Raw genomic sequence first — 449,054 nt, 5'->3', positions numbered from 1 at the left:
ACCGCGTCCTCGCTCGCCACGTCGACGAACTGGATGACGCCCCGGCGATCCAGGCGCTTCATCAGGGCGATCTCGCGCAGGCAGAGCGGGCACGCGCCGTCGAACCAGACGGTCAGGCGCGGGTCTTGGGCGGTTGCGGAGGCCATAAGATGGATATGGGCCCGCGCGTGTCTGAGCGAAAGCGGCCTCTACCCCAGACTCGCGGCTTCCAGCGCCGTCACGGCGCTCTGCACCCGCGCCTCGCCGCCGCAGACCTCCAGCAGGGCCAATCCGTCCAGCAGGGCCAGGATCGTCGCGGCCGCGCCGGGCCGGTCGGGTACCTTGGCCGGGTCCAGCCGCGCCTCGATCCAGACCAGGAACCCTTCGCCGATCTGGCGGGCGATCTCGGCGAACGGCGGCTCCCCACGTGCGGCCGCGGCGATGGCCTCGACCCACAAGCGCATGAACGGTCGGAACACCGGATCCACGACCAGCCGGGCGGCCTTCGCCGTCAGCGCGGCCTGTGACAGGCGCTGGTCGGCGGGCAGGGCGGTTTCAAGCTTTGCGGCCATGCCGCCGGCCAGGCTCTGCATGGCCTGGGCCAGGACCTCGGTCTTGTCGGCGAAGTAGTAGAGCAGCATCCGGTCGCTGACCCCGGCCGCCGCCGCCAGTTGGCGCAGGCTGGCTTGCGACAGGCCGGTGGCCAGCAGGTGGTTGGCCAGGACCGCGATCACGCGCGCGCGCTGTTCGTCCCGAACGTTCATGCCGCCTTTCCGATTGTAGCGCTCGCTACAATACGCTAGTCATGTAGCAATCGCTACATGAGGTTCCGATGCCTGAGTCCGTGTACGCCATCCTGCCCGCCAGCGCAGCCCTAGGCTTGCTGGCCGCCTTTTGGGTTATGGCCGCCAAGCCGAACCTCGGCCCGCGCGCCTGGATCGTCCCGGCGATTCTTTCGATCCTGTTCTTCGGCCTCACCGTCGACGTCATCGTCAAGGCCGGGCCGCTCGGCTTCTGGAACGAGCACCTGCGCGGGCCGTGGGGCGCGCAGATCTGGTGCGATCTTCTGCTCGCGGCGGGAGTCGCCGCCGCGCTGCTGCTGCCGCGCGCTCGGGCGGTGGGCATGCGGCCAATCCCCTGGATGCTGGCCGTGCTGGCCGGCGGCTCGATCGGCCTTCTGGCCATGATGGCCCGCTGCCTGTTCCTTGAAGTCCGCGTCGCCAACGCCTCGAAGGAGACCGTCCGGTGATCCCGTTTCGCCTGTTCCTGCTGACCTGCCTGGTCGTCATCGTCGGCTACACCAGCGTCACCATCGCCAACCACGGCTGGAACCTAGTCCCGATCTTCTTCGGCGACATGGCCGCCATGGGCTGGCCGGGGCAGTTCAACCTCGAGTTCTTCTGCTTTCTTCTGCTGTCGGGCCTGTGGGTCTCTTGGCGCGGCCGCTTCCGTCCCGCGGCCCTTGGTCTAGGCGTGCTGGCGGTGTTCGGCGGGATGCTGTTCCTGTCGATCTATCTCCTGATCGCCCTGTCGCGCTCGAAGGGCGACATGCACCAGGTGCTGCTGGGCGACCGCGCCTGAACCGTCAGAGCGTGAGGCCGAAAGTGGGAACCGGTTTCGGCTATTCTCACGCTCAAAGTGTTTGATTTAGAGCCTTTTTAACGCCTGAAATCGATTCCGATTTCAGGCTAAAGGCTCTAGTGCGGCCGCGCCTGCGCCAGGGCCTGGGCCAGGGTCTCCAGCGAGAACGGCTTGCTGATGAAGGGCCAGTCGCCCGCCCGGGCTCGGCTCTGGTCGCCGCCTGTATAGCCCGAGCACAGCACCACCGGCAGACCCGGACGTGTGGCGGCCAATTGCTCGGCCAGATCCACGCCGCTCTTGCCGCCCGGCATGATCACGTCGCTCAGCACCAGCTGGATGCCGTCGTCCTGATCCAGGCGCGAGAGGGCTTCATCGACCCCGCTGGCGCGGACGACCGAGTGCCCGAGGTCATGCAACATGGCGTCGACCAGCTCGGCGACCTGGGGGTCATCCTCCACCAGCAGTACGCGAGACGGCGTCTGGGCGCCGATATGGTCTACGCGAGGCAGGCTTTCACTCGCCGTATCGCCTTCGCTGACCGGCAGCAGCAGGGCGACGGTCGCGCCTTGTCCCGGCGTGCTCTCGATCAGCACCGAGCCACCGCTCTGGCGGGCGAAGCCATACACTTGCGACAGACCCAGGCCCGTGCCTTCGCCCGGCGGCTTGGTGGTGAAGAACGGCTCGACCGCCCGGGCGATGGTCGCTGGGTCCATGCCTGAGCCGGTGTCGCGGACGGCGATACGCAGATACTGGCCGGGTTCCAGCTCACCGTCGCGGCGGTCCAGGATCACCGGACGGGACTCGATGCTGACTTCGCCGCCGGGCGGGGTGGCGTCGCGGGCGTTGACCACCAGGTTGAGCAGGGCGGCTTCGAACTGACCCGCGTCGATGCGGGCGCTGCGAACCCCCGCGCCCAGGCGCAGATGGAAGGTGTAGGCGTCCCCCAGCGCGCGCTTGAGCAGCCCCTCGCTCTCGGCGATCAGCCGGTCCACGCGGCACACCTCCGGCTTCAGGGGCTGGCGCCGCGCGAAGGCCAGCAGGTGCTGGGTGAGCTTCTCGCCGCGCTTGGCCGCCGCCAGGGCCGCGCCGACCATGCGCTCGCGGCGCCGGGCGTCGTCGGGGTGGCGCTCGACCACGTCCAGGGCGCCGATGATCACTGTCAGCAGATTGTTGAAGTCGTGGGCGACGCCGCCGGTCAGCTGGCCGATGGCCTCCAGCTTCTGCGACTGCAGCAGGGCCGCCTGGGCCACGTCACGCTCGGCGACCGCGGCGGCGACCCGCTCCTCCAGAAGCTCGTTCATGCCGGTCAGATTGGCCTCGGCCTGCTTGGCCTCGGTCGTGTCGAAAGCCATGCCGATGAAGCCGGCGAACGCGCCGGAGGGGTCATGGCGCGGCTGCGAGAACGACTTCAGCCAGCGCCATTCGCCGTCCGCGCGACGATACCGCGCCTCGAGGCTGAACGGCTTGCGCGAGGCCTCTCCGGCCACCTGCTCCTTGAGCAGGCGCGGCAGGTCTTCCGGAAAGATCCGGGTCCGCCAGTCGAGGTTGAGGGCTTCGTCATAGGTAAGGCCCGCAAAGGCGACATAGGCGTTGTTGACGAACTCGCGCACGCCGCCGGGGCGCGTCACCCACATCAAGGCCGGGGCGCTGTCGGCCAGGGCCCGGAACCGCGCCTCGCTCTCGCGCACCTCGGCTTCGGCGCGGCGGCGATTGGTGACATCGAAGTTCAGGCCGATCATCCGCACAGGTCGGCCGGTCGCGTCGCGCAGCACCTCGCCCCGCCCGTGCACCCAGCGCTCGCCATTGCTGGTGTCGGCCAGGCGGTACTCGACCTCGTAGTCCGTCAGATTGTTCAACCCGCCGAACACCACGGCTTCCGTCATCGCCCGGTCGTCGGGATGCACGAAGCGAGGCAGGTCGGCCAGGATGATGTCGGCATTTTCCGGGATGCCCAGGTTTCGTCGGGCGGCTGGCGACAGGTAAAGTTCGCCGGTGGCCAGGTCATAGTCCCACGGGCCCACGCCCGCAGCCGTCTGGGTGACCCGCAGCCTGGCCTCGGCGTCGGCCCGTTCGGCGCGAGCGCTGGCCAGGCCGTGCATCGCACCCCGCAGCCCTTCGGCGACCGCCACGACCATCGCGCCGCAGATCAGATAGATGACCATGGTCGACAGCTCGTCGCTGGTCAGCGGTTCGCCGTAGCGCCCGCCCCAGAGCCACCAGCCGAAGACCGCGCCGGCGAGGGTGGGGATCACGCCCCAACGCCAACCCGCGTAGAGCGTGACCAGCATGATGGCCGGGAAGAAGGGTTGGGTCGCGCCCACGCCCCCGCTCAACCCCAACAGGCTGATGCGCATCAGGATGGCCATGGCCACGCCGATGATTGCGGCGATCGCGCACCGCCAGGCCGGCGGCGGAACCCGAGGGATGAGCCAGGCGCTAACCAGCGCGTGGATACGTCCGTGGTCGTCGGAGGCGCGGATCGGGTTGTCTTTCTTCTCCATCCCCGCTCCAGGCAAAGATGTCTTGCCAAGAGGATGGACACGCTTACCTAAGACACGCAACACGGGAGATCACCATGGCCGCCGCTTTGAACACCGGGCTGACCGCGAAACAGCGCACCGATATCGCTGCGTCGCTCAACAAGGTGTTGGCCGACAGCTATGCCCTGTATCTGAAAACGCACGGCTATCACTGGAATGTCCGCGGGCCGAACTTCCAGTCGCTGCACGTGCTGCTTGAAGGCCAGTACCAGGAAGAGTGGGCCGCGCTGGACGCGATCGCCGAGCGGATCCGCGCCCTGGGCGAACTGGCCCCGCAAGGCTACGCCGCCTTCGGCAACCTCTCCAGCCTCAAGGACGGCGATCCCGAGCAGGACTGGGAAGGCATGATCGGGGAACTGAAGGCCGACAACGAGACCGTCATCCGCACCTTGCGCGAGGCGATGCCAATCGCCGAAGACGCGGGCGACGAAGCCACCGCCGACCTTTTGACCCAGCGGCTGCAGGCGCACGAAAAGCACGCCTGGATGCTGCGCTCCACCCTCGGCGTAAAGTAGCCGTCCCGCGTGCGGGCGGACACTCTGACCCAGCCGCAAGCCTGGAAGGCCGTCACCGCCCTTGGGGTGGTGTGCGGCCTTTCGGCATGCGCGACCTACTACATCCCCGCAGGCTCCGGCCGCGACGCGGGCCTGATGCGCGTCACCGCCAGCTTCAGCGAGCGGGGCCTCCAGCGCTATGTCGCCAACATGGATCCGGCCATGCTGGCGCTGGCGCGGCGGCACGACCCGCGCCCGCACACAGACTACTGGGGGCGGGTGCCCGGCTGGGAAGTGATCCGCCTGAAGGACATTCCGCGCCTCGGCGATCGGGATCCGGACTTCGAGGCCGCGCGGTTGATCAATGCGCTGCGGCCGACGATCGATGAGGAGCTTGAGGTCGCCAAGCCGTTCGTCCTGACGGGCACGGCCGACGCGCGCGCCCGGGCGCTGCAGTGCCTGACCCAGGCGGTCTACTATGAGGCCGGGTTTGAGCCCGGCGAGGGGCAGATGGCCGTGGCCCAGACGGTGATCAACCGCATGCGCCATCCCGGCTACCCGAAGTCGATCTGCGGCGTGATCTACGAAGGCGCGGCGCGCACCACGGGCTGCCAGTTCAGCTTCGCCTGCGACGGCTCGCTGGCGCGCGCGCCGGTGCCAGCGATCTGGGCCAACGCCCAGGCGGTGGCCAAGCGCGCCCTGAACGGTTTCGTGTTCAAGCCTGTGGGCGTGGCCACCCACTATCACGCCGACTACGTCTCGCCCTACTGGGCGCCGACCCTGGTCAAGCTCAAGCAGTTCGGCCAGCACGTCTTCTATCGCTGGACCGGGCCGTCCGGCACCCTCCAGGCCTTCAGAGGCCGCTATTCGGGCAATGAGACGGTCAGCGCCGATATCCTGATGGCCGCCGACCCCCGCACGCTGGAGGCCGCCCCGGCCGAGGTGCTGGCGGCTCAGACCGCGCCGGCCGCCGCCACGACGGTCGCAACGGGGGCGGCCGCCCAGATGTTGGGGGTTTCGAACCTCGTCCTGCCCGACGCCAAGCTGGTGGCGGTGCCCGACGCCAACTCGCCGACCGGCGAGCGGGTGACGGTGCAAGGCACCGTGGCCGGCCGCCGGATCCCGACCGCAGACGAGATCGCGCGGATCAACAAGGCGCTGGAAGCGGTCGCCGGGCCGCAACCGCCGACGGCCGAGGCCCCGCCCGCGCCGCCGGCTCCGCCGCCAAAGCCCAAGCCTCGGCCGCCGAGTCTGCTCAATCCGTTGAACTAGGGGGCGCTAAACCCTCACCAGACCCCGATCTTGTTGGCCTCTTCGTGGCTGATCGGGTGGTGGGCGGCCTTGTGGTCTTCCTCGGCCAGGAAGCGCACGGCCTCCAGGGCGGCCATGCAGCCCATGCCGGCGGCGGTGACGGCTTGGCGATAGACGTCGTCGGTGACGTCGCCGGCGGCGTAGACGCCCTCGATCGCCGTCGATGCCGTGCCCGGCTTCACCTTCAGATAGCCGCCCGGACCGGTCTCCAGCTGGCCGGCGAACAGCTCCGACGACGGCGCGTGGCCGATAGCGATGAACACCCCGTCGGCGGCGACCTCCTGGGTCTCGCCGGTCTTGACGTTCTTCAGACGGGCGCCGGTGACGCCCATGGGATCGGTCTGGCCCAGGACCTCGTCGATAACGCTGTCCCAGATCACCTCGATCTTCGGATGGGCCAGGAGGCGCTCTTGCAAGATCTTCTCGGCCCGCAGCTCGTCCTTGCGGTGCACCAGGGTCACCTTGCTGGCGAAGCTCGTCAGGAACAGGGCCTCTTCCACGGCCGTGTTGCCGCCGCCGACCACGATGACGTCCTTATTGCGATAGAAGAAGCCGTCGCAGGTGGCGCAGGCGCTGACGCCGAAGCCCTGGAACTTGGCTTCGCTGTCCAGGCCCAGCCACTTGGCCTGGGCGCCGGTGGCGATGATGATCGTCTCGGCGATCCAGTCCTGGCCGCTGTCGGTCTTCACCGTGAACGGGCGCTTGGACAGGTCGACGCTGGTGACGATGTCGCTGACGAACTCGGTGCCGACATGCTCGGCCTGGGCCCGCATCTGGTCCATCAGCCAGGGGCCCTGGATGACGTCGGCGAAGCCCGGATAGTTCTCGACATCGGTCGTGATGGTCAGCTGCCCACCGGGCTGGATGCCGGCGATCAGCACGGGCTTCAGCAGGGCGCGGGCGGCGTAGATGGCGGCGGTGTAGCCGGCGGGACCTGATCCGATGATCAGGCAGCGGGTCCGGCGAGGGGAGAGCGTAGACATGGGCGGAGATATAGTGTGGATTCTCCGTAGTGGCGACATAAGCCACGGGAGGAAAACCTGATGAAGCTCGGAGTTCTGCTGGGCGTGGCGATCGTCGCCCTGTTCGCGGGCCTGGCCAATGTTTGGTTCGGCGACATGCGCGTCGGTCTGGGCCTGGTGGCCATGTTTATGATGGTCGCCGGCTATTCGGCGTGGCAAGGCAAGAAAGAGTACGACGCGCGACCGCGCGGCGGGCCGATCACGGAGTAGGATCGGCTGGTTGAGGGGGACGTTATGAAAGCTGGTTTGCCGGTGGGCTTGGGCGTGGGTATCGCGCTGGGTGTTGCGCTGGGTGTCGCGCTCGACAATCTGGCCCTGGGACTTGCTCTGGGCGTTGCTTGTGGCGGCGGCTTCGGAGCGATGGGCCACGCGGCCACGGTGGCCTCACAGAAGAAAGACCAGAAAAGCGGCGATGGCGGCGTCGTCGCCGACGGCGGCTCCAGCGATTCCAGCGGCGACTGCAGCGCAGATGGCGGCGGCGGCTGCGATTGACGGCTCGTCCACCTTTGGCGGGTTAAGCTGGGGGCAACCACGTTTCCGGGCCGTCGCCCGAGGAGCACGCCCATGTCCGCGCCCTTCATCGAAATCGCCGGCCGCAAGATCGGCGCTGACCATTCGCCCTATGTGATCTGCGAGCTGTCGGGAAACCACAACGGCAGCCTCGATCGCTGCCTGGCCATGGTCGACGCCGCCGCCGACACCGGCTGCGACGCCATCAAGATCCAGACCTACACCGCCGACACCATCACGCTGGACGTCGACCGGCCCGAGTTCAAGATTCACGGTGGGCTGTGGGACGGGCGGACGCTGTACGAGCTCTACGAAGAAGCCCACACGCCGTTCGAGTGGCATGCGGCGATCTTCGAGCGGGCCCGTCAGCGCGGTGTGACGATCTTCTCCAGCCCGTTCGACGAGACCGCCGTCGACCTGCTCGACAGCCTGGGCGCGCCGGCCTTCAAGATCGCCTCGTTCGAGGCCGTCGACCTGCCGCTGATCAAGTACGCCGCCGCCAAGGGCAAGCCGCTGATCATCTCGACCGGCATGGCCAACCTGACCGAGATGCAGACCGCGTTGGACACGGCCCTGACCGCCGGCGCGCCGGGCGTGCTGCTGCTGCACTGCGTGTCGAGCTATCCGGCCACGTTCGCTGACGCGAACGTTCGGACTGTCCCGGACATGGCCGCGCGCTTCGGCTGCCCGATCGGCCTGTCGGACCACACGCCGGGCACGGCCGCCTCGGTGGCGGCGGTCAGCCTGGGCGCCTGCGCCGTCGAAAAGCACTTCACCCTGGCCCGCGCCGACGGCGGTCCCGACGCCGCCTTCAGCCTGGAGCCCGCCGAGTTCAAGGCCCTCGTGGACGACACCAAGAACGCCTGGGCGGCGCTCGGTCGCGCGCACTATGACGTGCTGGGCTCGGAGGCGACGTCCTTGCTGTTCCGCCGCTCGCTGTACGTCACCGCCGACGTCAAGAAGGGCGAGCCCCTGACGCGGGCCAATGTCCGCTCGGTCCGCCCCGGCAACGGCCTGCCGCCCGCCGATCTCGACAAGGTGCTGGCCGGCAAGGCCGCCCGCGACCTTTGCCGCGGTGAGCCGCTGGACTGGTCGATGGTCGGGTAGGGGCTACAGCTTGTCGGTGTACACCTAACAGGGTACTTTAAGGTAGATGCGAGATTCGCGTCCGGATCCTGCACTCCCGATGTCGTCTGCTCCCGAGCAGGCGCGAATGCGGTAGCTATAGCTAGATCCAATCGCCCCAACGGCTTTGCCTTGGGGCTTTTTCATGCGCCAAAGCTCAGGCCACGCTCGGAAATCCCCTGCCTCGTTTCAACGGGACGGGCACCTTCTGCGCGTGTCTAGCTTCAGCGTTCCTGAGACCAAGGTCGCTTTGATTTCTTGAAGCAGCCGCTCTTCAAGGCTCAGTCATGACGAAGTTGCAGACGAAGGTTGACGTGAAGGTCGACGTCGCCGCCATCGTGCGGTGGATCGTCTTCCTGATCGTGTTCCTAGCGCGCTGACGCACGCCCCGCTCAGGGGTGTCTCAATTTCATCACTGGTGTCGAGAGCGCTCGATGACTCACGCCTATGCTTCGGGTTGAGTTTTCGAGCGATAAAGCGGAGCTATGCCTATGGATTGGTGAGCCGTAGGTCTCATAAATGGTGGGTTAAGCCGCGAACGGTTCGATGCTGGCGATGTCGGGCGCGACGCCTCGCTTGGCCATTTCCAGGTCGTAGCGGTTCTGCAGATTGAGCCAGAACTGCGCGCTGGCGCCGAAGAGGCGCTCCAGGCGCAGAGCGGTGTCGATGGTCACCGGGGTTTGCCCTCGAACAAGCTTCTCGATCCGGGGGCGAGCGATATGCAGCCGTGCTGCGACGCGGCCAGGCGTAAGGCCATAGGGCTTCAGGAACTCTTCCAGCAGGATCTCGCCCGGATGGACCGGGGCGAGGGGATCGTTGTCCTGCACGATATCCATGCTCATCACCTGGCTCCTTCGAAAGCGCCACTGGCGCTCAGTGATAATCCACGAACTCGACATCCGCCGGTCCGGCTTCGGTCCAGACAAAGACCAGCCGGAACTGATCGTTCACCCGGATCGAATGCTGACCCTTACGGTCTCCGGACAAGGCTTCGAGCCGATTGCCCGGCGGCGTGCGAAGGTCGTTAAGGACGACGGCGGCTTCCAGCATCTCCAACTTGCGCTTGGCGACCCTGATGAGGTCGGACGGAAAACCTTTTCCGGGGGGCAGCCCTGCGAGGATGGCCTTCGCGCGCGGGTCCTTGAAGCTCTGGATCGCCATCGCCCTCTCCAAGGTGACCTGTATCACGTCGCGACACAAACATCAAGGGTGCGTGTCGCGTCGTGATACGGTCCCTAAGCCGCCCAGGTCACCGGCAGGCGCAGGAAGACGTTTCCCGCCGCCGTGGGCTCGGGCAGGGCGCCGGCGCGGATGTTCACCTGCAGCGAGGGCAGGATCAGGGTCGGGGCGGCCAGGGTGGCGTCGCGGGCCTGGCGCATGGCTACGAAGTCGTCCTCCTGCGCGCCGCCGCCCACATGGATGTTGCGCGCCCGTTCCTCGGCCACCGTCGTCTCCCAGCGGAACGTGTCGCGGCCGGCCGGCAGGTAGTCGTGGCCGACGAAGACCCGGGTTTCCGGCGGCAGGGCCAGCACCTTCTGGATCGAGCGGTACAGCGTGCGCGCGTCGCCGCCGGGGAAGTCGGCCCGGGCGGTGCCGTAGTCGGGCATGAACAGGGTGTCGCCCACGAAGGCGGCGTCGCCGATGCGATAGGTCAGGCAGGCCGGCGTGTGACCCGGCGTGTGCAGCGCCTCGATCGAGAGCTCGCCCAGCGGCAGGACGTCGCCTTCCTCCATCAGCACGTCGAACACCGCGCCGTCGGGGCTGGCGTCGGACTCGAACACCGGGATGAAAGTCTTCTGGACCTCGGTGATCCTGGCGCCGATCACGATCTTGGCGCCCGTCTGGCGGCGGATCAGGTCGGCGGCCGACAGGTGGTCAGCGTGGGCGTGGGTCTCCAGGACATAGGCCAGATGCAGGCCCTGGTCGCGCACCGCCGCCAGCAGGGCGTCGGCCGAAGCGGTGGAGAGCTTGCCCGCCTTGGGTTCGAAATCCAGCACCGGGTCGATGATCGCCGCGGTCTTGGTGGCCGGATCGACCACCAGATAGCTGGCGGTGAAGGTCGCGGTGTCGAAAAACGCTTGAACGTCGGGTCGCATGGTCTGAGCCTCCTTGCAGCACGGCCTTCATATAAGGGCTTGCTAATTTAGCATAAGCTAATATATGGCGCTCATGTTCGATCTCTCGCGTTTCTCCGTCAGCCAGTTCGAGGCCAGCGCCGCCGAAGCCGCCAAGCTTCTGCGCGCCCTGGGCAATGAGCGGCGGTTGATGATCCTGTGCCAGCTCGCCGAGGGCGAACGGTCGGTGGGGCAGATCCAGCCCCTGGTCGGCCTGTCGCAATCGGCCTTGTCCCAGCACCTGGCGGTGCTGCGCGACGAGGGCGTCGTGGCCGCGCGCCGCGAAGCCACCACGGTCTGGTACCGGATCGCCGACCCCGCCGCCCTCAAGGTGGTGGCGACGCTCGCGGAGATCTTTTGTCCTCCAGCCGAAAGCGCCCCCCATGACCACGCTTCCTCCCACCTCGCTGAAACCTGAAGACGCCGCCCAGCGCCTGGCCGATGGCCGGGCCGTGCTGGTCGACATCCGTGAAGCCGACGAGTTCGCCCGCCGCCGCGCCCGCGGCGCGCTGTCGCGTCCGCTGTCGTCCCTCGAGAGCCAAGGCCTCGGTCTGCCCGACGCGCGCGAGGTGATCTTCACCTGCCGCACCGGCATGCGCACCGGCGCCAACGGCCAGCGCCTGGCCAATGTCTGCGGCGGTCGCGCCTTTGTCGTCGAGGGCGGTCTCGACGCCTGGGACGCCGCCGGCCTGCCCGTCGAACACAACGCCAAGGCCCCGCTGGAGATGATGCGCCAAGTCCAGATCGTCGCCGGCCTGCTGGTGCTGGTCGGTGTGGTGCTGGGCCTTGCGGTCTCGCCGCTGTTCTTCGGGATCGCCGGTTTCGTCGGCGCGGGCCTGACCTTCGCAGGCGCCACCGGCTTCTGCGGCATGGCCCGCCTGCTAGCCCTGGCGCCCTGGAACCGTCCGGCGGCGGCCTGAGGCCATGGATCCCACCCTGCTGACCGCCGCCCTGAGCGGCGCCCTGGTCGCGTTGCTGCTGACCCTGTTCGGCGGCGGCGGATCGGTGCTGGCCACGCCTTTGCTGCTCTATGTCGTCGGCGTGCGCGACCCGCACGTGGCGATCGGCACCTCGGCCGCGGCCGTGGCGGTCAACGCCGCCGTGGGCCTCGCGGCCCAGGCCAAGGCCGGGCGCGTCAAGTGGCCCTGCGCCCTGACCTTCGGCGCGCCGGGCCTCGTCGGTTCGCTGCTGGGCGCGCATCTGGCCAAGGCGGTCAACGGCCAGCACCTCTTGGCCTGGTTCGCCCTGGCCATGGCGGCGGTGGGCCTGTCGATGTTCCGCGCGCCCAGCTCGCCGGGCGATCCCGACGTCCAGATCGACCCGACCAAGGCCTCGCGGCTGGTCCCGGTCGGGGCGGCGACGGGGCTGGCCGCCGGCTTCTTCGGCATCGGCGGCGGCTTTCTGATCGCGCCCGGCCTGATGGCGGCCACCGGCATGACCCTGGCCAACGCGGCCGCCTCGTCCCTGGTCTCGGTGACCCTGTTCGGGGCGGCGACCAGCCTCAGCTACGCCGCTTCGGGCCTGGTCGACGGCCGGCTGTTCCTGGCCCTGATCGTCGGCGGCGCCGGCGGCGTGGCGATCGGCGCCAAGCTGGCCCCGCGCCTGGCCGCCCGCGCCCTGCTGGCGCGGCGACTGTTCGCCGTGATGATCGTCGCCACGGCGGCCTATGTCGCCTGGCGCGCCCTGGCCTGAGCCGTCGTCAGATCAACCCCAGCCGCTTGCCCGTGGCCTTGTCGATCGTGCGCTTGGGCAGGATCTCGGTCATCAGCACCTGCATCGGCGAGGGCGAGACCACATAGCGGACCTTGGGCGCGGGGGCGGTCAGGGCCGTGGCGATGGTCTCGCCGATCCGCTCGGGCGGCAGGCCCGACTTGCCCAGGCTCAGCATGAAGCCGCGCATCCGCTCCAGCGCCTTGGCGTAGGGCGTGTTGGCGTAGCGGGCGACATCGACCTGCTCGGCCTTGTCCCAGATCGGGGTGGCCACCGCGCCGGGCGCCACCACCACGACGTCGACGCCGAACGGCAGGAGCTCGCGGCGCAGCGACTCCGAAAAGCCCTCCAGGCCGAACTTGGTCGTGCAGTAGGGGCCCATGAAGGGATTGGCGTTGCGCCCACCGACCGACGAGATGTTGACGATCCGGCCAGGCTCGCTGACCCGCTCGCCGCCGGCGCCCAGCAGCGGCGCGAAGGCCTGGGTGGCGTTCAGCACCCCAGTCAGGTTGACCTCCAGCTGGTGGCGGAATTCCTCGACCGGCAGGTAGAGCAGGGGACCGGCCACGGCGATCCCGGCGTTGTTGACGAGACCCGCCAGCGTCTTGCCGCCCAGCGCCGCCTCGACCTGCCTGGCCCCGGCGCGCACGGCCGCCTCGTCGACCACATCGAAGATCAGCGGGGTGAACGCCTCGCCGAACTCGGCCTTCAAGCGCTCGCCGTCGGCGGCCTTGCGGACACTGCCGAAGACGTGGAAGCCCCGACCGATCAGCACCTTGGTCGCCGCATGGCCGATGCCGGTTGAGACGCCGGTGATCACGACGGATTTTGACTTGGCCATGTGCGGTTTCCTTCCCCTGTTGGCAGGGAAGATGGGCGATCTGAACAGTGTTCGCTAGGGGGGCGGATCGCGAGAGGCCAGCCCAGAAGCAGACGCTGGCGATTTCCGTGATGGGTGGGTTTTCGCCCTAATATCTACCGTCATCCCGCGCTTTATGCGCGGGACCCATGGTTCAGCTTCCGCGTGAGAGCATAGGTCCGCACTTCACTTGCGGCGGACAGATGGGTCCCGCGCATAAAGCGCGGGATGACGATGGCTGTTGGCGCGAAAGCGGAAGCCGCAAAGGTCCGACCAGGGCCGCCCCCGGCCCTAACGCCCGTCCCCACTTGCGCCCTCTACCCCCGCACCAGCCCCCGCATCCCGTCCCAGCCGACGTTCATCAGCGCATCGACAAAGCCCATGTACGGCGTGAACGGCTCGCGGCCCTGCGGGTATTCCACCAGCTGGAACGGCTGGAAGCGCGCCGGGAAGTCGGCGGCCTGGAAGACGCCGTCTTCCTCCATGTAGTCGGCCGAGCCCATCGGCGAGATGTATTCCTCCGCCTCGACCGCGCGGCAGATCGCCAGGAGATGCTCGGACCGCGCGCCCGGCGCCTGGAGGTCAGAGGCGCGGACGAACGCCGGGGTGATCCCCAGCTGCGCCGCGGCCGCCTGGGTTAGGCCGCAGGTCAGGTTGGCCAAGCCCCCGTCGCGCTCGCGGGCCAGTTGTTCGGTCATGAAGGCGAAGCCCTGCGCGAAGAACGGCCGCTTGCCATAGGCGTGGCGGATGGCGGCCAGGTGCTTGTCGCGCCAGGGCTGGCTGTCGTCGATCTGGATGGCGCGGATGGGCGTGTCGCGGTCGTGCTTCTTGACCGGCACGGTCAGCATCAGTTCGCCCTGGGCGGTCAGGATGCGGTTGCGCGACTGCCACGAGCGGCGGGCGAACTGGACGTCGTCCAGGAACACGAACACCGAGGCGGCCGCCATCAGCTGGAAATAGCCCAGATACGGCAGATAGGTCGGCTGCATGATCGCCGCCGTCCGGGGAGGCGATGCGGCGCTCATCCGGCGCGGGCGACGGCGGGCGCGGCCAGATCGCGGGCGCGGGCCAGGGCGGCGTTGACCTCGGCCAGCTTGGCGGCCTTGGCGTAGGGCTCCCAGGCGCCGGGGATGAAGCGGTCGCCGAAGCGCTCGGTCAGCTTGCTGCGCAGGGCTTTCAGCCCCGCGATGGCCTCCAGCGAATGATAGATCCAGCGCGGCTGGGCGTCGGCGTGGACCATCGGGCCCAGGCTCAGGGCGCCGAAGCCGGACAGCAGGGTGCGCAACTCGCCCGGCAGGGTCTTGAGGTCGGCCTCGCGCACGCACTCGGCCACCACCAGTTTCGCGCCGCCGCTCTCGTAGAGATAGGCCCGGAAGGTCGCGCCCTGGGCGGTGAAGTTCTGGACATAGAGGGGGCAGGGCCCGTCGAAGGCCTCGACCTCATAGACGTAGGTGAAGAAGGTCTTCTTCACGAGCGTGGGCGTGGCCAGACCCATCGGCTTGAACAGCGGGGTCGGGTTGGCGGCCCAGACGATGGTCTCGTCGGCGGCCGTTTCGGCCAGCAGCTGGCGCGGCGGGACCAGGCAGTTGAGCGCGACCTTGACGCCCAGCTTGACGAGCGCGCCGTGCAGGTCGTCGAACAGCTTGGCGAAGCCGCCCTCCGGCAGGCTGGCCACCAGGTTGGCGGTGCGGCCCGACAGGCCGCGCGGGATGGCGTAGAGCTCGTCGGTCCAGGGATCGCTGGCCTTGGCGCGGGCCAGGGCCGTGAGGTCGGCGGCGGCCGGGAACACCCGGTTGATGGCCATCGGGATCACCGCGTCGCCGTGCACCAGGGCGGGGTCGGCGCCGAGGTGCCAGCGGACATAGTCCTCCAGCGTGGCGGCGATCTCGGGCGGATAGGCGGCCAGGCGCGCGGCCAGGCTGTCGTCGGCCGGCGCCTTGACCCTGTAGGCCGGGCAGTCGACCGCCGGCCCGCCGAAGTCCCAGGTGAAGACGCGTCGGCCCTCGAAGTCGGCGCTCATCGAGCCGAAGCGGTTGTCGAAGGTCGTAAAGCGCGCGCCGTGGGCGGTCAGGGTCTGGACGATGGGATCGCTGTCGCCGCCGAAATAGACGCAGCCGTCGCGCATCTCGCGGCCATGAACCACCTTGGGCCGGGCGACGCCGCCCAGGGCCTCGAAGCGTTCCTGCAAGGTGATGTCGCGCCAGCCCAGGCGATGGGCCTCGAAGGCGGCCAGCACGCCCGTCAGGCCACCGCCGATGATGCGGATGCGTTGCGAGGTCGAGGCGGGGCTCACGCGGTCGCGCCCCAGACGACCAGATCGCTGTTGGGCGAGACCAGCACCCCGTTCTGGATGTTGTCGAACGACACCTTCAGGGCGGTGGGGTCGATGAGGCCCAGCTCGTCGACGAGGCGGCGCACCAGGCCGTCCTCGGTGTAGAACAGGTTGAAGAGGCCGTCCTCGCCGGTCTCGGGCGTGACCAGCCGCCAGCCGTTGGGCTCTTCCTCGACGCCCTTGCCGCAGCGGTAGTCGTCGATGAGGCGGGTGCGGACGAACACCTCGGCGCGGGGCGCCAGGCGCATCCGGGCGGCGGTCAGCACCGCATTCGCTTGGGCGCTGGTCAGATAGCAAAGGAGGTTGGGGATCAGCAGCACATCGATCGGCGTCGCGCCGAGGTCGGGCAGGCCCTTGGACAGGTCCGCCTCGATCAGGGTGACGGCCTCGCCCAGGTTCCAGCGACAGTCGGCCAGGGCGGCGGCCGAATAGTCGACATTGGTCAGGTCCCAGCCATAGGCGGCGTAGAGCGACAGGTTGTTGCCCGTGCCGCCGCCCAGCTCGACGACCCGGCCGGTGCGCTGGTGCAGGCCACGCTTGAAGAAGTGCCGGGCGATGAACTCGTCCGGATATTTCAGACCGCGAATGTCGGGCAGGGCGCGCATGGTGGTCCGGAGAATCGGGCCGAAGCAGCGAACAACCTGTTAACGATGATGGCGCGAGGCGGGATGTCGCAGGGGGCGCTTACATCAGCCCCCAAAACGCCTCCGCCACCCGCTCGGCCCCGCGTCCGTCGCAGACCGTGGCGCTGGCGGTCGAGAGCGTCGCGCGGCGATCTCCGTCGGCGATCAGGCTCTGCGCCTGGGCGACGAACGCCGTCTCGAAGTCCGCCGCGTTCACATCGACGCACGGCGTCACGCCGGCCGCCTCCAGCGCGCGGGCGGCGGCGATCTGGTTGTCGGCGAGGATCAGGGTCAGGGCCGGCAGGGCCAGGACGCAGCGCTCCCATGTGGTGGAGCCGCCGGCCCCGATAGCCAGTTCCGCTTCCAGCACGAGGCGCGGCATGTCCTGGGCGTCGACGTGCAGCACAAGGCGCGGGTCCTCGTCGGCCAGGGCGCGCAGGGTCGGCAGGCTGGGCGCGGCGGCGCCGACGACGAGATCCAGCGTGACGTCGCCCAGGATCGGCGCGAGCAGCGCGACCACCCGGCCGGTGATCCCGCCGACATCGGTCATGCCCAGCGACACCAGGATCCGCCGCACGGGTCCGCGCGCGGCCCGACGGGCGAGGGCGGCCTCGCGCAAGGCCACGAAGGCCGGACGCACCGGCGCATGGTTGGGGCCCAGCAGCAGCCGGGCGTGGGCGGGGACGAGGCCCGCATAGTCTTCAGGCCGCCGCGCAGGTCCGGCGTCCAGCACCAGGTCGGCGGCCAGCGGCCGGTCGGCGAGATCGTCGATGACCAGGGTCGGGCGACCCTTGGCGATCGCGCGGTGGTCGTCGGCGGCCAGGGCGTAGCTGTCGAAGACCACGGCGTCGAAGGGCTCGGTCGTCTCCGTGCGGGCCATGTCGGGGCCGAAGGCGTCCAGCACGCCTGCGACCTCGGGCGTGCTCAGGAAAGCGCAGGCCGCCCCGCGCGCCGCGAGCGCTCGCGCCAGGGTCAGAGACCGCATCACGTGGCCCCCGCCGATGCTGGGACCGGCCGCGCAGACGAAGACGATGCGGCGCGTCATGCCCGCCGGTCGCCGCCGTAGTCCAAGAGGTCCGGCCGCCCGGCGACGAAGGCGCGGATGTCGTCGGAGGTGAACGCGCGGTTCGTCGGATAAAGCGCGTCATAGACCGCCGCGACAAAGGCGTAGTCGTCGGGCCGGTCGACGGTCCAGCGCACCGCGCCCTGGTCGGGGAAGCACGGCAGCCAGGCGCAGTTCCAGCGCTGCGGCTGGTTCCACAGGTCCCAGGTGACGTGCTCGAAGGCCTCCTTCGTGGTCGCGTCGGCGGCCGCGCGGCGCAGGGCGGCGGCGGTCATTACCTCGACGTCGGTGCCCTTGGGGTGGGCGTGGCCCTCGGGCGTGTTGCTGACATAGTCCGCGCCCTTGGACAGACACAGGTTGATTGTGGCGTCGATCAGGGTCGGATCCGCCAGCGGACAGTCCGCGGTCAGGCGCACCACGTGGTCGGCCGGATGGGCGTCCAGCGCCCCGATGAAGCGCTGCTGGACGTTGTCCAGCGAGCCGCGAAACACCGCGATCCCTTCTCGCCGCATCGCCGCCTCGATAGCGTCGTCCTCGGGTCGGTCGGAGGTGGCCACCACCAGCTTGTCGATCCGCTGGGCCCGCGAGACCCGCTCGATCTGCCGCACGATCATCGGCTGACGCTGGATCGGCATCAGCACCTTGCCCGGCAAGCGGGTGGAGCTCATGCGGGCCTGGAGAATGGCGAGGATCATTCGCCGATTTCACGCAGGTTCGGGCGTGGTGGCAAGGGTGAGTCGTCGGGCCGGGGCGTCACGCGCCTCTCGGCGGGCGCGCCGGACAAATCGACGCATCGCCGACTTCCATGCACTGTGTTCAACCTCGTTAAGGGCCTTTGTGGGCTTGTTGTCTGGACCGCACACACGCTGTGAGCCTTCATGAACGCCGCCAGTCCCGTGGACACACTTGCCGTCGACGCCGTTCTGCAACAGGCGCTTGAGGCGGCGCCCGAGGGGTTCGCGCTGTTTGACACCCAAGATCGCTGCGTGTTCTGGAACGCGCGCTATGGCGAGATCTGGGCCAAGTGGGGCGTCACCCTGACGGTGGGGGGCGGCTTCGAGAGCCTGCTGCGCGCGGGTCTGGCGGCGGGGCGCTATCCCGAGGCCGACGACGACCCGGCGGCTTGGCTGGCCCATCAGCTCGCGCGGCGCAAGCTGGACCACATCGAGGAGATCCGCGAGGAGTTCGGAGAGCATCTGCGGTTCGAGAGCCGGCGCACGCCCGCCGATGGCCTGATCACCACCTGCTTCAACATCACCGAGCTGCGGCGGCGGGAAGCCCAGGCCCTCGCGGCCGGCGCCTTTCTGGACACCGTCGTCGAAAACACGCCGGCCATGCTGTTCGTCAAGGAGGGCGAGACGGGCAAGTTCCTGCTGGTCAACCGGGCCGCCGAAGCCCAACTGGGCGTGCCGCGCGCCGAGCTTCTGGGGAACAGCGACTACGACTTCTTTCCCAAGGAACAGGCCGACGCCTTCGCCGCCGCCGACCGTCAGGTGATCGACAGCGGCCAGCTCTTTACGATCGACGAAGAGCCGCTGGACACGCCGCACAATGGCCGCCGGTGGCTGCACACCCGCAAGATCGCCATCCCGGGCGAGGACGGTCGCCGCCACCTGCTGGTGATCTGCGAGGACATCACCGAGCGCAAGGCCAGCGCCGCAGCTCTGGCCGAGGCCGTGGAAAAGGCCGAGGCGGCCAGCGTCGCCAAAAGCGAATTCCTCGCCAATATGAGCCACGAGATCCGCACGCCGCTGAACGGGGTGATCGGCATGGCCGAGGTGCTCAGCCGCACCGCCCTGGACGACGCCCAACGCGAGATGATGGAGGTGATCCTCAACTCCGGCCGGGCGCTGAGCCTGCTGCTCAGCGACATTCTCGATTTATCCAAGATCGAGGCCGGGGGGCAGGAGCTTTCGCGCGACCCGCTGGAGCTGCGCGAGGCGATCACCGCCGCAGTCGCCGTCTTCAAGGCTGTCGCCGAGAGCAAGGGCCTGGCCTTCCGGCTGACCTTCGCCGACGATTTCCACGACCATGTCCTGGGCGACGCCCTTCGCATCCGCCAGATCGTGGCCAATCTGACGAGCAACGCCGTCAAGTTCACCGCGTCGGGATCGGTATTGATCGAGGCGCGGACGCGGGTCGCAGATGACGGGCGGATCGCCCTGACCGTCAGCGTCCAGGATACCGGCGAGGGCTTTGACGACGCGGCGGCCGATCGTCTGTTTGAGCGCTTCCAGCAGGCCGACGGTTCGGTGACTCGCAAGGTCGGCGGCACCGGGCTGGGGCTGCCGATCGCGCGGCGTTTGGCGCGCCTCATGGACGGCGATGTCTCCTGTTCGGCCCAGACGGGGGCGGGCGCCACCTTCCTTTTTGAGGCCCGCTTCGCCGCGGATGGCCGCGGGGCCCAGCCGCAACCCGTCGATCCGCGCGGCGATCAGACCTTGGATCGTCGCCTGCGGGTGTTGCTGGCCGAGGATCACCCCACCAATCAGAAGGTGATCACGCTGATGCTGGCCGAGGCCGCCGACGTGGTCGTGGCCGTTGATGGCCGCGCGGCTATCGAAGCCTATGAGAAGGACGCCTTCGACGTGGTGCTGATGGACACCCAGATGCCGGTCATGGACGGCCTGGCCGCCATCGCCGAGATCCGCAGGCGCGAACGCGAGGCCCAGGGCCGGCGCATCCCGATCATCTCGCTGACGGCCAACGCCATGCCCCATCAGGTCCAGGCCTGTCTCGAGGCGGGCGCCGACCTGCACCTGGCCAAGCCGGTCAGCATCCAGGGCCTGTTCGCCACGCTCAGCGCGGCGTTGGAGGCGCGTGCGGGCGAGGTGGGGTAGGCGTTTTCCTCACCCCAGTGCGGCTCTTCCTTTGCTTTAGGGCGTTGAAATCAAGCGTGATGCGTCATGGGAATCCTCGTCCTTCGATAAGCTCAGGATGAGGATTTTGAGTGAGCCGAGGCCGACAGTCGTCCTCACCCTGAGCTTGTCGAAGGGCGAGGGCGCCCCCACGACCTTCCAAGAATCAGGCTTTCGGTTTAGCCGCCCGGGGCTTGCGCGTCTTCGGCGGTGCGGGCGCATCGGGGGTCTTGGCTTCGGCCCCGGGGCGGGCCTTGGGCTTGGGTTTGGCCTTGGGTTTGGCCTTCGCCTCCACCGCCGGTTCAGGCTCCGCCGCCTGCGGAATCTCCACCCCGATCCTGGCCAGCACCTCGCGGGCGGCGCGGTCGGTTTCGTTGACCGGTTCGTAGGTCCAGCCGTGGAAGGCGCCGCCGTAGGGGCGGGCCGCGCCCTGGCGTTCCAACTCCTCGTGGAACATGCGGAACTTCAGGCTGGAGCCGTCCATCTTCAGCACGAACACCGGCTTGCCGGTCGAGGCCGCCTCGGTGGCCATGTTGGTCGAGTCCTCGGTGACGAGAACGTAGTCGGCGGCCGCCAGGAAGGCGAAGTAGGGGTTGGGGCCCTCGCCGTTCCAAACCACGCCCGGCAGGTGGCGCAGGCGGGCGGTCATCAGGGCGCGGGCCGTCTCGGGCGTGCGGCGCGAGAAGGTCATCAAGAGGCTGCCCCCGTCCTGCTCCAGCGGGATCTGGATCGAGTGGGCGATCTGGGCCGCCCGTTCGCTGGAGAGGTCAAAAGCCTTGGACTTACCGCCGACCAGCACCGCCACGCGCGGCCGGGGCAGGGGATCGATCAAGGCCTTGAAGGCCTCGTACTCGGCCGCCAGTCGCTGCGGCGTCACCCGGTGCGGCGAGCCGGTGATCGGGAAGATGTTGTCGCCCGACATCCGGTCGTGCTTGGGCGGAATCACCAGGTCGAACATGTGCGGCGGCACGCGCGGGTCCTGGATCTGGACGACGAAGGTCTTGCCGCCCGACCAGCGCTTGGCGCGGATCGACAGGGGTAGCGTGGCGCGGCCCGCGGCGATCCAAAGGTCGGGCCAGTCGTCGGGATTGCGACTGTCAGGCAGACCGCTCTCCGGCGTCAGCCAGCGCCTGGGCAGGAGGTTCAGCCACCAGGGCAGTCGGCCGGTGTTTCCACGCCAGCCGACCCGCTTGATCGTAACCTCGCAGGGGACCAGGCGCGACAGCGCTTCGGACAGGCCCACAACCTGGGCCTCGATACCGGCGCGACCGTCCGAGACCGCCCAAACCTTAAGGGGCGAGGTCTTCGACGGAGACGGTCTAGCCTTGGTCAAGTCATTGATCCCGAAAGCGCCAAGCACGCAGGCGGCAAACGAAACAAGGCCGCTAAGCTAGCGGCCTCGCTCCATTGAACCCGACTTGTGGCGTTGCTGAGGCGGAGGGCCGCCTTACAGCCACTCCACCTTGAGGATCTCATAGGCCTTCACGCCGCCGGGCGTGTTGACCTCGACCACCTCGCCGACTTCCTTGCCGATCATCGCGCGCGACAGCGGCGAGGACAGCGAGATACGGCCCGACTTCACGTCGGCCTCGTGGTCGCCCACGATCTGGTAGCGCGCCTCTTCTTCGGTGTCCTCGTCGACCACCGACACGGTGGCGCCGAACTTCACCTGCTTGCCCGAGAGCTTGGACACGTCGATGACCTGGGCGCGGGCGATCTTGTCCTCGATCTCGGCGATCTGGCCTTCGATCCAGCCCTGACGCTCCTTGGCGGCATGGTACTCGGCGTTTTCCGACAGGTCGCCATGCGAGCGCGCCTCGGCGATCGCGGCGATCACCGCCGGTCGTTCGACGGTCTTCAAACGCTTCAGTTCTTCGTCGAGGGTCTGATACCCCGCGACGGTCATCGGCACTTTTTCCATTGCGGATTTTAGCTCGGACGCCTTGGGAGGAAAGTCTTCCAGTCGCGGGCGCGCACAACCGGGGGCTGGGAGGATAGGCGCCCGGTTCCGCTAACGCAAGGGGGGCAAGCTTGAGCACGCACCGGCGCGGCGCGAACGGGCGCCGCGCCGCAGTCTAGGCGACTCGCCGCTGGGAGTGCTCGAGATGACCTCGGGGCAGGTCGAACTGGCGCACCAGCTCGGCCAGCTGGGCGGCGTCGGTGTTCAGGGTTTGGGTGGCGGCCGAGGTCTCTTCGACCATGCCGGCGTTCTCCTGCAGCACCTGGTCCATCTGGTTCACCGCGCCGTTGATCTGGGCCAGGCCGCTGGCCTGCTCCTGGGCCGAGGCGGCGATGGTGCGGACCAGGCCGTCGATCTCGGCGATCTGGGCGACGATTCTCTGGAGCGCCTCGCCCGTGCGGGCCACCAGACTGACGCCCGTTTCGACCTGCTGGGTCGAGTTGGAGATCAGGGTGCGGATTTCCTTGGCGGCTTCGGCCGAACGCTGGGCCAGGGCGCGGACTTCCTGAGCGACGACGGCGAAGCCGCGTCCGGCCTCGCCAGCCCGGGCCGCCTCAACGCCGGCGTTCAGGGCCAGCAGGTTGGTCTGGAAGGCGATCTCGTCGATCACGCTGATGATCTGGCTGATCGACTGCGAGGACTCCTCGATGACGGTCATGGCCGAGACAGCCTGCTCGACCACCTCGCCCGAGCGCCGAGCGTCTTCGCGGGCGCGACTGACCACCTCGGCGGCCTTGTTGGCGCCGGTCGCCGTCTGGCCCACCGTGGCGGTGATCTCGTCCATCGCTGCGGCGGTCTCTTCCAGGCTGGCGGCCTGCCGCTCGGTGCGGCGAGAGAGGTTGACTGTAGCGTCGGCGATCTGATCGGCGTTGGCGCGCACGCCGCTGACCCGCTGCTCGATCACCGAAAGGGCGTCGGCAAGGCGGCTGGCGGCGGTGTTGAAGTCGCTGCGCAGCGGCTCATAAGCCTCGGCGAAGCGGTCGGTGAGCCGCAGGGTCAGGTCGCCGCGCGCCAGGTGCGACAGACCTTGGCCAAGAGCGGCGACTGCGTCGTCGCGCTGGGCCGCCTCGCGCTCGCTGGCGGCGGCGGCGCGGGCGCGGGTTTCCTCCTGCTGGCGATGCGCGGTCTCCGCGGCGTCATTGGCGGCGCGTGCTTCGCCGACGGCGTCCTCGGCCTTGGCCCGTTCAGAGGAGGCGATGGCGAACATGTTGTTGACGCTGGCGGTGATGGCGATCAGGGCGCTGGCCTCGACGATCAGGATCACCGCGTGGACGATCACCCGGCCCAGATTGGCCGAACCCGGGAACACCAGGCTGGGCGCCAGGTAGGACAGGCCCAGATGGTGCACCGCGACGGTCGCGGCGGCGGCGGCGATGACCACCCAGTCGCAGTAAACGACAAGCACGGCCAAGGCGGCGAAATAGGCCATGTGCATGTCGGGCTGCCAGGCGTGACCCCCAAGAGCCGCCACCAGCAGCGACACCTGCGCCATCAGCGCGACGCCGACCATGGCGCGTCCGCCTGATCCTTGGCCGCCGAACTTCCAGGCCAGCGTCGCGCCCGTCGCGACCACAACTGCGGCCAGCGCCACGCCCAGGATCGGCTCCTGTACGGCCAGGCGCGCGCCCAACACGATCGGGACCATCAACCAGGCGAGGGCGATGATCAGCTTCCCGCCGACCTGGCGTTGGGCGTCGAGGCTGGAGAAGGTGATGTTCATGACGTGGTAGGCTCCGAAGCCGGACGCGCGCAGGCGCCGGCGAGGGCGGGATCAAGCAATAGCCACGCGCCGGCGGTCCGGGCGCGCTGGTTCAGCGTGGCGGGGTCGCCGCGCAGAATGACGATGAAGGCGGCGCCGCCGGCGCCGGCGATGTCGCCCGCCGCGCCAGCCGCGCCGACCACGCGCGCGGCGTTCCACCAGGGGGGAAACACCGCCACGACGCGGCCGGGCGTGCGCGGCTGGGCGTCGACGGCGACAGCCGCGAAAAGGCTCAGGATTATGCCTAGGGTTGAGAACGCCAGCGGCCCGACGACCGCTTTAAGGCGGCGGGTCGTCGGGGCTTGAATGCTCACAGGGCGCGATCTCCAAAGGACAAGCGGATTATCCGCGCGATCCTTGTGGATAAGTTGCGCCATTAGGCCTTTTTAGACGGTTAATTTCCGTCAATGGCGGCGCTTGGTCGCAGCGGCCGGCGGGGTCTTGATCGAGGTCAAGGTTGGGCGTGCGCGTCAGGCGCCTACCACGATCTCTGCGCGACGGTTCTGGGGTTCGGGGACCTGGTCACCGGTGGAGACCGCAGGTTGGCTTTCGCCCTTCCAGTCGACGATGATCGTCGAAACGGAGACCCCTTGCGCCACCAGCGCGTCCGCGGTCGCCTTGGCCCGTCGCTCCGAAAGCCCGAGGTTGTAGGCGTCATCGCCGGCGGTGTCGGCATGGCCGACGACCAGAACCCGGGTCGCACCGCCTTGCGCGGCGTAGGCGGCTGCGGCGCTTAACACCTCCCGTCCGGTCGCGCTCAAAACGGCCGAGTCGAACTCGAAATAGACGATGAATTCTCGCGACGTGACTGGCGGCGGCGGCGGCGGCGGGGGAGGAGGAGGCGGTGGAGGTGGAGGTGGAGGTGGAGGTGGAGGTGGAGGTGGCGGCGGAGGCGGAGGCGGAGGCGGAGGCGGAGGAGTCGTCGGGCCGCTCACGACCGCCTGAACGATCGCCTTAGCGCACTCGATCGGCCGGACCAGGCAGGAACCCAGTTTCTGAAGGCCGGTTTCGGCGCGGGCGGTCGAGGGCGCGCCGAGGGCCAGAACGGTCGCGACGAGCGGAACCAGCACCAGTCTCATACCGCTTTCCCTTCGATCCGGCCGATCAAGGCGACGAGTTGCACCAGGATGATGAAGAGCGACACGCCCGCCGACGCCACCGCCACGCGCCAGCGCGCCAAGGCGCCGTCTCGGCTGAGCATCCGCGGGAAGTAGATGATGGCGACGGCCAGCTGGACCGTCACCGCGCCGAAATAGGCGTAGCCCAGATGGGCCCGGGTGTTGTTGTCCAGATCGACCCAGAACCACGACAGCTTGTTCATGACATAGGCCGCGTAGCCGCCCAGGGCGTAGGCCACCGGCATGACGGTGAGAGTGACCAGCAGCGGCGTCATAAAGTCGACGCCGGACCGCATCACCACCAGCAGCAGATGCAGAAACAGAGCGATCGCCAGCCAGTAGGCGAACTTCACGAAGAGCTCGATCGCAAAGGTCTGCGCGGTCAGGTCCGTCTCAGCGACAAACTTGTAGCTGAGGAACAGGCCGATCGAGGCGCTGATCAGCGCGTAGATGACGATCTTGCCCTCGGGGTTCTCGACGTTGGTGCTGGGCTCGCTGCGTTTCCGGCGGAAGAAGTCGAGCAGATACAGCAGGTATTCCCGCGCATACTTTTCAGCGAAACTGAGCGCCCTCTCCAGATCCATGCCCGCCCTCGCGTCGCTACGCAGAACGAGGTTACGTGAATGTGAGGAGGATGCAAATCAGTGTCGCATCGCAAGGGGCGACCGCTCTGGACGCGCGCCATCGCAAGGATGGAAGCGCTCTAACCTTATGAAATTGCTGTTGGTCTGGGCGAGTGGACTCCTCTCGCCCAGACCAAGCGCGCGGTCAGCCTTGCTTGGAGGTCGTATTGATCATCCACGGAATCCCGAACTTGTCTGTGAAGCTGCCATAGCCCGGCGACCAGAAGGTCGCGGCGAACGGCATGCCGATCTGGCCGCCTTCCGACAGAGCGTCGAACACGCGGCGGGCTTCGGCCGGATCATCGGTGTGGAAGGTGACGTCGAAGCCGTTCTTGGGCTTGTCGATGTTGGGGGCGAACTCGGGCGGCATGTCGGCGCCCATGATCGACTGGTCGCCCACGTCCAGCCAGGCGTGCATCAGCCAGTCCTTGTACTTGGGGTCCATCGGCGGGCCGTCGGGAGGGCCTTCGCCGAAAGGATAGGCGGCCGTGATCTGGCCGCCCAGGACCTTGGCGTAGAACTCGAAGGCTTCGCGACATTGGCCCTGGAAGCTGAGGCTGGTGACGATCTTCATGGGGTTGCTCCGCTGTGTTCGTCCAAGCTAACCGGCGCGCGTGACGGTTTGCGGCAGCAGGCGTCAGGCGTAGTCGTAGGGGCCGCCGCGCTCCAGAGCCCGCTGATAGGCCGGACGGGCGTGGATGCGGTCGAGGAACGCCTTGATCCGTGGGCGATCAGCCGCGCCTGCGCGCTGGGCGGCGGCCTCCAGCGGGAAGCTCATCATGATGTCGGCGCCGGTCAGCTGCGCGCCGGCGAACCAAGTCGACTTGGCCAGTTCGGCCTCCCAGTAGTCGATGTGGGCCTTCACCTGTGGGTCGACGAAGCCCTTCAACGCACGGCCGGCGATCGACTTGACCACGCCCTTCATGAGACCGGGCGCGCGGTCGGGCAGGGCGGTGAACACCAGCTTCATCAGGAGCGGCGGCATGGCCGAGCCCTCGGCGTAGTGCAGCCAGTAGGTGTAGCGCAGGCGCTCGGGCGTGCCGGGCGTCGGCATCAGGCGGCCACCGCCGTACATGGCGATGAGGTACTCGACGATCGCGCCGGTCTCGGCCAGCACCGTGTCGCCATCGGTAATGACGGGCGACTTGCCCAGCGGATGGATCGCCCGCAGTTCCGGCGGCGCCAGCATGGTCTTGGCGTCGCGCTGGTAGCGCTTGATCTCGTAGGGCAGACCCAACTCCTCCAGCAGCCACAGCACCCGCTGGCTGCGTGAGTTGTTGAGGTGGTGGACCACGATCATCGCAGGTTCCTTCATGTCGGATGGCGCGCGGTCCGACGATGGGGCTGGGTTCCGGTTTCGGCAAGATTCAACCGTGCGCGACGGTCATCTTCAGACGGCGCTGCGTAGGTGGACTCGGCGCGCGGTTCAGGCCGAGGCGGTCTCGATCTCGTCCATGACCGCCGTGCGCCAGCCTTTCTCGAGGGTCCAGGCGGCGATGCCCAGCCACAGCAGGCCCAGGAACGCGTGGCCGCGCTGCCAGTAGCCGACGTCGTGGCCGGTGCGGACGTTCCAGACTCCGGTCAAGAGGGCGAAGACCAGCAGCAGGCCCAAGAACCAGCCCAGGGAAAAGTGCGCCAGACGCCGGTAGTCGGGCTTGCCCCACAGGGCCCAGGCGGCGAACAGCGGCGCGAACTGGATCCCCAAGCCCACGCCGCAGGCGCGGTGCATGGGATCGGGCCAATGGAAGATCCCGGCGAAGATCGCGCCCAGGCCCGTCAGCGCCACGAACAGGCCGGCGAAGGCCGATACGACCCGGCGCCCGCCGGCGTGTTCCAGCGCATGGGTGAAGCCAGCGCCGGCGAACAGGCCCGCGATCCCGGCGATCACCATGCCGTAGTTGAAGATCTCGGGCATCGGGGCCTCGGGGCCGCCGAGCTCGCTGATGAACTGCGCGCCCGCGTCGAAGCCGGGAAACAGCTGCTGCGCCAGCCACACGTCGGCCACCATCAGGGCCGGCGCGATCACGCCGATCTTCAGGTAGGCGCCGGTGCGGGCGGTCACGCGTGGGATATCCGGATCACGAAAAAGAGAGGGCGGCAGAATCTCTTCCGCCGCCCTCCGGGTCAATCACTCTCATCCGATTTTCCCGGCGAAGCCGAGGAGATCGGGAAGGGACCTACTTCGCCGCCGACGGGTGGCCGGCCGGGGCGAAGGCGGCGCCGAAGAAGTCGCCCTTCTTCCAGGTCGGACGGGCCGGGGTGTTGGCCAGTTCGCGGGCGATCTCGTAGTTCACCAGCGCGAAGCGCGCGGCGGCGTCATAGTCGATCGGCTGCTTCAGGTCGTCGGCGGGGTTGTGATAGTTGGTCTTCAGGAAGGTCGTGAAGGCCTTCTCGCCGCCGTTCTTGAAGCCGGTCATCAGGAACACCGACGGCACGCCCTGCTCGACGAAGCGGTAGTGGTCCGAGCGGGTGAACAGGCCCTCTTCCGGCAGAGGATCGCCCGACAGGCCGATGCCGACACGGCCCGTGGCGCGCTTGACGACGTCGCCGATGGTCGAGCGGTCCGAGCCGAACGCGATCACGTCGCTGAACGGATACAGCAGCACAGGCATGTCGAGGTTCACATTGGCCGCGATGTCGGCCTTCTTCACCGTCGGGTTGTTGGCGAAGTAGTCCGAGCCCACCAGGCCCTTTTCCTCGGCGGTCACCGCCAGCAGCACGATCGAGCGCTTGGGGCGCACCTTGCTGTTCTTGAAGCCGCGCGCGACCTCCAGCAGGGTGGCGATGCCCGAGGCGTTATCCAGGGCGCCGTTGTTGATGGCGTCCTCGCCCGGCTTGACGTTCGGCCGGATCCCGATGTGGTCCAGGTGCGCCGACAGGATGATCGTCTGGGCCTTCAGAGTCGGGTCCGAACCCTCGATCACGCCGACGACGTTGCTGCTTTCGCTCTTCTGGATTTCGGTCTTCAGCTCGATCTTGACCTTGGTGGCCAGGGCGAAGCCCTTGACCGCGCCTTCGGGCTTCTCGGCCTCGGCCATGGCGGCGTCCAGCGAGCCCGCCGCGCCGGCGAACAGCTTGGCCGCGCCGGCCTGGCTGAGCGAGGCCAGCGCCGGGGCGCCCGGCGCGCGGATGGCGCCGACGTCCTGGGCGTTACGCCATACCACGCGCCAGCTCTTCATGCCGGCCACGCCCGCCTTGAACGGGCGACGCTTCTCGCCGCTCGGGGTCGACAGGGTGATGACGCCGATCGCGCCGCGCTTTTCGGCTTCGGCGCGCTTGGTGTTGGGGCTGCTGAGGTGGGCGCGCTCTTCGGTCTGGATCGAGGCCGGGGCGCCGCCCAGCATGACGACGATCTTTCCCTTCACGTCCAGGCCCGCATAGTCGTCGCGGTTACGGGTGGCGTCGACCACGCCATAGCCGACGAACACTACAGGCGCTTCCACCGTCAGGTCGGCGGCCTGGGCCTGCGGCGTCGGCAGGAAGTCTTCGCCATAGGTCAGGGCCACGGCCTGGCCGTCCGCGCCGGTCACCGTCATGGCGCCGTCGCTGGCCGGGCGGAACGAGATCAGCGGGACGCGCTGGAGGTAGCCGCCATTGCCGGCGGCCGGCTTGACGCCCAGCAGGGCGTACTGGGCGGCCACGTAGTTGGCGGCGATGTCATAGCCGCGCGTGCCGGCTTCGCGGCCTTCCAGCAGGTCGTCGGCCAGGAAGGCCATGTGCGTCTTGATGATGTCCGCCGACGGCGTGAAGTCCGAAACCGGCGCGGCCTTCTTGATCGCCTTCGGGGCCGCCTTCGGGGCGACCTTCGGAGCCACCTTCTGGACGGCGGCGGGCTGGGTCGGCGTCTGCGCCAGGACCGGTTGCGCGACCATGAGCAGGGCGGCGCTGGCGAGCGCGGCGCGACGGATAAACGACATGACTTAGGACGCTCCTCGGGCGTGTAGCCAAAATTATGATTGGTTCCGGCGGCGAACTCGCCCCATTCCCCCGCGTCGCGGAACCCCAAGTCCGGAACGGCGGCGAACCATGTCGGCCCTGTGACAGCTTGTCGAGACAGGGGAGTCTGAACGTTTTGTAATCTTGGGCAGGTTTTGGCGCGAAGACCGACGTTGTCGCCAGCGGCTTCCTTCGGAGTTGAAGCCCCTGCAAGCGCCAGCCGCCAGAGGGCGGGGCGGGGGAAGATCCCACCCCTCCGGCAGGCTCACGTACGGCCCGGAGCGTTAACGCGTGGCAAAAAACATGACCGAGCCATGAATTTTACCATCTCTCCTCGCCAGGACTTAACCCAACCCGTCGGATAACCTTGGGTAAGCAGAGAGGACACTGTCCATGCAGGCCCTATCCATCGCCGCCTCGGGGATGCTCGCCGCCGCCGACCGGCTCAGCGCCAGCGCCCAGCGCGTCGCCGCCGGCGATCAGCAGGCCGAGAAGAACGCCCAGGCCGGCGACGTCGACTACGTCAAGGAGCGGGTCGAGCAGATCGGCGCGTCCACCGACTTCAAGGCCAGTGCGGCGGTCGCCCGCACGGCCGACAAGATGACCGGCGCTCTGCTCGATATGAAGGTCTGAGCCTCGACGCCAGCGAGACCGGGTTCGAGCCCGTCCATCCCTTCCGGACATGTGTCCGGGCGATGGGCTCCGCCCGCCGGACGCCTGCACGCGCCCCCCATTGCAGCGGGCGTCCGGTCGCCGCCTCCCGCTTTGCCCCCTAGTCTTGCGGGAGGCGGCCCCAATTTTCAGGTTGAGAATGTTCCTGTATTGTTCCGTTTGTGGCGGGGCGATCTCGACAGCTCGACTTCGCGCGGCGTCTGCGGCGCGACGCGCCCGCGATGGAGCGGGTGCTGTGGCGGCTGTTGCGAGACCGTCGCCTCGATGGCCTCAAGTTCCGCCGCCAACTGCCCATCGGCCGCTATGTCGTCGACTTCGCCTGCCTGCGCCATCGGCTGATCATCGAGGCCGATGGGCCATTTCACGATGCGGCGCGTGACGCCGAGCGTGACGCTTGGTTGTCGGCACAGGGCTTCCGCGTGCTCAGATTCAAGAACGACGAACTCAACACCCCCGACCGCGTCCTGGGGCTGATCCTGGAAGCCTGCGCCGTTCCCCCTTCTCCCCTTGCGGGAGAAGGTGTCGGCGAAGCCGACGGATGAGGGGTTGAAAGATCTGTCCGGAGAGCGCGGCGCGACCCCTCACCCGGCCCTTTGGGCCACCCTCTCCCGCAAGGGGAGAGGGGATCACCCCGGCGTCAGCACCATCTTCAGCGCGCCGGCTTCGCGGCTCTCGAACAGGCGGTAGGCTTCCGCGCCCTCGCTGAGCGGCATCCGGTGGCTGATGTATTTCTCGGGCCGCAGTCGTCCCGAGCGCACCAGGGGGAACAGCGCCGGCAGCTCCTCGGGCACCGAGCAGGTGCCGACCCGGAACGTCAGACCCGCTCCGAAGGCGCGCTCCAGAGGGAAGGCAAAGCGCTTGGCCTGCTGTACGCCGATCACCGACACCACGCCGCGCGGCCGCACCAGGCGCAGGGCCGCGTCGACCGTGGCCTCGCCGCCGACCGCCTCGATCACGCAGTCCAGGCCCCGGCCCTTGGTGTCCTCGCGCACCCGCGCCAGCGCCTCGTCGGGATGCAGGGCGATCGCGCCGGCCTCTTCCGCCAACGCCCGGCGGGCGGGCAGGGGATCGATCGTGTAGACGACGTGCGCGCCCATCACGTAAGCGCTCTCCACCGCCATCAGGCCGATGGGGCCAAGGCCAATCACCGCCACGCTCGAGCCCGGCCGCACCTCGGCGTTGCGCGCCCCGAACCACGCCGTGGCCAGGGCGTCGGTCATCATCAGCGCCTGGTCCATCGAGACGCCGTCGGGCACCGGCACGGCGTTCATGTCGGCGGCCGGCACGCGCACCGCCTCGGCCTGCGAGCCCTGCAGCCGCGCCGACAGGCCATAGCAGGCGCCCTGGCCGTTCTCGCAGGTCTGGATCACGCCCGACAGGCACGAGCGACAGCGCCCGCAGCCCACCGCGGCCGGCAGCATGACCTTGTCGCCGACCTTCAGCCGCTGGACGCCGCGCCCGACCTCGACCACCTCGCCGACCGCCTCGTGACCGACGCAGAACCCTAGGTCCTCCGAGAAGCCGTGGCCGTGATAGATGTGCAGGTCCGAGCCGCAGATCGAGCAGGCGGTGACCTTGACGATCGCGTCGCGGTCCGACTGGGGCGCCGGATCGTCCATGCTCTCGTAGCGGACGTCACGGGCGCCGTGGTAGCGCAGGGCTTTCATCGTCTCTCTCCCCTCAAAGCGACAGGCCGCCGTCGACCACCAGGGTGTGGCCGGTGACGTAGGCCGCCAGCGGCGAGGCCAGGAACAGCGCCGCCCCGGCCATGTCGGCGGGCGTGCCCATCCGGCGCTGCGGGATGGCGGCCAGGGCCCCGGCCAGGCGCTCGGGGCTCTGTGTGGTGACCTTGGTCAGCTTGGTCTCGACGAGGCCCGGCGCCAGGCCGTTGACCCGCACGCCCTCGGGCGCCCAGGCCTGGCCCAGGGTCTTGGTCAGGCTGATCGCCCCGGCCTTGGAGGCCGCATAGGCCGGATTGCCGATATTGGCCTTCAGGCCCGAGATCGAGCTGACGATGATGACGCTGCCCCGGCTCTGCGTCAGGGCGGGTTTGAAGCGGCGGGCGCAGGCCATCAGGCTGTCGAGATTGACCGCCATCACCCGGTCCCAGCCGGCTCGCTCGAACTCGCCGCGCTTGTAGACGACGGTCCCTTGGCACAGCACCAGGACGTCCAGCGTCTCGAACGGGGCGGGAGCGGCGTCGATGGCGTCCGGATCGCCGACGTCGACCTGGGCGTAGGACAGGCCGGAGAGATCCGAGCCCTCGGCGGAGTCATAGTCGGCCGAGCTGGCCCGCGTGCCCCAGACGGCGACCGCCGCGCCCCGCGCCTTGAACGCGTGCGCGATCCCGTTGCCGATCCCGCTGGACCCGCCGACCACCAGCACCCGTTCGCCGGTGAAATCGGTGTCGTCGATCATCCCCGCGTCCTCCCTTTTTCAAAGGATAGGCGCGGGTGACGTAGGGGAGGTCAAAACCCTTCCTGATGACAACGCGAGTGTCAGCAGTTCCAGGTTTCGTAGAGGTCGCGCCACTGAGGATTTTCTTGCTCGATCAGTTCGAGCTTCCAGGCCCGTCGCCAGCGCTTGATGCGCTTCTCGAAGAGTATGGCCTGGTCGATCTCCGCGAACTCCCGGTACCAGACCAGCTTGGTCACGCCGTACTTGGCGGTGAAGCCCTGTCGCCCTTCGCGATGCTGCCAGACCCGGCGGGACAGATCCGCTGTCACGCCGATGTAGAGCGTACCGTTCCGTCCGCTGGCGAGGACATAAACGAATGACTGGTGAGCCATTCGTTTGTGTAACTTTAGGTTGATTTTCTAGACAACAATTCCTCGTCATCCCGGGCGGCGAAGCCGACCCGGGACCCAGGGGCCAAGCGCACTGCCGCTGGCCCCTGGGTCCCGGCTCTCCGCTACGCTACGGCCGGGATGACGAGGAATTGTTGTCTTGAGGTGTCTCTTAAGCCTTCGCCTGATCCATCAGGCCGGCAAAGCGCTCGAACAGATACAGGCTGTCCGTCGGCCCCGGAGACGCTTCGGGGTGGTGCTGGACCGAGAACACGGGCTTGTCCTTCAGGGCGATGCCGGCGTTGGTGCCGTCGAACAGCGAGACGTGTGTCTCCTGCACGGGGGCGGGCAGGGAACTGGAGTCCACGGTGAAGCCGTGGTTCATCGAGACGATCTCGACCTTGCCGGTGGTCAGGTCCTTCACCGGATGGTTGGCGCCGTGATGGCCCTGTTCCATCTTCACGGTCTTGGCGCCCAGGGCCAGGGCCAGCATCTGGTGGCCCAGGCAGATGCCGAAGATCGGCTTGCCGCTGGCGACCAGCTTCTGGATCTCGGGCACCGAGTACTGGCCGGTGGCCGCCGGGTCGCCCGGGCCGTTGCTCAGCATCACGCCGTCGGGATTGCGGGCCAGAATGTCCTCGGCCGAGGTCGAGGCCGGCACCACCGTGGCGCGGGCGCCGACATGGGCCAGAGCCCGCAGGATGTTGCGCTTGACGCCATAGTCGATGACCACGACCTCGTACTTGGGCTTGTCCAGCTTGGCGTAGCCTTCCGGCCACGACCACAGGCCCTCGTCCCAGGTGAAGGTCTGGGTGGTCGAGGCGTCCTTGGCCAGATCCAGGCCTTCGAGGCCCGCCCAGGCCTTGGCCTTGGCGACCAGGGCGTCCAGGTCGAACTTGCCGTCCGGCGCGTGGGCGATGACGCCGTGCGGCATGCCGGTTTCGCGGATCTTGCGGGTCAGGGCGCGGGTGTCGATCCCGGCCAGGCCAATGACGCCGCGCGCCTTCATCCAGGCGTCGAAGTCGCCATTGGCGCGCCAGTTGGCCTGCGCGGTGGGGACGTCGCGGAACAGGGCGCCGCGGGCGGCCGTCTCGGCCACGCCGGTGATCTGCTCGACGTCTTCCACGTTCACACCGACATTGCCGACGTGCGGGGAGGTGAAGGCCACGATCTGGGCCATGTAGGAGGGGTCGGTCAGGATCTCCTGATAGCCCGTCATGGCGGTGTTGAAGCACACCTCGCCGACCGCGTCGCCGACCGCGCCGCAGCCCACGCCTTGCAGGATCGTGCCGTCGGCCAGGGCCAGAACGCCAGTCACGCCGGGGAGAAGGTCTTGGGACATTCTATGCAGCGCTCCTGAACGCGGTTGGGGGTTCATTTTTGCAAAAAAGCGGGCCGAGGTGCACCCCCGCCCGCCAGACAAACGGCGGGGTGTCTAGGGCCTGGGGGGGAGGGGGTCAACCCCTGTTGATCACGGGCTTTTGCCGCACCGCCACATTCCCGTGATCGGCGAACGCGGCCCCTCGCCTGCAGGTGTCCAAACCCCTTATGGTGCAAGGCTTGCGAGGCATCGAAGCGCGACGATCACGGGAGGGTGGCCCATGCTCGAGTTGCGTCCCAATTGCGAATGCTGCGACCGCGACCTGCCGCCGGGCAGCGACGCGGCCCGAATCTGCACCTTCGAGCACACCTTCTGCATGGACTGCGCCGAGCGCTTCGAGGGCCTGTGTCCCGACTGCGGCGGCGGACTGGTGGTCAGGCCCATCCGACCTGAGAGCCAGCTGCATCGTTATCCGGCCTCGCTACGGCGGGTGACCCGCGGCCGTTCCGCCTACCGCGCGGGTGGCGTAGCCGCGCCGCCGGCCTGAACTGGTCTGGACAGTTCCTGCGTCTGTCGGTGTTGCTCACGTAAAGTGGTCAGGACTATTGGCCCGATACGCGGCGTACCTAACCCGCCTTAACCCGTCTCTTTGGCCCAATGGGCGGGCGAGTTGCGCGAAATTGCGCCTGTTTCACCCCAGAAATCTCCGGCGTCCAAACGCGCTCTTCGTCACTGGCGAGCCGGTCTCCGCCTCCAAATAGGTCTGACCTCAGTCGTCTGACCTATTGACGACCACATAGTTTCGCGAGAGTGTCTGGTAGCGCTACCAGATTGGGCGGCGCCAAGAAGCAAGGCTGCCTGTCGTCAAACGGGCTTTCGGGAGGAAGGGGATCTCAATGCGAAATTTCGCTATGGGCGCGCGTCTGCGCCGCGCCGCGCTGCTGGGCGCCACGATGTTGTCGGGTATGATCGCTGTCGAGGCGCACGCTCAGACCGCGCCGGCGCCCGCCGCCGATGACTCGGTCGAGGCGATCGTTGTCACGGGTTATCGCAAGAGCCTGGCGCAATCGACCGTCGCCAAGCGCGAGAGCACCGGCTTCGCCGACGCGATCTTCGCCGAGGACATCGGCAAGTTCCCTGACTCCAACATCGCCGAGTCGTTCAACCGCGTTCCGGGCATCACCATCACCCGCGACATCACCGGCGAAGGCACCAACGTCGCCATCCGTGGCCTCGGCTCGAACTTCACCAACGTGACGCTGAACGGCGCCTCGATCGCCGTGGCCTCGTCGGGCGCGACCGACGCGCAGGGCACTGACCGTTCGGTCGACCTGTCGTTCTTCCCGACCGACCTCTTCACCAAGCTGACGGTCAACAAGAGCTATTCGGCCAGCCTGCTGGAAGGCGGCGCGGCGGGTAACATCGACATGCGCTCGGCGCGTCCGTTCGACCGCCCTGGCCAGTCCCTGACGATGAACGTCCAGGGCGTGAAGTCCGATGGCGCGGGCGTGGGCGCCAAGGGCTCGCTGATCGCCAGCAAGACCTGGGACAATTTCGGCGTCCTGTTCGGGGTTTCGGGCCAGCGCCTGAAGACCGACACCCGGGGCTACGAGACCATCGGCTACACCAACCCGAACCTGTCGGCGGCCCAGTGCGGCGCGACCAGCGGCTGTAACCCCACGGGCGGCGGCAACTGGACGATCCCGGGCACAGTTCCGGTCGGCGCGGGCGCGGGCCTGGTGGCCGGCACGGTCATCGACCGCGCGTTCCTGCTGGCCAACAACCCCGGCGCCTCGATCCAGCAGATCGACAACGGCCTGCTGCCGCGCATCGGCCGTCCGTCGGCCTCGTACGGCGACCGCGACCGCATCAATCTGGTCGGCAGCCTGGAGTGGCGTCCGAGCGACGACGTCAACTTCTATGTCGACGGCATGTACGGCTATAAGAAGACCGACCTGGTCCGCGAAGACATCATGTGGATCGTCCGCAACGGCGCGGTCATCCCGCTGAACACCAAGTACGACAAGGCCGACTGCTCGACGGGCTGCACGGTCACGTCCGGCACCTACGCCAACTCGAACTTCTTCCTGGAATTCCGTCCCTATCTCGAAAAGACCGAGCTTTGGGGGATCAATCCGGGCGGCGAATGGCGCATCAACGACACGCTGAAGTTCGAAGCCCAGGCCAACTACACCAAGAGCACGTTCCATCGTGAAAGCCCGACCTTCGGTCCGGTCACGGCCCTGGGCGTCGGCACCACGGTGGACTACGTCGCCAACCCGACCGGCATCCCGACCATCAAGAGCAGCGTCGACCTGAACAACCCGGCCAATTTCGTCTGGACCGGCGGTCGCGTAAACATGCAGGACGAGAAGCGCTGGTACGAGACCAAGGGCGCCCGCGCCGCGCTCACCTGGGGCGACGAGGCCCTGAACCTCAAGGCCGGCGCCAACTACGACGACATCTCGCGCACCATCCGCGGCTATGACAACAGCCAGGCTTGGCAGAACGCGACCTGCGGCAACAACCCGAGCATCTTCCTGCCCTCGCCGAACGGTCAGCCGGCATGCCAGGGCCTGAACCAGCCGGGCGCCGCCCCGGCCGGCTATCCGACCTATCCGGGCTATGGCACGGGCTACACCGCCGGTCAGACGGGAACGGTCACCTATGGCGGCTCGCTGATCCCGACCACGGGCCTGGCCGGCTATCTGAAGCCCGGCCCGGCCGGCTTCGTCACGGTCGACTGGGACAAGGTCAAGCAGGCCTCCAAGTACGACCAGTTCCACGACAACACGCCGGAATCGGGCGGCTCCAACACCGGCGCCAGCGGCGGCTATATCAACGAGAAGAACAGCGCGGCCTTCACCGAGCTGAACGGCGTGACCCAGGTGCTCGAGAGCGACCTGCGCTTCAACCTCGGCGTCCGCTATGTCCGCACCAAGCAGACGATCGGCGGTCGCGTCTCGGTGGCCGACCCGCGCAACGCCCCGGCTACGGGAACGCTGCCGGACGGCTCGCGCTATCCGAACATCACCAACTTCGTCTACACCGAGAACACCTATTCCAAGTGGCTGCCGGCCGCGAGCATCGCCTATGACGTCAGCGAGCGCGCCGTGGCCCGCGTGGCGGTGTCGGAAACGATGACCCGTCCGGATCCCGCCGCCCAGCTGCCGGGCGTCAGCTTCGGCGCGCCGTCGGCCGACCAGGCCACGATCGGCAACTCGGCCCTGGAGCCCTACTTCTCCAAGAACATCGACCTGGGCTTCGAGTTCTACACCGGTCAGGAAGGCCTGATCGCGGTCAACGCGTTCCGCAAGTCGATCACCGGCTTCACGCAAAACCAGGTGACCACACAGCCGTTCTCGTTCCTGGCCCAGTACGGCATCACCTACGACACCCTGAACGACACCCAGAAGACGGCCATCAACTCGCGCGGTGGTCCGACCCAGGCTCAGGTCCAGGTCCAGTCGCAGATCAACGTGCCCAACAAGCTCACGATCAACGGCCTCGAGTTCCAGTGGGTGCAGCCGCTCGACTTCCTGACCAGCCGCTTCGGCGTCGAAGGTCTGGGCGTCAACGCCAACGCCACCATCGTCGACCAGACCAGCAATGGTCCGGCCACCGCGCTGGGCGTCGCCAAGTACACCTACAACCTGACGGGCTACTACGAGCACAACGGCGTCAGCCTGCGTCTCAGCCACGTGTTCCGGAAGGGCGCTCAGGTCAGCGGCCTGAACCAGAACGGCATCGCGGCCGCCGCCCTGTTCTCGGACGACTACAAGCAGACCGACTTCTCCTCGAGCTATGACCTCGGGAAAATCTTCGGCCTGAACAATGCGCCGCAGGTGACCTTCAACGTCACCAACCTGACCAACGAGTCGCTGCGCTCGTACTTCCAGTACGACAACGCGACCTTCACCTACTACAAGCCCGGCCGCACCTATGTTCTGGGCCTGCGGATGAGCTTCTAGGTCTTTGATACCCCCCGCCCGCCGGCGTCTGCCTCTCCTGACCCGGCGGGTTACTTCGGTTCGATCGCGCGGCCATACACCTCCCGGTGTCGCGCGGGATCCCGCGGCGCGTCCTCCTCGGACGCGCCGATTTTTTGGGAGCTGGGGCGGGCCAAGCGGCGGTTCGCGGACAACTTGTCGCAAGCCGTTAGGGCTTCCCGATTCAGCTTCGTTAACACCTTGCGGGCAAGCTCCACCGTGCAAGGAGCATCGTCCATGGCCACCGCCGTCAACCCATCCACGGTCAAGGTTTCCGCGTCCGCTCGTTCGGCCCTTTCGGTCGGCGAGACTCTTCTGCACATGGCCCTTTCGGCGGCGATTCCGGTCAGTGCGGTGATGTTCGTGGTGCTGACCCTCTAGGTCACGATTATCGGCGCGGAGAGCGCCGCTCCAGCCACCACAGCGCCCCCAGAACAGCGAGCAGAGCTGCGGCCCACGGCCAGGGCGAACCGGGCGCCCGACGCGCTTCGCGCGCAGGCCCTGAGGCTGCCGTCTCGACCAGCGCCAGCGTCGCCGCCCGCGCGTCCGCCTGCGCCAGCGAAGGGGCCGCGTCGGCGGGCTGGACGAAGAGCGCGCTCCGGCGATCACCCTCAACGATCGTCCGCCAGCCCGGGCTCGCCGGCCAGTAGCCCGCGCACGCCCCCGGCGCGGCGCGCGGATCAACCAGCGGCCGCCGCGTCGCGCCATTGGGTTCGATCACGCTGAGCGCCGCTTTCGCCCCGCACAGGGCGACCCGCTGACCCGCCCGCGCCAGACCCTCGACATGGACGCCAGCCGCCTCGCCGGGACGCGCCACGGCCGAGAACAGTTCGCTCCACAGCTCGCCATGGCGGTCGGCGCGGCCGGTCAGCACCAGGGCGTAGCTGTCGGCGAGCGTCCACAGCGCCACCCGACCTTGGCCCCGCGCCCGCCAGGCGGCCAGCGGCTGGCCGTCCTTGGTCACCGCCAGCGGGACGCCTCTCGAGGTGGTCGGCAGGATGTCATGCCGGTTGACGTCCGAGTTCGGGCCGTTCAGCCGCACCGCGTGCAGGCCGTCGGTCTCGGCGGTCGGCAGGCCAAGCCCCGCCCAGTCGCGGCGCACGGCGTCGGACAGCGGACCGCTGGGCCGCAAGACGAGGCCCAGGCCCCCGCGCACGGCGCCGTCGATGGCGGCGCGGTCCTGGCGGTCCAGGGTCTCCCAGCGGCGGTCGTCGATGACCAGCAGGTCCACCGCGTCCAGCGTCGCGCGGGTCAGGGCCACGGGCGCGTCGCCCAGCTGCACGCCGCCGCCCAGCGAGACCTCAAGGTTCAGGGCGATCCCGGCGTCCTGGGCCCAGCGACGAAGGTACTTGGTCTCGGCGCTCGGCGCGCCTGCCAGGACGAGCACGCGCGGGCTGACCGGCGCGCGGGCCTCGACCGGGATCTCGACATGCTCGACCTGCCGGCCGGCGGCGTCGCGCAGGCGCAGGTCGAACAGCACCGGACCCGCCGCGCGCGTGGCGCCCGACAGGCTAAAGCGCGCGCCGGTCTTGACCTCGGCCTTGTCGACCACGGCTCCGGCCGGGTCCAGCAGCTCGACCACGCCGGCCTTCAGCGCGCCGATCTCGCCGCCCACGGTGAAGCGGGCGCCCGGCGCGACGGGGGCGGGCAGGGCCAGGGCGATGATCCCCTTGGGCGGCGCGGGCGGGGCGAAGCTCGCGGGGCGGTCCAGCGGGATGCGGTCGCGGGGCGACAGGCCATGGCCCTCAATCCGCAGCCGGCCAGGCTCGGGATAGAGCCGCAGGGCGGTCGCCAGGTCCGGGACCCGGATCGCGCCGGCCGCGCGGGCCGCTTCGGGCAGGGCCACGACGACGTCGCCCGAGGCGGGCAGGCGGGCGGTCGCGCCCTGCGTCAACACCACCAGCCGACCGGGCGCGGTCAGCACCTGCGGCGGGAACAGGGTCAGCCACAGGAGGGCGCCGGCGGTGACCTGCAACCCCGCCAAGGCGACAAGGCGCCAGGTGGGACCCCGCTCGGCCGCTGTGGCGGCGCGGCGGCGCAGGGCAAGGCGCGTCAGGCTGGCGACCAGCGCGCCGACGATCATGACCAGGGCCAGGAGCGAAAGGCCGGTCATCGCAGGGCGTCCAGATAAAGCCGGCCGCGCGGGTCGACCGGGGCGCGGCGCTGCACGCCCGGCGTCGGGCGCTCCAGCGCGGTCCACAAGAGGCTGCGCAGCTTGCGGCGGCAGTCCTGGCATTGGGGCTCGTTGCGGACCGTGTCGATGGCGGCGCTCAGCGACAGGGCGTCGGGTAGGCGGGCCGCATTGGCGCCGACCCAGCGGGCTAGGGCGTCCAGGTTCGGCGGGGCGGCGGCACCCGTTTGGCCGAGGGCCCGCCAGGCCTCGACAGCGGGACTGTCGGCCGGATCGCGGACCAGCGGCGCCAGACGCCCGGCGACAATGCCGTCGCGCTTGCCGCTCATTCGCCGCGACAGGTCGATCGGCGGCAGCTTGGGCGGGGTGCGGGCCAGATAGATCCGCGTCGCCTGCTGGGCGGTCTTCAGCAGGACGAGCGCCCGGTTGGCGTGCGGCAGGGCCGCCTTCACCTCGCCCTGCCGGAGGGCGCGCTCCGAGGCCCACATGGCGTCCAGGGCCTGGGCCAGGGTGGCGCGGGCGCTCGGAGAGAACAACGTGGCCGCATCGCCCGTGTCGTGGGCGTGGCCGAACTGGGCCAGCAGCTTGTCCATATCGCCCAGCGGGGAGCCGTCGCTCTCTGCGCCATGGTCGTGGCCGTCGCCCGGGCCATGGTCATGGTCGTCATGCGCCTCGGCCTTGGGCTCCGGGGCGGCTGGACCGTCATTGGTCGGCAGGTCCAGCGCCGGGGCGTCGCTGGTGGGCAGGGCCAGACCCACCCCGCCGCCGCCGCCCTCGGCCTCCTCGCCCATGAACTGGCCATAGCGCAGCCGCAGCTGGGCCTGGTCCTCGCCAAGGCCGTTGGCGCTGTCCATGAACGTGTCGGCCGAGATCCTGGCCTTGCGGGCCAGCAAGGCCTCGGCGTCGATGATGATCTGGCGCTGGCTGCGGAAATAGACCGGCAGGATCTTGCGGGCCATGCCCTCCAGGCCGTCGACCGGCGGCGGGGCGTTGGGCCAGCGCAGGATGACGCTGGGCCCCTCGACCGTCTGGGCGGCGGGCTGGCGGTTGTCGCGGACGGTCAGCTGGACGATCAGGTCGCCGCCGCGCGTCAGGCCTTCGCGGGCCAGGTCCAGCGACACCGAAAAGCGCTTGAGCCGCGCGTCGCCCTGGCCGGTCAGCGTCTGGGTCCGTTCGGTGGTGGTGATGTTCTCGCCTTCGCCCTTGGTGACGGTGATCTTCAGGGTGGCGGTCGCAGCGACGCCATAGTCGTCGCGCGCCTCGAACACCGGGGTCCAGCGGGTCTGGCCGGGTTCCAGCAGGGTGAGGGCGGTGGTCGGGGTGACGACGCGCATCACGGGGGCTGCGTCAGGGATCATCTCCAGCCGGTGCAGCCGCTGGCGGGCAAGGCCCGGCGCCTCGATCCGATAGAGCGCCGAGCGCTCGAAGGTCCGCGCGCCGGTCCAGCGGCCGCCGTCGCGGCGCAGGGGCAGGGCGGCCTCGCCCGGTAGGGTGAGGCTCGCCGCGTCGGGCTGCGGCAGGAAGCCCAGGCTCCAGGCGACCTGCGATCCCGCGGGCGCGCGGACGTCGAGGCTGCTCTGCTCGAAGGGGCGCTGGCCGGTATAGGCGGGCGGGGTGATGCGCAGCCGCGCGCCGGTCAGGTGCGGGGCGGCCAGAGGCGCGGGGGCGGCGGCGCCTTGGCTTCGGCCGCCTTCGCCCGGCGCGGGCCACAGGGCGGCGGCCGCGATGACCAGCGCGCTGAGACCGACCGAGGCGGCGATGGCGCGGCTCGACCAAGCGGGGCGCAGATCGAGGGCGGCGACCTCTTTCAGCCGGTCGCGAAGGCGGGCCTGCTGCAGGGCGGCCAGGCCCGTCAGGCTTTCGGGCGGCGCGAAGAGGAGGTCGCTGCTGTCCTCCAGCCCCGGCGCCCGGGCGTCGAGGGCGGCGGTCAGCCAGGCGCGGTCGAAGCGCCGCGTGCGCCGCCAGCCGGTCCAGGCGAGGACCCCCAGACCCGCCGCGCCGACGGCGAGGGTCCCCAACGGTCCGGCCAGCCGCCAGGCCGCGACGCCGCCGGCCAGCACGGCGGGCGCGCCGACCGCGATGGTGTCGAGCACCACGCGCAGCCGGGCGGCGCGGGGCAGATGGGCCAGGGCGGCGATCATGCCATCACCGGCCGTTTCCGACGCGTGGCCAGCCAGCGCTCACCGGCGAACAGTACCGCGATCAGCACCGCCAGCCACGGGCGCAGGTCCAGCGGATGCGGATTGAAGGCCAAGGCCGGCCCCACCTCGCCAAGCGCCGGCGCATAGTCCTGGGCGGCGACGCGGGCCGGCGCGGCCGACGGGTCCAGCAGGGCCCAAAGACGGTCGGGGAAGTCGGGCTCGACCAGGGCCGGCAGGCTCTTGGGGGCCAGCGGGCGGGTCAGTTGCAGGACGCGGCCCTGGCCATAGCGGCCCTCGACCGCCAGCGGCTCCGCCGCCGCGTCGCGCCAGACCACGGACTTGGTCCCCTCGACGGGCGAGGGCGCGTCATGGGCCAGCAGCACGACGCCGCCGCGCTCGATCCAGGACAGCGCGGTGTCCGACAGCGGCGCGCCCGACAGCCAGATCAGGGTCTTGGCTTGGGCGGGCAGGGGCTGGTCGACGGGCGCGGCGTCGAAGGCGGGCGCTTGGTCTGGGGCAGCATAGGCGCCCGCCGACGCACGGAAATACTGGACCGCCTCGGCCCGCTCGGCGGCGTAGCGAACCGCCAGGGGCGGCGGCGTTCGCTCAGGCTTGGCGCTGGGCGTGGCGGCGGCAGGGGCGACCTTCCAGGTGACCTTGCGCGACAGCACGAGCCGCCCGCCGTCGGCGTCGAAGGCCGGGGGCACGACCAGGGTCAGCGGGGTTCCGGCCGGGAGCTCGGCGTCGAGCTGGCGGATCAGGCTGGCGAGGTCGGCGGTGGCGGGCGGTGCGGCGCGGTCGGCGCCGGGAAAGTCGGGCGCCAGCCAGACGCGGCGCTGGCCGTTATCGGCGACCTGGGCGGCGTCGATCCCCGGAGCGATGGCGACCACGGGACCACTGTCGCCGCTCGGCCGCAGCACCGGGCGGGCCAGGGCGACGGCGATCGCCACGATCAGCGCGATCCGCACCCCCAGCAGCAGGCGCTCGTCCAGCTGAAGGCGCTGCACGGGCTTGGGGTTCGGGTTCAGCCAGCGCAGGGCGGCGAAGTCGATGGTTCGGGTCTCGGTGCGCCGGGCGATGTGGATCGCCAGCGGCACCGCGACGGCCAGCAGGGCGGCGAGCGCGGCGGGCAGCAGCAGGGCGGGGATCATCGGACCGCCGCCGCGCGGGCCAGGGCCTGGATCGGCCCGTCCGGATCCTGGTCGGCGAAGTGTTCGGCGAAGCGCACGCTCCGACTTTCCAGACGCGCGCGCAGGGCCGCGCGGGCCTCGCCGAAGCGCTTGAGGAAGTCGGCGCGCAGGGATCGGCCGTCGCCCGCCAGCTCGGCCCTGTTCTCCGGATCGCGGAAGCGCAGCGAGCTGTCGAACGGAAAGTCGCGCTCGTCGCCGGTCAGGAGCTGAACGAACGACACGTCGCGGCCCGAGGCGGCCAGGCGCTCGGCGGCGGCGACGCAGGCCTCGTCGAAGCCGTCGGTGATGAAGATGACGAGATCGCCGGGCGCGATGCGCTCGCCCAGGGTCTTGAGGTCACGCTCCCAGTGCGGCGCGCCGCCGGGCTGCAGCGGGCTGATCTCCAGGCGGATGCGGTCGCGCTGGCGCTTGTCGCCCGATGGGGCCAGCACCAGAGGGCCCTTGTCCTGGGCGACGACGAGGCCGAAGCGGTCGCCTTGCAAGAGGGCGATCTCGATGAGGGCGGCGGTCAGGCGGCGGGCGGCGTCGAAGCGCGTCCAGCTGGGCCGCGCCAGATCGGCCTGGGCCATCGAGGCGCTGGCGTCCAGCACGATCCAGATCGCCACCGGGCTTTCGCGCTCGGCGTCGCGGACGAAGAACTTGTCAGACCGCGAATAGAGCTTCCAGTCGATCCGCCGCAGGTCATCGCCGCGCTCATAGGCGCGGTACTGGGCGAACTCCATCGCCCCGCCGCGATTGCGGCTGGCGTGGGCGCCGTCGCCGACCAGCACGGCGGCCGCGCGCGGCGCCAGCGACAGGCGTCGCAGGCGGGTGCGCAGGTCCGGAGGCAGGTCGAACGGCGACATGCGCTGGATCAGTCGCGGGCGGGGGCGGGCAGGGCGGCCAGCAGGGCGGCGACCACGTCGTCGGTCGTCTTGCGCTCGGCCTCGGCGGCGAAGGACAGCAGGATGCGGTGGCGCAGCACCGGCGCGGCCAGGGCCACGACGTCCTCGCGGGTGGCGGCCAGGCGTCCGTGCAGCAGGGCGCGGGCCTTGGCGGCCAGCACCAGGGCCTGGCCGGCCCGCGGACCAGCGCCCCAGCGGACATAGTCCTGGATGGCGCTCGGCGCGTCGGGGCCGGGACGGGTGGCGCGGATCAGGCGGGTGATCCAGGTCAGCAGGCCGTCGCTGACATGGGCCTGGCGGACCCACTTTTGCAGCTCGACGATGTCGGCGCCGGTCATCACCGCTTTGGGGGCCTCAATCGTGCCGCCGGTGGTCAAAGCGAGGATCGCCCGCTCCTCCTCGGCGGTGGGATAGCCCACGCGGATGTTCAGCAGGAAGCGGTCCAGCTGCGCCTCGGGCAGGGGATAGGTCCCGGCCTGTTCCAGCGGGTTCTGGGTGGCCAGCACAAAGAACGGCTCGGCCAGGGCATGAGTGACGCCCGCATAGCTGACCTGATGCTCCTGCATGGCTTCGAGCAGAGCGGCCTGGGTCTTGGGCGGGGTGCGGTTCAGCTCGTCGGCCAGGAACAGGTTGGTGAAGACCGGCCCCTGCTGGAAGCGGAAGTGGCGATGGCCCGTGCCGTGGTCTTCCTCCAGCACCTCGGTGCCCAGGATGTCGCTGGGCATCAGGTCGGGCGTGAACTGCACGCGGCGGAAGTCCAGCGACAGGGCCTGGCCCAGGGTGCGGACCAGCAGGGTCTTGCCCAGGCCCGGCACGCCCTCGATCAGGCAGTGGCCGCCGGCCAGCAGGCCGATCAGCAGCTGCTCGACCACCTCGTCCTGGCCGACGATGGCCTGGCCGATGGCGGCGCGCAGCTGCGACAGACGCTGAAGCTTGCCCGCGATCTCGGCTTCGGTGGGGGTCTTGGTCATAAGCAATCCGAACAGAGAAAGAGGCGATCAGGCGGTGAGGGCGTAGAGCACGATGTTGACCGCGAACTTGGTGTTGTCATCGGCCAGGAAGCGCTTGTTGCGCCAGTCGTAATCCCACTCGCAGCCGTAATCCTTGTTGCTGTAGAGCACCCCGAGGCGCCCGCCGATCTCGATGCCCTTCAGATAGTCGTGGACGAGATCATCGCCCCAGCCGTTCAGCTCGAAGCTGGTGGCGGGCGGGCCGTCGAACTTGAAGAAGTTGCGGTAGATCAGGTGGTCATTGGGCAGCGTCTTCAGGGCCTCGGCCCCGAACAGCTTGGCCATCTGGCGCTCGAACGACTTGGCGAACAGGCCGTCGATGTCGTGGTTGCAGTCGTCGACGAAGACGAAGCCGCCGTTGCGGACATAGGTCTTGAAGTTCTCGGCCTCGGCGGGGCTGAACTCGACCAGCTTGTGGCCCGCCAGGTAGCAGAACGGGGCGGTCAGCATGGCCGGATCCGAGAGCCGCACGACGCGCTCTTCGGGATCGACCCGCAGGGTGGTGTAGTCGACCAGCGAGGTCAGGATGTTGGCCGGCATGCGCTGGTCGACGTCCCAGTCGCCGCTGTCATAGCGCAGGCGCGTGAACCAGAAATCATAGGCCGGAGCGGCCTTGAGAGCCGCCTGGGTGGCTGATGGGAGGCTGGCCAGCCAACCTCCCATCGCACCGCCCGCCAGCAGACGCAGACACTCCGAACGGGTTACGCGACTGCTGGCCATAGGTGTGTGTCAGACGGCGTCCGACAGCGAGGTGAAGGTGAAGTCGCGCACGCGCATCGGCGGGATCATGTACTTCATGCCGCCGCCTTCGCTGACGCGGACCGGACGGCCCAGGTCATCGATGTTGTTCAGCATGATCACCGGCGACTCGTTGAAGCGGAAGTTCTTGATCGGATACTTCAGCTGGCCGTTCTCGATATAGAAAGTGCCGTCGCGGGTCAGGCCGGTCAGCAGCACGGTCTGCGGATCGACCATCCGGATGTACCAGGTGCGAGTCACCAGGATGCCGCGCTCGGTCTCGCGCACCAGGTCGGCGGTCGACTTGGTGCCGCCCGACATGATGATGTTGCCCGGACGGCCGACGACCGGCTTGCCCTGCTTCTGCGCCCAGTAGGGCGAGTACATCAGGTTGGCGATCTTGCCGTTCTCGACCATGGCCATCTTCTCGCGGGCGCGGCCCGAGCCGTCCCACGGCAGGACGGCGAGGTCCGGATGCCACGGGTCGGAGATGAAGCTTACGCGCGGGTCATAGACCTGCTCGCCCAGCTTGTTGCCGCCGCCCTTCTTGGACAGGAAGCTGCGGCCTTCGTCCGCCGCGCGGGCGTCGAAGAAGTTGAACATGAACGAGATCAGGCCCGAGGCGGCGGCCGGCTCGAGAATCACCGTGTACTTGCCCGGCTCCAGGGCCTGGGCCTCGGCGGAGGCGCTGGCCTTGCGCATGGCGATCTCGATGTCGCTGGCCGGCTTGAAGGGCGTGGAGTCCTGCAGGTTGCGCGCGACCCAGCCCGAGCCCTTCCCGTCGGCGGTGCGGACGGTGCAGGTGTAGTCCATCTCGGTCGAGCGCTGATAACCGAACGCGCCCTTGCTGTTGGCGAAGGCCACGAAGCTCTGCTCGTCGTTCAGGAACCCGGCCGCGATCAGGTTCTTGGACCGGCAGGGCGCGATCGACGCCATGGCGATGTCGGCGCGCTGCTCGGGCGTGATCGCCGCGGTGGCCGCGCTGAAGGTCGAGCTGGGCTTGTAGACCTGCTTTTCGACCGCCGGCACGAACTCGGGGTTTTCCGGCGCGAGGCGCGCCAGCTCCTCGGCGCGCTTGACCGCGCGGGCCAGGGACGCGTCCGAGAAGTCGTTGGTCGACGACGTGCCGACGCGACGGCCGAAGGCCACCGAGACGCCCAGACTGGTGTCGCTGACCACGCCGCTGGTCGAGACGTTGTTCAGCGCGAAGCGGATGTTGCCTTCGATCGAGCCCGTCAGCTGAGCGGTGCATTCGTCCGCCGTCGAGAGCTTGAGGACCTTGTCGAGGATCGTCTTGGCCTCGGCTTCCGTCATGATACCCATGATGTGTCTCCCTCGATCCGCTTAACCGAGCGAGCGCGCGGTATTGATGACGTTGATGCCGTCGAACCGGGTGGTCGACGAACCGTGGCTGACGGCCGAAACCTGACTGGGCTGGCCCTTGCCGTCGAAGAACGAGCCGAACAGGCGGTAGTCCCGCTCGTCGCAGATCGCCGAGCAGGCGTTCCAGAACTCCGGCGTGCGCATCTGGTAGGCGACGTCCTCCAGCGGCTGGGTGATCTTGCCGTCCTTGATCTCGTAGAACAGCGTGCCGCCGAACTGGGCGTTGTAGCGCTGCTGGTCGATCGAGAAAGAGCCGCGGCCCAGGATGTAGATGCCGTTCTCGACGTTGCCGATCATGTCGGCCAGGCTGAGCGGCTTCTTGCCCGGCTCCAGCGAGACGTTGGGCATGCGCTGGAACTGCACGGTCGACCAGGAGTCGGCGTAAGAGCAGCCGTCGCTCTCGGTCTTGCCCAGGATGTGGGCCTGGTCGCGGGTGGCCTGGTAGTCGACCAGCTTGCCGTTCTGGATCAGCGGCCAGCTCTTGGTCTTGATGCCTTCGTCGTCATAGCCGACGGCGCCGAGGCTGCCCGGCTGGACCTTGTCGGCGACGACGTTGACGATCTCGTTGCCGTACTGGAAGCGGTCACGGCGCTTGTCCAGCGTGGCGAAGCTGGTGCCGGCGTAGTTGGCCTCATAGCCCAGCACGCGGTCGAGCTCGAGCGGGTGGCCGATCGATTCGTGGATGGTCAGGCCCAGGTGGTTGGGGTCGAGCACCAGGTCATAGCGGCCCGGCTTCACCGACTTGGCGGTCAGCTTCTCGCGCGCCTGGACGGCGGCGGCCTGGGCGTCCTCGACCATGTCGTAGGACTTGTTGTAGCTGATGATGCCGTTGGGCGAGAGGACCTTATCCTCGGCCTTGGGGTCCAGATACTCATAGCCCATGCCCATCGGGGCCGAGAGGCCCTCGCGCGAACGGAACTTGCCGGTGGCCTTGTCGATCGCGGTGACCGTGAACGGCGCCCAGACGCGGTGGATGTCCTGATCGATGTAGGAGCCGTCGCTGCTGGCGAAGTACTTCTGCTCGTTGATCAGGAACAGGCTGGAATTGACGAAGTTGGCGCCGGCCTTGAGAGCCGCGCCGTTGACCCGCATCAGAAGGTCGACCTTCTCCTGCAGCGACACTTCCATGCCGTTGCGACGGATGGGCGTGGCCCACTTGACCTCGCCGACGCCCTTGGTCGGGGCCAGTTGGACCGGAGCGGTCTGGTTCTTGGCGTTGGCCTTGGCGATGGCGACGGCCAGGCGGGCCGTCTGGGCCACCGACTCTGGCGACATGTTGTTGGTGGCGGCGAAGCCCCAGGCCCCGCCGGCGATGACGCGCACGCCCACGCCGCTGGACTCTGTGTTGGTAACGCCCTGGACGTTGGCTTCGCGCGTCTGGATGAACTGGCGCAGATAGCGGCCTACGCGGACGTCGCAATAGGTGGCCCCGGCGGCCTTGGCCGCGGTGAGGGCCGCGTCGGCGAGCCGCTTCTTGACCGCCACGTCCATGGTCTCGATCAGCTGTTCGGCGGCGATGGCCTGGCCGAAGCCCGGCAGCAGCACGCCCCCGGCGCCGATGCCGCAGGCCGCGAGGAACTGTCGTCTATCCAAGGTCTCTCCTCCCCAGTGGCCCACGATCCGGGGCACGGTGTCGCCCGTTCCGGATCGGCCGGAATCTCACGCGAGCGAAGTTCTGACGCAGACCGGCGTCCGAGGTCAAATATTTCTCAAATGTAATGTTTCGGCGCGCTCTGTTTGCACGCCTGTAGCATTTCGATGGTGATACGGCCGCAAACGTGCCTTAGCCGGAGAAAAAGGGTTCGTGGTCAAGGTTCCGGCGCGCGTCCAGCTGGAAATCCTCGTGCTTCGACACGCTCAGGATGAGGATTTCTCGCGAACCCATGCCAACAGTCGTCCCCGCCCTGAGCTTGTCCCCCAGAGCCGACCGAAGGTCGGACCGAGGATAAACTCCGGGCGAGGACTTCGTCGGCGGCGCCGTCAACATCCGATAGACCAAAGCAGCGGCGCCTGGCGCTTATTCGTCGGGCGCCGAACCCGCGACGGGCGCGGCCTCAGCGCGCCGGGCCGGCCTCGCTGCGGCGCACCCGGATGGCCGGCTGGGCGCCGACCTTCATCATGTAGCTGCCCATCGCGGCCTTGCGGATCTCGACGGTGGTTCCCGCCTTGGGCGGCTTGCCCAGGACGTCACCGTCGATCTGGCGCCAGACCGCGCCGTCCTCCAGCGTCACGACGAGGCGCCCTTCGGCGTCGGCGCGCGCGGTCTTGACGACGGCTTGCAGCTTTTCGGTCTCGGCCTTGTCGGCCCCGCGATCCAGGATCGACAGGGTCGGCAGCTCCAGGCCGAACGCCTGGCGGCGGGCCGCGCGGGCCGTCTGCTTGTCGATGATGATGACCTCGCCGGTCTCCTGGGCCCTGGTCACCGACTGGGCGGCCTTGTCATAGCAGGCCAGGCGCTCGCCGTCGGTCTTGATCGCGCTGCAGGCCTTCAACGCCTTGATGACGTCGGGTTCGGGGGCGGTCTGGGCTTGGGCTGCTGCGGCGGCTAGCGCCAGCGCGGCGGCGAGGGCGGGGGCGAGCATGGCGGAGGGTCTCATCAGGCGGGGTCCTTATCGCCCAGCAGCCAGCCGGTCAGGGACAGGCGCTTGGCTTCGGCGTAGCTGGCGACCTGGGCCACCGAGTGGGGCGTGGGCACCTTGAACAGGGTCAGCACATTGAAGCCCGGCGCGAGGCCGCGCGTCACATTGCCGTCGGCGTCATGGAACAGCAGTTGGCCGCCCCAGTCCGGACGCCAGCGCCGGGTGAAGCCTAGGGTGAAGGCCGCAAGGCGGTGGTCCTTGCGATGGCTGTCGTCGTGCACCGTGAGAAAGTCGCCGGGGCGATAGTACGAGGCCTGGACCCGCACGCCCGTCACCTCAGGCGCGCCGATCACCTGGCCGCCGAAATCGAGAAACGCGCGGCCTTCCAGGAACTCGGTCGCCCGGTGCACGGGGGTTTGCGGCGCGCGCAGATACTCGTCCTGCAGCGCGTAGGACATGTGGACGAACGAAAACCCCTTGGCGGCGCGCTTCAGCGCGCCTTGCAGGAACTGGCGCACCTGGGCCTCGCCGAACTTCTTGATGACCTCGGGCGTGATCACCAGGGTTTCCGAGGCCTCGTCGGGCGCGACGATGTTCCAGGTCAGCGGGTCCAGCAGGGCGGCGACCGCTTCGGCGTCCTGCGGCGCCAGGAAGACAGGGATCTGCACGTAGCCGTCTCGCGCGAACCGCTCGGCGAAGGTCTCGACCGGCAGGTCGGCGTTGATTCTGAGGGGCGGGTGCTGAGGCATGCGAACTCGGACAGGCGGCGGCGAAGCGGCAACGGGCTGCCGATTGTCTATTCAAGCGTTGCTTCTTTGCCTGGCGCAACCGCCCGATCGTATCCGCAGGCCCGACACGCGGCTTTTCGCAGGCCGTGCAACGCATCTTCAGTGAAGATCACAGGCATTGATGACGGGTAGCGCTACCGATGATCGTTGATCGATGTTCATCAGGAAGAGTTTGTCATTTCAATGACGGGAAATAGAGTTTCTAAACGGCGTATTTAGCGAAACTCATCCGCTTTCGCTAAGCAAGGCGGGTCTGAAAGCTCACTGCCTACTGAATAACTATTTTGTAATATTTCATGTTTGTGTCGATAGCGTTGATCGCGCTCGAACTTTTTAATTCGATCTTTCATCGGCTTAGCGCCCGCCTAGATGGGAGTGTGTCGCATTTGAGACACTGGCGACGATTTATTGCGCGAACGAAGCGACCCGCGATTGACCCATGCCCAGGAGTACAGCCTTCCTGCGCCCAATGCCCTGTTCGTTAAGAACCGGGGGGGAGCGTCTGTCTCGTCCGGGCGAGGCGACGCCAAGTTTTTGGAGGTGGAATTTGTTGGGTTTTGTTAGCCGTCGAAAGAGCCTGTTGGCCTCTTCCATCCTGTGCGGCGTGATGCTGCCGGCCGCCGCGGCTTGGGCGCAGCAGGCTGAAGAGCCGGCCCAGGTCGAAGAAATCGTCGTCACCGGTTCGCGCATCGCGCGCGCCGACCTGACCTCTTCGAGCCCGATCGCCCAAGTCGGCGACAAGGAACTGAAGCAGTCGGGCGTGGTGAACACCGAAAACCTGCTGAACACCCTGCCGCAGGCTGTTCCGGGCATCACCTCGACCGTCAACAACGGCAACAACGGCACCGCCACGGTGAACCTGCGCGGCCTGGGCACCGCCCGCACCCTGGTCCTGGTGGATGGCAAGCGCCAGACCCCGACCACGTCGACGGGCACGGTCGACCTGAACCTGATCCCGCCGGCCCTGATCAAGCGCATTGACGTCGTGTCGGGCGGCGGCTCGGCCGTTTACGGTTCGGACGCTATCTCGGGCGTTGTGAACTTCATCCTGAAGAACGACTTCGAGGGCCTGGAGCTCTCGGCCGGCTACTCGGAAACCGACAAGGGCGAAGCGCCGATCTACTCGGCCGACCTGACGATGGGCGCCAACTTCGCCGATCGTAAGGGCAACGTCGTTCTGAGCCTGGGCTACAACAAGCGCGAAGCTCTGACCCAAGGTCAGCGCGGCGGCATGCTCAGCCGCGCCTGGGGCGATAACGCCACGCGCACCGGCTTCGTGCCGTCGGGCGCTGACGCCAACGAGCCGGGACAAGTTGGCGCCTTCGCCACGGGTCGCTTCATCACGCTGCCGGGCGTCGCCAACAACGCCGCCAACCGCGCCCTGTTCCTGCCGGACGGCAACGTCCGTCTCTACGTGTCGCCGGACGACACCTACAACTTTGCCCCGGTCAACTACGTTCAGACCCCGCAAGAGCGCTTCTCGGTCACGACCCTTGCATCGTATGAAGTGAAGCCGGGCATCACCGCCTATGCCAAGGGCAACTTCGTCAACAGCCAGATCACCACCCAGCTGGCGCCGACCCCGGCCGGCAACCGCATCTTCCGCTTCACGCTGGACAATAACCCGTTCCTGACGGCGGCCGCCAAGACCGCTCTGAACAGCCTGGGTTCGACCACGGCCTACACTATCCCGGCCTCGAGCCCCTGGACGGCCGGCACCTTCACCGACGTGGACACCGACGGCGATGGCCTGTTCGACACCGTGTCGGGCGTGTTCAACCGCCGTCTGTCCGAAGTGGGGCCGCGCGTTTCGAAGTTCAACTTCAGCGGCTTCCAGATGCAACTCGGTCTGAAGGGCGACCTGGAGTTCATCAACGGTGGCTTCGACATCTACTACCAGTATGGCAACACCCATGGCAGCAACTCGCTGCTGGGCGACACCAGCCTAGCCCGCATCCAGCAGGGCCTGCTGCTGAACTCGACTGGCACTGCCTGCGCCGACCCGTCGAACGGTTGCGTCCCGATCAACCTATTCGGCCAAGGAAACATCTCGGCCGCCGCCGCGAACTTTATTCGTACGCGCATCAACTCGTCGCAAGACTATGAGCAGCAGTACGGCGGTTTCACGATCAACGGTGACACCGAGAACCAGTTCTCGCTGCCCGCCGGCCCGATCGGCTTCGCCGTCGGCTTCGAGTATCGCGCCGAAGAGTTCGCCTTCAATCCCAGCCAGGACCTGGCCGTTGGCAACCTGACGGGCTTCAACGCCAGCCCGCCGGTCAATGGTCGCTTCGACGTGTACGAAGGCTACGCCGAAGTGCTGGTCCCGCTGTTGAAGGATCTGCCGCTGGTCAAGTCGCTGGACCTGGAACTGGCCGGCCGTACCTCGGACTATACCGGTCAGTCGAAGGCCGTGCAGACCTACAAGGTCGCCGGTTCGTGGAAGGTCTATGACGATCTGATGGTCCGCGCCTCGTACAACAAGGCGATCCGCGCTCCGTCGGTGGGGGAACTGTTCTCGCCGCAAGGCAACGGCTTCCCGACGGCCACGGACCCCTGCTCGGCGCGTGGCGCTCCGACCGCCGCCATTCGTCAGGCCTGCATCAACTCGGGCGTGGCGGCGAACCTGGTGGGCGTGATTAACGCGACCCAGCAGACCCAGACCCTCTCGGGCGGCAACCCGAACCTCCGTCCGGAAGAAGGCAAGACCTTCACGGCCGGTTTCGCCTACACGCCGTCGTGGCTGCCGGGCTTCTCGGTGACCGCCGACTACTTCGACATCGAAGTGACCGACGCCATCGCCTCGTTCGGCGGGAGCGCCGCCAACGTGATGAACGTCTGCTACGGTACGGTCGTGAACGGTAATCCGGCTTCGCCGTACTGCCAGGCCATCAACCGTCTGGCCAACGGCTCGATCGACTACATCTCGCTGACGAACCAAAACGTCGCGAAGTGGGCGACCTCGGGCATCGACATCGGCGTCTCCTACCGCACCACCCTGGAAAACCTGGGTCTGCCGGATTGGGGTTCGCTGGCGATCCGCTCGCTGTACACCAACACTTGGGAGTTCACGATCACGCCGGACGACATCTCGGCGCCGATCAAGTGCGCCGACAAGTTCGGTTCGCGTTGCTTCGGCAACGGCGTGAACCCGCTGCCGCGTCACAAGCTGCGTTCGACCCTGAACTGGACCATGAACCAGTTCGGCGTGAACGTTGTTTGGAGCCACCTGGACGACATGAACGACGACAACCCGGCCAGCCGGTTCACCGTCGAGCGTATCGGCGCCAAGAACTACTTCGATCTGTCGGCCGACTGGAACGTCAACGACAACCTCGCCTTCACGGGCGGCGTGCGTAACCTGACCCAGGAAGCCTATCCGATCCTCGGCGGCAACGCCTCGCCGTCGAACAGCGGTTACCCCGCCGCGTTCGACGTGCTGGGCCGCGTGTTCTTCCTGAACGCCCGCCTGCGCTACTAATAGGCTAATCCCCGCCGTCTCGGCGGCGGGGACACCCGGTTTCGAAGGCCCGCCTCAAGCGATTGAGGCGGGTTTTCTTTTGGGCGTCTTTGGGCCGAGCTCGGGCGCGTATCGGCATGGAAATCCTCGTCCTTCGACAAGCTCAGGATGAGGATTTTGTGCGAACCGAGGCCAACAGTCGTCCTCACCCTGAGCCTGTCGAAGGGCGAGGGCGGCTTACCGCCCCGTCAGCGCGGAACGACGTCGAAGGCGATCGTCAGTCGGTGGTCAGCGTCAGTGAAGGGCTGGGTGCCGTGCCACAGGCACGAGGGGAACAAGGCCAGGGCCCCGCGTTCGGGCCTGATGAAGTGCTCTGCCTCGAGCGCCGGCTGCGTCAGGCACCCTGGACGGCCAAAGCGCAGCCAGCCGGCGCGGGTCGTCTCGTCGTCGAAGCGGCCCGGCAGATCCAGATAGAAGGCCGACGAGATCCAGCCGCGCGGATGCACGTGGTCGGCGTGGAAGCCCTCGGACCTCAGTCGCACCGACCAGCCGCCCGCGAAGGCGAAATCCGGCGCACGCCGTCGACGGATCGGATCTTCGCCCGCGCCCAGCGTCTCCACATAACGGGCCACCGCCTTGCGCGCCGAGGCGAAGAAGGCCTGCACCAGCGGATCGCGCGAGCGGTCCAGCGACGGAACCTGACTGCCGCCCCGCAGTGACTGGTTCAGCGGGTGGGTCTTCAGGTCATGCAGGTCCAACATGCGATCGCGCAGGGCGTCGAGGAAGGCCTCGAGGCTATCCCACCCCTCCGGCGTGTCCAGCTTGTCGGTCCGCACCAGCGCGGCGTAGTCGCGGAACAGGTCGCCGCGCGCGTCGCCGGTGAGCCGCCAGGCCGTGTTGCGCAGCACCAGGGCGTACTGGTCGTCAGGCGCGGCGACGACCAGGGCCTCGGCCGCCTGGGCGGCGGCGTCGGCCTGGCCCTCGGCCAACAGGGCTTCGCAAAGGACCGTCTGGCTCTCCGGCGCGCCCGGCGCCAGGCGCACGGCCTCGTGGGCGTGGGCCAGCATGCGCGCGCGGTCGCCAACCGCGCCGGCCGCGCGAGCTGCGGCGATGCGGGCCGTCAGATCGCCCGGCGCGCGGGCCAGAGCGTCCTCCAGCGCAGCGTCGGCCCCGGCGTGGTCGCCGGCGAAGGTCAGGACGTTGCTGCGGATCGTCCGCAGGGTGACGTCGGCCGGATGGCGGGCGATGGCCGCGTCCAGCGGGGCCAGCGCCGTCCCGCTCCGGCCCGAGCGCATCCAGCGCAGTTGGGCCAGATTGAGATGGACGGCGGCGTCATTGGGCCGCGTAGCCAGGGCGCGGGCGAACGTCGCCTCGGCCTCGTCATAGCGGTGCAGCCCTTGCAGCGCCTTGCCCAAGACGAGCCGCACCTCGGGGACATCCAGGCCAAGGGCGATGGTCTTGCGCGCCGCGGCCTCGGCCTCGTCGTCCAGCGCGAGATCCCCCAGGGTGGCGGCCAGATTGTACCAGGAAAAGCGGTCACCGGGCGCGCGGGTCACCGCGCGGCGGTTGAACGCCAGGGCCTCGTCGGTCCGGCCCAGCGCCTTCAGCGCCGCGGCGTGGGCCATCAGCAGACTGGCCGAGGCCTGGGGCAGGGCGGCGGGACCCGTGGTCAGGCGCAGGGCGTCGGCGGCCCGCCCGTTGTCGATGAGCGTCCAGGCCTGGTTGGTGACAAGATCGGTCATGGCGCGCGGTTGTTTGCTCCCTGTCCAGTCTTTGGCGCTCCCAGCGTGAGACCACAACCGCCAAGGCGCGCGGGCGGCCAAATTCCCCGAGGACCGTCTGGCGAACCCCTGCTATGCCTGCCGTCATGAGCACGATCACCACCGTCGGCGTCGACGCCGACGACACCCTGTGGCACTGCGAGAGCCTGTTCCGCCTGTCCCACGCCCGCTTCCTGGAGCTCCTGTCCGAGCACGGCGATCCCGAGAGGATCGAGGCCCAACTGCTGGCTGTCGAGAAGCGCAACCTGCGGGTCTATGGCTACGGCGCCAAGGGCTTCACCCTGTCGATGATCGAGACGGCGCTGGAGGTTACGGACGGCGCGGTCGACACCCGCGTGATCCGCGAGATCCTGGCCGTCGGCCGCGAGATGCTGACCGAGCCGATCGAGCCGCTGCCGGGCGTCGAGAACGCGCTCGCCGCGCTGTCGGACCGCTATCGCCTGATCCTGATCACCAAGGGCGATTTGCTGCACCAGGAGCAGAAACTCGCCTCGTCGGGCCTGGGCGACTACTTCGTCGCCGTCGAGATCGTGTCGGAAAAGGACGCCGACACCTATCGCCGGGTCTTCGACCGCTACGGCACGGGCGCGGAGCAGGCGGTGATGGCCGGCAACTCGATGCGGTCCGACATCCTGCCGGCTCTGGAGGCCGGCTGCTGGAGCGCGCTGATCCCGTATCCGCTGGTGTGGTCCCACGAGGCCGCCGAGGCGCCGGAGGGGCACCCGCGCTATGTCGAGCTGGCCAATATTGGCGAGCTGCCGGCGTGGGTGGAGGGCGTATCAAAATCCCTCTCTCTTTGAGAGAGGGCGGGGCCCGCCGAGCAGCGGTGGGAGGTTGAGTGGTTACGCCGGTGGCCGCCGTGCCGGAACGCCGTCAGGCCTCGTAGCCTCTCACCCCAACCCTCTCTCTAAGAGAGAGGGAGCCTCTTTTTCTTCCCCACCTTCGCCAGCCAGTCCCGGGCCGGGCGCTCGAAGAACACCAGCGACAGATAGGCGATCGGGAACAGGGCCACGACCCAGAACAGCACCCACAGGCGCATCAGGTCGCCGTTCAGGTTCCACATCCCCAGGCCCACCCAGGCCAGCCCCATCTTCAGGGCGATGGGGTGCAGAAGGTAGAGGCTGAACGACAGCTGCGCCCACGGCGCCAGGCGCTGGCTGACGCCGCCGTGGACGCCCTTGGCGTCGGCCGCCACGCCCAAGAGGCCGACGGCGTACACGACGAACAGGAGGATTGTCCGCTCCACCCCGGCCCATGACATGATCAGGTAGGCGCCTAGCAGCAGCCACATCAGAAGGTTCGGACGCGGGATCTTCGCCAGCCTGTCGCGCAGCTGGAACGCGGCCATGCCGATCAGGAAGCCGGGCACAGCCCGCAGCATGCCGTAGTCCCAGGTCCATTGGTGGAACGGCCGGTCGCCGTGCGGGGTCTGCAGCATGATGGCGATCGAGGCGAGCGCCACGGCCAGGGTCACCCAGGGCCCGCGCGCGGTCAGCAGGAAGATCAGCGGCAGGGCCAGATACATCGCCATCTCGGCGCTGATCGCCCAGCTGGCGAAGTTCCAGGTCTGGGAGTGGCAGACGCCCCAGGCGTGGACGAAGATGATGTTGGGCACGATGCAGGCCGCATCGTAGCGGCGCGGGTCGCGGTCCTGGATCCAGCCGGCCGCGCCGGCGGCGGCCACGGCGATGAACACCAGCGTGGTCGCCCAGTGCAGCGGCCCCAGCCTGGCAACCCGCTTCTGGATGAAGTCGCGGTACTTGTCGAAGCTGGTCAGGCGGCCGGTATAGATCGCCGCCATGACATAGCCTGAGATGAAGAAGAACAGGTCGACGATCAGGCTGAACGTCTTGATCGTATCGTCCGCCCACTGCCACTGGCCGTCCAGATTGATGAAGCGGTTGAAGTGGAACACCACGATCATCACCGCCCCGACGATGCGCAGGGCGTCCAGGTGCAGCATCTGGTCGGAATCGGGTTGCAGGGACGGAAGCTTGGGCATGGCGGAGTGGTGGCATGGGAGAGGGCGCCCAACAACACCCTCTCTCTTCGAGAGAGGGAGGGGCCCGTCCCGGCGAAGCCGGGATGGGAGGGTGAGTGGTCAAGACCTTCCCATGCGCAACACTTCAAGGATCTCGTCCACCGTGCCGCCGGGATCAGCCAGTATCCGCTCGTTGCGGAACCGCAGGACGAGATAGCCACAAAGTTCTAGGATCCGGGCGCGCTCGGCGTCGTGCTCCTCGCGCCCCACGTGAACAGGTCCGTCGAGCTCGATGATGACCCTTGCGGATTGGCAGACGAAGTCGACGATGTAGCGGTCGATGACCGCTTGGCGAATAAACTTGAAGCCACCGACACGGCGGTTGCGGACCAACGCCCACAGCGTCTTCTCGGCGAATGTCTGGCGCTGGCGCAGTTGGCGGGCGATCGCGGTGCGGTTCACCGAGCGAGAATGCGTTCACCCTTCACAGGGCTCAACAATAGGAATCGGGATTTCTCGTCGCCGGATTGACCACTCACCCTCCCATCGCTGCGCGATGGGCCCCTCCCTCTCTCAAAGAGAGAGGGATTTTAAATAGCCACCCGCTTGGCCATGGCGCTACGGCGGGCGTTGGTTTCTTCCTGTGCGCGTTGCACCGCCTCGGTCTCGGTGGCGTGCAGCAGGTGGTCGATGACCCGTTCCAGGTGGTCGCGCATGGCCTGGCGGGCGGCGGCGGGGTCGCGGGCCTTGAGGGCGTCGACGACGCGGCGGTGCTCGGCGATGCGGGGCTCCAGCCCCATGCCGCGGGCGCGGGTCAGGATGTTGCGGGCCAGGGGCGAGCGGTTGCGCCAGTCCCACAGGTTCTCGATCGTGGCGATGATCGCGCCGTTGCCGGTGGCCCGGGCGATGGTGAGGTGGAACTCGCGGTCGGCGTCCTCGCCGCGGATTTCCTCCTCCTCGTGCATGCGGGTGAGGAGGCCTTCGAGCGCCTCGATCTGCTCGTCGCTGATCGAGGTGGCGGCCAGGGCGGCGGCCTCGCCCTCGAACAGGCGACGGGCCTCGATCAGTTCGAAGGCGCCGATCTCGAAGTCGATCTCGGCCGACGGCGCGACGGGGCGGACATTGCCGGTGACATAGATGCCCAGGCCATGGCGGGCCTCGATCATGCCCAGCATTTCAAGCGCGATCATCGCCTCGCGCAAGGTCGGGCGCGAGACGCCAAACTGTTCGGCCAACTCGCGCTCGGTCGGCAGGCGGTCTCCCAGCTTGTAACGGCCGGCCTCGATGTCATCGGCCACGGAGTCGGCGATCTTGCGGTAGAGCTTGACGTTGTCAGACATGGCGATCGGGCTTGAGCAGGCGCGGAAAACCCCCGGCGGACGCGGGGAAGAAGCGATTCTCTACCACGCCGGATTGCCCCGAAGAGCCATCTTTTTCGCGCGGATCGTCGCGGAGGTCAGACCTCGCTCACCAGTCGTGCATCGAGCCATCCAGGCGACGGGCGATCGGCAGGTAGGCGCGCTGGTAGGGGTACTTGGCGGCCAGCTCTTCATCGATGTCGACGCCGAGGCCCGGCGCGTCGCCCGGATGCAGCATGCCGTCCTTGAAGGTGTAGGCGTGCGGGAACACCGCGTCGGTCTCGGGCGTGTGGCGCATGTACTCCTGGACGCCGAAGTTCGGGATCGACAGGTCAAAGTGCAGGGCCGCGCCCATGCAGACCGGCGACAGGTCGGTGGCGCCGTGGCAGCCGGTGCGCACGTGGTGCAGGTCGGCGAAGCTGGCCAGCTTCTTCAGGTGGGTGATCCCGCCGGCGTGGACGACCGTGGCGCGGATGTAGTCGATCAGCTGCTCCTCGATCAGCTGCTTGCAGTCCCAGATCGCGTTGAAGATCTCGCCCACGGCCAGCGGGGTCGTGGTGTGCTGGCGGATCAGGCGGAAGCTGGCCTGGTTCTCGGCCGGGGTGGCGTCCTCCATCCAGAACAGGCGGTAGGGCTCCAGGTCCTTGCCCAGGCGCGCGGCCTCGATCGGGGTCAGGCGGTGGTGCACGTCGTGCAGCAGATGCAGATCATCGCCCAGCCGCTCGCGCGCGGCCTCAAACAGTGCGGGGGTCGAACGCAGGTAGCGCTCGGTCGACCAAATGGTCTCCTTGGGCAGGTCGCTGTCGGCGGGCTCGTAGAAGAACTTGTCCTTGGAGACGCCGTAGGTGCCGCTCATGCCCGGCACGCCGGTCTGCAGGCGGATGGCCTTGTAGCCCTGCTCGGCGTAGATGGCGGCGTTGTCGAGGGTCTCGTCGATCGTCTCGCCGTTGGCGTGGCCGTAGACCATCACGCCCGAGCGGCAGGCGCCGCCCAGCAGCTGGTACACAGGCAGGCCGGCGATCTTGCCCTTGATGTCCCAGAGGGCGGTGTCGACCGCGGCGATGGCGGCCATGGTCACCGGGCCCCGACGCCAATAGGCGCCCTTGTACAGATACTGCCAGATATCCTCGATCTGATGGGCGTCGCGGCCGATCAGGCAGGGGATGACGTGCTGGGTCAGATAGGCCTCGACCGCCAGTTCGCGACCGTTCAGCGTGGCGTCGCCCAGGCCATAGACGCCCTCGTCGGTCATGATCTTCAGGGTGACGAAGTTGCGCCCCGGGCAGGTGACGATGGTCTTGGCGGCGATAATCTTGGGCATGGTGGCGCGTCGACCTTGTTGTGACTCTGAGCTGAGGCCGGGGCAAAAGTCGAAGCTCGCGCCCTGCCGCGCCCGCGCTCCAACTCCCTCCCCACCTATCGATGTACCGGTACCATAAGGCTTGTCAACCCGGTGGTCAGACCACTATGACTAGGTGTCCCGACCTTTTCCGGGGCCACACAAGAATGTTCGCGTGAACATCGCGAGGGAGTGAACGATGCGTTTTCTGGCGCTGGTCCTGGGACTTGTGATGCTGGCGCCGGCCGCCCGCGCAGAGGACGGCTACGACCTGTGGCTTCGCTACAAGCCCGTCGAGGCCAGCGCGCGCGCCGCCTACGCCGCCCGCGCCGCCGCCATCGCGCCCATCGCCGAAACTCCGACCCTGAAGGTCGCCCGCGCCGAGCTGGAGCGCGGCCTGACGGGCCTGGTGGGCCAGCCGGCCCTGGCCGCCGCCGGGTCGCGTGACGGCGTGATCCTGCTGAGCGTAGGCGCGACGCCCGCGATCACCGGCCTTGACCTGCCCCTGCAGACGCTGGGCGAGGAGGGCTACCTGATCCGCACCGTGTCGGTGGGCGGCAAGGCCACCACCGTCATCGCCGCCAACCGCGACATCGGCGTGCTGTACGGCGTCTTCCACTATCTGCGCCTGATCCAGACCGGCGCGAGCGTCGACAAGCTCGACATCGTCTCGGTTCCGAAGGTGAAGCTGCGGATGCTCAACCACTGGGACAATCTGGATCGCCATGTCGAGCGGGGCTATTCGGGTCAGTCGATCTTCGACTGGTGGCGGCTGCCCGGCCATGTGGATCCGCGCATGGTCGACTACGCCCGCGCCAACGCCTCGCTGGGCATCAACGGCACGGTGCTGAACAACGTCAACGCCAAGGCCGACAGCCTGACCGCGCCGTTCATCGACAAGGCCGCCGCGCTGGCCGACACCTTCCGCCCGTACGGCATCAAGGTCTATCTGTCGGCGCGCTTCTCGGCTCCGATGGAGATCGGGGGCCTCAAGACCGCCGATCCGCTGGACCCGGCGGTGCGCGCGTTCTGGAAGGCCAAGGCCGACGAGATCTACAAGGCCATCCCCGACTTCGGCGGCTTTCTGGTGAAGGCCAATTCCGAGGGGCAGCCGGGTCCGCAGGACTATGGCCGCACCCATGTCGACGGGGCCAACATGCTGGCCGAGGCGGTCGGTCCGCACGGCGGCGTCGTGTTCTGGCGCGCCTTCGTCTATTCGCACGAGCAGCCCGAGGATCGCGCCAAGCAGGGCTATAACGAGTTCAAGCCGTTCGACGGGCAGTTCCGCGACAACGTGGTTATCCAGGTCAAGAACGGCGCCATCGACTTCCAGCCGCGCGAGCCGTTCCACCCGCTGTTCGGGGCCATGCCTAAGACCAACCTCGGCATGGAGTTCCAGATCACCAAGGAATATCTCGGCTTTTCGACCCACCTTGTCTATCTGGGCCCGATGTTCGAGGAGACCCTGCGCTCGGACACCATGGCCAAGGGCAAGGGCTCGACGGTCGCCAAGGTGATCGACGGCGCGCTGGACGGCCGCAAGCTGACCGCCATGGCGGGCGTGGCCAATATCGGCTCGGACCGCAACTGGAGCGGTTCGCAGTTCGACCAGGCCAACTGGTACGTCTTTGGCCGCCTGGCCTGGAACCCGGAGGCGGGAACCCGCGCCATCGCCGAAGACTGGACCAAGATGACCTTCGGCGCTGATCCGCGCCTGGTGACGCCGGTGGTGTCGATGATGATGGGCTCGCGCGAGGCGGCGGTGGACTACATGACGCCGCTCGGTTTGCACCACCAGATGGGCGAGGGGCACCACTATGGTCCGGGGCCCTGGGTCAGCGGCGGCCCGCGCGCCGACTGGACCAGCGTCTACTACGCCAAGGCCAGCGAGACCGGGATCGGCTTTGACCGAACCCCCACCGGCAGCAACGCCACCGCCCAGTACGCGCCGGCGGTCGGCGCCTGCTACGCTGACCTGAAGTGCGTCGACGAGAAGGACCTGCTGTGGTTCCACCACCTGGCCTGGGACTATCGCCTCAAGTCCGGCGACACGTTGTGGGACGGCCTGGTGAAGCGCTATTCGCGCGGCGTGGCCTATGTGGACGGCATGGAGAAGACCTGGGCGGGCCTGGCCCCCTATGTCGACGCGTCCCGCCACCGCGAGGTGTCGGATTACCTGAAGATCCAACGGGCCGAGGCCCAGTGGTGGCGCGACGCGTCGATCGCCTGGTTCCAGACCTTCTCCAAGCGCCCGCTGCCGGCGGGCGAGAAACCGCCGGAGAAGTCGCTGGACTACTACAAGAGTCTCAAGTTCCCCTGGGCGCCGGGGAACGGGAAGTAAGGATAAAAACAGTGGCATCCAGGGGGGGCGTAGCCGACCCGGGACCCGGGGGGCACAAGCGCCGGGTCTTTTCACCCATGTCATCCCGGCGCGACGCTGCGCTCCGGCCGGGATGACATGGGAGTTTTGGGATAGGGAAGGGGCTAGCGGATCGGCGCGCCTCGTGCGTCATCTCAAGTGACGCTTTCCAACCCGAGTCCCCGCCATGAAGTCCCTGTTCGCCGCCTCCGCTCTGGTCCTGCTGATCGCCACCGCCGCCCAGGCCGGGCCGCTGAACGTGCCCGCCACGCAGAAGGTGATCGGCGCCCAGCTCGATCGCGACTATCCGGCGCTGGAGGCGCTGTACAAGGACATCCACGCCAACCCCGAGCTCGGCTTCCAAGAGGTCGAGACCGCCAAGAAGCTCGCCGCCCAGATGCGGGCGCTGGGCTTCACCGTCACCGAGGGCGTGGGCAAGACCGGCGTGGTGGCGGTGCTCAAGAACGGCGAGGGGCCCAAGGTGCTGGTCCGCACCGAGCTGGACGGCCTGCCGATGCAGGAAAAGTCGGGCCTGGCCTGGGCCAGCCAGGCGACGGCCACCTGGAACGGCGAGAAGGTCTTCGTCGCCCATGCCTGCGGCCATGACATTCACATGGCCGCCTGGGTCGGCGCGGCGCGCCAGCTGGTGGCGATGAAGGGCAAGTGGAAGGGTACGCTCGTGTTCGTCGCCCAACCCTCGGAAGAGACGGTTCGCGGCGCCCGCGCCATGCTGGACGACGGCCTGTGGGACAAGATCGGCGGCAAGCCCGACTACGGCTTTGCGCTGCATGTCGGTTCGGGTCCGGCCGGCGAGGTCTATTACAAGGCCGGGGTGCTGACCTCGACCTCGGACGGCCTCGACATCACCTTCAACGGCCGGGGCGGGCACGGCTCGATGCCCTCGGCCACCATCGACCCGGTGCTGATGGCCGCCCGCTTCACCGTCGATGTCCAGAGCGTGATCAGCCGCGAGAAGGACCCGTCGGCGTTCGGCGTGGTGACGGTCGGCTCGATCCAGGCGGGCAGCGCCGGCAACATCATCCCCGACAAGGCCCGGGTGCGCGGCACGATCCGCACCCAGGACAACGCCGTGCGCGAGAGGATCCTCGAGGGCGTGCGCCGCACGGTGAAGGCGGTGACCGACATGGCCGGCGCGCCGGCCGCCGACCTGAAACTCACTCCGGGCGGCAAGATGGTGGTCAACGACCAGGCCCTGACCGACCGCACGTCGGTGGTGTTCAAGGCCGCCTTCGGGGTCCGCGCCGTGGCGCAGGACAAGCCGGGCTCGGCGTCCGAGGACTATTCGGAGTTCGTGCTGGCCGGCGTCCCGTCGGTCTATTTCGGCCTTGGCGGCTCCGACCCCGCCGAAGCCGCCAAGGCCAAGGCCGAGGGGCGCGAACTGCCGGTCAACCACTCACCGTACTTCGCGCCGGTGGCTGAACCAACGATCCGCACGGGCGTCGAGGCGATGACCCTGGCGGTGCTGAATGTGGTCGGGAAGTAGCCCTCCTGTCGTCCGGGCCGGCGCACGACCGTGGAGCGCCAGGGCCCAGGGGCGGCGCGCACAGCGCTTGTTCGTCCCCCAGGCTCCTGTCGGAATGACATGGCGGGATCGAGGCTAAAAAAGTTCCTCCGCCACTGGCGGAAACCCGACATGCGTGCGTCGATCCTTCGAAGGCGGTCCTCCATGGGGATGGAGGGCGTCCCGAGGGGTAAACAAGAAAATGAGCATCAACACTCGTCGCCGCGCGGTTCGCGGTTTCCTGATGGCGTCGGCCGCCGTCCTCGTTCTGGCTGGCCCGGCGCTGGCGCAAGACGCCCGCCGCACGTTCAATATTCCGGCCGGCGACGCGGTGACCGCGCTGCAGACCTTCGCCAAGCAGTCGGGCAAGCAGGTGCTGTTCCCGTTCGAGGCGGCCTCAGGCAAGCAGACGCCGGCCGTGACCGGCGACCTCGCCGACGCCGACGCTCTGGCTCGCCTCGCCAAGGCGGCGGGCCTCGTGGTGCAATCGGACGACGGCAAGACCATCACGCTGCGCCCGGCGCCGGCCGAACGCCCCCAGTCCGCCAGCGCGGGGGCCGGCGCGACGAGTGAAGAGGCCCAGGTCGTTGAAGCGGTGGTCGTTGTCGGCTCGCAGATCGAGGGCGCACGCACCACAGAGGCCCTGCCGGTCACCGTCGTGGGCGAAAGAGAGATCATCGCCACCGGCGCCGTCTCGGGCGACGAGCTGTTCCGCGCGATCCCGCAGGCTGGCGACGTTCAGTTCCAGGAAGCCCGCACGACCGGCAATCTGAATGATGCGCGCGGCGACGTGGCTTCGCTCAACCTGCGTAGCCTTGGCACCGGCAACACCCTGGCGCTGCTGAACGGCCGACGCGCCGTGCTGGCCCCGGGCACCCAGACCGAGAACCTAGTGCCGGTGCAGACCGTCAACACCAACGCCTTCCCCGTGGCGGGCGTCAAGCGCGTGGAAGTGCTGCGCGACGGCGCGGCGGCCATCTACGGCGCCGACGCGGTGGCGGGCGTGGTCAACACCGTCCTCGACACCAAGTTCCGCGGCCTGCAGATGTCGGCCCAGTACGGCGGTTCGGAAGGCACGAGCTACCGCGAGGGCTCGTTCAACGTGAAGGCCGGCACGCGCCTGGAAGACGGCACGCGCCTGACCTTCTTTGGCAACTACACCGGCCGCAGCCGACTGATGGCCTCGGAGCGCGACTACTCGGCCAGCGAGGATCATCGCCCCCAGGTCGCCAACACCCCGTGGGTGGACAACACCACCTTCGACAGCCGCTCGACCTCCAGCCCCTGGGGTTCGTTCACGCTGATCCCGCCGACCACGGTGGTCCGCCAGGGCACGGCGACTCTGACCACCTCGGGCGTGTTCCACATTGAGCCGACCAGCAACACCGCCGCCGGCTGCTCCAGCACCGTCCTGACGGGCAATCTCTGCATCCGCTCGGGCACGATCACCGGCGCCAACAGCCGCGTGCTGCGCTATGACGAGAACCCCGACCGTACGCTCAAGGGCGGCGTCGAGCGAACCAACCTGTTCTCGACCGTCGAGCACGACTTCGGCGACATCACCGCCTATGGCGAGGCGGGCTACTACCACGCCCTGTTCACCGGCAGCCGCGAGCAGTCGGCGCCGCTCAGCACCGCGCCGATCAGCATCGCGGCCAATGCCTACTGGAACCCCTTCGGCCCGACGACCAGCCCCAACCGTCTGGCCAACCTGACCGGCGTGCCGACGACCGGTATCGCGATGAACATCACGACCTACCGCCCCGTGGACACCGGTCCGCGCACCTACACGGTGACGGACGACAGCTATCGCCTGCTAGGCGGGCTGAAGGGCGGCTGGAACGGCTGGAAATGGGATTCGGCGCTGCTGTACTCCAAGGCCCGCACCAAGGACATGACGCACGGCGCGATCAGCAACACCGCGTTCCAGGCGGCGGTGAACCGCACGGACGCGACGGCCTACAACCCGTTCAACGGCGGCAGCCAGCCCAACTACTCGCTGGGCGACGCCACGCCCAACGACCGGGCCACGATCAACTCGTTCCTGATCAACGTCTACCGTATCAGCGAGACCTCGCTGACCCTGGCCGACTTCAAGATCTCCAAGAAGGATCTCTTCACGCTGCCGGCCGGCGATGTCGGTTTCGCTGGCGGCGTGGAATGGCGTCGCGAGACCTATCTGGACAATCGTGACAAGCGTCTGGACGGGACGATCAAGTACACCAACAGCGTCACCGGCGTGACCTATGGCACCGACGTGATGGGCGCGTCGGGCGCGCCGGACGTGAAGGCCGACCGCTCGGTCGCTTCGGCGTTCTTCGAACTGGCCGTGCCGGTGATCTCGCCCGAAATGAACATCCCGTTCGTCGAGGAGATCAGCCTGCAGATCGCCGCGCGCGACGAGGAGTATTCCGACTTCGGCAACGTCCTGAAGCCCAAGGGCGCGATCTACTGGAAAGTCGGCCACGGCTTTGCGCTGCGCGGCTCGGTGTCCCAGAGCTTCCGCGCGCCCAACCTGCCGCAGTTCTACAGCGACGGCACGACGGTCTCGAACACGCGCACCGATTTCGCGGCTTGCCGGATCAACACGCCGACGGTCACCACCTGTCCGAGCGCCAGCACGATCGAGGTGCGCAGCGGCAACAAGAACCTGAAGCCGGAAGAAGCCGACAACGCCACGATCGGCTTTGTCTATCAGCCGACCTTCATCCCGCCGCAGTTCGGCAAGCTGACCCTGACCAGCGACTTCTGGTCGATCCGCGAGAAGAACATCGTCGGCATCCTGGGCGGCTACAACCAGATCGCCTATGACTGGCTGCTGCGCCAGAGCGGTTCGTCCAACCCCAACGTCGTGCGCGACGCGCCGGTCGGGACGGCCACGGTCGGCAACATCGCCTATATCAGCGACACCTATTCGAACCTGCAGCCGCGCATGGTGCAGGGCGCCGACTTCAGCCTCGACTACGATCTGGACGACACGGCCTGGGGCGACTTTGGCCTGTCGATCAACGTGGCCAAGCTCCTGAAGTACGATCAGGCGCCCAGCGCGATCGAAAGCCTGCTGCAGGAGGCGGTCACGGCGGGCAAGTTGCCGGGCGTCACCATCGCCAGCGCTGGCAACCAGATCCAGTTCGACGGCTTCCCTGAGTTCCGCGGCGCCGCCAGCGTCTCGTGGCGCAAGGACGGCTGGGGCGCGGGCGCGTTCGTCAGCTATGTCGGCGAGGTCTACGACACCGGTCCGGCCCAGGTGAACGGGCAGTACTTCCCGATCAAGGACTGGACGACCGTCAGCTTCTACGGCCAGTACGCGTTCAAGGACGGGATGTTTGACGGTTCGACGGTCCGGGTCGGCGTGCGCAACGCCTTCGACAAGGACCCGCCGCTGTCGGCCTCGAACTTCGGCTACTCGGGCGCCCTGCACAACGCCACGGGTCGCTACTGGTACATGAACCTCACCAAGAAGTTCTAGTTTGCTCCACTCGTCCGATCTCCCGGCGTTCGCTGGGAGATCGGATTGAAGATGCGCGTTTATTGAACGAGGGCCTCGTGAACCCCTTCCGCCTTCTCGCCACAGCCGCGTCGGTTTTCGCCCTGGCGCTTTCGCCCTTCGTCTCGTCGGAGGCGTTGGCCCAGAAAAAGCAACTGCTGGAGTATCCCAGCATCCACGCGCCGGTGGTGGGCGAGCGCGGCATGGTGGTCAGCCAGAACGCCATCGCCACCAAGGTCGGGGCCGACATCCTGCGCCAGGGCGGCAACGCCGTGGACGCCGCTGTCGCCACCGCCTTCGCCCTCGCCGTGACCCTGCCGCGCGCCGGCAACATCGGGGGCGACGGCTTCATGATGGTGCACCTGGCCAGGACCAACGAGACCGTCTTCATCGACTATCGGGGCGTGGCACCGAAGGCGGCCAAGCTCGAGACCTTCGTCGATGCGAACGGCAAGGAGCTGGACGAGGTGGCCTCGCGCGGCTATCGCGCGCCCGCCGTGCCCGGGACGGTCGCGGGCCTGCATCTGGCCCATCAGAAGTATGGCCGTCTGACGTGGAAGCAGGTCGTCGAGCCGGCCTATCGCCTGGCCGCCGATGGCGTCGTGCTGTCGCCCGACGAGGCCTTCGTCTTCAGTTGGGGCAAGGAGCGCCTGTCCGAGAGCGAGGCGGGCAAGAAGGCCTTCTACAAGCCGGGCGGCGAGCTCTATCGCGCCGGCGAGATCCTCAAGCAGCCCGAGCTGGCCTGGTCGCTGCGCCAGATCGCCGACAAGGGCGCCGACGCCTTCTATCGCGGCGAGATCGCCCAGCGCTTCGCCGCCGACATGAAGGCCCATGGCGGCCTGATCACCCTGGAGGACCTGGCGTCCTACAAGGCCGTGATCCGCCAGCCGCTGGTCGGCAGCTATCGCGGCCTCACGGTCAAGACCTCGCCGCCCGCCAGCGCCGGCGGAGCGACCCTGCTGGAGATGCTCAATGTCCTGGAGACCTTCGACCTGAAGGCCACGGGGCTGGGCTCGGCCAAGACCCTGCACCTGCAGGCCGAGGCCATGAAGATGGCCTATGCCGACCGCTACAAGTATCTGGGCGATACCGATTTCGTGAAGGTCCCGCTCCAGGGCTTCACGTCCAAGGCCTACGGCGTGGAACGCGCCAAGCTGATCAACCCGGACAAGGCCACGCCCGCCAAGCAACTCGGCGCCGGCGATCCCTGGGCCTTCGAGAGCCCCAACACGACCCACTTCTCGGTCGCGGACGCGGAAGGCAACGCGGTCTCCAACACCTACACCCTGGGCGCGGATTTCGGCTCGGGCGTGATGGTGGCGGGCGCTGGCTTCGTGCTGAACAACCAGATGAACAACTACGCCCACGAGGCCGCGTGGCGCGCTCAAAAGGCTGGCGGTCCCGCGCCGCCCAACGCCCTGCAGCCGGGCAAGCGCGTGCTGTCGACCATGATGCCGACCATGCTTTTCAAGGACGGGAAGCCGTGGCTGATCACCGGCACGCCGGGCGGCAGCACGATCATCGACACGGTGCTGCAGGTCATCGTCAACGTCGTCGACTTCAAGCTGAACGTGGCCGAGGCCACCCACCAGCCGCGCATCTTCCAGGACGCCAGCGACACCCTGCGCGTCGAGCCGAACTTCAATCCCGACACGGTGGCCATCCTCAAGGCGATGGGCCACCCCATAACCTCGGACGAGACCATGGGTTCAGCCCAGTCGATCATGATCGAACAGGGTCTCTTCTTGGGCGGCGCGGATCCGCGTCGTCCCGGGGCCGAGGCGATCGCGCCCTGAGGGTCTACCTCCCCCCCCCCCCCTGATCTAAGGGGACGCGATCTGTCGGCGCCGGAGCTGCCCCTCCGGCGCCGACTTCGTTTCAGGGGTGTTTGATCTGGCGCAAGGAGCGAGGCGGGCGGCTTGCGCATCGTCGCCCAAGTCGTCGCCAACCCAGGTCCAGCCCCAGGCGACGGCAATCGTCGCTCCGGTCTTCGCCAACCGCCGGAGCGGCCAGCGTCTTGGGGTGACTCCAACCGTCCCAAGACGAACTCGGCGCCGGACGTCCCCCGTCCGGCGCCGATCTTGTTCTCGGTCCTACTTCTTGCTCACCGCCGGCCCGTACAGCAGGCCGTTGAACAGGAACTTGAACGTGCCCCAGGACTGGGCGCGCTGGGTGATCTCGGGGCCGAAGGCGAAGACCTTGCCCTTGCCGATGTCGATGTCGAGCATCGCCGTCGAGCCCTTCAGCTTCTCCTGACCGACCGCCCAGCCGCTGCGCAGCGGCTTGTCACTGTCAAACCAGGCCACACGCGAGACGCCCTTGACGTCGGGCTTCACGGTGAAGGCCGGGCTGCGGTCGAAGAACACGTCGACCTCATCGCCGGCGCCGTAGGCCAGCGGCTGCTTGGGATCGACCTTGGCTCGCAGCACCGCGCCGGGGATATAGAGCTCGCGGTTCGAGAAGGCCTTGAGCTGGCCGTTCTCGGTCTTGGCGGTGGCCACCTCGACCGGCGCGCCGAGCGCGGTGGCCAGGCGGGTCGAGGCGCCGATGGCCACGACCGTGCCACCGCCCTTCACGAACTCGGCGATCTTCGGCACCGTCTTCTCGTCGGTCACCCGGCCAAGCCACGACCGGTACTCGGCCGGAATGTCTTCGGCCTTGGGCTGGGGACCGCCACGACCGGCCCGGAACGGACCGTCGGCGGGCGCGGGCACCACGCCGTCGGCGAAGACCAGCACGTCGAAGTCCTTGCCGATGTCGCCGGCGTCCAGGCGCTGCGGATAGACGACCTGGAAGGGCGCCTCGAACTGCTCGAACATCCAGCGGTTCCAGCCCGACGGCATCGAGCCGCCATAGACGTCGACCAGGCCGATGCGGATCGGCTTCAGGGCGATGGTCGCGCCCGCCGGCTTTGCGGCCACGGCAAAAGCGTCGACGCCCAGCTCCTTCACGCCCTTGTCGATCACCGCCTTGGCGGCGGGCGATGCGGGCACCCAGATCGCGCCGGGACCGAAGGTCGTTCCGCCCGCCTTCGTTCCCTCCTTGACCCACTGGACCTTGGCGCCGGCCTTCAACAGGCGGTTGGTCAGGGTGAAGCTGGCGTTGGTCTCGTGGCTGATCAGCCAACCCGCGCCGCCCGCGCCCTTCACCGAACCCGGCGCGACCTTGATCAGGTCGGGCACGCGCTTGGTGGGAGCCTCGAAGGCGTCCAGCACGCGGTCGAACTTCACGCCCATCTGGTAGGCCAGGGTGTAGCCGGTGACGTCGTAGGGCGCCTTGGGCGGACCGCCCGGATACTCGGTGTCGTGCGGGTGGTCCTGCGGCTCGAACATGTCCATCACGTGCGGGCGATAGGCCTGGGCCGTGCGCACGACGTAGGAGCCGGCCGGATAGGTCTTGCCCGCGACGGTGAAGGCCTTGTCGGCCACCTCGACATCGACACCAGCCTTGATCAGCGCGTTCAGGAAGGCGACCACGGTCGGCATGTCGGCCTGGTCGGCGGGCAGGATGAAGCCGCGCGGATCGCGCTGCTCGGGCGCCTGCATGATGGTCTTGTAGAGCGACGGATCCGCCGACCCGCCACGCGCACCGGCCAAGGGCTTTTCCTTGCCGGCCGCGATCAGCGCCTCGACCTTGGTCGGGGTGATCGTCCAGGTGTCGCGGCCGCCGCGCTTGATGCCGTTGTCGCCCATCTTCCAGATGTTGAACAGCAGGCGCTCGCGGTTGCGCGAGGCGTAGTCGAGCACCGAGCGGTTCAGGCTGGCCTGATAGTCGAGCGTCTGCTGCAGGCGCCAGGTCTGGGGCGCGATCGGCGCGGGCCGGTCGTTGCTGGGCAGTTGCACTTCGGGCACCAGGTTGATCGTCGTCGGGGTCGGGCCGCCGGCGATCTCGGTCAAGAGGCCGATCGAGTTGTGGAAATAGGCGATCGAGCGCTCCATCCCGTTGTGCCAGGTGGAGTAGGGGGCGGCGCTGCGCGCGCCGGTGCCGGGTTTGTCCTCGGCCACCAGACGGCTGTGCATGGCCATGCCGACTTCCTGCAGCATGGTCATGACCAGCGGGTCGTAGTTGTGGTTGGCCGGATCGCGGAACGGCGGCACGAACACCACCATGCCGTTCGGCGCGGTCTGGTGCTGGTTGTAGACGATCTGAGGGAACCACTCGCGGAACAGCTGGCGGTTGATGTTGGTCGTCTCGGCCATGGCCGACATGAAGCTGTCGCGGTTGTTATCGTGGCCGATGTACTTGTGGTACAGGCGCGGCAACGAGCCGAACTCCCGCTTCTTGGGGTCCTCGTGGCGCATGTACCAGTCGGAGATCATCTCCATCCCGTCGGGATTGTCGTGCGCGAACAGGATGATGCAGTCGTCCAGGAAGCGCTGGGTCTCGGCGTCCGTCGCGGTCAGCATCTGGTGGATGACCTGAAGCTGGCCCTGCGAGGTCACGGTCTCGTTGGCGTGCAGGCCCGCGTCGATCCAGACCACGGCCTTGCCCTCGGCGGCCAGCTTGCGGGCCTCGGCCTCGCTGACGCCCTCTGCCTTGGCCAGCTTGCGGGCGATGGTCCTGTATTGCTCCAGCTTGGCCAGGTTGGCCGGCGAGGAGACGATCGCCATCCACTGGGTGCGGCCTTCCTCGGTCTTGCCGATGTCGACCAGCTTCATGCGGTCGGACTTGGCCGCCAGCGCCTTCAGATAGGCCTCATAGGCGGTGTAGTCGGCCAGGAAGTAGTCGCTGCCGATCGGCTGGGCGAAGGCCGTCGCGGGCGAGGGAAGGTCGGACGCCGTAGCGCCCCCCATTGCGCCAAAGGCCAGCACCACGCCAAGGGCCGCCCCGGCCATCACCGCACTTCGTTTCATGGATATCGCCCCTTGAGCCCTTGGCGCGACCTTGTGCGCGCGCCTTCGCCTGAACGACGAAGGAGGACCGGATTTCCGCCCCCGGAGCAACCGGACGGCCAGCCCATTTTTTGCGGCAAGGCCCTAGAAGCGCCCGCGCGACACCTCCGACGCCGCCAGCAGGAAGGCGCCGGAGCCATAGAGCTGGGTGTCGCCGGCCGCCACGTGGTCGGGGGCGTAGCCGACCTGCTGCACCCAGCCGAGCTTGCCGTCGGGACCGACCGCGCGGGCCAGGCCATCCCAGCCCCGTCGCGCCGACCGGGCGTAACGGGCGTCCTTCAGCAAGCCCTGGTTCACGCCCCAGGCCAGGCCATAGACGAAGAAGGCCGTGCCGCTGGTCTCGGGCGGGCTGTTTTCGGGCGCCAGCAGCGAGACCGACCAGTAGCCGTCGGCCTTCTGCAGCGCGACCAGCTTGGCCGACATCCGCTTGAATAGCGCCACATAGCGCGGGCGCGACGGATGGTCGGCGGGCAGGGTCTTCAGGACATTGACGATCCCCGCATAGGCCCAGCCGTTGCCCCGGCTCCAGAAGATCTTGCGGCCCTGCTCGTCGCGGCGGTCGAAATAGCGGCTGTCGCGGAAATAGAGGCCGTGCTCCTTGTCCAGCAGCCAGTCGGTCGCGGCCCAGAACTCCTGATCGCCGTAGCGGGCGTAGCGCGGATCGCCGGTCGCCGCCGACAGGGCGGTCCAGGTGGGCGGAGCCATGAACAGCGCGTCGCTCCAGCACCAGCGGGCCTGGCACGGCTGGTCCTCGGTCCCGTCGATGAAGGTCAGGTCGGCCTTGGGCGGATCGGCCAGGATCGCGTCGAACCGCGCCTTGACCGGCGCGATCTGGGCGGGGTCGCGGTCGCGGGCGTGCAGCCAGAGCCAGCTTTGGGCGATGACATGGTCGTCGGCGTGCAGCGGACGCTTTCCCAGGCCCCAGGCTTGAGCCCGGCCATGGTCGCGCAGAGCCTGGACATAGCCTTTATCGGCGGTTCGCTCGGCGAAGGCGACCAGACCCACATAGAAGGCCCCCTGGATCCAGCCGCGCGGGTTCTGCGTGCCCGGACGATGGGTCTGGACGTAGTCGAACCGGCCGTCCATGTGGCGCAACTGCCAGTCGGCGACGGCGCGTCCCAGAGTGAGGGCGGACGCGGCGATATCGGCCTGAGCGGTGGCGGGACGAGGTTGAGCGGCGGACGCAGCGGCGGGACCCGCGACCAGTGTCAGGCCAGCGACGATCGCGGTGATGGTGGCGCGCATGATGTCGTCCCCTCCGTTGCGCCATCTGCGAGCGCTTTGCTATTGTCTTAGCGGACAACGAAAGCGACTGGCAATCACCAAGACCAGTTGCCTCAAGTTGGCCTGGCCAATCTTCCCGTTGGGGGCGGCGCTCCTGGCGTGAGCCGATGGGCCATCCATGCTAAAGGCGCCGCACGCGTCATGGACCTGGCCCGATGACCCAGCACCGCATCTACACGACCAGCTTCGCCAGCGTTTATCCGCTGTATGTCGCCAAGGCCGAGCGCAAGGGCCGCACCCGGGCGGAGGTCGACCAGATCCTGCTGTGGCTGACGGGGTTCAGCCCCGCCGAACTTGAAGCGCAGATCGCCGCCAAGTCCGACTTTGCGACCTTCTTCGCGGCGGCCCCGGCGCTCAATCCGGCGCGGTCACTGATCAAGGGTGTGGTCTGCGGCGTGCGCGTCGAAGAGGTCGAAGAGCCGCTGATGCGGGAGATCCGCTATCTGGACAAGCTCATCGACGAACTGGCCAAGGGCAAGGCGATGGACAAGATCCTGCGGGCCTAGAACCTTTTCAGATCACTACGACGCGTTGAAGCGCGCCCTTCCGGCCATCTTGCGACAGGCTTCAGATCGCTGAGCGCCGCGCCAGTTCGGTGCGGCGCGCCGCCACCTCGTTGCGGGCGCGTTCGAGGGCGTCGATCTCGGTGGCGGTCAGCAGGTTGTCGATGACCCGGCCCAGATGCTCGCGCATGGCGTTCCGGGCGCTGGTCGGGTTGCGTTCCTTCAGGGCCAGCAGGATTTCCTGGTGATCGTCGATGAGCGGGCGCACGCCCACCTGCCGGGCGCGCTCCAGCATGGCGCGGCACAGCGGTGACTTGTAGCGCAGGTCCCACAGGTTCTCGACCACGGTGACCAGCGCGCTGTTGCGGCTGGCCTGGGCGATGGTGACGTGGAAGCGGCGGTCGGCGCGCTCGCCTTTTACGTTGTTGTCGTTCTCCACGACCATGTCGTCCATGATCGCCGCCAGTTCGGCCAGTTCCTCGTCGGTGATGGTGGCGGCTGCCAGGGCGGCGACTTCGCCTTCGATCAGGCGGCGGGCCTCGGTCAGCTCAAAGGCGCCGATGTCCAGTTCCGGGGCCGACACCTCGGGGCGGGGCGCTTCGGTGACATAGACGCCCGAGCCGTGACGGGCTTCGACCAGACCGCGGATCTCGAGCGCGATCATCGCTTCACGCACCGTCGGGCGGCTGACCTTGTAGTCTTCGGCCAGGTCGCGTTCCGACGGCAGGCGCTGGCCGGGCTTGTGAACGCCGTCGCGGATCGCGTCGGCGATCGAGTTCGCCACCTGTTGATAGAGTTTCTTGGTTTCGGCCGTCGAAGTGGTCATGTGTCCGCGATCCCGCCGACGTCGCGTCGGCCGCGTCCAAGCCTATTGTATGACAGCGCGCGGCGCTACCGCCGACCGCCGGCAAGTGGCAAGGCCACTAGCATCTTGTCGGATAAGTCTCTAGAAGTGGTCAGGCCACTTTGCGGCTACGCTAGCTCACCAGGTCCATGCTGAAGATCATCGACGCCAAGGTCATCGTCACCTGCCCCGGCCGCAATTTCGTGACGCTGAAGATCACCACCGAAGACGGCGTGACCGGCGTCGGCGACGCCACGCTGAACGGCCGCGAGCTGGCGGTGGTCAGCTATCTGAAGGACCATATGATCCCGTGCCTGATCGGGCGCGACGCGCACCAGATCGAGGACACCTGGCAGTTCTTCTATCGCGGATCGTACTGGCGCGGCGGCCCTGTGGGCATGAGCGCCCTGGCCGCCGTCGACATGGCGCTGTGGGACATCAAGGCCAAGGTCGCGGGCCTGCCGCTGTATCAGCTGCTGGGCGGGGCCAGCCGCGTGGGCGTGACGGTCTATGGCCACGCCAACGGCGAGACGATCGAGGAGACCATCGCCGAGGCGGTCAAGTACAAGGCCCTGGGCTACAAGGCCATCCGTCTGCAGACCGGCGTACCGGGCCTGGCCAGCACCTACGGCGTCTCCAAGGACAAGATGTTCTACGAGCCGGCCGACAATGACCTGCCCACCGAGAACCTCTGGTCCACCGCCAAGTACCTCAACAGCGTGCCGGCGCTGTTCGCCAAGGCGCGGGAGGTGCTGGGCTGGGACGTGCACCTGTTGCACGACGTGCATCACCGCCTCACCCCGATCGAAGCCGCGCGCCTGGGCAAGGACCTGGAGCCCTATCGCCTGTTCTGGCTGGAGGACTCGGTGCCGGCCGAGAACCAGGCGGGCTTCCGCCTCATCCGTCAGCACACCACGACGCCGCTCGCTGTGGGCGAGATCTTCTCGGGCGTGTGGGACTGCAAGCAACTGATCGAGGAACAACTGATCGACTACCTGCGCGCCACCGTGCTGCACGCGGGCGGGATCACCAACCTCAAGAAGATCGCCGCCTTCGCCGACCTGCATCACGTCAAGACGGGCTGCCATGGCGCGACGGACCTGTCTCCGGTGACCATGGCCGCGGCCCTGCACCTGGGAATGGCGATCCCCAATTTCGGCCTGCAGGAGTACATGCGCCACACGCCGGAGACGGACGCGGTGTTCCCGCACGCCTACAGCTTCGCCGACGGCATCCTGCACCCGGGCGATCAGCCGGGCTTGGGTGTCGACATCGACGAGGCGCTGGCCGCCAAGCACCCCTACAGGCGCGCCTACCTGCCGGTGAACCGGCTGGAGGACGGGACCATGTTCAACTGGTAAGGCCAAAGTGGCTTGACATCTCTGGGCGGTTGGCGAAATTGGTCATGCCAAGCGCGCCGCCGCCCCTCGTTGTGCGGCGCGGACACTTCCAAGACCCGCGCCGGCGGGCGTCGCGAGCGATCCATGCCCCTGCGTACCAGCCTGTTTCTGACCGTCGCAGCTCTGGCCGCGACGCATGCGCCGCCAGTCCAGGCGGCCGCCGCCACCCAGGATCCGCGCGGCCCGCTCTATGCGACGGTCGCCCCGATGAACCAGACGGTCGAGGGGCGCATCCTGCCTCGGATGGCCATCCTGCTCGACAAGCTGATGGCCGAGAAGCGGGACATGACCCTCGATGGGGTCAAGGTCTTCGAGGCGGACGATAAGTTCTTGCCCGGCAAGATCGCCATCGGCCTGGCGTATCTGATCGTCGAAACGCCGCGAAACGATCCGCGGCATGGCCAGTACCTGGCGGCTTACCGCGAGATCGCCGACATGACCGTCGGCGACGTCAATGACACCTGGGGCGTCTACTACTACAGTCAGGCCTTGCTGATGCTGCGGGAGGCGGGCGTCCTGGAGCAGGCGGTCTCGCCCGCCACGCTGGAAAAGCTGAAGGTCAAGCTGGACTGGCGCCGCTTCGTGCGGAGCGACGACCTGACGCTGATCAACCTGCCCAACAATTACTACGGCGTCGCCTTCAGCGTCGCGCGGCTGCGCTACCAGCTGGGCTGGGAGGACGCCTCTGCCAGCGAGGCGTTGCTGGGCAAGACGCTGGACCACTATCGCAAGTACTCGGGCGCGTATGGTTTCGCCGACGAGACCGACGGCCAGGGACGCTTTGATCGCTACAGCGTGCTGCTGATCGGCGAGATCGCGCACCGGCTGATCGAGGCGGGCATGCCCGCCTCGCCCGAGGTGCGGGGCTGGCTGCGTCGCTCGGTGGACCTGATGCTGCCGCGCCTCAACCTGCGCGGCGAAGGCTTCGAGTACGGCCGCAGCATCGGGACCTACGGCGAGACGGCGTTCCTCGAGGTGCTCACTGCGGCGGCCAAGCTGGATGTGCTGACGACCGAGGAAAAGCGGATGGCCTACGCGTTCAGTTCGCGCGTCGCCGCCCGCTACATGGATTTCTGGTTCGACCCCGCCATGGGTTCGGTGAACCTGTGGGAGCACGGTCGCCGCACCGACGCCTATCGCGGCAAGCACCGGATTCTCGGCGAAAACCTCAGCCTGGGCCGGCAGTACATCTACACCAACGCCATCTGGAACGCGCTGGGCTTCAAGGATCAACCGGCCGATCCGGGCTATGCTGCGTGGCTGGATCGCCTGCCCAAGCGGACGATCACGTGGTTCGCCAAGGGCGCGAACGATCGTCTTCTCGTCACGCTCCGCGACCAGCGTCCCGGGGGCGAGGCTCGGGTGATTGGCCTGCCGATCATCAACGGCGGGGAGGGGCAGCACATGAACTCGCCCTACTATCCGATCCCGTCGTCACCGGGACTGTTGCAGCACGTCGCCGACGCGTCGTTTCCGCAGCTGCTGCCCCGCCTCACGCTTGAGGATGGCGCGCAGTTGGCCCCCCTGGCCTACGCCCGGAAGGCGAAGGTCGTCGGCGCGGTCGCGCGCACCGTTGTGACCTATCGCCAGGACAAAATGGATCGTCTGGGCCAGAAGGCGCCGGTCGCCGACGATCGGGCCAGTGTCCGAACGACCTACGAGCTACAGCCGGGCCTGATCCGCCGCACCGACGTGTTCATGCTTCGGCCGGGCGTCAAGGTCAAGACCGTCGACCTGGCCTTCGCCAGCTTCTCGCGCGGCGCGGTCAGCAAGGGCGGTGTCACCACCTTCGCCGCCGGCGACGTGACCGGCTTCGAGGTCGAGGGCCTGTCGTGCGAAAGCCGCGAGCTGAACAACGAGCCCGCCTACCGATCGGTGACCGGGGCGATGAGCGCCCTGACGACCTGCACGGGCGCGCAGGAGGTCAAGGGGCCAATCACGGTGCGCTGGGCGGTTCGCTACCGCTAAACTACGCAGGGCCCGCGCGGAACGCGCACAGCTTGTTGCCGTCCAGGTCGCGGAAATAGGCGGCGTAGAAAGCCTGCGGGCCGTCGTCGCCCCGCACGCCGGGGCCGCCCTCGCACTGGGCTCCCAGGCTGATGGCCTTCTCGTACAGGCTGTCGACCTTGGCGCGTTCGTCGACCACCAGGGCGATCATCGTGCCGTTGCCGAAGGTGGCGGCTTCGCCGTTGTAGGGCTTGCCGACCCCGAACATCGGCTTGCTCCAATCGACACCCCAGGCGCAGCCGCCGGTCGGAAACTCCATGAGGCGCTTGACGCCGATCGCGCCGAAGAGGTCGTCATAGAACGCCTTGGCCTTGTCCAGGTCGTTGCTGCCCACCAGGGTGTAACCGATCATCGCGCATCCTCCGTCGCCTTGTGTTCCTGCAGATTGAGTCAGGCGCGGCCGCCTCGCCACCGGAATTTGCAGGGTCGTCCAACCGCGTCTTGTCTCGCGCAAGGGAGCGCGCCAACCTTTGAGCAGAGCGGAAGTGAAGATTCCGACAGAGGTGGCTGCCAAGTAATGTCGGGTTCACGACAAATAGTGATTATAAGCCCAGAGTCTTTTCTATCGATAAAACTCAATGCGGGTGATAAGCTTACGCCATCACTAGAACGGTGTCTTCGAGCGCTGGTGACTGAGAGAAGAAGCTTAAGCTTAAGTTTAAGCTCCCGCTCGTGAAGCTGGAGCAGTGTATGCCCACCTATCTATTCTATCCCCAACGCGCCGATGGCGTTTCTCTGACCTTCATCGCCGAGAGCGCCGGCGAGGACGCCGACGCCCTGGAGCTGGCGGGCGAGATCGCGGCGGCGCATGATTGCGCCAGCGTCTTCGTCTGGGAGCCCGAGTCTCAGAACGGACCGGACCGCTTTGTCGGCGAGGTCGATCGCCCGGCGTCGGCGCCCGTGCCTGTATCGATCTCCGCTGGAGCCAGCGTAGAGGCCTGAGCGTTTCACGGCGCCGAAGGAGGCCGCCGTGGACAAACTGTTCGCCAAGTTCGCCAATGTCACCGCCCGGGCCACGGGCAGCCCGCCGGCGTTCCTGATCTGTGTGGGCGTCGTGCTGGCGTGGGCCGTCTCGGGCCCGATCTTCAGGTTTTCCGAAACCTGGCAGCTGGTGATCAACACCGGCACCACCATCGTCACCTTCCTGATGGTGTTCCTGATCCAGAACACTCAGAACCGCGACAGCCTGGCGCTGCAAACCAAGCTCGATGAGCTTATCCGCGCGTCCACCGAGGCCGAAGACGCATTCATCGGCATCGAAAAGCTGACCGACAAGGAGCTTGAGGTGTTGCATGGCCGCTGCAAGGCGCGCGCCGAGCGCCACGTTCAGGCGGTCGAGAAGCTGTCCGCCGAAAAGGCGGCGCGGGCGCGGCGCAAGACCTCGAAGCGTGAAAGCAAGCCGACGTCGCGCAAAGCTGCGTCGAGTCGGAGCAAGGCGCTGAAGGCCGGTCATCCTCATGACAACTAAGACTAAAGTCTACGTCTGACCTAAGGAGGTGGACGTCTGACCACTTCGGCGGTAGCGGTACCAGCAACGAGCCGTTCAGGGCTTGATGGGGAAGCGCCTTGCCGAAGTTGAAAGCCCTGCGCTGGTGGATCATCGGCCTGGTGATGCTGGGCGCGATCATCAACTACCTGACGCGCTCGACGATGGGCGTGGCCGCGCCGACGCTGCTCAAGGACCTCGGCATCTCGGTGACCGAGTATTCCTGGATCACCAGCGCGTTTCAGCTGGGGATCATGCTGCAGCCCATCTGCGGCTACGTCCTCGACACCTTGGGCCTGCGCACCGGCTTCGCCGTCTTTGCCGTCGCCTGGTCGCTGATCGCCATGGCTCACGGCCTGGCCAACACCTGGCAGGGCTTCGCGGTCTTGCGCGGCTTTCTGGGTCTGGCCGAGGGCTCGGCCCAGCCGGCCGGGATGAAGACCGTCGCGATCTGGTTCCCGGCCAAGGAGCGCGGCTTCGCCGGCGGCGTGTTCAACATCGGCGCGTCGATCGGTTCGGTGCTGGCGCCGCCCTTGGTGGTCTGGGCCGTGCTGACCTGGAACTGGCGGGCCGCCTTCGTGCTGACCGGGGTGATGGGCCTGGTGTGGGTGGTGCTGTGGCTGGCCTTCTACCGCTCGCCCGAAGAGCATCCGTCGATGACCGACGAGGAGCGGGCGGTGATCGCCGCAGGGCAGGAGGCCCACCTGGAGGCGGTCGCGGCGCGTCCGTCGATCGTATCGATCCTCAAGCAAGGCCAGTTCTGGGGCATCGCCCTGCCGCGCTTCCTGGCCGACCCCACCTGGGGCACGCTGGCCTTCTGGGTGCCGCTCTATCTGTCCCAGACTCGTGGGTTCGATCTCAAGCAGATCGCGCTGTTCGCCTGGATGCCGTTTGTGGCCGCCGATCTCGGCTGCTTGGCGGGGCCGGTGATCGCGATGTTCCTGCAGAAGCGCGGCGTGTCGCTGATCAACGCCCGCCGCATCGCCTTCACCCTGGGGGCGGTGCTGATGACGGGCATGATGTTTGTCGGCAAGGTCGAGAGCGCCTACGCCGCGATCGCGCTGCTGTGCCTGGGGGGCTTCGCCCACCAGACGCTGTCGGTGACGGTGATCACCATGGCCTCGGACCTGTTCCGTCGCAACGAGGTCGCCACCGTGGCGGGGCTGGCCGGGATGATGGGCAATCTTGGGCTGCTGCTGTTCTCGCTGCTGATCGGCGGGCTGGTGGCCAAGATCGGCTATGACCCGTTCTTCATCGCGCTGGGCGTGCTCGATATCGCGGGCGCCGTGCTGCTGTGGACCCTTGTCAAAGACCCCGCCGCTCCCGCCAAGGCCGCCGCATGAGCAACGATCTGATCCGCAACCCGATCCTGCGCGGCTTCAATCCCGACCCGTCGATCGTTCGCGTCGGCGAGGACTATTACATCGCCACCTCGACGTTCGAGTGGTTCCCGGGCGTGCAGATCCACCATTCGCGGGACCTGCGGAACTGGCGCCTGCTCAGCCGCCCGCTGCGGCGGCCCAGCCAGTTGAACATGATGGGCGATCCCGACGGTTGCGGCGTCTGGGCCCCGTGCCTGACCTACGCCGACGGTCGGTTCTGGCTGATCTTCACCGACGTGAAGCGCTATGGGCGGACCACGGTCGGCGGGGCGTCGGGGGCGTCGCTGCGCGACTTCCACAACTACCTCGTCACCTGCGAAACCATCGATGGAGAGTGGTCGGATCCCATCCACCTGAACAGCTCCGGCTTTGACCCCTCGCTGTTCCACGACGATGACGGCCGCAAGTGGCTGCTCAACCAGCTGTGGGATCACCGGCCCGGCCGTAACCGCTTCGCCGGCATCGTCCTGCAGGAGTTTTCGGTCGCCGAGCAGCGGCTGGTCGGCGAGCGCAAGGTGATCTTCGAAGGCACGCCGATCGGCCTTACCGAGGCGCCGCATCTCTACAAGCGCGACGGCTGGTACTACCTGCTGACCGCCGAAGGCGGCACCGGCTGGGGCCACGCGGCGACGCTGGCCAGGTCTCGTACGATCGACGGTCCCTACGAGCTGCACCCCGACACCTATCTCCTGACCGCGCGGGATCGCCCGCACGCGCCGCTGCACCGGGCCGGCCACGGCGACCTGATCGAGACCGCCGACGGCGCGACCTACATCGTCTATCTCTGCGGGCGGCCGCTGCCCGGCCGAGGGCGCTGTGTGCTCGGGCGCGAGACCGCGATCCAGAAGCTGATCTGGGACGCTGACGGCTGGCCGCGAACGCTGGATGGTTCTGGCGATCCCACGCTGGAGACGCCCGGCGCGGGTCTGGATGACCACCCCTGGCCCATGACGCCAGTGCGAGAGGATTTCGACGCGACGGACCTGCCGATCGACTTCCAGTGGCTCCGAACGCCGCATCCGGACACGATCTTCAGCCTGAGCGCTCGTCCGGGCTTCCTGCGCCTCTACGGGCGCGAAAGCCTGGGCAGCGTCTTCACCCAAGCGCTGGTGGCGCGACGCCAACAGGCGCACTGCTACTCGGCCGCGACGAGCCTGGACTTCGAGCCCGCCCACTTCCAGCAGGCGGCGGGCCTTGTCTGCTACTACAACGGCTCCAAGCTCCACTATCTGCATGTCACCCACGACGACGAGGTCGGCAAGCACCTGCGCGTGATGACCTGTACGCCTGACAGCCCTCAGACCGACAGTTTCACCGCGCCCATCCCGATGGCTTCGGGAGCGGTCGAACTGCGGGTCGAGGTGGATTTCGAGCGGCTGCGCTTCGGCTTCCGACAGGGCGGCGGAACGTGGCAGTGGCTGCCGGAAGTGTTCGACGCCTCGATCCTGTCCGACGAGGCCACCGCCCCGGGCGCGCCGAACTTTACGGGCGCCTTCGTGGGCATGGCGTGCCAGGACATGTCCGGCGCAGGGACGCCTGCGGACTTCGATTGGTTTGACTATCAGGAGCGAGACTACGCCCCACACGCGCCGTTCTGATCAGTAGGTCAGATGGGTCAGCTGCAAGGCGCTGACCAGGCCCAGCCACAGGTACAGGGTGATCGCCACGGGCAGAACCCGGCGCATCAGAAAGGCGCTGAGGCTGAAGCTGAACGGGGCGTTGGCCGATAGCATGATGGTGCGCGTGTGCTCGTGTTCAAACGGGCGGTTAAGCGGGGCGGCGGAAACGCGAAGCTGTAAGCGAGGTCGGCCCATGCGCCTTTTAGGGCGAAGCCGTGAACCGGAAAGAGAACCGGCTGGCCCTCCGAAGAGGACCAGCCGGCTCAACAAAAAGGTGTCGGACGCGGTGGGGTGCGCCGAGTAGGCGACACATCCAATGAGTCACGCTCCGAAGCAACGCGCCAGTCTGTCACACCAGTGCGACAAACCGGCGCAGGCGCCGCGCTTTTGAGCATCCAGGGCGTCAGGATTCCGAAACCAGCGTCTTGATCGCCGCCGGCGACGTGTCGCTCCACCCGTCTGCGTCAATCATGAACGCGGCCCGGCTGCGAAGATCCGCCGATGAGGCGCCGACCATCAGGTCGATCCGACCCTTCTGGATCCGCCAACGGCCAGCCTCCCAGAAGGCGCACTGGCGGGCCGAGAGGGCGAAGGTCAGTCGCCGGCTCTCGCCCGGCTTCAGCGTCAGGCGATGGAAACCCCGCAGTTCCTTGACCGGCCGCGCAACGGCCGCCACCGGGTCGCGCATGTAGAGCTGCACGACCTCGTCGGCGGTGACCTTGCCGGTGTTCGTCACGGTCACGGTGGCCAGCACGGTTTCGCCGGCGCCGATGGCGGCCTTGTCCAGCGAAAGGTCGGAATAGGCGAAGCGGGCGTACGACAGACCGTGGCCGAACGGATAGACCGGGCCGATGTCCAGGTCGTGATAGCGCACGGTGTCCTTGGCGAGGTCGGGGTCAGCCGGTCGGCCGGTGGGATAGTGGGCGTAGGTCTCGGGCAGAGCGCCCGAGGCGCGCGGCAAGCCCATCGGCAGGCGTCCCGCCGGCGATGCGTCGCCCAGCAAGATGTCGGCCAGGGCCGGGCCGCTTTCGACGCCCAGCAGCCAGGTCATCAGCGCCGCCGGCGCCTTGGCCAGCAGATCGGGGATGGCCAGCGGTCGGCCGCCCATCACCAGCAGAACAACGGGCTTCCCGGTCGCCAGGATCGCGTCCGCCAAAGCCTTCTGGCCACCGGGCAGGGAGAGGTCCGAGCGGCTGCGGGATTCGGCGCTGTGGTCGAAGTCCTCGCCGACCACCAGCAGGGTGACATCGGCGGCCTTGGCGGCCTCCACGGCGGCGGCGATCCCCGACAGGTCGTCCGAGCGCGGCGCGGCCCCGGGGGCGTAGACGACGCCGGGCAGGCGGGTCTTCAGCGCCGAGACCAGGGTGACGGCGTCCGTCTCCTCGCCCCGCGCCTTCCAGGATCCGATCGCGCTGCGGGCGTCGTCGGCCAGGGCCCCGACCACGGCGACCTTGGCGCTCTTGCCCAGCGGCAGCAGGTCGCCGTCGTTCTTCAGCAGCACGACGGCCTTGCGGGCGGCGTCGCGGGCGATGGCGCGGTGCGGCGCGGAAACCATCACCGTCTTTTCGCGGGCGACGTCGCCGAAGCGGTAGGGGTCATCGAACAGGCCAAGCCGCGCCTTGGTCATCAGGATATGGGTCACGGCCTGGTCAATCAGTGGCAAGAGGGCAGGGTCTTCGGCGACCGCCGTCTTCAGGTGGGCGGCGTAGACCCCGCCGGCCATGTCCATGTCGACGCCAGCCTTCAGGGCCAGGGCGGCCGCTTGAGCCGGGGTTTCCGCGACGCCGTGGGCGATCAGTTCGGCGATGGCGTTCCAGTCGCTGACCACGATGCCGTCAAAGCCCCACTTGTCGCGCAGCAGGCCCCGCACAAGCGCGGCGTTGGCGGTGGTCGGCACGCCGCCGATATCGTTGAAGGCGGTCATGTACGAGCCCGCGCCTGCGGCCTTGCCGGCGGCGAAGGGCGGAAGGATCACCTCGTGCAGCGTACGGTCCGAGATGTCGGCGCTGTCGTAGTCGCGACCGCCGGCCACCGCGCCATAGGCGCCGAAGTGCTTGACGCAGGCCAGAACCGTATCGCGGCCGGCCATGTCCCTGGTCTGGAAGCCTTCGGTCTGGGCGACGCTCATCACTGAGCCGAGATAGGCGTCTTCGCCCGAGCCTTCGACGACCCGACCCCAGCGCGGATCGCGGGCCACGTCGACCATCGGCGCGAAGGTCCAGTGCAGTCCCGCGACGCTGGTCTCGACCGCCGCCATGCGGGCGCAGGCGCGGTAGGCCTCTGGATCGAAGGTCGCGGCCATGGCCAGCGGGACCGGGTAGAGCGTGCGATAGCCGTGCACCACGTCGATGGCGAACAGCAGGGGAATCTTGAGGCGTGACTCTTCGACCGCGACCTTCTGCAGGTCCCGCAGGAACTGGGCGCCCGCGACGTGCAGGTACGAGCCGACACCGCCCTTGCGCACCAGATCCAGCGCCGCAGCGTCGATCCGTGAATTCAGAGCCTTCTGGCGGCCTCCTGGCGGCTGGTGCATCTGGCCGATCTTCTCGTCCAGGGTCATTCGCGACAGCAGGTCCTGGACCTTGCGAACGCGATCGGCGTTGACGGGTTGGGCGTGGCCGGGCCGCGGGGCAAGAAGGGTGGTCGCCAGGGCTAAGCCGCCCGCCATCACATTACGCCGCGTCGTCATGCCATCCCTACTTTTCTGATGTTCTCGCCCCTGGCGGGCGCGAAAGTGATAGCGCTGTCATAGCCGGCGCGCCACCGCGACCTTAGTCGCGGTCGGACGCGATTTTTGGGGGGGCCTCGTGTTCTTGGCCGACGCGTCAGGTCGTCGCGCGCGCCCGGCCGTCCGAATGCAAAAGAAAAGCGGCCCGATCGGGTGACCGGGCCGCTCGCCTTGACTGTGTCGCCAGACCTTAGAAGGACTTGCGGACCGTCACGCCGTAGGTGCGCGGGGCGTTCGGATAGCCGCTGTAGCTGCCGTCCTGAGCCACCGTCGGGAAGGTCGAGATCAGCCCGTCATCCTTGGTCAGGTTGCGGGCCCAGAGCATCACTTCCAGCTCCTTGGCGGTGTTGGTCAGGCCGACGCTGGCGTTGACCACGTTCTGGCCGTAGGTCGACAGGTTCGGCGGGGTGGTTTCGGTCAGCTGCGTCTTGCTGGTGTAGTCATACTCGACGCGCGCATAGGCCTGATAGTCGCCGAAATCGTGGTTGACGGTCGCCGAGGTGGAGAACGTCCACTTCGGAATGCCCGCCGGGGCGTCGCCCGTCAGATCGCGGAAGTTCGGACGGCGGCCGGTGGTCGGATCGACCGGGCAGCGCACGGTATCGTAGTTCACGCAGGCCGCGCCCTTGAAGCTGTCGTACTTCGGATCGAGGTACGTGACAGCGGCCGTCAGGTTCAGCCAGCCCGTCGGACGCCAGGCGCTGTCGACTTCGAAGCCGCGGACCGATTCTTCACCGGCGTTGACCAGGCTGTAGCCCAGGCCCGTGAAGGCGTTGGACTGGAAGCCCTTGATCGACTGCTGGAACACCGCGACGTTGGCGTAACCGCCCGGGAAGTTGGCCTTCATGCCGGCTTCCAGAACGTCGACGTCTTCCGGATTGGCGCTGCGGCCGACGCCGTTGGCGTTCGGCGGACGGCTGTCGGACGACAGGTTGTAGGCGCCGGCCTTCCAGCCGGTGGAGTAGCTGACATAGGCGTTGATGGCGCCGAAGTCATAGGCCGCGCGCAGTGCGTAGGTGATCTTGTCACCCTTCAGCTGGCCGGACTCGTTGGCGTTCGGATAGTTGACCGGGCCGTGGTTGGTGGTGTTGCCGTAGAAGAACTGCAGCGCGCCCAGGGCGCTGTAGATGTTGCCCGGCAGGCCCAGGGCGGTGAACTGCGGCACGGCGGCGAGGTTCAGCGACGAGAAGGGGTCGTTCAGGGTGACGAACGACTTGGCCTTCTTGGTGTCCTTCAGATAGGCCAGACCGCCGGTCAGGGTGAGGTTTTCGGTGACCTCGTAGTCGAACTGGCTGAACAGCGAGACCGAGCGCTGGTCCATCTTGTAGTAGTCGTCGATGCCTTGGCCCGCCTGGAAGTAGGTGGCGCCCGGACGGATCGACGGCGTGACCAGGCTCTGCAGGAACTCGATCGCGTAGAGGTTCGAGCGACCGGTCAGGGCCGGACGCAGCGTCGGCGGCAGGGCGCCGAGCAGGGTCGCAGGCACCGCGCCGGACAGGACGTCGGCATAGGCGCGGATGTCCGTGCCGTAGCTGACAGTGCGGCCCGTATCGAGGCTTTCGTCCTGGAAGAAGCCGCCGACCAGCCAGTTGAACGGACCTTCGCTGTTCGACGCCAGGCGGATTTCCTGGGTGAAGGTCTTGATCTCGTTGGCGGTGCGGTTGTTGGAGATGTCAGCGCCGGTGAAGTCGATGTCCTGGAATGACGCGTTCTTCTGGTTCCGATAGGCCGTGATCGAGGTCAGCTTGGCGAAGCCCAAGTCATAGTCCAGCTGACCGGAGACGCCGCGACCCGACAGATCGTTCTCGGGGTCGGTGTTGAAGATCACGTTGCGGTCGAAGACCTTGGTCGTGTCGCTGATCGGCTTGCGCAGCACGCCGCCGATGGCCAGCGTGGCCGGGCCGTTGAAGATCGAGCTGACGCCGCAGCAGCGCTCGGTGATCTCGTTGTAGTCGGCGATGAAGCGCATCGACAGCTTGTCGGTGGGCTCGACCAGCAGGTCGCCGCGGATCGACCAGCGGTTACGGTTGTTGACGTCGTTGCCGGTGGTCAGGTTCGTGAACAGGCCGTCGCGCTTGTTGTAGCTGCCCGAGACGCGGACGGCGACGGTGTCGCTCAGCGGACCGGTGATCGTGCCCTTCAGCTGCTGGGCGTTGAAGTTGCCGTAGGTGCCTTCGATCTTGCCGCCGAATTCGTACTGCGGCTTCTTGGTGACGATGCTGATGGCGCCGGCCGACACGTTCTTGCCGAACAGGGTCGACTGCGGGCCGCGCAGCACTTCGATGCGTTCGACTTCCGGAAGGTCGTCCAGGGCCGCGGCCGAGCGCGAGCGGTAGACGCCGTCGATGAACACGCCCACCGAGCTTTCGATGCCGTCGTTGCCGTTGCCGTTGCCGAAGCCGCGGATCACGAAGTTCGTCTGGCCGGTCGCATTGAACTGCGAGACCTTCAGCGACGGGACGACCGACTGCAGGTCGATCAGGTCGCGCACCTGGGCGCGTTCGATCGTCTGTTGACCGGTGACGGCGACCGAGATCGGCACGTCTTGCAGGGTCTGTTCGCGCTTCGTCGCGGTGACGACGATCTCGGCGATGGAATTGTCGTTAGACGATTGGCTCTGGGCCAAGGCCGGCGAAGCGATGGCGAGCGCCAGGGCTGACACCCCCAGCAGATGGACGTTTCTCATGAGATACTCCCTGATTTTTATTATCGGCCGCGCGACTTCCCGATCCGCCTCGAGCAACTGCGGATTTCTTTTGGGGAAGAGCGGACGTGTTGACGTTGGGGAAGGGCGATCCGCAGCGGCCAGACGGACCGTTCGAGACGGTCGCCTTGGCCTGGCCGTGGATGAAGACGCTTTGCGTCATGTTATCGCCCCAGCACGCGCGGGCTTGCATCCCGAGCGTTGCAGATCCGAACTTAACATGGTCTCGATATTCTAACGCAAGTTAGAATTTATCCGATTGATTGACGGCGCGTTACGGCGGAGTTTGCATATCGACGTTCGTGCGGCGCAGAACCGACAGCGTCGCGGAGGAGATCGCCGTTGTCGAAGGGCGCAGACCCTGGTGTCCTGACCGAAGAGGCCAGGCCCTTGGCGCAGAGCCAGAAGTCGATGAAGAAGCGCGAGGCGATCCTCCGCGCGGCCATCGAGATCATCAACACCAAGGGTTTCGCCGCCGCCACCATGACGGACATCGCCGCCGCGCTCGATCTGCGCGACGCGGCGCTCTACTACTATTTTCCCAATAAGCAGGCCCTGGCCTATGCGGGCCACCAGCGCTCTCTCGAGCGCTTTGAAGCCATCCTGATCGCGATCGAGGCGGACGGCGGCACGGGGTTATGCAAGCTGCGACGGTTCCTGCGCGCCCTGCTTGAAGACGGGGTCGTCAATGGCCCGCAGCTCTATTTCGGCGACCACTCCTATCTCGACGCGGCGCAGCAGCGGGCCATCGACAGTTGGACCGGGCGGCTGGCGCGCAAGCTGGAGCGATTTCTGGAAGAGGGGATGGATGACGGCACCATCGCGCCCTGTGAGCCGCGCCTGGTCGTTCAGTTGCTGGTCGGCATGCTGATCTGGCTGACCAAATGGACGCCCACGACGCCGGGCCTGACGAACGAGCGCCTGCTTGAGGCCATCGAGACAACCGCTCTGTCGGGGCTGGCGAGACCTAGATGATCCCGAGGGCGGTCCTGGCCTTGCGCGGGAGCTTGGCCGCAACGAGGGCGTGGGCGGTCGCCAGCCAGTCGGTCACCTCCGCCTCGTCCTCGCCGCTCATCTCGGCGAACCAGACCCATCGCGCGCGCGCAAGGTAGGGCGCGGGCTTGGCCCGGCCCGACTCGGTCAGCACCTCAAAAGCCACGTCAGACGCCTTGAACGAGAAGCTGTCGCCGGCTGCTGCGCGGACGGCGAACATCTTGTCGGCGACCTTGAAGACGTGGTCGTCGCCCCACTGGATCGAGAGCGTCGCGCCTGGCAGGGCCAGGCACGCCTTGTCGAACGCCTCCGGCGTCATCAGCCCTCGACGCCCCCAGGGACTCCCAAGCCGATCGGGCAGACCACGCCTGTGCCGCCGATGCCGCAATAGCCGTTCGGGTTCTTGGCCAAGTACTGCTGGTGATAGTCCTCGGCGAAATAGAACGGCCCGGCCGGGGCGATCTCGGTCGTGATGGTTCCAAGCCCGCGGGCCGAGAGAGCCTGCTGGTAGGCGGCCTTCGACTCGGCGGCGGCGCTGGCTTGCGCGTCGCTGGTCACGTAGAGGCCCGAGCGGTACTGGGTGCCGATGTCGTTGCCCTGGCGCATGCCCTGGGTCGGGTCATGGTTTTCCCAGAAGGTCTTCAGCAGCGCCTCATAGGTGACGACCTTCGGGTCGAACACGACCAGCACCACCTCGGTGTGGCCCGTGCGACCCGTGCAGACCTCTTCATAGGTCGGGTTGGGCGTGATTCCGGCCGCGTAGCCTGCGGCGGTCACGTAGACGCCCGGAACCTTCCAGAACACGCGTTCGACGCCCCAGAAACAGCCCATGGCGAAGATCGCCGTCTCCAGACCCTCGGGATAAGGACCCTTCAGCGCGTGACCGTTGATGAAATGGGTCTCCGCCGTCGGGATCGGCGCTGCGCGGCCGGGCAGGGCGGCGTCGGCGGAGGGCAAGTCGAGGGTCTTTTGGAGCGACAGCATGGCAGGCCTTTCGCGGCGGAAAACGCTTTGGCGCAGATATAGGCGCGGTCGTCGACGGTTTCATCCCGCAACGTGCTTGCTACCGGCGAGCCCCTGAGTATATTGCGCGCCTTCCCGCGCCGGGGGTCTCAACCACCCCCGACCCGAGTGCGCTGGTGAGGTGGCCGAGTGGTTGAAGGCGCACGCCTGGAACGCGTGTATAGGGGAAACTCTATCGAGGGTTCGAATCCCTCTCTCACCGCCACCACCCCCAATTATAACCTTGAATTTACTGAACTAATGGAGCGTCAGAAATGGTCGGCCCCATTTGCGGTCCCATTTTCCAGAACTCCGATCGGGCCTGACCGCTCAGGAATCACTGTCCTAGACCTGCGATTGCCAAGCCTGTTCGGCTCACCGTCGTGGTGCGCCGATTTCACTGCGACGCGGTGTTATGCGGCGGGCGGGTCTACGCTGAACGGATTGGCGAGAACGCTCTTGCCCCGTGAGCGACTTCGACGCCTCGCAAGATGATCGGCCCGAGCCCTTGATACCTGGCTTTTTGGGATGATCCGATCAATCACGGCCTGGGCGTGGAAGCAGAGCCGGGATGACGCCGCCTCAGCTGGCGTATCCATGGTGGCCGTCATGAGATCGCGGCGATCCCGGTCAGCAGTCGCAAGATGCCCGTCGACGGAAGTTCGACCCCGTGATTCGATTCAATCACACCCATCGCGCAACTGATCAGGGGGCTCGGGGGAGTTGCGGGCGCGTCCAAGCTTGGTCGCCGTAGCCCATTGTCACTGATGAAGCCAAAGCGTTTGATGCTCGGGCCAGGACGACGATGCAATTTGAGTTAGCGACCGACGGGTCGAACACTGGTTGACGCGCATCGCTTTGAGAGCAAAGTTTCAGACTCAGCCTTCCGCTTAGATACCCGAGGCGACGAGGTCGGAGGCAAGTTGACCTCCGAGATATCTGCGATGAAACGAATCTTCTACGCCGAGCTCGAGGCGGCGCAGACCGACAACTATCGGCAAACGCCAGTGGGCCTCCCTGAGCCATGGCCGGCTATCTCGATCTGCACTCGCACTGACAATGGATAGGTCGTCACACCAAGCCGGCGGTCGCATCGCATGACCGTGCTAGTCCCGGGCAACACCTGTTGGCGGATAGAAGCGTCACAGCGCGTAGCCCTCTTGGTAGACAATGAGCCCTACTACGCTGCGCTGCATGCGGCCCTGCTGGCGGCCGAGCGCTCGGTCCATATCCTCGGCTGGGCGTTCGACCCTCGCACCCGCCTGGTGCCCGACGGAAAGGAAGGGCCGGATGATCCCGACGAAGTCGGTCGGGTTCTCGTTGAGCTTTGCCGGGCCAAGCCCGAGATCGATATCCGCATTCTCGTCTGGAAGTCTCCGTTCGGGTCAATGGGACATCAGGATATCCGTGGGCACCGCGCCAAGCGCCGGTTCGCCAAAACCCGGGTGAACTTTCGCGAGGCGCACGACGTACCGTTCGGGGCCTGCCACCATCAAAAGGTGGTCGTGATTGACGACCGGGTGGCGTTTTGCGGCGGCGGCGACATCGTCACGGACCGGTGGGACTCCCAAGCCCATCGCCATGTCGAGCCCCGCCGCATACTCCCGAGCCAGGATCACCACCCAGCGCGTCACGAGGTGATGATGATGGTGGACGACCAGGCAGCAAGCGCGTTGGGGGAGCTTTTCCGCCACCGGTGGACAGCTGCGACGGGAGAACAGCTCGCAAGTCCGCAGCCCGTTCTAGCCGATCCTTGGCCCAGCTGTGCGACTGTGCAGTTGTCAGGCGTCCAGGTGGCGATCGCGCGAACGCAGCCTGCGTGGCGCGGCCGGCCGCTAGTGGACGAAATCCGGCAGCTGACCTTGGCGTGCATCGCAAGCGCGCGACAAACTATCTATCTCGAAAACCAGTACTTCACTTGCCATCGCGTGGCTGACGCCCTGGCTTCGCGCCTTCTTGAGCCTGACGGTCCTGAGGTTGTCCTGCTGGTGAGTGGTCGAGCGCCCAGCTGGTTTGACCACCTGACGATGGACTACGCGCGCAATCCGCTCATCCGCCATCTGCGGACCGCGGACCGATCCGATCGATTCCGCGCCCTGTCGCCGAAGACCTCGGGCGGCACGCCGATCATCGTCCACTCCAAAGTGGGGGTGTTTGACGATCGTATCGTAAGGGTCGGCTCGGCCAATCTGAATAATCGGTCCGAAGGCGTCGATACAGAGTGTGATCTTTCGATCGAAAGCGACACGAGCCGTGGTCGCAAAGCCATTACTGAGTTCCGTGACCAACTTCTAAGCCACTATCTCGCGGTCGACGCCGACCGGTTCGCCCGTGCCAGGATCACCGGCGGCGGCATAGTGGCGGCGATCGACGCCCTCAACGTCGGAGGGCGACTTGCGCCCGTGGCGATCAGCCCATCGACATGGTGGGAACGATTTGTCGCGGCCGGCAGATTGGGTGACCCTGCGAGCGTCGCTGAAAGCTGGCGTATACGCCAGCGCAGCCAAGTCGGGCCCACGAGATCCAGGGCGGCACCGCCCCTCCATCTGACGGGTGATGGCCGCCTGCCGTCAGGTCTTGACCAAGGCAGTTCATGACTAGGAAAACGTCTAAGCGGGCGCCGGAACAAGCCGCTAGCGACAACAACCCTGTGGCCGCGATCGAGGAGGCAGAGAACCACAGAGTAATCAGATTGATGCTCAGGCTTTGATCTCCATCAAGGCGCGCGACGCCGCCCCCCCAGCCTATGGTGAAGGTTGATCGCGTCCGATGAAGTAGGAATGCATGTCGAAGGCCAGTCTGACATTTCTCGGAGGCGCGGGCACGGTCACCGGCTCCCGCCACCTGCTCCAGCTCGGCGGACGCAAGATCCTCTTCGATTGCGGATTGTTCCAGGGTCTGAAGGCGTTACGCCTGAAGAATTGGGCCGAGTTTCCGGTGGACCCGGCCAGCATCGATGCGGTCGTGCTGACTCACGCGCACCTCGATCATTCGGGCTACCTGCCAAAGCTCGTGCGCGAAGGCTTTCGTGGACCCATCTTCTGCACGAGCGCCTCGGCCGACCTCTGCGAACTCCTGCTGCTGGATAGCGCTAAGATCCAGGAGAGCGACGCGGAATTCGCCAACCGTCACGGCTTCTCCAAGCACAAGCCTGCCCTGCCGCTGTACGGCAAGCGCGACGCGCTGCGCGCGCTGGAGCAGCTGCGCGCCATCGACTTCGACACACCGACGGACCTTGGACACGGCGCGAATCTGCTGTTCCGCCGCGCCGGGCACATTCTAGGGGCGGCGACCGCTCAACTGCGCTGGGGCGGCCAGACTCTCGTCTTTTCCGGCGACATCGGCCGCTACGACGACCCCCTGATGCACGATCCAGCCCCCGTGGCTCAGGCGGACTACCTGCTGGTGGAATCTACCTATGGCGATCGACAGCACGCGCGGGTCGCTCCGGCCGAAGCCCTTCTGGAGGTCATCCAACGGACCACGGCGCGAGGGGGGACCGTGATCATCCCGGCCTTCGCGGTCGGTCGGGCTCAGGAGCTTCTTTATCTCTGCTGGTGCCTTAAACAGGCGGGCCGGCTGCCGTTGACGCCCGTCTATCTCGACAGTCCTATGGCCATCAACGCCAGCGGCATGCTCGAACGGCACCCGCACGACCATCGTCTCTCGCCTGATGAGTGCCAAGCCGCGATGGCCTCAGCGACCTATGTCCAGGACGTGGAGGAATCCAAAGCGCTCAGCCACAATGGCATGCCCAAGGTGATTATCTCGGCGAGCGGCATGGCCACCGGGGGGCGCGTTCTGCACCACATCAAGGCCTACGGACCAGACCCCAAGAACACGATCCTGTTCGCCGGTTTCCAGGCCGCCGGCACGCGCGGCGAGGCCCTCATCAACGGCGCGCGGGAAGTGAAGATTCATGGCGGTTTCGTTCCCGTCCGCGCTGAGATCGATAATCTGCCCATGCTCTCGGCTCATGCCGACGCCGATGAGATTCTGCGGTGGCTTGGCGGCTTCGAGCGGCCGCCCAAAAAGACCTTTATCGTGCACGGGGAGGCAGGCGCTTCGTTGGCGCTGCAGGAACGGATCGAGCAGGAACTCGGCTGGCCCTGCGTGATCCCGGCCGAGGGAGACGAACAGGTTCTGTCGTGACCGACGGGTCGCAGCCGCCCCTGCCCACCCTCACCGCGCGCCGGTTGGGCCTGCTGTCACAACATGACGCCATCGTCCTGATGCGTGAGGACAGCCCGGTCTGCCGGTCAGAGGGCCACGGCCCACGCTCGCAGGTGCTGCTGATGGCCCATGGCCGCGAGGTGATGGCGACCCTCTACCAGGTCACCGGGGGCGAACTGGTGCAGACCGACGAGGCGGGGCTCTCCGAGGCGGCCTGGGAACGACTGGGCGTCGCTGACGGGGAGGAGATCCACGTCCGCCATCCGCCGGCCCTGACCTCGATGTCCAGCGTTCGCCGGCGCGTGTACGGCAAGCGCCTGGATGCTCCCTCAATGGCTGAGATCATTTCCGACATCGCCGCCGGCCGCTACAACGACGTCCATCTGTCCGCCTTTCTGACGGCCTGCTCGGCCTTGCCCCTGGATCGCGACGAGGTCGTCCATCTCACCCGCGCCATGGTGCGGGCCGGCGAGCAACTCACCTGGGATTCACCGGTCGTGATCGACAAGCACTCGGTGGGCGGGTTGCCGGGCAATCGCACCACGCCGATCATCGTAGCCATTGTCGCGGCGAACGGACTGGTGATCCCGAAGACATCGTCCCGCGCCATCACCTCTCCGGCCGGCACGGCCGACACCATGGAGACCCTGACCAACGTCGACCTCGACCTGGCGGCCATGCGCAGGGTGGTCGAACTGGAAGGCGGTTGCCTGGCTTGGGGCGGCGCCATGCGGCTGAGCCCAGCCGACGACGTGCTCATCCGGGTGGAGCGGGTGCTCGACATCGATACTGAAGGCCAGTTGGTGGCCTCCGTGCTCTCAAAGAAGATCGCCGCCGGATCCACCCATGTAGTGCTCGACATTCCCGTGGGGCCGACGGCCAAGGTTCGCTCCGATGACGACGCCGACGCCATCGCGGACGCCCTCACCCATGTGGCGCGGGTGTGCGGTGTTGAGGTCCGCTGCGTCCGCACCGACGGCGGTCAGCCGGTCGGTCGCGGCATCGGTCCCGCCTTGGAGGCGCGCGATGTCCTGGCCGTCCTGCGCGGCGACACCTCAGCTCCGTCGGACCTGCGCCGGCGCACCTGCCTGCTGGCCGGCGCGGCGCTGGAACTGGCCGGCCGCTGCGATCTCGGCGAGGGGATGAGGCTGGCGGAGCAGACCCTGACGGACGGACAGGCCTGGGCGAAGTTTCAGCGGATTTGCGAAGCTCAGGGCGGCCTGCGGGAGCCGCCACGTTCCGTTGTCAACCGGCCGCTTTTGGCGCAGCGGTCAGGCCGTGTCATGGCCATGAACAACCGCACCCTCGCGCGGCTCGCCAAGCTAGCCGGCGCCCCGGATGACAAGGCCGCGGGGGTCGAACTCCACGTCCGGTTAGGAGACGAGATCGCGGCGGGCGAACCGCTGATGACGGTCCATGCCGAAGCCCCGGGAGAATTGGCCTATGCTTTGGACTATGCCGCCGCCAACCCCGACATGCTGAGCATCGAGGCGTGACCTTGCGACTGGTTTTGCCGCTCCCTGGCAGTGAAGCCTTTTCAGTCCGGCTGGCCGCCGCTGGCGGCTTCGAACTTGGCGGGCTGGAGTTCCGGCGCTTTCCAGACGGCGAACGCTACCTGCGGATTGACGTCGATCCGAAGGGGCGGCCGGTCGACATCGTCTGTCCGAACGCCGACGAACATTTTCTGACCCTCGCATTCGTGGCGGACGCCCTCAGGGACCTCGGCGCATCGGAAGTCACCCTTGTGGCCCCCTATCTGGGCTATATGCGCCAGGACGCCCGGTTCCGGCCGGGCGAGGCAGTAACGTCCCGCACGTTCGCGCGCCTGGTCTCCTGCACTGTGGATCGCCTGATTACCGTCGATCCCCATCTCCATCGGTTCGCGCGCCTTGAGGAGCTCTATGAGATTCCCTGCATCGCCCTCCGCGCCGCGCCGCTGATCGGCGCGTGGATTGCGCGCGAGGTGGCCAGCCCCCTGATCATCGGACCCGACGCGGAGAGCGAACAATGGGCGGCGGAGATCGCGACCCAGTGCGGCGCGCCCTATGCGGTGTTGTCTAAAACACGGCGGGGCGATCGGGACGTCCAGATCGCCATGCCGGATCTCGGGCTGCACGGGGGGCGCCAGCCCATCTTGATCGACGACATAGCGTCCTCCGGGCGGACATTGATCGCGGCGAGCACTGAACTGCGCAGACAGGGCTTTCCCGCGCCCGTATGCGTCGTCGTTCATGCGATCTTTGGCGGCGATGCTTTCTCCAAGGCCTCCGCGGAAGCCTTGCGCATCGTCTCGACGGACACCGTGGCCCATGCCTCAAATACGATCTCGGTCGCATCCCTGATCGCCGACGCCCTGGCGGGGCTCAGCCCCGGCTAAATGGGACAAGGCATCCCGCGCGCGCCTATCCCAACTGCGTTCGCTGGGCGGGATCGAAAAACCTAAACGACATGATCTACGTCAATGTCGGCTTGTCCCAGCTATAGTGATTTACTGGAAAAGGAGTCGAGACATGTCCATGCGAGACGTACTGCTTCAGATCGACAGCTATCCGGAAGCGACACCTGCTGAGGCCATTGAGCAGGCGGTGAGGTTCACGGTCGCCATTGGCGGCGTGCTGTCGGCGCTTGCCGTCGAGGTCGATATCCGCGCCCCAAGCAACCTCTTGGCCGACTATCTCATCGGACTCAGCAGCCTCGCCGCGCATGAGGAACAGAAGAGCCGGAACGCCTGCCAAGCGGCGCTCGAGGTGTTCTCGGCGAAGGCCAATGCCGCCGGCGTGCTCGGCGAGGCGCTCCACGGTCGCTCGGACCTCTCCTGCATCGGCGACTATGTCGCCGAACGCGCCCGGACCCGCGATCTTTGCATTGTGCCGGTCACCGACGGCTTGGATGGCCAGCGCTCGGTCGCCGAAGCCGTGGTCTTCGACTCGGGCCGCCCCGTCGTGCTTTTCCGGCCCGGGCGAGCCGACCTATTGAGCGGAGGCTTGAGCACGGTTGTCGTGGCGTGGGACGGCAGCCGCTCGGCGGCGCGGGCGATGTCGGACGCCATCCCGGTAATGCTGAAGGCCCGCGAAGTTCGCGTCTTAACGATCGTGAACGAGAAGCCAGGCGCACGCTCGGGACTTGGTGACGATGCTGTGCGTCACTTGAAGGCGCACGGAGTTGATGCGGTCGCAGACGAGGTCGACGCGTCCGGCCGGCGCATCGGCAAGGTCCTGGAGGACTATGTCGCCGAGTGCAGATCCGATCTTCTGGTGATGGGCGCCTACGGCCGATCTCGTGTCCGGGAGTTCATTCTGGGAGGTGCCACCGAGCACATGCTGCACGATCCCAAGGTTCCGCTATTCTTGGTTCACTAGGTCACGCCGCCACGGCCGCGCCCTGGTGAAGGAGAGACACGCCGAGGCGGGCAGGAGGTTCCAATTGACTCAGATCGATCAGGGACAGTCGCCAATATCGATCGCTGGGCCGGAATCCTCTCCGCTCCGCCCTTGGCATTCCCTCGGAATTGACCATTCTCTCGCCGACCTGGACAGCACGGTTGCCGGCCTGTCCGCGCTCGAGGCGCGGACCCGGCTGGTGCGGTATGGCGCCAACCTGATTCCGGAGCCTCAGGGGCCGGGTGCGATCCGTCGCTTTATCCAGCAGTTCCAAAACATGCTGATCTACGTTCTGATCGCCGCCGCCACCGCCGCAGCGCTCATGCAGCATGTGAAGGACGCGCTGGTGATCCTGGCCGTCATTCTCGTGAACGCCGTCGCCGGTTTCATTCAGGAAGGCCGCGCAGAGCGAGCCCTCGCCGGAATCCGGCGGATGATCGACCCACATGCGTCGGTCCTGCGCGATGGGCTGCGCGTGACGGTCCCTGCCGACCAGGTGGTCCCCGGCGATGTCGTCGTGCTGGAAGCTGGAGATCGGATACCGGCGGACCTGCGGCTGATGCGCGCCAGCAACCTGCGCATCGAGGAGGCCGTGCTGACCGGCGAGGCCGTCGCCGTGGAAAAGAGCGTCGAGCCCGTGAGCGCCGATGCTGTGCTCGGGGACCGAACATCCATGGCCTTCTGCGGCACCCTCGTCGCAACGGGCTCAGCGCAGGCGGTCGTAGTGGCGACGGGCTCATCAACGGAATTGGGTCGCATTAGCGGCCTGGTGGCGCAGGTGAAGCGTCTGCCGACCCCGCTCGTGCGTCAGATGGACCATTTCGCGCGCCAGTTGACCCTCGTCGTGGCCGTCCTCGCGGCTGTGACGTTTGCGGTCGCCTATTGGCTGCGGGACTACAGCGCCGTCGATTCTTTCATGATCATCGTGGGGCTCGCGGTGGCGATGATCCCTGAGGGGCTGCCGGCGGTGATGACCATCGCCCTGTCGATCGGCGTCACTCGCATGGCGGGCCGCCAGGCCGTGATACGGCAGATGCCAGCGGTTGAAACACTCGGATCGGTATCGGTGATCTGCTCCGACAAGACCGGCACCCTCACACGCAATGAAATGACCGTCACCTCCGTCGTGCTTCCGGGCGCGGTCGCGAATGTCGGCGGCGTCGGATACGCGCCCGTGGGTCCGGTCACGATCGGCGGCGCGCAGCCCGGGCCGGCCGAGGACGACATGCTGGCGCAGGTCGCCACAGCCGCGACCCTCTGCAACGATGCCCGGATCGAAGAGGCCGGCGAACAATGGGTGCCCCATGGTGATCCCATGGAGGCCGCGCTCATCGCCTTGGCCGAAAAGATCGCGGCTCGATCACCTAGGATGAGGCGCCGCGCGCGCAGACTTGCGGAAATTCCGTTCGATTCCCGGCACCGCTACATGGCGACGCTGCACGAGTTCGAAGACGGCCAGCGCCAGATCTTCGTCAAAGGCGCCCCCGAACGTCTCATAGGCATGTGCGATCGCCAGCTCCAGGAAAGCGGCGAGGGTCCACTCGATACGGCTTACTGGGAAAGGGCCGTAGACGACCTGGCCCATGGTGGACATCGGGTGCTCGCCTTAGCCGCCAAGCCTGTCGAGGGGCCCTCAACCGGGCTAAAGTCATCGGACCTCGACGAGGGCCTGGTGCTGCTCGCCGTTGTAGGAATCATCGATCCGCCCCGCGAGGAAGCACGCGCCGCAGTCCTTGAGTGCCGTCAGGCTGGCATCGCCGTTAAGATGATTACCGGGGACCATGCGGCAACGGCCAGGGCTATCGCCCGGCAACTCGGGCTCGCAGAGGATCCCAAGGTCGTCTCCGGCGCCGACCTGGCCGGGCTGACCGATGAGACCCTGGTCCATATCGCGCAGGAGGCCGTGGTCTTCGCGAGGACCAGTCCGGCGGACAAACTGCGCCTTGTTCAGGCCCTGCAGAGCCTTGGCCACGTGGTGGCCATGACGGGTGACGGCGTCAACGATGCCCCAGCGCTCAAACAGGCGGATGTCGGTGTGGCTATGGGGCGCAAGGGCACCGAAGCGGCCAAGGCCGCCGCCCAGATGGTTCTGGTGGATGACAATTTCGCGTCGATCGTGGCGGCGGTGCGGGAGGGGCGCACGGTCTACGACAACCTGAAGAAAGTCGTCGCCATGGTGCTACCGACGAACGGCGGTGAGACCGGCGCGCTTCTCGTCGCGCTGGTGTTCGGCTTCACCCTGCCGATCACGCCCATTCAGATTCTCTGGGTAAACATGGTTACAGGGGTGGCGCTCGAACTAACCCTCGCCTTCGAGCGGACTGAACCGGGCGCGATGCAGCGACCGCCCCGTCCCAGGACGGAGCCCCTGCTCACCGGGCAAGTCTGGTGGCAGGTTCTTTACGTCTCGGCGATCTTCGTGGCCGGCACGACAGGGGTTTTCTTCTGGGCCATGGCGCAGGGCGGGGGCGTCGAACACGCCCGCACCCTGGTCGTGAATACCCTTGTCGTCATGCAGGTCTTCTACCTCTTCTCTGCCCGCTACATCCACGGCGCCGCGATCACCTGGGAGGGGGTCTTGGGAACGCCCGCTGTGCTAACAGGTGTCTCCGCAGTGATCCTCGCCCAAGTGGCCCTGACCTATGCGCCATGGTTCAACGCCGCGTTTGGGACTCAGCCCCTCACTCTTAGCGATGGCGCGGTGGTCATCGGCGTTGGGGTGGCGATGTTGCTCGTGACCGAGCTGGAAAAGGCCGTGCGCCGACGTTTCTCGCCGCAGCCCGCAATCCAACCGGCGGACAACGGCATTCGACCGGCGCAGCCTGGCTAGGAAAGCAAGATTGCACACAGGCGCCCCTTCGCGGCAAACCCTCCGGAGATGTGCCCTCGACGCTGCCGGCATGCTGTTCGCCAACCTCGTCCGTCTCGGTTGGCGGACCGCGAAAAGGAGGCCCGTCCAGCTGTTCGATGCTTGCTCATCGTCAATCACCCTGCGTCAGCTTGGTGCCCAATCTTCTCGTCCCGGTGACGATCCCCAACGTTTCGCTCAGTCCCGCCACCCTGCTGATGGTACCAATCTACGCGTTCGCCCTTCGCAACATCTTCACCTACGAGCGGCGGCACCTTATGGAACCGGCCGAACCGGCCATAGCGCGTTACCCCGAGGCGACCCTCCGCCACGCCGTGGTCGGCTATCTGATCGCGGCAACCGCTGTCGTCGCCGCAGGCCTGCTCCTGCCCAGCGCGGCGCTCGACCTCGCCGAAACGATGGGCTGGACGAGCACCTTTGTGGGCACCCTATTCCTGGCGGCGGCGACCTCCTTGCCCGAACTCGTGGTGACACTATCGGCCATCCGGATCGGGGCTCTCGACATGGCGATTGCCAACCTGCTTGGCAGTAACCTTTTCAACATGGTGGTACTGGCGATCGACGATATCGCCTACCCGCGGGGGCCGTTGCTCTCTCACGTATCCAGCGCCCACGCTCCCACTGTTCTGATCGCTCTGCTGATGACTGGCATCGTCACCGTTGGGCTCGTCTATCGTCCGACCGCTCGTCCGGCCGGGGCGGTGAGCTGGGTGAGCCTGGCGCTGATCGCGGCTTACGCCGCCAACGCCCTGATCCTGATCTTCGGCGCCAGTTGATCGCCGCGCACAGAGTCATAGTTCATCCGACTACGGGTGATCGCGATCTTGGCCCCCATCACGCTAGATAGCGAACTGGTCATAGGTTTCAAAAATCGCATCTGGCCGGAAGCGGAGCGTGGCAAGCGGGCGGGTGTTGAGTCGGCCCAATGCAATCGCCTCCATGAACCGCCGCATGTGCTCTAGCCGCCGGGCAAAATGGTCACGATATTGTGGTCGCCAAGGTCGACCGGCGAGGCGCCGAGGAGCTAGGACACTCAGCGACAACAGACGCCGCCTTGAAGCCGCGCGCAAGGCCGCCTCAACGGGTTTTCTCGACGACCCGCCGCCCGGTTTGCATCTCCTGCCAACGCTGCGGGTCAGCCGTCGCCAGCAGTCGCTCACCAGCCGACCACATATCGCGCTGGAGCACCCGCGCCGCGCTCCTCTCGGGCCAAGCCCACTGTTCTGGAGCCGCCTGCGCAACGATGACCGGAAAGCTCGCGCCCAGAACCGCCCCCCCGATCACACCGGCCAACGCTGCTTGCAAAAGGCGCCAGTTCTGCTCGCTGGCCAAACGCGCCGTATCGACCCAGCCGCGAAGATCGCCGGCCGCCCGTTGAAGCATCTCCTGGGCCTGATGCAACGTCGCGCGGTCCTGCCGCCGAGCCTCATCACCGGCCGCCGTGATCTGCTGCGCTATCTCAGCGGGCGTAGCCGCCAAGGCCGGACTCGTCGCCAGCTTTCCTATCCGCCCAACCGCGACTCTCACGCCTTGAGCGATCTCCCCCAACGCCTCGCTGTAGTCTGGCGCCGACGCGCGTTCGGCGGCTAGGCCTGCCAGAGCGACGTTCAGCAAGGCCACCTCCCGCCGCAACGCCTCGAACGCCACCGCCGCCCGATCTGCCGGCACTTCTGATCCGATATCCTGATCCATCGCATCCTCCTACAAGCCAAGTCCCCGGCCACGACCGATGCCGAGGTAGTCAGAAAGGCCCTGCCCCACGCTGCGGCCCACCTCGGCGGGAAGCCCAAGCTCCGGCCGACGAGGACGCAGCAACGACTCCACCTGCGGATCGCGCTCCAGGCTCTTAGCCATCGCGCCCATGCGGTCCTTGACCTGGCCTTCGCCGGCCATGTCGCCCGCGCGATGAAGGGCCGAACGCTGGCGCTCCAGACCCTGCCAGCGCTCGACGAAGCGGTCGGCGCGCAGACGCGGATCGGCGCGAACCTCGGCCTCAAGCTGAAGGACGCGGATTGCTCGCTGCTTGCGGCCCGACGCTGTCTCGCCGGCCAAGGCCGGATCACGGACATAGGCCCGCTCCAGATCCTTGGCGGCGTGCGGACCGATCTTCCCCATCGCCTCGCGCGCCTGCTCCAGCGCGCGGCGCTGATGGGCGAGCACCGGCAAGCCGCGGTCGTTCATGCGCATGACGTCGGCCGCGGCGCGGGCGTGGCGCTCGATCGCGGCGCGTCGAGCAAGCTGGTCATCATCACGCGCCGGCGCCGCCGGCTGATGCGCGGGACTGACCGGCCTGAACCCGGCGAACATGCCGCGCTCGCGCTGCGGCGGCTCCTTGGGCCGCATCGACGCCGGCATGCGAATGTCGCGCCGCTCGGCGAAGTCGCTGGCCATGTCCTTGGCCCGTTCCCGCGATAGTACACGGGTCAACTTGCCGAGATCCTCGAACTCGTCGCGGCCGTAGTGGAGCTGCACGCTCTCACGGTGCCGCGACAGGGCGACATAGGCGCCGTGGCGGTCCATGCCCGGCGTCGCCAGCACATGGGTGCGATCGACCGTGACGCCCTGGCTCTTGTGGATGGTGGCCGCATAGCCGTGATCGACCTGGGCGTAGTCCTTCAGATCGAAGGCGACCGAGCGCCCGGCGTCGAGACGTACGGTCATTCGGGTGGCCGAGACCTGTTCGATCTCGCCCAGCATGCCGTTCTTCACGCCCCCGGCGCCACCCAGCCCACGATCGTTCTTCAGGAACATCAGCCGATCGCCGACCGCGAACTGACGGTCGCCGCGCTCGGCCTTGACCGTGACGTCCTCGCCCAAGGCGCCGGCCTGACGCAGCCGATCGCGTGCGGTCAGATTGAGATCCCGCACCTCGTCATTGGTGTGGGTCAGGATGATCCGACTCTTGCCCGGCTCGGCCACACGGTCGCGATCCCAACGCTCCACCAGATCCTCGCGCGCCTGGTCGCGGGTCTCGGCGGCATGGACCATGCCGCGCGCCGTGTAAGCCGCCAGCGCCTCGCCCGTCCGGCCGGTGGCCAACTGCCGCGTCGCGTCACGTTGCCAGTCCTCATGCTGCCGGCGAACCTGGGTGATCTCGACATGGTTATGTCGTTCGGCGATCGACCGGAACGCCGCGCCGGCCTCGATCGCCTGAAGCTGCTCGGGATCGCCGACCAACACCACCTTGGCCCCGGCCTTCTCGGCCGCCGACAGCAGGCGCTCCATCTGCCGCGAGCCGATCATCCCGGCCTCGTCGATCACCAGTACGTCGCGCGCGTCGAGCAGCTCGCGGCCCTGGCTCCACTGATGCTCTAGGCTGGCGATGGTGCGCGAGGCGATGCCCGATCCGCCCTCCAGGTTCTCGGCGGCGATACCCGACAAGGCCAGGCCCTGGACGCGATAGCCGGCATCCTCCCAGGCCTCGCGGGCCACGCCTAGCAACGCCGACTTGCCTGTGCCGGCATAGCCGACCACCACGCCCAGATCGCGGGTCTGGGTCACGTGCTCGAACGCCGCCTTCTGCTCGCCCGACAAGACAAGACCGCGTTGCTCGGCCCGCGTCAGAGCGCGGCGCTGATCCAGCTCGCTGACCCGGTGCGCGCGGCGCTCGGCAATCAAAGCCGAAGCGCGATGCAGGCGGTCTTCGACCGCGATCATCTCCCGGCTGGTGAACCGATCCTGGCCGCGCCCGTCCTGGCCAAGAGCGACAAGTTCGGGCGAGGCCTGCACCGCGCCCATGGCGCGGTCGAACTGTTCCCTCCCATCCGAGTGGCGGTGAATGAACATCGCCAGATCGCGGCGGGTGAAGGTGGCCTGCTGCTTGGTGATGGCGTCCAGAGCGATGCGCGGATCAGCGATGATCCGCTCGCCATTGGCCCGTGCGATCTCGTGGTGTTCGTCGAGACGATCGGCCTCCAGGCCTTCGTCGGCCCTACGTCCGGCGGCCGGACCGATCTTGTTCTGCGGCTCAAGGTCGATGCCTTGGGCGTCCAGGCTGCGGTGATCGATCCGCGCATCGATGTCGAGCTGCGCCAGCCGCTCGTTGACGTGATCGGCCCAAGCCTCGCGCCAGTGCTCGACCAGCTCGGTACGGTTCCAGTCGCGGACCTTAGTCCCGAAGCCGTCCTCGCTCACTTCCCGCATCGACAACATGACGTGGGCGTGGGGCTTGGCCAGGCCGTCAGCTCCAATGTCCCAATGCACATTGAGATCGGCGACCATGCCGCGATCGACCATCTCGCGCTGCACGAAGTCGCGGGCCAGTTCGATCCCTTGGGCCTGGTCCATCTCGCGCGGGATAGCGAACTCGACCTCGCGGGAGAGCTGGGCGTCCTTGCGCTTCTCGCCGGCCTCGACCGCGTTCCAAAGAGCCGCACGGTTAGACAAATGCTGGGGCGTGCCGTCCGGCAGCAGGACCTCGGAATGGACGACGCCGCTCTTGCCCGTGAAGTCGTGGTCGCGATCCAGCCGCTCGTCGTGCAGCCGCGAGGCGGAGCGATAGGCGGCCGAGGCCACGGCGCTGGCCCCGGTGGCGCGACTGATGACTTTGACGGAGAAGTGGAAGATCGCCATGGCGACAGACCACTTACTGCCTTAAGCGCACGTCGGCACGACGTATAAGCGCGCCCTCCAAGATTAAAATCTCGGGAGGGACCGTGCTGTCCCAATGTGTTCCGGCGACCTTACAGCCTTCCGGCCGCCATTGTTTTATCCTCAGCGCATCCCGCCATCATGGAGACTGCGATGCGCAAACCCAGAGACTTCGATGCCGAACTGACAGCGCTCAATGACAAGGCCCGAATGCTGAAGGATCGGAAGATCAAACAGCTCGGCGAGCTGGTGATCGCCACTGGAGCCGACGCTCTGGACATTGAGACTCTGGCGGGCGGACTGCTCGGCCTGGTCGACAGCAAGGACGCGGCCCGCAAGGCGGAGTGGCGCAAACGCGGCGCGGGGTTCTTTCGCGGCGGGAAGGGCGATGCTGCGCCAGGCGCTGGCGACAACCCATGACGCGATCCGCCGAACTAGGGCGGCGCGACATCGGCTTGAAGCGCGCCGAGCCAGGACAGACACGCGCGTCTGGGTGATGCAGCGACGGGAGCGAACCCATCACCTGATCGAACTGGGCGGCCTCGTGCAAAAGGCCGGACTCGTTGAGCTCACGGGCGACGATCGCGCTGCGCTTTATGGCGCGTTCCTGACCCTGGCGCTGAGCCTTCAGGGCGAGGATCGCGACCATACCCTGGCGCTGTGGCGGCGGGGCGGAGAGCGGGCGTTCGACAACGAGGCGACGGGCCAGTGAGCTAAGGCGACGCGATCAGGCCGCCGAGAGGCCGGCGACCTGATGGTCGTGGCCGCCTAGGCGCTTTTGGCGCGAGCCTTCGTGGTCTTGGTTGGCGCCTTAGCTGGCGCCTTGGCTTTGCGACCGCCTTGCCCAAGACCGAGCGCCTTAGCCATCGCGCTACGCGCTTCGCTGTAGGCCGGCGCCGTGGTCGGGTAGTCGTTGGGCAGTCCGAACCTGGCCTTGTACTCGGCGATCGTCACGCCGTGCGTGGTCAGATGGCGCTTCAAGGTCTTGTAGGGCTTTCCGTCGAGAAAGCTGATCAGGGCGTCGGGCGTAATGCTCTTGCGGATCTGGCCGGCGGTCAGCTTGACGGTTTCCTCGGCCGCTTCAAGCGCCGGGGCCTCGGCGCCGGACAGGGCGGCGTGAACAGTCTTGATCAGGTTCGGCAGATCCGCGACCGCGACGGTGTTGTTGCCGACAAAGGCGGCGACCACATCAGCGGTCAAACCGATCATCGCGGCGTTCTTCTCATCCATAGTGCAGCCCTTCACTTCGCAAATAAGAGCAGGACCGTCGCACTGACTCGGGAAGTTAACAACCAACGCTTCAGCCACGCTAACTCTGGGCCAAGAACCAGAACCTTCCTTAAGTGCATGCCGAGCCCTGGCCGGGCGGGCCGATGGCGGTCAAGGGCGGCTTGCCGTCGCGCAGCGAGGCGCGCGAAGCGCGCACCCTTGAGGGCCGTCGGACTGTCTGGCGTCCTTGCCGCAGGCACGGGAGTTCTGACTGGAGGGCCGCCCCAAAATGCGAACAGCGCTCGTGCCGGGGGAGAGCACGAGCGCTGCGCTTTGGGACGCGGGGGCCGGCGGGGGAAGACCGGCTTGTCTCGCTGTCGAACTTTAAATTGGTGGGACAGAGAGGCTTTGCAACGGCGCGATTGGGGTCATTTTGCGTTCGGCGGCGGCGGGCGACTTTCGACAATCGGTGCGCCGCAATGGGCGCATCGGACGTGCTGCATCTCGGCCACCGCGCCCTTAAACAACTCAAAGCCGTCGCCGCGTTCATGGTCCATGACCTTTACGGCGACCTGAAGCTTGCTGGCGACACCTCGCATGTCACGCGCGACCAGGGCCGGGAGGGCGTCGAGCCCTTGGCGTCGGTGCTCAAACAGCCCCTTCACCTGCTTGTCGATGGCGTCCATTTCTTCAGTGGGCGACAAGGCCTCACGCTGATCGGGTGTCATCTCACGCCACCGCCTTTCCTTCACGAGCGCGTTCTCCAGATCCGACCAGCGCGACAACAGCCGGTCGATCTCGGCGTCGAGCGCCAGCCATTCGTCGCACCGCGCCGTGACGTCATCGGGCGGCGAGGCAGCGCCAACGCTGGCCAGGATCGGCGTGGCGCTGGCCGCCCCGATCAAGACGCGGCGGGAGACGGCGAAGGGGTCATCCTTGCTGTCAGACATGGCGATCCTCCAAGCTAGACGCGGCGGCGCGTCGGGGGCGGGCGCGCTCGATCAAGTCGATGGTTGAAGTGACCTGGCAGAGCGCCGAGGCCATGTGCGCCTGGACGACTTCAACCGTTAGGCCCAGGTGACGGCTGATCAGGGCGTAATCGAGCGCCTGGACGCAGCTCAGCAGGAACACGTCTCGCGTGTCGCCGCGCAGGGCCATCACGGCATAAGACATTACCTGCTGGCTATTGTGCGGATCAAAGCCCTGGCCGCGCCACAGGCGCCGGTATTGGCAACGCCACCACTGCGAGGGGTCGAGCAGCCAAAGTCTTCCATGGCGGCGCAACAGCCAGTCGGCTCGGGCACGTCGCTTTGGCGCCCGGCGGTTCATTTTGGCGCGCCAAGCTTGGCGAGGTCGCGGACGGCCCGAACGATCAGCCCGTGCGCCTCTGGGTGATCTTCTTCGAAGATCGGCGATCAATCATTGGATCGCTGACCCGGCCGGCTTTCGCATGGAAGAAAGAACAGGATAGGGCCTGACGGAGATCGCCCCCTCAAGGGCGGCTACGCCGTCGCCGATGGCGATGCGCTTCGCGCCCCCTTGACCGGCCGCTCTCCGCCAGGCTGGGGCTCGGCGTGCGGCTTAAGCCGCGCTCCGCCTACCAATAGGCGCTCCTTGAATAGAGAACGCCAGCCGACTGGCGCTCAGCGCCACGCCGATGGACACCTTGAAGGCCTGTTTATCGCCGGGACGCCGAATCCCGCTCTCGACCCTGAGCCGCCATGGTGGAGGTCTGCTTGCGCAGATGACAACGTCGGTCTTCACTACCGGGATGGTGGAGTAGTTGCATGAAGTATGATGACGCCTCGTGGCACTACGGAGGCGATTTTCCTTCCGGTCTGCCCGATGAGGCTGGAGCGACACATATCGCGATGTTCGTCGCTTGGTGCGTGCTCAACGGCATGGGCGGAGAACTGCATGAAGTCGATAGTACGGAAGCGACCAATGCTCTGAAGGCGCGAGCTTTGACACCGGGTCACTGGTTCATTCAGACGTGCGATGAGAAGTTCACCGACGAAGATTTGAGCGACGAAGGAAACGCCTTCGCGGCTGACTACTATCGCGCCGATAGGAATCTGGCCTCGGGCGCAGCCTCATACCTGTCGGACTACGGGAAGGCATTTCCGCGAGTTGCTAACCTCTACGAGGTTCCTGATACGTGGAACAGCTACGATCACATTGCTCCGATCATCGCGCGTCGGGCGATGAGATGGCGAGCGCGACAATCCAAGCCTTCCTGGCTCCGGCGCTGGCTCTAAGGTCCAACTTCCACCCTTCTGAGAAGTTTGGAACGTCCGCTCACGACGAGCAAACCCGTCACATGTTCAACGTTGGCTAATGCCTCTTTTAACTTCCGGAACATGCGGTAGAGCTAGGTCTCAATGCCCTCAGTAATCATTCCGTTGGCCTTGGCCGCCACCTGCTTCGCAGCGGCGATGTACGCATGTTGGCGCGCGAACGCCATTGTTTACGAAATTGTTCGACAGATAAATCAAAGCGATCCACCCTCCGAGCAAGAGTCAATATATGTATGGTATCCGTCCAGGCGGAACCGCGTTATAGAGAAGTACAAATCGCTTTTCCCCGATGGTGACCTGTTAAAGAGGTCCAGAATATATACGGGATTAGCCTTAGTCGCGATGTTTGGGTTTCTGATTTGCCTGATGTCATCTGGAATTTAAGCGCCAAAGTATCGCGTCCAAAAGCCACCCTTCTCCGAAGTTGCCAACGTCCGCTCGCGCGCGTCCATCGGCGTGGCGCCGACTGAGCAGATGTCTGGCGCTGGCCGTCCTGTGTGATGGCGCCCTCTACCTTGAAAGCCAAATGGATCGTCAGTTCAGTCCGCTCTACCCCGGCGTAATTGCACGACCTTGTCGGCTTTCTGAGCGGCGCAATAACCCGTCCAGGCCTCCATTAGCTTACGCCGCTTATCGAACAGGTCGCCGCGCCGGTAAGCCGCCTCGGCCTTGTTGGCGATGGTGTGAGCCAGCGCCATTTCGCAAACCTCATGCGAGAAACCCGTCGTCTCCGACGCCCAGTCGCGGAACGTAGAGCGGAAGCCATGGACGGTGATGTCTGACTTCATGCGCCGAAGGAGCATCGCCATCGCCATAGACGACAGAGGTTTTCCAGGCTGCGGCCCGGCGAACACGTAGCCCTTGCCGTCGTCAAACTGCGCTTCGACAATCTCCATTGCGCGAGCCGATAGCGGCACGCGGTGCTCCCTTCCGGCCTTCATGCGCATCGCCGGTATGACCCAAACCTTCTTGTCCAGATCGATCTCGCTCCATGTCGCGCCCAGCACCTCGCCAGAACGGGAAGCCGTCAGGATCGCGAACTCCAGCGCGCGTGCCGCGACGGCGCTGCGCGTGCGCAGATTAGCCATGAAGTCGGGGACTAGATCGTAGGCCAGCGCGGCATGATGGCCGCGCGCCAATCTCTGGCGCTTGGGTAGTAGCTGGTTGAGGTGGCCGCGCCAACGAGCCGGGTTCTCGCCTGTACGCAAACCTTTGGCCTTGGCGGCGTCCAATACGTTCTCCATCCGGCCACGCAGGCGTTCGGCGGTTTCCGGCGTACGCGTCCATAGGGGTTGCAGCACGTCCAAGATATCCTGGGTGGTGAGTTCGTTGACCGGTCGCTCACGGATAGGGGCCGCGTACTTGGTCAAGGTCATCTTCCACTGCGCGGCGTGCTTCTCGTTTCGCCATGACGGTCGCATCGCCTCGACATAGGCGTCGGCACAGGCGCCGAAGGTCTGTGCCTGGTCGTCCTTCGCGCGCTCGACCTTGGGATCGAGGCCGTCCGCGAGCATGGCCCGGAACGCTGCCGCCTCGACGCGGGCGTTGGCGAGCGACAGATCGCGTCCGCCGCCCAGGCCCAATTCCGTGCGCCTACCCCCGCGCGTGTAGATGAACACCCAGCGTCGCCGGCCGCTGTCATCGATCGAAAGGTACAGACCGCCGCCGTCGGAATGCCGACCGGGCACCTTCAGCTTCGCCGCTTGGATCGCGGTCAGTTTGTGGAGTGATCGTCCCATACCAAACCTCCAACTTAGGCCGGCCCCACTTTCAAACAGTCCCTCGGCCCCACTTCGGGCAACCCCGGTCTGTCGTCCTGACGAAATCGGCCGCACTCCAATTTCGGCCCCACTTTGGGCCCCACTTTCGGTCCTGTTTTGTACCTGAAATTTGATGGGACGTCGAGAGACAACGCGGGAGCGTCGTTCTAGATTTCTCTATGTAATCAGATGGATAATGGGGCGCGGCGGGCACGTATGATGCGGTATGGGACTACTGGTTTGGCGGACTCTCTCACCGCCACACAATCCCTGCAAACTGACCTGCCCCTGAGAATTTCCTCCACGCGGCGCTAGAGTCCGAACCTTGAGAGGACGGACGTGAAGCGAGCGAGATTTACCGAAGAGCAGATCATCGGGATTCTTCGGGAGAACGAGGCTGGGGCCAAGGCGGGCGAGCTGGCCCGCAAGCATGGGGTTTCGGAAGGCACGATCTACGCCTGGAAGGCCAAGTTCGGCGGGATGAGCGTGTCGGAGGCTCAGCGGCTGCGGACGCTGGAGGACGAGAACGCCAAGCTCAAGCGGCTGCTGGCCGACGCCATGCTGGACAAGGCGGCGCTGCAGGAGCTGCTGTCGAAAAAATGGTAGGGCCCGCCGCCCGCACTCGTCGATCGGCTACCAGACCCCCGCGGCCTATGCCGCGCACCTGATCGCAACAGGCCGTCCCGCTGCGCCGTCGCTAAGCTCCGCGCGCCGGCCTGTTGCTTCCACCGCGCCAGACGGCGTAACCAACCTGGAGACTCTAGTCGCCACTGGGTGAAAGTTCAGGGGCAGGTCAGCGAACGCACGTAGCGATCCAGGAATTTCAGGTAGGTTTCCTGCGCCTTGATCCGGTTTTCGCGTTTCCGGAAGCCGTGCCCTTCGTCGGGAAAGACCACATATTCGACCGGTGTCCCGTTAGCCTTCACCGCGGCGACGAGCTCGTCGCTTTCGATCTTGAGGACGCGGGGGTCGTTCGCGCCCTGCATCACCAGCAGCGGCTTGACGATATTCGCGGCATGAAACAGCGGCGAGATACGCCGGTGACGCTCGGCGTCGGTCGCGGGATCGCCCATCTCGTCGTAGAGAGCCGTGCGCCGAGATTCAGGCAGGCGCGCGGCCTCATTCAGGGTGCGGGTCCAGTTGGTGACGCCGAAAATGTCGATCGCCGCCTCGAATGACTGAGGATGGAAGGTCATGGCGGCCAGGGCCAAGTAGCCGCCATAGGATCCGCCCATGACCGCAACCTTGTCATCGGTGATCCAGTCCTGGTCGCGCAGCCATTGGCCGCCGGCGATCACGTCGCGCAGGTCGGCCTCGCCGTGCGCCCGGTTGTCCATCCGGAAAAAGGTCTTGCCGTAGCCCGACGAGCCTCGATTGTTGACCGCCAGAACCGCATAGCCGTGATTGACCAGATGCTGGATGATCGCCGAATAGTCCCGGCGCGCTTGTCCGCCTGGCCCGCCATGGACCATCACCACGCCGGGGACCGGCGCGGAGGCGGTCGCACCCTTGGGGCGATAGAGGTTGGCCGGGATCGTCACGCCGCCCTCACCTTGATAGCGAATGACCACGGCCTCGACGAGGTCGCTTTCCTTCATCGCGGGGTTCAGCGCCCGGGTCAGCCGTCGGGTCTTTCCGGTTTTCAGGTCGGCGACGAACACATCCGCCGGCGAGGTGGAGGACGACACCGTAAAGACGACCTGCTTTTCGTCCGCACGGAAGCGCACCGCGCCGATATCGCCAATCGGGAGGTCTTTTAGATCGATCGGCGCCCCGGTCTTCATGTCGGTGACGCTCATTTCCGTTCGGGCGTCGGCGTTGAAGGCTGACACCCGATAGCGGCCCGACGGGGAAAATTGGGCGGCGGTGACGTCCCAGTCGCCCTTTAGATCCTCGGCGACCGCGCCACTGGCCAAGGTGTAGCGATAGGTCCGTCCAAATTCTCCCTCAGCGTCGGAACCGAAAATCAGCGCCGAAGAGTCTGGCGTGAAGTCGTAGACTTGGTGACGGACCATTCCCTCATGAGGCGTGATCAAGCGCGGTTTGCCTCCGTCGGACAGGTCGGCGAGATAGACGTCGCTGTCTGCCGAGCCAGATTGCCGGCGGAGAGCCACCCAGCGTCCGTCGGGCGAAATGGCTTCGATCAACATGCCGGGGTTCTGGAACAGCAGCCGACTCTCATAGGTCGCCGGATCGACCGCGAAAATGTCCGGGGCGCGACGATCCGGCGCCGTAGAGGCGATCCACATCGTGGACCGATCGCCGCTCCAGCCCACAAGGTCCGACGTGATCCGACCTTCCGGCGTCAGGTCGCGCAGGCTGCCGTCCAGTTCACGGACATAGAGACGGGCGCGTTCGTCGCCGCCCTTATCCGAGATCACGAGAATGCGCCCGTCCTTGGGGAACCAGCTCAGAGCTTGGGTCGTGTTGGTGGTCGAGGTTGTCAGCGCGATGGGCGCTCCGCCTTGCACCGGGACGGCGTAGGCGTTGTAAACACCTGATCGGTCGCTGGTCGTGAGAACGAACCGCCCGTCGTGCGAGAAGGCGAGACCAGAGCCGCCGGCCAACCGATAGTCGATCGTCTCGAAGAATTGTGCGGCGCTGTAGGTCGCGGACCGGACCGCCGAGGCCCCAGCGGCGGGCGCTGAGACGGCGGCGGGCGCCATGGCCAGCGCCAGGACAATGCTGGACACCAGGCATGCGGAAAGGCGCGCTTTTGAGCGTGTCATGGGAAACCTCGAATGAAGGGAGAGGAAGTCAGGCGCCTCGCCGCCGCCGCTGCATGGCGACGACGAGGCCGGTCACGGGCCACGGGCTCGCGCTGAGAAGCCGCCGAGGATCCCGGCGGGTGCTAGGGCAAGCGGGATCGTGCAGGGCGGCACGATGCCGCCCGGTCGATCAGCAGGCAGACGTTGGAGATCGGAAGGCGGCGGCGCTACGGCGACGGCCTGGAGGGGGCAAACAGCGGTCCAGCCCGGGCGTCATAAGTCAGGGATGTCACTCTCAGCCCTCTCGGTGACGCAGGGAGGCTAGGGCGACCGCGATCAGGCCCAGAGCGAACCAGAGCATAAGCGCCATGACCCAGGTCAGGCTCGAGGCGCCGCCGCTCAGGACGCGCTCCAGCCCCAGATCGCCGCGGAAGACCGCGTGAGCCAACGGTTCAAAGGGAGCGCTGAGGTCGAGGGCCGAAAGTACCACGCAGGCCAAGACCACGCCGCCGGTCCAGCGCAGGGAATGTCTCACAGCCAGGACCACGCCGCTACCCAGCAGATAGGCAGCCGCCACACCGCCTAGCGGAACCAGCCACTGCCAGGCGCTGCTCCCGATCGTCCGCGAACCCGCCGCGAGCGCCAGGAGGTTGAAGAGCAGGACGATGCCGGCGGTCAGGCCCAGGGCCCAGACCGCGCCGGCGCCGACGCCGATCAGGACATGCCTGCGACGCTCGACGGGCATGACCTGGAAGTCGCCGCGACCGAAAAGCCGCGCTTCATTCCAGAGTCTGAAGGGCAGAAGGAACGCCCCTGTGGACAGGAGGAAATTGAGTTCGAGGGGATAGTCTAGGGAGGCGTCGCGGCGCATCAGCAGAGCCAGGGCCAGGATGAGCGTGGGGCTGAGCAGCACGGCCAGGCCGATCAGCTCGGGACGCAGGATACGGCCGACTTTTCTGAGCTGCAGTTGGAGGACGGCGTCCGTGCTGGGCGGTTCGTGGCGGATATTGGCGTTCATGACGTCGCTCCCTGGCGCAACAGATGGACGACAGCGTCGTGGAGATTGAGCGGGGCGATTTCCCTGACCTCGCCGCCGGATTGGGCGATGCGTCCGACGATGTCGGCCTTGTCGCCGCGGATGACCCAGTTGTGCTCGCGACCAAACTGACCGCGATGCAGGACGCCGGGAATGTTGGGCGCGGTCTCCCAGCCTTCGGGACCGCGAATGCGATAGCTTTTCAGGGTCTCGCGCAGGGCGTCGCGCGACATCTGCGCCGTCAGACGCCCCTGCGACAGAACCCCGACCTGATCGGCCAGGGCGTCCAGCTCGTAGATCAGGTGCGTGGACGCCAGAATGGTGCAGCCGGTCTGGGACAGGTGATCCGAGATCAGCTCCAGCACCGTGTCGCGCGCTGCCGGGTCCAGGCCGTCGCTGGGCTCGTCCAGCAGCAATACCGGCGGGCGGTGCGCCAGGGCGGCGACGATCTGCGCGCGCCGCGCCTGCCCTTTGGACAACTGTCCGATCCGTCGCGAGACATCGACGTCGAGGCGCCGACACAGAGCGGCGGCGTACTCAGCGTCCCAGGCCGGAAAGTAGACGGCCAGCTCGGCGAAACAGCGCCCGATGGTCATCCAGCGCGGGCCCATGCCGAAGTCTTCCGGCACATACCCGACGCGAGCACGAACGCGGGCGCCGTGCTGGTCGGCCGTAAGGCCCGCGACCTCGGCCTGGCCGCCGGTCGGCCGCTCCAGGTTCAGCAGAAGGCGCAGCAGGGTGGATTTCCCGGCTCCGTTCTCGCCCGCCAGCATGTAAACGGCGCCTTGGGGGACCAGGAGATCGATATCCGTCAGCGCGGTCGAGCGCCCATAGCGTTTGGACAGGGCGCGGGTCGCGACGGCGAAGCCGCCGTCGCCGCTCGCCGGATCGCGCAAGGGCGGGTCCATGGCGACATGAGGCATGGTCATTTGAGCGGGGCTTTCGAGGCGGCGACCGTACGGATCGCCTGAATGAACTGTTCCGGGTTCAGGCCGAGGCGCGCGGCCTCTACCAGCGAGCGTTGCGCGAGTTCATGGGCCAGTGCTGTGCGATCGTCGTCGATCTGTCGCGCCGATCCGACGAAGGTGCCCTGACCGCGCTGCACATAGGCCAGCCCCTCGCGCTCTAGTTCGCGGTAGGCTTGGGCCACCGTGTTGGGATTGACCTTCAAGTTGGCGGCCAACTGGCGAACGGACGGCAGAGGATCTCCGCTGACCAGCGCGCCAGCGGCCATGCCACGCCGCACCTCGTCCACGATCTGGACGTAGATGGGGCGACTGTCCGAAGGGTTGATGGAGAAATGCAAGGATGGGCGTCCAATTGGTGTACTAATTCACTAGTACACCAATTGGGTGCGGTCAACACCACTTTTGCGCAGCAAGATCCACGATCGCGGTCGAGGAAGCCGATCTCCGTGGCCTTGGTGTACGCCTCCGGGCCGATCCGAATCCGGATCAGATCAGCGTCCGTGCTGACCGTCTTGATAAACTCCCCCCGCTCAGGCGTCGGCTCTTGTCGCCAACGTAGAAGTCGCGCTCGACCCAGCCGTTGTCTTCGATGGCGTCCACGAGGGCACCAAAAACGTCCTCGTTTTCGGTGATCTTGATATCCGACAGCACGTCGTAAGTATCTTCCCGGCGCGTTAGCGGCGAAAGCGAGCCCAGCCTGCTGATCCTAAGCTTCCAGGCCGCGCCAGGCTGGCTGACCGGCGGCGCCTTCGGACTGGAGCCAGTCTTCCAGGCTTGCTTGCCCTCCTGGCGCTTCTGACGGGAGTCAGCCGCTTCCGGCGTCCCGCTCCTCGTACACCCTAGGCTGCCGGGTCAGCGCAGACCTCCCGCACGCGGGCCCGCAGCCAGCGATGGGCGGGGTCAGCCTCCATACGCGGATGCCAGAGCAACGACACCGAGAACTCGGCTACTGGCATGGGCAGGGCGAAGCTGACCAGCCCCTCCCGCAGGCCTTCCGTGTGCCGCTCGGGGACGGTGGCGACCAAGCCTGAGGACCTGGCCAAGGAGATCGCCGTGGCGAACCCTCCCACGATCGTGACGACCTCGCGCACGACACCGTCGCGGGCCAGCGCATCGTCGATCAGGCCCTTGGCCAGCGCATCGCGCGACACGGCCACGTGGCGTTCGGACGCGTAACGCGCCGGCGTCATCGGGCCTGTCGCCAGAGCGTGCCCTAGGCGCACGACGCCGATGTAGCGATCGCGGAACAGCACCTGGGTGCGTAGCTCGGGCCCGGTGTCACCCTCCACCACTCCGGTCTCCAGATCGATCAGGCCGTCGCGGAGCGGCCTGCTGTCCTTGTCGGGCTTCTGGACGAAGCGCAGCTGCATCCCAGGGGCGTCGGTTGCGAGCCGCTCGATCAGCGCCGGTCCGAAAGTCTCCACGAACCCCTCGCTGGTGCGCAGGGTGAAGGCGCGTTTCACCTGCAGGAGATCGAGCGCCTCGACAGGCCGCAGAACGGCCTGGGCGTCCTGAACCAACTGGCCGACATGGTCGCGAAGTGCGATGGCCCGAGGCGTGGGCACGAGCTCGCGTCCGGCCCTCACCAGCAGCGGGTCGCCGGTGACCTCGCGCAAGCGCGCCAGCGCGCGGCTCATGGCGGAGGGGCTGAGCTGCAGGCGCTTGGCGGCCCGCGTGACGCTGCCCTCGGCTAACAGCACGTCCAGCGTCACCAGCAGGTTCAGATCGGGGATCTGCATTTGAGGAGCCTAGCATGCACATCGAGCATGGCGTCAAACGCAATGACTTAGTGAGAACAGTGCGCGTTCCGGCAGGTCAGGGGCGCGACTAGCTTTCCATCAACGCTTCCCAGCGCCTGAAAGGAAAGCCTATGACGCAGAACGCCCTCGAAACCTTCGTCGCTCGCGTCCGAACCTCATGGGGGCCCCTAACCACGGAGGTCGTCGCCGATTGCCACGCCCACCTGGAGGCCCTTCTCCAGGCCGCGCCCACCGAACCTTGGCTGGCATCCTTGATAGAGGACCGTCCCGCCCGGCGGGAGCTCTATCGCGATCCCGACCACGGGTTCGTGCTGCTGGCCCACGCCGAGGACGCCGGCCTCTATCGCAGCCCCCACGACCATGGCCGCAGCTGGGTGCTCTACGGCGTCCAGAGCGGCGATATGGAGATGTGTACCTACGCCCCGATTGAGGCTGAGGATCACGGGGTGCGCCTGGTCCGCCGGGATGCGGCCCAGGTGTTCGCGGGCAAGGCCATGGCTTACCTGCCTGGCGACGTCCACGACACCCGGTGCGTGGCGGGTCCCGCCTTGCTCTTCCGCTTCACCGAGCGCGACCTGACCAAGGAAGACAAGGAAGAGGGCCGGGTCACCCGCTTCGTCGAGCGGGACGGCGTCTGGACGATCCGCGCGTCATGATCTGGACGCTGGGCAAGAGACTGGCGATCGGCTCGGTGCTGGCGGCCCTTGTGCTGGTGGTGCTGGACGCGGCGATCGTCAATGTCGCGCTGCCGACCCTGTCGCGCTCGCTGCATGTGACTGCGGCCGCGTCGGTGCTCGTCGTGACGGCCTACCAGGCCGCCTTGGTGATGGCGCTGCTACCCTGCGCGGCCCTGGGCGAGAGTCTGGGCTATCGGCGGGTGTTCATCGGCGGCTTGGCCCTGTTCACGCTGGCCTCCGGGCTCTGTGCGACCGCGCCGACCTTGAGCTGGCTGGTCGCCGCGCGCTTCGCCCAAGGCCTTGGCGCATCCGCGGTCATGGCCCTGGGCGTGGCCCTGCTGCGGACGGTCGTGCCGCCCGAGAAGCTGGGCGACGCCATCGGCTGGAACGCCCTGGTCATCGCCCTGACTTCGGCCGCCGGCCCTTCAGTCGGGGCGCTAGTCCTTTCCTATACCAGCTGGCCCTGGCTGTTCGCGTTGAACCTGCCGATCGGCGTGCTGGTCCTGGGCGCGGCGTGCGCCCTTCCGGCCAAGCCGGGCTCGTCGCGCGGTTTGGACCTCGTCAGTATCGCGTTGAACATGACCGCCTTCGCGCTACTGATCGCGGGCGCGGAGGCTCTGTCTCGCCAACCGGTCATCGCCGCTATGCTCCTGACCGGTGGGGCGCTCAGCTTCAGGAGCCTGCTCCAGCGCGAGCGGCCCAAGGCCTCGCCGCTCATCCCGCTCGACCTGCTGCAGGCGCCGTCTTTCCGCCTGTCGGTGATCGCCTCGATCTGCTGCTTCACCGGCCAGGCCGCCGGCCTCGTCGCCCTGCCGTTCTACCTGCAGCACGTACTGGGCCTGACGCCCCTAGCGACCGGCCTCTATATCACGCCCTGGTCGCTGATGGTGGCGGTGTCGGCGACCTTCGCTGGCCGGTTGGCGAGCCCGGGCTCGACGGCCTGGCTCTGCGCGGCGGGCTGCGCCCTTCTCTCGGCGGGCTTGTTTGCGGCCTCGGCCTGGCCGCTGGCCGGCGCCCCCGTCACCGTCATGCCGATGGTCATGCTGTGCGGGCTGGGCTTCGGCCTCTTCCAAGTCACCAACAACCGCAACATGTTCCTGTCCGCCCCGCAGGCCCGCAGCGGCGCCGCCGGCGGACTGCAGGGCATGGCCCGCCTGACCGGCCAGACGACCGGCGTGCTCGTCATGACCCTGCTGTTCAACGCCGCGCCGGTCGAGATCGCGCCAAGGATCGGCCTGGCCGTCGGTGCGGTCCTGACCCTGGCCGCCGGCCTGCTCAGCACCCTGCATTCACCCAGATCGCGCCCGCGCCCGGCCTGAAGGAGACGACCATGAACAATGTTCTCGTCATCGCCGTCCTCCTGGCCTCGGCCATGCTCAGCGGCTGCGCGACTCACGCCGGTCCCCAGGCGGTCAATGAGGTCAGTCGGTTCCAGCGCCTGGAGCCGGGCCACACCACCAAGCAACAGGTCTTCGAAAGCTTCGGCCAGCCCCACATGGCGGTGATCGCCGACCCGACGGGCGAAACCTTGTGGCGCTACTTCCAGGTCAATGCGCGCACGAACCCTTCGGGCCTCATCCCCTATGTCGGGCTGGCCATCGGCGGCAAGGACCTGACCTTCACCCAAGCCGACTTCCATTTCGACTGCGATGGCAAATTGAGTAAGATCGAACGGCTGGCGGGCGCCAAGTATCGCAACCAGTGGGTGGGGCTCGCGGACGCGGTCGTGCCGAACCCCTACGCGGCCTCGGTGGAGGTGGAGATGCGGGCTTCCGGCCTGGTCTTCGACAAGGTCGCCGCCCGCCGCGCCGCCGCGTGGGCCGACGCCGTGGACTAGCCGCCCGACCCGATCGCCGAACGTCTAGAGCTCACGACCTGACTGCGTCAGGCCGTGAGCTCTAATCTTTTGTTTGGCCCATTTTTCTTCACGCGAACCGGAACCACTTCGCTCGAAAAATGCTCTAGTTCTCGGAGGCATCCAGATGACCGCTATTGGCGCAGCGCCGTGGCCCCGGCTCCTACAGCCCCAGCTTCGCCGCGATCGCCGACCAGGGCACCAGCTTGAAGTTCTGGGTCTGGGGCGGAGAGATGTTGCGGCCGTCTTGGGCGACGAAGGCGCCGAACTCCAGGCCTGCGCCGAGCGAGGCGCTGGTGACGTCCAGGCCGTCGGTCTCCGAGATCCCGTCGATGCCGGTCTCTCCGTCGGCGCCGACCGTAAAGCTGCCGACATAGGCGTTGTCGCCCTCGCGGCGGAACACGGCGTAGGTGTTGTCGCCCTGGCTGGACAGGACCAGATAGCCCTTGCCCTTGGGCTGCTTGTAGAGGCCGATCCCTTCCAGGTCGGCCTTCAGCGCGGGCATGTCGGCGATGCGGGCGATCGCCTTGCGGGCGGTTCCGGCGCTGGCGTCGGCGCCCAGCTTCCAGAGCGCTGCGTCCTCTTCGGCGACATAGAGCGCGCCGGTCTCGTCGTCGGCGACGCAGCCCTCGGTCTGGGTGCCGAACTTGACGTCGCGCACCGGCCTGGCGGCGACCTTGCCGGACTTGGTGGCGGTCAGGCTGTACTGCCGCACCAGACCGTCGGGATCGCTGACGAACACCGAGACCCGGCCCTTGCGGTCTTTGTAGAGGCACAGGCCGTAGGGATCGGAAAGGCCGCTGGCCTGGACGCCGTCGGCGACATTGGTCAGCAGGCGGTTCTTGGGATCCAGCGTGTAGAGCGCGATCGCGCGGCGGGTGCGATCGCTGGCGGCGACAAGGGTCACCGTCTCGCCGCCCAGCTTGAAGCCGTCGCGCAGGTCGACATTGTTCATCTTGCCGTCGGGCAGGTACTGTAGCGGCTTGCCGGCAAGGTCATAGACCAGAAGGCCGCCCTTCTTGTCGGTGGCGATAATGACGCTCTGGGCCGGGTCGGTGGGGTGAACCCAGATCGCCGGATCGTCGGCGGCGTCGCCGTCGTTGCTGACCGGCTGGGTCTCCATGGTCGGGCGCACGAGCGCCAGCTGCTTCGGGGGATGAGCTCCGCCAGCCTGGCCTAGCGGCAAGTTCAGGGCCTTGGCGACCTCAGCCCAGCTGACGACCTTGACGTCAGGGTCCTTGTTGGCGTCGTCGGCGAGCAGCAGGACGCCGCCGGCGAACGCGGTCCCGATCGGCGCGCGGGTCGCGAACAGGCCGGCGGCCTCCTCGATCGCGGGACCGTCGCCGCCGAGCCGGAACGCGCCAATCCAGCGATCCTGCGCGTTGCGGTCATAGACATTGTAGTCGCCTGCGCCGGTATTGGCGGCGATCAGGAAGCTGGCGGACGGGCCGCCGTCGACCAGGGCGAGGCCGCCGACCTCGCTGGCGATGCGGCCCAGGCGATTGATGTCGACAATGACCGGGATCGGCTCGGCCTCGGGATCGGCGTCGTAGCGCCAGACGCCGACGTCCTGCTGGGCGACGTACAGCGCGCCCGTCTTGTCGTCGGCGACGCAGAACTTGGCTTCCGACGACAGGCGGAGGCGGCGCACGACGCGGCCGTCCAGCTTTCCATCCGCCAGGGGGTAGAGCAGCCACTGATCGAGCTCACCGCTGCGGCCCATCGCATAGGCGTAGAGCGCGTTATCGCGCGCGCTGCGATAGAGGCACAGGCCCTCGCCCGAGAAGCCGAGCTTGATCTCGCGGGCGTCGACCGGCGTCACGGCGCCGCTGGCGTTGTCGCGGGCGAACAGGCGCAAGCGGCCAGCCTGGCTGTCGAGGGCGGCGATCAGCGTGCGCTGCTGGTCGGCGCGCGCGTCGACCGCCTGGATCTCGCCGCCCGGAACCGCCATCAGCGCTTGGCCGTCGAGGCCGAAGAACTGAAGACCGCCCAGCTCGCCGCTGGCGACGATCACACCGCCGTCAGGACGCTTGGCGTCGGGAATGAAGACCACGCCATTCGCGCCGCCCTGCGCCAACGGGGCCGTGGCGCGGCTGATGGGCGCCGAGGGGGGTGGAGCGGGGCTTTGGGCGGCGGCGGCGGACGCCAGGTTCAGGGCCAGCAGGCTGCCGGCCAGCATAAGTCGGTGCATCACGTCCTCGCCGCGCGCCGTCCCGTAGGGACGAATGACAGGTCTCGCGGCTTTAGACGCAGTGCATGTCGTTTCTGTAACAGCCCGCTGTATTCAAACTGCCATTAAAGTGCGGTCGCTCCGTCACGTGACTGTCGTCTCACCGTGATCCCCCGCCGCTAACACGCCCCCTCAAGGAGCGTCGCCATGACGCCAAACGGGGGTACCCATGTTCAACCGCTCGAAAGTGGCGCTTATGCGTCGCGCTAGTCTTCTGGCGATCTCGGTCGTTGCGATCTCGGGCGTCGCTCAGGCGGCGGACAACACGACCGGCGCGACCGAAGAAGCGAACGCCGTCAGCAACGTGGTCGTCACCGCCCGTCGCCCGCTGGCCGAGAGCCAGGCTGCGGCGATGCAGATCCAGAAGGCTTCGGACTCCCTGATCAGCGTCCTGTCGGCCGACGCCATCGGCGACCTGCCGGACCAGAACATCGCCTTCGCGGTGGGCCGTCTGCCGGGCGTGGCGATCGAGCGCGACCAGGGGCAGGCCCGTTACGTGAACCTGCGCGGCGCGCCGGTCTACTGGACCACGCTGTCGTTCGACGGCCTGAGCGTCGTCAGCCCCGAAGGCCGCGCGTCCCGCTTCGACAACATCCCCTCGGCGATCGCCAGCCTGATCACGGTCGAGAAGGCCATCGTCCCGTCGATGCCGGGCGACACGGTCGCGGGCAATGTCGACATCCGCACCCGTCGCGCCTTTGACTACAAGGGCCAGAAGATCACCGGCAAGCTGGGCGTTGGCCGCGTGAAGCTGGGCGGCGGCGACGAGCTGGACAGCAATCTCGTCTATTCGAACGTGTTCGGCGACAAGCTGGGGATCGTGGCCCAAGCCTCGTACTATTCGCGCGAAATGGCGACCGACAACTGGGAAACGGATCCCTATCTGTCGAACACGGTCGATCCGAACAAGCACTTCGCGCGCGAGCATGAGAACAAGCACTACCGCCTGACCCGTCGCAACATGTCGGCCTCGGTCCGCGCCGACTACAAGTTCGACGACAACAACTCGATCTTCGTCAGCACGATCAACACCTATTACAATGACGACGAGCTGCGCGATAACTTCATTTTCCGCCTGGATCAGGGCACGGACGCGGCCGGTAACGGCTACACCAGCGCCGCCTATATCAACGGCAATGACCCAACCTCCGGCACGGTCTACGGCGCGCGCATCAACGCCCGCATCGACTACCGCAACACCAAGGAAGGCATGTCCACAAACACGGTGGGCGGCGAGCACAAGTGGGGCAAGCTGGGTGCGTCTTGGCGCCTGAACTACACCTACACTCAGGACGGCCGTGACACCCCGGTGACGATGGCCTTCCAGAGCCCGTCGACCTTCTCGCTACGTCCGACCGTCGAGTACGACTTCCGCAACGGCGACGTGAACACCGTGCGCCTGTTCCAGACGGGCGGCACGACGACGGCGCGCACCAAGGGCGCTCAGGTCACCAATATCGAGGACTTCCAGTTTCCGCTGACCAGCGCCGGCATGCTCAAGGGCGGCGACTTCACCGGCGCCTACACGGCCAAGGCGGACTTCGACTACGAGAGCGAACTGTTCGGTCGCGAGACCAAGTTCGAGTTCGGCGGTCTGTGGACCTCGCGCACCAAGAAGTCGCGTGAAAGCAGCTTCACCCGCGCCTATTCGGGCTCGGGCGTGCCGACCTGGGGGCAATACGCCACCAACATCGACTATCTGGGCAGCCAGAACCTGAACTACAGCTTCCGCTACACCAACAAGGAGGGGACGACGCAGTTCGTCGACCAGTTGGTGAAGTCGGGTCAGGCGAGCAAGAACGACACCCGGGCTAACTACTGGCGCGTGGGCGAGACGATCACCGCCGGCTATGCGATGGCCACCACGCGTTTCGATTGGGGTAGCCTCGTCTACGGCGCGCGCGTCGAGCACATCGAAAACGAAGGCCAAGCCTTTGTCGGTTCAAGCCTGATCAAGGTGTCGAGCGACGACACGCTGTATTATCCGAGCGCGCACCTGAACTGGAACCTGCGCGAAGACCTGAAGCTGCGTGTCGGCCTGACGACCTCGGCCTCGCGCGCCGACTTCGACGATCTGCGCCCGAACTACACCTTCAGCGACTCCAACCAGACGGTTTCGGGCGGCAACCCCTACGCCAAGCCCGAGCGCCAGGTCGGTCTGGACACCTACCTGGAATGGTACGCCGGTCGCGAGACGTTCCTCTCGGCGGGCGTGTTCTACAAGGACCTGAAGGACGTCCTGGTGCAGACCTCGCGCGTGTTTGGCGAAACCACCCTGAACAGCGGCGGCGTCGACCGTTCGGGCTATGCCTACACGGGCATTGGCAACGCCGGCGAAGGTCACATCAAGGGCTTTGAAGTCTTCTTCTCGGGCACGGCGGAAACGTTCGTCCAGTCGCGCGACCTGCCGGCCTGGCTGGGCGGCTTCGGGACCCGTCTGTCGGGCGCCTGGACCTCGTCGGAAGTGACCCTGCCGTCGGTCGGCGGCGTGCCGGCCCGCACCATCTCGGTGCTAGGCGCCTCGGACGCCGTCTACAACGTCCAGGCCATCTACGAAAAGTACGGCCTGACCATGCGTCTGGCCTACCAGTACCGCACGCCGTGGGGGCAGTCGGTGGGCTCCTACCGCGTCGTCAACGGCGCTGTGGTTCCCTCGGACAACGGCGACATCTTCTGGGATAGCGACGAGGAGCTGGACTTCTCGGCCCGCTACCAGGTCAACAGCAACATCGAAGTGTTCTTCGACGCCAGCAACCTGACCAACGCCGGCGCCCGTCGCTACGGCGACCAGAGCCGCTACCCGATCGAGTACGAGAAGTTCGGCCCGCGCTACGTCGCCGGCGTGCGCTTCAACTTCTAGACCTTGCGACGCTCCCGCCCGCCCGTGGTCCACAGGGCGGGCGGGAGCAGTGCCGCCGACGCTGCGGCGCGGCCCGGCGATCCCGGATTTCGTGCCGGTTTCCCTGGCGTTCGGCGCTGGCGCGCGTTAGCAGGGCGCCCATGATCCGCCTCGACAACATCTCCAAGCAAAACGGCCACCAGATCCTGTTCATCGAAGCTTCGATGGGCGTTCAGAAGGGCGAGAAGGTCGGCCTGGTCGGCCCCAACGGCGCGGGCAAGACCACCCTGTTCCGCATGATCACCGGCCAGGAGCAGCCCGACGACGGCATCGTCTCGATCGATGCCGGGATGCGGATCGGCTATTTCAGCCAGGACGTCGGCGAGATGTCTGGTCAGAGCGCGGTCGCCGCCGTCATGGACGGCGTCGGCCCCGTCAGCGCGCTCGCCGCCGAGATGGCCACGCTGGAGGCGGCCATGGTCGATCCGGACCAGGTCGACCAGCTGGACACCGTCATGGAGCGCTATGGAGAGGTGCTGGAGCGGTTCCAGGAACTGGACGGCTATGCGCTGGAGGCCCGCGCCCGCGAGGTGCTGGCCGGCCTCAGCTTCAGCCAGGAGCGCATGGACGCCGACGTCGGCCTGTTGTCCGGCGGCTGGAAGATGCGCGTGGCTCTCGCCCGCATCCTCTTGATGCGGCCCGACGGCATGCTGCTGGACGAACCGTCCAACCACCTGGATCTGGAAAGCCTGATCTGGCTGGAGTCGTTCCTCAAGACCTATGACGGCGCGCTGCTGATGACCTCGCACGACCGCGCGTTCATGAACCGCATCATCGGCAAGGTGATCGAGATCGACGCTGGCCAGCTGATCACCTACTCGGGCGACCTTGATTTCTACGACCAGCAGCGGGCGCTGAGCGAGGCCCAGCGCCAGGCGCAGTACGAGCGCCAGCAGGCCATGCTGGCCAAGGAGATCAAGTTCATCGAGAAGTTCAAGGCGCGCGCCTCGCACGCCGCCCAGGTGCAGAGCCGGGTCAAGAAGCTCGACAAGATCGAGCGGGTCGAGGCCCCGCGTCGTCGCCAGACCGTGCAGTTCGAGTTCCAGACCCCGCCGCGCTCGGGCGAGGACGTGATCAGCCTGCGCGGCGTCCACAAGGGCTATGGCGAGCGGCCGATCTATCAGGATCTCGACTTCCTGGTCCGTCGCAAGGAGCGCTGGGCCGTGCTGGGCGCCAACGGCGCGGGCAAGTCGACCCTGCTGAAGCTGGTGGCCGGCGACACGAAGCCCGACCAGGGCGTCGTCAACATCGGGGCTAGCGTCAAGATGGGCTACTTCGCCCAGCACTCCATGGATCTTCTGGACGGCGAAGAAACCATCTTCGAGTCGCTGGAACGCTCTTTCCCGCAGGCGGGGCAGGGGGCTCTGCGGACCCTGGCCGGCTGTTTCGGCTTCTCGGGCGACGACGTCGAAAAGCCCTGCCGCGTGCTGTCGGGCGGCGAGAAGGCGCGTCTGGTCATGGCCAAGATGCTGTTCGATCCGCCGAACCTGCTCGTGCTCGACGAACCGACCAACCACCTCGACATGGTGACCAAGGAGATGCTGGTGGCGTCCTTGGCCGACTTCGAGGGGACCATGCTGTTCGTCTCGCACGACCGCCACTTCCTGGCCGCTCTGTCGAACCGGGTGCTGGAGCTGACGCCTGAGGGGATCCATCAGTATGGCGGCGGCTACACTGAGTATGTCGCGCGGACGGGGCAGGAAGCGCCTGGGCTGCACCCGGGCGGTTAGGCCGTTCCGTTCGGTCTAGTTCGCCGGAGGCCTCGGCTTCGCAGAATTGTGTTTGAGCGCGGGGGGCGAGGTGCGACCTCTCCGTGCCCTTTCGCACTCGACACCGCCGCCCACGCCAGGGGCGGGGTCCTGCTGCGTAACGCCCTGAGCAGTCGCGAAGCCGTCATGTAATCGGTTACGGATGAGAAATATGTCGCAATAGCGACGTTCTTCGTCGCCAGCCAAGCCGCGAAACGTTCGTCGAGTTCGCCGGCAGGTTGCCTCATTTATCATAAAAATATGCTCAAAAAGTCGCTTGAAAAAAGATTGCTAGCGCTGTCAATTGGCCATTGCAGCTATCCGAGACCAATGTTACCGCTAACTAGTGTTCTCTGCTTCGAGTCTGGACTCGGGTGGCGAAACGGGAAGAGCGCTCCGGAAATGCTTCCGGCTCGCAACAAAAACAGCGCCCCAGAGAGGGCTTAATTAGGGGGAATGGCTATGAAGCGGCTTCGTCGCTTGCATGCGTCTGCCTCGTGCGTCGCTATTACAGCGGCCATGTTCGCCAGCCCGGTGCTGGCCCAGCAGGCTCAAAACACCACCGTTGATGAAGTGATCGTCACGGGCATCCGCGCTTCGCTCGAGCGGTCGATCGAGATCAAGCGGACCAATTCGGGCGTCGTCGACGCCATCTCCGCCGAAGACATGGGCAAGTTCCCGGACACCAACCTCGCGGAATCCCTGCAGCGGATCACGGGCGTGTCGATCGACCGGACCAACGGCGAAGGCTCGCAGGTCACGGTTCGCGGCTTCGGCGGCGGCTTCAACCTCGTCACCCTGAACGGCCGCACCATGCCGACGGCCAACGTCGCCACGGTCGGTGGCGACCAGTCGTCGGACACCGCCGGCGGCACCAGCCGTTCGTTCGACTTCTCGAACCTCGCCTCGGAAGGCGTCACCACGCTGGAAGTCTACAAGACGGGCCGCGCGGCGGTTCCGTCGGGCGGCATCGGCGCGGCCATCAACGTCAAGACCCGCCGCCCGCTGGAAGGCAAGCCGGGCCTGACGGGCAGCATCGGCGTCAAGGCCGTCTACGACCAGAGCATGGACCAGAAGGTCGACGAGGGCGGCAGCAAGATCACGCCGGAAGTCTCGGGCCTGCTGAACTGGGCGGATGACAGCGACACCTTCGGTATCGCCCTGTTCGGCGCCTACCAGAAGCGTGACTTCACCAGCCGTAGCGTGACGTCGAACGACTGGAACATCCGGACCTATGCGGATTTCATCAATCCGGCCAACGGCTTCGTCCGCAACGGCGGGGCCACCCAGATCACCGGCGCGCCGTCCAGCGGTTCGACCCTGGTCGCCATCCCGAACGACAGCCGCTACCACTTCTCGCAAGGCGAGCGTGAGCGGATCAACGGTCAGCTGACGGCGCAGTACCGCCCGACCGAGAACCTGACGATCACGGCCGACGCCCTGTACGCCGTGAACAAGTCGTTCGAACGCCGCAACGACAGCACCAACTGGTTCAACCGTCCGTTCGACAAGGTCACGTTCGACAACAATCCCGTCGTTGCGACCGCCGTGCTGCTGCAAGAGCAGCTCAGCGGCACCAAGGACATGGGCTTCGAGCAGCAGTACCGCAGCAACGAAGACACCCTTGAGTCCTATGGTCTGAGCGCCGAATGGGATCTGTCCGACCGCCTGCGCGTCAAGCTGGACGGTCATATGTCGAAGGCCGACTCCGGTCCGCACTCGTCGAACGGCACCAGCTCGACGACGGTCTCGATCGGCGCGCCGATCGTCTCGTCGCACTCGGTCGACTACAGCGGCAAGGTTCCGGTCCAGTCGATCACGATCAACGACGCCGCTCCGCGTGGCAACGGCAACAACGCTCTGGACGCCGGTGACCTGGGCAGCCAGGTGGCCCGCACCTGGACGAACAGCCAGCAGCACGAGATCAAGGAAATCCGCGCCGACGTCACCTATGACCTCGACGACAACGGCAGCCGCTTCGACTTCGGTTTCAACTACCGCACGTCGAAGATGGTCCAGGCGGGCAGCTCGACCCAGCAGGACCTGGGCAGCTGGGGTATCTCGAACCCGCGCGACGTGGCGCAATACGCGCCGGGTCTGGTCAAGGCCTTCTGCATGGCCTGCCAGTTCAACGAGTTCGACCTGAAGCAAAGCGGCGCTGGTCTGGTGTCGTTCCGCGCTGACGCGATCGACCTCTACAACGCGATGTCCAAGGCGTATGTCGCCCGCGGCAACGCGGTGGGGATCACCGGTCAGGCCAACAACCGCGTCGACGAAGACATCCTGGCCGGTTACGCCCAGGTGACCTGGAAGTCGGAACTTGGCGGCATGCCGGCCACTCTGGTGACGGGCGTCCGCTATGAGGAAACCGAAGTCACCTCGACCTCGCTGGTGCGCACGCCCAGCGCGATCGTCTGGACGGCGGACAACGACTTCCGTCTCGACACTGCGGCCACCTACGCGCCGCTGGCCGGCGAGGGCAAGTACTCGAACCTGCTGCCGGCCCTGGATTTCAGCCTCGACCTGCGTGAAAACCTCGTTGGTCGCTTCTCGTTCAGCCGCACGATCGCGCGTCCGGACTACGGCAACCTGTTCGCCGCTCAGACGGCGGGCACGCCCAACCGTCCGGTGGCCAACGGCGCCATTCCGCTGGGCACCAGCGGCAACCCGGACCTCGAGCCGCTGATCTCGGACAACTTCGACGTCTCGCTCGAGTGGTACTATAAGCCCAGCAGCTACATCACGGCCGGCTTCTTCGAGAAGCGCGTGAACAACTTCGTGGGCACCGGCACCGTTTCGCAGAACCTGTTCGGCCTGCGTGACGTCAGCTCCGGCGCGGCGGGCACCCGTTCGGGCACCGCCAAGGCGATCCTGACGGCCATCGGCGCCGACCAGACCGACGTGAACCTGTTCACGATGACGGCGCTGCTGCAGACCACCGGTTCTTCGGCGGCGGCTCAGGCCCAGTTCCAGGCCAACCGTGGCGTCTCGGGCGACCTGAACCAGGCTTTCGTGGACCAGATCCTGGCGGCGGTCGATATCTCGCCCAACAGCACCGATCCGCTGTTCAACTTCCAGGTCTCCAAGCCGATCAACAACAAGACCGGCAAGATCCACGGCTTCGAAATCGCGGCGCAGCACTTCTTCGGCGACACCGGCTTTGGTGTGTCGGGGGCCTACACGATGGTGCGCGGCGATGTGAGCTTCGACAACGGCGCGAGCCCGTCGCAAGATCAGTTCGCTCTGCTGGGTCTGTCGGACACGGCCAACGCGACCCTGATCTACGACAAGAACGGGATCTCGGCGCGGATCGCCTACAACTGGCGTGACAAGTACCTGCACGCCACCAACCGTGGCGGCTCGCGGAACCCGGTCTACACCGCGCCGTTCGGTCAGCTGGACATCAGCGTCAGCTACGACGTGACGCCGAAGCTGGCGATCTCCCTGGAAGGCATCAACCTGACCAAGGAAAGCCTGCGGACCTACGCTCGCGATGAGAACCAGCTGTGGTTCGCTCAAGAGCTGGATCGCCGCATCCTACTGGGCGCGCGCTACCGCTTCTAGTCGGAAGTCCTAGAGGCAAGGATGGGGTCGCCGCTTGCGGCGGCCCCTTTCTTCCTTTGAAGTAAGCGTATCCAGGGTGGGTAGGCGTCCATGAAACGAGTGCTTCTCAACAACGTTGATCACGCCGATCTGCGGGTGATCGCCGGCCACGGCGTCGCTTATGGCGACGGCGTCAACCAGACCCTGCTGCTGCCAACCGAGTTCGAAGCGGCGCAGCGCGAATATCCCATTCTGATCCGCAAGGACGCCGCAGACGCCTATCAGGCCGTCGCGCTTCTTGGGCTTGATCGGGACGAGAACCTTTTCCTCGACGAGGCTGGCTGGAACGCGCGCTACATTCCCGCCGTACAGCGCCGTGGCCCCTTCTCGATCGCCCTGCAGCGGGACGAGCGGGGCGGCGAGCCCCGTCCCATGATCCATGTCGATCTCGACCATCCGCGCATCAGCGCCCAGGGCGAGCCACTGTTCCTGTCGGCCGGGGGCAATTCGCCGTATCTGCAGTCGGTCAGCCAGACCTTGGGCCAGATCCACGACGGCCTGGAGATCGCCGGCCCGATGTTCGCAGCCTTCGAGCAGTACGGGCTGATCGAGCCCATCGATATCGAGATCAAGCTGGACGACAATACCAGCTACGCCGTTCCGGACGTCTATTCCATCGCGCCGGATCGATTGAGCGCCCTGAGCGGCGAGGCCCTCGAGCGCCTGCATCAGTCCGGACTCTTGCGCGCCGCGCAGTGGATCGTCTCTTCGATGGGCAATATCGAGGATCTGATCGCGCGAAAGAACCGTCGCCGGGCCAGCCTGGCATGACCGCGCTGACGGCGCGACGGACGCTCGAAGCCACGGTGGCGACGCCGGGCGAGATCCCGTTCGACGCCGTTCTCGCAGGGCAAACGCCGATGCTGTTCAAGGGCCTCGTGCGCGACTGGCCCATTGTCCAGGCCGGGCTTCGGTCGCCCCAGGTCGCTCGGGACTACATCAGAGGCCATGATCGTGGCGTCGGCGTCGTCGGCTACACCGGGGCCCCGGCGATCCAGGGCCGGTTCTTCTATGACGAGACACTGACCGGCTTGAACTTCCGGGCCGAACGCGCGCCGCTGGACGACTTCCTGCGCCGGATTGAAGCGGTCGAGGGTCAGGCGGACGCGCCGTCGATCTACATCGGCTCCACCGATCTGGACGCCTATTTCCCAAGCCTGAAGGCCGAGAACGACCTGGGCCTGGGGGCGGAGGTTTACGGCCCGCAGCCGCCCATGGCGGGCATTTGGCTGGGCAACCGTACGGTGGCGTCAGCCCACTACGACATGTCCAACAACATCGCCGTCTGCGCGGTGGGACGCCGGCGGTTCACGCTGTTTCCGCCGGACCAGGTGGCCAACCTCTATCCCGGCCCGCTGGAGCCGACGCCGGGCGGCCAGGTCGTCAGCATGGTCGACTTCGAGAACCCGGACTTCGATCGTCATCCCCTGTTTCGTGAGGCGTTGGCCAGCGCGCAGGTCGCCGAGATGGAGCCAGGCGATGTGCTCGTCTACCCCGCGCTATGGTGGCACCAGGTCGAGGCCCTGGCCGAGTTCAACGTGCTGATGAACTACTGGTGGAACACCACGCCTGCCTATGTGGACACGCCGATGACCACGCTGATGCACGGCCTGCTCAGCCTGCGCGACAGGCCAGATTTCGAGAAGCAGGGCTGGAAGGCCCTGTTCGACTACTACGTGTTCGGCCCCAGTGAGCGGGCCGGCGCACATCTGCCCGAGACGGCGCGCGGACCGCTGGGACCGCTCGACGACCTCAAGGCCCGACGCCTGCGCGCCTGGCTGCTCGACAGACTGAACCGATAGACTAGCCAAGGGGAGGGGAGACCATGCAACCCCAGACAATCCGCAAGGTGGTGATCGCCGGCGGCGGCACGGCTGGTTGGATGGCCGCCGCCGCCTTGGCGCGGCAATTGGGCCCGCTGCTGGACATCACCCTGGTGGAGTCCGAGGACATCGGCACCGTCGGGGTCGGCGAGTCGACCATCCCGACCGCCCGCACCTTCAACGCGCTGCTGGGCATCGACGAAGCCGAGTTCATGCGGGCCACCCAGGCGACCTTCAAGCTCGGGATTTCGTTCGAGAACTGGGGCGAGATCGGCGATCGCTACATCCACTCGTTCGGCCAGGTCGGTAAATCCACCTGGATGGGCGGCTTCCATCACTTCTGGCTGCAGGCCGTCGCACAGGGCTTTGGCGGCGACCTCGGCGACTACTGCTTCGAGCTGAAGGCGGCCGAGGCCCAGCGGTTCTATACCGGCGAGGAGAGCCCGCTGAACTACGCCTACCATCTGGACGCCGGTCTCTACGGCCAGTTCCTCCGCAAGATGGCGGAAGCGGACGGCGTCCGCCGCGTCGAGGGCAAGATCGCCAGCGTCCGCCAGCGCGGTAAGGACGGCTTCGTCGAAGCGCTGGTCATGGAGTCCGGCCAGCTGGTCGAGGGCGACCTCTTCATCGACTGCACCGGCTTCCGCGGCCTGCTGATCGAGCAGACCCTGAAGGCCGGCTATGAAGACTGGAGCCACTGGCTGCCGACCAACAGCGCGCTGGCGGTCCAGACCCGCTCCACCGAGCCGGCGGTTCCCTACACCCGCGCCATCGCCCACCGGGCGGGCTGGCGCTGGAAGATTCCGCTGCAGCATCGCGTGGGCAACGGTCTGGTCTACTGCAGCGACCACATCTCGGACGACGAGGCGATGGCCATGCTGACCAGCGAGATCGAGGGCGAGACCCTGATCTCGCCGCGTCTGATCCGCTATCGCACCGGCCGCCGCCGGAAGACCTGGGACAAGAACGTCGTGGCGCTGGGTCTTTCCAGCGGTTTCGTCGAGCCGCTGGAGTCGACCTCGATCCACCTGATCATGATCGGGGTCACGCGCCTGATGCAGCTGTTCCCGTTCGGCGGGATCAGCCAGGCGGCGATCGATCGCTACAACCGCCAGGCCGATGACGAGCTGGAGAAGATCCGCGACTTCATCATCCTGCACTACAAGGTGACCGAGCGAACCGACAGCACGTTCTGGGACCAGGTGCGAACCATGGACATCCCCGACAGCCTGGCGCATCGCATCGCCCTGTTCCAGGAAAGCGCCCAGGTCTTCCAAGCGCCGGGCGAGCTGTTCCAGGTCGACTCGTGGCTGCAGGTGATGCTGGGCCAGCGGATCATGCCCAAGACCTATCACCACATGGGCCGGTTGATGCCGCCGCAGCAGTTGAAACAGGCGCTGGACGACCTCAAGCGCAACATCGCCGGGGCGGTGTCGCGTCTGCCGCAGCACCAGGCGTTTCTGGACCACTACTGCGCGCCGCCGGTCAGCAAGAGCGCCTGAGCCGGGCTGGCTCCGCTACTGGGGCAGCGGGGCGAACAGCTTCTGCAGGGTGGCGCCGATCCGCGTGGCGGCGGCGTCGCCTTCGGCCAAACCCATGGCGCTCAGCTCGCCGCCGATCCGCCGACCGACCGCCAGCAGGGGGCGGCTGGTGACCTGGGCCTGCGCTAGCGCCTCCACCGCTTCGGCGTAACGCGCGGCGTTGAGGTTTTCGAGCGCCCAGGCGCGGGCGGCCTGGCCGGTCTCGCGCCGCAGGGTCTCGTCGGCTACCAGACGCTCCAGCGTCGACCGCAGCTCCTCGACCACGATCTCGCCGTCGATCTTGAAGACGAGGTCGTCGGGCAGTTCACCGTAGAAGCCGGCGCGCGCCACGACCGTGGGCCGCCCGCTCAGCATGCCCTCGCAGGCGGAACCCGACGCGCCCTCCAGCACCGGCTTGCGCAGCGCCACCATGATGTCGGCTTCGTCGAGCCGGCGGTCCAGGGTTTCGTCGTCCACGGCGCCGTCGATGATCAGGTTCTCGAAGCCGACCTCGGCGGCCAGCGCCTCCAGCCGGGCGCGCTCCTCATCGGAGATCGGCCCCACGAGACGGTAGACGCAAGCCCTCAACGCTTCGGAGCCACCCAGCGCCTGGATGACGTCGGCGACGCGCTTGTTGGGGTTCATCACCCCGACGGTTGTGATGGTCAGCTGTGACTTGGCTTTCGGCGTGCCCGGCGGCGTCGCGCGGTCTGGACAGCACAAGGGCGTCACCGCCACGGGACCCACGCACGCGGCCTCCAGCTTCGGGGCATAGAAGCGCGCGTGGGCGAGCGCGGCCTCGCAGCGGCGGGCCAGCCATTCGGTCATGGGCAGGTGCGCGGCGATCTCGCCCATGTCCAGCATCTGGCCGGAGCGGACAGCCACGGCGTGGGGAAGCGCAGCCTCGCGATAGGTCGCCACGATCTCGGCGTCGTGGCGGTGATAGTCGAGGCCGTTGTAGTGCAGCCAGCCCGAGAACAGGTTGTAGATATAGAAGTCGTGGAAGATCCCTAGGCACGGCGCGGCGTCCAGGATCGCGAACACGCCAGCGTGGAAGGGGTAGTTGTCGCCGATATTGACGACGACCACGTCAAACTCCGCCCTCAGCCGCGCCAGGTCATAGGCGCGCCAATGGTGGACGGGCAGGGCGGTCGGGTGCAGTGGCTCGGCCGGATCGTTCTGGTCCTCGCAGCGCAGGATCTCGATCTGGTGGCCCCGCGCGGCGAGTTGCTTGGCGACCTCGGCGCTGACCCGGCCGATCGACGAGCGCAGGACGAAGGGCGTCACCCAGCAGATCTTCATCAGACTGTCCTAGCGGCCCAGCAGACGCTTCTCGGCGTCACCGCCGCTGCGTACGAAGGCGATATTGGCCGAGACGACCTTAGCGGCGGCCTTGGCGTTGGTCTTCACGCAGTCGCCGTGGGTCTCGTCGATCATGTAGGGCGTAAAGCCCGCATCGCCGAACGCCTTGAACCACTGCGTCGGGGTCTGCCCGACGCGCGCCAGATGCTCGGGCCCGAACTCGGCCAGGATGGCCAGGTCCGGGTTCTTGGCGATGACGCCCTTCATGCCGGCCAGCACGTCCAGTTCGGCGCCCTCAACGTCGATCTTGACCACATCCAGGCGCTTGGCGGGCGCCACGTCGTCCAGCCGCACGACCTCGACCTCGACCGTTCTGGCCTCTTCGGTCTCGGGCAGGGCGTAGAGCGAGCTGTGGCCGATGATGTCGCTGACGTGGAAGGTCAGGCGACCCGGCTTTTCGCCGACGGCCTGGTCACGCACCTCAACCCAGGACAGGCCGTTGAGATGCTTCATCTTTTCCAGGTTCGCGCGCGGGACGGCCTCGGGTTCGAAGGCGATGACGCGGCCGCTGGGGCCCGTCGCCCAGGCCATGACCAGGGTCAGGAGGCCGATATTGGCGCCGACATCGGCCACCGCCATGCCGGGCTGGATCAGGCGACGCAGGACATCGCCCGTCCCCGGCTCGAGGCCCCGGCTGGTGGCGTTGGCCAGCATGGTGACGAAGGTCGGCAGGTTGCGCGGCGCCAGGACGTAGCCGTCGCGCATGCGGATCGCCATCGACTCGTCGTCATAGGCGATCAGCGGCCGCTGCTTGATCTCCAGCTCGTCGAAGCGGGGACCGAACACGCCCGGCAGGCCGGCGATGTCGCCGTCCAGCTTGCGGCTGAGGCCTTCGATGCGGATGCCATGATCCTCGGCCCGCGCGCTGTGGCCCTCAATGCGGTTCAACTGCGCAGCCATCGCCTGCAGCACCACGGCCGCGCTCTGCTGCTGTTGCAGGGCCAGGTGAAGCAGTCCCTGCGTGTGGGCCAGGTCCGCCGACAGGGCCTGAATCTGGCCCTGGGCCTGGCGCAGCTCATGCTCGACGCTGGCCTGCAGGTAGCGGCGCGCATAGCCCGCCACGGGCGCCACAACGGGGGCCAGCAGACGGCGCGCCAGGGCGAAGCGACGGCGCGGCGGCGGGCCTTGCGGCGCGGGAGGCTCGGAGACGGGGTCCGGCGCGGGCGTGGCGGCGGGGCGCATGGCGGAGCTAATCGCCAGATCCAGGCGTGCGGGCCTCAAGTCGTTCCTTCCCGAACGCGATCCCGATGCGGGACGACGTTCTCCGATCTCGCAACACAGGGAGCCGCAGCTCCCGATGTCCGGTCTAGACCAGATTCACGAGATGCAGAAACGACGAATGCTCGCCCACTAGGCTGATCGAACTGCCGTCGGCGAAATCGTAGGTCACGCTTTCCAGCTGCGAGATCTGGCCCACATCATGCAGGACGCGCGCGTCGAACATCACGATATGGGCGTCCTTCTTCATGACTTCGATCTGGCCCGTGTGGGCCACGAAGTAGTCGATGAAGGCCTTGACCATGTCGATCGACGCGTAGGGCGGAGCCGGCGCAGTCGGCGTCGGCGGCGTCGGCTCAAGCGGCTTGGGCGGCGTGATCACGCCGGTCACAGGTTCGCCCGAGGTTCCACCGTCCACGGACGGCGGCGGCGGGGTCGGCGCCACCACCACCGGCTCGACCACGGCCGCCGTGTCGTCGGTCGGCGTCGGAACGACGGTGTAGTGCTCGCCCTTGGCGATGATCTCGGCCAGGACGTCGGGAAGCTTGCTGACCTCGATCACCGAGATCCGCTGCGCCGAGCCATCCCCGACCAGGCCACGCACCAGCTGGACGGCGTCCACCGTCGGCAGCCCCGCGAGGTTGAAGCCCAGCTGGACGTCCAGCGACCAGTCGCCGGCCGTATGAGTCACTTGGAGCGGAGAGGCCTGCACTGATTCCGCCCGAACCGCTGGCAGGCTGTTCGGGACCGCGTCGGCCGCCTGGGCCTCGTGCGCCGGCATGGTCGATAGCAGCGCCACCAGCGACAGCACCGAGCTCACCGCCTGGACGGGGCTGTTGTCCACGGTCGGCGCCTGCGCGGGCAGTAGCGAGGGACCGCCGACGTCCGTGTTGGTCGGCACAGCGGCCGCGCCACCGAAATCCAGGGCCGCAGCGGCCGCAGCCAGACCCGAGCGCACGGCCGGGTCCAGGGTCGAGGCGTCGACGCGGAAGTCCGAGGCCAGCAGCGCCGCGGCCAGAACCAGCACCGCCTCGTTGGCGGGCAGCTGCACCGACGCATAGGCCGGCTGCTGGACGCCCGCGGGCGCGGCGCCGTTCGTCAGGCCGGCGTTGGAGCTGGTCGTCAGCAGAACCGGGCGGCTATGGCCGGAGTTGGCGTTGCTCTGACCGGTCTCGGCGGCGCGCGCCTCGCCGGTCTTGAAGAAGGCGGTGCCGACGACGGCCACCAGCAGGGCGGCGGGGTGGACCGAGAGGTTGCTGCCGTTCTCCGAGCGACGGATCAGCGGGTGGCGCGCCACCAGGTTGCGAACCAGGGCGGTGAAGTCGAAGCCGCGCGCGATCTCTTCATAGGCGGGACCGGCGATCAGGTACTCGCCGTCGATGCGCGCGAAGTGGATCACCACCTCGCCGTCGTCCGAGCGGTAGAACACGAACCACGGCTCGTTCTCGTCGCTGAGGCCGCGATCGGTGCCGACGCGGATGCCCGCGCGGATCAGGGCGCTCTCGACACGGTAGAACTCGGCCAGCTCCTGCTGGGTCCAGTCCGCCGGTTGCGGCGCATAGCGCGGCGAGCGCTGAAAGAACGATAGGACCTGAGCGGCCATACGGTGGAAGCTTCCCCACGCCTAATTATAAAGCCGAACCCCCTTCGGCCGATGCACAGTAACCGAACTAGTCCTCGCTGAACAGGATCTCGAACGTGATCGGATCGTAGAAGCGCAGCAGTTCGCGCACGAACGTCTTTTCCGACACCTCCAGAGCCTTGGCCCAGTCGCGGTAGCGGTCCGGCGGGATGCGGCCGCGGCCGGTCTCCAGCTGGGAGATGAAGGTGTAGTAGTCGGCGCCGACCTTGGCGGCCAGCTGTCGCTGCGAGAGGCCCGCGGCCTCGCGCATCTCTTTCAGCCAGCGGCCACCTTCGCGGCGGAGGTCTTGCACCTCCGAGGCGCTGCGGCGTTGCGGATTACCATACATAACAAAGGCCTCGCGTGTTCCCGGGCGCAAGGAGCGCGGGCGCGCGCTCACTCATCCGCCAAGCGAACAGGCTTTCTATATAGCCGCTTTCGGAGGGGGGTACAAGAAACGCTATATAGGAATTTGCTGTACCGGTTAGAAAAATGCTGTACCCCTGAATTTCGGCTATTGTCGACGTATGACGTTTGCTCTATAGCCATCGCTGCTCCCATGCGCGCCATTCGGTCGCAGGGGGTGTGGGATTTTTTTGGGAGACATTCCTCATGGCCTATACGACGGCCCAGTTGGTGACTGCGTACACCAACGCAAACCTCGGTAAGGCGCCCGACGCCGCCACCACCCTGACGCTCGACGCGTACGCGACCCAGTCGCAAACCGGCGGCATCTCGGACGCCACCGCTCTGGCCAACACCCTGAAGCTGGTCAACAGCACGACGGCTGTCGCCATCCAGACCTACCAGTTCTTCACGGGCGCTGCCCCGTCGGCCGCTGGCCTGGAGTATCTGGTCGACTCTGACACCAACACGACCGACCTGAACGACGCTTACTACGCGAAGTTCGCTCAGGAAAACCGCTTCATCAACTTCTCGATCAACCTGGCCACGGGTTCGGGCGCTGGCGCTTCGGCTTTCGCCGCGTCGTACGGCTCGGTTTCGTACGCCCAGACGGTCGCCACCGCCTATGACAAGATCATCGGCAACGCCGCCGCGGCCGCCGCTGGCGTCGACGTCGCCGCCGCCGTGGCTTACCTGAGCCGCCAGGCCAACATCGACTACCTGACCGCGTTCGTGAAGGCCAACACCGGCCTGACCGCCGCTGCCGACATCGACCTGGCTGTCAAGGCCGCCCTGATCGGCACGATCCTGAACGCCGCCACGGTGTCGGGCATCGGTGGTTACGCCAAGTCGACCACCGCGATGATCAACGACCTGTCGGACGGCACGCTGTCGACCGACAACGCTGCTGGCGTGAACATCCTGACCTCCTACCCGACCGTCATCGCCGTGAACTCGGCTCTGACCACGGGCGTGGACACCGTTGTCGGCACCTCGGCTGACGACACCATCACCGGCACCTATGCTGGCGGCGCCACCGACACGCTGACCGTCCTCGACTCGATCGACGGCGGCGCGGGCACCGACACCCTGAAGATCACGGCTACGGCTGCTCTGGACATCAGCACGATCACCGGTCTCTCGGTGAAGAACGTTGAAAACGTCTCGATCACCTCGGCCGGCGCTCTGACCGCGAACACCACCGGCTTCACCGGCGTGACCTCGGTTTCGGGCACCGCCATCGGCAACGCCGCTGTGACCGCTTCGTCGACCACGGCTGTTTCGGTCACCCAAGCCGCCACGAACGCTTCGACCGTCACCGTCAATGGCGGTTCGTCGGTCAACGTCACGTCGGCCGCCACGGGCCTGATCTCGGTTGGCGTCACCACCCAGCAAACCGGCGCGACCACGGTCACGGCGTCGAAGGGCGCTGCTGTCACCGTTGACGGCGGCACCTCGGTCACCGTCACCGAAACCGGCAACGGCGCTGTCACCATCGGTGGTGGTAAGGCTGTTTCGGGCGCTGTTTCGGTCACCTCGACCGGTACGGGTAACGTGGCCATCGACGGCGGCACCACGGTGACCGTCGCCTCGTCGGGTCAAGGCACGGGCACGATCAACATCGGCGCCACGACGCAAGCGACCGGCGCGATCTCGGTGACGAACGGTGGCGGTTACGCCGACGCCGACATCACCCTGGGCAACGTCACCGTGAAGGGCGGCTCGACCGTGACCGTCTCGGAAACCGCTGGTTTCACCACCAAGATGGTTTCGGACGCTGTCAAGGACACGACCAACAACACCGTGACCCTGAGCGCCGTGTCCGTCACGGGCACGACCGACACGACCTCCGTGTCCGTCTCGCAAGCCGCGACGGTCGCCAAGGTTGATGGCGTTGTCGCCGTCGCCGAAACCGGCAAGGTCACCGAGTCGGCCGCTGTCACGTTCGGCACTGTCGCCGCCGCCGACACGCTGATCTTCGGTGGTCTGACCTTCACGGCCACCTCGGCGATGACCGCTGCGCAAGCTGCGACCATCTTCGCGGACCTGAAGGCTGGCGCGACCACCGGTTACGCCACCGCGTTCGGCACCTACTCGGGCACCCTGGCCGGTTACAACACCGGTTCGGTCGCCACGGGCAACAAGGTGACCTTCACCAGCACCACCGCCAACACCAACGTTGCGGACCTGGCGAACACCGGCACCAACGCCAACGCCACCGTCGTTGTGACCCAAGGCGCCGCCTCGACCGCCGTTGACGCTGTCGAAGGTATCCTGGGCGTCACCAACAACACCGTGTCGATCACCGACGTGAACTCGGCTTCGAGCACGAAGGCCGGCACCATCACGACCGTGACCCTGGCGAACGCCTCGGCCGCCACGATCGCTGACAACTCGCTGTCGACCCTGAACCTCTCGGGCGATAACGGCAACGTGACGATCACGGCCGCCGCCGGCGCCATCTCGGGCGGCATCGCTGCGACGACCCTGACGGTCAACTCGGCTGGCACCGTCGGCACCCTGACGGGTAACCAGTACAAGACGCTGAACGTCGCGGCTTCGGCTTCGACGACCTTCACCGGCGTCAGCAGCTCGGCCGCGACCTCGATCGCCGTGTCGGGTACGGGTACGGTGAACCTCGGCACCCTGACGACCGCCGCCCTGACCAAGGTCACGGCTTCGGGTTCGGTCAACCTGACCGCCAACGTCTCGGGCGTCGCGACCGTCACGTCGGTTGACACCTCGGCTTCGTCGGGCAACGCCACGATCACGATCGATGCGACCGCTGCTTCCTTCACGGGCGGCGCTGGCAACGACCGCGTGACGATCTCGGCTTCGCCGACCAAGGCGATCTCGGCCGGCAACGGCACCGACACCCTGGTGGCCAACATCGCTGGCGGCTTCAACGCCTCGGCCAACGCCAACATCACGGGCTTCGAAACCCTGGGTCTGGGCGCGGCTTCGACCGGCGCGTTCAACGCCACGGGCTTCACCGGCCTGACCATGGGCGCCGTTGGCGGCGCTGTGAGCTTCACCAACGTCGCTGCTGGCGTTGGCCTGTCGATCACGGCGACCACCGGTGCCGCCACCACCGTCACGCTGGCTGACGCCACGGGCACGAGCGACACGTTCGCCCTGACCCTGTCGTCGTCGGCTGCGATCGCTGCCAACACGGTCACCGTGGCTGGCGTCGAGTCGATCACGATCAACGCTGTCGACACCAACTCGACCGCCCACGTCGACACCCTGACGCTGGTCGCCACCTCGGCGAAGTCGCTGACGGTGACGGGTTCGGCGGGTCTGAACCTGACCAACACGGGTAACACCGCGCTGGCCACGTTCGACGCCTCGGCTTCGACCGGCGCCATCACCTTCGCGACGGCTGTCACGACCGGCACCACCACGATCACGGGTTCGGCCACCAAGGCCAACGCCCTGACGGGCGGTACGGCTGCTGACACCATCGTCGGTGGTTCGGCCGCTGACACCCTGACGAGCGGCACGGGCCTCGACATCCTGACGGGTGGCGCTGGCAACGACACGTTCGTGCTGTCGGCGAACGCCAACGGCAACACCTACGCGACGATCACCGACTTCGCTAAGGGCGACACCATCACGGTGACGGCTCTGGCTCAGAACGGCACGGCGAACTTCTCGCTGGGCTCGAAGGTGACGCTGGCCGACACCGCCGCGTTCGCTGACTACCTGAACGCCGCGGCTTCGGGTGACGGCAGCACCAACACGATCGCGAAGTGGTTCGTCTTCGGTGGCAACACGTACATCGTGTTCGACAACGAATCGCAGAACACCTTCCAAAATGGCACCGGCGCTGACCAAGTGGTCAAGCTGACGGGCGTGCTCGACCTGAGCACCGCCGTGACGCAAGTCGGTGGCACCGCCGCGATCTCGCTCATCTAAGATGAGCGCGACCTGGGCGGGCTCGTCCCGCCCAGAACGTGGTTTGAGTTAAGGACGACGCCGTCCCGGTTCTCCGGGGCGGCGTTTTTCTTTGCGCCGCAGCCCGAGGAGGCGAAGGGCCTTGCCGTCGAGGTCTCGCTGTGCTCTAGCGCGGAAGCGTAGGCTGCTCACTTTCCGCCACAATTTCGTGGTCGAGACGGCGCCTTAGTTGTTACTGTACATGGCCGCGTGGGTAGGCGCGGCGTCCTGAAGGCTCACAATGTTCAAGCCCAGCGGCGCGAAGCCGACGATCCTCGACCAGGCCGTGCTGGTCGCCCGCCCGGCGGTGATCACCGCCATGGTCTTCAGTTTCTTCATCAACATCCTGGCGCTGGTCAGCCCGCTGTACATGCTGCAGGTCTATGACCGCGTGCTGTCCAGCCGCAATGTCGCGACCCTGGTCGTGCTGACCGTGATCTGCGTCTTCCTGTTTCTGGTGTACGGGCTGCTGGAAGCGCTGCGCACCCAGGTGCTGGTGCGCGGCGGTCTCAAGTTTGACGGCGTTGCGCGCGATCCGATCTTCAAGTCGGTGCTGGATTCCACGCTGAACCGGCGCGGCGCGGGCGGTCAGGCCTTCCGCGACATGGACCAGGTCCGCGAGTTCATGACCGGCGGGCTGATCGCCTTCTGCGACGCGCCGTGGACGCCGGTGTTCGTCATCGTCTCGTGGATGCTGCACCCGTTCTTCGGCATCCTGGCGATCATTTCGTGCTTCATCATCTTCGGCCTGGCCGTGATGAACGACAACGCCACCAAGAACCCGATCCAGATGGCCACCATGGCCTCGATCGCCGCCCAGAATGACGCCGGCTCGACCCTGCGCAACGCCGAGGTCATGAAGGCCATGGGCATGTGGGGCGGGCTGCAGGCGCGCTGGCGCCTGCGTCGCGACGAGCAGGTGGCCTGGCAGGCCGCCGCCAGCGACGCCGGCGGCGCGGTGATGTCGGGCATCAAGGTGTTCCGCAACATTGTCCAGACCCTGATCCTGGGCGGCGGCGCCTATCTGGCCATCGACGGCAAGATCTCGCCCGGCGCGATGATCGCCGGCTCGATCCTGGTCGGCCGCGCCCTGGCCCCCATCGAGGGCGCCGTGGGTCAGTGGAAGGGCTATATCGGCGCGCGCGGCGCGTGGGACCGCCTGCAGACCATGCTGCGCGAAGAAAAGAGCACGGACGATCACATGCCGCTGCCCGAGCCGCGCGGCGTGCTGTCGGCCGAGGCCGCCTCGATCCTGCCGCCCGGCGCCCAGGCGCCGACCATGCGCCAGGCCAGCTTCCGCATCGACGCGGGCACGGCCGTGGCCATCGTCGGCCCCAGCGCGGCGGGCAAGTCCTCGCTGCTGCGCGGCATTGTCGGCGTCTGGCCCTGCGCGGCCGGCGTCATCCGCCTCGACGGCTACGACATCAAGCAATGGGATCCCGAGAAGCTGGGTCGCCACATCGGCTATCTGCCGCAGGACATCGAGCTGTTCTCCGGCACCGTCGCCCAGAACATCGCCCGCTTCACCGAGTTCGAGTCCGATGAGGTGATCGCCGCAGCCACCCTGGCGGGCGTGCACGAGATGATCCAGGGCCTGCCGATGGGCTATGACACGCCGATCGGCGAGGGCGGCGCCTCGCTGTCCGGCGGCCAGCGCCAGCGCCTGGCCCTGGCCCGCGCGGTGTTCCGCATGCCGGCCCTGCTGGTGCTGGACGAGCCGAACGCCAGCCTGGACCAGACGGGCGAAGTCGCCCTGATGGAGGCGATGAACCGCCTCAAGGCCGCCAAGCGCACGGTGATCTTCGCCACCCACAAGGTGAACCTGCTGGCCCAGGCCGACTACATCATGGTCATCAACCAGGGTGTGATCAGCGACTTTGGCGAGCGCGACGTGATGCTGGCCAAGCTGACGGGCGCAGCGCCGCCGCAATCCCCGCCGCCGACGCCGCCCCCCGCGCCCCTGCAGCGCGTCCAATAGGCGCTCTTCGTCTGTCCGCCTCTCCCTTCCTGGCCGTTGCAAACGCGCCCATCAGGCTTGAATCACAATGAAGCCCCCTAAGCTCCAGCGTCCGACGGACAACTTCCAAGGCGTGGCCCGTATCGGCTACGGCATCATCGCTCTGACCTTCGTCGGCCTGCTGGGCTGGGCGGCCTTCGCGCCGCTCGACAGCGCCGTGATCGCCAACGGCGTCGTCTCGGCCGAGGGCAATCGCAAGACCGTCCAGCACCTGGAGGGCGGCCTGCTGAGCAAGATCCTCGTGCGCGAGGGCGACAAGGTGAAGGCGGGCCAGCTGCTGTTCGAACTGGACCCCACCCAAGCCAACGCCGCCGCCGGCATCACCCGCAACCAATATGTGGCCCTGAAGGCGATGGAAGCGCGCTTGCTGGCCGAGCGCGATCAGCGCGCGTCGATCAGCTTCCCGGCCGACCTGCTCAGCCAGCGCGCCGATCCGATGGTCGCCCGCGCCATCGCCGACGAGCAGGCCCAGTTCAGCGAGCGTCGTCAGACGATCCAGGGGCAGGTCGACCTGATGAACGCCCAGCGCGCTCAGTACCAGAGCGAGATCGAGGGCATCGATCGTCAGACCCAGGGCCTTAAGGACCAGCTCGGCTTCATCGAGGACGAACTGACCGACCTGCGCAAGCTCTACGACAAGGGCCTGGTGCCGCGTCCGCGCCTGCTGGCCCTGGAACGCGAGCAGGCCTCGCTGTCCGGCTCGATCGGCCGCCTGACCGCCGACCGCTCCAAGGCGGTGCAAGGCGCTGGCGAAACCCAGCTCAAGATCCGCCAGATCAAGCAGCAGTTTTTCGAGGAAGTCAGCCAGAGCATCACCGAGACGCGCGTGCGCCTGGCCGAAGTGACCGAGAAGGAAGTCGTGGCCTCCGACGCCCAGAAGCGCATCCGCGTGCTGTCACCGGTCAGCGGCACCGCGCAGAACCTGCGCTTCTTCACCGAAGGCGCCGTAGTCCGGGCCGCCGAGCCGCTGGTCGACATCGCGCCCGACGACGAAACCTTCGTGATCCAGGCGCACTTCCAGCCGACCGACGTGGACAATGTCCATCCCGGCATGGTCACCGAGGTTCGTCTGCCCGCCTTCCACTCGCGGGAGGTCCCGATCCTGAACGGCAAGATCCAGTCGATCTCGCAGGACCGCATCTCGGATCCGCAGGCCAAGGTCGACTACTTCCTCGGGATCGTGCGCGTGGACATCAAGCAATTGCCGCCGCAGCTGCGAGGCCGGGTCACGGCCGGCATGCCGGCTCAGGTGATCGTCCCGACCGGCGAGCGCACCGTGCTGCAGTATCTGTTCTCGCCGCTACGGGACACCCTGCGCACCACGATGCGCGAGGAATAGGGCTAGGATTTCAAGAGCCTGATTTGCAACGCTTTTCGGACGGCGGCGCGGGCGATGTAAAATCGCCGGCGCTGCTTTCCATTCGCGGGCAATAGTGTAGTCAGGACCCTTCGTTGTTACTGGAGTCGGCGGATACGCATGGCGAAGACGGCTTTGATCACCGGGGTCACCGGTCAGGACGGGGCGTACCTCGCCAAGCTGCTGCTCGAGAAGGGCTACACGGTCCACGGCATGCTGCGCCGCTCGGCCTCGGCCGACGTGATCGGCGATCGTCTGCGCTGGATCGGCGTGTATGACGACGTCCAGTTCGAGCTGGGCGATCTGCTGGACGCCGGCGGTCTGTCGCGCCTGATGCGCCGCCTGCAGCCGGACGAGGTCTATAACCTCGCGGCCCAGAGCTTCGTCGGCGCGTCGTGGGACCAGCCGCACCTGACTGGGTCGGTGACGGGGCTGGGCGCGACCAACATGCTCGAAGCCGTCCGCCTGGAATGCCCGCAGGCGCGATTCTACCAGGCCTCATCGTCCGAGATGTACGGCCTGGTGCAGCACCCGATCCAGTCGGAGACGACGCCGTTCTATCCGCGCTCGCCCTACGCCGTGGCCAAGCTCTACGCGCACTGGATGACCGTGAACTACCGCGAGAGCTTTGGCCTGCACGCCTCGGCCGGCATCCTGTTCAATCACGAGAGCCCGCTGCGCGGCATCGAGTTCGTGACCCGCAAGGTCACCGACGCGGTGGCGGCCATCAAGCTTGGGCAGCAGAAGACCGTCGACCTTGGCAACCTCGACGCCCAGCGCGACTGGGGGCACGCCAAGGACTATGTCGAGGCGATGTGGCTGATGCTGCAGCAGGAGACGCCGGACGACTACGTTGTCGCCACCGGCAAGACCTGGACCGTGCGCCAGATGTGCGAGGTGGCCTTCGCCCACGTCGGCCTGAACTATCAGGACCACGTGACGATCAATCCGAAGTTCCTGCGACCGGCGGAAGTCGATCTCTTGCTCGGTGATCCGGCCAAGGCCAAGGCCAAGCTCGGCTGGGAGCCGAAGACGACCATGCAGGAGATGATCGCCGAAATGGTCGACGCCGACATCGCCCGGCGCTCGCGCAACTGATGAGCGGCGGCGTCGTCATCATCGGCGGCGGCGGCCACGCCAAGGTGGTCATCGAAAGCCTGCGGGCCGGCGGTGAGACGGTGGCGGCCATCATCGACGCCGATCCGACTCCACGCGCGGTTCTGGGCGTGCCGGTGGTCGGCGACGATCTGGCGCTGCCGACGCTGCGCGGGCAGGGGCTTTCCAAACTGTTCGTGGCGATCGGCGACAACCGGCTTCGCCAGACGTTGGGCCGCAAGGCGCGCGACCACGGCTTCGCCCTGGTCAACGCGATCCACCCTTCGGCGGTCGTTTCGCCCAGCGCCCGCCTGGGCGAGGGGATCGCGCTGATGGCAGGCGTGGCGATCAACGCCGAAAGCTGGATCGACGACCTTGTGATCGTCAACACCGGCGCGGTCGTCGATCATGACTGCCGCCTCGGAGCAGCCTGCCATCTGGGGCCGGCTTCGGCTCTGGCCGGGGGCGTGTCGGTGGGGGAGCGGGCTTTCCTCGGTGTCGGCGCCCGGGCCATACCCAGCGTGTCGATCGGCGCCGATACGATCGTCGGCGCGGGCGGCGTCGTCGTGCGTGACCTCCCGGACGCGGTTCTCGCGATCGGCGTGCCGGCCAAGATCAAAGGAGACCGTTCGTGAGTGATCTGCCGCGTATTTCCGTCGCCGCGCCGCGTCTCGACGGCAACGAGCGGGACTACGTCCTGGAGTGCCTGGACTCGACGTGGATCTCGTCGGCCGGCCGCTTCATCACTGATTTCGAACGCGCCTTCGCGGACTATTGCGGCGTCAAGCACGCGATCACCTGCAACAACGGCACCACGGCCCTGCACCTGGCGCTGGTGGCCATGGGGATCGGGCCCGGCGACGAGGTGATCGTTCCGAGCCTGACCTACATCGCCTCCTGCAACGCCGTGACCTATTGCGGCGGCACGGTGGTGCTGGTCGACAATGACCCCCGGACCTTCAACATCGATCCAGCACTGATCGAAGCCAAGATCACGCCCCGCACCAAGGCGATCATGCCGGTCCACCTGTATGGCCAGGTCGCCGACATGGACCCGATCCTGGAGATCGCCAAGAAGCACGGCCTGATGGTGATCGAGGACGCCGCGGAAGCCGTCGGCGCGTCCTACAAGGGCAAGATGTCGGGTTCGCTGGGCGACTGCGCGACCTTCAGCTTCTTCGGCAACAAGATCATCACCACCGGCGAGGGCGGGATGATCACGACGAACAACGATGAACTGGCCGCGACGATGCGCCTGTACCGCAGCCAGGGCATGGATCCTAACCGCCGCTACTGGTTCCCGGTCGTCGGCTTCAACTATCGCATGACCAACATCCAGGCCGCGATCGGCCTAGCGCAGCTGGAGCGGGTCGACGAGCACCTCGCGGCTCGCGAGAAGGTTGTCGGCTGGTACGAGGAAAAGCTGGCGCGCCTGGGCAACCGGGTGATCAAGCCCTATGTCGAACCGACCGGACGCCACGTGTTCTGGATGTACACGGTGCGGCTGGGCGAGGGGCTGTCGACCTCGCGCGACCAGGTGATCAAGGATCTCGACGCCCTGGGTGTCGAGAGCCGCCCGGTCTTCCACCCCATGCATGTGATGCCCCCCTACGCCCATCTGGCCACGGATGACCTGAAGGTCGCCGAGGCCTGTGGGGCGGATGGCCTGAACCTGCCGACCCACGCCGGTCTCACCGAGGCGGACATCGATCGCGTGATCGCCGCGCTCGACCAGGTGCTGGTCTAGCCGATGCGCATCGTCCTGCTGTCTTCGATCGTGCCGTTCATCAACGGCGGGGCGCGCTTCATCGTCGAGTGGCTCGAGGAGAAGCTGATCGAGGCCGGCCACGAGGTCGAGCGTTTCTATCTCCCGTTCGTCGACGACCCGAACGAGATCCTGCACCAGATCGCCGCCTGGCGGCTGATGGACCTGACGCAGTGGTGCGACCGGGTGATCTGTTTCCGACCGCCGGCCTATGTTGTGGACCATCCAAACAAGGTGCTGTGGTTCATCCATCACATCCGCACCTTCTACGATCTGTGGGACACCCCTTATCGCGGCATGCCCGACGACGCCCACCACCGGGCGATCCGCGACAATCTCCGCGCGCTCGACACCCAGGCGATTTCGGAGGCCCGGGCGGTGTTCACCAACTCCCAGGTGGTGGCAGACCGGTTGAAAGCCTTCAACGGCCTGGACGCCACGCCGCTGTATCCGCCGATTTACCAGCCCGAGCGCTTCACCCATACCGGCTACGGCGATGAGATCGTCGCCATCTCGCGGCTGGAGCCCCACAAGCGGCAGGCCCTGATGATCGAGGCCATGCAGTACGTGAAGACCGGCGTGAAGCTGCGCCTGGCGGGCACGGCGTCCAGCGCCGAATACGGGCGCCAACTCGTCAAGATGACCCACGACCTGGGCGTGGCCGACCGGGTCATTCTCGAGGACCGCTGGATCAGCGAGGACGAGAAGGCCGACATGCTCAAGCAGGCCCTCGCCGTGGCCTACCTGCCGAAGGACGAGGACAGCTACGGCTATCCGTCGCTGGAGGGCGCCCACGCCCGCAAGCCGGTCATCACGACCACCGACTCCGGCGGGGTGCTGGAACTGGTCGAGCATGGCCGCAACGGCCTGATCAGCGCGCCGGACCCGCGCGCCCTCGCCGAACAGTTCGACCGCCTGCACGCGGACAAGTCCGCGACAGGCAAGATGGGGACCGCCTCATTGAACCGTCTGGCCGAGATGAAGATCGACTGGAGCACCGTGGTGGAGCGGCTGACCTCATGAGGACGCTCGCATGAAGGTTCTGGTCGTCAACAACGCCGCGCCGTTCCAGCGCGGCGGCGCCGAGGAGCTGGCCGACCATCTGGTGCGCCGCCTGAACGCCACGCCCGGCGTCCAGTCCGAACTGGTGCGCGTGCCCTTCACCTGGGAGCCCGCCGAGCGCCTGATCGAGGAGATGCTGATCTCCAAGGGCATGCGGCTCTACAATGTCGATCGCGTGATCGGCCTGAAGTTCCCGGCCTATCTGATCCCGCATCACCAGAAGGTGCTCTGGCTGCTGCATCAGTTCCGCCAGGCCTACGACCTGTCCGAAGCCGGCCAAAGCCATCTGGATTTCGACGACACGGGTCGGGCGGTGAAGGCGGCGATTCACGCCGCCGACAACGCCTGTTTCGCCGAGTGTCAGAAGATCTACTGCAACTCGCCCGTCACCCAGAACCGTCTGATGAAGTTCAACGGTGTGAGTAGCGACGTTCTCTATCCGCCGCTGAACGACGGCGAGCTGTTCACGGGCGGCGAGCATGGCGACTACGTCTTCGCGGGCGGCCGGGTCGCGGCCGGCAAGCGCCAGCATCTGCTGATCGAGGCCCTCGCCCTGCTGCCGGGCAGCCTGCGCCTGGTGATCGCCGGTCCGCCGGAGAACCAGGCCTATGCCGATCGCCTGACCAAGCTGGTCGAGGACCTGGGGCTGAAGGACCGGGTCGATCTGCGGTTTGGCTTCCATCCGCGCGAGGACATCGCCCGGTGGGCCAACGGCGCGCTGATCTGCGCCTATTTGCCCTTCGACGAGGACAGCGTCGGCTATGTGACGATGGAGGCCTTTGCGGCCGGCAAGGCGGTTCTGACCGTCACCGACTCCGGCGGCTTGCTCGAGATCGTCAGCGGAGACACTGGCGCCGTCGCCGAGCCGTCGCCGCAGGCTCTCGCGGACGCGCTTGACCGTTTGACCTCGGACCGGGCGCGCGCCATATCGCTGGGCGACGCGGCGCGCAGGCTATGGCGCGACAAGAATGTCACTTGGGAAGAGACGGTCCGCCGTCTTCTTGATTAAGCCACAAATATTGGGTTGAAGGCCACGTTAAGACGGGGTCCGCTACAGTCTAGGGAATGCGAGTGCTGTCGAAAGTTCTGTCCGTGCGAACGTCTGTGATCGCCTTGGTTGTGGCCATGGCCGTCGTCGGTCGCGCCGATCTCGCCCAAGCCGAGACCCTGGCTGACGCGATCACCGCAGCCTATCAAACCAATCCGAACATTCAGGCCCAGCGCGCCGCCATGCGCGCGCTTGACGAGAACTACACCCAGGCGCGCTCGGCTTATGGCCTCCAGGCCAGCGCGTCTGTGGCCGAGGTCTACGGCTGGTCGAAGGGCGTGAACGCCAAGAATGGCGTCGAGGCCGCCAGCCAGACGTCGACGCTGTCCCTTAGTCAGACCCTCTACACCAGCGGTCGTTTCTCGGCCCGTCTGGCCGGCGTCGAGGCGCAGATCAAGGCTGCGCGGGAGAACCTGCGCCGGATCGAGATGGACCTGCTGGTCCGCGTGACCAACGCCTACATCTCGGTTCGTCGCGATCGGGAAATCCTTCGGATCAGCCAGGGCGGCGAAGCCTGGCTGCAGAAGCAGCTGAAGGATACGGAAGACAAGTACAGCGTCCGCCAGGTCACCCTCACCGACGTGCAACAGGCCAAGGCGCGCCTGGCCTCGGCCACGACGCAGGTCGCCAACGCCCAAGCGCAGCTCAATGTCAGCGTCGCGTTCTACGCCTCCCTGGTGGGCCACCAGCCGGAGACGCTTGAGCCGGAACCGGACATCGACGACCTGCCCGCCAACCTGGATGAAGCTTTCAATCAGGCGGAGCAGGCCAATCCGACCTTGTTGGCGGCGGGCTACACCGAGAAAGCCTCCCGCGCCGGCGTCATGGAGGCCCGCGCGCAACGCCTGTTCACGGTGGGCGCGCGCGCCGACTATCGCAATGGCTCAAGCACGCCCTACTACGCGCGCGGCGGCCTTCGCGAAGACACCGTCAACGCCTCTGTGACGCTGACGCAACCGCTCTTCACCAGCGGTCAGCTGAACTCTTCCGTCCGGCAGTCGATCGAGGAAAACAACCGCGACAAGCTGCTGATCGAGGATGCGCGGCGTAGCGTCGTGCTGGGCGTCTCGCAGTACTGGGACAGCCTCGTCGCTGCGCGCAAGTCGCTGGTGAGCCTGGAAGAGGAAATGAAGGCCGATACGATCGCCTTCTATGGCGTGCGCGAGGAGGAGCGTTTCGCGCTCCGCAGCACGATCGAAGTGCTGAACGCCCAGGCCGAATTGCAGAACGCCCAGATCAACTTCGTTCGGGGTCGCGCGAATGAGTATGTTGGTCGGCTGCAGCTGCTCGCGCAGGTCGGCACGCTTGAAGTCGGCAACCTGGCTCCGGGCGTTCAGCCTTACGACCCCGAGCGTCACTTCAAGAAGGTTCGCTACAAGGGCGCGTTGCCCACCGAGCTGATCATCGGCGTGTTCGACCGGATCGCTCTGCCGCTGGAGCCCAAGAAGCCGACGGCGGGCGACACCTCACCCGTGCGGCCGGTGTCGAGCGACCTGCCGGCGAAGCCGGTTTCCGCCGACAAGGTCACGCCGCCCGCCTCGATCAACGACCTCCCGGCCCTGAGCGATGACGCGCCACTGCGGACCGCGCCGAAGAACTAGAGCATTTCACGACCTGACTGCGTCAGGCCGTGAGCTCTAATCTTTTGTTTTGGCGCATTTTTCTTCACGCGAACCGGAACCACTACGCTCGAAAAATGCTCTAGAGCGCTTGCCAATTTGATTGGGGCTCCAGCTTTTCCCGGGGCGGCGACCGTCGTTCGCTGAGCGCGCGTTTATCTAGTTCAGCGGCGCCAAGGTCCGGATCATTGTCGTCCAGGCGTCGCGATTGAACGAGACGTGATCGTTCCGTTCGGTCGCGTCCGCGAGGCTCCGACGCCAGGCGTCGTCGGAAATCAGCCGCGCAAGCTTTTCGGCGGCGTCGTCGACGTTCGCGTCGGCCCACTCTCCGGAGCGATAGATCACGCCGTCGCCTTCCACTGGAATGAGCCGGTAGTCGACCAGCACGCCGGACGCGGGGTCGGTGAACTCGACATTGGACGACCAGCCTGTCGCGACGGTGGGCTTGCCGAGCCAGATCGCTTCGGCCAGCAGCAGGCCATAGCCTTCGGATCTGTGGAGCGACAGGACGATGTCGCTGCTCGCGGTCAGGACGGCCATGTCGTGCGCCGACAGATTATCGGTCAGCAGCCGGATGGACGGATCGTGCGCCACCTCTGACGCCAAGGCGTCAAGGATCTCGGGGTAGAGATCCGCGCCGACGATCTTGCAGACCAGCGTCGCGGGACGGGATGCGCGCGAGGCGGCTTCCTGAAAGGCGCGCAGCGCGGCGCGCGGGTTCTTCCGCTCAGCTGTCGAGCGTAGATCGAAGGCCACAAGCACCACGACCCGATCGTCGGGAAGCCCGAAGCGCTTCCGATCCGGGGCTGGCCGCGGGTTCAGGTAAAGCGGGTAGGGGACGGGTGTGACTTTCACGCGCTTCGGCGCCACACGGCGGATCGCATCGGCGGCGAAAGCGGAAGGCGTCCAGACCTCGTCGACGAAATCGAAAGCGGGGCGCCAGTCCGAAGGTGTCTCCTGCAGCTCCCAGGCCCAGTAGCCGATGTGCCGGCGCCCCTGCAGGAGGCGGCCTTCGGTGGCGCTGGCCCACCGCAAGAGTTCAGGCGGGTTGATGTGAGAGATCACGACGCCCCGTTCGTGGGCCTCCGGCGGGGGGAAGGCGGGCGCGATCTCGGCAGCGAAGCCTACGGACGCCGAGAGATCCAGGGCGCGAACGGGCACGCCGGCATCCGCAAAACCCCGCGCCAGCATTCGAGCGCCTTCGCCCAGGCCGTGGACCGCGCCATGAAAGCCGATGATCGTCACCGGGGCGGTGGGAAGCCGCCCTTTTGGCCGTGCGTTTCTCAGGGCGCGACGGAGCGCGGCGTTGGCGGCCTCGCGGCGCTGGTGTTCGGCAACGGCCTCGCCTAGCCGGTCGAGGCCTGCGCGGGGCAGGCCGATGGTGACGTGGGCCCAACGGCGCATCGGCGTCGGCAGGCGCCGCCATATCTGCAGCAGGCGAGATTTCACGTGAGTGGCCGTAGGGCGAAACGCATGCGCGATCGTATAGCGGCACAATCGCTGGCCGCGCCAGTAAAGCTGCTCTGGACGATATTCGCCGCTCTTGTCATGAGACAGGTTGCATGCAGCAATGGCGCGTCATTGGAGTTGGGGGAAGCCTAAGTGTCGACTGAGTGGAGCGCCGGCTATGTCACGGACGTCAACTATACGTTTGGCTATTACAACGAGCTGAACCCGCTCCGCTGCCGTCTTCCGCTTCTCATGGTCGGGCGTCACGCGCCGAAGATCGAGAACGCCTGCGAACTTGGATTTGGCCAAGGCCTTTCCGTCTCGATCCACGCCGCCGCCCAGCCCGGAATCAACTGGTATGGCACCGACTTCAACCCGTCGCAGGCGGCCTTCGCCGCCGAGATGGTGCGGCTGTCAGGCGCGGACGCCAAGCTTTACGACGAGGCGTTCGCCGAGTTCTGCAACCGAAAGGATCTGCCAGACTTCGACTTCATAGGGCTGCACGGCATCTGGACGTGGATCTCCGATGAGAACCGCCACGTGCTGGTGGATTTCATCCGCCGCAAGCTACGTCCGGGCGGCGTGCTCTACATCTCCTACAACACCTTGCCGGGCTGGTCGGCGTCGGCGCCGATCCGTCACCTTATGAAGCGGCACGCCGACGTCATGGGCGCGCCTGGGCAGGGCATCATTGGCCAGACCGATGCGGCCTTGGGCTTCATCGATCAATTCCTCGCCTTGGAGCCCCTGTACGCCAAGGCCAATCCGGGCGCCGTCGAGCGGCTGAAGCAGGTGAAGGGTCAGGACCGGAAGTATCTCGCGCACGAGTACATGAACCGCGACTGGCACCCCATGTACTTCGCGGACCTCGAGCGATGGCTTGGCGACGCCAAGGTCGGGTTCGCCAGCTCGGCCTTTGTGCTCGACAATCTGTATGAGCTGAACATGACCCCGCAGCAGTCGGAGTTCATGCGTGCGGTGCCCGACGTCTCTCTTCGCGAAACGATCCGCGACTTCTGCATGAACCAGCAATTCCGGCGTGACTACTGGGTGCGCGGCGTCCGGGCGCTAGTCGGACACGAACAGGTCGCGGCGATGCGGGAAGAGCGTATCGTCCTGACAGTCACCGAGGCCGACCTGCCCAAGACGGTGCGCGGTGTCCTGGGCGAGGCCAACCTGCTGGATGCGATCTACCAGCCGATCTTCGAGCTGCTGCTCGACAACAAGCCCCACTCCGTCCTGGAGCTGGAAACCCACGTCGCCGCCAAGAACGTGAACTTCGCCCAACTGACGTCGGCCATGTCGATCCTGATGGGGCTGGGCGTCATCACGCCCGCGGCTGCGGCTCAGGACGTTAGCAAGGCCGAGGGGCGGACTCTGGCGCTCAACAAGGCGATCGCCCGGCGCTCGCTGTCCGTAGGCGATGTCGCCTACTTCGCCTCGCCTGTGACGGGCGGCGGCGTCACGGCCGGTCGCTTCAACCAGCTGTTCTGGTTAGCGCGCCAGAATGGCGGCCAGACCTCGGAGGACTGGGCGACCTTCGCCTACCAGGTTCTTCAGGGCCAAGGGCAGGCCATCATCAAGGATGGCGCGACCCTGCAGGGCGAGGACAATCTAACCGAGCTGAAGGTCCAGGCCGAGGAATGGGCGAAAAAGATTCTGCCCGTCTGGACCGCGCTGGGGATCTAGGAGGGCGTGGCCCGCGCGCTTAGCGATAGCTGAGCGCCGGGTGACGACCGTCGCTCCGGCGACGCGTGGGCTCAGTTCGCTTTTTCGGAGAGTGATGCTTCGAACGTCAGGCGAAGTTTCACGTAGTCTGGATTTACGGAAGCGTATTTTTCTGGACGCCAGGCGTTAATGCGGGCCTGTAATGTTTAGAACGTGTGGAGGGATGTTATTTTTCGACCCTAAGCCCGGGTTCGAGAACTCCACAAATTGATGAGTACGCTTCTTTTTGTTTGGATGGCGCTCCCTCATCGCTGATATTTTGACCACAGCGTCAGGAATCTGGAGGCGGCTGCGCAATAGCGGAAGTTGTGCTCCGAATTCACAGCTAAGTGTCGGATTCTCGCCGCAGAAAGGTTGCGAACCGGCGCCGGTTAAGATATGTAGAGAGGGTCTACCCACAAGACTTCCCATTAGCCCCGCCGGAGACCGCGTCACCGGCGGGGCTTATTGTATCTGGGGAGCGTCGGCTCGCGATGATGACAACGCGAGCGATCGACCGCTGTTCCTGTGGTCCAGCTTAAAACCTGACGTCAGATGCGGTCTTCGGGCGGGGTCGAGGCGCTGCGGCTGAGATGAGGCCCATGCACGACGGGTTGCCGCTCCAGGATCTGCCGGACCTTGCGCACCGCCGTCGAAGCGCGGCTGCGGCGTTGTCGCCACAGCAGCAGCAGCATCGCGCCGAGCGTGGCGATTAGGAAGGGCAGGGGGCCCAGCAGCCAGACCGCCGCGGCGAGGGCGAAATAGTAGGCGCGGACGCCTGCGTTGAAGGCCGAGAGCGCCGGGTTCAAGATCCCCCCGGCGGCCTCGGCGTATTCCGCCAGGACGGCGTGGGGCGCCCACATCGGCGTGGCGCCGATGGCGGCCAGACAGTAGTTCATCTGGCGGATCGACCAGATGAAGTCCAGAAGTCCCCGGGCCAGCGCGATCAGCACAAGGCCCAGCTTGATCTGGAACATCAGCGGCGTGGTCTTGGCCAAGACCGCCAGCCCCTCGACGCTCTTCAAGGCGTTGTCGCCGCCGAACAGAACGCCGGCCGCCGCCGCGATCAGGATCAGGTTCGAGGACGCGAAAAAGCTCGCCGAGTTGATCGCGTGGCCCAGCAGCTGCCCGTCCAGCAGCGCGACCTCGCGGACGGCCATTTCCTGCATCCACCGTCGGCGGATCACCGTCATGTCCGTGTTGAGCACGCCGCCCGCTTCTCCCAGGCGCTTGAGCATCGGCTCATACAGCAGCCAGCAGCAGGCGAAGACGGTCAGGACGAGGATGTCGAGCAACGGCATGGCGAAAGTCTAGACCCGGGCGGAGAGTCGGAAAACCGGCTTAGAGCCTCGCGCGTCGAAACGGAGTCGCTTTGACGCGATAACGAGGCTCTAAATCAAATACTTAGAGCGTGACTTGCGCCGAAACCGGTTCTCACTCTCGGCGTCACGCCCTAGTCTTCGTGGATGAGACTGTGCCGGCTGGTGTCTTTCAGGATGATCGAGCAGATCAGCCCGATGGTCATCACCGCCGCGACATAGACATAGAAGGTGCTCTCCAGGTTCTCGTGCTTGAACGCCAGCGCGACCATCTCGGCCGTCCCGCCGAACAGGACATTGGCCAGAGCATAGGGCAGGGCCACACCCAGGGCGCGGATCTCGGCCGGGAACATCTCGGCCTTCACCACGGCGCTGATCGAGGTGTAGCAGGACTGGAAGGCGACGCCGGCCAGGATCAGGGCCAGGGCCACGCCGACGGAGTTCGTCTGGCTGATGGCGCTCATGATCGGCCAGACGGTCAGGGCGCCGCCGCCGAAGGCGATGATCAGCATCGGCTTGCGACCAAACCGGTCCGACAGCCATCCTGCCAGCGGCTGCATCAGCATGAAGGCGATCAAGCTGAGCGCGCTGATCTCCGAGGCCTGGGCCTTGCTGAAGCCCGCCGTGTTGACCAGGAACTTCTGCATGTAGGTGGTGTAGACATAGAAGGTCAGCGAGCCGCCTGCGGTCAGGCCCATGATCAACAGGCTCTCGCGCGGATGCCGTCGGATCAGCGGCACGATCAGCGACACGAAGAACAGCACCAGGAACGCCGCCCCCGCATACTGGCCGGTCTTGGCCAGCGGGCCGCCCATCAGGCCGACGACGCCGCAGGCGATGGTCAGGGACAGGAAGACGCCCGCGCTGGCGACCTGGCCGCGCGAGAGCGTTTCGCTCTGGGCGGGCCGCTTGAACGAGACGCTCTCTTCCAGGCCGCGGCGGATCCAGAACACCACGACCGCCAGTAGGGCGCCGATCAAGAACGGCACGCGCCACGCCCAGGCCTTGAGCGCCTCTTCGCCCAGCGTGCGCTGCAGGACGATCAGCACGCCCAGCGCCAGCAGCTGCCCGGCGATCAGGGTCACATAGTGGAAGCTCGACCAGAACCCGCGCCGCGCCTTGCCCGCCATTTCGCTCATGTAGGTGGCGCTGGCCCCGTACTCGCCGCCGACCGACAGGCCTTGCAGCACGCGGGCGAACAGCAGGATCGCCGGGGCCCACAGGCCAATGGTCTTGAAGTCGGGCGTGACGGCGATAATGAAGGCGCCGGCGCACATCAGCGACACCGAGACCGACAGGGCCGCGCGACGGCCGGCATGGTCGGCGTAAAGCCCCATCAGCCACGCGCCGATCGGCCGCGCGACAAAGCCGAGGAAGAAGACCGCCGCCGCCTGCAGCAGCTGAACGGTCTGGTCGCCCTTGGGGAAGAAGGCGGGCGCGAAATAGAGGGTGAAGGCGGCGTAGGCGAACCAGTCGTACCATTCGACCAGGTTCCCGGCCGACCCGCCCAGGATCGCCCGGGCTCTGGCCATGGGCGTAAGGCGCGTGGCCTCGGCAGTCGCCGTCATGAAATCTCCCCCTCAGGTCGAGGGGGAGATTAGAGCGTGATAGCCGAAGGTGTGAGCGGTTTCGGCGGCTATCACGCTCTAAATGTTTGAAATAGAGCCTTTAGCCGAACGCCGGCCCAGGGCAAGCTGGGGTTAAAGCCGGCCCATCAGCACCAGGATGATGATGATCACCAGGATCAGGCCAAGGCCGCCGCTGGGGAAATAGCCCCACGAGCGGCTGTGACCCCACGTGGGCAGCGCGCCGATCAGGGCCAGGATCAGGAGAATGATGAGAATCGTGCCGAGCATGGTGCGAAGGTTCCCTCCGAGCCCGCGTCAGCCACCGTGGCGACGCGGGGTCATGGGGGCGGAATTCGCGGCGCCGCTTGTCGGTTCCGAGAAGAAAGGTTCCAAGATTTTTCGAGCGGCGAACGCTTTTTGGTCGTTCGGCTGCGCGTGCTTGGCCAGCTAGAGCGTGAAGCCGAAAGTGGGAACCGGTTTCGGCGCGGGTCACGCTCTAAGTGTTTGATTTAGAGCCTCGTTATCGCGTCAAAACGATTTCGCTTTGACGCGCGACGCTCCAGTCCTAGGACGGCGCGTCTTCGGCCTTGCGGATCTTGATGGCCCAGAGCGTGCCGATCACAGCGCCCTTCACGCGCGGCAGGGTCAGCAGCGTCAGCGCCGCCAGCGGGATCAGCACCACCGGCGCCACGATCCAGGGCGAGGCCTCCCAGATCCAGGGGAAGAACAGCATCGGGGCGATGATGACATGGCCGACAAGGAAGATCGTGAAGTAGGCCGGGCCGTCATCGGCCGGATAAAGGCCCAGTTCGTGACCGCAGGCCTCGCAGATCGGTGAGACCTTCAGATAACGGCGGTAGAGGTGGCCGTCGCCGCAGTTGGGGCAACGATGACTCAGGCCGCGCTTCAGGCCGGTAAGCACGGAGGTGGTGGGCTGGGGTTCGGACATGGCGTCCATATGCGCTCGCGGCGACGGCCAGAAAAGGGCGACCAGCCGTCGCATGAGGAGGGCGAAGCTAGTGCTTGGCGTCGCGGGCGGCGCCGCTGACAGCCTTGCCGGCCGCTGAAACGTCGCGACCCACGCCCTCGATCGTGTTGCACGCCGAGACGAGCAGCGCCGAGGCGGCGATGGCGAGGACGACGAACTTACGCATGTTGTGAACTCCACTCGTTCGCGAGGCGGCGAACCTTAGCCGTACGCCGCCCCCAGCTTCAAGGGCCGGGCGCGGCGTTTGGCTTTGCGCGATTCAGCGAACCCGGCGGACCGAGCTGAAGCGGTCGTTCTGCCGGTTGGGCAGCACGCCGACATCATAGTCGTAGACCCAGCAACGCCCCTGGAAATAGGCGTGTTCGCAGAACTGCCACGCCCCGCGCGAAATGCGCATGGAGGAGGTGCGGTCATTGAAGCCGATGCGCGCCAGGTCCGGCATGTCGCCGCGGATCGGACGGGCGTCACCGTAGAAGTCGCGGTGCTCGAACAGCACGATCCCGCCGCCGCCCCAGCGGTCGCGCCGATCGTCGCGCCGATCATCCCGGCGATCATCGCGACGGTCATAGCGGTCATCACGCTGCTCGTAACGCTGATCGCGACGGTCCCAGTCGCGGTCCTGGGCGACGGCTTGGGTGGTCAGTAGCGCCATGGCGCCGCAGGCGATGAAGAAGGCTGTCTTGCGCATGGAAGGTCCTCCCTAGAGCCTCGCGCGTCAAAACGGCATCGTTTTGATGCGATAACGAGGCGCTAAATCAAATACTTAGAGCGTGACGCGCGCCGAAACCGGTTCCCACTTTCGGCGTCACGCTCTAGCGAACGCGACGGATCGAGCTGATGGCGTCGTTCCACTCGCGCGGCAGCGTGAACTGGTCGGCGTCCAGGCGGCTGCAGCGGCCCTGGTAGTTGGCGTGCTCGCAGATTTCCCACTTGCCGCGGACGATGCGGATCGACGAGGCCTTGTCATTGAAACGCGCGACGCCGAGATCGGGCGTGTCGCCCATCACCTCGTATACACGCCCCTGGTAGCCGGTGTCCTCGAACATCAGGATGTCGCCGCGATACCCGCCGCCACCATTGCCGTAGGGCGGGCGGCCGCCGCCGCCATTCCAGCCGCCGCCGCCTTGGCCGGGGCCGACGAAGCCGGCGCATTGCAGGCGGCCGTCGTAGTTCTCCAGGCCTTGGGCGCCGCAGTCGCGGACGCGGGCGCTGCTCCATTCCCAGCCGCCGCGATCGGTCTGGCAGCGCGCCCAGACCTGGCCGTTGAAGGCCGTGATCTCGCGGCACGAGCGGGTGTAGGAGCCGCGCGGCGGGTCGTCGTAGCGACCGTTCCAGTAAGGGGCCTGGGCCATGGCCGAACCGGCCATGGCCATAACGGACAGGGCGGCGAGCGCGAAGGTCTTACGCATGATGTTCCCCCAACTGAGGCTTGGTCGTTGATGTCAGCTAACCGCTCGGCAACTGAACGGCGGCTGAACGGCTCAGCTCAATCGTTCAGCGTTCGCCGGGTCGATAGTCGACCTTGATGTGGCCCTTCAGCTGATCCTCCGTGAAGCGGACGGGCTTGGTCTTCATGGCCACGAAAAGCGGCGTCTGGTCGGCGTAGTGCGGCGAGGCCGCATCCAGAGTCGCCGAGCCGAACTGGTGGATGCTCTCAGACCGCAGCGCGCCCGCCTTGTCCCAGGTCACAAACATCACGAACGTGTCGCCGCCGTCGGCGGTAGTGGTTCCGTCCTTCTGCGCCTTGCCCCAGACCGACCGGAAGGTGTCGGCGGCCCCGTCGATCGGCAAATCAACCGTGCCGCGCCGTATCCGGTTCACCTGACCCCATTCCGGATCCAGGCGGCCAAAGTGGGTCTTCAGGGTCGTGATGGCCGCGCGCAGGCTCTCGATCGGCCTGGGCGCCGGGTCACCGTTGGAGTGGGCGAAAAGGATCGGCTGGCTCATCAGGGCGGCGAGGGCCGCGCCGCGATTGGCGCGGTCGGCCTGCTTGTCCCAGGCGCGCAGGATCCGCTGCGCCTCCGCGAGGTCCGCGTCGCCCTTGGGGTCGACCGCCAGCACCTCGCGCACCATCGCCATGACGCTGGAGCGGTCGCTGAAGGCGACGTCATACTTGTGGGCGCGGAAGCTCGCGTCGGTGATCGCCCGGTCGGCGCCGAACGTCTCCAGCGCCCGCCACGCGCGGTTGGTCATGTTGTCCTGCAGGCCCATCGAGGCGGGGAAGTCGGCAGGCTTGAGGTTGTCGGCCGCCTCGCTGGCCTGGAACGGGGTGTTGTTGGAGTTGAACACCAGGCCCGACTTGGGATTCCACAGCTGCGGGCTTTGCTCGACCGGCCGATAGCCTTGCCAGATCAGGTCGGAGCGATCGCCCGGCAGCACGCCGCTCCACTCGGCCGCGGCCTTTCGGTTCGGATACTGGCCGTTGTGCACGAAGCCGATATTCCCGGCCGCGTCGGCATAGACGTAGTTCAGGCTGGGAATGGCGTGGGTCGCAATCGCGGCGCGCCACTCCTCCACGGTCCGCGCCCGGTTGAGGCGCCAGTACTGCAACGGCTGGCGCCACTCGCCCATGCCCGCATAGCGGATGGCGAAGACGCCGTGGTCGGTCTCCAGCACCGGCCCGTGCGCCGAGCGCAGCACCGCCTTGCGCACCGGCAGGACGATCGGCCCGAGCAGCTTCACGCGCAGGGTGACATAGCGCTTCTCGAAGTCCCTCCAATGGCCGTCCAGCTTGTACTGGTTCTTGTTCGCCGGGTTAATCGTCAGGCGATAGACGTCGACGAGGTCGGGCTTGGACACGGTGTTGGCCCAGCCGAGCGTGGCGTTGTGGCCGTGCAGCATGAACGGCGAGCCGGGGAAGAAGCCGCCGGCCACATGCCAGCCTTGGCCGCTTTGGACCACGGCCTCGTACCAGGCGACGGGCCCCGTATAGGGCTGGTGGGAGTTGACGAGCAGTCGCGTGGCGCCATCGGCGCTGCGTGAGGGCGCGGTGGCCACGCCGTTAGAGCCCTTGGGCGGTGGTCCCTTTGTGGCCGGGGCCGTGATCCGGCGCAGCTCGCCGTCCAGGCCGTAGAAGAAGGGCTGCTTGAAGATGAAGCCCGCCGCGACGTCCTTGCCCGTGACCGGCAGCAGGCCTGCCCTGGCCTTCTCCGGATGCTTGGCGACGTAGAGGCTCACCCCGTCGGCGTAGGCCTCCATGATCGCGCGAAGGTCCGCCGGCAACGCGTCATAGTGCTTGTCGACGGTGGGCCAGACTTCCAGCAGGGACACCACGTAGTCGGTGGGGGCGGCGCCGGCGCCCTTGCTGCGGGCCAGGACGCCACGCGTGGCCAGCACCACGTCCTGCAGGGTGTCGAAGTCATCCTCGCTCTGGGCGTAGCCCAGGCCGAAGGCGGCGTCGGCGTTGGTGGTCCCGAGAATGTGCGGCACGCCCCATTCGTCGCGCCGGATGCGCACGTCATAGGCCTTTACCTTGTCGAGCAACGCTTGCCGGCTAGGCGCCTTGGGCAGACTGGCGCGGTCGATGGCGATCAGGGCCAGCGCTGCGACCACCACAAGCGCCAGCAACCCGCCGATCCCGCGCAGGATCCACTTCATCCCCGTCTCCCCGTCCCTTGTTCGTTGGCCGCGATCATGGGGGGAGGGCCGGGCGGTGGAAAGGGCCGGGTCCGACGAAACCTTGCTGAAACTTCATGATAACGCTGTTCGCTGACGCGCCGGCGCCTGCTACCAAAGGGCCAACATCAGGGGAGGCGCGCAATGGCTCGCAAGTTCATGGTTCCAGCCTTGGCCGTTCTGGCGTTCGCGGTGGTCGCCCCGGCGATGGCGCAGGTTCCAGCCCACATCGCCAAGGCGGTCGCCGAACCCTCACGTCCCACCGCCGAGACGGCGCGTGACGCCGCCCGCCATCCCGGCGAGATTCTGGCCATGGCGGAGCTGAAGCCCGGCGACGCCGTCGTCGATTTCGTCATGGGCGGGGGATACTTCACCCGCATCATCTCCGGCGCCGTCGGCCCGCAAGGCGTGGTCTACGCCTACCAGCCCGCCGAGTTCATCAAGTTCGCGGCCCGCTACGGCGAGAGCCTCAAAGCCGTGACCGCCGCCTTGCCCAACAGCAAGCCGCTTGACGGGCCCATCACCGCCCTGGACCTACCCGACAATGTCGATGCGGTGATCACCGTCCAGAACTATCACGACATGCACCTCAAGCCGTTCCCGACCGACACGGCGGCCAAGGCAAACGCCGGAATCTTCAAGTCGCTGAAGCCGGGCGGCGTGTTCCTCGTGGTGGACCATTCTGCGGTCGCCGGCTCGGGGATCACCGCCGCCGACACCCTGCACCGGATCGACATCGCCGCGGTCAAGCAGGAGGTCGAGGCGGCCGGCTTCAAGCTGGAGGCTGAAAGCGCGCTGCTGGCCGATCCGGCGGACGCGCGCACGATCAACGTCTTCGACCCGGCCATTCGGGGCAAGACCGATCAGTTCATCCTGAAGTTCCGCAAACCGAACTGACGGGCGCTGGAGCGTGACGCCGAAAGTCGGAACCGGTTCCGACGCGATAACGAAGCTCTAGAGCATTTTTCGAGCGAAGTGGTTCCGGTTCGCGTGAAGAAAAATGCGTCAAAACAAAAGATTAGAGCTCACGGCCTGACGCAGTCAGGTCGTGAAATGCTCTAGGCCGCGCGAGTCTCCTGGCCCATGAAGATGACGCGGGCGCCCTTCGCCACCGCCGCGCCCAGTTCGGCCACGTCCCAGTTGGTCAGCCGCACGCAACCGTGCGAGGCGCGCTTATTGACCAGATGGGGATCCGGCGTGCCGTGGATGCCATAGGTGTCCTTGGTCAGGTCGATCCAGGTCGAGCCGACCGGATTGTTGGGCCCGGCCTTGATGGTCAGCTTGGTCTTCGCCTTGCCGAACGTCAGGCGCGAAGGATCGTAGGTGTAGGTCGGGCGCGGGGCCAGCGTTCGAACGGCCCACTCGCCCTGGGGGGCGGGGCGCTCGGCGCTGCCGACGGTCGCGGGATAGACGGCGAGCTGCGTCCCGGCGGCGTCGAACACCCGGACCTGGCCCAGGGTCTTGTCGATTTCGATCCGCTCGACCTTGCGATCCAGGGTGTCGCTGCCGACGGCGGCGACGACGATGGTCGTTCCCGCGACGCCGAAGTCCACGCCGGGGTTCAGCGCCTGCAGCAACGCCTCATCCATGTGAAACCGCTCCGCCAGCATCTCCAGCGGGGTCGCGTAGTTGAGGGCGGGCAGGGCCGCCATGGCCTCGTAGTCGTCCTTGGGGAGGGCGGGGGTGAACGGGCCGGCCACGTCCTCTGCGGTGATGCTGTAGTCGACCAGGACGGGTCCGCTGTCGGCCGTGGTGAGGGCGTCCAGCAGCGCCTGGCTGACCTGTCCGTCCGGCGTGATCCTCTGCGCGGTTTGGAACGCCTTGATCGCCAGGGTCAGGTTGGTCCCCTCCCGGCCGTCGATCACGCCGGGGGAGAAATGCGCACGGTCGAGAAGCGTCTGGATCCTCACCAGGACGTCGCGTCGTGCTTCGGGCGTCGCGGCGTTCGGATCAAACCGCGCGGCATTGAGCGCCTGCGCGAGGGGCGACTGCGAGGCCAGGGCGGCAGGAGCGGGAGGCTTGGGGGTCTCGACCTTCTGCACCGTGCGTCCGGCTGGCGGCTTGGCAGGGCGGGGATCGTCACATGCGCTAAGGACCAGAACAGCCAGAAGGGCGATACGGGAAGCCAGACCAGTCATACGCTCTCCAGGCGGAACACTCCGCCGTCTCAAACCTTGAGCGATGACGAAGTTCCATCAGGCGGGAGATCGACGTGAGAGCGCTGCGCCGGCTGATGCTGGGATTAGTCCTGCTGATCGGCGCGGCCGGCGGCCTCTGGCTGTGGTGGCCGTCGACGCCGGACAGCGACGCGCCTCAGCGGGCCGAGGGGCCGCAAAGCGCCTACATCCCGTCCATCGATCCGCCGGCGGGATCCCCGATGCGCGTCGGGGATCCGGGCGCTTGCGATCAGGGGGCTGCGCCGGTGGGGGCCGCCGCCGCCAACGCGCTGTCGCTCTCCGCCCTGGCCTGGTCGCCCTTCGGAAAGCCCGAGCAGGGCTGGGAGATCTACGCGCCGCGGATCGCCGCCGAGATCGGCGCGACCTGCGGACCGCAGACCCAGGCCTTCGCCGCCGCCCTGGCGCGATGGCAAGGCGCGCGCGGCTTGCGCCCGAGCGGCGTGCTCGATCCGGAAACCTTCGCTGCGATGGCGCCGGGCTGGCATCTGGCGCGGCCCTTCGTGCGGGTGAACCGGCAAGGCCTGTGTCCCGGCGCGCCGCCCGAGGCGATGCTGGTCTCAGCGACGCCCGCCGAGACCTATGGCGGCAAGGCCGTGCGCCTGCGCCCCGCCGCTATGGCGGCCTACCGGCGCATGGTCGAGGCGGCCAGGGCCGACGGCGTGTCGACCCGCACCGGCCAGTTGGCGATCTTCTCGGGCTTTCGCGCGCCGGACGCCGATGCGGCGCGTTGCGCCCGCGAGCGCAACTGCCAGGGCCTTGTGCGGACGATCTGCTCGGCGCACCGGACGGGGCTGGCGGTCGACCTGGTGCTCGAGCGCGCGCCCGGCTTCGGGCCGGCCTCGGCCGACGACGCCAACCGCCTGGCGATGGCGCGCTCGCCGGCCTATCGCTGGATGGTGGCCCACGCGGGCCGCTTCGGGTTCGTGAACTATGTCTACGAGCCCTGGCACTGGGAGTGGACCGGCGAGCCGCTGCTGCCCGAGCGGCCGATCTCCAGCCTGCCGCAAGCCGGCTCGGAGCCGGTCACGGACCCTCCGCCCGAGCCCTGACCGTCAAGCGCCCTCAGGCGGTCAACGCGTCATCCAGGGCTTGGACTTGCCCGTCGGCGCGGCGGCGCTGGCGCGTTCGACCTTGCCGCTGGAGGCCTTGGGGCCGTGGCCGTGGCGGCCCTGGGCGGCCTTCTTCAGGCGCAGGGCGCGCTGCATCGGCGTCTCGCCGTCGGGGGCGGTGTCGGTCTTGTCGGTCATCCCTGCGATGTAGGCCCGCAAAGGCGCCTTGAGAAGGCCGCGCTTGCCCTTCAGTCTGGAAAGATGTCGCTGCGTCACCCGCTTTCCGCCCTGATCCTGCTGACCGCCCTTGGCGGGGCGAGCGCCCACGCGCAAGTCAAGACCCCGCCGCCCGAGGAGCCCAACGCGGTCTCGCCGGTGCTGATCCTGCCGCCGACCCTGCCGCCGAAGCTCGTGTCCAGCTACCCCGCCCAGGACCAGATGGTGGCCCCCGGCGTGCTGATCCTGAAGGTCGCCTTCGACCAGCAGATGTCCCCGACCGCCTGGAACTACGCCCCCGCCGACGGCGTCGAGCCGATGGACTGCGTCAAGACCCCGCGCCTGCTGGCCGACCAGAAGACCTTTGTCCTGCTGTGCCGGGTCCAGGCCAATCGGACCTATGGCGTTACCCTCAACGCCGAGCGGACGGGCGGTTTCGCCAACCTCGGCGACAACCCCGCCCAGACCGCCGTGCTGACCTTCAAGGTCGGCGCCGAGGCGCCCGTCACCACGCTGCGCCGGGCCATGACCGCGGCGGGCCTCAAGGACGACCAGACCCCCGTCCAGGACGCCCCGCCCGTGGCCCCGCCGGTATCCGCCCCCACCCCCGCCGGCCGCTAAGCTTCGCCGCTGGCGCAGCGCGCGCGGCTAACGCATCATCGCCCCATGACGGGGGAATCGAGCGGACGCGATTGGACGGGGGCGGACCTCGCGGTGGTGGTGGGTGACTACATCGCCCAGCTGGAGAAGACGCTCGCCGGCAAGCCCGTCGACCGCGCCGCCCACGACCGCACCGTCCGCTTCGTCACCGGCAAGGCCGACGGCCCGATCAGCTGGAAGCAGGGCGAGATCTCGGCGGTGCTGTCGCTGATCGGCGTGCCGATCCTCAAGGACCAGCCGCCCCGCTGGGCCTATGACAACGACCTGCTCGACGCGGTCGAGGAGCAGCTGGCCGCCAAGCCCGCCCTGCTGGCCGCCGCCGTCCGCCCCGCCGCCCTGTTCGCCGCTCCCAGCGCCATCCCGCTGATCGAGGCCGCGCCGCCCAGGCCCATGCCGATGACCGAGCGCCTGGTCCGGGCCATCCAGCGCTTCGACATGGGAAGCCGCGAGGCCGACGACCGCTTCCTCAAGGGCCTGGGCGTGGCCAGCATCGTCGCCCACGAGGCCCGCCGCCTGTCGGATCGCGGCCGCCCGGACCTGGCCGGCCGCATCCGACCCGCGCGCGGCGGCGACCCCGAGGGCTGCGACGTCATCAGCTTTGGCCTTGATGAGATCCCGCGCCTGATCGTGGTCAAGGCCACCCTGGCCGGCGAAGTCGCTCCCTTCGGCCTCACCCAGGCCGAGTACGACCTCTCCAGAGCCCAGCCCCACGCCTTCCGCATCCGCCGCGTCTACGACCTCTTGGGCGAGGGGCGGTTCTACCGGCTCAAGCCGCCGTTCGGGTGAGGCGAGGGCGGGGCGGCCGGCGTCAGGATGGGACTTGCTCATGGGCCGTAAAATACGGCCGCTCCGGATACCGAGGACGCAGCGGGGCGTAGAGCGGGATCGGGATGAGGGATTTCAGCGGGTTAGGGGCGGGAGGGGGCGACTTTGGACCAGGACTGGGGTTTGCGGACGGCTACGGGCCGGCGTCGAGAAGATCGCTTGCGACCCGCACTTGCCCCTAGGTCGGCTACGCGGACTCCTCCCCCGCAAGGGGGAGGATTGAGAAGCTTGACGACGAACTGTCGCCTAAGCCGTGCCCCGCCGCGCGAGACCCGCCGTTGATCACTCCGGGTGGCTGCCACTGCTTGCCGTATCGTCGGCCGGAGGCGCATTGGGATCGGTCACGGTGAAGGTGATTGAGCCGGCGGCGGTGGAGGTCGTCTTACCGATCGTCGCGGAGGCGGCATAGTTCACGTAGTACTTTCCCGGCAGGGTCACCGCGGTCTTCAGATCGTCGGTGAAATTGCTGGCCTGGCGCGGGCTGTCCGGGGTTTTGAAGAGGTCGTAGATGACGGTGACCGTGCCGTCCTCCGCCTCGATCTCAAGGCTCATGAGATCGACCACCTGATTGAACGCGAGACTGACGCGTTCGACGGGGGCGACGACCTCAGCCTCGTTGCGCGGGTGCGAGGCGACTAGGCGGATCTCGCTCTGGGCCTTCGCAGGCGCCGCACTGGTCAACGCGGCGCCGACAGCAGCGGCGATGACGATCGCTCGAAAAGGGTTCTGCATGATGATGTCCCGATGAGATGAGCGGGCGGGCACAGCGGATGTCCCCAGCCTGCTCGATTGAAGGTGTTGTGGTTTCAGCAGCCTTCCGGCTTCTTCTTGCTCTTGGCGAGACCGCCCAGCATCCCGCCGATCTGGGCCCCCTGGCTTCCGCCGACCGCGCCGCCAAGCGCAGCGCCGGTCGCGGCCCCCACAACCGACGAGCAGGAATTGGGTTGGGTGGGAGCCGCAGTCGTGGCGGTAGCGGGCGCCGCCTTGCCGGACGGCGCCGCACCACCGGCGCCGCCGCGGCTGGCGAAATAGGCCTCCGCCGCCGGGGAGAACGTATCGCCCACCGACTTGGTGTCGCCGCGATTGCGCAGCGTCCAGGCATAGACTTCGTTGAAATCCTTGGCCCCGGCGTTGTCGGCGCGGGCGCGGTCGATGCCCTCATAGCCGCTGGTGCACCAAATCCCCCACTCGGCCAACTCGCCGGGCTTGCAGGCCTTGCCATTGCTGAGGCGCGCCACGGTGGGCTGTTCAAAGGTGGTGTAACAGGCCGCAAGATCGCGGGTGGAGGCCCAGCCGAGCGGGCAGCGCGCATTGGGGGCGGGCTTGGTCAGCCGGTTCGCTTGCGACGAACGGGTTTCGGCGGAGACGGCCACGCTCTTGTGCGTGGTGCAGTAGCGGCTGCCCTCCGGATAGTAGCCGGTGGGACAGGCTTCGCTGCTGCTGCTGCGCACCATGACGCGGGGCGCGGTATCGCTGATCGGGTAGCAGTTGCCAACTAATCCAGGGACGCGGTTGGGGCCTGTTCCGCCTTCGCGCCAGTTGAACGGGCAGATGCTGATCTTGGGCACTGAGTCGGTCCTCTGGGCGAGCGCGGGGACCGGTGTCCCGAGCGTTGCAACGAGCGAAGGGGCGGCAAGAGCGATCGCGGCAAGGAGGGCCGGGCTGCGGCCGGCTCGGGTACGGGCGATCATGGCGGGGGGATCCTCATTGCTGTTGGCGGCAAGGCCGATATCAGTGCGGATCCGCAACTAAGCTGGCCTCAGGCGCCGGGCCATGCCATGCGGGTGGCTGCCATGACATGGCATGGGGCATCGCTGGAACGGAGCGGCGGGGTGAAGAGCGGGGTGAACTGGCGCCAGATTCTGGCGCTGGCTGGGGCGATTGCAGCCGTCCAACTGATCTACTGGCAACTGATCGACAAGCCGCTGTTCAATGCGCCACTGGCGCAGGCGCCCGCCTTTATCGAGGTGAGCGACGTAGCAGTCGCGCGGCTTGAACGGGCGACGCTGCGCGACGCCGCCAGCGCACGCTATGAGCCCATCCAGCTGCCCTGGACCCATTGCTGCGACCCTGCGGTGCATTCGGTGCGCGCGCATTTCCGACTGGATAAGGTTCCGGAGACGGGACTCGGGCTGATTTCGACACTCCAGGTGGACAACTATCTGCTGGCCATCAACGGAACGCTGCTGGTTGGCGAGGGGCGGATGCAACCGGGCAACGGGACGTTCCATGGGCAGAAGATGTTTCTGACCCGCATCCCCGCAGGGCTGCTCAAGCGCGGCGACAATCAGCTGACCTATGTGACGCTACGTGACGGCTTCCCCTACGCCGACATTTCCCCGCCTCTGATCGCAGAATACGAAGCGATGCGAGCGTTCTCTGCGAACCGGTTGTGGAGCACCAACGAATTCTACCGCTATGCCGCCGGCCTGATGGCGCTTCTCGGGATGTTGTCGCTGATCATGGTAGCGCGGGCCGAGGACTGGCGGCTTCCCGCATGGCTGTCGGCCCTCTGCTTCGCGTTTGTTGGCAATTATCTCTATGCGATCCAACTCGACCCTGGAGTCGACGGCTGGGCGCGGATGGCGGGGTTCTTCCTGCTCAACATGGCGGTTCCGGTCGCGCTGCTATGCTTCATCGACGAATGGACCGGGCGCCCCGTTCGCTATCTCAAACGGGTAGCGCTCAGCCTCTTTGCGGTAGCCGGCGTTTATGTCGTCTGGTCGGTCTATCGCGTGCCGATGCCGGACGGGTTCGACCGCCCGGCGGAACTCTGGTCCTGGTTTCTGGTCGTCATGGGAGCCGCGATTGCGCTGCGCATCGGCTGGCACTTCGCGCGCTTGGACGAGACCCGGATCGCTGAAAGCGCCTTGCTGACGGTGTGCGTGGTCGCAATCCTGTTCGACGGCGCGAGCCGATGGTTTCCCGATCTGGGCGAAGCGAACCTCCACAACTCCGCGCCGTTCCTGATGCTGGCCATGCTCGCGGCGTTTCTTGCGCGCAATTTCCGGCTCTTCCGGTCACAGGCGACGCTCACCGCCGACCTGCGCGCCAAGGTCGCTGAGCGCGAGGCGGAACTGGCGCTCGCCCATGCCCGCGAGAGGGAATTGGTGCGCCAGCAGGCGCACGATTCTGAGCGTCGCAGGATCATGCAGGACATTCATGACGGGCTGGGCAGTCAGCTGATGTCGATGATGCTCGCCGCGCGGCTGGGCGAGGCGGAGCCGGCGGCGGTCGCCGATGGCCTACAGGCCGTCATCGACGAAATGCGACTGATGGTCGACTCAATGGACTCGGTGGGAGAATCGCTTGGCGCAGCGCTGGCGACCTTCCGTGCGCGCATCCAGCCGCGCATCGCCGCGGCCGGCGTCGTCTGCCATTGGCAGCAGGCCGAGCTTGCGGAGAGCCTCGACCATCGCTTTGGCCCGCGCGAGGTTCTGCAGATCTTTCGTATCATGCAGGAGGCGGTGACCAACGCCCTGCGCCACGCGGGCGCCGACAGCATCGAGATTGCGGTCGGTGTCGGTCCGGACGGCGCTTTGCTGGTCAGCGTCAGCGACAATGGTCGCGGCGGCGCCGGCCTGGGTAGCGATGCGGGCCGAGGTCTAGCCAACATGCAACGCCGCGCCGCTGCGGTCGGGGGAGCACTTGCGATATCGTCCCCGCCTGGGCGCGGAACACGGATCGCGCTGCACGTTCCGGGCGAGAACAGCGTGGCTGCGGACGATGCGTCCTTGCCATGAACGCGTGGGCGCCATGGCATGGTGCGACTGATCGTGAACTGGTAGCGATACGCCATGTCCGATCAGGCTTCCCCTGTCGCCACGGCGCGTATCGCGATCATCGAAGACGATCCGGTGGTGCGGCAATATTTTATGCGGATCGTGGCGATGGAGCCCGCCTATGACATTGTGGGCGTCGCCCCTGACCTCGCCACCGGCCGGGCGCTGATCCGGCTCAACCCGGATCTGTTCCTTATGGACATCGGCCTGCCCGACGGGAGCGGATGCGATCTGGTCCCTGAGATCAAGGCGGGATGCGCAGCGCGCGCGCTGGTCATCAGCGCCTTTGGTGATCGTGATACGGTCGTGCAGGCCCTGTCGGCGGGCGCTGATGGCTATCTGCTGAAAGACAGCTCGCCGCAGCAGGTTCTGGACGGTATCGCCGTTACGTTGGCCGGCGGCGCGCCGGTCAGCCCGGCTGCGGCGGTCTATCTGCTCGATTTGTTGCGCTCACCCACAGCGCCGCCCCCCCCTCGCCCGGCTTCGAGCGAAGAGATCTGCGATGATCGCCTCACTCCCCGCGAAACAGATCTGCTTCGCGCTTTTGCTGCGGGCAAAAGCTACAAGGAGGCAGCGCGGCTTCTGAACATCTCGCCCCACACCGTTGGCAATCATGTGAAGTCGATTTATCGCAAGCTGGAAGTGAACTCCCGCAGCGAAGCGTTGCGCTCGGTGAAGCCCAGATCCGGGGCTCACTGACGCAACGGAAGCGGCCGTCGTGCTGGCCTTGGTTCATAGCGCAGGCCTCATGTGGGGCCTTAGCACCTGAACCGGACGTCGTGGGCGCATTGGATCCAGGTTCCAGCGCACGCGCCCCGGACCGCGCCTTCCCAACTTCGTAGATGAGTCAAAAACACCCCCGCCAGTCTCCCGGCGGGGGCGCTTCAAACTCAGCAATCCGGCGCTAACCGCCCCGATCAATCCTCGTCCATCTTCAGGGCGGCGATGAAGGCTTCCTGCGGGATCTCGACCTTGCCGAACTGGCGCATCCGCTTCTTGCCTTCCTTCTGTTTCTCCAGAAGCTTCTTCTTGCGGGTGGCGTCGCCGCCGTAGCACTTGGCGGTCACGTCCTTGCGGAGAGCGCGGACGGTTTCGCGGGCGATGATGCGGCCGCCGATGGCGGCCTGGATCGGGATGACGAACATGTGCTGGGGGATGAGGTCCTTCATCTTCTCGCACATGCCCCGGCCGCGGCTTTCGGCGCGGCTGCGGTGGACCAGCATCGACAGGGCGTCGACGGGCTCGCTGTTGACCAGGATCGACATCTTGACGAGGTCGCCGGCGCGGTAGTCCTCCAGCTGGTAGTCGAAGCTGGCGTAGCCCTTCGAGATCGACTTCAGGCGGTCATAGAAGTCGAACACCACCTCGTTCAGCGGCAGGTCGTAGACGACCATGGCGCGGCTGCCGACATAGGAGAGCTCGCGCTGCATGCCGCGGCGGTCCTGGCACAGCTTGATGACGCCGCCGAGATATTCGTCGGGGGTGAAGATTGTGGCCTTGATCCAGGGCTCGGCGATCTCCTCGATCTGCATGACGTCGGGCAGGTCGGCCGGGTTGTGCAGCTCGATCTCTTCGCCGTTGCGCAGCTTGATCTTGTAGACCACCGAGGGGGCGGTCGCGATCAGGTCAAGGTCGAATTCGCGGGACAGGCGCTCCTGGATGATCTCCAGGTGGAGCAACCCTAAGAACCCGCAGCGGAAGCCAAAGCCGAGGGCGGCGCTCGACTCCATCTCGTAGGTGAAGCTGGCGTCGTTGAGGCGCAGCTTGCCGACGGCGGCGCGCAGGTCCTCGAAGTCGGCGGCGTCGACCGGGAAGAGGCCGCAGAACACCACCGGAACCACTTCCTTGAAGCCCTTGAGGGCTTCGGCGGTGGGTTTCTTCTCGTCGGTGATGGTGTCGCCGACGGCGGCGTCGGCCACTTCCTTGATCGAGGCGGTGAAGAAGCCGACCTCGCCGGGGCCAAGCTCGGCCACGTCGGTGGCCTTGGGCGTGAAGACGCCGACCTTGTCGATGCGGTGGGTGGCGCCCGTTTGCATCATGCGGACCTGCTGGCCGGCTTTCAGCGTGCCGTTGAAGATACGCACCAGGACGACGACGCCGAGATAGGCGTCGTACCAGGCGTCGACCAGCAGGGCCTTCAGCGGGGCGTCGCGCTCGCCCTTGGGCGGGGGCAGGCGGGTGACGATGGCTTCCAGCACGTCGGGGATGCCGACGCCCGTCTTGGCCGAGCACTCGACGGCGTCGGAGGCGTCCAGGCCGATGACGTCCTCGATCTGCGCCTTGACGCGGTCGACGTCGGCGGCGGGGAGGTCGACCTTGTTGAGGACCGGGACGATCTCGTGATTGTTGTCGATGGCCTGGTAGACATTGGCCAGGGTTTGGGCTTCCACGCCCTGACTGGCGTCGACGACCAGGATCGAGCCTTCGCAGGCGGCCAGGCTGCGGCTGACCTCGTAGGCGAAGTCGACGTGCCCGGGGGTGTCCATCAGGTTGAGGATATAGGTCTCGCCGTCGGCGGCCTTGTAGGACAGGCGCACGGTCTGCGCCTTGATGGTGATGCCGCGCTCCTTCTCGATGTCCATGTTGTCCAGGACCTGGGCGCTCATCTCGCGCGCGGTCAGGCCGCCGGTCGTCTGGATCAGCCGATCCGAGAGCGTGGATTTGCCGTGGTCGATGTGAGCCACGATCGAAAAGTTACGGATCTTGTCCAGAGGCGTCGAAGTCATGCGCGTGCGCATAGCACATTTGCGCCGCTTCGCGAGGGGCGTTGCGGTCGCGGTGGGGGCGTGGCGGGGGTTATGCTTAACCGCGCGTTAAGTTTGGAGCCCCAAACCGGACGCAATGGCTTGCAACAGTGTTGCAAACAATTCGATCCGGAGGCCCTGACATGGACCGTCGCAAGCTGATCCTCTCGAGCGCCGCCCTGGGCCTGTCGGCCGTCGGCTCGCAGGCTCTGGCCCGTCAACGGATCACCTCCGAGCAATTGCCGCCGGCCCAGCCGATCACCGATCCGAACGCGCCGCCGCCGGCGCCTCAGGAAACCTATGCGCCGCCACCGCCGCCTACCGCCGCGCCGGCTTCTACGGGCGCCACGCCGACCTACGACACCGGGCGGGTCCAGACCTATTCGGCCGACGAGATGATCCGCGCCACGTCGGACTTCCTCGGCGTCACGGCCGAAAGCGCGGGCGCGGCGATCGAGAAGGTGTTCAAGGACAAGGGCCAACCCACCGCCTACATCGCCGGCGAGGAGGGCTCGGGCGCCTTCATCGCGGGCCTGCGTTATGGTCGTGGTCTGCTGTACATGAAGGGCCGCCCGACGATGGAGGTCTTCTGGCAGGGGCCGACCATCGGTTGGGACTGGGGCGGCAACGCCAGCCGCGTCTTCACCCTGTGCTATGACCTTCAATATCCGGACGCCATCTTCCGCCGCTTCCCGGGCGTGGAGGGCAGCGCCTATCTCGTCGGCGGCTTGGGTGTGAACTATCAGAAGGCGGACGAGATCACCCTGGCCCCGATCCGGGCGGGCGTGGGCCTGCGCCTGGGGGCTAATGTCGGCTATCTCGGCTACAGCCGCCAACGTCGCAAGTTGCCGTTCTAGCGCCTTTAGCCTGAAATCGGAATCGATTTCCGACGTTAAAAAGAGATATAAATCAGATACTTAGAGCGCGAGGGTGGCCGAAGTCGGTTCCCGCTTTCGGCCTCACGCTCTAGGTGGCGCAGGCTCTCCCGCCGTGCGGGAGCGCCTGAGGACCTTAGTGCTTGGCCACCTTGCTGTTCAGCCAGTCCATCACGGCGAGCAGGACGCCGGAGACCACGAAGGACAGGTGGACCATGACCAGCCAGAACAGGCGGGCTTGATCTAGCGTCGCGCCAGGTTTGCTCAGCTCCAGGAACGCCTTCAGCAGGGCGATCGCTGAGATCGCCACGATCGAGGCGATGAGCTTCATCTTCAGACCCGAGAAGTCGACCGCGCCCATCCATTCTGGACGGTCCTCATGGCCGGCGGTGTCGATCTTGGAGACGAAATTCTCGTAGCCAGACAGGATGACGATGAGCAACAGATTGGCGGCCAACGACAGGTCGATCAGGGTGAGGGCCATGAGGATCGCGTCCTCCGCTGTCATCGACAGGGTGCTGGGCAGATCGCGGAACAGTTCCTGGAAGAACACCACCAGGAGCGCGCCCAAGGCGACGACAAGGCCGACATAGAACGGCGCCATCAGCCAACGCGACGCAAACAGACCGCGCTCCAGCCAAGTTTCCACCGCAGGTTTCTTCATGCCGCCCTCCGATGCCCCCTGCATCTAGAGCAGCAGCATGACGCTATCTATCCGCCGAAAGCTACTGCGTAACGGAATGTCCGCCGTTCGCCCGCCGGGAGCGTGACCCGCCAAGCCACCTGACCTTGCCGGATGTCGTGCTTTTGGGGTTCGGCCACGACCTTGAACTGCGGCGCGCTGGGATCGTGACGGATCTCCACCGTGATCGGCGCGGTCTTGGCGTTGGCGAGGTCGATCTCAAAGGTGCGGCGCATACGGGTCTTGGACAGCGACCGTTCCTCGACCAGGCGCGGCCGGGCGTGGACGTCCATGGCGCGGCCGATGACCAGGTCCAGGGGCTCTCCCACCGCCACGTCGCGCACCGCCTGCTCGCCGGCGAAGGTCGGGCGGCCCGCAGCGGTCTCGATCGCCGACAGGGCGCCGGAGGGCAGGGGCTTGCCCAGGCCGTTGGCGGTCTTGTTCTCCAGCCGCAGCACGACATCGGGCACGATCAGCGGCCAGTCAGTGTTGTCATAGTCGTCGTAGCTATTCATCGCGACCACATAGAGCCGCTGGAAGGCGACGTTCTTCTGGTCGAGGAAAGCCACCTGCTTGGTTTGCCGCGCGTTCAGCGTGACCGGCTCGGGCAGGGTGTAGAGCTTGTAGTCGCCTAGGTTCGATTGCTCGGCCAACTTGGCGCGGGCGCCCGTGACCATGATTTCCTCAGCGGCGAATCGGGCCATCGGCGCGGCCGCCATGACCGGGGGGATGGGCAGAGGCGGCGCAGGCGGCGGCGGTGGCGGCGGGGCCTGACCGTGATGGGTGGTGTCCATCGGCCAGCAGGCGCGACGAACCGCCTTGGCTTGGCCTCTGTCCACGCGGACAGGCGTGCGCGACAGCTTTCCCGCCACCGCTTGGGTCTTGGCGTCGGCGAACCGGCTGCCGCCGCTGTTGACCAGGGTCAGCCAGCCGATCAGGTCCAGGCGTCGACCGTCGGGATGGATCCGCGCCACATAGTCGGCCTGCCAGTTCACGCCGAGCGCGAGGTAGGAAAGCGTCAGCTTGGCGCGCGTGGGCGAGGGGACGTCGACGACGGTCGACAGGCTCGGCTTGTCTGTCAGACCCTCGGGCGCGCGGTCCAGCACCAGCCGCTCGGGTCCGCCGGAGCAGCCCAGGGCTTCTACGCCCTCGGCGGTGCGGACCATCAGGCCATAGGGGCCCTGGAGCAGCGTGGCGTCGACGGTCTGCTGACGACCGGTGCGGCGGTTGGTGCGCACCACCTTGATCGGTTGACCCAGCGAGCGCTCGACGAGGGTTCCGGGACTCAGGAGGGCGTAGTCATAGTTCCGCTCAATCGCCTTGCCCGGCAGCCCTTCGACGGCGGCGCTTTGCGGAATCAGGCCTTCGGCGACCCCGTCGAAGCGAAGCGTATGCCGTCCTGCCGGCAGGTCCACCGTGCGGGTTTCGGTGACCAGGATCAGACCCTTTTCGCGCGCCTGTTGGCGAACCCAGGGGCTCATAGCCTGAAACGGCCCGTCGCCGTCGCGATAGAGGGTGATCGCCACCGTCTCCGGCGCGCGGGAGGCGAGGGTTTCGGCGTGGGCCGGAAGCGCGGCGGCGAGGGCGAGGGCCAAAATCCTCCCCCCAAGGGGGAGGTGTCCGCGAAGCGGACGGAGGGGGAAGTGGCCGGGGCGGAGAGGGTTTCCCCCTCCGTCGCCTGCGGCGACACCTCCCCCTTGGGGGGAGGATCTGCTCATTACCACCCCGTCTCGACCGTGAAGGTCAGAACGGTTTCGCCATTCGCCGGGACCGGGACGCTCCAGCCGAGCGTTCCGGCGTCGATCCGGCGGCCTTTCAGGCTCTCGGCCTTGACCGCCGCGTCGCGCCCAAGGCCGCCCTGGCGCAGCTCCACGGTCACGGGCTGGTCCTTGGCGTTGCGCAGCAGGTATTTCATCTCGTAGCGGGTCAGCCGCTTGGAGACCCGGCTCTCGGCGACCAACGTCGCCTGGCTGGAGACATCAAAGGCTTCCCCGGTCTTGATGGAGAGCTCGGAACCGGCGGGGGTATGGCCGATCGCGTTCTCGCCGACGAACTTTGGATCGCCAGCGGCGTCGCGCATATAGACCCGCATCGTGCCCATCGGCAGTTGGGACCCGAGACCCGCAAGTTTGGCGTTGCTGAACTGGATGGCGACCGTGGCCTTCACGGGCTCGGCCTGGCTGGTGAACCAGCCTTCGCGGACCTCGTAGACCTTCTTGGCGGAGACGCCCTGGGCCGACAGGAAGCCGACCTGCTTGTTCTGGTTGGAGGCGATCGTCGTCCGTTCGGCCAGCGGGTAGACGTAGTAGTCTGCGACCCGTTCGCCTACGCCGCTTTCGGTCCCGGCGCTGATCATGCCGGGCGATCGGCGCGGACGGTAGCCGCCGCCGTCGTTCAGCTGGTTGACATCCCCGGCCACCAGCTGGGTGCGGGCGTTCTCAAAGGGCGTGCCCGAGTTGTTCGACAGGGTGATCCAGCCCTGCAAATCCAGAGCGGCCTTGGCCTCGTCGAACAGGGCCACATAGTCGGCCTTCCACGACAGGCCCGAGGTCAGGTAGCTGAGCTTGGCCTGCCGCGCGCCGGCGCTGGCGGCCTCGACATTGACCGACAGGGTCGGCCGGGCGCGCAGGGTCTCGGGCACCTTGTCGAAGATCACCCGGGTGGGAACGCCATCGTCGCGCAGCACCTCGATGCGGTCGCCGATCTTCAGCACCACGCCCTCATTGGCGGCCAGGACGGTGGCGACCTCGGTGGTCTCCTTGCCATCGCCCGGATTGGTGCGGACGATCTTCACCTGCTGGCCGACCGCCTTCTCCATCAGCTTGTCGGGGGTCAGCAGGTCGTAGTCGAAGTTCTGCTCCAGGATCGTCACCCCGGGGGCCGAAAGGCTGACCGTCTCGGGGCGGATCGCGGCGGAGACGTCCTTGAACTCCAGCCTCTGGCGTCCAGCCTTGAGGTCCAGGCTGCGGGAGTCCTCCACCAGGGCGAGGCTGGAATTGTAGATGGTGACCGAGACCTCGCGGCCCTGAGCGTGGGCGGTGAGCGGGGCCAGTAGCAGCGCGGCCGAGGCCAGCAGCATGCGGCGGTTCATCGACGTCCTCCCGTGTATTTACAGAGGTAAGCTACACGGGATTGAGGCGGAGTCGAGGCGGTTGAGCGCTTCCCAATCCGAACTTCCCGGCGAATGCCGGGACCCAGCCTCAGGCAGAGCGAAGAACCTCTAGAGCGCCTGCGCCTTACGATCTGGGCCCCGGCGTTCGCCGGGGAAATCGGTGGAAGGCTAGCCGCCCCAGACCTGCTTGAGGCGTGCGTCGCGACCACAGCCGGTGCGATAGGCGAAGTAGTTCAGCTTGTTCCGCTTGGCGTAGTCGCGGTGGTATTCCTCGGCGAGATAGAAGGTCTGCGCCGGCAGGATCTGGGTCTTCATGGTTCCCGTTCTCAGGCGCTTGGCGGCCTCGGCGCGGGATTTCTCCGCGATCGGGCGCTGGGCGGGCGTCACGAACACCGCCGGGCGGTAGGACGGACCGCGATCGCAGAACTGGCCGCCGTCGTCAGTCGGGTCGACCAGTTTCCAGTACCGGTAGAGCAGGAAGCCGTAGTCGAGCTTGGCGGGGTCATAGGTGACGCGGACGGCCTCGTAGTGGCCGCTCGTCTCGCTGGTGACGTCGCGATAGGTCGGGTTCTTCAGGTGGCCGCCGGTGTAGCCGCTCTCGACCTTGAGCACGCCGGGCACGCCTTGCATGTCATGCTCCATGCACCAGAAGCAGCCGCCGGCGAAGATGGCCGTTTCGGTCCTGGGCGCGGCGAAGGCGGGGGCCGCGAGCATGGCGAGGGCGGCGGCGAAAAGGACGATCAGGCGGCGCATCGGGAACTCCGGAGGTCTGTCTTCTACAGATCCGCACGCCGGCGCCGATCGGTTACTGCCGCCAGCCAAATCCGACGCCGCGCACCGACGGACAGGCCGCCAGCCGCGAGGCCAGCACCTGGGCGCGGTCGTCGCCCTGGTCGTCGATCTCGAGACGAATGGCCATGTGGAGCCCCTCGGGAACGGCGGACAGGGCGCGCAGGCGGGCCTGCTGCACCGAGGCCACGCCCAGCACGCGCATCAGGGCGTCGGGGGTGTCCTCGGCGGTGACCAGGAAGAGGCGGCGACGCAGGGGCGCAAGGTCGCCGCCTTCCGGTTTGAGCGGGTCTACGCGGTCGCTCACGGACGGAACCACTGGTGCTCGACCGAGGCCGAATTGACGCCGGGCCAGGCGGCCAGATCACGGGCCAGCAGGCGGGCGGCCTGATCGCCCAGGTGGCGCACCTTCAGCGAGGCTTCGACGATCTGGCCCACCGGCTTCATCGTCAGGCCGCACAGTTCGGCGCCGCTGTCGGCCAGGCCCTGACGGACGGCTTCCAGCGCGCTGGGCGCGTCCTGGGCGGCCAGCAGCAACTGATGGACCGTGACGCCGTCATGGTCGCTGTGGAAGGCGGGTGGGGAGGGCAGGTAGCTCATGGGTGTCGATCCTTGGCTTTGAGAGGCTTGGAGGACCGAGGAACCGCGCAACAAAAAACCCCGCTCGTGGGAGCGGGGCTTTTTGGAGATCTTGCGATCCTTCGGCTTTGGGTTTGGTAGGGTTCCTACCGCTGCTTGCGCCGATTTTGCCCCGTTCGAACTCGCACGGTTTTAATCTGATTAATCATGTTCCACATCGCCACGGCGCACGACATCACGGCCACGGCGGCAAGGCCGGTGGTCATGAAGGCGGCGAAGGCGAAGGTCGATTGCATGTGGAAGCGATGATTTCCGATTAGCGCATCTTAGAGGTAGCGCGGGGTTTTCGGTTGCGCAAGGTCTTGCCGGCGAAAGAGGCGATCGGTCGCGGCAAGGAACGGTTTTGCCCTCGGTGAGGCGGGGCGCCTGGAAGTTAGGCAATCCTCCCCCTGATGGGGGAGGCGGCCGAAGGCCGGAGGGGGAAGCAACAGGGCCTCAGGACTTCCCCCTCCGTCCGCTTCGCGGACACCTCCCCCGCTAGGGGGAGGATTTGAAGTTTACCCTCGCAGCTTGCCGCCGGCCTTTTCCGCCGCCGCGACGACCTTGGCCGAGAGGGCCTCGATGTCGGCGTCGGTGAGGGTGGCGTCTCGGGGCTGGACCACGATCTCGATCGCCACCGACTTGAAGCCCTCCGGCACGCCGGGGCCCTCATAGACGTCGAACACGCGCGCGGCGGTGATCAGCGCCTTGTCGGCGCCGGCCACGGCCTTGACCAGATCGCCGGCGGCCTTGGGCTTGTCGACCAGGAACGCAAAGTCGCGGGTCAACGGCATCAGGGCCGAGGGCGAGAAGGCGGGGCGGGTCTTGATCGACTTCTTCTTCGGCTCGGGGATCGCCTCCAGGGTGATCTCGAAGCCATAGACCGGACCGGCCACGTCCAGGGCCTTGAGCACCGCCGGGTGGATCTCGCCAAACTCGGCCATCACCGCCTTGGGGCCCAGTTGCAGGCGCGCCGAGCGGCCTGGGTGCCACCAGGACGAAGCGGTCCCTTGCGCCGTCTGCAGCGAGGCGACGGGCGCGCCCAGCTCTTCCAGCAGGGCCAGCAGGTCGGCCTTCACGGTGAAGACGTCGCCTTGCGGGGCCTTGTCCCAGCCGCGCGGGGCCTTGGGGGCCAGGATCGCCGAGACGACGGTGCGCTGGTCGGCCGGCTTGTCGCCGTGGAAGGTCGGACCGATCTCGAACAGGGCCGCGTCCGGGAAGCCCTGGCGGGCGTTGCGGCCGGCCGCCTCGATCAGGTTGGGCAGAAGCGACGGGCGCATGCAGTCCAGTTCCGAGGCGATCGGATTGGCCAGCACCAGCACGTCCTGGCCGCCGCCGAACAGCTCTGCGGTCTTGCGGTTGGTGAAGCTGAAGGTCACAGCCTCGGCGTAGCCGGCGGCCGCCAGGGCGCGACGGGCGGCGCGGGCGCGGGCCTGCTTGGCGGTCAGCACGCCGCCGACGGCGCGCGGAACCTCGGGCAGCGGCGTCGAGGGCAGGGCGCCGTAGCCGGCGATGCGCGCGACTTCTTCCACAAGGTCGGCCTTGCCTTCGACATCGCGGCGGAAGGTCGGCGGCGTCACGGTCCAGGGCGAGCCCAGCACGACGTCAAAGCCCAGCGCCGCCAGGATCTGGTGGGTCTTCTCCGGCGTCACCGACAGGCCCGACAACTGGCCGACATAGTCGGGGTCGAAGGCGAAGCCCTTCGGCGCGGGCGGAACCTCGCCGACATACAGAACCTCCGACGGCTCGCCGCCGCACAGCTCCAGGATCAGCTTGGTGGCCAGCTCGACGCCATCCACCAGCGAGCCGGTGTCGACGGTGCGGGCGAAGCGGTACTGGGCGTCGCTGGCGATGCCGGTCGTGCGGCCGGTCTGGGCGATGCGGATCGGCTCGAACCAGGCGCTCTCGATGAAGACGTCCACGGTGTCGTCCGAGCAGCCGGTGCTCTCGCCGCCCATGACGCCGCCCAGGCCGATCGGGCGCTCGCCACCCGCGTCGGCGATCACGCACATCTCCGGCGTCAGCTCGTAGGTCTTGCCGTCCAGGGCGATCAGATGCTCGTCGCCGTTGACGCCATGACGGCCGAGGCGCGTGGAGATCTCCGTCCCCGACAGCTTGGCGACGTCATAGACGTGCAGCGGGCGGGCGCGGTCGTAGGCGATCAGGTTGGTGACGTCGACGAGGGCGCTGATCGGGCGCAGGCCGATGGCGGTCAGGCGGTCCTGCAGCCACTTGGGCGAGGGGCCGTTCTTGACGCCGCGGATGTAGCGACCGGCGAAGGCCGGGCAGGCCTCGCCGTCGACCTTGACGCTGATCGGGCTCGGATAAGTCCCCGGGATCGGCGCGATCGACAGGTCCTTCAGCGCGCCGACGCCGGCGGCGGCCAGATCGCGGGCGATGCCGGCGACGCCCAGCCAGTCGGGGCGGTTCGGGGTGACTTCAAAGTCGATGACGGCTTCCAGGCCCAGGGCGTCGACGGCGGGCGTGCCGACGGCGAGGCTGTCGGGTAGCTCCATGATGCCGTCGCTCTCGGTGGCGTATTCCAGCTCGGCGGCCGAGCAGAGCATGCCGTTCGAGACGACGCCGCGGACGGGCTTCTCGACCAGGGTCACGCCCAGGCCGGGCACATAGGCGCCGATCGGAGCGTAGATGGTGGTCAGGCCCGCACGCGCGTTCGGCGCGCCGCAGACGATCTCCTTGCGGCCGTCGACGGTGTCGACCTGGCAGACCTGCAGGCGGTCGGCGTTGGGGTGACGCGCGGCCTCGACGATCTTGCAGACCGTGAACGGGGCCAGCTTGGTCGCTGGATCAGTCACGTGCTCGACCTCGAGCCCGGCCATGGTCATGGCCGCGACGATCTCGGGGACGGTGGCGGTGGTCTCAAGGTGGTCCTTGAGCCAGGACAGGGTGAATTTCATGTGGCGGTCCGCCAGTTCTGGGGTCCGCCCTCGTCCTTCGACAGGCTCAGGATGAGGGCTACTATGATGTCGTTTGAAATCCTCATCCTGAGCGTGTCGAAGGACGAGGATTTCACGGCAGTGATGGTCAGCTCAATCCCGAGGCCGGGTTCGGCGCGGCGAAGGCGCTGAAGCCGTAGTGCGACAGCCAGCGGACGTCCGACGACCACATGTCGCGCAGGTCCGGCATGCCGTACTTCAGCATGCCCAGGCGGTCGACGCCCATGCCGAAGGCGAAGCCCTGGTACTCGTCCGGATCGATGCCGCAGGCGCGCAGCACGTTCGGGTGAACCATGCCGCAGCCCAGGATCTCGAGCCAGCTCGTGCCCTGGCCGATCTTGATCTCGCCGCCCGAGCGGTCGCACTGCACGTCCATCTCGGCCGACGGCTCGGTGAACGGGAAGTGGTGCGGGCGGAACTGGGTGGTGACCGCGTCGGTCTCGAAGAACCGCGCCAGGAAGGTCTCCAGGGTCCACTTCAGGTGGCCCATGTGGATGCCCTTGTCGATGACGAGACCCTCGACCTGGTGGAACACCGGCGTATGGGTGGCGTCGTTGTCGCACCGATAGGTGCGGCCCGGCGCGATGATCCGGATCGGGGGCTTTTGGCTGACCATGGTCCGCACCTGCACGGGGCTGGTGTGGGTGCGCAGCAGCATCCGCTCGCCATCTTCTTTCGGGTTGAAGAAGAAGGTGTCGTGCATCTCGCGGGCCGGGTGCTTCTCGGGGAAGTTCAGGGCCGTGAAGTTGTGGAAGTCGTCCTCGATGTCCGGGCCCTCGGCCACGGCGAAGCCCATCTCGGCGAAGATGGCGACCATCTCGTCCATGGTCTGCATGGTCGGGTGCACCGAGCCCTTGCGGCGGTAGGGCGCGGGCAGGGACAGGTCCAGCGTCTCGCTGGCCAGGCGCGCATCCAGCTCGGCGGCTTCCAGCGCGGCCTTCTTCTGGGTGATCGCGTCCTGGACCTTGTCGCGCAGGGCGTTAATCGCCGCGCCCTGGGTCTTGCGCTCCTCGGGGCTCATCGCGCCCAGGGTTTTCAGCAGGCCCGAGATCGAGCCGGTCTTGCCGACGGCGGCCACGCGGACCGCGTCGAGCGCTTGGAGATCCGAGGCGGCGGCCACCTGGGCCAGCACGTCGGCTTCGAGAGTGTTGAGATCGGTCATGACGGGCATCCGTCTAGGCGGTTTTGGTGACTGTTGGAACTTCCATTGTCATCCCGGCCGCAGCGGAGCGGAGAGCCGGGACCACCGGAAGCGCCAGCGCTTGCTGCGGTCCCGGCTCGGCGCGCTGCGCGCTTGGCCGGGATGACAGCATTTGGGACAGCAAAAAGCCCCCTGGCTCGCGCCAGAGGGCTTTGCAAGATCGGTTGGATCAAAGACCCAAAAAGACCTTAGGCCAGGGCGGCGCGAACCTTGTCGGCGATGGCCTTGAACGCAGCCGGGTCGTTGCCCGCGATATCGGCCAGGACCTTACGGTCCATGACGATACCCGCCACGTCCAGGCCGTGGATAAACTGCGAGTAGGTGAAGCCTTCCAGACGGGCGCCAGCGTTGATGCGCTGGATCCACAGCGAACGGAAGGCGCGCTTGCGCACCTTGCGGTCGCGGTAGGCGTACTGGCCGGCCTTGTCGACCGCGGCCTTCGCCGTACGGATGGTGTTCTTGCGGCGCCCGTAGAAGCCCTTGGCTTGCTCGAGAACCTTCTTGTGCTTGGCGTGAGCAACCACGCCACGTTTAACGCGAGCCATGTGTCAGCGCTCCTCTTACAGGCCGTAGGGCAGGTAGGTCTTGATGATCTTGGCGTCGGCCTCGCTCATCACCTTCGTGCCGCGCTGTTGGCGGATGTACTTGCCATTGTGGCCGATCAGGCGGTGGCGCTTACCAGCGACGCCGGCCTTCAGCTTGCCCGTGGCGGTCAGTTTGAAGCGCTTTTTAGCGCCCGACTTGGTCTTCAACTTCGGCATTTCGCGTCGGAGCTTGCGCCCCGTCCTCTAGAAGCATGACGAACCGCCATGGCATGCCAATGGCCAGGCGGTTCCGGAAAGGCGGCGTAGCTACAGGAAAGACTCGGCTCTGGCAAGCACTTAGGCGGCCGTCTTGGTCCGGCGGACGATGACCAGAGCAAAGCCGATGGCCGGAACCATCAGGGCCGCGCCGAACCAGTAGGGACCGCCGATGGCCATCCCGAACAGTGGTCCGGCCAGCAGCGGGCCGCCGATCCGGGCCAGCGAGCCGGCGGCCATGTTCAGGCCCAGCATCTGGCCCTGGCGATCGGGCGGGGTGGCGCGCGAGATCAGGGCGCCGACGCAGGGAAACACCAGCGACTGGCCGAACGCCGTGCACGCCACCGCCACGACGGCCAAGGCGGGCTTGGAGATGAACGGCGTGATCAACAGCGACGTCCCGATGATCGTCAGGCCGGCGGTCAGCACCCGCGCCTCGCCGAAGCGCCGGGCCAGGCGGCCGGTCAGCACCCCTTGGCCGATCGAGGCGATCACTCCGATCAGCGCGAAGCACGCGGCGACCTGGCTGGCCGTCCAGCCAAAGCGCGTGTCGGCGTAGAGGCCAAACACCGCCTCCATGCCGGCGAAGGCGGCGGTGGAGATCAGGGTGACCAGCAGTACGCGCGACAGGATGGGATGACTGGCGGCCTGGCTCAAGGCCTCCAGCCGGTGGGCCTGCGGCGCGCCGGGGGCGGAGGGCGCGCGGCTTTCCTTGACGAACAGGATGACGCCCAGCGCCGCCGTCGCGGCCATGGCGGCCGCCAGGAACAGCGGCAGCTGGTAGCCCAGGGCGCCGGCGCCGGGGCGCATGACCATCACCAGGCCTGGGCCGATGACAAAGCCCGCCCCGAACGCCGCGCCCAGCAGGCCCATCCGTCCGGCGCGCTTCTCCGGCGGAGTGACGTCGGCCATGTAGCCCTGGATCGTCGAGATATTGCCGCTGCCAAAGCCGCCGAACAGACGGATAAGCATCGCGACCCAGATATTGGGCGCGAAGGCCAGGGCCAGATAGGCCAGGGTGTTGGCGATGATGGTGACGATCAGCACCGGCCGCCGGCCGATCCGGTCGGACAGCCGCCCCCAGAACGGTTCGCCGAAGAACTGTCCCAGGCTGTAGGCGGCGAACATCGTCGTCACCTGCCATGGCGCGGCGTCCATCGACCGCGCGTAGAACGGCAGCAGCGGAATGATCACGCCAAAGCCCACCAGGTTGATGAAGACAACCAGGAGCAGGACAGCCAGGGCGCGGTTGCTGTGGGCGGGCTCGGACATCAGGCGGGGGGATTTACGCCCGATCCGCCAGCTTGGCGACCATGTTCGAGGCGGATCAATCCGGCGGATTGTGTTTTTCGACGAAGGCGACCGTCTCGCTCAGCATCTTCAACCGCGTCGCGCCGCGCGAAAGCCAGTGGTCCTCACCGTCCAGCGTGATGAGCTCGACCGGCTTTCCAGCCTTGCGCAGGGCGTCGGCCATCACGACGCTCTGGTCGTAGCGGACGACGGTGTCGTCCTTGCCATGGATCAGCATGATCGGGATATCGACCTGGTCGGCCAACCTGGCCGGAGAGATAGCCTGCAGGTCGGGGTCTGTCAGGCCGTCGGCGCCCATGAAGCGCAGCCAGTAGCGCTGAGCCGCTGACGTCATGCCGTTGTTGGCGTTGCGGACGGCCTGAAGCATACGGCGCAGGTCCGAAGGACCGGCGACAGACACCGCGCAGCGGTAGACCCCCCGATCCAGGGTCGCGCCAGCCAGCGCGGCGTAACCGCCGTACGACGCGCCGACGATGCAGACGCGCTTGGGATCGACGATCCCCTGCTTGACGAGGTCTCGAACGCCATCCGATAGGTCGGTCTGCATCTTCTTGCCCCACTCGCCAAAGCCCGCCCTGACGAAGTCCCAGCCGAAACCCTCGGACCCGCGGAAATTGGGCTGCAGGACGGCGTAGCCTCGCGACGCCAGCGCCTGGCTCCACCAGTCGAACCCCGGTGTGTCGCGCCCCTCGGGGCCGCCATGCGGCAGGACGATCAGCGGCAGGTTCCTGGGATTCCGCCCCTTGGGCAGGGTCAGATAACCGCTGATCCCAAGACCGTCGGCGGCCTTGTACCGGATGGCGCGGACGGGTGAGACATGAGCGCTGTCGAGATCGCTGTAGACTGACCCCAGCCAGTCGGCCTTGCCGGTGTTCAGATCGACCAGCGCATAGGCCGGACCCAGGTCTGCGGAGTCGACCTTGACGACGACGCGCTTGCGGTCGTTGGACCAGGAGGCCAGTTGCACCCGGTCGCCGGCGAAGGCCTTGGTCACCGCCGCCCAGGTCTTCTGCGCCTTAGGATCGAAGAAGGTGTAGACGAGCTCGTCGCCGTTCAGCCGATAACCGCCCAACAGGGCCAGGGTGGCGGGATCGTGAAGCAGCCCGCCCAGGTCCGAACTCTCGGGCAGATCCTCGCGCTTGTCCGCGCCAACATACTCCCGCAGGACGCTGCGCCCTCTTTCATCCGCCCGTCGCACCAGGACGGACCGCCCATCGCGACCAAAGCCGCTGATGCGGTAGGAGCCCATCGGCGAGTTGGCTTCATCGATGGTCTTCCAGGCTCCGTTGATCGGGATCCTCAGTGACCACTTGCCGCGCTGGCCGTCATAGAGGGACTGCGCGACGGGCTCGCCTTTTGCGTCGACCAGCCAGTCGTTGGCGTCCTCGTGCGCGCCGCGTTCCAGCGCGCGGGTCGCCCCGGTGCGCAGATTCACCTGGAACAGCGCGCTGGCGCCCCGCTGATTGATAAAGCGGATCCCCTCCAGCAGCACGCCGGGATCGCCATTCAGGGACCTGACCATCGGCGGTCCGACGATCACATTCATGGCGTTGGGCTGGTTTTGCAGCAGGCGCGTCTGCTTCTTGGTTCGCCAGTTGAAGTGGGTCGCCATGTAGTATTCGCGAGCGGGACCGGTGAGGCCCATGACGTCCGCAGTCCGCGACGCCACCAGGATCAGGTGATCTTCACCCGCCCAGACCACGCCGCGCAGCTTGGTCGCGCCGGCGTTGACGCCCGCAAGCAGCCCGCCGCCCACCTCTCTCACGGCCAGCAGGCGCTGGTCTCCGTTGGTGACAATGACCGCCAGCTTCGAGCCATCGGGTGAAATCTCCACCTGCTCGATGTTGGGCAGGCGCCCATAGACGCCAAGATCCGGCGGCGGCGCGGCCGATACGGGCGTAACCAACAGGAGACTGGCCGCGCAGAGCGCGAGAAACCGAACAAACACCGACGCACTCCGCATGACCGTCGGAATGCTACCCAAGGATGATAAAATGTCGAGGGCGCGCCCAGGCTGAAACGCAAAACGCCCCGGCCGTGAGGCCGGGGCGTTTCGATGTCTACCCGGGGATCAGAGCCTAGCGCGGAGCCAGGATCATGATCATCTGCCGGCCTTCCATGCGCGGCTCGTACTCGACCTTGGCGACTTCGTCGAAGTCGGCCTTGACCTTCTGCAGCAGCTTCATGCCGAGTTCGGGGTGGGCCATTTCGCGACCGCGGAAGCGGAGCGTCACCTTGACCTTGTCGCCTTCCTCGAAGAAGCGATGCATCGCCTTGGCCTTCACGTCGTAGTCGTGACTGTCGATGTTCGGCCGGAGCTTGATCTCCTTGAGCTCGACCACCTTCTGCCGCTTGCGCGCCTCGTTCTTCTTCTTCTGCTCCTGGAACTTGAACTTGCCGTAGTCCAGGATCTTGCAGACGGGAGGATTGGCGTTCGGAACGATTTCCACCAGGTCCAGGCCGGCTTCCTCTGCCGCTTCCATAGCGGACGCGGTCGGCATCTCGCCTTGCTTTTCGCCGTGTTGGTCGATCAGCAGGACGCGGGGGACACGGATTTCATCGTTGATACGCGGTCCGTCTTTAACGGGCGGCGTTTGCATAGGACGGCGAATAGGGGCGGCTCCGAGGCTGTTGGTATGAAGAGCGGTAACTACGAATATAGCTGAACGCGTACGCGCCGCGCTGGGCGCGCCGCGAGAACCTGATATATGACGCGCTCGCTGCGCTGTATCAAGCGAAGGCGACCAAACAGACGCCAGCGGGTCCAGTTTTTTTGGCCCTTTGGCGAAGCTCGACGACTATTCGGGCCAATCGGGACGGAAACGGCGAGGCGGGGACGCGCTTTCCCTGAACAGAACACCCGCCCGACTCATGCCCGAACACCGTCATTCCGCGCTGGAGGACATCCATGCGCTCCTCATCGGCTCCAGCTTCATCGCCGTGGGGCTGACCCTGCTGAAGGCGGCCGGCCTGGTGACCGGCGGGGTCGCGGGCGTGGCGCTGATCATCTCCTACCTGAGCGACTGGCCGGTGGGGGTGGTGTTCTTCGTGCTCAACCTGCCGTTCTACGTCCTGGCGCAGCGAACGCTGGGCTGGGCTTTCACGTTCAAGACCCTGGCGACCAACCTGCTGCTGGCCGGGCTGGCCTGGGGCATGCCGCAGTGGCTCAAGGTCGGTGGGATCGATCCGATCTTCTCGGCCGTCTTTGGCGGCACGATCATCGGCATGGGCATCCTGGCCCTGGCCCGCCACCGCTCCAGTGTCGGTGGTGTGGGGGTGTTGGCGCTCTATCTGCAGGAGCGCCGGGGGATCAGCGCCGGCAAGGTGCAGATGGCGGCCGATTGCGTGGTGGTGGCCGCAGCTTTCTTCACGATCAGCTTCGACAAGCTTTTGCTGTCGATCGCCAGCGCGGTGGCTCTGAGCGCGGTGATCATCGCCAACCACAAGCCGGGGCGTTACGCGGGGTATTGAGCCGCTTCAACCTTCGATGTCATCCCGGCCGAAGCGAAGCGTAGAGCCGGGACCGCCAAACCCTGGAACGGCAGGAGGCTCGTGCCAGGGGTAATCGATCTCCCCTATCAGGGCGGGGTAGAGATCTATCCACTCGGGGTTGCGGGCTTCGACCAGTTCGAATTTCCACTGCCGCCGCCATCGCCTGATCAACTTTTCGCGTTGGATGGCGCTTTCGATGTCGGTGTGAATCTCGAACCAAACGAGGCGTGTGCAGCCGTGGCGACGCGTGAAGCCCGGTAGTAGATGCTCACGATGTTGTTGAGCGCGCGACGATAGGTTTGACGTGACGCCAACGTATAGAACGCCGCGTCGCGTATTGGTCATCAGGTAGACGGCGTAGGAATGATCTCGCATTGCGAGAGTATAAAATCTACACGCGCAATGCGAGAGGGCTCTTCCTGCGGTCCCGGGTCTTCGCTGCGCTTCGCCCGGGATGACAATTGGGGTCGAGTGGCGACCCTTAATGCGGCAGCAGAGCCATCGCCGCGCTGGCCACCGTGCTGACCGGCAGCGCCTTCAGGTCCGGCGAGCGGATCACCGCCACGTGGCCGCGCGGGCCGCACAGTTCAGGATCCGAAGCGTCGGAGAACAACGCAATGGTCGGTGCGCCGGCGGCCGCCAGAAGGTGGGTCGGGCCGGTGTCGTTACCGACGGTCAGCGCCGCCTTGGCGCCCAGAACGGCCAGCTGCGCGAAGTCGGTGCGGCCGGTCAGGTCGCGCGCGCCGCCGACGGCCTTCTGGATGTGGCGCGCCATGGCGCTTTCCTGCGGACCGCCGATGATGACGATATCCAGGCCCTTGGCCTTCAGCAGAGAGCCGAGCTGGGCATAGCACTCGACCGGCCAGCGCTTCTCGAGGCGATGGGCCGAACCGCCCGGCACGAACAGCACATAGGGACGCGGCGCGGCGGCGCCGGCGACGGGGCGCGGCTCCTTGTGCTTGCGCAGGATCCAGGACAGGTCCGGCGGCGGCGCGCTGCCCGGTTCCGTCGGCGCGTCGGGCCAGATTCCCGCCGCACGGAGCTGATCAGCCTGACGCTCCAGCGTATGCATGCGCAGACGGGCCGAACCCTTCTGCGGCAGGGAGCACCCGACCGCGATCCCGCTCCATTGCGGCGGGAAGGGGCGCAGCAGCTGGAAATACCAGTTGGTCCGGCTGTTGGTCTGCAGGTCATAGACGCGGTCATAGCGCGCCTTGCGAAGGCGGCTGATCATGGCCAGGGTCTGGCCGAAGTCCTCGGGCCGTCCGTCGGTTTCGACGGTGTTGACGTAGGGGCTGAGCTTGGCCAGGGCCTCGAAGGGCGGGGTGGTCAGCAGGGTGATCTTGGCCTTGGGGTGGGCTTCACGGATCTTGCGCATCGCGGCCAGGGCCAGCACGAAATCGCCCAGCGCCCCCAGCTTGATGACCAGGACCTTCTTGATCTCCTTGCTCAAGACGAACGCTCCAAACCCAACACCCGCGCATAGACCTTGAGGGTCGCTTCGCACATCGCGTCCACTGAATACAACCGCCGAGCACGCAGACGAGCGGCTTGTCCCATGGATTGACGCCCCGACGCGCCGATCTCGACGGCTTCGAGCAGCGCCGCGGCCCAGGCCTCGGCGTCGCCGGGCGCGACCAACCAGCCGGTTTCGCCTGGGATGACTGTCTCGCGCGTGGCCCCGTGATCGGCCGCCATGACCGGTCGCCCCATGACCTGGGGCTCCACCGCCGTACGCCCGAAAGCTTCGGGCTCCAGGGAGGGAGCAATAGCAAGGTCGGCCAGCAGATAGGCCGCCGGCATGTCGTCGCAGTGACCGACCAGCTTGACGGCGTCCTGCAGCCCCGCCTGCGCGATCGCGGCTTCGAGCTCGGCGCGATAGCCCTTGCGACCCTGGTCGTCGCCGGCAAGCAGCAGCAGCACCTTGTCCTCGCCGCGCGCCTTCAGCAGGGCCATGGCCTGCACGAGGAGCCCCTGGCCCTTCCAGCGGGTCAGGCGGCCAGCCAGCAGCACCGTCAGCCTGCGCTCGTCGGCCGCCACGCCCCAGGCCCGGCGCAGGGACTCGATCCGTTCGGCGCACACGACGCCCGGTTCGAAGCGCGACAGATCGACCCCGCGCGGGATGGCCACCACCTTGTCGGCGGAAACGCCATGCTCGCGAATGACGTGCTCGCGCGTGTATTCGGAATTGGCGATCACGACCGCGCCCTTGGTCATCACCGCATTGTACCAGCGCTTGAGGCCGGACTTGGCGTTGTAGACGCCGTGATAGGTGGCGACGAATGGCACCTTGGTGGCGTGAGCGGCCCACAGGGCGCTGAACGCCGGCGCGCGGGAGCGGGCGTGAACCAGGCTGACCTTCTCGCGTCGGATCAGGTCGATCAGTCGGGCGGCGTTGCCCAGCATGACCAGCGGGTTCTTGGACTGGGCCGGCATCTGGGCCAGGCGACCGCCGTCGGCTTCCAGGCGCGCGGCCATCCGCCCGCCGCGGGTGGCGACCAGCGCCTTGCCGCCTTGCGCGACCACGGCGTGGGCGACATCAATCGTCGTCTGTTCAGCGCCGCCGGTTTCCAGTTCCGGCGTCACTTGCAGCAGGGTGAAGTTGGCGGGTAGGTCGGGCACGCGAGTCTCGACGAGATAACGGCCCGTAGTTAGCGAAAGGATCAAGGCGACGCCATGACCGAATCCCGGGGCGCCCTGGCGCGCGAAGACGGATCGACCCTTGCGTGGCGGCGCGTGGAGGGCGAGGGACCCACGGTCGTATGGCTGGGCGGCTTCCACTCCGACATGACCGGCACGAAGGCCGAGGTGCTGGCCGAGCAGGCCAAGGCGACGGGCGGCAGCTATCTGCGCTTCGACTATTTCGGCCATGGCGAGTCGGGCGGGGCCTTCCAGGACGGCACGATCAGCCGCTGGCGGGGCGACGCCCTGGCGGTGATCGACGAATTGACTGACGGGCCGCTGGTGCTGGTCGGCTCGTCGATGGGCGGCTGGCTGTCATGCCTGGCGACGATTGCACGGCCCGACCGGGTGAAGGCCATGGTGCTGATCGCGCCTGCGCCGGACTTCACCGAAAAGCTGATGGGGCCCGAACTGTCCGCCGAAGCCAAGGCGGCGATCGCCCGCGACGGCTTCTGGATCCGCCCGTCCGAGTACGATGACGGCGGCTATCCGATCACCCGCGACCTTCTGGAGGACGGGGCGCGGTGGTCGATCCTGCCTGGCCCCGTTCCGATCGATGTTCCGGTGCGCATCCTGCAGGGCGGGGCGGACCCCGACGTGCCTTGGACCCACGCCCTGGAACTGGCCAACGCCCTGACCTCGGACAATGTCGTATTCAGCCTGATCAAGGACGGCGATCACCGGCTGTCGCGCCCGCAAGACCTCGAGCGCCTGGTCGCCGCCGTGTCCGAAGCCAAGGGCCTGGCTGAGCCGGAAGAGGGCGATCTCGTGTCCCGTCGCCTGGCGCGGGCGGCGCGGCTGCGCAACGCAGCAGGGCTGGAAGCAACCGGAATCGCGCCGCGCCCGCTGCCGATCGACGACGAGTAGCTGGACATAACCGCCATCAAGCGTATGGTTTGTTCTTGGCCTGTTCCGGATTTTCGTGATGGCGAAGCCCGCTTCCTTGAGCATTGAGCTAGACAGCGACCTGGACCGGCGCCTCTCAGAGATCGCCGAAGGGATGGACCAGCCTAAGACAGCGATCATCGAGCGGGCTTTGCGCGACTTTGTCGAATTGCGTGACTGGCAGGATGCGGCGATCGATGAAGGACTGCGCGCCGCAGAGGAAGGCCGTGTCTTCGATCATGACAAGGTCGGCGAATGGATAGACTCGTGGGGGACGCCCAACGAGCGCCTGACTCCAAGTCGTGATTGACGCGTGCGCGTCACTTGGACCGATAGCGCCTCGCGCGATCTGAGGTTTGCGTACGCCTGGATCGCCCAGGATCGGCCTACGGCGGCGGTGAAGCAGGTTCGCAGAATTTGGGAGTTCGTGGCGAAGTTGTCCGCCTTTCCCAATCTTGGGCGGCCAGGACGGCGCAAGGGGACGCGTGAACTGGTCGTGCCGGGCGGCCCTTTCATCGTCGCCTACAGGGCGCGCGACGACTTGATTGAAATCTTGAGGGTTTTTCACGCCTCTCGTCGTTGGCCAGACAGCCCCTAACCGCCCGCCTTCAGGATCGCCGCCAGACCTTCGCGGTAGGTCGGATGCTTTGGCCGCCAGCCCAGCTCCGCCTTGATCAGGGCGTTCGAGACCCGCTTGTTCTCGGCGTAGAACCGCCGCGTCGCCGGCGACATGCCCAGTTCGTTGAACGGCAGGTCCGGCGGGACGGGAACGCCGAGCAGCCTGGCGGCGTGCTCCATGACATCCTGGGGCGGGGCGGGCGCATCATCGACGAGGTTGTAGATCCCGCCCGCGCGGGGTCGATCCAGCGAGGCCAGCAGGCCCGAGACGATGTCGTCGAGGTGGATGCGGCTGAACACCTGTCCTGGCTTGACGATCCGGCGGCCTTCGCCGGCGCGCAGGCGGTCCAGCGCGCTGCGGCCGGGGCCGTAGATTCCCGGCAGGCGGAAAGTCGTCACCGTCAGGCCCATCCCGCGCCCGACCTGGCGCCAGTCGCGCTCGGCGCCGACCCGGCGCGCGCCTTCGACCGACTGGGCCTTGAGCGGCGAGGTCTCGAAAACCCACCGGCCCTCGAAATCGCCATAGACGCCGGTCGTCGACAGATAGCCGATCCAGTCGGGATAGGCCTTGGCCTGAGCCAGGGCCGGAACGATCGACTCCAGCGCCGGACAGCCGTCGGGGGCCGGGGGCGCGGTCACCAGGATCGCGTTCACGCCGGACAGCGCAGCGATCATGCCGTCGCGGTCAGCCGGGTCGGCTGGCGTGATTCCGCGGTCGCGAAGCGCCTGGGCCTGACCAGGGTTGCGTGCGGAGGCGGCGATGTCCCAGCCGCGTTCCTGCAACGCGTCGGCGAACGCCGCGCCCACATAGCCCAAGCCGAAAACGAACAGACGCAAACCAGAACTCCGCCCCAACAAATCCAGGCGTCAAACCCGCCCGAAACCCGCTGCGATCAAGCCTTGGAAAAAAGCCGCGACGCAACCCCTCAAAGGGCGCTTGCAAACCGCGAAGCGCTCTGCCATAAGCCGCCTCCTCGTCGCGGGGCGCTCTTCTGGGCCTCGCCGATGCGGGCGTAGCTCAGTGGTAGAGCGCCACCTTGCCAAGGTGGATGTCGAGAGTTCGAATCTCTTCGCCCGCTCCATTCTCCCGGTTTTCCGGGTAGGCTGGATGAGATCATATCTCGCGAATAGCGCGGGCGTAGCTCAGTGGTAGAGCGCCACCTTGCCAAGGTGGATGTCGAGAGTTCGAATCTCTTCGCCCGCTCCATTCTCGGTTCTTCTCCGACAATTGGATCTCATCGATTTGTTCCCTCGGGACGGTCGATTCGCGTGTGGACGCAGCGCGGCCTTGGCCTAATCTTGGCCGCATGACTCAGCATCGCACTTGGCGCGCCGCCCTGGCCGGCGTCTGTTTCTCCGCCCTGGTCGCTTCGTCCGCCTGGGCCGGCCCTGCCGAAACGCTGACCGGCCTGGTGGCGCGGTACGAGGCGCTGGGCAATGCGGATGGCGATCCTGACGACGGCGGCGGCGATGCGGCGCGCTGGCGTCTGCCCGATGTCTCGCCGGCTGCTGACGCCGCGAAGCTGACCAAGCTCAAGACGATCGCCGCCGACCTCTCGGCCATGGACGTGACGGGCCTCTCCGACGACGAGAAGCTGACGCGGGACCTGCTGCTTTGGGCGGTCAAGGACCGCGTCGAGGCCGGAAGCTTTGATGAGTCGCGCATGCCGTTCAGCAGCGACGGCGGTTTTGACGTCATGATGCTGTATCGCGCCAGCGGCCTGCGCCTGAAGACCGAGGCCGAGGCGCGGCGCTGGATCGCGCTGCTCAATCGCATGCCCGCGTGGTACGCCTCCAACATCGTCAACGCCCGGCGCGGCGTGAGCACCGGCTTCGTCCACGCCGTCTCGACCGCCCAGGCTGTCCAGGACCGCGCCCAGCGCGCCGCCGCCACGCCGCTGGCCGAGGATCCGCTGCTGGCCCCTCTGCGCGCTCTGCCCGCCAGCGTTCCAGAAGCCACCCGCGCGGCGCTGCTGGCCGAGGGCGAGAAAGCGATTACGGACAGCGTCGCGCCCGCCCGCGCCAGTTTCGTCAAGTTCATGGCCGAGGAGTATACGCCGCGCGCGGCCAAGAGCCTGGCGGCGTCCGACCTGCCCGACGGCAAGCGTTACTACGCGTTCCTGGCGCGTCGGCACACGACCATGACGCTGACGCCTGACCAGATCCACGACGTCGGTCAGGCTGAGGTCAAACGTATCCGGGCGCGCATGGAAGAGACCATGAAGGCCGCCGGCTTCCAGGGCGATCTGCCGGCCTTTCTGGCCATGCTGCGCAAGGAGCCGCGCTTCTACGCCACCAGCCGCCAGCAACTGCTGGAGAAGTCCAGCGAGATCGCCAAGCGCGCCGACGACCAGCTGCCGGCCCATTTCGGCGTGCTGCCGCGTCTGCCCTACGGCGTGCGGGCCGTGCCGGCCAGCATCGAGAAGGGCTACACCACTGGCCGCTATTTCGGCGGCGACGCCAAGGTCGGCCGTGCGGGCGGCCTGATGATCAACACCTCCGAGCTGGACCAGCGTCCGCTCTACGAGCTGCCGGCGCTGGTGCTGCATGAAGGCGCGCCGGGCCACCACATCCAGACCGCGCTCGCCGCCGAGCAGGTCAATGTGCCGGAGTTCCGCAAGAACCTCTATTTCACCGCCTTCGGCGAGGGCTGGGGGCTCTATTCCGAGTGGCTGGGCGAGGAGATGGGCATCTATCGCGACCCCTACGAGCTGTTTGGCCGCCTTTCCTATGAGATGTGGCGCGCCTGCCGTCTGGTCGCCGACACCGGCATGCACTGGAAGGGCTGGAGCATCGAGCAGGCGCGCGCCTGCTTCACCGACAACACCGCCCTGTCGCCGACCAATATCGAGGTCGAGCTCAAGCGCTATGTCTCCTGGCCGGGCCAAGCCCTGGCCTACAAGATGGGCGAGCTGAAGATCCTGGAGCTGCGCAAGCGGGCTGAGGCCAGACTGGGCGACAAGTTCGACGAGCGCGGCTTCCACGACGCCGTGCTGCTGCGCGGTTCGTTGCCGTTGGCGGTGCTGGAAACCCGGATCGACGCCTGGACCGCGCAAGAGCTGGCCAAGCCCGCGGCGGCCGCCAAGAAGAAGGACTGACCTTGGCCAGGATCACGGTTCTGGGCGAGTGCATGGTCGAGCTGTCGCCCGAGGCCGGCGACGGCGGCGCGCCGCTCTACCGGATGGGCTTTGCGGGCGACACCTTCAACACGGCGATCTACATGGCGCGACTGGGCGATCAGGTCGCCTACTGCACCGCGCTGGGCCGAGGGGATCCCTTCAGCGAAGGCGTGCTGGCGGCGATGCGCCGCGAAGGCATGGACACCCAGCTGGTGCGCCAGGTGGAGAAACGCCTGCCAGGGCTCTACGCCATCGTGCTGGACGATCACGGTGAGCGGAAGTTCCACTACTGGCGCGAGCGCGCTCCGATCCGTGACCTGTTCTCGGCCCATACCGCCGACCAGTTGATCGAGGCCGCCAAGGCCAGCGATCTGGTCTATCTCTCGGGTGTCACCCTGGCGGTGATCGGCGACATCGGCCGCGCGCGGTTGCGCGACATTCTAGGTTACATCCACTCGCACGGCGTGGCCGTAGCGCTGGACTTCAACTACCGCCCGGCCTTGTGGCCCAGCGCCGAGACCGCCCGCGCCGCCTTGGACGGCGTGGTTCCCGCGTGTCGCTATATCTCGCTGAGCAGCGAGGACAGCCGTCCCCTCTATGGCCGCGAGGCAGAGGACCTCGCCGCTGAATGGGCGGGCGCCGGGGCCGAGGTCGTCGCGCGCGACGAGAGCCATGCGGTGGCGGTCCACCGGCCAGAGGGGCGTACGACGACGCCTGCGCCGGCGCGGGTCAAGGCGGTGGATACGACCGGAGCCGGAGACAGCTTCAACGCCGCCTATCTGTCTTCGCGGCTTGCGGGGGGCGCCATCGCCGACGCCGTCGTCCGCGCCCACGCCCTGGCGGGAATCGTGGTGTCCCATCGTGGTGCGATCGTCCCGCCGGAGATAAGCTTGCCGCCTTTCGTTTGAGTACCCCGGATTATGTCCTTTTTGATCCCGCCGCCTCCGCTGCGGGTCAGCCGCGAACAGTCGGCGCTGACCAAAAGATTTCTCACGCCGGCCCTGGACAGCCTCAGCGCCCTGCTTCTCAAGCTTCGCCAGGATGTTGACGTCAGCCTGACCGCCGAGATGGCGGGGCGGTACGCGCGGCCCTATCCCTACGGCTGCTGCCTGGAGATCACCAACGCCATGGCCGAGCAGTTGCAGGCGCTGGCGGCGCGGCGGACCGGGCCGCCCGAGGAGCGCGCGCTGCGGACGTTCTTTCGTCACGGCGGCGAGGTGAGAATTCTCTGGGGCGTGCTCCGCGAGCAGTACTTCCAGAACGCGCTTCAGATTGGCGGGCTTTATGTCGACGTGTCCAATGACACCGTCGACGTTCGCAAACCAAAGATCGAGATCCTGCCGCTGGAGGAATCGGGCTTCGCGCTCGTGCGCGATGCGTTCGACTTCGCGAGGATCGCCGGGCGCTACTGGCAGGCGCGCATCTATGCGAACGGCGTCCTGCCTGAGTTGGCGCCGCTGTACCCGATGATCGCCGTGGACCCTCAGGGCGTGATCCATATCCAGTCCAACGCCGCCTACATGCTCCGGCTGCTCGGCGGAGACGGGTTTCGCCTGGCCGAGGCCTGGCTCGCCGAAGGGCCGGCGGCTCCCGATGTGGTCGCTGAGGCCTTGCGAGAGCATGCGCCTGTCGAGCTCCGGCGCGCGGCCTTATCGGGGACTGCGGAGGCGCTTGAAGAGTGCCGCCGCCTTCGCGCTGGCGCTCCGCTGGATGAGGCGCGCGTGATGAGCATGCGGGGCGCCTTCCAGAAGGTCCCGCTGATCCGTTTGACGTCGACGCAGGGTGAGGCACCTCAGCAGACCGTCGTTCATCCCCAGGCTCTGATGAGCGTAGCTGCGGCCTAGGCTTCGTAAAAACAAGCACTTAATGCTAGATCGCATGAGTGAAATAGGAATATCTTCCTCTCTTCGGAATATATACCTATAGTCGTATCCGCCGGTCGCGCTCGCGGCCTGGAGGAGAGGACGCCATGCTGGTTCAAGCCCTTGAGGACATCTGGGCGATCACGCCTGATCCCCGACGCGACCGCCTGACGGTCGGCTTCGTGACCCATCTTGTTTCCCTGGCCACCGGCGTGCCGGCGGTGGAGATCGCAACCCCCAAGCGCGTGTCGCATACAGCGGTGCGCGCCCGGCAACTGGCCATCTATCTGACCCACATCACGCTGAACTGGCCGTTGGCGCGGGTGGCCTTCGCTTTTGGCCGGGATCGCACCACCTGCGGACATGCCTGCCGTAAGATCGAAGACCTGCGCGAGGACGAGGCTTTTGATCGGCGGCTCTGCGAACTGGAAGCCTGTCTGCGTCAGGCGCCCTCCCATGCTCAGGATCTGCCGTGATGACCGGCGTGGTTCAGGCCCGCTTCGACGCGGCTTTGGAGGCTGAGCGGCGCGCTGAGCGCGCCATGCGGCTGCTGTCCAGGCCCGGGGCGGTGGTCGAGCCGCATGGCGCCGGCTATGGCGTGAGGCTGGGCGCCAGTCGTCGGCGCTGCGTGATGCTGACCCTTGATGAGGCCGCATTCGCGGCCCTGGCTCACTTGGCGACGTTGAAGCCGCGCCGGGAGGGCGGTTGGACCATGCTGCCTCGGCCCGAAGTCGTCGCGCCGCCGCCTGGTCGCCCGGGCGTGATCGAGACGTCGGTCGAGACCACCGAGGGAACGGTTCGACGAAACTTGGGCGAGTCGCCGATCACCTGGCTGGCCCGTCGTCGCGACAGACAGGGACGTCCTTGGCTGGATGCTGTCGAGATCGCAGCCGCCGAACGGCTTCGCGAAGAGTTCGAGAGCCTGGGATCGCTGGGACGCATGACCATGCGCTGGGACGCCATGCGCGTCGACGGCGGTTCCCCAGGGCTGGCGTCCGCTGAGCGTGATCACGCAGCACGTCAGAGGATCGCTCGCGCGCTCGACGCCGTGGGACCGGAGCTGCGCGAAATTCTGGAGCGCGTCTGCATGATGGGCTCGGCGCTCGAGGCGGCGGAGGCTTCGCTCAAGCTCCCGCGGCGTGCGGGCAAGACGGTGCTGAAACTGGCCCTGCAGGCGCTGGCGAGACACTATCGGATGGCGTGAGGGTGGCCCTTTGAACATGGAAAAGGGCGGGACCCGTCGATCCCGCCCACCATCCATGTTCTGTCCGGCTTAGTGCTTGAGCATGTGCTTGATGTCGCGCATCTGGTCATGGCCGGACTTCACCGAGACCCAGGCTTTTTCGATCACACGGCGGGTCTGTGGGTCGACATCCGTGTCCTGCAGGGCCTTCTCGTACTTGCCCTTGATGTAGTCCTCGCCGGCCTCGACCTCGTTGATCACGGCCTCGTCGCCTTTCGTCACGGCGTCCTTCAGGTTCAGGAACGCGCGGTGGGCGGCGGCCAGGATCGTGCCGTCATCCTTGGGCTCGCCGCCCAGGCGCCGCACCTCGTCCTGCAGTTCAGAGGCGATCGAGCGGCGCTCTTCGGCGCGGCGCTGGAAGAGCTCGGTGTAGCGGGCCCCGTCGGCGTCCTTGGCGGCCTCGGCGTAGCCGTCGGCGCTGTCGATGGTGGTCTCCACCAGGCTGTTCACGAGCTTGATGTGGTCGTCATTGGTGTGCATCGCAGGGCTCCGCATTGGGGAAGGGGAGCCGTGTCAACGCGGGGAAAGGCGGAAGGGTTCAGTCCGTCTTGGCCGGCAGGGTCGCGCCGACATGGTCGACGCCCAGCGCCTCGCAATGCAGCACCTGACGATGACGCTCGGCCGCGCGGGCTTTCTGAGCCTCGCTGCGCTGGTCATGACAGGCGGGGCACGCCACGCCTTCGACATAGAGCGGCGAGGCCTGGTCCTGCGGGCTGACGGGCATGCGGCAGCCGCGGCACAGGACGTGGTCGCCCTTGACGAGGCCATGGCCGACCGAGACGCGCTCGTCGAACACGAAGCACTCGCCGCGCCAGAGGCTTTCCGGCTGCGGGACCTGTTCCAGATAGTCCAGAACGCCGCCCTTCAGGTGGAAGACCTGTTCGACGCCTTCGGCCTTCAGGAAGGCGGTCGACTTTTCGCAGCGGATGCCGCCGGTGCAGTACATCGCCACCTTCAGCGGCGCGTCGGAGCCCCGCTGCGCCTCCACCGCCTTGCGCCAGTCGCGGAACCAAGCGGGGAAGTCGGCGAAGCTGGCGGTCTGCGGGTCGATCGCGCCCTCGAAGCGGCCGACGGCCACCTCGTAGGCGTTGCGGGTGTCGATCACCAGGACGTCAGGATCGCGGATCAGGGCGTTCCAGTCAGCGGGCTCGACATAGGTCCCGGTGTCGGTGGGGTCGAGGTCCGGCTCGCCCAGGGTGACGATCTCCTTCTTCAGTCGGACCTTCATCCGGTAGAAGGGCATGCGCTCGGCCCAGGCGGTCTTGGGCGTCAGATCGGCGCAGCCGGGCAGGGTGCGGATATGGGCCAGCACAGCCTCGATGGCGGCGTCCTCGCCGGCGATCGTGCCGTTGATCCCCTCGCGCGCCAGCAACAGGGTGCCCTTGACGCCCAACCCACAGCACAGCGCCGCGAGCGGGCCCTGGATCGCCGCCGGATCCGGAAAGCGCGTGAAGCGATAAAGCGCGGCGACGCGATAGCTAGCCAAGAGCGGCCTGCGCGTCGCGCTGGATGCGGGCGACCATCGACTTGAGACCGTTGGAGCGTTGCGACGACAGCGCCTCGGACAGGCCCAGGCGATCAAAGGCGGCCTTGGCGTCGAAGCCGGCGATGTCGGCGGCCGCTCGGCCGGAATAGAGCCGCAGCAGGATGGCGATCAGCCCGCTGACGATGTGGGCGTCGCTGTCGCCGCGGAAGACGATCGAGCCATCGGCTTGCGGCTCGGTCACCAGCCAGACCTGGCTGGCGCAGCCGCGCACCTTGTTCGCCTCGGAGCGCTCGGCGTCGGTCAGCGGCGCGAGCTCCTTGCCAAGCTCGATCACGTAGCGATAGCGCTCTTCCCAGTCGCCCAGCAACTCGAACTCGTCGGCGAGGTCGGTCAGGGCGGCGTCGATGGGGCTGGTCATGCGCGGCGTTTAGGCGCCTCGCCGCGCCAAGGCAAGCGGCAGCTAGGCGGCTCTGAGGATCAGGCGGGCCAGGAACCCCGCGCCAAGGCTGGAGGAGAGCTTCAACTGCCCGCCCATGGCGCGCGACAGAAGGTCCACGATCGGCAAACCAAGACCGGCGCCTTCGTTGGTCCGCGTGAGCGCGCAACCGCCTTGCTCGAAGGGCTGGAGCAGGCGCGGCAACTCGGCGCTTTCCACGCCCGGACCCTGGTCGCGGATGGCGATCTCGATCTCGCCGTCCACGCGGGCGGCGGTCACGTGGATGACCCCGCCGGCAGGCGAGTGGGTGACCGCGTTCTGAAGCAGGTTGGTCAGCATGGTCCGCAGACCCCGGCTGTCGGCCTGGACGGAGGGCAGGGCGCCTGCGCCGACGACGTGGACGATGACGTCGCGGCGCGCGATCTCGGCCCGCAGGCTCTCGACGACATCCTCGATGGCCTCGTCGAGGGGCTCAGGCGTCATCTCGATATCGCTGGCCTGGCCTTCGAGCCGCGCGAGTTCGACGATCTGGTTGACCAGCTTCAGCAGCTTCAGGCCGCTGTCGTGCACGATCGCGGCGTATTCCCGGTATTGGTCATTGCCCAGGGGGCCGTAGAGCTCTTGCGACAGGATCTCCGAGAAGCCGATCACGGCGTTCAGAGGCGTGCGCAGTTCGTGGCTGACCATCCGAAGGAACGAACGTTTGCGCTCGTCCAGCGCCAATTGGCGTCGCGCCTGCGCCGCCGCGTGGCGGTCGGCCGGCGGGTTCGCGAAGGCGCTGTGTTGCGACGCGTCCTGTATCGCCGGCTTTGCCATGAGGTCTCCCGGACCTTCTGTCCGTGATGAATCGGATGGCTAGAATGCAAGCGAGGCGCTTACGATTCCGTTTCCGTCCACAGCGCTTCCACCGCCAAAGATCGCCCCGAGATTGTGCGGGGTTGGAGGTAAGGCCTGCGCCGCGTTAAGGTTTGACGACGGTGATCCTCCCCGCCGTGGAAAAAGTCGACCGGCCTTGGAATTCGAAACGCTTCCAGACCCGATCAGACGTCCTGCCGCTCGTGCGGCGGGGCTAGATCCTGCGCACGCCTGGCGGCTCGGGTGGCTGGCGGCGATCTGCCTGGCGGCTGCGGCGGCCCTCTTCGCGGCCGACTCCGGCGGCTGGCCTGTGTGGGCGGCGTTGGGCGCCGGCGCGTTCCCCGCCTTGGCGTCGATCTTGTTCACGCGCGAGGATGAGCGCACCCAATCTTTGCTGCTGGTGCTGTGGGCCGTCGGCGGCTCGCTGGCCGCCGTGCTGACCGGCGGCGTGGGCGGGGCCATGGCGGCCTGGTGCCTCGCGCCCGTGGCGGCGGCCTCGACCCTGGATCAGCCCAAGCGCCTCGCCGAAGGCGCAGCCCTGGCTTTGATCGGCGCCTGCGTCGCAGCGCTGACTCAGCTGTCCGGCCTGGCCCCTCCGGCGCCCACAGGCCCCCTGGCCTTTGTGCTGGGTTTCCTGGCGCTGGTGACGACCGGTCTTGGCCTCGCCGCCGGATTGCTGATCGGCCGCCGTCGGCAGGGCGCGCGGGACGACCGCTACGCCACCGAGATCATCGGTCTGGAGACCCTGCTCGACGGCTTGCCGCACTTGGCCATCGCCGTGCGGGGGCAAGGTCAGGTGACCGCCGTGCGCGGCGCCCCGCCGCCTGGCGTCACCCGCGCGGACCTGGTGAACCGGGGTTTGACCGGCGCCGCTGCGCCAGGCGACCGCCAGCGTCTGACCGCCGCCATCGCCCAGGCCCATCGCGAGGGATCCGCCAGCCTGACCTTCAATCCCGCGCTTGGCGTCGAACGCGTGGTCGCCCTGGACATGCACCGCGTGGCGCCGAACCAGCTGGTCGGCGTGCTGCGCGACATCACGGTGGAGCGCCATCGCGAGCACGCGCTCGATCAGGCGCGCATCGACGCCGAGGCTCTCGCCGCCGGCCGCGCGCGGTTCCTGGCCAATATGAGCCATGAGCTTCGCACGCCCCTGAACGCGATCATGGGCTTCTCCGATATCATGCGGGCCCGAATGTTCGGCCCGCTGAGCGATCGCTACGCGGAGTACGCCGAACTGATCCACGAGAGCGGCGGACACCTGCTGGACCTGATCAACGACGTGCTCGACATGTCCAAGATCGAGGCCGAGCGGTTCGAGCTGCAGCGCGGCGTCTTCGACGCCCGCGAGGCAGTGCAGGCGGCGATGCGGCTGCTGCGCGTTCAGTCCGACACCGCCGGCGTGCAACTGCGCGGGGTCCTGCCGCCGGGCGAGCTGGAAGTCGACGCCGATCGCCGCGCGCTCAAGCAGATCGTGCTCAACCTGGTGTCCAACGCCTTGAAGTTCACCCCGCGTGGCGGGCAGGTGACGGTTACGGCGCATGGCTATGACGGCGTGCTCGAGATCGTGGTCGCCGATACGGGCGTCGGGATCAGCCCGGAGGACCTGGAGCGCCTGGGACGCCCCTACGAGCAGGCTGGCGGCGCGGAGCAACGCTCGCGCGGGACAGGACTTGGCCTTTCACTTGTCCGCGCCTTCGCCAAGCTGCATGGCGGCGAGATGATGATCGAAAGCCGTCTTGGCGCGGGTACTACCGTGTCGGTGCGGCTTCCCGTGCTCCTGGCGCCGATGGTCGCTGCGTCTTCCGTCGAGACGGCGGAGCCGCCGTCCGAGCCGGCTCCGTCTGTCGAGGAGCCGCCCCCGAACAGCCTTGGCGACAACGTCATCGCTTTCGCGCCGCGCTGAGGTCCCTTCGGCCTTATCGCAGGAACGCGCGGCCGGCGGCGAAGTCTCCCACCTCGATATAGGCCTTACGGGTGGTTTCCTCGCCACGACCAGCGAAGGCGAACTCCACCGTGACGGCCTCGCGCGGATCAAGCTGCGACATCGCCTCCGCGACGGCGTCTGGGAACCGGAACGCCAGGCCGGTCTTGGCCCCGTTGGGCAGCAGGGTGACTGGGGCCTCCTCGCGGCGCTCGGCCGTGAAGACCAAGCTGGCGTTGCGGGGCGGGATCTTGCCCGAAAGGTTCCTGCCAGACCGCGCATCGAGATAGGGCCCGAGCGTGCGCTTGGTGTCGCGCAGGATGATCCGCGCCACATAGGGGCGTTGGCCGTTCTCGAAGGTGGAGACGGCCAGGACGGCTTTGGCGCGGCCCGCCAGCCCGAACATCAGGCGGTCGGAGCCGAAGCTCGAGGGCTGCGACAGGCGCCAGACCGGAATGGTGGCCGACACCGAACGCTCCGCCTTCCAGGACGAGACATCGCCCGGATAGGTCATGCTCAGCAGCTGGGAGTAGCCCTCGAAAGCCTTCTTCACCCGGGCGGCGGCCACGGTGAGGTCCTTGGAGTCGCAGGCCGCGCTGTTGGCCTTGGCCCGGGCGCGCTGTTCAAGCGCGGCGACCTGCAGCTCGGTGGCGCCCGAGCGCAACGTCGCCCCCCGCGCCTGGGCGCGGGCGGCGTCGAGCGCGGAGGAAATGGTGGGCGGGAACAGTCGGCAGCGGCCGTCGGCGGCCGTCATCAGCGTCCGCTCATAAAGCTGATCGCCCGCATTGGCCGCCAGGACGCCGCCCGGCAGGATCCACGCCGCCACGCTGATCGCCATGGCGATTCCCCCTCGGGCGTGACCTTTGTGGTGCTCTGCGAACGTCATTGGCCTATGGGAGTGACGAAACTTGAAGGACGGGTTCTAGACGCGCCCGGGTTGCGGTTCGGTTAGCGATGCTTCTTTCGACGGATATCTGGGTCGCGGCGCTGATCCGCCGCGCGGAACTGGGCGGGGCCTTCGCTACGGTCGGACGCAAGGGCGACGCGCGCGCCGGGGCGGTGCTGGTCAAGGTGGTCGACCGCCGCGAAGGGACCGCGCGCCTTTTCAGTGAAGCCACGCGCGGGGACGGCGAGCGCTTCTGGATGCAGCCCGTTCGCTCGACCTTCGAGCCGGATCTCGACGCCTATGCCGAGCGCGCCGCGCGCATCGATCCCGATATCTGGGTGGTCGAGATCGAGGATCGCGACGGGCGTCACTTTCTGACCGAACCGGTGGAGATCTGAACCGGCGTTCGGCTGTGGACGGGTGATCGCGCCGCTGCGTTAACCCTGCTCCTAAACCGGAGCGAAAGCGTGCGTCGGCTAGGGTGAAGGCGTTCTTCGTCTCCCCAGATGGTCTCGCGTACCCGCCATGCTTTTCCTCATGAACGATGTGGTCCTGAGCTTCGACCCGGCGGAACTGACGCCGCCGGTGACGCGCGACCGCTTCGCCAAGCTCTCGCTGAGCTATGTGGGCGAATTGGGCAAGGAGCTGTTCTCGGAAGAGCCCCTGTTGCACCACAAGGATCGTGAACGCGCTGAGCGCCTAGCCGCCCTGATCGTTTGCAAGGCTCCGGAGATCAATGCGGCGTTATTCATTGCGCCGGGCCGCGGTTGCCGCGTCGCCGACGTGCAGGTGCGCTATGTTCAACTCGGGGTCGAAGTGATGGCGACCCTGCTGGAGCGGCAAAACAGCGGCGCGCTCACCAACGTCGAAGCCGATCGCCAGGTCTGGCGTCGTCTGGCCGCTTAACGCCCCATAGACCGCTAGACGAAGGTCATCATCCAACTCAGCACCACCGCCGCCGCCGCCAAACCGGCGATCGTGAGGCTGAGGCACAACGCGCTGCCAACCGGGTGCTGGCGAGGCGAGACACGATGATGGTCGAGCAGGGCCATCTTTCGATTTCCTCCATACGCCCGGCGATCTGACGCCTGCCGGTGCGATGAGCGTGAGCATGACTCCAAACCCACTGTTCGAATAGGGCCATTTTGCCGCGCCGCGCGCATGGGTCGGCTTCCTGGGGGGCATTTCGGCGCGGTCGCGCTCGCCACGCCCCGTTTGCCAGCGTTCGGCCCAGGCGTTTCATGGAACCAACATCGATGCGTCGCCGCACTGACAAGGGCGGTCGCTAACCCCGGCGAACCTAACACCAAGGATTCGTCATGAAGCTTCTGTCCACCGCCGCCTGGGGCGTGCTCGCCCTGGCGCTCGCCAGCCAAGCCCAAGCCCAGCAAACGCCTTCCCCATCGGCCGTCACCGAAGTCGAGACGGTGGTGGTGACCGGCACGCGTCGCGCTGATCGGACGGCTTTCGAGTCGGCCGCGCCGGTGGACGTGGTCGGCCAGGAGACGCTGAAGAGCATCGCCTCCGACGAGATCATGAACAAGCTGGCGGCGACGACGCCGTCGTTCAACGTCCAGCGCCTGCCGGCCGCCGACGGCCAGGCCTTCGTGCGCCCGGCCACCCTGCGCGGCCTCTCGCCCGACCAGACCCTGGTGCTGGTCAACGGCAAGCGCCGCCACCGCTCGGCGGTCCTGGGCGGTCGCGGCCAGCAGGGCGTCGATCTGGCCTCGATCGGGACCAGCGGTCTGGAGCGTATCGAAGTCCTGCGCGACGGCGCCTCGGCCCAGTACGGCTCGGACGCCATCGCCGGGGTGATCAATATCATCCTGTCCACCAAGACCGGTTTTGAGGGCTACGGCCAATACGGTCGCTACTATGCCGGCGACGGCGACAAGACCGAGATCGGCGCGCGCTACGGCTTCGCGCTCGGTCAGGGCGGCAGCCTGGTCGCCGCGCTGGACTACGCCAAGGCCGAGGCCACCTCGCGCACCCGCCAGCGCCCGGACGCGATCGCCTTCCAGGCCGCCAACCCCAACATCAAGGTGCCCAATCCCGTCCAGCGCTGGGGCCAGCCGGACCGCGAAGTGTGGCGCGGTTCGTTGAATCTGGTCCTGCCGATCAATGACGCGGTCGAGGCCTACGGTTTCGCGACCTACAGCGACATGACGGGCGTCACCGACTTCAACTGGCGCAACCCGTCGACCGACGGTTCGTATCGCACTTCGACGGCGTTTCCGGGCTGGTCGCTGAGCCAGATCTATCCGGCGGGGTTCGCGCCGAAGTTTGGCCAGGATGAGACCAACAGCTCGGTGAACGGCGGCCTGCGCGGCGACGCCATGGCGTGGTCGTGGGACGTCTCGGCCGGCTGGGGCCAGGACCGAGTCGACTACGTGCTGAGCAACAGCAGCAACGCCTCGTTCGGGCCGCAGTCGCCGACGCGCTTCGACGACGGCGCGCTGATCCAGAAGGAGACCACCCTGAACCTGGACGCCTCGCGTCCGCTGGCCTGGTCGTTCCTGGCCAAGCCGGCCAACCTGGCCCTGGGCCTGGAAGCGCGCGAGGAGACCTATGAGATCAAGGCCGGGGACCGCTTCTCGTGGGACGTGGGGCCCGGCGCGGCGGCGGGGCTGCCTAGCGGCTCGAACGGCTTCCCGGGGTATGCGCCCAGCCAGGCGGGCTCCTGGGATCAGTCCAGCTATGCCGGCTATGTCGACCTGGAGCTGCCGCTGACCGGGCGCTTCGATCTGAACCTGGCGCTCCGCCACGAGGACTTCTCGGAGTTTGGCCAAACCACCGACGGCAAGCTCGCCGCGCGCTTTGAGGTCACGCCGAACTTCGCCCTGCGCGGCGCGGTCTCGAGCGGCTTCCGGGCCCCGACAGCGGGCCAGATCAACAACACCCGCACCTCGCAGGGCCTGAACACCACGACCCTGCAGCTCTTCACCGCTGGACGCCTGTCGCCCGTCAATCCCATCGCCGTGGCTCTGGGCGGCAAGCCGCTGGAGCCCGAAGAATCGAAGAACCTCTCTCTGGGCGCGGTGTTCCGTGAGGGCGGCTTCACCGCCTCGGTGGACTACTACCGCATCGAGGTCGACAATCGTTTTGCGGTCTCGCCGAACTTCACGGTGACGCCGGCTCTGCGCGCTCAGCTTGTGGCGGCCGGCGTGCCCGGCGCCGACAGCCTGACGACCGTCAGCTACTTCACCAATTCGTTCGACACCCGCACCCAGGGCGTCGACGTCGTCGGCGCGTGGCGCGGGGGCCTGTGGGGCGGCCGGGCGGGTCTGACCGCCGCCTGGAACTGGAACGACACCAAGGTCACGCGCTCCAAGCTGACCGAGGTCTCGCGCCTGGCCAAGATCAACCTGGAAGACGGCCTGCCGCAGAACGCCGCCAATGTGTCGTTTGACTATGCGCGCGGCGTGTTCAGCGGCCTGATCCGGGCCCGTTGGTCGGGCGAGTGGACCGACGCCCAGGCCAACGGCGCGGCCGATCTGATCCAGACCTTCGCAGGCAAGACCCTGATCGACCTGTCGGTCAGCGCCCAGGTCACTCCGGCGATCAAGCTGACGGTCGGGGCCGAGAACCTGTTCGACACCTACCCGGACGAGGCGACGTTCCAGGCCTCGCGCGGGCTGATCTACTCGCGCAACGCGCCTTACGACACCGATGGCGGGCTCTGGTACGCGCGCTTGGCGGCGAAGTTCTAGGCTGCCGCGACCGCAAAGGTTGTGCGCTCGGGCGCGATCGTGTCAGATCGCGCCCGGGGTCGAGCAAGAGAGTGCGTCATGTTTGCAGGGGTGTCGCGGCGAGGTGTTTTCCTGGGCGTCGCAGCGCCGCTGCTTGCTGGGGCTCAATCAACCTGGGCTCAGCCCGGCGGCTCCTGGCTGCGAGTCACCACACCGTCCTTTGATATCCACGGCCGGGTCGACGCCAAGACGCTGCTGCGTCTGGCGCGTGAGGTCGAGGACTTCGATCAGCTGCTGCGCACCTTGCATGATGTGAGCGGTCAGGCGCCCGCGCGGCCCCTCTCGCTCTACATCACGCCTAGCGGCTCGGACGTCCGGCGGATGCGTCCCAATGGACCGCGCGTGACAGGTTTCTACAGCGCGGGCGTGGGCGAGGTGTTCGCGCTTCTGAGCATAGACGGCGGCGAGGATCGCGGTCGCCAGGTGCTGTTCCACGAGTACACCCACCACTTCATGCTGCGAAACGCGCCGGCAGCCTATCCGGCCTGGCTGGTCGAGGGCTATGCGGAGTACTTCGCACCGACCCGCTTCACGTCCGATGCGGTCGAGGTGGGCGTGACAAGCTTTCGGATCGCATGGCTGCGCGGCGCGATCTGGTCGCCCTTCCAGGAGATTCTGGGCCGCCGCGCCCTTACAGGTAAGCAGGAGGACATCACCGCCTTCTACAGCCAGGCTTGGCTGCTTACGCACTACATGATGTCGGACCCGACGCGTCAGACGCGGCTGGCCCGCTACGCCAGCGCTGTGGCTGCGGGCGGGGACCCCGTCGCGTTGATGGCCGAAGCGGTCGGCGTGCCCCTGACTGAGCTGGAGCGCGTGCTCAAACGCTACATGCAGGCCTTGCCGGGGCGGTGCCTGCCGCGTCCCGCCAACGTCGCGACGCACGATCTGAAGGTCACGCGCCTGTCGGCGGCGGCCGACGCCCTGATCCTGGAAAACCAGCGGCTGAAGATGGGCGTGCCGACGTCCGAGCGCCCCGCGCTTCTGGCGCTCATCCGGGAGCGCGCGGGGCGCTTTCCCGGTGATCGCCTCGCCGCGTTGACCCTGGCGCGCGCCGAGAATGATTTTGGCGACCGGTCCAAGGCCCAGGCGCTGTTGCGCGGACGGATCGCCGCCGATCCCACCGACGTCGAGGCGCTGCAGATGCTGGGCTGGTCCTGCATGCTGCAGGCCAGGGCCGAGCCCGCCGCCGCCAAGCGCTGGCTGGATGAAGCGCGCGACCATCTGGCGGCCGCCTTCAAGCTCGATCCTGACAACCCGCTGGTGCTCTACGACTACGCCCTGACGCGTCGCGGCGAGCCGTCGTATCCCAGCGACAACATCCTCAATATTCTGCTCAAGGCGCAGGCCATCGCCCCGCAGGTCTCGGCGTTCCGGATGGGCGCGGTGGACGGCCTGGTTAGGCGTGATCGCTTCGAGGAGGCCGCCGTCCTTTTGCAGCCCTTGATCAACGATCCGCACGCGCCACCCGAGCAGGTCCAGGCCTGGCGCCGGCAATTCGATCAGATTGTCGCACGCCGCAAGCCGACCGCGTCGTCCGGCGCAGGTGACAAGGACGCTTCGGACGGGTAGGTCCCCGCCCATGAGCACTGCACCCGCCGCTGAAGCCGCCCGTCGGCGCACCTTCGCCATCATCAGCCACCCTGACGCCGGCAAGACGACCCTGACGGAGAACATCCTGCTGGCCGGCGGGGCGATCCGGGCCGCCGGCGCCGTGCGCGCGCGCGGCGAGAACCGTCGCACCCGGTCGGACTGGATGAAGATCGAGCGCGAGCGCGGGATCTCGGTCAGCGCCTCGGTGATGACGTTCGATCACGACGGCAAGATGTTCAACCTCCTGGACACGCCGGGCCACGAGGATTTCTCGGAAGACACCTATCGCACCCTGACCGCCGCCGACGCGGCGATCATGGTGCTGGACGCCGCCAAGGGCATCGAGCCCCAGACCCTGAAGCTGTTCGAGGTGTGCCGCCTGCGCGACATCCCGATCATCACCTTCATCAACAAGATGGACCGCGAGGCCCAGGACCCGATCGAGCTGCTGGACGAGATCGCCTCCAAGCTGGCGCTGGATCCCGCGCCGCTCTATTGGCCGGCGGGCTCGGGCGGTCGCTTCAAGGGCATGCTGGACATGCGCGAGGGGATCTTCATCCCCTACGCCAAGCGCACCGGCGGTTCGGGCGACGACGAGGGCCACCCCGAGCCGGTCGCCTTTGACGGCAATTCGATCAACCAGTTCCTGGAAGACGCCGAGAAGGCCGAGCTGGAAGAGCAGGCCGAGCTGGTCGGCGGCGGCTATCCGGCGTTCGAGGTCCAGTCGTTCCTGGAAGGCCACATGACGCCGGTGTTCTTCGGCTCGGCCTTGCGCCACTTCGGCGTCAAGGAGCTCTTGGCCGGCATCGGCGCCTACGCTCCGTCGCCAAAGGCCATGAAGGCCGAAAAGAATGGTGAGCCCACCAGCGTCGAGCCCGGCGACAAGGAAGTCTCTGGCTTCGTCTTCAAGGTCCAGGCGAACATGGACCCCAACCACCGCGACCGCATCGCCATGCTGCGCCTGACCAGCGGCCGCTTCACGCGCGGCATGAAGCTGAAGGCCCAGAACACCGGCAAGGCGATGAGCGTCAACGCGCCGATCATGTTCTTCGCTTCCGACCGCGAACTGGCCGAGGACGCCTTCGCCGGCGACGTGATCGGCATTCCGAACCACGGCGTGCTGCGGGTGGGCGACAGCCTGTCCGAAAGCGGGACCCTGCGCTTCGCCGGCCTGCCCAACTTCGCCCCGGAAATCCTGCGCCGCGTGCGGGTCAAGGATCCGCTGAAGGCCAAGCACCTGAAGAAGGCGCTGGAAGGCCTGGCCGAAGAGGGTGTCACCCAGCTGTTCCGTCCGATGATCGGCAGCGACTTCATCGTCGGGGCCGTCGGCCAGCTGCAGTTCGAGGTCATGGCCGACCGCCTGTCCAACGAGTACCAGCTGGACGTGATCTTCGAGAACAGCCCGTTCGCCGAGGCCCGCTGGCTGGTCGGCGAACGCGCCGCCGTCGAGGACTTCGTCGACAAGCACAAGTCGGCCATGGGCCAGGACATCGACGAGGCGCCGGTCTTCCTGGGCAAGAGCGCCTGGGAGATCGGCTACGTCGCCGACAAGTATCCGAAGGTGCGGTTCGAGCGGACCAAGGAACGGGCGTAAGATCGCCAGTTCTAGACCTGGAGCGCCTCGCGCACGGCGGGCTGCCGCGCGCGGCTGACGGGCAGGGGCGCGCCCTCGCTCAGGTGCAGCCGCCAGCGATCGCCGTCCCGCTCCAGCCGCTGCACGTGGGCCAGGTTGGCGATCACCGACCGGTGCACGCGCATGAAATTCGCGGGCAGCTGGCTGGACAGGGCGTCCAGGCGCGCGGCGTGCAGCAGGCTGCGGCCGCCGACCAGCCGCAGCTCGACATAGTCGTCGGCGCCCACCACGGCGAGGATGTCCTGGATCGGCGCCAGCTCCACCCCGCGCGCCGAGGCGATCGTCAGGCGGTCGGGGCGGCTGACGGCCTCGGTGAGGGCGGCCTCGCGGCTGCGGTCCTCGCGGCCTAGGCGCACCACCTCGACCATCAGCAGCGGCAGGATCAGGCTGGCGGCGAGCAGGAAATAGGAGAAATCGGCCAGCCATTGCGGGAAGCCCAGGGCCACGACGAGGAACAGCGCTAGATAGGCCAGGGTCGGCCAGGCGCCGGGAGCCTTTCGGCGCACGCCCGCGACGGCCGGGGGAACCGCCAGCGCCACGCCCAGCATCAGCGCCCAGGCTGTCTTGTAGTCGAAGCCCGGCAGCAAGACGGTGGCGCCGATCACTCCCAAGGCCAGGCCGACCATCAGGCCGCGCGCCCGGGGCATGAACCGGCTGGTGACATAGACCACGAGCAGGATCGCAAAGGCGGCCGCCAGCGCCCAGATCGCGCTCATCCGCCAAGCGTGCAGGGGATAGGGATAGTTGAACAAGGTGCGCAGGCTCTCGACGATCGCCTGAAGGGCCGCGACCCCGGCCATGCCGGCCAGCACCAGGCTGGACCCCGTCCGTCTCAGGGCATGGATGACGCCAAAGCCGAACGCCGCCGCCAGTAGCGCGCCTGCCGCCAAAAAGGTCACCGCCAGCAGCGCGGTGCGCCGGGGATAGGGGGACGGCAAGACGGTGATCGCGGTCATCGGGCCGGCGAAGCGCAGCCCGCCGTGGAAGGACGACAGGCGCAGGACCAGGGTGTTGTCGCCGGGACGCCAGGCGATCTCGCGGATCGGAAAAGCCGCTTCGTATCGCCCTGGGACCTCGTCCAGCGCGGACGGTCCGGGGACCCCGTTGGCGCCCAACGGCCGGCCGTTGAGCCAGGCCTCAGACGAGGCGACGCCCGCCACATAGAGCGCGCGAGGCCGCGTGTCGCTGGGCGGTGCGATCGTCGTTCGGATCCAGAGTTCACGACCTTGTGGGTCGACGAAATCGCCGATCAGGCGGCAGTCGCTCAACGCCGGACCCGCAGGACCCGGCACGCCATGACAGCTCTCCCAGGCGAAGTCTTCGGCCCGCGCTAGGGTCGAAAGCCCGCTCATGACGACAATAAGGATCAGGACGCGCCACATGCCGTCACCTTAGGGCGCCGTTCGCCGACGCGCGCCACCGTTCACCGATGACAGACCGCCATTGACCGAAACGGCGTGGCGAGCAGCGGGCGGAGCGACTGAGCTGTCGCCATGACCCATGCCCCTCTCAATCGCCGCAACCTCCTCGCCGCCGCCGGCCTGGCCCTTCCTGGCCTGGCCCTCGCTCAGAGCCTCGCGCAGACCCCGCCGCCACAGGCCGGCCCCTTCCGCTTCAAGGGCTGGAAGGGCCAGGACACCGACGCCGAGCGCGGCTTCTTCGAGGTTCCGGAGGATCGCCGCGATCCCAAGTCCCGCAAGATCCGGCTGAGCTATGTGCGGTTCGCCTCGACCGCGGCCAAGCCTGGACCGCCGATCGTCTATCTGTCCGGCGGACCGGGCGGCGTGGCGACGCGAGCGGCCGCTGGCCCGCGTTTTCCGATCTTCATGGCCCTGCGCGAAGTGGCCGACGTCATCGTCTTCGAGCAGCGCGGCACGGGCCTGTCCAACCACATCCCCGAGCGGCCGCTCTCGAACCGGCCCTTGCCGGACTTCACCCAGGCGGGCCTGACCGCCTATTTCCGCGAAGACTTCAAGAGCGCCTGGGCCGACTGGACCAAGGCCGGCGTGGCCATGAGCGGCTACAACACCGAACAGAACGCCGACGACATCGACGACCTGCGGCGTCACCTGGGGGCGGAGCAGGTCTCTCTGTGGGGCATCAGCTACGGCACGCACCTGGCGCTGACCATGCTCAAGCGGCATGGCGCGCGGGTCAGCCGCGTGGCCCTGGCCAGCCTTGAGGGGCTGGACCAGACGGTGAAGCGTCCGGCGGCGGTCGACGCCCTTCTGCGACATGTCGACGGTCTCTTGGCCGCCGATCCCGCCGTGCGCGCGGCGATCCCCGACCTGCCGGCCCTGATGCGGCGGGTGCACGCCAAGATGGAGGCCGCGCCGGTCAAGATGCCCGCCACGCTGAACGGCGCGCCGGTCGAACTGAAGATCGGCGGCTTCGCCATCCAGCTGATGACCGGCGGCCTGATCGCCAATCCGCAGACCCTGGTCATGCTGCCGAGCCTCTATCTGGCGCTGGACGCGGGCCGCTACGAGGTGCTGGCGCCGTTCATGGGCGAGTTCGCCAATATTCCCGGCATCGCCGGCATGCCCGAGGCCACGGATCTGGCGTCGGGGATCTCACCCGCTCGCCTCGCCCTGGTGCGACGCGAGGCCAAGACCGCCGTGCTGGGCGAGGCGCTGAACTTCCCGATGCCGCAGCTGCTGGGCGTGGTTCCGGAGGCCGACCTGGGCGAGGCCTTCCGCGCGTCGTTCCGCATCGACCATCCCGCCCTGCTGATCGCCGGCACGCTGGACGGCCGCACGCCCGTATCCGAGCAGGACGAGGTGGCGGCCCAGTTCACGCGCAAGGCCCGGGTGACCGTCGAAAACGCCGGCCACAACGTCTTCGAGGCCCATCCGGACGTGCAGGGGCTGCTGGTTCGGTTCTTCCGGGGCGAGGCCGTGGCCGACACAAGACTGAGCCTGCCGCCGCCGAAGTTCCAGCTGGGGTGATCGGGAAAGGCGGCTCCTCAGCGCTTGTACGGACTCTGGAGCCGTGGCGCGGCACAACGGCTGCTCGGGTTGGCCGTGGTGGGTGGGCGGACCAAATCCTCCCCCTAGCGGGGGAGGTGTCGGCGAAGCCGACGGAGGGGGAAGAAGCCGGCTCAGCAGGACTTCCCCCTCCGGCCTTCGGCCTCCTCCCCCTCTGGGGGGAGGATTTTCCGAGCGTCCGCCGAGGGGCGTGGCCAGAAATCCGAGCACCGTCTCAGACAGGGCGCTGGCGTTCCGGCCCGCCTAGAGACGCTGGCCCGCTCTGCTGGGCGAAAAGCGTCTACACCGCCGTGTAACCGTCGAGCTGGGCGAGCTGAACGTGATCGGCCTGTGCGAGCGGCGGGCCGTCCATCACCGCTTTAAAGGCTGTCTTGAACGCCGCCATCTCCTCTGGCGTGCCCACCGAGACGCGCACGGCGTTGGGCCAGATCGGCCAGGTGCGGCCGATCAGGACGTTCCTGGCCTTCATGGCCGCCATCACGCTCCGGCCATTGCGGCCGGTGTCGATCATGAAGCAGTTGGTCTGCGGATCGCCGATGACCTTATAGCCATTGGACTTCAGCCAGGCGATCGTGTCGCGCCGCGTATCGCCGATGATCTTGCGCCGCTCGGGGATCAGGTTCGGATCCTCCAGCGAGGCGCGGGCGGCGGCCGAGCCGGTGATCGGCATGGCGTTCTGTCCGAACGGCTTGAGCTTGGCCAGGAGGTCCGGACGCCCCGCCGCAAAGCCGCAACGGATGCCGGCCATGCCGTAGATCTTCGAGAAGGTCCGCAGCACGATCAGGTCCTTGCCCTGGGCGACAAGGTCCAGCGTGTCGGGCTCGTCGGTCAGGTGGATATAGGCCTCGTCCACCAGCAGGATCGACCCCGCCGGCTTGTTCTCCAGCGCCCAGACGATGTCCTGCTTGGTCGTCACCGTGCCGGTCGGGTTGTTGGGGTTGCAGATATAGATGACGCCGGCCTGGGCGTCGGCGGCGACCATCGCCTTGACGTCGTGAGCGTAGTCCTTGGTCAGCGGCGTCTTGATGATCTTGGCCTGGCTGGTCCGGGCCGCGAACATGCCCGCCTCGTAGGACGGATCGGCGGTGACGAAGCTCTTGGTCGGCGAGGTGAAGGCCAGCACGCTGTAGTGCAACGGCTCGGACGAGCCGGCGTAGACGGCGATGTTCTCGGGCTTGAGGCCGCTCTGCGCCGCGATGGTTTTGGTCAACAGCTCTGTTTCGCCGGTCAGGTCATAGCGCCCGCCCAGCGGCGCCACGCGGGCGATGGCGTCGCAGGCGGCCTTGCTGGGGCCGAGCGGGTTTTCGTTGGCGTTGATCAACACCATGCTGGAGGGCGGCGCGGTAGGACCCTGGCCGTGGAGCGCCATGCCTGATGGCGGGGCGGCGGTCTGGGCCGCGTGCGCCAGACTGGCCTCGGTCATGATCGGGGCCGCCGTGGCCAGGAAGGCCGCGCTGCGCAGGAAGGCGCGGCGCCCCAGAGCGCGCTCGTCGGATGTGTCGTTGGCCATGGTCTTTCTCCCCCTGCAATTCGAGGAGGTTAAGACGCGCCGGGGCTGCGGGCCGCGCAAGGGCCTCACTGACGCGAAAGTATGCGGCGCCCAAGGCGAAGGCAGGCAAAGGCTCCGGCGGCTGCGATCGGCGCGAATTCAGAGCGCCGCCGTCGTCCGCCGATCCTGGTTCGTCGGCGAGCGAGAGCCTAACTCGGGAACTTCATCAGGTTGGGCTTGGGGATCGCGGCCTTGAAGCTGCCGCGCGACTTGGCCGTATCCAGCCCGAACTCCGCCCAGGCCGAGAGGAAGCCGCTGGCCGGCAGGCTGGCGGAGGAGGGGACGAGTTCCAGCGCGGGACGCGCGGCGACGGCGGCGCGCGCCTGCGCCCACAGCTCGGGCTCGGCGGTGGCGTAGCCGCCATCGGCGGCGACCAGTTGACCGGCCAACTGCGGGTCGAGGAACCGCAGGGTCACCGTGGTTTCGGCCGGCAGGTCGGCGAGACTCTCCAGCGCTTCGGTCAGGGCCGTCAGGCTCATCTTGGCGGCGCTGGTGCGGCGTTCGCCGCCGGCCGCGCCCTTGATGGCGCTAGCGCCGGTCTCGCCGTCCATCTTCCGGACATAGGCCCATCCGCCATAGCCCGGGTCAGGGCGGCAGAGGCTGGCGATCCAAACGGTGACGGCGGCCATGTCGGGCTCCGGAATCGACGGTTCTGAGCGCTTTCTAGCCTGCTTCGGGTCCCCAGGGGGAGGGGCGGTGAGAACGGAAGGTAAACCCAGGCTTAAAGCTTAGGGTTAACGTCATTTTTAGTTCGATGAACAAAGTTCTAAGAACTGGCGCGGCGGGGCTCGTACCGGCGTATTCGTCAAAGCAAGAAGTGTGCCAATTCAATACGTCATCAACCATAATGGGCGAAATTTCGGCGATGGTGTAAAAACAAAGAAAATATTTATGGTTAACGCGCTGTAAACACTTCTTAACCACTTGTTAAAATCTGCTGGCTCCGGTTTTGCTGCTCAGGCGTTGAACCTGCTCCGGGCTGTCCCGGGGTGGGACGATCCGTAAGCGGAGTGCGCGTGGCGATGTTCGAGTTCGGACGAGATCTGAAGCGGTTGTTCGGCGTCGACGCCGAGGGCGGTTTCAAAGGGGCGTGGCGCGAAGGTTTGACCGGCGGGGACACGTCCTTGCTGGAACTGCTGGATGTGCGGCTCCTGGCCAATGAAGCGCGATCGGCGGACGTCGTCGCGGGTCGGATCGGTGCCAAGGATCGTGGGGCGCGGCTGCTGGAAGCCGCCGTCGTCTGGCGCGAACTGGCCCGCCGGACCGGCGACGCCGCGGCGCTGCGCAAGGGCGCCGCCCAGGCCGAGGCCGCCGCGAAACTCTTTGAAACCGAGCGCCGGCAAGATGCGCTCGCCGCCGCCCGCTGCGAGCAAGCCGTGCTGGCGGTTCTCGGCGCGGATCTCTTTGGCGATGAGGGACTGGTCGCCGCGGCGTCCGCGACCCTGGCCCGGACGCCCGCCCATCAGCGCACGGCGCAATGCGGCGCGCTCGCCGCCGGTCTGGATGGGCGCGTGGCGCTCTCGGAGAACAATCTCGAGCGGGCCATGGCCGCGATCCGCGCCTTTGAGGCGCCGCTGCGGGCCCTGGCGGCCGTAAAGCGCGCCAAGGGCGGGCCTGCGCGCTTGCTGCTGGCGGATCAGCGCGCGGCGCGGATCGAGCTGATCCTGGCCTGCGCCGAGTGCCTGAAGGACCGCCTCCTGGCCGAACAAGCGGCCGCCGAGGCCAAGACCGCCGCTGCGGCCCTCGATCCGGATTTCGAGCCTCTGGCCTGGGCGCGACTTCAGGGTCTGCGCGGCGCGGCTCTGGTTCAGCTGGGCGAGCTGGATGGCGAGATCTCTCGTATCGCCGATGGTGTCGAAGCGCTGACCGAGGCTGTCGAAGCGGTCCCCGCCGATCATAGCCCGATGGACTGGGCCCGCGCCCAGGCCGGGCTGGGCGCGGCGCTGCAAGCGATGGGCGAGGCCTCGACCAGCGAGCGCGCCTTCGAACAGGCGGTCATGGCCTACGACCGGGCGACCCAGACGCTGAAAGCGCAGCCGGCCTTGGCCCTGCGCGCGATGGTCGCCAACAACCGGGCGCTGTGCCTGGCGCGTTGCGCCGAACTGACCGCCGATCTGGCGGTGCTGGACGCGGCCGAACTGGCCTTCAAGGCCGAGCTGGCCGCCGCGCCAGGCGCGCGCGATCCGGCCAGCTGGGCCGTCGCGCAGATGAACCTGGCCCGCCTCTATGAAGCGCGCGTCGAGATCACCGGCCGGGACGACGGACGTCTGGCCCGGGCCGGCGCGGCCCTGGCCTGCGCCTTCGATGTCTTCTCAGAGCTTGGCCTGCGCTCGCTGACCGACCTGGCGGCACAGGGCCTGCAACGTCTCAAGCAGGCCCAGGCCGTCTGATCCGAAACGGAACACCAGGCGGCGAAAGGCCCGCCGACAAAAAGACCAGTACAGGGATGAACACGTGATCGCTTCGCTCGCTCTCGCCGCCGCCGTCTTCGCCGCCGCCCCACAGGCCCAGGCCCAGGCGGACCTGCTGAAGCCCGTGTCGGAGCCGCGCATCGCGGTCGCGGTGTTGAACTGCCTGGTGAAGAACGACGGCTACCTGACCGCCTGCACCGTGCAGGACGAAACCCCCAGCGACCTGGGCGTCGGCCAGGCAGCCCTGTCGATGGTGTCGCAGGTCCAGGTCGACCTGCTGGGCCCCGACGGCAAGAGCCGCGCGGGCTCCTACATCCAGGTGCCGGTGCGCATCCGCATCCGCTAAACGCATCTTTCCGGCGGTCGGGACACAGCGTCGCGGCCGCCGACAGAAGGGCGTCTGCGGGCAACCCCTAACGCCCTGTTAACCATATTTCGCCCATCTTGGAGCCTCGATTCCAAGCGGCCTGTTCGGCCGATTCCGACGAGGCTTTTGATGACTGGCGCCGAGGTTCTTGATGTCGGCCGGGACGCGATCTGGCTGACGCTTCAGCTGTGCGCCCCGGTGCTGATCGTCGGCCTGATCGTCGGTGTCGCCATCGGTCTGTTCCAGGCCCTGACCCAGATCCAGGAAGCCACGCTGGTCTATGCGCCCAAGATCGTGGCGATCTTCATCTCGCTGCTGATCTTCCTGCCGCTGATGGGGTCGCTGATGAGCGGCTTCATGCGCCAGATCGCCGCCCGCATCGCTGGCATGTAGGAGGCGAGGGGCCCTTGAACGCCTTCGCCACGGCTTTTCAGGTCTATGTCGCCGCCCTCGTCTTCGCGCGGGTGGGCGCCATGGTCATGACCATGCCGGGCATCGGCGACCAGTCGGTCCCCGCCCGCATCCGCCTGGCGTTCGCGCTTCTGATGGCGCTGATCCTGGCGCCGCTGGTCCAGAACACGGTCGGGCCGATTCCGAGCACGCTGGGCGGTCTGGCCGGCGCTGTGATCCACGAGATCCTGATCGGCCTGATGGTCGGTTCGGTGCTGCGCCTGTTCATGACCTCGCTGACGACCGCCGGCGAAATCATTTCGATGCAGACCACGCTGTCGTTCGCCCAGAGCACTAATCCCTCGATGCAGGGCTCGAGCACAGCGGTGGCGACCTTCCTGTCGATGCTGGGACTGACCCTGGTGATGGCCACCGACCTGCATCACCTGTTCATCGGCGCCATCGTCAAGTCGTACACGATCTTCCCGTTCACCCGCGCTGTTCCCGTGAACGACGCCGCGGCCCTGGCGGTGCAGACGGTCGCCCAGTCGTTCAGCCTTGGCGTGCAGCTGGCCGCGCCGGTGATCGTGTTCTCTCTGGTCTTCAACCTCGCCACGGGCCTGGTGGGCCGGGTCATGCCCGCCTTCCAGATCTTCTTCGTGGCCTCGCCGCTCAGCGTGATCCTGGGCCTGTCTCTGCTGGCGCTGTCGCTGGGCGGCATCGCCATGGTCTGGACGGACCGCTACCGCGAACTCTTGGACATCTTCGTCTAGGGGGCGCGCATGGCGGACGACACAGATCCAGAATCGAAAACAGAAGAACCGTCAGCCAAGAAGCTGTCGGACGCCCGCGCCAAGGGCGATGTCATCAAGTCCGCCGACATTCCCCAGCTGGCGTCGCTGGCGGGGGCGGTGTCGGTGATCCTGTTGGCGGGCGGCTGGCTGACCCGAGATCTGATGGCGGCCCTGACGCCGTTCATAGCACACGCCGGCACGATCGACCTGACCAGCGGCGGCGCCATGGTGGTGCTCAAGCGGGCCCTCTGGGCGGCGCTTCCACCTCTGGTGCTGGTGATGGTGGTGACGGCCTTCGCCGGCGCCGCGGCTCATATCGCCCAGACCGGACTGCTGTTCACGCCCGAGAAGATCAAGCCGGACTTCAACAAGCTGGACCTGATCAAGGGCATGGGCCGCATCTTCGGCCCGGACGGCATCGTCCAGTTCCTGAAGTCGGCGGTGAAGTTCCTGGTCACCGGCGTGATCGCCTATTTCGTGCTCAAGCCCCATGTCGGCGAGGTCCGCAACCTTGTGGGCATGGACCCGGCGGCCTTGATCCCCGAGGCGATGAAGCTGTCGCGCAGCCTGCTGATCGCCGTGATCCTGCTGCTCGTGGTCACCTCGGCCTTTGACTACTTCTGGCAGCGCATGCGGTTCATGAACCGCATGCGGATGACCCTCCAGGAGGTCAAGGACGAGTTCAAGCAGTCGGACGGTGACCCGCATATCAAGGGCAAACGCCGGCAGATCCAAATGCAGCGCTCGCGTCAGCGGATGATGCAGGCGGTGCCCAAGGCCACGGTCGTGGTCATGAACCCGACCCACTACGCCGTGGCGCTCAAGTACGAACAGGGTGAGACGCCCGCGCCGCTCTGCGTGGCCAAGGGTGTTGACGAACTGGCCCTGAAGATCCGCGCCATCGCAGAAGAGCATGGGGTGCCCGTTCTGGAAGATCCGCCCCTGGCGCGGGCTCTCTACGCCAGTGTCGAGGTGGACGAGGAAATCCCGGTCGAACACTTCGAAGCCGTCGCCAAGGTGATCAGCTTCATCCTGAACGGAAAGAAGCCACAGCCCCGGGCGCGTCCGCTCTGAGACGGATTCTCCGGAAAACTGACCTAGCCTCCAGAAAAGGCTATTGTTTCTCCAATTGCGGGTGAGTCGCGGGCTCGCCGTAAGAAAGGTACAACTTCGCCGATGGTTGACACGCAGCTCCAGGACAAGGTTTCGACCGGCGCCCCGCGCCGGCGGTTTGATCCATGGCTGGTCGGCGCGGCGGTGTTTTTCGTGGCCGCCGCAGCCCTGTCGGCCGCCCCGGCGCTGAAGGCTGGCCCCACCACCTTGGCCGGCCTGCTGCTGCTTCTGGGCGTTGCGGGCGTGTCGGTGCTGGGGCTCGTGGCCATTCGCGGCTCGGCGCTTTCCGGCGGTGACGCCGACCAGGCCGAGGGCTTCATCGAAGCGCTCGGCGAACCTGCGGCCCTGGCCGCCGCCGACGGGCGCGTCCTGGCCGCCAATGCGCCCTGGCGCGAGGTGATGGGCGAGCAGCGCCGCCTGCCCAAGGGCGTGGCCGGCTCCAGCCTGTTCGCCGCCCTGGTCCAGGCCCGCAAGGGCGAGATGGCCGAAGGCGTGCTGAGCGCCGGCGGGATCGACTACACGGCCAAGGTCTCGCGCCTGGCCGGCGGCCGGCTGCTGATCCGGTTGGCGCCAATCGTCGTCGCCGCGCCAGTGATCGAAGACGCTTCGCCCGCGCCGGTCGCCGAGCGCGCCGCGCCGCCGCCCAGTTCGCTGGACGCTTTCGCCGGCGCCTCGCCGTTCGGCGCGGCTCTGCTGGAAGGCCTGGAGCCGTTCACCTCGCGTGTGCTGGAAACCAACCCGGCCCTGACCACGATGACCGGCGCCAAGGCCGGCGTGCTGTTCGGCGACCTGATCGACGCCGGCTCGCGCGCCGAGGCCGAGACGCGCCTGAACGAGGGCCGCGCGGGTCCCTACGAGGTCCGGCTGGCCCGCGATCCTGCCAGGATCGCCCACCTCTATCTCTATCGCGCCGAAGGCCGCCTCGTAGCCTACATGATCGACGTGTCGGAGCAGAAGCAGATCGAGCTTCAGCTGGCCCAGGCCCAGAAGATGCAGGCCATCGGTCAGCTGGCCGGCGGCGTGGCGCACGACTTCAACAACCTGCTTACCGCCATCCAGCTGCGCCTGGACGAGCTGTTGCATCGCCACCCCGTCGGTGATCCGTCCTATGAGGGTCTCAACGAGATCCGTCAGACGGGCGTGCGCGCCGCCGACCTTGTTCGCAAGCTGCTCGCGTTCTCGCGCAAGCAGACCGTCCAGCGCGAGGTGCTGGACCTGGGCGAACTGATCAGCGAGTTCGAGGTGTTGCTGCGCCGCCTGCTGCGCGAAGACGTCAAGCTGATCACGGACTACGGCCGAGACCTGCCGCAGGTGCGGGCCGACAAGAGCCAGCTTGAGACGGCGGTGATGAACCTGGCCGTCAACGCCCGCGATGCGGTGCGCGCGGCCAAGGGCGGCGGCGTCGTGCGCATCCGCACCGCGCGCCTGACCCGCGACGAGGCGATCCAGCTGGGCTTCCCGGCCGCTGATGGCGACACCGCCTTCATCGAGGTCAGCGACGACGGTCCCGGTATTCCGCCGGACGTCATGGGCAAGATCTTCGATCCGTTCTTCACCACCAAGCCGGTGGGCGAGGGGACGGGCCTGGGCCTGGCCACCGTGTATGGCATCGTCAAGCAGAGCGACGGCTGGATTCACGTCCACAGCCGGCCGAACGAAGGCGCGGCCTTCCGCATCTTCCTGCCGGTCTATGAAGCGCCGGCCGGCGCGGTGGCTGTCGCCGCCGCCGCCGAACCGGCCAAGCCGCGCGCCGCCCGCGACCTCTCGGGCGCCGGTCGCATCCTGTTCGTCGAGGACGAGGACGCTGTCCGCAGCGTCGCCGCCCGTCTGCTGCGCGCCCGCGGCTACGAGGTTCTGGAAGCCGCCGATGGCGAAGAGGCCCTGATCATCGCCGAGGAAAACGCCGGCACGATCGATCTCCTGATCAGTGACGTGATCATGCCCGGCATCGACGGCCCGACCCTGCTGAAGAAGGCGCGCGGCTATCTGGGAACCGCGCCGGTGATGTTCATCTCGGGCTACGCCGAGGCCGAGTTCAGCGATCTGCTCGAGGGCGAGACGGGCGTGACCTTCCTGCCCAAGCCGATCGACATCAAGACCCTGGCCGAACGCGTCAAGCAGCAGCTCCAGGCGGCCTGACGCTCTCTGCGTCCTTCGAGGCCCGCTGTGCGGGCGCCTCAGGATGAGGATTCAGTGCGATAGGTCCTCATCCTGCGGTGCGCGCTCCTGGGCGCGCCTCGAAGGACGCAACGCTTCAAGCTTTCGCCGGCAGGAATTTCGGATTTCGAACCAGCGCCGCGCTGACCAGAGCCACCAGCACCCCGACCGGGAAGATCTCGGCGAAGGTCATGGGCATGCGCAGCAGCGGGTTGGCGTAGCTGCGCTTCATCGCTTCGAGATCCGAGGCCAGCTTGGCGTACTCGGCGCCGCTGAGGCCGGCGGCCTTCTTCTGGGCCAGCGTGGCGGCGACATACTGCTCCATGAAGGTGTAGTCGGTGAGCGCCAGATAGGCCTCCCAGATCACAACATAGGCCAGGCCCGCCACCAGGGCGACGCCGAGGCCGACCAGCAGGGCGGGCCAGAACCTGATGACGCCGCCCAGCGCCTTGTCGCGGTGCGACTTGACCGCCATCAGGATCGCGGAGAGCCCGACCAGCATGATCAGATAGCCGAGCCAGACGTTGGAATGTGGCGCGCCGCCCCTCGAGAACACGATCGTGGCGATCATGCCCAGAATGATGATGGCGCCCGACGCCAGGCCGTGGATGAGAATGGTGCGTTGCATGGAGTCCTCCTCCGCGCCGCCCCCTGCGACGCGCCCCTCAGGCTGTCCTGTTTCCCCGGGGAAACTGTATCGCCCAAAAGGGTGAGAACGACAGTTTCGCCCGATCGGACGGCGGTCAACCCTACGGAATGAGCGACAGGTCCCGGGCCTTGCCGACCGCCTGGGTGCGACGGCCGACCTCCAGCTTGCTGTAGAGGTTGCCCACGTGGGTCTTGACGGTGTTGGGCGAGAGGCCAAGGTCGCGGGCGATCTCCTTGTTGGATCGACCGGCCGCCAGGCGCTCCAGCACCTTGATCTCCTGGCCTGTCAGACCAAGGCTCGCCAGGGCGGCGTCGTTGCGTTGGAACACCTCGGGCCGGGCGCGGGCGGCGAGCCGCCAGCCGACCCAGACGCCGCCGGCCGCGAACGCCGCGCCGATCAGCCCGACATAGACCTGCCAGGAGACGGCCCGCACAACGAAGCCGTACTCCAGCCATTGCAGGGTGAAGGCGCCCAGCGCCAGGACCAGCGCCCAGAGAACGACCGTGCGGCTCATGGGCGAAAGGTGCGCGAACCCAGCGGCGCGTCAAGGCTCTGGACCGAGCATTTTCCGACAAGTGTGAAGCGGTTATCGGATCGAAAATGCTCTAACTTTTGAAAGGGAGACGAGCCTTGGCCTCGGGCGGCGCCACCTGATCAAACAGGATCTGCAGGTGTTGGTCCTTGGCGTGGTCGTTGTGCAGTTCCCAGGACAAAGAGACCGGCAACCGCAGCCGGCCGCCGTCGGGCAGGCGGGCGATCAGCACCCGCCAGGAAAAGCCCTCGCCGGGATCGCCCAGCGGATCCTTGAACTCGACCGGCGCCGGATCGCGCAGGCGAAAGCGCCGCTCGGGATGGGCCTCGAACCAGGCGCGGTCGGCCTCGGCGGTCGGATCGGGAACGGCGACGAGCTTGGCGGTGACTTTGCGAACCATCGGGGTCCTAGAACGCGGAGGGGCTGTAGTGTTGGCGGTTATAGCGCCCCGGCGCGTCGTGGCTCCGACTTTTTCCGTTCAAACCGAGGAGCGCGGCGCGGCTACTTCGCGACCACCCGGGGCAGGGTCTTGATCGGCGTCAGCACCATGTCGCGGAAGAAGGTCTCGGCGCCTTCCGACTGCAGCTGGATCGCGCCGTGGGTCAGGGGCTTGCCGTCGGCGGTCATGGCCCGCACCTCCATGACCGGCTTGCCGTTGACGACGTGCACGGCGCGATCACCGACGACGTAGAGGTCGAGCGTGTTCCATTCGCCCGCCGGCTTTTCGACGTCGTTATAGGCCTCGACGTTCCAGTTCGCCGTGCCGCCCTTGGCGGTCAAAGGGCGACCGCCCGGGACATAGCGCAGCTTCGGCGCGATCAGGGTCGGGTCCTCGACGCCCTCGACCTCCACGGCGATGGTCTCGCCGACCGGCACCACCATGCCGACCGAGCCGGTCATGATCTCGAACTCGACCGACTGGCTCCAGGTGCCCCAGACGACGCCCGGCGCGCCGTGCGTGTGATAGAGCAGCCCGTTATTGGGCGCTTCCTTCTCGCGCGGGGCCCAGCGGCCCTTGCCCCACTTGTACTGCAGCCGCAGGTGATAGTTCTGGAAGTCGCCGCGATGCACGAGGCTGCCCCAGGTGGCGCCGTTCACATACAGCGCCGGGCGGCCGTCCTCGGTCACCACCTTGAACATCTCGGCGCTCTTGGCGCTGGCGCCCAGCGGGACGATCGGCGGGCGCTTGTAGGTCAGAGCAGGGTCGGCATAGCCGAGCCAAGCGTCCCAATCCTTCAGATCCTGACCGTTGAACAGCGCGACGGACGGACCAGTGGCCTCCGGGATTTCGGCCAGAACCAGGGGCGGGCGGCTCTGCGCCAGCGCCGGTGAGGCCACGGCGATCGCCACGGTCAGGGCCAGGGTCTTCAGCATATGTCCTCCCGCGCCCGGTCTTCGTCGGGCGTCGCCACCTTATGTGGCAGCGCTGTCATTTGAAAGACGGTTAGGCTTTCACCCACGCCGCTCCATCATCACCATCGGCGAGCCCTTGTAGGTGGTGTGGGTCTTCAGCGTGAACCCCACCTTCCGGGCCAGGGCGATGGAGGGCGCGTTCTCAACATTGATGATGCACGGCACCACCTCCGGCGCCAGGGTCTGATCGATCCAGGCCAGCCCGGCGCGCACCGCCTCGGTTCCAAAGCCCTGGCCATGCGACCAGGCCGACAGCACCCACCCCATCTCGGGCAGGCCGTAGAGGTTGGGTTCGAGGTCGCGTCGCAGGTCCGCAAAGCCGACCTCGCCGACATAGCGCCCCGTCGCGGTCTCCCGCACCGCCCAGTAGCCGAAGCCCAGCACGTCCCACAGGCCCCGGGCGCGCATGAGACGGGTCCAGCTTTCCTCCTCGGTGAACGGGCGTCCGCCGACATGCTTGACCACCAGCGGATCGCTCCACATCGCCAGGCTGTCTTCGAAGTCGGCGAGGGTGGGAGGGGCCAGGGTCAGGCGGTCGGTGGTCAGGGTCGGGGCGGGCATCGGTAGCTCGGCGGAACGCGGGTCTCTCCGGCTTACAACGGCGTGAGGCTTTGTCCATCCGCCGCATCGCGCCGGCGCCCCAGGATCAGGGCCAGACCCCGGTTCCAGAGCAGTCCTACGATGAACGCGCCAAAGCCCGCCGCCGGCCAGATGAGCGCCGCCAGACTCGGCAGAGGCAGCAGCGCGCCCGCGATCGTCAGCCAGGTGGGAAAGAGTCGCGCCTTCCGCGCCGCGATCGTGCAGATCAACGCCCAGATCCCGCTGGCCGCGACGCTGGCCAGCGCCACGGGATTGACGTAGGCCCCCAGAGCGCGAAAGTCCGGAAAGAGCAGCGCCGCTAAGCCGATCAGGCCTGCTGCGATCATCAGAATGGCGCTGATAAAGCCGACCAGGCGGGGCGTCAGGCCTGGGATCAGGCCGGAGAGGGCGCTGACCTGCACGGCGATGCACAGGCCAATCCCGAGCTTGAGCCCCTCGCTGAAAAGGAGCAGCGGAGCGCCGGCGACTATGGCGTCAGCCCCGCCGCCGCCGCCTTTGCCCACGATGGCGACGCCGACGGCGAACGCCGCGACGCTTAGGGCGATGTTCGCCCAACTGGCGGCGCCGCCAAATTTCGATCCCATGAAGACACCCCAAATGAAAGCCACGACGATGAGGCGAGCGCCACGATCCGTCCGGTGGCCAAGGCGTAGACCGCACCGCGCCGACAGGGGAATAATTTACGTGAGCCGACGTCTTTCTACGTGAATGGTCAGGTGTCCCGCTTCTGTATGGCGCGGCGAGCAGCGCGCGCTATACCCGGGGCGACCAGGGGAAGCGACCATGACCACGCCGCAAGACGCGATCGCCGCGCGTCGCAAGCTGACCAACAAGCTGATCGCCGCCAAGGACGCCGCGCGTCTACGCCCGTTCTTCGACCCGCGCGTCACCTTGATCGCCGGCGACGGCTCGCTGCTGCTCGGCGCCGAGGACGTTCTGGCCGCCTTCGCCGGTCAGTTCGCCGACAAGGGCTTCATGGCCTATGTCCGCACCACCGAGGACATCACCCTGGACGCCGAGGGCGCCCGCGCCGCCGAACGCGGCCGCTGGGTTGGATCGTGGAAGGACGCGCCCGAGCAGTCGGGGACCTATCTGGCGACCTGGAAGAAGGTCACCGGTCAGTGGGTGATCGAGAACGAGCTGTTCGTGACGCTCGCCTGAGCGGCGCCCCCTTCCCAGCGAAGATGACGCGGAATTAATTAAGCCCAAACAGGGGCGGGGCTTACGCCTTCGTCCTTCAATACGCCTCTGGGGAGGAAAACCTTGCTCAACCGTCGTCACATGATGTTCGCCACCGCCGCGGCCGGCTTCGCCGCCACCGGCGGTCTGCCGTCCCTGGCCCTGGCCAGCGACGGTGAGGTCGCCAAGCTGAACGCACTTTTCGATGCGGTCATGGCCAAACAGCTGCGCCAGTCGCCCGAGACCGCGACGAGCCTGGGCCTGGACAGCGGCGAGCTGGCCTGGACCAAGGGGCTGCTTACGGACCGCTCCGCCGCCGCCATCGAGGCCGGCAAGGTCGAAATCCGCACGCAGCTGGCCGCGTTGCGCGCCATCGACCGCCGCGCGCTCAAGGGCATGGACGCGGCCAACTATGACACCGTCGAGTTCATCCTGGCGGTGATGGATGAAGGCAACAGCAAGTTCAGCTATGGCGGCGGCGGCTCCGGCGCGCCCTATGTGCTGAGCCAGCTGACGGGCTCCTACCAGCAGATGCCGGATTTCCTGGACACCCAGCACAGCATCGAGTCCAAGGCCGACGCCGACGCCTATCTGTCGCGGATGGAAAGCTTCGCCCGCCTGATGGATCAGGAAACCGCCCTGGCCAAGCAGGACATGGCCGATGGCGTGATCCCGCCGGACTTTGTGATCGACAAGACGCTGGTCCAGATGAAGGCCTTCGCCGACACGCCGACGGCCGAGACGACGCTGGTCAAGTCGATCGCCCGTCGCACCAAGGAGAAGAACATCGCTGGCGACTGGGCGGGCGAGGCTTCGAAGATCTACGAGAACTCGGTGCTGCCGGCCCTCAAGCGCCAGATCGCGCTGATGGAGAGCGTGCGGAGCAAGGCCACCCATGACGCGGGCGTCTGGCGCCTGAAGAACGGCGCTGAGTATTACGCCACCTCGCTGAAGAACTACACGACGTCCAACCTGACGCCGGACGAGATCCACCAGCTGGGCCTGGATACGGTCAAGGCGATCGAGATCGAAGCCGACAAGCTGTTCAAGAAGATCGGCATGACCAAGGGCACGGTCGGCGATCGCATGCGCAAGCTGGGCGAGGACTTCTATCCCAACACGGATGAAGCCAAGGAACAGCTGATCAAGGATCTGAACGACAAGGCCAAGTGGATCGAAAAGCAGCTGCCGGCCTATTTCGGCCAGTTGCCCAAGGCCCCGCTGGAGATCCGTCGCGTGCCCAAGGCCATCGAGGCCGGCGCGCCGGGCGGCTACTACAACTCGCCTTCGCTGGATGGGAAGCGTCCGGGCATCTACTGGATCAACCTGCGCGACACCAAGGAGCAGGCCAAGTACACCCTGACCACGCTCACCGTGCACGAGGGCGTCCCGGGTCACCACCTGCAATTGTCGCTGTCGAACGAGGCCAAGGGCCTGCCGCTGATCCGCAAGATCATCGGTTTCTCGGGCTACACCGAAGGTTGGGCGCTGTACTCCGAGCAGCTGGCCGTCGAGATGGGCGTCTACAAGAATGACCCGCGTGGCCAGATCGGCATGCTGCACGACGCGCTGTTCCGCGCCGTGCGCCTGGTGGTCGATACCGGCATGCATCACAAGAAGTGGAGCCGCGAGCAGGCCATCAAGTACATGGCCGAGACCATGGGCGACGAGGAAAGCGGCGCGATCACCGAGATCGAGCGCTATGTCGTGTGGCCGGGTCAGGCCTGCAGCTACATGATCGGCAAGATCGTCTGGCTCCGCGCTCGCGCCAAGGCTCAGAAGGCGCTTGGCAAGAAATTCGACATCCGCGAGTTCCACGACGCAGGTCTGCTGTCGGGCATGACGCCGCTGACCGTCTTCGAGCGCGTGATCGACGACTACATCGTCAGCAAGGGCGGCAAGGCCTAGAGCCGCTTAACCGCGGTCCCTCCTCCGCTAACCCGGGGGAGGGATGCGTCCTTCTAGAGCATTTTTCGAGCGAAGTGGTTCCGGTTCGCGTGAAGAAAAATGCGCCAAAACAAAAGATTAGAGCTCACGGCCTGACGCAGTCAGGTCGTGAAATGCTCTAGCCCCAGCTATCCGCGGCGCCAGCGCGTCGCGCCACGGCCTTGACAGGGGCGGTTGGGCGCAGGGCGGGCATCGGCTTGTCCGACGGCTTGCCGTAGAGCCAGCCCTGGGCGAAGTCGACACCGACATTGCGGATGACGTCCTCGACCTCGGCGGTTTCCACCATCTCCGCGACCGTTCGGACCTTGAGGTCGCGGCATAGCTCCACCAAACGCCGGACAAGCGCGCCGTCGCGGCTGTTGTCGGCCAGTTCGCGCACATAGCGGCCATCGATCTTGACGATGTCCAGCGCCAGTTGCTGCAGGTACGAGAACGACGAAGAGCCGGCCCCAAAGTCGTCGAGACAGACCAGAGAGCCCATCGAGCGCAGGCTCTGGATATGCTGGTTGGCGGTCGCCAGATTGTCGATCGCCCGGGTCTCGGTGATCTCGAAGATCAGCCGTCCCTTGGCTTCGTCGAACTTGGCGAGCAGTCGGCCGACATGTTCGACGAAGGTCTCGTTGCCGATCGTCTGGCCTGACACATTGACCGCCAGCTTCAGCTTGCGCTCGGTGTCGTTGGCCAGCTTCTTCACCGCCTGCTCGACGATGGCGTGGTCGAGCTCCTCGATCAGATCGAACTCTTCGGCCATGCGGATCAGCGCGAACGGGCTGCCGCCGTCCTCGAACCGAACGAGCACCTCATGGTGATGGGCGAGGCCCGTGGCCAGCGACACAACAGGCTGGAAGGCCAGATTGAACCGGCGCTGGCTGACGGCCACGCCCAGCGCGCCGGCGCGCGCCAGCGTGCGCTTGACGGATCGGTTCATCGCCTCCGCCAGGGTCATCGGCGGGATGTCCTTGAGGCCTTCGCGAAGGAAGTCATCCAAGGCGTAACGCAGGGCGCGCATCGCTCGCGATGACCCGCCGCCGCCTTCCAGCGGCACCACGTGAGCGCTGGCTTCGGCGCTGACCATCCGGGTCAGGCGCTTGATCATGTTCTCGGGACGATCGTCGCGCTGGCGGAGCAGGGCGAACCGGTCGTCCGTCAGTTTCGTGGCGGCGCCGCCGCCATGGGCTTCGGCGCGAAGCGCGCTGGCCACCCGGACATCCAACGCTATGGCTTCGTCGGGAGACAGCGTCTCGCGCATGTCGCCCAGGCCGGCGAACTCCACCATGGCCAGTTCCAGCTCGATGCCCGTCACACGAGCGGCCTCGAACAGGCCTTGGGCGATGTCGTCGAACGACTCGCGGGGCTGCAAGGAGCTGGCCGTTAGCGGCGGACCAGCGGACTGCGCCGCTGTGATCGCCGCCGAGACGCGACCTTCGTTTTCGGGCAATGCGCGCAGGATGATGCGGACGTGTTTGTCCCCAGGTTCAGCCAGGCGCAACACGACCGGGCCACGCCGTACGCCGTCGTCGGCGCAGCTCAGCATGGCCTCCATCAACGGGCGATCATCGGCGTGGAACAGCTCCGCCCAAGCCTTGCCCATCAGGGCCGCCTCGCTCTTGCCCATCACCTTCTGGGCGGCGCCAAGGGCCAGACGCACGCGCCCGCTCTGCAGCTCGACCAAGAGGTCAGCGCTGGCGAAGGCAAGACCAAGAAGGCGACGCGGATCTAACGACAAGTCTGCAATCCCCCCGAGTGAGCCAGCGACCCTTGCACGCCAGGACTTAAGGAGCGGTTTCGGCGGCGGCTCCGGCGAAACCCAATTCCGGTTTCGGGGAGGCCTGGCGGGTGCGACAAAAACGGTCGTTTCTGCTGTGAGAACATCTTGCGAACATGGAACAAAGCATGTACCCATTCACCATGTTCCACAGGTTGCTGAGGCGGGGCGCGCGAAGCGCCAATCGGGCGGCCGGAATCATGGAATAGAAGGCGGATCAATCATGACTAGTCAGGCGGCTTTGAAACTCGTGGCCAAGGAAGAAGGCGATAAGCAACGCGCGCTAGAGGCGGCTCTCGCCCAGATCGACCGCGCGTTCGGCAAGGGCTCGGTGATGAAGCTGGGCGAGAAGGGCAAGGTCGAGATGGAGTCCGTCTCCACCGGCTCGCTCGGCCTGGACATCGCGCTCGGCATCGGCGGCCTGCCCAAGGGGCGGATCGTCGAGGTCTACGGCCCTGAGAGCTCGGGCAAGACCACCCTGGCGCTGCACGTGGTGGCTGAGGTGCAGAAGGCGGGCGGCACCGCCGCCTTCGTCGACGCCGAACACGCGCTGGACCCGTCCTACGCGTTCAAGCTGGGAGTCAATCTCGACAATCTCCTGGTCTCTCAGCCCGACAACGGTGAGCAGGCGCTTGAGATCACCGACACCTTGGTGCGCTCCGGCGCCGTGGACATCGTGGTCGTCGACTCGGTGGCGGCGCTGACGCCCAAGGCGGAAATCGAAGGCGAGATGGGCGACAGCCTGCCGGGTCTGCAGGCGCGTCTGATGAGCCAGGCGCTGCGCAAGCTGACGGCCTCGATCAACAAGGCCAACACCATCGTCATCTTCATCAACCAGATCCGCCACAAGATCGGGGTGATGTACGGCAGCCCCGAGACGACCACGGGCGGCAACGCGCTGAAGTTCTATGCGTCGGTGCGTCTCGATATCCGCCGCACCGGCTCGGTGAAGGCGCGTGACGAGATCATCGGCAACAATGTCCGCGTGAAGGTGGTCAAGAACAAGGTGGCCCCGCCGTTCCGCGAGGTCGAGTTCGACATCATGTACGGCGAGGGCATCTCCAAGCTGGGCGAAGTGATCGATCTGGGCGTCAAGGCCGGGATCATCGACAAGGCCGGCTCGTGGTTCTCGTACGGCAGCCAGCGCATCGGCCAGGGCCGCGACAATGTCCGCGAGTTCTTGAAGAACAATCCCGACATCGCCGCGTCCATCGAGGCCGCCGTCCGCAAGTCGTCGCAGAAGATTGAGGAAGAGCTGCTGGTCGGCGGCCCCGAGGAGGGCGACGAGGACTAGATCCTCCGCCCGAAGGTTTCGCGGCCTTCGCCCGCATTCGCGGGCGTTCCCCGCCTTCAACACGCCCGCGGCGGACCGCCGCGAAGGCCGCGATCAGGCCGCCTGGACCCCATGCCAGGCGGCCTACACTTCTGGGACGAGTAGGCTGGACGGTCGTCCTACGGCTCAAATGGAGGGGGCGGCGCGCTGCCTGAAGGTTGGGTTCCGACCCAGGTTTCGCTTCAGATAGTACGCGCGCCGAGGCGGAGCTAATCTCTACGCCAAGAGGAGGACGCTCATGCTTGAATACCGCGTTACCGCGCGCCGCGTGGACCAGCACGGCTCTGTGGCCCAGGCCAAGGCGGCCGAGGTGGTGCTGGACACAGACTTGGCCGGCCGTCCGGACGCTTTCAATCCCGCTGAACTCTTCCTGGCCGCGATCGCCGCCTGCATGATCAAGGGTATCGAGCGAGTCGCCCCAATGCTCGACTTTGATCTTCGCGGCGTGGAGGTCCGCCTGCACGCGGTTCGTCAGGACGTTCCCCCGTTGATCGTCTCGGTCGACTATGGGCTGATCATCGATACCGATGAGAGCGATCAGCGGCTGGAACTGCTGCACAAGAATGTTCGCAAGTACGGCACGATCTCCAATACGGTCGCGCTCGCGACCAGGCTTGAGGGGACGATCCAGCGTCGTGAAAGGGACACATCGGGGTGACGTGAACTGCGCGCGGACTGCGCGAAGGCCGGTCCCCGTTATCGATCTAAGTCGGTCGCGCCGAATTGCGGCGATCAAGGCTTGGGCAACGCCCGCCAACCGCCGACGTCCGGCTTCACCAATGCCGCCTGTCGCCCGCCGCCTGTCGCCCGTCGCCCGATGCCGCAACGCGGCGAGGCGGGTGAGGGCGATCGCGCCAAAAAGGTCCTTTTCCCCGGCAACCGGCGCCCCCACATCCAAGCCTGTTTCCCCTTGGCCGAAAACCGCGCTATGCAGCGGCCGACTTCCGGCCGCTCGCCGGACCGGTACGCAAGACTTGAGACGCTCATGCCCAGCTTGAACGAGATCCGCAGCACCTTCCTCCACTACTTCGGCAAGGCCGATCACGCCGTGACGCCGTCGGCGCCGCTGGTGCCGCAGAACGATCCGACCCTGCTGTTCGTCAACGCCGGCATGGTGCCGTTCAAGAACGTCTTCACGGGCGCCGAGACCCCGGCCCATCCGCGCGCGGCCAGCTCGCAAAAGTGCGTCCGCGCCGGTGGCAAGCACAACGACCTGGACAATGTCGGCTACACAGCCCGTCACCACACCTTCTTCGAGATGCTGGGCAACTTCTCGTTTGGCGACTACTTCAAGGAACAGGCGATCCACCACGCCTGGACCCTGCTGACCGGCGAGTTCAAGCTGCCCAAGGACAAACTCCTGGTCACGGTGTACCACACAGACGACGAGGCGGCCGACCTGTGGAAGAAGATCGCCGGCCTTGGCGATGACCGCATCATTCGCATCCCGACCAACGACAACTTCTGGTCCATGGGCGACACCGGCCCCTGCGGTCCGTGCTCGGAAATCTTCTTCGACCACGGGCCCCACATCGCCGGCGGCCCTCCCGGCAGCCCCGATGAGGACGGCGACCGCTTCATCGAGATCTGGAATCTGGTGTTCATGCAGTTCGAGCAGCTGGCCGGCGGCGAGCGCATCAGCCTGCCCAAGCCCTCGATCGACACCGGCATGGGCCTGGAGCGGATCGCGGCCGTGCTGCAGGGCCAGCATGACAACTACGACATCGATCTCTTCAAGGCCCTGATCGCCGCCAGCGTCGAGCTGACCGGCGTGAAGGCCGAAGGCGCCCAGGCGCCGTCGCACCGCGTGATCGCCGACCACCTGCGTTCGTCCTCGTTCCTGCTGGCCGATGGCGTCTCGCCCTCGAACGAAGGTCGCGGCTACGTCCTGCGCCGCATCATGCGCCGCGCCATGCGCCACGCCTATCTGCTGGGCGCGAACGAGCCCCTGATGCACCGCCTGGCCCCGACCCTGGTGGCCGAGATGGGCCAGGCCTATCCGGAGCTGCGCCGCGCCGAGGCCTCGATCGTCGAGACCCTGCGCCAGGAAGAAGAGCGCTTCCGCACCACGCTGGGCCGCGGCATGGGCCTTCTGGACGAGGCCACCGCCAAGCTGTTGGCCGGCGACGTGCTGGACGGCGAGACCGCCTTCAAGCTCTACGACACCTACGGATTCCCGCTGGACCTGACCCAGGACGCCGTCCGCGCCAAGGGCCTGACCGTCGACACCGACGGCTTCGACGCCGCCATGCAGAAGCAGCGCGAAATGGCGCGCGCCAACTGGGCCGGTTCGGGCCAGCAGGGCGCGGCGGCCGCCTGGTTCTCGATCAAGGAAAAGGCCGGCGCCACCGACTTCGTCGGCTATGAGACCACCGAAACGACCGGCGTCGTGAAGGCCATCGTCGTCGACGGCGCGGAGGTCGAGAGCGCCTCGGCCGGCCAAACCGTCGAGGTGCTGCTGGACCGCACCAGCTTCTACGCCGAAAGCGGCGGTCAGGCCGGCGACACCGGCGTCATCGAGGCCAATGGCCGCGAGAGCCGCGTCATCGACACCCAGAAGCAGGCCGGCGAACTGCACGTTCACCGCGTCGAGCTGTCGGGCGACCTGAAGGTCGGCGACAAGGTCGTGGCCAGCGTCGATGCGGATCGCCGCCACACCACGCGTTCGAACCACTCGGCTGCGCACCTTGTGCACGCCGCCCTGCACCATGTGCTGGGCCCGCACGTCGCCCAGAAGGGCCAGATGGTCGATGGCGAGCGCATGCGCTTCGACTTCAGCCACGGCGGTCCGCTGACGGCTGACGAGCTCGACAAGATCGAGGCCGAGGTCAACGAAGTCATCCGCCAGAACGTCCCGGCCGAAACCAAGGAAATGGCCCCGCAGGAGGCCATCGAGGCCGGCGCCGTGGCGCTGTTTGGCGAAAAGTACGGCGACAGCGTCCGCGTGCTGACCCTGGGCAAGTCTCTGAGCGACGAGGCCAAGGCCTATTCGGTCGAACTGTGCGGCGGCACCCACGTGGCCCGCACGGGCGACATCGCGCTGTTCAAGATCGTCTCCGAGCAAGGCGTCGCCGCCGGCGTGCGCCGCATCGAGGCCCTGACCGGCGAGGCGGCCCGTCGCTTCCTGCTGGACCAGGCGGGCGTGGCCAAGTCGCTGGCCGACCAGTTCAAGACGCCGGTGGCTGAAGTCGCCGCCCGCGTCGACGCGCTGATCGCCGACCGCAAGCGCCTGGAGAAGGAACTGGCCGAGGCCAAGAAGCAGCTGGCCCTGGGCGGCGGCGGCGCGGCCTCGGGTCCGGAAGACGTCAATGGCGTGGCCCTGATCGCCCGCGTCCTCGACGGCGTCGGCGGCAAGGAGCTGCGCGGCGTGGCCGAAGAGTTCAAGAAGCAGCTGACCAGCGGCGTCGTGGCCCTGGTCGGGACCTCGGACGGCAAGGCCGCCGTCACCGTGGCGGTCACCGCCGACCTGACGGGCAAGTTCAGCGCCGCTGACCTCGCCAAGGCCGCCGTGATCGCCATGGGCGGGCAGGGCGCCGGCGGCAAGGCCGACTTCGCCCAGGGCGGCGCGCCCGACGACAGCAAGGCTGAAGAGGGCCTGGCGGCCGTCAAGGCGGCGCTGGCTGGCTAAGAGGGTTCGCTTCCGACCCAACGATCAAGCCCACCCTCCGTCGCGGAGCGGTGGGCTTTTTTGTGGCCTGCTTTTGCGGGAGCGGTGATGGCGTCGCCGTCCTCGCCCTTCGACAAGCTCAGGGTGAGGACGACGTGTTGGCCCCGGCTCGTACAAAATCCTCATCCTGAGCTTGTCGAAGGACGAGGATTTCCATCCGGACCGGCGCCATTGGCGATGGAATGGCGGCGCGCAGAACCGCACGATCGGTCAGGCTCACGCGGCTGGGGAGCTTTAGGTCTGTCTCCGCCAAGGAGGTGCCGATGAACCGTGACGTCGCCGAAAACTACCACGCCCGGATGCGTCGAGTGCTCGATCATATCGACGCGCACCTGGACGAGGACCTGAGCGTCGATGTTCTGGCGGCGGTCGCGGCTTTTTCCCGGCACCATTTCCAGCGTCAGTTCTCGGGTCTCTACGGCCTCGGGGTCGCCGCCTATGTCCAGCTGGCGCGAATGAAGCGGGCGTCCTATCGCCTGGCCTTTCGCGACCAGGAAGGGGTGCTGGGGATCGCGCTCGACAGCGGCTACGCGGGACCCGAAGCGTTCAGCCGCGCTTTCCGGCGGCTGTTCGACCAGAGCCCCTCGGCGTTTCGTCGAGATCCACGCTGGGAGCCTTGGCAGGCGGCGCAGTCGCCGCTGGTTCAAGCCAGGAGACAGACCATGACCTTCACCGACGACGATGTCCGGATCGTCGACTTCCCCGAGACCCCCGTCGCCGTCCTGCGCCACCAGGGGGATCCAGCCTTGCTGGGCGACACCATCCGCCGGTTCATCGCCTGGCGTAAGGCCGCCGGCCTGCCGCCGCGCGTCAGCGCGACGTTCAACGTGTTCCACGATGACCCTGACGACACGCCGGTCGAGCAGTACCGGATGGACCTGTGCGTCGCGACCGCGCGCGTGCCGCCCAACCCTGAGGGCGTAACGGCGGGCGTGATCCCCGGCGGGCCGTGCGCCGTGCTCCGGCAGGTCGGGTCCAGCGATGATCTGCGCGCCGCGTCGCGGTTTCTCTATGGCGAGTGGCTGCCGCGCAGCGGACGCGAGCCCCGCGACGCGCCGTTTTTCGCCCAGCGGGTCAGCTTCTTTCCGGACGTTCCGGAACACGAGGCGGTGACGGATCTCTATCTGCCGCTCGCGCCGCAGATCTAGCGAAAGCGGGCGTCCGCCGCGACGCAGCGGACGCCTGTTCCTCAGCCCTTGAAGAACGCCGCCAGCTTGTTGCCGTCGGGATCACGCACATAGGCCAGGTAATAGCCTTCGCCGTAGGTGGGGCGCGGCCCTGGCGGACCCGCGCAGGCGCCGCCGTGGGCCAGGGCGGCGGCGTGGAAGGCGTCGACCTGCTGGGGCGAGTCGGCCTTGAGCCCGATCATGATCCCGTTGCCGGCCTTGGCGGGTTCGCCGTTTTCAGGCGTGCAGATCATCACCGTGGCGTGCTCTGGATCGGGTCCATAGCCGATCCAATCGCCTTGGCGCCAAAGGCGCTGACTACCGAGCGCGCCGAGGGCGGCGTCATAGAAGGCGCCGGCCCGGTCCGGGTCGCTCGCGCCGATCGTGATGTAGCTGATCATCAGGGTGTCCTCCTGCCGAGGACCCTATCGGCCTAGCTGACACCGGCTGTCAGCAGGATGGCCACCAGCGCGAGCGAGATGATCGAAAGGGCGGTCGTCAGCGCCACGGTCCGCGCTGCGCCGCGCGGCCAGACGCCGTAGGCGCGGGTCTGGATAAAGACGTTCACCGCCGTGGGCGCGGCGGCCACCAAGGTTGCGCCGGCCCGGAAGTCGGCGGGCGCCGGGGTCAGTCCGATCGCCCACCAGACCAGCAGCGGGAACACCGCCAGCTTGGCTATCGCCGCCAGCATAAGGGGCGCGTTCGCCGGCGCGGGCGCATCGTCGACCTGGCGAAGACCCAGCGCCGCGCCGAGCGCCACCAGGCCTACAGGACTGCCCGAGGCGGCCGCCATGCCGATGGCGCGGTCGAGGGGCTGGGGGAGCGCCAGATCCAGCAGCGCCAGGAGCAGGCCCAGAAGCGCCGCCGCGACGACGGGGTTCTGGAAGGCCTGCGCCGTCGAGCGCCACACGGATCGTCCGGCCGCCCAGCCCAGAAGGCCCACGCCCGCCGCCGCCAGCACCACGAAGTCAGCGGCCACCGCGCCCGCGACCAGGCGGGCGGTCTCGGCGCCGAGCACCGCGGCGGTGACGGGCAGGGCGAGGAAGGCGCTGTTGCCGACACCGGCGGCCATGGCGGCTCCGGCGCGTTCGTCTCGCGTCCATCCGAGCCAGCGGCCGGACACGAGGACGCCGCCCATCACCAACAGTCCGACGCCAGCATAGGCCAAAAGCCCTGACCAGAGTTCGGGCCCAGGGCGGCCAAGGCGCGAGAGGGAATGCACGAGGAGGGCGGGAAACCCCACCCAATAGACATAAGCCGACAGGCCTTGCGCCATCCGTGCATCCAGAAGCCGAAAGCGCGTCAATGCGACGCCGACGGCGATCAGCAGGAAGAACGGCCAGACGCGCGCGGCGACATCGAGAACGAGATTGATCAAGGGCGGCGAACTCGACGACGGCGAGCTCGCAGCCGTATCACCCCGCGCGGCCTTTCGACCAGCCCGGGATCGTGAGGCGATAGACCAGGATCAGGTTCTCATTGTCCCCGGCCGGCTTGCCCTCGGCGTCACGCACCCCGGCGTCGAACGTCAGGCCGCCGACGGTTCCGGAAGCCGTCTGGAAGTCGTTGTCCGAGCCGATCAGCAGGAACACATCGTCCGGCGCCTTGGGGTCAAGGGCGGGAACCAGAGCCATGGCCTCGAGCTTTTCGGGCAGGGTGAAGGCGTTGGTGGCGCGGTTGTCGAGGTTCAGGCCGAAGCGGGCCATGCCGGACGGGTCGTTGAAGTTGATCAGCTCGACCTGCCGGGCCGGGATGACGCCGGCGTCCAGAACGCCTGCGGGCGCGATCGGCTTGGTCGAGGTCTCGTAGGGCGTCCCGGCGAGGTTCGTCGCGCCGGAGGTGTCGATCAGCAGCACCGCACGATAGACCGCCGCGCGCGTCGCGCCACCGCCCCGGCCATTGCCGTCGCGGGCCAGGACGAGGAACTGGTGCTCGCTGAGGGCCAGTAGTTCGGATTGTGCGGCGGTCTTGTCCGGCGCGCCGCCGTCACCCTTGTTCCGAAACACCGGCAACTGCACGACATAGTGCGCCAGCGGCGTGGTCGGGGCGGCCTTGGTCGACACGTCGTAGATGAAGAGGCGGGTGTTCGCGCGCGTCTCATCCTTTCCCTCGACGGAGTCCTGCAGCGTGGCGCTTTGCAGCAGGGCGACGAGGCGCTTGCCGTCCGGCGTGAGCGACAGCCCTTCCAGACCCTGGTTCGCCCGCCGCCCCGTTTCCGCCGGCGAAGCCCCGGACGGATGCGGTTGGCCCGCCTTCATGGGCGCCACGGCCGCCACAGGCGGGATCATGCCGATCGCCTTGCCCGATGCGTCGAAGCGGTAGATGGCGGCGGCATATTCGTCCGAGACCCAGAAGCCGCCGTCCTTGGCCCGCGCCAGGCCCTCGCTGTCCAGGCTGATCCGCCCGGCCGCCGCCGGCTCGCTGGGGTCCAGCCCTGTAAAGCCCTGGCCCTTGGCGTCCTTGAGCAGCACACCGCCGCGAGGCGTGAGTGTCATCTGGTCGGGCGCGCCGGAGGCGGCAGGCGCGAAGCGAACCGAGAAGCGGTGCAGGCGATTGGCGTAGTCGCTGGTGCCCTTGATCTCACCGACCGCATTGGGTCCGCGATCCGGCAGGGTGAGGATTTCGCCCTCATACCGTCCGTCACCGCCGCGCCGCCAATCAACGACCGCCATCGCCGAGAAGGAGCCCAGGCTGTCGCCGTTGAAGTCGCGTGTCGCCGCGGGCAGGCGGCCAACGCCGACCAGACCGTGGTTGATGATCTTGAGACCGTCGAGAGTCGCCGTGACCGGAACGCTCGAGGCGAGATGCGGAACCCTGTGCTCGGTGGGCTGGGCCTGGGCCACGCCCGCCAGCAGGCTCAACGAGGCCAGAAGGCTGAGGCGAAGAAGAGCCGACATCGGTTGCGCTCCAGAATCTGAAGCTCAACCGCTACCAGCCGAGTTTGACGATGGTGCAACAGTTCCGTCCGAAGACGGCGCAATCAGCCCTGCCGCTCGTCGCCCGGCAGGCGGATGTGCACCAGTTTCCAGGTGAACAGCGCCTTGCGCTCGAACGTGAAGATCGTGACCTTGCGGCTGGCGTCCGGACGCTTGACCGAAATCCGCACGCGGTTGGGGTCCCAGTACGCGATGCCGGGGTAGGGGCCGCGCACCGTGTCGCGGATCTGGCCGCCCAAGGATTCGTCGCGACGAGAAGCTGGCGGCGCCTTCCCGGGGGCGTAGCCGCGCGTCAGGGCCGAGACGCCAGCGACGGTCAGGTAGCGGTCGACCTTAGGCTCGGGCGGCGCGATGGGTTCGATGGCTTTCTTGAAAACGCTCATCGGATCGCGCCACAGCGACGGGGCTTCAGGCTTGGCGGCCGGGGCGTCGGCGATCAATTGCCCGGTCAGGCTGCGGCGCACGGCCGGGAAGTCAACCAGTTCGCCGATAGCTTGGACATCTTCGTACTGCGCGGCGGCCTTGAGGGCGCGAAACGCGAACCAAGGCGCGCTGGCGAAGGCGGCGGCGAACGTGAAGATCGCCAGCACGATCAGATCCCAGATCCGCTTTTGCAGAGTCATGCCACCTCCGAAGGGTTAACGCCGATAGATCACAGGTGCGGCGCGCCTCGCAAGGCCGCTCGCGTGTGACGGGCGCCTCGAGGGACGCGCAAGAAAAACGCCCCGGAAGAGGTCCTCCGGGGCGCTTCGCTCTCGGGCTATAGGCCCAGAGTCTTTAGGCCATGGCCTTCTTCAGGTTCTCGTCGATCTTGTCGAGGAAGCCTTCGGTGGTCAGCCAGCCTTGCTTGTCGCCGACCAGCAGCGCCAGGTCCTTGGTCATGTAGCCGCTCTCGACGGTGTCGATGCAGACCTTTTCGAGGGTGGCGGCGAAGTTGGCCAGTTCCTGGTTGTCGTCCAGCTTGGCGCGGTGGGCCAGGCCACGGGTCCAGGCGAAGATCGAGGCGATCGAGTTGGTCGAGGTGCTCTCGCCCTTCTGGTGCTGGCGGTAGTGGCGGGTGACGGTGCCGTGGGCGGCTTCGGCTTCCACCGTCTTGCCGTCCGGCGTCATCAGCACCGAGGTCATCAGGCCCAGCGAGCCGAAGCCCTGGGCGACGATGTCCGACTGCACGTCGCCATCGTAGTTCTTGCAGGCCCAGACGTAGCCGCCCGACCACTTCAGCGCCGAGGCGACCATGTCGTCGATCAGGCGGTGCTCGTAGTGGATGCCCAGGGCCTTGAACTGCTCGGCGTAGTGGGCGTCGTAGATCTCCTGGAAGATGTCCTTGAAGCGACCGTCATAGGCCTTGAGGATCGTGTTCTTGGTCGACAGGTAGACCGGGTACTTGCGGTTCAGGCCGTAGGCGAACGAGGCGTGAGCGAAGTCGCGGATCGAGTCGTCGAGGTTGTACATCGCCATGGCGACGCCGGCGTCCGGAGCCTTGAACACTTCGTGCTCGATCGTCTGGCCGTCCTCGCCGACGAACTTGATCGACAGGGTGCCCTTGCCCGGGAACTTGAAGTCGGTCGCGCGGTACTGGTCGCCGAAGGCGTGGCGGCCGACGATGATCGGCTGGGTCCAGCCCGGCACCAGGCGCGGCACGTTCTGGCAGATGATCGGCTCACGGAAGATCACGCCGCCCAGGATGTTGCGGATCGTGCCGTTCGGCGACTTCCACATCTTCTTGAGCTTGAACTCTTCGACGCGCTGTTCGTCTGGCGTGATGGTCGCGCACTTGACGGCGACGCCGTGCTTCTTCGTCGCGTTGGCCGCGTCGATGGTCACCTGGTCGTCCGTGGCGTCGCGGTTCTCGACCGACAGGTCGTAGTAGTCGAGTTCCAGGTCCAGGTACGGGAAGATCAGCTTGTCCTTGATGAGCTTCCAGATGATGCGGGTCATTTCATCGCCGTCCATGTCGACGACGGGGTTGGCGACTTTGATCTTGGCCATTGCGGGGATGTTCCTCTGGCGGTGGCGCGCCTGCGGCGTTCTGGCGCACAGGGCCAGCACGCGGCGCGGACCGCGAGGCTATAGACTGTTGCGCCGCGGGGGAAAAGCCGAACGGTATGGCGCCGCCATCAACTTCAGCGTTTGAGTATCCGGTTTTGGGTGAAGAGCACCGGCGACGGGCTTAGAAGGCGGGCCAGGGAGCAGGCTTGGACAAAGGTTCGGGGGCGATTGCCGGGGTGACCGCGCCACTGGCGCGGCGGCTGCTGACGATGGTGGCGATCTTGTCGATCGCCGTGACCAGCGTCGCGACGGCCGCCGCTTTTATCTTCGTGCGCGAGAGCGCGGCGGACACCCAGACGCGGCACCTCGTCGAATATGTCGGTGAGCGGGTCAAGACCGAGGACCGGTTGTTCTCCGACCTTGTGAAGGTGCATGACGCGGCCGGCGAGGCGTTGACGCGGCGCCTGGATCACGAGACGAGCGGTCAAGTATCGGCGGAGTTCCCGAGGCTGTATCCGGACAAGGGCGATGGCACGCGCCGCTCCGCGCCGGGCTTGTTCGACGGCTCGCGCGTGGGCGGCCGCTACGTCTATGGCCTGGGCGCCAATCTGCGGAACGCCAAGGCGATGAGCCTGCCGGAACAGGCCCTTTTCGTGTCTGCGGCTGATGTCGTCGCGGCGACAGGCGAGGCGCAGATCCGGCACTATGACAACTTCTACTTCTTCACGCCCCAGACACGGCTGGTGATGTTCGGGCCGCTTCGCCAGGACAAGCTCCAGTACTACCGCCGCGACGCGCCCAATACGCTGGACATCTCCAAGGAGGAAATGACCACCCTGACCCTGCCGGAGAACAATCCCCGGCGGGTCATGAAATGCACCAAGCTGCGGCGGTTGATCTCTGACCCCAGCGGCCGAGGGCTGAACGCGGCCTGCATGACGCCCTTCTACTACAAGGGCCAGTTCATGGGGGCGTTTGGCACCAGTCTGTCGCTCGACTCCTATCTTCTCCGCGCCGTCGCCGACGCCTTGCCCGGCGGGTCGAACATGATCGTCGCCGACGACGGCGAGCTGGTCGCCGCGCAGGGGCTCTCGCGCAACGGTTTCGTCGACGCGGATCTTCTGCGCCGGTTCCAGACCGACAATGACCTCAAGAACCTGATGGGCCGCATCCGCGCTGAAGGACGCGATGTGGGCGTGGTGCTGTCTCCTGACGGCGACCGGCTGGTGGCCTATGGTCGTCTGCTGGAGCCAGGTTGGTGGTTCCTGATGAGCTTCCCCTCCAGCGACCTGGTTTGGTCGTCCCTGAAGACGGCCTCCTGGGTGTTGCTGTTCGGGTTCTTCGGCGTCCTGTTGCAGGTGCTGCTGCTCTACCGCCTGACCCATCAGATGGTGGCGGCCCCGCTCGAGGCCCTGGCCGAGGCGCAGCAGCAAGGCGATCCGGCGGCTGCGCGTCCGTTCGAGGCGAGGCCCGACGAGATTGGCTCCCTGGCGCGGGCTTTGCGTCGGCAGCGCGAACGCAATGAAGAGCTGCTTCGCTCGCTGGAGCAGCGGGTGGCTGTACGCACCGCCGAGCTTGAACGCGCCAACCAAGCCAAGTCAGTGTTCCTGGCCAACATGTCCCACGAGCTGCGCACGCCGCTGAACGGCGTCATCGCGATCGGCGACCGTCTGGCAGAGGAGGAAAACGCCGAGACCCGCCGCGAACTGGCCTCGCTGGTCACCTCGTCCGGTCGGCTTCTGGAGCAGGTGCTGGGCGACATCCTGGATGTCTCCAAGATCGAGGCCGGCCAGTTCCAGCTGAGCCCGGCGCCCTTTGATCTGGTCCAGCTGGTGCGCGGCATGGCCGAACTGCACGCGGCGTCGGCTGAGGCCAAGCATCTGACGTTCCGCTGGTCGGTGGCTCCCGACGCGGAGGGATCCTATGACGGCGATGCGGGGCGGATCAGTCAGATCCTCTCGAACCTACTGGCCAATGCGGTCAAGTTCACGGCCAAGGGGGAGGTCTCGCTGGAGGTCGATCGCCAGGGCGGGGCCCTGCGCTTCGTCGTCCGCGACACGGGCGTCGGCTTCGACGACGCCGTCCGTGACCGCCTGTTCAAGCGCTTTGTCCAGGCCGACCAGTCGATCACGCGGCAGTTCGGCGGAACGGGCCTTGGCCTCTCGATCTGCGCCGCCCTCGCCGAAATGATGCAGGGAACGATCAGCGCCGACGCGACGCCGGGGCGGGGCGCGCGCTTCGAAGTGATCCTCCCGCTGCCGCGTTGTGCGGAGATCGCCGACGTTCCAGTCGAGGAGAATCGCGAGATCTCGCTGGAGGGCATGCGGGTGCTGGTCGCCGAGGACCATCCCACCAACCGCAAGGTGGTTGAGATCGTCCTGCAGCCTTTCGGCGTGGAGCTGACCATGGTGGAAGACGGTCAGGCGGCGCTGGACGCTTTGGAGCAGGGCCGCTTCGACGCGGTCCTGATGGATATGCAAATGCCGGTGCTGGACGGCCTGTCGGCCACCCGCGCGATCCGGGCCCGGGAGAAGGCGTCGCGAGCCTCGCCGATCCTGGTGATCATGCTGACCGCCAACGCCATGGAGGAACACGTGGCCGCGGCGCGGGCGGCGGGGGCCGATCTGCATCTGGCCAAGCCCCTGCATCCCGCCCATCTGCTCGAGGCTCTGGCGCGGGTGCGGCGCTCGAGTCCTTTAGGTTTAGATGGAACCATCTAGAGCGTTTGAAAGGGCTCTAAATGTTTGATTCTAGAGCCTCGTTATCGCGTCAAAACGGCCCCGTTTTGACGCGCGAGGCTCTAGAAGCGCTTGCATCCGGCCGCCGGTCGGCGGCAAAGGACGCGGATGACTGACGCCGCCGCCTTCAAGCCCGTCCCCCCCTGCGTGATCCTCAATGAACCTCAGCTGGCCGAGAACATCGGCTCGGTGGCTCGGGTCATGGCCAATTTCGGCCTGTCAGATTTGCGCCTGGTGCGGCCGCGTGACGGCTGGCCGCAGGAGCGCGCCTGGGCCAGCGCCTCGGGCGCGCACTGGCCTCTGGACGACGCCAGGGTGTTCGACACTCTGGAAGCGGCGATCGCTGATCTGAAGCTGGTCTACGCCACCACCGCCCGGCCGCGCGAGACGCGCCTGCCGGTCTATACGCCGCGCGAGAGCGCCGGCCATCTGGCCGAGGAGGTCGCCCAAGGCCGCGCTGTCGGGCTGCTGTTCGGCGGCGAGCGTGCGGGTTTGGAGACCCACGACATCGCTCTGTGTCAGGCCATTGTCTCGATCCCGATCGACGAGCGCTTCCGCTCGCTGAACCTGGCGCAGGCGGTGTCGATCAACGCCTACGAATGGAAGATGACCCAGGACGACCGGCCCTGGAAGAAGTTCGAGCAGAACGTCGAGGAGCCCGCCGATCAGGCGACGCTGATGGGTCTCTACGAGCATCTCGAGGACGAGCTGGAGAAGGCGGGCTTCTACCATCCGCCCGAGAAGAAGCCGTCGATGGTGCGCAACCTGCGGGTCCCGCTGGCCCGCGCCCGTCTGTCGGACCAGGAGGTCCGCACCTTCCGGGGCGTGATCACCGCGCTCAGCAAGGGGCGCGGCCGCGTGCTGGCCAAGCTGGCTGAGAAGGCCAAGAAGGACGCTCCTTAAGGACGCGTTTCCTCGCGGATTTTTGACCTCGATCATCCTTGCACGCCGTCGCTAGGCGCATGGTCGGGGTCGTGATCCAGCAAGGAGCCTTCCATGAACCCCGACGCCATCACCCTGGTCGTTGTCGCCGACGGCCGCCGCGCCCGACTGCTGGAGCAGCGTCGGATCGACGGTCCGCTGCATGACCGTCCCGAGTGGCTCTCGGACGTCAAGGAGCACCACGACCACGGCGCCCCCAGCCACATCACCCACAGCGGCGACGCCCATGACCGCGCCGAAAAGGCGTTTCTGACGAACCTTGCCAAGCGCGTCGACGCGGTGCTGGCGCACAACACCATCGACCAGGTGATCCTGATCGCGCCGCCGCGCGCCCTGGGTCATTTGCGCGAGGCGCTGTCGTCCGCCGCCGCCAAGAAGGTGATCGGCTCGGACGCCCATGACCGGGTGGACGCGACGATCATCACCCTGGAAAGCGTTGTTCACGCCGCGCGTCACGCTCACGCCGCCTGAACCCAATCAGCGTCGCGCGGTGCTTGCGCCGCGCGGCGTCTCGCGTTCAACTGCCCTTAAACAAGTGTTGGGGGGGGCGGCATGAACCGTCGGGAATGGCTGGCCATGGCCGGCGCGCTGGGTTTGTCGCCCGCGTGGGTTTCGGCGGCCCAGGCCGCTGAAAGCGATCCCTTGGCGGCGCGGGACGCCTATCTCTACGCCCTGCCGCTCATTGAGATGGCCACCACGCGCGCGCGTCTGCTCAAGAGCCCCGGCGCGGCGATCAACACCCTGTCCCACACCCGCACCCTTTCGGACCACAAGGCCCGCTGGGTGACCACGCCCAATAACGACACCCTGTACTCGTCAGCCTTCCTGGACCTGACGACGGGGCCCGCGACCCTGACCATCCCGCCGCTCGGCAAGCGCTACTACTCGGTGGCGGTGATGGACATGTTCACCAACAACAATGTGGTCCTCGGTACGCGGACCGTCGGCGGAGAAGGCGGAACCTTCACCCTTGTCGGACCTGGCCAGGCGTCGAGCGGACCCAACCCCACCCGCATCGCCACGCCGCACGCCTGGCTGCTGATCCGCACCCTCACCGACGGCGGTGAAGATCTGGCGGCCGCCCACAAGGCGCAGGACGGCTTCAGCCTCAAGGGCGCGACGCCGGCGCCGGTCGCCGCCTACGCCGCGCGCGACGCCCAGCCCGCCGACTACTTCGCCACCGCACGCGCCCTGCTGGCCAGCGATCCGGCCCCGCCCACCGATCAGCGCATTCTCAAGCGCACGGCGGCGTTCCTCGGGACGGGGCCCTACGACGAGGTCGCTGCGGCGAAGGGCGTCCAGCAGGCGCGGATGATCACCCTGCTGGCCCAGGGACGACAGACCTTCGTCAATGGCTGGTCGTATCCGCGCCCCAACCTCGGTGACTACGGCCAGGACTACATCTACCGCGCCATCGTCGCGCTGCAGGGACTGGGCGCGCTGCCGGTGGCCGAGGCCCTGTACATGAAGGCGGCCGGCGACGACGGCGCAGGGACCTTCACCGGCGACGGTCCGTACCGCCTGAGCATGCCGGCGCAATTGCCGCTGGACGGGTTCTGGTCGCTGTCGATGTACGAGGCGACGGCGGACGGCCAGTTCTTCTTCACCGACAACCCGATCCACCGCTACACGATCGGCGACCGCACTCAGGGCCTGAAGCGCAACGCCGACGGGACGCTGGATATCTGGATCGGCCGCACGGATCCGGGCGGCGACAAGACCGCCAACTGGCTGCCGGCGCCCAAGTCCGGTCCGTTTGCATTGTTCCTGCGCGCCTATCTGCCGAAAGCGGAAATGCTGGACGGTCGCTTCCGCGTTCCAGCGGTGGCGAAGGCCTGATCAGGGCTCGACCCGGACCGCGCGCGGCGGCAAAGTCGCGCCGACTCGTTTCTGAGGAGACCGCTCGATGAAGACCCGCGCCGCCGTTGCTTTTGAGGCCAAGAAGCCGCTGGAGATCGTCGAGGTCGACCTGGAAGGGCCCAAGGCCGGCGAGGTGATGGTCGAGATCAAGGCCACCGGCGTCTGCCACACCGACGCCTACACCCTGGACGGCTTCGACAGCGAGGGCATCTTCCCCTCGATCCTGGGCCATGAGGGCGCTGGCGTGGTGGTCGAGGTCGGGGCGGGCGTGACCAGCGTGGCCGTTGGCGATCACGTGATCCCGCTCTACACGCCCGAATGCCGCCAGTGCAAAAGCTGCCTGTCGGGCAAGACCAACCTCTGCACGGCGATCCGCGCCACTCAGGGCAAGGGTCTGATGCCGGACGGCACCAGCCGCTTCTCCTACAAGGGTCAGCCGATCTATCACTACATGGGCTGCTCGACCTTCTCGAACTACACGGTCCTGCCCGAGATCGCGGTCGCCAAGATCCGCCGTGACGCGCCGTTCAAGACCGCCTGCTACTGTGGCTGCGGCGTGACGACCGGCGTCGGCGCGGTGACCAACACAGCCAAGGTCGAGCCGGGCGCCAACGCCATCGTCTTTGGCCTGGGCGGCATTGGTCTGAACGTCATCCAGGGCCTCAAGCTGGTCGGCGCCAACATGATCGTCGGCGTCGACATCAATCCCGACCGCGAGGAGTGGGGCCGCAAGTTCGGCATGACCCACTTCGTCAATCCGAAGGATGTGTCGGGCGATCTCGTCGCGCACCTGGTGGCCCTGACCGACGGCGGCGCGGACTACACCTTCGACGCCACCGGCAACACCGGCGTCATGCGCACAGCGCTGGAAGCTTGCCATCGCGGGTGGGGCGAAAGCATCATCATCGGCGTGGCCGAGGCGGGGAAGGAGATCTCGACCCGTCCGTTCCAGCTGGTCACCGGCCGGGTCTGGAAGGGCACCGCCTTCGGCGGCGCGCGCGGCCGCACCGACACGCCCAAGATCGTCGACTGGTACATGGACGGGAAGATCCAGATCGACCCGATGATCACCCACGTGCTGCCGCTGGAAGAGATCAACAAGGCGTTTGACCTCATGCACGCCGGTGAGAGCATCCGGACCGTGGTGACGTTCTAGGGAATCCCACCTTCTCCCCTTGCGGGAGAAGGAACGATCGAGCAAGCAAGCCCATGACCGTCGAAACCCTCAGCACCCACCGCGTCCATGGCGGAACCATCCGCTACTGCAAGCACGCCAGCACCAGCACCGGCACGCCGATGAAGTTCACGGTGTGGACGCCGGATGGCGAGGGACCGTTTCCGTATCTCGTCTGGCTTTCGGGGCTGACCTGCACCGAGGACAATTTCACGGTGAAGTCGGGCGTCTACGCTCACGCCGCCCAGCACGGGATCGCCATTGTCGCGCCGGACACGTCTCCGCGCGGGGAAGGTGTCGCCGACGATCCGGCCTATGATCTGGGGCAGGGCGCCGGGTTCTATGTCGACGCCACCCAGGCGCCCTGGGCGCCGCACTTCATGATGCACGCCTACGTCACCGGCGACCTGCTCATGGCCGTTGAGGGGGCGTTTCCGCTGGACGGCGCGCGCAAGGGGATCTTCGGTCACTCGATGGGCGGCCACGGCGCGCTGACGATCGCGCTGAAGCATCCTGAACTGTTCAAGTCGGTCAGCGCGTTCTCGCCGATCGTCTCGCCGCTGAACTGTCCCTGGGGCGACAAGGCGCTGAGCGCCTACCTCGGCCCGGATCGCGCCGCCTGGCGGTCCTACGACGCCTGCGCCCTGATCGAGGATGGCCATTGGGGCAAAGACGGGGGCGGGACCTTCGACGACATCCTGATCGACCAGGGCCTGGCCGACAGTTTCCTGGAAAGCCAGCTGAAGCCCGAACTGATCGAAGCCGCCGCCGCCAGAGCCGGCCGCAAGGTCACCGTCCGCCGTCAGGACGGCTACGACCACAGCTACTTCTTCATCTCGACCTTCATCGGCGACCACGTGGCCTGGCACGCGGAGCGGCTATAGCCCTCTGCTCTGACGCATTTTTCTTCACGCGAACCAGGACCACTTCGCTCGAAAAATACCCTAGATCTGGCCGCTGAAATCAAAGAGCTGGCTGTTCACCCAGCCCTTGCCGATCGCCAGGGCGCCCTTGCGGTTCATCACCACCCCGCGGGCCTTGCTGTTGCTGAGACCTGAGCGCAGGTAGCTGAGGGCGAAGAGTTCCAGCTGGGCGGGCGTGACCTTGTCGCGCCAGAGGCCGGCGTTCCTGATGCAGTCCAGGCGACCCCACCACGCCGCCGGCGCGGCCAGCAGCCAGTCGCAGACCACATCGTCGGCGCGGCCTGGCGTCGAGGTCTGGATGAAGGCGCGAACATCGGCCAGGGTCAGCCCTTTCAAGCCGCCGTTCTGGGTCACCAGGTCGAAGAACCAGACCAGTTCGCGCAGCGTCCGCGCGTTTCGGCCCGCAGCCTTGGCCCAGCTGTCGGCCAACACGTCCGCCCTTTCGGCGACAACGCGGATGCGGCTGGTCTGCTGGGCCTTCATCTCGGGGGAGCCCATCAGGCTCGCCAGCTCCCGGGCCGGGATCGCCTTCAGCTTGGTTCCCGTCTGCCAGCCCCGGACGATGGCGAGACCGGTCGCCACCCCGGCGTTGCAGGCCCTCCACAGATCCGCGCCGATGGTGGGCGCTTCGCGCAGCACCACGGCCTGCCCCACGGCCTTGACCATGGGCTGCAGCGAGGCCGAACCGATGTTCCACTGCAGCACGCCGCAGGAGATACCCATGCCGTCGAAATCGCCGGTCACCCCGCGCCAGGGATCGCCGGCGTTCTCGAACCGTCCGGTGATGGCGACCGCAGTATTGAGCTCTTGATCGGATACGGCCATGGCGCTCCCCTTCAATGGCGAGCGCCACTGTAATGCACGTCAGGGGCGAAGTCGCGGTTGAAATAACGCCGGTTTCCGATGGGCGAGTGGCATGTGCGGTCGTGACTTTTCCGTAATTCATCCTGGGTTCAGGCGATGGGCGCTCCCTTCACGGTCAAGCTGACCAAAAAGAGGGGACACCAGCATGAAACTCGCATCGCTCGCCGCCGTCATCACCCTGGGCTTGAGCACCTCGGCCTGCGTGATCATCGACGCCGACGACGTCCAGCACGAGCCGATCACGCCGCCGGCAAGCAGCCAGTCTCTGGAGCCATTGATGGCTGCGCGGGTCGACGGGGCTGACCTGGTGGTGCGCGTCACCTCCAACGGCTGCACCCGCCAGGAGGATTTTTCGGTCGAAACCCAGCGCCGCGACGGCCTGACCAGCTTCTCGTTCGTGCGCAAGCGCCCCGACAACTGCCGCGCCCTCATCGCCGAGGGGGTCGAGTTGCGCTATCCGCTGGATGCGTTCGGCGTGGAGCGCGGCGGCAAGATCCGTCTGCGCAACCCGCTGGTTCGGCCGTAAGCTAGGGGGCGGCGGAACATTGACTCTCCGCCGCCGCTCGCCCATAAACCGCGCCTTCACGCCGCCGGCTCGCCGCGCGGCGCGATGACCTTATGACGGATTGACCCGAAGCCGCCGTTGCGATCGCGCCCCGAAAGGGGAGCCGGCCCGGATCGTTTTGAAAGACTGACTATGTCGAAGCGCCATAGCGCCAAGTACAAGATCGACCGCCGCATGGGTGAAAACCTGTGGGGCCGTCCGAAGTCCCCGGTCAACTCGCGCTCGTACGGCCCGGGCCAGCACGGCCAGCGTCGCAAGAGCAAGGTTTCGGACTTCGGTCTGCAGCTGCGCGCCAAGCAAAAGCTGAAGGGCTACTACGGTAACCTGACCGAGAAGCAATTCTCGCGCACCTACGAGGAAGCCGCCCGTCGCAAGGGTAACACCTCGGAGAACCTGATCGCTCTGCTCGAGTCGCGCCTGGACGCCATCGTCTATCGCGCCAAGTTCGTGCCGACCGTGTTCGCCGCCCGCCAGTTCGTGAACCACGGCCACGTGACCGTGAACGGCAAGCGCGTGAACATCCCGTCGTACCGCTGCAAGGCCGGCGACGTGATCCAGGTCCGCGAAAAGTCGCGCAACATGGCTCTGGTCCTCGAAGCTGTCGCCTCGAACGAGCGTGACTTCGCCGAGTACGTCTCGGTCGACGCCAAGAGCCTGTCGGCCACCTTCGTCCGCGCTCCGGAACTGTCGGAAGTTCCGTATCCGGTGAAGATGGAACCGAACCTCGTCGTCGAATTCTACGCTTCGTAAGCGTCGGATCCGAAGAGATACGGAAAAGGCCCCGGAGCGATCCGGGGCCTTTTTTGTTGCGCACGAGGGCGCCGGTCCGGATGGAAATCCTCGCCCTTCGACAGGCCCAGGATGAGGATTTTGCGCGAACCGAGGCCGAAAGTCGTCTTCACCCTGAGCTTGTCGAAGGTCGAGGGCGGCTCCTGCGACGCCATCAATACCCACGGCCAGAACAGCTTTTTTGTTTCGCCAAGGCCTTGAACCCGATCGCGAGGGCGCCTAATTGCGGTTCAGCGGGACCGGGCCCCTCTGGCGAGCAATGCAAGTGCTCGTGATGTCGGACCGCATCGGGTGTTCTCGATGTCTTGGGTCCGGCCGCCTAGCCCCCCTCCCCAAAAGGCGCCGCCTCACATCGAGAACACCCGAGCATCCTTTTTTGGACCGGAGGTTCTGAATGCCGCTTCTGATGTGCCCCAACTGCGACGCCTCGATGCAGGCCGTGAAGCGCGCCAGCGTCGAGTTCGACATGTGCCCGCGTTGCCGGGGCGTCTGGTTGGATCGCGGCGAGCTTGAGAAGCTGATGGCCATGGAGCGCGACGAGACCCAGGCGGCCTACAGCCAGCCCAAGCCCTACAGCCGTCCGGACCACCACCACGATCACGGCCACAGCCCCGGCCACAAGCGCCACGATGACGACGACTATCGCCGTCACGGTTCCTACGGCCACCACAAGAAGAAGCGTTTCGACCTGTTCGACATCTTCGACTGACGAAAGACGATGAACCACTTCAAGACCTACATGCTGCTGGCGGGCCTGACCGCCCTGTTCATGGGCGCGGGCTTCCTGATCGGCGGCGCGACCGGCATGATGATCGCCTTGGTCTTCGCGCTGGCCATGAACGCGTTCTCGTACTGGAACGCCGACAAGATCGTCTTGCGGACCTATGGCGCGGTCGAGGTCGATGAGAGCCACCCCGAGCCGCTGATCCGCAACTATGTGATCGACACCGTCGAGCTGGCCCGCTCGGCCGGCCTGCCGCGTCCGCGCATCACGGTGATCGACAGCGCCCAGCCCAACGCGTTCGCCACCGGTCGGGACCCCGATCACGCCGCCGTGGCCGCCAGCACCGGCCTCTTGCAGCTTCTGACGCGCGAAGAGATCCGCGGCGTCATGGCTCACGAACTGGCCCACGTGAAGAACCGCGACACCCTGGTCATGACCGTGACGGCGACCATCGCCGGCGCGATCTCGGCCCTGGCCAACTTCGCCTTCTTCTTCGGCGGCTCGCGCGACGAAGAGGGTAATGGCGGCGGCTTGGGCGGCATGATCGGCGCGATCCTGATCGCCATCCTGGCCCCGATCGCGGCCATGCTGGTGCAGATGGCCATCAGCCGCGCCCGCGAATACGAGGCCGACCGCATCGGCGCGCAGATCGCCGGCGACTCCGAGTCGTTGGCCCGCGCGCTGCAGAAGATCGAGGCCTACGCCCGCGGCGGCTACGAGAACGTCCAGGCCGAACGCAATCCGGCCACCGCCCACATGTTCATCATCAACCCGCTGGCCGGGAAGGGCGCTGACAACCTGTTCTCGACCCACCCCGCGACCCACAACCGGGTCGAGGCCCTGATGCGCCTGGGGGTGGAGCGTGGCGCGCGTCGCCCGGCGTTGGCGGCGACGACGTCGTCCAGCGTGCCGCTGAGCGGCGGGTCGCGCGAGGCGGGTCCCTGGGGCTAAGGCCTCTGGTCAGCGGGCCATCCTGCTGCGATCTTCAAGGCGGATCATGTGCTTTGAGGATCGGTGAGCGGCGTGCCTTCACGCAGAGTTTTCATGGGGACGCTCGCCGCTCTTTCGTTGGCCGGCTGCGCGACCCTGCCGACCCTATCGACGCCCGAACCCGACGAGACCTGGCCAGAGCTTGAGCCTCTGTTGTCCGTCACGCCCGGCCGCGAGGCCTTGGCGATCCGCGTGCGGTCGCAAGGCTGCGCGGCGAAAGCCGATTTTGTATTCCGCGTCGATCGCAAGCGGGGGCGCGCGGTGGTCGCCTTCGCGCGCCGGCGGCTTGAGACGTGCCGAGGACCGAAGGGCGAAGCCACCTTGGCTTTCAGCTACGCTGAGTTGGGCCTTTCGGCGCGCGATCGGATCGTGGTGGCCAACCCCATCACGCCCTGAGCCGGAGCGAGCACTCCCCGGCGCCGTGATGCCGTGGCGCAGGAGGGAGAGCGTCTCAGTCCTTGGGCGTGAAGCGCTCGACCATCCAGGGCAGCACGCGGGCCGGGCGTTTGGCGGCGATGTCGATCAGCACCCAGTCGGTGCGGACCTGGGCGCACATCTCGCCGTCCGGCCCATCGATGCGAACATAGCGCTCGAAGCGCGGGCCCTTCAGCTCGCCCACCCAGGTGTAGCCGGTGGCGGTTTCGCCCGGCAGGAGCTCGCGGCGATAGTCGACCTCATGACAGCGGGCGACCCAGCTCCAGGGCGCGCGCTCCTCATGCGAGGTCCAGGCGTCCCAGTGCGTGGTCGCCAGATCCTGCGCCCAGCCCAGATAGACCACGTTGTTGACGTGGCCATTGGCGTCGATGTCCGACGCCTTGGGCGTGAAGGTCAGGGTGTAGGCGTCCGAGGGCGGGACAAACAGTCGGCTCATCGGCGCGCCTTAGGCGGCGATCACGCCCTGTTCGGTCAGGAAGGTCTTCAGCTCGCCCGACTGGAACATCTCGCGGACGATGTCGCTGCCGCCGATGAATTCACCCTTCACATAGAGCTGGGGAATGGTCGGCCAGTCGGTGAAGGTCTTGATCCCCTGGCGCAGATCGTCGTCCTGCAGCACGTCGACGCCGACGAACTCGACGCCCAGGTGATCCAGGATCTGCACCACCACCGACGAGAAGCCGCAGCGCGGCTGGTCCGGCACGCCCTTCATGAACACCACCACCGGATGGTCGGCGACGGTCTTGGCGATGAAGTCCAGGGCGGGGGAGGCGGCGGCGTCGGTCATGGCGGTATCCTAGAGAGCTCCTGTCAGCTAGGCGCCGCGCGCGCCGGGGTCAAGGGCGACGGGCCGCCTTCTCGCGTTCCTGGGCCGAGAAGCGGGCCATCTCGATCTGGGCGCAGACGCCGGTGGGCAGGTCGCGCTCGACCACGGCGGCCAGACGTTCGATCTCCTGGCGGTTGTCGGCCGTGATGCGCACCGTCGCCAGCGACGGCTCTGTCAGGGCGTAGCCAAGGCAGATGTCCTCGGCGCTCCAGCCGGGGGTGTTGCTCAGGAACTCATAGCCGCCCACGTCCGCCAGCGGGTCGGTGCGCCTTTGCCAGAACGAGGGTTTGGGCGGGGCCTTGTCGGCCACCTCGCGCAGGGCCTGAGGCCAGAAGTCCTCGCCGATGACCGCGAAATTGTGCTGCGAGGCCTGGCGGATGCGATGGCGCTCGGCCCATCCTGACGACAGGTTGTAAGGCGACGAGATCGCCGTGACCAGGTCATTGGCCAGCAGGCCCGGGTCAATGTCGCCGCGACTGGCGATCCCAAGACCCCGCAGCGCCCGCGCCTTCCGCAAATCCTGGAGTCCGGCCTCAAAGGCGACGGGCAGCGACGCCGACTGCGGGTCGTTGATCAGCACGAGGTCCAGGTAGTCCAGCGACAGGCCCTCAAAGGCCGATCGGCGCAGAAGGTCCAGCGTCTGTCGTCCGTGCTGCGTCGCGTCGCCGCGAATCCGCCAGGTCAGGAACAGCAGATGGCGCTCGACCGAGGCGAAAGCCTCGCCTGCGCCCTTGAGCATCTCCGGGGCGTCGCCGTCGATCTGGAAGCTGTTGACGCCGTTCTCCAGCGCCGTGAACACCAGGGCGCGCCAATCGTTGGCGCGGAGCCGCGGGCTATCGGCCAGGCGCAAGGTCAACGCCGAAACCGCGATGCCCGTAGGTCCGAAGGGGCGATAGCGCACGGTGCTAGGGCTCCTTAGTCGGCGGGGGCTGCGGTTTCGAGCGCCAGCGCGTGCAGGGTTCCGCCGAGCACGTCGGCCAGCGCCCGGTTGACCAGCTGGTGCTGGCGCACCCGCGGCAGCCCCTTGAACGCCGGGGAGACGATCCGCGCCTTCCAGTGGTCGTTGTCGCCGACCAGGTCCGTCAACACGATCTCTGAATCCGGGAACGCCGCGACCAGGCGGGCTTCGAGCTCGGCGTGAGACATGGGCACGGGACGACGACTCCGATCTTTCAGCCGCTTTTCTGGCTGAGAATCCTTAAGAACAACCATACCTGGCGCAGGGGCGTGGCGGCGCCAGGCATAGGGTGAACCGTCCTGATGACCGAGAATTAATTGAACCGGGCCCGCAGGGCGGGGCATGTAGCGGCCATGATCATCGCCCGACGCTCGCTGAGTCTCTTCGCCGCCGCCTTCCTGGCCCTCGCCTCGCCGGCTTTCGCCGCTCCCGGCGACAAGGCCATTGATGACGTTCGTATCCTGTCGGCCGACGACATGGAGGGACGCGGCGTCGGGACCCCAGGCTCCGAGAAGGCGCGGGCCTATATCCTCTCGCGGTTCCGTGAAATCGGGCTGGCGCCGGTGGGCGACCGGTTCGAGCATACGTTCGCCTTCACCAAGCGCGACGGCTCTGCGGCGCAGGGCGTGAACCTCATTGCGCGGGTGAAGGGGACCCAGCCGGGCAGGGCGATGGTCGTCACCGCCCACTATGACCATCTGGGCGTCCGCAATGGCGAGATCTTCAATGGCGCCGACGACAACGCCTCGGGCGTGGCGGGGCTGCTGGCTGTGGCCGAGGCCTTCAAAGCCAAGCCGCCGACGCACGACGTGATCCTGGCGGTGGTCGACGCCGAGGAAAGCGGACTGCGCGGCGCCCGGGCGTTTGCGGCCGCGCCGCCGATCCCGCTGGAGTCGATCGTGCTGAACATCAACTTCGACATGCTCAGCAAGAACCCCAAGAACGAGTTGTTCGCCGCCGGCGCGTCGGCGTTCCCTGTCCTTCGCCCGATCCTGCAGCAGGTGGCCGCGACGGCGCCGGTGACGCTGAAGCTGGGCCACGACACCGACGCTGACGGCGCCCAGAACAACTGGACCAACCAGTCCGACCACTACGCCTTCGTCGAGAAAGGCGTTCCGTGGATCTATTTCGGCGTTGAAGATCACCCCGAGTACCATCGCCCGAGCGACGATTTCGCGACGATCCCGCAGGACTTCTTCAAGCGCTCGGTGGCGACGGTCGTTCAAGCCAGCCTGGCCTTGGAGGCGTCGCTGGACGCGGTGGCCCAAAGCGCCGGGCGCTAAGGGCGCATATTTGGCCAAGAGCCAGGCGCGACCGATTGTCTCCGGTCTGGCTGGAGGGGCCATCTGTGCCTAGTCTGGGGTCTATCATCGTGATTCCAGCCACTCTAGGAGCTGCACGATCGTCCCGACCGCCATCAAAGCCCGAGTTATCAGAGCCGCGCCTGCGGTCTGCCTCATCGTGGGCGTGGCCATGGCGCTGGACTTCGTTGTCCACATCCTGCTGCTGAACGATCGCGCCGCCTACGCGCCTGTCACGACGCTCGTCCTGTTCACCATCATCGCCGGGCCGTTGGCCTACTGGCTGAGCAGCCAAAAGATCCGGCTTGAGGAGATGCACGCCGACTTGAGGGCCAGCCTCGACGCCAAGCAGGGCGCCGTCGAAGAGGCCGAGGCCGCCGTCGCCAAGTATCGCGAGGTTGATCGCCTCTACCGGCTTCTGGGCGACAACCTGACGGATCACGTCGCTCTCTGGTCCCCCCAGGGCGAGCGGCTTTACAGCTCGCCCAGCATCGAACGCATCAGCGGCTATACGCTCGAGGAGTTCATGGCCCTGCCGCCGCAGGCCATGGTCAGCGACGCTGACTTCAAGCGCGTGCAAGGCATCATTCGCAAGCTCGAGCCCGGCGGCGAACCTGTCAGCGCCGACTACCAGAGCATACGCAAGGACGGCGCGGTGATCTGGCTGGAGAGCACCTACTCGCTGCTCGGCGACGGATCGGGCATCCTGCTGGTCACCTCGCGCGACATCACCGAGCGCAAGCGCCTGGAGCTGGACATCGCCAAGGCCCTGGAGATGGCCAAGGCGGCCTCGGCGGCCAAGTCCGACTTTCTGGCCAACATGACCCACGAGCTGCGCACGCCGCTCACGGCGATCATCGGCTTCGCCGAGGTGCTGCGACGTTCGCGCAATCTAAACAAGACCGCCACGCGGCAGGTCGGCCATATCCTGGACGCCAGCAACACCCTGCTCAGCGTCGTCAATGACGTGCTGGACTTTTCCCGCCTCGAGGCCGGCGGGCTGGAATTGGACCCCGCGCCCTTCGATCCGGCGGCCATGGCCTCGTCCTGCGCCGGACTGGTAGCCGAGCGCGCAGAAGCCAAGGGGCTTGAGATCCATGTTCGCACGCCGCGCGGCGTGAGGCCCATGAATCTGGATGGGCCGCGGCTTAGCCAGGTGCTGCTGAACTTCCTGTCCAACGCGGTGAAGTTCACCGCGCACGGCGCGATCACCGTTGCTCTGAGCCAGACCGTGGACGGCGACGAGGCGGTCCTGCGCGGCGAGGTCATCGACACCGGCATCGGCATCGCGCTCCAGCACCGCGAGAACATCTTCGACCGCTTCTCCCAGGCCGATGCGGCCGTGTCACGACGCTTTGGAGGCACCGGTCTCGGGCTGGCGATCTCGCGCCGTATCATCGAGCGCATGGATGGCCGTATCGGGGTCGACAGCGTCGAGGGGCAGGGCTCGACCTTCTGGTTTGAAGTGCGCGGGCCGCTCGCCGAGCTGCCCACCCAGGAGACTCAGGAAACCTCGCCCCTGGACGCGGACGCCGATGTCCGGCTGCTGCTGGTGGAGGACAATGCGGTCAATCGCGAGCTGATCTGCGCGATGCTCGAGCCTTTCGGCGTCGCCGTCGAGACCGCCAATGACGGCGTGGCCGGGGTCGAGGCCATGCGCCAGGGGCAATACGATCTGGTGCTGATGGACGTGCAGATGCCAGTCATGGACGGCCTGACCGCCACCCGTGAAATTCGGGCGCTGGAAGGCGCGCGCGGAGCCTCCACCCCGATCATCGCCATGACGGCCAATGTGCTGCCCGAGCAGGTCGCCAACTGTCTGGCCGCCGGCATGGACGACCATCTGGGCAAGCCGATCAGCCCGGCCAAGTTGCTTGAGGCGGTGGCGCGCTGGTCGGGGCGGTCGCACGCGGCTTAAGATCGCCGCGTGCTTTGCGCTACCCTCAGGCCTTCGGTGCGTTCATGTAGCCTGGCAGCCAGGCCTCGTGCGCGGTGCGCAGGGCCTCCAGCGAGACGCTGAACAAACCGTCCGATGCGAACGCGTCGCCGCCCGCGACGCCGGCGATGTTGGCGTGAACGCCCGCATCCTTCGCCGCTTCCAGCACCGCATCCGGGTCGGGCGTGGCGATCAGGTAGCGGGCCTGGTCCTCGCCCAGCAGATAGGCGTGGGCGTGCGCCTGGCTGGTGGCGTTGAGGGTGATCCCGACCTTGCTGGCCAGGGCCACGTCGGCTGCGGCGACCAGCAGGCCGCCGTCCGACAGGTCGTGGACGCCGGCGACGAGGCCTGAGCTGATCAGGCCGCGCACGAAGTCGCCGGTCTTGCGCTCCAGCGCCAGATCGACCGGCGGCGGAGCGCCGTCCTCGCGGCCCAGGATTTCACGCAGATAGATCGAGGCGCCGAGCTCACCGCGCGTCTCGCCGATCAGCACCAGCGTGTCGCCTTCGGCCACGTTGCCGAAGCCCGTGCGCAGGTCGTAGTCCTCGAGCAGGCCCACCGCGCCCACGGTCGGGGTCGGCGGAATGGCGACGCCGTTGGTCTCGTTGTAGAGGCTGACATTCCCCGAGACGACCGGGAAGTCCAGCGCGCGGCAGGCCTCGGCCATACCGTCGGTGGCGCGGACGATCTGGCCCATGGTCTCGGGCTTTTCGGGGCTGCCGAAGTTCAGGTTGTCGGTGATGGCGATCGGCAGGGCGCCGGCGGCCGTCAGGTTGCGCCAGGCTTCGGCCACGGCCTGCTTGCCGCCTTCGTAGGGGTCGGCCTGGACATAGCGCGGGGTGCAGTCGCTGGTCACGGCGATCGCCTTGCCCGTGCCGTGGATCCGCACGATGCCGGCGTCACAGCCCGTGGCGCTGTCTTCCAGCGTGTCGGCCATGACGTGACGGTCGTACTGCTCCCACAGCCATCGCTTGGAGGCCATGTCCGGGCAGCCGATGATCTTCAGGACCGCTTCGTTCCAGTTGATCGGGGCGGGGACGGCGGCCGGGTCGAGACGCGGCTGCAGCGCCGGCTGCACCCACGGACGGTCATACAGCGGCGCGTCGTCGAACAGCGGGGCCAGCGGCACGTCGCAGACCGTTTCGCCGTGATGCTTCAGCACCAGGCGGCCGGTGTCGGTGGTGTAGCCGATGACGGCGGCGTCCAGGCCCCACTTCTCGAAGATGGCGTGGCCGTCTTTCTCGCGGCCGGGCTTCAGGACCGCCAGCATGCGCTCCTGGCTTTCCGACAGCATCATCTCGTAGGCGCTCATGCCGGTCTCGCGTTGCGGGACCATGTCCATGTTCAGCTCGATGCCGACGCCGCCCTTGCCGGCCATCTCGACCGACGAGGAGGTCAGGCCCGCTGCGCCCATGTCCTGGATGGCGGCCACCGCGCCGGTGGCCATCAGCTCGAGGGTGGCCTCGATCAGCAGCTTCTCGGCGAAGGGGTCGCCGACCTGGACGGTGGGGCGCTTCTCTTCGGAGTCTTCCGAGAACTCGGCCGAGGACATGGTCGCGCCGTGGATGCCGTCGCGGCCGGTCTTGGAGCCGAAATAGACGACCGCCAGGCCAGGGCCGGGGGCGGCCGAGTAGAAGATGCTGTCGGCCTTGGCCAGGCCCACGCACATGGCGTTGACCAGGATGTTGCCGTTGTAGCCCTTGTGGAAATTGGTCTCGCCCGCGACGGTGGGCACGCCCACGCAGTTGCCATAACCGGCGATGCCAGCGACCACGCCGTCGACGAGGCGCTTGGTCTTCGGATGGCTGGGATCACCGAAGCGGAGGGCGTTCAAGAGCGCGATCGGCCGCGCGCCCATCGTGAAGACGTCGCGCATGATCCCGCCCACGCCGGTCGCCGCGCCCTGATAGGGTTCGATGTACGAGGGGTGGTTGTGGCTTTCCATCTTGAAGATGATCGCGTCGCCGTCGCCGATGTCGATCACGCCGGCGTTTTCGCCCGGACCGCAGATCACGCGCGGGCCGTCGATCGGGAACTTCTTCAGCTGGTTCTTCGAGGACTTGTACGAGCAGTGCTCGGACCACATCACCGAGAAAACGCCCAGCTCGACAAGGTTGGGCTCGCGACCCAGACGCTTGAGGACGACGTCATATTCGGCGGGTTTCAGGCCGAACTCGGCGGCCATCTCGGCCATGGGCTTTTGGGGCGTGCTCATGGGCGCGCCTTCTAACCCGGTCGATCAGATTCCGCCACTGCCGTCAGGCGATTAGGGGTCTTAAGACTTCGGGGAAGCCTGGCTTTCCTTCACCTGGCCGGCGGCCTCGTGCCACATGGCCTTGCCTTGGGCGATCCAGCCATCGACGACCGCGCCGCCCTTTTCGACCGAGCCCATGCGCAGGGACACGCCGATCATCACCGCGCCAAACAGGGCGAGCAGCAGCACGAGCAGGCTGACGATCGGGTGCATGCCAGACCGCTTGCGGCGCTTCGCCCAGACAGGCACGCCGCTGACATAGGTTTCGGGAAACCGAACTTCGGGATCGGCCATGATGTTTTAACTCTGCGCGTCGGGGAAGGCTCCCGCCGCAGCCTTCTGTTTCTTCTTGGTGCGACAGATGTCACCGAGAGGAGGCGTTCGTTCCAGCCATCTCCCCCACGTGGTGAGGATTAACCTTAATCATCTCGTAACGAGCGAATGTTTTTCCCGCAAACGGCGCTGGGGCTGGATCAAATGCGCCTTGAATTCGTGAGCCCGCGCAGTCCTGATCGTCGCGACCCGCTGACCGCTTTGGTCGGCGCGACCGGTTTGTCGCCGACCGCGCAGGAATGACCTCTCCGCACGAAGTGGCGATTTGCCGAAAATCTGTGAAAATTCTAAAGCTTAGCCGCAGTTTGATAGCTTGTTGCGAGGAACGGGAAGAGTCCGGAGCCGTTACAACTTGGTGCGCGCCGACAGCGCGTGGTGAGCAATAAGGACAAGTCCGATGGCCGAACAGACCCGCACCCCGCAACAACAGTCGAACGACACGCAGCGCAAGACGCCGGACCAGCAACAAAAGACCGGCGAGCGCCAAGCCGCGCCGGCCGTGAGCCCCGCCGTCGAGGGCGCTCCCAGCAAGACGGCTCCTGCCCCGGACGCCGCGGGTAAGGACGCAGCCAAGCAAAGCGGCCGCTAACGCGCCGCAGGGCGCGTGGGAACAAGGCGCGCAGGCTTACCCGCCGAACACGCTCCGCACCTGACGCGCCTAGAGAAGGGCCGGCGGTTTGACCGCCGGCCCTTTTGGCTTGGGACGCTCGGGGTTACTTCGCGTCCACGACCGGCAGTTCGATGAAGCTGGCGGTCTCGCCCGCATGGAACACCCGCTGCGTGGCCTTCACATAGTCGCACGGCTTGGCGAAGAAGATGTTCGGCACGAAGGTCTGCGGGTTGCGGTCGTACAGCGGGAACCAGCTGGACTGCACCTGCACCATGACGCGGTGACCGGGTTTGAAGGTGTGGTTCGCCGTGGGCAGGATGAACTGGTACTTCAGCGGCGTGTTCGGCTTCAGGGCCTTGGGCTCGCTGAAGCTCTCGCGATAGCGGCCGCGGAAGATCGTCATGCCCACCGCCAGTTGGTAGCCGCCCAGCTCGGGTTGGCTGGGGACCTCGTCTGGATAGACGTCGATCAGCTTGACCACCCAGTCGCTGTCGGTGCCGCTGGTCGAGGCGAACAGGTTCACCTTCGGAACACCGGCGATCTTGAGCGGTTCGGTCAGGGGTTCGCTGACATAGGTCAGCACGTCCGGACGACCATCGACAGAGCGCTGATCGGTCACCAGCCACGGCGTCCAGCGGCTGCGGTCGGAAAACTGCAGCGGACGCGGGATGTAGGGCACGGGCTTGGCGGGATCGGAGACGTATTCGTCATAGGCGGCCGCGCTCTTGCCGCCGGCCGGGGCGCTGAAGCCCAGCCCGCCGTTGGCGCCGAGATAGAGGTTCTTCCTGATCTTGCCCGAACCCGCGCCGTCGGTCCCGCCCTGCGGCCAGCTGGCGTAGCGGTCCCATTTGTTCTGGCCCGGGTCGTAGATCAGCACCGGCGGGGTGTCGGCCTTGGGTCCGTCCTTCAGGTACTGATCGAAGAACGGCTTCATCACGTCGCGGCGGAACTGCAGGGCGGTGTCGCCATCCCATTTGAACGGGCCGAGGTTGTAGCCGTCATAGTTGACCTGGCTGTGCCGCCAGGGGCCGAGCACAAGGTAGTTCTTGTCGTTGCCCGTATCCTTGGCTTCCAGCGCCGGATACGAGTGGACCGCACCCCAGATGTCCTCCTGGTCCCACAGGCCCTGGATCCACATGGTCGGCACCTTCAGCGGCGTCTTTTCCATGGTCTTGTCGAGGGCCTGTTCGCTCCAGAAGCTGTCATAGGCCGGGTGGGCGAACAGCTTCTGCACCCAGGGCAACTTATCCAGGCCGTGGTTCTTGGCGTAGTCACCGGCCGAGCCTTCGCGCAGGAAGTTGGAATAGTCGTCATAGCCCTGGCGCTGGACGCCGGCGCCAGATCCACGGACGGCGGTCTGGCCGCTGAAGTAGTCGAAGTTGATCTGGCGGAACGCGCCGTACTGGAACCAGTCGTCGCCCATCCAGCCGTCGACCATCGGGCTCATCGGCGCGGCGACCTTCAGCGCCGGGTGCGGATTGACCAGGGCCATCACGACGGTGAAGCCTTCGTAGGAACTGCCCAGCATCCCGACCTTGCCGTTGGTCTCGGGCACGTTCTTCACCAGCCAGTCGATGGTGTCGTAGGCGTCGGTGGAGTGATCCACCTCAGACGCGTTCAGCGGTCCCTTGAGCGGGCGCGTCATCACATACTCGCCCTCCGAGCCGTACTTGCCCCGGATGTCCTGGAAGACGCGGATATAGCCGCCGTCGGCGACGAACGGCTCGTCGCCCTGCGGCATGGCGGCCACCATGCGCGGGCTGTCGGCGCGCGAGGCTCGGGCGGCGGCGTTGTAGGGGGTGCGCGTCAGCATGATCGGCAGGTTCTTGCCGCCCTTGGGGACCACGATCACGGTGTAGAGCTTGGTCCCGTCCCGCATCGGGATCATCACGACGCGCTTGTCGTAGTCGTAGTTGACCTGGGTCTGGACGTACTTGCCGTCGATGTCGGGGGTCATCGGCGTGACTTGAGCCGCGACCTGGGCTTGGGCGACAGCGCCGAAGGCGCAGAGCGCGGCGGCGGCCAGCAGCCCCCCGCGCAAGGTGGTGATGAAACTCATGTTTGCCCTCCTACAGCGGAGGAACCTTAAGCCCGCGATGGTCAGGGTGCTATATTGTAACGCAATCAGCTCGCCCACTTTCTGATGGGCGGGCGACGCCCTGCGTCAGGCGCTCTGGAAGATGCTGCGGAACAGCACCGCGCCGTCTTCCGAGCCCAGATCAGCGTCGAAGGCGCGGTCGGGGTGGGGCATCAGGCCCAGGACGTTGCCGCCCTTGTTGACGATACCGGCGATGTCGCGGGCCGAGCCGTTGAGGTTTTCCTTGTAGCGGAACACCACCTGGCCTTCGCCCTCGAGGCGGTCCAGCGTCTCTTCGTCGGCGAAGTAGTTGCCCTCGCCGTTGCCGACGGTCATCACCGCCTGGCGCTGTTCGCCATAGCCGGCGGTGAACCGGGTCTGGCCATTGACGATGTCCAGCTCGACGGGCTTGCAGACGTACTTCAGGCCGGCGTTGCGCAGCAGGGCGCCGGGCAGCAGCCCGACTTCGGTCAACACCTGGAAGCCGTTGCAGATCCCGACCACGGCGACGCCGTTGTTCGCGGCGGCGACGACTTCCTTCATCACGGGGCTCTGGGCGGCCATGGCGCCGCAGCGCAGATAGTCGCCGTACGAGAAGCCGCCGGGCAGGACGATCAGATCCAGGTCGTCCGGCAGCGCCGTGTCCTGGTGCCAGACCATGTCGACACGCGCCCCAGCGGAGCGCTCGATGGCGACCTTGCAGTCACGATCGCAGTTCGAACCCGGAAAAACGATGACGGCGGCTTTCATGGCGCGGGCGTGTAGCACCGTTCGGGCGGGATGTCAGGGGGCGAGCGCTTTAAAGCGCCCCCTCCGTCACGTCGCCGATCGGCGCCGCGCCACTTCCCCGCAAGCGGGGCAGGAGGAAGATCCCGTCCTGCTCACCCGGGAAACGGGGCAGGTGTCGCGATGCGGATAAGCATCGTGACGGAGGGGCAGGGGATGTTTCTACAGCTCGATCATGTCGAAGTCGGACTTCGGCGTGCCGCAGAGGGGACAGACCCACCCTGCCGGGATGTCGGCCCAGCGGGTTCCGGCCGCCAGGCCTTCGCCGGGGTCGCCCTGTTCCTCGTCATAGATGTAGCCGCAGGTGCGGCACTGCCAGACCTTGAAGGGTTCCGCGCTCATCGCCGCCGCCTCAGTGCATCTTGAAGCGGATCGGCACCGACTTCGGGCCGCAGACGAAGTTGGCGACCATGCGGGTCGGGGCGCCGTCGAGCTCGACATGATCGAGGCGGGCGAACAGTTCCTCCCACAGAACCCGCATCTCCATCCGCGCCAGGTGTTGGCCAAGGCAGATGTGGGCGCCGTAGCCGAAGGCGACGTGCTTGTTGGGCGTGCGGTCGACCTTGAAGCTGAACGGGTCCTCGAACACCGCCTCGTCGCGGTTGCCGGAGGGATAGGACAACATCATCCAGTCGCCCTTGGCGATCTTCTTGCCCGCCAGTTCGGCGTCGGCGGTGGCGGTGCGCATGAAGTGCTTCACCGGGGTGACCCAGCGGATCGATTCCTCGATCAGGCCCGGGATCAGCGACGGATCGGCCTTCACCTTGGCGAACTGATCGGGATTTTCGGCCAGAGCCCACAGCGCGCCGGCGGTGGTGGAGGAGGTGGTGTCGTGCCCGGCGGTGGCGGCGATGATGTAGTAGCTCATCGCTTCCAGATGCCCCATCGGCTCGCCGTTGATCTTGCCGTTGGCGATCAGGGTGGCCAGGTCGTTGCGCGGATTGGCCCGCCGATCCTCGGTGATGGCGTTGAAGTACATCATGAAGTCCATGACCACCGACTGGATGCTGTCGACGCCCTCGCCGACGTCGGTCACGGACTTGCCAGTGCGGTTCAGGTCGGGGTCGGCGTTGCCGAACAGCTCCTGGGTCAGTTTCAGCATGCGGGGCTCGTCGCTCTCGGGGACGCCCAGCACCTCCATGATGACGTGCAGCGGATAGAGGAACGCCACGTCGCGGGCGAAGTCGCAGCGGTCGCCTTGCTCGGCCATGCGGTCGACGAAGCCGCGCGCGATCTCGCGGATCCGGGCCTCCAACGCCCGCAGGTTCTGCGGCAGCAGCGCGCCTTGGGTGATCTTGCGGTAGGCGAAGTGGTCGGGGTTATCCATCTGCACCAGCGAGCGGACGAGGTGAGGGGACCCGCCCATCATCTCGCGCACCTTCTTGTCGGCCTCGATGGTGGTGACGACGGTAGCGCGGTCGCCGTTGTGGAACAGCTCGTTCTGCCGCTCGACCTCCAAGATGTCGGCATGGCGCGTGACCACCCAGAAGGGATCGAAGCCGTCAGGCTGAGCGACCTCGAGCGGCGCTTCGCGGCGCAGCTGGGCGAAGGCCTCGTCGATCCGGTCGCCGTCGGCATAGGCCTTGGGGTCGATAATGGTGTTAGCGATGTCGGTCGAGATCGTCATGCAGGCCTCCTGGTTCCTCCCGGACGGCTGCGGCCGTCACTTATTTGCTTGTTGTCCAACAAATAACTATGATCCGCAAGATGACGACCGCCCTTAAGGTTCCCGCCCGCCGCACCCAGACCGACCGGCGCCAGCAGTCCGAAGCCGAGCTTCTGCGCGCCGCCGCCGAGCTGATCGCCGAGCAGGGCGTGGCGGCGGCGACCTTCGAGAACATCGGGGCGCGGGCAGGCTACAGCCGGGGTCTGGCCACCCAGCGGTTCGGGTCCAAGCACGGGCTGATCGAGGCCTTGATCGCCCGGCTGCAGGCCAGGCTTCAGGCGCAGATGGACGACCGGCGGCTGGACCAGATGAACGGACTTGAGGCCGTGCTGGGCTTTGTCGACGCGTTCCTGACCACCCTGTCGCAGGACGGGGAGCTACGGGCCTATTTCGTGATGATGGCTGGCGCCGTCGGCGACATGTCCGACCTGCGCGCGCCGTTCGCCGCCGCCCACAAGGAGGCCGAGCAGCGTCTGGAGGCGATGGTTCTGCGAGGGCAGGCCGAAGGCGTGATCCGCCCGGGGCTCGACGCGGATGCGGCGGCGCTGATGGTGGGGTCGCTGCTGCTGGGCGTATCGACCCAGCTGCTGATCGACCCCGGCATGGACCTGGAGCCGATCCGGCGGACCAGCCTGGCGACCTTGAGGGTCAGCTTTGCACCGTAAAAACCCTCTCTCAAAAAGAGAGGGATCCTGGCGAGCGTCCCGTCTAGGCCACGTCGATGCGGTAGCTTTCGATGACCGTGTTGGCGAGCAGCTTCTCGCACATGGTCTTGACCTCGGCCTTGGCGGCGTCGGCGTCGGTGGCGTCCAGGTCGAACTCGATGACGCGGCCGACGCGGGCGTCCTTCACCGACGGCCAGCCCAGGCCGTGCAGGGCGTTTTCGACAGCCTTGCCCTGAACGTCGAGAACGCCGGGCTTCAGGAACACGTGGACGGTGGCTTTCATCATCTTACCTTTTCGCGACCCTCTCCCAGAGGGAGAGGGAGGGGCCCATGCGCAGCATGGGAGGGTGAGGGGTTACGGGGCTGTCCGGACGGGGTGAAACCCCTCATCCTCCCACGCGTCCCGGGACGCACGGGCCCCTCCTTCTCCCAATGGGAGAAGGGTTTTTCTAATGCACGCCGCCCTGAATGACGGTCGGCATTTCCTTCATGATCCCCAGGCGGCGGGCCACCTCGGTGTAGCTTTCGATGACATTGCCCAGATCCCGGCGGAACCGGTCCTTGTCCAGCTTCTCGTTGGTCACGGTGTCCCACAGGCGGCAGCTGTCAGGGCTGATCTCATCAGCCAGGATGACGCGGCTGAAGTCGCCTTCGTAGATGCGGCCGAACTCGACCTTGAAGTCCACCAGGGTGATGCCAACGCCGGCGAACAGGCCCGAGAGGTAGTCGTTCACCCGCAGAGCCATGGCCATCATGTCGTCGATCTCCTGGGTGGCGGCCCAGTTGAACGCGGTGATGTGCTCCTCGGTGACCATCGGATCGCCGAGCTTGTCGTCCTTGTAGTAGAACTCGATGATCGAGCGCGGCAGCGGCTGACCCTCGGTCAGACCCAGGCGCGTGGCGATCGAGCCGGCGGCGATGTTGCGCACCACGACCTCGAGCGGGACGATCTCGACTTCCTTGATCAGCTGCTCGCGCAGGTTCAGGCGGCGGATGAAGTGGTTCTGGACGCCGATCCCGTTCAGGCGAGTCATGATGTACTCGCTGATGCGGTTGTTGATGACGCCCTTGCCCTCGAGAATGGCCTTCTTCTGAGCGTTGAACGCCGTCGCATCGTCCTTGAAGTACTGGATCAGCGTGCCGGGCTCCGGCCCCTCGTAAAGGATCTTGGCCTTGCCTTCGTAGATCTTCTTGCGACGGGTCGTCATGGCTCTCGTCGAGGCCCTTTCCGGAATCGCGCGCCGCCCCAGTCCAGGATCTTCCCGGAAAACGAAAAGCGCGCGCGGCGGATAGCTGCGCGCGGCGTTCGACTCAAGGCCGCTCACTCAAAAATTCACGTCGAACCTACCCGAATGAGCGGGTGTTCGCAAACCAACGGCCAGAGTTTGGTCAATGATCACCACGAAACGTCGCCTGCGGCTTATCCGCCGATTGCAGCGACGAGCGCCACGATATATGCAGCCGGCGTAGGAGCATGATAGCCGAAAGTGGACGCCGGTTTTGGCGACCGTCATGCTCAAAATGATTTGGAATTAGAGCCTGTTGGGCCAGATCAGACCGACCTGATCCAACACGCTGGCGACTTTGGGGCTTCCATGACCACCTTCGACGAACGCGAACAGGGTTTCGAACGCAAGTTCGCGCACGACCAGGAACTGGAATTCAAGGCGACCGCGCGCCGCAACCGCCTTCTGGGCGAATGGGCCGCCGGCCTCATGGGCCTGGCGACCGTGGAAGAGTATGCGCGCGCCGTCGTGAAGTCCGACTTTGAACAGCCAGGCGACGAGGACGTGCTGCGCAAGGTCTTCGAGGACCTGAAGGGCGCCGGCGTCTCGACCACTGAGGGCGAAGTCCGCATGAAGATGGCCGAGCTGCTGGCCCAGGCCCGCGAGCAGATCAAGGGCGAGTAATCGCTCGGAGCGTTCGCGCGAGATGATTGAGAGGGCCGCTCCCAACCGGGGCGGCCCTTTTTCTATGGCTGAGGTTGCATTGCCTGTCGGCGAGGGCGCCTGTGCCTCAGGCTCCGCCCAGCACGTCACGTAGGGCGGCCCAGGCAGTCGCCTTCTCCGCGAACGTCCGCGCCGCATAGGCGGGGCTCGAGGAGGGCAGGGCCAGGGTGGCGACACGCTCGCCGATCAGACTGGCCCCAAGCTTGGCGGCGGTTCCGCCGTTGAAGGCCACCCGTCTCAGCGCGGGCAGGGCGTCGATGAGCGCGACAAGGTCGTTGGCGGCGGGATCGCGGATGGCCGCGTCCAGGCTGCCCGGTCGACGGGCTTCTGCGATCACGTCCCAGAGCCCGACGCCGTGGGCGAGCAGAGCGTTCAGACGCTGGGCGTAGGGGAGGGCGACGAGCGGCGCGTCGATAACCCCTTCCATCAAGCGCCAGAAGCTGTTGCGGGGATGGCCGTAGTACTGGCCCGCCGCCAGGGAGGCGTCACCGGGCAGGCTGCCGAGGATCAGCACGCGGGTGTGTGCGTCGACGACCGGTGGGAAGCCGCGCTTAGCCGCGTCCATCGGGCGGGTCGTTGCGCAGCCATCCCGTGACCGTCAGGCGCAGCGCCCCGGCGTAGGGCGCGACCGGGGCCACCGAATGTTGCTGGGGCACCTTGAACAGGGTCAGCACATTGAAAGCCGGCGCGAAGCCTCGGGTCACGTCGCCCCGATCGTCGTGGAACAACAGCTGGCCGCCCCAGTCGGGCCGCCACTGGCGCGTCAGGCCCAGGGTGTAGGCGGCCAGGCGCTCGCCAGCGCCAGTGTCGTCGTGCTGGGTGAGGAAGTCGCCGGGGCGATAGCAGGTCGCCTGGCCGTCGATCTTGGTGACGCCGGTCTCGCCGGTGACCGCCCCGACAAAGGCGATGAACGCGGGGCTGTTCAGGAACGCCGTCAGCGCGTGGATCGGATGACCGGGGTCGCGTCCCGCCACGAAGGCGTCGATCATCGGATAGCCGAGATAGACATAGGCAAAGCCGCTGCGGGCCCGCAGGGTGGCCGCATGCAGGTGCTCGGCCACGGCCTGATCGCCCAATTCGCTGCGCCGCGCCCGGCTGATCACCTCGGCGCCGCCGCGTTCATTCGAGCAGATGATGTCCCAGTCGATCGTCTGTTCGAGAATGCCGGCCAGGCGCTCGACGACCGCGGGCTCGAACACCTCGGGGATGCGCACCATGCCGTCGCTGGCATAGATGTCCGCGAACGCCGCCGGATCCAGCGCGGGATTGAGGCGCAGGACCGGCGGTTCGCTCATGGTCAGCCTTGCTCGCCGAAGACGCGCTGGAAGATCACGTCGACGTTCTTGGTGTGGTAGCCAAGGTCGAACAGCTCTTCGAGTTCGGTCTCGGTCAGCGCCTTGGACACGACCGGATCGGCCTTCAGGAAGTCGAGGAAGCGACCTTCGCCGCGCCAGACCTTCATGGCGTTGCCCTGGACCGCCGCGTAGGCGTCCTCGCGGCTCACGTCCTTGTGGGTCAGGGCCAGCATGACGCGCTGCGAGAAGACCAGGCCGCCCAGCTTGTCCAGGTTCTTGGCCATGTTGTCGGGATAGATGTTGAAGCGCTCGATGACGCCCGCCAGGCGGCGCAGGGCGAAGTCGAGGTGGATGGTGGCGTCCGGGCCGATGCCGCGCTCGACCGACGAGTGGCTGATGTCGCGCTCGTGCCAGAGGGCGACGTTCTCCATGGCCGGCACCACGGCCGAGCGGACGAGACGGGCGAGGCCGGTCAGGTTCTCGGTCAGGATCGGGTTGCGCTTGTGCGGCATGGCCGACGAACCCTTCTGGCCCGGATCGAAGGGCTCTTCGGCTTCCAGCACCTCGGTGCGCTGCAGGTGGCGGATTTCGGTGGCCAGGCGCTCGACCGACGAGGCGACGACGCCGAGGGCCGCGAAATAGGCCGCGTGACGGTCGCGCGGGATGACCTGGGTCGAGACCGGCTCGACGGCCAGACCCATCTTGTCAGCGACGTGCTGCTCCACGCGCGGGTCGACATTGGCGAACGTGCCGACAGCGCCCGAGATCGCGCAGGTGGCGATCTCGAACTTGGCCATCGCCAGGCGCTCCTTGGCGCGCTGGAACTCGGCGTAGTAGCCGGCCAGCTTCAGGCCGAAGGTGATCGGCTCGGCGTGGATGCCGTGGCTGCGGCCCACGCAGACGGTCATCTTGTGCTCAAGCGCCCGGCGCTTCAGCGCGGCGAGCACTAGGTCGACGTCTTCGAGCAAGAGGTCGGTGGCGCGCGACAGCTGCACGGCAAAGCAGGTGTCCAGCACGTCGCTGCTGGTCATGCCCTGGTGCAGGAAGCGGGCTTCGGGACCGACGATCTCGGAGACGTGGGTCAGGAAGGCGATCACGTCGTGCTTGGTGACGCGTTCGATCTCGTCGATGCGGTCGCTGTCCCAGACCGCGTCGCGGCCCTTTTCCCAGATCGTCTCGGCGGCGAGCTTGGGGATAACCCCGAGCTCGGCCATGGCGTCGGCGGCATGGGCCTCGATCTCGAACCAGATCTTGTACTTGGTCTGGCTGGACCAGATGGCGGCGGCTTCGGGGCGGGCGTAGCGGCTGATCATGGGGCGGCCGTTTCGGCCCGACCGCCCCGCGAGTCAAGGGAAGAGGCTTATTACTTACGCCGCCTTGCGCGCCTCGAAGTGCTTGACCATCCCGATGGCGGCCAAGGCGTAGTGCAGACCGGCCCAGGCGTAGAAGCACAGCGAGACGATGATGCCCTGCTGGCTGGCCACCGACAGGGTGGTCTTGCACTGGGCGACGAGGTCGGCCGAGGCGCCCTTGGGCGCGATACCGCCCGGGCAGGCGCTGGCGAAGCTTTGCGCCGCCTCGGCGCCGAACGATCCGAACAGGCTGGCGATCACGCCGCCGCCGGGGTGGTTGAAGTGGAACTGGGCCAGGTGGTCGATCAGCCAGCCGGTGAAGACCGGCCCGCCACCCAGGGCGATCAGGTTCAGGAAGAAGAACAGGATCGCCGTCGCCGTCGCGCGACGGCGCGGCTCGACCGAGTTCTGCACCACGCCGAAGGTCGGGGCCAGGTAGACGTAGTGGAAGATGCCCGGGACCAGCAGGATCAGAGCCGTGGTCTGCCAGTCGGTCTGCAGATAGGCGGCGATGTAGATCGGCGTGCAGAGGATCAGGCCGATGGCCGGGGTCAGAGCGTACCACTTGGCGCTGCGCTTTCCGGCCCAGTCGCTCAGGAAGCCGCCGACCAGGGTGCCGACGCCGGCCGAGAAACCGCCGATCAGGCCGGTGATCAGGCCCACCTGCGCCAGCCCCAGATCAAAGGCGCGAACGAAGTACGACGGCACGAAGGCGCCCGAACCGTACGAGCCGAACGAGGCGATGGTCACGCCCAGCACCATGTGCAGCACCGGCCACTTGCCAAACAGGATCTTGGTGACGGCCCACAGTTCCTTGAACTCGTTGGCCAGGGAGAAGGCCGGCTTGGCCGGCTCGACCACGACGTCCTCGGCTTCCAGCGGGCGTTCGACGATTTCGGAATGGCCGCGCGGCGGCTCCTTGACCACCAGCTTGACGATCACCGCCAGCAGGATACCCGGCAGGCCGACGATGACGAAGGCGACGCGCCAGCTGAACTCCTGGGCCAGCCAGCCGCCGGCCACCGCGCCGAACATCGTGCCCAGCGGAATGCCGAAGGAATAGATCGACAGCGCCGTGGCCCGCTTCTTGGGCTCGTAATAGTCGCTGATCAGCGAGTGGCTGGGCGGCGAGCAGCCGGCCTCGCCGACGCCGACGCCGAAGCGGAACAGGGCCAGTTGGGTGAAGTTGACGGCGGCGCCGCACAGGGCGGTGAAGCCCGACCAGATCACCAGCGAGGCCGAGATGATCGTCACGCGATTGAAGCGCTCGGCCAGGCGGGCGATCGGGATGCCGAGGATCGTGTAGAGGAGGGCGAAGTAGAGCCCGCCCAAGAGGCCCAACTGCGTATCGGTGAGCTTCAGGTCGACCTTGATGGCCTGACCGATGGTGGCGATGATCGTCCGGTCGATGAAGTTGAAGGTGTAGGTGGCTAGCAGCAGCCCCAGCACCGCAGCCTTGTAGCCGTTCGAGTAAAGCGGCCGATCGCCGCCGGACGCACGCGCGTCGGCCATACTGACTCTCTCCCTTCAAACATTTGTTCTAATTTGTTTGAGGGACTGTGACCGAGCGGAAGGCAAAGCGCCAGAGGCGATTTTCGGCGTGGCGATCCTCCCCCGAGCGGGGGAGGTGGTCGCGAAGCGACCGGATGGGGAAGAGCTTTCTGAGCCGGGACCTTCCCCCTCCGTCGCCTCTTCGAGCCGACACCTCCCCCGCTTGGGGGAGGATTTTCTATCAGCTGACCATCTCGTCGCGGATGGTCTTGCGGGCGGCCCAGAACAGCGCGAACGCCACCAGGCCCAGGGTGGCCGAGATGATCAGGGCCCAGCGCACGCCCTGCGCCTCGCCCAGCCCCACCGGCCCGGCCAGGATGTCGCTCAGCAGGCCGACAACCAACGGGCCCAGGCCCAGGCCGATCAGATTGATGATCAGCAGGAGAACGGCCGACGCCGTGGCGCGCAGGGCCGGATCGACGATGCTCTGCGCCGTCGCGTACACGGGGCCGTACCACAAGGTGCCCAGAAGGGCGTTGATGGCCAGCAGGCTGATCGCGGCCATCGGCGCGTCGAGGCTCATGGCGACAACAAAGATGGGGATCGTGATCACCGAGGCGATGGCTGGCACGGTGACATAGGCCCGCAGGTCCTTGGCCCCCAGGCGGTCGGCGAAGACGCCGCCCAGCCAGGCGCCGATCACACCGGCCGTCCCGCCGATCAGGCCAAGGGCCAGGCCCAGGAACCCGGCCGACTTCAGGCCGAACATCCCGGCGAGTTCGGCGATCTCGGCGCCATGGACGCGGAAGAAGAACGAGGCGGTGAAGGGCGCGTGGCCGTACCCGATGAAGGCTTTGATCGAGGCGGCCAGCGCCACCAGCCAGAAGGTCTTCTTGGTGGCCAGCACGGCCAGGGCGGCGGCGAAGCTGATCTGCGAGCTGGCGCGGGCGGCCATTTCGGCGGCCAGTTTCTTGCGCGGCTCGACCAGGGTGAAGGCCGCGACCAGCGCGAAGAGCAGGCCTGGGGCGCCGGCGACCATGAAGGCGACTCTCCAGCCGTAGGCGTCGGCGACCAGGCCGCCCATCGCCATGCCGGCCAAGGTGCCCAGCGGCGTGCCGATCGAATAGAAGGCGATAGCGCTGGCCCGCTTCTCCTTGGGTACGTAGTCGGTGATCAGCGAGTGCGCGGGCGGCGTGCAGCCGGCCTCGCCGACACCGACCCCGATGCGGGCCAGGATCAACTGCCAGAAGTTCTGCGTGAAGCCGCACAGCACCGTGAAGGCGCTCCAGGCGGCGACCGAGATCCCGATGATGTGCGGCCGGTTCTTGGTCTCGGCGATGCGGGCGATCGGGATTCCCAGCACGGTGTAGAAGATTGCAAAGGCCAGACCGGTCATCATGCCCAGCTGCCAGTCGGCCAGGCCTAAGTCGCGCTTGATTGGCTCGGCCAGGATGTTGACCACCTGCCGATCCAGGAAATTCAGGGTGTAGATGATCAGCAGCACCCACAGGGCGTAGCGACGATAGGCCGTCGACACCGGGGCGATGACGGGCGACGGCGTGGCGGCTTGCGCCATGGACTCTCTCTCCCTCGAACATTTGTTCTAATCGTTGAGGGCAACTTAGACGCAGGCTAAGCGAAAACGCCATCCGGCATTTTCGAAACGGCTTGAGGAGCGCGCGGCATGGAACTCGTGATCGGCACCAAGCGGTGGTCCACCTGGTCGCTGCGCCCATGGCTCGCGCTCAAGCGGGCGGGCGTTGACTTCAAGGAAATCGAGATCGAGCTGCGCCGTGGCGAAGCCACCGGCGACGAGATCGGCCGCATCTCGCCCAGCCGCCTCGCCCCGGCGCTGCGGGACGGCGATCTGGTGATCTGGGACTCCCTGGCGATCTGCGAGTACCTGGCCGAGAAATTCCCGCACGCGAAGCTGTGGCCCGACGATCCGGCCCTGCGGGCCCTGGGACGTTCGGCGTGCGCGGAGATGCACTCAGGCTTTCAGGCGCTGCGCAGCGAATGCCCGATGGCGCTCGACGAACCGCCCCGTGTGCTTGAACTTTCCGAAGCGGCGCAGAAGAACGTCCGCCGCATCGTGGCGCTGTGGACCGGCCTGCTGGCCCGCTCGCACGGCCCGTTCCTACTGGGCGAATGGTCGATCGCCGACGCGTTCTACACGCCCGTGGCGACGCGGTTCAGAACCTATGGAGTCAGGCTGGCCGACTACGGGGACGCCGGCGCGGCCCAGGCCTATGCTGAGCGCCTGCTGGAGACGCCGGAGTTCCTGGCGTGGGAGCGCGCGGCGCAGGTGGCGTAAGGGCCCCATCGAGACTCCCTCTCCCAGCGGGAGAGGGCTGGGGAGTGAGAGTAGGGCCTTGGCCGGCGCGCCGGCAGAGCGGCGGCTTTGAAACCCCTCGCCCGACCGCTTCGCGGCCACCCTCTCCCTCTGGGAGAGGGGATTGGCGGGCGTGAACGCTCGGAATTGGCGGGGGTGATCCCAACGAAATCAACGCCTTGTCACTTTTACGCGCCAACTTATCCCCGGCGTCAAAACCCGCCCCATACTCAATGCATCCCCGTCGCGGGGGAGGGCGTATGGATCCGGCCCAATGCGGCGGCGGGGCTAGGTTGAGCGGGGCCGCGTTCGGCGCCCGGGAGGTTTGGTCTGGTCGTGCGGCTTACTCTTTAGGAGCGCGCACGAGAGGCAGGGCCGCTTGGGATCACGTCGGAGGCGGAGCGACAGGGCGGTGATCGTACAAGCCGCCTATCGTGGATCGTCGGGCTGGACACGGATGTAGCCGCTCCAGTTGGTCCGCGCCCGTCCGGGGGCTCCTGGGGTCCCGAGCTGAAAGACGCTCACGCCCCCCATCCTCACGGGCAAGAACAACCTGGCGGAGCGGACAGTCGAGCCGAAACGCAAACACAAACTCACGGTCTCCGGGTTCGCCCGGCCGCTCCGTCGCCTCCCCATGAGCCTTCAGCGGCGAGCCGCGTGAAGCTGATGCAACGCGCGCCCTCCCCATCAAGGGGAAGGGCGCTTGCAAAGATCGTTCACAACCCGAACGCGGCCAACAACCGGTCGGCCGCCGCTGACGCAGGAACCTCGCCCTGACGCACCGCCGCCTCCAGGTCCGGAACCAGCGCCGCCACGGCCGGCGCGGTCTTGAAGGCGTCTTCCAGGCGGTCGCGGACCATGGCCCACATCCAGCGGGCGTCCTGGTCGGCGCGGCGCGCGGCGCGGGCGCCGTTGGCGCTCATGACCGAGCGATGGCGCTGGATCTGTGTCCACAGGACGTCCAGCCCCTGGCCCGTCAGACCCGACGCCGTCAGCACGGGCGGCGTCCAGTCCGGGTGCGCCGGGGTGAGGATATGGAGGGCGTTGCGATAGTCGCGGGCCGAGCGCTCGGCCTTGGCGGGATCGGCGTCGGCCTTGTTGATGACCAAGAGGTCGGCCAGCTCGATCAAACCCTTCTTGATGCCCTGCAACTCATCGCCGCCGCCTGGGATCAGCAGGGCCAGGAAGATGTCGACCATGTCGGCGACCACCGTCTCGGACTGGCCCACGCCCACCGTCTCGATGATCACCACGTCGAAACCGGCGGCCTCGCACAGCAGCATGGCCTCGCGGGTCTTGCGCGCCACCCCGCCCAGGGCGCCGCCGGAGGGGGAGGGGCGGATGAAGGCGTTGGGCTGGATGCTGAGCTGCTCCATCCGGGTCTTGTCGCCCAGGATCGATCCGCCGTGGCGGCCCGAGGAGGGATCGACGGCCAGCACAGCCACCTTGTGACCGGCCTCGACGAGATTGCAGCCGAACCGCTCGATCGTCGTCGACTTGCCCGCGCCCGGCACGCCGGTGATCCCGATCCTTTGCGCCTGACCCGTCCTGGGCATCAGCCGCGACAGCAGGGCCCGGGCGGCCGCCTGATGATCGGCGCGGCGGCTCTCGACCAGGGTGATGGCGCGCGCCAAGGCGGCGCGGTCGCCGGCGACCAGGCGTTGCTCCAGGGCGTCGATGTCGAGTGCGGGGATCACGTCCCCCGATTAGAGGACGACGGCGGTCCCGGAAACCGAAACCATCATCATCGAGCCCTGCGGGCCGACGGTGTTGTAGTCGAGGTCCACGGCCAGGATGGCGTTGGCGCCCAGCTTCTCGGCCTCTTTCATGAGGTTCTTCATCGCGTCCTCGCGGGCGCGGGCCAGGACGCGCTCATACGACTTGGAATGACCGCCAATGAAGTCGCGGATCGCGGCCAGCAGATCGAGCACGACATTGGCGCCCAGAATCGACTGGGCGTAGATCGCGCCCTTGTACTCCTGGACAGGGCGGCCTTCGATAAAGGGCGTCGTGGTGATCAGCATCCGAGAATCCTGGCGGACCGTAGGGTTAACTTAGGCGCAAACGCCGCCTTTCGCGAGGGGCTCCCTCCGCGCGCGAGACTTTCGATCACGACGTTCGCTCAATGCGGGAATCTGGACGTCCAGCCCTTCCTGCGGGGGCGGGCTTAAGGCAGATTGACCGCGTTTACCGTGTCCCGGAGCCCCTGCGTGATCTTCGCGAAATCGCATATCGAGCTGCACAACATCCGCAACAATGTCGAGCGGGTGAAGAAGCTCTCCGACAATGTCGTCGGCGTGGGGCCGCTGGGCGTGGGTCTGGATGGTCTGCTGACCTGGATTCCGGGGGCGGGTGAGCTCTACAGCCTGGGCGCGGGCGGTCTGATCGTGCTGGACGCGATCCGCGCGCGGGCGGCGCCGATGATCATCATCCAGATTTGCGCGATCATCCTGATCGATACGGTGGCGGGATCGGTTCCGGTGGCCGGCAAGGTGGCGGACGTCCTTTTTACGGGCCACAAGTGGTCGGCGGACATGTTGACCAAGCACATGGACGACACGATCTATTTCGAAGGGACCCGCAAGGAGGTCCAGGCGACGCAAGAGTATCGCGACCTTCTGGCCCGCATCCAGGCCGGCAAGGAAAAGCGGCGGGTCGTCTTCCTGGGCTAGAGGCAACAACCAAAGGGACGGAGCGTTGAGCCAAGCATGACTGACGATATCTCCGTCTCCGCCTATTCTGATCGTCACGCGGATCGCCGCGCCAAGGCCCACCGGGCGTGGCGATCGGCCGAAACCATCAAGGGTCTGTCCGATCGTCTGATCGGCCTTGGACCGTTCGGCCTGGGCCTCGACGGCGTGCTCTCGTGGGTGCCGGGCGTGGGCCCGCTTTACAGCGTGGGCGCGGGCGCCTTGCTGGTCTTCAACGCCATCAACGCCGGGGCGTCGTTGTCGACGGTCGCGCGGATGCTGGCCTATGTCCTGGCCGACACCGCCACCGACGCGGTGCCCTTCGCGGGCTCGGTGGTCGACATGCTGTTCCCCGGCCACCTGATGGCGGCCAAGGCGCTGCAGAAGGACATCGAGGCTCGCCACGGTCTGCCCGACGACATCGCGTTGGAGCGCTCCAAGAAGAAGCGCGGGCTGTTCCGCAAGAAGGGCGGCTAGCGGATGGGCGGCAGGTCGGCCAGGCAGAGCGACACGCTTGGCAGGACAAGCGCTGAAACGGTCTCGCGCGCCGTGTGATGCGTCACATCGCGGTAGACGCCCCCCGCCAGACCGCGATGCACGATCAGCGTGTCGGTGTTCACGTCCACGACCCAGTAGTCGCGAACCCCATGCTGGGCGTAAATCTCGGCCTTCACCGCCAGATCGTTCCGAAGGGTGGAGTGGGCCACCTCGATAACGAGCCCGACATTGGTCCCCGTCACGTCGCCCAGCGGCAGAGCCGCATCGTAGAGATAGAGGTCCGGATCGGGTGCGTAGGTCGGCGCCAGCCGCAGCGTCGAGTCGACGATGACTTCGACGGTAGGGCCTGCGGTCGCCATGAAGCGCTTCGCCAATTGCATCTTGATCCGCGTATGCGGCGTGCCTTCCGGGGCCATCTCGACCAGCGCTCCGTCGATCAGCTCAACGCGAGCGCTCTCGTCCAGAATCCCCGCCTCCTGCATGCGCAGGACATCGTCCAGCGTGAAGCGGTGCTGTTGCGAGGTCTCCAGCGCTCGAGCCAGGGCGTTCATGACCCTAGTCTAGCATGCCCGAGGCTGGTCGCACACTCGCTGGTCAGGCCGCGCCCTGCGTGTACCCCAGCTGCCGGTTCAGCTGATCCAGCAACTCGATGGCCGCCTCGGCGATGACCGTTCCCGGGGGGAAGATCGCCGCCGCGCCGGCGTCGCGCAGGGCCTGGAAGTCCTGGGGCGGAATGACCCCCCCCACGACCATCAGGATGTCGTCGCGGCCCTGCTTGGCCAGCTCGGCCTTCAGCTCCGGCGCCAGGGTCAGGTGACCGGCGGCCAGAGAGCTGGCGCCCACGACGTGGACGTCGTTCTCCACCGCCTGGCGGGCGGCCTCGGCCGGGGTCTGGAACAGCGGGCCGATATCGACGTCGAAGCCGAGGTCAGCGAAGGCCGTGGCGATCACCTTCTGGCCGCGATCGTGACCGTCCTGACCCATCTTGGCGATCAGGATGCGGGGACGGCGGCCGTCGGCCTGCTCGAACGCCTCGACCATGGCCTTGGCGCGAGCGGTGGTCGGGTCGTTGCCGGCCTCCTTCATATAGACCCCCTGGATCGACTTGATCTCGGCGCGGTGACGACCGAACACCTTCTCCAGCGCATAGCTGATCTCGCCGACCGTGGCCTTGGCGCGGGCGGCGTCGACGGCCAGGGCCAGCAGGTTGCCGTTCGCTCGCGCCCCGTCCTCCAGCGCCTTCAGCGCGGCTTCGGTGGCGGCCGGATCGCGTTCGGCCTTCAGGCGGGCCAGCTTCTCCAGTTGGGCGGCGCGCACGGCGCTGTTGTCGACCTTCAGCACCGGAATGTCGTCGGCGACCTCGGGCTTGTAGCGATTGACGCCGACCACGCTCTGCTTGCCGCTGTCGATGCGGGCCTGGGTGCGGGCGGCGGCTTCCTCGATGCGGAGCTTGGGCAGGCCTTGCTCGATGGCCTTGGCCATCCCGCCCAGCGCCTCGACTTCCTCGATATGGGCCAGCGCCTTCTGGGCCAGCTCGTAGGTCAGGCGCTCGACATAGTAGCTGCCGCCCCAAGGGTCGGCGACACGGGTCGTGCCGCTCTCCATCTGCAGGAAGAGCTGGGTGTTGCGGCTGATCCGGGCTGAGAAGTCGGTCGGCAGGGCCAGGGCCTCGTCCAGGCTGTTGGTGTGCAGGCTCTGGGTCTGGCCGTTCACGGCGGCCATGGCCTCGACGCAGGTGCGGGCGACGTTGTTGAACACGTCCTGCGCCGCCAGCGACCAGCCGGAGGTCTGGCTGTGGGTGCGCAAGGACAGCGAGCGGTCGTCCTTGGGATCGAACTCGCGCTTCATCAGGCGGGCCCACAGCAGGCGCGCGGCGCGCATCTTGGCCACTTCCATGAAGTAGTTCATGCCGATGGCCCAGAAGAACGACAGGCGCGGCGCGAAGGCGTCGATGCTCATGCCGGCCGCGACGCCGGCGCGGGCGTACTCGACGCCGTCGGCCAGGGTGTAGGCCAGCTCCAGGTCGGCCGTCGCCCCGGCCTCCTGCATGTGATAGCCGCTGATCGAGATCGAGTTGAACTTCGGCATATGGCTCGAAGTGTATGAAAAGATGTCGGAAATGATCCGCATCGAGGGCGCGGGCGGATAGATGTAGGTGTTCCGCACCATGAACTCTTTGAGGATGTCGTTCTGGATCGTCCCCGAGAGCTTGTCGGGGCTGACGCCCTGTTCCTCGGCCGCGACGATGTAGAGCGCCAGGATCGGCAGCACCGCGCCGTTCATGGTCATCGACACGCTCATCTTGTCGAGCGGGATGCCGCTGAACAGCGTGCGCATGTCCAGGATCGAGTCGATGGCGACGCCCGCCATGCCGACGTCGCCCTTCACCCGCTCGTGGTCGCTGTCATAGCCGCGGTGGGTGGCCAGATCGAAGGCCACCGACAGGCCCATCTGACCGGCCGCCAGGTTGCGCCGGTAGAAGGCGTTGGAGTCCTCGGCGGTCGAGAAGCCCGCGTACTGACGCACCGTCCACGGGTTGGTCACGTACATGGTCGGGTAGGGGCCGCGCACGAACGGCGCGACACCTGGGAAGCCGCCGGTGAAGTCCAGACCGGCGACATCCTGGGCGTCGAAGGCCGGAGCCACGGCGACGCCCTCGGGCGTGTTCCAGGCCTCGCCCTTCGGCGCGGCCGGGGCGGTGACCTCGGCGAAGTCGATCTTGGTGAAGTCGGGGAACGTGCTCATGAGCTCAGGCTCCCTCGAAGGTGGCGGCGAAGCGCACCGGCGTCAGGGCCGGGCAATGGCTGTCGGGGCCTGGCAGGCGGGCGTCAGGGCCTTGGACGGCGAAGGCTGAAGGATCGGGCGTCTCGACCTCCGGCGGCTTGTCGTCGGCGTTGGGGAAGACGGTGACGCCAAGGATCTTGCGGCTCTTGTCGGCGTAGGCGGCTTCTTGTGCGGCGCGCGTCTTGGCGACGGCGTCAGCGACGAGGCCGCTCTCCAGCGCCTTGATGACCCCGCCGGCGGCTTCGATGGCCTGGAACGACGCCCAGGCCGAGCGGGCCAACTGGTCGGTCAGGCTGTCGAGGTACCAAGCGCCGCCGGCCGGATCGGCGACGCGGCCCAGATGGCTCTCCTCCATCAGGACGAGCTGGGTGTTGCGGGCCTGGCGGCGGGCGAAGGCGGTGGGCAGGCCGATCGCGTCGGTGAAGGCGTCCAGCACGATGGCGTCCGCGCCGCCGACTGCGCCGGCGAACCCGGCCGAGGTCAGGCGCAAGAGGTTGGTCCACGCGTCGGCCTTGGCCAGCATGCGCCGCGAGGAGCGGGCCTCGATGGTCGGAGCGACGGTGACGCCGCACGACTCGGTGAGCCGCGCCCAGATGGCCTTGGCGGCGCGCACCTTGGCGACGCCGGTGAAGTATTCGCCGTCCAGGCTGACGCCCAGGACGATGCGGCCGAACGCCTCCTCGATCGTCAGGCCCGAGCGGACCAGGGCCTTGGCGTAGGCGAGCGCGCTGGCCGTCATCAGGGCCAGTTCCTCGACGTTCGAACCGCCCGCCTCGTGCGCGGCGCGGCCCGTGGCCAGGAACAGACTGGCCTTGGCGTAGATGGTCGACAGCCGGCTGGCTACCGTCGCGGCGTTGAAGACATGGCTCTCGATCGGGCCCGGGCTGACGCCGGCCTGGGCGAAGGCCGTCAACGGATCGAGATGGAAAGCCAGAGGCGCGTTGGGCGCGGCCTTGGCCAGCGTCGCCAGCCAGTCCGCAGCTTTCGGGCCTAGGAAACCCGCATCCAGCGCGACGGGCGCAAGGTCCAGCAAGACGCCCGACAGGGCCTTGGCGAGATCATCGGCCGAGCCGACTGCGACGCCGTTCGCGCCGGTCGGATCGATCTGCAGAAGCAAAGAGGCCGCCCCGCCTTCGAGGTCGGTCAGCACGTCCTTGGCCGCACGAGTCGGATCGGGATGGGCCGAGCGCATCCGCAGATCCCAGGGGCGGTCGGTGTCCCGGGCGCGCAGGTCGCGCGCCACGGCCACGCCGTCCTCGGCGGTGTAGAGGGGTTGGATCGTCAGGCCGTCCGGCGTCTTGACGGTAAGCGCGTCGTCGAAGCTTTGACCCTTCAGGGTCTTCTCGACCAAGGCCATCCAGCGCGCGCGGGTCGCCGCGTCGCCTTGGGCGCCGAAGTCCTCGGCCAGGGGCGTCATCGCCTCGGTCAAAGCGTCTCTCTCCTGCACTGCAGCATTCTTCTATTTTTGATCGTGATGCGCCCCTGCCGCTACGGCCGTCAAGCCTTGCATCTGGGCCAAACAGTTGTTTAAGCTGATCGCTGATCAGATATTCGGCGTCTCAAGCCGAACTCCAAAGGGGAGCTTCTTCATGGCCCTGCCGCCGATCCTGCGCGACCGCCTGCGCCTTCCGGTCATCGCCTCGCCGCTGTTCATCATCAGCAACCCGGACCTGGTGATCGCCCAGTGCAAGGCCGGCATCGTCGGGTCGTTCCCGTCGCTGAACGCGCGCCCGCTGTCGCAGCTCGACGAATGGCTCGCCCGGATCACCGAGGAGCTGGCGGCCTGGGACAAGGCCAACCCCGACATGCCGTCGGCGCCGTTCGCGGTGAACCAGATCGTCCACAAGACGAACAACCGCCTCGAAGACGACATCGCCATGTGCGTGAAGTACAAGGTCCCGCTCGTCATCACCTCGCTGGGCGCCCGCGAGGACGTGAACCAGGCGATTCACTCGTATGGCGGCATCACTCTGCATGACGTGATCACCGACCGCTTCGCCCGCAAGGCGATCGAGAAGGGCGCCGATGGCCTGATCCCGGTCGCCGCCGGCGCCGGCGGCCACGCCGGCACGCTGTCGCCGTTCGCGCTGATCCAGGAGATCCGCCAGTGGTTCGACGGTCCAGTCGCCCTGTCCGGCTCGATCGCCTCGGGCCGCTCGATCCTGGCCGCCCAGGCCATGGGCGCGGACCTGGCCTATGTCGGCTCGGCCTTCATCGCCACGAAGGAAGCCAACGCGGTCGAGGGCTACAAGCAGATGATCGTCGACAGCAAGGCCGACGATATTCTCTACTCGAACCTCTTCACCGGCGTGCACGGCAACTATCTGCGGCCGTCGGTCATCAAGGCGGGCCTCGACCCGGACAACCTGCCGGAAAGCGATCCGTCGAAGATGAACTTCGGCTCGGGCGGCAACCAGGAGGCCAAGGCTTGGCGCGACATCTGGGGCTGCGGCCAGGGCATCGGCGCCATCGACAACGTGCTGACCGCCGGCGAACTCATCGCCAAGTTCGCGGCCGAGTATGAGCAAGCCAAGGCCGAACTGGCGGCCAAGACGGCGCTGACCTCCGGAAAACACTTGGCTTTCGCCGCCGAATAGGCGGGTGGATCACGGGGACGGACGGGCTTCCGTCCCCGCGCGTCGCGGCGGCCCGATGCTGGGAGCGGATTTCAACCCCGCTCCCGGAGCCGCCCATGTTCGACGACGTCACGCCCCGCCTTGGCCTGCCCTATGTGGTCGCCGCCCAGGCCCAGAAGCACATCCCCATCAATGAGAGCCTCGCCCGGCTGGACAGCCTCGTCCAACTGGCGGTCGAGAGCCGCGCTGTCGCGGCGCAGCCCGCCAGCCCGGTTGCGGGCGGCGTCTGGATCCTGCCCGCCGGGGCCACCGGCGCGGCGTGGGCGGGTCAGTCCGCCGGGACCCTGATGCGGTTCGAGGCCGGCGCCTGGGAGCCGCTGATCCCTGGCGAAGGCGTCCTGGCCTGGGTCAAGGACGAGAACCAGATGGTCGCCTACGATGGCGCGGCCTGGACGTCGCTGTCGGCGACGTTCCGAAGCCTGACCGCCGCCGCCTCGCCGGGTCTCGCCAACACCCGGCTGGAGATTCTCGAGCAGGAGGTGACGCTCTCGGGCGCCTCGACAGCGACCACCATCGTCATCCCCAGCCGCGCCATCGTGCTGGCGGTCTCGACCCGGACCACGGCCGCGATCACCGGCGCGACCGCCTACAACTGCGGCGTCGCGGGCGAGGCCAGCAAGTTCGGCGGCTCGCTGGGCGTGGCCAAGAACGCCAGCAATGTCGGTGTCGTGGGGCCGACGGCCTATTACGCCGACACGCCCGTGGTGCTGACGGCGGTCGGCGGGAGCTTCGTCGGCGGTAAGGTGCGGGTGGCGATCCACGTCCTGCGCTTCGACGCGCCGGCCTCTGTCTGAACCCTCCCCCTTGATGGGGGAGGGCAGGGTGGGGGTGATCTATGGCCTATGTGGCTGACCGGCCGCATCACCCCCATCCCCGACCCTTCCCCCATCAAGGGGGAAGGGAGATTGACCTGATCCTCTTCAACCGCTAAACGCCGCCCACCTTTGGGGAGTAGCCGCCCGCGCCTATCAGCGGGCCCCGCCGTCAACACACTTGGTCTTCTGGATCATGGCGCGGGGAAGGGAAGCGGACTTGCAGCTTCCTTGGCGAGACCAATGGCGCCGATCGTCATCCGGGCCGGGTGGGGTATCGACGCTATTGGCATGCGCCCGGCCCGAGGACTGTTTTTCATGGAAAGCCTGCTCGTCTCGACCCTCGTCGTGGCCATCGCCGAGATCGGCGACAAGACCCAGCTCCTGGCCATCATCCTGGCCACGCGGTTCAAGAAGCCGATCCCGATCATCATGGGCATCCTGGTGGCGACCCTGGCCAACCACGCCCTGGCGGCCACAGCCGGCTACTGGGTCGCCGACTTCCTGAGCGGCGCCTGGTTCCGGTGGGCGATCGCCATTTCGTTCATCGCCATGGCCGCCTGGGCCCTGATCCCGGACAAGGCTGACGACGAAGAGGGCGACGCGGCTGGGCGCTATGGCGTCTTCCTGACCACCACCATCGCCTTCTTCCTGGTCGAGATGGGCGACAAGACCCAGATCGCCACCGTCGCCCTGGGCGCCAAGTTCCAGTCGATCGCCTGGGTCGCCGCCGGCACCACCTTCGGCATGATGCTGGCCAACGTCCCGGCCGTGTATCTGGGCGAGGCGGCCACCAAGGTCGTGCCGCTGAAGTACGTCCGCATCGGCGCGGCGCTGATCTTCCTGTTGCTGGGCCTGTGGCAGGCGGCGGAGTTGCTCGGGGTCTTGAAGTAACCCCGCCAAAGCGCGTCATCCCGGCCGTAGCGCGGAGCGCGCAGAGCCGGGACCCAGGGGCGGCGCGCTCGGCGCTTCGTCACCCCTGGGTCCCGGATAGCCTCTGCGAGGCTTCCGGGATGACACGGGTGGTGGAGGCGTTATGACGGGGGTGCGAAGGGAGCGCCGCCACCTCATGACCGCCACCGACCAAACCGCTCGCGGCTGGGAGTTCTGGATCGACCGAGGCGGCACCTTCACCGACATCGTCGCCCGTCGGCCCGATGGTTCGCTGGTGACCCACAAGCTGCTGTCGGAGAATCCAGAGCACTACGCCGACGCCGCCGTGGCGGGCGTTCGGGCGCTGTTGCCTGCGGGCGCTGTGATCGACGCGGTGAAGATGGGCACCACCGTCGCCACCAACGCTCTGCTCGAACGCAAAGGCGAGCCGACGGTCCTGGCGATCACCAAGGGGCACGCCGATGCGCTGCGGATCGGCTACCAGGCGCGGCCCAAGCTATTCGAGCGCCACATCGTCAAGCCCGAGGCTTTGTATGACCGCGTCGTCGAGATCGACGAGCGGATGAGCGTCGAGGGCCAGGTGCTGCGTCCGTTGGACGAAGGCGCCGCGCGGCGAGGCCTGCAAGCCGCCTACGACGCCGGCTTCCGCGCCGTGGCGATCGTGCTGCTGCATGGCTTCCGATTCACCGATCACGAGGCGCGGGTCGCGGTGATCGCGCGGGAAATCGGCTTTTCCCAGGTCTCGGTCAGCCACGAGGTCAGCCCGCTGATGAAGCTGGTCGGCCGGGGCGATACGACGGTGGTCGACGCCTATCTCTCGCCGATCCTGCGTCGCTACGTCGACCAGGTGGCGGGCGCCTTGGGTCACGAAACGCGGCTGCTGTTCATGCAGTCGAACGGCGGCCTGACCGACGCCCGCGCCTTCCGGGGCAAGGACGCCATTCTTTCCGGCCCCGCCGGCGGCGTGGTCGGCATGGCGCGGACGGCGGCCGAGGCGGGGTTCGACCGGGTGATCGGCTTCGACATGGGCGGCACCTCGACCGATGTCTGCCACTATGCCGGTCAGTACGAGCGGGCCTTCGAGACCGTCGTGGCGGGCGTGCGGATGCGCGCGCCGATGATGAACATCCACACCGTGGCGGCCGGCGGCGGTTCGATCTGCAGCTTTGACGGCGCGCGGCTGCGGGTGGGACCGGCCTCGGCCGGGGCGGTTCCGGGTCCGGCGGCCTATCGCCGGGGCGGGCCGCTGACCGTCACCGACTGCAATGTGATGCTGGGCAAGCTGCGGCCCGAGTTCTTCCCGAAGGTGTTCGGCCCGGGCGCCGACCAGCCGCTCGACGTCGCGGCCGTCACGCGCGGCTTCGAGGCCATGGCCGCGCAGATCGCCACGGCGACGGGCCGCGCGATGACCCCGCAGGCGGTCGCCGAGGGCTTCGTCACCATCGCCGTCGAGAACATGGCCAAGGCCGTGCGGCAGATCTCGATCCAGCGCGGCTATGACGTCACCCGCTATGTGCTGGCCTGCTTCGGCGGAGCAGGGGGGCAGCACGCCTGTCTCGTGGCCGACGCCTTGGGCATGACTAAGGTGATGATCCACCCCTTCGCCGGCGTGCTTTCGGCCTATGGCATGGGCCTGGCGGACCTGCGCCTGATCCGCGAGGAGACGGTCGAGCGACCTCTGGACGAGGCCGATGATCTGGCCGAGCGCGCGCGACGTCTCGCCGCCGAGGCCGAAGCCGCGCTGCGTGCGCAGGACGTTCCGATGGCGTCGCTCGAGACCGTGGCGAGCTTGCGGGTCAAGTACGCCGGCACGGACACGCCGCTGGTCGTTCCGTTCGGGGAGCCCGCCAAGGTCCGGACAGTCTTCGAAGAGCTCCACCAGCGTCGCTTCGGTTTCACCTCGCCGACGACGCCGCTGGTCGTCGAGACCCTGTCGGTCGAGGCGATCGGCCATGCGGATGCGGGCGAGCGTCCGAGTTTCGGCGCCAGTGCTGAGGGGGGCGCCCCGACGCCGCTGGCCACCATCGAGGCGCGGATGGCGGGCGAGGTCCACGCCACGCCGGTGTTCGACCGGGAAGCGCTGGCGGTCGGCGCCGAGGTCCCAGGGCCTGCGATCATTCGCGAAGCCACGGGCACGACGGTGGTCGAGCCCGGCTGGCGCGCGCGCGTCGACGCGCAACTGAACCTCGTTCTGGAGCGGACCGTCGCTTTGCCCAGCCGCAAGGCCATCGGCACGGACGCCGATCCGGTGATGCTGGAGGTGTTCAACAACCTCTTCATGGCCGTGGCCGAGGAGATGGGGTTCGCGCTGCAGAACACCGCCTATTCGGTGAACATCAAGGAGCGGCTGGACTTCTCGTGCGCGCTGTTTGATCGCGACGGAAACCTGATCGCCAACGCCCCGCACATGCCCGTGCACCTGGGCTCGATGGGCGACAGCGTGCGCGCGATCCGTGAGGCGCGGCGTGACGACGGGCGCGGCATGCTGCCCGGCGACGTCTATATGCTGAACGCGCCTTATAACGGCGGCACGCACCTGCCGGACGTGACGGTGGTCATGCCGGTGTTTGACGCGGAGGGCGCGCTTCGCTTCTACGTCGCCGCGCGCGGTCACCAGGGCGACATCGGCGGGATCACGCCCGGCTCCATGCCGCCCAGCAGCCGCACGGTCGAGGAGGAGGGGGTTCTGATCGAGAACTTCCTGCTGGTCGAAGGCGGACGCTTCCGTGAGGCCGAGACGCGGGCCCTGCTGGCCTCGGGCGCATGGCCCGCCCGCAATCCCGACCAGAACATCGGCGACCTCAAGGCCCAGATCGCCGCCTGCGCGCGGGGCGCCGAGGCCCTGACCGGGATGGTCGCCGAGTTCGGCCTGGACGTCGTCGAGGCCTATATGGCTCACGTCCAGGACAACGCCGAAGAGGCCGTCCGCCGCGTGCTGGCGACGATGACGAGCGGCGCCTTCGCCTATGAACTGGATGACGGCTCGGTGGTGAAGGTCGCGATCACGGTCGATCAAGCCGCCCGCACTGCGCGTGTCGACTTCACCGGCACCAGCGATCAGGTCCCGACCAACTTCAACGCCCCGGCCTCGATCTGTCGGGCGGCGGCGCTGTATGTCTTCCGCACGTTGGTCGACGACGAGATCCCCATGAACGACGGCTGCCTGCGGCCGATCGAGCTGGTGATCCCCGAGGGCTCGATGCTGCGCCCGCGCTATCCGGCGGCGGTGGTGGCGGGCAATGTCGAGACCAGCCAGGTGGTGGTCGAGGCCCTGTACGGCGCTCTAGGCGTCATGGCGGCGGCGCAAGGGACGATGAACAACTTCACCTTCGGCGATGATCGTCGACAGTACTACGAGACCATCTGCGGCGGTTCCGGCGCGGGGCCGGACTTTGCGGGGACGGACGCGGTGCAGACGCACATGACCAACAGCCGCCTGACAGACCCCGAGGTGCTGGAAGCGCGCTATCCGGTGCTCGTCGAGGCCTTCTCGATCCGGCGCGGCTCGGGCGGCGCCGGCGCCAACCGGGGCGGCGATGGTGTCGTGCGCAGGATCGGCTTCCGCGAGCCGATGACCGCGACCCTGTTGTCCAATCGCCGCCGCGTCGCGCCGTTCGGCCTCGAAGGGGGCGGGTCCGGCGCCTCGGGATCGGCGCGAGTCGAGCGCGCCGACGGTCAGGTTCAAGCCTTGGGCGCGACCGACCTCGTCGAGGTGTCTTCAGGCGACGCGATCGTCATCGAAACGCCCGGCGGCGGCGGGTGGGGGAGACACTAATGGCCAAGGCTGCGGTTCTGTTCGTCTGCATGGGCAACATCTGTCGCTCACCTCTGGCCGAGGGGGCGTTTTGCGCCGAGGCGGAGCGGCTTGGCCTGGACATCCTGGCTGACAGCGCCGGCACAGGCGGCTGGCACGCCGGTGCGTCACCGGACGCGCGCGCCATCGCTGTGGCGGGACGAAATGGCGTCGATATCAGCGGCCAGCGCGCGCGCCAGGTGCAAGCCGAGGACTTCCGGACCTTCACCCACATCTACGCGCTGGATCATGACAACCTGCGCGGCCTTCTGAACGTCGCGCCGGCCGATGCGACCGCCGAGGTGGGCCTCTTGCTGGACCTGGTGGAAGGTCACGCTGGACGCGGGGTCATCGATCCCTACTACGGCAACGACGCCGGGTTCGAGGTCGTCTGGAACGATGTCGTCATGGCCGCGCGGGTGCTGGCTCAGCGTCTGGTCGCCGAAGGCTGGACCTGAGAGGAACCCGCATCAGCCGCCGAAGCCGCCCTTGAACCCGCCGCTGCTGGCGTAGCTGCGCCCGCCGCCGAAGCCGCCGCGTGAGACCACCGAGGTGCGGGTCTGCACCTTCGGCGGCGCGTTGCGGATGACGTCCGGCGGATCGATGCTGGTCTTGCTGATGACCGTCTTGCCGGTGCCGTAGTCGCGACCCAGACGTCCGCCCCAGGTCGAGTAATATCCGCCGCCGTCGCGGTCATCGCGGCGATACATGCCGGTGCCGCGATAGTAGCCGCCGCCGCCGTCCAGCATGCGGCCGATGACGAAACCGGCGAGCATGGGCCCAAAGAAGCTTTGCCCGTTCTCACTGCGGGGCACGCAATTGCCAGCCCCATAGACCTCTTCACAGGTGGCGCGCGCATCGTAGCGCGGCGCTTTATCGGCGTCGTCCTTCTGGGCGGCGGCCCAAGAGGTCGCGCACTGCTCGTCAGAGACCTCGTTGGCCACTTGGCATTCGGCGAGGCTCTTATAGCTGAACGCCTCGACCTGTTCGCCGCGGTTCGGATCCCAGCTGGCCTGGGGCGAGGGATCGTCGCAGCCGGCCAGGGTCAGCGAGGCCGCGCCGGCCAGCATGGTGCTGAGCTTCAGGGACTGGGAGCGCTTGCGAGGAGCGGTCATGGCGAGATCCTCAGGCCGTCATGCAGGCGGCGTTGAGCAGGCCGACCGCGATGGAGATGCCGGCGAGGTAGATGCCGATCGAGACCTCGCCGCTTTCGATGCGCGCCTTGACATCGGGCAGGGCGACGATGCGAACGCCGGTGAAGGCGGCGATCTGGATCACGCCGGCGAGCGTCGCCCAGGCGGCGAACTCAGGCAGGCTGACGGTGTGGCTGAGCGCCGAGGCCAGTGGCAACACATAGCCGATCAAGGCGCCGGCCAGAGCGATGGCGGCCGCTATGTTGCCTTGCCGGATCAAGGCCCGCTCGTTGTAAGGCGTCACCCATTGATAGACGTACTTGAAGGCGATCGTGAACAGGCCCGCGACCACGAAGGCCAGCAGGAAGGCCACCGCTCCCGCCTTGAAACCGATGAAGTCGAACATCTGGCAGGCTCCCTCAAGAAGACCGGTCGACCAGCGCGTGCGGATCGAACGCTTGGCCTTTCAAAACTTAGGCTCGGAACTCGCCCACCGATAGCGGCAGGCCGATCATGGTCTCGTGGCTGACGTCCTTGCTGTCCTCGGGCTCGAGGGTCAGCGCCAGCAAGAGCTCACGGCCGTCACCGCCGAGCAGGTCTCTGTGGAACAGCATCACCGTCTGGAACAGGCGCCGATCGGGCGTCTGGGCGTCTCGCGCGTAGTAGACGTCTTCCCACAGGGTCACGGGATCTTGGCGTTCCGCCTCGTCGCCGAACCAGAGGCGTGTGTAGGCCGGCAGGCCCTCGGGTTGGAACGTGCGAGACCGCAGGCGTTCGCTCCAGAGTTCATGATCCGTGCGATCCGCCGGGTACTCGCTGGCCCAGGGCGTGAAGACGGTGAAATCATTGGCCTTCTGCCCTTCGCGGTCGTCGGAAACGACCTGAAACAGGATCTCATCGTCCGTGTAGAAGCGATGCACGAAGGCGCCGTCATTTAGCTGGATCAGGCCCTGCGCGGTGATCTCCAGCGTATCGCGATCGAGGGCGAACTTGGTCTCCGCGCCCAGTCGCCGCCAAGCCAGCGGGTCCAGCACCACGGTCCGGCCGATCGTCACGTTGCGGATGATGGGTAGGGCGGGGCCGGAGGGCTGGTCTTTGCGGCCGAAGAGTTTTCCGAACATCGCGATCGGCGAGGCCTCGAATCCTGGGCCGGCTCGCTTATCTGAGGGGCGAGGCCGGTTTCCCGAAAGCGTGCTTGCCCTCGGGTGAAGTCGGTCGCAGGATGACGTCGAACGGTGACTTGTCAAGCATACATGTTATGCGTACATGTAACGCATGCCTGCCAAACTGAAGAGAAGCGCTCAGGCCGCTGAAAGAACGCGGGCGTGGCGCGAAGCGCGACGGAACGCCGGCTTCGTGAAAATCGAGGTCTGGGCGCCGGCGGCGTGCAAGCCCGACATTCTTTCGGCCGTGCAGGCCATCGTCGTCGAGTCGGTCCGCGGACCGGCGCTACAGACCAATCCCAATCCCCCCAAGGGCGTCAGACACATGGACTCCGTTATCGACACCGCCTGGACGATCCACACCCTGCGCGATGCGCTGGTGGAAAGCGCGCTCGTGCGCGAGGACGAGATGACCGTCACGGTCGTCGAGGGCGTCGAGCCCGTGCTGATGGTGGTCATGCACGAATTCGGCGACCTGCCGATCTATGTCAGCGGCGGCGCGCTGCAGCTGGTCGTCTCGACCCTGCTGTGGGCCTGCGACGAGCAGAACGATCGCGCGGCGTTCAACGAGTTCCTGCTCAAGGCCCAGAAGATCGTGCCGCTGTCGAACTTCGGCATCACCACGGTCGACGGTCGTGACTATTACGAGCTGATGGGCGAGATCTCGTCCAAGACCACGCTGCAGACGCTGATCATCGAGCTGCGAACCCTGGCCGACAACGCCATCGCCGCCGCCAGCGACCTGCGCGATTCCTTCGAAAAGAGCCGCGTCGCGGCCGCCTAAAGACAGAGACCGGAGAACTTCGAATGTCGATCTGGAGCAAGCTCTCGGCCCTGTTCCGTGGCGCGGCGCATGACGGCGCGCAGACGGTGGTGGACGCCAACGCCCTTCGCATCCTGGACCAGGAAATCCGCGACGCCGACACCGCTCAGGGCAAGGCCCGGGACGAGCTGGCCAAGCTGGTCGCGCGCCGTCGAGCGCTGGAGACCGAGGTCGCCCAGCTGACCGACCAGTCGCGCAAGTACGAGTCCTCGGCCCGCGCGGCGATGAACAAGGGCGACCAGGCCCTGGCGCTGGAAGTGGCGCAACGCATCGCCGACCTCGAAAAGGACGCGGGCCAGAAGGCGACGCAGATGAACGAACTGCGCGCCGCCGAGGAAAAGCTGCGCACGGTGATCGCCCAGACCGACACCAAGGTTGAGGCGCTGCGCCGCGAGATCGAGATCGTCAAGGTCAACGAGAGCGTTCAGAAGGCTCAGGCGGCGGTGATCTCGCGCTCGGGTTCGGCCAGCGGCGTGGTCGGCTCGGCCGCCGATAGCTTGAAGCGCATCAAGGAGCGCCAGGCGGTTCGCGAGGAGCAGTTCCGGCTGCACAGCGAGTCGGAAGACCGCAAGACCGGCGCGGATCTCGACGCCAAGCTGGCGGCGGCGGGCATCCTGCCGGGCGCGAGCGGCGCCGAGGACGTGCTGGCCCGCCTGATGGCCCCGAAGGACGAGGCCCTGCCGGCCCCGATGCTGGCCATCGAGGACAAGCAAAAGGTCGGTCGGGACGGCTCGAACGCCTGATGCGTCGTCTGACCCTCAAGCCTCGGCGGGACTGGAAGTCCAAGGCCGAGGCCGTCGGCTTCACCTGGCATCACGCCGATGGCCGCCGCTACTGGGATGAGCGAGCGGCCTACGCCTTTACGCTGGAGGAGGTCGAGGGTCACCTGGAACCCGCGACCGAGGCGCTGCACAAGCTCTGCCTGGACCTAGTCGACGACGCCGTCAAAAGCGACGCCCTGATGGCCCGGCTGCAGATCCCGGAAGACGCCCGCGACTTGGTCGCCGCCTCCTGGAAGGCCCGCGATCCGTCGCTCTATGGTCGGTTTGACTTCTTCTACGACGGGGCCGGGCCGCCCAAGCTCTATGAATACAATGCCGACACGCCGACCAGCATCTATGAAGCGGCGGTGTTTCAGTGGCTGTGGCTGGAGGACATGATCCAGCAGGGCGCGCTGCCCGACGCCACCGATCAGTTCAACAGCCTGCACGACCAGTTGGCCGAGCGCTTCAAGGCGATCTTCCCGAACGGCGGCTTCGTCCACTTCGCAAGCGACCCTGACTTCGTCGAGGACCGTCAGACGGTGCGGTTCCTGGAGGACATGGGGCGGCTGGCGGGCCTGGAGCCCAAGTTCGTACCGACCACAGCGATCGGCCTCGATGCGGACGGCCGCTTCGTCGACCAGGACAATTACATTATCGGCGCGCTGTTCAAGCTGTATCCTTGGGAGGACATGCTGCGCGAGCCCTACGCGGCCAGCATCGCGGGCTCCAAGACCCTGTTCCTCGAGCCGCCCTGGAAGGCGGTTCTGTCGAACAAGGCGATGCTGCCCCTGCTTTGGGAGCGGCATCCGGGGCACCCGAACCTGCTGGAGGCCTATTTCGACGACGATCCCAAGGTCGCGCGGCTGGGGTCCAGCTACGCCCGCAAGCCGCTGTTCAGCCGCGAGGGCGCGAACATTGAGCTCTGGAAGGACGGCCGCAAGGGCAGGGTGCTCGACCAGGGCTACGGCGGCGAAGGCTGGATCCGTCAGGAACTGAAGCCGCCGCCGCGATTTGGCGCGAACTATCCGGTGATCGGGTCCTGGGTCATCGGCGACCAGCCGGCAGGCGTAGGCGTGCGCGAGGATCGTGGCCGCGTGACGCGCGACCGCTCGCGGTTCATCCCGCACATCATCGAAAGCTAAAGCGCGCGGAGAATCCGCACGGCTTCCGCGACCGCCGCCTGATCGGTGTCGCGCAGTTCAGGCGGCACGAAGCCCATCGCGCCCAGCTTCGAACCTGGCGCGGCGCCAGGGATCGGGCCGCCGAATGAACCATGGACTTCGCGCACGCCGGTGCGACGGACCAGTTCGGCGATGTTTCCAGGCCTGACCCCCGCGCCGGCCAGGATGCCGATGCGTCCTGCGGCCTGCTCGACGAGGGCGGCGATCTGTTCCGCACCGGCCTCAGCGGTCAGGGCGCCGCCAGAAGTCAGGACCCGCTCGAACCCCAGCTCGACGGCGATCTCAAGCGCCTCGGCCTGATCCGGAACGAGGTCGAACGACCGATGCAAGCTCATGCCCAGGCCTTGGGCGTGGGCCACGAGCGCTTGCAGGACGGGGAGGTCCAGCGCACCGTCCGTGCGGTTGGCGCCGATCACGACGCCGGCCAGGCCGTAGGCGCGCACCGTGTCGATGTCGCGCTTGATGGCGTCCACATCGCGCTCGTCGTAGCAGAAGTCGCCGTTGCGGGGCCGGATCATCGGATAGATCGGGATCGGCGCGGAAGCCGCCTGCGCCATCAGTCCCGGCGCCGGGGTCAGGCCTTGAAGGGCGAGCGCCGCACATAGTTCGATCCGATCAGCGCCGCCGGCGATCGCCGCCGCCAGTCCTGCGGGCGTATCGACACAGACTTCCAGAAGGATGTGTTCGGGGCTCATGCTGGGCTCCAGGCGGTGCTACGGATTCGGCGCGGTCTTGTTGGAGCACACGGATGTTGAATCGTAGAGGCCTGATCGGCGCCTCCCTCGCGGGTTCGGCGATGCTGAGCGCGGGGCGGGCGACAGCGCAGGGGGGCAGCGTCAACCTCACAGGACCCGGCGTGATCTCGACCTGGGACTTCGGCGTCGCCGCCAACCAGGCGGCATGGACTGTCCTGTCCAGGGGCGGCCGGGCGCTGGACGCTGTCGAGGCGGGCGCGCGGGTTCCCGAGCAGGACCTGAAGAACCACAGCGTCGGCCGCGCCGGTTATCCGGATCGGGACGGGAATGTCTCGCTGGACGCCTGCATCATGGACGAGCTGGGCAACTGCGGCGCGGTGGCGGCGCTGGAACACATCGCCCATCCGATTTCAGTCGCCCGTCGGGTGATGGAGAAGACGCCGCACGTGATGCTGGTCGGGGCTGGGGCGCTGCAGTTCGCGCTAGAGCAGGGCTTCCCGCGCGAGGAGCTCCTCACGCCAGAGTCCCGCGCAGCCTGGGAGGCCTGGAAGAAGGAGGCCAATTACAATCCCAAGGCCAACAGCGAGGTCCTGGACTACGGCAAGACCACGGGGCAGCTGGGCACGCCGGGCGGCGCGGGCAATCATGACACGATCGGCATGCTGGCCATCGACGCGAAGGGCGACATCGCCGGCGCCTGCACGACCAGCGGCATGGCCTGGAAAATGCGCGGACGTGTCGGCGACAGCCCGATCATCGGCGCGGGCCTCTATGTCGACAACGAGGTCGGCGGCGCGACCTCAACCGGCGTCGGCGAAGAGGTGATCCGCAATGTCGGCAGCTTCCTGGTGGTCGAGCTGATGCGTCAGGGGCGCTCGCCCGAGGCGGCGTGCCGCGAGGCTGTCGAGCGGATTCTCAAGAAGAAGCCGCACGCCAAGGACATCCAGGTCGGCTTCCTGGCCGTAAACAAGGCGGGCGAGGTCGGAGCCTGGGCGATCCAGTCCGGGTTCAGCTACGCGGTGTGCGACGGTCGCAAGCAAGACCTGCTCGTCCCCGGCAAGGCGACCTATTCGGCAGCCCGGTAAAGTGGATAGGCGAACGGATAACGCGGTTATAGCGTGCCGGTCCCAAACCTCAGGAGGAGACCGCCATGTGCGATGATGAAATCCACCCCGGCCTCATTCAGGACCCGACGATCTCGCGGCGTCGGTTCGGTCTGCTGACCGCCGCCCTGACCGGCGTCGCCACGGTCGCACATGCCGACGACTCGGTCGTGGAGAAGGATGTCGAGGTCAAGACGCCCGATGGCACGGCCGATGCGGTGCTGTTCTATCCCAAGGGGAAGGGCAAGTGGCCGGCGGTGCTGGTGTGGCCCGATATCTGGAGCCTGCGCCCGGTGTTCCGTCAGATGGCCCGTCGCCTGGCGTCCTCGGGCTATGTGGTCCTGGTTCCCAACCTTTATTACCGCACCAAGAAGGCCCCGGTGATGGAGGGCGCTATGAGCTTCGCCAATCCGCAGGACCGGGAAACGATCTCGGCCCTGGCCCGGACGGTGACGCCGACGACCGCTGTCACCGACGCCGTCGCCTTCGTCGCCTATCTCGACGCCCAGCCGCAGACCAACAAGGCCAAGCGCGTCGGTGTTCAAGGCTATTGCATGGGCGGGCCGCTGGCTTTCCGCACCGCCGGCTCGAACGCCGCGCGGATCGGCGCGGTGGCCAGCTTCCATGGTGGCGGCCTGACCGCCGAAGGCCCGGATAGCCCGCAACTGCTGATCCCCAAGACCAAGGCGGACTATCTGGTCGCCGTCGCCGACAATGACGACAAGCGCGATCCTGCCTCGAAGGACAAGCTCAAGGCCGCCTTCGCCGAGGCCAAGATCAAGGCGACCGTCGAGGTCTATGTCGGCGCCAACCACGGTTGGACCGTGCCCGGCAGCCAGGCCTACAACGAGCCGGCGGCGGAGAAGGCCTGGACTGAGCTGCTGGCGCTCTACAAGTCGGCGCTGTAGCCACACTGAGGACGGCCGCGCCCGACGCGGCTGTCCTCTATTTATCGTACAAAATGATTGATAGCGCTATCATCGCCGTGTAGCCGTTGCTCCCAAGAGGGAGAGGAACGGGATGTCGCTATCGCGCAGAGCTGTCGTGGCTGGCCTGTCCAGTCTACCGGTTGCGGCTAACGCCGGATCCCGTAAGCGGATGATCAGCATCGATGCGCGCAAGATGGGCGCTTCCGTCGACCGCTTCTTCGATCTCTCGATCGGATCCGACTATCCCGGGACCCTGATCCGGGACGACAGTCAGGCCCAGCTGAAGACGACCGTCGACGAGCTGGGATTCCGCTACATCCGCTTTCACGCGATCTTCCACGACGTGCTGGGCACGGTGAAGGTCCAGGACGGCAAGATCGTCTACGACTGGACCAAGATCGACCAGCTCTACGACGCCCTGCTGGCCAAGGGGATCAAGCCTTTCGTCGAACTTGGTTTCACGCCCGGGGCGATGAAGACCTCGGACCTGACCATCTTCTATTGGAAGGGTAACACCTCACATCCGCAGCTTGGCCCCTGGCGCGACCTGATCGACGCCTTTGTCCGTCACCTGCGCGATCGCTATGGCGTCGAAGAGGTGCGTAGCTGGTTTTTCGAGGTCTGGAACGAGCCCAATCTCGACGGCTTCTGGGAAAAGGCGGACCAGGCGGCCTATTTCGAGCTCTATGACGTCACCGCCCGCGCCATCAAGGCGATCGATCCGGCCCTGCGGGTCGGCGGGCCATCGACAGCCGGCGCGGCGTGGGTTCCGGAATTCCTGGCTCATGTGAAGAAGCGCGGCTCGGCTGTCGACTTCGTCACCACCCACACCTACGGCGTCGATGGCGGCTTTCTGGATGAGAAGGGGGTGCAGGACACCAAGCTCTCGCCGTCGCCCGATGCTGTGGTGGGCGACGTGCGTCGTGTCCGCGAACAGATCGAGGCCTCGGCCTTCCCGGGGCTGCCGCTCTACTTCACCGAATGGAGCACAAGCTACACGCCGCGGGACAGCGTCCATGACAGCTATGTCAGCGCCGCCTACATCGTCGAGAAGCTGCGCCGGGTGAAGGGACTGGTCCAGGGTATGAGCTACTGGACCTACACCGATCTCTTCGAAGAGCCGGGGCCGCCGACCGCGCCATTCCAGGGCGGCTTTGGGCTGATGAATCCGCAAGGGATCCGAAAGCCGTCCTGGTTCGCCTACAAATACCTGAACGCTCTGAAAGGGCGAGAGTTGGCCTGCGATGACGACCAGGTCTTCGCCGCCCGGGACGGTGATCAGGTGACCGTGCTGGCCTATGCGTGGCGACAGCCCGAGCAGAAGGTCAGTAACCGGCCATTTTACACGCGCCCCCACCCCGCTGCGGATGTCGAGCCGCTGAGGGTCCAGCTAAGCGGCCTCAGGGAAGGGCGTTACCAACTGCGGGTGCGTCGTGTCGGCTATCAGCGCAACGACGCCTACAGCGCCTATATCGAGATGGGTATGCCCAGCACACTTACGGCGGCGCAGTTTCAAGCGCTGCAGGCGCTGGCCCAAGACCGGCCGGAGATTGACCGGGTGCTGCGCGTCTCGGACGACGCCGTCGTCGACCTGCCCATGCGGGCCAACGACGTGGTTCTGATCGAGCTTCGTCCGTCAGCCTGAGGCGTCGGCAACCACCAAGGGCTCGCCACTTGATTAGTTGCCTGCGCGTAGCGCCTGGATCGCGAGGGCCGCCTGGGTCCGATTATGGACATTGAGCTTGCGCATCAGCGCGGTCATATGCGCCTTCACCGTGGCCTCGGCGATGCCGAGATCGAAGGCGATCTGCTTGTTCAGCAGGCCTGAGTTTACGCCTTCCAGGACCTTCAACTGAGTGGGCGTCAGACCGCCGAGCGCCGAGCCCATTTCCCGATCAGTGGCGCGGACTTCCGTTGTCATTCCCGAACCCCTCTGTCTCAACCCCAAAGACGCCCGAAGGCGCGACGCCCGCTCATTTTGATCGCCGCGCTGTGCTGGCGAGTCCGGGTCGTATGGTTCGACCATTGCCTTATCTGTCGGACAAATTCAAGAGATTTTAGGAATGTGCACGTGAACATTCTCTCTTAGGTCGGAAAAATCTAAAAGCTGTCATACAGGTTTTGCCTTGAACCTGTCGGACATCGTGTGGGCGTGTCGAGCTGGGGGCGCTGGAACAGGCATCGGCGCTTTGCCTTGGCGCCGAACCGCCCGATGGTGATGGGGACTGGAGGTCGAGGCATGAACGAAGGGCGTCTGGCTGATCGGGCCTACACAGGCATCGTCGAGCTGATCAATCGCGAGGGTCTGGAGGCCGGAGATCGCCTGCCGTCGGAGTCGCGTCTGGCCGAAATGTTCGGCATGTCCCGCACCGTGGTTCGCGAAGCCCTGGTGCGCCTGGCCGCCGACAGCATCACCGAGGCGCGGCGCGGCGCGGGCTCTTATGTGAAGAACCGGCCGTCCGACAAGCTGGGCGCCTATATGCCGCTATCGGAGTTGCCGGCCACGCTCGGCAGCTACGAAGTGCGCTTCGTGCTTGAAGCCGAGGCGGCGCGGCTGGCGGCTGTCCGGCGCTCGGCTGAGGAGATGGGCTTGATCGAGGCGGCGCTGGAGGACCTTCGCGCGGCCCTCTTGTCCAGCGCCCCCGCCCACGCTGAGGACATGGAGCTGCACCGCCGCATCGTTCGGGCCACGGCCAATCCGGCGTTTCTCGTCGCTTTCGAGGCGCTGGAGGCTGATGTGGACAAGATCATGCGGGCCGGCGTGGATATCTCCCGCTCGCGGCCGCCTGAAGCGATCAGCGAGATGATGCGCGAGCACGAGATGATCGTCGAAGCGATCCGGGCCCAGGATGGCGACAGCGCGGCGCTGGCCATGCGCTGGCATCTGTCACGCGGGCGAAAGCGGCTGATGCCGTAAGCCGGAGGAAGGTTGCGGCGCTGAGCCAGCGTCCGCCAGCCACGCCTCGACGCGATCGCACAGTTGGTCCGGCGATGCGGTGGTTTCCGCTCGGAGAACAGGCTCGTCGGCTTCGGGACGCTCCAGAGTCGCCAACTGGCTGTCCAGCAGGCTGGGCGGCATGTAGTGCCCCGGCCGCCGGTTCAGTCTGCGCAGCAGCTCGTCATGGCTCGCTTCCAGCAGGACAAACCGTGTCGGCGCGCCGATGGCCGCCGTCAGCCGCGCGCGATAGCTTCGCTTCAGGGCTGAGCATGCGGCCACGGCTAGGCCGCCAGCGTCGACAGCCTCGCTGATGGCTTGGCCTAGCCGGTCCAGCCAGGGCCAGCGATCGTCATCGTCCAGCGGGCGCCCGGCTCGCATCTTGGCCACCGCCGCTGGCGCGTGGAAGGAGTCTCCCTCGAGGAAGGGACAAGCCAGCCGCTGTGCGAGCAGAGCGCCGAAGGTCGACTTGCCGCTGCCGCTGACGCCCATGGCGATGATGGCGAGGCCAGGCGGGGCAAGCAGGGGCGATGGTGTCGGCAAGCGGCGTCCCTGAGGCTGGGGCGACTGACGTATCGACCAGGCGACACGCAAGGATCAGGTAGCGTTTCTACCCACGCGTCAGCGCCCCGTAACTACGACCATGGTCGAGGATGGTGGGCGCCGCCCTGCGCTCTATCACTCGCACAGGCAGTTTTGGGGGTGCGAGATGAGAGCGATCCTGTTGGCGGCGATCCTGGCCACCGCCAGCCCGACGGCCCTGGCCTTCGCGGCCGACTCCGCCTTTCCCGTCGCGCCCGACGAGCCGCGTGCGATCACCGTCAAGGCGGTGGGCGATGGCCGGGCGGACGACACCGACGCGATCCAGAAGGCGCTCACCGCAGCCCGCGACGCGACGGGCCACGGCTTGGTGCTGCTGCCGTCCGGGCGCTATCGGCTGACCCGGAGCCTGTTGGTGCCGCCGGGCGTTCGCGTGTTCGGCGTCGGCCCAACCCGCCCGGTTCTGCTTCTCGGCGACAAGACGCCCGGCTTCCAGGACGGCGTGGGGACTATGGTCATTTTCACGGGGGGCGACCAGTACGCCGTGGGCGACATCCCCGTGCCGGTTCCGACCGCCCGCCCTGTGGGCGCCAAGGTTCGCGACGCCAATTCGGGGACCTTCTACTCGTCGATGAGCAACATCGACATCGAGATCGGCGAGGGCAATCCGGCCGCCGCCGGGGTGCGTTTCCGTATGGCTCAGCACGCTTTCCTGAGCCACATGGAGTTCCGGATCGGTTCGGGTTTCGCCGGTGTCTACCAGGCGGGGAACGTCATGCAGGACGTTCACTTCCGGGGCGGACGGTACGGCATCGTCACCGAGAAGACCTCGCCGGCCTGGCAGTTCACAGTCATGGACTCGACCTTCGACGGCCAGCGCGACGCGGCGATCCGCGAGCATGAGGTCGACCTGACCTTGATCAACGTCGCGATCAAGAACACGCCCGTCGGGATCGATATCGACCGGGGCTACAGCGACAGTCTCTGGGGCAAGAACGTCCGCTTCGAGAACGTCTCCAAGGCCGGCGTCGTGATCTCCAGCGAGGACAACGTCTTCACCCAGGTCGGCTTCGACAACGCCGTCGCCGCCAACACCCCGACCTTCGCCCGTTTCCGCGACAGCGGCCGCACCGTTGCGGGGAAGGGAAGGGCGTATCGGGTGGGATCCTTCACCTACGGCCTGACCCTGCCGGGCCTTGGCCAGATGGGAGAGTACAAGACCCTCGCCGACATCGCGCCGCTCAAGGCGCTGCCCCCGTCGCCAGCGGCCGCCTTGCGCGCGACGCCGCCGATGCGGGAGTGGACCAACGTCAAGACGCTAGGCGTCAAGGGCGACGGCGTCACCGACGACACCGCCGCGCTGCAGAAGGCGATCGACAGCCACCGGGTGCTCTATCTGCCGTTCGGCTTCTACATGGTGTCGGACACCCTGAAGCTGAAGGCGGATACCGTGCTGATCGGGCTGCACCCGGCGCTGGCCCAACTGGTCATTCCCGACAACAATCCGCGCCACGCGGGCGTCGGTGCGGTGCGCCCCATCCTGGAAAGCCCGAGGGGCGGCGACAACATTGTCTCGGGGGTCGGCCTGTTTACAGGGCGGATCAATCCGCGCGCCTCGGCCTTGCTTTGGCGTTCGGGGGAACACTCGCTGGTCACCGACGTCAAGATCATGGGCGGCGGCGGCACGCCTACCGTCGACGGCAAACCCTTGAGCGCGGCCCAGGCGCGCAGCGGCGACCCTGTGGCCGACGGACGCTGGGACGCCCAGTATCCCAGCATCTGGGTGACCGATGGCGGGGGCGGCACCTTCGCCAATGTCTGGAGCCCGAACACCTTCGCCTCGGCGGGCTTCTACATCAGCGACACCAAGACGCCGGGACGTGTCTATGAGGTGTCCGTCGAGCACCACGTTCGCAACGAGTTCGTGCTCGACAACGTGGAGAACTGGGAGTTCCTCGCGCCCCAGACCGAACAGGAGGTCGGCGATGGCCCGGATGCGGTGTCGCTGGAGGTGCGAAACTCGCGCAACATCCTGTTCGCCAACTATCACGGCTATCGGGTCACGCGGTCCTACCACCCGGCCGAGACGGCGGTGAAGCTGTTCAACTCGACGGATATCCGCTTCCGCAATGTCCACATCAACGCCGAGAGCGGCATTGCGCTGTGCGACGAGAAGGGTTGCGGCACCTACCTGAGGGCCAGCAAGTTCCCGTTCGAGAACGCCATCCAGGACAAGACCCGCAAGCTTGCGGTGCGCGAGCGCGAGTTTGCGGTCCTCGATGTGACCGGCGACCCCGTTCCCGGCGTCGCAGCCGCCGCCGATCCGCGCGTCAGGAAGCTGGAGACCGGCTTCTGGTCGATTTCCGGCGCCGCCACCGGGCCCGACGGGGCGCTCTATTTCATCGAGAAGCGCTTCCAGCGAATCTACCGCTGGACTGAGGCCAAGGGGCTGGAGATCGTGCGCGATCATTCGCTGGATCCGACCAACCTGGCGGTCGATCGCTCCGGCAATCTCCTGGTCGTCTCCTCCTACGGGCCCGAGGCCAGCGTCTATTCGATCGACCCGCGCGGCCCCAACGAACAGATCACGATGATTGCGTCGGCCCCCTGGAGCGCTGGGGCGGAGGCGCGAACCCTGTTGCCCGTGAACTGGTGGAACAACGGCGAGTTCCGGGATCAGTTCGATCCGGCCACGGGTCAGTTCACGACGCTGGCCGAGATGTTCGCGCGGGATGTCGGAACGGCGAAGGCCCGGGCCTATGTGTCGCCTGACGGCAGTCTGGCCCTGCCAGCGTTCCGGGTCTGGAAGCAGGGGCCGCTCGATCACGTCGGCTGGCGTTGGTCGGACTCGCTGCAGGCCCACGGCCTGATCGCCGGCGCCGTCGGCGAGCGGGTGTTCGTGACCAACGCCTCGGAGAACAAGACCTACAGCGGCACGGTCGCACCGGGAGGCGCGCTGGTCGACCTGCAGGCCTTCGCCAACCGGGGCGGCGAGAGCGTCGCCGTCGATGGAGCCGGCAACGTGTTCGTCGCCAACGGCCAGATCTTCCAGTACGCGCCAGACGGCCGGGAGGTCGGGCGAATTGATGTTCCCGAGCGGCCTTTACAACTGATCTTCGGCGGCAAGGACAAGCGCACCCTGTTCGTCCTTACCCACCACTCGCTCTACGCTGTCCGCTAGCGCCAAGCGGACTGAAAATGCTGCTACGCCTCTGGATTTCTTGGGAATCCGGAGGTTGTCGCGCGCCTGCGCCCCTGCCCGGAAGGCCTACGACCATGGTCGTATAGTTAGCGGTCACATCGTCTGACACAGTCCGCCTCAGATCATCGAACGATGGTCTCAACAAGAAATTGGGAGGTTTCAGGATGAGTGCTGTCGGTAGCACGCGAGTGGGTTCAGGCTTCATGAGCGCCTTGCTCGCGACCAGCGCGTTCGCGACGATCATGGCGGCGGGATCTGTCCAGGCTCAGCAGACGCAGGCGCCGGCGGACAGCGCCAGCTCGGTCTCCGAAGTCGTCGTGACGGGCACGCGGATCCGGTCGACCGGCTTCACCGCGCCGACGCCGACCCAGGTCATGGGTCAGGCGGATCTCGAACGCGCCGCTCAGCCCAACATCTTCACCGCCATCACCCAGCTTCCCTCGCTGCAAGGCTCGACGGGCGCCACGACGGGCACCTTCAGCACGTCGAGCGGCCAGCAGGGTCTGTCGTCCTTCTCGCTGCGCGGCCTTGGCACCATCCGCACCCTGACGCTGCTGGACGGCCAGCGCGTGGTGCCCGCCAACGTCACCGGCGTTCCCGATATCAGCCTGTTCCCGCAGCTCCTCGTCGAGCGCGTCGACGTGGTGACCGGCGGCGCCTCGGCCTCCTACGGCTCGGACGCCGTCGGCGGCGTGGTCAACTTCATCACCAACAAGCGCTTCGTCGGGTTCAAGGCCAACGTCATGGCGGGGGTCACCACCTACGGCGACAACCACCAGTGGCTCGCGCAGGTGGCGGCTGGCAAGGCGTTCATGGATGATCGCCTGCATGTGCAGGTCAGCGCCGAGTACGACTGGGAGGAGGGCGTTCCCGCCGGCGGCTTCGGGGAGGACGCACCAGGCAGCCGCGACTGGTACACCACCGCCACCCTGATCAACCGGGGCGTCACCAATGACGGCTCGCCTCAGTACCTCTACCGCGAACACGCCCAAGCCTATCAGTACACCAAGTACGGCCTGATCAGCGCCGGACCGCTGCAAGGCACCGCCTTCGACCAGGCGGGCAACCCGTTCACGTTTCAGTACGGCGGCGGCACGCCGTCCAAGGCCGCCAATGGCGCGGTGATCGGCTGCTTCTCGTCGGGCGGCTTCTGCATCGGCGGTGACCTGTCCGGCAACGTCGGCATCGGCACGTCGCTGCAATCGCGCCTGAAGCGGATGAACAGCTACGCTCGCATCGGCTACGACCTGGACGACAACAACCAGATCTACGCCACCTTCAACGCCGCGCGCGTCGAAAGCATGAACCAGCCCAATCCGGGCGCGGCCACCACCGGCCTGACGATGTCGTGCTCCAATCCCTACCTGCCGGCCTCGATCGTCGCAGCCTGCGCGGCCAACGGCATCACGACCTTCACCTTCGGCACCAGCAACGCCCTGCTGCCGCGCAACATCAACGTTCACCCGACCCGGACGCAGTATCGCGGCGTCATCGGCGCGGACGGCAAGTTCAACGCGCTGGGCAAGGAATGGCGCTACGACGCCTACTACCAGCACGGCGAGAACACCACGGACATCCGTGTCCGCGACATCATGCTGAACGCTCGCTACCGTCAGGCCATCCAGGCCACGACGATCGGCGGCCAGATTGTCTGCGCCGATCCGGTGGCTCGCGCCAACGGCTGCGCGCCGATCAACATCTTCGGCGGCAAAGCTCCCAGCGAAGCCGCGCTCGCCTACATCACGCCCAAGAACGGCCCCTACCAGCACTCGGTGCAGAAGCAGGACGTCGCCAGCATCAACTTCAGCGGCGAGGCGTTCCAGGGCTGGGCCGGGCCCATCTCGCTGGCCTTCGGCGCCGAGTGGCGGCAGGAGCAGTATCGCGTCAAGGGCGACCCCTACGGCGACGGCGCTGCGGACTCCCCCTACAACGCCGACTATCCGGCCGACCCGATCCTGAACGTCGCTGGAGCCAACTGGTACGCCGGCAACTATCACTCGGGCGCGGGCAAGTACTCGGTGAAGGAAGCCTACGCCGAGGTGAACATCCCGCTGGTCAATTCCGAAGCGGCGGGCAAGGCCAACCTGAACATGGCGGGGCGCTGGACCGACTACAGCACGTCCGGCACGGTCTACACCTGGAAGGTCGGCGGCACCTGGGACACGCCCATCGACGGCGTGCGCCTGCGGGCGGTCACCTCCCGCGACGTCCGGGCCCCGAACCTCTCGGAGCTGTACGCCGCGCCGGTCACGACCACGCTGCCCAACTTCACCAATCCGTTCACCGGCGGCGCCCTGCTCGTGCTGCAAAACGTGGTCGGCAATCCCAACCTGAAGCCCGAGATCGCCAAGAACTTCACGATCGGCGCGGTGCTCTCGAACCCGCAGTGGCTGCCGGGCTTCAGCGTCTCGGTCGACTGGTACAACATCGTCCTCAACGGCGGGATCTCGAGCCTGGGCGCGCAGCAGATCGTCAACTTCTGCTACTCGGGCCTGTCGCAGTTCTGCAGCGCCTTCAACTTCACGCCGGCGGCGGGGACGCCCTACGTCAATGCGCAGGTGTTCAACCTGTCCTCGATCAAGACCAGCGGCTTCGACATCGAGAGCAGCTACCGGTTCGAGCTGCCCAACGTTCCGGGCCGCTTCACGGTGCGGGGTCTGGCGACGAACACCCACAAGTTCGTGACCAACCCGGGCATCCCGGGCGCGATCGCGACCGACACGGCGGGCCAGAACTCCGGCGCCACGCCCGACTGGAAGTTCCTGGCGATCCAGTCCTGGGAAAACGACAAGTTCGCGCTCAGCGTCCAGGAGCGCTGGTTCAGCGACGGTACGTTCGGCAACCAGTATATCGAGTGTAAGGCCGGCAGCTGCCCGGTCTCGACCGTCAACCGTCCGACGATCGATTACAACCAGATGAGCGGCGCGACCTATGTCGACGTCAGCGCGTCCTATAAGTTTGGCAACGGGGTTCAGGCCTACTTCAAGGTCGACAACCTGCTGAACCGCGATCCGACGCCGTCTCCGCAGACCAACACGGGCCTGGACGCCAATCCTGCGCTCTATGACCTGCTGGGCCGCTTCTACCACGTGGGCGTCCGCTACGCCTTCTAAGACGTCCCGGGCCGTCCGCCTTCACCTCCCCTGGGCGGCCTCGCCCGGATCCGATCGTCCTGTATCGATCGTGGTCCGGGCGCCTTTCTTTGCGCTAAGGATTCCCTGGCCGTTCGCGGTTGGGGAAGCCGAGGTTTGAATGACGATTCTGGTGACCATGGGGCCCAACAGCCAGCGCATTGCCGAGGTGACGCCTTGAATCGCCCTGAGCGCGTTCGGGGGGCGACCATGGCCGATGTTGCGAAGCGGGCCGGCGTCTCGCGCATGACCGTGTCGCGGGTCCTCAATCACGAGGCCAAGGTCCGAGAGGACACCCGAGAGGCGGTTCTGGCGGCGATCCGAGACCTGAACTTCCAGCCCAACCTGACCGCGCGCAATCTCGTCATGGACGGCGAACTGCGGATCGGCGTGGTCTATTCCAATCCCAGCGCCGCCTTCATGAGCGACTTCCTGATCGGCGTCTTCGAAGAAGCTACCAGCGCGGGCGCGCGCCTGATCCTCGTCCGTGGGGAGGATGGTCATCCGCCCTCCGCGCCCGAACTGGAGCGTTTGTTGAGCGCTGGCGTGCAGGGCGTGGTGCTGGCGCCGCCGCTGGGCGAGTCTGGCATGGCGTGCGGGATCCTCCGCGCGGCGGGGCTCCCCCTCGCGGTGGTGGCCGCCGCCCGGCCGGTCGCCGACGCCATCAATGTGCGCATCGACGATCGCCAGGCCAGCCAGACGATGACAGCGCGCCTCCTGGCGCTCGGGCATCGGCGCATCGGCTTCATCACCGGCAATCCGGACCAGACGGCGAGCGCGGAGCGCCTGGAGGGCGCGCGGGCGGCGATCGCTTCTGTTGACGGCGCCGAGCTGATCGTCGCTCCCGGCGGGTTCACCTACGCCTCCGGGCTGGGCGCCGCCGAGACGCTGCTGGACAGCGCCGCCCCGCCTACGGCCATCTTCGCCAGCAATGACGACATGGCCGCCGCCGCAGTCTCGGTCGCGCATCGCCGCCACCTGGACGTGCCATCCGATCTGACCGTCGTCGGCTTCGACGACACGACCGTGGCCACCACGCTCTGGCCGCCGCTGACGACGATCCGCCAGCCGGTTCGCCAGATGGCCGCTGTGGCGCTGGATCGCCTGATCCGCGCGCTGCGGTCAGACGACCCCGTCTCGGCCGACCACATTCTCGACCACCAGCTCATTGAGCGCGACTCCACCGCGCCGCCGCCCGCCGCTTCCTAGGAGATCATGGATGTCCGACCCCTCCAGCGACCTGGAGCGCGCCACCGTCGGGCGCGTCACGCGGCGGCTGATGCCGCTGTTCTGCGTGATGTACCTGATCGCCTATATCGACCGGCAGAACGTCTCCTACGCCAAGCTCGACATGGTCGCTGCGCTCGGCCTCAGTGAGGCCGCCTATGGCCTTGGCGCGTCGCTGTTCTTCATCGGCTACTTCCTGTTCGAAGCGCCGTCGAACCTGATCCTGGCGCGTGTCGGCGCGCGCGTCTGGTTCACCCGGATCATGTTCTCCTGGGGGCTGGTCACCTTGGCCCTGGGCTTCACCCAGAACGCGGCGATGTTCTACGTGTTGCGCTTCCTGCTCGGGGCGACGGAGGCGGGGTTCTTTCCCGGCGTGCTCTACGTCCTGACCCTCTGGTACCCGCAGGCGCACCGCGCGCGGATGGTCGGGCTGTTCATGATCGCTTCGGCCCTGGCCAACGCCGTCGGTGCGGCGATCGGCGGCCTCTTGCTCGGCATGGACGGTTTCCTGGGCCTAGCGGGCTGGCAGTGGGTCTTCCTGGTGACCGGAGCGCCCGCGGTGCTTCTCGCGCCCTACGTGCTCTGGCGACTGCCTGACGGACCTCACCAAGCGCGCTGGCTGCCGGACGTCGAGAAGTCCTGGCTAGCCGCGACGCTGGCGGCCGAGCGCGGCGGGGAGGTCGATGATCACCGCGGCGCCTGGAAGGCGATTTTCGATCCTCGCGTCCTGCTGCTGGCGGGACTCTATATCGGCATGCCTTTGGGCGCGTACGGGCTCAGCTACTGGCTGCCGACGATTGTGAAGTCCTTTGGCGTCTCGAACACCGTCAACGGCTTCATCAACGTCATTCCCTGGCTATTCGTCGCCGTAGCGCTATGGTTCGTGCCCAGCCACGCCGCTCGGCATGGCGCCAGCGCTTGGCATATCGCAGGGCCCGTCTTGCTCGCCGCGGTGGCCTTGAGTCTGAGCGTCATCGTGCCGGGCCCCGCGTTGAAGTTCGCCATGCTCTGCATCGCCGCGCCAGCGATCTTCGCCGCTCAGCCGGTCTTCTGGAGCCTGCCGCCGAGCTTTCTCAGCGGGCCCAAGGCGGCGGCGGGAATCGCGGCGATCAACGCCGTCGGCAATCTGGGCGGTTTCATCGCGCAGAACCTCGTGCCGGTCGTCCGGGACGCCACGGGCAGCAACCTCGCGCCCATGCTGGCGCTAGCCGCCGTGCTGCTGGTCACCAGCATGCTGATCTTTGTCGCAATGGCGAAACTGAAGCGCTCAGGTCCGTTGGGATAGAAGCGGTCTCCGCCTGACGTTCGACAACCCGCAATCTGGTCGCGGTCGCCTCGGCGGTCGCGACCCTTTGGCATGTCGACGGCATGGATTCATGCCTGGTCCCAAAAGCGGGGCCGCAATGTCTTCTTGAACGGGGGATCTCGTCGGAATGGCGGGGACCCAAGCAACAAAGCTTGCTTGGGTCCCCATGGTGCCGCCGGGCAGGATTGAACTGCCGACCTCAGCCTTACCAAGGATGCGCTCTACCACTGAGCTACGGCGGCGACGAGGAGGGGGCGTATAGCGAGGAGAATCGCGAACGCCAAGCCCAAAATCGTCTTGACCGCAGAACTTTGTCGCCGCACCCCCGGATCATGCCGATCGACGACGACAAGACGGCCCGCGAAGCCAAGCTGGCGGAGGCCCTGCGAACCAATCTCCGCAAGCGAAAAGCTGCGGCCCGTAAGGATTCTGGCGGTGAGGACGCCGCCGTGACCGCCGCCGAGGCCGCGCCGCGGCCGTATAACGATGTTCGAAACTTGCTGGGGATAACTCACGGCTCCGGCGAGCGCCGCGTCCTGACTCTCGCGCTCTCCGCGCCCTTCCCGAATCCGGCGGGTGAGGGATGGGCGGTGGCGGTGCGGCTCTCGGGCGATGGCGGGCAGTTCGACACCCCGGCCGGCAAGGCGGCCTTCGGCGCGGATGGCCTGGCGGCCCTGCGTAAGGCGATCGATCTGGCGCAGGTCGCCATCGACCTCGCCAGCACGGGCCACACGTTGTTGTGGCCCGACGAGCGTCCCTATGATCTGTCGGCGCCGATTTAGACCGTCAGGGCCTTGCAAGCCCTCTTGCAACGGATAGAACGCGCGCCTCACATGTGGACCGCGCGGCGTCCCCACCCCGCGCGTTCGAGGGACCTTAATGGATCGCATCGCCATCATCGGCGGCGCGCAGTTGAACGGGACGATCCCGGTCAGCGGCGCCAAGAATTCGGCCATCAAGCTGATGGCGGCCAGTCTGCTCACCGATGAGCCGCTGCGCCTGACCAACATGCCGCGCCTGGCCGACACCCGCTTCCTGGGCAAGCTGCTGACGCGCCTGGGCGTGCAGGTGACCGAGAGCGATGGCCCTGACGGCCAGCAGACCCTCTTGCACGCGCCGGAGATCACCAGCGGCTTCGCGCCCTATGACCTGGTCCGCCAGATGCGCGCCTCGTTCAACGTGCTGGGTCCGCTTGTGGCGCGCTCCGGCCAGGCCAAGGTGTCGCTGCCGGGCGGCTGCACCATCGGCGCGCGTCCCGTCGACCTGCACCTGCAGGCCATCGAGGCGCTGGGCGCCAAGATCGACCTGCACGAAGGCTACGTCTACGCCCAGGCCCCGCGGGGCCTGAAGGGCGCTGAGATCACCTTCCCGTTCGTGTCGGTCGGCGCCACCGAGCACGCGATGCTGGCCGCCGTTCTGGCCGATGGCGTGTCGGTGATCCACAACGCCGCCTGCGAGCCGGAACTTGTCGACCTGCAAGAGTGCCTGAACGCGATGGGCGCCAAGGTCGAGGGGGCCGGCACCCCGACGGTCACGATCACGGGTGTGCCGCGCCTGCACGGCGCGACCCACGCGGTCATCCCGGACCGGATCGAGATGGGCACCTACGCCGTGGCCGCCGCCATGGCCGGCGGCGAGGTCCGCCTCAGCAATGCGCGTCCGGGCCTGATCGACGCGCTGCTCGACAAGCTCAAGGAGGCTGGCGCGGGCGTCGAAGAGACGGCTGACGGCTGCATCATCCGTCGCGATGGTCAGCGCCTCAACGCCGTCGACATCGAGACCGCGCCGTTCCCCGGCTTCGCCACCGACCTGCAGGCTCAGTTCATGGCCCTGATGACGACGGCCAAGGGCGAGAGCCGGATCCGCGAGACGATCTTCGAGAACCGCTTCATGCACGCCCCGGAGCTGATGCGCCTGGGCGCCGACATCTCGGTGTCGGGCGGCGAGGCGCGGGTGCGCGGCGTCGACCAGCTGGAAGGCGCCGAGGTGATGGCCACCGATCTGCGCGCTTCGGTCAGCCTGGTGATCGCCGGCCTCGTCGCGCGCGGCGAGACCACGGTCAGCCGCATCTACCATCTGGATCGCGGCTTTGAGCGTCTTGAGGAGAAGCTGGGCGCTTGCGGAGCTCAGGTCCGTCGCATCAAGGGCGATGGCGAGGCGGAACTGTAGTCATGGCCGAGCCCGCCAAGCCCCTGCGCCTGCTGGCTCAAGACGCCGACGATCTGAGCGTCCTGTCGGCGGCGCTTCAGGACGCGATCGCCAAGATCGGCGACATCCGGTGGGACGCCCAGGCGCGTACCCTGACCATCGCGTGCAACCGCTTCCGCTGGGAGGCGCGCAAGGGCAAGCGCGGGGAGCGGGTCCGTTCCGCGCTCCAGTTCGGCGACGTGACCAGCGTCCAGGCGCGCAACCTGCGCCGCGACGCCAAGGGCGCAGTCGTCGAGCTGCTGTCGATCGGTTTCGAGCCCGCGGAAGAAGCGCCTGCGGGCGTTGTCACCCTGACCTTTGCGGGCGGCGGCGACATGCGGGTGGCGGTCGATTGTCTCGACGTGGCGCTCGCGGATGTTTCGGACCCCTGGTCGACGTCCCGGACGCCGGGCCACGCCGACTGATAGCCGTCGAATTAGGCGCCTGCTCAAACCTTGAGCGGCGCCTTTTTTCTGATCTTTCTGAGGGCAGGGGCGGCGCCGGGGATTCGTCCCACGCGCTAGTGATCGCCCGATCAATTCGCGCCGCGAGCGAGCAGTGTTAACCTCACGCCACGCGTCCAAAAGAGGCGCGAACGTCAGGGAGGCCCTCATGGCCAGAAAGACCGCCTACTCGATGGGCGAAGCCCAGTCCGCGTTTTTCCGTGCATGCGACATCACCAAGCCCGAGCCGCCGGTGCTTCGGCACGGCGGTCCCTGCTTCGACTGGGGGCGGGCCACCTTGGTCGCGCTGAGCTTCGTGTTCTGCGCTGGCCTTGCGACGCTGGCCTACGCGGCGCTGAGCTAGCGGATCGCCAGGTAACACCGCTCTCTCGATTGCCAGCGCGCGCGATCCGCCCGTAAGGTCGGGTCGCGCCGTGGCGGGGGCCGGCGCGCTGGGGACGGATCGCACCCGCGGAGAGCGGCATGCGCGCGCCCGACAGCGACCTCTGGAACGAAGACCTGGCCCCGACCACCGAAGCGCAGCGAAACTGGCGTTGGTGGCACTTTGCGGCGCTGTGGCTCGGCATGGTGATCTGCGTGCCGGCGTACATGCTGGCGTCGGGCCTGATCGAGCAGGGCATGTCGGCCTCGCAGGCCGTGCTGACCGTCCTGCTCGGCAATCTGATCGTCCTGGTTCCGATGCTGCTAATCGGCCACGCCGGCGCGCGGTGGGGCGTGCCCTACGCCGTTCTGGCCCGGGCCTCCTTCGGCTGGAAGGGCGCGCGCGTGCCCGCCGTGGCCCGAGCGATCGTCGCCTGCGGCTGGTACGGCATCCAGACCTGGATCGGCGGCGGAGCGCTGCTGACCCTGCTGGGCGTGATCGTGGGGCGGAAGCTGGAGGGCGCGCCCTTGCCGGTGCTGGGCATTGGCGTCGGCCAGATTCTAGCCTTCCTCGCCTTCTGGGGCGTGCAGTTGCTTTTCGTCACCAAGGGCCTGACGGCGATCCGCCGGCTCGAGACCTGGACTGCGCCGATCAAGATCCTGATCTGCGCCTTGATGGTCTGGTGGGCGGTGGACAAGGCGGGCGGCCTTGGCCCGATCCTGCATCAGCCCTCTGCGTTCGCTGAGGGCGGCGCCAAGGCCGGTCAGTTCTGGAGCGTGTTCGCGCCCGCGCTGACGGCCATGGTGGGGTTCTGGGCGACCCTGGCCTTGAACATTCCCGACTTCACCCGGTTCGCGCGCCGTCAGTCAGACCAGATCATCGGCCAGGCGGTCGGGCTGCCGGTACCGATGGGGCTTCTGGCCCTGGTGAGCGTGGTGACCACCTCGGCGACCACGATTATCTTTGGCAAGGCGATCTGGGATCCCGTCCAGCTGGCCGGCGACATCGGCGGGATCGCCGTGGTGGTGGGTCTGCTGATCATCAGTTTGGACACGGTCTGCTGCAACATCGCGGCGAACCTGGTGGGGCCGGCCTATGACTTCTCCGCGCTGTGGCCCAGCAAGATCAGCTATCGGACGGGCGGCTGGATCACCGCGGTCATCGGGGTCCTGATCATGCCCTGGAAGCTGCTGGAGACCACCCAGGGCTACATCTTCACCTGGCTGGTCGGCTACGGGGCGCTCCTGGGACCGATCGCGGGGATCCTGATCGTGGACTACTGGATCGTCCGCAGGGCCCGGTTGGCGGTGGATGACCTCTATGTGCGAGAAGGCGCCTACCGCTATCGGGGCGGCTGGAACATCGCCGCCGTCGTAGCGCTGCTGCTGGGCGTGGCTCCCAATCTGCCGGGGTTCCTGGCGGCCGCCGCGCCGCACCTATTCGCGGGCGTCGGAGGCTTCTGGACGGGGCTCTACACCTACGCCTGGTTTGTCGGTCTGGCCATCGCGGCGCTCGTCTACGGGCTCCTGATGCGACGCGCCTCGACGCGCGACCCCGCCATTCCGTAGGCTTTCGGGCTTGCCTTGGTCGGAAAAAGCCGCATCTAGCAGGCCATGCGCCGCTTCCAATTTTCCGATCCCGATTTCCAGGTCGCCTTCAAGGCTTTCCTCGACGAGCGTCGCGGCTCGCCGGCCGATGTCGACGCCGCCGCCGCCACCGTGCTGGAGGCGGTCCGCACGCAGGGGCTTGAGGCGCTGCTCGACTACAGCCGGCGCTTCGACAAGGTCGAACTGACAGCCGAGACGATCCGGGTCACCGCCGAGGAGATCGAGGCCGGCGCGGCCGAGACCCCTGCCGATGTGCGCGAAGCCATCGCCTTCGCCGCCGCCCGCATTCGCGCCTATCACAGCCGCCAGCGTCCGGCCGACCAGGCCTGGACCGACGAGGCCGGCGTGGAGTTGGGCTGGCGCTGGACGCCGCTGGAAGCCGTAGGCGTCTACGTGCCCGGCGGGCGGGCGGCCTATCCCTCGACCGTGCTGATGAACGCCGTCCCGGCCCAGGTCGCCGGCGTCGATCGTATCGCCATGGTCACCCCGCCCGGCAAGCTGCAGCCGGCCGTGCTGGCCGCCGCAAAGGAAGCCGGCGTGACCGAGATCTGGCGCGTGGGCGGAGCCCAGGCCGTCGCTGCACTGGCCTACGGCGCGGGTCCGATCCAGCCCGTCGACAAGATCGTCGGCCCCGGCAACGCCTATGTCACCGCCGCCAAGCGCCGCCTCTACGGCGTTGTGGGCATCGACGCGCTGGCCGGACCGTCCGAGATCGTCGTGGTCGCCGACCGCGACAACAATCCCGACTGGATCGCGGCGGACCTGCTCAGCCAGGCCGAACACGACCCGGCCGCACAGTCGATTCTGATCACCGACGACGAAGCTTTCGCCGCCGCAGTGGAGCAGGCCGTCATCGCGCGTCTGAAGACCCTCGCCACCGGCGAGGACGCCGCCGCGTCGTGGCGCGACCATGGGGCGGTCATCATCGCGCCGCTGGACGAGAGCCCGGCCCTGGTCGACGCCATCGCGCCCGAGCACGTCGAGTTCGCACTGGATAATCCCGAGCGTCTGTCCGACCGCGTGCGCCACGCCGGCGCGATCTTTTTGGGGCGGCTCACGCCTGAAGCGATCGGCGACTATGTCGCGGGCTCCAACCACGTGCTGCCGACCAGCCGCGCCGCGCGCTTCCAGTCCGGCCTGTCGATCTACGACTTCATCAAGCGCACCTCGATCGTGAAGTGCGATCCGGCCTCGTTCGCGGTGCTTGGACCGCACACCGTGGCCCTCGCCACGGCCGAAGGGCTGCCCGCCCACGCCCTGTCGGCGTCGGTGAGGTTGCCAAGCGGCGCCTGACGCGCGAACCTCCCGCGTCAGATGAGCACCGACGCCCGCGCCACCCAACGGATCAAGTCGATCGAGATCGACGAGGACAGCCTCGCGGCCGCGTCGCGCGACCAAGAGCAGGAGCGTCAGGTCGCGATCTTCGATCTGCTCGAGGGTAACTATTTCGAACCCGTCGAAGCGGGGGAGGGGCCCTATGACGTGCGGCTGTCGCTGATCGAGAATCGCCTGGCTTTCGACATCGCCGGCCAGGGCTACGAGCGCCGCCACCTGCTGTCGCTCTCGCCGTTTCGCGGTGTGATCAAGGACTATTTCCTGATCTGCGACAGCTACTACTCGGCCATCCGCAACTCCTCGCCGCAGCAGATCGAGGCCTTGGACATGGGGCGACGCGGTCTGCACAACGAGGGCTCGAACCTTCTGCGCGAGCGCCTTGAGGGTAAGGTCAAGACCGACCTGGATACGGCGCGCCGCCTGTTCACCCTGATCTGCGCGCTGCACTGGCGGGGCTGACCGTGTCGCAGCCGTTGCCGGACGCGGTGCTGTTCACCTGCAACTACAATCGCGTCCGCTCGCCGATGGCCGAGGGGCTGTTCAAGCGATTCTACGGCACGCGGGCCTTCGTCGATTCGTGCGGCCTGAAGTCCGATCCGGCCGGGGAGGGGATCGACCCCTTTGTCGTGGCGGTCATGGACGAGCTTGGCCTGGATGTGTCCGATCACAAGCCCAAGACCTTCGCGCAGCTGGAGGACGACAGCTTCGACGTCGTTGTCTCACTCACCCCTGAGGCGCAGCACCGCGCCGTAGAGCTGTCTCGCGATCGCTCCGTCGAGATCGAGTATTGGCCGACCCACGATCCGACCCTTACCGACGGCTCGCGGGAGGCGCGTCTCGAGGCCTATCGCGAAGTCCGGGACGCGCTGGCGACCGCCATCAAGCAACGTTTCGGCGCGCCATCGACGTTTGGGGGGTAATTGCGTTATAGAGGCGCCTCGCCGCGATCGGCCCCGCTCTGACTCGACGTCAAAGCGGCGTTCGCGGCTATTCGATTCGTCCCTTTGAGAGGCCTGATGGCTAAGGAAGAACTGCTCGAGTTTCCCGGTACGGTCAGCGAACTGCTGCCGAACGCCACGTTCCGCGTGAAGCTGGAAAACGACCACGAGATCATCGCCCACACCGCCGGCAAGATGCGCAAGAACCGCATCCGCGTTCTGGCGGGCGACAAGGTCCTGGTCGAGATGACCCCCTACGACCTGACCAAGGGCCGTATCACCTACCGCTTCAAGTAGGTCGCCGATGGCTCCGACGACGGCCGCCCCCGTGGCCGCCGGGCCGGCGCTGGTGCTGGCCAGCGCGAGCCCCCGGCGCCTCGACCTGCTCGCCCAGGTCGGCGTAACGCCCGACCGGGTTGATCCCGCCGACATCGACGAAACTCCGCTTCGCGACGAGACCCCGCGCCGCCATGCGCTGCGCCTTGCGCTGGAGAAGGCGCAGGTGGTCGCCGCGCGCGCGCCGAGCGATTTTGTCCTGGCGGCCGACACGGTCGTCGCCGTCGGGCGTCGCATCCTTCCCAAGGCCGAGACCGAGGCTGACGTCCTCTACTGCCTGAAGCTGCTGTCCGGCCGGAATCACAAGGTTCTCACCGGCGTTGCGCTGATCGCGCCTGATGGTCGCACGGCGACGCGCCTAGTCGAGACCAAGGTGAGTTTCAAGCGCCTGTCTGACGTCGAACGCGACAGCTATGTCGCCAGCGGCCAGTGGCGCGGCAAGGCCGGCGGCTATGGCGTTCAAGGTCTTGCCGGTGGCTTCATCACCGACCTGCAAGGCTCCTATCCCAGCGTTGTGGGTCTGCCCCTGTACGAGACGCTGAACCTGCTTTCCGGCCTGGGTTACCGCCCATGAGCGCAAAGGCTCCCACCGTGCGCCGCGCCTACCTCTACAAGGGCGTGGGCGAGACTGTCGGCGTGGTGACGCTCGACGGGCGCCCCGAGCGGCTGATGATCGAATGGCCGGGCGACGACCCCTTGGACGCCGAGGGCGTGCGGGGCGTGGCGCGGGTGCGCAAGATCGAGAAGGCCTTTTCATCCGCCTTTGTGCAGTTGCCGGGCGGTCAGGACCTGATCCTGCCACTCCGTCCCGACATGCCGCCCCTTGTCGAGGGCGGTGTGGTCGAGATCGAGATCAAGACGCCTTCGCGCGCCGACAAATCCGCCGTGGCGCGGTTTGTGGCCGACGCCCAAGGCGAGCCGCGCGTGCTGGCTGAGGCTCCTTCAATCGAGGAGCGCCTCCACCAGTTCGTGAAGGCCGGCTCCCCCACGACGGGCGACAAGGCCTTGCTCGCGGTCGAGGCGGCGGAAGCCGAATCCATGGCCACCATCTTCAGCTTGCCGGGCGGCGGCGACATCGCCGTCGAGCCGACTCGGGCGCTTACCGCGATCGATGTTGATCTTGGCGCTCGTGAAGCCGGCGATTCCAAGCGCGCTGCGCGTCTGGCCAACATGGCTGCGATCAATGTCGCCGCGCGCGTTCTTCGCCTCAAGGGACTGGCCGGGATCGTCGTATTCGACCTCGTCGGCAGAGGGCACGACGCCCAGGCCCTGACGACAGCCGCGCGCAACGCCTTCGCGCCCGACAATCCAGGCGTGGGAATCGGCGCGATCAGCAAGTTCGGAACACTTGAGATGATCGTGCCTCGGCGATCTCCGCCGATTCTCGATCGATTGCTCGGTCCCGACGGGCGCGCCAACGCTCGGCACGTCGCCCGTCTTGTCGCTCGCGCTCTGGAGCGTGAGGGCAGGGCGGATCCCGGCGGGCGTCTCATCGCGCGCTGCGCCCCCGCAGTCGCGAACGCGGTCCTGGCCGAGCTTGATGAGGGTCTGGCCCACCGCCTGGGGCGGCGTTTCGCGATCGAGCCCGACGCCGCGCGGGCGGTCGAAAGTTTTGAGGTGTCCGCGAGATGAGCGCGAAATGTCCCATCTGCGCCAAGCCCGCTGATTCCGCGTTTCGTCCTTTCTGTTCGAAGCGCTGCGCGGACGTGGATCTTCAGCGCTGGCTGAGCGGTCGCTACGTGGTCGCCGGCGGCGAGGATGACGAGGAAAATCCGCCATCCCCAGACATCAACAGGGAATGATAAAACGGCGCTGGACTTCCTTTCGCGCCTCCCCTATAGACCCGGCTCCTCGCTTCGCGGCGAGGTCGCCAAGGCGGTTTCAGCCGCCAAAGCCCGGATGCCTGGGTAGCTCAGTTGGTAGAGCAGCGGATTGAAAATCCGCGTGTCGCTGGTTCGATTCCGGCCCCAGGCACCACTCCTCTCTTCTTGCCTCCTCGTCAGGCTTCAGAGGCCGAAGTCGTTCGGAAGGCCGCCCGGTCGCCCGGTCGGCGCGCGCGTCGTTTTCTCGATGGCCAGACTTGTTTCCGCCGCGCGGTCCGCCCATCTGCCGCGCAGACAGGCGCCTTTCTTCACAGACCCACGTTTTGTTGCCTTGCTGCGGTGCAGCATGCTTTTTCTCGTTGGCAGGGAAAAACCGCCCCGAAATCCGGAAAACCGTTTTGTGCAGTGCGGTAAGCCTTGGGGGTGCGGGGGGGCGGCGATGAATTTGTGCCCAAATGAGACCCTTGACGGTGCGAAAAGGGGTTGCCAAAGGACCCCAGCCGCAATTCTAACATTGTGGTAAGACCGGAGCCCGAAAGGGCGTCGGTTGCACGCGCTTCGAAACGATCCTTCTGGAGGCTGGTCCTCGTGAGGGGCGTAACGGGTCGAGCGCAGCGAAGCGGGTCCGCTCGGGGCGAGAGTTATCGAGCTCCAGGCGGACTATTCAGAGTTAGGGTGGAGACGCTCTCGCGCGACGACCCTCGGTCCAAACGTGCTAGACCAATCAGGAACTGGCGACAGATGCTCGACATTAAACGGAAGACCCCCCTCATCGCTCTCGTCGGCGCCGTGGCGCTGATGGCGAGCGCCCCGGCTTTTGCGCAAGACGCTGCGGCTCCGGCCGCCGCCTCCGCTGAAGCTCAACCGGCCACCGACGCCGCCGCCGCTCCGGCCGCGGACGCCGCCGCCGCCGCCGCTCCGGCTCCGGAAGCCGCTCCCGCCGAAGAAGGCGGCGAGGCTAAGGCCAGCCACTCGCTGACCCCCGTCGGCATGTTCATGGCCGCCGGCGTGGTCGTTAAGGTCGTCATGATCGGCCTGATCCTGGCCTCGGTTTTCTCGTGGGTGCTGCTGCTCACCAAGATTTTCGAGTTCGCCGCGCTGAACAAGCAATCGGACAAGTTCCTGGAAGCCTTCCGCGGCGCTCGCTCGATCGCCGACATCGCGCGCATCAGCTCGTCGGAAGAATTCGAAGGCAACCCGATGGCCGACATGGCCGCCGCCGCCTCGCAGGAAGTTGAGCTGTCGCGTCAGGCCGGCCTGGCCGTCGCCGGCGAGCACCGCGACTCGACGCTGAGCCGCGCGACCTACGCCATCAACGCCGTTCAAGCTTCGCTGGCCAAGCGCCTGTCGGGCGGCATGGTGTTCCTGGCCTCGGTCGGTTCGGGCGGTCCGTTCATCGGTCTGTTCGGTACCGTGTACGGCATCATGACGTCGTTCATCGGCATCGCGAACACCAACACGACCAACCTCGCCGTCGTCGCGCCGGGTATCGCTGAAGCCCTGCTCGCCACCGGTATCGGTCTGTTCGCCGCTATCCCGGCCGTTATCTTCTACAACTACTTCCAGACCCGCATCTCGGCCTACGGCACGCGTTCGGAAGGTTTCGTTGCTGAACTGATGAACGCCATCTCGCGCCAGCTCGACAAGGGGGCGTAACACCCATGGCCGCCAAACTTTCAGGCGGTGGGGGCGACAGGTTCAACGTCGAACAGAACAGCGAGATCAACGTTACGCCCTTCGTGGACGTTATGCTGGTGCTCCTGATCATCTTCATGGTGGCGGCTCCGCTGGCCTCCGTGTCGGTCGAAGTGAACCTGCCGCCGGCGGTGGCGAAATCATCGCCGCCACCATCCAAGCCGGTTTACGTCTCGATCAAACAGTCGGGGCAGATCTACCTTGGTGACAACGAGACCAGCATCGATGAGCTGGGCTACGACATCACCAAGAGCATGGGTCGTCGCGATCCGACCAAGGAGCGCATTTTCATCCGGGCCGACGAGAAGGTTCGCTATGGGGCTTTCATGGAGGTGATGAACACTCTCCAGGATAACGGCTTCTACAGCGTGGCGCTCGTTGGACGGGATGATAGTCAGTAGGGGGTGATGCATGGCTGATCAAAATACGCCCGAGCATCGCCGCTACGATCCGCTCACTTCGGATGGTCCGCGTCGCAAGAAGGGCTTCGGTCCTTTCGGCGTCGCCCTGACTGTGGTGGTTGGTCTGCACGCGCTTCTCTTCGCTTACCTCGCGAAGCAAAAGTTCGAAGCCGTGTTCCAGGAGTACTCGGACGACGCGACGGTTGTGGAGCTGCCTCCGCCGCCGCCGCCGCCTCCGCCGCCTCCGCCGCCGCCGCCGCCGACCAATGAACCTCCGCCGCCTCCGGCCGTGGTTCAGCCGCGTCCCCCGGTGGCTCCGCCGCCGGACGTGACGCCGCCGCCGCCGCTGCCGATCCCGCCCGTTGAAAAGCGGGTGGAACAGACGGCTCCGCCGGTGATCTCGCCCACGCCGCCGGTTCCTTCGAACCCGCCGGCTCGCGCGTCGGTCATCACGCGTCCGGACTGGGCCCGTAAGCCTTCGGGCGACGATATGGCCCGGTACTATCCGGACCGCGCTCAGCGGATGGAAGTCAGCGGTCGCGCGACGATTTCGTGCACCGTGACGGCCAAGGGCACTCTGGAAGGTTGTTCGGTGGTTTCCGAATCGCCTGCGGACATGGGCTTCGGCGATGCGGCTATCCGCTTGTCGCGCCTGTTCCGGATGAAGCCTAAGACCCTCGACGGCGCGCCCGTCGACGGTGGCCAGGTGACCGTCCCGCTGGTGTTCCAAGTCCCGCAGTAGGGCTTGAACGAAGGCGAAAGCTAAGGAGCGCCCCGGAGTTTCGGCTCCGGGGCGTTTTCCGTTCAAAACATCGGGATCGGTGCTTGATCCCGACGAACGATCCCACTAAAGACAACGCCTCGCGATGAGCCGGCTTAGCTCAGTTGGTTAGAGCGCTAGATTGTGGATCTAGAGGTCCTCGGTTCGAGCCCGAGAGCTGGTACCATCGCAAGTCCTTGAAAAGCCCGGCTTAGCCGGGCTTTTTTCGTTTCCGACGAAGCGCCGAACGCCGAGCGCCCGGGGCTATACTCCCGGCCGCTACGGCGGCGGAAACAGGTTGGGTCTCCCGCTCCCCTCGGCCCGAGGCGTATGCAATACGCCGAGGGTGAGACGTTCAGGCAGCGCTGGGGTGGCGACCTCTGCGGCCCAGCGACGTGCGGGCTCCGGCACGCTCGCTGCGCGGTCAGACGAGGCCCGAGAGTCGACCCGCCAGTCGCAGATCCTCCACGAACGCGCGATAGGCCGACGCCCGCTCGGCCGCGTCGGGCAGACGGAGGAGATAGGCCGGATGGAACGTCACCAATCCCTGGCTTTGATCCGACAGGGCATGGGGCCGCCCCCTCGACTCCAAGACCCGCGTGGGTCGCCCCATAACGCCAAGGGCGGCGGTCGCGCCGAGCATGACGGTCACGCGTGGGCGGACCAGGCGCCGCTCGGCGTCCAGCCACCAGCGGCAAGCGCTGACTTCGGCTTGGGTTGGGGTCTTGTGGAGGCGGCGCTTGCCTCGGGGCTCGTGCTTGAAGTGCTTGACCGCGTTGGTCACGTAGACGCGTCCGCGCGGCACCCCAGCCTCGGCCAGCGCTGCGTCGAAAAGTTCCCCGGCAGGTCCGACGAAGGGACGTCCTGCGAGGTCCTCCTGATCGCCTGGCTGCTCGCCGACAAACATCAAGGGTGCGTTTTGCGGACCTTCGCCTGGAACGCCTTGGGTTGCGTCTCGCCAGAGGTCGCAGCGTCGGCAGAGGCTGACGCCCGCTTGGACGGCTTCCAGATTGGACGGAACGCCAGCGCCGAACGAAGCGTCCCTTGCGTGGCGCTGGGCGGCCTTCAAGACGCGATCGGAGGGCGGGCGCGGCGGTGTTGCGACCATGGCGGCGGCGCGGTTCTGGGCGGCTTCAATAAGCCCTGGAATGAGCGACGCTTCGGGAAGGTTGCGCCAATACCGCTTGGGCATCTCCTGACGCATCTGGCGAAGATTCAGGCGGGCCGGATTGAAGATTGAGGCGTAGTAGGTGCGCCAGAGTTCCTCCTGAGCGTCCTCGGACGGCGCGTCGGCGGGATCGGCCCCTTCGGAGACCGTCAGGCGCTCTCCGTCCCACGCCACGCAAGCGTCCGGAGTCAGGATGGTCCAGTCCATGTTTGAAAATCGGCGCGCAAAGAACGGCGCCGTCGCCTCGGTCACGCGGTGCGCGGGTTCGAACCAGGCCGCGTAGGTCTCCCTCTCCGCGCCCTCCACCAACCGAAACCGGACAAAGGCCTTCATCTTGTGGGCGGCGCGGCTCACCGCCTTGGCCATATCGCGCGCGCGCGCCATGTCCTGATCGGCGGGATTGTCGATCAGCCGCGGATCGCGCTCGAGTCGCCAGAGGATCCGATAGAGCAGGGCGAACCGATCGGACGATCGGTTCAGGACGACTTGCCGGGCGAGGTTCAGGAAGCCGGCCGGCGCCGTGAACGTCGCGGTCGCCGCCGTCGCCGCCGTGATCGGCGCATCCTGCTCGAAGAGGTCTCTCTCAACGGTCCAGATGAGCGTGTCCGGCGGCGCGCCTGCGGCCCGCAAGGCCCGTGCGGCCTTGCGCCAACCTTCGAAATCGATCTCCGAGGCCAAGCGAACGACGCGCATCAGAACAGGCTCAGTTGGGTTGGCGCGATGAGCGCGGCCTTGAGGTCCTCGCGATCAGTCAACGCGCCTGGCCGCCAGTCGGCGGTTATCACGAAGGGTTTGGCGCGCTTCACAACCGCGCCCACGCGCTTCAGATCATTGAGCGTCAAACGGCTGAGGCGTCGCGCAGCCAGTACCCGCCCGACAGCTTTCGCGCCCAGGCCCGGAACGCGAAGCAGGGCTTCCTGATCGGCGGTCTGTACGTCGACGGGAAACCGCTCCCTGTGCCGCAGCGCCCAACCGGTCTTAGGGTCGACCGACAGATCCAGATCATCCCCCTGGCCCACGATCTCGGGCTGCGCAAATCCATAGAAGCGCATCAACCAATCGGCCTGGTAGAGGCGGTGCTCTCGCAGCAAGGGCGGTCGCACCAGGGGGAGGCGATGGCTGGCGTCCGGGATTGGACTGAAGGCTGAGTAGTAGACGCGGCTCAGGCGATAGGCCCCGTACAAATTCGCGCTGCGGGCCAGGATGTCGCCATCCTTGGCCTGGTCTGCGCCGACGATCAGTTGCGTGGATTGGCTGCGCGCGAAGGCGCGTCTCCCGGATCGTCGCGCGGGCTCGGCATGATCGTCGATGGCCAGGCGCATGCGCCCCATCGCCCGTTTGATATCTGTGGCGTCCTTCTCCGGAGCCAGGGTTTTCAAGCTGTCGTCGCGTGGCAGCTCGATGTTGATCGAGACGCGGTCGGCGTAGAGGCCCGCCTCCGCCGCCAGCTCGGGCGAGGCTTCGGGGATCAGCTTGAGGTGGATATAGCCGCGGAAGTCGTGGTCCAGACGTAGCGACTTGGCCACCCGGACCATCTCTTCCATCGTGTAGTCGCCTGAGCGGATGACGCCGGACGATAGAAACAGGCCCTCGATGTAGTTGCGCTTGTAGAAGTTGAGGGTGAGGTCGACGACCTCCTTCACCGAGAAGCGGGCCCGGGGCGTGTTCGACGACACGCGGTTGATGCAGTAGGCGCAGTCGTAGATGCAGAAGTTGGTCAGCAGGATCTTGAGCAGGCTGATGCAGCGCCCGTCCGGCGCATAGGCGTGGCAGATGCCCATGCCTTCAGTCGAGCCGACGCCCTTGCCATCCAGAGACGTGCGCTTCGCTGCGCCTGACGACGCGCAGGAGGCGTCGTACTTCGCAGCGTCGGAGAGAATGGCGAGCTTGCGCCTGAGATCGAGAACGGCCATGCGGACATGGTATCGTTCTTGTTTTGTTCTTTAAAGCCTAAGGGTGCGACGTTCGCGCTAGGCTGAATGTCGCACCCCAGAGCAAAAGCGAGGAGCAGACCGCCCGAGGCGTCGGCTCCTCGCCCAAAGGCTTAGCCGTTGACGGCGTCCTTCAGTTGCTTGGCCGGCGTGAAGGCGACCTTCTTGCTGGCGGCGATTTCGATGGTCGCGCCGGTGGCCGGGTTGCGACCGGTGCGGGCCGGCTTGGCCTGGACCTTGAACTTGCCGAAGCCCGGGATCGAGACTTCTTCGCCCTTCACGGCGGCGTCGGAGATCGACTTGAAGACGCCGTCGATGATGGCCTTGGCCTGGGTCTTCGTCAGTTTTTCGTCGGCGGCGACAGCGGCGTCGACCAGATCGGAAACGTTCATCTTCTCAAGCTCATTCCTGTGAATCAGGGAAGTTCGAGCCTGACGACGCGGATCGCGTTTGTCACCCGTTAGGAAAGGTTAAAATGTCGATTCACGGGGACAAAACGCCCGTGCGGCGGGGTTTTTTACGGCCGGGCGGCCTCGTGAACGCGGTTGGCGAGCCTGAACTGTCTGCTGCACTGCAAAAACATGGATCATTCTCGCGGCGCCGGCCGTCGATTCTTCACGCTCGGCGCAAAGCAAAAGACCCCGCGCCGTGGCGGGGTCTGAAGCAGCGGGCGGTTGCATGGAGGCGCAGCGCCCTAGGGGGCGTCGTCGTCCACCATCGCCCGAACGAGGTCCACCACCCGCCGGCGAAGGCGACGGTCGGCGAGGCGCGGGAACAGGCTGGCGAGCTCCAGGCCCTCCGGCGTCGAAACGAACTCGGTCATACGCTGAGCGAACCCGTCGTCGACGCCGCCGTCCGTCTCGTTGAGGCCTTCGAAGAAATACGACACGGGCGCTTGAAGCAGTTTAGCGGCGTCATAGAGCTTGCTGGCGCTGATGCGATTGGCGCCACGCTCGTACTTCTGGATCTGCTGAAAGGTGATGCCGAGGGCGTCGGCCACTTGGGTCTGGCTGAGACCCATCATCTTGCGACGAATTCTCAGCCGGGCCCCGACATAGAGATCAACGGGATGGGCCTGTTCGGCTGCGGGTCGATCGTTCATCCGCCTCTATTCCCTCCAACACCGGTAAACGGCTGACTGTAGACTTAACGGATATAGACCGAGCTTGGCGGTCTCGTCACGCGCGGCCATGCACGGAACGGGTCTTCGCGTTGAAGTGTCGCGGCGTATGGTTTATTCTTATGGTTGATTTCGAGATCTTACGCGTCGTTGGGACTTGACGCGGGGCGCCGCTGAAGGTGTCTGCGCGCCATGAAACTTCAATCAGGCGCGCGCGTCGCCGTGGCGGGAGCCGGGGCCTTGGGATCCGCCGTGACCCTGCGGTTGGCGCGCCTGGGGTTCCAAGTCACGGCCTTTGACCCGTCCCTTGGTCACGTGAACGCTTCCAGTGTCGCGGCTGGTATGCTGGCGCCGGTCAGCGAGGCGCTGTTCGATCCCCCCTCCCGCGACCACCTGGATGTGATGAGGCGCGCGCGGAACCTGTGGCCGGACTTCGCGGCGGCGCTGGGCGTCAGGCTGGTCCGCAGCGGTGTGCGGATCGAGGGCGCGGAAGGCTGGAGACGCGAGGTTGCGGTGCGTCTTGACGCCTTGGGGGCGCCAGCCGGCGCTTTCATCGACGAGGATTGGCGGATCGACGCGCGTCAGACGCTTGAGGCGTTGCACGAGGCCGCCCGCAACGCTGGGGCGACATTCCAGTCGGCGGCCGTTCGGGCGTTTGAACCTGGCCTTGCCACGCTGGCCGACGGTCGCCGCGAGGCGTTTGAGGCCTTGGTTCTGGCCACGGGACCCGGCGTTCGCGGCGGCGATCTCGCGCCAGAGACCCGAGTCCTGACTCCGATCAAGGGTCAGATCCTGCGTCTGTCGATGCAAGGCGACGATGAAGCGCCCGTGGTGCGGGGCGAAGGCGTCTACCTCGCGCCGGGCGGCGCGGCCCTGGCGATCGGGGCGACCATGGAGCATGGACGAGACGACCTGGCGCCCGACCGCGCGGCGACCAAGGCCCTTCGCGCCGCTGCTGCGGCTCTGCGTCCAGATCTGGATCTTGACCAGGCCGAGGTCGAGGTCGGGGTTCGGGTGACCACCCCAGATGGACTGCCTCTCGTTGGCTGGAGCCAAGCGCCCGGTGTACTGATCGCGGTCGGGGCCCGCCGGAACGGCTGGCTGTTCGCGCCGCTTGTCGCGGACTTGGTCGGGGCGTATCTGACAGGCGATAACCTGGGCCAGGACGCTGCGGCAATGGACGCAAGGCGTTTCGAGAAGCCCAAGACTTAAAGCAAGAAGAACACGCAGGGGAGTTGGCCGATGTCCGGATTCTGGTTGACCGAGGAACAAGAGGCCATCCGCGAGGGCGTGGCCAAGGTTTGTGCGGCCTTCGATGACGAATACTGGCGTCGCACCGACGAGACGGGCGAGTTTCCCGAGGCGTTCGTCGCCGCCATCGCCGAAGGCGGCTGGTTGGGCGTGGCCATGCCCGAAAGCGTTGGGGGGGCGGGTCTTGGCCTGACCGAGGCGGCCTTGATGATGCAGACGGTGGCCCAGTCTGGCGCGGGCTTCTCCGGCGCGTCGGCGATCCACCTGAATATCTTCGGTCCGATGCCTTTGGTGAAGTTCGGCTCGGACGAACAGCGCAATCGCCTGCTGCCACGGATCATCTCGGGCGAAGACAAGATGTGCTTCGCCGTGACCGAGCCGAACTCGGGCCTGGACACCTCCAGCCTGGAGACCCGGGCCGAGAAGGTCGAGGGCGGTTACCGCCTGAACGGCCGCAAGATCTGGACGACAGGGGCTCAGCGCGCCAACAAGATCCTGATCATCGCCCGGACGACGCCAAAGGATCAGTGCGCCAAGCCGCACCAAGGCCTTTCGCTGTTCTATACCGACCGCGAGAACATCGAAGCCAAGCCGATCCCGAAGATGGGGCGCAAGGCCGTCGAATGTAACATGCTATTTATCGAGGACCTGTTTGTCCCCGCGCAGGATCTGGTCGGCGAGGAGGGCAAGGGCTTCCAGTACCTGCTGCACGGCCTGAACCCCGAGCGGGTGCTGTTTGCCGTCGAAGCCATCGGCCTGGGCCGCGCGGCGCTGGCCAAGGCCACCACCTACGCCAACGAGCGGATCGTCTTTGGCCGTCCGATCGGCCAGAACCAGGGGGTGGCCCATCCGCTGGCCAAGTCGTGGGCCGAGCTGGAGGCCGCCAACCTGCTCGCCTTCAAGGCCGCGTCGCTCTACGATCAGGGCAAGGAGTGCGGGGCCGAAGCCAACGCCGCCAAGTATCTGGGCGCCGAGGCTGGATTCCACGCCTGCGAGGCTTCGGTGCTGGCGCATGGCGGCATGGGCTACGCCAAGGAATACGACGTCGAGCGCTATTTCCGCGAGGCGATGATCGCCCGCATCGCGCCGGTCAGCCGCGAGATGATCCTGAACTTCATCGCCGAGCGCGTCCTGGGCCTGCCGAAGAGCTACTGAAGACACAGATGGCCGGGCCGCAGGGAAGGCTGCGGCCCGGCCTCCGCTTCAGCGCCGGAGGCTGGGCGCTTGCGTCATGGGGCTGTCAGGCGCCCGCGTTGAAGCGGATGGGAATGCGAACGGCAGCGCCGTCGACCGGTTCGCCGTTCTCGGTCTGCGGCTTCATCTTGAAGAACCGCGATATCTTCAGGGCGGCGCTCCCGAAGCCCTCGTCCGCCGGCGACTCCGCCACAACCACACAATCCCGCACCGTTCCGTTGAGCGCGACGGTGCAGCTGAGGGTCGCTTGGCCCGAGAGCCCCCGGCGCTGAGCGCTTTCGGGGTAGTAACGGGCCATCTCATCGGGCAAGGGAGTTCGCTGCCAGTTGGCGCGCATGATCACCTTGGGCGGCGGCAGTGGCGGCGAGGGCAGGGGGGAGACTGTGGGACCCAGGGTCGTGATAGGGGGCGCTACCGCTGGCCCCTCTGAAACGATCCTGGGATCGGCGAGGAGCGGCGGCGGAGCGTCGAACGGCGCGGGAACGGGAATGTGGAGCTTCGGCGCGCTCACTGTCGGCTGCGGCTTGTCGGCTGGCGGCGGCGGGGGAGGCGGCTTGGCCGCGAGTGGCACGGTTTCGACGATGAAGCCGGTATCCGGCGCCATGGTCGGCATCGGCTGCGTCCACCTCTGATAGGCGAGGTACCCGATCAGCGCGATGTGCAGCGCACCGGACACGCCCAGTCCAATCAGCAGAACCTTGGCTGGTTTGCGCGGCGCGTCATCCAACCCCGGTATGCCGGAGCCGTGAGGGTTCAGAGCCAGAGCCATGTCCATCTCCATGGGAAACTACGACTGTAGTCTCACATCACCATGGTGTGCTCCCGCTGTAAATTGACAATCGTAATCCGAAGAACAAATCGTCTTACGTTTGTAAGAATGGGGGCGTGCGCTCTGGTCGCACCGCGCCGGTAACGTGGTTAATCCGGGATTAACCATGATCGGCGACTCCTGAAGCCATGCCCGCCGTGAATTCCCTCCGCAACGTCGTCGAGTCGGCGATCCAGCGCGCGTCGAACGCGACGGGGGTCGACTTCACGTTCCTGATGGGCACGGCGAAGCGCGAGAGCGGTTTCAATCCCGGCGCCAAGGCCAGGACCTCATCGGCGTCGGGTCTGTTCCAGTTCGTTGACCAAACTTGGCTGGCGACGCTCAAGAAGCACGGCTCCAAGTACGGCTATGCGCGCTACGCCGACCTGATCAGCCAAGGGGCCGACGGCCGCTATCGGGTCGAGGGGGACGAGGCCCGAAAGGCGGTGCTGGGCCTGAAGATGGACCCGCATGCGGCCTCCCTGATGGCCGGCGAGCTGGCGTCTGACCATGCCTCGTACCTGCGCGGCCGCGTGGGACGCACTCCGACGGCGGGGGAGCTCTACGCCGCGCACTTCCTGGGGCCGCAGGGCTCGGCGCGCCTGATTCAGGCCGCGTCGGTCTCGCCCACCGCAAGCGCCGCCGCGATGTTCCCGGAGGCCGCCCAGGCCAACCGCTCGATCTTCTACCGCGACGGGCGGCCGACCACTGTCGGTGAGCTTTACGCCAACCTGACCAAGACCGGCGGCGCGACGCGCGTCACCGACGCTCCATCGCGCGACGCCTCTGGTGACCAAGGCTTCATCCAGTACGCCAGCGGTCGCCGCCTGGAGCGCATTCGCCAGCAGGAGGCGGTCGTGGATCTCATCCTCCGCGGTTCCCAGGATATCGGTAGCCCGTTCGGAGACCCGAGCGGTTCGGGGATGGGCGCAGGTCAGCGCCTGGCCAGCTCGATGTTCTCCGCCGAGATGCTGCGGGTGCTGGCTGAGGCCAATGACAAGGTCAAGCAGCGCTGACGCTGGTCAGAGCCGCGACCTGATCTTCGGACCAGCCCAGCTCCCGGAACACCGCCGCAGTATCCGCGCCAAGTTTCGGCGCTGGACCGCGCGGGCCGTCCATAGCGCCGGGGAATCGCGCCGGCGCCGCCGGGGCCTTGAAGGTTCCGCCTGCGCCGTCCGGCGTCTCCACGAAACACCCTGCAGCCTCGGCCTGCGCGTCCAGCGCCAGTTCACGAGGGGTCTGATAGGGCGCCCAGGTGATGTCTCCAGCGTCCAGCGCGGCGGCGGCGTCGTCATAGGTCATGGCGCCGAAGGCTTCGTCCAGAATGTCCACCAGTGTCTGGCCGTGTTCCCGGCGGGCCTTGGCGGAGGCGAAGCGGGGGTCGTCGACCAGCTCTGGCCGTCCGGCGGCGGCGGCGATCCTTGGCCAGTCGACCGAGCCCTGCCGGGGTAGCAGGCAAATCCAACGGCCGTCGGCGGTCTTGTAGAAGTTGGCCAGCGGTTGCACAGCCTCGCGGCGCCCACGCGTCGAGGCCAGTTTCCCGAAGCGCAGCTGTATCGCCATGTCCGAGCCGATCGCATAGACGCCGGTGCGCAGCAGCGAGGTCTCGACGAGACGGCCGACGCCCGTGCGGGTGCGCTCATGCACCGCCGCCAGGATCGCAGAAACAGTGGCCAGGGAGGTCACGTGGTCACCCATGCCCGTACGGATCGGGAAGGGTTCGGCGCCCTTCGGCGCGGTGATCGCACCCACCCCGGCGCGCGACCAGAAGGCCGCGACATCCATGCCCGGCTTGTCGGCGTCTGGCCCGGTCAGGCCGTAGCCGGACAGGCTGCAGTAGATCAGGCGCGGATTGACGGCCTTGAGCGCTTCGTAATCCAGGCCCGCCCGGGCCAGCGCCGCCGGCCGCACATTGGTCAGGAAGATGTCGGCTGTGGCGGCCAGCGCCTTGAGGGCGTCACGGCCCAGGTCGCTGCGAATGTCCAGGACGACGGCCCGCTTGCCCCGATTGTCGAGCTCGAAGACAGGATTGGCGTCCTGGTCTGAGCCAATGGTGTCGAAGAACCGCCGCATCGGATCGCCTTCGGGCGACTCGACCTTGATGACGTCTGCGCCCCAGTCGGCCATGACGCCGGCAGCGCCGGGGGCGGCGATATAGGTCGCCAGTTCAACGACGCGCAGGCCTTCCAGCATCGCCACCTCCCATATGTTCTCGTTACTTGCGAGGATGGGGCCGGGTCTTCGTCGAGGGAAGGCTTACCCTACGGTATGTGGATCAGGCAGCGACCTTGGCCGGGTCGTTGCGGTCCAGGGCGGCGGCGTCGGCGAGGGCTCGCGCCACGCCGGCCACGCTGACAGGCTTGCGCAGAACGATGTCGGCTCCCGCCTCCAGGAACTCGGCGGCTTCTTCGGCTTCGCCATCGATGATCGCGACGATCGGGGTCAGGCGGTTGGGGCCTTCGCCCTGACGCAACGTTGCTGCGGCCGCAGGCCCGTCCATCACCGGCATGCGGTGATCCAGCATCAGAAGGTCGAACTCGGCGATCTTGGCCAGATCGGCCGCGCGTCGACCGTTCTGGGCATGGACCACCTGATGGCCCAGCTGTTCCAGAACAGCGCGCAGCATCGCGGCGTTCAACGCATCATCCTCGGCGATCAGCACGCGCAGCGTGCGCGGCGCGCCCGGCGCTTCGACGGTCACGGTCTCGAGCTCTTCTTCAAGTTCGCTTTGGGCGGCGGGATCAAACGGCAGGGTCAGGGTGAAGCAACTGCCGACGCCTACGGCGCTGCGGGCGTCCAGCGCGCCACCCATGAGGCGCGCCAGCTGGCGCGACAGCGACAATCCAAGGCCAGCGCCGTTGACCCCCGCGCCGGTGCGTTCGACACGACGGAAAGGCTCGAAGGCCTGGTCCATTTCGTCGGGCGACAGCCCCGGACCCGTGTCGGCGACTTCGATGGCGATCAGGTCTTCGCGGAGCTCGAGTCGAACCTCGACGCGGCCGCGTACGGTGTATTTCACAGCGTTGCCCAGCAGGTTCGAGACGATCTGCCGCGTGCGGAGCGCATCAGCGATCGCCGCGCCCTTGGCGGGCCCGCGCAAGAGCGGATCGACGTGCACCGCGAGCTCCAGCCCCTTGGCCGCCGCATGCGGCTTGTCCAGCAAGGCGAGATCCTGAACCAGCCGGACGGGATCGAACGGACGGGCGTCGACCTGCAGTCGGCCAGACTCTGCGGTCTCGGAGTCAAGGGTGGCGTTCAGGACCGCGACCAGGTCCTGCGCCGCGTCCAGCGCCGCATTCAGCTGCTCGCGTGACGGTGCGGCGCGGCCGCCTCGACCGGCGGCGGCGGCCAGCACGTGGGTGACGCCGGTCAGACCGTTGCGAATCTCGTGGCTCAGGGTGGCGACGATGTCGGACTTCGAGCGCGCCGTGCGCTCGGCCTCCTCCAGCACCCGCAAACGCTCGTCGACCAGTTGTTCGTGCGCGATGGCGAGATCGTGCTGGCGACGGAACATGCGGTTGAGGATCAGCGCCAGGGTCATCGCAAAGGCCGTAGCGCCAAAGGTCAACTCACCGGCCTGACGGCTGTCTGAGTGCGAAAACTGGGCCCACAGCGGACCCGCCGCAGCGAGCGGCGCGATGATCAGAAGACCTGGCAGGTAGGGCGCGGCGAAGAAGGCGCAAAGCACGGCTCCAGCCGTCGCGAGAAGCAGCAGCGTCTCGCGCGCCGGGCCGGCGGCTTGCGCAAAGGCCGAGATCTGGACCACGGCGAGCGCCCAGAGGACGCCGCAAAGCACCTGAACGCGGGCGCGCCGCGCCAGATCTTGCGACGGTTCGTCGCGCAGCCAGTTCACCGCCGCGTAGAAGGCGCCCCAGTTGATCGCGAAGATCGCGAAGCTGGCGGTCATCCACAGCGGATTGGCGGCGAACGATCCGACCCAGACGAAAAGCGGCAGGCTGACCGCGAAAACCGCCAGAGCGTAAGGCAATAGCGCGGTTTGAGCGTCCAGGGCCTTGACCACCTGGGCGCCGTCCGTCGTCGTAGCTGCTAGGCGGCGCTCGGCGAGCAAGGTCGCGCTCCTCTTGGTTGAGGAGGCACCGTAGTCGAGCGTGGTTTGCGGCCCGTTACGGCTTATCGTTAATCCACAGCTTCGTGGCGCAAACAATCATTAAGCCTAACCGCCGAAGATGCGACTCTACGCATAGCTCCCTGCAGGCGAACCATGGCCACCACGCGCGCTGCACTCACCGACTCCGACATCCGCATGCTCGTCAAGGGCGCGACGCCCGATGAGCGCGCGCTGGCGGCGCACAAGCTCTGTCGCAGCATCGATCGTTCCGTCCTCACCGACGAGGAGCGCGAAGTCGCGCACGACATTCTTCGCGTCATGGCCGCCGACGCCGCCGAGCTTGTCCGTCGCGCCATGGCGGTGACGCTGAAAAACTCAACGGCGCTACCGCCGGATGTCGCCAACCGCCTGGCGCGCGATGTCGAGAGCGTCAGTCTGCCGATCATCAGCTTCTCGCCCGTCTTCACTGACACCGATCTCGCCGAGATCGTGAAGGTGGGCGGTCCGTTGCGTCAGATGGCCGTAGCCAAGCGCCCCAAGCTCTCGAGCAAGATAACAACCTTGCTGGTCGAGCAGGGCGGTGAGGACGTCGTCGCGACGGTCTGCGCGAACGACAACGCGCGCTTTTCCGAAGTCACGCTGCAGAAGGCGCTCGACCGGTTCTCCAAGTCAGAGCAGGTGCTGCAAGCGGTGGCCTATCGGTCGGCCTTGCCGCTGGCGGTCACCGAGCGCCTGATCGACATGGTCGGCGAACAGCTGCGCGATCATATCCTGACCAGCCACGCGGTATCGCCCGAACGCACCATGGAGCTGATCCTGGGCGCGACAGAGCGCGCGACGATTGATCTCGTTGATCAGGCTGGCCGTACGGCGGACCCCAAGGCGTTTGTCGCTCACCTGAACAAGATGGGACGTCTGTCGCCGTCCTTGATCCTGCGCGCGCTGGCGCATGGACACATGACCTTCTTCGAGTGGGCGGTCGCCGAACTTGCGGGGGTGCCGCATCATCGCACATGGCTGATGATCCACGACGCCGGCCCTCTCGGCTTGAAGGCGATCTGCGAGCGGGCCGGTTTGCCCTCGCGGCTTTACTCGGCGTTCCGAGCCGGGGTCGACGCGTTCCATGGACTTGAGTTCGACGGTCGGGCCCATGATCGCGAGCGCTTCCAGGAGCACATGATCCAGCGCTTCCTGACCTCGTCCCACATCGCGTCGCGAGAGGACAGCGAGTACCTGCTGGAGCGCATGGACCGCAGCGCCAGCAAGCGTCGCGCCCAGTCGGCCTGACCCTGCGGAACCTAACAGTTGTTCGAAACAGGTCTGGGCAAGCACCGCTGCGGGCGCCAGACTTGTCGCCATGCCTGAGTCATCTCCAAGTCCGATCCGACCTGCCGCGACCATACTGCTGCTTCGAGACGCGCCGACGTTCGAGGTCTTGATGGTCAAGCGTCACCACCAGATCGACTTCGCGGCGGGCGCGCTGGTTTTCCCCGGTGGCAAGAGCCACCAAGGCGACAGTGATCCCCGCTGGCGCGACCTGGCGATCGGCTTCGACGTCACAGAACAGGATGGCGCGGCCTTGCGGATCGCGGCGTTGCGTGAGGCCTACGAAGAGGCGGGCATTCTGCTGGCCCGCGATCGCGATGGCGCGTTCTATGCCGGCGAAGCGGCCAAGGACATCCGCGCTGCAGTCGCCGAGGACAAGGTGGCCTTCATCGACGTGGTCGAGGACCTGGGCCTCAAGCTCGACCTTTCGGCCCTGACGATCTTCGCGCGCTGGATCACGCCCAAGCTGATGCCTAAGCGTTTCGACACCTGGTTCTACGTCGCCCACGCCCCCCTGGCGCAGCAGGCGATCTGTGATGGCTACGAAGCGGTGGACGCCGAGTGGATCGCACCGGCCAAGGCGCTGGAGTTGGCGGCCTCGGGCGAGCGCAAGGTGATCTTCCCCACACGCATGAACCTGCAGTTGCTCGCCGAGAGCCAGGACCCGTCGGACGCCGTAGCGCGCTCCACGAGCCGCCCTCTGGTGACCGTAGAGCCCTGGGTCGACGGCGCCGTCCTGCGCATTCCCGAGGACGCAGGCTACGGCGCCGTGACCGAGCCGTTGGACGCGCTCTAGTTCCGGGGGGGCGGGCCTGCGGCGTTGACCCACCCCACGACCTCGCCGAGGACCTTCGCGGTGGCTTGGTCATAGGCTGGAACGATCGCCGAGACGCGGTTGTCCGCCGCTTTGACGCGGGCCTCAAAGATCTGGTCGCCGACCAAAGCGCGGTCCTGGTTGTTGTTCAGTACGCCGCGCACCCGCACGACCACTTCCGGCGCCGCCTTGGGCCCGTTGACGTACTGGGCCTCGAAGGTTCGAACCTCCAGGCGCAGTACGAGGTCGGCCTTGGCGATCTCGCCCCGCCCGATCAGGCGCGCACGGCCCGGGTCGCTCTGGAATGCGTTGGCGACAGCTTCCTCGAACAGAACGAAAGCCGGCGACACCCACCGGGCGTCGGCGATATAGGCGACCTCGCCCTGGGTGCTGGTCAACATGCGATCACCGGCCGCAGCGCGGGTGAACACGGTGGGTGACTTCAGCACGCCGAACATCGCGCCCGGAGGAGCCTTCGGCGCACTGACCTCCGCGTCACCGAACCGATACAGACCCACTGGCTTGCTTTTCGGGAAGACGCTGATGCAAGCCGAAAGGCTCAGGGCGAGGGCGGTGGCGGTGGCGATCTGGGCGAGCGCGCGCATGGTTTTGCGGTTCATCGGGTTCACGGCTTCACCTCCACTTCCTTGGCGGGCGCCTTGCCGACAACACCGCGGGGGTTCTGTTCGACCTCGCCGACCAGTCGATCCAGAGATTCGGCGGCCGACTGCAGGGTGACGATGGCGGACGACAGCTGCGGCAAGCCGGTGGTGGCGAAGTCGCTGGTCGGGCCCTCCAGCTTGGACACCATGCCACGCGCGTCCCTGGCGGCGGCCTTCAGCTCGGCGGCCGCGTCGCCCAGTTCTGTCAGGGTGCGCTTAGCGTCCCCCTCGACCAAGGTGTTGGCGCTATTGGACAGTTCGGTGATCGACTGGGCCGTCTGGTCAATGCTCTGGAGCGCTTTCTGGGCGTCGGCGATGATCGCCTTGCGATCCCGCAGTTCCTGGGTGACGGCCTGAACGTTGGTCATGGTCGCGCCGAAGCTCTTGATGTTTCGGTCCGAGAGGACGCGATTGACGCGATCGAGGGCTTCGATGGTCCGGGTCAGCACCGTGCCGCCGCCTTCCAGAAGGTCGGAGAGCGCGCTGCGTTGGGTCCGCAGCACGGGCACCTTGCCGTTTTTGACAGTATCCTTCAGCAGCTCCTTGTTCGGCGAGCCGGCCGTGATCTGCACATAGTTCACGCCGGTGATGCCCTGCGGCTCCAGCGTTGCGTAGCTGTCCACCTTGATCGGCACGTCCGAGGTCACGCGCACGCGGGCGATCACGCGATTGGTGTCGGTCTTGTCGAGTTCGATCCGGGTGACTTCACCGACCTTGATGCCGTTGAAATGCACTTCGCCGCCCTGGGACAGGCCGCGTACAGGGCCGACGAACAGGATGTCGTACAGGTCGTAGTCGCGGTTGAAGCTCAGCTTGGCCAGCCAGACCGCGAAGATCACCAGGCCCATGAAGAGCGCCAGCGAGATGGCCCCAACCAGGGCGTAGTTGGCGTTTCTTTCCATCAGTAGTCGGTCCTCGACTCGGCCAGCTCCTCGGCGGCCGCAGCGGCGCGCCCTCGGGGGCCCAGGAAGTATTGTTTGATCCAGGGATGTTCCGAACGCTCGAGTTCGCGAACCGGCGCCACGGTCACCACCTTCTTGTCCGCCAGGACCGCCACCCGGTCGGTGATCGTGTAGAGGCTGTCCAGGTCGTGGGTGATCATGAAGACGGTCAGCTCGAGGCTGTCCGAGAGATCCTTGATCAGCGCGTCGAACGCTTGGGCGCCGATGGGATCGAGCCCGGCGGTGGGCTCGTCCAGGAACAGCAGTTCCGGATCCATGGCCAGGGCGCGCGCCAGGCCCGCGCGCTTTCGCATCCCGCCCGACAGCTCAGCGGGCTTCAAGGTTGCGGCGCGCGCGGGCAGGCCCACCATCGCGATCTTGAGGTCCGCGATCGCCTCGACCTCGCTGCGCGGCAGCTGCGTGTGTTCGTATAGCGGCGCCGCGACGTTCTCGCGCACGGTCAGGTTCGAGAACAGCGCGCCCTGCTGGAAGAGCACGCCCCATCGACGTTCGACCGAAGACCAACGCCGACGGGACGCGGTGCGCATGTCGCCGCCGAAGAGCCGGACATGGCCGTCATCCGGCGTCTTCAGGCCGATGATGCTGTTGAGCAAGACCGATTTGCCCGAGCCGGAGCCGCCGACGACGCCCAGGATTTCGCCCTGCTCGACCTTGAGATCCAGGCCGTCATGGATGACGTTGTCGCCAAACCGTGTGACCAGGCCGCGAATTTCGATGGGGTACTTGTCCGTATCCGGCGCCTCGCCGGGCGGGGGGAGGGGCGTGGGGCCGGTCATATGTCCAGCTCCATGTAGATCAGGGCGAAGACCGCATCGATCAGGATGATCGCGAAGATGGCGTGGACCACCGAGGCCGTGACGCGTCGCCCGAGCGACTCGACGTCCTTGCCGACCTCCATACCCTGGCGGCAGCCAATCGCGGCGATCACCATGGCCATCACGGGCGCTTTCGACAGGCCGATCCAGAAATGCGTGGCGCCGACATAGTCCACGATCCGTTGGAGAAAGAAGGTAGGGGAGAGATCAAGCACGCTCCAGACGACGAGAACGCCGCCCGCCAACCCGGCGATGGTGGCCACGAAGGTCAGGAGCGGAATGGTCAGAAGCAGCGCTGCGAACCTCGGGAGCACGAGCGCCTCATAGGGATCGACCCCCATGACCTGCATCGCGTCGATTTCCTGGTTCATCTTCATCGAGCCGATCTCGGCCGCGAAGCTTGAGGCCGACCGGCCCGCGAGCAGGATGGCGGTGATCAGGATGTTGAACTCCCGCATCACCGAGATGCCGATCAGTTCGACGGCGTAAACCTGGGCGCCAAAGTCGGTCAGCATGTTCGCGCCCAGCAACGCGACCACAGCGCCAATGAAGAAGGTGGTCGTCGCCACGATCGGCATCGCATCAAGACCGGCGCGTTCGCAGAGCGCCACGATCGGCGCCCATCTGATCCGCCTTGGCGAGACCGCGCTGCGGCCAAGCGCCACCAGGAGGTGTCCCAGGAACACCAGGGTTCCATAGCCGTCCGCGAACAGTCCAAAGACTCCGCGGCCGATCCGTTCGAGCAGGGCGTAAAACCCTCCGCGACGCACTGTGCGTTGTGGTTCGACCTGGATCGCTGCGCCGACCAACTCCAGAAGCCTCAGCACCTGTTTGCGGGCGGTCACCTTCTCGGCGTCGAGGCGCTCACCCGCCGCGCGCAGGATGGCGTAGGCGCCGGCGGTGTCGCACCGGTTCACACCGGTCAGGTCCAGCCGTAGATCGGCGCGGCCGTCGAGCGCTTCGGCCAGGCGCGGGCCGGCGTCGAACAGGCCCCGCGCGGTCCAGTCTCCCGTCAGGACGGCGACCGAGCCTGCGTCCTCGTCGGTCAAGGTGAAATCCGCAGGAAGCGCCATGAAGTCCTTGGGGTTCAGTCCCGTTTATATCCAAGCCCTCGTGAGGACCTGACAAGTCCAAAACGCGCCAAGGCGCAGCTTGGTTCTCATTATGGCGAAGATTGTCGGACGGTGCGGCCACGGGGCGCATCGCTCCGGACTTCAATCTTGGTTAACAGATTCCGTTCACCAACATGGTCAACCAATCCTTACCAGCGAGTCGGAGCCCCCTGGCATGAGCGCCAACGCCAAGCTTGATCAGCGCATGGCCTTCATGCGCTTCGACGAGCGGTCTCGCGCCAACCTGCGAGCGATCAAGCCGGTGATCGACGCCGAGATCGGGACCGCGCTGGGCAAGTTCTACAGCCAGGTTCGGCTTTTCCCGGACACGCGGGTGAAGTTCCGTGACGATGGCCACATGGCCGGCGCTGAGCGCGCCCAGGCCGCCCATTGGCGTCGTATTGCGCAGGCTGACTACGGCGAGGGGTACGTTCGCGATGTGGAGCGTATTGGCCGCGCGCACGCCGACGCCGATATCGCTCCGCAGTGGTACATCGGCGGCTACGCCGTGGTCGTCGAAGAGATGATGCGGGCCCTTGTGGCCAAGCGCGCCAAGGGGCTTTTCAACAGCGCCAAATCGGACGCCGAACTGGCGGATGGGCTTTCAGCGCTGATCAAGGCCGCATTCCTTGACATGGATCTGTCGGTGTCGACCTACATCGACGCCCTGCTGGAGGAGCGCGAAGCGCTGGAGCGTGAGCGCGAAGCGGTCGAGCATCGCCAGGCGTCGGCGGTCAAGGCTGTGGGCGAGGCGCTCGCCCGTCTGGCCGCAGGCGACTTGTCGGCCCGGGTTGAAGGTGACCTTGCTCCGGAGTTCCAGAGCCTGAAGGTTGATTTCGAGCGGGCGACCGGCGCCCTGACAGATGCCATGAGCGCGGTCGAACGCTCGGCTGGCGGCATTCGCGCCGGCGCCGACGGCATCGCCCACAGCGCCGAGGATCTGTCCCAACGCACGGAGCAGCAGGCGGCCACGCTGGAGCAGACCGCCGCCGCGGTCGAGCAGCTGACCAGCGCGGTCGGCAAGACCGCCAAGGGCGCGCGCGAAGTCTCGTCGCGTGTCAGCGAAGCCTCCGCCGAAGTCGAACGGTCCGGCGACATCGTCACCCGGGCCGCCGAGGCGATGACCAAGATTGAGGCCCAGTCGCAGCAAGTAAACCAGATCCTGGGGATGATCGATGAGATCGCCTTCCAGACCAACTTGCTGGCGCTCAACGCCGGGGTCGAAGCGGCGCGCGCCGGCGACTCGGGCAAGGGGTTCGCGGTGGTCGCCCAGGAAGTACGGGCGTTGGCCCAGCGATCGGCGCAGGCCGCCAGCGACATCAAGTCCCTGATCACCCAGAGCAGCCGGCAGGTCAGCGAGGGCGTCGACCTGGTCGGTCAGACGGGCGAGGCGCTGCGTGGCATCCACGAAAAGGTTGGCGGCATCGATGAGCTGGTCAACGCCATTGCCGCTTCGGCCAGCGAACAGGCCACGGCTTTGGGTCAGGTCAACGCCGCCGTGAACCAACTGGACCAGGTCACCCAGCGCAACGCCGCCATGGTCTCTCAATCGACCGACGCCACCCATGCGCTGCGGGTCGAGGCGGCGGACCTGTCGAACCGTGTCGGGGCCTTCCGCCTCGGGACGCGTTCGCAGCCGATCCACCAGGAAAAGGTTGTCGACACCCCCAACCCCGTGCACGCGGCGCGCGCGCGCGTCGCGGCCTTCGCGCGGCCCGGGCGGTAGGCGCGGGCGTCTTCGAAGATCGCTTAGCCGCCTGGCGAGCCGTCTTACCGCGGCGGCGGCGCTGTTGAGGCGCGGTGGATCAGGGCGAAGGGCAAAAGCTCGTCCACCGGACGTTCAGGCGCCCCGCCGCTCCGCGACTGCTCGATCAGCAGCTTCGCCGCGACCGACGACATTTCAGCGACGGGTTGGCGCACGGTCGTCAACTGCGGACGGCTGAACCTTGAGCTGGGGCTGTCGTCGAAGCCGGCCACCGATATGTCGCCAGGCGTCATCAGCCCGACCTCGGCGATGGCGGCGAGGCAGCCCAGCGCCATATCGTCATTGCTGGCGAAGATGGCCGTCGGCCGCTCAGGAAGGGCCAGCATGGCCTTGGCCTGCTCAAGACCCGACTGGAACGTGAAGTCGCCCTGTCGGACCCAGGCTTCGGGAACGGGAAGGCCCTTCGCGCGCATGGCCTCCAGGTAGCCGTCGCGCCGGGCCTGGCTGGCGCCGTAGCGTGGCTCGCCGACAATGAAGCCGATGCGCTGGTGCCCCAGGCTGATCAGATGATCGGTCATCTCGCGGGCCGCGGCCACGTCATCCATGTGCACGCGAGGCCCCAGGCCCTCCGCGCGTTCCGGACCGACACGGACGTAGGGCGTGCGGGCCTTGTCCAGCAGTTCGAGCACAACGGCGTTGTCAGAGGAGGGCGGGGTGAGGATCACGCCGTCGGGCTTCAGGGCCGCCAATAGCGCGGCGACCTCCTGGCGGACTTGCGGGCCTTCATGGTCGATCAGCTCGATCAAGAGGTGATAACCGGCGTCGCGGCAGACCAGCGTCGCGCCCAGCTGAATGCGGCTCAGATAGTCGGCGCCACGCTCGCTCTGCCAGTGGTCGATCGTCAGGGCGGCGTCGACGAACACGGCGATGACGAACGACCGTGATCCGGCGAGGCTTCTGGCCGACAGGTTCGGGCTGTATCCCAGCTCGCCAGCAGCGGCGAGCACGCGTTCGCGCATGACGGGCCGAACATTCGGCTCGTTGTTCATTACGCGCGAAACGGTCTTGATCGAGACGCCCGCCTTCGCGGCGACGTCGTAGATCGTCACCGAACCCATTCGTTGGCCCCGACTTCCTTGAGACTCATGCCCATCACACACAAACTAGTGCGTCTGGGCGAAGGAAGGAAACTCCTCGATTGAAAGCGCTCCCAGGCCTTGTATCTGGCCGTTTGCACAGCCAGTGTGGGTGCAGGCGCGGCGACAGATCGCGCGGGGAGGTGAGATGCGGTTTGACGACGGGGCGCGGCCCAGAGAGCCGGTGCGCGCGAATTTCATCGCCGCGTACACCCTCGCGCAAATCGCGGCGTTCGTGTCGTTCCAGCCGCTGCTTCAGGTTCTCCTCCCTCTCAAGGCTGAGGCCATCGATGCTGGCGGCAAAGCGATCGTTCTGGCTCAGGTCGCGTTCTACGGGGCCATAGCGGCCAGCATCGCCAACCTGCTGGCCGGAGCGATCAGTGATCGCACCACCTCGCGTTTCGGACGCCGGCGGCCCTGGATGGTGATCGGAGCCATCGGCGCTTCGCTGGCCTACCTGGCCATCATGCATGCCGAGACGCCGCTGGAGTTGATCGGCGGTGTTATCCTGTTCCAGGTGGCCTTCAATCTCTGCTTTTCGGCGCTGATGGCGGTGATGCCTGACCGCGTGCCCGACACTCAGAAGGGCTTGGTCGCCGCGTTTCTCAGCCTCGGCAACCCTATTGGCACGGCGGTGGGCGCCGTGGTGGTCGGAGGCCTGCTCGTCACCGAGAGCTACCGGTACGCCACCATCGCTGCGGCTCTGTTGTTGGGTCTGGCCCCGTTCGTGATCCGACTTCATGACCCACCATTGCCAGCGAGCGACGTGCCGCCGTTCAACCTGCGTGCCTTCGTCTCGGGTCTCTGGGTGAGCCCACGGAGGCATCCGGACTTCGCCTTCGCCTGGCTCGGGCGCTTTCTGGTGCTCGTCGCTTTCAGCCTCGTGCAGAGCTACATGCTCTACTTCCTGAAAGACGAGGTCGACTATCCGCACCTGTTTCCAGGACGCCGGGCGGAAGAGGGCCTGGCGATCTTGGCGGCGGTCTCGACGGTCTTCAACGTGGCCTGCGCGATGCTGGGCGGCGTGCTCTCCGATCGTCTTCGCCGGCGAAAGCTCTTCGCCTTCGGCGCGGCCCTGACGGTGTCGCTCTCGCTGATCGTCTTTTCCGTGTCCCCGGGTTGGCCGGTGCTGGTGGCCGCCTTCATCGTCTATGGTTGCGGGGTCGGATGCTTCTCCGCCGTCGACATCGCTCTGGTGACCCAGGTGCTGCCGTCGCAGCGGGATGCTGGCAAGGATCTTGGCGTGATCAATCTCGCCAACACGCTGCCGCAGGCGTTGGCGCCCGCGCTCGCAGTATGGAGCCTTGGCCCCACGCACGGTGATTTCCGGATGTTCTTCCTGGTGGCCAGCGGCCTGGCCCTGGCTGGCGGTCTGGCGATCCTCCCGATACGAGGGGTGCGCTGATCACCCGCTTCGTCTTCAGAGCCCGCCTTGCCCCAGTTTCATCGTGTCTCGCACCCGGACGATCCCGCCGTCGCCCCGTTCCGCGCGATCAAGGAACGCGACCTCGTCGGTCGCGAAGGGCTGTTCATCGCCGAGGGGGAGACCGTGCTTCGCGCCTTCGTCCGCGACGCGCCCGAGCGCGTGGCCGCGCTGCTGATCGATCCCAAGCGCCTCGACAAGCTTGAGGAGGTCCTCGCGGGCCTGCCGCGCGATACGCCGGTGCACTTGGCCGATCAGGACGTGCTGGACTCGATCGCCGGCTTCCATCTGCATCGCGGGATTCTGGCGCTGGGTCGCAAGCCGCCGACGCGAAATGCTTACGAGCTGCTGTCGAGCCTGCCGGCGCAGGCGGTGGTGCTGGTCCTATGCGGTATCGCCAATCATGACAACATCGGGGGCATCTATCGCAACGCCGCAGCGTTTGGCGCCGATGCGGTGATCCTCGACGCCGACTGCTGCGATCCGTTTTACCGCAAGGCGATCCGGGTGTCGGTCGGCGCGGTCCTGTCCTTACCGACCGCGCGGCTGACGCGGACCGATTCAATTGCGGACCTGCTGCAGACCAGCGGCTTCGAGGGGCTGGCCTTGAGTCCGGCGGCGGACGAGACCCTTGCAGCGCTCAAGCCGGCGCCCCGGACCGCCGTGTTGCTCGGCGCCGAGGGGCCCGGTTTGACGCCGGAGGTCATGGCGCGCGCGCGCCGGATCGGCATTCCGATGGCCAACGGTTTCGACTCGCTGAACGTCGCCACGACCAGCGGCATCGTCCTGCATCACCTGCGCTTCGCGAAGGGCTAGGAAACCGGTTTCCAAACCTACGCTCCGGGTCTTAGGGTCGCGCCAATGACAACGAGTAGGTCTTGGCTTCAATGATGAACCGGCGCGGCGCTTTGAGCGCTTTTGTTTCGAGCGTGCTCGGTTCCTTGGTGGCAGGCGAGGCGAGGGCGGCGAAGATGGACAATCCAGCGATCACGCCGCCGGATCCCACCGAGGCGATCGTGCTGTGGCCGAGCGGCGCGCCGGGCGGCGAGGGCGTCAAGGTCGAGGAAAGGATCGTCGAACGGGGCGATCCAAAGGGTTTGAAGGATCGGGCCCAGGTGCACACGCGCGCGCCCAAGCTGGAGGTGTTTCGGCCAAAGACCCCGAACGGCGCGGCCGTGATGCTGATCCCCGGCGGCGGCTATGAGCGGGTCGTGCTGGACAAGGAGGGCTATGAGACTGCGCGATGGCTCGCCGGGCGCGGCTACACCTGCTTTGTCCTGTTCTATCGTATGCCAGGCGATGGATGGGCCGCCGGCGGCGATGCGCCACTACAGGACGCCCAACGCGCGATCCGCCTGATCCGCGCCCGAGCCGACGGCATGGGATTCTCGGCGGACCGGGTCGCCATCATGGGATTCTCGGCGGGCGGACATCTGGCGGCGAACCTGACCACCCGCTTCGATGTCGAGACCTACCCGGCCAGGGACGATGCCGACAGTTTGCCGACCAAGCCCAACCTTTCAGCGCTGATCTATCCGGTGATCACGCTGGACCTGGCGGCCGCTCACGGCGGGTCTCGCAAGCAGCTTCTCGCGCAACGCGATACCCCCGAGCGAGCGATCGAGCTCTCACCGGAGAAGCAGGTCCGCGAAGGGCTTTCGCCCGTGTTCCAGTTGCACGCGGCTGATGACAAGTCGGTTCCCGTCGAGAACTCGCTGCTGATGTTCTCGGCGCTGAAGGCCAAGGGCGTGCCCACCGAGATGCACATCTTCGAAGAGGGCGGTCATGGGTTCGGCTTGCGCTTCACCTCGGGCAAGCCGGTGGCCGCCTGGCCCAACCTTTTCGAGGCGTTCGCCAAGCGTCACGGCGTGTAGCAGTCGCTCGCGGCGCGAGCTTCCCAGGCGCTGATCTCGGCCTCGCGGAACCGCAGCCACTCGGCCCGCAGCACGGCGGGTCGCTTGCCGTGGCGGTCGTCCATGAACTCGGCGCCGACCACGCGATCAGTCCGGAAGGTGCGGAACGCGGCGCGAAGCTCGCACCAGGCGATGATCATCCGGATCGTCTCGCGATAGCCGACCGTGACTGGCCAGATGACCCGTTCGCTGATCGCGCCGGCCTCGTCGCTGTAGTTCAGGCGGATCTTGCGGCCGGCGTGGATCCAGGCGCGCACCTGGGCGACATCGATCCGGTCGGTCTCAGGCTTCCAGGCTGGCGGAGCGGCGGCGGCGGGCTCCAGCACATAGGGGCGCAGTCGGTCAGGAACGGCGGCGGCGATCTTGCTGGTCAAGTCACGGGCGGCCTTGGCCAGGACCGGATCGCCGCGCCCCGCCACCCATTGGGCGCCGAGCACGGCCGCCTCGATCTCGTCGGGCGTCAGCATCAGCGGCGGCATGTCGAACCCCGCCTCCAGCACATAGCCGACCCCGGCCTCGCCCCGAATGGGCGCGCGCTGGCCGACGAGGGCGGCGATGTCGCGATAGACGCTGCGCTTGGAGGTCTCCAACTCCGCAGCGATGGCGTCAGCGGTCACCGGCGCGCGGCTGCGGCGCAGGATCTGGATGATCTGGAAAAGGCGTTCGGCGCGTCTCATGAGCTTCACTATCCAGCATCGTTGCTGACAGCATGCTGGCAGTAGGCTGGCGGTAGCAAGTCGTCATCGCGACATTCGGGATGGAGAGGGACGATGATCACGCTGTTCGCCACGGGGGCGGGGTTCGGACTACCCGAAATCAGCCCCTATGTGACCAAGACCGAGGTCCAGCTGATGATGGCGGGGCTAAGCTATCGGAAGACAGCCGGGAGCCGCGAGACGGCGCCGAAGGGGCAGTTGCCCTGGATCGAAGACGCCGCTCAAGCGATCGGCGACTCCACCTTCATCCGCGTGCACATCGAGCGGAAGTACGACGTCGACCTCGATATCGGCTTGAGCGGCAAGGAGCGGGCGCAGGCCTGGGCTATCGAGCGGATGCTGGAGAACCAGTTGGGTTGGGTGTCGGCCTATTTCCGCTTCATGGATCCCGCCAACTTCGACAAGGGGCCCGCACGCTGGTTTGACGGCGCGCCAGCGGAGCTTCGGGACGACCTCCGAAAGACGCTGAAACAGGCGGTCGCCGCCAATATCCGGGCGGTCGGCGTTGGTCGTCACCTGCCAGACGAGGTGGCGTGGCTCGGCGGGTTGTCCTTGCGAGCCCTGGACGAGCTTCTGGAGGACAAGACCTATCTGATGCGTGACACCCATCCCGTGGGCGTGGACGCCAGCGCGTTCGCAATGCTGGCGGCTGTGCTGACGCCGTTCTTTGACTCGCCCTTGCGGCGCGAGGCCGAGAGCTATCCAAGACTGGTCGCCTATGTCGGGCGGATGATGGCGCGATACTATCCGGCGCATGACTGGGGGCTACGGCGGGCTGCCTAGAGCCTCGCGCGTCAAAACGGAATGTTTTGACGCGATTATGGGGCTCTAAATCAAACGCTTAGAGCGTGACTCGTGCCGAAACCGGTTCCCACTTTCGGCGTCACGCTCTAAGCGGCTTGGCATGAGAGCGCTAACAGATTGGCTGTACAACTTTCTAAACCGTCGGGAATATTGGTCAGGCCATTTTGCGATTGTGTGCCTAGCCAATTTTGCTAACGTGCCTCGGCTCGGGCGCCCGACTTGATCCTCTGGCGGCTGAGCGTTCGTCGACCAGGGCGCTGCGTACCTTGCGCCAACCTCCTCCCGGGGCGGCCGGCGAGGGCGGCCGGAGTCCTTACCCTCCGGTCGCCCCGACATCTTGGTAAGGCCACTTTGATCGCGACGCCTTGTGACGCGGGCGTGCGCGCGGTAGTCGTTGGGCTGCGCCGTTCCCGGCGTCTGTCAACGGCCGCTGCTATGTCGACCCTCTCGCTGGACACCTCGTCCCCTGACGCCACCCGGCTCTATCAGCAGGTGGCGGCGTCGATCAGCGCCGCGATCGCCGAGGGCGTCTATCAGCCGGGGCATCGGCTGCCGTCTGAACGTGATCTCGCCGATGAGTTCGGGGTAAGCCGCCCCACCGTCCGGCGTGCGATCATCGCCCTGGAAATGCGCGGCCTCTTGGAGGCTCGACAGGGCTCGGGGGTCTATGTGCGCCTCGACCAGCCGCCGCCGCCCGTGAAAGATCTGGATATCGGCGCGTTCGAGCAGGCCGAGGCGCGGCGTCTGTTCGAGGGCGAGGCCGCCGCCCTGGCCGCGACGCTGATCACCGACGACGAGTTGGCCTATCTCGAGACCCTGGTCACCGAAATGAACAGCGAGGCCTCGACGAAGGAGCAGAGCGAACTGGCCGACCGCCAGTTTCACATCACGATCGCCCAGGCCACGCGAAACACGGCCGTGGTGCGTGTCGTGGAGAGCACCTGGGACCTGCGCTACCGGTCGCGGCTCTGCATGCAGATGCTCGAGAAGGCGCGCCTGGTCCGTAAGCGTCCGCTGCGGGACGAACATCAGGAGATCATCGAGGCCCTGCGCACTCGCGATCCCAAGGCCGCTCGCGCGGCCATGCAGGCGCATCTTGGCGGGCTTATCGAGAATCTTCTGCTGACGGCCGAACTTGAGGCGATCGAACGCACCCGAGAGAGCCTCGCCGCCAAGCGCGAGGAAATCGCTCTCCGCGCCGCAAGCGCGGCGAAGTAGCGACGCGCGGGCCTACAGCCGCGCCAGCCGTCCGAAGTGTTTTCAGCTGGCCTGGCCAAAAATGGACCTGTCAGCCTGCTCCAGATGTCGCTTAGATCTCTGATAAAGCTAGGGAACGTCAGAGATGCGCGCCGTCGGTCAGTGCTGTTTGGCGGGAGCTGCCCCCGAAGTTGACATACCGCTTTACGGCTGAGTGTGTAAATTGGTAATGTCAATTTAGAAGCCGCCGGACCGAGGCGGACATGCGGCGGGGAGGTCGATGGGCGTCGACATGGATTATCGCGAGAGCACGGGCCGGGCGGGCATGAGGCGCATGACGACCGGAGAGCTTCGCGACACCTTCGTCATCGCGAACCTGTTCCAGGCTGGCGCGCTGCAGCTGAGCTATCTTGAGGTCGAACGCGCGGTGGTCGGCTCGGCCGTCCCGACGACAATGCCGCTGGCGCTGCCCACGCATCCCGAACTGGCGTCGAGGTTCTTCTGCGAGCGTCGCGAAGTCGGGGTGATCAATATCGGGGAGCCGGGCTCGGTGGTGCTGGATGGCGACCGGTTCCGTCTGTCCCGCCACGACTGCCTGTACATCGGACGCGGCGTTGAGGCGGTCAGCTTCGAGAGCGAGGACGCGGGCCGTCCGGCCCGGTTCTACTTCGTCAGCTATCCCGCCCATGCGAGTTACCCGAGCCGCAGCGTTCGCCGGGATGAGGCCCGCACCATCGTCGCAGGCGAGGCGCAAAGCGCCAATCGGCGGGTCATCCGCCAGGCGATCCGACCCGGCGTGGTCGACAGCTGTCAGTTGGTGATGGGCTTCACCGAACTGGAGGCCGGCAGCGTGTGGAACACCATGCCGCCGCATACCCACCGGCGGCGGAGCGAAATCTACATGTACTTCGACGCCGCGCCCGGACGCGTGATGCATCTGATGGGCGAACCATCAGAGCCGCGCGCGGTGTTCATGGACGACGGCGAGGCGGTGTTCTCGCCCAGTTGGTCGATCCACAGCGGTGTCGGCACCGCCAACTATAGTTTTGTCTGGTCCATGGGCGGCGAGAACCTCGAGTTCGACGACATGGACGTTCTGGCCGTGTCCGATCTGGGCGCGCGCGCGTAGGGGAGGCCCAAGATGACCTTCAAGTTTCTGACCGCAGCGCTCGTCGCCGCTTGGGTCGCCGGCGCCGGGGCGCAGGCGTCCGCCGCGCCGCAGGCGGGGCCAGCGCGGGTCTCCGCCGCCTCGGTGGACACCGCAGCGCGCAAGGTGGCCGCCTGGCAGCTGGCCCACATGGACAATTTCGACTACGTGCCGGTCACGTCGTTCCGGAAGGACACCGAAGCGCCGCGTGACTGGGTGCAGGCGGCCTTCTACATCGGCCTCTCCACCTACGCCGGCGCCACTCAGGATCCGTATCTGACCCGCGCGGTCCTCGCGCACGGCGAGGCCCAGCAATGGAGCTTTGACCATCGCCCTCGCCATGCCGACGCCGACGCCATAGGCGCGGTGTGGATCTGGGCTGCGAACCGTACCAACGACCCCTCCAAGCTCGATCCGATCAAGAGCCGCTTCGCAGCGGTGCTGGCCAACCCGTCGACGGTGTCGCTGGACTTTGAGCCCAAGCCCGCCAAGGGCGACCCCTACTGCCAGGCGCGCTGGTGCTGGAGCGATGCGATCTTCATGGCGCCGCCGGCCTGGACGGCCCTGGCGAAGACAACGGGCGACAAGCGGTATCTGGCGCACGCCGATCGCGAGTTCTGGGCGACCCACGACTACCTGTTCGACAAGACCGATCATCTCTATTTCCGCGACAGCCGCTTTATCGCGCGTCGCGATGCGGAGGGGCGCAAGATTTTCTGGGGCCGCGGCAATGGCTGGGCGTTCGCAGGGATCGCGCGGATTCTCCAGGACCTGCCCGCCAACCATCCAAGCCGCCCACGCTACGAGGCGGTGTTCCGCCAGATGGCGGCGAAGATCGCGTCTTTGCAGGGAGAGCAAGGTTATTGGCCGGTGTCATTGCTTGAGCCGCAGAAGACGCCCGAGACCAGCGGCACGGGATTCTTCGTCTACGGCCTGGCCTGGGGCGTGAACCACGGCGTTCTGCCCCGTGCAAAGTATGCCTCCGTCATCGACAAGGGCTGGAAGGCGCTGGAGGCGGCGGTGGAGCCGGACGGGCGTCTGGGCTGGGTGCAGCGGGTGGGCGTGGCGCCCGACCAGGTGGGACGCGACGACACGCAGCTCTACGGCGTGGGCGCCTTTTTGCTGGCGGCCAGTGAGGTGCGTCGCCTGGCGCCAGCTTACAAAGGTCAGGCCAGTCGCTAAGATGGGGTCATAGAATCCCAAGCGAGGCTGGATGAGCGGCGCGCCCGACCCCCAGAAGCTGTACCAGCAAGTGGCTCGGTCCATCGCCGCGTCGATCGCCGAGGGGCGCTACGCGCCCGGCGATCGGCTGCCGTCCGAGCGGGGACTGGCGGACTCTTTCGGTGTCAGTCGGCCTACGATCCGCGACGCCATGATCGCCTTGGAGTTCCAAGGACTGGTGGAGGCGCGCCAGGGCTCCGGCGTCTATGTCACCGCGCAGGGCGAGGTGGAGAAGGATCCGTCGGAGGCGGAAGTCTCGGCCCTGGAGTTGACCGAGGCGCGGCGTCTTTTCGAAGGGGAGGCGTGCGCCCTGGCGGCGGCGGCTGTCGACGACGAGCAGATCGCGGCCTTGGACCGCATGGCCCGCGACATCGCTCGCCACGCCGGCGGCGAAGACGGCGAGCGGGTCGAGCACGACTTTCACCTCGCGGTCGCCCACGCCACCCGCAACGCGGCGATCGTGGCGGCGGTGGAGGAGATCTGGCTTCTTCGCCGGCAGTTTTCCGATTGCACCAAAGCCTTGCGGCGCGCCCGGCTCGCCGCGTCGGACGCGTTTGCGGACGACCATCGCCGCATCGTCGACGCGTTGCGAGCGCGCGACCCCAAGGATGCGCGTCGTGCGATCCACGACCATTTGAACCGCACAGTCGAGGTTCTGCTCGCAATGGCCGAGCGGGATGCGCTGGAGCGCACGCGCCGCGAGATGGCCGATCGGAGAGAGGCGCTTCTGCGCCGGACTGCCATCTAGGGTTGATTTTTCAGGGTTGTTTCGGCCCGCGCCATTTCGTCGCACAAATCAAGGCCTTGCGGTTGAAGCCCTGCGCATGCTGACCTCGCGGCAAGGAATCAGGGGGTTGAGATGTCGGATAAGTTGGCGCCGGCGAGCGTCGAAGTGGTTTTGAAGGCGATCTCTGCGGAGATGTCGTTCGCCGCTGTCGCCTGCGGGCACCTGGATGTGGCGCTTGGCAAGATCCTCGAGGTCGTGCCGGACGAGCACCGTCTCTCGGTCATGCAAGAGCTGCATACGGTGGATTTGCTGGCGCAGCACATCACGGCGCTGACCGATTTCGCGGGTAACCTGTCGCAACAGCACGGACAGGGTGTTCTCGAGGTGAACGACTCGCTGAACGCCATCACGCTGGGCGACGTCGCCGCCCGCCTGCGTGAGGCGATTGTCAGCGGGGTTTAGCGCCCAACCGCGTCTGGCGATCCGCAAACGTTCCCGCGAGGTCGGTCGAGCGACCCAAACCGATTGGCAGATTGCAGAGGTCGTGTCGGAGTTCGGCGGGCTTGAGCGTCCTTGGACGGCAGCGGCCCGGAGCTTCGACATGCGCCCCACCATCACTGCTTTCAAGACGTCGCCGGATCGCGGCCACGGCCTTGCGCGCGACATGGCGGTACGCTGGGCGTTCGAAGAGGTGGGGCTCGCCTACGACGTTCGCCTCGTCACTTTCGACGCGTTGAACGCCCCTGAGCACAGGGCGCTTCAACCGTTCGGCCAGATCCCGACCTATGAAGACGCCGCAGTCGCGCTCTTCGAGTCCGGTGCGATCGTCTTGCATGTGGCCGCGCAAGGGGCCGGACTGCTGCCTTCGGACCCTGCGGCGCGAGCGCGCGCGATCGCCTGGATGTTCGCGGCCGTAAGCACGGTCGAGCCGCCGATCGTCGAGCGCTCCATGGCGAGCCTGCTGGACCGCGATCAGCCGTGGTTCGAAGCCCGGCAGAGCCTTCTCGACACCCGGGTTCAGGTGCGACTTGCGGATCTGTCGACGCGTCTGGCGGACGATGACTGGCTGGACAGCGCATTCAGCGTCGGTGACCTGATGATGGTTGCGGTGTTGCGCAGGCTGCACGGCTCGGGCCTTCTTGAGGAACATCCGACCGTCCAGGCCTATGTCGCGCGCGGCGAAGCCCGGCCTGCGTTTCAACGCGCCTTCCTGGCCCAAAAGGCGGTATTCGACGCTGCGGCCATGGACGGGGCGTAAAGGTGGGAACGACGAAGATGACAAGGTTTCGAGCGGCCCTTCACGCGCTGTCATGCGGCGCCTTGGGCTTGACGATCGTCGCAGCGGCCCCGGCCAGCGTCGCGCAGGTCTGGCGCTCGGACTCGGGGCAGGGGACCTACGCCAATCCGCCGCTCAATGCCGACTATCCCGACCCTGACATCATTCGCGTGGGCGAGGATTTCTACTTCGCCTCGACGACCTTCGTGAACACGCCAGGCCTGGTGATCCTGCACTCCAAGGACCTGGTGAACTGGGACATCGCCAGCCACGTCATGCCCCGTTTGACGGGCAATCCCAAATACGACCTGGCGAACGGCGGTGACTACCGCCACGGCGTCTACGCCCCCAGCCTGCGCTATCACAAGGGGCGGTTCTACATCGCCGTGACGCCGGTGGGCGGTCGCACGCGGATCTATTCGGCCGCCAAGGTCACCGGTCCATGGGCCATGCGTGAGCTGGACCGCGAAGCCTTCGATCCAGGCCTGTTCTTCGACACCGACGGCAAGGCCTACATCATCACCGCGATTGGTTCGGATGGCACGATCACCTTGCTCAGCCTGAACGATGACCTCTCCGCCGTGGTCGACGCCCGCGTGGTGCATTTCAACAAGGGCGCCGAGGGCTCCAAGCTGATCCGGCGCGGCGACTGGTACTACCTGTTCAACGCCATTCCATCGCGCCTGGGCTTGACGGTCTCGCGCGCGAAAAGCCTGAACGGCCCATGGGAAACGCGGCCCCAAATCGACGACACCACCGGCGGCCATCAGGGCGCCCTGGTCGACCTGCCTGACGGCGGCTGGTACGGCTTCGTCATGCTGGACGCCGGCGCCGTGGGCCGCGTCACCAACATCAGCCCGATGTTCTGGCAGGATGACTGGCCCGTGTGGGGCACGCCCGAGGCCCCCGGACGCGTCCCCGCCAGCGCCGCCAAGCCGATCCTGGGCCATCCGTTCAGAGAGCCGCCGAGCTCCGACGATTTCTCGGCCGCTGTGCTGGGTCGCCAATGGCAGTGGAACCACAACCCGGACGACCAGCGCTGGTCGCTGACCGAGCGGCCGGGCTTCATGCGCTTGAAGGCGACGACCAGCGACGCGTTCTGGACGGCCCGCAACACGCTCGTTCAGAAGGGGCAGGGGCCCCGCAGTCGCGGCGTCGCCAAGCTGGACCTTCGAGGGCTGGCGGTCGGCGATCAGTGCGGCCTTGGTTCGTTCGGCAAGTTTTCCAGCCAGCTGGTCGTGACACGAACGCCTGAGGGACAGGGCGCGGTTAGCGCCCGGTTGATCGAGAGCACGGCTCAGGGTTCAAAGACCCTCTCGCTGTCCGAGCCGCGTCCGGTGGCGTTGACCGATCTCTGGCTGTCGGTGTCCATGGACTTCACCACTGACAAGAGCACGCTGAGCTACAGCGCGGACGGCAAGGCTTGGTCCATAGTCCCGGGCGATTTCCCGCTGGCGTTCGATTGGCGGACCGGCACCTTCCAAGGCGAGCAGTACGGCCTGTTCTGCTACAATCCCCGAGGCGGTAAAGGGCGGCTGGACATCGACAGCTTCACCCTGGGTCTACCCTAGGCGTGACTTCAGATTTGTCTGGGGAAATGGTGGATGCGACAGGGATTGAACCTGTGACCCCCTCGGTGTGAACGAGGTGCTCTCCCGCTGAGCTACGCATCCGCCGTGTGGAGGGCCCCGGAGGGACCGATCCGCGAGAGGACGGGGGCTATAGCCCGGTGTTCGGCGTGGGGCAAGAGGCCAAAAGCGTAATGCATGCCTTGGGCACGTCCAAAAAGCTGTGGATGACCAGATCCGCGCCCAGGGTCTCGACTGGATCCTCGGTGTAGCCGAACGAGACCAGCACGCCTGGGACCCCCGCGTTGCGCGCGCCGAGCGCGTCGTTGATGCTGTCGCCGATCATCACCGCGCGGGTCACGTCACCGCCCACGGCGGCGACGGCGGCGGCGACGTGGCGGCCGTCCGGCTTGGCGGCGGGCGCCAGATCCGCGCCGATCACCGCCTCGAAGAAGGAGGACAGCGCCACGGCGTCGAGCAATGCGGTCGACAGGTTGGTGAGCTTGTTGGTGCAGACCACCAGCTTCGCGCCGGCGGCCTTCAGATCGGTGAGCACCTCGACCACCCCGGGGAAGGGCGCGCTCTCGTCGGCGATGCGGGCCAGGTACACGTCGATGAAGCGTTGGACGAGCGCCGGCGCCTGTTCGGCGGCCAGCGGCGCGCCGGCGGCGGCGAAGCCGCGTTCCAGCAGGGCGCGCGCGCCCCGGCCTACCATCAGGCGCACGTCGTCGAAGGGGAGCGGCGGCAGCGACTCTTGCGCCAGGATGGTGTTCAAAGCGCCGACCAGATCGGGCGCGGTGTCGACGAGGGTGCCATCCAGGTCGAAGGCGATCGTCGCCCCGTTCAGGTCATCAAGCATGCTCATGGGTCTGGCCTTTCGGCCAATTGCACGGCTAATGCAACTTTGGTTCGCCTCCAGGGAGTCGCTGGGACCATGACCGAGTCCGTTTCCAAGCCTGTTCGCCCGCGCGCCGCCGTGATCCTGGCCGCCGGGCAGGGCACGCGGATGAAGTCGCCGACGCCCAAGGTGCTGCACAAGCTGGCGGGACGGACCCTGCTGGACCACGCCATCGACGCCGCCGAGGGGCTGGGCTGCGAGCGCATCATCGTCGTGGTCGGCGCCCACAGCCCGCAGGTCGGCGAAAGCGTCCGCAAGCGCCTGGGCCCCGACGCCACCGTGATCCAGGATCCGCCGCTGGGCACCGGACATGCGGTGCTGGCCGCCAAGGACGCCCTGGCGGATTTCGACGGCGACGTCGTCGTCACCTACGCCGACTGCCCGCTGACGACCGCCCCGGTGATCGCGCCGCTGTTCGACTTGATCACCCACGGCGCCCATGTCGCGGTGCTGGGCTTTGAGGCGCAGAACCCGACCGGCTATGGCCGTCTGATCCTGGCGCCGGGCCATGTGCTGCTGCGGATCGTCGAGGAGAAGGAAGCCGATCTGGCGACCAAGCAGGTCAAGCACTGCAACTCCGGGGTCCTGGCCGCCGATCGCGCCGTGCTGTTCGACCTGCTTGCTAATGTCCGCAACGACAACGCTAAGGGCGAGTACTACCTGACCGACGTCGTGGGCCTGGCGCATGAGCGTCACCTGTCGACCCGCGCGGCCTTTGCATCGGAGGCTTCGGTGCAGGGCGTCAACGCCCAGGCCGAACTGGCCGCCGCCGAAGCCGTCTGGCAGCAGAACCGTCGCAGGGCGCTGATGGTCGAGGGCGTGACCATGCCCGCGCCTGAGACCGTCCATCTGGCCTGGGACACCCGGATCGCCGGCGGTGCGGTCGTCGAACAGTTCGTGGTGTTCGGCCCCGGCGTCAGCGTCGCCAGCGGCGCGGTGATCAAGGCCTTCAGCCATCTGGAAGGGGCCTCGGTAGGCGAGGGGGCCCTGATCGGTCCCTATGCGCGCCTGCGGCCCGGCGCCGAGATCGGCGCAGACGCGCACATCGGCAACTTCGTCGAGGTCAAGAAGGTCAAGGTCGGCGCGGGCGCCAAGGCCAACCATCTCAGCTATCTGGGCGACGGCACGGTGGGCGAGAAGGCCAACATCGGCGCCGGTACGATCTTCTGCAACTACGACGGCTTCGAGAAGTTCGAGACCCACGTGGGCAAGGGCGCCTTCATCGGCTCGAACAGCGCTCTGGTCGCGCCCGTGCGCGTCGGCGACGGCGCGATGACCGGGTCGGGGTCAGTGATCACCAAGGATGTCGAGGACGGGGCGCTGGCGCTGTCGCGCGCTGACCAGAAGACCAAGGCCGGTTGGGCCACCAAGTTCCGGGCGCTCAAGCAGGCCCAGAAGGACAAGAAGAAGGACAAGAAGGCATGAGCGCCGACGACCAGAAGCGCATTTCGGGCGAGGCCGCCGCCGAGCTCGTCGAGAACGGCATGGTGGTCGGCCTGGGGACGGGCTCCACAGCCGCCTGGTTCGTCAAGGCGCTGGCGGCGCGCGGTCTGAAGGATATTCGCGGCGTGCCGACCTCGGACGCCACCGCCGCCCTGGCCCGTGAACTGGGCATCCCGCTGGCGGCGCTGGACGATGTGAAGACCGTCGACCTGACCGTGGACGGCGCCGACGAGATCGGTCCGGGCCTGTCGCTGATCAAGGGCGGCGGCGCGGCGCTGTTGCGCGAGAAGCTGGTGTGGGAAGCGTCCAGCCGCTGCGTTGTGATCGCCGATGCGGCCAAGCGCGTGGCGGCGCTTGGCAAGTTCCCGCTGCCGATCGAGGTGGTCCGCTTCGGTCACGTCCACACCGGCCACCGCCTGGCCGACATCGCCGCCGAGTTCGACCTGCCGCCGCCGCGTCTGCGCACCGCCGAACGGGGCATGGTCGTCACCGACGGGGGGAACCTGATCTACGACATGGCCTCGGGAAAGATTGACGACCCCACCGCGCTCGCCGCGGCGCTGAAAAGCGTGACGGGCGTCGTCGACCACGGCCTGTTCCTCGACCTCGCCGACGAGGCCCTGGTGGGTACGGACGAGGGCGTGGTGCGCCTGCAGCCCTGACGTCCTACATAAGCCGACCCGTTTCCCCTTCCGGAGGCCGTTCCATGGCTGACTACGACTTCGACCTCTTCGTCATCGGCGCGGGCTCGGGCGGCGTGCGCGCGGCGCGGCTGGCGGCGCTGAGCGGGGCCAAGGTGGCGGTGGCCGAGGAGTACCGGGTCGGCGGCACGTGCGTGGTGCGCGGCTGCGTGCCCAAGAAGTTCATGGTCTACGCCAGCGAGGTCACCAGCCAGCTGAAGACGGCCAAGGGCTATGGCTGGACGATCGACGACGCCCGCTTCGACTGGAAGACGTTCCTGCACGAGAAGGACGTCGAGATCGCGCGACTGTCGGGGATCTACGTCACCAATCTCCAGAAGGCGGGCGCGCACCTGCTGCATGGCCGCGCTCAGATCGTCGACGCCCACACCGTGGAAGTCCTGCCCAAGGACGGCAGCGACGACGCGGGGACCTACACCGCCCGCAAGATCCTGGTCGCCACCGGCGGACGCCCGGTGCGTCCCGAGTTCCCAGGTGCGGAGCTGGGGATCACCTCGGACGAGGCGTTCCACCTTCCGACCCTGCCCAAGAGCGTGCTGGTGGTCGGCGGCGGTTATATCGCCGTCGAGTTCGCGGGAATCTATGCGGGCCTCGGCGTCCAGACGACACTGCTCTATCGCGGCGCCAACATCCTGCGCGGCTTTGACGACGATGTGCGGATGCACCTGGCCGACGAGCTGGAAAAGCGCGGGATCAAGGTTGTCCTGGGCTGCTCGCACAAGAGCATCGAGAAGATGGACGATGGCCGCCTGCTGAGCACGCTCAGCAACGACCTGACCTTCGAGACCGAGGCGGTGATGTTCGCCACCGGTCGTGAACCTTACGTCCAGGGTCTGGGCCTCGAGAAGGCCGGTGTGAAGCTGAACGACAAGGGCGCGATCGCGGTCGACAAGTACTCCAAGACCAATGTCGACAGCATCTGGGCCGTCGGCGACGTGACGGACCGCATCAACCTGACGCCGGTGGCGATCCGCGAGGGGGCGGCCTTCGCCCAGACCGAGTTCTACGGCAAGCCGACGACCTTCGATCACGATCTGGTCGCCTCGGCGGTCTTCTCGCAGCCGCCGGTCGGCGCAGTCGGGATGAGCGAGGCTGAGGCGCGGCAGGCGTTCGGCAAGGTCGACATCTATCGCTCGGTCTTCCGGCCGATGAAGGTCACCTTCTACGGCGGCCAGGAACGATGCCTGATCAAGCTCGTCGTCAAGCAGGACGATGAGCGCATCGTCGGCGTCCACGTGGTTGGCCCCGACTCGCCCGAGATCATCCAGATGGCGGCGATCGCGGTGAAGATGGGCGTGACCAAGCCGCAGTGGGATTCCACCTGCGCCGTGCACCCCACCCTCGCCGAGGAACTGGTGACCATGCGCGAGAAGTACGTGCCGGCCGAAGTCGGCGGGGTGGGATGATCCAGGCGACCGCTCCGGAGCGCCGGACCCGGTGGCTGGGCGCGCTCGCCGTCTTCGCGATGGTGATGACCCCGCTCATCGGCTACCTGATCCCGCTCTGGTACGCGGCCTTGCTGAGCTTGGTGGGCCTGCTGGCCGCGCCGACCCTGGTGCGTTCCAGAGCGCCGCTTCTGCCGATCCTGGCGCTGGTGGTTCTCGTCGCCTGGGCGCTGATCAGCCTCAGCTGGAGTCCGGCCGCGCCGCACCTGGCCGAGCTTAAGCGTGACAAGGACGTCGAGAAGTTCACCGCCTTGAAGCTCGTCCTCCAGTTGGCGCTCTACGGCGCCGCGGTCGCGGGGCTGGCGCAGATGTCGCAACGTTCAGCGCGCCTGGCGGGGCGGGTCATGCTGGTCGGCGTCGCCTTCCTGGCCTTGATCACCTTCGTCGACGGCGCGCTGGGCGCGGCGATCTATCAGGTCCTGCACAATTTGACCGAGGAGCCGATCCGCCCGGATCTGGCGATGGTCAAGGTGTCGCTGGCGACCTATCCGGCGATCCTCTTGTTCTGGCCGTGCGTCAGGATCCTGGACGCCTGGAACTTTCGAGGGCGGAACATCGCCATCGCCCTCATCGCCGTGTGCCTCGTGTCGGGCGCACATCTCACAGGCGCCGACGCGCCCATAGCGGCGCTAATTCTCGGCGGCGTCGCCTGGCTGGGGACGCGGGTCATCGGCAAACCGTTCGTGCGCGGGCTGATCCCGGCCGTATCGGCCCTCTTCATCTTCGCGCCGCTCGTCGTGCTTTGGGGCGTACGCTCGGGCCTCTTTGCTTGGCTGTACGCCTCCGCGCCAGCCTCCTGGGATCATCGCCTCAACATCTGGGCCTTCACAGGCAATCTGATCGTCGAGCACGCCCTACGCGGCTGGGGCATAGACGCCAGTCGCACCTTCGGGCCGGCCATCCCGCTGCACACCCACAACGCCGCCTTGCAGCTCTGGCTGGAGCTGGGAGCCATGGGCGCGGCCATGGCGGCGGCGTTCTTCGCCTGGGTTCTCTACCGCATCGTCGGCTGGACAGGCGAAAACCGGCGCGACGGGGCCATGGCGGCGGCGGTGACGGTGTCCTATCTGGTTATCGGCGGGCTCAGCTTCGGCGTCTGGCAGGAGTGGTGGCTCGCGCTGGGCGCGCTGGCCGCCATCGCCTGTGGTGTGGCGCAAAAAACCAGCGCAGTACGCGCCTAAGGCGACAACGAATGTTCCTGTGTGGCGGATCAGCGGCCTTCTGCTGCACGATTTTGCCTTTTCCGTCCATTTGCGGTATCTACCGCGCCCTTTGTAGTAATCGAGCCTCGACATGACCGCCCGTTGGACCCCCGCCGCCTGGAGAGCCAAGCCCGCAAAGCACCTGCCCACCGACTATCCGGACATGGGCGCGGTCGAGCGGGTCGAGCAGACGCTGCGCCAGATGCCGCCCCTGGTGTTCGCCGGCGAGGCGCGCCGTCTTAAGAGTCAACTGGGCGAGGTGGCCGAAGGGCGGGCGTTCCTGTTGCAGGGCGGCGACTGCGCCGAGAGCTTCAAGGAATTCCATGCGGACAACATCCGCGACACCTTCCGTCTGATCCTGCAGATGGCGGTGGTGCTGACCTTCGCCGGCGGCAAGCCGGTGGTGAAGGTGGGCCGTATCGCCGGCCAGTTCGCGAAGCCGCGCTCCGAGCCGACCGAGGCGCAGGGCGATGTCGTGCTGCCATCCTATCGCGGCGACATCATCAACGGCATGGACTTCAACGAGTCCGAGCGGGTTCCCGATCCTGACCGCCTGCTGAAGGCCTACGGCCAGTCGGCCGCCACGCTGAACCTGCTGCGCGCCTTCGCCAGCGGCGGCTACGCCGACCTCTACAATATCCACCGCTGGACGCTGGGCTTCGTCGGTGACAGCCCGCAGGGCGCACGTTATCGCGAACTGTCGGAAAAGATCAGCGAGGCCCTGACCTTCATGGCGGCGGTCGGCGTGACGCCCGACACACAGCCCGACCTGCGTCGCGTCGAGTTCTTCACCAGCCACGAGGCCCTGCTGCTGGGCTTCGAGGAAGCCATGACCCGGGTCGATAGCACCTCTGGCGACTGGTACGACACCAGCGCCCACCTGCTTTGGATCGGCGAGCGCACCCGCCAGCTGGACGGCGCCCACGTCGAATTCATGCGCGGCGTGAAGAATCCGATCGGCCTGAAGTGCGGCCCGACCATGGAGGGCGATGACCTGCTGCGGCTGATCGACGTCCTGAACCCGCACAACGAGCCGGGCCGCCTGACGCTTTATGGGCGCTTCGGCTCGGACAAGATCGCCGACCGTCTGCCGCGCCTGATGAAGGCGACTAAGTCGGCGGGCCGCTCGGTGGTCTGGGCCACCGATCCCATGCACGGCAATACGCTGAAGGCCTCGACGGGCTACAAGACCCGGCCGTTTGACCGGATCCTCTCCGAGGTGAAGAGCTTCGTCGAGATCGCCCAAGCGGAAGGCGTGCACCCCGGCGGCGTCCATCTGGAGATGACGGGCCAGAATGTCACCGAATGCCTGGGCGGCGCCCGCGCTGTGTCGGAGACTGATCTCGCCGATCGCTATCATACGCATTGCGACCCGCGCCTGAATGGCGAGCAGGCGCTCGAGTTGGCCTTCCTCGTCGCGGAGAAGCTCAAGGCCGCACGCGACGACCAGCGTCGTCTGGCCGCCGGCTGACAAGCGCCCTCGGCGGACGCGCGACAAGGCGGTCCGCCGAGGGTGACTTGAGCTGATCAAGGCGCCGTAACGGAAGCTTTCGTCCGCGCGCCGCAGCGTCTTCTTCCAAGAACATCGATAGGTTTGCATTGCAGCACGCGGCGTCTTGACCGGCCGCGCGGGGCTCTCCAATGGTTGCGTCAAGGGAGAGAAGAATGCGTTTGAGCCAGAAGATTCGGCGGGAAATCCGGTTTTTGAAGGGGCTCTCCCGGACGCTCAAGCGCGTGAAGACGATCGCTCCGGACAGCCCCAACCTGATTTGCGACGATCTGGAGGCCGCCGTCGACAAGTGGGGGCCGCGCCCCGCCATCACCTTCGAAGGCAAGACGATCTCGTACGCCGAGCTGGACGCGATGGCCAACCGCTACGCGCACTGGGCCAAGGGTCTGGGTCTGACGCGCGGCCAGACCGTGGCGCTCTTCATGCCTAACCGCATCGAGTATCTGGCGATCTGGTACGGCCTGACGAAGGTCGGGGTCGCCACCGCCCTGATCAACAACCAACTGACCGGCGCGGCGCTGGCGCACTGCCTGAACATCTCGCACGCGCTGCACTGCATCGTCGACACCGAGACCTCGTCCTGCTTCGAGGAGGTGAAAGGCCAGCTTGAGCGCCATGTGCAGCAGTGGGTGCTGGGGCCCGTCCATGACGACCAGCGCGACCTGCTGAAAGCCCTCAAGAGCTGCAGCCAGCTGCGCCCCGATCGCGAGACCGCCCGGGAGGGTCTGACAGCCTCCGATACGGCGCTCTACATCTACACCAGCGGAACGACCGGCCTGCCGAAGGCCGCGCGAATCACGCACATGCGCGCCCAGCTCTATATGCGTGGGTTCGCCGGCTCGACGGGAGCCAAGGACACCGATCGCATCTACGTCACCCTGCCGCTCTATCACGCGACCGGGGGGCTGTGCGCCTTGGGCGCGGGCCTGCTGAACGGCGGCTCGATCGTGCTGCGCAAGAAGTTCTCAGCGACGCACTTCTGGCCCGAGATCGTGGCCGAGCAGTGCACCATGTTCGTCTATATCGGCGAGCTGTGCCGCTACCTCGCCAACCAGCCCGAGCACGAGCTCGAGCGCGCTCACAAGATCCGCATGATCTTCGGCAATGGCCTGCGCGCCGACGTCTGGGACGACATGCTCGATCGCTTCAAGGTCGGCGACGTGCTGGAGTTCTACGGCGCGACTGAAGGCAACGTCTCGTTCTTCAACTTTGACGGCAAGCGCGGCGCCATCGGGCGTATCCCGAGCTACCTCCGCAAGAAGTTCAATTTCCGCATCGTCAAGTTTGACGTCGAGAGCGAGACCCCGATCCGTGGGCCCGACGGTTGCTGCATCGAGGCGGGGCCTGAGGAGGTCGGCGAGTGCATCGGCCATATCGGCAGCGACGCGCGCTCGAATTTCACCGGCTATGCCGACAAGGCCGCGACCGAGAAGAAGGTGCTGCACGACGTCTTCGAGAAGGGGGACGCCTGGTTCCGCACGGGCGACCTGATGAAGGTCGACCACGACGGCTACATCTATTTCATCGACCGGATCGGTGACACCTTCCGCTGGAAGGGCGAAAACGTCGCCACCTCCGAGGTCGCCGAGCGTATCGCCGGCTTCGAGGGCGTCCTGGAGGTGAATGTCTACGGTGTGAAGGTGGGCGACCTGGACGGCAAGGCGGGCATGGCCTCGCTGGTGACCGAAGGCGACTTCGACCTGGACGCCTTCGCCAAATATGTCGACGAGGCGCTGCCCAGCTACGCCAGGCCGTTGTTCGTACGCCTGCAAAAGGCGATCGAGACCACCGGCACCTTCAAGTATCGCAAGATCGATCTCGTCAACGAGGGCTTCGACCCGTCCAAGACCAAGGATCCGCTGTACTTCCGCGATCCGGCCAAGGGCTATGTGAAGATCACCAAGACGCTCTGCGCCAAGATCGAGGGCGGCGGCTTCAAGCTGTAACCCGCGGTTCGGGGCAATGATCGCGGTTCCTCGCATCCGAACCCGATCCGCGCCCGTACGCTCAATGAGAGCGGCGGCGGAGATCAGGGTATGGCGGAGGCAAGGATGAGCCGGCGCGCGGGTCTGGCGGCCTTGGCGGCGACGGTGACGGCGGCGTGTTCGCCGCTCTCGGTCTTCGCCACGTTCACGCCAAAGGACGCGGCGCGGCGCGAGGGGCGAGGCGCGCGCTATATGGACGGCCCGCGCGGCGGGGTGGACATCTATGCGCCGCCGATCGCGCACGGTCCGGCGCCGGTAGCGGTATTCTTCTACGGCGGATCCTGGGACAGCGGCCGCAAGGGCGACTATGGGTGGGCCGCCCGGGCGATCGCCGCGCAGGGTTTTCTCACCCTCGCGCCGGATTACCGCCTCTACCCCGAAGTGCGGTTTCCCGACTTTCTGGACGACTGCGCCAAGGCCGTGCGCTGGGCCGTGCACAACGCCGCCGCCCTGGGCGGCGATCCTGAGCGGATTGTGCTGATCGGCCATTCGGCGGGCGCCTACAATGCGGCCATGCTGGCGCTGGACCCGCGATATCTGCGTAGCGCCCAGGTCGATCCCGGGGCGATCCGGGCCTTTGCGGGCCTGTCTGGGCCTTACGACTTCCTGCCCCTGAAGGGCGCGATCACCGAGCGGACCTTCGGGGACGCGGTTGACCTGGCGGCGACGCAGCCCATCGCCTTCGCCCGCGCCGACGCGCCAGCCGCCTTCCTGGCGACGGGCGACAAGGACACCACGGTCTATCCGCGCAACACCCGCAAGTTGGCCGCCGCCCTGCGCGACAAGGGCGCCAGGGTCGAGGAGCGGCACTATCCAGGCGTCGACCATGCGGGCGCGGTGCTGGCCCTTTCACGCCCGTTCCGGCGCAAAGCCACGCTGCTGACCGACATGACGGCCTTTCTGAAAGACGCGGTCGCCTAGCTACAGCTCTGACCGTTCAGCTTGCGCTGGTAGGCCTGAACCAGGCTCAGATAGGGCGGCAGGAAGGTGTGCAGGGCCACGGCCTTGCCGTCCGTCGTGGTCCCCGCGACGCCCGCCCGGATCTCGAAGTGCAGGTGGATCGTCGTCGGCGTGCCGCCAAAGTCGTTGGACACCTTGCCCAGCTGCTGGCCCTTGGCGACGCTGTCGCCTTCTTTCACCGCCAGGGTCGCCATCTGCAGGTGCAGATAGCGATAGGTGTAGTGCGGCGCGGCCTGGCCGACGAGGGTCACCGAGTATGAGCCGATGTCGGTGATCGTCCCGGCCTCGGCGGCGACGGCCCAATGCTGGTTCTTCTTGCAGCTTGCGGGGCGGATGTCCTGCCCCTGGTGTCCTGTGCCGGAGCCCGCGCAGAGCGGATTGGACCGCGACCGCGCCTCGCAGAAGGTGTCACGCCAGGGCAGGGTGTAGTTGAGGCTGTCGCACTGGCTGGGCTTGCCGGGCGGTCCCATGCCGCCGCCCGGGCCATAGACTTGCGAGTTGGGGAAGCCGGCCTCGGCCAGCGGCCAGCACATGTTCGGCGACCAGACCGTGCGGTCGAGATAGCCGGGCCCCTGGCCGGCGGGGATGGCGCCGGCTGGTTCGTGCGGGAAGCTGGCCGATGGGGGCGGGGACTCATCGGGTTGCGGCGCGGGGTCCGGGCTCGGCGGAATGGGCTCGCTGGCGGGCTGCTCGGCGCCGCCGTCGGCCGGGGAATCGTCAGGCTGCGGCGGTCCGGGCTCGGGCGAGGGCGGCTTGGGCGTTTCGCCGGCCGGGGGCTTGGTGGTGTCGTCGCAGGCGGCCAGCGGCGCCAGGGCGAGGGCGGCGATCAGCAGAAGCGGAGAGACGCGCATTTCAGCCTCCCAGCCCGGCGGCTTGCCGCGCGGCCTTACCCATCACGACGGCGGTGGTCTTGCCCACAAGGCCCAGTACGTAGTTGTCGTCGACGCAGCGCGGGTCGCCGGCTGTGTCGCAGCGGATCTCCACGGTGTAGAGCACGCCAAAGCGCACGAAGCTGGCCAACTGGCCGTCCACGGTGCGCTGTACGGTCAGCATCTCTGGTCCGCTCTCGACCTTCAGGGGCTTGCCGGCCGGAACCGTCGCCGTCGTGCCGCTGAGCGAGACGCCGCCGCCCAGGGTGTCGGCGGTGATCGTGTAGTAGTCGCCGAAGCTGTAGATCCGCGCCCCGGCCGTCAGCTTGGGATCGCGCGGCAAAAGGATCGGGACGGCGGTCTTGTCGACCTGTTCGCGGTTCAGATTGGCCGCCAGACTTTCTCCGACATTGGCCGACTGGCGAAGGCCGCCGACGGCCGCCTGCCAGTCCACTGCCCCCCGGGGGCGGGCGACCAGCGCCGTGATCGAGGGGCGAGGGGGCGGCGACGTCGCGCCCGGATCCTGCCGTGTCTGGGCCTCGCTTGTTGAGATCCAGGCCGCTCCCGCGACCAGTGAGACGATGACGAGACCCGCCACCGCCCAACCACTTCCGTAACGCATGATAGTCCCCACCGAACCGCGTTATTTCAAACCTTAACGCGAAATCGCCGGGTTGTTAACCTTTGTCGCCATGCTGCGGTGCGATTGAACCGACGCGGGTTCGTGGCTATATGGCGGGACCTGTTGACGGGCCTTGTGTGTGGCGGCCCAGAAGATTCCAGTTCATTCAAAGGGATAAACTTCCCCGCCATGCTGCTCACCATGCTGAAGGCCAAGCTGCACCGCGCCACGGTGACCCAGGCCGACCTCGACTACGAAGGCTCGATCGCCATCGACCGCGACCTGCTGGACGCCTCGGGCATCCTGCCGAACGAGCAGGTCGACGTGCTGAACATCACCAACGGCGCGCGCTTCACCACCTACGCCATCGAGGCCCCGCGCGGCTCAAAAGTGATCGGCGTCAATGGCGCGGCCGCTCGCCTGGTGCAGAAGAACGACCTGGTGATCGTGGTCACCTACTGCCAGATGCCCGCCGAGGAGGCGCGCAACTACGCTCCGACCGTCGTCCTGCTGGACGAGGGCAACCTGATCAAGAAGGCGGCCTGACCGATGACGCGCCCCTGGATGAAAAACGGGGCGCTTGTCGCTCTGGCGATGGCGGGCCTGACCGCCTGCTCGCCCAAACTGCCTGAAGGGATCGATGAGACCGTGCTGGCCCAGTCCATCGGTCGTCAGATCGGCTCGGGCTCGACCTGCGTGGTGATCGCCGAGGCCGCCAGCGGCAAGCTGGTCTGGCGCGGCGGCGGCTATGTCACCTGCGCGCGCGACCTACCGACCTGCGATGGCGTTATCACGACGGCCGAAAAGCTGCTGCAAGCCAACCTCGGCAAGCCCGCGCGCTTCTTCAGCTGCGAGAGCGGCTCGGCGCCGGGCAACACGGTGGGCTGGGCGATCGGCCCTGTGCCGACTGGCGCGGGCAAGCCGGCCCGCAACCTGACCTATGTGGCGGTCATGGAGGGCGAGCGCGCCCTGCCGGGCCTGGAGATCAAGGACCGCGTCGAGCAGGCCTTCGCGAAGGCCGGGTTCTAATCCAAACAAACAAGCCGCCGCCGGGACATCCCGACGGCGGCTTTTTCACGCGCTTACTTGCTGACTTCGTACACCGCGCTGACGTCAACGCGGACCTTCAGCTCGCCGGCCGAGATGCTGGTGGCGTCGGCCATCTCGCGCTTGGCCATGGCGAACACCGGCATCGGTTGCGGGGCGGGCGTATAGCCGCCGCCTTCGCTGAGATTGACCAGCCGCACGGTCTTGTAGCCGGTGGCGCGGCCATAGAGCGCGGCCTTGGCCTCCAGCGCCTTGACGGCCTCCAGGCGGGCGGCGTCCTCGGCCGCCTGCGGGTTGGAGAGGCCAAAGCTGATCCCGTTGACCGTGTTAGCGCCGGCGCTGACCGTGGCGTCCACCGCCGCGCCCAGCTTGGCCAGGTCACGGACCGTGATCGTCACCTGGTTCGACGCCTGGTAGCCGGTCAGCTTGGGCGGCTGGTTCTGCTCATAGGCGTACTGGGCGTTCAGGCTCAGGTTCGAGGTCTGGATGTCGCGCTCGGCGATCCCGGCCTTCTTCAGGGCGGCCATCACCTGGTTCATCCGCGCGCCGTTGGCCTTGAGCGCCTCGGCCGCCGTGGCCGCGTCAGTCTGGACGCCTAGAGTGATGGTCGCCATGTCCGGCGCCACCAGGGTCTCGCCGAAGGCCGACAGGTTGAACGTCGTGGCCTTGAAGGCCGCGTCGTGGCCTTGCGCCAGCGCCGGAGCGGCGGCGCCCATCAGCAACACGCCGCCCAGCAGAGCGGGCAGGGCGATGGCGGTCATCAGCTTGGCGGGGCGGTGGGCGGTGTGGGTCATCGATCTTTCTCCAGGGGCTGTCCGGCGCAGGAAAGCGTCGCCGCACGGCTAGGGTTCCTTCGTGACAGCTCCAACCTGAACCGGAGCTTTAAGCCGCGTTCGGCTCATGCTAATCCGCCGGCTCGCGTGCGCTTCGGCGCGACTCCGCGCGGGCCTGTAGCTCAATGGTTAGAGCCGACCGCTCATAACGGTCTGGTTGGGGGTTCGAGTCCCTCCAGGCCTACCACCCTGCCAATTTCCCTTACACAACAGCCGCTAACGGATGGGTGGCGACCGTCTAATCGTTCTTTTGTTCATGAATTGTTCTGGCTTTCTCCTGTGAGCTCAGGGTGCTCCCGACCCAACGTCAGAACCGGACGCACCCTCCGCCACACCCCGTCGACTCTCCGCCGCCAACCGGGCACATTTCTTAACGGCGGGGTTGTTCCGGAGCGCTGTCGCGGTCGCGACGCGTGGATCGGGACACCCCTGAGCCGTCACCCCAAGATCCCGGGCTAGAGGAGGCCTCGATGGACATCGATCCCGATCGCCTGCGCGCGATCCTGGGCGCTGTGGGCGGCGTGGCCGTCTATGGCTGCGTGCAGATCGGCGCGCTGGGCGTCATCGAGCGCGGCCTTCTGGTGCGGCTGGCCTGCGCGGCGGCCTCGGCCATGATCCTGGCCGGGTTTCTGGTGCGGGTGGCGCTGCCGCTCATTCCCTGGCCGCCGCTGCGCGAGGCCTATCTGTTCGGCTTCGTCGTCGGCGCGTTCAGCTGGGAGCTCTTACCCCTCGTGTTCCGCGCCGTGCGCCGGCGGGCGCGTGAGCGTCTGGAGCGTCCCTGAGGCGCTCAGCGGCCTGCGGTTCGGCTGGCGCAGTTTTTGGCGATGAAGTCGCCATGACGGGGCAGGCCCTCGACCGCCCGGCCCATGATCTGGCGCAGATTGGCCAGATACTCGTCGAGCTGGGCGTCGGTGACGACACCGGTGAGCGGATGGAAGGCCTCGGGGACCACGCCCTGGCCGATCAGCACCTGGATCCAGCTGGCCTCCTTGAAGAGGTCGTCGTCCTGGCTGAACAGGCGGCCGGACTGGGAGAATAGAGCGATGCGGGCCTTGAGGCTGTCGGGCATCTCCATCCGGCGCACGGCTTGCCAGAACGGCGTGTCCTCGCGCGTCGTGGCCTTGTAGTGCAGCACCAGGAAGTCGCGGATGTACTCGTACTCCAGCGCCGTCTGGCGATTGTACTCGGCGATCTCGACCGGGTTGAAGCCGCGATCGGGGAAGAGCGCCAGAAGCCGGCTGAGGGCGGACTGGACCAGGTGGATGCTGGTCGACTCCAGCGGCTCCATGAAGCCGCTGGCCAGGCCCAGGGCCACCACGTTGCGGTTCCAGAACTGCTTGCGCCGGCCCGTCGTGAACCGCAGCCGCCTCGGCTCAGCCAGCGGGGCTCCGTCCAGATTGGCCATCAGCACGTCGGTCGCCTGGGCCGCGTCGATATAGTCGCTGCAGAACACGTGGCCGTTGCCGGTGCGGTGTTGCAGGGGGATGCGCCACTGCCAGCCGGCCTCGCGTGCCGTGGCGCGGGTATAGGGCGTCAGGGGCGTCACCGAGGCGCAGGGGACGGCGATGGCGCTGTCCATCGGCAGCCAGGCGCGCCAGTCCTCATAGCCGCTTTTCAGGGTCTCCTCGATCAGCAGGCCTCGGAAGCCCGAGCAGTCGATGAAGAACTCGCCGCCGACCTTGCGGCCGTCCTGCAGGGTGAGGCCCGTGACGAAGCCGCTTTCAGCGTCCTGGTCGACGCTGACAATGCGCCCTTCGACGCGGGTGACGCCCTGGGCCTCGCTGTAGCGGCGCAGGTACTGGGCGTAGAGCGCGGCGTCGAAGTGGAAGGCGTAGGCCAGACCCTCCAGATAGCCGCCGCCGACCTGGGTGATGCGGTCGAAGCGCCCGGCCTTGGCCGCTCGGGCGTTGAGGGAATAGTCCCACAGGCTTTCGTCATGCCCGGCCTGGCGGCGACGCAGCCAGTAGTGATGGAAGGGCGCCATGCCCAGGGGGCGGCCGATGGGGCCGAAGGCGTGCAGGTAGGATTGGCCGACCGTGTGCCAGTCGACGAACTCGATCCCCAGCTTGATCGTGCCGTGAGTGGCCGCGAGGAAGTCGTTCTCGTCCAGACCCAGCAGGCCGTTCAGCAACCGGATGGCGGGGATAGTGGCCTCGCCGACCCCGACGATGCCGATCTCGTCGGACTCGACGACGGTGATGGCCACGGACGGACCCAGCGTGCGCGAGAGCAGGGCGGCGCTGATCCAGCCGGCGGTTCCCCCGCCCACGATGGTCACGGCCTTGATCGGCTCCTGCGCCATGGTCGTCCCGCCCGCGTCCGCCTCTCTGATCGGAGGCTCTCATAAAAAAGACCCCGCCGGAATGATCCGGCGGGGCTCCAAGACTGCAGGAGGAGGCTTGGGGATTAGAAGCGGTACGACACGCCGACCATGTAGGTCGCGCCATACTTCTGGTAGTCGATGGTCTGGCGCGGATCGTCGTTTTCGTAGGTCTTGAAGGGCTCGTTGGTGATGTTGTTGGCCTGCAGCAGCAGGGACAAACCGTTCAGCGGGCCGTCGCGGAACTCGTAGCCGACCTGGGCGTCGACAACCGACTCCTTGTCGACGGTCCGGAAGACGCGCGCGGCGCTCAGGCCGGCGACTTCACCGAGGAACTTGCCGCGATAGCGGTTGCTGATCCGGGCGTTGAAGCCGTTCTTTTCATAGTAGAACGTCGTGTTGACGACCGTCTTGGACAGGCCCGGGATGGTGATCGGGTTCGTGCCCTTTTCCAGCGTCACCTTGCTGTCGGTGAACGAGCCGCTGATGATCAGGCCGAAGGACTTCAGCGGCTCCCACAGCAGGTCGCCCTGCAGCGAGGCCGACAGTTCCAGGCCCCGGATGTAGCCGCCGTCGCCGTTGTCGGGACCCGAGACCAGACCGATCTTGGTGCCCAGCTGCGCCTGCTGCGCGGTGCTCAGCAGGAACAGATAGTCCGAGAAGTCCTTGTAGGACGAGGAGTTGGAGTTGACGAAGTTCGACAGCTCCTTGTGGTACACGGCGGCCGACAGATAGGCCGAGCGACCGAAGTACTTCTCCACCGCCACGTCGACGCCGTCGGCGATGTACGGGCGCAGGTTCGGGTTGCCGCCGTTGGCGCTGAAGTACGAGTTGTTCGGATCCGTCGAGGTCAGGCGCGAGGTGTTCTGGTTGAACGACTGGCTGGCGCGCAGTTCGTCCATCCGGGCCCGGGCCAGGGTGCGGGCCGCGCCCACGCGGATGTACAGCTCGTTGCCCGCGTCGAACGTCAGGTTCAGGCTCGGCAGGGCGTAGGTGTACTTGGCGCCGTCGTCGGTGACCGTCGGGCTGGCCGGCGCGGACGGGTTGACCGCGACGCCCTTCGAGAACTGGTCAGTGCGAACCACCTGCAGGCCGAAGTTGCCGGTCACCGGGATCGAGCCGACCTGGGAGTCGACGCCGAACTTGGCGTAGGCCACCTGCACGTCTTCACGGACCGACCAGTTGCGGGTCTGCACGGCCGGGTTCGCGTCGGCGATCAGGGTGTAGAAGCCGTTCTTCAGCAGGTAGGTCGGGTCATACGCCAGCATGGCCTTGATACCGATCAGGTCCAGCTTCGCGACGCCGATGATGGCTTCCTGCGGGATGGCGCGGCTGGTCGGGGCGCCGTCCGCGATGCGGCCGCCGAACGTCAGGAAGCTCTCGTGAACTTCCTTGTCCTTCTCACGACGGCTGGCGTTCACGCCGAACTCGACCGACTTGACGGGACCCCACTCCAGGTCGCGCTTGGCGGTGAACCGGGCGGCCGTCAGTTCGTCGGTGATCGACGGGGTGTTGTAGAAGCCAGCCTGGGTCAGAGCGCCGCCGGAGGCGCCGCCGCCCCAACCTTGCGGGTCGGTCAGTTTGAACAGGTTGCGGTCGGTGTAGTCGAGGGTCGAGGCGAACATCGTGCCCGCGCCCGGCGTGGTCGTGAAGCCCAGGGTGTCGGTCGCGCCGACGCCGTTCGGGCCGGTGCCCGAGTAGGATTCGAAGATCACGTCGGTGCGGTCGGCCGAGGAGTAGCTCAGGTCCGCCGTCAGCGACCAACCATTGTCGGTCAGGTAGTTCAGGTTCCAGCCGGCCGACTTCAGGGTGGTGTCACGCGTGTTCAGGTCGTTGCGCATCACGCCCTTGACGCCCGAGAACGTGCCGTTGGTGATCAGGCCGGCGCTGGTGGTGCGCGTCGGCTGCAGCGTCGCGGACGACCATTGCAGCGGCAGCTCGATGCCCCGCAGGATCTGCTCTTCCTGGAATTCCGAGTAGTAGACGTCCAGCGAGGTCGTCACCTTGTCGTTCGGCTTGTACTCGAGGACGCCGATGGCGCCGAAACGCTCGAGGTTGTTCGACTGGACGTACGGCTTGGCGCCGCCGATCACGCGATCATTGGCCGCGTTGATGGTCGGATAGCCCCAGGCGTTGAAGCGCTTGCTCTGGGTCGGCGTCGAAATGTCCGAAACAGCCAGGGCCAGACCAACCGTGTCGTTCGCGAACTGGTTGACGTAGGTGGCGCTGAAGCGGTGACCCGTATCCTTGGCGTCCGGGTTCAGCTTCTTCTCGCTGTTCATTTCATAGCGCGCGTTAGCCGAGAGGATGCGCTTGCCGTAGGTCAGCGGGCGGATCGTCCGCAGGTCGGCGGTGCCCGACAGGCCCTGACCGATCAGGCCGGCGTCCGGGGTCTTGTAGACCACCACGCCCGAGAGGATTTCCGACGGATACTGGTCGAACTCGACGCCGCGGTTGTCGCCGGTCGAAACCTGTTCGCGGCCGTTCAGCAGGGTCGAGGTGAAGTCCGGGCCAAGGCCGCGGATCGAGATGACCTGCGCGCGACCGTCCAGGCGCTGCGCGGTCAGGCCCGGCAGGCGGGCCAGAGATTCGGCGATCGAGGTGTCCGGCAGCTTGCCGATGTCTTCGGCCGAAATGGCTTCGACGATCGAGGTCGATTGCTTCTTCAGCGCGATCGAGTTTTCGAGGCCGGCCCGAATGCCGGTGATGACGACTTCCTCGACCTTGGTGTCATCCGCAGCGGTCGTGGTGGTCTGGGCCTGAGCCGAACCGGCGACGGCGAAGGCGAGCGCCAGGCCCGTGGCCCCGCCGGCCATCAGCCAGGCGCGACGGCGCGAAAATTGGGTGTTCATGCGAGTTCCCTCCCTGTCCGGCTCTGCGCTGTTGAAATCATGCGGCGGGCCGTTGCTGCAAACTACTGCAAATTAACGGACCGTAATCAACACAAAAATCTGCAAACGATGCCCTCCTGGCGCGACTGTGGGTCTCGAAATGGGCAATGTGTGGCTTCTTTGCGCCACATTGAGCCCTTGCTGGGGGCTTCTGAGTGCGCAAATCCCCTCAAGTTGACGGATTGACAGGTTGCTAATCGGACTGCAAATTCTTGCAAAGAATTGCAATGCGGTCCGCAACTCGGGACGCGCATTGAGGGGAGGGGAGCGATGTCAGCCTTGACGCCCTGGCGGCGGACGCTGCTGGCCATGACGGCCTTGAGCGCGCTCGGCATGGGCGCGATGGCGACAGCCTCCTGGGCTGCTCCTGGCCCCTATCTCCAGCGCAAGCCGCAAGACGAGGTGATCTACTTCGTCCTGCCCGATCGGTTCGAGAATGGCGACGCGACGAATGATCACGGTGGCCCCATCTTGGGGGCGCTGGTCGACGGTTTTGATCCCAAGCGCGCCGGCTTCTATCACGGCGGCGACATCAAGGGCGTGACGCGCCGTCTCGACTACATTCAAGGCCTGGGGGCGACGGCCGTGTGGCTGGCGCCGATCTTCGTGAACCGGGCCGTGCAGGGGCCGACGGGGCAGGAATCTGCCGCCCATCACGGCTACTGGATCACCGACTTCACGGACGTCGATCCGCATCTCGGAACCAAGGCCGACTTCAAGGCCCTGGTCGACGCGGCCCATGCGCGCGGCATGAAGGTCTATATGGACATCGTCGTGAACCACACGGCCGACGTCATTCAGTACAAGGAATGCCCGGACAACCGCTGCGCCTATCGTGGTGTCGCCGACTATCCCTATGTCCGCCGCGGCGGGGTCGACGGGGCGCCGATCAATGACGGCTTCGACGGCAAGGACTTCAGCAAGCTCAAGCGCGCGGACTGGGCCTACACACCCTTCGTGCCGACCGGTCAGGAGCGCGCCAAGTCGCCGGCCTGGCTGAACGACCCGATCTACTATCACAACCGCGGGGACAGCACGTTTGCGGGCGAGAGCTCGTTGTTGGGTGATTTCGCCACGCTCGACGACGTGTTCACCGCCAATCCTCGCGTGGTTGAAGGCTTCATCGAAGTCTACGGCCGCTGGATCGACGACTTCGGGATCGACGGCTATCGTATCGACACCGCTCGCCACGTGAACCCGGAGTTCTGGCAGGCCTTCGTCCCGGCCATGCTGGCCCGCGCCAAGGCCAGGGGGATCGAGAATTTCCACATCTTCGGCGAGGTCTTCGACCCCGACGTCGCCGCCCTGGCGCGACACGTGAAGGTCGACAAGCTGCCGGCGGTCCTGGACTTCGCCTTCCAGGCGGCGGTCACCGATGTCGTCACCGGCCGCGCCGGACCTGACCGGCTGGCCACGGTCTTCGCCGGCGACGCGGTCTATGAAGGCGGTGAGACCACGGCGCGCCAGCTACCGACCTTCCTGGGCAATCACGACATGGGCCGCATCGGTCACTTCGTGCTGAAAGCCCGTCCGCAGATCAGCGACGATCAGCTGCTGGCCCGGGTCACCCTGGCCAACGCCATCATGCTGACCGCGCGCGGCGTGCCGACGATCTATTATGGCGACGAGCAGGGCTTCACCGGCGATGGCGACTACGCCGACAGCCGCGAAGATATGTTTCCCAGCCAGGTGGCCAGCTATAACGACAACCGCCTCATCGGCTCGAACGCCCAGGGGGCGAGGTCGGCCTTCCAGACGGACAGCGTCCTCTATCGCCGTATCGCGGCGCTCGCGAAGCTGCGGACGGCGACGCCCGCCCTGCGCGAGGGGCGGCAGATGACCCGCGTGGCCGACGGCAAGTCGGGCCTGCTGGCGTTTTCCCGGCTGATGGCGGGAACCGAGGTGCTGGCCGTCTTCAATACCAGCGACAAGCCGATCAAGGCGCACGTGCCGGTCGAGATGGGGTCTGTGGCTTGGAAGAGCCTGCACGGAACCTGTGTCTCGAGCGCCGCCGCGCCGGGCAGCTACGGCGTCGAGCTGGCGCCGTTCGATTACATGATTTGCGTTTCCGAGGGACGATCGTGACAGTGCAGCTACTTGAGCGCCCCGATGTGGAGACGTCGATGAACGCCGACTGGTGGCGCGGCGCCGTCATCTATCAGGTCTATCCGCGCAGCTTCGCCGACTCGAACGGCGACGGCGTCGGCGACCTGCCCGGGATCACCGCCCACCTCGACCACATCGCCTCGCTGGGCGTCGAGGGTGTCTGGCTGTCGCCGTTCTTCAAGTCGCCCATGAAGGACTTTGGCTACGACGTCTCGGATTACTGCGATGTCGATCCGATCTTCGGGACCCTGGCCGATTTCGACGCGCTGATCGCGCGCGCCCATGCGCTGGGCCTGAAGATCATCATCGATCTGGTCTTCTCGCACACCTCGGACGAGCACCCCTGGTTCACGCAAAGCCGCCAGGACCGGACCAACGCCAAGGCCGACTGGTTCGTTTGGGCCGACGCCAAGCCCGACGGCAGCCCGCCCAGCAACTGGCAGTCGGTGTTCGGCGGCCCGGCGTGGACCTGGGACGCCCGCCGCGGTCAGTACTACATGCACAACTTCCTCAGCAGCCAGCCGCAGCTGAACCTGCACAATCCGGCGGTGCAGCAAGCCCTGCTGGCCGTCACCCAGTTCTGGATCGACAAGGGCGTGGACGGCTTCCGCTTCGACGCCATCAACTTCTCGATGCACGATCCGAAGCTGACCGATAACCCGCCCCTGCCGCCGGGCGGCAAGCGCACGCGGCCGTTTGATTTCCAGGACAAGATCCACAACCAGAGCCACGCCGACATTCCGAAGTTCCTGAGCCGCCTCCGCGCGCTGACCGACGCGGCGGGCGGCCGGTTCTCGGTGGCGGAAGTCGGCGGCGACCACGCCGATCGCGAGATGAAGCTATTCACCGCCGGCGACGACCGTCTGAACAGCGCCTACGGCTTCCTCTACCTCTACGCCGACAAACTGACGCGCGAGATGGTCCCGCAGGGCGCGGCCATGTGGCCGGGCGAGGCGGGTGAGGGCTGGCCGTCCTGGACGTTCTCGAACCACGATGCGCCGCGCGCCGTGTCGCGCTGGGCGGAGGGGCGCAACCGCAAGGCCTTCGCCGAGATGTGCCTTCTGCTCCTGATGGGCCTGCGGGGTAATGTCTTCGTCTACCAGGGCGAAGAGCTGGGCCTGCCTCAGGCCAATGTGCCGTTCGAGCGGCTGCAGGACCCCGAAGCCATCGCCAACTGGCCCCAGACCCTAGGCCGCGACGGCGCTCGCACGCCGATGCCGTGGGTGGCCGGCGCGCTCAACGCCGGCTTCTCAGGCGTCGAGCCCTGGTTGCCGGTCGATCCGGAACATCTGCCGTTGGCGGTCGATGCGCAGGAAGCTGATCCGGCCTCGACCTTGAACGTCGCCCGCCGCCTGATCGGCCTGCGCCGCACTTATCCGGCCCTGCGGACTGGCGAGATCAGCTTCGTCGACACCAACAGCCCGCTGCTGATCTTCCAGCGCGGGGAGGGGGCGGGCGCTGTGCTGCTGGCCTTCAACCTGGGGCACGAGCCGGTGGCGTGGTCGCTGCCCGACGGCTGGACCCCGGTCGACGGCGTGAACCTGGGCGGTGAGGGCCAGATGCCTGTGTGTGCGGGTCTGATCGCGCGGCGGGGCTAGCCCCCGCAGCTCTCGCGGATGATCAGATCCGTCGGCACGCGCTCGGAGCGGCTGGCGCGTTCGCCGCTGTCGAGCAGCTTGGAGACCATCAGCTTGCCGGCCTTGGTCGTGTCCTGGGCGATGGTCGACAGGGCCGGGCTGGCGTAGCGGCTGAAGGGAACGTTGTCGAAGCCCATCACCGAGACGTCGCCCGGGACCGACAGGCCGGCGTGCTTCAGCGCGCGGATCGCGCCCAGGGCGATCAGGTCCGACGCCGCGACGACGCCGTCGAACGCGACGCCGTTGTGGATCAGGCTGTCGACCGCGGCCTCGGCTGACTCGACCTCGAAGTGGGCCGGCACGATCAGGTCGGGATCAACGCCCAGCTTGGCGTGCTCCAGGGCGTCAAGATAGCCGCGATGGCGCTGCATGGCTTCGGGCGCCTCGGTGTCGCCCAGAAAGACAATCCTCTTGCGGCCCAGGCGCTGCAGATGCAGCGTCGCGCGACGGCCGCCCATGACGTTGTCCGAGCCGACCGAGCAGTAGTTCTGGTCCGGCAGTTGCGCGCCCCAGACCACGAAGCGGTTCTCGGTCTCGGCCAGGCGATTGAAGGCGGCGTGCAGCGAGCTCTGGCCCAGGAAGATCACGCCCTCGGCGCGGCTGGTGGTCATGGCCTCGGAGAGGTCGTCGAAGTTGGTCGGCGCGATGTGGGACAGGATCACGTCGCAGCCGCGCTCGCGGGCGGCCTCACCGACGCCGGCCAGGAGTTCAAGAAAGAAGGGGTCGGACATGCTGCTTCCCCGGCCTTGGGGGCGCGGGGTGACGATGGCGATGGTCGCCTCGGCGCCGATCGGGCCGGCGGGCATGTAGCGGCGGAAGGGATAGTCCATCTCGCGCGCCAGCTTCCAGATCAGCTGCTTGGTGCGCTTGTTGACCGCTGGGCTGTCATTGAGGGCGCGCGAGGCCGTCGAGATCGAAACGCCCGCCAGCTTGGCCAGGTCTTCCAGTCGCGTCGCGCCCTTGCTCACCCCGAACTCGCCCCTGATGCAAAGATTTCTGCAAATATTTTCAAAGCTCATAAGACGCGCTTCGGCGATGTTTGCAAGCGCGCCTCGTCGACCCTGCGTCGAAATTCGACATTGAAAACTACTGCAAAGAGTCGCGAACTTCTGGCCACGTTACGGGTGGTGTGACGCCTCGCGAGAATTTTAAGGGATCAAAAATACTCAATCAGTCATGCATTTGGCGTTGCGTGTGGTGACGGTGCGTGCGCAAATGTCGCCTGCAAAGCGCAATGAAAAATTTTGCGAACCAGCCGGGCCAACCGGCGGTCGGGGTGGCGGAGGATCGATGGCCAGGCAAAGGCTCAGTTTCCTGCAGATCTGGAACATGTGCTTTGGCTTCTTCGGAATCCAGATCGGTTTCGGCCTGCAGAACGCCAACACCAGCCGCATCTTCCAGTCTCTCGGGGTGGATGTGAACCATCTGGCGATCCTGTGGATCGCCGCGCCGGCCACGGGGCTGCTGGTTCAGCCCATCATCGGTCACTTCAGCGACAAGACCTGGGGGCGCTTCGGGCGTCGCCGACCCTACTTCTTCTGGGGCGCGATCCTGACCACCCTGGCGCTGCTGGTCATGCCCAATTCGCCCACGCTGTGGGTGGCGGCGGCGGCGCTCTGGATCATGGACGCCTCGATCAACATCACCATGGAGCCGTTCCGCGCCTTTGTCGGCGACAACCTGCCCGACGAGCAGCGCGCCACCGGCTATGCGATGCAGAGCTTTTTCATCGGGCTGGGCGCCGTGTTCGCCTCGGCCTTGCCCTGGATGCTGACCAACTGGTTCGACCTGGCCAACACCGCGCCCGCCGGTCAGGTGCCGGACTCGGTGCGGATCGCCTTCTACACCGGCGGCGCGGGTCTGTTGCTGGCGGTGTTGTGGACGGTGTTCACCACCCGCGAATACAGCCCTGAACAGCTTTCCGCCTTCGAGACCGCCGAGCGCGAGGCCGCCGGGCTTGGGGCGCCGGTCGATGCGGAGCCGTCGGGCAAGGCCTATGTCTCGCTGGGCGTTGGCGGCCTCGTGCTTGGCGCTGTCCTGGCCTTGATCGTCTGGCGCGTAGGCCTGGAAAAAGAGCTCTACGTCCTGGTCGCTCTGCTGTTCGGTTTCGGCGTCGCCGGCTTAGCGGGGGCGGGGTTGAAGCGTGTCGGCCGCACCGACAACGGTTTCTCAGAAGTGCTGGCCGACGCGTTCCGCATGCCCAAGACCATGCGTCGACTGGCGGTGGTGCAGTTCTTCTCGTGGTTTGGCCTCTTCGCCATGTGGATCTACACGACGCCCGCCGTGGCCACCGTCCACTTCCAGGCGGCCGACACCGCGTCCAAGGCCTACAACGACGGCGCGGACTGGGTCGGCGTCCTGTTCGCGGTCTATAACGGCGTGGCGGCCCTGGCGGCCCTGCTCATTCCCCTGATGGTGAAGGTCACCAACCGGCGCATCAGTCACGCCATCTGCCTTTGCCTTGGCGCGCTGGGCCTGATGTCCTTCCTGGTCATCCGCGATCCCAAGGTGCTCCTGGTCGGCATGGTGGGCGTTGGTTTCGCCTGGAGCTCGATCCTGTCGGCCCCGTACTCGATCCTCGCGGGAGCCCTGCCGGCGCGGAAGATGGGCGTCTACATGGGCATCTTCAACTTCTTCATCGTCATCCCGCAGCTGCTGGCGGCGACCTTGCTGGGCCTGCTGCTCAAGACCTTCTTCGAAGGGCAGGCGATCTATGCGCTGGCGCTGGGCGCGGCCGGCTTCGTGGTGGCAGCCCTGGCCACGTTCGCGGTCGAGGATCGGACGTGATCGCGCACAACCAACCTTCCTGGCGAGCTCGCCTCGCCCTTCCCCTGCAGTTTCTGCTCGCGCCCCCCGCGGGCCCTGTTTGAAGAGGCCGTACCCCATGACGACCCTGAGAGCTCTCGCCCTGGCTTCGGCCGCGACCCTGATCGCCGCGGCCGCCAACGCCGCGCCGACGACCTGGGCCTATTCCGCCAAGACCGGCGTCGGCGCGTCGTACGAGGCCTATGTCGATGGCGCCTACAAGGCCGGCGGCAAGACCGGGGCGGTGTCCAAGGTCTGGTTCTCGATCGCCGACGGCGTGCTGACCGAGACGATGTACGGCCTGATCCACGAGGCGCAGATCAAGCAGATGCGCGTGGCCGTCGAGACCGCGACCGGCGTCGCTGTCGAGGGCGCCGACACGACCTCGAAGACCGAATATCTGCACGTCGACGCCGCCGGACGGCCATTGTCGCCGGCCTACAAGATCACCACCACCGACCGGCAAGGCCGCTTCGTGATCGAGAAGCGCATCTTCACCGATCCGGATCGCAACGCCTTGTTCGTGCGCGTGACGGTGACAGCTCTGAAGGGTACGGTCACGCCGACCCTGCTGCTGGAGCCGCACATGGCCAACACCGGTGGCGGCGACATCGGCGCGGCCTCGACCTCGGCGCTGACGGCGAGCGAGGGCAAGGCGTTCCTCAGCCTCAAGGCCAGCAAGCCCTTCGCCAAGGCCTCGGCCAGCGTCCTCAAGGACGGGGACGCCCTGGCCGCGCTGAAGGCGACCACGACCTCGGCCAAGGGCGCGATCGTTTTGGCCGGACAGTTGCCCAAGGTCGCCAAGTCCGAGACCTTTGACGTGGTGATCGGCTTTGGCGGCGACGCGAAGGCCGCCGACCAGATCGCCGCCGCCACGCTGAAGACCGGCTACGCCGAGGTCCTGGCGCGCTACAATGGCGAGGGCGCACATGTGGGCTGGGAGGACTATCTGGCCTCGCTGAGCGAGCTGCCGCGTCTGCGCGAAGCCTCCGAGGACGGCGGCAAGCTGCTGCAGGCCAGCGCCCTGATGCTGAAGGTTCAGGAAGACCGCACCTACGCCGGCGCGCTGATCGCCTCGCTGTCCAATCCCTGGGGCGACACGGTCGATGCGACCAAGTCCTCGACCGGCTACAAGGCCGTCTGGCCGCGTGACTTCTATCAGTGCGCCATGGCTCTGGCGGCCCTGGGCGACAAGGAGACGCCGCTAGCGGCCTTCCACTATCTGCCCACGGTCCAGGTCGGGCCCAAGACGCCGGGCAACAAGGGCGACGGCGGTTGGTTCCTTCAGAAGTCGCATGTCGACGGAACGCCCGAGTGGGTTGGCGTCCAGCTCGACCAGACGGCCATGCCGATCATGCTGGGCTGGAAGCTCTGGAAGCTGGGATGGCTGCCAGACGCTGAGCTGACTGCGTTCTACGGCAAGATGCTGAAGCCGGCGGCGGACTTCCTGGTGAAGGGCGGCAAGGTCAATCTGGACTGGAACACCGCGACCATCACCCCGCCGTTCACCCAGCAGGAACGCTGGGAAGAGCAGGGCGGTCACTCGCCCTCGACGACTGCCGCCGTGATCGCGGGCCTGGTGGTCGCCGGCGACATCGCTGACGCCGCCGGCGATAGGGGCTCGGCTGAGCTCTATCGCCAGACCGCCGACGACTACGCCGGCAAGCTCGAGGCTCGGATGGTCACCACGAAGGGGACCTTCGGCGATGGCTACTACTATCTGCGCCTGAACAGCGACCAGGATCCGAACAACAAGAGCCCGGTCGAGGAGCGCAACGGCCAGGCTCCCGTGGCCGAGGACAAGATGCTGGACGCCGGGTTCCTGGAGCTGGTGCGCTACGGTGTTCGCCGCGCCGATGATCCGGCGATCCTGGCCAGCCTGCCTGAGCTGGACGACGAGGCGCTCGAGGACCTCTACCGCGTTCGCTACAGCTTCACGTTCCCCGGCGTGGAGGGAAGCTTCCCCGGCTGGCGCCGCTACGGCGTCGACGGCTACGGCGAGGACACCAAGACCGGCGCCAACTATGGCGCCGACAACCAGATGCGTCCTGGTCAGCGCGGGCGCGTGTGGCCGATCTTCACGGGGGAGCGCGGCCACTACGAGCTCGCGCGGGCGGGCCTCTCGGGCAAGCCCGACCCCGCCGCCGTCACGAAGATCCGCAAGACCTATGTCAAGGCGATGGAGCTGTTCGCCAATGACGGCCTGATGATCCCCGAACAGGTCTGGGACGGCGTTGGGGCGGAAAGCCCGCACGCCTACGCCCGAGGCGAAGGCACCGATTCGGCGACGCCGCTCGCCTGGAGCCACGCGGAGTACATCAAGCTGCTGCGATCCGTCAGCGACGGGCAGGTGTGGGACAACTACGCGCCGGTAAGAGCGCGATACGGCCGTTAGGGCTTACAGGGGCGCGCGCTGATGTCGCAGGCGCGCGCTTCTTCGAACGTGGTTAACGCGCCTTTAGGCATTCGGCCGTGAACTTGAGTGTAATCGCCAAGCTCGCGGCCGGAGGCCTTTGTCATGACAGCGTTCCGTCGACTGACCATCGCCTGGAAACTTATCCTGGTGGCGGGTCTGGCGATCGGGCTCCTGCTGCTCGCCGCAGCTGCGGCGGTGTCATCCCACACCAGCTCAATTGTCTCGCAGCTGACCAACCAGTACGCCGGGGCCGTGGCCGATGAGGCCATCGAGCAGGTTACGGCCGACATCAACGCGGCGGCGGCCGCCGCAAAGGCGATGCAGGGCTCTATATCTGCGGCGCATGAGGCGGGGCTGACGGACCGCGACAAGTTCATGGCGCTGGTCAAGCCGAACGCCCTGGCGACCAAGAGCGTCATGGGCGCCTGGCTGATGGCTGAGCCCAACGGGCTGGACGGCAAGGACGCCGATCACATCGGCGACGCGGCGACCGCGTCGAACAAGGACGGGCGCTTCTCGGTCTACTGGGTCAATGACGGCGGGCAGCCGGCGCTTGAGCTGCAATCCGACGGCTCGGATTTCGCCGAGGACTACTACAACGACACCGCCAAGAGCGGCGAGGCGCGCCTCACCGAGCCCTATTTCGACAGCATCGCCGGCAAGCAGGTTGCGATGACCTCTGTGGCCTATCCGGTGAAGTCGGGCGGGCGCTTGATCGGCGTCGCGGGGCTCGACATGTCGTTGGACAACCTGTCGACGGCGCTGGGCCAGATGCGTCCTCTCGAGAGCGGTCGTGTCATGCTGCTGTCGTCGGCAGGGCAATGGGTGGCTCACCCTGACGCCGACCTCCGGATGAAGTCCTATGCCGACGCCGGCGCGGACGCCGTACGGGGCGTTCTGGCCGGCGGCGAAGCCATCGAGATCAAGGGCGTGACGGACGGCGACGTGGCGATGATCCGGATTGCTCGTCCGATCGCCATTCCTGAGCTCAACGCCCGCTGGGCGCTGGTGATGGACGTTCCCGCAGCGGCGATCACGGGACCCGCCGACAGACTGGCCAGGATTCTGTTCGTCGGCGGCGTGCTGATCACCCTGGCGGTTCTGGCGGCCTTGTTCCTGGCCAGCGCGACCCTTGTGAAGAAGCCGCTGACCGGCCTGACGCGGTCTGTCGATAAGCTCAGCGCCGGTCGCTATGACGAAGCTGTCCCCGGCATTGATGGCGGTGACGAGATCGGGGCCATCGCGCGCGCGCTGGACGGCTTCCGTCACGATCTGGCCGACGGCCAGCGCCGACGCGCCGAACAGGAGGCTGAACGCGCCGCCGCCGAGATCGAACGCCAGAAGCACGCCGAGGAGGCGGAAGCCTTCGCCCGAGCCCAGGCCAAGAGCGTCGCCAATCTTGGCGAGGGCATGGAGCGTCTGGCCGAAGGCGACCTGATCTGGCGGATGCGCGAGGACGACTTCCAAGGCGACGCGGTCAAGATGCCGCGCGACTTCAACGCGGCGGTCGAGAGCCTGCAGGCGACCATGGCCGGGATCCTCAACGCCGCCCGCAGCATCAAGAGCGGCTGCGCTGAGATCAGCATCGCCGCCGACGATCTGGCGCAGCGCACCGAGCGGCAAGCCGCCGGCCTGGAGCAGACTGCAGCGGCGCTGGATCAGATCACCGCCACCGTGCGCCGTAGCTCCGAAGGCGCCGAGCGTGCCCGGCAAGTCACCATGACCGCCAAGGCCGCCGCTGAGCGCAGCGGCGCGGTGGTCGAAGAGGCGGTCGAGGCTATGGGCGGCATCGAGCGCTCGTCGCAGTCGATCACCCAGATCATCGGTGTCATCGATGAGATCGCCTTCCAGACCAACCTGCTAGCCCTCAATGCGGGCGTGGAGGCTGCGCGCGCGGGCGAGGCGGGACGCGGCTTCGCCGTGGTCGCACAAGAGGTTCGGGCCTTGGCCCAGCGTTCTGCGGACGCCGCCAAGGAGATCAAGACCCTGATCAGCGCCTCGACTCAGCAGGTGGGCAAGGGCGTGAAGCTGGTCGGCGAGACCGGCGAGACCTTGCGCGAAATCCTGGTCCAGGTGGCCGAGATCAACGAGCTGGTCGGCGAGATCGCCTCGTCCTCGAAGGAGCAGGCCGTGGGCCTGGCCGAGGTGAACCAGGCCGTCAATCAGATGGACCAGGTCACCCAGCAGAACGCCGCCATGGTTGAGCAATCCACGGCCGCCAGCCACGCGCTATCGAACGAGGCCGCGCAGCTGGAACGCCTGATCGCCCGCTTCCAGGTCGGCGCTGAGGTGCGCGAACTGCCGACGCGCGCCGATCGCCCGGCTATTGCCGCATCGCGTCCGGCCACAGCGCCGACGCGCGAAACCTTCCGTCAGCGCTATGTCCAGGGCGCCAACGCGCTCAAGGTCGAGCCGAGCTCGCGACCCGGGGAATGGGAAGAGTTCTAGAGCGCTTGACGACCTGACTGCGTCAGGCCGCATGCTCTTGTTCATCGTACCGGCGCATTTTTCGTCACACGAACCGGAGCGGCTTCGCTCGAAAATGCTCCAGGCTAGACTTGGCCGCCTTCGGCCGAGCGGAGCGCGAAGCGCAGGTCAGACAGCGCGATCCCGGCCTCCGCCGCTTCGGCTTCCCGCACGCTGACCAGCAACTCGTTCATGCCGTTGGCGACCGCCCAGTCCCAATGGGCGTGACCCGGGGTGGCGACGCGGCTGATGTCTGACGCCGATTCCAGATGCAGAACGGTGCGTCCGCCGTCGGCGTCGCGGCGGCAGAAGGCGAAGGCGCCTTCCCGGCGCACGAACCGTCCATCGTGGTGGTACAGGCTCACGAAGCGCACGTCTCGTTCGCCAGAAGCGCTCGTTCCGTTGGCCATGCTCCACCTCTTTGAACTGTCCGGGCGGTCGCCCTGGTCACTACCTATTCGCCACCGTCGCGGGATTCGTGGCGCAGGCGGAAGGGCGCGCTTGAGACCATCCACAGGGACGTGACCTAGCCCCGACGCGGCGCGCGGCGATCCGACGAATTTTCTCACGCCCTCTGACATCTCGGCCCGGCCGCGCTATATCCGCCCCATGGCCGAAGCGTTCAACGACCTCACCCTCTCCGCCGACAAGGCCACCCGCTACGCCGAGGTGGCCGATGAGATTGCGTCTGTTCTGGACAGAGAGCCGAACCTGACCGCTCGCATGGCCACCGTGGCCTCGATGCTGGCCAACAGCTTCGACACCTATTTCTGGGCCGGCTTCTACGTCGTCGATCCCGCCAAGGAGCGCGAGCTGGTGGTGGGGCCCTATCAGGGCACGCTGGGCTGCCTGCGGATCGCCTTTGGTCGCGGCGTCTGCGGTGCGGCGGCGGCGACGGGCCAGACCCAGTTGGTCCCCGATGTTCACGCCTTCCCGGGACACATCGCCTGTGACGGCCGCTCGCAGAGCGAGATCGTCGTTCCTGTCTTTGGTCCTGACGGCCAACTGATCGCGGTGTTTGACGTCGACTCCGACCGGCCGGCCTCGTTCGACGAGATCGATCAGCATTGGCTGGAAAAGATTCTCAAGGCGACCTTCGGCTGAAACCCATTTTGTGGAGACAGGCCACGCCATGGCCTGTCGATTGCAGCCGGCAATCCATCTTTCCCTAACCCGCGTCGGAGTAGGACAGGTGGACATGCTGGACGTCGAGACCATCCATCCGAGCCTTTTGAGCGCCAGCGACGTGGCGCTGTGGTGGCGTCTGGCCGCGTCGGAAGATGGCTTTGGTAATCCGCTGCTTGGTCCCGATTTCGCCCAAGCCGTTGGAAAGGTTCGCGAAGACGCGCGTGTGGCGGTTGTGCGCCGTGGGGGCGAGACCCTTGGATTTCTGCCGTTCCATCGTCGTCCGGGCGGTCTGGCGCGTCCTATCGGCTCGCCACTCTCGGACTATCACGGGCTTGTCTCGCGTGCCGAAGCGGGACTGCGGATCGCCGACGTTCTGCGCGCCGCCGAGGTCAGCGTCTTCCGTTATTCGGGTCTGATCGACCCGCACGCTGTATTTCCAGTGTCGTCGGAAACGGATCGCACCGCCTATCTGATCGATCTCAGCGGGACGACGGCTGACGCCTATCTCGAAGCCGTGCGCGCCGAGAGCCCAAAGAAGATCAAGAACTACCGCCGCCTCGACAACAAGCTGGACCGTGAGGTCGGCGAGGTCCGCCTCGTTGCGGGCGACATGTCCCGCGACGCCTTCAACCTGCTGATCGACTGGAAGCGCGATCAACTGGCCCGCACCGGCGGTCACGACTTCCTGCGCGCCGACTGGACGCGCGAGCTGATGGCCGACCTGTTCACCGCCCGCGACGGCGCGATGCGCGGGCTGATGATCAACCTCTATGCCGGCGACACGCTGGTGGGCGGCCATTTCGGCGTCCGTCAGGGCGCGACCTATCACCCCTGGATCGCGTCGACCAATCCTGAGATGGCCGCCTGGTCGCCGGGACAAATCTTCTTCCTGCGCGCCATCGCTGCGATGCCTGAGCTGGGCCTGACGCGTTACGACCTTGGCCCCGGACACGACCACTACAAGCGCGCCTACGGCCTTAGCACGATCCAGATCGGCGAAGGCGCGGCGACGGCCGCCAGCGTCGCCGGCCGTGTGGCCCACTCAATGGAAAGCGTCTGGAGCCTGGCGGGCGCGCACGGCGCGGGTCCCGTCGGTCAATTGCGTCGGCGGATGGATGCGATCGCCAGCACCGAGCTGACGGTCACCGGCCGGGTTCGCGGTTTTGTCGAGGCGGTCGCAGCGCGAGCGCAGCGCGTGCGCGGAGAGCACACGGAGGCCTGATGGCGCGCGTCACGGTCATGATCCCCACCCAGCGGCGTCCCGACGGCTTGGCTGTCGCGGCGCGCTCGGTGTTTGGCCAGGTCGGCGTCGACTTCGCCGACCTGGAGCTTGTGATCGTCGATAACGACCAGGTCCCCTCCGCCAAGCCGGTCGTTGATGCGCTGAGCAAGGGCGCCCCGTGCCCGGTGATCTACGTCAACGAAAAGCGGCCGGGCGTCGCCTTTGCGCGCAACGCCGGCATGGCCCGCGCCTCGGGCGATTTCATCGCGTTCCTGGACGATGACGAGGAAGCGCCCAGCGGCTGGCTCGCGGCGCTGTTGGCCGCGCAGGAACGCTACGATGCGGACGTGGTGTTTGGTCCCGTCAGGGCCCGCGCCCCGGACCATATCAACCAGCACCGGGAATACCTGGAGCGCTTCTTTTCGCGCGAAGGCCCGGCTGAAGCCGGCGTGATCGATCGTCACTATGGCTGCGGAGACAGTCTGATCCGGCGCTCGGCGCTCCCAGATCCGGTCGCGCCCTTCGCCGCCGAACGCAATCATATCGGCGGCGAGGACGACTTGCTGTTCGGCCACATGGGCGCGGCGGGCAAGCGCTTCGCATGGGAGCCTGCAGCCTGGGTCTGGGAAGATCCCGTGCCGTCGCGACTGAACCTTGGCTACACGATCCAGCGCGCGTTCGCCTATGGCCAGGGTCCGTCAGCGCACTGTGCGGCCGCAGAGCCTCGCGACACGGTCGGCGTCGCCCGCTGGATGGTGATCGGGCTCGGACAGGCGGCGGCCTTCGGTCTGATCGCCGCCGTCAAATGGGCTGTGCGCGCCAAGGACCGCGCCGAGTGGCTGGACCGCGCCGCTCGGGGTCTGGGCAAGACCCTCTGGTGGGGGCCTTTCAAGATCCAATTCTACGGGAGGACCGCGTGAGCGTGATCACCGACTGGACGCCGGACAAGGCCAAGGCCTTCGGCCACGAGAACCTGATGTTCGAGCACGCCCTGCATGAGCGTCCGATGTTCGACGACGAGGGTCTGGCGCGTCTTCTGGACCTCTATCCCCGCGAAAAGCTTGGCGTCTTCACCATGGGCGAGGACCCGAAGGCCTGGACGACCTGGCGCAAGGGTTCTGCGGGCAATTTGACTGGCGACCAGCTTCTGGAGGCGGCCAAGAGCGGCCGCATCTGGCTGAATCTGCGCCAGACCAACGACCACGTGCCGGAGTACGCGGCGCTGGCCCATGAGATCTTCGCCGACAAGGAAGCGCATGTGCCTGGCCTGCGCACCTTCAAGCGCGATCTTGGCATGCTGATCTCCAGCGCCAACGCCCAGGTGTTCTACCATCTCGACGTGCCGCTGGTGTCGCTGTGGCAGATCCGCGGCCAGAAGAAGGTGTGGGTCTATCCTGTGGCCGACCCCTATGTCGGCGACCTCGCGCTGGAGAAGATCGTGCTGCGCGAAACGGCCGAGCAATTCGCCTTCGATCCCGAATGGGACAAGGGCGCGCAGGAGGTGGACCTCACGCCAGGCAAGATGGTCACCTGGCGCCAGAACGCGCCGCACCGGATCGAGAATGGCCCGATGCTGAACGTCTCGATCTCGATCGAATTCATGACCCCGCCGGCCCTGATGCGCGCCAATGTGATCTACGCCAACGGCGTGCTGCGGCGGCGCCTCGGCGCCAATCCGCGTATCCAGGAGGGCTTTGGCCCGACCGCGCTCGGCAAGCTGGCCGTGGCGCGCGGCGCCAAGGCGCTGGGCCTGCAGACGCCGCATGTGCGCCACCTGCCGGTCACCTTTGGCCTCGACGCCAGCCGTCCTGGCGTTTTGATCGAACCGCCACGACCCTAAAGCTTGCCCGTCGAGACGCTTTGCCCCACTGCTAGCCCCATGAGTCAGGCGGTTACGATCGAACTGGGGGAGGGCGCTGAGCATGACGCCCGAGCCCTGCGCAATGCGTTTGGATGCTTCACGACGGGGGTGACCGTCGTCACCACCCTGGCCCCCGACGGTCGCCGGGTGGGCCTGACCGCCAATTCGTTCACATCGGTTTCGTTGGATCCGCCGTTGGCCTTGATCTGCGTCGACTTGAAGTCGTCCAGCCTGCCGGCGCTGGACGCCGCCCAGCGTTTTGCCGTCAACGTCCTGCACGCGGAGCACCAGCAACTGGCTCGCCAGTTCGTGCAGAAGGACACCGACCGTTTCGCGGGCCTCGAGACCGAAACCTGGCGCACCGGCGTGCCGATCCTGCCCGAGTGCATGGCCAATTTCGAATGCGAGACCCACCATGCCTTCGACGCGGGGGATCACCGGGTCTATGTCGGGCGGGTGGTGAAGCTGCGGTACGACCCCGATCACGAGCCGCTGGTCTATCTGCAGGGGCGGTTCCGCCGCGTGCATGTCGACGCGGAGTAGCTCGGCAGGATTTCGCGCGATACGGCGTGATCCTGGGGTGCTATTGACGCGCAAAACAGCGTTAGGGAGCGCATTATGCGAGACATCGCCCATTTCGTGAACGGTCAGACCCTGGTCGGAACTTCCGGCCGCTTCGGCGACGTCTTCAATCCCAACACCGGCGAGGTTCAGGCCCGCGTCCAGTTTGCGACCGACGCCGAGCTCGACGCCGCCGTGCAGGTCGCGGCCAAGGCCCAGATTGGCTGGGCTCAGACCAATCCGCAGCGCCGCGCCCGGGTGATGTTCGAGTTCAAGCGCCTGATCGAGCGCGACATGAACACCCTGGCCGAGATCCTGTCGTCCGAGCACGGCAAGGTCATCGCCGACGCCAAGGGCGACATCCAGCGCGGCCTGGAGGTGATCGAGTTCGCCTGCGGCATCCCTCACATCCTGAAGGGCGAGTACACCGAGGGCGCGGGCCCCGGCATCGACGTCTATTCCATGCGCCAGCCGCTGGGCGTCTGTGCGGGCATCACCCCGTTCAACTTCCCGGCCATGATCCCGATGTGGATGTTCGGCATCAGCATCGCGGTGGGCAACAGCTTCATCCTCAAGCCCTCGGAGAAGGATCCGACGGTGCCGGTCAAGCTGGCCGAGCTGATGATGGAGGCCGGGGCCCCGGCCGGCGTGCTGAACGTCGTCCACGGCGACAAGAGCGCGGTCGACGCCATCCTGACCCATCCGCTAATCCGCGCGGTCAGCTTCGTGGGCAGCAGCGACATCGCCCACTATGTCTACCAGACCGGCACGGCGCACGGGAAACGGGTCCAGGCCATGGGCGGCGCCAAGAACCACGGCATCGTCCTGCCCGACGCCGACATGGACCAGGTGGTCAAGGACCTGTCGGGCGCGGCCTTCGGCTCGGCCGGCGAGCGCTGCATGGCCCTGCCGGTCGTCGTGCCGGTCGGCAAGAAGACCGCTGATGAGCTGCGCGAGCGCATGATCGCCGAGATCGCCGGCCTGAAGGTCGGCGTCTCCAACGATCCCGACGCTCACTATGGCCCGGTGGTCAGCGCCCAGCATCGCGACAAGATCGCCGACTACATCCGTATCGGCGTCGAGGAAGGCGCCGAGCTCGTCGTCGACGGCCGCGACTTCCGGCTGCAGGGTTTCGAGAAGGGCTTCTTCATCGGCCCGTCGCTGTTCGACGGCGTCAAGAAGGGCATGAAGACCTATCACGAGGAGATCTTCGGCCCGGTGCTGCAGATCGTCCGCGCTGAGACCATGGAAGAAGCCATGGCCCTGCCGTCCGAGCACCAGTACGGCAACGGCGTCGCCATCTTCACCCGCAACGGCCGCGCCGCGCGCGAGTTCGCCGCCAACGTCAATGTCGGCATGGTCGGGATCAACGTGCCGATCCCGGTGCCGGTGGCCTATCACACCTTCGGCGGCTGGAAGCGCTCGGCCTTTGGCGACACCAACCAGCACGGCGTCGAGGGCGTGAAGTTCTACACCAAGGTCAAGACGGTCACCGCCCGCTGGCCCGAGGGCGAGGTTGCGGATTCAAGCTTCGTCATCCCGACGATGAAGTAGCCATCGAACAGGGGGCGGTGATGCGTGGTCTGGTTCGACGATCCTTCCTGACGCTCACCGCCGCCGGCCTGGCTGCGCCGGCCGCCTTCGCCCAGAGCCGCGCCGAGCTGGCCGCCATCGGGCAGTACGGCGACAAGGCCGCGCCCTTCACCGTCTTCGAGCAGGACGGCGCGCTCCACATCGACGGCGAGGGCTTCAAGGTCGCGCGCCTGCGCCCGCTCGGCGGAAGACGATACGCCATCGCGGGCGGTGGTGAGCTGCTCCTGGAGGCGGGCGCGGTTCGTCTGAACGGCAAGCCTCTGGCCTTCCACGACTTCGGCGCCGAGGTCGAGGCCGCGATCCGCAAGGCCGTCCGGGCCGATCCGGTGCTGCTGCGCCAGCGGGCCCTGGCGGCCACGCCGCCGGTCGAGGCGGGCGACAAGCTGCCCTCGGACCTCGTGGAGGTCACCAGCCTTGAGCCGGGTATCCAGCGCGACATCCGCTATGCGGGCCCGAACAACTTCATGGGCATACCGCTTTACGAAAAGCCGGCGGCCTATCTGCAGCGCCCGGCGGCCGAGGCTCTGATGCGCATCCATCGCGCCCTGGCGGCCAAGGGCTATGGCCTGCTGATCCATGACGCCTACCGACCCTGGTACGTGACCTGGATGTTCTGGGAGGCCACGCCGCCCGAGGCCCGCATCTTCGTCGCCGACCCGGCCCAGGGCTCGCGTCACAACCGGGGCTGCGCGGTAGACCTGACGCTGTACGACCTGAAGACCGGCCAGCCGGTCGAGATGCCCAGCCGCTACGACGAGTTCTCGACCCGCGCCTATGCCGACTTCGTGGGCGGGACGACCAAGCAGCGGGCGTTGCGCGCCATCTTGCGGGAGGCCATGGAGGCGGACGGCTTCACCGTCTACGCCGAGGAATGGTGGCACTTCGACTACCGCGACTACCGCCGCTACCCGATCGGAACGAAGACGTTCACGGAACTGGCGGCGGGGTAGGGGGCGTTGGGAAGGTCTGGGGTGGGGGGAAGTCGGACAGGCCGCAGGCCCCCACCGGACCATGCTTCGCATGGTCGTCCGCCCCCATAGGGGGCAGAAGGTGCGCTTCCTTCTTCCCCCTCCGGGGGAGGAGCGCCCCCCGGGTCGCGCGAAGCGCGCGCCCGAGGACAGGCTCCGGCGCGGAGGGGGCAAGTATGGGTGGATGGCAGATCAAATGCTCCCCCTAGAGCATTTCACGACCTGACTGCGTCAGTCCGTGAGCTCTAATCTTTTGTTTTGACGCATTTTTCTTCACGCGAACCGGAACCACTTCGCTCGAAAAATGCTCTAGCGGGGGAGGTGTCGGCGAAGCCGACGGAGGGGAAAGACGCCGGCTCAGCAGGACTTCCCCCTCCGGCCTTCGGCCTCCTCCCCCTCTGGGGGGGGAGGATTTTCCGAACGTCCGCAATGGGTCGAAAGCCGTCTATAGCCTCCCTCCCAAAACCCCACCTTCCCGGCGACACGTCATTGCGTCCTTCGAGGCTCGCCTGCGGCTCACACCTCAGGATGAGGAAACCCGTTGCTGAACCCCTCATCCTGAGGTGCGCGCTCTTGAGCGCGCCTTGAAGGATGCAGGGGCGCCACAGCCTCCTGCCCCCGCTACCCCCGCGGCCGCCAGGCCAGCACCTCCGCGCTGTGACCCACCCCCGCCTTGGCGCACATCTGCTTGACCGGACACGCCCCGCACTTGGGCGCTTGTTCCCCGCAAAGCATCTGCCCCAGTCCCCGCTTCATCAGCCAGTGCAGTTCGAAGAGGTCGTCAGCGGTCCAGGTCGCCGGCGCCATGGCCATCAGCGCGTGATAGCTGTTGGTCGTGTCGCCCGCGCCCACCAGGCCGATCCGCTTGGCGACGCGGTCGACATGGGTGTCGACCACCAGGGCCCGCATGGCCAGGTCGCTGAAGTTCAGGACGCAGGCGGCGACCTTCACGCCGACGCCGGGCAGGGCTTGCAGCTCCCAGCGCGCCTGGTCGACCTCCAGGGTTTTCAGGTGGCTGAGCGAGAGCCAACCGACCTTTTCCTCGATCATCCGCAGGGCGGTGGTCAGCCGGCGGGCCTTGTCCTCCGGAAAGGTCACGTCCTGGATGGCCATGGCCACCCGGCCGACCTTGGCGCGCGAGAGGTCCTCCCACGACTTGAACTCCGACCGCAGGCGCAGGAACGCCGCCCAGGACGCCGCGTCGGCCGTGCGCCCGCTGATCGACGACTTCACCAGCTGCGAGATAGGGTCCATCCGCGCCACCGGCCGCTGGGGGCCAAACTCGCAGAGCAGAGCGTCGCGAACGCTTTCCAGCGGCGACCGGGCCAAGGCAAGGGAGAGCTGCATAAGGATCTCGCCGCGTCAGAACATAACGAGAACATTATGCGCGAGGCGATCACTTGTCCACAGGCTTGTCGTCTAAGCGTCTAGGAGCGGTAGCGGCCCCACAGCGCCGTGACGCGACGGCGCAGGCGCTGGAAGGCCACACGCACCGGTGTCGGCGCCTTGGCGGGCGTGTCGTGGTCGCTGGCCAGGTCCACGCCGGCGAAGCAAGCGATCAGGTCGCGCAGTTCCGGCTCCTGAACGGCGAGCGCGGCCTCCACCGGCGTCATCCACTCGAGCGTGCGCTGGCCTTGTTCGGGCCAGGTTTCGAGCTGCGCCGTGACCTCAAGCGGGTAGACGTCGACCTTCACCAGTCGCGCCTGACCGTTCTTGAGCCGCTTGAGATAGGGGTATTCGCCAAACGGCTGGGCGGCGATGACGCCTTGCAGGCCCGCCTCCTCGTAGGCCTCCTGGGCGGCGGCTTCGGGATCTGAGCGGTCCTTCATCGGCCAGCCCTTGGGGATCACCCAGCGGCGGGTCTCGCGGGACGACACCAGCAGGATGCGCAAGGCTTCGCCTTCGCCCCGCCAGGGCAGGGCGGCGACCTGGCGACGTTTGCCGCCCTTGCGTCCTTCCGACTTGCCGTCCGCTTGGCTCACTGCATCCAGAACCCGAGATAGTAGAACACCGCCGCCGAGACGGCCGCCGCCGGGAGGGTGACGACCCAAGCGGTCACGATGTCCTTGGCCACGCCCCAGCGCACGGCCGAGACCCGGCGCGACGCGCCGACGCCGACAATAGCGCCCGTGATCGTGTGAGTCGTCGAGACCGGTACGCCGATATGCGTGGCCATAAACAGCATGATCGCCCCGCCAGTCTCCGCGCAGAAGCCTTGCATGGGGGTGAGGCGGGTGATCTTGCTGCCCATGGTATGGACGATGCGCCAGCCGCCGAACAGGGTGCCAAGGCCCATCGCCATCTGGCAGGTGATCACCACCCAGAACGGAATGTCACCCGGCTTGCCGGTGACGCCGTGCGCGAACAGCAGGGCGGCGATGATGCCCATGGTCTTCTGCGCGTCGTTGCCCCCATGGCCCAAGCTGTAGAGGGCCGCCGAGACGAACTGCAGCTTGCGGAACACCTTGTCGGCGAAGAACGGTGAGCTTCTGACGAACAGCCACGACACGACGAGCACAAGCAGCAGCGCAAGGATGAAGCCCATGGTGGGCGAGACCACGATGCCGGCGGCGGTCTTGGACAAGCCCGCCCACTTGATCGCTCCCAGGCCGCCGACCTTGGCGATCGAGGCGCCGACCAGTCCACCGATCAGCGCGTGGGAGCTGGAGGAGGGAATACCGGCCCACCAGGTCAGCAGGTTCCAGGTGATCGCCCCGCCCAGAGCGCCGAAAATCAGGCGGTCGCTGATCACATGGGGGTCGATGATCCCCGATCCGACCATCTTGGCCACGCTGGTGCCGAAGAAGAGGAAGGCGATGAAGTTGAAGAAGGCGGCCCAGATCACCGCCCACTTGGCCGACAGCACCCGGGTCGAGACGATGGTCGCGATCGAGTTGGCCGCGTCGTGCAGGCCGTTGAGAAAGTCGAACGCCAGGGCGACGACGATTAGGAAGATGAGGATGGCGAACGTCGGGTCCACGGCGGTCAGACCTGTTCGACGACGATGCCGCTGATGCGGTTGGCCACATCCTCGAAGCGGTCCATGACCTTCTCCAGGTGGCTGTAGATGTCGATGCCCACGATGAACGCCATCGGATCGCTGTTACGGTGGGCGACGAACAGTTCCTTGCGGCCCTGGTCGTACATCTGGTCGGACTGCTCTTCGATCTGGGTGATCTTGATCGCGATCTCGTTCAACTGGTGAGCGTTCAGGCGCATCTTCGGCAGCAGGGCGACCGCTTCCTCGGTCAGCTTGGCCGCCTCGACGATGATCTTGGTCATCTCGCGCATCTGCGGCTCGAACGTCTTCACCTCGAACAACGAGACGACCTTGGCGGTCTTGCGCATCTGGTCGATGGCGTCGTCGAGCGAGGTGGTCAAAAGCTGGATGTCGCTGCGATCGAAGGGGGTGATGAAGCTGCGGCGGACGGCGAGCATCACCTGGCGGGTGATCTCGTCGGCCTCGTCCTCGTACTTGTAGACGCGGGCGCTCGCCGCCTCGACGGCGTCGCCGCCCGCCGTCAGGTCGTGCAGCGCCTCGGCCCCGGCCACCAGCGTCTTGGCGTGGGCCGAGAACAGATCGAAGAAGGCGTCTTCCTTCGGCATGATCGCCTTGAACAAGCCCAACATGTCGCGACTTTCCCCTTGCGCGTGACGAGTCGAGCGCCCTTACGGCACGGCGCGGGGTTTGTCGCGAAAATTGTCTTTAGGCGGACTATTCCGGCGGCTAGCCCCTTTCGATGTGGGGAACAGCGCTTCCAAAATCCGCGCCGTCGCGCCAGATTGGCCGCCCATCCCGGAATGTCGCGTCCCACCAGAAGCAGGAGCCTTTGACCATGGCCTTCACGCTGAGCGTCAATGGAGAGAGCCGCACGGCGGACGTCGATGGCGACACCCCGCTGCTGTGGGTGTTGCGCGACACGCTGGGCCTCGTCGGCGCCAAGTACGGCTGCGGGGCGGCGCTGTGCGGCGCTTGCACCGTGCACCTCGACGGAGCCCCGGTGCGAGCCTGCGTCACACCGATCAGCGACGTGGGGCAGCAGAAGGTGACCACCATCGAGGGGGTGGGCAAAACAGCGGTCGGCGCCAAGGTCCAGGCGGCGTGGAAGGCGGTCGATACGCCCCAGTGCGGCTACTGCCAGGCCGGCCAGATCATGTCGGCCACCGCATTGCTGACCACCACGCCCAAGCCGACCGACGAGGAGATCGATGCGGCGATGAACGGCAATCTGTGCCGCTGCGCCACCTACATCCGCATCAAGAAGGCGATCAAGGTCGCCGCCGGTCTGGAGAAGGCTTGATCATGGACGGCGAGATCCTGCGCGACCCGACCCGTCGCTTTGTCCTGCAATCCGGCGCGGCCCTCGGGGGCGGCCTGCTGCTCAGCTTCACCATGTCGGCCGAAAGCCGCGCGGCGGGCGACACCAAGATCAACGCCTATGTCCGCATCGCGCCGGACGGCAAGGTGACCATCGCCTCCAAGGTTCCCGAGGTGGGGCAGGGCATCAAGACCGCCCTGCCGATGCTGATCGCCGAGGAACTGGACGTCGAGTGGTCGGCGGTGATGGTGGAACAGGCCATCGCCGACACCAAGATCTACGGACGTCAGGTGGCCGGCGGCAGCATGGCCACGACGCTGGAGTATGACGGCCTGCGCCGTGTCGGCGCCACGGTGCGCGCCTTGCTGATCGCGGCGGCCGCCGCGCGCTGGAACGTGCCGGCCGACAGCCTCACGACCGAGCCGGGCGTGGTGGTCCACGCCGCCAGCAAGCGCCGCGCATCTTATGGCGAGCTGGCCGAGGCCGCCGCCGCGCTCACCCCGCCTGACCCAAATTCGTTGACGCTGAAGGACCCCAAGGCCTTCCGGATCATCGGCAAGAGCCACAAGAGCCAGAACCTCGACGCGATCGTCACCGGCCAGCCGACCTACGGCATCGATGTGCGCCTGCCGGGCATGCTGTTCGCCACCTTCGCCAAGGCCCCGGTCTATGGCGCCAAGGTCGCGTCGGTGGATCTGGCGCCGGCCAAGGCGGTGAAGGGCGTCCGCGACGCTTTCATCATTGAGGGCGGGACCAACCTTCAAGGGCTTTTGCCTGGCGTGGCCGTGGTCGCCGATAGCTGGTGGGCGGCGCGCAAGGGCCGTGAGGCGTTGCAGATCCAGTGGGCTGAGCATCCGACGGCCGGCCAGAGCACCGCCGGCTTCGCCGCCAAGGCCGCCGAGCTGGCCGCCGCGCCGCCGCATCGCAACCTGCACAACGACGGCGATGTCGAGGCGGCGCTGAAGAGCGCGGCCAAGACCGTCAGCGCCGCCTACAGCTACCCCTTCATCGCCCACGCGGCGTTGGAGCCGCAGAACTGCACCGCGCACGTCAAGGACGGCAAGGTCGAGATCTGGGCCCCGACCCAGAACCCCGAGTCCGGCCGGGGCCTAGTCGCGCGGGCGCTGAACGTCGATCCGTCGGCGATCACCATCCACCTGATCCGTGGCGGCGGCGGCTTTGGTCGCCGGTTGATGAACGACTATATGGTCGAGGCCGCCGCCATCGCCGCCAAGGTCGGCGCGCCGGTCCAGCTGATCTGGACCCGCGAGGACGACATCCAGCACGACTTCTATCGTCCGGGCGGCTGGCACAACCTGACCGCCGGTCTGGACGCCAAGGGCGCGCTGACCGCCTGGAAGAACCACTTCATCACCTTCGGCGAAGGGGAGAGCTTCAACACCGCTGCGGCGATGAACTCGACCCAGTTCCCGTGCCGGGCCGTGGCCAACTACCGCCACGACGTCTCGGTGATGCCTCTGGGCTTCCCGACCGGGTTCCTGCGCGCGCCGGGCAACAACGCGTTCGGCTTCGTGATCCAGAGCTTCACCGACGAGCTGGCCCTGGCGGCGGGCAAGGACCCTGTCGCCTTCCGTCGCGAACTGCTGGGCGAGCCCCGCCTCCTGGGCGAGCCGGGCAAGGGCGACAGCTTCCACACCGGCCGCATGTGCGCCGTGCTCGACCTCGCGGCCGAGATGTCGGGCTGGGGACGCAAGCTTCCCAAGGGCACGGGGCTGGGCGTCGCCTGCCACTACAGCCATCTGGGCTATGTGGCGGTGGTCATGCAGGTGACGGTCAAGGGCGGCGCGGTAAAGGTCGACAAGGTCTGGGCCGCCGCCGATGTCGGCCGTCAGATCGTCAACCCCAGCGGGGCCGACCAGCAGATGCAGGGCTCGATCCTCGACGCCATCAGCAGCACGCTCTACCAGAGCATCACCTTCGAGAACGGCGCGGCGGTGAACAGCAACTTCGGCGACTTCCCGTTGCTGCGCATGGCCGACGCGCCGCCCGTCGAGGTGCGCTACAAGCTGTCGGACAACAATCCGACGGGCCTGGGCGAGCCGGCCTATCCGCCGGCGCCGGCGGCCCTGTGCAACGCCATCTTCGCGGCGACGGGCAAGCGCATCCGGTCCTTGCCGATCGGCGACCAACTGGCCTGATTTGCGAGTGGCTGCTAGGAGCGTGGAGTCACGTTCCTAGCAGAGCTCCCCATGTCCCAGGTCACCGTCGTCAGCCATCCGCTCGTTCAGCACAAGCTGACCAAGATGCGGGACAAGGCCACCTCGACGAAGACGTTCCGCGCCCTGATGCGCGAGACGGCGACCCTGATCTGCTACGAGGTCACCCGCGATCTGCCGATGGACGAGGTGCAGATCGAGACCCCGGTCGCGCCGACCACGGCCTATGAGATCGCCGGCAAGAAGCTGGTCTTCGCGCCGATCCTGCGTGCGGGCCTGGGCATGTGCGAGGGCATGCTGGATCTGGTCCCCTCGGCGCGTGTCGCGCACATCGGCCTCTATCGCGACCACGAGACGCTGGAGGCGGTCGAATACTACTTCAAGGCGCCGGAGGACATCGCCGGGCGCCTGGTCATCGTGGTCGATCCGATGCTGGCGACCGGCCACTCCGCCATCGCGGCGATTTCGCGCCTGAAGCACTACGGCGTCACCAACCTGCGCTTCGTGTGCCTGCTGGCCGCCCAGGCGGGGGTCGATGCCTTGCAACAGGCGCACCCCGACGTGCCGATCTGGACGGCGGCGATCGACGCCAAGCTGAATGAACACGGCTATATCGTGCCAGGGCTCGGCGACGCGGGCGACCGGACGTTCGGGACGCGGTAGGCGCCCTTCACACCGCCATGCTGTCGTAGACCACCACCTTGCTCCAGAGAGGGCTGCACTCGGCCACGAACTTCTGGTGCAGCGGATGGTCCTGGTAGCGCTTCTGATCCTCGACGCTCCTGAACACCATCAGTTCGGAGACATCGTAGCTGTTGTCGATGACGTCGCGCTTCTCGGTCGAGGCTGGCACGCCGACGTGCAGGTGCTGGATGACGTCGACGGCCTTCAGCGCCTTCAAGCCCGCGATCAGCTTGTCGCGATCAGCCTTGTCGCCGGGATTCTTCAGCCAGAAGAAAACCTGGTGAAACAGCATCGGCGCGTCAGGCGCGGCGCTCGCGGGCGTCGCCAGCGCGGCGCCAGCGGCCAGGCCACCCGAGATCAGGACGCGGCGATCGAAAGACGACATAGTTCGCTCCTTTAGGGTCTGAACTCGGGGGGGCTAGGGCAGGGCCTTCACGAACGCCTTCACGACGGTCGCCGAATTGTCCGAGGCCAGGGCCATGAAGGTGTGCATCTCGTTGGCGCCAGCGCCACCGCCAGCCAGATCCGACAGGCTGCGGAAGGCGATAAAGGGCGTCCCGTTCACCAAGGCCACATGGGCGACCGCGGCGCTCTCCATGTCGACCACCCGGGCCTCGAAAGTGGCGCGCAGGTACTTGCGGTAGGCGGCGTTGTCGAGAAACACCGGCGCCGAGACGCCGTTTCCGCCGACGACGACCTTGGGCGGGTGGATCAGGCACTTGTCGGCCGCGCATCGCTGCAGGGCCACCTGCGCGGCGACCTTGCGCGCCGTGTCCAAAAGAGCCGCGTCCGCCGGGAACCAGACGCGGGCCGGCGCGCCCAAGGCGTCGCCAGGCATGTGGATGCCGCGCGGGAAGATCATGCCGTAGTTGGCCAGGGTCGTCGTGCGGATGCTGGGCGAGACCTCGAAGCCCTTGTCGGTCTCGCGGGCGAAGGCGCTTTCCAGGTTCTGGGCCCATTGGTCGGCGACCACGACGTCGCCGATATCCAGGCCCTCATCGACGCCGCCGGCGATGCCGGAGAAGACGATCCGCGTGATGTTGAAGCGATCCAGCGCCATCTGGGTTGTCATGGCCGCGTTGACCATCGACACGCCGCTCAGGAACACCACCACCGGCTTGCCCTCGAGCTGGCCGGTCATGAACCGCACGCCGTTGACCTCGTAGGCCTTCTGCTGGGCGGTCGCGGCGTTCAGCGCGCCGATCTCGGGCGGGAAGGCCGAGATGACCGCCACGCGCGGGGTCACGTCCAGCTTCTGCGCCAGGGCGGGCGAGACGATCAGGCAAAGACAGGCCAGGACGAGGGCGGGCAGGCGCATGGTGACTCCTTCAGGCGACGAGCCTTGCTTAGCGGGCCGTGCGAACGGTCCCAAGCGCAACAAGGCGTTCGCCGCGACGATCAGGGACGAACGACGATTTTTCCGGCCTTCATTACCAGAACGACATCGCGCGTCGCCTCGATCGCCTGGGTCGGATCGCCTTTCACCGCGACGAGGTCGGCCAGGTAGCCGGATTTGATCTGGCCCAGGTCGTTGGCCCGACCCAGGACCTTGGCGTCCACTGAGGTCGCTGTGAGCAGCGCCTGGGCGGGCGTCAGGCCATAGCGGACCATCCACACCAGCTCCCGCGCATTGTCGCCATGCTTGAAGACGCCGACGTCGCTGCCCATGCCGATGGTCACCCCCGCCTTCACGGCCAGTCGGAAGGCCCGCTCGGCCGCTTGCATCGCCGGGGTCGGGGCCGTCTTGCCCGCGACGTAGCCGCCGAAATAGGTCGAGGTGCTCTCGACCGCCGTCAGGGTCGGGAAGAACACCACGCCCTTTTCAGCCATGAGCTTGAAGGTGGCTTCCGAGCCCCAATAGCCATGCTCGATCGTATCGACGCCGGCCAGGATCGCGCGGCGCATGCCCTCGTCGCTGGAGGCGTGGGCCGAGACCGGGCGACCGCTGGAATGCGCGGTCTCGACCAGGGCTTTCAGCTCCTCGACGCTGAACGTCGGCTGCGTCGAACCATCGGGTCCGACGCGATAGTCGGCGTAGACCTTGATCCAGTCCGCGCCCGCGCCCGCCTGTTCGCGCACGGCCTTCACCACCTCCAGCACGCCGCTGGCCTCCTCGGCGCCCTGTGGGATCTCGGCGTCGGGATTATAGTTCTTACGCGCCGGACCGTAGGCTCCGGTCGCCACGATCGCCTTGGTGGTCACAAACAGCCGGGGACCCGGGATCAGACCGTCATTGATGGCCTTCTTCAGCGGAACGTCGGCGGTTCCGGCGCCCTCGGTGCCGAGATCGCGCAATGTCGTGAAGCCGGCCTCCAGCGTCGCCTTGGCCTGCACCGCTGCCCGGAGGGTTCGATAGGTCGGCGTCTCCTTCAGAACCTGATCGTCCCACGAGGTCTCGTTGTAGGGGTGAAGGAACAGATGGCTGTGCAGGTCCATCAGGCCAGGGATCAAGGTCGCGCCGGGCAGGTCGACCACCTCGGCGTCTGACGCGTCGATCTGCGCCGCAGGGCCTACGGCCGCGATCTTCCCGTCCCTGACCAGCACGGCCCAGCCCTCGCGCGGCGGTCCGGCGTTTTCCGCTGTCCACACGCGGTCGGGTTTCAGAAGGGTGGATGGCCCCGCCGTGGCGAGGCCTGGGCTGAGCAGGAGGGCGAGGGCGGTCAGAATGCGGCGCATCGGAGACTCTGGGCTGGGACGACGCAGCTAAGCCGAGTTCGGGTCAAACGCCAAAGCGTAGATGAATCAGCGGATAGGCCCGCCCCTGTCCGTCGGTGGCCGACCAGCCGATGCGCTCGAAACCCATATGCTCGTAAAAGCCCAGCGCCTGGGCGTTCTGCTCGTTGACGTCGATGGTCAGCACAGGGTGTATCGCCAGCGCATAGTCGATCATCATCGCGCCGAGGCCGGCTCCGCGATACTCGGGGTCGATGAACAGGGCCTCCATGTGGCCGTTGGTGATCAGCATGAAGCCCAGAGGGCGATCACGGTCATCGACAGCCAGCACGAGCGGGGCTGTGGGGAGAAAGGCCTCGACCTCGCGACCGATTGAGGCGCGATCCTCGGGCGTCAGAAAGTCATGCGTGGCGTCGACGGCCGCGGCCCAGATCGCGATGATGCGATCACCGTCCTGAGGCTGGGAAGGGCGAAGCTTGATCATGGGCGGTGACTACCCCGCCGCAATCTCGCGCGCCAGCCGATCAGCCGCGCGCAGCATATTTCCAGCCGTCCCTGATAACCCGGGCGCTCGCTCCCCATATAGAGTTCAGTCGCCGTCGGGAGCGAACCGCATCGCGGTCAGCGCTCAGGCGTGGCGACGCTTGAGATCCCCCATATGGACTGGCTCTTCCCACTGTCGGTGGCTTGTATTGTCGCTGCGGCGCTCATGCTTCCCGCATTCCGTCTCTTCGCCGCAGCCCCGCGCCTCGCCCGCTCGCCCTACCGCCCGTTCAAGGTGACGCCGCGATGAAAACCTATCCAGGCACGCTGCCCTCACCCCCCAAAGGGCTCAACGATCCGCGCTCGACGGGTGGTCCGCCGCCTTCCAAGCGCGTCGATACGCTCGCGAAGCGTGGCACCAGGACGCCCTGAAGCGCGGCCTCCGATCACAGAGCCCGCTGAGAGAAGGGCCGGGCGTTTTCAAGCCGGCCCTCCTGCCTTGCGGCGGCCGCGCCGGCTCGGATGTGCCGCCACTCCGGCGTAGCCGATCAGATCTCCTGATTATACTTGCCGACCCGGTCGCCGAGGCGCGGCTTCACTTCCTGTCGGAAGAGGGCGCGCATGTCGTCTTCGGACTGGGTGCTTTCGACGACGACCACGACTTCCGGCTTGTTCGACGAGGCGCGGACCAGGACCCAGGAGCCATCCTCCAGGTGGACGCGCACGCCGTTGACCGTGATCACCTCGGTGATCTTGCGGCCAAGGATCGAGCCGCCGGCGGCGAACAGGTCCTCGTACTCCTTCACAACGTCGGCCACGACGCCGTACTTCACCTCGTCGCCGCAGTGCGGGCTCATGGTCAGCGAGGTGAAGGCCACCGGCAGCGCCTTGCGCATGTCTGACAGCTTCAGGCCCGGATTGCGGTCCAGCATGGCCAGGATGGCCGCAGCGGCGGTCAGGCCGCAGTCGTAGCCGTAGCCGAGCTCGCCGTTCATGAAGAAGTGGCCGCTCTTCTCGAAGCCGGCCAGGGCGCCCAGCTCGGCGCTCTTGCGCTTGATGTAGCTGTGGCCGGTCTTCCAGTAGACGACCTCACAGCCGTGGGCCTTGAGGATCGGATCGGTGGCGTAGAGGCCGGTGGACTTCACGTCGACGACGAAGGTGGCGCCGGGGTTCAGCGGGGCCAGATCCCGCGCCAGCATCAAGCCGATCTTGTCGGCGAAGATCTCCTCGCCCTCGTCATCGACCACGCCGCAGCGGTCGCCGTCGCCGTCGAAGCCGAACGCCAGGTCCGCGCCGGTCTCGCGAACGGCGTGGGCCATCGCGTGCAGCATCTCGGCGTCTTCGGGGTTGGGGTTGTACTTGGGGAAGGTGAAGTCGAGGTCGGTGTCCATCGGAACGACTTCGGCGACGCCCATCTTCTGCAGGGCCTCGACCACGAAGGCGCCGGCCGTGCCGTTGCCGCAGGCGGCGATCACCTTGAGGGGGCGCGTGACGCTGGCGCGCTTGGCGACATCGTCGATATAGCGCTGGGCCTGACCCTGCACCCGGACCAGCTTGCCGCCGTCGCGCTCGACGAACTTGGCGTTGAGCACGATGTCCTTCAGGCGGCTCATCTCGTCGGGACCGAAGGTCAGCGGCTTCTGGGCGCCCATCTTCACACCGGTCCAGCCGTTCTCGTTGTGGCTGGCGGTGACCATGGCCACGCACGGGATGTCGAGGTCGAACTGGGCGAAATAGGCGGTGGGCGACAGGGCCAGGCCGATGTCGTGCACTTCGCAGCCGGCGCTGATCAAACCCAGGATCAGGGCGTTCTTGATCGAGGACGAGTACGAGCGGAAGTCGTGGCCGACCACGATCTTCGATTGGCCCAGCTCGTGGATATAGGTCCCAAGACCCAGGCCCAGCGCCTGCACGCCCAACAGGTTGATCTCCGGGCCAAACAGCCAGCGCGCATCGTACTCGCGAAAGCCGGTCGGCTTGACCAGGGCTTCGTTCTCATAAGCGGCGGTATTGGGAACCAGATCGGCGCGGGGCGCGGAGAACATTGAAGGCTCGCTTCAGTTGAGAGGGTGTCTCGCTTGTCTAAGCATGGACGCGCGATTGGCGCGTTCGCACAACAAGGTCTTAGAAAACGGGTGTGACCTAGATCACACCGGCGCGCAGCAGGTCGTGCACATGCAGAATGCCGACAGGGCGTTCGTCCTCGACCACAAACAGGACAGTGATCCGCCGCTCGTTCATCACCTTCAGGGCCTCGGCGGCGAGGGCCCCGGGGCTGATCGTCAGGGGCGCATGCGTCATGACCTGGCCCGCCGTATGGCTGAGCAGGCCGTCCATATGTCGGCGCAGATCGCCGTCCGTGATCATGCCTGCAAGGCGGCCCGCGTCATCGACGACACCGACCGCGCCAAAGCGCTTCTCGCTCATGACCAGCAGCGCGTCGGGCATGGCGGCGTCTGAAGCGATCAAGGGCAGTTCATCGTCGCCGTGCATCAGGTCGCCGACGGTGCGCAGCATCGCCCCCAGCTTGCCGCCGGGATGGAAGACCCGGAAATCGCTGGCGGTGAATCCGCGACGCTCCAGCAGGGCTACAGCGATCGCGTCGCCCAGAGCGATCTGCAGGGTCGTCGAGGTGGTCGGCGCATTGACCTCGGCCGTCGCCTCGGGCGCGTCGGGCAGCAGCAGCACGATGTCGCCGGCTTGGCCCAGCGGACTGTCGGCGACCGCAGTCATGGCGATCAGCGGGATCGAGAAACGCTTGGCGTAGGCCAGGGTGTCGGCCAACTCGCGGCCCGCGCCCGACTTCGACAGGGCCAGCACGACGTCGTCGGGACCGATCATGCCCAGGTCGCCGTGCGAGGCTTCGGCGGGGTGGACGAACATCGCCTGGGTGCCGGTCGAAGCGAGCGTGGCGGCGATCTTGCGGGCCACGTGACCTGACTTGCCCATGCCCGTGCAGACCACACGCCCCTTGGCGTTGAAAATCGTCTCGATCGACCGGGCGAACGCATCGCCCAGCGAGTCGGAGAGGGCGCGCAGGGCTTCGGCCTCGACGGCCAGGACGCGCCGGCCAACCTTAACGGCGTCGAAGGCGCTCATCGCGAAAGCTGGTCCACGGCCTCGACGGCCTTCTTTGCGGCCTCGTCCCGACGGCGAGCCGAGTCCTTTTCCTTCTGGATCTTGGCCTTCATCTCCGGCGTCTGTTGAACCGGGGTATGGCCAAAGGGGCCCCAGGAGCGGTCGCCCTGGCCTTGGGGCCAGACGAGGGACAGGGTGATCAGCGCGGCGGCGACCAGCCCCATCAGAGGCATGAAGATGCGATCAGGCATGGTCCGCCTATAGCATGCGCGGCGGCGTGGGGGAGGGGGCGTGCGCTTTGACGGATCGCTTGTCAGCATGCTTCCGCGCTTGACGCTGGCGCGGGCTGGCCTTAGCCCGCGCTGACATTCCCCTGATCTCCGAAGGAAGCCCGATGCCCACGCTCGTCCTGCTCCGCCATGGCCAAAGCCAGTGGAACCTGGAAAACCGCTTCACCGGCTGGGTCGATGTGGATCTGACCGCCGAGGGCGAGGCCCAGGCCAAGAAGGGCGGCGAGCTGATCGCGGCGGCCGGCATCGAGATCGACCGCCTGTTCACCTCGGTGCAGACCCGCGCCATTCGCACGGGGAACCTGGCGTTGGACGCGGCCAAGCAGAGCTTTGTGCCGGTGACCAAGGACTGGCGCCTGAACGAGCGCCACTATGGCGGCCTCACGGGTCTCAACAAGGCCGAGACCGCCGAGAAGCATGGGGTCGAGCAGGTGACGATCTGGCGTCGCTCCTACGACATTCCGCCGCCGGAGCTCGCCCCGGGTGGTGAGTACGATTTCAGCAAGGACCGCCGCTACAAGGGCGCGAGCCTCCCGTCGACCGAAAGCTTGGCCACCACTCTGGTTCGTGTCCTTCCGTATTGGGAGAGCGATATCGCTCCCCACCTGAAGGCCGGCGAGACCCTGCTGATCGCCGCGCACGGCAACTCGCTGCGCGCGATCGTGAAGCACCTGTTCAACGTGCCGGACGACCAGATCGTGGGTGTTGAGATCCCGACCGGCAATCCGCTGGTGATCGAGCTGGACGCGGCCCTGAAGCCGACGGGCGCGCGCTACCTGGACGAAAGTCGCGCCGAAGCTCTCCCCAAAGTTGGTTAAAAGCGCTCAGGCTTAAGCCGAAGGTGTTGGAAACACGGCGTTAATTTTGCTCTGCGCAAGGTGTTCCGTTAACTCGGGACACCCAGCGAGCCATGAGCGGCGCCGCCAGCACACCACAAGAATACAAGCGCCTGACGCAGTACGAGGTGGACGTCATCTGCGCCAAGCACGACCGCCTGTGGTCGGCGCGGATGGGCGGCGCGCGCGCCGTGTTCGCCTTCTGCGACCTGTCTGGCCTGTCCGTGCCTGGGCGCAATCTCTGCGACGCCGACTTCACGGGCGCTGTTCTGGTCGGCTGCGACCTGCGAAAGGCCAAGCTCGACAACGCCAACTTCTACGGCGCCGACCTGCAAGGGGCCGATCTCACCGACGCCTCGTTGCGGCGGGCGGACCTGCGGGGCTCCAGTCTGCGCGGGGCTAATCTGACGGGCGCCGACATGTTCGAAGCCGACTTGCGGGAAGGCACGATCGCCGCCGCCGATCGCAAGGAAGGCTACCGCGTCATCGAGCCGACCCAGCGCGAAGCCTTCGCTTCCGGGGCCAACTTGTCGGGCGCCAATCTCGAGCGGTCGCGGCTTTCCGGCATTGTCGCCACCAAGGCCGACTTCAGCGATGCGATCCTGAAGGACGCCAAGCTGGTCCGCGCCAACCTCAAACAGGCCAATTTCAACGGCGCCAACCTGGCCGGAGCCGACCTTTCGGGCGCCAATCTTGCTGGCGCGGATTTGCGCAACGCTGTTCTGGTCGGGGCCAAGACCCTGTCGTGGAACGTCAACGACACCAACATGGAAGGCGCCCTGACCGACAAGCCGTCGGGCACCAGCGTTTCGGATCTGCCCTATGAGCAGATGATCGCCGATCACGCGCGATGGATCGAGACCGGCGGGGCCGAGGGAAAGCCCTCGGTGTTCGACAAGGCGGATCTGCGCAACCTGCGCTCAGTCCGCGGCTTCAATCTCACGGCGCTGTCAGCCAAGGGCGCCGTCTTCTACGGCCTCGACATGGAGGGCGTGCAGATGCAGGGCGCGCAGTTGGATGGCGCGGATCTGCGGGGCTGCAACCTGCGTCGCGCCGACCTGCGCGGCGCCCGTTTGAAGGGCGCGAAACTGACGGGGGCGGACCTGCGAGACGCCCAACTGGGGCCGCTGCTGATCGCGGCGGATCGGCTTTTGCCCGTCGACCTCACAGGCGCGATCCTGACCAACGCCGACCTCGCGCGCGCCGACCTTCGGCAAGCTCGTATGGCGGGCTCGGATGTCTCGCGGGCGAATTTCACCAGCGCCCAGCTACGGGACGTGGATCTGACCGGGGCGATCCGTCTGGCGGCGCGCGGCCTGGATGATGTCATTTGAGAAATATTTTGCGACAATCCGACGCAGTTTTAACGCTTCGCTCGTCGGTCGCCGTTAGAGTCCGCGTAACCAAGAGAAAAAACTCATACGGGGAATTTCGTTATGAACGCCGCGCAGAGCGTGGCTGGGCGTCGTCGCCTGAGCCAAGCCGAGCTCGACATGATCGTAACGGCGCACGAGAAATTCGTTACCGGCAAGCAGGGCGGTAAGCGGGCTTCGCTTCGTTTCGTTCAGCTGTCGGGCCTTGATCTGTCGTTCCGGAATCTCGTCGATGCGGACCTTTCCGCTTCGGTGCTCGATGGCTGTCGCATGGTTCGCACCAAGCTGGATCGCGCAAGCCTGTTCGGCTGTGACCTGCGCAAGAGCGACATGCGCCAGGCTTCGCTGGTTCGCGCGGATCTGCGCGGCGCTTGCCTGCGCGGCGCGAACCTCGCTCAGGCCGATCTGACCCAGGCCGATTTCCGGGAAGGCCAGATCGCCATTCCCCATCCCCGCAAAGGCCTTGAGACCCTGCGTCACGAGACCCGCCAGGGCGAGGTTGATGAGGTCAACTTCTCCGGCGCAACGCTGGACGGTTCACAGTTCGAGGGCGTGTCGGCCTTCAAGGCCGACTTCAGCGACTGCTCCTTGAAGGGCGCCAAGCTTTCGGGGGCGAACCTCAAGGAAGCGAACCTGTCAGGGGCGATCCTGGATGGCGCGGACGTGAAGGGGACGAATCTTGAGGGGGCCAACCTCTCGGGCGCCGTCATGGCTGGGGTCGACACGTCAACCGCGCGGGTCTCCGGGGCCCATATGAACGGGACCCTCCAAGCCGCGAGCCGCGAGGCGTTAGCGCGCGTCGATGAATTGCTTCGCCGCTGCGCGGGCAATCAAAGCTGGTGCCAGACCGGTGGCAAAGAGGGCTCGCCAGCGCGCCTGGACGGCGAAGACCTGCGCCCGCTGGGCGACAAGCTCAAGGGGCTTCGGCTGACGGCGATGAGCGCCAAGGGGGCCTGCATGGTGGGCCTGGATCTCTCAGGCGCGCAGCTTCAGGGCGCAAATCTTCAGAACGCCGATCTGCGTGCGGCCAACCTGCGCGGCGCCGATCTGCGGGGCGCCAAGCTCGCCGGGGCTAACCTGACCAAGGCCGACCTGCGGCAGGCCCATCTGTCTCCGCTGCCGCTCGGCCCGGATCGCCGGACGCAGGCGAGTTTGCAGGCCGCGCGCCTGCGGTACGCGATGCTTCAAACGGCCGATCTCAGCGAGGCGATCCTGGACGGCGCAGATGTTCGCGGGGCCGATTTCACCGGAGCCAGAGTGGTCAAGACCAGTTTCCGCGATGTTGATCTCAGTCAGGTCCAGGGCCTGGATCTGTCGATGCCGGACTGATCCCATGAAAAAGGCGGCGCCTTTCGACGCCGCCTAAGTTCAGAGGGGATTGGGAGACAGATAAACAGGGCCGCCGCTTAGGCGGCCTTTTCGCCTTCGATCAGGGTCGAGGCGGGGACCGTCTTGATCTCCACCGTACGAGGCTTCAGGGCTTCCGGCAGCTCGCGCTTCAGCGCGATCGACAGCAGGCCGTTCGAGAGATCGGCGTCGACCACCACGAGGTAGTCGGTCAGCTGGAACTTGCGCTCGAAGTTACGCTCGGCCAGGCCGCGATGCAGGTACTGCTTGGCTTCGTCGTTGGCCGCCTTGCGGCCAGTGACGGTGAGCAGGTTTTCCTTCACCTCGACGTTTAGTTCTTCCGGCTTGAAGCCCGCCACCGCTATCTCGATGCGGTACTCGTTCTCGCCGGTGCGTTCGATGTTGTAGGGGGGATAGCCCGAGGCCGCTTCGTTGCGCGCGGCGGCGTCCAACTGGTCGGCGAGGCGGTCAAAGCCGACGAGCGAGCGGTACAGGGGCGAAAGGTCGATCGTACGCATAGGGTCAGATCCTTCTCATCAAGCAAGGTCTATGGGTTTCGTCCCTTCGGCGACCCGAGATCGGCGTCGCCTGTGGTCCGGAAGGCCCGGTCATCCAGCGCCTTCGTTGATCTAGTTGGTGAGCGGATTTTCCGGTTCAAGGGGCGCCAACTCACAGAACGTGAATCGTTTGACGCGCCGATAAGCATGGCTAAGGTCGCCGCTCCCATCCGACCGAAGGACACTTCCCCATGCCGCTTCGTCGCCAAGTTCTGCTCCTGGCCGCCGCCTTCACCCTTTCCGCGCCGGCCGCCTTCGCCGCCACCGACGCGGCCTTGAAGGCAGCCATCGCTTCGCCGACCCGCCCCGCCGCCGATGTGGCCCGGGACGGCGCCCGCCACCCCTACGAAAGCCTGATCTTCTGGGGCCTCAAGCCCAGACAGACCGTGATCGAGGTCTCCCCGGGCGGCGGCTATTGGACCGAGATCCTGGCGCCGTACGCCAAGGCGACGGGCGGAACCTATGTGGCTGGCGTTGCGGACCTGGCAAATCCGAAGATTTCGGAAGGCGCTCGGAAGGGGCGCGCCGATTTCGAGGCGCGCTTCGCCGACGCGTCCAAATACGGCAAGCCACAGTTCGCGAACTTCGGCCCGGTGTCGGGTCCTCTCGGCGCGCCCGGATCGGCCGACATCGTGCTGACCGCCCGCAATGTTCATAACTGGACCGTGCAGCCGGGCGTCGCCGACAAGGTCTTCGCCGACTTCTTCGCCGTGCTGAAGCCCGGCGGCGTGCTGGCTGTTGAGGAACATCGCGCCGATCCGCGCTCGGAGAAGGCCGCCGGCGCTGACGGCTACCTCAACACCGCCACGGTGATCGCCATCGCCGAGAAGGCCGGCTTCAAGCTGGACGCGCAGTCCGAGATCAACGCAAACCCCAAGGACACCAAGGATCACCCCTTCGGGGTCTGGACCCTGCCGCCGGTGAAGCGCACCGCGCCGGGCGGCCAGCCCGCCGATCCCAACTTCGACCGCAGCAAGTACGACGCTATCGGTGAAAGCGATCGGATGACCCTGCGCTTCCGCAAGCCGGCCTGACTTTCGCCAAGGTCCGCCAGCAAGCTGACCCGCGCAGTGGGGGAATGATGGTTCCAGTTCAATTCTGGTCGCGGCGAGGCTTGCTGGCCGGCGCGGGGGCACTGGCCCTGGCGTCATGCGGAAAAAAGGACGATCCGGCGAAGGCGGAGGTTAAGGCCGCCGCCAAGGCCGGGCCGAACACGATCGAGGCGGCGGTGGCGGGCGACTGGCGCCTGCCCGCTGACCGCGCGCGCGACGCCTGGCGCCACCCGGTCGAAAGCCTGAAATTCTGGGAGCTTAAGCCCGGTCAGACCGTCGTCGAGTTCTGGCCAGGCGCGGGCTGGTACACCGACATCCTGGCGCCGTTCCTGGCCGATACGCGCGGCAAGCTCTACGAAGCCATGCTCGAGACCAAAGGACCCGCCGATCCTGCGGCGGCGGGCATTGTCGAGGGCTTCCAGCGCAAGCTGGCGGAGAAGAAGAAGGTCTATGGCGAGGTCGCTTTTACGGCCTTTGGTCCCACCAGCGGGCCCGTCGCGCCAGACGGCAGCGCCGACCTGGTGCTGTTCCTGCGCAACCTCCACAACTGGATGGCCGGCGGTATCGCCGAGAAGGCGTTCAAGGACGCCCTGGCGGCGCTGAAGCCCGGCGGCATTCTCGGCATTGAGGAGCATCGTGGGCAACCCGGGCGGGTGCAGGATGTCCTGGCCGAGGATGGCTACGTCCAGCAGGACTACGTCATCCAGATGGCCAAGGAGGCCGGGTTCGTCCTGATCGGGACCAGCGAGATCAACGCCAATCCCAAGGACACCAAAGACCACCCCTTCGGCGTCTGGACCCTGCCGCCGACGCGCCTCTCGGCGCCGCGGGGCGAACCGGCCGAGCCGGGTTTTGATCATTCCAAATACGACGCGATCGGGGAGAGCGACCGCATGACCTTGAAATTCGCGAAGCCGAAATGAGCCAGACCACGACCCTGAAGCTTTTGGCCGCGACGGGCCTTAGTCTCATGCTCGCCGCCGCTGCGGCGCCCGCCAGCGCGCGCGAAAAGACCGTTCCGGCCGAGAAGGTGTTCGTCTATCTCGACCGGTTCTTGAAGGTGCCCGCGCAAGAGCGTAGCCGGATGCGCCTCCGCTATGTCCTGCGGAGCGAAGGCAAGTCCATGGGGGACGTAAAGGTCTCGTTGGTTGAAGCGAATGGCGCGACGACAGCCTTGCCCGTCCGCGATGACGGTGAGTTCGAGCGATTGCCTACGCTCACCCAGTTGAACGGTAAGGCCAAGCTCGTCTTTGACGTTCCTGCGGAAAGGAAGTTCGGCATCAGCATGACGCCCGCCCCGGTGCTCAGGCTGGCCCAGGATTACGATGCGCGCGAGCTTGCGCTGACGGTGTCGGAGTCGAATGCGGCGATGCGTAAAGCCGCGGGCCCTGCGTTGGGCCTCATGGTCCCAAAGCTACCAGGGATCGGCTTTATCGGCGCCCAGGGCGGCCAGGTCGTCCATGGCGACGGTCGTATCGTTCCGCTCGAAATCGTCCAAGGCGTACCCGTCTTCTACCCCGAAGCTCACAAGGGCGCCGCGCGGGTAAAGCTGTCGCGGACGCCGACGAGGGTCGCGTTCGACGACGGCAAGAAATAAACTGAGGGCTGTTCTGAACGGTGTTTACTTAACCGTGTCAGCCGGTCTAGCTATTCGCCAACTCACAAGCGCAGAGGGAGATCGCGCCATGGCCACCATCCAGGAACTCACCGACAAGATCAAAACCGCCGTTGGCGACGACAGCGGCCTGGGCAAGTCCCTGAAGTTCGACCTGAAGGACGCCGGTGTCATCCACATCGACGGCGGTTCGGTCACCAACGAAGACAAGCCGGCCGACCTGACCATGACCCTGGCCCTGGACGACCTGGTCGCCATGGGCGAAGGCAAGCTGGACCCGACGATGGCCGTCATGACCGGCAAGCTGAAGCTGTCGGACATGGGCGTGGCCATGGGGCTGCAGCCCAAGATGGGCGCGCTGTTCGCCAAGCTCCGCTAAGCGATGGGGGGACCGGCGCCTCTGGTCTCGATTCCCGAGGCCCCGGTTCCCGACAGCGGCAAGGCCGAATGGTTTTGTGGCGCGGATGGGGCGACCCTCCGCGCCGCGACGTTTTTCCCGGAAGGGCCCGCGCGGGGAACGGTGGTGCTGAGCCCCGGACGCAGCGAGCCGCTGGAGAAGTACTTCGAGGTCGTTGAGGACCTCCTCGCGCGCGGCTTCGCCGTGCTGCTGCACGACTGGCGAGGGCAGGGGCTTTCAGCCCGCGTCTTGCCAGACCGCCTCAAGGGCCATGCCCGAGGCTTCAAGACCTTCGTTTCCGACCACAAGGCGCTGCTCGATGCTTTCGAGGCGCGGATGCCCAAGCCCTGGGTGGCGGTCAGTCACTCGATGGGTGGGTGTCTGACGATGCTGGTCCTGGCCCACGGTGAACCACGCCTCGCGGCGGCGGTGCTGTCGGCGCCGATGCTCGGCCTCAATACCGCGGGCGTCCCGCCGTGGCTGGCGCGCCCTTTGGCGTTCGTGATGTCGCGGATCGGGTTGGCGGGCGAGTATGTGCAGACCCCCTACGATCCGCTGACCCAGACCTTCCAGGGCGATGGCCTGACCCACGATGAGACGCGCTACGATCGCTATCAGTCGCAGCTGCGCGCGCATCCGGAGATCGCGCTTGGCGGCATGACCTGGGGCTGGGCCGACTTCGCGATCTCGGCCTGCGCCTGGTTGCGTCGCAGCCGGTCGGTCGAAAAGATCACCGTTCCGGTGACCATCCTGGGCGCTGAACTCGACAACCGGGTGCTGAACGTCGACTCCAAGTCGATCGCCGGCCGTATCCCCAAGGGGCGCTATATCGAGGTCCCGGGCGCATTCCACGAGATCCTGGTCGAGACCGACGCTCGCCGCGCGTTGTTTTGGAAAGCGTTCGACGAGACGGTCGATCCGCTTGCCCCGCGCGAGCCGCTTATTTCGCCGAACGTCTCAGACTGACCAGCGCTTCGTCCAGCGGACGCCGGTCGCCCGAGATCACCATCTGGCCGCCGTTCGGACCCACAGCCTCGCCGCGCCAGTTGGTGACTAGGCCGCCGGCGCCCTCGATCACGGGGATGGCGGCCTCGATGTCCCAGGACTTCAGGCCCGCCTCGATGACCATGTCCATCTTGCCCATGGCGACCATGGCGTAGGCGTAGGCGTCGCAGCCGAGGCGCGCCAGCTTGGCGGCGGCGCGGACCTGCAGCCAGGCGCCGCGTTCGGCGCCGTCGAAACAGGCGTCCGGATCGGTGGTCGCAATGACCGCGTCATTGATGTTGGCGCACTCGCGAACGTGGATCGTGCGTTCTTGGCCGCCGGCGACAAGACGCGACCCGCCGGCGTGGCCGACGAAGACCTCGTCGATGAATGGCTGGCCAATTGAACCCAGCACGGGACGGCCCTGGTGGCGCAGGCCGATCAGGGTGGTCCACAGCGGCAGGCCAGCGATAAAGGCGCGCGTGCCGTCGATCGGGTCGAGCACCCAGACGAACTCGGCGTCGGGGCGATCCTCGCCATACTCCTCGCCGATCACCCCGTGCTCGGGATAGTGCTCGGCGATCAGCTTGCGGATAGTAGCTTCGGCGCCGCGATCGGCCTCGGTGACCGGATCGAAGGCCGCGTGGGTGTCGCGCGGCAGGTTCTTGCCCGCCCCCTTGTCCTCAAGGCCGTGGTCGGCCCGGAACAGCGGCAGGATCACCTCAGCGGAAGCCCGATTGAGGTCGAGAATGAAGGCGTCAAGCGCCGCGAGCCGGTCAGCGGAGAGCGTCATGGGCGGGGATGTAACCTCCCCGCCGCAGGTACGCCACCAGTGACTGTCTGCGTTCGCCGACTTTAAGCGTCGGCGTGCTCGGCGCCGCCATTCAGCGACTTGGCCAGGTCCAGAAGGCGACGGCGCGGACGCTCGCCCAGCAGGTAGTAGGCCCGGATCAGGTCGAGGGTTTCCTTACGGGCGAACATCTCGCCGCCTTCGGCCGACTCGCTGGTCGTCTCGCGACGGGTGTCCGACAGGCCGTCGTAGAAGTAGCCGACCGGAACCTCGAGCGCTTCGGACAGCTGCCACAGCCGCGCGGCCGAGATGCGGTTGGCGCCGCACTCATACTTTTGGATCTGCTGAAAGCGCACGCCGACCGTGCCAGCCAGTTGCTGCTGGGTGAGACCCAGCAGACGACGGCGGCGACGCAGGCGCTTGCCCAGGTGAACGTCGATGTCGTTGCCCATGGAAGCCATGCCCCCTTGTTTCTCCCGACCCGTCCCGAAACGGAACGGTCTGGCTTCACAGCCGCAAGTCGCGTGCCGGGCGAGACTCCGTTGCGCGAGGCGTGCGCGGGAGCCTACTAAGGGCCCATGTCTGAAAAGCGTCAGCCTTGGGTCCAGGACCTCTTGTGGCGGTTGGAAGCCCTGGGCTTCGACCTGTTTATCGGCGCGGTGCGCCTGATGGGCGTGGACCGGGCCTCGGATTTCGGCGGCTGGCTGGGACGCACCTTTGGACCGATGAGCGGGGCGCACAAGGTTGCGACCCGCAATCTGAAGCTGGCCTTTCCCGAGAAGGACGCAGCCTGGCACGAACAGATCCTGCGCGAACAGTGGGACGGCCTTGGCCGCTCGTTCGCCGAGTTCCCGCTGATGGACAAGATCCTGCCGTCCACCGGCCGGGTCGAGGTTGTAGGCAAGGAGCGCCTCGTCGAGATCGCCGAGAACCGGATCCCGGTCGTGTTCGTTTCGGGACACCTGTCGAACTGGGAAGTGATGCCTGCTGCCATCGTCGACAGCGGTGTGGTCTGCGAGATGACCTATCGCGCGGCCAACAACCCCTATGTCGACAAGCGGATCAAGGAGAGCCGGTTCCGCTATGGGGTCCGGCTGTTCGCGCCCAAGGGCGGCGACGGCGCGCGCGAACTGCTGGAAGGCATGAAGCAGGGCAAGTCAGTGGCCCTGATGAACGATCAGAAGTTCAACAGCGGCGTGGCCGCGCCATTCTTCGGTCACCTCGCGCACACCGCTCCCGGGCCGACCCGCCTGGCGATCCGCTTTGGCACGGTGCTGCAGCCGATGTCGGTGCAGCGGCTCAAGGGCGCGCGCTTCCGCGCGGTGGTCCACGATCCGATCGTTCCGCCGAAGACGGGCGATCGGACGGCGGACATCGAGGCCGGAGTGCGGATGATCAACGCCTTCATGGAAGACCGGATCCGTGAGCGCCCCGCCGAGTGGTTCTGGGTTCATCGGCGTTGGCCCAATGAGGTCTACGCGGCCCTGGCGGACCGCGAGCGCGCAGACGTCGCCGACTAGATTTCGATCGCGTCGGTGATGGAGTCCTTCTCGCCATTGCGGCGGAAGGGGCCATGATACTGCGGGTCGACCCGACGTCGGCGGCATGGGCCGAAGTAGTCCGGCGACCGGATGAACGGGCGCTGGTGGAAAATCACGGTGTTGATGCGATCCAGAAGCGACCGTGCTGTCACGGGCTTCACGACGATCTCCGTCACGCCCGCATCACGGGCCTCGAAGACCCGGTGACGCTCGGCGAAGCCGGTCAGCATGATGATCGGCAGGTATGGGTCGACGCTGTCGGGTGAGCTACGCACCAGCTGGGTGAACATCACCCCGTCCAACGGGCTCATCTTGAAGTCGACGATGGCGATGTCGGTCTGCCAGTCGCGCAGGATCTGCAGAGCTTCAGCGCCGTCCATCGCCTCGCGAATATGCCGAACGCCCACGCCCTTGAGGATCGTGGAAACGATCGCGCGGATGTGCTGGTTGTCGTCCACCAGCAAAAAACGCAGCTTTTCAAGCGCCGCAGACATGCGGGAGCCGTCTCCTCAAGGATCTCGCGGGGAGACCAAGACCGATGATCGCCCCCGGCGACCTCGTGTCTCGATACCGGCGGCATAGCTAACGAATGATTGAAACTCGCGCCAGGGGCGAATGGGGCGGCAGGTTAGCCGGCGAGGGGCGCCGATCCGACCAGCAGGGACGGGTCCATGTTTCGGCCACGCCACTTCATGCGCCAGCATAGGTGCGGGCCCGTCGCCCGACCTTCTTTGCCGGTCTGCGCGACCAGGTCGCCTTTCCTCACGTAAGTACCGGGCGATACGAGGATTTTTGACAGGTGGAGATAGGCAGTGACCAGGCCTTGGCCGTGATCCAGGAGCAATAGGCCGCCCTCGAAGTGTAATCCGGTCTCGGCGAAAGCGACCACCGCGGACGCCGGCGCGCGCACGGGCGTACCGACGGGCGTCGCCAGATCAACCCCAAAATGGGGACGCTTGGGCTCGCCGTTGAGAATGCGCTGGCCGCCGAAACGGGCGGAGCGCCGTGCGCCCACAACCGGAAGTATGAATCCCTCGCGGAAGCCTTCGATGTCGGCCTGACTGGCGAAGCCGGCCATCTTGCGCGCGTTCTCGGCGGCCAAGCGCTCCAGCAACACCGGATCGGTCGGCGTCACCTGCTCGGGCGGCAGGCCGTCGATCCGCTGGATGTCGAAGTCGCCGGGAGCGACCGCGCGCTGGTCTATCGCCGAGCCCTCTGCGGTGGTCACGGTCAGGACCGAATTCGCGGGCGCATCACGGTCAAAGCCGATGACGAACCATCCGTCAGCCGACGCCGTGGTCAGCACCTGGCCATCAAGGTCGATCGTCGCGCGGGGCGCCGTGCGGCCCACGGCGTAGCCGCCTTGAACGAACTTTCCCGAGAGGGACAGGCCCGGCGCGGCGGCCTGCGCCAAGGCGGGCAGGCCCATCGACAGCGGAAGCGCGGCTAGAACCGCGCGGCGGCTCAGGCCCCTTGCCAACGCTTCAGGGCCTCGGCGGGACCGGTATAGGCTTCCTGGTGCTCGGGGCTCCAGTAGCGCAAAGCCTCCAGCGGAATCTGCTTGTTGCTCACCGCGCACAGCACGAAGCGGCCAGGGCTGAGCACGGCGTACTCGCCATCGCCATAGTGCAGGACGGCCATGCCGTCGGACTTGCCGAGATCACGATCGAAAGCGTTCATGAGACCATTCTACGCCAAGCCGCGGTTTCAGAACAGGTCGCCTTGACCGGCGGGCGGCGCGGCGGGTTTGGGGCGTGGCTTGGGCGGGGGCGTTGACGCGGCGGGCGGCGGGACGAAGCCGCCTTCGCCATCGATGACCGCGTCACGCTCGCCGCTCTTGAACTTCAGGCTGACGCGCTCGCCGGAGACGAGGTCTGCCGCCGAGCGGGCGATGGTTTGATCCGCCTTTCGCACCAGGGCGAAGCCCAATTCGAGCGGGCGCTCTGGGTTCAAGGATTGGCGGAGTTTTTCGAGACTGGCCAGGCGGTCGGCGTCCCGCTGCAGGCGCCGTCGCCCGGCGGCGTTCAGACGGTCCCAAAGCGCAGGCAGTCGGGCGTGCTGGGCGACGCGATCGGGGACCCTCCGGGCGGCGAGGTCCAGTCGGCGGGAGAGGTCGGCCAAGCGATCGGCCTTCACAGCGCGTTGCCGGCCAAGGGCTTCAGGCGTCAGGCGCGCGGTGACCTTCAACAGGTCCTGCGCATGGACGGCGGTGTTGCGCTGCAGGGCCGCGTCGAGGCGGCCAGAGGCGATGTCGAAGCGCTGTTGGGCCAGGGCTAGCAGATCGTTGGGACGCGGCAGGCCGCGCGCGGCGCTGACAAGCCGTGTGCGTCGCTCCTCGATCGTGCGCGAGCCGCAACGGTTCAGCCGGCGATCGAAATCGGAGATCAACGCCCGCAGTTCGGCCAGCACCGGCGTGGCCATCTCGGCGGCCGCCGTCGGCGTGGGCGCGCGGCGGTCCGAGACGAAGTCAATCAGGGTGGTGTCGGTCTCGTGGCCCACAGCCGAGATCAGCGGGATCGTGCCTTCGGCCACCGTCCGCGCCAGGCCTTCGTCGTTAAAGGCCCAGAGGTCCTCCACTGAGCCGCCGCCGCGCGCGACGATCAGGACGTCGGGGCGCGGCACGGGCCCGCCAGGCTGGATCGCGTTGAAGCCTCGGATCGCGGCGCTGACCTGGCCAGCAGCGGCGTCGCCTTGCACGACGCACGGCCAGACCAGAACCTGGCAGGGCCAGCGGTCGCGGATGCGATGCAGGATGTCGCGGATCACCGCGCCGGTCGGGCTGGTGATCACCCCCACCACGGCGGGCATCGAGGGCAGGGGACGCTTGCGCTCCGGCGCGAACAGGCCCTCGGCGGCCAGCTTAGCCTTCAGGCGCTCCAGCTGCGCCAAAAGGGCGCCGACGCCGGCGGCCTCCATGCTGTCGATGACGATCTGGTAGCGCGAGCCGGCCGGATAGGTGGTGATCTTGCCGGTGACGATCACCTCGAGCCCGTGCTCGGGCCGAACGCCCAGGCCCCGGACATTGCCCTTCCAGACCACGCCGTCGATCGCCGACTTGTCGTCCTTGAGGGTCAGATAGACGTGGCCGTTGGAGTGGTGCGTGACCTTGGAAAGTTCGCCGCGCAGCCGCACGAAGCCGTAGCGGTCCTCCAGCGTGCGCTTCAGGGCGAAGGCCAGCTCGGAGACCGAGTACGGCGGCGCGTTGGAATCGGAAGGCGGCAGGTCGCTCATGGCCTCTATCTAGGCCGACCTCCAGAAATGAGAAATCCCGGACGGCCTTTTGGGCCATCCGGGATCCGCCGCTCTGAGAGACTATTGTTCTTCTTAGATGTAGCGGCGAAGCGAACGGGCCAGCTCGGCGCCGCCGCTCTTCTTCTTGGTCTGCTGCGGCTGGTAGGCCACGCGCGCGTGCTCGACGCAGTAGGGGCCTTCAGACGAGCGGCGACCGCAGAAGGTGAAGCCTTCCGACGACGGATCGCCGATCGGCCACTTGCACATGTGCGCGCCCAGGGTCAGTACGGTGGCCGACCCGGGCTCCTCGTGGCGGAAGGCCGGCAGCGGCGCGGGCGCTGCGGCGACCGGAACCGACGAGGGGGCCTCGACCGGCGTCACGCGACGCGGCGCCGAGGGCATGGCCTGCGCGGCCGGACGCGCCGGGCGCGGAGCCTTGAAGGCCGGACGCGCCGGCTGCGAAGGGGCCGCGCGGCCCGAAAGGCCTAGGCGGTGCACCTTGCCGATCACGGCGTTGCGCGTCACGCCGCCCAGTTGCTTGGCGATCTGGCTGGCCGAAAGGCCGTCCAACCAGAGCTTCTTCAGGGTGGAAACCCGTTCGTCGGTCCAGCTCATTACCCGTCTCCGCCATTCGAGAGAGGGTGGGGGCGTCCCCACGCCCGTCACCCTATATATGGTGATCGATCCGCCCCGCCGGCGGTCGTCCTACTAGATATCGTAAAGAATGCGTTAAAACGCACAATGGGCGCCATCGACTCTGTCCACAGAAACAAGATGTTGATTCCGGCAAGCCTGCGCTTGCGAAAAGGGCCCTCAAGGCGCACATGGCCAAGCAGAACAAGGGTTTGAGCCGATGAGAGACATGGCCGAGAGCGTCGTTCCGCCGCAGCCGCGCGACTATCGCGGCTGGAACTGGTCCGGCTTCCTCACGCTCTACCAGCGCGAAATCCGCCGGTTCTGGAAGGTCGGCACCCAGACGGTCGCCGCGCCCGTGGTCACCACGCTGCTCTACATGCTGGTCTTCGTGGTCGCCGTCGGCGCCAGTCGCCCCGCGGTGGGAGGTGTGACCTTCGGCCATTTCGTAGCCCCCGGCCTGATCATGATGGCGATCCTCAACAACGCCTTCGCCAACTCCTCGTCCTCGCTCATCCAGGCCAAGATGATGGGCCTGACGCCGGACTTCCTCACCCCGCCGTTGTCGGCGCTGGAGCAGGTGTCGGCGTTTACGCTGGGTGCTGCGACGCGCGGCGTTGTCGTGGGGGCGGTGACGGCGGTCGTCATCGGCGTTCTGCCGGGCGCGGGCCTGTCGGTCGCCCATCTCTGGGCCGTGCTCTATTTCGGGCTGACAGCCTCGCTGATCCTGGGCTTGGCGGGCGTTCTGGCGGGTCTCTGGGCCGAGAAGTTCGACCAGCTGGCGGCTGTGACCAACTTCCTGATCATGCCGATGACCTTCCTTTCGGGCACCTTCTATCTGGTGGACAAGCTGCCCGAGCCCTTCCGCTCGGCCAGCCATTTCAACCCGTTCTTCTATTTGATCGACGGATTCCGCTACGGCTTCATCGGCCATGCCGACGGCTCGATCGCGATCGGCGTGGTGACCACCGGCGTTCTCACCGTGGCGCTGTTCCTGTGGTGCTGGAGGCTCTTCGTCACCGGTTACCGTCTGAAGAGCTGAGCCACCCGCGTCATCGGCGGAGATTTCGTCGGCTGTTCAGGGCCTTTTTGAGGGGCCTTTCATTGACACGACGGTGTTCCACGGCGACAACCTGCGGCCTTCCGGTCCCCGCGCGAACAGCGCGGGGGCTTGTTTCCTTTTTGGGAGGCCGGTCTTGAGCACCGCGACGTCGTCCAACTCCTCGCAGCACCACATCATGGGCGTTTACAACCGCGCTCCGCTGGCGTTTGACCGAGGCCGAGGCGCGCGCCTGATCTCGACCGAGGGCGAGGAGTATCTCGACTGCGTGGCGGGCATCGCCACGAACGGTCTGGGCCATGCCCATCCCGCCCTCGTCGAGGTCCTGAAAACCCAGGCCGAGAAGCTCTGGCACGTCTCGAACATCTACCGGATCCCGGAGCAGGAAGAGCTGGCGGACGCCCTGTGCGCCAACTCGTTCGCCGACGTGGTGTTCTTCACCAACTCGGGCACGGAAGCCGTCGAGTGCGCGCTGAAGACGGCGCGCAAGTATCATTCGGCCAACGGCCAGCCCGAGCGGATCGACATCTACGGTTTTGACGGCTCGTTCCATGGCCGCACCTATGCGGCGGTGAATGCGTCGGGCAACCCCAGCTATGTCGACGGCTTTGGCCCGCGTCTGCCGGGCTACAGCCAGCTGACCTTCGGCGACCACGACGCCATCAAGGCCGCCATCGCCAGCCCGACCACGGCGGCGATCATCGTCGAGCCGGTGCAGGGCGAGGGCGGCGCGCGCTCGATCCCGACCCAATGCCTCGTGGGCCTGCGCCAGATGTGCGACGAGCATGGCGTGCTGCTGATCTATGACGAAGTCCAGTGCGGCATGGGTCGGACCGGCAAGCTCTTCGCCTACGAGTGGGCCGAAGGCGGCGAGCCGCACATCATGGCGGTCGCCAAGGCCCTGGGCGGCGGCTTCCCGATCGGCGCGTGCCTGGCCACCACCGAGGCGGCCAAGGGCATGACGGTCGCGGCGCACGGCTCGACCTTCGGCGGCAACCCGCTGGCCATGGCCGTCGGCAAGGCGGCGCTGGACATCATCAAGTCGCCCGAGACGCTGGACAACGTGAAGACCGTTTCGGGCTTCTTCACCCAGCAGTTGAATGGACTGAAGGACCGCTACCCGGATGTCATCGTCGACGTGCGTGGCAAGGGCCTGCTGATCGGCGTCAAGCTGATCCCGAACAACCGCGAGTTCATGGTCCTGGCGCGCGACGAGAAGCTTCTCATCGCTGGCGGCGGCGACAACTGCGTGCGTCTGCTGCCGCCGCTGAACCTCACCATCGAAGAGGCCAGCGAGGCGATCGCCAAGCTTGAGAAAGCTTGCGAGGCCGCGCGCGCCAAGGCCGCCGCCTAAAAGCCCTTCGTTTCCGACCTTCCCGGCGAAAGCCGGGACCCAGATCAAGCCCGCTTAATCCCAGGATGAGTCTGGGCCCCGGCATGCGCCGGGGAGGCGGGGATAGGGATAGTCCGATGACTCAACCCCGCCATTTCATCGACCTCTGGAAGCTGGACGGCGCGACGTTGCGCCTGCTGTTGGACGACGCCCACGCTCGCAAGACCGCTCGCAAGGGCTGGCCCCAGGGCAAGGTCGACGCTGATGCGCCGGCCAAGGACCGCGTGCTGTCGATGATCTTCCAGAAGAACTCGACCCGCACCCGCTTCTCGTTCGACGCGGCCATGCGGCAGTTGGGCGGCAGCGCGATCATCTCGACGTCCAATGACATGCAACTGGGCCGCGGCGAGACCATCGAGGACACCGCCAAGGTGCTCTCGCGCATGGTCGACGCGGTGATGATCCGCGCCAACAGCCACGCAGACGTCGAGCGCTTCGCCCAGGTCTCGACCGTGCCGGTGATCAACGGCCTGACCGACAAGAGCCATCCGTGCCAGATCATGGCCGACATCCTCACCATCGAGGAGCATCGCGGCCCGATCGCCGGCAAGACGATCGCCTGGGTCGGCGACGGCAACAACGTGTGCTCCAGCTTCATCCATGCCGCGCCGCTGCTGGGCTTCGAGCTGAAGATCGCCTGCCCGGCGGTCTATCACGCCGACCTGCACGATCTGGCCCGCGCCGAGGGGCTGCAGGGCCGCGTCAGCATGACCACCGATCCCAAGGCGGCCGTCAGCGGCGCCGATGTGGTCGTGGCCGACACTTGGGTCTCGATGGGCGACACCGACCACGATGAGCGCTTGGCTGCGCTGGAGCCCTATCAGGTCGACGACAGGCTGATGGATCTGGCCGCCGACAACGGCGTCTTCCTGCACTGTCTGCCGGCGCACCGGGGCGAAGAGGTCACCGACGCCGTGCTGGACGGTCCGCGTTCGCTGGTCTGGGACGAGGCGGAGAACCGCATTCACGCCCAGAAGTCCGTCCTGGCCTGGTGCTTCGGCGCGATCGGATAAGGTTACCGGCCAGCGCCGGTTGGTAAACGCTGGCCGGTGTCGCCGTCGCGTATGGGCAAAAGCGGCGGCGAACCCAGATGAGTCCGAATCCCTTGTTCTCGCAACGAGGCGTTCGGTCGCAGGCGCCCGAAGTAGGGATGCCTGGGCGAGGCTTCGCGTCACGCCGTCACTCATCGGGCTCGCAATTTCGCCAGAACCGCCTATCTAGCCTCCCCATGACCGACATCGCTCCCGACACCGGCGTCCTCGACGACGTCGTTTCCGCGTTCCAGATCGAAAACCTGCCCGTCCGTGGCCGGGTGGTGCGCCTCGGCGCGGCCATCGACGAGGTGCTGACGCGCCACGACTATCCCGAGCCAGTGGCCAACCTGCTCGGCGAGGCCTGCGCCTTGGCCGCCTTGGTCGGTTCGAGCCTGAAGTTCGAGGGACGCCTGATCGTTCAGGCCCAGGGCGATGGCCCGGTGCGCTATGTCGTCGTCGACTACGACACCAGCGGCGGCCTGCGCGGTTACTGCCGGTTCGATCCCGAGGAAGTGGCGGCGGTGTCCGAAGGCTTCGCGCGCCCCGGCGCCAAGACCCTGCTGGGCGGCGGCGTGTTCATCATGACCCTGGACCAGGGGCCGGACATGGACCGCTACCAAGGCGTGACGCCAATCGAGGGCGAAACCCTGGCCCTCTGCGCTGAACAGTACTTCGCCCAGTCGGAGCAGACGCCGACTCGCGTCCGCCTGGCGGTGGGCCAGGTCGACACGGGGCAGGGCGCCAGCTGGCGCGCGGGCGGCATCCTGATCCAGGTCATCGCCGGCGATCAGGCGCGCGGCGAGACCCAGGACGCCTGGACCCATGTGCAGGCGCTGTTTGAGACGACCGGCGAGGACGAGCTTGTCGACCCGACCGTCTCGACGCCCACGCTGCTCTGGCGCCTGTTCAACGAGGACGGCGTGCGCCTGCTCGACGAAAAGCCGCTGCAGGCCTTCTGCCGCTGCTCGGAAGACCGGATCGGCGTGGTCATGGACTCGTTCTCGGCCGAGGAGGTCGAGGAGATGATCGAACCAGATGGCAAGATCCACGTGACCTGCGAGTACTGCTCACGGGTTTACAAGCTGGATCCGCCGGCTGCGGCCTGACGATACGACCAACCTATGAAAAAGCCGGCGCCATCTGCGCCGGCCTTTTTTTAGTTCAGCTTCATCGCCGCGCCAGGCAGGTGCAGCGAGAATTCGGGGATCTCGACCTCAAACAGGTCGCCCTCGTCATTGACCATCTGATAGCTGCCCCGCATCGCGCCGGACGGCGTCGGAAGGGGACAGTTGGAGACATAGCGGAAGGCTTCGCGCGGCTTTAGCTCGGGCTGCTCGCCGACCACGCCGCTGCCCTCGACCTCGTTCACGCGATTGAACGCGTCAGTGATCGTCCAGCGGCGCGCGATCAGGGTGACGGTCTCCTCGCCGTGGTTTTCGATCTCGACGGTGTAGGACCACAGATAGAGGCCCTGCTCCGGCGAGGATTCCTCGGCCGCGTAGGTGGGGAACACGCGCACGACGATGTCGCGCGTGCGGGCCTCGTAGGCGGCGCTGTCGCCGCCGCGGCGACGTCTCATGCGTTGCATGGGCGGGGAGGTCTCACGCCTGATCGAGCGCACGGATCACATCCCGCTTGAGGTCGTCGACGCTTTCCAGGCCCACCGACAGGCGCACGCCGCCTTCGGTCACGCCGAGCGACGGGCGTTCAGCCTCGGGCACCGAGCGGTGGGTGGTGGTCGGCGGATGGGTGGCCATCGACTTTGCGTCGCCGAGGTTGTTGGAGATGTCGACGATCTCCAGCGCGTTCAGGAACTTGAAGGCGGCTTCGCGGCTGCCCAGGTCCAGGGCGATCACGGTGCCGCCGCCGGTCATCTGCGCCTTGGCGACGTTGTGGCCCGGGTGGTCGGGGCGGAACGGATAGAGGACCGTGTGCACCTTCTTGTGCTCGGCGATCACGTTGGCCAGGGCGAAGGCGCTGTCGGCCTGACGGCGGACGCGCAGGTCCAGAGTTTCGAGGCCCTTGAGCATCACCCAGGCGTTGAACGGCGACAGCGACGGGCCGGTGTGGCGCAGGGCGTCGCGGTAGAATTCCTCGTTGATCGCCTCGCTGGTCAGGATCGCCCCGCCCAGCACCCGGCCTTGGCCGTCGATGTGCTTGGTGGCCGAATAGACGACGACGTCGGCGCCCAGTTCCAGCGGCTTCTGAAAGATCGGGGTGGCGAAGACGTTGTCGACAATGACCTTGGCCCCGACCGCATGGGCCAGTTCCGAGACGGCGCGGATGTCGGTGATCTCAAGCACCGGGTTTGACGGGGTTTCGACCAGCACCGCCTTGGTGTTGGGCCGCATCGCCGCTTCCCAGGCCTTGGGGTCGGTGGCGTCGACAAAGGTGGTCTCGACGCCGAAGCGCGGCAGCCACTCGCTGACGATCCAGCGGCACGAGCCGAACAGGGCGCGGCCCGCCACCACGTGGTCGCCAGCGCGGACGAGGCCCATCAGGGCGGCGTGGATCGAGGCCATGCCCGTGGCCTGGGCGCGGCAGACCTCAGCGCCTTCCAGCAGCGCCAGGCGATCCTCGAACATCTTCACGGTCGGATTGTTGAACCGCGAATAGACGAAGCCCGGATCCTCGCCGGCGAAGCGACGGTCGGCGCCCTCGGCGCTGTCGTAGGTGAAGCCCTGGGTCAGGTAGAGCGCCTCGGCGGTCTCCATGAACTGCGAGCGCGCGACCCCACCCCGGATCAATTTCGTCGCGACGTCCCAGTCCTTCGGGTTCTCGGCCACGGCTCCGCCTCCTACGCAAAAACGCGGGCATAAGGAGCGGGGGAGGGGGCGGGGTCAAGCCAGAACGCCTGCCAGCGCGTCAGAGAATTGTCATAGGGGAAAAGTGCGGTGTCACAGGCGAGCGTCTTTCGCTCGCGCCTTGCGTTTGCGAGCGGGTTTGGCGAGTGTCGCGCCGATGACCGACGCCCACGCCGCAGGGATTCTGCCCTGCCAGACCATCGAAGCGCTGATCGCCGAAGAGGCCATCACCGCCGCCACGCCGTTCGACGTCGATCAGGTGCAGCCCGCCAGCCTGGACCTGCGCCTGGGCGCGCGCGCCTGGCGGATCCGCGCCTCGTTCCTGCCTGGGCTGCACCGCAAGGTGCCCGAGCGGCTGAAAGATGTGGCGATGCACGAGCTGGACCTGACAAAGGGCGCGGTGCTCGAGAAGGGCTGCGTCTACATCGCCGAGATCCAGGAGCGCCTGGCGCTGCCGATGACGGTGTCGGCGCGGGGCAACCCCAAGAGCTCGACGGGCCGCGTCGACGTCTTCGTGCGGTTGCTGACCGACCACAGCCGCGCCTTCGACGACGTGGACGCCGGCTATACGGGGCCGCTCTATATCGAGATCGCGCCACAGACCTTCTCGGTGCTGGTCCGCGCCGGCACGCGCCTGAACCAGCTGCGTCTCAAGCGGGGCGAGCCCGCCAAGCTGGCCACGCGTAGCGTCGGTGTGGACCTGCTGTCCGAGACGGGGATCGTCGGTTTCCGCGGGCGGCGTCACGCCGGCGTGGTGGACCTGGACCACGAGGACGGCCACGATCCGCGCGACTACTGGGAGCCGCTCGAGGCTCGCCACGGCGAACTGCTGCTGGACCCGGGCGAGTTCTACATCCTGGCTAGCAAGGACGACATCGAGATACCGGTCATGGAGGCGGCCGAGATGACCCCGATCGATCCCTCGGTCGGTGAATTCCGGGTCCACTACGCCGGCTTCTTCGATCCAGGCTTCGGCACCGAGGAGGCCGCGGCCGTGGGTTCCAAGGGCGTGCTGGAGGTGCGCAGCCACGAAACGCCGTTCCTGCTCGAGGACGGCCAGACCGTCGCGCGCCTCGTCTACGAGCCGCTGACCGCCCGTCCAGCGCGGCTGTACGGTGAGGGCGGGTCCCACTACCAGCGGCAGGGCCTCAAATTGTCCAAACACTTCAAGGCCTGGCGCTGAAGTCTTCCGACTTGGGGCGATAGGTCGCGGCCCGGGTTACGGGCCGGGTAACCGAGATGCGGTTTGCTGAGCGCGTGCTTTTACACGGGCTCAGCCGCGATGTTTCGTGACGTTCCGAACCGATTGGCTATCGCAGCCCAAGGGCCTCGTCCCGGGGAAGGGCGGCGCGCGGCGTCTTCGTCGACCTGTCGCAGGGGGTGTCGCGCGGCAACGCGCCGCAACCGCATCTAGTGGACACTCCGTGCGGTTACACAAAATCTAGTCGTCGTTCTCCTGGGGCGCGACTCAGTCCTGTTCCAAGCGGAGGATGGCGCAGGTTGCTACGGAGGCCCTTCTTGGCCCGCATCGCTCATGATCCGTTCCTGATCCTCCAAGGCCGCGTCGAGGCCTGGGAGCGGTGCGCGCGGATCCCCGGCTGCGACAAGTCCGTGTGGCGGCAGGACGCCGAAGGGCGCGTCATCCGCTGGTCCGATTTTGGCGATCGCTTCTCGCGCTATGGCTGGGAGGTGATGACGCTGGCGCCCACGGGCGTGTTCGGTCGCGCCCTCGCGCGGCGACGACTCGTCGCGGTTCACTGGCGCGGTTTGTCGGGCGACACCCTCCGGGAAGATCCCTTCCTGGGCCGCCGAGCCGCCTGAAACATCAAGCAGATCCGTCATTTAGTCTTGTCTGCACGACAAAATGACAACCACGCTTGACATCGGTGCAAGATTGCATGACAAACATCCTTGTCATTTCGACGAGGAGGCTTGTCATGAAGAAAACCGCTCAACGCACTCCCGCCACCCGCGCCCAGAAGCTGGCGATCGGCATGGCCGCGAGCTCGGGTTCTCTGGTGGTGGCCACCTGCGCCGCGCGTGAGCTGGGCGGGCCGCTTCTGGCGGTCGGCTTCGCCGTAGGCGTCGCAACGCTTTGGGCGACCTTGTTCCTGGTCCTGCGGGATCGTCCGTCCAAGAGCCCCAAGAAGCCTGCGTCGACCGAAGCCGATGGCGCGGTCGAAGCGCTGGCCGCCCTCTAGTCGCCCAATCCAGAGCAAGGTTTTCACGATGAGCAAACCCACCGGAACCCAGGCCCGCCGTCAGGCGATCGCCCTAGGCTTCCTTGTCGCCAGCGGCCTTCTGGGGGCGGTCGGCGGGGCGGGGGTGTCCCTCCTAAGAGAGATCGGGGTCACCCCGTCGACCACCGTCCTGGGTTACGCCCTGCTGGCAATGGCGCCCCTGATGATCGTGGCGTCCGTGATCTACTGGCGCAATATCGACGAGGCGGCGCGCGAAGCCCACAAGTTCGCGTGGTTCTGGGGCGGCTCAGGGTCGCTCGTGCTGGCTGCTCCTCTCGCCATGCTGGTCGGAGACGCTCGTCTGACGGCGCTGGCCGGTCAGCATTCGCCCTCGGAGTGGTTCGCGATCGGCGTGTTCAGCCTGCTGGTTTTCCAACTGACCGCCTACGTCCTGGTCTGGGCGGTGTGGTGGATCCGTCAGCGCTGACACCCAAGCGAAGAGGAGACGATCATGGCCCAGAAGACGTCGCCGGCGATGCGCCGCTACATGCTCCGCTTCATCCCCGCGATGCTGGCCTATGTGGTGGTTTTGACCGGCTCGATCCTGACCTTCGAGCACTTGCGACCGACCGGCCCGTTGCTGTGGGTTGTCGCCGTGGCGCCCGCGCTTCCGATCATCGCGGTGATCGCGATCATGGGTCTCTACCTCCTGGAGGAGACCGACGAGTTCCAGCGCGGGATGTCCGCTCAGGCCCTGCTATGGGGCATGGGGATCACGCTGGCGGCGGCGACGGTCTGGGGCTTTCTCGAGAACTTCGGCCTGGTCGCGCACATGCCCACGTATCTGGCCTTCCCCGTGTTCTGCGGCGCGTTCGGTCTGGCGCAACCTCTGGTCCGCTGGAGGTACAAGTGAAGAACCGTCTCAAGGTGCTGCGCGCCGAGCGCGACTGGAGCCAGGCGGATCTCGCTGACCGGCTGGAGGTCTCCCGCCAGACCATCAACGCGCTGGAGACCGGCAAGTACGATCCCAGCCTGCCGCTGGCCTTCAAGATCGCCCGCCTGTTTGGGCAACCCATCGAGTCCATCTTCCAGGACGAGGCCTGAGGGCCCGCCCAGATCGAGGATAGTGTCATGAACCTCGTTTCGAAGTCACCGAAGTCCCGGCTCAATCGCGGGCTGCAGGCGCTGATCGGCGCTGTGTTGGCCGCGCCGCTTGGCTACCTGTTCGGCGGCTATCTGGTTTCGCTGGAAGAGGCCGGCGCGGCCGCTTCGGTCGACCTGTCTTGGTCTGACGTTTTGGCCGTGGCGTTGGCGGCCATGATGGCGCTGACCGGTCTCATCACCCTTTTGATGAGCCTCAGCCGTCGCGCCCTGGGACGCCAGATCAATCCCGAGGAGGTGCGACCGGCGACTCCCGCCCAGGCGGTCTTCTACGCCCAGAACGGCTTCGTGCTGATCCTCGCGGGGGTGATGATGGCCACGCCGGTCATGGTTCCGCTCGTCTTCGCGCCGCTGTCGCCGATGGTCGCCTCGGCCGCCATGGCGGGCTTGATCGCGCTCTTGCTGATCCAGACGGCGGGCAACATCGCCATCTGGGTTCGAAGCGACGAGTTCATGCGTCGGGCGATGGGGGAAACCGCCGCCGTCAGCTTCGCCATCCTGCAGGGCCTGCTCTTCCTGTGGGCGGCGGGTGAGAAGCTGGGCCTGCTGCCGCACCTCACCCTGTGGGACGCCACCAGCGTCATGATGGCCGCTTACCTGATGATCGGTCTGTTCATCACCTGGCGCCGGGGCTTGGCCAGCTAGGTCCTTACGCCCCAAGCCCGGACCACCCGGGCGGCCATTCCAGCAAACCCTTCGTCACCCCAACACCGGCGCGCGACGCTGACGCCTTCCGCGCGCCCCTATCCAAGGACAAAGATCGTGACCCTCAAGACCTCGTGCTCCCGTCGCAACCGCCTCGGCGCTTCAGCGGTTCTCGTGGCCATTCTTGCCGCCACCGGCGTGTTCGGCGGCGACCACGCCCACGCCGCGCCGCCGGCGCCGATCGCCGCCAGTCCCGCCGCTGACCGCATGACGGTCACCGTCGTCGGCCAGGGTCCTGACGTCATCCTGATCCCCGGCCTGGCTTCGTCCAGCGCGGTCTGGGACGCCACCGTCAAGCAACTGGCGGCGACCCATCGGGTCCACGTCGTACAGGTGGCGGGTTTCGCCGGTGCGCCGGTGGCAGGCAACGCCGACGGCGCAGTGGTTGCGCCGCTGGTCGAGGCGGTCGACGGCTACATCAAGGCCAAGGGTCTGAAGTCGCCCGCCGTCATCGGTCACTCCCTGGGCGGGTTCACCGGCCTCTTGCTGGCCCAGCGCCATCCTGAGTCGATCGGCCGCCTGATGATCGTCGACAGCCTGCCGTTCTTCTCGCTGCTGTTCTCGCCGGCGGCGACGCCCGAGATGGTGCGCCCCCAGGCGACAGCCATGCGCGACGCTACCGTCGCGATGAGCCCCGAAGCTTTCGCCGGTCAGCAGGCCATGGGCGCGCCGCGCTTCGTGAAGTCGGCCGAGGGGCAGAAGCAGGTCATCGCCTGGGGCGGCGCCTCGTCGCCCTCGGTGGTCGGGCGGGCCATGTACGACCTGCTGGTCACCGACGCGCGCGGAGATCTGGCCAAGGTCAAGGCGCCCACCACGCTGCTCTATGCCTATGACACCGCCATGGGCATGCCGCCGGCCGCCGCCGACAAGCTGTTCGTCGACGCCTACGCGGGTCTGGACGGTTTGACAGCCCGTCGGATCGACGACGCCCGCCACTTCATCATGCTCGACCAGCCCCAGGCCTTCGGCCAGGCGGTCACGGATTTCCTCAAGTAGCCTTTCGAAATCAACCCTGGGTCGGATTGGCCTTGCGCCCGTCCGTGACCTTCCTCACTTCTCTCACACCAACCATTGGGGTTTTTATGTTCAACAAGTTCAATCGCTCGGCCCGTCGCGTGCTCGCCGGCATGGTCTCCGTCTTCGCGCTCGGCTTCGCCGGGACCGCCCTGGCCGAACCGGCCCTCTGGGCGATCAAGGACAAGGACTCGACCATCTATCTGTTCGGCACGATCCACGTGCTGAAGCCCGAAACCCAGTGGCGCTCGGCCAAGATCGACAAGGCCCTGGCCGACAGCGGCGACCTGACCCTGGAGCTGGTCGGCGCCGACGATCCGGCGGTGATGCAGCCTCTGGTCATGCGCTATGGCCTCGACCAGGCCAACAAGCTGTCGGCCAAGATCGGTCCGGAAGACTTCAAGCGCGCCAGCGAGATCGGCCAGTCGGCCGGGATGCCGCCCCAGGCGCTTGAGATGATGCGCCCCTGGCTCGCCGCCGTTTCGCTGGCGATGGCGCCGATGATCAAGGCTGGCTACGACCCCAAGAGCGGCGTCGAAGGCGTGCTGACCCGCGAAGTCAAGGCCGCCAACAAGCCGATCGCCGGCCTGGAGACTCCCGAGCAGCAGATCCGCTTCTTCGCCGACCTGCCGTCGGCCACCGAGATCGCGTTCCTCAAGTCCAGCCTTAAGGACGCCGAAGGCGGCGCCGCCAAGCTCGACAAGATGGTCGCGGCCTGGGCGTCGGGCGATGTGGCTGACTTGGAAGCGCAGTTCATCACCGAGATGAAGACCCAGTATCCGGACCTTTATGAGCTGCTGCTGGTCAAGCGGAACGTCGACTGGGCCAACCAGCTGAAGACCAAGCTGGACGGTTCGGGCGTCAGCTTCGTGGCCGTCGGCTCGGGCCACCTGGTCGGCGCCGAGAGCGTCCAGGCCCAACTGGCCAAGCTCGGCATCAAGGCCGAGCGCGTCAAATAGGTCGCGATTGATGCGATCTGAGGAGCCCGCCCGGTTCGTCCGGGCGGGCTTTTTCATATGCCTAGCTGGCCGGGTCGTACATGAACTCGCGAAGTTCCTGATCGCACCGGCAGGCGGCGGCCAGCTTGGCGGACCAGGCGACGGCGGCGTCGCGTGAGGGCAGCTCCAGCACAGTGAAGCCGCCATCCAGATGACTTCCAGGATAAGGCTGCGCGGAAACCGCGCCGTCCGCCGACACCCGCACAGGTGCGACGCCCTCATGGATTCCGCCGCCGAACACATAGACCCCAGCCGCCTTGGCCTCGGCGATCACCGCGCGAGCGGCGTCTCCGACAGCAGGCAGGTCCTCGGGCGAGACCTGCATGGCGGCGCTGGGAAAGGAGATGAGATACTTGGTCATCCCCGCAGCATGCGCGATCACACGCGATGTGGGGAGGGGCGATCGAGGATCGATTGTCGGAGTCGACTGGAGCGGGCGGGGGGAATCGAACCCCCGACATTCAGCTTGGGAAGCTGACGTTCTACCTCTGAACTACGCCCGCATTGCTCTGGAATTTCAACTGCTTACTGATCTCAAGGTGCGTCGGTTGGGACGCATTTTACAGATCGTTTTACAGCTTTGTTCCAGACGCGTTCCATCTAGCCGGTCTTAGCCGCCGCCTCAAGGCGCTCGATAACCTTTTGTGTGGCCGTCGCCGGGTCCACATAGTGCTTCCGGATATCGCTCACGCTCGAGACTTCCCAACCGACGATGTCGGCTATCTCCTCGTTCGACAGCCCAGCTGCGGCAAACTGCGTGATCGCCGTTCCACGAAGGTCGTGCAGGTGACGGTCAACGTTTGCTTTCTTTGCCGCGCGAATGAACGCCTGGGTCAAGGAGTCTGGCTTCCAGCGGGTTCCCTTCGACGTCAGTAGAATGTGCGCGGGGGGAACCTTGCCCTCTGATATGGAACGTTCGCGAGCCTCTCTCAGGTCTCCAATTATCTTGGCAGCCTGACCATAGAGGGGCACGCGTACGCGCTTCTTGCCGCCGCTTTTCCCAGTTGAAAAGGTCAGCGCGTTGCCATCGAGATGTTCCCACTTGAGCGACACAAGGTCGTCCCGGCGGATCGCCGTGAGCGAGGCAAGTTGGATCGCGATTGCAGCCTCTGGGGTGACGTGCTGCAAGATCGACGACAGTTCAGTCGGGCTGACGATCAGGTGCGCACGGGAGCCCTTGTACAGGTTCTTGGCACCCGCGATGGGACTCTCCTTGATGAGGTACTTTTCAACGCTCCAGGAAAGAACGCGTTTTAGGACCTGCATTTGGTAGTCGGCTCGACGTGGTGTGCTTGCGAACGTGTCACGCCATTCAATAAAGCGCCTGGCGGCCTGGCGGCTTTCCAACGCCCGTAGCGGCATAGAGCCAAACTCTTCCTCGATGAGGTCGAGAGGCTTGCGCCAGTTTGCTTGTGTTGACGGTGCGAGCGCTTGAAAGCCATCGGGCGCAGCGCGGTACCTGACGATCAAGCTCCTAACGGTCTGACTGTCCGGCTCGTGACTTTTTGGGCGTTCGGCGTAGGCGGCGGCCAGCGCTTGCGCACCTTCATGCTCGGCCCGCAGCGCTTCGTCGAGGGATGCGCCCTCGAACTTCATCAACTTCTCGCCACCCCTGGTCTTGTACCAGTAGATCGTCACCCGTCCGTTCGCGAGAGGGCGGACCACACGATGGGCTCCCGGAAGTCTAGGCGGCATGTGCCTTCCTCCCCTCATCCCAACGCCGGAAGGCCTCATCCGGATCGTCTTCTTCAATGCTGACGATTTCGCCAATATTCGAGATCCCGGATTGACTATCTAAATAGCGATCGATAGCGATCCTATCGTACAGTTCTCGATATCTCCCGCCAACTGTGGCGATTGATATTGGCCGGATATCTAGATTCTCCAGAATTATCGTAGTCTTGTACCCGAGGTATGCCGCCGCTTGCTTCTTGTTCAGAAGGCGAGGGGTGATGACCGGCTGGCTGTCGACGCGTGTCATTCGCGCCTCCGTTAGCGGAGGGCGGCTCGCACCTGAGGTTGGTACGAGGCGGCGGTCTTGGCGTTGAGGTTGGCTTCGCGGTGACTTCCGGAAGCGGGCGACAAGGCAGTGCCTTGCGTCTTCATCATTCGGTCCGGCGGGCCGTTATCTGGCGGGCCGGTCTCACAAGTGGGCGGTCGTGCGCCCGATTGACGATTGCTGGTTTTTGATCCCAGCGAGCGGTCGCATAGCATAAAGTTTGGTCGTCGCAAATGCAGGGTGCGTGAGCATCGTGTCTGACGCGGTAATCGCTTCTAGTACTGATTTATCTGAGGTCTAGCGAAGGCGGGCGCACCTGCCATCGCTCTTTACGGTGCCTTTCAAGCCGCAAAGACAATCCACGGTAGCCAATGATACCTCCCCCTTCTGCAGGATGCGCGCGTACGCTAGGCGCAGTCCAGAGTTGACCGTGGTGCTAACTCGCACTCCAATGGCGAATATGAGTGCAGGGTCGCTCGGGGGGGAAGCTTGAGCACCGTAGACATCAATACGACGATAATTCCCGCTTCAAAACGCATCTGGATCGTCCAGCCGGGCAAGAACCGGAAGTTCTTCGATGACTTCGAGCGGGAGCGCCGCGTCTATCTGGAATTTCCTGGGCTGGATCTAGCTCAACGGGATCTCGATGATGACGGGCTTATGCGCCAACATATCCGGCGCTCCGTCTCCATGGTCGCATACAGGGGGCCCGTCAGGGATGATGGCACGACCATCAACTTGGCAGATTTTCCGTCGAGCCCAGATACCGCTACCGCAATTTTCTTGCGGACTGTCCGACACCTCACCTCTAACATGGCGGTCGGGGACTTGGTTGTTGTGCCGGGGTTTGGTGCGTATTCCCGTGTGCTTTTCGGTGAGATCGCTGCGCCGCTTAATCTGGAAGATCGCGCTCGCATCCACCCCTATTTGTGGGGCGATATTCTCTTTCGACGGGTCAACTGGCTTTCTACGAACAGGTTTAAGCAGGAGCTTCCGCTTGATCTGTTGAAGTACATAGGGAAGCCGCCAGCGATTGCAGAGGTCGCTCGGAATGCGTTGACCGAGCGATTCTTCGAATACGCGTACGGCTCCTTCGTCAAGGAGGGGCAGAGCTGGTCTACGATCACCGCGCCTACCTACAGGGGCAACGATCCATCAGCGATTAGTCAACCGACGCGCCTCATCGAGTTTGCAGTTGCTGCCTATCGTGCAACCGGGGGAGGGCAGGACCTCTCTGGCCTTACGATGGATGAGATTATCGAGCGCTACTACGACCCAAGAGACATTGAACATTTCGGTCTGTCGTTTAACTCGCCCGGACGCCTGGACTTCAAAGCGAGAGACAGCAAGCTTGCGATCTTTGTCAGCGTAGTTATCGCGCTCGCCGGCGCAGGTATGCTTAGCGGTTGTAATGCGAGTTCTACACCGGTCCATATCACCAACTCGAAAACTGCGGATCAAGCCATAAGCGTTGAGATGCAGGAACAGATTAATATTATGGTTAGTGGCATAGATCAGCCAACTGCAGCAAAGGTTGATCAGATTGGTCAAGAATCAAGAGAAAAGATTGGCATTCAGACTGTCGCACAGATTGATGGGGTGGAATAAATCCTATGGGATTGGGCCAATTTGCGGCGGCTTTTTTCTTCCGGCCCCTCGGTTGGTGTTGGAAGCATCTGTGGCAAGACAAGGTGCCGCTGATATGGAATATCGCGGTAGTGATCATTGCTGCATGGGGCTCATATAGTATTGCGCCTGCAATCAATGAAAAGGTTGAGCGGCAGAAAATTCAATCTGAATATGTGTCTCAAAACCTTAAAGATATAAACAATCTTATTGCTGACTTTTACGTTGCTGTTCAGAAAGTCAATTCTTCGAAGGGGGAGATTAGTAAATTAGATCTTGAGAAGTGTGACGAGATCGCAACCAAATTGCATTGGAAATCCATAGAGGTTTCTGCAATTCTTAGAGATAGAGATGATCAAAAGTTGATGCTTTCCTTCCAGAGGAAGCTCAATGATGTGCAGAAGGCTATACCTGAGGTTCGCCAGAAGGACGGTTCACGCAAACTGAGCGCCGCGCTCACCGACTTTTCGGCGACTGGCGTCCAAGTGATAGGTGCGGTCGCTCGTAGAGCAGAAATTCGCGAGTAACGTGAATGCCGCTACGATAGACCAGTTGGCCGGTACGAAAGTTTGAGCCCATTCGCGGCTCCTATTGATCGCTTTTCCCCGGAGGGAGGCGTCTAGGCCTCTTCGAGACGCTTCTTGATACGCTGGATGGCTGAACGCGACACGCCGAACTCCGTCGCCAGCGCGCCCAGCGAGGACCCCGGTTGGCGCTTTTTTGAGGGTAAACTATGCGTTTTCAATCATTGATAGCGACAGCCGCGCTCGCCGTTTTTGGTTGTGCGGCGGTGGCCGCAGCGGACCCGCCCGCGACACCTTTTGACCTTCATTGTGAGGCCAACTCATACGGAACCCCCATACGGTATATCATAACGATCGACGCCAAGAGGGGCATTTACTGTAGGCGTGGTCTAGCGCGCGGCGGCTTGTGTGAGGCTGCCCAAGTTCTCCCGATCCAGGAGCAAAGTGACGCTCGCTATACCCTTAGCACGCAGACCTGGGTCATGCGGGACCCCGATGGCAAACAGACACTGACGACCTACATCAATCGTTATACGGGCGCACTTGTCGAAGAGTACCTTCGCCCAACAGGCGAGACCGACCGTGTCATCTATGCGTGTGAACGCCGTGCCGCTTCACCGATCCCGAAGCCGGCATATTGAACTCAGAGCGTAAGCCCGAAGCGTCAGTAGATCTGACGCAGGTCGCAGGCTGGTCGATAGAGGAGGGTGACTAGGCCCCGTCGACACGTTTCTTGATGCGCTGGATTGCGGAACGGGACACGCCGAACTCCGTCGCCAGCGCGCCCAACGATGACCCCGGCAGCTTCGCGCGCACGTCAGCGATCTGATCTTCTGTCAGGACCTTCGGGCGCCCGAGTTGCTTCCCCTGAGCCTTCGCGCGAGCGAGGCCTGACTGGGTCCGCTCGACGAGGAGATCCCGCTCGAACTCCGCGACGGCGGCAATCACGCCCATCGTCATCTTTCCTGCGGGGCTAGTGAGGTCGACGCCTCCAAGCGCGAGGCAGTGAACGCGCACCCCGTCGCTCGCCAGCCGTTCCACGGTCGCGCGGACGTCCATCGCGTTGCGACCAAGGCGATCGAGCTTCGTGACGATCAGGACGTCCCCGCTCTCTAGGCGGTCCACCAGCTTTGCGAACTCGGGACGCTCCATGGCGGCGTGCGACCCTGAGATCGTCTCTTTGACGATCCGCTTGTGCTCGACCTTGAAGCCGGCGGCCTCGATCTCCCGCACCTGGTTGTCACTGGTCTGGTCGCTGGTCGACACGCGACAGTACGCAAATACCCGGCTCACTCTGCCCCTCCGATCGAAAACGTGTATCGGATTAAAAGGTGTCCCAAAAATAGGGTCAAGCTATTTTGCGATACAGCGCAGCGAGGTGTATCGAAACCGGTCGTTTTCGACCTCGCTTCGTGCTCGAACCGTGGAAGCGGCGAAATCGTTAATCGTAGAACGCCGATACTTGAAGCTTGACGGCTAGGCCCCATCTGCAGGGCTCGATCAATTGTACGGACCCCTCTATGAGCCGAACCATCCCCGAAATCCGCGCCCGCCTCCATGAGCTCGCTGACGAGCTAGGCGTTCCAGAGCTTGCGCAGCTCGCGGAGGAGACTAGGCGGCAGTATCACGGACGTCGGGCGCCCTCCCGTGCAAGGCCAGTCGATGACTCTTTGGCTATGCGTGTGACTTTGTTCGCGCGGCGACACCCAGACATGCCTCAGCGGGAGATCGGTCGCCGGTTTGGGATCGATGGAGGGCGGGTCTCAGAAATCTTGTTTGGGAAACGTGGCTGACGGCTTTCGTTGTCGCGTGGAGCTCAGGTCGCTTGGAGGTCGCGCCGCGAGTTGCCCGACCTCCATCGTGCCGGATGGCCGGATCGACTACCTCTCGCAAGCGACCCCGTCACCATCGCGATCAAGGCCGGCTCGATAGCCAGGTTCTCCAACTCTTATCGGCGCTGCACCGGCGGCGCGCGCCTCTGCGCAGTTGGCAAAGTAGGCTGAGCTCGTTGGGCGAGTTCCGCTTGAGGCTGGCCTAGCCGCCGGAGCCCTGTGGCAGTGATAGTCGCCAGTCTTCCGGTTGTTGTGACAGCCCTCGGCGTTGAGACCGCCGGGATGAGAGTGGGCAGGCGCGATCCCGATGGGCGCACCGACACCGGCGATGATTGATAGAACGACCAGAGCGCGATGCATTGAATTTCCTCCCCAATATGTTGCATAAAATGCAACCTAGAGAGTCTTTATATGGTCGCGCAAGTCCTGGTGATTGTCTTATGGCGAACAAGTGGCCTGACGGCGGAGAGACGCCACTCACCAAGTCGGAGAAGTGGATCTTGGGGATCGTCGGCGTCGTCCTTGTCGCCGGCTTCATAGGCGTCGTCGTCTTGATAACGCTTTCGGCCTTAAAGCTTCGGCTGACACCCGCCCTGCTGTGGATGTTGGGGCCGGCGCTGTTCGGTATGGCGATCTTCTGGGTACAGCCTTGGCGCCAGGAACCCCCGTCACCTAGGCGGAGGCGGTAGATCGCCGGACCTCATCGGAGGTCATCTAGGATCATTCGCTGCAACTTGTTGAACTCCTCGCCTGATGCGAGCGTGCAGAGCCCCAAGACAAGCTCGGGGACCCTGGTCATCATCCAGACGACGGCCACGTGGGCCGGCGAGACGTTCAACGCGCAGGCAATTGCCGGAACCTCGTGAGGTTCCGGGAGCGAGGTGCCTTCGTACCACTCTTCGACGACCGCCCTCGGACGTTTGGTCGCTGAGGCGATCGCGTCGGCCAATAGCGCCCTGTTGCGGTGAGCGCCTCTAAGCATCGCGCTGAACAGGGACGTGGCGGATTGGATGATGGGCGTGTCGTCGGCCTGTTCGGAGTTGAGCTCAGATTGTCTCGCCTTGGTCGCCATCACGAGCAGGCAATGTCCTTAAGCCGCTGAGCTTCTTCCAGGTCGCGCTCGGCCTTCGGTAGAGACGCTTCCGCCGCGTTGAGGCGACCCTTGAACACGTCACGCCAGCCGTTCGCCTGGCTGGGAGGGATGCCGATATCTGCGGCGACCATTGCCCGGTAGGTCGCCATCGCCCTTGGATCGCGCGTCGTGATCGCATTCTTGGCGATCTCGATGTCTGCCTTGATCTTGTAGATCTCACCCTCTGCCTTAGTGACGCCCATCCGTCGCTCCGGGCAGTAGTCGACGACCTCAACAGGTTCAGGCGGCTTGTCAGGGCCGGTGCATTTGGCGACCAGCCAAACGATGCCGACAACAACGATTACGACAGCAGTAACGCATCCGTTGAGCGCTTCCTGATCTTTCGACTTAGCCTGCTCCCCCACGAGGACCCCTCACTTCAAGCAACAAAAAACGCCGGTCCGAGAGACCTGAGCCCCGCAACCGATTCCACAAGAAAATCGTGTAGACGACCCGATCGCGTAGCGAAAGCGCTGGCTCCTCAAACCAGCGCCGAATGCCCGAACCGCTCTCAGCCCCGCGTTACGCTTTCCTGCGTGAGATCCTGTCTCGCGTCCGGAAGGACGCGGGCCTGACGCAGACCGACATGGCCGAGCGCTTGGAAGTTTCCCAGCAGGTCGTTTCTCTGATCGAAAGCGGACAACGCAGGATCGATGTCGTCGAGTTCCACGCTTGGGCGCTGGCGACGGGTCAAGACCCGGTTCGACTTTACGCAGAGGTGTCAGAGCAACTCACGGGAGGCGCGTCGGGTCAGTAGCTCGCGCCATCACTGACTATCGACGCCAAAGTCGAAAGGGCAGTCAATGCATGCCGAGCGACGCCGTTCGCTTGGTTGGGAGAGCCGAGGTGTTTTTGATCGCTCCTTGCGCCCCTGGAGCGGACGTTGCCGTTGGCTGAGATGGGGTGGAAAGTAGCCGGAGCCAGGGCTATCCAGAATCCATGGCCGAGCATCCTATGTTGCCGCTGTCTCCGCCCCCAATGGGCATTGTTGTTGCGGGCCTGTCTCAAGCCAGGAGGCATAAGCGACGCTTTGATGCAGTCATCACTCTCGAAGATCCCGGTTGTCGGTCGGCCAACCAGCTCCGCTTCAATCGCCAACCCGCTCCCGCGCATCTGATCCTCGCGTTCGAGGATGTTGACGATGACACCCTCGGCGTTCGCGTAGCAACGAGAGAGCAGGTCGCGGAGGCTCTAACCTTCGCTCAAGAGCATGCAGCGGGCTCGCTGCTGGTTCACTGTTTTCACGGAGTGGGAAGGTCTGCGGGGATAGCGCTGGCGATCATGGCCGATCGGCTAGGCGCGGGCTCAGAGGCAGAAGCACTTGAGCATCTGCTGGCTATCCGCCCCATCGCAACGCCTAACCTTGTGGTAGTCAAGCACGCCGACGACATCTTGGAGCGTCGAGGCGGGCTGATCTCCGCAGTCTCGGCCTGGGAAGCCTCCGCCCCCGGGCTGAAGGAAAAGCGCGAGGCTCGGCTGCATCTCGTGAAGTCCAGTCCACAGCTCTACTCTTGGCTCTAGTCGCGCGCTAAGCCAACGTACGGGACGGAGACAGCGCTCATTCGTCAAACCCGTCATCGAGCAGGTCGCCAGGAAGCACACGTCGCGGACTTTCGGAACCTATGCAAAGCGGCCCTTGTGGCCTTCCGTGCCTGAACGGCGGGATATCCAAAAGCCAAGAAAAGGAGCAGCGTAAAGCCCGGGGCAAGGAGCCACGCCATGCCAAACGAGCTAACGCGCGAGAAGATAGTCCCGGCAGCTCAGTACCTTCGGATGTCCACCGAGCACCAGCGTTACTCACTTGAGAACCAGCGGGTCGCCATTGCAGCGTATGCCGCCCTTCGTGGCTACACAGTCATCGAGACATTCATCGATCCTGGCAAGAGCGGCCTAAGCTTGGCGGGCCGCAAAGGGCTAAAGCGCTTGCTGAGCGAGGTGCTCCAGGGAAGGCCGCAGTTCCGCGAGATTCTCGTGCTGGATGTAAGCCGCTGGGGGCGCTTCCAAGACGTGGACCAGTCAGCCCATTACGAATTCATTTGTCGACAAGCCGGGATACCCGTCCGCTACTGCGCCGAGCCGTTTGAAAACGACGGCTCGCCCATGTCCTCAATCATGAAGCACATGAAGCGCGTCATGGCGGCTGAATACAGCCGGGAGCTATCAGCTAAGGTTTCTCGTGCGCAGCGCCTGCAAGCATCGCTCGGCTTCAAGCAAGGAGGCTTTGCTCCCCTCGGCCTGAGGCGAATGCTAATCGATGAGGAGGGGCGACCGCGCGGACTCCTCAAGCTGGGGCAACACAAGCGCGTAAACACCGACCGCACCGTTCTTGTGCCCGGACCGCCATCAGAGATCGCCCTAGTGAAACGCATCTTTGAACTCTACGTCGATGAGAAGCTATCGTTTCAGGCCATTGCTCGTCGCCTCAATGCGGGCGGTAAGCGCCGAGCCGGTAAGCCGTTCAAGCCGCTGGCGATACAGACGGTCTTGAGCAGCCGCCTATACATCGGCGAGTACGTCTTTGGTCGGACGGCCTCGAACTTGGGAAACATTGTCCGATTGCCCGAGGACCGTTGGGTCGTGACCAAGGTCATGGACCCATTGATCCCCGAAACGTTGTTCAGGCGAGCACAGGCCCACATGGAGGCAACCCGCAAAGGTCGCGTCACAACCGAGAAGCTTCTGACCGACCTTGCCCGGCTCTTCGCGGAGCATGGCACGCTGTCCACCAAGATCATCGATCAGGACCCAAGCTCAGCGTCAGCGCACAGCTACATCCGTCGTTTTAAGACCCTTCGTGCGGCCTTCCGACTTGTCGGGTTCGAAGACTACAAACCCTACGCCAAACAGCGGCCTGTCGATCACGCCGCCTCCGAATTGGCGGACAATCTTAGAGCCATCTGGGATAAGCACGGCGCGATAAGCGCTAGGTTGATCAACGCTGAGGGCCAGCATCCGGCCCGCTATTACCGCTGGCGATTTGGATCGCTGACGAAGGCGTACGAGGCCAGCGGACTGCCGTCGGGCAATCGGGAGCGACGACGTACTGGCGCGAAGGTCACAGCTGCTCTTGGTCCTGCTGTTCCAAGGCCTACGGTGCCGCGCGCCACCGATGCAGAGATGATCAATCACCTACGCCAGCTTTACATTCAGCATGGGTATGTGACCGCCGAGATGCTGAACGATATCGGAAGCCCCTTCAAGGCGTCGAGATATCGCGAGCGCTTCGATACCCTGGCGCATGCCTATGCGCTGGCCGGGTTAGCCTCCACGCAGTCCTCGATCATGCGGGCTGCATATCAGCGGGTAAGAGACAGGGCTGACCTTGCCTAGCCTAGCTCACCGGGCGGAACCACAAACCGCTGGCCCGATGGTGATCGTTTAGCCGGTACGGGACGTATCCGTTGAAGAGCTGCGATCGATGCTGCGGCGATAGGTCTGCAGGCAAGCTTGGCGTTCGGTCGGGCGTCAGAGCAGCAGCGCCGCGCTCTCCTAGGGCGGGTCCTGCATCTGCCCGACGCCCCGACTAACGATCATGAGGGCGTCCTCCCGGAGTGGTCGCTGAAGCGCCTTGGTCTCATCCCAGGGCGCGCGCATCCAGACGTCGCGCGCTCTCCTTTGCCTATCAACGAGCGCCTCCAAGAGGCCCTCCCTCGCTCGACCGTGGCGATATGCAGGGGATTTGAGATCGATCTTTGGGCGCGAACCTCAGGCTCCGGAGGGTGTGGCCCGATCGCTTAGGGTGATGCAAAAATACAACAAACAAGAGTTTCCGGCGACAGGGATGAGCCGCTTTAAGCAGAAAATCCTTGACAGCGACCCCCCGTTTCTGTTCTATATGAATGAGCGGAGCGAATGAATATAGAACCTACTATATCTAGTTCTTAACTACATATATCTACTAATTATAGATATTATAGAACAAGGAACCGGGGGTCTGCTGTCAAGGATTTCGTCCCCGGTGTTGAGGATCTCCACCGAGGTCGTTTGAGACCCCTCCGGCTTTGGTGAGCTCGCTATCGTCTTAAGCTTTCCGCCGGGCTTAGCGTTCGATTGTCCGCCCGACATTGCCCCTTCGCCATGTCTCCGAAAAATCGTCGCTGAGGGGCTTTTGATGGGCTCGACTAGGCGATGTGCACCGGCACGCGCTTCAGGCCCTCCTGGCGCCTCCTGCGGCCTCCTGCGGCCTCCTGCAGCCTCCTGGGGTGGCCCTGCCTCGCTCCTTACCAATAGCCGTCCAGCGCCTCAGGTTTCCGAGCCTCATTTGCCCGCGCACGGTCGATCGCCAACCGACCGCCATAAGTGTTTGGGTCCGGCCAAGCGACGTTGACCTCCCATGCGGTCTTCCCGCAGGCGCACCCCTTCTTCAGCAGCCCGGGGATCGTGGCAATCGTGGTGCTTTCGTCGCCCAACCCTTCGGCCTTCAGGCGGGCGATCATGGTCTCCGGGGATACCAGGCTCACCGTCGCGCACCCACGGCAGACGATCTGGACCTTCACCGCTACGCGCCCCCGCAGGACCATGAGTGGCAAGGTCGCGCGGTTCGGGTTCTCCAGCCACTCGATCCCGCAGCCCTCTAGGCGGGCGCACCTCATCGCGGTCTTCACCTGATCGATCTTGAGCGCGCCTAAGCCCTGCTCGACGATCCGGGCGTGGTCGATGTGGCAGTTCCGGCGGCAGTCGCGCTGGTAGCAGCGTCCCCGCACGTCGTGGTCACGCGCGAGGTAGCCGGAGATCGTTCGATCAAGGGTCAATGTGCCGGCGATGATCGTCCAACCTGTAGGGGGCTTGAGGTCGCGGCGCATGATTATGTTCCCGCTTCGTTCTTGTGCGTAGGCCGATCGGAGTCAACGGCGATGGCGGGTGATGCGCGGGATTGACGCGGTCAAACGGGTGCCGGCGATCGCCGTCATCAGCGATCGACGAGAAGCGCGAAAAGGGAGTCACTGGCGGGCGAAGCGAGGTCGTCTGCTGGTTGGGTAGCTGCGGGAGCTTTTGCGCGCTCCTGGAGCTTCTGGCGCGGACTCCGGGAGGGGCAGATATGGGTGGAAGGCAGACCGTTAGCGTGGTTGAGATGACCCTGGATAGCTTGGGCATGGGACACAGATGGACTGGGCAACCGCGACATTCTTTGATCGAGTAGTCCATAGTTTATGGCTCGATCCCGAGCATGTGCGCGCCAAGTTCGATATCGACGCCATCAGCAAACGCCAGAGCCTATCTAACAAGGCGCTCCTCACCAGTTGGCAGGCAATCGCGCCGGGTTCTGACGCTGCCGTCGTTGAGTTCGATTTTCATGCCACCGGAAATGCTAAGCGAAAGCTGTTGCGACGCTTGGATGGCCACATCCTGAAGCGGAGGGGCGGTTTCAAATTGCGGAGCGCAACGCCACTACAATGGCTCCCCGACTATGCGCTCGCTTACGCAATCGTAGCACAGGAGTGTGGCGGCACCCTTGTGGGCTGGAACCACGTGCAGTCGCCTATGCGCGATTGAGCAAGTCCGTTCAGGGCGGTTGGCGGGCCTTGGCTATCGCCTGAAAGCGATGGTCTGGCACTCAGCGAATGGAGGCTGGCTGACGGCGCTGAACCAGTCTGACCGCCAGCCCGGTAACTTGCTGAGGTGAACGAGCAATACATCCCAGCCCTCGCCTTCCTCATGGAAGAACCAGACCTTATCACCAACGGTGACCTCGCAGCAGATCAGGTCGGTTGTGACCTCATCCCGTTTGAAGAACGACACTTGGTCAATCTCTGACAGGTGGAGCTGATCGAGCACGCTTTGGTCGAAGGCAGTCATTGGCCCAATTTGCTGGCGTCGACCAAAGTCCGCAACGGGCCGTGAGCGGTCATTGCCCTCTGCTCCGCCTCCGGACGTCGTCCGCCTTAATTCGACGGCGACACCGGAAGCGGTCCGCCTATATCGACGACGACGTAGGCGGTGATCGAGGGAGACGGTAAGGGCGTTGGCATGACCACCGCCTCGGCTAGGCGAACTCGTCTTGGCGCCCGCAAAGTTTCGTCAAGACGGTCGCGAATAGGTCGATCGAGGCGTGCTCGAAAAAGTCAATAAAATCAGAGCTAAACGGGTGCTCGGCGACGAGGGTAAGGGTCTGCTGATTTCGCCGGGCCGGAAAATGTCAAGTTACGACCAGGTTTCGTCAACACCTCCGGTCAACCGCCGACAATCCCGGTCCGAGCATCGCCTGGTAGATTGATTAGGAAGGCGACCTCGCAAGGCCGTCACGACGATCCTGCTGCCCCTGGTCTCAAGCGTCCCTCACCAGGGCGCACTGACAACGCGAGGAGCGCCCGCAGCCCTCTTCGGAGGTGGGCGTCAGCTCCGGAGCCGGTGAGGTCGCCGGCCATGGGGGCGGTGACCTGGGAGGTCCGCTTCCGGGAGGACGGTCAATTCCTCCTTCCGACCCATTCTTGCCCCCTCCGCGCCTTCGGCGCTCCTCCCCCAGAGGGGGAAGAAGGGGGCGCACCTTCCGCCTCCTCTGGGGGCGGACGACCGCGAAGCGGTCAGGTGGGGGCCTGCCGCCTGTCCGACTTCCACCCTTCACTGACATCCGCTCCGTCAGCTTCCGGAGGTCAAGAGCGTGGACGGTCGTCGACGGGTTCGAGATCAACGCTGTCCTGGTAAGCGGTCATCCTAGCTTCCTGGCTTCCTGGGAGATCGGGATCATCGCTTTCGAGGTTCATGACCTCCTGGCTTCCTGGCTTGTTGGAAGGCGTCTTCGACGCCTGGGTGGTCTCCTTCGCGTCGCTTCGCGCCGACTTCGTAGACCGACCCTCTTTCATGGAATGGAAGTAGGAAGAATGAAGCCTTGATGGATGGCTTCGCTATGTTGCTTGAAGCATTCCATAGCTTCGGCATTTCCCGCTCTCCGACCTAAACGCTCGGTCACCTCCGGGGAGCCATTACCCCATAGCTCCGCAGGCCCTTCACGCCGTTTTAAGGCGCAAAGAGGCTTGCCGAGAGGTCGATGTCAGCGATGGCGGCTGTAGTGCTGGTTGCCGTACCCATGCGCCCGTAGTGCTCTACACGCGCATACCTCGGGCCGTGTTCGTCAGTGAAGACGACGGCGGATGAGGCTTTGCTCGCACTGCTGTTTGAAAGCGGGAGCGTGTTCGAGGAGGTCAGGGGTGAAGAGGAAAGGTGTGTCAGAGTGTCGGGCGTAGTGCTTGTTGATGTATCCGCACCACCCCTCGATGCTGCCTAGGGGCTTGAGATCGAAGGTGGGGCGGCAATTCTTGGAGCGGAGTATCCACTTCGCGTC

The 449,054-nt window shown here is 66.7% G+C and carries 410 protein-coding genes, 9 tRNA genes, 17 pseudogenes and 1 riboswitch (2 of these 437 running past the window's edge); of the genes and pseudogenes, 226 read left to right on the top strand and 210 right to left on the bottom strand.

The window, feature by feature from the left end:
• Together J2X45_RS07665 and J2X45_RS07660 are read right to left on the bottom strand one after the other, a co-directional pair.
• Window positions 1-146 carry the start of a DUF393 domain-containing protein gene (locus J2X45_RS07665; protein WP_310213319.1) on the bottom strand. It extends 241 nt beyond the left edge of the window, so 146 of the gene's 387 nt are visible here — the first part of the coding sequence; the start codon lies at window positions 144-146; its stop codon lies off the left edge, out of view.
• Window positions 147-188: 42 nt separating this feature from the next.
• Window positions 189-743, bottom strand: coding sequence for a TetR/AcrR family transcriptional regulator (locus J2X45_RS07660; protein ID WP_310213316.1), 555 nt, complete (start codon window positions 741-743; stop codon window positions 189-191).
• Window positions 744-811: 68 nt separating this feature from the next.
• Between J2X45_RS07660 and J2X45_RS07655 the strand changes: the two genes are divergently transcribed.
• Window positions 812-1,228, top strand: a complete 417-nt coding sequence (locus J2X45_RS07655; protein ID WP_310213314.1) for a hypothetical protein — start codon at window positions 812-814, stop codon at window positions 1,226-1,228.
• Window positions 1,225-1,560, top strand: coding sequence for a hypothetical protein (locus J2X45_RS07650; RefSeq protein WP_310213312.1), 336 nt, complete (start codon window positions 1,225-1,227; stop codon window positions 1,558-1,560). The genes J2X45_RS07655 and J2X45_RS07650 overlap by 4 nt, the downstream gene beginning before the upstream one ends.
• A 116-nt stretch (window positions 1,561-1,676) precedes the next feature.
• Here J2X45_RS07650 and J2X45_RS07645 read toward each other — a convergent pair whose 3' ends face one another.
• Window positions 1,677-4,076, bottom strand: a complete 2,400-nt coding sequence (locus J2X45_RS07645; RefSeq protein WP_310213310.1) for a PAS domain-containing protein — start codon at window positions 4,074-4,076, stop codon at window positions 1,677-1,679.
• A 59-nt stretch (window positions 4,077-4,135) separates the two neighbouring features.
• Between J2X45_RS07645 and J2X45_RS07640 the strand changes: the two genes are divergently transcribed.
• Window positions 4,136-4,615 carry a Dps family protein gene (locus J2X45_RS07640; RefSeq protein WP_310213308.1) on the top strand — a complete coding sequence of 160 codons (480 nt, stop codon included), beginning with the start codon at window positions 4,136-4,138 and terminating at the stop codon, window positions 4,613-4,615.
• A 9-nt stretch (window positions 4,616-4,624) separates the two neighbouring features.
• On the top strand, window positions 4,625-5,866 hold the full coding sequence (locus J2X45_RS07635; RefSeq protein ID WP_310213306.1) for a cell wall hydrolase: 1,242 nt from the start codon (window positions 4,625-4,627) through the stop codon (window positions 5,864-5,866).
• Between the two features lie 14 nt (window positions 5,867-5,880).
• Here J2X45_RS07635 and trxB read toward each other — a convergent pair whose 3' ends face one another.
• Entirely contained in the window at window positions 5,881-6,888 is a 1,008-nt protein-coding gene (trxB, locus tag J2X45_RS07630; protein WP_310213305.1) for a thioredoxin-disulfide reductase, read from the bottom strand.
• A 60-nt stretch (window positions 6,889-6,948) separates the two neighbouring features.
• Between trxB and J2X45_RS07625 the strand changes: the two genes are divergently transcribed.
• From J2X45_RS07625 to pseI, 3 genes are all read left to right on the top strand, one after another.
• The gene (locus J2X45_RS07625; RefSeq protein WP_310213303.1) at window positions 6,949-7,137 is read left to right on the top strand and encodes a hypothetical protein; all 189 of its coding nucleotides are present in this window, start codon (window positions 6,949-6,951) and stop codon (window positions 7,135-7,137) included.
• 24 nt (window positions 7,138-7,161) lie between these two features.
• A complete protein-coding gene (locus J2X45_RS07620; RefSeq protein WP_310213300.1) occupies window positions 7,162-7,419 on the top strand; it encodes a hypothetical protein in 258 nt (85 codons plus the stop codon).
• A 72-nt stretch (window positions 7,420-7,491) separates the two neighbouring features.
• Window positions 7,492-8,544, top strand: a complete 1,053-nt coding sequence (pseI, locus tag J2X45_RS07615) for a pseudaminic acid synthase (RefSeq protein ID WP_310213296.1) — start codon at window positions 7,492-7,494, stop codon at window positions 8,542-8,544.
• A gap of 545 nt (window positions 8,545-9,089) precedes the next feature.
• Here pseI and J2X45_RS07610 read toward each other — a convergent pair.
• From J2X45_RS07610 to J2X45_RS07600, 3 genes are all read right to left on the bottom strand, one after another.
• Window positions 9,090-9,404: a HigA family addiction module antitoxin gene (locus J2X45_RS07610; RefSeq protein ID WP_310213293.1), complete on the bottom strand. Its 315-nt coding sequence runs from the start codon at window positions 9,402-9,404 to the stop codon at window positions 9,090-9,092.
• Window positions 9,405-9,435: 31 nt separating this feature from the next.
• On the bottom strand, window positions 9,436-9,723 hold the full coding sequence (locus J2X45_RS07605; RefSeq protein WP_310213291.1) for a type II toxin-antitoxin system RelE/ParE family toxin: 288 nt from the start codon (window positions 9,721-9,723) through the stop codon (window positions 9,436-9,438).
• Between the two features lie 74 nt (window positions 9,724-9,797).
• Window positions 9,798-10,658 carry an MBL fold metallo-hydrolase gene (locus tag J2X45_RS07600; RefSeq protein WP_310213288.1) on the bottom strand — a complete coding sequence of 287 codons (861 nt, stop codon included), beginning with the start codon at window positions 10,656-10,658 and terminating at the stop codon, window positions 9,798-9,800.
• A 73-nt stretch (window positions 10,659-10,731) separates the two neighbouring features.
• Between J2X45_RS07600 and J2X45_RS07595 the strand changes: the two genes are divergently transcribed.
• From J2X45_RS07595 to J2X45_RS07585, 3 genes are read left to right on the top strand one after another with little or no spacing between them, the layout of a single operon-like run.
• The gene (locus J2X45_RS07595) at window positions 10,732-11,094 is read left to right on the top strand and encodes a metalloregulator ArsR/SmtB family transcription factor (RefSeq protein ID WP_310213612.1); all 363 of its coding nucleotides are present in this window, start codon (window positions 10,732-10,734) and stop codon (window positions 11,092-11,094) included.
• Window positions 11,060-11,596, top strand: a complete 537-nt coding sequence (locus J2X45_RS07590; protein WP_310213285.1) for a rhodanese-like domain-containing protein — start codon at window positions 11,060-11,062, stop codon at window positions 11,594-11,596. Before J2X45_RS07595 ends, J2X45_RS07590 begins: the two co-directional genes overlap by 35 nt.
• A 4-nt stretch (window positions 11,597-11,600) precedes the next feature.
• Window positions 11,601-12,368, top strand: a complete 768-nt coding sequence (locus J2X45_RS07585; RefSeq protein WP_310213283.1) for a sulfite exporter TauE/SafE family protein — start codon at window positions 11,601-11,603, stop codon at window positions 12,366-12,368.
• A 7-nt stretch (window positions 12,369-12,375) separates the two neighbouring features.
• Here the strand turns inward: J2X45_RS07585 and J2X45_RS07580 are convergent, their stop codons facing one another.
• The 6 genes from J2X45_RS07580 to J2X45_RS07550 all read right to left on the bottom strand — a co-directional run bounded on the left by J2X45_RS07580 (window position 12,376) and on the right by J2X45_RS07550 (window position 17,958).
• A complete protein-coding gene (locus J2X45_RS07580; RefSeq protein WP_310213280.1) occupies window positions 12,376-13,227 on the bottom strand; it encodes an SDR family NAD(P)-dependent oxidoreductase in 852 nt (283 codons plus the stop codon).
• A 335-nt stretch (window positions 13,228-13,562) separates the two neighbouring features.
• Window positions 13,563-14,270, bottom strand: coding sequence for a WbqC family protein (locus J2X45_RS07570; RefSeq protein ID WP_310213278.1), 708 nt, complete (start codon window positions 14,268-14,270; stop codon window positions 13,563-13,565).
• Window positions 14,267-15,538, bottom strand: a complete 1,272-nt coding sequence (locus tag J2X45_RS07565) for a flagellin modification protein FlmF (protein ID WP_310213277.1) — start codon at window positions 15,536-15,538, stop codon at window positions 14,267-14,269. The genes J2X45_RS07570 and J2X45_RS07565 overlap by 4 nt, the downstream gene beginning before the upstream one ends.
• On the bottom strand, window positions 15,535-16,182 hold the full coding sequence (locus tag J2X45_RS07560) for a class I SAM-dependent methyltransferase (RefSeq protein ID WP_310213275.1): 648 nt from the start codon (window positions 16,180-16,182) through the stop codon (window positions 15,535-15,537). The genes J2X45_RS07565 and J2X45_RS07560 overlap by 4 nt, the downstream gene beginning before the upstream one ends.
• Before the next feature lie 79 nt (window positions 16,183-16,261).
• The gene (gene pseG, locus J2X45_RS07555; RefSeq protein WP_310213272.1) at window positions 16,262-17,245 is read right to left on the bottom strand and encodes a UDP-2,4-diacetamido-2,4,6-trideoxy-beta-L-altropyranose hydrolase; all 984 of its coding nucleotides are present in this window, start codon (window positions 17,243-17,245) and stop codon (window positions 16,262-16,264) included.
• Window positions 17,242-17,958, bottom strand: a complete 717-nt coding sequence (locus tag J2X45_RS07550; RefSeq protein ID WP_310213270.1) for a cytidylyltransferase domain-containing protein — start codon at window positions 17,956-17,958, stop codon at window positions 17,242-17,244. Before J2X45_RS07550 ends, pseG begins: the two co-directional genes overlap by 4 nt.
• Window positions 17,959-18,141: 183 nt before the next feature.
• On the opposite strand from J2X45_RS07550, the gene J2X45_RS07545 reads away from it, so the two are divergent.
• On the top strand, window positions 18,142-20,103 hold the full coding sequence (locus J2X45_RS07545) for an ATP-binding protein (RefSeq protein ID WP_310213267.1): 1,962 nt from the start codon (window positions 18,142-18,144) through the stop codon (window positions 20,101-20,103).
• Window positions 20,104-20,170: 67 nt separating this feature from the next.
• Here J2X45_RS07545 and J2X45_RS07540 read toward each other — a convergent pair.
• From J2X45_RS07540 to J2X45_RS07490, 11 genes and pseudogenes are all read right to left on the bottom strand, one after another.
• A pseudogene (locus tag J2X45_RS07540) lies at window positions 20,171-20,284 on the bottom strand (hypothetical protein); the annotation flags it as partial.
• A gap of 3 nt (window positions 20,285-20,287) precedes the next feature.
• Complete coding sequence (locus tag J2X45_RS07535; RefSeq protein WP_310213263.1) at window positions 20,288-21,454, bottom strand: mitochondrial fission ELM1 family protein; 1,167 nt, start codon at window positions 21,452-21,454, stop codon at window positions 20,288-20,290.
• 114 nt (window positions 21,455-21,568) lie between these two features.
• Window positions 21,569-22,042, bottom strand: coding sequence for a transcription elongation factor GreA (greA, locus tag J2X45_RS07530; protein ID WP_062095643.1), 474 nt, complete (start codon window positions 22,040-22,042; stop codon window positions 21,569-21,571).
• Between the two features lie 154 nt (window positions 22,043-22,196).
• Window positions 22,197-23,801, bottom strand: coding sequence for a methyl-accepting chemotaxis protein (locus J2X45_RS07525; RefSeq protein ID WP_310213259.1), 1,605 nt, complete (start codon window positions 23,799-23,801; stop codon window positions 22,197-22,199).
• Entirely contained in the window at window positions 23,798-24,154 is a 357-nt protein-coding gene (locus tag J2X45_RS07520) for a hypothetical protein (RefSeq protein ID WP_310213256.1), read from the bottom strand. The genes J2X45_RS07525 and J2X45_RS07520 overlap by 4 nt, the downstream gene beginning before the upstream one ends.
• A gap of 156 nt (window positions 24,155-24,310) precedes the next feature.
• On the bottom strand, window positions 24,311-24,919 hold the full coding sequence (locus J2X45_RS07515) for an OmpA family protein (RefSeq protein WP_310213253.1): 609 nt from the start codon (window positions 24,917-24,919) through the stop codon (window positions 24,311-24,313).
• Window positions 24,916-25,542, bottom strand: a complete 627-nt coding sequence (locus J2X45_RS07510; protein WP_310213251.1) for a hypothetical protein — start codon at window positions 25,540-25,542, stop codon at window positions 24,916-24,918. The genes J2X45_RS07515 and J2X45_RS07510 overlap by 4 nt, the downstream gene beginning before the upstream one ends.
• A 184-nt stretch (window positions 25,543-25,726) precedes the next feature.
• Window positions 25,727-26,155, bottom strand: a complete 429-nt coding sequence (locus tag J2X45_RS07505; RefSeq protein ID WP_310213248.1) for a VOC family protein — start codon at window positions 26,153-26,155, stop codon at window positions 25,727-25,729.
• A 63-nt stretch (window positions 26,156-26,218) separates the two neighbouring features.
• Complete coding sequence (locus J2X45_RS07500) at window positions 26,219-26,881, bottom strand: glutathione S-transferase (RefSeq protein ID WP_310213245.1); 663 nt, start codon at window positions 26,879-26,881, stop codon at window positions 26,219-26,221.
• A gap of 126 nt (window positions 26,882-27,007) precedes the next feature.
• Window positions 27,008-27,709 carry a DUF998 domain-containing protein gene (locus J2X45_RS07495; RefSeq protein WP_310213243.1) on the bottom strand — a complete coding sequence of 234 codons (702 nt, stop codon included), beginning with the start codon at window positions 27,707-27,709 and terminating at the stop codon, window positions 27,008-27,010.
• A gap of 49 nt (window positions 27,710-27,758) precedes the next feature.
• Window positions 27,759-29,498 carry a M20/M25/M40 family metallo-hydrolase gene (locus J2X45_RS07490; protein ID WP_310213241.1) on the bottom strand — a complete coding sequence of 580 codons (1,740 nt, stop codon included), beginning with the start codon at window positions 29,496-29,498 and terminating at the stop codon, window positions 27,759-27,761.
• A gap of 406 nt (window positions 29,499-29,904) precedes the next feature.
• Here J2X45_RS07490 and J2X45_RS07485 point away from each other — a divergent pair, with 406 nt between their 5' ends.
• Together J2X45_RS07485 and J2X45_RS07480 are read left to right on the top strand one after the other, a co-directional pair.
• Entirely contained in the window at window positions 29,905-30,150 is a 246-nt protein-coding gene (locus J2X45_RS07485; RefSeq protein ID WP_310213609.1) for a flagellar hook protein FlgE, read from the top strand.
• A gap of 49 nt (window positions 30,151-30,199) precedes the next feature.
• Window positions 30,200-30,731 (top strand): annotated as a pseudogene (locus tag J2X45_RS07480) (DUF559 domain-containing protein).
• Window positions 30,732-30,815: 84 nt separating this feature from the next.
• Here the strand turns inward: J2X45_RS07480 and J2X45_RS07475 are convergent.
• The 3 genes from J2X45_RS07475 to J2X45_RS07465 all read right to left on the bottom strand — a co-directional run bounded on the left by J2X45_RS07475 (window position 30,816) and on the right by J2X45_RS07465 (window position 32,978).
• Complete coding sequence (locus J2X45_RS07475) at window positions 30,816-31,856, bottom strand: alcohol dehydrogenase family protein (protein WP_310213239.1); 1,041 nt, start codon at window positions 31,854-31,856, stop codon at window positions 30,816-30,818.
• Window positions 31,857-31,869: 13 nt separating this feature from the next.
• Window positions 31,870-32,607, bottom strand: coding sequence for an SDR family oxidoreductase (locus J2X45_RS07470; protein WP_310213237.1), 738 nt, complete (start codon window positions 32,605-32,607; stop codon window positions 31,870-31,872).
• 80 nt (window positions 32,608-32,687) lie between these two features.
• Window positions 32,688-32,978 (bottom strand): GIY-YIG nuclease family protein, encoded by a 291-nt coding sequence (locus tag J2X45_RS07465; RefSeq protein ID WP_310213235.1) that lies wholly within the window; start codon window positions 32,976-32,978, stop codon window positions 32,688-32,690.
• A gap of 47 nt (window positions 32,979-33,025) precedes the next feature.
• Here J2X45_RS07465 and J2X45_RS20320 point away from each other — a divergent pair.
• Window positions 33,026-33,125 (top strand): annotated as a pseudogene (locus tag J2X45_RS20320) (hypothetical protein); the annotation flags it as partial.
• 22 nt (window positions 33,126-33,147) lie between these two features.
• Here J2X45_RS20320 and carA read toward each other — a convergent pair.
• The gene (gene carA / locus J2X45_RS07460; protein WP_310213233.1) at window positions 33,148-34,317 is read right to left on the bottom strand and encodes a glutamine-hydrolyzing carbamoyl-phosphate synthase small subunit; all 1,170 of its coding nucleotides are present in this window, start codon (window positions 34,315-34,317) and stop codon (window positions 33,148-33,150) included.
• Window positions 34,318-34,576: 259 nt separating this feature from the next.
• On the opposite strand from carA, the gene J2X45_RS07455 reads away from it, so the two are divergent.
• The 3 genes from J2X45_RS07455 to J2X45_RS07445 all read left to right on the top strand — a co-directional run bounded on the left by J2X45_RS07455 (window position 34,577) and on the right by J2X45_RS07445 (window position 38,666).
• Window positions 34,577-34,843, top strand: coding sequence for a DUF1272 domain-containing protein (locus J2X45_RS07455; protein ID WP_310213231.1), 267 nt, complete (start codon window positions 34,577-34,579; stop codon window positions 34,841-34,843).
• A gap of 349 nt (window positions 34,844-35,192) precedes the next feature.
• Window positions 35,193-38,267, top strand: a complete 3,075-nt coding sequence (locus tag J2X45_RS07450) for a TonB-dependent receptor (RefSeq protein ID WP_310213229.1) — start codon at window positions 35,193-35,195, stop codon at window positions 38,265-38,267.
• Between the two features lie 255 nt (window positions 38,268-38,522).
• Window positions 38,523-38,666: a hypothetical protein gene (locus J2X45_RS07445; RefSeq protein ID WP_310213227.1), complete on the top strand. Its 144-nt coding sequence runs from the start codon at window positions 38,523-38,525 to the stop codon at window positions 38,664-38,666.
• 7 nt (window positions 38,667-38,673) lie between these two features.
• Here the strand turns inward: J2X45_RS07445 and J2X45_RS07440 are convergent, their stop codons facing one another.
• The 11 genes and pseudogenes from J2X45_RS07440 to J2X45_RS07390 form a co-directional block, all read right to left on the bottom strand.
• A complete protein-coding gene (locus tag J2X45_RS07440) occupies window positions 38,674-40,398 on the bottom strand; it encodes a hypothetical protein (RefSeq protein ID WP_310213224.1) in 1,725 nt (574 codons plus the stop codon).
• On the bottom strand, window positions 40,395-42,557 hold the full coding sequence (locus J2X45_RS07435) for a DUF4175 family protein (protein ID WP_310213222.1): 2,163 nt from the start codon (window positions 42,555-42,557) through the stop codon (window positions 40,395-40,397). The genes J2X45_RS07440 and J2X45_RS07435 overlap by 4 nt, the downstream gene beginning before the upstream one ends.
• Complete coding sequence (locus J2X45_RS07430; protein WP_310213220.1) at window positions 42,554-43,708, bottom strand: BatA domain-containing protein; 1,155 nt, start codon at window positions 43,706-43,708, stop codon at window positions 42,554-42,556. Before J2X45_RS07430 ends, J2X45_RS07435 begins: the two co-directional genes overlap by 4 nt.
• Complete coding sequence (locus tag J2X45_RS07425) at window positions 43,705-44,592, bottom strand: DUF58 domain-containing protein (protein ID WP_310213217.1); 888 nt, start codon at window positions 44,590-44,592, stop codon at window positions 43,705-43,707. Before J2X45_RS07425 ends, J2X45_RS07430 begins: the two co-directional genes overlap by 4 nt.
• Window positions 44,593-44,600: 8 nt before the next feature.
• The gene (locus tag J2X45_RS07420) at window positions 44,601-45,608 is read right to left on the bottom strand and encodes a MoxR family ATPase (RefSeq protein WP_310213214.1); all 1,008 of its coding nucleotides are present in this window, start codon (window positions 45,606-45,608) and stop codon (window positions 44,601-44,603) included.
• A gap of 21 nt (window positions 45,609-45,629) precedes the next feature.
• Window positions 45,630-46,361: a DUF4159 domain-containing protein gene (locus tag J2X45_RS07415; protein WP_310213213.1), complete on the bottom strand. Its 732-nt coding sequence runs from the start codon at window positions 46,359-46,361 to the stop codon at window positions 45,630-45,632.
• A 9-nt stretch (window positions 46,362-46,370) separates the two neighbouring features.
• Entirely contained in the window at window positions 46,371-47,702 is a 1,332-nt protein-coding gene (locus J2X45_RS07410; RefSeq protein WP_310213210.1) for a TldD/PmbA family protein, read from the bottom strand.
• 21 nt (window positions 47,703-47,723) lie between these two features.
• Window positions 47,724-49,355 (bottom strand): TldD/PmbA family protein, encoded by a 1,632-nt coding sequence (locus J2X45_RS07405; protein WP_310213207.1) that lies wholly within the window; start codon window positions 49,353-49,355, stop codon window positions 47,724-47,726.
• A 190-nt stretch (window positions 49,356-49,545) separates the two neighbouring features.
• A pseudogene (locus tag J2X45_RS20315) lies at window positions 49,546-49,677 on the bottom strand (hypothetical protein); the annotation flags it as partial.
• A 139-nt stretch (window positions 49,678-49,816) separates the two neighbouring features.
• Window positions 49,817-50,359 (bottom strand): hypothetical protein, encoded by a 543-nt coding sequence (locus J2X45_RS07395; RefSeq protein WP_310213205.1) that lies wholly within the window; start codon window positions 50,357-50,359, stop codon window positions 49,817-49,819.
• Complete coding sequence (locus tag J2X45_RS07390; RefSeq protein WP_310213202.1) at window positions 50,359-51,090, bottom strand: 2OG-Fe(II) oxygenase family protein; 732 nt, start codon at window positions 51,088-51,090, stop codon at window positions 50,359-50,361. The genes J2X45_RS07395 and J2X45_RS07390 overlap by 1 nt, the downstream gene beginning before the upstream one ends.
• Before the next feature lie 586 nt (window positions 51,091-51,676).
• Here J2X45_RS07390 and J2X45_RS07385 point away from each other — a divergent pair.
• Both J2X45_RS07385 and J2X45_RS07380 read left to right on the top strand, forming a co-directional pair.
• Window positions 51,677-54,610: a TonB-dependent receptor domain-containing protein gene (locus J2X45_RS07385; protein ID WP_310213198.1), complete on the top strand. Its 2,934-nt coding sequence runs from the start codon at window positions 51,677-51,679 to the stop codon at window positions 54,608-54,610.
• 116 nt (window positions 54,611-54,726) lie between these two features.
• Window positions 54,727-54,828 (top strand): annotated as a pseudogene (locus tag J2X45_RS07380) (hypothetical protein); the annotation flags it as partial.
• A 9-nt stretch (window positions 54,829-54,837) separates the two neighbouring features.
• Here J2X45_RS07380 and J2X45_RS07375 read toward each other — a convergent pair.
• Entirely contained in the window at window positions 54,838-56,331 is a 1,494-nt protein-coding gene (locus tag J2X45_RS07375) for a putative 2OG-Fe(II) oxygenase (RefSeq protein ID WP_310213195.1), read from the bottom strand.
• A 125-nt stretch (window positions 56,332-56,456) separates the two neighbouring features.
• Here J2X45_RS07375 and J2X45_RS07370 point away from each other — a divergent pair, with 125 nt between their 5' ends.
• A complete protein-coding gene (locus J2X45_RS07370) occupies window positions 56,457-57,170 on the top strand; it encodes an HAD family hydrolase (protein WP_310213192.1) in 714 nt (237 codons plus the stop codon).
• A gap of 107 nt (window positions 57,171-57,277) precedes the next feature.
• On the opposite strand, the gene J2X45_RS07365 is transcribed toward J2X45_RS07370, so the two are convergent.
• From J2X45_RS07365 to manD (J2X45_RS07350), 4 genes are all read right to left on the bottom strand, one after another.
• Window positions 57,278-58,372 (bottom strand): acyltransferase, encoded by a 1,095-nt coding sequence (locus J2X45_RS07365; protein WP_310213190.1) that lies wholly within the window; start codon window positions 58,370-58,372, stop codon window positions 57,278-57,280.
• A gap of 99 nt (window positions 58,373-58,471) precedes the next feature.
• Complete coding sequence (locus J2X45_RS07360) at window positions 58,472-58,813, bottom strand: endonuclease domain-containing protein (protein ID WP_310213187.1); 342 nt, start codon at window positions 58,811-58,813, stop codon at window positions 58,472-58,474.
• A gap of 128 nt (window positions 58,814-58,941) precedes the next feature.
• Window positions 58,942-59,691, bottom strand: coding sequence for a FadR/GntR family transcriptional regulator (locus J2X45_RS07355; protein WP_310213184.1), 750 nt, complete (start codon window positions 59,689-59,691; stop codon window positions 58,942-58,944).
• 127 nt (window positions 59,692-59,818) lie between these two features.
• Complete coding sequence (manD, locus tag J2X45_RS07350) at window positions 59,819-61,030, bottom strand: D-mannonate dehydratase ManD (RefSeq protein ID WP_310213181.1); 1,212 nt, start codon at window positions 61,028-61,030, stop codon at window positions 59,819-59,821.
• Between the two features lie 217 nt (window positions 61,031-61,247).
• Between manD (J2X45_RS07350) and J2X45_RS07345 the strand changes: the two genes are divergently transcribed.
• From J2X45_RS07345 to ggt, 4 genes and pseudogenes are all read left to right on the top strand, one after another.
• Window positions 61,248-63,389: an alpha-glucuronidase family glycosyl hydrolase gene (locus J2X45_RS07345; protein WP_310213178.1), complete on the top strand. Its 2,142-nt coding sequence runs from the start codon at window positions 61,248-61,250 to the stop codon at window positions 63,387-63,389.
• Between the two features lie 205 nt (window positions 63,390-63,594).
• Window positions 63,595-64,911, top strand: a complete 1,317-nt coding sequence (locus tag J2X45_RS07340; RefSeq protein WP_310213175.1) for an amidohydrolase — start codon at window positions 63,595-63,597, stop codon at window positions 64,909-64,911.
• Window positions 64,912-65,131: 220 nt separating this feature from the next.
• Window positions 65,132-68,398 (top strand): TonB-dependent receptor domain-containing protein, encoded by a 3,267-nt coding sequence (locus tag J2X45_RS07335; protein WP_310213172.1) that lies wholly within the window; start codon window positions 65,132-65,134, stop codon window positions 68,396-68,398.
• A gap of 6 nt (window positions 68,399-68,404) precedes the next feature.
• Window positions 68,405-70,212: pseudogene (gene ggt / locus J2X45_RS07330) on the top strand (gamma-glutamyltransferase); the annotation flags it as partial.
• Window positions 70,213-70,509: 297 nt separating this feature from the next.
• Here the strand turns inward: ggt and J2X45_RS07325 are convergent.
• Complete coding sequence (locus tag J2X45_RS07325) at window positions 70,510-73,359, bottom strand: M14 family metallopeptidase (protein ID WP_310213169.1); 2,850 nt, start codon at window positions 73,357-73,359, stop codon at window positions 70,510-70,512.
• Window positions 73,360-73,392: 33 nt separating this feature from the next.
• Complete coding sequence (locus J2X45_RS07320) at window positions 73,393-74,553, bottom strand: glycoside hydrolase family 88 protein (protein ID WP_310213166.1); 1,161 nt, start codon at window positions 74,551-74,553, stop codon at window positions 73,393-73,395.
• 194 nt (window positions 74,554-74,747) lie between these two features.
• Here J2X45_RS07320 and J2X45_RS07315 point away from each other — a divergent pair, with 194 nt between their 5' ends.
• Window positions 74,748-75,098, top strand: a complete 351-nt coding sequence (locus tag J2X45_RS07315; protein ID WP_310213164.1) for a DUF2200 domain-containing protein — start codon at window positions 74,748-74,750, stop codon at window positions 75,096-75,098.
• Between the two features lie 61 nt (window positions 75,099-75,159).
• Here J2X45_RS07315 and J2X45_RS07310 read toward each other — a convergent pair whose 3' ends face one another.
• Entirely contained in the window at window positions 75,160-75,921 is a 762-nt protein-coding gene (locus tag J2X45_RS07310; protein WP_310213162.1) for a FadR/GntR family transcriptional regulator, read from the bottom strand.
• A gap of 167 nt (window positions 75,922-76,088) precedes the next feature.
• On the opposite strand from J2X45_RS07310, the gene manD (J2X45_RS07305) reads away from it, so the two are divergent.
• Window positions 76,089-77,300, top strand: a complete 1,212-nt coding sequence (gene manD / locus J2X45_RS07305) for a D-mannonate dehydratase ManD (protein ID WP_310213159.1) — start codon at window positions 76,089-76,091, stop codon at window positions 77,298-77,300.
• Between the two features lie 123 nt (window positions 77,301-77,423).
• Window positions 77,424-79,307: a hypothetical protein gene (locus tag J2X45_RS07300; protein WP_310213157.1), complete on the top strand. Its 1,884-nt coding sequence runs from the start codon at window positions 77,424-77,426 to the stop codon at window positions 79,305-79,307.
• A 1-nt stretch (window position 79,308) separates the two neighbouring features.
• On the opposite strand, the gene J2X45_RS07295 is transcribed toward J2X45_RS07300, so the two are convergent.
• On the bottom strand, window positions 79,309-79,698 hold the full coding sequence (locus tag J2X45_RS07295; protein ID WP_310213154.1) for a VOC family protein: 390 nt from the start codon (window positions 79,696-79,698) through the stop codon (window positions 79,309-79,311).
• Between the two features lie 338 nt (window positions 79,699-80,036).
• Between J2X45_RS07295 and J2X45_RS07290 the strand changes: the two genes are divergently transcribed.
• The 4 genes and pseudogenes from J2X45_RS07290 to J2X45_RS07275 all read left to right on the top strand — a co-directional run bounded on the left by J2X45_RS07290 (window position 80,037) and on the right by J2X45_RS07275 (window position 83,812).
• Window positions 80,037-80,288 (top strand): hypothetical protein, encoded by a 252-nt coding sequence (locus J2X45_RS07290; protein WP_310213152.1) that lies wholly within the window; start codon window positions 80,037-80,039, stop codon window positions 80,286-80,288.
• A gap of 28 nt (window positions 80,289-80,316) precedes the next feature.
• The gene (locus tag J2X45_RS07285) at window positions 80,317-80,814 is read left to right on the top strand and encodes a low affinity iron permease family protein (protein WP_310213150.1); all 498 of its coding nucleotides are present in this window, start codon (window positions 80,317-80,319) and stop codon (window positions 80,812-80,814) included.
• 36 nt (window positions 80,815-80,850) lie between these two features.
• A pseudogene (locus tag J2X45_RS07280) lies at window positions 80,851-82,175 on the top strand (MFS transporter).
• On the top strand, window positions 82,172-83,812 hold the full coding sequence (locus J2X45_RS07275) for a glycoside hydrolase family 43 protein (protein ID WP_310213149.1): 1,641 nt from the start codon (window positions 82,172-82,174) through the stop codon (window positions 83,810-83,812). Before J2X45_RS07280 ends, J2X45_RS07275 begins: the two are co-directional and overlap by 4 nt.
• Here the strand turns inward: J2X45_RS07275 and J2X45_RS07270 are convergent, their stop codons facing one another.
• The 4 genes and pseudogenes from J2X45_RS07270 to J2X45_RS07255 form a co-directional block, all read right to left on the bottom strand.
• Window positions 83,813-83,947, bottom strand: a complete 135-nt coding sequence (locus J2X45_RS07270) for a hypothetical protein (RefSeq protein WP_310213147.1) — start codon at window positions 83,945-83,947, stop codon at window positions 83,813-83,815.
• Between the two features lie 289 nt (window positions 83,948-84,236).
• Window positions 84,237-86,522, bottom strand: coding sequence for a glycoside hydrolase family 3 N-terminal domain-containing protein (locus tag J2X45_RS07265; RefSeq protein ID WP_310213144.1), 2,286 nt, complete (start codon window positions 86,520-86,522; stop codon window positions 84,237-84,239).
• A gap of 229 nt (window positions 86,523-86,751) precedes the next feature.
• Window positions 86,752-89,247 carry a TonB-dependent receptor gene (locus J2X45_RS07260; protein ID WP_310213141.1) on the bottom strand — a complete coding sequence of 832 codons (2,496 nt, stop codon included), beginning with the start codon at window positions 89,245-89,247 and terminating at the stop codon, window positions 86,752-86,754.
• A 7-nt stretch (window positions 89,248-89,254) separates the two neighbouring features.
• Window positions 89,255-89,428: pseudogene (locus J2X45_RS07255) on the bottom strand (hypothetical protein); the annotation flags it as partial.
• A 179-nt stretch (window positions 89,429-89,607) separates the two neighbouring features.
• On the opposite strand from J2X45_RS07255, the gene J2X45_RS07250 reads away from it, so the two are divergent.
• Window positions 89,608-90,240 (top strand): TetR family transcriptional regulator, encoded by a 633-nt coding sequence (locus tag J2X45_RS07250; RefSeq protein ID WP_310213138.1) that lies wholly within the window; start codon window positions 89,608-89,610, stop codon window positions 90,238-90,240.
• On the opposite strand, the gene J2X45_RS07245 is transcribed toward J2X45_RS07250, so the two are convergent.
• Complete coding sequence (locus J2X45_RS07245) at window positions 90,233-90,577, bottom strand: MmcQ/YjbR family DNA-binding protein (RefSeq protein WP_310213135.1); 345 nt, start codon at window positions 90,575-90,577, stop codon at window positions 90,233-90,235. The two genes, J2X45_RS07250 and J2X45_RS07245, sit on opposite strands and share 8 nt — an antisense overlap.
• Window positions 90,577-91,242, bottom strand: coding sequence for a peptide-methionine (S)-S-oxide reductase MsrA (gene msrA / locus J2X45_RS07240; RefSeq protein WP_310213132.1), 666 nt, complete (start codon window positions 91,240-91,242; stop codon window positions 90,577-90,579). Before msrA (J2X45_RS07240) ends, J2X45_RS07245 begins: the two co-directional genes overlap by 1 nt.
• A 154-nt stretch (window positions 91,243-91,396) precedes the next feature.
• Here msrA (J2X45_RS07240) and J2X45_RS07235 point away from each other — a divergent pair.
• The 8 genes from J2X45_RS07235 (at window position 91,397) to J2X45_RS07200 (ending at window position 102,458) form a co-directional block, all read left to right on the top strand.
• A tRNA-Ser gene (locus tag J2X45_RS07235) sits at window positions 91,397-91,486 on the top strand.
• 871 nt (window positions 91,487-92,357) lie between these two features.
• Entirely contained in the window at window positions 92,358-93,857 is a 1,500-nt protein-coding gene (locus J2X45_RS07230) for a phospholipase D-like domain-containing protein (RefSeq protein WP_310213129.1), read from the top strand.
• A gap of 187 nt (window positions 93,858-94,044) precedes the next feature.
• The gene (locus tag J2X45_RS07225) at window positions 94,045-95,412 is read left to right on the top strand and encodes an MBL fold metallo-hydrolase (RefSeq protein ID WP_310213126.1); all 1,368 of its coding nucleotides are present in this window, start codon (window positions 94,045-94,047) and stop codon (window positions 95,410-95,412) included.
• On the top strand, window positions 95,409-96,929 hold the full coding sequence (locus tag J2X45_RS07220; RefSeq protein ID WP_310213123.1) for a thymidine phosphorylase family protein: 1,521 nt from the start codon (window positions 95,409-95,411) through the stop codon (window positions 96,927-96,929). The genes J2X45_RS07225 and J2X45_RS07220 overlap by 4 nt, the downstream gene beginning before the upstream one ends.
• On the top strand, window positions 96,926-97,810 hold the full coding sequence (locus J2X45_RS07215) for a ribose-phosphate pyrophosphokinase (RefSeq protein ID WP_310213120.1): 885 nt from the start codon (window positions 96,926-96,928) through the stop codon (window positions 97,808-97,810). The genes J2X45_RS07220 and J2X45_RS07215 overlap by 4 nt, the downstream gene beginning before the upstream one ends.
• Window positions 97,811-97,943: 133 nt before the next feature.
• Complete coding sequence (locus J2X45_RS07210; protein ID WP_310213118.1) at window positions 97,944-98,792, top strand: universal stress protein; 849 nt, start codon at window positions 97,944-97,946, stop codon at window positions 98,790-98,792.
• A 64-nt stretch (window positions 98,793-98,856) separates the two neighbouring features.
• Entirely contained in the window at window positions 98,857-101,643 is a 2,787-nt protein-coding gene (locus J2X45_RS07205; protein ID WP_310213116.1) for an HAD-IC family P-type ATPase, read from the top strand.
• A gap of 173 nt (window positions 101,644-101,816) precedes the next feature.
• Entirely contained in the window at window positions 101,817-102,458 is a 642-nt protein-coding gene (locus J2X45_RS07200; RefSeq protein ID WP_310213112.1) for a hypothetical protein, read from the top strand.
• A 301-nt stretch (window positions 102,459-102,759) separates the two neighbouring features.
• Here the strand turns inward: J2X45_RS07200 and J2X45_RS07195 are convergent, their stop codons facing one another.
• Together J2X45_RS07195 and traA are read right to left on the bottom strand one after the other, a co-directional pair.
• A complete protein-coding gene (locus J2X45_RS07195) occupies window positions 102,760-103,374 on the bottom strand; it encodes a DUF6118 family protein (RefSeq protein WP_310213109.1) in 615 nt (204 codons plus the stop codon).
• Between the two features lie 9 nt (window positions 103,375-103,383).
• A complete protein-coding gene (gene traA, locus J2X45_RS07190; RefSeq protein WP_310213107.1) occupies window positions 103,384-106,254 on the bottom strand; it encodes a Ti-type conjugative transfer relaxase TraA in 2,871 nt (956 codons plus the stop codon).
• Between the two features lie 171 nt (window positions 106,255-106,425).
• On the opposite strand from traA, the gene J2X45_RS07185 reads away from it, so the two are divergent.
• Together J2X45_RS07185 and J2X45_RS07180 are read left to right on the top strand one after the other, a co-directional pair.
• Window positions 106,426-106,692 carry a conjugal transfer protein TraD gene (locus tag J2X45_RS07185; protein ID WP_310213105.1) on the top strand — a complete coding sequence of 89 codons (267 nt, stop codon included), beginning with the start codon at window positions 106,426-106,428 and terminating at the stop codon, window positions 106,690-106,692.
• Between the two features lie 76 nt (window positions 106,693-106,768).
• On the top strand, window positions 106,769-106,984 hold the full coding sequence (locus J2X45_RS07180) for a conjugal transfer protein TraD (RefSeq protein WP_310213101.1): 216 nt from the start codon (window positions 106,769-106,771) through the stop codon (window positions 106,982-106,984).
• Window positions 106,985-107,040: 56 nt separating this feature from the next.
• On the opposite strand, the gene J2X45_RS07175 is transcribed toward J2X45_RS07180, so the two are convergent.
• The 3 genes from J2X45_RS07175 to J2X45_RS07165 form a co-directional block, all read right to left on the bottom strand.
• Window positions 107,041-107,502: a MucR family transcriptional regulator gene (locus tag J2X45_RS07175; RefSeq protein ID WP_310213099.1), complete on the bottom strand. Its 462-nt coding sequence runs from the start codon at window positions 107,500-107,502 to the stop codon at window positions 107,041-107,043.
• 407 nt (window positions 107,503-107,909) lie between these two features.
• Window positions 107,910-108,431: a hypothetical protein gene (locus J2X45_RS07170; RefSeq protein ID WP_310213096.1), complete on the bottom strand. Its 522-nt coding sequence runs from the start codon at window positions 108,429-108,431 to the stop codon at window positions 107,910-107,912.
• Window positions 108,424-108,654 carry a hypothetical protein gene (locus J2X45_RS07165; protein WP_310213094.1) on the bottom strand — a complete coding sequence of 77 codons (231 nt, stop codon included), beginning with the start codon at window positions 108,652-108,654 and terminating at the stop codon, window positions 108,424-108,426. Before J2X45_RS07165 ends, J2X45_RS07170 begins: the two co-directional genes overlap by 8 nt.
• Before the next feature lie 614 nt (window positions 108,655-109,268).
• Here J2X45_RS07165 and J2X45_RS07160 point away from each other — a divergent pair.
• Window positions 109,269-109,739 (top strand): hypothetical protein, encoded by a 471-nt coding sequence (locus tag J2X45_RS07160; protein ID WP_310213091.1) that lies wholly within the window; start codon window positions 109,269-109,271, stop codon window positions 109,737-109,739.
• A gap of 578 nt (window positions 109,740-110,317) precedes the next feature.
• Here the strand turns inward: J2X45_RS07160 and J2X45_RS07155 are convergent.
• Complete coding sequence (locus J2X45_RS07155) at window positions 110,318-111,517, bottom strand: phage integrase central domain-containing protein (protein ID WP_310213088.1); 1,200 nt, start codon at window positions 111,515-111,517, stop codon at window positions 110,318-110,320.
• 360 nt (window positions 111,518-111,877) lie between these two features.
• Between J2X45_RS07155 and J2X45_RS07150 the strand changes: the two are divergent.
• Window positions 111,878-112,138 (top strand): annotated as a pseudogene (locus J2X45_RS07150) (transposase); the annotation flags it as partial.
• A 182-nt stretch (window positions 112,139-112,320) separates the two neighbouring features.
• On the opposite strand, the gene J2X45_RS07145 reads toward J2X45_RS07150, so the two are convergent.
• The 6 genes from J2X45_RS07145 to J2X45_RS07120 all read right to left on the bottom strand — a co-directional run bounded on the left by J2X45_RS07145 (window position 112,321) and on the right by J2X45_RS07120 (window position 117,989).
• On the bottom strand, window positions 112,321-114,267 hold the full coding sequence (locus J2X45_RS07145; protein WP_310213086.1) for a S9 family peptidase: 1,947 nt from the start codon (window positions 114,265-114,267) through the stop codon (window positions 112,321-112,323).
• A 274-nt stretch (window positions 114,268-114,541) separates the two neighbouring features.
• Window positions 114,542-115,264 carry a hypothetical protein gene (locus J2X45_RS07140; RefSeq protein WP_310213083.1) on the bottom strand — a complete coding sequence of 241 codons (723 nt, stop codon included), beginning with the start codon at window positions 115,262-115,264 and terminating at the stop codon, window positions 114,542-114,544.
• Window positions 115,261-116,211 (bottom strand): ABC transporter ATP-binding protein, encoded by a 951-nt coding sequence (locus tag J2X45_RS07135; protein WP_310213081.1) that lies wholly within the window; start codon window positions 116,209-116,211, stop codon window positions 115,261-115,263. The genes J2X45_RS07140 and J2X45_RS07135 overlap by 4 nt, the downstream gene beginning before the upstream one ends.
• The gene (locus J2X45_RS07130) at window positions 116,208-116,588 is read right to left on the bottom strand and encodes a GntR family transcriptional regulator (RefSeq protein ID WP_310213078.1); all 381 of its coding nucleotides are present in this window, start codon (window positions 116,586-116,588) and stop codon (window positions 116,208-116,210) included. The genes J2X45_RS07135 and J2X45_RS07130 overlap by 4 nt, the downstream gene beginning before the upstream one ends.
• A 148-nt stretch (window positions 116,589-116,736) precedes the next feature.
• A complete protein-coding gene (locus J2X45_RS07125) occupies window positions 116,737-116,901 on the bottom strand; it encodes a hypothetical protein (protein ID WP_310213075.1) in 165 nt (54 codons plus the stop codon).
• 188 nt (window positions 116,902-117,089) lie between these two features.
• Window positions 117,090-117,989, bottom strand: coding sequence for a LysR family transcriptional regulator (locus J2X45_RS07120; RefSeq protein ID WP_310213073.1), 900 nt, complete (start codon window positions 117,987-117,989; stop codon window positions 117,090-117,092).
• Between the two features lie 131 nt (window positions 117,990-118,120).
• On the opposite strand from J2X45_RS07120, the gene J2X45_RS07115 reads away from it, so the two are divergent.
• Genes J2X45_RS07115 through J2X45_RS07105 form a run of 3 tightly spaced genes read left to right on the top strand, consistent with a single transcriptional unit; the run spans window position 118,121 to window position 120,524 of the window.
• The gene (locus J2X45_RS07115) at window positions 118,121-118,666 is read left to right on the top strand and encodes a hypothetical protein (RefSeq protein WP_310213070.1); all 546 of its coding nucleotides are present in this window, start codon (window positions 118,121-118,123) and stop codon (window positions 118,664-118,666) included.
• On the top strand, window positions 118,663-120,006 hold the full coding sequence (locus J2X45_RS07110) for an MFS transporter (protein WP_310213067.1): 1,344 nt from the start codon (window positions 118,663-118,665) through the stop codon (window positions 120,004-120,006). The genes J2X45_RS07115 and J2X45_RS07110 overlap by 4 nt, the downstream gene beginning before the upstream one ends.
• Before the next feature lie 11 nt (window positions 120,007-120,017).
• Complete coding sequence (locus tag J2X45_RS07105) at window positions 120,018-120,524, top strand: hypothetical protein (protein WP_310213065.1); 507 nt, start codon at window positions 120,018-120,020, stop codon at window positions 120,522-120,524.
• A 181-nt stretch (window positions 120,525-120,705) separates the two neighbouring features.
• On the opposite strand, the gene J2X45_RS07100 is transcribed toward J2X45_RS07105, so the two are convergent.
• On the bottom strand, window positions 120,706-122,733 hold the full coding sequence (locus J2X45_RS07100; protein ID WP_310213062.1) for a phytase: 2,028 nt from the start codon (window positions 122,731-122,733) through the stop codon (window positions 120,706-120,708).
• A 208-nt stretch (window positions 122,734-122,941) separates the two neighbouring features.
• Here J2X45_RS07100 and J2X45_RS07095 point away from each other — a divergent pair, with 208 nt between their 5' ends.
• From J2X45_RS07095 to J2X45_RS07070, 6 genes are all read left to right on the top strand, one after another.
• The gene (locus tag J2X45_RS07095; protein WP_310213059.1) at window positions 122,942-125,632 is read left to right on the top strand and encodes a TonB-dependent receptor; all 2,691 of its coding nucleotides are present in this window, start codon (window positions 122,942-122,944) and stop codon (window positions 125,630-125,632) included.
• 140 nt (window positions 125,633-125,772) lie between these two features.
• A complete protein-coding gene (locus tag J2X45_RS07090) occupies window positions 125,773-127,401 on the top strand; it encodes an ABC-F family ATP-binding cassette domain-containing protein (RefSeq protein ID WP_310213056.1) in 1,629 nt (542 codons plus the stop codon).
• 474 nt (window positions 127,402-127,875) lie between these two features.
• Entirely contained in the window at window positions 127,876-130,983 is a 3,108-nt protein-coding gene (locus J2X45_RS07085; protein ID WP_310213054.1) for a TonB-dependent receptor, read from the top strand.
• 90 nt (window positions 130,984-131,073) lie between these two features.
• On the top strand, window positions 131,074-131,793 hold the full coding sequence (locus J2X45_RS07080) for a SapC family protein (protein WP_310213051.1): 720 nt from the start codon (window positions 131,074-131,076) through the stop codon (window positions 131,791-131,793).
• The gene (locus J2X45_RS07075; RefSeq protein ID WP_310213049.1) at window positions 131,718-132,824 is read left to right on the top strand and encodes a cupin-like domain-containing protein; all 1,107 of its coding nucleotides are present in this window, start codon (window positions 131,718-131,720) and stop codon (window positions 132,822-132,824) included. The genes J2X45_RS07080 and J2X45_RS07075 overlap by 76 nt, the downstream gene beginning before the upstream one ends.
• A 23-nt stretch (window positions 132,825-132,847) precedes the next feature.
• On the top strand, window positions 132,848-134,347 hold the full coding sequence (locus J2X45_RS07070) for a tryptophan 7-halogenase (RefSeq protein ID WP_310213047.1): 1,500 nt from the start codon (window positions 132,848-132,850) through the stop codon (window positions 134,345-134,347).
• A 15-nt stretch (window positions 134,348-134,362) separates the two neighbouring features.
• Here J2X45_RS07070 and J2X45_RS07065 read toward each other — a convergent pair whose 3' ends face one another.
• The 4 genes from J2X45_RS07065 to J2X45_RS07050 all read right to left on the bottom strand — a co-directional run bounded on the left by J2X45_RS07065 (window position 134,363) and on the right by J2X45_RS07050 (window position 138,915).
• A complete protein-coding gene (locus tag J2X45_RS07065; RefSeq protein WP_310213044.1) occupies window positions 134,363-135,667 on the bottom strand; it encodes a glycosyltransferase family 4 protein in 1,305 nt (434 codons plus the stop codon).
• A gap of 9 nt (window positions 135,668-135,676) precedes the next feature.
• Complete coding sequence (locus tag J2X45_RS07060; RefSeq protein WP_310213041.1) at window positions 135,677-136,948, bottom strand: FkbM family methyltransferase; 1,272 nt, start codon at window positions 136,946-136,948, stop codon at window positions 135,677-135,679.
• An 85-nt stretch (window positions 136,949-137,033) separates the two neighbouring features.
• Entirely contained in the window at window positions 137,034-138,548 is a 1,515-nt protein-coding gene (locus J2X45_RS07055; protein ID WP_310213039.1) for a hypothetical protein, read from the bottom strand.
• Window positions 138,549-138,615: 67 nt separating this feature from the next.
• Window positions 138,616-138,915 (bottom strand): helix-turn-helix transcriptional regulator, encoded by a 300-nt coding sequence (locus J2X45_RS07050; RefSeq protein WP_310213035.1) that lies wholly within the window; start codon window positions 138,913-138,915, stop codon window positions 138,616-138,618.
• A 263-nt stretch (window positions 138,916-139,178) separates the two neighbouring features.
• Between J2X45_RS07050 and J2X45_RS07045 the strand changes: the two genes are divergently transcribed.
• The 9 genes from J2X45_RS07045 (at window position 139,179) to J2X45_RS07005 (ending at window position 152,852) form a co-directional block, all read left to right on the top strand.
• Entirely contained in the window at window positions 139,179-142,889 is a 3,711-nt protein-coding gene (locus J2X45_RS07045; RefSeq protein WP_310213032.1) for a hypothetical protein, read from the top strand.
• A 259-nt stretch (window positions 142,890-143,148) separates the two neighbouring features.
• The gene (locus J2X45_RS07040; RefSeq protein WP_310213030.1) at window positions 143,149-144,885 is read left to right on the top strand and encodes a type I secretion system permease/ATPase; all 1,737 of its coding nucleotides are present in this window, start codon (window positions 143,149-143,151) and stop codon (window positions 144,883-144,885) included.
• A 67-nt stretch (window positions 144,886-144,952) separates the two neighbouring features.
• Window positions 144,953-146,263: an HlyD family type I secretion periplasmic adaptor subunit gene (locus J2X45_RS07035; protein ID WP_310213027.1), complete on the top strand. Its 1,311-nt coding sequence runs from the start codon at window positions 144,953-144,955 to the stop codon at window positions 146,261-146,263.
• 138 nt (window positions 146,264-146,401) lie between these two features.
• Entirely contained in the window at window positions 146,402-147,379 is a 978-nt protein-coding gene (gene gmd, locus J2X45_RS07030) for a GDP-mannose 4,6-dehydratase (protein ID WP_310213024.1), read from the top strand.
• Window positions 147,379-148,011: an acetyltransferase gene (locus J2X45_RS07025; RefSeq protein WP_310213021.1), complete on the top strand. Its 633-nt coding sequence runs from the start codon at window positions 147,379-147,381 to the stop codon at window positions 148,009-148,011. Before gmd ends, J2X45_RS07025 begins: the two co-directional genes overlap by 1 nt.
• Window positions 148,008-149,123, top strand: a complete 1,116-nt coding sequence (locus J2X45_RS07020) for a DegT/DnrJ/EryC1/StrS family aminotransferase (protein WP_310213019.1) — start codon at window positions 148,008-148,010, stop codon at window positions 149,121-149,123. The genes J2X45_RS07025 and J2X45_RS07020 overlap by 4 nt, the downstream gene beginning before the upstream one ends.
• 3 nt (window positions 149,124-149,126) lie before the next feature.
• The gene (locus tag J2X45_RS07015) at window positions 149,127-150,164 is read left to right on the top strand and encodes a glycosyltransferase family 4 protein (protein ID WP_310213017.1); all 1,038 of its coding nucleotides are present in this window, start codon (window positions 149,127-149,129) and stop codon (window positions 150,162-150,164) included.
• A gap of 10 nt (window positions 150,165-150,174) precedes the next feature.
• Window positions 150,175-151,212, top strand: coding sequence for a glycosyltransferase family 4 protein (locus J2X45_RS07010; RefSeq protein ID WP_310213015.1), 1,038 nt, complete (start codon window positions 150,175-150,177; stop codon window positions 151,210-151,212).
• Window positions 151,213-151,268: 56 nt separating this feature from the next.
• Entirely contained in the window at window positions 151,269-152,852 is a 1,584-nt protein-coding gene (locus tag J2X45_RS07005; RefSeq protein ID WP_310213013.1) for a TolC family outer membrane protein, read from the top strand.
• A gap of 177 nt (window positions 152,853-153,029) precedes the next feature.
• On the opposite strand, the gene J2X45_RS07000 is transcribed toward J2X45_RS07005, so the two are convergent.
• Window positions 153,030-154,319 (bottom strand): glycosyltransferase, encoded by a 1,290-nt coding sequence (locus J2X45_RS07000; protein WP_310213010.1) that lies wholly within the window; start codon window positions 154,317-154,319, stop codon window positions 153,030-153,032.
• Between the two features lie 153 nt (window positions 154,320-154,472).
• Here J2X45_RS07000 and J2X45_RS06995 point away from each other — a divergent pair, with 153 nt between their 5' ends.
• Window positions 154,473-156,008, top strand: a complete 1,536-nt coding sequence (locus tag J2X45_RS06995) for a class I SAM-dependent methyltransferase (protein WP_310213007.1) — start codon at window positions 154,473-154,475, stop codon at window positions 156,006-156,008.
• Between the two features lie 569 nt (window positions 156,009-156,577).
• Here the strand turns inward: J2X45_RS06995 and J2X45_RS06990 are convergent.
• The 8 genes from J2X45_RS06990 to J2X45_RS06955 form a co-directional block, all read right to left on the bottom strand.
• Window positions 156,578-157,327, bottom strand: a complete 750-nt coding sequence (locus tag J2X45_RS06990; protein WP_310213004.1) for a DUF599 family protein — start codon at window positions 157,325-157,327, stop codon at window positions 156,578-156,580.
• A 152-nt stretch (window positions 157,328-157,479) separates the two neighbouring features.
• Window positions 157,480-158,913 (bottom strand): MFS transporter, encoded by a 1,434-nt coding sequence (locus J2X45_RS06985; RefSeq protein WP_310213000.1) that lies wholly within the window; start codon window positions 158,911-158,913, stop codon window positions 157,480-157,482.
• Window positions 158,914-159,045: 132 nt separating this feature from the next.
• Window positions 159,046-159,201 (bottom strand): DUF3309 family protein, encoded by a 156-nt coding sequence (locus J2X45_RS06980; protein WP_310212998.1) that lies wholly within the window; start codon window positions 159,199-159,201, stop codon window positions 159,046-159,048.
• A gap of 277 nt (window positions 159,202-159,478) precedes the next feature.
• Window positions 159,479-159,871, bottom strand: a complete 393-nt coding sequence (locus tag J2X45_RS06975; RefSeq protein ID WP_310212995.1) for a DUF983 domain-containing protein — start codon at window positions 159,869-159,871, stop codon at window positions 159,479-159,481.
• A gap of 58 nt (window positions 159,872-159,929) precedes the next feature.
• Window positions 159,930-160,067 (bottom strand): entericidin A/B family lipoprotein, encoded by a 138-nt coding sequence (locus J2X45_RS06970; RefSeq protein WP_310212992.1) that lies wholly within the window; start codon window positions 160,065-160,067, stop codon window positions 159,930-159,932.
• Between the two features lie 93 nt (window positions 160,068-160,160).
• A complete protein-coding gene (locus tag J2X45_RS06965; RefSeq protein WP_310212989.1) occupies window positions 160,161-160,589 on the bottom strand; it encodes a beta/gamma crystallin family protein in 429 nt (142 codons plus the stop codon).
• A 124-nt stretch (window positions 160,590-160,713) separates the two neighbouring features.
• Window positions 160,714-161,310, bottom strand: coding sequence for a beta/gamma crystallin-related protein (locus J2X45_RS06960; RefSeq protein ID WP_310212988.1), 597 nt, complete (start codon window positions 161,308-161,310; stop codon window positions 160,714-160,716).
• Window positions 161,311-161,395: 85 nt separating this feature from the next.
• Window positions 161,396-163,498: an acylase gene (locus J2X45_RS06955; RefSeq protein ID WP_310212985.1), complete on the bottom strand. Its 2,103-nt coding sequence runs from the start codon at window positions 163,496-163,498 to the stop codon at window positions 161,396-161,398.
• 162 nt (window positions 163,499-163,660) lie between these two features.
• Between J2X45_RS06955 and J2X45_RS06950 the strand changes: the two genes are divergently transcribed.
• Window positions 163,661-164,413, top strand: coding sequence for a class I SAM-dependent methyltransferase (locus tag J2X45_RS06950; protein WP_310212982.1), 753 nt, complete (start codon window positions 163,661-163,663; stop codon window positions 164,411-164,413).
• Window positions 164,414-164,574: 161 nt separating this feature from the next.
• Here J2X45_RS06950 and J2X45_RS06945 read toward each other — a convergent pair whose 3' ends face one another.
• Window positions 164,575-165,654: a L,D-transpeptidase gene (locus J2X45_RS06945; protein ID WP_310212979.1), complete on the bottom strand. Its 1,080-nt coding sequence runs from the start codon at window positions 165,652-165,654 to the stop codon at window positions 164,575-164,577.
• Between the two features lie 74 nt (window positions 165,655-165,728).
• Here J2X45_RS06945 and J2X45_RS06940 point away from each other — a divergent pair, with 74 nt between their 5' ends.
• Window positions 165,729-166,742, top strand: coding sequence for a M15 family metallopeptidase (locus J2X45_RS06940; protein WP_310212977.1), 1,014 nt, complete (start codon window positions 165,729-165,731; stop codon window positions 166,740-166,742).
• Window positions 166,743-166,763: 21 nt separating this feature from the next.
• Here the strand turns inward: J2X45_RS06940 and J2X45_RS06935 are convergent, their stop codons facing one another.
• Window positions 166,764-166,940: a hypothetical protein gene (locus J2X45_RS06935; RefSeq protein WP_062096230.1), complete on the bottom strand. Its 177-nt coding sequence runs from the start codon at window positions 166,938-166,940 to the stop codon at window positions 166,764-166,766.
• A 63-nt stretch (window positions 166,941-167,003) separates the two neighbouring features.
• Here J2X45_RS06935 and J2X45_RS06930 point away from each other — a divergent pair, with 63 nt between their 5' ends.
• Window positions 167,004-167,579, top strand: coding sequence for a hypothetical protein (locus tag J2X45_RS06930; protein ID WP_310212975.1), 576 nt, complete (start codon window positions 167,004-167,006; stop codon window positions 167,577-167,579).
• Between the two features lie 45 nt (window positions 167,580-167,624).
• Window positions 167,625-168,404 carry a hypothetical protein gene (locus tag J2X45_RS06925; RefSeq protein WP_310212974.1) on the top strand — a complete coding sequence of 260 codons (780 nt, stop codon included), beginning with the start codon at window positions 167,625-167,627 and terminating at the stop codon, window positions 168,402-168,404.
• Window positions 168,405-168,725: 321 nt separating this feature from the next.
• On the opposite strand, the gene J2X45_RS06920 is transcribed toward J2X45_RS06925, so the two are convergent.
• Both J2X45_RS06920 and J2X45_RS06915 read right to left on the bottom strand, forming a co-directional pair.
• Window positions 168,726-169,175 (bottom strand): copper resistance protein CopC, encoded by a 450-nt coding sequence (locus tag J2X45_RS06920; RefSeq protein ID WP_310212970.1) that lies wholly within the window; start codon window positions 169,173-169,175, stop codon window positions 168,726-168,728.
• A gap of 74 nt (window positions 169,176-169,249) precedes the next feature.
• Window positions 169,250-170,011, bottom strand: coding sequence for a hypothetical protein (locus J2X45_RS06915; RefSeq protein ID WP_310212968.1), 762 nt, complete (start codon window positions 170,009-170,011; stop codon window positions 169,250-169,252).
• Window positions 170,012-170,221: 210 nt separating this feature from the next.
• On the opposite strand from J2X45_RS06915, the gene J2X45_RS06910 reads away from it, so the two are divergent.
• Together J2X45_RS06910 and J2X45_RS06905 are read left to right on the top strand one after the other, a co-directional pair.
• Window positions 170,222-172,186: an ATP-binding protein gene (locus tag J2X45_RS06910; RefSeq protein ID WP_310212965.1), complete on the top strand. Its 1,965-nt coding sequence runs from the start codon at window positions 170,222-170,224 to the stop codon at window positions 172,184-172,186.
• 54 nt (window positions 172,187-172,240) lie between these two features.
• Window positions 172,241-172,924: a response regulator transcription factor gene (locus J2X45_RS06905; protein ID WP_310212962.1), complete on the top strand. Its 684-nt coding sequence runs from the start codon at window positions 172,241-172,243 to the stop codon at window positions 172,922-172,924.
• A gap of 218 nt (window positions 172,925-173,142) precedes the next feature.
• Here the strand turns inward: J2X45_RS06905 and lepA are convergent, their stop codons facing one another.
• Window positions 173,143-174,951, bottom strand: a complete 1,809-nt coding sequence (gene lepA / locus J2X45_RS06900; protein ID WP_310212958.1) for a translation elongation factor 4 — start codon at window positions 174,949-174,951, stop codon at window positions 173,143-173,145.
• A gap of 161 nt (window positions 174,952-175,112) precedes the next feature.
• Between lepA and J2X45_RS06895 the strand changes: the two genes are divergently transcribed.
• Window positions 175,113-175,826, top strand: a complete 714-nt coding sequence (locus J2X45_RS06895; RefSeq protein WP_310212955.1) for an EipA family protein — start codon at window positions 175,113-175,115, stop codon at window positions 175,824-175,826.
• 154 nt (window positions 175,827-175,980) lie between these two features.
• On the opposite strand, the gene J2X45_RS06890 is transcribed toward J2X45_RS06895, so the two are convergent.
• The 14 genes from J2X45_RS06890 to infC all read right to left on the bottom strand — a co-directional run bounded on the left by J2X45_RS06890 (window position 175,981) and on the right by infC (window position 189,914).
• Complete coding sequence (locus tag J2X45_RS06890; RefSeq protein WP_310212952.1) at window positions 175,981-176,508, bottom strand: TIGR00645 family protein; 528 nt, start codon at window positions 176,506-176,508, stop codon at window positions 175,981-175,983.
• Between the two features lie 47 nt (window positions 176,509-176,555).
• The gene (locus J2X45_RS06885; RefSeq protein ID WP_310212949.1) at window positions 176,556-178,250 is read right to left on the bottom strand and encodes a DUF4139 domain-containing protein; all 1,695 of its coding nucleotides are present in this window, start codon (window positions 178,248-178,250) and stop codon (window positions 176,556-176,558) included.
• The gene (locus J2X45_RS06880) at window positions 178,244-179,617 is read right to left on the bottom strand and encodes a DUF4139 domain-containing protein (protein WP_310212946.1); all 1,374 of its coding nucleotides are present in this window, start codon (window positions 179,615-179,617) and stop codon (window positions 178,244-178,246) included. Before J2X45_RS06880 ends, J2X45_RS06885 begins: the two co-directional genes overlap by 7 nt.
• A gap of 189 nt (window positions 179,618-179,806) precedes the next feature.
• A complete protein-coding gene (gene msrA / locus J2X45_RS06875) occupies window positions 179,807-180,391 on the bottom strand; it encodes a peptide-methionine (S)-S-oxide reductase MsrA (RefSeq protein WP_310212944.1) in 585 nt (194 codons plus the stop codon).
• A gap of 52 nt (window positions 180,392-180,443) precedes the next feature.
• A complete protein-coding gene (locus J2X45_RS06870) occupies window positions 180,444-180,746 on the bottom strand; it encodes a hypothetical protein (protein WP_310212940.1) in 303 nt (100 codons plus the stop codon).
• Complete coding sequence (locus J2X45_RS06865; protein ID WP_062099731.1) at window positions 180,731-181,027, bottom strand: hypothetical protein; 297 nt, start codon at window positions 181,025-181,027, stop codon at window positions 180,731-180,733. Before J2X45_RS06865 ends, J2X45_RS06870 begins: the two co-directional genes overlap by 16 nt.
• Window positions 181,028-181,152: 125 nt before the next feature.
• Window positions 181,153-181,302 (bottom strand): hypothetical protein, encoded by a 150-nt coding sequence (locus J2X45_RS06860; RefSeq protein ID WP_310212937.1) that lies wholly within the window; start codon window positions 181,300-181,302, stop codon window positions 181,153-181,155.
• A 261-nt stretch (window positions 181,303-181,563) separates the two neighbouring features.
• The gene (gene pheT, locus J2X45_RS06855; protein WP_310212934.1) at window positions 181,564-183,963 is read right to left on the bottom strand and encodes a phenylalanine--tRNA ligase subunit beta; all 2,400 of its coding nucleotides are present in this window, start codon (window positions 183,961-183,963) and stop codon (window positions 181,564-181,566) included.
• Between the two features lie 127 nt (window positions 183,964-184,090).
• Window positions 184,091-185,164 carry a phenylalanine--tRNA ligase subunit alpha gene (gene pheS / locus J2X45_RS06845; RefSeq protein WP_310212930.1) on the bottom strand — a complete coding sequence of 358 codons (1,074 nt, stop codon included), beginning with the start codon at window positions 185,162-185,164 and terminating at the stop codon, window positions 184,091-184,093.
• A gap of 227 nt (window positions 185,165-185,391) precedes the next feature.
• Window positions 185,392-185,748, bottom strand: a complete 357-nt coding sequence (gene rplT, locus J2X45_RS06840; protein ID WP_010918929.1) for a 50S ribosomal protein L20 — start codon at window positions 185,746-185,748, stop codon at window positions 185,392-185,394.
• A gap of 15 nt (window positions 185,749-185,763) precedes the next feature.
• Window positions 185,764-185,964, bottom strand: a complete 201-nt coding sequence (gene rpmI / locus J2X45_RS06835; protein ID WP_062099735.1) for a 50S ribosomal protein L35 — start codon at window positions 185,962-185,964, stop codon at window positions 185,764-185,766.
• Window positions 185,965-186,084: 120 nt separating this feature from the next.
• Window positions 186,085-187,275 carry an MFS transporter gene (locus tag J2X45_RS06830; protein WP_310212926.1) on the bottom strand — a complete coding sequence of 397 codons (1,191 nt, stop codon included), beginning with the start codon at window positions 187,273-187,275 and terminating at the stop codon, window positions 186,085-186,087.
• Window positions 187,276-187,330: 55 nt separating this feature from the next.
• Window positions 187,331-189,277: a S9 family peptidase gene (locus J2X45_RS06825; protein WP_310212923.1), complete on the bottom strand. Its 1,947-nt coding sequence runs from the start codon at window positions 189,275-189,277 to the stop codon at window positions 187,331-187,333.
• Window positions 189,278-189,392: 115 nt separating this feature from the next.
• A complete protein-coding gene (gene infC, locus J2X45_RS06820) occupies window positions 189,393-189,914 on the bottom strand; it encodes a translation initiation factor IF-3 (RefSeq protein ID WP_010918933.1) in 522 nt (173 codons plus the stop codon).
• Window positions 189,915-190,185: 271 nt separating this feature from the next.
• Here infC and J2X45_RS06815 point away from each other — a divergent pair, with 271 nt between their 5' ends.
• A complete protein-coding gene (locus J2X45_RS06815; RefSeq protein ID WP_310212919.1) occupies window positions 190,186-190,785 on the top strand; it encodes a YitT family protein in 600 nt (199 codons plus the stop codon).
• Window positions 190,786-190,791: 6 nt separating this feature from the next.
• On the opposite strand, the gene J2X45_RS06810 is transcribed toward J2X45_RS06815, so the two are convergent.
• The 3 genes from J2X45_RS06810 to J2X45_RS06800 form a co-directional block, all read right to left on the bottom strand.
• Entirely contained in the window at window positions 190,792-191,181 is a 390-nt protein-coding gene (locus tag J2X45_RS06810) for a GIY-YIG nuclease family protein (RefSeq protein ID WP_310212916.1), read from the bottom strand.
• Between the two features lie 106 nt (window positions 191,182-191,287).
• On the bottom strand, window positions 191,288-192,259 hold the full coding sequence (locus J2X45_RS06805) for a glycosyltransferase family 9 protein (protein ID WP_310212914.1): 972 nt from the start codon (window positions 192,257-192,259) through the stop codon (window positions 191,288-191,290).
• Window positions 192,256-193,428 carry a glycosyltransferase family 4 protein gene (locus J2X45_RS06800; RefSeq protein ID WP_310212910.1) on the bottom strand — a complete coding sequence of 391 codons (1,173 nt, stop codon included), beginning with the start codon at window positions 193,426-193,428 and terminating at the stop codon, window positions 192,256-192,258. The genes J2X45_RS06805 and J2X45_RS06800 overlap by 4 nt, the downstream gene beginning before the upstream one ends.
• 54 nt (window positions 193,429-193,482) lie before the next feature.
• On the opposite strand from J2X45_RS06800, the gene J2X45_RS06795 reads away from it, so the two are divergent.
• From J2X45_RS06795 to J2X45_RS06785, 3 genes are read left to right on the top strand one after another with little or no spacing between them, the layout of a single operon-like run.
• Window positions 193,483-194,355 carry an alpha/beta hydrolase gene (locus J2X45_RS06795; protein ID WP_310212908.1) on the top strand — a complete coding sequence of 291 codons (873 nt, stop codon included), beginning with the start codon at window positions 193,483-193,485 and terminating at the stop codon, window positions 194,353-194,355.
• Window positions 194,356-194,413: 58 nt separating this feature from the next.
• A complete protein-coding gene (locus tag J2X45_RS06790; protein WP_310212905.1) occupies window positions 194,414-194,683 on the top strand; it encodes a CopG family ribbon-helix-helix protein in 270 nt (89 codons plus the stop codon).
• Between the two features lie 3 nt (window positions 194,684-194,686).
• Window positions 194,687-194,971, top strand: a complete 285-nt coding sequence (locus tag J2X45_RS06785; protein ID WP_310212901.1) for a type II toxin-antitoxin system RelE/ParE family toxin — start codon at window positions 194,687-194,689, stop codon at window positions 194,969-194,971.
• On the opposite strand, the gene J2X45_RS06780 is transcribed toward J2X45_RS06785, so the two are convergent.
• Window positions 194,968-195,828, bottom strand: a complete 861-nt coding sequence (locus tag J2X45_RS06780) for an SDR family oxidoreductase (protein WP_310212897.1) — start codon at window positions 195,826-195,828, stop codon at window positions 194,968-194,970. The genes J2X45_RS06785 and J2X45_RS06780 overlap by 4 nt on opposite strands.
• 170 nt (window positions 195,829-195,998) lie before the next feature.
• On the opposite strand from J2X45_RS06780, the gene J2X45_RS06775 reads away from it, so the two are divergent.
• The 7 genes from J2X45_RS06775 to J2X45_RS06745 all read left to right on the top strand — a co-directional run bounded on the left by J2X45_RS06775 (window position 195,999) and on the right by J2X45_RS06745 (window position 201,176).
• A tRNA-Gly gene (locus tag J2X45_RS06775) sits at window positions 195,999-196,073 on the top strand.
• A 50-nt stretch (window positions 196,074-196,123) separates the two neighbouring features.
• Window positions 196,124-196,198 (top strand) — tRNA-Gly (locus tag J2X45_RS06770).
• Between the two features lie 100 nt (window positions 196,199-196,298).
• Window positions 196,299-198,089, top strand: a complete 1,791-nt coding sequence (locus J2X45_RS06765) for a DUF885 family protein (protein WP_310212896.1) — start codon at window positions 196,299-196,301, stop codon at window positions 198,087-198,089.
• A 2-nt stretch (window positions 198,090-198,091) separates the two neighbouring features.
• Complete coding sequence (locus J2X45_RS06760) at window positions 198,092-199,018, top strand: sugar kinase (RefSeq protein ID WP_310212894.1); 927 nt, start codon at window positions 198,092-198,094, stop codon at window positions 199,016-199,018.
• A gap of 12 nt (window positions 199,019-199,030) precedes the next feature.
• Window positions 199,031-199,954 (top strand): hypothetical protein, encoded by a 924-nt coding sequence (locus J2X45_RS06755; protein ID WP_310212891.1) that lies wholly within the window; start codon window positions 199,031-199,033, stop codon window positions 199,952-199,954.
• Between the two features lie 125 nt (window positions 199,955-200,079).
• The gene (locus J2X45_RS06750) at window positions 200,080-200,448 is read left to right on the top strand and encodes a helix-turn-helix domain-containing protein (RefSeq protein WP_310212888.1); all 369 of its coding nucleotides are present in this window, start codon (window positions 200,080-200,082) and stop codon (window positions 200,446-200,448) included.
• Window positions 200,448-201,176 carry a DUF6456 domain-containing protein gene (locus J2X45_RS06745; RefSeq protein ID WP_310212885.1) on the top strand — a complete coding sequence of 243 codons (729 nt, stop codon included), beginning with the start codon at window positions 200,448-200,450 and terminating at the stop codon, window positions 201,174-201,176. Before J2X45_RS06750 ends, J2X45_RS06745 begins: the two co-directional genes overlap by 1 nt.
• 69 nt (window positions 201,177-201,245) lie before the next feature.
• On the opposite strand, the gene J2X45_RS06740 is transcribed toward J2X45_RS06745, so the two are convergent.
• The 4 genes from J2X45_RS06740 to J2X45_RS06725 are packed head-to-tail and all read right to left on the bottom strand — an operon-like array spanning window position 201,246 to window position 203,953.
• Entirely contained in the window at window positions 201,246-201,695 is a 450-nt protein-coding gene (locus J2X45_RS06740; protein WP_310212883.1) for a PA2169 family four-helix-bundle protein, read from the bottom strand.
• 58 nt (window positions 201,696-201,753) lie between these two features.
• Window positions 201,754-202,701 carry a rhodanese-related sulfurtransferase gene (locus J2X45_RS06735; protein ID WP_310212880.1) on the bottom strand — a complete coding sequence of 316 codons (948 nt, stop codon included), beginning with the start codon at window positions 202,699-202,701 and terminating at the stop codon, window positions 201,754-201,756.
• Window positions 202,694-203,119 carry a SufE family protein gene (locus J2X45_RS06730; RefSeq protein WP_310212878.1) on the bottom strand — a complete coding sequence of 142 codons (426 nt, stop codon included), beginning with the start codon at window positions 203,117-203,119 and terminating at the stop codon, window positions 202,694-202,696. The genes J2X45_RS06735 and J2X45_RS06730 overlap by 8 nt, the downstream gene beginning before the upstream one ends.
• Window positions 203,120-203,161: 42 nt before the next feature.
• Complete coding sequence (locus tag J2X45_RS06725) at window positions 203,162-203,953, bottom strand: HAMP domain-containing sensor histidine kinase (protein WP_310212875.1); 792 nt, start codon at window positions 203,951-203,953, stop codon at window positions 203,162-203,164.
• 196 nt (window positions 203,954-204,149) lie between these two features.
• Here J2X45_RS06725 and divJ point away from each other — a divergent pair, with 196 nt between their 5' ends.
• Window positions 204,150-205,895 (top strand): cell cycle sensor histidine kinase DivJ, encoded by a 1,746-nt coding sequence (gene divJ / locus J2X45_RS06720; RefSeq protein WP_310212872.1) that lies wholly within the window; start codon window positions 204,150-204,152, stop codon window positions 205,893-205,895.
• A gap of 13 nt (window positions 205,896-205,908) precedes the next feature.
• Here the strand turns inward: divJ and J2X45_RS06715 are convergent, their stop codons facing one another.
• Window positions 205,909-206,799, bottom strand: coding sequence for a hypothetical protein (locus tag J2X45_RS06715; RefSeq protein WP_310212870.1), 891 nt, complete (start codon window positions 206,797-206,799; stop codon window positions 205,909-205,911).
• 68 nt (window positions 206,800-206,867) lie between these two features.
• Here J2X45_RS06715 and J2X45_RS06710 point away from each other — a divergent pair, with 68 nt between their 5' ends.
• Together J2X45_RS06710 and J2X45_RS06705 are read left to right on the top strand one after the other, a co-directional pair.
• A complete protein-coding gene (locus J2X45_RS06710) occupies window positions 206,868-207,197 on the top strand; it encodes a DUF1491 family protein (RefSeq protein WP_310212867.1) in 330 nt (109 codons plus the stop codon).
• 127 nt (window positions 207,198-207,324) lie between these two features.
• Window positions 207,325-207,705, top strand: coding sequence for a hypothetical protein (locus tag J2X45_RS06705; protein WP_310212863.1), 381 nt, complete (start codon window positions 207,325-207,327; stop codon window positions 207,703-207,705).
• Between the two features lie 14 nt (window positions 207,706-207,719).
• Here J2X45_RS06705 and J2X45_RS06700 read toward each other — a convergent pair whose 3' ends face one another.
• A complete protein-coding gene (locus J2X45_RS06700; protein ID WP_310212860.1) occupies window positions 207,720-207,851 on the bottom strand; it encodes a hypothetical protein in 132 nt (43 codons plus the stop codon).
• Between the two features lie 267 nt (window positions 207,852-208,118).
• Here J2X45_RS06700 and J2X45_RS06695 point away from each other — a divergent pair, with 267 nt between their 5' ends.
• From J2X45_RS06695 to J2X45_RS06685, 3 genes are all read left to right on the top strand, one after another.
• Window positions 208,119-210,509: a TonB-dependent receptor gene (locus tag J2X45_RS06695; RefSeq protein WP_310212857.1), complete on the top strand. Its 2,391-nt coding sequence runs from the start codon at window positions 208,119-208,121 to the stop codon at window positions 210,507-210,509.
• A 78-nt stretch (window positions 210,510-210,587) separates the two neighbouring features.
• On the top strand, window positions 210,588-212,120 hold the full coding sequence (locus tag J2X45_RS06690) for a hypothetical protein (RefSeq protein ID WP_310212855.1): 1,533 nt from the start codon (window positions 210,588-210,590) through the stop codon (window positions 212,118-212,120).
• 10 nt (window positions 212,121-212,130) lie between these two features.
• Window positions 212,131-213,735 carry a peptide chain release factor 3 gene (locus J2X45_RS06685; RefSeq protein WP_310212853.1) on the top strand — a complete coding sequence of 535 codons (1,605 nt, stop codon included), beginning with the start codon at window positions 212,131-212,133 and terminating at the stop codon, window positions 213,733-213,735.
• Between the two features lie 11 nt (window positions 213,736-213,746).
• Here the strand turns inward: J2X45_RS06685 and J2X45_RS06680 are convergent, their stop codons facing one another.
• Entirely contained in the window at window positions 213,747-215,156 is a 1,410-nt protein-coding gene (locus J2X45_RS06680; protein ID WP_310212851.1) for a LytTR family DNA-binding domain-containing protein, read from the bottom strand.
• A gap of 111 nt (window positions 215,157-215,267) precedes the next feature.
• On the opposite strand from J2X45_RS06680, the gene J2X45_RS06675 reads away from it, so the two are divergent.
• On the top strand, window positions 215,268-216,722 hold the full coding sequence (locus tag J2X45_RS06675) for an alpha/beta hydrolase (protein WP_310212848.1): 1,455 nt from the start codon (window positions 215,268-215,270) through the stop codon (window positions 216,720-216,722).
• A gap of 319 nt (window positions 216,723-217,041) precedes the next feature.
• On the opposite strand, the gene J2X45_RS06665 is transcribed toward J2X45_RS06675, so the two are convergent.
• Together J2X45_RS06665 and J2X45_RS06660 are read right to left on the bottom strand one after the other, a co-directional pair.
• Window positions 217,042-218,271 (bottom strand): pyridoxal phosphate-dependent aminotransferase, encoded by a 1,230-nt coding sequence (locus J2X45_RS06665; protein WP_310212845.1) that lies wholly within the window; start codon window positions 218,269-218,271, stop codon window positions 217,042-217,044.
• Window positions 218,272-218,459: 188 nt separating this feature from the next.
• Window positions 218,460-218,939 carry a ribonuclease H gene (locus J2X45_RS06660; protein ID WP_310212843.1) on the bottom strand — a complete coding sequence of 160 codons (480 nt, stop codon included), beginning with the start codon at window positions 218,937-218,939 and terminating at the stop codon, window positions 218,460-218,462.
• Window positions 218,940-219,320: 381 nt separating this feature from the next.
• Here J2X45_RS06660 and J2X45_RS06655 point away from each other — a divergent pair, with 381 nt between their 5' ends.
• From J2X45_RS06655 to cckA, 6 genes are all read left to right on the top strand, one after another.
• Window positions 219,321-220,700: a hypothetical protein gene (locus tag J2X45_RS06655; protein ID WP_310212841.1), complete on the top strand. Its 1,380-nt coding sequence runs from the start codon at window positions 219,321-219,323 to the stop codon at window positions 220,698-220,700.
• Window positions 220,701-220,764: 64 nt separating this feature from the next.
• Window positions 220,765-221,067, top strand: coding sequence for a hypothetical protein (locus tag J2X45_RS06650; protein ID WP_310212839.1), 303 nt, complete (start codon window positions 220,765-220,767; stop codon window positions 221,065-221,067).
• A 147-nt stretch (window positions 221,068-221,214) separates the two neighbouring features.
• Window positions 221,215-221,481 carry a flagellar biosynthesis protein FliQ gene (gene fliQ / locus J2X45_RS06645; RefSeq protein ID WP_181242795.1) on the top strand — a complete coding sequence of 89 codons (267 nt, stop codon included), beginning with the start codon at window positions 221,215-221,217 and terminating at the stop codon, window positions 221,479-221,481.
• Between the two features lie 14 nt (window positions 221,482-221,495).
• Window positions 221,496-222,251 carry a flagellar biosynthetic protein FliR gene (fliR, locus tag J2X45_RS06640; protein WP_310212834.1) on the top strand — a complete coding sequence of 252 codons (756 nt, stop codon included), beginning with the start codon at window positions 221,496-221,498 and terminating at the stop codon, window positions 222,249-222,251.
• A 9-nt stretch (window positions 222,252-222,260) separates the two neighbouring features.
• A complete protein-coding gene (gene flhB, locus J2X45_RS06635) occupies window positions 222,261-223,346 on the top strand; it encodes a flagellar biosynthesis protein FlhB (RefSeq protein WP_310212832.1) in 1,086 nt (361 codons plus the stop codon).
• A 102-nt stretch (window positions 223,347-223,448) separates the two neighbouring features.
• Window positions 223,449-225,524, top strand: coding sequence for a cell cycle histidine kinase CckA (cckA, locus tag J2X45_RS06630; protein ID WP_310212830.1), 2,076 nt, complete (start codon window positions 223,449-223,451; stop codon window positions 225,522-225,524).
• Window positions 225,525-225,639: 115 nt separating this feature from the next.
• On the opposite strand, the gene J2X45_RS06625 is transcribed toward cckA, so the two are convergent.
• The 6 genes from J2X45_RS06625 to J2X45_RS06600 all read right to left on the bottom strand — a co-directional run bounded on the left by J2X45_RS06625 (window position 225,640) and on the right by J2X45_RS06600 (window position 229,320).
• Window positions 225,640-226,170, bottom strand: coding sequence for a DUF4199 domain-containing protein (locus J2X45_RS06625; protein WP_310212827.1), 531 nt, complete (start codon window positions 226,168-226,170; stop codon window positions 225,640-225,642).
• Window positions 226,171-226,291: 121 nt separating this feature from the next.
• Window positions 226,292-226,705 carry a response regulator transcription factor gene (locus J2X45_RS06620; RefSeq protein WP_310212823.1) on the bottom strand — a complete coding sequence of 138 codons (414 nt, stop codon included), beginning with the start codon at window positions 226,703-226,705 and terminating at the stop codon, window positions 226,292-226,294.
• 91 nt (window positions 226,706-226,796) lie between these two features.
• On the bottom strand, window positions 226,797-227,123 hold the full coding sequence (locus J2X45_RS06615; protein WP_310212821.1) for a hypothetical protein: 327 nt from the start codon (window positions 227,121-227,123) through the stop codon (window positions 226,797-226,799).
• Window positions 227,124-227,224: 101 nt separating this feature from the next.
• Window positions 227,225-228,097 carry a DUF1080 domain-containing protein gene (locus J2X45_RS06610; protein ID WP_310212818.1) on the bottom strand — a complete coding sequence of 291 codons (873 nt, stop codon included), beginning with the start codon at window positions 228,095-228,097 and terminating at the stop codon, window positions 227,225-227,227.
• A gap of 78 nt (window positions 228,098-228,175) precedes the next feature.
• Entirely contained in the window at window positions 228,176-228,697 is a 522-nt protein-coding gene (locus J2X45_RS06605) for a GNAT family N-acetyltransferase (protein WP_310212815.1), read from the bottom strand.
• A 32-nt stretch (window positions 228,698-228,729) separates the two neighbouring features.
• Window positions 228,730-229,320: a hypothetical protein gene (locus J2X45_RS06600; RefSeq protein ID WP_310212811.1), complete on the bottom strand. Its 591-nt coding sequence runs from the start codon at window positions 229,318-229,320 to the stop codon at window positions 228,730-228,732.
• A 199-nt stretch (window positions 229,321-229,519) separates the two neighbouring features.
• Here J2X45_RS06600 and J2X45_RS06595 point away from each other — a divergent pair, with 199 nt between their 5' ends.
• Both J2X45_RS06595 and J2X45_RS06590 read left to right on the top strand, forming a co-directional pair.
• A complete protein-coding gene (locus tag J2X45_RS06595; RefSeq protein ID WP_310212808.1) occupies window positions 229,520-229,897 on the top strand; it encodes a nuclear transport factor 2 family protein in 378 nt (125 codons plus the stop codon).
• Between the two features lie 102 nt (window positions 229,898-229,999).
• Complete coding sequence (locus J2X45_RS06590) at window positions 230,000-231,823, top strand: DUF885 family protein (protein ID WP_310212804.1); 1,824 nt, start codon at window positions 230,000-230,002, stop codon at window positions 231,821-231,823.
• A gap of 157 nt (window positions 231,824-231,980) precedes the next feature.
• Here J2X45_RS06590 and J2X45_RS06585 read toward each other — a convergent pair whose 3' ends face one another.
• Window positions 231,981-233,588: an EAL domain-containing protein gene (locus tag J2X45_RS06585; protein WP_310212801.1), complete on the bottom strand. Its 1,608-nt coding sequence runs from the start codon at window positions 233,586-233,588 to the stop codon at window positions 231,981-231,983.
• Window positions 233,589-233,850: 262 nt separating this feature from the next.
• Here J2X45_RS06585 and recA point away from each other — a divergent pair, with 262 nt between their 5' ends.
• The 5 genes and pseudogenes from recA (at window position 233,851) to J2X45_RS06560 (ending at window position 239,775) form a co-directional block, all read left to right on the top strand.
• Entirely contained in the window at window positions 233,851-234,921 is a 1,071-nt protein-coding gene (recA, locus tag J2X45_RS06580; RefSeq protein WP_310212799.1) for a recombinase RecA, read from the top strand.
• 277 nt (window positions 234,922-235,198) lie between these two features.
• Entirely contained in the window at window positions 235,199-235,618 is a 420-nt protein-coding gene (locus J2X45_RS06575) for an OsmC family protein (RefSeq protein WP_310212795.1), read from the top strand.
• Between the two features lie 327 nt (window positions 235,619-235,945).
• Window positions 235,946-238,588 carry an alanine--tRNA ligase gene (gene alaS / locus J2X45_RS06570; protein WP_310212792.1) on the top strand — a complete coding sequence of 881 codons (2,643 nt, stop codon included), beginning with the start codon at window positions 235,946-235,948 and terminating at the stop codon, window positions 238,586-238,588.
• 96 nt (window positions 238,589-238,684) lie between these two features.
• Window positions 238,685-238,781: pseudogene (locus J2X45_RS06565) on the top strand (hypothetical protein); the annotation flags it as partial.
• A gap of 109 nt (window positions 238,782-238,890) precedes the next feature.
• Window positions 238,891-239,775 carry an AraC family transcriptional regulator gene (locus tag J2X45_RS06560; protein ID WP_310212790.1) on the top strand — a complete coding sequence of 295 codons (885 nt, stop codon included), beginning with the start codon at window positions 238,891-238,893 and terminating at the stop codon, window positions 239,773-239,775.
• A gap of 41 nt (window positions 239,776-239,816) precedes the next feature.
• Here the strand turns inward: J2X45_RS06560 and J2X45_RS06555 are convergent, their stop codons facing one another.
• The 5 genes from J2X45_RS06555 to J2X45_RS06535 form a co-directional block, all read right to left on the bottom strand.
• Window positions 239,817-240,194, bottom strand: coding sequence for a VOC family protein (locus J2X45_RS06555; protein WP_310212786.1), 378 nt, complete (start codon window positions 240,192-240,194; stop codon window positions 239,817-239,819).
• 32 nt (window positions 240,195-240,226) lie between these two features.
• Complete coding sequence (locus J2X45_RS06550; protein WP_310213600.1) at window positions 240,227-241,168, bottom strand: AEC family transporter; 942 nt, start codon at window positions 241,166-241,168, stop codon at window positions 240,227-240,229.
• A 40-nt stretch (window positions 241,169-241,208) separates the two neighbouring features.
• Complete coding sequence (locus tag J2X45_RS06545) at window positions 241,209-242,690, bottom strand: esterase-like activity of phytase family protein (RefSeq protein WP_310212783.1); 1,482 nt, start codon at window positions 242,688-242,690, stop codon at window positions 241,209-241,211.
• Between the two features lie 83 nt (window positions 242,691-242,773).
• Window positions 242,774-243,352 carry a DUF2939 domain-containing protein gene (locus tag J2X45_RS06540; protein WP_310212781.1) on the bottom strand — a complete coding sequence of 193 codons (579 nt, stop codon included), beginning with the start codon at window positions 243,350-243,352 and terminating at the stop codon, window positions 242,774-242,776.
• 154 nt (window positions 243,353-243,506) lie between these two features.
• The gene (locus tag J2X45_RS06535) at window positions 243,507-244,718 is read right to left on the bottom strand and encodes an NADP-dependent isocitrate dehydrogenase (protein ID WP_310212777.1); all 1,212 of its coding nucleotides are present in this window, start codon (window positions 244,716-244,718) and stop codon (window positions 243,507-243,509) included.
• A 269-nt stretch (window positions 244,719-244,987) separates the two neighbouring features.
• On the opposite strand from J2X45_RS06535, the gene J2X45_RS06530 reads away from it, so the two are divergent.
• From J2X45_RS06530 to fghA, 6 genes are all read left to right on the top strand, one after another.
• Window positions 244,988-247,438, top strand: a complete 2,451-nt coding sequence (locus J2X45_RS06530; protein WP_310213597.1) for an ATP-binding protein — start codon at window positions 244,988-244,990, stop codon at window positions 247,436-247,438.
• 126 nt (window positions 247,439-247,564) lie between these two features.
• Complete coding sequence (locus J2X45_RS06525) at window positions 247,565-248,359, top strand: RNA methyltransferase (RefSeq protein WP_310212774.1); 795 nt, start codon at window positions 247,565-247,567, stop codon at window positions 248,357-248,359.
• A gap of 93 nt (window positions 248,360-248,452) precedes the next feature.
• The gene (locus J2X45_RS06520; protein ID WP_310212771.1) at window positions 248,453-248,869 is read left to right on the top strand and encodes a host attachment protein; all 417 of its coding nucleotides are present in this window, start codon (window positions 248,453-248,455) and stop codon (window positions 248,867-248,869) included.
• A gap of 81 nt (window positions 248,870-248,950) precedes the next feature.
• Entirely contained in the window at window positions 248,951-250,237 is a 1,287-nt protein-coding gene (locus tag J2X45_RS06515; protein WP_310212768.1) for a DUF1254 domain-containing protein, read from the top strand.
• 67 nt (window positions 250,238-250,304) lie between these two features.
• Window positions 250,305-251,414: an S-(hydroxymethyl)glutathione dehydrogenase/class III alcohol dehydrogenase gene (locus J2X45_RS06510; RefSeq protein ID WP_310212765.1), complete on the top strand. Its 1,110-nt coding sequence runs from the start codon at window positions 250,305-250,307 to the stop codon at window positions 251,412-251,414.
• Between the two features lie 53 nt (window positions 251,415-251,467).
• On the top strand, window positions 251,468-252,316 hold the full coding sequence (gene fghA / locus J2X45_RS06505; RefSeq protein WP_310212762.1) for an S-formylglutathione hydrolase: 849 nt from the start codon (window positions 251,468-251,470) through the stop codon (window positions 252,314-252,316).
• Between the two features lie 60 nt (window positions 252,317-252,376).
• Here the strand turns inward: fghA and J2X45_RS06500 are convergent, their stop codons facing one another.
• Window positions 252,377-253,180 carry a hypothetical protein gene (locus J2X45_RS06500; protein ID WP_310212759.1) on the bottom strand — a complete coding sequence of 268 codons (804 nt, stop codon included), beginning with the start codon at window positions 253,178-253,180 and terminating at the stop codon, window positions 252,377-252,379.
• A gap of 184 nt (window positions 253,181-253,364) precedes the next feature.
• On the opposite strand from J2X45_RS06500, the gene J2X45_RS06495 reads away from it, so the two are divergent.
• The 6 genes and pseudogenes from J2X45_RS06495 (at window position 253,365) to J2X45_RS06475 (ending at window position 256,683) form a co-directional block, all read left to right on the top strand.
• On the top strand, window positions 253,365-253,745 hold the full coding sequence (locus J2X45_RS06495) for a hypothetical protein (protein ID WP_310212756.1): 381 nt from the start codon (window positions 253,365-253,367) through the stop codon (window positions 253,743-253,745).
• 171 nt (window positions 253,746-253,916) lie between these two features.
• Window positions 253,917-254,534: a 30S ribosomal protein S4 gene (gene rpsD / locus J2X45_RS06490; RefSeq protein ID WP_010920368.1), complete on the top strand. Its 618-nt coding sequence runs from the start codon at window positions 253,917-253,919 to the stop codon at window positions 254,532-254,534.
• An 80-nt stretch (window positions 254,535-254,614) separates the two neighbouring features.
• Window positions 254,615-254,749 (top strand): annotated as a pseudogene (locus tag J2X45_RS20310) (hypothetical protein); the annotation flags it as partial.
• Between the two features lie 218 nt (window positions 254,750-254,967).
• On the top strand, window positions 254,968-255,282 hold the full coding sequence (locus J2X45_RS06485; RefSeq protein ID WP_310212753.1) for a zf-TFIIB domain-containing protein: 315 nt from the start codon (window positions 254,968-254,970) through the stop codon (window positions 255,280-255,282).
• 9 nt (window positions 255,283-255,291) lie between these two features.
• Window positions 255,292-256,248: a zinc metalloprotease HtpX gene (gene htpX / locus J2X45_RS06480; protein WP_310212750.1), complete on the top strand. Its 957-nt coding sequence runs from the start codon at window positions 255,292-255,294 to the stop codon at window positions 256,246-256,248.
• 63 nt (window positions 256,249-256,311) lie between these two features.
• Window positions 256,312-256,683, top strand: a complete 372-nt coding sequence (locus J2X45_RS06475; protein WP_310212747.1) for a hypothetical protein — start codon at window positions 256,312-256,314, stop codon at window positions 256,681-256,683.
• A 55-nt stretch (window positions 256,684-256,738) separates the two neighbouring features.
• Here the strand turns inward: J2X45_RS06475 and J2X45_RS06470 are convergent, their stop codons facing one another.
• Genes J2X45_RS06470 through J2X45_RS06455 form a run of 4 tightly spaced genes read right to left on the bottom strand, consistent with a single transcriptional unit; the run spans window position 256,739 to window position 258,700 of the window.
• Window positions 256,739-257,158 (bottom strand): thioesterase family protein, encoded by a 420-nt coding sequence (locus tag J2X45_RS06470; protein ID WP_310212744.1) that lies wholly within the window; start codon window positions 257,156-257,158, stop codon window positions 256,739-256,741.
• 9 nt (window positions 257,159-257,167) lie between these two features.
• Window positions 257,168-257,509 carry a Grx4 family monothiol glutaredoxin gene (gene grxD, locus J2X45_RS06465; protein WP_310212741.1) on the bottom strand — a complete coding sequence of 114 codons (342 nt, stop codon included), beginning with the start codon at window positions 257,507-257,509 and terminating at the stop codon, window positions 257,168-257,170.
• 49 nt (window positions 257,510-257,558) lie between these two features.
• Entirely contained in the window at window positions 257,559-258,449 is an 891-nt protein-coding gene (locus J2X45_RS06460) for a hypothetical protein (protein WP_310212738.1), read from the bottom strand.
• Window positions 258,450-258,463: 14 nt separating this feature from the next.
• Window positions 258,464-258,700 carry a BolA family transcriptional regulator gene (locus J2X45_RS06455; RefSeq protein WP_310212736.1) on the bottom strand — a complete coding sequence of 79 codons (237 nt, stop codon included), beginning with the start codon at window positions 258,698-258,700 and terminating at the stop codon, window positions 258,464-258,466.
• 159 nt (window positions 258,701-258,859) lie between these two features.
• Here J2X45_RS06455 and J2X45_RS06450 point away from each other — a divergent pair, with 159 nt between their 5' ends.
• Both J2X45_RS06450 and J2X45_RS06445 read left to right on the top strand, forming a co-directional pair.
• Window positions 258,860-259,789: a M20/M25/M40 family metallo-hydrolase gene (locus tag J2X45_RS06450; RefSeq protein ID WP_310212732.1), complete on the top strand. Its 930-nt coding sequence runs from the start codon at window positions 258,860-258,862 to the stop codon at window positions 259,787-259,789.
• A 118-nt stretch (window positions 259,790-259,907) separates the two neighbouring features.
• The gene (locus J2X45_RS06445) at window positions 259,908-261,725 is read left to right on the top strand and encodes an ATP-binding protein (RefSeq protein WP_310213593.1); all 1,818 of its coding nucleotides are present in this window, start codon (window positions 259,908-259,910) and stop codon (window positions 261,723-261,725) included.
• Between the two features lie 25 nt (window positions 261,726-261,750).
• On the opposite strand, the gene purL is transcribed toward J2X45_RS06445, so the two are convergent.
• Both purL and J2X45_RS06435 read right to left on the bottom strand, forming a co-directional pair.
• Window positions 261,751-263,958, bottom strand: coding sequence for a phosphoribosylformylglycinamidine synthase subunit PurL (gene purL, locus J2X45_RS06440; RefSeq protein WP_310212729.1), 2,208 nt, complete (start codon window positions 263,956-263,958; stop codon window positions 261,751-261,753).
• 93 nt (window positions 263,959-264,051) lie between these two features.
• Window positions 264,052-264,291, bottom strand: a pseudogene (locus J2X45_RS06435) (hypothetical protein); the annotation flags it as partial.
• A 436-nt stretch (window positions 264,292-264,727) separates the two neighbouring features.
• On the opposite strand from J2X45_RS06435, the gene J2X45_RS06430 reads away from it, so the two are divergent.
• Window positions 264,728-264,919: a hypothetical protein gene (locus tag J2X45_RS06430; protein WP_310212727.1), complete on the top strand. Its 192-nt coding sequence runs from the start codon at window positions 264,728-264,730 to the stop codon at window positions 264,917-264,919.
• A gap of 124 nt (window positions 264,920-265,043) precedes the next feature.
• Here J2X45_RS06430 and J2X45_RS06425 read toward each other — a convergent pair whose 3' ends face one another.
• From J2X45_RS06425 to J2X45_RS06405, 5 genes are all read right to left on the bottom strand, one after another.
• Window positions 265,044-266,999 carry a CocE/NonD family hydrolase gene (locus J2X45_RS06425; RefSeq protein WP_310212725.1) on the bottom strand — a complete coding sequence of 652 codons (1,956 nt, stop codon included), beginning with the start codon at window positions 266,997-266,999 and terminating at the stop codon, window positions 265,044-265,046.
• A 105-nt stretch (window positions 267,000-267,104) separates the two neighbouring features.
• Window positions 267,105-267,767, bottom strand: coding sequence for a phosphoribosylformylglycinamidine synthase subunit PurQ (gene purQ / locus J2X45_RS06420; RefSeq protein ID WP_310212722.1), 663 nt, complete (start codon window positions 267,765-267,767; stop codon window positions 267,105-267,107).
• Window positions 267,768-267,833: 66 nt separating this feature from the next.
• Window positions 267,834-267,956 (bottom strand): hypothetical protein, encoded by a 123-nt coding sequence (locus J2X45_RS06415; protein WP_310213591.1) that lies wholly within the window; start codon window positions 267,954-267,956, stop codon window positions 267,834-267,836.
• A 9-nt stretch (window positions 267,957-267,965) separates the two neighbouring features.
• Window positions 267,966-268,145 (bottom strand): rubredoxin, encoded by a 180-nt coding sequence (locus J2X45_RS06410; protein WP_268068243.1) that lies wholly within the window; start codon window positions 268,143-268,145, stop codon window positions 267,966-267,968.
• Window positions 268,146-268,155: 10 nt separating this feature from the next.
• Entirely contained in the window at window positions 268,156-269,430 is a 1,275-nt protein-coding gene (locus J2X45_RS06405; protein ID WP_310212719.1) for a cytochrome P450, read from the bottom strand.
• 80 nt (window positions 269,431-269,510) lie between these two features.
• Between J2X45_RS06405 and J2X45_RS06400 the strand changes: the two genes are divergently transcribed.
• Entirely contained in the window at window positions 269,511-270,134 is a 624-nt protein-coding gene (locus J2X45_RS06400) for a TetR/AcrR family transcriptional regulator (protein ID WP_310212716.1), read from the top strand.
• 43 nt (window positions 270,135-270,177) lie between these two features.
• Here J2X45_RS06400 and purS read toward each other — a convergent pair whose 3' ends face one another.
• Window positions 270,178-270,417, bottom strand: coding sequence for a phosphoribosylformylglycinamidine synthase subunit PurS (gene purS, locus J2X45_RS06395; RefSeq protein WP_310213586.1), 240 nt, complete (start codon window positions 270,415-270,417; stop codon window positions 270,178-270,180).
• Window positions 270,418-270,583: 166 nt separating this feature from the next.
• On the bottom strand, window positions 270,584-271,342 hold the full coding sequence (purC, locus tag J2X45_RS06390; RefSeq protein WP_062093488.1) for a phosphoribosylaminoimidazolesuccinocarboxamide synthase: 759 nt from the start codon (window positions 271,340-271,342) through the stop codon (window positions 270,584-270,586).
• Between the two features lie 387 nt (window positions 271,343-271,729).
• On the opposite strand from purC, the gene J2X45_RS06385 reads away from it, so the two are divergent.
• Window positions 271,730-272,044 carry a DUF1476 domain-containing protein gene (locus J2X45_RS06385; RefSeq protein ID WP_310212714.1) on the top strand — a complete coding sequence of 105 codons (315 nt, stop codon included), beginning with the start codon at window positions 271,730-271,732 and terminating at the stop codon, window positions 272,042-272,044.
• 106 nt (window positions 272,045-272,150) lie between these two features.
• Here J2X45_RS06385 and J2X45_RS06380 read toward each other — a convergent pair whose 3' ends face one another.
• From J2X45_RS06380 to J2X45_RS06360, 5 genes are all read right to left on the bottom strand, one after another.
• Complete coding sequence (locus J2X45_RS06380) at window positions 272,151-272,648, bottom strand: DNA-deoxyinosine glycosylase (protein ID WP_404980009.1); 498 nt, start codon at window positions 272,646-272,648, stop codon at window positions 272,151-272,153.
• A complete protein-coding gene (locus J2X45_RS06375) occupies window positions 272,635-273,378 on the bottom strand; it encodes a 2OG-Fe(II) oxygenase family protein (protein WP_310212712.1) in 744 nt (247 codons plus the stop codon). Before J2X45_RS06375 ends, J2X45_RS06380 begins: the two co-directional genes overlap by 14 nt.
• 2 nt (window positions 273,379-273,380) lie before the next feature.
• Window positions 273,381-274,691, bottom strand: coding sequence for an adenylosuccinate lyase (purB, locus tag J2X45_RS06370; protein WP_010920345.1), 1,311 nt, complete (start codon window positions 274,689-274,691; stop codon window positions 273,381-273,383).
• A 54-nt stretch (window positions 274,692-274,745) separates the two neighbouring features.
• Complete coding sequence (locus tag J2X45_RS06365; RefSeq protein WP_310212706.1) at window positions 274,746-276,242, bottom strand: MFS transporter; 1,497 nt, start codon at window positions 276,240-276,242, stop codon at window positions 274,746-274,748.
• Window positions 276,243-276,462: 220 nt separating this feature from the next.
• Window positions 276,463-277,797, bottom strand: a complete 1,335-nt coding sequence (locus J2X45_RS06360) for an MFS transporter (protein WP_310212703.1) — start codon at window positions 277,795-277,797, stop codon at window positions 276,463-276,465.
• Window positions 277,798-277,905: 108 nt separating this feature from the next.
• Here J2X45_RS06360 and J2X45_RS06355 point away from each other — a divergent pair, with 108 nt between their 5' ends.
• The gene (locus tag J2X45_RS06355; RefSeq protein WP_310212699.1) at window positions 277,906-278,535 is read left to right on the top strand and encodes a glutathione S-transferase family protein; all 630 of its coding nucleotides are present in this window, start codon (window positions 277,906-277,908) and stop codon (window positions 278,533-278,535) included.
• Between the two features lie 734 nt (window positions 278,536-279,269).
• Here the strand turns inward: J2X45_RS06355 and meaB are convergent.
• The gene (gene meaB / locus J2X45_RS06350; protein ID WP_310212696.1) at window positions 279,270-280,250 is read right to left on the bottom strand and encodes a methylmalonyl Co-A mutase-associated GTPase MeaB; all 981 of its coding nucleotides are present in this window, start codon (window positions 280,248-280,250) and stop codon (window positions 279,270-279,272) included.
• Between the two features lie 9 nt (window positions 280,251-280,259).
• The gene (locus J2X45_RS06345; protein WP_096052012.1) at window positions 280,260-280,577 is read right to left on the bottom strand and encodes a YbjQ family protein; all 318 of its coding nucleotides are present in this window, start codon (window positions 280,575-280,577) and stop codon (window positions 280,260-280,262) included.
• A 186-nt stretch (window positions 280,578-280,763) separates the two neighbouring features.
• On the opposite strand from J2X45_RS06345, the gene J2X45_RS06340 reads away from it, so the two are divergent.
• Both J2X45_RS06340 and J2X45_RS06335 read left to right on the top strand, forming a co-directional pair.
• Window positions 280,764-281,225 carry a DUF4112 domain-containing protein gene (locus J2X45_RS06340; RefSeq protein WP_310212690.1) on the top strand — a complete coding sequence of 154 codons (462 nt, stop codon included), beginning with the start codon at window positions 280,764-280,766 and terminating at the stop codon, window positions 281,223-281,225.
• A gap of 36 nt (window positions 281,226-281,261) precedes the next feature.
• Window positions 281,262-281,720, top strand: coding sequence for a DUF4112 domain-containing protein (locus J2X45_RS06335; protein WP_310212687.1), 459 nt, complete (start codon window positions 281,262-281,264; stop codon window positions 281,718-281,720).
• Here the strand turns inward: J2X45_RS06335 and J2X45_RS06330 are convergent.
• From J2X45_RS06330 to J2X45_RS06320, 3 genes are read right to left on the bottom strand one after another with little or no spacing between them, the layout of a single operon-like run.
• On the bottom strand, window positions 281,717-282,292 hold the full coding sequence (locus J2X45_RS06330) for a Uma2 family endonuclease (RefSeq protein WP_310212683.1): 576 nt from the start codon (window positions 282,290-282,292) through the stop codon (window positions 281,717-281,719). The genes J2X45_RS06335 and J2X45_RS06330 overlap by 4 nt on opposite strands.
• Window positions 282,293-282,335: 43 nt before the next feature.
• Window positions 282,336-284,486, bottom strand: a complete 2,151-nt coding sequence (gene scpA, locus J2X45_RS06325) for a methylmalonyl-CoA mutase (RefSeq protein ID WP_310212680.1) — start codon at window positions 284,484-284,486, stop codon at window positions 282,336-282,338.
• 4 nt (window positions 284,487-284,490) lie between these two features.
• Entirely contained in the window at window positions 284,491-285,942 is a 1,452-nt protein-coding gene (locus J2X45_RS06320; protein ID WP_310213583.1) for a methylmalonyl-CoA mutase subunit beta, read from the bottom strand.
• A 172-nt stretch (window positions 285,943-286,114) separates the two neighbouring features.
• On the opposite strand from J2X45_RS06320, the gene J2X45_RS06315 reads away from it, so the two are divergent.
• The 5 genes from J2X45_RS06315 to J2X45_RS06295 all read left to right on the top strand — a co-directional run bounded on the left by J2X45_RS06315 (window position 286,115) and on the right by J2X45_RS06295 (window position 293,118).
• A complete protein-coding gene (locus tag J2X45_RS06315; protein ID WP_310212678.1) occupies window positions 286,115-287,122 on the top strand; it encodes a nitronate monooxygenase family protein in 1,008 nt (335 codons plus the stop codon).
• 95 nt (window positions 287,123-287,217) lie between these two features.
• Window positions 287,218-287,955 carry a DUF2793 domain-containing protein gene (locus J2X45_RS06310; RefSeq protein WP_310212675.1) on the top strand — a complete coding sequence of 246 codons (738 nt, stop codon included), beginning with the start codon at window positions 287,218-287,220 and terminating at the stop codon, window positions 287,953-287,955.
• Between the two features lie 140 nt (window positions 287,956-288,095).
• Window positions 288,096-288,205, top strand: a riboswitch (yybP-ykoY riboswitch).
• An 86-nt stretch (window positions 288,206-288,291) separates the two neighbouring features.
• A complete protein-coding gene (locus J2X45_RS06305; protein ID WP_310213581.1) occupies window positions 288,292-288,867 on the top strand; it encodes a TMEM165/GDT1 family protein in 576 nt (191 codons plus the stop codon).
• Between the two features lie 175 nt (window positions 288,868-289,042).
• Window positions 289,043-292,642 (top strand): hydantoinase B/oxoprolinase family protein, encoded by a 3,600-nt coding sequence (locus J2X45_RS06300; protein WP_310212673.1) that lies wholly within the window; start codon window positions 289,043-289,045, stop codon window positions 292,640-292,642.
• Window positions 292,627-293,118 carry a low molecular weight protein-tyrosine-phosphatase gene (locus tag J2X45_RS06295; protein ID WP_310212670.1) on the top strand — a complete coding sequence of 164 codons (492 nt, stop codon included), beginning with the start codon at window positions 292,627-292,629 and terminating at the stop codon, window positions 293,116-293,118. The genes J2X45_RS06300 and J2X45_RS06295 overlap by 16 nt, the downstream gene beginning before the upstream one ends.
• A gap of 12 nt (window positions 293,119-293,130) precedes the next feature.
• Here J2X45_RS06295 and J2X45_RS06290 read toward each other — a convergent pair whose 3' ends face one another.
• From J2X45_RS06290 to J2X45_RS06280, 3 genes are all read right to left on the bottom strand, one after another.
• On the bottom strand, window positions 293,131-293,775 hold the full coding sequence (locus J2X45_RS06290) for a DUF1190 domain-containing protein (RefSeq protein WP_310212667.1): 645 nt from the start codon (window positions 293,773-293,775) through the stop codon (window positions 293,131-293,133).
• Between the two features lie 10 nt (window positions 293,776-293,785).
• A complete protein-coding gene (locus J2X45_RS06285) occupies window positions 293,786-294,199 on the bottom strand; it encodes a DUF350 domain-containing protein (RefSeq protein ID WP_310212664.1) in 414 nt (137 codons plus the stop codon).
• A 67-nt stretch (window positions 294,200-294,266) separates the two neighbouring features.
• Window positions 294,267-294,920 carry a YjfK family protein gene (locus J2X45_RS06280; RefSeq protein ID WP_310213578.1) on the bottom strand — a complete coding sequence of 218 codons (654 nt, stop codon included), beginning with the start codon at window positions 294,918-294,920 and terminating at the stop codon, window positions 294,267-294,269.
• Window positions 294,921-295,068: 148 nt separating this feature from the next.
• Here J2X45_RS06280 and J2X45_RS06275 point away from each other — a divergent pair, with 148 nt between their 5' ends.
• The 3 genes from J2X45_RS06275 to J2X45_RS06265 are packed head-to-tail and all read left to right on the top strand — an operon-like array spanning window position 295,069 to window position 297,685.
• Window positions 295,069-295,740: a YjfI family protein gene (locus tag J2X45_RS06275; RefSeq protein ID WP_310212662.1), complete on the top strand. Its 672-nt coding sequence runs from the start codon at window positions 295,069-295,071 to the stop codon at window positions 295,738-295,740.
• A gap of 23 nt (window positions 295,741-295,763) precedes the next feature.
• The gene (locus J2X45_RS06270) at window positions 295,764-296,522 is read left to right on the top strand and encodes a PspA/IM30 family protein (protein WP_310212660.1); all 759 of its coding nucleotides are present in this window, start codon (window positions 295,764-295,766) and stop codon (window positions 296,520-296,522) included.
• Window positions 296,522-297,685, top strand: coding sequence for a glutathionylspermidine synthase family protein (locus J2X45_RS06265; RefSeq protein WP_310212658.1), 1,164 nt, complete (start codon window positions 296,522-296,524; stop codon window positions 297,683-297,685). The genes J2X45_RS06270 and J2X45_RS06265 overlap by 1 nt, the downstream gene beginning before the upstream one ends.
• On the opposite strand, the gene J2X45_RS06260 is transcribed toward J2X45_RS06265, so the two are convergent.
• Window positions 297,682-298,419 (bottom strand): copper homeostasis protein CutC, encoded by a 738-nt coding sequence (locus J2X45_RS06260; protein ID WP_310212656.1) that lies wholly within the window; start codon window positions 298,417-298,419, stop codon window positions 297,682-297,684. The genes J2X45_RS06265 and J2X45_RS06260 overlap by 4 nt on opposite strands.
• Window positions 298,420-298,472: 53 nt before the next feature.
• On the opposite strand from J2X45_RS06260, the gene J2X45_RS06255 reads away from it, so the two are divergent.
• From J2X45_RS06255 to J2X45_RS06245, 3 genes are all read left to right on the top strand, one after another.
• Window positions 298,473-299,504 carry a N(4)-(beta-N-acetylglucosaminyl)-L-asparaginase gene (locus J2X45_RS06255; protein WP_310212654.1) on the top strand — a complete coding sequence of 344 codons (1,032 nt, stop codon included), beginning with the start codon at window positions 298,473-298,475 and terminating at the stop codon, window positions 299,502-299,504.
• Between the two features lie 65 nt (window positions 299,505-299,569).
• The gene (locus J2X45_RS06250; protein ID WP_310212652.1) at window positions 299,570-300,430 is read left to right on the top strand and encodes a dienelactone hydrolase family protein; all 861 of its coding nucleotides are present in this window, start codon (window positions 299,570-299,572) and stop codon (window positions 300,428-300,430) included.
• Window positions 300,431-300,542: 112 nt separating this feature from the next.
• On the top strand, window positions 300,543-302,096 hold the full coding sequence (locus J2X45_RS06245) for a GH39 family glycosyl hydrolase (protein ID WP_310212649.1): 1,554 nt from the start codon (window positions 300,543-300,545) through the stop codon (window positions 302,094-302,096).
• 33 nt (window positions 302,097-302,129) lie between these two features.
• Here the strand turns inward: J2X45_RS06245 and J2X45_RS06240 are convergent.
• A pseudogene (locus J2X45_RS06240) lies at window positions 302,130-302,327 on the bottom strand (helix-turn-helix transcriptional regulator); the annotation flags it as partial.
• 363 nt (window positions 302,328-302,690) lie between these two features.
• Here J2X45_RS06240 and J2X45_RS06235 point away from each other — a divergent pair.
• Complete coding sequence (locus J2X45_RS06235; protein ID WP_310212643.1) at window positions 302,691-303,368, top strand: FCD domain-containing protein; 678 nt, start codon at window positions 302,691-302,693, stop codon at window positions 303,366-303,368.
• On the opposite strand, the gene J2X45_RS06230 is transcribed toward J2X45_RS06235, so the two are convergent.
• Window positions 303,339-303,929, bottom strand: coding sequence for a gluconokinase (locus J2X45_RS06230; protein WP_310212641.1), 591 nt, complete (start codon window positions 303,927-303,929; stop codon window positions 303,339-303,341). The two genes, J2X45_RS06235 and J2X45_RS06230, sit on opposite strands and share 30 nt — an antisense overlap.
• Window positions 303,930-304,095: 166 nt before the next feature.
• Between J2X45_RS06230 and J2X45_RS06225 the strand changes: the two genes are divergently transcribed.
• The 4 genes from J2X45_RS06225 (at window position 304,096) to J2X45_RS06210 (ending at window position 312,771) form a co-directional block, all read left to right on the top strand.
• Window positions 304,096-307,107 (top strand): glycosyl hydrolase family 28-related protein, encoded by a 3,012-nt coding sequence (locus J2X45_RS06225; RefSeq protein ID WP_310212638.1) that lies wholly within the window; start codon window positions 304,096-304,098, stop codon window positions 307,105-307,107.
• 185 nt (window positions 307,108-307,292) lie between these two features.
• On the top strand, window positions 307,293-310,241 hold the full coding sequence (locus J2X45_RS06220; protein WP_310212636.1) for a TonB-dependent receptor domain-containing protein: 2,949 nt from the start codon (window positions 307,293-307,295) through the stop codon (window positions 310,239-310,241).
• 195 nt (window positions 310,242-310,436) lie between these two features.
• Window positions 310,437-311,468: a LacI family DNA-binding transcriptional regulator gene (locus J2X45_RS06215; RefSeq protein ID WP_310212634.1), complete on the top strand. Its 1,032-nt coding sequence runs from the start codon at window positions 310,437-310,439 to the stop codon at window positions 311,466-311,468.
• A gap of 10 nt (window positions 311,469-311,478) precedes the next feature.
• Window positions 311,479-312,771: an MFS transporter gene (locus J2X45_RS06210; protein WP_310212630.1), complete on the top strand. Its 1,293-nt coding sequence runs from the start codon at window positions 311,479-311,481 to the stop codon at window positions 312,769-312,771.
• Between the two features lie 188 nt (window positions 312,772-312,959).
• Here J2X45_RS06210 and J2X45_RS06205 read toward each other — a convergent pair.
• Window positions 312,960-313,034: transfer RNA gene (locus J2X45_RS06205), tRNA-Thr, on the bottom strand.
• A gap of 90 nt (window positions 313,035-313,124) precedes the next feature.
• Here J2X45_RS06205 and J2X45_RS06200 point away from each other — a divergent pair.
• The 17 genes from J2X45_RS06200 (at window position 313,125) to J2X45_RS06120 (ending at window position 324,886) form a co-directional block, all read left to right on the top strand.
• Window positions 313,125-313,574 (top strand): hypothetical protein, encoded by a 450-nt coding sequence (locus tag J2X45_RS06200; protein WP_310213576.1) that lies wholly within the window; start codon window positions 313,125-313,127, stop codon window positions 313,572-313,574.
• 97 nt (window positions 313,575-313,671) lie between these two features.
• Window positions 313,672-314,961: a UDP-N-acetylglucosamine 1-carboxyvinyltransferase gene (gene murA / locus J2X45_RS06195; protein WP_310212627.1), complete on the top strand. Its 1,290-nt coding sequence runs from the start codon at window positions 313,672-313,674 to the stop codon at window positions 314,959-314,961.
• Window positions 314,962-314,963: 2 nt separating this feature from the next.
• A complete protein-coding gene (locus J2X45_RS06190; protein WP_310212625.1) occupies window positions 314,964-315,404 on the top strand; it encodes a DUF2948 family protein in 441 nt (146 codons plus the stop codon).
• 187 nt (window positions 315,405-315,591) lie between these two features.
• Window positions 315,592-315,786, top strand: coding sequence for a hypothetical protein (locus tag J2X45_RS06185; RefSeq protein ID WP_310212622.1), 195 nt, complete (start codon window positions 315,592-315,594; stop codon window positions 315,784-315,786).
• 119 nt (window positions 315,787-315,905) lie between these two features.
• A complete protein-coding gene (locus tag J2X45_RS06180; RefSeq protein ID WP_310212619.1) occupies window positions 315,906-317,372 on the top strand; it encodes an NCS1 family nucleobase:cation symporter-1 in 1,467 nt (488 codons plus the stop codon).
• 45 nt (window positions 317,373-317,417) lie between these two features.
• A complete protein-coding gene (gene hisD, locus J2X45_RS06175) occupies window positions 317,418-318,704 on the top strand; it encodes a histidinol dehydrogenase (RefSeq protein WP_310212614.1) in 1,287 nt (428 codons plus the stop codon).
• Between the two features lie 21 nt (window positions 318,705-318,725).
• Window positions 318,726-319,205, top strand: a complete 480-nt coding sequence (locus J2X45_RS06170) for a UPF0262 family protein (protein ID WP_310212612.1) — start codon at window positions 318,726-318,728, stop codon at window positions 319,203-319,205.
• Between the two features lie 2 nt (window positions 319,206-319,207).
• Window positions 319,208-319,666 (top strand): low molecular weight phosphatase family protein, encoded by a 459-nt coding sequence (locus J2X45_RS06165; protein WP_310212609.1) that lies wholly within the window; start codon window positions 319,208-319,210, stop codon window positions 319,664-319,666.
• A gap of 96 nt (window positions 319,667-319,762) precedes the next feature.
• Window positions 319,763-319,981, top strand: a complete 219-nt coding sequence (gene infA, locus J2X45_RS06160) for a translation initiation factor IF-1 (protein ID WP_004617696.1) — start codon at window positions 319,763-319,765, stop codon at window positions 319,979-319,981.
• A gap of 7 nt (window positions 319,982-319,988) precedes the next feature.
• Window positions 319,989-320,594: a Maf family nucleotide pyrophosphatase gene (locus tag J2X45_RS06155; protein ID WP_310212606.1), complete on the top strand. Its 606-nt coding sequence runs from the start codon at window positions 319,989-319,991 to the stop codon at window positions 320,592-320,594.
• A complete protein-coding gene (locus tag J2X45_RS06150) occupies window positions 320,591-321,652 on the top strand; it encodes a ribonuclease E/G (RefSeq protein ID WP_310212603.1) in 1,062 nt (353 codons plus the stop codon). The genes J2X45_RS06155 and J2X45_RS06150 overlap by 4 nt, the downstream gene beginning before the upstream one ends.
• Window positions 321,649-321,822 carry a DNA gyrase inhibitor YacG gene (locus J2X45_RS06145; protein WP_310212600.1) on the top strand — a complete coding sequence of 58 codons (174 nt, stop codon included), beginning with the start codon at window positions 321,649-321,651 and terminating at the stop codon, window positions 321,820-321,822. The genes J2X45_RS06150 and J2X45_RS06145 overlap by 4 nt, the downstream gene beginning before the upstream one ends.
• Window positions 321,823-321,921: 99 nt before the next feature.
• A tRNA-Phe gene (locus tag J2X45_RS06140) sits at window positions 321,922-321,997 on the top strand.
• Window positions 321,998-322,584: 587 nt separating this feature from the next.
• Window positions 322,585-323,499 (top strand): MotA/TolQ/ExbB proton channel family protein, encoded by a 915-nt coding sequence (locus J2X45_RS06135; protein ID WP_096051983.1) that lies wholly within the window; start codon window positions 322,585-322,587, stop codon window positions 323,497-323,499.
• A gap of 5 nt (window positions 323,500-323,504) precedes the next feature.
• The gene (locus tag J2X45_RS06130; protein ID WP_310212594.1) at window positions 323,505-323,939 is read left to right on the top strand and encodes a biopolymer transporter ExbD; all 435 of its coding nucleotides are present in this window, start codon (window positions 323,505-323,507) and stop codon (window positions 323,937-323,939) included.
• A gap of 10 nt (window positions 323,940-323,949) precedes the next feature.
• Window positions 323,950-324,681 (top strand): energy transducer TonB, encoded by a 732-nt coding sequence (locus J2X45_RS06125; RefSeq protein ID WP_096051982.1) that lies wholly within the window; start codon window positions 323,950-323,952, stop codon window positions 324,679-324,681.
• Window positions 324,682-324,809: 128 nt separating this feature from the next.
• A tRNA-His gene (locus J2X45_RS06120) sits at window positions 324,810-324,886 on the top strand.
• 237 nt (window positions 324,887-325,123) lie between these two features.
• On the opposite strand, the gene J2X45_RS06115 is transcribed toward J2X45_RS06120, so the two are convergent.
• The 4 genes from J2X45_RS06115 to J2X45_RS06100 form a co-directional block, all read right to left on the bottom strand.
• Window positions 325,124-326,560 carry a UdgX family uracil-DNA binding protein gene (locus tag J2X45_RS06115; RefSeq protein ID WP_310212586.1) on the bottom strand — a complete coding sequence of 479 codons (1,437 nt, stop codon included), beginning with the start codon at window positions 326,558-326,560 and terminating at the stop codon, window positions 325,124-325,126.
• Complete coding sequence (locus tag J2X45_RS06110; protein WP_310212583.1) at window positions 326,560-327,780, bottom strand: putative DNA modification/repair radical SAM protein; 1,221 nt, start codon at window positions 327,778-327,780, stop codon at window positions 326,560-326,562. The genes J2X45_RS06115 and J2X45_RS06110 overlap by 1 nt, the downstream gene beginning before the upstream one ends.
• 131 nt (window positions 327,781-327,911) lie before the next feature.
• Entirely contained in the window at window positions 327,912-328,190 is a 279-nt protein-coding gene (locus J2X45_RS06105) for an HU family DNA-binding protein (protein WP_310212580.1), read from the bottom strand.
• Between the two features lie 302 nt (window positions 328,191-328,492).
• Complete coding sequence (locus J2X45_RS06100) at window positions 328,493-328,900, bottom strand: helix-turn-helix transcriptional regulator (protein ID WP_310212578.1); 408 nt, start codon at window positions 328,898-328,900, stop codon at window positions 328,493-328,495.
• Between the two features lie 210 nt (window positions 328,901-329,110).
• On the opposite strand from J2X45_RS06100, the gene J2X45_RS06095 reads away from it, so the two are divergent.
• Entirely contained in the window at window positions 329,111-330,130 is a 1,020-nt protein-coding gene (locus J2X45_RS06095; RefSeq protein ID WP_310212575.1) for an FAD-dependent oxidoreductase, read from the top strand.
• Window positions 330,131-330,160: 30 nt separating this feature from the next.
• Window positions 330,161-331,324: an acyl-CoA dehydrogenase family protein gene (locus J2X45_RS06090; RefSeq protein WP_310212571.1), complete on the top strand. Its 1,164-nt coding sequence runs from the start codon at window positions 330,161-330,163 to the stop codon at window positions 331,322-331,324.
• An 85-nt stretch (window positions 331,325-331,409) separates the two neighbouring features.
• On the opposite strand, the gene J2X45_RS06085 is transcribed toward J2X45_RS06090, so the two are convergent.
• Complete coding sequence (locus J2X45_RS06085) at window positions 331,410-332,132, bottom strand: energy transducer TonB (protein ID WP_310212568.1); 723 nt, start codon at window positions 332,130-332,132, stop codon at window positions 331,410-331,412.
• 188 nt (window positions 332,133-332,320) lie between these two features.
• Here J2X45_RS06085 and J2X45_RS06080 point away from each other — a divergent pair, with 188 nt between their 5' ends.
• Complete coding sequence (locus tag J2X45_RS06080) at window positions 332,321-333,187, top strand: transglycosylase SLT domain-containing protein (RefSeq protein ID WP_310212565.1); 867 nt, start codon at window positions 332,321-332,323, stop codon at window positions 333,185-333,187.
• Here J2X45_RS06080 and J2X45_RS06075 read toward each other — a convergent pair.
• Window positions 333,174-334,364 (bottom strand): CaiB/BaiF CoA-transferase family protein, encoded by a 1,191-nt coding sequence (locus J2X45_RS06075; RefSeq protein ID WP_310212562.1) that lies wholly within the window; start codon window positions 334,362-334,364, stop codon window positions 333,174-333,176. The genes J2X45_RS06080 and J2X45_RS06075 overlap by 14 nt on opposite strands.
• 82 nt (window positions 334,365-334,446) lie before the next feature.
• Window positions 334,447-336,240, bottom strand: coding sequence for an ATP-binding protein (locus J2X45_RS06070; protein WP_310212559.1), 1,794 nt, complete (start codon window positions 336,238-336,240; stop codon window positions 334,447-334,449).
• Between the two features lie 153 nt (window positions 336,241-336,393).
• Between J2X45_RS06070 and spbR the strand changes: the two genes are divergently transcribed.
• On the top strand, window positions 336,394-337,527 hold the full coding sequence (gene spbR, locus J2X45_RS06065) for a pole-localized protein SpbR (protein ID WP_310212557.1): 1,134 nt from the start codon (window positions 336,394-336,396) through the stop codon (window positions 337,525-337,527).
• A gap of 70 nt (window positions 337,528-337,597) precedes the next feature.
• The gene (locus J2X45_RS06060; protein WP_310212555.1) at window positions 337,598-338,362 is read left to right on the top strand and encodes an NUDIX domain-containing protein; all 765 of its coding nucleotides are present in this window, start codon (window positions 337,598-337,600) and stop codon (window positions 338,360-338,362) included.
• Here the strand turns inward: J2X45_RS06060 and J2X45_RS06055 are convergent.
• Genes J2X45_RS06055 through J2X45_RS06040 form a run of 4 tightly spaced genes read right to left on the bottom strand, consistent with a single transcriptional unit; the run spans window position 338,359 to window position 341,892 of the window.
• A complete protein-coding gene (locus J2X45_RS06055; RefSeq protein WP_310212553.1) occupies window positions 338,359-339,009 on the bottom strand; it encodes an ABC-type transport auxiliary lipoprotein family protein in 651 nt (216 codons plus the stop codon). The two genes, J2X45_RS06060 and J2X45_RS06055, sit on opposite strands and share 4 nt — an antisense overlap.
• Window positions 339,006-339,944 (bottom strand): MlaD family protein, encoded by a 939-nt coding sequence (locus J2X45_RS06050; RefSeq protein ID WP_310212550.1) that lies wholly within the window; start codon window positions 339,942-339,944, stop codon window positions 339,006-339,008. Before J2X45_RS06050 ends, J2X45_RS06055 begins: the two co-directional genes overlap by 4 nt.
• On the bottom strand, window positions 339,944-340,780 hold the full coding sequence (locus tag J2X45_RS06045; protein ID WP_310212548.1) for an ABC transporter ATP-binding protein: 837 nt from the start codon (window positions 340,778-340,780) through the stop codon (window positions 339,944-339,946). Before J2X45_RS06045 ends, J2X45_RS06050 begins: the two co-directional genes overlap by 1 nt.
• Window positions 340,777-341,892, bottom strand: a complete 1,116-nt coding sequence (locus J2X45_RS06040) for an MlaE family lipid ABC transporter permease subunit (RefSeq protein ID WP_310212544.1) — start codon at window positions 341,890-341,892, stop codon at window positions 340,777-340,779. Before J2X45_RS06040 ends, J2X45_RS06045 begins: the two co-directional genes overlap by 4 nt.
• A 214-nt stretch (window positions 341,893-342,106) precedes the next feature.
• Here J2X45_RS06040 and J2X45_RS06035 point away from each other — a divergent pair, with 214 nt between their 5' ends.
• The gene (locus tag J2X45_RS06035; protein ID WP_310212540.1) at window positions 342,107-343,657 is read left to right on the top strand and encodes a globin-coupled sensor protein; all 1,551 of its coding nucleotides are present in this window, start codon (window positions 342,107-342,109) and stop codon (window positions 343,655-343,657) included.
• 44 nt (window positions 343,658-343,701) lie between these two features.
• Here the strand turns inward: J2X45_RS06035 and J2X45_RS06030 are convergent, their stop codons facing one another.
• Window positions 343,702-344,754, bottom strand: coding sequence for a LacI family DNA-binding transcriptional regulator (locus J2X45_RS06030; RefSeq protein WP_310212537.1), 1,053 nt, complete (start codon window positions 344,752-344,754; stop codon window positions 343,702-343,704).
• A gap of 166 nt (window positions 344,755-344,920) precedes the next feature.
• Here J2X45_RS06030 and J2X45_RS06025 point away from each other — a divergent pair, with 166 nt between their 5' ends.
• The 3 genes from J2X45_RS06025 (at window position 344,921) to J2X45_RS06015 (ending at window position 348,069) form a co-directional block, all read left to right on the top strand.
• Window positions 344,921-346,177 (top strand): MFS transporter, encoded by a 1,257-nt coding sequence (locus J2X45_RS06025; protein ID WP_310212536.1) that lies wholly within the window; start codon window positions 344,921-344,923, stop codon window positions 346,175-346,177.
• 27 nt (window positions 346,178-346,204) lie between these two features.
• Window positions 346,205-347,011 (top strand): RNA methyltransferase, encoded by an 807-nt coding sequence (locus J2X45_RS06020; RefSeq protein ID WP_310212534.1) that lies wholly within the window; start codon window positions 346,205-346,207, stop codon window positions 347,009-347,011.
• Window positions 347,012-347,073: 62 nt separating this feature from the next.
• A complete protein-coding gene (locus J2X45_RS06015; protein ID WP_310212531.1) occupies window positions 347,074-348,069 on the top strand; it encodes an alpha/beta hydrolase in 996 nt (331 codons plus the stop codon).
• Here J2X45_RS06015 and J2X45_RS06010 read toward each other — a convergent pair.
• Entirely contained in the window at window positions 348,057-348,785 is a 729-nt protein-coding gene (locus J2X45_RS06010; protein WP_310212529.1) for a YafY family protein, read from the bottom strand. The genes J2X45_RS06015 and J2X45_RS06010 overlap by 13 nt on opposite strands.
• A 93-nt stretch (window positions 348,786-348,878) precedes the next feature.
• Here J2X45_RS06010 and J2X45_RS06005 point away from each other — a divergent pair, with 93 nt between their 5' ends.
• The 8 genes from J2X45_RS06005 (at window position 348,879) to J2X45_RS05970 (ending at window position 356,767) form a co-directional block, all read left to right on the top strand.
• A complete protein-coding gene (locus J2X45_RS06005; RefSeq protein WP_310212527.1) occupies window positions 348,879-349,607 on the top strand; it encodes a glutathione S-transferase family protein in 729 nt (242 codons plus the stop codon).
• 456 nt (window positions 349,608-350,063) lie between these two features.
• The gene (locus J2X45_RS06000; protein WP_181242804.1) at window positions 350,064-350,846 is read left to right on the top strand and encodes a FadR/GntR family transcriptional regulator; all 783 of its coding nucleotides are present in this window, start codon (window positions 350,064-350,066) and stop codon (window positions 350,844-350,846) included.
• Between the two features lie 259 nt (window positions 350,847-351,105).
• Complete coding sequence (gene kduI, locus J2X45_RS05995; protein ID WP_310212519.1) at window positions 351,106-351,954, top strand: 5-dehydro-4-deoxy-D-glucuronate isomerase; 849 nt, start codon at window positions 351,106-351,108, stop codon at window positions 351,952-351,954.
• Between the two features lie 12 nt (window positions 351,955-351,966).
• Window positions 351,967-353,154, top strand: coding sequence for a glycoside hydrolase family 88 protein (locus tag J2X45_RS05990; RefSeq protein ID WP_310212516.1), 1,188 nt, complete (start codon window positions 351,967-351,969; stop codon window positions 353,152-353,154).
• Between the two features lie 31 nt (window positions 353,155-353,185).
• A complete protein-coding gene (locus J2X45_RS05985; protein ID WP_310212513.1) occupies window positions 353,186-353,941 on the top strand; it encodes a FadR/GntR family transcriptional regulator in 756 nt (251 codons plus the stop codon).
• 111 nt (window positions 353,942-354,052) lie between these two features.
• Window positions 354,053-354,382: a hypothetical protein gene (locus tag J2X45_RS05980; protein ID WP_310212509.1), complete on the top strand. Its 330-nt coding sequence runs from the start codon at window positions 354,053-354,055 to the stop codon at window positions 354,380-354,382.
• A gap of 139 nt (window positions 354,383-354,521) precedes the next feature.
• Window positions 354,522-355,178 (top strand): glutathione S-transferase family protein, encoded by a 657-nt coding sequence (locus J2X45_RS05975; RefSeq protein ID WP_310212506.1) that lies wholly within the window; start codon window positions 354,522-354,524, stop codon window positions 355,176-355,178.
• Between the two features lie 17 nt (window positions 355,179-355,195).
• A complete protein-coding gene (locus tag J2X45_RS05970; protein WP_310212505.1) occupies window positions 355,196-356,767 on the top strand; it encodes a glycoside hydrolase 43 family protein in 1,572 nt (523 codons plus the stop codon).
• Window positions 356,768-356,794: 27 nt separating this feature from the next.
• Here the strand turns inward: J2X45_RS05970 and J2X45_RS05965 are convergent.
• Both J2X45_RS05965 and J2X45_RS05960 read right to left on the bottom strand, forming a co-directional pair.
• Window positions 356,795-356,869, bottom strand: a tRNA-Val gene (locus J2X45_RS05965).
• 46 nt (window positions 356,870-356,915) lie between these two features.
• Window positions 356,916-357,629: an HAD-IA family hydrolase gene (locus J2X45_RS05960; protein ID WP_310212501.1), complete on the bottom strand. Its 714-nt coding sequence runs from the start codon at window positions 357,627-357,629 to the stop codon at window positions 356,916-356,918.
• A 69-nt stretch (window positions 357,630-357,698) separates the two neighbouring features.
• Here J2X45_RS05960 and glmU point away from each other — a divergent pair, with 69 nt between their 5' ends.
• The 7 genes from glmU (at window position 357,699) to J2X45_RS05925 (ending at window position 366,869) form a co-directional block, all read left to right on the top strand.
• Window positions 357,699-359,087 carry a bifunctional UDP-N-acetylglucosamine diphosphorylase/glucosamine-1-phosphate N-acetyltransferase GlmU gene (gene glmU, locus J2X45_RS05955; RefSeq protein ID WP_310212498.1) on the top strand — a complete coding sequence of 463 codons (1,389 nt, stop codon included), beginning with the start codon at window positions 357,699-357,701 and terminating at the stop codon, window positions 359,085-359,087.
• Window positions 359,084-359,767 carry a ribose-5-phosphate isomerase RpiA gene (gene rpiA / locus J2X45_RS05950; protein ID WP_310212494.1) on the top strand — a complete coding sequence of 228 codons (684 nt, stop codon included), beginning with the start codon at window positions 359,084-359,086 and terminating at the stop codon, window positions 359,765-359,767. Before glmU ends, rpiA begins: the two co-directional genes overlap by 4 nt.
• A gap of 44 nt (window positions 359,768-359,811) precedes the next feature.
• Window positions 359,812-361,212 (top strand): glutathione-disulfide reductase, encoded by a 1,401-nt coding sequence (gor, locus tag J2X45_RS05945; protein WP_310212491.1) that lies wholly within the window; start codon window positions 359,812-359,814, stop codon window positions 361,210-361,212.
• A complete protein-coding gene (locus J2X45_RS05940) occupies window positions 361,209-362,432 on the top strand; it encodes an O-antigen ligase (protein ID WP_310212488.1) in 1,224 nt (407 codons plus the stop codon). Before gor ends, J2X45_RS05940 begins: the two co-directional genes overlap by 4 nt.
• A 112-nt stretch (window positions 362,433-362,544) precedes the next feature.
• Entirely contained in the window at window positions 362,545-363,924 is a 1,380-nt protein-coding gene (locus J2X45_RS05935; protein WP_310212485.1) for a class II 3-deoxy-7-phosphoheptulonate synthase, read from the top strand.
• Window positions 363,925-364,118: 194 nt separating this feature from the next.
• Window positions 364,119-365,909: a long-chain-acyl-CoA synthetase gene (locus tag J2X45_RS05930; protein WP_310212482.1), complete on the top strand. Its 1,791-nt coding sequence runs from the start codon at window positions 364,119-364,121 to the stop codon at window positions 365,907-365,909.
• 90 nt (window positions 365,910-365,999) lie between these two features.
• On the top strand, window positions 366,000-366,869 hold the full coding sequence (locus J2X45_RS05925; RefSeq protein WP_310212479.1) for an alpha/beta hydrolase: 870 nt from the start codon (window positions 366,000-366,002) through the stop codon (window positions 366,867-366,869).
• On the opposite strand, the gene J2X45_RS05920 is transcribed toward J2X45_RS05925, so the two are convergent.
• Both J2X45_RS05920 and J2X45_RS05915 read right to left on the bottom strand, forming a co-directional pair.
• Window positions 366,866-367,759 (bottom strand): M23 family metallopeptidase, encoded by an 894-nt coding sequence (locus J2X45_RS05920; RefSeq protein ID WP_310212476.1) that lies wholly within the window; start codon window positions 367,757-367,759, stop codon window positions 366,866-366,868. The two genes, J2X45_RS05925 and J2X45_RS05920, sit on opposite strands and share 4 nt — an antisense overlap.
• Before the next feature lies 1 nt (window position 367,760).
• Entirely contained in the window at window positions 367,761-368,411 is a 651-nt protein-coding gene (locus J2X45_RS05915; RefSeq protein WP_310212474.1) for a hypothetical protein, read from the bottom strand.
• 177 nt (window positions 368,412-368,588) lie between these two features.
• On the opposite strand from J2X45_RS05915, the gene panD reads away from it, so the two are divergent.
• Together panD and J2X45_RS05905 are read left to right on the top strand one after the other, a co-directional pair.
• Window positions 368,589-368,945 carry an aspartate 1-decarboxylase gene (panD, locus tag J2X45_RS05910; RefSeq protein ID WP_010920154.1) on the top strand — a complete coding sequence of 119 codons (357 nt, stop codon included), beginning with the start codon at window positions 368,589-368,591 and terminating at the stop codon, window positions 368,943-368,945.
• Between the two features lie 3 nt (window positions 368,946-368,948).
• On the top strand, window positions 368,949-369,428 hold the full coding sequence (locus J2X45_RS05905; protein ID WP_310212469.1) for a hypothetical protein: 480 nt from the start codon (window positions 368,949-368,951) through the stop codon (window positions 369,426-369,428).
• A 53-nt stretch (window positions 369,429-369,481) separates the two neighbouring features.
• On the opposite strand, the gene J2X45_RS05900 is transcribed toward J2X45_RS05905, so the two are convergent.
• A complete protein-coding gene (locus tag J2X45_RS05900) occupies window positions 369,482-370,240 on the bottom strand; it encodes an SIMPL domain-containing protein (protein WP_310212466.1) in 759 nt (252 codons plus the stop codon).
• Between the two features lie 150 nt (window positions 370,241-370,390).
• Between J2X45_RS05900 and J2X45_RS05895 the strand changes: the two genes are divergently transcribed.
• The 3 genes and pseudogenes from J2X45_RS05895 to J2X45_RS05880 all read left to right on the top strand — a co-directional run.
• A tRNA-Ile gene (locus J2X45_RS05895) sits at window positions 370,391-370,466 on the top strand.
• Window positions 370,467-370,749: 283 nt separating this feature from the next.
• Window positions 370,750-370,968 (top strand): annotated as a pseudogene (locus tag J2X45_RS05885) (hypothetical protein); the annotation flags it as partial.
• Window positions 370,954-371,061: pseudogene (locus J2X45_RS05880) on the top strand (hypothetical protein); the annotation flags it as partial. The pseudogenes J2X45_RS05885 and J2X45_RS05880, both read left to right, overlap by 15 nt.
• Before the next feature lie 5 nt (window positions 371,062-371,066).
• Here the strand turns inward: J2X45_RS05880 and J2X45_RS05875 are convergent.
• Window positions 371,067-372,581 carry a tryptophan 7-halogenase gene (locus tag J2X45_RS05875; protein ID WP_310212464.1) on the bottom strand — a complete coding sequence of 505 codons (1,515 nt, stop codon included), beginning with the start codon at window positions 372,579-372,581 and terminating at the stop codon, window positions 371,067-371,069.
• Window positions 372,582-372,685: 104 nt separating this feature from the next.
• Window positions 372,686-375,451 (bottom strand): TonB-dependent receptor, encoded by a 2,766-nt coding sequence (locus J2X45_RS05870; protein ID WP_310212461.1) that lies wholly within the window; start codon window positions 375,449-375,451, stop codon window positions 372,686-372,688.
• A 309-nt stretch (window positions 375,452-375,760) separates the two neighbouring features.
• Between J2X45_RS05870 and J2X45_RS05865 the strand changes: the two genes are divergently transcribed.
• Complete coding sequence (locus tag J2X45_RS05865; RefSeq protein ID WP_310212458.1) at window positions 375,761-377,575, top strand: alpha-amylase family glycosyl hydrolase; 1,815 nt, start codon at window positions 375,761-375,763, stop codon at window positions 377,573-377,575.
• Window positions 377,551-379,194, top strand: coding sequence for an alpha-amylase family glycosyl hydrolase (locus J2X45_RS05860; protein ID WP_310212455.1), 1,644 nt, complete (start codon window positions 377,551-377,553; stop codon window positions 379,192-379,194). The genes J2X45_RS05865 and J2X45_RS05860 overlap by 25 nt, the downstream gene beginning before the upstream one ends.
• Here J2X45_RS05860 and J2X45_RS05855 read toward each other — a convergent pair.
• On the bottom strand, window positions 379,191-380,252 hold the full coding sequence (locus tag J2X45_RS05855) for a LacI family DNA-binding transcriptional regulator (RefSeq protein ID WP_310212452.1): 1,062 nt from the start codon (window positions 380,250-380,252) through the stop codon (window positions 379,191-379,193). The two genes, J2X45_RS05860 and J2X45_RS05855, sit on opposite strands and share 4 nt — an antisense overlap.
• A 271-nt stretch (window positions 380,253-380,523) precedes the next feature.
• Between J2X45_RS05855 and J2X45_RS05850 the strand changes: the two genes are divergently transcribed.
• From J2X45_RS05850 to J2X45_RS05840, 3 genes are all read left to right on the top strand, one after another.
• Window positions 380,524-382,020: an MFS transporter gene (locus J2X45_RS05850; protein ID WP_310212448.1), complete on the top strand. Its 1,497-nt coding sequence runs from the start codon at window positions 380,524-380,526 to the stop codon at window positions 382,018-382,020.
• A 97-nt stretch (window positions 382,021-382,117) separates the two neighbouring features.
• The gene (locus tag J2X45_RS05845; protein ID WP_310212444.1) at window positions 382,118-384,433 is read left to right on the top strand and encodes a glucan 1,4-alpha-glucosidase; all 2,316 of its coding nucleotides are present in this window, start codon (window positions 382,118-382,120) and stop codon (window positions 384,431-384,433) included.
• A 123-nt stretch (window positions 384,434-384,556) separates the two neighbouring features.
• Window positions 384,557-386,902 (top strand): methyl-accepting chemotaxis protein, encoded by a 2,346-nt coding sequence (locus tag J2X45_RS05840; protein WP_310212441.1) that lies wholly within the window; start codon window positions 384,557-384,559, stop codon window positions 386,900-386,902.
• 104 nt (window positions 386,903-387,006) lie between these two features.
• Here J2X45_RS05840 and J2X45_RS05835 read toward each other — a convergent pair whose 3' ends face one another.
• Window positions 387,007-387,330, bottom strand: a complete 324-nt coding sequence (locus J2X45_RS05835; protein WP_310212439.1) for a hypothetical protein — start codon at window positions 387,328-387,330, stop codon at window positions 387,007-387,009.
• Between the two features lie 199 nt (window positions 387,331-387,529).
• Between J2X45_RS05835 and J2X45_RS05830 the strand changes: the two genes are divergently transcribed.
• The 7 genes from J2X45_RS05830 to J2X45_RS05800 all read left to right on the top strand — a co-directional run bounded on the left by J2X45_RS05830 (window position 387,530) and on the right by J2X45_RS05800 (window position 394,235).
• Window positions 387,530-388,024 carry a GAF domain-containing protein gene (locus J2X45_RS05830; protein WP_310212436.1) on the top strand — a complete coding sequence of 165 codons (495 nt, stop codon included), beginning with the start codon at window positions 387,530-387,532 and terminating at the stop codon, window positions 388,022-388,024.
• A 94-nt stretch (window positions 388,025-388,118) separates the two neighbouring features.
• Window positions 388,119-389,270: a GNAT family N-acetyltransferase gene (locus tag J2X45_RS05825; RefSeq protein ID WP_310213571.1), complete on the top strand. Its 1,152-nt coding sequence runs from the start codon at window positions 388,119-388,121 to the stop codon at window positions 389,268-389,270.
• Window positions 389,270-390,190 carry a glycosyltransferase family 2 protein gene (locus tag J2X45_RS05820; RefSeq protein WP_310212434.1) on the top strand — a complete coding sequence of 307 codons (921 nt, stop codon included), beginning with the start codon at window positions 389,270-389,272 and terminating at the stop codon, window positions 390,188-390,190. Before J2X45_RS05825 ends, J2X45_RS05820 begins: the two co-directional genes overlap by 1 nt.
• Entirely contained in the window at window positions 390,076-391,110 is a 1,035-nt protein-coding gene (locus J2X45_RS05815) for a hypothetical protein (protein WP_310212432.1), read from the top strand. The genes J2X45_RS05820 and J2X45_RS05815 overlap by 115 nt, the downstream gene beginning before the upstream one ends.
• 39 nt (window positions 391,111-391,149) lie before the next feature.
• The gene (locus J2X45_RS05810) at window positions 391,150-391,674 is read left to right on the top strand and encodes a flavin reductase family protein (protein ID WP_310212429.1); all 525 of its coding nucleotides are present in this window, start codon (window positions 391,150-391,152) and stop codon (window positions 391,672-391,674) included.
• 75 nt (window positions 391,675-391,749) lie between these two features.
• Window positions 391,750-393,246 carry a CoA-acylating methylmalonate-semialdehyde dehydrogenase gene (locus J2X45_RS05805; RefSeq protein WP_310212427.1) on the top strand — a complete coding sequence of 499 codons (1,497 nt, stop codon included), beginning with the start codon at window positions 391,750-391,752 and terminating at the stop codon, window positions 393,244-393,246.
• A 20-nt stretch (window positions 393,247-393,266) separates the two neighbouring features.
• A complete protein-coding gene (locus tag J2X45_RS05800; RefSeq protein WP_310212425.1) occupies window positions 393,267-394,235 on the top strand; it encodes a M15 family metallopeptidase in 969 nt (322 codons plus the stop codon).
• A 326-nt stretch (window positions 394,236-394,561) separates the two neighbouring features.
• Here J2X45_RS05800 and J2X45_RS05795 read toward each other — a convergent pair.
• The 5 genes and pseudogenes from J2X45_RS05795 to J2X45_RS05770 all read right to left on the bottom strand — a co-directional run.
• Window positions 394,562-394,660, bottom strand: a pseudogene (locus J2X45_RS05795) (hypothetical protein); the annotation flags it as partial.
• A 214-nt stretch (window positions 394,661-394,874) separates the two neighbouring features.
• Window positions 394,875-395,600 (bottom strand): endonuclease III, encoded by a 726-nt coding sequence (gene nth / locus J2X45_RS05785; RefSeq protein ID WP_310212423.1) that lies wholly within the window; start codon window positions 395,598-395,600, stop codon window positions 394,875-394,877.
• An 80-nt stretch (window positions 395,601-395,680) separates the two neighbouring features.
• Entirely contained in the window at window positions 395,681-396,244 is a 564-nt protein-coding gene (locus tag J2X45_RS05780) for an NUDIX hydrolase (protein WP_310213568.1), read from the bottom strand.
• Window positions 396,232-397,233 (bottom strand): anion permease, encoded by a 1,002-nt coding sequence (locus J2X45_RS05775; protein WP_310212421.1) that lies wholly within the window; start codon window positions 397,231-397,233, stop codon window positions 396,232-396,234. Before J2X45_RS05775 ends, J2X45_RS05780 begins: the two co-directional genes overlap by 13 nt.
• A gap of 5 nt (window positions 397,234-397,238) precedes the next feature.
• Window positions 397,239-397,883 (bottom strand): DUF47 domain-containing protein, encoded by a 645-nt coding sequence (locus tag J2X45_RS05770; protein WP_310212418.1) that lies wholly within the window; start codon window positions 397,881-397,883, stop codon window positions 397,239-397,241.
• Window positions 397,884-398,089: 206 nt separating this feature from the next.
• Between J2X45_RS05770 and J2X45_RS05765 the strand changes: the two genes are divergently transcribed.
• Genes J2X45_RS05765 through upp form a run of 3 tightly spaced genes read left to right on the top strand, consistent with a single transcriptional unit; the run spans window position 398,090 to window position 401,412 of the window.
• Window positions 398,090-398,554 (top strand): 2Fe-2S iron-sulfur cluster-binding protein, encoded by a 465-nt coding sequence (locus tag J2X45_RS05765; protein WP_310212415.1) that lies wholly within the window; start codon window positions 398,090-398,092, stop codon window positions 398,552-398,554.
• A gap of 2 nt (window positions 398,555-398,556) precedes the next feature.
• Window positions 398,557-400,731, top strand: coding sequence for a xanthine dehydrogenase family protein molybdopterin-binding subunit (locus J2X45_RS05760; protein ID WP_310212413.1), 2,175 nt, complete (start codon window positions 398,557-398,559; stop codon window positions 400,729-400,731).
• Between the two features lie 51 nt (window positions 400,732-400,782).
• On the top strand, window positions 400,783-401,412 hold the full coding sequence (gene upp / locus J2X45_RS05755) for a uracil phosphoribosyltransferase (RefSeq protein WP_310212411.1): 630 nt from the start codon (window positions 400,783-400,785) through the stop codon (window positions 401,410-401,412).
• 7 nt (window positions 401,413-401,419) lie between these two features.
• Here the strand turns inward: upp and J2X45_RS05750 are convergent, their stop codons facing one another.
• The 7 genes from J2X45_RS05750 to J2X45_RS05720 form a co-directional block, all read right to left on the bottom strand.
• Entirely contained in the window at window positions 401,420-401,818 is a 399-nt protein-coding gene (locus tag J2X45_RS05750) for a Dabb family protein (RefSeq protein WP_310212408.1), read from the bottom strand.
• Window positions 401,819-401,851: 33 nt separating this feature from the next.
• Entirely contained in the window at window positions 401,852-402,751 is a 900-nt protein-coding gene (locus J2X45_RS05745) for a 5'-methylthioadenosine/S-adenosylhomocysteine nucleosidase (protein ID WP_310212405.1), read from the bottom strand.
• A gap of 80 nt (window positions 402,752-402,831) precedes the next feature.
• The gene (locus tag J2X45_RS05740) at window positions 402,832-404,109 is read right to left on the bottom strand and encodes an amidohydrolase family protein (RefSeq protein WP_310212402.1); all 1,278 of its coding nucleotides are present in this window, start codon (window positions 404,107-404,109) and stop codon (window positions 402,832-402,834) included.
• Between the two features lie 43 nt (window positions 404,110-404,152).
• On the bottom strand, window positions 404,153-404,590 hold the full coding sequence (locus J2X45_RS05735) for an acetyltransferase (RefSeq protein WP_310212399.1): 438 nt from the start codon (window positions 404,588-404,590) through the stop codon (window positions 404,153-404,155).
• A 547-nt stretch (window positions 404,591-405,137) separates the two neighbouring features.
• Window positions 405,138-406,634, bottom strand: a complete 1,497-nt coding sequence (locus tag J2X45_RS05730) for a phosphomannomutase/phosphoglucomutase (RefSeq protein ID WP_310212396.1) — start codon at window positions 406,632-406,634, stop codon at window positions 405,138-405,140.
• Between the two features lie 97 nt (window positions 406,635-406,731).
• Complete coding sequence (locus J2X45_RS05725; RefSeq protein ID WP_310212394.1) at window positions 406,732-407,688, bottom strand: KpsF/GutQ family sugar-phosphate isomerase; 957 nt, start codon at window positions 407,686-407,688, stop codon at window positions 406,732-406,734.
• Window positions 407,685-407,900, bottom strand: coding sequence for a hypothetical protein (locus tag J2X45_RS05720; protein ID WP_310213565.1), 216 nt, complete (start codon window positions 407,898-407,900; stop codon window positions 407,685-407,687). The genes J2X45_RS05725 and J2X45_RS05720 overlap by 4 nt, the downstream gene beginning before the upstream one ends.
• A gap of 161 nt (window positions 407,901-408,061) precedes the next feature.
• Between J2X45_RS05720 and gpmA the strand changes: the two genes are divergently transcribed.
• The 3 genes from gpmA (at window position 408,062) to J2X45_RS05705 (ending at window position 411,495) form a co-directional block, all read left to right on the top strand.
• Complete coding sequence (gene gpmA / locus J2X45_RS05715) at window positions 408,062-408,775, top strand: 2,3-diphosphoglycerate-dependent phosphoglycerate mutase (protein WP_310212392.1); 714 nt, start codon at window positions 408,062-408,064, stop codon at window positions 408,773-408,775.
• Window positions 408,776-408,867: 92 nt separating this feature from the next.
• The gene (locus tag J2X45_RS05710) at window positions 408,868-410,127 is read left to right on the top strand and encodes a pentapeptide repeat-containing protein (RefSeq protein ID WP_310212389.1); all 1,260 of its coding nucleotides are present in this window, start codon (window positions 408,868-408,870) and stop codon (window positions 410,125-410,127) included.
• A 102-nt stretch (window positions 410,128-410,229) separates the two neighbouring features.
• Complete coding sequence (locus J2X45_RS05705) at window positions 410,230-411,495, top strand: pentapeptide repeat-containing protein (RefSeq protein WP_310212387.1); 1,266 nt, start codon at window positions 410,230-410,232, stop codon at window positions 411,493-411,495.
• A gap of 77 nt (window positions 411,496-411,572) precedes the next feature.
• On the opposite strand, the gene J2X45_RS05700 is transcribed toward J2X45_RS05705, so the two are convergent.
• Window positions 411,573-412,031 carry an Hsp20 family protein gene (locus J2X45_RS05700; RefSeq protein ID WP_310212385.1) on the bottom strand — a complete coding sequence of 153 codons (459 nt, stop codon included), beginning with the start codon at window positions 412,029-412,031 and terminating at the stop codon, window positions 411,573-411,575.
• A 230-nt stretch (window positions 412,032-412,261) separates the two neighbouring features.
• On the opposite strand from J2X45_RS05700, the gene J2X45_RS05695 reads away from it, so the two are divergent.
• The 5 genes from J2X45_RS05695 to J2X45_RS05675 all read left to right on the top strand — a co-directional run bounded on the left by J2X45_RS05695 (window position 412,262) and on the right by J2X45_RS05675 (window position 416,100).
• Complete coding sequence (locus J2X45_RS05695) at window positions 412,262-413,104, top strand: methyltransferase (RefSeq protein WP_310212383.1); 843 nt, start codon at window positions 412,262-412,264, stop codon at window positions 413,102-413,104.
• Window positions 413,105-413,148: 44 nt separating this feature from the next.
• A complete protein-coding gene (locus tag J2X45_RS05690) occupies window positions 413,149-414,045 on the top strand; it encodes a methyltransferase (RefSeq protein ID WP_310212381.1) in 897 nt (298 codons plus the stop codon).
• Complete coding sequence (locus tag J2X45_RS05685) at window positions 414,042-414,719, top strand: hypothetical protein (protein ID WP_310212379.1); 678 nt, start codon at window positions 414,042-414,044, stop codon at window positions 414,717-414,719. Before J2X45_RS05690 ends, J2X45_RS05685 begins: the two co-directional genes overlap by 4 nt.
• Before the next feature lie 88 nt (window positions 414,720-414,807).
• Window positions 414,808-415,116 (top strand): SCP2 sterol-binding domain-containing protein, encoded by a 309-nt coding sequence (locus J2X45_RS05680; RefSeq protein WP_010920115.1) that lies wholly within the window; start codon window positions 414,808-414,810, stop codon window positions 415,114-415,116.
• 3 nt (window positions 415,117-415,119) lie between these two features.
• Window positions 415,120-416,100, top strand: a complete 981-nt coding sequence (locus J2X45_RS05675) for an alpha/beta hydrolase (protein ID WP_310212374.1) — start codon at window positions 415,120-415,122, stop codon at window positions 416,098-416,100.
• Here the strand turns inward: J2X45_RS05675 and hisN are convergent.
• Together hisN and J2X45_RS05665 are read right to left on the bottom strand one after the other, a co-directional pair.
• Window positions 416,075-416,911 carry a histidinol-phosphatase gene (gene hisN, locus J2X45_RS05670; RefSeq protein WP_310212371.1) on the bottom strand — a complete coding sequence of 279 codons (837 nt, stop codon included), beginning with the start codon at window positions 416,909-416,911 and terminating at the stop codon, window positions 416,075-416,077. The genes J2X45_RS05675 and hisN overlap by 26 nt on opposite strands.
• 62 nt (window positions 416,912-416,973) lie before the next feature.
• Complete coding sequence (locus tag J2X45_RS05665; RefSeq protein WP_010920112.1) at window positions 416,974-417,369, bottom strand: helix-turn-helix domain-containing protein; 396 nt, start codon at window positions 417,367-417,369, stop codon at window positions 416,974-416,976.
• A gap of 117 nt (window positions 417,370-417,486) precedes the next feature.
• Between J2X45_RS05665 and J2X45_RS05660 the strand changes: the two genes are divergently transcribed.
• Window positions 417,487-418,428, top strand: coding sequence for a lysophospholipid acyltransferase family protein (locus tag J2X45_RS05660; RefSeq protein ID WP_310212368.1), 942 nt, complete (start codon window positions 417,487-417,489; stop codon window positions 418,426-418,428).
• Here J2X45_RS05660 and J2X45_RS05655 read toward each other — a convergent pair.
• The 5 genes from J2X45_RS05655 to gcrA all read right to left on the bottom strand — a co-directional run bounded on the left by J2X45_RS05655 (window position 418,425) and on the right by gcrA (window position 422,295).
• Window positions 418,425-418,943 (bottom strand): response regulator, encoded by a 519-nt coding sequence (locus J2X45_RS05655; protein WP_310212366.1) that lies wholly within the window; start codon window positions 418,941-418,943, stop codon window positions 418,425-418,427. The genes J2X45_RS05660 and J2X45_RS05655 overlap by 4 nt on opposite strands.
• Before the next feature lie 134 nt (window positions 418,944-419,077).
• On the bottom strand, window positions 419,078-419,929 hold the full coding sequence (locus J2X45_RS05650; protein ID WP_310212363.1) for a M23 family metallopeptidase: 852 nt from the start codon (window positions 419,927-419,929) through the stop codon (window positions 419,078-419,080).
• Complete coding sequence (locus tag J2X45_RS05645) at window positions 419,914-420,129, bottom strand: DUF2093 domain-containing protein (RefSeq protein ID WP_310212361.1); 216 nt, start codon at window positions 420,127-420,129, stop codon at window positions 419,914-419,916. The genes J2X45_RS05650 and J2X45_RS05645 overlap by 16 nt, the downstream gene beginning before the upstream one ends.
• A gap of 27 nt (window positions 420,130-420,156) precedes the next feature.
• Complete coding sequence (gene xseA, locus J2X45_RS05640) at window positions 420,157-421,680, bottom strand: exodeoxyribonuclease VII large subunit (RefSeq protein ID WP_310212358.1); 1,524 nt, start codon at window positions 421,678-421,680, stop codon at window positions 420,157-420,159.
• Window positions 421,681-421,773: 93 nt separating this feature from the next.
• Window positions 421,774-422,295, bottom strand: a complete 522-nt coding sequence (gene gcrA / locus J2X45_RS05635; protein ID WP_096051881.1) for a cell cycle sigma 70 cofactor GcrA — start codon at window positions 422,293-422,295, stop codon at window positions 421,774-421,776.
• A 238-nt stretch (window positions 422,296-422,533) separates the two neighbouring features.
• On the opposite strand from gcrA, the gene J2X45_RS05630 reads away from it, so the two are divergent.
• The 4 genes from J2X45_RS05630 to J2X45_RS05615 all read left to right on the top strand — a co-directional run bounded on the left by J2X45_RS05630 (window position 422,534) and on the right by J2X45_RS05615 (window position 426,906).
• Window positions 422,534-423,355, top strand: a complete 822-nt coding sequence (locus J2X45_RS05630; protein ID WP_310212354.1) for an ABC transporter permease — start codon at window positions 422,534-422,536, stop codon at window positions 423,353-423,355.
• Window positions 423,356-423,509: 154 nt separating this feature from the next.
• Entirely contained in the window at window positions 423,510-424,727 is a 1,218-nt protein-coding gene (locus J2X45_RS05625) for an aspartate aminotransferase family protein (RefSeq protein ID WP_310212351.1), read from the top strand.
• 116 nt (window positions 424,728-424,843) lie between these two features.
• Window positions 424,844-425,779, top strand: coding sequence for an ornithine carbamoyltransferase (argF, locus tag J2X45_RS05620; protein WP_310212348.1), 936 nt, complete (start codon window positions 424,844-424,846; stop codon window positions 425,777-425,779).
• Window positions 425,780-425,994: 215 nt separating this feature from the next.
• On the top strand, window positions 425,995-426,906 hold the full coding sequence (locus J2X45_RS05615) for an Hsp33 family molecular chaperone (RefSeq protein ID WP_310212344.1): 912 nt from the start codon (window positions 425,995-425,997) through the stop codon (window positions 426,904-426,906).
• A 50-nt stretch (window positions 426,907-426,956) separates the two neighbouring features.
• Here J2X45_RS05615 and apaG read toward each other — a convergent pair whose 3' ends face one another.
• Together apaG and metZ are read right to left on the bottom strand one after the other, a co-directional pair.
• Window positions 426,957-427,421 (bottom strand): Co2+/Mg2+ efflux protein ApaG, encoded by a 465-nt coding sequence (apaG, locus tag J2X45_RS05610; RefSeq protein ID WP_310212342.1) that lies wholly within the window; start codon window positions 427,419-427,421, stop codon window positions 426,957-426,959.
• Complete coding sequence (gene metZ, locus J2X45_RS05605) at window positions 427,402-428,586, bottom strand: O-succinylhomoserine sulfhydrylase (RefSeq protein WP_310212339.1); 1,185 nt, start codon at window positions 428,584-428,586, stop codon at window positions 427,402-427,404. Before metZ ends, apaG begins: the two co-directional genes overlap by 20 nt.
• A 175-nt stretch (window positions 428,587-428,761) precedes the next feature.
• On the opposite strand from metZ, the gene J2X45_RS05600 reads away from it, so the two are divergent.
• The 9 genes and pseudogenes from J2X45_RS05600 to J2X45_RS05560 all read left to right on the top strand — a co-directional run bounded on the left by J2X45_RS05600 (window position 428,762) and on the right by J2X45_RS05560 (window position 434,623).
• Window positions 428,762-429,787, top strand: a complete 1,026-nt coding sequence (locus tag J2X45_RS05600) for a 2'-deoxycytidine 5'-triphosphate deaminase (RefSeq protein WP_310212336.1) — start codon at window positions 428,762-428,764, stop codon at window positions 429,785-429,787.
• A 122-nt stretch (window positions 429,788-429,909) separates the two neighbouring features.
• A complete protein-coding gene (locus J2X45_RS05595) occupies window positions 429,910-430,425 on the top strand; it encodes a hypothetical protein (RefSeq protein ID WP_404980015.1) in 516 nt (171 codons plus the stop codon).
• A gap of 116 nt (window positions 430,426-430,541) precedes the next feature.
• A complete protein-coding gene (locus tag J2X45_RS05590; protein WP_310212333.1) occupies window positions 430,542-430,805 on the top strand; it encodes a hypothetical protein in 264 nt (87 codons plus the stop codon).
• A 28-nt stretch (window positions 430,806-430,833) separates the two neighbouring features.
• Entirely contained in the window at window positions 430,834-431,271 is a 438-nt protein-coding gene (locus J2X45_RS05585) for a hypothetical protein (protein WP_310212330.1), read from the top strand.
• Window positions 431,181-431,697: pseudogene (locus J2X45_RS05580) on the top strand (hypothetical protein). The gene J2X45_RS05585 and the pseudogene J2X45_RS05580 overlap by 91 nt, the downstream one beginning before the upstream one ends.
• Window positions 431,694-431,888: a helix-turn-helix transcriptional regulator gene (locus J2X45_RS05575; protein ID WP_010920093.1), complete on the top strand. Its 195-nt coding sequence runs from the start codon at window positions 431,694-431,696 to the stop codon at window positions 431,886-431,888. The pseudogene J2X45_RS05580 and the gene J2X45_RS05575 overlap by 4 nt, the downstream one beginning before the upstream one ends.
• Before the next feature lie 27 nt (window positions 431,889-431,915).
• Complete coding sequence (locus J2X45_RS05570) at window positions 431,916-432,590, top strand: hypothetical protein (RefSeq protein ID WP_310212326.1); 675 nt, start codon at window positions 431,916-431,918, stop codon at window positions 432,588-432,590.
• A 117-nt stretch (window positions 432,591-432,707) separates the two neighbouring features.
• Window positions 432,708-433,646 carry an alpha/beta hydrolase gene (locus tag J2X45_RS05565; RefSeq protein ID WP_310212323.1) on the top strand — a complete coding sequence of 313 codons (939 nt, stop codon included), beginning with the start codon at window positions 432,708-432,710 and terminating at the stop codon, window positions 433,644-433,646.
• An 86-nt stretch (window positions 433,647-433,732) separates the two neighbouring features.
• On the top strand, window positions 433,733-434,623 hold the full coding sequence (locus J2X45_RS05560) for a TraB/GumN family protein (RefSeq protein ID WP_310212320.1): 891 nt from the start codon (window positions 433,733-433,735) through the stop codon (window positions 434,621-434,623).
• A gap of 61 nt (window positions 434,624-434,684) precedes the next feature.
• Here J2X45_RS05560 and J2X45_RS05555 read toward each other — a convergent pair whose 3' ends face one another.
• The 4 genes from J2X45_RS05555 to J2X45_RS05540 all read right to left on the bottom strand — a co-directional run bounded on the left by J2X45_RS05555 (window position 434,685) and on the right by J2X45_RS05540 (window position 436,643).
• The gene (locus tag J2X45_RS05555) at window positions 434,685-435,023 is read right to left on the bottom strand and encodes a transcription initiation protein (protein WP_310212317.1); all 339 of its coding nucleotides are present in this window, start codon (window positions 435,021-435,023) and stop codon (window positions 434,685-434,687) included.
• Between the two features lie 67 nt (window positions 435,024-435,090).
• Window positions 435,091-435,165: transfer RNA gene (locus tag J2X45_RS05550), tRNA-Gly, on the bottom strand.
• A 97-nt stretch (window positions 435,166-435,262) separates the two neighbouring features.
• The gene (locus tag J2X45_RS05545; protein WP_310212314.1) at window positions 435,263-436,300 is read right to left on the bottom strand and encodes a site-specific integrase; all 1,038 of its coding nucleotides are present in this window, start codon (window positions 436,298-436,300) and stop codon (window positions 435,263-435,265) included.
• A gap of 46 nt (window positions 436,301-436,346) precedes the next feature.
• Window positions 436,347-436,643, bottom strand: coding sequence for a hypothetical protein (locus J2X45_RS05540; protein ID WP_310212311.1), 297 nt, complete (start codon window positions 436,641-436,643; stop codon window positions 436,347-436,349).
• A 507-nt stretch (window positions 436,644-437,150) separates the two neighbouring features.
• On the opposite strand from J2X45_RS05540, the gene J2X45_RS05535 reads away from it, so the two are divergent.
• Together J2X45_RS05535 and J2X45_RS05530 are read left to right on the top strand one after the other, a co-directional pair.
• On the top strand, window positions 437,151-438,269 hold the full coding sequence (locus J2X45_RS05535) for a hypothetical protein (protein WP_310212309.1): 1,119 nt from the start codon (window positions 437,151-437,153) through the stop codon (window positions 438,267-438,269).
• Between the two features lie 5 nt (window positions 438,270-438,274).
• Window positions 438,275-438,814: a hypothetical protein gene (locus J2X45_RS05530; RefSeq protein WP_310212306.1), complete on the top strand. Its 540-nt coding sequence runs from the start codon at window positions 438,275-438,277 to the stop codon at window positions 438,812-438,814.
• A gap of 708 nt (window positions 438,815-439,522) precedes the next feature.
• On the opposite strand, the gene J2X45_RS05525 is transcribed toward J2X45_RS05530, so the two are convergent.
• From J2X45_RS05525 to J2X45_RS05515, 4 genes are all read right to left on the bottom strand, one after another.
• The gene (locus J2X45_RS05525; protein WP_310212303.1) at window positions 439,523-440,104 is read right to left on the bottom strand and encodes a recombinase family protein; all 582 of its coding nucleotides are present in this window, start codon (window positions 440,102-440,104) and stop codon (window positions 439,523-439,525) included.
• A gap of 587 nt (window positions 440,105-440,691) precedes the next feature.
• Window positions 440,692-441,003: an excalibur calcium-binding domain-containing protein gene (locus J2X45_RS20305; RefSeq protein WP_404980007.1), complete on the bottom strand. Its 312-nt coding sequence runs from the start codon at window positions 441,001-441,003 to the stop codon at window positions 440,692-440,694.
• Window positions 441,004-441,343: 340 nt separating this feature from the next.
• Complete coding sequence (locus tag J2X45_RS05520; RefSeq protein WP_310212300.1) at window positions 441,344-441,715, bottom strand: hypothetical protein; 372 nt, start codon at window positions 441,713-441,715, stop codon at window positions 441,344-441,346.
• Complete coding sequence (locus tag J2X45_RS05515; protein ID WP_310212297.1) at window positions 441,715-442,140, bottom strand: hypothetical protein; 426 nt, start codon at window positions 442,138-442,140, stop codon at window positions 441,715-441,717. The genes J2X45_RS05520 and J2X45_RS05515 overlap by 1 nt, the downstream gene beginning before the upstream one ends.
• Before the next feature lie 131 nt (window positions 442,141-442,271).
• On the opposite strand from J2X45_RS05515, the gene J2X45_RS05510 reads away from it, so the two are divergent.
• The 3 genes from J2X45_RS05510 (at window position 442,272) to J2X45_RS05500 (ending at window position 445,105) form a co-directional block, all read left to right on the top strand.
• Entirely contained in the window at window positions 442,272-442,532 is a 261-nt protein-coding gene (locus tag J2X45_RS05510) for a helix-turn-helix transcriptional regulator (protein ID WP_310212294.1), read from the top strand.
• 182 nt (window positions 442,533-442,714) lie between these two features.
• A complete protein-coding gene (locus J2X45_RS05505; RefSeq protein ID WP_310212291.1) occupies window positions 442,715-443,296 on the top strand; it encodes a hypothetical protein in 582 nt (193 codons plus the stop codon).
• 198 nt (window positions 443,297-443,494) lie between these two features.
• On the top strand, window positions 443,495-445,105 hold the full coding sequence (locus J2X45_RS05500) for a recombinase family protein (protein WP_310212288.1): 1,611 nt from the start codon (window positions 443,495-443,497) through the stop codon (window positions 445,103-445,105).
• Window positions 445,106-445,995: 890 nt separating this feature from the next.
• On the opposite strand, the gene J2X45_RS05495 is transcribed toward J2X45_RS05500, so the two are convergent.
• Window positions 445,996-446,577 (bottom strand): hypothetical protein, encoded by a 582-nt coding sequence (locus J2X45_RS05495; RefSeq protein ID WP_310212285.1) that lies wholly within the window; start codon window positions 446,575-446,577, stop codon window positions 445,996-445,998.
• A gap of 301 nt (window positions 446,578-446,878) precedes the next feature.
• Between J2X45_RS05495 and J2X45_RS05490 the strand changes: the two genes are divergently transcribed.
• Complete coding sequence (locus J2X45_RS05490) at window positions 446,879-447,268, top strand: hypothetical protein (RefSeq protein WP_310212281.1); 390 nt, start codon at window positions 446,879-446,881, stop codon at window positions 447,266-447,268.
• A 33-nt stretch (window positions 447,269-447,301) separates the two neighbouring features.
• On the opposite strand, the gene J2X45_RS05485 is transcribed toward J2X45_RS05490, so the two are convergent.
• On the bottom strand, window positions 447,302-447,571 hold the full coding sequence (locus J2X45_RS05485; RefSeq protein ID WP_310212278.1) for a hypothetical protein: 270 nt from the start codon (window positions 447,569-447,571) through the stop codon (window positions 447,302-447,304).
• 1,273 nt (window positions 447,572-448,844) lie between these two features.
• Window positions 448,845-449,054, bottom strand: partial view of a hypothetical protein gene (locus J2X45_RS05480; RefSeq protein ID WP_310212276.1) — the 3' portion only. The gene runs 498 nt beyond the window's last position; 210 of the gene's 708 nt are visible here — the last part of the coding sequence; its start codon lies beyond the right edge, outside the window; its stop codon occupies window positions 448,845-448,847.

The organism is Caulobacter sp. BE264 (assembly GCF_031457805.1).
Classification (GTDB): Bacteria; Pseudomonadota; Alphaproteobacteria; order Caulobacterales; family Caulobacteraceae; genus Caulobacter.
Note: the sequence above shows the minus strand (reverse complement) of the source record. Positions and strands in the feature narration are given on the sequence as shown.

Excerpts from the sequence above, each read along its gene's own strand:
- J2X45_RS07605 (WP_310213291.1), bottom strand. The coding sequence starts at position 9,723 with ATGGCGATCCAGAGCTTCAAGGACCCGCGCGCGAAGGCCATCCTCGCA.
- J2X45_RS05600 (WP_310212336.1), top strand. The coding sequence starts at position 428,762 with ATGACCGACGCCCACGCCGCAGGGATTCTGCCCTGCCAGACCATCGAA.
- J2X45_RS07045 (WP_310213032.1), top strand. The coding sequence starts at position 139,179 with ATGGCCTATACGACGGCCCAGTTGGTGACTGCGTACACCAACGCAAAC.
- J2X45_RS06050 (WP_310212550.1), bottom strand. The coding sequence starts at position 339,944 with ATGGAAAGAAACGCCAACTACGCCCTGGTTGGGGCCATCTCGCTGGCG.
- J2X45_RS07120 (WP_310213073.1), bottom strand. The coding sequence starts at position 117,989 with ATGCAGATCCCCGATCTGAACCTGCTGGTGACGCTGGACGTGCTGTTA.
- greA (WP_062095643.1), bottom strand. The coding sequence starts at position 22,042 with ATGGAAAAAGTGCCGATGACCGTCGCGGGGTATCAGACCCTCGACGAA.
- J2X45_RS05615 (WP_310212344.1), top strand. The coding sequence starts at position 425,995 with ATGACCGACATCGCTCCCGACACCGGCGTCCTCGACGACGTCGTTTCC.
- J2X45_RS07345 (WP_310213178.1), top strand. The coding sequence starts at position 61,248 with ATGCGTTTTCTGGCGCTGGTCCTGGGACTTGTGATGCTGGCGCCGGCC.
- J2X45_RS06285 (WP_310212664.1), bottom strand. The coding sequence starts at position 294,199 with ATGTTCGACTTCATCGGTTTCAAGGCGGGAGCGGTGGCCTTCCTGCTG.
- J2X45_RS05815 (WP_310212432.1), top strand. The coding sequence starts at position 390,076 with ATGGGCTGTGCGCGCCAAGGACCGCGCCGAGTGGCTGGACCGCGCCGC.
- J2X45_RS06260 (WP_310212656.1), bottom strand. The coding sequence starts at position 298,419 with ATGAGCCCCGAACACATCCTTCTGGAAGTCTGTGTCGATACGCCCGCA.
- scpA (WP_310212680.1), bottom strand. The coding sequence starts at position 284,486 with ATGAGCACGTTCCCCGACTTCACCAAGATCGACTTCGCCGAGGTCACC.
- J2X45_RS05970 (WP_310212505.1), top strand. The coding sequence starts at position 355,196 with ATGACAAGGTTTCGAGCGGCCCTTCACGCGCTGTCATGCGGCGCCTTG.
- J2X45_RS07505 (WP_310213248.1), bottom strand. The coding sequence starts at position 26,155 with ATGAAGATCGTCACCAGCCTCAGCTTCCAGGGCCAATGTCGCGAAGCC.
- J2X45_RS07440 (WP_310213224.1), bottom strand. The coding sequence starts at position 40,398 with ATGACCGGCCTTTCGCTCCTGGCCCTGGTCATGATCGTCGGCGCGCTG.
- J2X45_RS06000 (WP_181242804.1), top strand. The coding sequence starts at position 350,064 with ATGTCGACCCTCTCGCTGGACACCTCGTCCCCTGACGCCACCCGGCTC.
- J2X45_RS06155 (WP_310212606.1), top strand. The coding sequence starts at position 319,989 with ATGGCTCCGACGACGGCCGCCCCCGTGGCCGCCGGGCCGGCGCTGGTG.
- J2X45_RS06185 (WP_310212622.1), top strand. The coding sequence starts at position 315,592 with ATGGCCAGAAAGACCGCCTACTCGATGGGCGAAGCCCAGTCCGCGTTT.
- msrA (WP_310213132.1), bottom strand. The coding sequence starts at position 91,242 with ATGCTGTCGCTCCAAAAGACCCTCGACTTGCCCTCCGCCGACGCCGCC.
- J2X45_RS06005 (WP_310212527.1), top strand. The coding sequence starts at position 348,879 with ATGATCACGCTGTTCGCCACGGGGGCGGGGTTCGGACTACCCGAAATC.
- J2X45_RS06245 (WP_310212649.1), top strand. The coding sequence starts at position 300,543 with ATGTCGCTATCGCGCAGAGCTGTCGTGGCTGGCCTGTCCAGTCTACCG.
- manD (WP_310213159.1), top strand. The coding sequence starts at position 76,089 with ATGCTGAAGATCATCGACGCCAAGGTCATCGTCACCTGCCCCGGCCGC.
- J2X45_RS06990 (WP_310213004.1), bottom strand. The coding sequence starts at position 157,327 with ATGCCGTTGCTCGACATCCTCGTCCTGACCGTCTTCGCCTGCTGCTGG.
- recA (WP_310212799.1), top strand. The coding sequence starts at position 233,851 with ATGACTAGTCAGGCGGCTTTGAAACTCGTGGCCAAGGAAGAAGGCGAT.
- J2X45_RS06730 (WP_310212878.1), bottom strand. The coding sequence starts at position 203,119 with ATGACCAGCCCCATCGACGCCGCCCTGACCGACCTCGCCGACGAGTTC.
- J2X45_RS07445 (WP_310213227.1), top strand. The coding sequence starts at position 38,523 with ATGGCCACCGCCGTCAACCCATCCACGGTCAAGGTTTCCGCGTCCGCT.
- J2X45_RS06530 (WP_310213597.1), top strand. The coding sequence starts at position 244,988 with ATGGTGGCGATCTTGTCGATCGCCGTGACCAGCGTCGCGACGGCCGCC.
- J2X45_RS05825 (WP_310213571.1), top strand. The coding sequence starts at position 388,119 with ATGCTGGACGTCGAGACCATCCATCCGAGCCTTTTGAGCGCCAGCGAC.
- J2X45_RS06595 (WP_310212808.1), top strand. The coding sequence starts at position 229,520 with ATGACCACGCCGCAAGACGCGATCGCCGCGCGTCGCAAGCTGACCAAC.
- J2X45_RS05920 (WP_310212476.1), bottom strand. The coding sequence starts at position 367,759 with ATGCGCGTCTCTCCGCTTCTGCTGATCGCCGCCCTCGCCCTGGCGCCG.
- manD (WP_310213181.1), bottom strand. The coding sequence starts at position 61,030 with ATGCCCAAGATTATCGCCGCCAAGACCATCGTCACCTGCCCGGGGCGC.
- murA (WP_310212627.1), top strand. The coding sequence starts at position 313,672 with ATGGATCGCATCGCCATCATCGGCGGCGCGCAGTTGAACGGGACGATC.
- J2X45_RS06860 (WP_310212937.1), bottom strand. The coding sequence starts at position 181,302 with ATGCAATCGACCTTCGCCTTCGCCGCCTTCATGACCACCGGCCTTGCC.
- J2X45_RS07465 (WP_310213235.1), bottom strand. The coding sequence starts at position 32,978 with ATGGCTCACCAGTCATTCGTTTATGTCCTCGCCAGCGGACGGAACGGT.
- J2X45_RS07195 (WP_310213109.1), bottom strand. The coding sequence starts at position 103,374 with ATGGATCAGGATATCGGATCAGAAGTGCCGGCAGATCGGGCGGCGGTG.
- infC (WP_010918933.1), bottom strand. The coding sequence starts at position 189,914 with ATGCAAACGCCGCCCGTTAAAGACGGACCGCGTATCAACGATGAAATC.
- J2X45_RS05530 (WP_310212306.1), top strand. The coding sequence starts at position 438,275 with ATGGGATTGGGCCAATTTGCGGCGGCTTTTTTCTTCCGGCCCCTCGGT.
- J2X45_RS06410 (WP_268068243.1), bottom strand. The coding sequence starts at position 268,145 with ATGAGCGCGGAACCCTTCAAGGTCTGGCAGTGCCGCACCTGCGGCTAC.
- J2X45_RS06210 (WP_310212630.1), top strand. The coding sequence starts at position 311,479 with ATGTCCGACCCCTCCAGCGACCTGGAGCGCGCCACCGTCGGGCGCGTC.
- J2X45_RS07375 (WP_310213195.1), bottom strand. The coding sequence starts at position 56,331 with ATGACCGATCTTGTCACCAACCAGGCCTGGACGCTCATCGACAACGGG.
- J2X45_RS06500 (WP_310212759.1), bottom strand. The coding sequence starts at position 253,180 with ATGGCCGTATCCGATCAAGAGCTCAATACTGCGGTCGCCATCACCGGA.
- J2X45_RS06520 (WP_310212771.1), top strand. The coding sequence starts at position 248,453 with ATGAACCCCGACGCCATCACCCTGGTCGTTGTCGCCGACGGCCGCCGC.
- J2X45_RS07155 (WP_310213088.1), bottom strand. The coding sequence starts at position 111,517 with ATGGGACGATCACTCCACAAACTGACCGCGATCCAAGCGGCGAAGCTG.
- J2X45_RS07115 (WP_310213070.1), top strand. The coding sequence starts at position 118,121 with ATGACGCAGAACGCCCTCGAAACCTTCGTCGCTCGCGTCCGAACCTCA.
- pheT (WP_310212934.1), bottom strand. The coding sequence starts at position 183,963 with ATGAAATTCACCCTGTCCTGGCTCAAGGACCACCTTGAGACCACCGCC.
- J2X45_RS06545 (WP_310212783.1), bottom strand. The coding sequence starts at position 242,690 with ATGTCGGCTCTTCTTCGCCTCAGCCTTCTGGCCTCGTTGAGCCTGCTG.
- J2X45_RS05745 (WP_310212405.1), bottom strand. The coding sequence starts at position 402,751 with ATGCGCCTGCCCGCCCTCGTCCTGGCCTGTCTTTGCCTGATCGTCTCG.
- J2X45_RS05875 (WP_310212464.1), bottom strand. The coding sequence starts at position 372,581 with ATGGCGCAGGAGCCGATCAAGGCCGTGACCATCGTGGGCGGGGGAACC.
- J2X45_RS06625 (WP_310212827.1), bottom strand. The coding sequence starts at position 226,170 with ATGCAACGCACCATTCTCATCCACGGCCTGGCGTCGGGCGCCATCATC.
- fghA (WP_310212762.1), top strand. The coding sequence starts at position 251,468 with ATGACCGTCGAAACCCTCAGCACCCACCGCGTCCATGGCGGAACCATC.
- J2X45_RS06450 (WP_310212732.1), top strand. The coding sequence starts at position 258,860 with ATGATCATCGCCCGACGCTCGCTGAGTCTCTTCGCCGCCGCCTTCCTG.
- J2X45_RS05505 (WP_310212291.1), top strand. The coding sequence starts at position 442,715 with ATGGCCGAGCATCCTATGTTGCCGCTGTCTCCGCCCCCAATGGGCATT.
- J2X45_RS06600 (WP_310212811.1), bottom strand. The coding sequence starts at position 229,320 with ATGGGATCGAAATTTGGCGGCGCCGCCAGTTGGGCGAACATCGCCCTA.
- J2X45_RS06825 (WP_310212923.1), bottom strand. The coding sequence starts at position 189,277 with ATGCGGAGTGCGTCGGTGTTTGTTCGGTTTCTCGCGCTCTGCGCGGCC.
- J2X45_RS05750 (WP_310212408.1), bottom strand. The coding sequence starts at position 401,818 with ATGTCGTCTTTCGATCGCCGCGTCCTGATCTCGGGTGGCCTGGCCGCT.
- infA (WP_004617696.1), top strand. The coding sequence starts at position 319,763 with ATGGCTAAGGAAGAACTGCTCGAGTTTCCCGGTACGGTCAGCGAACTG.
- J2X45_RS07550 (WP_310213270.1), bottom strand. The coding sequence starts at position 17,958 with ATGATCCTCGCCATTCTCCAGGCCCGCATGAGCTCCACCCGCTTGCCG.
- J2X45_RS06105 (WP_310212580.1), bottom strand. The coding sequence starts at position 328,190 with ATGAACGTTTCCGATCTGGTCGACGCCGCTGTCGCCGCCGACGAAAAA.
- J2X45_RS05840 (WP_310212441.1), top strand. The coding sequence starts at position 384,557 with ATGACAGCGTTCCGTCGACTGACCATCGCCTGGAAACTTATCCTGGTG.
- J2X45_RS06695 (WP_310212857.1), top strand. The coding sequence starts at position 208,119 with ATGAAGCTTCTGTCCACCGCCGCCTGGGGCGTGCTCGCCCTGGCGCTC.
- J2X45_RS06815 (WP_310212919.1), top strand. The coding sequence starts at position 190,186 with ATGCCCGAACACCGTCATTCCGCGCTGGAGGACATCCATGCGCTCCTC.
- pseG (WP_310213272.1), bottom strand. The coding sequence starts at position 17,245 with ATGACGCGCCGCATCGTCTTCGTCTGCGCGGCCGGTCCCAGCATCGGC.
- J2X45_RS06190 (WP_310212625.1), top strand. The coding sequence starts at position 314,964 with ATGGCCGAGCCCGCCAAGCCCCTGCGCCTGCTGGCTCAAGACGCCGAC.
- J2X45_RS05810 (WP_310212429.1), top strand. The coding sequence starts at position 391,150 with ATGAGTCAGGCGGTTACGATCGAACTGGGGGAGGGCGCTGAGCATGAC.
- J2X45_RS07625 (WP_310213303.1), top strand. The coding sequence starts at position 6,949 with ATGAAGCTCGGAGTTCTGCTGGGCGTGGCGATCGTCGCCCTGTTCGCG.
- J2X45_RS05560 (WP_310212320.1), top strand. The coding sequence starts at position 433,733 with ATGTTCAACAAGTTCAATCGCTCGGCCCGTCGCGTGCTCGCCGGCATG.
- J2X45_RS05845 (WP_310212444.1), top strand. The coding sequence starts at position 382,118 with ATGACGACCCTGAGAGCTCTCGCCCTGGCTTCGGCCGCGACCCTGATC.
- J2X45_RS06305 (WP_310213581.1), top strand. The coding sequence starts at position 288,292 with ATGGAAAGCCTGCTCGTCTCGACCCTCGTCGTGGCCATCGCCGAGATC.
- J2X45_RS06290 (WP_310212667.1), bottom strand. The coding sequence starts at position 293,775 with ATGACCGCTCCTCGCAAGCGCTCCCAGTCCCTGAAGCTCAGCACCATG.
- rpmI (WP_062099735.1), bottom strand. The coding sequence starts at position 185,964 with ATGCCGAAGTTGAAGACCAAGTCGGGCGCTAAAAAGCGCTTCAAACTG.
- J2X45_RS07365 (WP_310213190.1), bottom strand. The coding sequence starts at position 58,372 with ATGCCCAAGCTTCCGTCCCTGCAACCCGATTCCGACCAGATGCTGCAC.
- J2X45_RS07315 (WP_310213164.1), top strand. The coding sequence starts at position 74,748 with ATGACCCAGCACCGCATCTACACGACCAGCTTCGCCAGCGTTTATCCG.
- kduI (WP_310212519.1), top strand. The coding sequence starts at position 351,106 with ATGGGCGTCGACATGGATTATCGCGAGAGCACGGGCCGGGCGGGCATG.
- J2X45_RS07580 (WP_310213280.1), bottom strand. The coding sequence starts at position 13,227 with ATGGCCAAGTCAAAATCCGTCGTGATCACCGGCGTCTCAACCGGCATC.
- J2X45_RS06090 (WP_310212571.1), top strand. The coding sequence starts at position 330,161 with ATGTCCGGATTCTGGTTGACCGAGGAACAAGAGGCCATCCGCGAGGGC.
- J2X45_RS05695 (WP_310212383.1), top strand. The coding sequence starts at position 412,262 with ATGCCGCTTCGTCGCCAAGTTCTGCTCCTGGCCGCCGCCTTCACCCTT.
- J2X45_RS07065 (WP_310213044.1), bottom strand. The coding sequence starts at position 135,667 with ATGAAGATCTGCTGGGTGACGCCCTTCGTCCTGCGCTCGTCGATCGGC.
- J2X45_RS06035 (WP_310212540.1), top strand. The coding sequence starts at position 342,107 with ATGAGCGCCAACGCCAAGCTTGATCAGCGCATGGCCTTCATGCGCTTC.
- J2X45_RS06400 (WP_310212716.1), top strand. The coding sequence starts at position 269,511 with ATGACGACCGCCCTTAAGGTTCCCGCCCGCCGCACCCAGACCGACCGG.
- J2X45_RS07390 (WP_310213202.1), bottom strand. The coding sequence starts at position 51,090 with ATGCCTCAGCACCCGCCCCTCAGAATCAACGCCGACCTGCCGGTCGAG.
- J2X45_RS07395 (WP_310213205.1), bottom strand. The coding sequence starts at position 50,359 with ATGAGACCCTCCGCCATGCTCGCCCCCGCCCTCGCCGCCGCGCTGGCG.
- J2X45_RS07170 (WP_310213096.1), bottom strand. The coding sequence starts at position 108,431 with ATGTCTGACAGCAAGGATGACCCCTTCGCCGTCTCCCGCCGCGTCTTG.
- argF (WP_310212348.1), top strand. The coding sequence starts at position 424,844 with ATGACTCAACCCCGCCATTTCATCGACCTCTGGAAGCTGGACGGCGCG.
- J2X45_RS05760 (WP_310212413.1), top strand. The coding sequence starts at position 398,557 with ATGGACGGCGAGATCCTGCGCGACCCGACCCGTCGCTTTGTCCTGCAA.
- J2X45_RS06180 (WP_310212619.1), top strand. The coding sequence starts at position 315,906 with ATGCGCGCGCCCGACAGCGACCTCTGGAACGAAGACCTGGCCCCGACC.
- cckA (WP_310212830.1), top strand. The coding sequence starts at position 223,449 with ATGGTTGACACGCAGCTCCAGGACAAGGTTTCGACCGGCGCCCCGCGC.
- J2X45_RS06045 (WP_310212548.1), bottom strand. The coding sequence starts at position 340,780 with ATGACCGGCCCCACGCCCCTCCCCCCGCCCGGCGAGGCGCCGGATACG.
- J2X45_RS06725 (WP_310212875.1), bottom strand. The coding sequence starts at position 203,953 with ATGGCAAAGCCGGCGATACAGGACGCGTCGCAACACAGCGCCTTCGCG.
- J2X45_RS06200 (WP_310213576.1), top strand. The coding sequence starts at position 313,125 with ATGCCGATCGACGACGACAAGACGGCCCGCGAAGCCAAGCTGGCGGAG.
- J2X45_RS05975 (WP_310212506.1), top strand. The coding sequence starts at position 354,522 with ATGCGCCCCACCATCACTGCTTTCAAGACGTCGCCGGATCGCGGCCAC.
- J2X45_RS06125 (WP_096051982.1), top strand. The coding sequence starts at position 323,950 with ATGGCTGATCAAAATACGCCCGAGCATCGCCGCTACGATCCGCTCACT.
- J2X45_RS06060 (WP_310212555.1), top strand. The coding sequence starts at position 337,598 with ATGCCTGAGTCATCTCCAAGTCCGATCCGACCTGCCGCGACCATACTG.
- J2X45_RS05500 (WP_310212288.1), top strand. The coding sequence starts at position 443,495 with ATGCCAAACGAGCTAACGCGCGAGAAGATAGTCCCGGCAGCTCAGTAC.
- J2X45_RS06755 (WP_310212891.1), top strand. The coding sequence starts at position 199,031 with ATGTCCTTTTTGATCCCGCCGCCTCCGCTGCGGGTCAGCCGCGAACAG.
- J2X45_RS05700 (WP_310212385.1), bottom strand. The coding sequence starts at position 412,031 with ATGCGTACGATCGACCTTTCGCCCCTGTACCGCTCGCTCGTCGGCTTT.
- J2X45_RS07035 (WP_310213027.1), top strand. The coding sequence starts at position 144,953 with ATGAAGCCCCCTAAGCTCCAGCGTCCGACGGACAACTTCCAAGGCGTG.
- J2X45_RS06535 (WP_310212777.1), bottom strand. The coding sequence starts at position 244,718 with ATGGCCAAGATCAAAGTCGCCAACCCCGTCGTCGACATGGACGGCGAT.
- J2X45_RS06665 (WP_310212845.1), bottom strand. The coding sequence starts at position 218,271 with ATGGCCAACGACACATCCGACGAGCGCGCTCTGGGGCGCCGCGCCTTC.
- htpX (WP_310212750.1), top strand. The coding sequence starts at position 255,292 with ATGAACCACTTCAAGACCTACATGCTGCTGGCGGGCCTGACCGCCCTG.
- J2X45_RS06300 (WP_310212673.1), top strand. The coding sequence starts at position 289,043 with ATGACCGCCACCGACCAAACCGCTCGCGGCTGGGAGTTCTGGATCGAC.
- J2X45_RS07590 (WP_310213285.1), top strand. The coding sequence starts at position 11,060 with ATGACCACGCTTCCTCCCACCTCGCTGAAACCTGAAGACGCCGCCCAG.
- J2X45_RS06935 (WP_062096230.1), bottom strand. The coding sequence starts at position 166,940 with ATGACCGACAAGACCGACACCGCCCCCGACGGCGAGACGCCGATGCAG.
- J2X45_RS07560 (WP_310213275.1), bottom strand. The coding sequence starts at position 16,182 with ATGCGCGCCCTGCCCGACATTCGCGGTCTGAAATATCCGGACGAGTTC.
- spbR (WP_310212557.1), top strand. The coding sequence starts at position 336,394 with ATGGCCACCACGCGCGCTGCACTCACCGACTCCGACATCCGCATGCTC.
- J2X45_RS06425 (WP_310212725.1), bottom strand. The coding sequence starts at position 266,999 with ATGAGTTTCATCACCACCTTGCGCGGGGGGCTGCTGGCCGCCGCCGCG.
- J2X45_RS06910 (WP_310212965.1), top strand. The coding sequence starts at position 170,222 with ATGCGGGTGGCTGCCATGACATGGCATGGGGCATCGCTGGAACGGAGC.
- msrA (WP_310212944.1), bottom strand. The coding sequence starts at position 180,391 with ATGCGCCGCCTGATCGTCCTTTTCGCCGCCGCCCTCGCCATGCTCGCG.
- J2X45_RS07110 (WP_310213067.1), top strand. The coding sequence starts at position 118,663 with ATGATCTGGACGCTGGGCAAGAGACTGGCGATCGGCTCGGTGCTGGCG.
- J2X45_RS06555 (WP_310212786.1), bottom strand. The coding sequence starts at position 240,194 with ATGATCAGCTACATCACGATCGGCGCGAGCGACCCGGACCGGGCCGGC.
- J2X45_RS06095 (WP_310212575.1), top strand. The coding sequence starts at position 329,111 with ATGAAACTTCAATCAGGCGCGCGCGTCGCCGTGGCGGGAGCCGGGGCC.
- J2X45_RS07210 (WP_310213118.1), top strand. The coding sequence starts at position 97,944 with ATGTCCATGCGAGACGTACTGCTTCAGATCGACAGCTATCCGGAAGCG.
- J2X45_RS06485 (WP_310212753.1), top strand. The coding sequence starts at position 254,968 with ATGCCGCTTCTGATGTGCCCCAACTGCGACGCCTCGATGCAGGCCGTG.
- J2X45_RS07050 (WP_310213035.1), bottom strand. The coding sequence starts at position 138,915 with ATGTATGGTAATCCGCAACGCCGCAGCGCCTCGGAGGTGCAAGACCTC.
- J2X45_RS05570 (WP_310212326.1), top strand. The coding sequence starts at position 431,916 with ATGAACCTCGTTTCGAAGTCACCGAAGTCCCGGCTCAATCGCGGGCTG.
- J2X45_RS06880 (WP_310212946.1), bottom strand. The coding sequence starts at position 179,617 with ATGAACCGCCGCATGCTGCTGGCCTCGGCCGCGCTGCTACTGGCCCCG.
- J2X45_RS07055 (WP_310213039.1), bottom strand. The coding sequence starts at position 138,548 with ATGGCCGCTCAGGTCCTATCGTTCTTTCAGCGCTCGCCGCGCTATGCG.
- J2X45_RS06700 (WP_310212860.1), bottom strand. The coding sequence starts at position 207,851 with ATGGCCCTGCTCGACCATCATCGTGTCTCGCCTCGCCAGCACCCGGTT.
- J2X45_RS06145 (WP_310212600.1), top strand. The coding sequence starts at position 321,649 with ATGAGCGCGAAATGTCCCATCTGCGCCAAGCCCGCTGATTCCGCGTTT.
- J2X45_RS06385 (WP_310212714.1), top strand. The coding sequence starts at position 271,730 with ATGACCACCTTCGACGAACGCGAACAGGGTTTCGAACGCAAGTTCGCG.
- pseI (WP_310213296.1), top strand. The coding sequence starts at position 7,492 with ATGTCCGCGCCCTTCATCGAAATCGCCGGCCGCAAGATCGGCGCTGAC.
- J2X45_RS07510 (WP_310213251.1), bottom strand. The coding sequence starts at position 25,542 with ATGGATCTGGAGAGGGCGCTCAGTTTCGCTGAAAAGTATGCGCGGGAA.
- J2X45_RS06150 (WP_310212603.1), top strand. The coding sequence starts at position 320,591 with ATGAGCGCAAAGGCTCCCACCGTGCGCCGCGCCTACCTCTACAAGGGC.
- J2X45_RS05555 (WP_310212317.1), bottom strand. The coding sequence starts at position 435,023 with ATGACCAAGTATCTCATCTCCTTTCCCAGCGCCGCCATGCAGGTCTCG.
- J2X45_RS07595 (WP_310213612.1), top strand. The coding sequence starts at position 10,732 with ATGTTCGATCTCTCGCGTTTCTCCGTCAGCCAGTTCGAGGCCAGCGCC.
- J2X45_RS05820 (WP_310212434.1), top strand. The coding sequence starts at position 389,270 with ATGGCGCGCGTCACGGTCATGATCCCCACCCAGCGGCGTCCCGACGGC.
- J2X45_RS05990 (WP_310212516.1), top strand. The coding sequence starts at position 351,967 with ATGACCTTCAAGTTTCTGACCGCAGCGCTCGTCGCCGCTTGGGTCGCC.
- J2X45_RS06795 (WP_310212908.1), top strand. The coding sequence starts at position 193,483 with ATGACCGAATCCCGGGGCGCCCTGGCGCGCGAAGACGGATCGACCCTT.
- J2X45_RS07245 (WP_310213135.1), bottom strand. The coding sequence starts at position 90,577 with ATGACGCCGGAGGCGTTCGACAAGGCGTGCCTGGCCCTGCCAGGCGCG.
- purQ (WP_310212722.1), bottom strand. The coding sequence starts at position 267,767 with ATGAAAGCCGCCGTCATCGTTTTTCCGGGTTCGAACTGCGATCGTGAC.
- J2X45_RS06985 (WP_310213000.1), bottom strand. The coding sequence starts at position 158,913 with ATGACGGCGACTGCCGAGGCCACGCGCCTTACGCCCATGGCCAGAGCC.
- J2X45_RS07355 (WP_310213184.1), bottom strand. The coding sequence starts at position 59,691 with ATGTCTGACAACGTCAAGCTCTACCGCAAGATCGCCGACTCCGTGGCC.
- gpmA (WP_310212392.1), top strand. The coding sequence starts at position 408,062 with ATGCCCACGCTCGTCCTGCTCCGCCATGGCCAAAGCCAGTGGAACCTG.
- J2X45_RS05940 (WP_310212488.1), top strand. The coding sequence starts at position 361,209 with ATGATCCAGGCGACCGCTCCGGAGCGCCGGACCCGGTGGCTGGGCGCG.
- J2X45_RS06960 (WP_310212988.1), bottom strand. The coding sequence starts at position 161,310 with ATGCGTAAGACCTTCGCGCTCGCCGCCCTGTCCGTTATGGCCATGGCC.
- rpsD (WP_010920368.1), top strand. The coding sequence starts at position 253,917 with ATGTCGAAGCGCCATAGCGCCAAGTACAAGATCGACCGCCGCATGGGT.
- J2X45_RS05540 (WP_310212311.1), bottom strand. The coding sequence starts at position 436,643 with ATGACACGCGTCGACAGCCAGCCGGTCATCACCCCTCGCCTTCTGAAC.
- J2X45_RS06790 (WP_310212905.1), top strand. The coding sequence starts at position 194,414 with ATGGCGAAGCCCGCTTCCTTGAGCATTGAGCTAGACAGCGACCTGGAC.
- purB (WP_010920345.1), bottom strand. The coding sequence starts at position 274,691 with ATGATCAGCCGCTACGCCCGCCCCGAAGCCGCCGCCATCTGGTCCAGC.
- J2X45_RS05590 (WP_310212333.1), top strand. The coding sequence starts at position 430,542 with ATGAAGAAAACCGCTCAACGCACTCCCGCCACCCGCGCCCAGAAGCTG.
- gmd (WP_310213024.1), top strand. The coding sequence starts at position 146,402 with ATGGCGAAGACGGCTTTGATCACCGGGGTCACCGGTCAGGACGGGGCG.
- purC (WP_062093488.1), bottom strand. The coding sequence starts at position 271,342 with ATGACGACCCGTCGCAAGAAGATCTACGAAGGCAAGGCCAAGATCCTT.
- J2X45_RS07610 (WP_310213293.1), bottom strand. The coding sequence starts at position 9,404 with ATGAGCATGGATATCGTGCAGGACAACGATCCCCTCGCCCCGGTCCAT.
- J2X45_RS07145 (WP_310213086.1), bottom strand. The coding sequence starts at position 114,267 with ATGACACGCTCAAAAGCGCGCCTTTCCGCATGCCTGGTGTCCAGCATT.
- J2X45_RS06955 (WP_310212985.1), bottom strand. The coding sequence starts at position 163,498 with ATGAAGTGGATCCTGCGCGGGATCGGCGGGTTGCTGGCGCTTGTGGTG.
- J2X45_RS06315 (WP_310212678.1), top strand. The coding sequence starts at position 286,115 with ATGGCCCTGCCGCCGATCCTGCGCGACCGCCTGCGCCTTCCGGTCATC.
- J2X45_RS07260 (WP_310213141.1), bottom strand. The coding sequence starts at position 89,247 with ATGAGAAACGTCCATCTGCTGGGGGTGTCAGCCCTGGCGCTCGCCATC.
- J2X45_RS06710 (WP_310212867.1), top strand. The coding sequence starts at position 206,868 with ATGCTTCTTTCGACGGATATCTGGGTCGCGGCGCTGATCCGCCGCGCG.
- J2X45_RS06270 (WP_310212660.1), top strand. The coding sequence starts at position 295,764 with ATGTCGATCTGGAGCAAGCTCTCGGCCCTGTTCCGTGGCGCGGCGCAT.
- glmU (WP_310212498.1), top strand. The coding sequence starts at position 357,699 with ATGACCGAGTCCGTTTCCAAGCCTGTTCGCCCGCGCGCCGCCGTGATC.
- J2X45_RS06605 (WP_310212815.1), bottom strand. The coding sequence starts at position 228,697 with ATGCCCGCCCCGACCCTGACCACCGACCGCCTGACCCTGGCCCCTCCC.
- xseA (WP_310212358.1), bottom strand. The coding sequence starts at position 421,680 with ATGAGCGACCTGCCGCCTTCCGATTCCAACGCGCCGCCGTACTCGGTC.
- J2X45_RS05930 (WP_310212482.1), top strand. The coding sequence starts at position 364,119 with ATGCGTTTGAGCCAGAAGATTCGGCGGGAAATCCGGTTTTTGAAGGGG.
- J2X45_RS06750 (WP_310212888.1), top strand. The coding sequence starts at position 200,080 with ATGCTGGTTCAAGCCCTTGAGGACATCTGGGCGATCACGCCTGATCCC.
- J2X45_RS06310 (WP_310212675.1), top strand. The coding sequence starts at position 287,218 with ATGTTCGACGACGTCACGCCCCGCCTTGGCCTGCCCTATGTGGTCGCC.
- J2X45_RS06025 (WP_310212536.1), top strand. The coding sequence starts at position 344,921 with ATGCGGTTTGACGACGGGGCGCGGCCCAGAGAGCCGGTGCGCGCGAAT.
- J2X45_RS06965 (WP_310212989.1), bottom strand. The coding sequence starts at position 160,589 with ATGCGCAAGACAGCCTTCTTCATCGCCTGCGGCGCCATGGCGCTACTG.
- J2X45_RS07270 (WP_310213147.1), bottom strand. The coding sequence starts at position 83,947 with ATGCTATCGGCCAACGCCCCGTTCAGCTTCAGCCTCAGCGCCTTTCTG.
- J2X45_RS05805 (WP_310212427.1), top strand. The coding sequence starts at position 391,750 with ATGCGAGACATCGCCCATTTCGTGAACGGTCAGACCCTGGTCGGAACT.
- J2X45_RS07475 (WP_310213239.1), bottom strand. The coding sequence starts at position 31,856 with ATGAAAGCCCTGCGCTACCACGGCGCCCGTGACGTCCGCTACGAGAGC.
- rpiA (WP_310212494.1), top strand. The coding sequence starts at position 359,084 with ATGAGCGCCGACGACCAGAAGCGCATTTCGGGCGAGGCCGCCGCCGAG.
- alaS (WP_310212792.1), top strand. The coding sequence starts at position 235,946 with ATGCCCAGCTTGAACGAGATCCGCAGCACCTTCCTCCACTACTTCGGC.
- J2X45_RS06890 (WP_310212952.1), bottom strand. The coding sequence starts at position 176,508 with ATGAAGAAACCTGCGGTGGAAACTTGGCTGGAGCGCGGTCTGTTTGCG.
- J2X45_RS07165 (WP_310213094.1), bottom strand. The coding sequence starts at position 108,654 with ATGTCTTATGCCGTGATGGCCCTGCGCGGCGACACGCGAGACGTGTTC.
- J2X45_RS06980 (WP_310212998.1), bottom strand. The coding sequence starts at position 159,201 with ATGCTCGGCACGATTCTCATCATTCTCCTGATCCTGGCCCTGATCGGC.
- lepA (WP_310212958.1), bottom strand. The coding sequence starts at position 174,951 with ATGACTTCGACGCCTCTGGACAAGATCCGTAACTTTTCGATCGTGGCT.
- J2X45_RS06685 (WP_310212853.1), top strand. The coding sequence starts at position 212,131 with ATGAGCACTGCACCCGCCGCTGAAGCCGCCCGTCGGCGCACCTTCGCC.
- J2X45_RS06905 (WP_310212962.1), top strand. The coding sequence starts at position 172,241 with ATGTCCGATCAGGCTTCCCCTGTCGCCACGGCGCGTATCGCGATCATC.
- J2X45_RS06945 (WP_310212979.1), bottom strand. The coding sequence starts at position 165,654 with ATGACTGGTCTGGCTTCCCGTATCGCCCTTCTGGCTGTTCTGGTCCTT.
- J2X45_RS07335 (WP_310213172.1), top strand. The coding sequence starts at position 65,132 with ATGAGCATCAACACTCGTCGCCGCGCGGTTCGCGGTTTCCTGATGGCG.
- J2X45_RS06975 (WP_310212995.1), bottom strand. The coding sequence starts at position 159,871 with ATGGACGCCATGTCCGAACCCCAGCCCACCACCTCCGTGCTTACCGGC.
- J2X45_RS06745 (WP_310212885.1), top strand. The coding sequence starts at position 200,448 with ATGACCGGCGTGGTTCAGGCCCGCTTCGACGCGGCTTTGGAGGCTGAG.
- J2X45_RS07010 (WP_310213015.1), top strand. The coding sequence starts at position 150,175 with ATGAAGGTTCTGGTCGTCAACAACGCCGCGCCGTTCCAGCGCGGCGGC.
- J2X45_RS05900 (WP_310212466.1), bottom strand. The coding sequence starts at position 370,240 with ATGACCCACACCGCCCACCGCCCCGCCAAGCTGATGACCGCCATCGCC.
- J2X45_RS06970 (WP_310212992.1), bottom strand. The coding sequence starts at position 160,067 with ATGCGTAAGTTCGTCGTCCTCGCCATCGCCGCCTCGGCGCTGCTCGTC.
- J2X45_RS07100 (WP_310213062.1), bottom strand. The coding sequence starts at position 122,733 with ATGCACCGACTTATGCTGGCCGGCAGCCTGCTGGCCCTGAACCTGGCG.
- J2X45_RS05850 (WP_310212448.1), top strand. The coding sequence starts at position 380,524 with ATGGCCAGGCAAAGGCTCAGTTTCCTGCAGATCTGGAACATGTGCTTT.
- J2X45_RS06705 (WP_310212863.1), top strand. The coding sequence starts at position 207,325 with ATGCTTTTCCTCATGAACGATGTGGTCCTGAGCTTCGACCCGGCGGAA.
- J2X45_RS05985 (WP_310212513.1), top strand. The coding sequence starts at position 353,186 with ATGAGCGGCGCGCCCGACCCCCAGAAGCTGTACCAGCAAGTGGCTCGG.
- J2X45_RS07080 (WP_310213051.1), top strand. The coding sequence starts at position 131,074 with ATGAAACGAGTGCTTCTCAACAACGTTGATCACGCCGATCTGCGGGTG.
- J2X45_RS07435 (WP_310213222.1), bottom strand. The coding sequence starts at position 42,557 with ATGATCGCCGCCCTGGCCCATCTGCCCCGCGCCGCCCGGCTGCGCGTG.
- J2X45_RS06255 (WP_310212654.1), top strand. The coding sequence starts at position 298,473 with ATGTTGAATCGTAGAGGCCTGATCGGCGCCTCCCTCGCGGGTTCGGCG.
- J2X45_RS07525 (WP_310213259.1), bottom strand. The coding sequence starts at position 23,801 with ATGAACATCACCTTCTCCAGCCTCGACGCCCAACGCCAGGTCGGCGGG.
- J2X45_RS06430 (WP_310212727.1), top strand. The coding sequence starts at position 264,728 with ATGGCCGAACAGACCCGCACCCCGCAACAACAGTCGAACGACACGCAG.
- J2X45_RS06925 (WP_310212974.1), top strand. The coding sequence starts at position 167,625 with ATGACGGGGGAATCGAGCGGACGCGATTGGACGGGGGCGGACCTCGCG.
- J2X45_RS05905 (WP_310212469.1), top strand. The coding sequence starts at position 368,949 with ATGACGCGCCCCTGGATGAAAAACGGGGCGCTTGTCGCTCTGGCGATG.
- J2X45_RS07545 (WP_310213267.1), top strand. The coding sequence starts at position 18,142 with ATGAACGCCGCCAGTCCCGTGGACACACTTGCCGTCGACGCCGTTCTG.
- J2X45_RS05835 (WP_310212439.1), bottom strand. The coding sequence starts at position 387,330 with ATGGCCAACGGAACGAGCGCTTCTGGCGAACGAGACGTGCGCTTCGTG.
- J2X45_RS07660 (WP_310213316.1), bottom strand. The coding sequence starts at position 743 with ATGAACGTTCGGGACGAACAGCGCGCGCGCGTGATCGCGGTCCTGGCC.
- J2X45_RS06715 (WP_310212870.1), bottom strand. The coding sequence starts at position 206,799 with ATGACGTTCGCAGAGCACCACAAAGGTCACGCCCGAGGGGGAATCGCC.
- J2X45_RS07425 (WP_310213217.1), bottom strand. The coding sequence starts at position 44,592 with ATGTCGCCGTTCGACCTGCCTCCGGACCTGCGCACCCGCCTGCGACGC.
- J2X45_RS06765 (WP_310212896.1), top strand. The coding sequence starts at position 196,299 with ATGACTCAGCATCGCACTTGGCGCGCCGCCCTGGCCGGCGTCTGTTTC.
- carA (WP_310213233.1), bottom strand. The coding sequence starts at position 34,317 with ATGTCCCAAGACCTTCTCCCCGGCGTGACTGGCGTTCTGGCCCTGGCC.
- nth (WP_310212423.1), bottom strand. The coding sequence starts at position 395,600 with ATGCAGCTCTCCCTTGCCTTGGCCCGGTCGCCGCTGGAAAGCGTTCGC.
- J2X45_RS06610 (WP_310212818.1), bottom strand. The coding sequence starts at position 228,097 with ATGCTGAAGACCCTGGCCCTGACCGTGGCGATCGCCGTGGCCTCACCG.
- J2X45_RS07585 (WP_310213283.1), top strand. The coding sequence starts at position 11,601 with ATGGATCCCACCCTGCTGACCGCCGCCCTGAGCGGCGCCCTGGTCGCG.
- trxB (WP_310213305.1), bottom strand. The coding sequence starts at position 6,888 with ATGTCTACGCTCTCCCCTCGCCGGACCCGCTGCCTGATCATCGGATCA.
- J2X45_RS05865 (WP_310212458.1), top strand. The coding sequence starts at position 375,761 with ATGTCAGCCTTGACGCCCTGGCGGCGGACGCTGCTGGCCATGACGGCC.
- J2X45_RS07410 (WP_310213210.1), bottom strand. The coding sequence starts at position 47,702 with ATGGGTATCATGACGGAAGCCGAGGCCAAGACGATCCTCGACAAGGTC.
- J2X45_RS07500 (WP_310213245.1), bottom strand. The coding sequence starts at position 26,881 with ATGATCGTGGTCCACCACCTCAACAACTCACGCAGCCAGCGGGTGCTG.
- purL (WP_310212729.1), bottom strand. The coding sequence starts at position 263,958 with ATGAGCACGCCCCAAAAGCCCATGGCCGAGATGGCCGCCGAGTTCGGC.
- J2X45_RS06335 (WP_310212687.1), top strand. The coding sequence starts at position 281,262 with ATGACTGACGATATCTCCGTCTCCGCCTATTCTGATCGTCACGCGGAT.
- J2X45_RS06740 (WP_310212883.1), bottom strand. The coding sequence starts at position 201,695 with ATGCACACCAATGACGACCACATCAAGCTCGTGAACAGCCTGGTGGAG.
- J2X45_RS05770 (WP_310212418.1), bottom strand. The coding sequence starts at position 397,883 with ATGTTGGGCTTGTTCAAGGCGATCATGCCGAAGGAAGACGCCTTCTTC.
- upp (WP_310212411.1), top strand. The coding sequence starts at position 400,783 with ATGTCCCAGGTCACCGTCGTCAGCCATCCGCTCGTTCAGCACAAGCTG.
- J2X45_RS06495 (WP_310212756.1), top strand. The coding sequence starts at position 253,365 with ATGAAACTCGCATCGCTCGCCGCCGTCATCACCCTGGGCTTGAGCACC.
- J2X45_RS07470 (WP_310213237.1), bottom strand. The coding sequence starts at position 32,607 with ATGATCGACGACACCGATTTCACCGGCGAACGGGTGCTGGTGGTCGGC.
- J2X45_RS07140 (WP_310213083.1), bottom strand. The coding sequence starts at position 115,264 with ATGAACGCCAATATCCGCCACGAACCGCCCAGCACGGACGCCGTCCTC.
- pheS (WP_310212930.1), bottom strand. The coding sequence starts at position 185,164 with ATGACCGATCTCAACACTCTCGAAGCCGACGTGCTGGCCCAGGTGGCC.
- gor (WP_310212491.1), top strand. The coding sequence starts at position 359,812 with ATGGCTGACTACGACTTCGACCTCTTCGTCATCGGCGCGGGCTCGGGC.
- J2X45_RS06170 (WP_310212612.1), top strand. The coding sequence starts at position 318,726 with ATGAGCACCGACGCCCGCGCCACCCAACGGATCAAGTCGATCGAGATC.
- J2X45_RS06920 (WP_310212970.1), bottom strand. The coding sequence starts at position 169,175 with ATGCAGAACCCTTTTCGAGCGATCGTCATCGCCGCTGCTGTCGGCGCC.
- J2X45_RS07040 (WP_310213030.1), top strand. The coding sequence starts at position 143,149 with ATGTTCAAGCCCAGCGGCGCGAAGCCGACGATCCTCGACCAGGCCGTG.
- J2X45_RS05725 (WP_310212394.1), bottom strand. The coding sequence starts at position 407,688 with ATGAGCGCCTTCGACGCCGTTAAGGTTGGCCGGCGCGTCCTGGCCGTC.
- J2X45_RS06130 (WP_310212594.1), top strand. The coding sequence starts at position 323,505 with ATGGCCGCCAAACTTTCAGGCGGTGGGGGCGACAGGTTCAACGTCGAA.
- J2X45_RS07180 (WP_310213101.1), top strand. The coding sequence starts at position 106,769 with ATGCAGCGACGGGAGCGAACCCATCACCTGATCGAACTGGGCGGCCTC.
- J2X45_RS07105 (WP_310213065.1), top strand. The coding sequence starts at position 120,018 with ATGAACAATGTTCTCGTCATCGCCGTCCTCCTGGCCTCGGCCATGCTC.
- J2X45_RS06620 (WP_310212823.1), bottom strand. The coding sequence starts at position 226,705 with ATGAGCCGCACGGTCGTTCTCTGGGCGCTGGTCCTGGCGCTGGGCGCC.
- J2X45_RS06675 (WP_310212848.1), top strand. The coding sequence starts at position 215,268 with ATGACCCATGCCCCTCTCAATCGCCGCAACCTCCTCGCCGCCGCCGGC.
- J2X45_RS05765 (WP_310212415.1), top strand. The coding sequence starts at position 398,090 with ATGGCCTTCACGCTGAGCGTCAATGGAGAGAGCCGCACGGCGGACGTC.
- J2X45_RS05665 (WP_010920112.1), bottom strand. The coding sequence starts at position 417,369 with ATGGCTTCCATGGGCAACGACATCGACGTTCACCTGGGCAAGCGCCTG.
- gcrA (WP_096051881.1), bottom strand. The coding sequence starts at position 422,295 with ATGAGCTGGACCGACGAACGGGTTTCCACCCTGAAGAAGCTCTGGTTG.
- J2X45_RS06080 (WP_310212565.1), top strand. The coding sequence starts at position 332,321 with ATGCCCGCCGTGAATTCCCTCCGCAACGTCGTCGAGTCGGCGATCCAG.
- hisN (WP_310212371.1), bottom strand. The coding sequence starts at position 416,911 with ATGACGCTCTCCGCTGACCGGCTCGCGGCGCTTGACGCCTTCATTCTC.
- J2X45_RS07225 (WP_310213126.1), top strand. The coding sequence starts at position 94,045 with ATGTCGAAGGCCAGTCTGACATTTCTCGGAGGCGCGGGCACGGTCACC.
- J2X45_RS05520 (WP_310212300.1), bottom strand. The coding sequence starts at position 441,715 with ATGGCGACCAAGGCGAGACAATCTGAGCTCAACTCCGAACAGGCCGAC.
- J2X45_RS05680 (WP_010920115.1), top strand. The coding sequence starts at position 414,808 with ATGGCCACCATCCAGGAACTCACCGACAAGATCAAAACCGCCGTTGGC.
- J2X45_RS06615 (WP_310212821.1), bottom strand. The coding sequence starts at position 227,123 with ATGGTTCGCAAAGTCACCGCCAAGCTCGTCGCCGTTCCCGATCCGACC.
- J2X45_RS05690 (WP_310212381.1), top strand. The coding sequence starts at position 413,149 with ATGATGGTTCCAGTTCAATTCTGGTCGCGGCGAGGCTTGCTGGCCGGC.
- J2X45_RS07005 (WP_310213013.1), top strand. The coding sequence starts at position 151,269 with ATGCGAGTGCTGTCGAAAGTTCTGTCCGTGCGAACGTCTGTGATCGCC.
- J2X45_RS06865 (WP_062099731.1), bottom strand. The coding sequence starts at position 181,027 with ATGAGCTACCTGCCCTCCCCACCCGCCTTCCACAGCGACCATGACGGC.
- J2X45_RS06830 (WP_310212926.1), bottom strand. The coding sequence starts at position 187,275 with ATGTCCGAGCCCGCCCACAGCAACCGCGCCCTGGCTGTCCTGCTCCTG.
- J2X45_RS07135 (WP_310213081.1), bottom strand. The coding sequence starts at position 116,211 with ATGACCATGCCTCATGTCGCCATGGACCCGCCCTTGCGCGATCCGGCG.
- J2X45_RS07310 (WP_310213162.1), bottom strand. The coding sequence starts at position 75,921 with ATGACCACTTCGACGGCCGAAACCAAGAAACTCTATCAACAGGTGGCG.
- J2X45_RS06010 (WP_310212529.1), bottom strand. The coding sequence starts at position 348,785 with ATGAGACGCGCCGAACGCCTTTTCCAGATCATCCAGATCCTGCGCCGC.
- J2X45_RS07230 (WP_310213129.1), top strand. The coding sequence starts at position 92,358 with ATGACCGTGCTAGTCCCGGGCAACACCTGTTGGCGGATAGAAGCGTCA.
- J2X45_RS07515 (WP_310213253.1), bottom strand. The coding sequence starts at position 24,919 with ATGAGACTGGTGCTGGTTCCGCTCGTCGCGACCGTTCTGGCCCTCGGC.
- J2X45_RS05485 (WP_310212278.1), bottom strand. The coding sequence starts at position 447,571 with ATGACTGCCTTCGACCAAAGCGTGCTCGATCAGCTCCACCTGTCAGAG.
- J2X45_RS06895 (WP_310212955.1), top strand. The coding sequence starts at position 175,113 with ATGGACCGTCGCAAGCTGATCCTCTCGAGCGCCGCCCTGGGCCTGTCG.
- J2X45_RS06115 (WP_310212586.1), bottom strand. The coding sequence starts at position 326,560 with ATGCGCGTCGTTCGCTTGGCCTCGGAGATCGATTTCGAAGGTTGGCGC.
- J2X45_RS06660 (WP_310212843.1), bottom strand. The coding sequence starts at position 218,939 with ATGGCCGCCGTCACCGTTTGGATCGCCAGCCTCTGCCGCCCTGACCCG.
- J2X45_RS05925 (WP_310212479.1), top strand. The coding sequence starts at position 366,000 with ATGGCGGAGGCAAGGATGAGCCGGCGCGCGGGTCTGGCGGCCTTGGCG.
- J2X45_RS07070 (WP_310213047.1), top strand. The coding sequence starts at position 132,848 with ATGCAACCCCAGACAATCCGCAAGGTGGTGATCGCCGGCGGCGGCACG.
- J2X45_RS05710 (WP_310212389.1), top strand. The coding sequence starts at position 408,868 with ATGAGCGGCGCCGCCAGCACACCACAAGAATACAAGCGCCTGACGCAG.
- J2X45_RS06575 (WP_310212795.1), top strand. The coding sequence starts at position 235,199 with ATGCTTGAATACCGCGTTACCGCGCGCCGCGTGGACCAGCACGGCTCT.
- J2X45_RS07655 (WP_310213314.1), top strand. The coding sequence starts at position 812 with ATGCCTGAGTCCGTGTACGCCATCCTGCCCGCCAGCGCAGCCCTAGGC.
- J2X45_RS07265 (WP_310213144.1), bottom strand. The coding sequence starts at position 86,522 with ATGACGACGCGGCGTAATGTGATGGCGGGCGGCTTAGCCCTGGCGACC.
- J2X45_RS05490 (WP_310212281.1), top strand. The coding sequence starts at position 446,879 with ATGGACTGGGCAACCGCGACATTCTTTGATCGAGTAGTCCATAGTTTA.
- J2X45_RS05685 (WP_310212379.1), top strand. The coding sequence starts at position 414,042 with ATGAGCCAGACCACGACCCTGAAGCTTTTGGCCGCGACGGGCCTTAGT.
- J2X45_RS06365 (WP_310212706.1), bottom strand. The coding sequence starts at position 276,242 with ATGGCCGACGCGCGTGCGTCCGGCGGCGATCGGCCGCTTTACTCGAAC.
- J2X45_RS07620 (WP_310213300.1), top strand. The coding sequence starts at position 7,162 with ATGAAAGCTGGTTTGCCGGTGGGCTTGGGCGTGGGTATCGCGCTGGGT.
- panD (WP_010920154.1), top strand. The coding sequence starts at position 368,589 with ATGCTGCTCACCATGCTGAAGGCCAAGCTGCACCGCGCCACGGTGACC.
- J2X45_RS07450 (WP_310213229.1), top strand. The coding sequence starts at position 35,193 with ATGCGAAATTTCGCTATGGGCGCGCGTCTGCGCCGCGCCGCGCTGCTG.
- J2X45_RS05585 (WP_310212330.1), top strand. The coding sequence starts at position 430,834 with ATGAGCAAACCCACCGGAACCCAGGCCCGCCGTCAGGCGATCGCCCTA.
- J2X45_RS06030 (WP_310212537.1), bottom strand. The coding sequence starts at position 344,754 with ATGGGTTCGGTGACGATCTACGACGTCGCCGCGAAGGCGGGCGTCTCG.
- J2X45_RS07090 (WP_310213056.1), top strand. The coding sequence starts at position 125,773 with ATGATCCGCCTCGACAACATCTCCAAGCAAAACGGCCACCAGATCCTG.
- J2X45_RS06950 (WP_310212982.1), top strand. The coding sequence starts at position 163,661 with ATGGCTCGCAAGTTCATGGTTCCAGCCTTGGCCGTTCTGGCGTTCGCG.
- J2X45_RS06275 (WP_310212662.1), top strand. The coding sequence starts at position 295,069 with ATGCCTGCCAAACTGAAGAGAAGCGCTCAGGCCGCTGAAAGAACGCGG.
- J2X45_RS05510 (WP_310212294.1), top strand. The coding sequence starts at position 442,272 with ATGCCCGAACCGCTCTCAGCCCCGCGTTACGCTTTCCTGCGTGAGATC.
- J2X45_RS06690 (WP_310212855.1), top strand. The coding sequence starts at position 210,588 with ATGTTTGCAGGGGTGTCGCGGCGAGGTGTTTTCCTGGGCGTCGCAGCG.
- J2X45_RS06110 (WP_310212583.1), bottom strand. The coding sequence starts at position 327,780 with ATGGCCGTTCTCGATCTCAGGCGCAAGCTCGCCATTCTCTCCGACGCT.
- J2X45_RS06265 (WP_310212658.1), top strand. The coding sequence starts at position 296,522 with ATGCGTCGTCTGACCCTCAAGCCTCGGCGGGACTGGAAGTCCAAGGCC.
- J2X45_RS07570 (WP_310213278.1), bottom strand. The coding sequence starts at position 14,270 with ATGAGCGCCGCATCGCCTCCCCGGACGGCGGCGATCATGCAGCCGACC.
- J2X45_RS06375 (WP_310212712.1), bottom strand. The coding sequence starts at position 273,378 with ATGAGCGAACCGCCGGTCCTGCGCCTCAATCCCGCGCTGGATCCGGCG.
- J2X45_RS05720 (WP_310213565.1), bottom strand. The coding sequence starts at position 407,900 with ATGCCTCTGATGGGGCTGGTCGCCGCCGCGCTGATCACCCTGTCCCTC.
- J2X45_RS07095 (WP_310213059.1), top strand. The coding sequence starts at position 122,942 with ATGTTCAACCGCTCGAAAGTGGCGCTTATGCGTCGCGCTAGTCTTCTG.
- J2X45_RS06405 (WP_310212719.1), bottom strand. The coding sequence starts at position 269,430 with ATGACGATCTCGACCGACATCGCTAACACCATTATCGACCCCAAGGCC.
- J2X45_RS07370 (WP_310213192.1), top strand. The coding sequence starts at position 56,457 with ATGAGCACGATCACCACCGTCGGCGTCGACGCCGACGACACCCTGTGG.
- J2X45_RS06085 (WP_310212568.1), bottom strand. The coding sequence starts at position 332,132 with ATGGCTCTGGCTCTGAACCCTCACGGCTCCGGCATACCGGGGTTGGAT.
- J2X45_RS06515 (WP_310212768.1), top strand. The coding sequence starts at position 248,951 with ATGAACCGTCGGGAATGGCTGGCCATGGCCGGCGCGCTGGGTTTGTCG.
- J2X45_RS06320 (WP_310213583.1), bottom strand. The coding sequence starts at position 285,942 with ATGACGCCCCTGGCCGAGGACTTCGGCGCCCAAGGCGACGCGGCGACC.
- J2X45_RS05935 (WP_310212485.1), top strand. The coding sequence starts at position 362,545 with ATGACCGCCCGTTGGACCCCCGCCGCCTGGAGAGCCAAGCCCGCAAAG.
- J2X45_RS05730 (WP_310212396.1), bottom strand. The coding sequence starts at position 406,634 with ATGTTCTCCGCGCCCCGCGCCGATCTGGTTCCCAATACCGCCGCTTAT.
- J2X45_RS07415 (WP_310213213.1), bottom strand. The coding sequence starts at position 46,361 with ATGGCCAGCAGTCGCGTAACCCGTTCGGAGTGTCTGCGTCTGCTGGCG.
- J2X45_RS06360 (WP_310212703.1), bottom strand. The coding sequence starts at position 277,797 with ATGGCGCAAGCCGCCACGCCGTCGCCCGTCATCGCCCCGGTGTCGACG.
- purS (WP_310213586.1), bottom strand. The coding sequence starts at position 270,417 with ATGAAAGCCACCGTCCACGTGTTCCTGAAGCCCGGCGTTCTCGACGTT.
- J2X45_RS07430 (WP_310213220.1), bottom strand. The coding sequence starts at position 43,708 with ATGATCCCCGCCCTGCTGCTGCCCGCCGCGCTCGCCGCCCTGCTGGCC.
- rplT (WP_010918929.1), bottom strand. The coding sequence starts at position 185,748 with ATGGCTCGCGTTAAACGTGGCGTGGTTGCTCACGCCAAGCACAAGAAG.
- J2X45_RS05495 (WP_310212285.1), bottom strand. The coding sequence starts at position 446,577 with ATGCGCCGCGACCTCAAGCCCCCTACAGGTTGGACGATCATCGCCGGC.
- J2X45_RS05645 (WP_310212361.1), bottom strand. The coding sequence starts at position 420,129 with ATGAACGCTTTCGATCGTGATCTCGGCAAGTCCGACGGCATGGCCGTC.
- J2X45_RS05830 (WP_310212436.1), top strand. The coding sequence starts at position 387,530 with ATGGCCGAAGCGTTCAACGACCTCACCCTCTCCGCCGACAAGGCCACC.
- J2X45_RS07290 (WP_310213152.1), top strand. The coding sequence starts at position 80,037 with ATGCCCACCTATCTATTCTATCCCCAACGCGCCGATGGCGTTTCTCTG.
- J2X45_RS07320 (WP_310213166.1), bottom strand. The coding sequence starts at position 74,553 with ATGCGCGCCACCATCACCGCGATCGTCGCTGGCCTGACACTGGTCGCG.
- J2X45_RS07275 (WP_310213149.1), top strand. The coding sequence starts at position 82,172 with ATGAGCAACGATCTGATCCGCAACCCGATCCTGCGCGGCTTCAATCCC.
- J2X45_RS06225 (WP_310212638.1), top strand. The coding sequence starts at position 304,096 with ATGAGAGCGATCCTGTTGGCGGCGATCCTGGCCACCGCCAGCCCGACG.
- J2X45_RS06135 (WP_096051983.1), top strand. The coding sequence starts at position 322,585 with ATGCTCGACATTAAACGGAAGACCCCCCTCATCGCTCTCGTCGGCGCC.
- J2X45_RS05630 (WP_310212354.1), top strand. The coding sequence starts at position 422,534 with ATGAGAGACATGGCCGAGAGCGTCGTTCCGCCGCAGCCGCGCGACTAT.
- J2X45_RS05735 (WP_310212399.1), bottom strand. The coding sequence starts at position 404,590 with ATGATCAAGCTTCGCCCTTCCCAGCCTCAGGACGGTGATCGCATCATC.
- J2X45_RS07085 (WP_310213054.1), top strand. The coding sequence starts at position 127,876 with ATGGCTATGAAGCGGCTTCGTCGCTTGCATGCGTCTGCCTCGTGCGTC.
- J2X45_RS20305 (WP_404980007.1), bottom strand. The coding sequence starts at position 441,003 with ATGCATCGCGCTCTGGTCGTTCTATCAATCATCGCCGGTGTCGGTGCG.
- hisD (WP_310212614.1), top strand. The coding sequence starts at position 317,418 with ATGCGCCGCTTCCAATTTTCCGATCCCGATTTCCAGGTCGCCTTCAAG.
- J2X45_RS06040 (WP_310212544.1), bottom strand. The coding sequence starts at position 341,892 with ATGGCGCTTCCTGCGGATTTCACCTTGACCGACGAGGACGCAGGCTCG.
- J2X45_RS07640 (WP_310213308.1), top strand. The coding sequence starts at position 4,136 with ATGGCCGCCGCTTTGAACACCGGGCTGACCGCGAAACAGCGCACCGAT.
- J2X45_RS06470 (WP_310212744.1), bottom strand. The coding sequence starts at position 257,158 with ATGAGCCGACTGTTTGTCCCGCCCTCGGACGCCTACACCCTGACCTTC.
- J2X45_RS06540 (WP_310212781.1), bottom strand. The coding sequence starts at position 243,352 with ATGACTCTGCAAAAGCGGATCTGGGATCTGATCGTGCTGGCGATCTTC.
- traA (WP_310213107.1), bottom strand. The coding sequence starts at position 106,254 with ATGGCGATCTTCCACTTCTCCGTCAAAGTCATCAGTCGCGCCACCGGG.
- J2X45_RS07185 (WP_310213105.1), top strand. The coding sequence starts at position 106,426 with ATGCGCAAACCCAGAGACTTCGATGCCGAACTGACAGCGCTCAATGAC.
- J2X45_RS07600 (WP_310213288.1), bottom strand. The coding sequence starts at position 10,658 with ATGCGACCCGACGTTCAAGCGTTTTTCGACACCGCGACCTTCACCGCC.
- J2X45_RS06075 (WP_310212562.1), bottom strand. The coding sequence starts at position 334,364 with ATGCTGGAAGGCCTGCGCGTCGTTGAACTGGCGACCTATATCGCCGCC.
- J2X45_RS07015 (WP_310213017.1), top strand. The coding sequence starts at position 149,127 with ATGCGCATCGTCCTGCTGTCTTCGATCGTGCCGTTCATCAACGGCGGG.
- J2X45_RS06100 (WP_310212578.1), bottom strand. The coding sequence starts at position 328,900 with ATGAACGATCGACCCGCAGCCGAACAGGCCCATCCCGTTGATCTCTAT.
- J2X45_RS06560 (WP_310212790.1), top strand. The coding sequence starts at position 238,891 with ATGAACCGTGACGTCGCCGAAAACTACCACGCCCGGATGCGTCGAGTG.
- J2X45_RS06220 (WP_310212636.1), top strand. The coding sequence starts at position 307,293 with ATGAGTGCTGTCGGTAGCACGCGAGTGGGTTCAGGCTTCATGAGCGCC.
- J2X45_RS05740 (WP_310212402.1), bottom strand. The coding sequence starts at position 404,109 with ATGCGCCGCATTCTGACCGCCCTCGCCCTCCTGCTCAGCCCAGGCCTC.
- J2X45_RS05855 (WP_310212452.1), bottom strand. The coding sequence starts at position 380,252 with ATGAGCTTTGAAAATATTTGCAGAAATCTTTGCATCAGGGGCGAGTTC.
- J2X45_RS06930 (WP_310212975.1), top strand. The coding sequence starts at position 167,004 with ATGTCGCTGCGTCACCCGCTTTCCGCCCTGATCCTGCTGACCGCCCTT.
- J2X45_RS06680 (WP_310212851.1), bottom strand. The coding sequence starts at position 215,156 with ATGTGGCGCGTCCTGATCCTTATTGTCGTCATGAGCGGGCTTTCGACC.
- J2X45_RS07160 (WP_310213091.1), top strand. The coding sequence starts at position 109,269 with ATGAAGTATGATGACGCCTCGTGGCACTACGGAGGCGATTTTCCTTCC.
- J2X45_RS07295 (WP_310213154.1), bottom strand. The coding sequence starts at position 79,698 with ATGATCGGTTACACCCTGGTGGGCAGCAACGACCTGGACAAGGCCAAG.
- J2X45_RS07025 (WP_310213021.1), top strand. The coding sequence starts at position 147,379 with ATGAGCGGCGGCGTCGTCATCATCGGCGGCGGCGGCCACGCCAAGGTG.
- J2X45_RS07490 (WP_310213241.1), bottom strand. The coding sequence starts at position 29,498 with ATGTCGTTTATCCGTCGCGCCGCGCTCGCCAGCGCCGCCCTGCTCATG.
- J2X45_RS05655 (WP_310212366.1), bottom strand. The coding sequence starts at position 418,943 with ATGTCTGCGGCGCTTGAAAAGCTGCGTTTTTTGCTGGTGGACGACAAC.
- grxD (WP_310212741.1), bottom strand. The coding sequence starts at position 257,509 with ATGACCGACGCCGCCGCCTCCCCCGCCCTGGACTTCATCGCCAAGACC.
- J2X45_RS05800 (WP_310212425.1), top strand. The coding sequence starts at position 393,267 with ATGCGTGGTCTGGTTCGACGATCCTTCCTGACGCTCACCGCCGCCGGC.
- J2X45_RS07300 (WP_310213157.1), top strand. The coding sequence starts at position 77,424 with ATGCCCCTGCGTACCAGCCTGTTTCTGACCGTCGCAGCTCTGGCCGCG.
- J2X45_RS05960 (WP_310212501.1), bottom strand. The coding sequence starts at position 357,629 with ATGAGCATGCTTGATGACCTGAACGGGGCGACGATCGCCTTCGACCTG.
- J2X45_RS06525 (WP_310212774.1), top strand. The coding sequence starts at position 247,565 with ATGACTGACGCCGCCGCCTTCAAGCCCGTCCCCCCCTGCGTGATCCTC.
- J2X45_RS07175 (WP_310213099.1), bottom strand. The coding sequence starts at position 107,502 with ATGGATGAGAAGAACGCCGCGATGATCGGTTTGACCGCTGATGTGGTC.
- J2X45_RS06380 (WP_404980009.1), bottom strand. The coding sequence starts at position 272,648 with ATGGACGCGGCTAAGCGCGGCTTCCCACCGGTCGTCGACGCACACACC.
- J2X45_RS06510 (WP_310212765.1), top strand. The coding sequence starts at position 250,305 with ATGAAGACCCGCGCCGCCGTTGCTTTTGAGGCCAAGAAGCCGCTGGAG.
- J2X45_RS07455 (WP_310213231.1), top strand. The coding sequence starts at position 34,577 with ATGCTCGAGTTGCGTCCCAATTGCGAATGCTGCGACCGCGACCTGCCG.
- J2X45_RS06250 (WP_310212652.1), top strand. The coding sequence starts at position 299,570 with ATGTGCGATGATGAAATCCACCCCGGCCTCATTCAGGACCCGACGATC.
- J2X45_RS06355 (WP_310212699.1), top strand. The coding sequence starts at position 277,906 with ATGGAACTCGTGATCGGCACCAAGCGGTGGTCCACCTGGTCGCTGCGC.
- J2X45_RS06810 (WP_310212916.1), bottom strand. The coding sequence starts at position 191,181 with ATGCGAGATCATTCCTACGCCGTCTACCTGATGACCAATACGCGACGC.
- J2X45_RS06330 (WP_310212683.1), bottom strand. The coding sequence starts at position 282,292 with ATGAACGCCCTGGCTCGAGCGCTGGAGACCTCGCAACAGCACCGCTTC.
- J2X45_RS05705 (WP_310212387.1), top strand. The coding sequence starts at position 410,230 with ATGAACGCCGCGCAGAGCGTGGCTGGGCGTCGTCGCCTGAGCCAAGCC.
- J2X45_RS05675 (WP_310212374.1), top strand. The coding sequence starts at position 415,120 with ATGGGGGGACCGGCGCCTCTGGTCTCGATTCCCGAGGCCCCGGTTCCC.
- J2X45_RS06235 (WP_310212643.1), top strand. The coding sequence starts at position 302,691 with ATGAACGAAGGGCGTCTGGCTGATCGGGCCTACACAGGCATCGTCGAG.
- J2X45_RS07340 (WP_310213175.1), top strand. The coding sequence starts at position 63,595 with ATGAAGTCCCTGTTCGCCGCCTCCGCTCTGGTCCTGCTGATCGCCACC.
- flhB (WP_310212832.1), top strand. The coding sequence starts at position 222,261 with ATGGCGGACGACACAGATCCAGAATCGAAAACAGAAGAACCGTCAGCC.
- J2X45_RS05980 (WP_310212509.1), top strand. The coding sequence starts at position 354,053 with ATGTCGGATAAGTTGGCGCCGGCGAGCGTCGAAGTGGTTTTGAAGGCG.
- J2X45_RS05870 (WP_310212461.1), bottom strand. The coding sequence starts at position 375,451 with ATGAACACCCAATTTTCGCGCCGTCGCGCCTGGCTGATGGCCGGCGGG.
- J2X45_RS05660 (WP_310212368.1), top strand. The coding sequence starts at position 417,487 with ATGTCTGAAAAGCGTCAGCCTTGGGTCCAGGACCTCTTGTGGCGGTTG.
- J2X45_RS06345 (WP_096052012.1), bottom strand. The coding sequence starts at position 280,577 with ATGCTGATCACCACGACGCCCTTTATCGAAGGCCGCCCTGTCCAGGAG.